This window comes from Mucilaginibacter sp. R-33, from assembly GCF_049949235.1.
Classification (GTDB): domain Bacteria; phylum Bacteroidota; class Bacteroidia; order Sphingobacteriales; family Sphingobacteriaceae; genus Mucilaginibacter.
The window spans coordinates 6,054,201-6,515,573 of the sequence record NZ_CP188089.1; the positions used below are offsets into that span (position 1 = coordinate 6,054,201).

Consider the following 461,373-nt stretch of genomic DNA (forward strand, 5'->3'; position numbering starts at 1 on the left):
TCCTGCGGATATGTTGCAGCGATTAACTGCAGATCGGCCTGAAATGGGGGCAACTTTTCCATATGCCCGGCAGCAATAGCTTTCAGATAGTATAACTGCGCTGCATACCGGTTGTCAGGATATTTGTTAAGCAAATCATTTGCTTTCTCAATCACTTTTGCGTATTGCTTTTGAGCATACTGATCGTACACTTCGTTATAAAAGCCGTTAAATACAGCATCTACATCTGCCAGCTTGCGTGCATAATCCGGATCAAGAATTACTTTAGCAAATACACTTTCCGAATACTCTTTAAGCAGCCTGTTCTTGTAATCGTTTGATTTTGTCGCATCGATATCGGCATAAAGTCTGTAAAGGTTATAATAGATAGAAGGTTTATCGCTGCTTTGAGGAAAGCGGCTAAGCAAAGTTTCGTAAGTGGCAATGGCTTCCTTTTTATCTTCCAATACATCACGATAAAAATTGGCCATTTCAAAATAAGCGTTGTAGATCTTGAAATTGGATTGCTGCAAAAGGGCAGGGGTGAGAGGCAGGTTTTTAACCAAGTCCTGCCTGAAAGTACCGGCCGATACATTTGTGCTATTGTACGCTAAGCTACCAACCGGAGCATCCGGATCATTAACCTGTGAGCCAATGCCGGTATTGGCTGTAGGAATACCAGTATTTGAACGCCTGCTGCGACGCCAGTTATCCTCCAGCTTACGGTTGCCCCATAAACGCTTAAAGTCGTTATAGCCCTGGCTTACGGCGCTGTTGTTGTAAAAGTAAAATGTACTACCGCTGTTTTTATTGGAGGAAGGTGAATTACTGTTTCTGTCTAAGGTATTTGGCATAGTGCCGTTATTGACATTGGCAGCGGCACCGGTGGCTTCCAAAGCGGCTTGTTGCTGCTGGCGTGTTTTGCGGGCTACCATTTCATCTATATGGGTATCACGGGCTTTCTCATCCAAAGCGGTAAGCATTTGCAGGGTATCTTCGCGCGAGATGGTTTCAAGCAGGCGGGTAAGGATCTGCAGGTTATCGGCCTTTTTGCGGATGAGCTGATAACCGGGATAATTTGTCGACAGGTTATTGAGCGTACTGTCATAATAAAGCCTGGCATTTACGTAATCGGCCTTGTTTTTAAAGTTGATATCGGCAATACGTAAATACGAAAGGCCTTTTTGGTTTTGATTTTTGGTGCTTACCCGTACTGATTTCTTATAACTTTTCAGGGCGTTGTCGATTTCGCCGGCTTTGAACTGTTGTTCACCAATCTGGTAATAGATCTGGTCGTAAAAATCGGTATTGTCTTCATTCTTAAGCAGGGCACGTAGCAGATCGATCTTACTGGCTTTAACACCGTTTTGATTGTCGCGGATGCGGATCCTGTTAAGGTTAGCATTAAATGCCATTTCAAAACTGGCGTTGCTTTTAACTATGCGGGTATAGCTTTCATAGGCATCGGCCGGCTTGAGGTTGAGTTCCTGTAATTGGCCCAGGATAAATATCCAGCGGAGTTTGAGATTGCTAACATAACTGTATTTAATGGCCAGTTTAGCCATCTCTTCGGCTTCGGCATAGTTTTGGGTTAAGATATCATATTGCAGCTTGGTGGCGTAAACATCGGCAGTAACATTTTTTTTAGGGTTGATATCCTGTATGGCCGAATCAATTACCAGTTTAGCTAAAGGTAACTGGTTAAGGTACATAAGCCCGCGGGCCTTCCATACCAAAGCCTCCTGCTTTAGATTGGTTTGTTTGCCAAATGAACGGGTTACATAATTACAATACTCAACAGCATCAAAATAATTAGCCTCCAGGTAGCGGGATTTGCCCAGTACCAGGTAAGCATCACCTAAATAATGGCTTTGCTCCTTAATACTGATGATCTTGTTTGCTTTTACGATAGCTTCTTCCAGGTCCTTATCAGGCGTACCTGTTTGTGCGGTAGTATCGGGATATACATTTAATAGTTCACTATAGGCATCGGGAAAGGATGCAGCGTAGCTTTCCTGCTTGAGCCTTAAAATTTCATTAGCATTAAATAATATGTTGTAGTGGGCAGTGAGGTTTTGCATGGTGCGGTTAAAGCCGCTTTGTTTTTCAAGCGAACAACCGGCCGCTATCAGGATAACTGCAAACAGAAAAAAAAAGTAGGTGTTTGATTTATAGGATGATGATAATCGCCTCAATGCTATATGGTAGTTAAAAAAGCATTGCTAAAATACTAAAGATTATGCAATAGGTTTAATAAATTTGCGCATGCCCGAAAATGAACAAAATAACGAAGATGAGGTAGGTAAACCTTTAAGCGCTTATGCCAAATACAGTAGTATCGGTTTTCAGATGGTGGTTGTTATCGGCATTTTTACCTTTGCCGGCTATAAAATTGATGAGGCCGGTAAGCACGATGTAAAATGGGCTACCGCTGTACTGGCCCTTATCGGGGTATTTATTGCTTTGTTCATCGTTATCAGATCTGTTAAAAATTGAAATTGCTTACCACCGTTTTATCATTCCTGCTATTTGCTGTTATCATAGCTGTGCCGCCATTTTTGTTAAGCAGATCAGCTCATGCTTCCTGGCTTGACCCTCACTTTTGGGTGATATTTGGTTTTGTAACCGGGCTCACATTTATTACCACTATTTCGATACTGATAGTAACCAAAATCAACAAGGAAATATATGCTCAAACCTTCCTTGGTGCTACCATGATCAAGCTTTTGACCTGTATGTTTTTTTGCCTGTTTTTTTTACTTAAAATCAAAGTAAACGAGGTGATATTTATTGCCAATTTTTTTTACGTATATTTCTTCAACCTCGTCTTTGAAATTTACGGCTTATTATGTACCTTGCGCAACCAAAAATTAAAGTAAAAAACTCTCTGCTAATGGATTTTAGGCCTGTTTTGAACTCAAAAAAAATCACCTTAGGTATCCTTTTAAGCGTTTTTTCGCTGTTTGTAACGGTAAAAGTACAGGCTGTACAAGAAAAAAACACTACTGAAGCTGCTGCTGAAAGCGGCGAAAAAGAAAAGTTTGACGCCAACGCTACCATCCTTGAACACATTGCCGATTCGCATTATTTCCACATTGGTGGAAAGATTGCTGTGCCACTTCCGGTGCTTCTTTATACCGATGGCGGACTGGAGTTTTTCATGGCTTCAAAATTTGGTCATGAAGGCGAAGAAGTATATCAGGGAAAGTATCATACTTATGCTTTGGTTAAAGACAAAGTAAAAGCTGTTGTTGCAGATGGTAAAACCGTTGACGAAAGCGCTAAAGTGTTCGACTTGTCGATCACCCGTAATGTTTGCTCGATGTGGTTATCGGTAGTTTTGCTGTTGCTCATCTTCTTTACCGTGGCCGGATCATACAAAAAACGTGTAGGTAAAGCGCCAAAAGGTTTGCAGTCATTATTGGAACCGCTTATTCTTTTCATTCGTGATGAGGTTGCGTTGCCTAATATCGGTTACAAGTATGCTAAGTTTATGCCGCTGCTGTTAACCGTGTTCTTCTTTATCCTGATCAATAACCTGATAGGTATGGTGCCTTTTTTTCCGGGAGGTTCAAACCTTACAGGTAATATCGCGGTAACTATGGTGCTTGCAGTTATCACTCTTATAGTGGTTAACTTTAACGGTAACAAGTACTATTGGAAACACATATTTGCTCCTGATGTTCCGTTCTGGCTGTACCCAATCATGTGGGTAGTGGAGCTTGCCGGTATCATTTCGAAGCCTTTTGCGTTAATGGTGCGTTTGTTTGCTAACATTATGGCAGGCCACGTTATTGTTATTGCGCTGATTTCATTGATCTTCATCTTCGGTACAGTAGCTGTAGCGCCGGTGTCGATCGCCTTCGCGTTGTTTATCGACGTGTTAGAATTGCTGGTTGCTTTCCTGCAGGCTTTCATCTTTACAATGCTTACTGCATTGTTTATTGGCAGCGCTGTTGAGGAGCATCATCATTAATAATTTGTAATTAATAATAACACTATATTCATTTAAATTTAAAAACAATGGTTGGAAGTATTGCTGCATTAGGTGCAGGTTTAGCAGTTATCGGTGCAGGTATTGGTATCGGTCAAATCGGTGGTAAAGCGATGGAAGGTATCTCTCGTCAGCCGGAAGCTGCTTCAAAAATTCAAACTGCCATGATCATCGCTGCCGCACTTGTTGAAGGTGTTGCTCTTTTCGGTGTGATTGTTGCACTTTTGGGTAACAAATAATTTTACCCTTAAAAAATAAAAACCGGGCCGTGTAACGGTTGGTTACACACCGGTTTTTACTTGAATGAATAGTATTAATTAGAACTATAGTATAACGTTATCATATAAAATAAATGGAGTTAGTATTACCTGATTGGGGTTTGGTTATCTGGACAACGATCACATTTGTATTTTTGCTTATTTTATTAAGGGCTTTTGCCTGGAAACCGATCATGGCAGCCATTGGCGAGCGTGAACGTTCAATTGAAGATGCTTTATTAAAAGCAGAAGCTGCCAAAGAGGAAATGAGCCGTTTAACCAATGAAAACGAATCGTTGATTAAACAAGCCCGTGCCGAGCGTGATCTGATCTTGTCTGAAGCGCGCAAAGCGAAAGAGCAGATAGTATCTGACGCTAAAGAGCTTGCACATAAAGAAGGTGCACGTATGATTGAGCTTGCCCGCGTTGAAATTAACAACCAAAAAGCAATTGCTTTGGCCGATGTGAAAAACCAGGTAGCTACCTTATCTTTAGAAATTGCTGAGAAGATCCTTCGCAAGCAATTTGAAGATCAGCAGCAACAAGACGAATTGGTTAGCCAGTTATTGAAAGAAGTGAAGTTATAAAATTTCGGATTTGGGACGTGGGATTTCGGATTTATTCCCCTACTCGCTGACCAATTAAAAACCGAAATTCAAATTGAAAATTCCGAAATCGAAAATTCGAAATCCGAAATAAAAAAACATGTCAGAAATCACGGTAGCAACCAGGTACGCCAAATCGATCATTGATCTTGCACAGGAACAAGGAATTGTTGCAGAGGTCAAAGCCGATATGGACCTTTTCTTAAAAACCCTGAAGGGCAGCCCCGAACTGGTAGCAGTATTGGCTAATCCTATTATATCTCATTCAAAAAAGATCAAGATTCTTGACGAGATATTTTTAAATAAAGTTAGCAAAACTACTATCGCTTTCTTTAAGCTGATGGTTAACAAAGGCCGCGGCGAAGTATTATATTTTACCGCCGGCGAGTACATTAACCTGTACAATGTTAAAAACCATATCACCAAAGCTAAGGTAACATCAGCTACTGCGCTTTCTGAAGCTAATAAGAAAACATTGGTTGCCGAATTGCAACAATCAGTTGGCGGTACAGTAGTGCTGGAAACTAAAGTTGACCCGGCTTTGATAGGCGGTTTTGTGTTAACTATAGGTGACAGGCAGGTTGATACCAGTATTGCCGCAAGCCTGAGGAAAATGAAAAAAGAATTTGCTGTAAAGGCATAATAAGTAAGTATTAAAAGTAAAACTCTAAATAAATTTTAAACAATGGTAGAGGTAAGACCAGACGAAGTATCAGCAATTTTGCGTCAGCAGTTGGCCGGCTTCAAGTCAGAATCTGAATTAGAAGAAGTGGGTACTGTACTCCAGGTGGGTGACGGTATCGCACGCGTTTATGGATTAACTAAAGTACAGTCGGGCGAGTTGGTTGAATTTGGCACTGGATTGCAAGGCATCGTACTTAACCTTGAAGAAGATAACGTAGGTGTGGTATTGTTAGGCAAATCTGATGATATCAAGGAAGGTGATACCGTTAAACGTACCAACAGGATCGCGTCAATTAACGTAGGCGAAGGCATGCTTGGCCGTGTTGTTGATACCTTGGGTGCCCCTATTGATGGTAAAGGCCCAATCACCGGCGAAACTTACGAAATGCCGCTTGAGCGTAAAGCGCCTGGTGTAATCTATCGTCAGCCCGTAACCGAGCCATTACAAACTGGTATCAAAGCTATCGACGCGATGATCCCTATCGGCCGTGGCCAGCGTGAGTTGGTTATCGGTGACCGTCAAACCGGTAAAACTGCGGTTTGTATCGATACCATCATCAATCAAAAAGAATTTTATGATGCAGGTAAACCTGTAATCTGTATATATGTAGCCTGCGGACAAAAAGCATCAACTGTTGCTAACATCGTTCGTACGCTTGAAGAGAACGGCGCTATGCCATACTCTATCGTAGTTGCCGCTAACGCCTCAGACTCTGCTACCATGCAGTTCTTTGCTCCGTTTGCTGGTGCTGCTATCGGCGAGTACTTCCGTGATACAGGCCGTCCGGCTTTGATCATCTATGATGACTTGTCAAAACAAGCCGTTGCTTACCGTGAGGTTTCATTGTTGTTACGTCGTCCACCGGGCCGTGAGGCTTACCCAGGTGACGTATTTTACCTGCACAGCCGTTTATTAGAGCGTGCCGCTAAAATCAACTCAAATGATTCTATCGCACAGCAAATGAATGACCTTCCTGAGTCTATCAAAGGCATCGTTAAAGGTGGTGGTTCATTAACAGCTCTTCCAATCATTGAAACACAAGCTGGTGACGTATCTGCATACATCCCAACTAACGTAATTTCGATTACTGACGGTCAGATCTTCCTTGAGTCAAACTTGTTTAACGCAGGTGTTCGTCCGGCTATCAACGTAGGTATCTCTGTATCACGTGTAGGTGGTAACGCGCAGATCAAATCAATGAAAAAAGTTGCCGGTACTTTGAAACTTGACCAGGCCCAGTTCCGTGAGCTTGAGGCATTCTCAAAATTCGGTTCCGACCTTGACGCTTCAACCAAAAACGTGTTAGATAAAGGTATCCGTAACGTAGAGATCCTGAAACAAGGTCAATACTCACCGGTAACTGTAGAGAAACAGGTTGCTATCATTTACCTGGGTACTAAAAACTTAATGCGTAACGTACCGGTAAATAAAGTAAGGGAGTTCGAAACCGAATTTACCGATCAGTTAGAAGTTCGTCACCCTGAAGTTTTAGCAGCCCTTAAAGCAGGTAAATTTGACGACCAGCTTACCGGCGTACTAGAAACAGTAGCTAAAGAACTGTCAGCAAGGTATTAATCTTTTGATGTGCAGATATGCTGATGTGCAAATGTGCAGATTAGCATATCTCTTCAAAATGATTTTAATTAAATAATTTGGTGCGGTGCGCAATTTGCACATCTGCACATTTAAAATTTGCACATCGTAAAGAATGGCTAATTTAAAAGAAGTAAGAAACAGGATCAAATCTGTATCATCAACCCAGCAGATCACCAAGGCTATGAAAATGGTTTCGGCTGCTAAGTTGAAACGTGCTACCAACGCTATTATTCAGCTGCGCCCTTACGCAAGTAAGTTGAAGGACCTGTTGGCTAACTTATCTGCAAGTTTGGAGGATAATACTTCTCCATATTTACAGGAGCGCGAGCCGGTACGTGTATTGGTAGTTGTGGTATCATCAAACCGTGGTTTGGCCGGTGCTTTCAATACTAACGTTATTAAAACTGCCAATAACCTTATAGCCGAAAAATATCCTAAGCAACTTGCCGCCGGTAACGTATCTATTGTTGCTATCGGTAAAAAAGCACAGGAGTTTTATCAAAGGCGTAAGTACAACGTAATTGGTAACAACAACGATCTGTACTCGGACCTTAACTTCGAGAACGCTTCAAAAATTACCGAAGCTATCATGCAGGGCTTTGTTAACGGCGATTACGACCGTGTGGAGTTGGTGTATAACCACTTCCGTAATGCTGCTGTACAGTATCTGATCACTGAACAGTTATTGCCTGTGCCAAAAGCCGAAAAGAAAGAGGAAGTAAAAGCAGCTAACGTTGATTACATCCTTGAGCCGTCACAACAGGAAATAGTTGAGCAATTGATCCCTAAAAATATCAAGATCCAACTTTACCGCGCTGTATTGGATTCAAACGCATCTGAACATGGTGCCCGTATGACTGCGATGGACAAAGCAACCGAAAATGCCGGCGAGCTTTTGAAATCATTGAAACTTTCATACAACCAGGCCCGTCAGGCAGCCATCACTACCGAGCTTACCGAGATCGTGAGTGGCGCGGCAGCCCTTTCAGGCGGTAACTAAGTTTAAGAGTACTTTTATACAGAAAAGGCTTTCCAGAAGGAGAGCCTTTTTGTTTTCTGGGGAATAAACACTAAAGTTGTAGTACTAATGAAGAGGTTAAATCTGAAGCCTGTTGTTTTATACTCGAGTATGTGTGTTTATGTAATTTCATTAACACAGCACTGTTATTGTACAACAGAGTCGTGCGGTGATTCGATTATGGCCTTGATTATGGGGCCTTTGGGTCTGATTTTTGGAGGAGCAGGTTTTAGCTGGTTAGCAAATCCTTTTTTAATCATCGCATGGTTTTCTTTTAAAGATAGATACCTGCGTACAATTGTTGTCAGTTCGATATCAGTTGCTTTTATGGTTTCTCTCCTGGTTTTTAAAGAGATAATTTCAGATGAAGCAGGCAATTATTCAGCGATAGTTAATTACAAATTGGGATATTGGCTCTGGGTGCTAAGTGGAGGAATAATGTTGGTTGGTAGTATGTTGGTCTTCTTCCGTTCAAAACTTAGTGTCAATATAACTTCCACCAAAACATAACTATGAAAATTATATTAACAAACTGGATTAACCTTTTGGGCATTTTTGGAAGCGTATTTCTGTTTGCGGTTGTCTTGACTTTAACTAAGGTCAATTTAGCTTATAATATTTTTACGGCGATAACTGTTGCACTGTTTTCAATTATTGCTTACGGGATGATGTTTTGGGCCTTTTTAATTATCGCATTAGTTGTGTTGGACTTGATGTTAATAATCCCTAACAGGAAAGATCTTAAAATAAAACTGATAATAGAATGGCTGATCATTAGTAGCCCATTTGTTTATTGGACGTTTAAATACAATGAATGGATATTTGCAGTTGGCATAGTGTCTTTCCTTATAACACAATTACTGCGGGGAAAACATATAAAAATGAGGCTTTAATAGCTTCAATTGCCGCAAGCTTCCCGGCTTGCGGCCCCATATGCAAGATATAAACCATTCTGTTTATCAGATATATCTCCTAAAATCTATCAGCGAAATCACCATAATCATAACAAAAATCAACGGTCAGGGTTACCTCTTGCCACTCTCCGGTATCAATGTATACCAAAGAAAATTAAACAGTTATGAAAACAAAGTTATTCCTGGCGTTTCTGGCGGGTGTATTGCTGCTGGGCGCTTGTAAGGGCTCAAATTATGAAGCCATCCGCGATGACAAAGCTTCTTCATCGAGCGCGGATACGGTGGCTAAGATGACCGACACATCAAAGGTGGATATCCCGACAACCAAACTGGTAAAAACTGCCGACATGCGTTTTAAAGTAAAAAGTGTTCAGCAAACGGGCGATGCCATAGCGGCGCTTACCGCCCGCGACGGTGGTATGGTAATGCACCATCAAATGCAGGCGAATGTGGAAAGTTCACAGGACATTCGTGTAAGTGATGATTCTATTAAGCGCGTGTCTGCCTTGAGTACGAGCGCCGACATGACGGTTAAGGTGCCATCCGAAAAGCTGGAGGGTTACATGACCGAGGTAGCTCATATGGGTATGTACGTAACCTTACGCAGAATGGATATTGAAGACCGTACACTCGATTATCTCTCCGAAAAATTAAAACTCAAAAATCGGCAGGACATGGTTAATCAGCAAAAGAAAGGCAAAGTTGTAATCAAAAATCCGGTAAATGTGATGTTGTTGAAGGATGACATGGTTGATCAGCAAATTGGCAATATGCGTACTGACGACGCGGTTAAATATAGCGTATTATCCCTCAGCTTTTACCAAAGCAATATCATTAATCAGGAAATGATAGCCAATGACGATCCTTCTGCCTATCAGTTGCCATTTTTTAACAGGCTGATGATAGCTTTGAGCAATGGCTGGCACTTGTTTGTTGAATTGCTGTTAGGCCTGGCAAACATTTGGGTATTTATAGTGCTGTCGGCAGTTTTATGGGGGCTGTACCGCTATTATAGGCGTAAACACCCTGCATGGTTTGCCAGCGGCATAAAATCATAAAAACTTTGTCGCTTTTTCGGTAAACATTTCTATTTTTGCGCAAACATTAAAAATCGGTACCATGGAATCAATGGAAAATGCTAACGCAGAAGGTCACTACAAATTATTAACTGTAGCTATAATTATCGGTATAGTAGGTGTTTACCTGCGTTTTGCCGGCGATGCCAATTCAGGCTTCATGTACACTTCCATCTCGAATGTTATCATGATCATTGGTATCCTGATTGCTTTGAAATGCGTTTTCACAATCATGAAGTAAATTCCCAATAAGGAAAATGATATAAAAAAAGCGCCTTCATTTGAAGACGCTTTTTTTGTGCCTTTTATTTGGGGTGATATCCCGATTCGTTCAGGAGTTTTTGGGCATCCTTATCGGCCATCAGCTCAGGTAGCGTCACATCAGGGTGCTTATCCATATATTTCCTTACTATCTGCCAGCCCGTCCACACAGCAAGTTTCGGTGCCGATTCATTCTTTTCGCCAAGTCCGGGGGTGAAGGGAGCTTCTGTAAGATACTTCTGAATTTTTTGGTAATCGGTTTCGTATAGCAGGTTCTGTTCTAAAAAGTATCCCCATATTTTGCTTTCAAACTCATTGCACCATTTTAATTGTTCGGTGGTGTAACGAATTTTGGTGCTATCGGCCATATCAGGCAATACCTTGTCCATAAAATACATGATCTTGCCGTTGTAGATCATTTTATTGAGGAGCGCTTTGTCATTGTCATCTTCCGGGAACATATCCTCACGCGCCATGCCTTCAACTACCCGCGGGGTAATATTATCAGGCGTAAACCACCTGGAAAGGTAATGCGGAAAAGCATTGGTCAGCGAAGGATAAAAACGTGAATCCGCACCCAAAAACAAATCTATCCCGATGCCGAAATAGCCATCGCCAATGGTAGTTTGTGCCTGGAAACCGGAAATATAAGCATATACCCGCGGGAGCGGTTTTTGAGGGTAATAATATTTAATGTATTTAAAGGCTTCGGTAAGGCTGGCATTTTGCTTGTCCATATCAGGGAACGCGGCGTCGGCATCATGTTTCAGGTCGTTATAGGCTTTGCCCGCAAACACCTGATGCAGGGCTTTAAAATAGATTGTATCCTTAGTACTGCCAACCTGTAAAATGCGTTCAATAAAATCGGGGTAAAAGCTGCCATACTGTTTTTGCAGGTATGCAGCTTGCTGCGCCATGGGCTTGTTGCGCATAGCATCAAAATCGTGGTCAAACCGTTCAATTTTAACATTAACGTTGATATTGCTTACATCAATTTTTTTGTTGCGGGTACAGCTGCTTAATATCAGGCCGATGGAAAAAATTAAGTAAATTTGCTTTGCTATATACCGGGTAGGGTTCATCTTTATCCTTTAAGGCAAAAGTAAATTTATTTGCATTAATGTTGCTACTATTGTTAAGTCAATAGTCGGTAGCCCTAAGTTGAAAGTCGCATTTTTTGACTTTGGACTAAAGACTTGCGGCTTAAGATTAAATATACATATACTATGAAAATTGCGTTAGCACAGCTCAACTATCACGTAGGTAATTTTGAATCGAACACCAATAAGATCATCGATCATATCATAAAAGCAAAAAATCACGGCGCCGACCTGGTTGTATTTGCCGAACTATGTGTTTGCGGCTATCCTTCACGCGATTTTTTGGAGTTTGATGAATTTATAGGCTTGTGCGATGAAGCTGCCAAAAAGATAGCCGAAGTATGTGTTGACATAGCCTGTATCATAGGCCTGCCAACTCCTAATCATAAAACAGAGGGTAAAGACCTGAGCAATTCGGCATATTTTATTGAGAATGGTCAGGTGAAAGCCGTAGTAAATAAAGCGCTATTGCCTAATTACGATGTATTTGACGAATACCGCTATTTTGAGCCTTCAACCGAGTTTAATTGCATTGAATTTAAAGGCAAGCATATCGCGCTTACCATTTGCGAGGATCTGTGGAATACCATCGAAAACCCGCTATACGTTACCCGACCGATGGATACCCTCATTCATCAAAACCCGCATGTGATGATCAACATCGCTGCATCGCCTTTTGCCTATAACCATGATGAAGAACGTATAGAGATATTGAGTGATAATGCCAGTCGCTACAAATTGCCGTTGTTGTACGTTAATCATGTTGGTGCCCAAACGGAACTGATATTTGACGGAGGTTCGTTGGTGTTTGATAATACAGGTAAGCTGATTGATGAGATGCCTTATTTTGAGGAAAGCATGGCTTATTATACGTTAAACGAAGATAACACGCTCAGCTTTGATCATCCAACAACGATTAAAACCGAGCGTCCGGGCGATATTGAGCAGATCTATCAGGCCGTTATACTTGGCATCCGTGATTATTTTTATAAATCGGGCTTTAAACAAGCAATTTTAGGTTTGTCTGGCGGTATTGATTCGGCAGTGGTATGTGCATTGGCTGCTGAAGCCCTCGGTCCGCAGAATGTGATGGCTGTGTTGCTGCCTTCACGCTTTTCAACGGACCATTCATTGAAAGATGCTCAGGATTTGGTTGATAACCTTGGTTGCAAGCACGAAATAGTGCCCATTAAAAACATTACAGAAGCGTTTGAAACAGCGTTAAATCCGCAGTTCGATGGCTTGCCTTTTAATATCGCGGAGGAAAATATCCAATCGCGCAGCAGGGCTGTTTTATTAATGGCGATGTGCAATAAGTTCGGGTATATTTTGCTGAACACCAGTAACAAGAGCGAGGCCGCTGTAGGCTATGGCACTTTATATGGCGATATGTGCGGCGGTATCTCTGTTATTGGCGATGTTTACAAAACCCAGGTGTTTGAGCTTGCCCGATACATTAATCGCGATAAGGAGATCATACCGATCAATTCCATCGTTAAACCGCCATCGGCCGAGTTAAGGCCAGATCAAAAAGATACCGATTCGCTGCCCGAATATGATGTGCTTGACAAGATTCTGGCCGAGTATATCGAAAATCGCTGCTCATCGGCCGAGATCATCAGGATGGGATATGACGAGGCAACCGTTCGCCGGGTTATCAAACTTACTAATTCGGCCGAGCATAAGCGTTATCAAACACCACCTATTTTAAGGGTATCACCAAAAGCATTTGGTATGGGCCGCAGGATGCCTATTGTGGGTAAATACCTGTCGTAACAGCTAAAATTTCACTCTTTAATTGTCAAGTTTACGAATATTGTAAAGCGTTGGTTGTTTTGTTTTAGTTGAGGTTGATTTTTCTTAAAATTGCCTATCTTTCAAACCAATGATCAAACTTTGCACAATTATTTCTTTTTGCTTTTTGCTGTTGTTTGCAGTAAGCGACGCTATGGCCCAACAGCCTTTGATCAGCGAAAAGAACAGGCTTCAGCTTAACGATATTTCACAGCAATCGCTCACAAACTATAAAGCATCTCACGACAAGGCAGTGTCATTAGCGTCCACGCATGGATGGACATTATCCCGCCGTACAAAAAACGGCAACCTGGTTACCTTACAGGGAGTTAATAAATTAGGCTTCCCTATATATCTTATTACGCATAACAATACAACCGCGGCAGCCACCACAGGTACTAATACCCTGCAGCCCGGCGGTTCGTTGGGCTTAAATTTATCCGGCTCATCAGACTTTTTAACCAATAAACTGGCCATATGGGATGGCGGCGCGGTTTACAAAGCCCACCAGGAATTTGCAGGCAAAACCATCACACTAAAAACAACCGAACCGGTAAATGACCATTCATCACACGTGGCAGGTACCATGATTGCCAAAGGTATTTATGCACCGGCTAAGGGCATGTCGTTTGGAGCAACTACGCTTCAGTCATACGATTTTAACAATGATGAAACCACCATGAGTGCCGCTGCTGCCAATCTTCTACTTTCCAATCACTCATACGGGGTAGTAACGGGATGGGATTATAATGATTCGGCCGGCCGCTGGGAATGGAATGGTTTACCAGGCGACACGGTAGATTATAACTTTGGCTTCTACGACTCAAAAACAGCCAACTGGGATAAGATAGCTTATACTGCCCCATATTACCTCATTGTTGAATCGGCAGGTAACGAGCGCACAAGTAACGGCCCCGCGGTAGGCGAAACCTACTATGGTTACAAAAGTAAAACCGATCAAACTTTTGTGAACAAAGGCGCCCGCCCTGCCGGGATCAGCAATAATGATAGTTATGATATTATCAGTACCAGCGGCAATGCCAAAAACATACTTACTGTAGGTGCAGTTTACCCGCTGTTGTATGGGCCAAAAAACCGGAGCGATGTAGCCATCGCACCTTTTAGCAGCTGGGGGCCAACGGATGATGGCCGTATCAAACCCGATATTGTAGGCGATGGTGTTAACGTACTTTCGGTGGGGGTTGATAACACTACCTCATATACCACTTTATCAGGCACCTCAATGGCTGCCCCTAATGTTACGGGCTCGCTTTATTTGCTGCAGGAATACTATGCTAAACAAAATGGAGGAACATTTATGCGGTCGGCCACATTGAAAGGGCTGGTTTGCCATACGGCCTTTGATGCCGGTAATGTGGGGCCTGATTATATTTATGGCTGGGGATTGCTTAACATGACCGAGGCCGCACAAGCTATAACTAATAATGGCAGTAAAAGCATAGTAAGTGAAAAAACACTTGCGCAAGGACAAACACAAACTTATAACGTAATAGCATCCGGTAACCGCCTACTGGCTGCAACCATATCTTGGACCGATCCGCAAGGTACGCCAACTACTGAGGGTGTGATCAACAGCCGAACTCCTAAATTGGTGAATGACCTTGATATCAGGGTGAGCGACGGCACAACAACTTTTACCCCCTGGGTGCTTGACCCTAATAAGCCCGGATTTGCTGCGACAAACGGTGATAACATCAGAGATAACATTGAACAGGTTTATATCCCTAATTCGGTTCCCGGCAGGGCTTATACTATTACAGTATCACATAAAGGAAGCTTATCATCCGGGTCGCAGGCATACTCGCTTATTGTTACCGGGGTTGGGGGAACTGCTTACTGTGCTTCGGCTCCGCTTTCAAATGCCGACTCAAAGGTTGATAATTTAAAACTCGCTAATATTGATAATACCGCGACTGCAGGTTGCACAGGCTATTCGGACTATACCAACCTTACCGTACAGCTTGAGCAGGCTAAAACGTACCCCTTGAGCATCACCCTTGGCACTTGCGGTAACAATTTTAATAAAGCTGCAAAAGTGTTTATAGACTGGAATGCTAACGGCGTGTTTGAAGATAATGAACTTGCAGCAACAACCGGTATCATTAATGGAACAGGTACTTATAATACCAACATTGCCGTGCCGGGAACAGTAACTGCCGGGGCTTATAGTTTGATGCGGGTTGTGCTTACAGAGATCGGCGATGCATCAACCATTAAAGCATGCGGTAGTTATGCCAAAGGCGAAACCCGGGACTACCGGGTGCAATTTCTGCAAACCAGTATCGATGCAGGCATTATTTCCATTGTTAGCCCTGGCAGCAGCGGTTCGTGCTCGGCGAGCACGCCTGTTACGGTGAGGCTTAAAAATTTTGGCAACGCAGCTATAAACAATATCCCGGTAACAGTTACCATTACCAATGCCAATAATGTTACAACTACTTACAGCGAGATCTATAAGGCATCATTGCCCGCATTGGCCGAGGATAACTTTACCTTTAGCCAGGAGTTTAATGCGGTTGCAGGGGCATCCTACACTATTACCGCTACCAGTAAACTTACCGGCGATCCGGTTAGCAGCAATAACTCGGTTACGGCCAATATCGTCATTAATTCGCCGGCAACTATTGGCGATCTGAGTGCTTATTATTGCTCCACTACCAATCAATACGAGTTATTTGGCACTGGTGATGGTACTGTACTATGGTATCAGAATGCAACTGATGAATTGCCGATAGCGGCAGGCAGCGAAGCGTTAATAACCCAGGCGCCGGTTAATAACACTTACTATGCAGGCGTTAATGATTTTAGCGGGACAATTGGTCCTGCTACTAAAAGTGTATTTACGGCTGGGGGGTATAACCAATTTACCCCTTATGTAACTGTAAGCACTAAGGTGCCGGTATTAATTAAAAGCGCGCGTCTTTACATTGGCAATTCGGGTAAAATAACATTTAATGTATCCAACGCTAACGGGCAAATTGTATCGTCGGTTACTATAAATGCTGTTGCAACCCGTACCACCCCTCTGGCAGGCGCACAGCCCGATGATCCTAACGATCAGGGACAGGTGTATGATTTAAACCTATCGTTGCCAGGCGCCGGCAATTACCAGATTTCGGTTGATTTTGCTGATCAGGCTACAATATATCGTAGCAACGGAGGGGTAACAGGTTATCCGTTTAAGATTGGTAATATATTTAGCATTACCGGTAACAGCGCCACTGCAACCAATGGCGATACAACTGCCTACAAAGGTTACTACTATTATTTTTACGATATGAAGGTGCAAAGCCTGGGCTGTGCATCGGCCGCGCGTAAAGCGGTAACGTTGAGCAAGCCGCTTATCACCCAAACCAATAACACCCTTAACTCAAACTTTACCGATGGTAACCAGTGGTTGTTAAATGGCAATGTAATAAGCGGGGCTACCGCCGCAACTTATAACCCTGTACAAAGTGGAAAATACCAGGTGCAGGTTACACTGGCCAATGGCTGCGTAGCGCAATCAGATAATTATGTTTACGCACGCGAAGGCAGGACCGGAAATAAAAATGAAATTGGGTTGAGCGTGTTCCCGGTACCGGTAAGTACCGACTTAAACGTAGTATTTGCGGCCAAAGAAGCCACCACCATGAAATTATCCCTCATTAACGCTTTAGGTGAAGCCGTTTACCAGGGCGGGCAGCAAAATATTGATCAGGGTAATTACAGCACTATTTTGAATGTAAGCAGGCAAACGCCGGGAGTATATGTGCTGAGGGTATTGCTTGGACAGAAGGTCTATTCGCAAAAAGTTATCATCACCCGTTAGGCAGGTGATGATAGCTCTTTTTATTTTTTAGAAGGTATATTTTATTCCCAGTCCGGGTGCGATATCAAAAAATGGCCCTCTTGCCAGTTCAAGTCGCGGATTAAGGTCAAGGCTGATCGCAATTGGCGCCGAAGGGATAACATATTCCAAACCGATAACAGCATCGGCACCTATCAGGATGTGTTTGCCGTTGTAGTATTCGTCGTCGCCGCCAAAACGTTTGTAATAACCATTGCCTACCGAACCAAGGTGACCACCAAAGCCATAATAAAAGCTCAGTTTATCAACATTAAAAGCTTGCTGGTTTAATTCATACAGGCCGGTTAATACCACGCCATGATCGCGGATGCCCAGGATGCCTTCAAGCGCGGTGCCTTTATCCATAAAATATTTAACAGAGGGGCCAACTTCGTATGCGCCAAATTTTAAACCTACTGCTGTTTTATAGTCTTGGGCCTGTGAGTTTTTGCTGATCAATAAAAAGGATACGGAGAGTAATAAAAGGTACGTTAGTTTTTTCATGCAGATGAATTTAATGATTGACAATAATGTAGCTGTAACAAAAAAGTGACCAGCTTGTTTAGTTCAATTTTAAGCTTTTTTATTTCATGCAAATAAACGCCGGAATTGCGTTTTTATGCTATCTGAGTTAAAAAAACATTGTGCTTTGATTGGTATTGGATTGGTTTTCAACAGAAAAGAATGGTTTTGGATTGTTAAATTAAGCATCCAAATAAGTTATTTTAGTGAAAATTAATTGCTGTAATGACTATAAACCGTCTTGAAATAAATAATCCGAAATGCCATGTCCTGTTTTTATCCGTAATATTTTTTGTTTTGTCGGGATGTGCACCGGGGCAGCTCGGGCTCAATAACAGCGGTCAGTACCGCAATGGAATGGTAGTTTGCGCATATCCCGATGCCGCACAAGTGGGGCTTGATATATTGAAAAAAGGAGGTAATGCAGTTGATGCCGCCGTAGCGGTGCAATTTGCTTTGGCAGTCACTTTGCCCGAAGCCGGGAATATCGGCGGCGGCGGTTTCATGGTTTACCGTGCCGGTAACGGTAAAACAAGCACCCTCGATTTTAGGGAAAAAGGCCCGGGTGCAGCTAATGTTAATATGTATCTTGATTCGGCCGGTAATGTAATCCCCAATATGAGTTTGTACACCCACAAAGCATCGGGCGTGCCGGGATCAGTTGATGGAATGATTGAGGCTCATCGTAAATACGGCAAACTGAAATGGGCCGATTTGATTGAACCCGCCATTAAACTTGCCCGCAACGGTTTTAAAATAACCAAACATTTGGCCAGCGACCTTAACCGTACCGCCGAACAATTTAAAAAACTAAATCCAGGTAAAAATTATTTGGTAAAGGAAGGGGAATGGAAGGAAGATGATTTATTGATACAGGAAGATCTGGCCAAAACATTTGAACAGATCCGGGATAAAGGCCGTGACGGTTTTTATGACGGGCCTGTTGCGGATTTGATTGTTGATGAAATGAAATTGGGTAATGGCCTAATCACGAAAGATGATCTCAAAAACTATCATGCTGTTTGGCGTGATGCACTTGTTGGTAAATACAAGGATTACAAGATTATTACCATGCCGCCGCCTTCAAGTGGGGGGATTGCTTTATTGCAATTGCTGAAGTCGGTTGAGCCTTATCCGCTGAAAAGATGGGGCTACAATCAGGATTCTACCATCAGGCTTATCGTGGAGGCCGAGCGCCGGGTATACGCAGACCGTTCCAAATACCTTGCCGACCCTGATTTTTATAAAGTGCCGGTTGATAGCCTGCTCCAGCCGGCTTATATTACATCGCGCATGAAAAGCTTTCACTGGGACGCTGCTACGCCAAGTGCCAGTATCCAACCAGGCTCATTTGTTAGTTATGAAAGCGACCGGACCACGCATTATTCCATTGTGGACAGGGAAGGCAACGCGGTATCTGTTACTACTACGTTGAATGATAGCTTTGGCTCAAAGATCTTTGTAAGCGGTGCGGGCTTTTTGCTGAATAATGAAATGGACGATTTTAGCTCCAAGCCTGGTGTGCCAAACATGTATGGGCTGGTTGGTGGCAAGGCTAACAGCATCCAGCCTGGCAAGCGGATGTTATCATCCATGACACCCACCATTATTGAAAAGGACGGTAAACTGTTTATGGTAGTAGGAACCCCCGGCGGTTCAACTATTATTACTTCTGTTTTCCAAACCATACTCAATGTAATTGAATTTAATCAGAACATGCAGCAGGCCGTTGCTTCAAAACGTTTCCACAGCCAGTGGCTGCCCGACGAAGTAACTATTGAAAAGGACGGTGTTGACAGTACTACAGTTGGTAAGCTACAAAGCAAAGGATATAAGATTGTAACCACCCAATCCATTGGCCGTGTTGATGCTATCCTCAAAACTAAATGGAGCTATTACGAAGGCGGGGCCGACCCGAGAGGGGATGATACTAAGATGGGTTTTTAGTAGCAATAGCAGTTTTTAGTGGCTGGTATAATAGGCAGTAGCAGCAATTTTTAGTTGAAGGATAAATATCCAAAAGCATAATCGAAGCCTATAGCAAGAAGTCTCAACTATTACCGTCACCGCAACTATTAGTGACGCTGCAACTATCGCTGCTACTGCAACTAAATTTGCGTAATCAATAAGCATTTCTTACGTTTGGTATGCATGCATAATAATGTAAAACACCAGGAAACTATTGACTATTTTATAAAGATAGTATGGCAAACCATGGCTAACCGTTACAACCAGTTGGTGACGGAGTTTGGCTTTACACAATCAATAGGTTACCTGCTCATTAATATCGACGAAAAGGAAGGTACTACCGTATCGCAGGCTGCTGCCTTGCTGGGGCTTAAATCAACCAGCTTGTCGCGCATGCTTAGTCAACTGGAAACCACCGGGCTGATATATCGTGAAAGCAACGAAGGCGATAAGCGTTCGGTTAAAATTTACCTTACTGCGTTAGGTAAAGAAAAACGACACCAGGCCCGTGTAATAGTGCGCCAGTTCAATAATTACCTTGATGCCAACATCAGCGAAGCCGATAAACAACACCTCATCGAAACGCTTAAAAAGCTGAACAAGCTTACGGTTAACTATAAACCCTGATTAGTCATTTTGCTTCGCGTCATTGCGCTGCGCTGTCATTTACTCCGTGTCATTACACTGTGTAGTCATTAAGTCATTTGCCTGATGTTATGGGGGAACAACAATGACTTAATGACATTAAATAAATGACTGTGCAGCAAAATGACATTAATACACTTTTACTTAAAATTGAACGTTTTACCTTCGAAATATCCTTTATGGGGTATTTTAAACGGTGCCTGCTTTTTATTAATTGTTAAAAAGTGTTAAGCTGCCGTTTTTCTCTTTTAAAAGAATAAATTTGCCTTTTGAATTGATGAACAGGATACTGATAGTTTTATTGCTTTTAGGCGTTATTGCAGGTGGTTGCGTAAAATCATCCGTCAGTCCCTTAGTTCAATACAACAAGCAAAAGGAAATTGACGATAAGATCATAAGCGACTACCTGGCTGCCAATACATCGTTAAATGCGAAGCGGGTGGATACAACAGGCGTTTATTATATAGTAAACGATGGAGAAGGGGGAACAGGTAATGTGCTTTATACCAGTTCGACACAGGTTACAGTTGGTTATACCGGCAAAATACTAACATCGGGCGTTGTATTTGCCCAAACGGATAAGTTTCATCCCACCTATGTATTGGGGAGTGTAATAAAAGGCTGGCAATTAGGCATCCCGCAGATCAAACCGGGAGGTAAGGTTCGGTTGTTGATCCCATCGCGTTATGCCTATGGGCCATATGCACAGGATTCGATACATTTGCCGGCTAATTCAGTGCTTGATTTTCAAATTCAGCTGTATAATGTAACCAATTAATAAAGCCAGATAAAAGGACAATATAGGCCGGCGAGCAAAAGCTTTAGGCGGTTAAAAAAGACAAATTATAATAAATGAAACAAACTATTTTTACGCTCTTAGTACTTATCTCTATAGGCCTTATATCATGCCGGAAAGACAGGAACGATCCGGACATTAAGCAATATGACGAAACCCAGATCAAGAATTATATAGCGGCAAACAGCATCACAGGCATGTTACGTGATACCACCGACGGTGATACAACCGGTATTTACTACAAGATCCTTTCACAAGGCCGCGGTACACCGATGGATTACTCAGATCAGATCTCATTTGTATTTACCGTCCGCACGCTCGATGGTAAGTTTGTATCTGTTGACTCGCTTAATACAAACCATTTTTACGGTTACCTGGGACATGTTAGCAACTCACTGCCCAAAGGTTTACAGACAGCTATCCACAACCTCATAAAATATAAAGGTACGGCGGCAAGGGTGATCATCCCATCGCATTTGGCTTATGGCGTTAACGGTTACGGATCGGGCAGCTCAAGTAATGCAAATACTCATATCGGCGGTAACCAAAGTTTGGATTATTATATTAATGTGGTTTCAAACCAGGAGCTGTATGATGACGCTGTTATTAAAAATTATATCAAAACTAAAGGGCTTACCGGGTTTACCAAAACGGCTGACGGAGTATATATAAAAGTAGCTACACCTGGTACCGGTTCTGATTTAATAGACCTCGATTCATACATAACTTGCACCTATTCGGGCAAATATTTAAATGATACAGTGTTTGACAGTACCTCCCTGCAAGGGACAACCTCTTCATCTTTTACAGTTAGCGGTTTGGTTAAAGGTGCCCAGGAGGGTTTAACCGGGCAAACAGCCGGGTCTGCAGTATCTATCATAATACCTTCGAGATTTGGTTACGGCAACACTGGCAGTGGTTCATCAATAGCTGCAAATGTGGTGTTGTATTTTGACTTTACAGTAGCCACGGTTACTAATTGATGTAATTATTTAGCCAGCGCCTTTTTAAACGCTGCTAAACAACGGTCACGGGCTTTGCTGTGATCAACAATGGGTTTTGGATATTTGCTGAAGTCGGCATATTCCGGAACCCATTTTTTTATATATTGGAGCTCCGGGTCGAATTTTTTGGTTTGGGCATCGGGGTTAAAGATCCTGAAGTACGGTGCCGCATCGGTACCTGAACCTGCAGCCCATTGCCAGCCGCCTACATTGCTGGCCATTTCATAATCCAACAATTTGCGGGCAAAATACCGCTCGCCCCATCGCCAGTCAATCAGCAGGTCTTTGCTTAAAAAGCTGGCCACTATCATGCGCACGCGATTGTGCATATAGCCGGTTGTATTCAGTTCGCGCATCCCTGCATCAATGATTGGGAAACCGGTTTCGCCTTTGCACCAGGCATCAAACTGTTTTTCATCGTTTAGCCAATGGATGCGGTCATATTCCGGCCTGAAAGCCTGGTCCATAGTATGAGGAAAATGATGTAATATCATCATATAGAATTCACGCCAAATGAGCTCATTAAGCCAGGTTTTATCATCATGACTATAGGCCGTAGCTGCCAACTCCCGGATGCTTACCGTACCAAAGCGCAAGTGCATGCCGATATGTGAGGTGCCTTTAACGGCCGGGAAATCGCGTTTATCTTTATAGTCTTTAATTACGCTTTCGTAATTTTTATCTGGCAGGGGTACGTCGCTTTTTTCAAAGCCCAGCTCTCTTAGGGCGGGAATGGGTAATGCTTCGGTTTTATATAGGTTTTTAAGATACTTTTTTGTTGAGTAGGCTTTTAAATGGAACGGCTTCAATGTGCTATACCACTTGCGCTGATAAGGGGTGTAAACAGTATAAGGTTTGCCGTCGTCCTTCAGCACTTCGTCTTTTTCAAATATAACCTGGTCTTTATAAGTTTTAAGGGGGATGCCATGCTCTTCAAGTTTTGCGCGTACCCTATCATCGCGTTTAGTGGCGTAGGGTTCATAGTCTTGATTGGTGTAAACCGCGGTAATGTTATGGTCTTTGATGAGCTTATCCCAGGCGTGTATTGCTTTACCATAAAGTATCAACATAGTGCTGCCATGCTTATGCAATACTGTACTTAAGCTTTCAATAGTTTGATAAATAAACGTAACGCGGGCATCGTCCTTATCTTCAAGCTTGTCAAGAATTTCTTTATCAAAAATAAATACGGGCAAAACAGGATTGCCGCTTTTAAGGGCATGGTAAAGGCCTGCATTATCATCAAGCCGTAAATCGCGGCGGAACCAGAATATGCTAACCGGTGTTTTATGATCCATAAATTTCACTCAATGCTGTATCTATATCAGTAAATTTAAAATTGAAACCGGCGTCTTCAATTTTTTGTGCCGATACTTTGGTGCTTCCTAATACTATACTGCTCATCTCGCCCAATAAAAGTTTGAGCACAAAGCCCGGCACATTTGGCGCCCACAGTGGTTTATGTAATTGTTTGGCAACGGCATGGGTTAATTGCTTATTGGTGACAGGATTTGGTGCAACCATATTGTAAACGCCGCTGAGGTCCTTATTTTCGATCCCTAAAAGGTACATATCCACAACATCCTGCCAATGGATCCAGGGCACCCATTGTTTACCGCTCCCGATGGGTGAGCCAACAAATAATTTGATTGGTTGCGCGAGTGTTGGTAAAGCCCCGCCATCCTTATCCAGCACAACACCGGTACGAAATTTCAAAACCCGCATGCCAAGCTTTTCGCCCTCATCAACAGCTGCTTCCCATAAAACGCAACATCGCGATATAAAATCGCCGGTAGGTGCATTGGTTTCATACATCAACTCATTACCCCGGTCGCTATAGTATCCAACTCCCGATGCCGAGATTACTGAAGTAACCTGATGTTTTTGATATCTCAGCACATCGTATATCATTCCAATTGATTTTACACGGCTGTCTATCAGGTCTTTTTTGCGGGTATCTGTCCATCGTTTTTCGGCAATGCCTGAGCCGGCCAGGTGCACGATGGTGTCAACCCCATCAATGCAATGCTCATCGATAGTCCCTTTATTAATATCCCATATAAAGGTTTTCACCTTATCATTATTACCTGCCTTGCGGCTTAAATGACTTACGGTATAACCTTTAGCCAATAAAGCTTTGGTAAGGTGTCCACCCAATAGGCCCGATCCGCCGGTTAGTAAGATACTTTTGCTCATAATTTTCAGTCCATGGTCGATGGACGATAGTCCATAGTGATTTTATTTAATAAGCTATTGCTATGGACTATGGTCTATTGTCCATGGTCCTCGGTTTTTCCTGGTAATTTACAATTTCCCTTGCCATCCCCTTAAATATGAACAGGTGAAAGGGCCACATGGCGTACCAGTAAAGCCGGCCCCACAAGCCGCTGGGCCTAAAGGTAGCTACCTGGCTTAAACTTTGCTTACCGTGGCGTTCAATTATTTTAAATTCAAGCCAGGCTTCGCCTGGTAGTTTCATTTCGGCGTATAACAGCAGGCGTTTATTTTCCCGATCAGTCAATAAAACCCGCCAAAAATCAATGACATCACCAGGGCTTATATCAATATTGCTGGTGCGCCCCCTGCGTAAGCCAACACCGCCGAAAACCTTATCCAGGAACCCGCGGATGTTCCAGATCCAGTCCCAATAATACCAGCCACGGTTACCCCCTATGGAGAGCACGTTGGCAAATACTTCAGCAGCCGGGCGTTCAAAAGGCATTTTTACTTTATACTCCTGCGTGCCGTTTTGGGGTACTTTGATCTGGTCCATAAATCCTGGATTAAGGTAACCCTGGTTAAAGGCATCCTTCCAGCTTGATACAATAGAGTTTTGCTCTATCTTCACAAAGGCAAGCTCCAGGCACTCTTCATAAGTCAGGCATTTTCGTGGCACTACATCATCAATGCTATGATCGTGCATTATCGTTTCGTTCTTCATGCTGTTCACCAGGTTTTGGGCAAGGGTATAGCTTGTTGAAGTAACAAAATAAAGCCAGTATGATGACAGTTTGGGCGACAGGAAAGGTATGGTGATCATGTACCTTTTCAGCTTACGTACTTTGGCATAGGTAAGCATCATTTGTTTAAAAGAAAGAATATCAGGCCCGCCAATATCGAAAGTGCGGTTAAACGATTTTTCGTTCAGCATTATCCCTTCCAGGTAACCCAGTACATCACGGATGCCAATCGGCTGGCATTTGGTGTTCACCCAGCGCGGAACGGTCATAACAGGAAGCTTTTCGGTAAGATCACGAATGATCTCGAATGAGGCGCTGCCCGAACCGATGATAATTGCAGCTCGCAAAACAGTTAATGCGGCTTTGCCTTCTTTCAGCACATCCTCTACGTGCCGCCGGGATTCAAGATGGCGCGAAAGATTTTCGTCGTTGGTAATCCCGCTTAAAAAAATAACCTGTTTACAATTGGTTTTATCGAGTGCCTGTACAAAATTATGCGCCGAGAGGGCCTCGAGCGCTGCAAAATCCTGTGTTTGCGCCATGGAATGCACCAGGTAATAAGCAGCATCGAGATCTTCGGGAAATGCTTCGATATTTGATTCTTTAAGCAGATCACCGGTAATGAGGGTAACCTGCCCGCTGAAATCGCTGTGCTCATGAAAACGACGTTTATCACGTACCAGGCAAACTACGTCGTGACCGTTCTCCAGTAAAACCGGGATAAGCCGTGTACCTATATAGCCATTAGCACCAGCGAGTAAAACCTTCATGCATAGTGAAACAACAAAAAAGGCAGGCGGTTTTAAACAACAGTGCCTGCCTTATAATATGTCACCAATTAGTTAGAGCCTATAGGTTTACGCTGTCGACAACCACTACTTTGCTGCATAGCGGTTTTGCATATTCTTCGGCAAAGATGATATGGGTAGGGTCAACCTGGTAAGCCTCCTGGGCTTCGGGCGAATCAAATAAGATCAATAGTGATAAATCATATGAACGGTCGATCACATCGCGGTTGGTATTGGCCGGTACGCCGATATGTATATCGCGGATGTGCGGAATAGGAAGGAGGATGTTAAGCCCTTCAATCAGTTTATCTTTATCGGCTTTGTTGTTAAGCCAAAAATGTACGTGGTGGACGAATGTGTTTTGTAGTATTGGCATGGAGAAATAACGTGTTAAGTTGTAAAATTATTTTTAATGCATGCAGCCGGCGTAAACTCTTCCTTTAAAAACAAAGGCTGTTTTAAGCTTATTAATAACTTGTAAAGCGCTGTCGGCGCTGTTTTTGCTTTCGTAAATCCCGGCTACCAGAGCAATAGTTTTCGGACTTGTGTTATATTGGTAGGTATCAAGATATTCAAGGCTTAATGTTTTGGACGGAAATCTTCGGGGGTAATACTCGCCGGCATAAATTTCGTCTTCGTCTTTATCCGATAGCGCAATGAGGTCTTTAGCTTTGTTGTATCCCCGTTCCATCGTATCAATAGGAATATCGGATGATTTATTCAAGTCAAACATTATATCTCTGAGCGTATAATAATTGATACCGGTATCGGTAACTAAAATATAATAATTTGCATAAGCAGCCTCGTTATCGGTATTAGATGTATCAATAACTGTTGCTTTAATCTTAGTTGCACTTTTATAGGATGCTGGAAAAACTTTAAGTTTTTTGATTTTAGAAGAATTGATATCTGGTTTTGTATGCTTTGACTTGCAGGCAACTAATAAACACGCTATTAAAAGCAGGTATTGCACTTTCATAAATGGTGATAGGTTAATCCAAATATAGCTAATTACAAACTGGTTCAACTGCAAACCCAAAACTGCCAACTGCTTAATATTCCAATACCACATGCGGCTTAAAGGTATCCGTTTTAACCTCGGCCTTTAATTCATGTAAAATATTATACAACCCAAAATTGGTGCGGTTTACATAGATAAAATGTTTAACACCGCGGGCCTGTTTAAACTCGGGCATTTTTGATATACGCTCGCCAAAACCATATAACTGATCAAAAAATGCTGTTTGGCTAAAATCAAATGTGTCGGTAATATATGGTTGGGCAAACAGGCTTATCATCTCTTTATACTGAGTATAATAAAATTCAATCTGCGCCGGGGTATCACCCTTGTGGATCATATCCAGCTGGCGGAATGCCTTGATGGTTTCTTCCTTGTTATCCAGTAAATTGGTTGATGTAAGGGAAAAGAAGGGATAATAAAAATCCTCGGGCATTTCCTTAATGCAGCCAAAGTCAATGACCCCAAGTTTACCTGCTGGCGTGATCATAAAATTACCGGGATGCGGGTCGGCATGTACGGCGCGGAGCTCATGTTGTTGAAAGTTGTAAAAATCCCACAAAGCCTGACCTATCTGGTTGCGCAGCTCCTGCGATGGATTGGTGGCTAAAAACTCTTTCAGGTGTTTACCTTCCAGCCAGTCCATAGTGATAATTCGTTTACTACTTAGCTCCGGATAATATTTAGGGAAAACAACATTATTGAGATTGGCACAGGCATTGGAAAACTCAACAGACCGCCAAACTTCCAGTTCGTAGTCGGTTTCTTCCAGTAGGCGTTCTTCAACCTCTTTCATATATATATCCAGTTCTTTTTCGCTCATGCCCAGCATCCTGAAAGCAAAAGGCTTAACCAGTTTCAGGTCAGACGAGATAGAATCGCCTACACCAGGGTACTGGATCTTAACTGCAAGCTTTTTGCCATTTAGCTCTGCCTGGTGAACCTGGCCTATCGAAGCTGCATTGGTTGAGCGGATATTGAATTTATCAAAGATTTGATCGGGGTTTTTACCGAAATATTTCCTGAATGTTTGCACAATAAGCGGTCCCGAAAGCGGCGGCGCATTGTATTGCGATTGAGTAAACTTATCAACATAAGCCTGCGGCAGCAGGTTTTTATCCATGCTGAGCATTTGTGCTACCTTGAGCGCGCTGCCTTTAAGCTCGCTTAATGATTGATAGATATCAGCAGCATTATCCTCGTTCAACTCCGATTTATCCAGATCAGGATTGAATAGCTTTTTGGAGTAATGCTTAATATAGTTGCCGCCAATTTTAATGCCTGTTTTTACAAATTTGGCCGACCGCTGTACTTTGGTAGTGGGTATGCTATTTTGTTCGGGAGTGGCTCCCGGAGTTTCATCTGCCATAATTTTAAAATCCCATCTTATCCTTTATCCCGCCGTTTTGCACCAAAAACTTACCATATTCAAAAAGGTTGTCGATAGGCGAGCGCTGGAAAAGATCAAACGTTACATTTATTCCTTTTTCAATAGCCTCATCGGTTTTTTCAAAGCCGGCCGAATTATCGTTAATCCAGAAGTTAAGTACGAAAACGAACTGGATCCATAAGGCGTCTTTATACTTTTTGGAGAAATATTTACGATCGCTTAGTTCGGTGCTTTCAATTCCTTCCTTCAAAATCTCATCTGCAAAGCCCTCAAAAATGTCCTTCAGCGGACTGAATATCCTGGGTGTTGTAAAACCTTTAGGTTGCTTTTTAATGCTGTAAACCGCGAAGCTGCGGCTGCTTTTCAACAACTCAAAAAAACCGTAAAAAAATGATAAAGCTTTTTCACGTGCTGTATAGCCTTCCCAAACTTCCTGTGCACGGATCTCGGCTAATGTTTTGGTTGCAAAGCCTGCCCAGATCCCCTGCTCAACCGCTTCAAATGAACCGTAGAACTGGTAAAATTCGGCTTCGCTCATTTCATTTTGCTTTGCGAAGATATAAACCGATTTAGGCTGCTCGCCTTCGGTTAACACATAATCGATATACGCGGTCTGGATGCTTTCGATAGTTGCCATGTTGATTGGAATTTAAGCTTCACCTAAAACCTCTCCAAAGGAGGGGACTTTTGAGCTGATATGTTAAAATTGTAAAATCTCATAAATTATATAACTCCCTATCCATTTGAAGAGGGCTGGGGTGAAGTTATAAAAACTGCTCCACCACCTGTTGCAGCTGCCTGGCCTGTACCACACCGCTTTGGCGCCATTTGCTTTGCCCTTTTTGAAAGATCATAAGGGTAGGCACACTTTGAATACGGTACGCGCTGGCTGCCGCAGGATTTTTGTCGATATCTATTTTGATGATCTTTACCTTATCACCTAACGCTGTTTTAACATCGTGCAGTATAGGTGGCATCATTTTACAAGGGCTGCACCACTCGGCCGAAAAATCGACCAGTACCGGTGTTTCTGATGCTATTATTTCCTGGAAATTTGCCATAAGTATTTTATTAGTTGTTCATGGTTCATGGATGATAGTTCATAGTACGGGCATTATAGTGATGCCTGTTTTCTGTAGATAAGCTAATTGCTATGAACTATGATCCATGAACTAAATGCTATTCAAATTTAACCATTAACCCGCGTAAAAGTTTAGTGTTTTAATATCAAAGCATCGGCTATGAAGTATATTTACTTTATGCAAACAAAACTAAGCACTTACCTATTCCTGGTACTCTTTGCGCTCCCTTTTTCGGGTTTGGCCCAGGGCACTGTTGTACCGCTTTGGCAAAACGGAGCGCCGGGCTTCGAAAACCGCCGCAACGAGCCAGAGCAGGCTAAAGACTATTGGGTTAAAAATATCCATAATCCATCACTTACTGTTTTCCTGCCGCCGAAGGATAAAGCTAATGGCGCCGCGGTGGTGATATGCCCCGGCGGCGGCCATCGTTTGCTGGTATACACTGCCGAAGGTGTTGATCCTGCAAAATATCTTAATACTTTGGGTGTTACGGTTTTTGTGCTGAAATATCGTTTAGGCAGGGATACACTATCGCCATACAAAATTGATGTACATGCCAAACAGGACGGCTACCGGGCGATGCGGCTGGTACGCAGCAAAGCAGCTGAATATGGTTTGGATACAAACCGCATCGGGATGATGGGTTTTTCGGCAGGCGGCGAAGTAGTTGATATGGTTGCTTATGGCGAGAGTAAAGGTGACCCCGGAGCCTCCGATCCGATCGATAGGTTAAATGCCCGTCCCTCGTTTTTGATCCAGATCTATCCGGGACCGCTTTATATTCCCGATAAACTGCCCTATGATGCCCCGCCGGCATTTTTGTTAGCCGCTAATGATGATGTTTGCTGCTCGCCATCGGTAGTAAAACTACTGCAGCGTTACCGGGAAGCAAAAATACCGGTTGAAATACATATTTATACCCAGGGCGATCATGGCTTTAATATGGGTTACCGGTCAAAGCTGCAAGGCATCAGCACCTGGCCTCAACGCATGGCCGACTGGTTGAGCGATAATAATTACCTGCACCCGGCAACAGCCAAAAGGATGAAACTTCATTAAGTACAGTAAAAAAATAGGATTATAAAAAGAGAGGCATATGCATAACTTAACAGCATAGCCTCTTCTTTTAACAATAGCCCTTATTGTACCCCTACGTTCAGGACTAATGTATCTTGTAACAGCTTTCGGTGAAAGCTGTGCGTTTTGTAATGAATCTCCCCGGTTCGTATTAATTCATTTTTATACAATTTTCTACTACTTCGGTACGCCGGCCAAATGAATAAGTGGCGTCATTAACAAATTTGTAACTCAGCGTAGCTGTTTTTACTGTTGAAACCAATACCACGCCTGAAGCATTATCAACCACAAGTACACCATTCGTATTACTGTTTTGTTCAGGTGCTGATGATGTACTGGTAAGCATCAGGTTGGTATACTTGTCAGGCTGTGTTGATTGGTTTACTGTATAAGTAGTGTTTATCTTCTCATTACCCGAAGATATATTGCTCACCCAGCTTGCATCCGTTTTTAATGCTTCCGAGTTATCTGCAACCAGGTTTAAGCGTGTGCCGGTTATAAACTGATCCTGTTTAAAACCTGCGAATAATAACAGCGTGTCGGTAGCGTATCGCTCATCCGGATCATTTACATCGGTTATGATCCCATTTTTATCAATGCTGAGCGTTACCGATTTGCCTATAAGACTTTGCAGTGCCATCTGGATGTATGAGCTGGTATCGGCAGGCCTGTCTGAGCTGTATTCCATTTTTTTACCAAAAGGCATCCATTGTATCGTCGATGTGACTTGTGGTAACAGTTAAAACAAACCCGCTACGGGTAATACCTGTAACCTTATAGCTTTTTGATATTGATGATGTTGTATTGATATTGAATGTTTGCTTCCCCCGCTGCAATATACTTGCCGCACTTATATAGGTTGTTTTATTGTACTCATCGCCCTGCTTAAACGTAAGTTCGCGGCGTTGAGCTTTGCTGAAGCAGGCTGCGAACAGCAATAAAGCCATTAATGCCGTTTTTATATTGAAGAGGTGTGTTTTCATTTTTTTAATCGATTTATATTATCCCCTGTTGGATTGAAAAGCTAAATATAGATCACTGTTTACTAATGGCTTGGCATATGGGTCGGTGGCGGCATATGGGTCGGTGGCGGCATATGGGTCGGTGGCGGCATATGCGTAGGTGGTGGCATATGGGTTGGTGGTGGCATATGGGTCGGTGGCGGCATATGAGTCGGTGGCGGCATATGAGTAGGCGGCGGCATATGGGTTGGCGGTGGCATATGTGGCCCCGGTCCCGGTGGCGGCGGAGTGGGCGGAATGTTAGGTGGTTTAATCGGTGGCACTGGTATTACCGGTTTATACGGCGGTGGAGGTAGTGGCGGCACTGTGGGTGGCGGAATTACCGGTGGTGGTGGCGTATAAGGAGGTAGCGGTGGTGGTACATTCCAATCTGATTGATTGTTTCTGCTTTGGGCAGAAGTCTGCTTAATGCTTATAACTAAAGTTGCGGACACGACTAATGCTGCTATGATTATCTTTTTCATAGATCTTATATGTTTTAATGAAATAATTAATTTTTTGCTGAGAAAGAATTATCGTCGGTTTAGGGAGAGGGGGTAACCGATGGAGAATACCATATTGGCTTTATTATTGGTATACCGGGTAAGGTTTGCAACCCCTACTGCTAAACTTAAAGGCACCGGGAGCGGTCGGATCCCCGCCGAGATACCGAGGTTCATGCCGGTCCATTCGGCATTTACGTTTACATGGTGTATAAGTTCGTAGGATACGCTGCCAAATACTGCCGTACCGTGTTTTCCTCTGCCGGCAGCAATATCTTTGGGGCTTTTTTCGTAAAACCGGCCACTGCCTATGCCTATTGTATAACTAAGCCTTGAGCAGCCCGGGGTTAATGATTTAATGGTTTGTATAGCATGGGTTACGGCAAGATAATAGGTTGAGCCGGAAGCGTCTGATTGCCTTGCATTGGCAAACATCTGCAATGCCCCGGCCGAGATACTTGTACCTGCAAATAGCTTACGGCTTATTATGAAGTTTCCTGAAAAATCCCTGAACCTGTGCACATCCGTCATGTTTAAACTGGCGGCAAAGTTTATTGCTTTTACAGGATTACCAACGCATGCCCCTGCAGAGGCGATCAGATCGGCTTTGTTGTCCCTGTACACTTCAGGGTAGGTAGCGCCAAGGCCTCCAAACAGGTAGGTGCCGTATCCCCCAAAGCCCGATGGAATTAATATGCCGCCGGGGGCATCGCTTGGGTACAGCTCATTTTGTGTTGATATTGTTTGCTGGTTGGTTTGAGGGACAGGGGCCAGAAAGTTGTCTATTTTTTGCGTGAGTTCTTTTTCAAACTGGTTTTGGCTATAAACAGCTTGTGTACTCAAACAAAATGCGCCGGTAATACAGCAAATAACTGCCCATATTTTGGTTTTGCAGATCATTTTAGTAAACGGATTAGGTGTGTTTTGATGATTGTGATGAACAGATCAACGCCAGCAGGCAATGATCTAATGTAGGTAATTTACCTGCAAAAAAACAACGGACAATCTTTTGTTTTTCAGATAAAATAACCTGTTGAACGGTGAGTTTGAGATGATTGTAATAATAAAATTTAACGTGCTGCTGTTAGCAGGCGTTATATCAGAGGTACATACTTGTGGCTTTTTCATTGTGATTTGGATTGTTTTTATATCACAAGTTTACGGAGCCCGGGGAGGGCACACAATACAAAGTAGTTTGTATTTTGAGCTGATGAGGGTTGGGAAAGTTTGATCGGAAGGTTTTTTACGAGAGATAAATCAATAACGCCTCCTTACATTTTTATGCAAAGAGGCGTTATTGATATTTTTAATGAATGGTCCGGGTTATTTTTTCTCATCCAATACAATCCACCTGTTTATGGTATTATTCAATCCTTCTATAGCAACTTTATAAAATTTAGAGGGTATATTTTTAACATCGACCAGCACATGCTCATTAGTAACCGGCACAGTAGCTAACAGCTTATAATCATCGGCTTTACCTTCTTTAAAAGTATTATCGGCTGCTACCCAAATCTTAACACTGCCTTTGGGATCAAGTGCTTTCCATGTGATATCCAATGAGCCCTGCAGATAGTTAGCGGCAGGCTCTGCCACTGATAGCGGACCGATAAGCGAGATCCCATCCATCTCACGTTGTTGTGCTTCGGGTACTTTTAAATTTAAAAAACTATTGATAGAGGGCGTTATATCAACAATACCCGGGGTATAGAATTTAGCATAGTTATTAAGCGGGCGGTAGCTGGTAACCATCCAGGTTGAGCGCTGGCGGGTGCTTTGACCACCGTGGTTTTTACCGGTTGCTTCGTCGCGGCCATGATCTGTTGTGATAAAAATCAGCCAGTCTTCTTTAAAATGCTGCCTCCTGTATTGTATTGCTGCCCAGATCTTGCCTACCTGTGCATCCATTTTTTCAATAGCATCATAATATAGCGGGCTATCGCCGTATTTATGCCCCATGTCATCGGTATATTCCAGGTATACCCATGAAAGGTCGGGAGCTTTATCTTTAATACAATCCGCTGCCGATGCTGCTACCTGCTCATCTATCAGGTGCATATAGTTCCCGGCTTTATCATGCGGAAATTTAACGGTATCCAGTTCATAACCATCATAAGCAAAATCAGGATGGATGTTACCTGCTGCGGATAACCGGTCCCCAATTAGCTTGGTGCGGTTATCTGTCCAACTGCTAAATACGGCTGTCTTTTTGTTGGGATAAGCATTTTTAAACATCCGGAATATATTCCAGTAATTATAGTTTGGTGCTTTGATGTCGTTGCCCCAAACGTTGTGTTTGTTAACCCAGGTAGCGGTAAGTAAGCTGTTGTAGCCATTTGCCGATATGGTTGGCGTTTGCGAATAACCACCTTTTTCGCCGCCAACATGCGCACGTAGGTAGGTGCCCTGCTTAGCTATCAGTTTCAGGTTAGGGGTATTCAATTTTTCAATAAGATCTGCAGGGATGCCATCTGCAATAATAAAGACTGCTTTGCGGATCTGGGCGGTGGTATTTAGCCCGGCCGATATCAGGAGGACAAAAGCTGCGGTTTTAAGTAGATTTCGCATCGATATAAGTAATGTTTTAAAAGACTAAATTACGGTGTTTTAAAAGTACAGGCGTTAAAAAATTGTTATGCTTTTTGGGCTGTTATATTTTTAACGTGTTGTAGCGTAAATGATTTACAAGGCGTAATGTAATTATAAACCTATCAGCCATGACGCGCAAACTAACCTTACTTTGTTTTGGGATTTTAGCTATAACCGCTTGTAAAAAGGGAGGTATCAGCCCAGTTAATAAAGATCCGGGTAAAGACCTGGTGCTTTCCGCAACCGAACAGCAACAGATTGGGCCTGGTAATGCTTTTACCTTAAAGCTTTTCAGCGCTAATGTAAATAGTCTTGACGCGGATAAAAACGTCATCATTTCGCCATTAAGCGTAAGCTTTGCCATAGGTATGACCAGTAATGGTGCCAGCGGGCAAACCCTTACAGATATCCGCAAAACCATGGAGTTTAGCAGTTTTACCGAAGAACAGGTTAACAATTACTATCATAACCTCATCACAAACCTCCCCGATCTCGATCCAAATACTACGCTTAAAATAGCCAATTCCATTTGGTACGCTAATAATTTTACGGTGCTGCCTGCATTCCTGAAAACCAATACCGATTTTTATAATGCCGAGGTGAAATCCCTCGATTTTAGCAATGAATCAGCATCTCTAACTGCTATTAATGGTTGGGTAAGCCAGCAAACTAACAGCAAGATTCCAAAGATCCTCGATAAAATTTCGGATGGGGCCCGGATGTACCTCATCAATGCCATTTATTTTAGAAGCATATGGAAAACCCGTTTTGATGCAAAAGCAACATTCAAGGCGCCGTTTCGTTTGTCAAATGGCGGCACTGTACAAGCTGATTTTATGACCAATAGCCATGCTGACCTTAAAAGCGCATATTATAATGGTACAAACGTGGTTGAACTGCCTTATAGCAACAGTAAATACAGCATGATATTGATGATGCCTGATGAAGATATAAAAGCCTTTGCGCAGAGCCTTGATTCCGATAAATGGAATTTACTGATGGGTAAACTCACCGCCGGTAAATCGGACATTACCATGCCCCGGTTTAAATTTAGTTATGATATTACACTGAATGATATTTTAAAATCATTAGGGATGAGCATTGCCTTTAGCGATATGGCTGATTTTAGTCGCATTAACGCGGGTGGTGGACTTAGTATATCCGAGGTGAAACACAAAGCTTATATTGATGTGAATGAAGACGGTACCGAAGCCGCGGCAGTAACATCTGTTGGCATAGTGACCACGGCAGCCCCACCAACTCATGTTTTTAATAAACCTTTCATTTTTGCAATACGTGAAATGAAAACCGGGCTGATACTATTTGCAGGGATAGTGAGAAACCCAACGCTGAGTGAATAAAATGCTCTCCGGGTTTACCCAAAATAGTTTTAATCGCTTCAACATACTTATGATACCAGCTTTAAGTATTCGGTGTTATTTTTAAGCATGGTAATGCCTTGTTTATAAGTCATGTAATTAATGCTTTTTTGTTGTTGTTTATCAGTTGTTTTTTGCGGATCTGAGCTGATGTTAATTCTGAAGCTTATCGATTTTGCCTTGAATAATGGCGTTATCAGCAGGTGTTTTTATCAGCGTTAGTGCTTTCTCAAAGTTTAGTTTTGCCTGTTCATTGTCAATGCCGGTGTATAGTTCGCCAAGCAGGGTATGGTAAAACTGGTTTCCGGTGAGTTTCAATTTTTCGGCCTCACTAATGGCTTCTTCGGGGCTGTTGGCTTTGGCAAGCGCAAAGGTGCGGTTGAGTGCCGCTATAGGGGAGTATGCTATTTTCAGCAGGCGATTATAAAGCTGCAATATGTTTTCCCATTTTTGCTTGGAATCGGTTTTTTGAGTATGCCAGTAGGCTATACTGGCTTCAATGTGATATTTTGATAATTGAGTACCGGTAGTGGCAAGGTTTAAATAAAAGGCACCTTTGGCTACCAAGTCATAGTTCCAGAGGTTGGTGTCCTGATCTTCATATAAAATTAGTCCGCCGTTTTGATCTGTGCGGGCCTCAAACCTCGAGGCATGAAAATACATGAGCGAAAGCAGTGCATTAACCGGAGGTTTGTTGGTGCCTTCGTTTTCAATAAGCATGTGGCAAAGGCGCATGGCCTCAAAGCAAAGATCTTTACGCAAAACTTGGTTATCACTAACCGAATAATAACCCTCGCTAAACAACAGATAAATAGTAGTGAGCACGTTTTCGAGCCGGTTATCAATTTCAGCCGGACCAGGCATTTCGATTCCTATTTTTTCATTGCGGATCTTTTCCTTAGCCCTGAACAGGCGTTTGTTAACGGTTTCTTTATTGGTCAGGAAAGCTTCAGCCACTTCATCAATTCCGAAACCGCAAAGGATGCGTAACGAAAGCCCGATCTGTGCCTCGGGCGGGATGGCGGGATGACAAATGGCAAACATCATTTGCAGTTGGCTGTCGCTGATGTTTTGAAGCGAAAGGTCGATTTCCGGTTCATAGGTCTCCGCGATTTGTATTTCCGGGGATACCTTGCTTTCAAAAATGGCATTACGCTGTAAATGATTTTTCGCCTTGTTTTTGGCTACGCTATAAAGCCAGGCGGTTGGGTTAGGCGGGATACCTTTATAACTCCAGGCCTGGGCTGCGGTAAGGAAGGTGTCGCTGGCGATATCCTCGGCAGTTTCCATCTGATCAAATCCAAAGCGGCGGCACAGCACCGATACTATTTTGCGGTATTCGGTGCGGAATAGATGGGGAATGATTTCGGGGCTTTGCATGGGGCAAATGAAAAAATGTCATTGCGAGCGATTGCGCGGCAATCTCGTAGCTGTGCTTCGCCGTTTTGCATATCTCGCAGGCATAACTCCGGGATTGCCACGTTGCGCCGGATACTCTTTGCCCGAGCTGCTCCTCGCAATGACATGATTTATAAAATTATTTTAATGCACCCCATCATTCTTGGCAACCTTCCGCACTTCAACGGTATTGCCATCGCCCTGCAAAACAGGACAACCTTTGGCAAACTCCACAGCTTCTTCAACCGATTCGGCTTTTACAGTGATGAAACCGCCTATCGTTTCTTTGATCTCGCCGAAGGGACCGTTGGTAACTACGCCGCCATGGCCTACAATTTTGGCATCGGCAAAGGGCAAGCCAGTGCCGCTCACAAATTTGTTTTGAGCAGCTATGCCGCCAATCCAGTCCATAGTTTGTTTCATCCAGATTTGGATCTGTTCGGGAGAAGCTATTTTATTGCCATCCTCGTGCCTGAAAATTAAAACGAATTCGTCCATCTTTTTAAATTTTAAAGGTTAATAAATATATGAATTACACCTCTATATCAAATGGAAATGGCTAAATAGGACAGGGCGGGTAATATTTATTTTGAATTTGAGATGTTCAATTTCGGAATTTTTCTGAACCCGGGTAATTTCAAAAATCAGAAAGTTTATATAATAATTAAATATAGGTTATACCCAACAAAAAAAGACCATCCGCTTACGCAAATGGTCTTTTTATTTTTTGATCCCACACCTTTCAGTGGGCCGGTCGTTTATCAAACTTTGATCTCAACCTCAACACCGCTTGGCAATTCAAGCTTCATCAAGGCATCTACAGTTTTTGAGTTAGAGCTGTAAATGTCTAATAAGCGTTTGTATGAGCAAAGTTGGAATTGCTCACGTGCTTTTTTGTTTACGTGTGGTGAACGTAATACGGTGAAGATTTTCTTTTCGGTTGGTAACGGAAGTGGTCCGCTAACTACAGCGCCTGTTGGCTTTACTGTTTTTACGATTTTCTCAGCAGATTTATCTACCAGGTTGTAATCGTAAGATTTTAATTTGATCCTGATTCTTTGGCTCATGTTGATTTAAATTTAACTTCCCTAAGAGCTATTTATTAGGAAAGCTGATTGTTTATTTATAGTATTTGAAAATTTGGTAATTTGAAAGATTTGAAAATTAAAAAGACATCTTCAAATTTTTCAAATCACCGAATCTTCAAATTGATTTTTAGTTATTACCGGCAGCTTTTTTACCTTTTGCTTTAGCTACTACTTCGTCCTGTACGTTACGTGGTGCTTCAGCATAGTGATCAAACTCCATGGTTGAAGTAGCACGGCCAGAAGTAATGGTACGTAACTGGGTTACATAACCAAACATTTCTGAAAGTGGTACAGTTGCTTTAATAACCTGTGCACCGGCACGTGAATCCATACCTAAAAGCTGGCCACGACGACGGTTCATGTCACCGATAACATCACCCATGTTTTCTTCAGGGGTAAGGATCTCGATTTTCATGATCGGCTCAAGCAATACTGGTTTACATTTTGGCAATGCCTCGCGGTAAGCCATCTTAGCAGCTAACTCGAAAGATAGCGCGTCTGAATCGACTGCGTGGAATGAACCATCAATTAAACGTACTTTTAAGCTTGTTAACGGATATCCGGCTAATACACCGTTTACCATGGAAGCTTCGAAGCCTTTTTGTACAGATGGGATAAACTCACGAGGGATTGAACCACCGCTGATTTCATTCACAAACTGTAAGCCTTCTTTACCTTCATCATTTGGAGAAAGGATAACCTGGATATCAGCAAATTTACCACGACCACCGGTTTGTTTCTTGTATGTTTCGCGGTGTTGGATAGTACCTGTGATAGACTCTTTGTAAGCTACTTGTGGAGCACCCTGGTTAACCTCAACTTTAAACTCACGTTTTAAGCGGTCCATGATGATATCCAAGTGAAGTTCGCCCATACCTGAAATTACAGTCTGGCCGGTTTCTTCATCAGAGTTTACACGGAAGGTTGGATCCTCTTCGGCTAATTTACCTAAAGCCATCCCTAATTTATCAACGTCGGCCTGAGTTTTAGGCTCAATCGCTAAACCGATAACCGGCTCAGGGAAGTTCATTGACTCAAGGATGATCGGGTGTTTCTCGTCGCAAAGGGTATCACCAGTTTTAATATCTTTAAAGCCTACTACCGCAGCAATATCACCTGCACCTACGTTAGGGATAGGGTTTTGCTTGTTAGCGTGCATTTGGAAGATACGTGAAATACGCTCTTTGTTGTCTGAACGCATGTTGTGAACATACGAACCCGCTTCAAGGTTACCTGAGTAAACACGGATAAAGCACAAACGGCCTACGAAAGGATCGGTTGCAATTTTAAATGCTAAAGCTGCAAATGGCTCTTTAACATCTGGTTTACGCAAGATTTCTTCGCCTGTATCAGGGTTAGTACCGATGATACCTTCAACATCCATAGGTGATGGCAATAATTCCATCACATAATCAAGCATGGTTTGTACGCCTTTGTTTTTGAATGATGAACCGCAAACCATAGGAACGATCTTAGCATCCAAAACTGCTTTACGTAAAGCGTCAAGCACTTCGCGCTCAGTAATAGTTTCAGGAGCCTCGAAGAATTTTTCCATCAGGCTTTCGTCATACTCAGCTACTGATTCAAGCAATTTCTCTCTCCACTCGGTAGCTTCTTCAACCATATCTTCAGGAATTGGCACTTCGGTAAAGGTCATACCTTTATCGTGCTCATTCCAAACGATACCTCTCCAGTTAATCAGGTCAACAACACCTTTAAAGTGTTCTTCGGCACCAATTGGTAATTGAAGTGGCACAGCGTTGCTGCCCAGCATGCTTTTAACTTGTTTAACAACGTTCAGGAAATCGGCACCAGAACGGTCCATCTTGTTAACGAAACCGATACGGGCAACGTTATAGTTGTTAGCAAGCCTCCAGTTGGTTTCAGATTGTGGCTCAACACCATCAACCGCGCTAAAAAGGAACACCAAACCGTCAAGTACACGTAATGAACGGTTTACCTCTACGGTAAAGTCCACGTGACCCGGGGTATCAATGATGTTCATGTGATAGTTATGGCCTCTGTATTTCCAGTTAACAGTAGTAGCAGCCGATGTGATGGTAATACCACGTTCCTGCTCCTGTGCCATCCAGTCCATTGTTGCGGCACCTTCGTGTACCTCACCAATTTTGTGGCTTACACCAGCATAGTAAAGGATACGCTCGGTAGTGGTAGTTTTACCAGCATCAATGTGAGCGGCAATACCTATATTTCTTGTATATCTTAGATCTCTTGACATTTTTGTTTTTTTATGATTACACCGATTATGTTATGATTTCACTGATTTATTGCGATTATGCCTAAAAGGCGCAATCATAGCAAATCAATATAATCTTAATATATAATCGGTGTAATCCTTTTATATCGGTGTAATCCTTAATTAGAACCTGAAGTGTGAGAACGCTTTGTTAGCCTCAGCCATTTTGTGCGTATCTTCTTTCTTCTTAACAGCAGCACCTTCGCCTTTTGCAGCAGAGATGATTTCGCCGGCTAATTTCTCCATCATGGTTTTTTCACCACGACGACGGGCATAGCTGATCAACCATTTCATACCTAAAGCTACTTTACGCTCAGGACGAACCTCGGTAGGTACCTGGAAGTTAGCACCACCTACACGGCGGCTTTTTACTTCAACAGCAGGCATTACATTGTTTAAAGCTTTTTTCCAGGTTTCTAAGCCGTTTTCGCTTGTCTTTTTCTCAACAATTTCAACAGCGTTGTAAAAAATAGCGTATGCGGTTGATTTTTTACCATCATACATCATGTTGTTTACAAACCTTGTTACCAAAGTATCATTGAACTTTGGATCAGGAAGGATAATTCTCTTTTTTGGTTTTGACTTTCTCATTGCTTTCTATCCTCCTTAATTATTTCTTTTTACCTTTTGTTGGCGCTGCTGCTACCTGACCTGGTTTAGGACGTTTGGTACCATATTTTGAACGACGTTGGTTACGGCCAGCTACACCTGATGTATCCAGTGCACCACGGATGATGTGGTAACGTACACCTGGTAAGTCTTTAACACGACCACCGCGGATCAAAACGATAGAGTGCTCCTGTAAGTTGTGACCTTCACCTGGGATGTAAGCGTTTACTTCTTTACCGTTGGTTAAGCGCACACGGGCAACTTTACGCATTGCTGAGTTTGGTTTTTTAGGGGTAGTGGTATACACGCGTGTGCATACGCCTCTTCGCTGTGGACAGCTGTCCAACGCTGGTGACTTACTCTTGTCAACCAGAGCTACTCTACCTTTTCTAACTAATTGCTGAATAGTAGGCATTTCTTGCTTTTTTGTCTAATAATTTTATCCCGCATTTCGGGACTGCAAAAGTACGAACATTATTTTTGATTTTCAAGTAGTTGTGTGAAAGTTTTTTTGAGGGGAAGAAGTCACTGCAAAGTTAACCCGAAACGTCATTGCGAGGAACGAAGCAATCCCAAACCTACAGGGCGGACCTGCTAATAGGGGATTGCTTCGTTCCTCGCAATGACGCCTTTTTATAATTACTTTTAATAACAATCTGCAAAATCATCGTAATCATCTTTAATCAACGGCACAAAAAAGGGCCGGTTACCGATGTGACCTGGTTTAGGAAACAGCGGGCCGGCCCGTAATGCTTTATATAATGATTTAATTAGGGAACTTATTCTTTTACCCTGTTCCAGGTGTCGCGATTAAAAGCCAATACCTTGGTAGGGGTGCCACTGGCATCTTTGCTGAACTTTAATGGAAAGCCAAAAGGTTGATTTAAAAACAGCACATCTGATAGTGGTTTAAAATTGATCTCCTTACCATCCCATGATTGTTTGAGTGTTAAACCATCGGGAATAGCGGTAATCGTTAAAAAAAGATCAGCCCGTTCGTCCGATTGATATTTGCCTGCTAAAACCTTTATTTGTTCGGGCTTTAGTTGTACTTCTCTGGGAGGGGTATAGCTTTTTATTTTCAAGAATATTTGTCTGCCACCTAACGAAACCTGGTTAATCTCTCCCGCCTCATTCTTTGAAAATACAACCGGGATCTTTTCATCGCCGTCATCGTCTAAAAGTTCAAACTCAAGATCCGATTTTCGGGTTAAGGTTAGTTTTTGATCTCCCCCCAATTGTTGGGCAATTAATTTATCGCCATCAACAATAAGCTTGTAAACCCTAAACTCGTTCTCTTTTAACTGGTAAATGCCCTCAAAGGCTTTGAGTTGGGTATCAGTAGTAATAGTTGTTGAATGTTTGGGGCTTTTGGCTATAGTTGTGACTGTGCTTGTCACAAGTAGTAAAGCGAATGTAGCTATAAATGCAAACCTGCATATATAGCCCGTAGTAGTTTTAATGCTGGTCATTTTTGATAGGTTTATAATGTTGAACCAAATCTACGAAAAATGATTTTGGAAAATCAAATTTTACAGAATTAAATTTTGTTGAATTTTATTTTTATTGTTTTAAATTCTGATTTTAATGTATTTTTAATTTAAGGCCACAATAAAATTCGGTGTCGAATAAATCAGATGGACATAAAGAGAGCGCCGGTAAAAACCGGCGCCCTCTTTCATCACTCACTAAAACTACTTATATAGAAAACTTAAATTAACAATCTTAATAACCGCGGCCGTGATAATGGCCGTGATCGTCACCGTCATGGTAACCATTATTATAACCGTTGTTATATCCGTTACGGTACCTGTGGTGGTGACCATAATCTTCACGTACCACACAACCTGAGGTTACTGATATTACTGCTGATATTAATAGTGCCAAAGCAACAAATTTCCTTTTCATGGCGTAAATTCTTTAATCCATCATCTTTATTGAAGATGTACACCTATATGACTGATGGAAATAGAAAAGGATTAATGAGGAATTACTTATTGTAATTTTTTTGAGCGCCTGAGAACGGGCTTTTCAATTATAGTATAAAATAAAGCAGCAAAACATACACATGATAAAATGGTTAGCCCAAAAAGGATTATTGGATTTGATAAGTGGGCTTTAGCAAATTTCAGAAAGAAAAATATGGCTATGGTATGTGTGAGGTACAAAGAGTATGAGATATTACCCAAAAACAGGAACGGCCTGTAAGGTCTTTTGTTAAATAAAAGGATAATTAACGTAGTAACAAAGGGCAATACGCCTGTTATGATAGAAACTTTCCATGCAACAATGGCGCAAAAAACAGTAAGGTAGATTGTTGCTGTTTGAGGCCTGATCTTATTAATTAAACACATAAACCCAATGTAGCCCGCAGCAAAATCGTACCAATAGGTAAATACAACATCACGTATATTAAGTTTAGCAAACACACATATTACACTTATGCTGCAAACTATTGAAATAGATACCGCAGGTTTACAACGCATTAACAACGAAAAAAACACGCCTAACAAAATGTAATATTGAAATTCAATTGCTAATGTCCAGAAGATGGGTGAATACCAGCTGTAATTTTTAAACAGCGGAGCAATATGAAATATATTTACCGCAAATTGCCTGATATCAAAGCTTTGCCAGGGCACAATGCCCAATATAAAAAGCAGGGCAATAGCCGCCCAATAAGGAGGCTCGATCCTGAACAGCCTTTTTAATATGAAGTTTGGAAATTTGGCAAGGGTATAATTGATCTTACTCAACGAATAAGGAAGAACAAAACCGGATATCACAAAAAATATTGAAACGCCGAGTTGACCGCTCATAAACAGCTGTTTGATAAGTGGACTATATGTTTCTGCATTCATTATATAATAATGAGTGATACATACACCTAACGCAGCTAATCCTCTTAATAAAACGATACTATCTATCTTACTTTGATGTTTAAACACCCCCGAATATCTGATAAATATTTGTTTAATGAAATGGGGTGGTAACTATATTAAAAAAAGAAAGATTGCTTTTGATGGCGACGTTAAAAATTAATATGTTATGCAATGGAGGTTTATTGATTATCAATTATATTGATACTTTCCCTGTATTCCTGCTGAATAATGAGCAGGCAATTGGCGCACAAACACCCATCATACAACTCGCTCACGTATTGCACCTCGTTAATGGTAAGCTGTACAGTACTGCACTGGCACTTGGTGAATGAATTGGCTTTACATTCAAAAGGCGTTTTGCAACGTTCGCAACGGATGATCTCGTGTTTGTGCATTCTTTTAAGTCCGAAAGCCGGTAAAGTCCGCAAGTCCGGAAGATCGGTGCGGAAACGGTTAGTCAAAAGTATTAATTAAATGCAAGTAGAATGTCAACGAAATCCCACTAAAAGTAAAGGCCCATAAACCGAAGTTCATGGGCTTTGAAAGTTATCTTACGGACTTGCGTACTTTCCTACTTCCGGACTAATAAAAACCTACGCTGAACAAGTCACACAGCCTTCTTCCATTGAGCAGGTTGGGCCTGCAGGAATTTCGTCGGCAACGGCGTCAACAACTGCGGGGATAACTGGATCCATGTTTTTGCCGCCCTGGTTTTCAACCGTAAATTTAATCGCTTGCGACGCTGCTTGTGTACGCAGGTAATACATACCTGTTTTCAATCCTTTTTTCCATGCGTAGAAGTGCATTGAAGTCAGTTTTGAAGCGTTTGGCGAGTTGATGAACAGGTTCAATGATTGCGACTGGCAAATGTACGCGCCCCTGTCGGCAGCCATATCAATAATGCTGCGCATCTTGATCTCCCAAACAGTTTTGTACAATGCTTTGATATCAGCAGGGATCTCAGCTATTTCCTGGATCGAGCCGTTTGCGCTAATGATCTTATCTTTCATGCTGGTGCTCCACAGGCCAAGGTTAACCAAATCGCGCAATAAATATTTGTTCACTACAATGAACTCGCCACTTAATACACGACGGGTGTATATGTTTGAAGTATATGGTTCAAAGCACTCGTTGTTACCCAATATTTGTGATGTAGAAGCAGTTGGCATCGGTGCAACCAATAATGAGTTACGTACACCATGGTTCATTACATCTAAACGCAGGTTTTCCCAATCCCAACGGCCGCTTTCCGGTTTTACACCCCACAGGTCAAACTGGAATTTACCTTGTGACAGCGGTGAGCCTTTGAAAGTTTCATAAGCGCCATCTTTTATCGCCATATCTTTTGAAGCTGTCATAGCTGCAAAGTAGATGGTTTCGAAGATCTCGATGTTTAGTTTTTTAGCTTCATCGCTTTCAAACGGCATACGCAGTTGAATGAAAGTATCAGCCAAGCCCTGTACACCTAAACCAATAGGACGGTGGCGCAGATTTGAGTATTCGGCTTCTTTAACAGGGTAGTAGTTACCGTCAATGATCCGGTTAAGGTTGATGGTGGCCTGGTAAGTTACTTCATACAGTTTATCATGATCAAACGCGCCGTTACTGATGTAACGTGGCAACGCCAATGATGCAAGATTACAAACAGCTACTTCGTTTGCATCGGTATACTCGATGATCTCGGTGCAAAGGTTTGAGCTTTTAATGGTACCCAGGTTTTGCTGGTTTGATTTACCGTTGGCAGCATCTTTATATAATAAGTATGGCGTACCGGTTTCAACCTGTGCATCTAACACTGCAAACCAAAGTTCCTGCGCTTTTACAGTACGGCGCTGACGGCCTTCTTTTTCATATTTGGTGTACAGTTCTTCAAATTCTTTACCCCAGCAATCGGCTAAGCCCGGTGCTTCGTGCGGACAGAATAAGCTCCAGTCTTCATTGGCCTCAACACGCTGCATAAACAGGTCAGATACCCAAAGGGCATAAAACAAGTCGCGGGCACGCATTTCTTCTTTACCGTGGTTTTTACGCAGGTCAAGGAACTCAAAGATATCAGCATGCCATGGCTCTAAGTACACAGCAAAAGCGCCTTTACGTTTACCTCCGCCCTGATCAACATAACGTGCGGTATCATTAAATACACGCAGCATTGGGATGATACCGTTGCTGGTACCGTTAGTGCCGCTGATGTATGAACCTGTAGCCCTTACATTGTGGATGCTTAAACCAATACCACCCGCGCTTTGCGAAATTTTAGCGGTTTGTTTCAGTGTGTCATAAATGCCTTCGATGCTATCATCTTTCATGGTTAACAGGAAACATGACGACATTTGTGGTTTTGGCGTACCAGCATTAAACAAGGTTGGCGTAGCATGTGTAAACCAGCGCTCGCTCATTAAATGGTATGTTTTAATGGCGCTTTCAATATCGTGTTTATGGATACCCACCGATACACGCATGAACAAATGCTGAGGACGCTCGGCAATTTTACCGTCGATCTTTAACAGGTATGATTTTTCAAGGGTTTTAAAACCAAAGTAGTCAAAACCAAAGTCGCGGTCATAAATGATCGTGCTGTCAAGTAACTCAGCATTTTCCTTGATCACTTCCCACACATCATCAGCGATAAGCGACGCGTCTTTACCGGTTTTCTTGTCAACATATTCATGCAGGAGGCGCATGGTTTCTGAAAACGATTTAATGGTGTTTTTATGCAGGTTTGATACCGCGATACGTGATGCCAGCAAAGCATAATCGGGGTGCTTGGTGGTCAGTGAAGCGGCGGTTTCTGCTGCCAGGTTATCCAGCTCGGAGGTGGTAACGCCGTCAAACAAACCTTCAATTACCTTTTTAGCCACATCAATTGGATCAACTAATTGAAACCCGTAGCACAGTTTTTCAATACGTGCGGTGATCTTATCAAATTTTACGGACTCTCTTCTACCGTCTCTTTTTACTACGAACATTTTTGCCCCTCCTTGCCCCGTTAAAAGCGAAGCTTTTTTAGTTAATATTATTGTGATTTGATTGTTTTCCTGAACCTTGATTCTAAACCTTGATTTTCCTGATTTGAGGATTTCCTGATGCAAAGATTCAACCTAATCTCTGAACCAATCTCTAAATCTAAAAATCATCATCCAGCGAAAAGCTTTTGCTTTCGGCCGATGCGTTTAGCACACCACTTTTTTGATAGTCGCCTACGCGTTTTTCAAAGAAGTTTGTTTTACCCTGTAACGAGATCATTTCCATGAAATCGAACGGATTGGTTGCGTTATAAAATTTATCGTAACCCAATTCGCCCAACCATCTGTCGGCCACAAACTCAATGTACTGGCTCATCAGTTTGGCGTTCATGCCTATCAGGTTCACCGGCAAGGCTTCGGTGATAAATTCTTTCTCTATTTCTACCGCGTCGGTAATGATCTTGGTAACCTGTTCCTGCGGTAGTTTGTTTTCAAGCATGCCATATAATAAGCACGCGAATTCGCAATGCGAGCCTTCATCGCGCGAGATCAGCTCGTTGCTGAAAGTTAAACCCGGCATCAGGCCACGTTTTTTAAGCCAGAATATAGAGCAAAAGCTGCCTGAAAAGAAGATCCCTTCAACAGCTGCGAATGCAACCAAACGCTCGGCAAAGTTGCCGTTGTTGATCCATTTCAATGCCCACTCGGCTTTTTTGCCAACGCATGGCACAGTTTCGATAGCATGGAAAAGACGATCTTTCTCGGCCGGATCTTTCACGTAGGTGTCTATCAGCAGGGCATAGGTTTCAGAGTGAATGTTTTCCATCATGATCTGGAAACCGTAAAAGCAGCGTGCTTCGGGCAATTGTACTTCGCTCATGAAGTTTACCGCCAGGTTCTCGTTCACGATACCATCGCTTGCGGCAAAAAAAGCGAGCACATGCGAGATAAAATGTTTCTCGCCCGAATTAAGACTTTCCCAATGTTTGATGTCGTCTGATAGGTCGATTTCTTCGGCGGTCCAGAAGCTGGCCTCCGCTTTTTTATACATCTCCCAAATTGCGGGATACTTGATGGGAAGGATAACAAACCGGTCCTTGTTTTCCCGTAGTAATAATTCGTTTTCCAAACTCATTGGTGTCTACTTTATTAGTTTCTTTCTTCAATCAGGTATTCAGACACGAAAGCAAGCCCTACTTTTCAATAAAGCTTTAAATTTTGATGCCTTCGGATCATTCCTTAGCAACTGTATTGTGTAACTTTCTGACAGCCAGTTATTTAATTAGAAGTTGACGAGTGCTTCTGGCCGCCGGCTGAATGCCTTTTTTATTACCTTGCTGAGCAAAGTTAATGTTTGAGTTGTGTAGTTGTGAATGATAGTTTTTCACAAACCCCCGAGTTATCCACACTTTATCGGCACTTGTTATATTGATGGAAAATTAACGGACTTGAAAACAGCCGATTAAAAATTTGATTGAAATTCGGAGGCCTTTATACTTGCGGATTACGATAATTTAACATTATAAATTACTTGACTTAACACCGACAATTATTGCCAATAATGAAATGCTTTTGCTTGCGGCAGGTATCAATATTTAAATGTGAAATTAAAAGGTCACTGCAGGCCGGTATGTGGAAAACAATTACGCCCGTTAATCATGAATCAACGGGCGTATTCCTGAAAGTTTTACGAATTATTTTGCGTCCTCAACCGGAACAAATTTCATCGACACTGAATTTACACAATGGCGGGTGTTTTTAGCGGTCATGTACTCACCCTCAAACACGTGGCCCAGGTGAGCGCCGCAATTTGCACACAGGATTTCTACCCTGCGGCCATCGGCGTCTACCTCGCGGCGTACAGCTCCTTCAATTTCGTCGTCAAAACTTGGCCAGCCGCAAAATGATTCAAACTTATCTTCCGATCGATACAGCGGCGCATCGCAGCGTTTGCAAACGTATAAACCTTGTGCCTTATTGTTCAGTAAAGAACCGGTGAACGGCCTTTCGGTACCTTTGTATAATATTACCCTTTCTTCTTCGGGCGTTAATTGATTGTACTCCATATTTTTTGTTGGGATTACACAGATTTTTCTTGATGATCTCACCGATCGGGAAACTCCATCTGGTGTTTTGATCTACCATAAAGATACGACAATTTAGGTCGATATAATGTTTTGCAGGCTGATGTTTACACTGGTTTGACGGGCGAGCTGCAGATGTGTTGATGTGCAGATTTCAGATATGCGGATTGCTGAAAACAAATAACTCCTGCGGGCTTAATATCCCGCGTCCAGTTTTTTTAATAATTCAAGGCCTTTATTCCATTCGCCATAACCTGCTGATACATTTATATAGCCGGCATCACCAATGTTCACAACTTCACTGCCCCAACTGTCTGCAAATAATGAAGCACGTTCCGGGCTCACGTAAAAATCATTGTTACTAAGTACAGTTGTTGATTTGAATGGTAGTTTACCTAAGGGCACCGGCGTAAAGCCAATTGTGCCGGTTGGATAACTATCTGCCTCAGTATCGCTTGGCGCAACCAATAATGCACCTTTTATCTTGATGTTATATTCTGTGGCCCACCGGGCTATAGCAGCACAAGCCAGGCTGTGACCAACTAAAATCACATTTGCCGGTTCAAGGCGCTTTACATAATCATTTATTGTTTTTACCCAATCGCTACAAACCGGGGTTTCCCAGTCCTGCTGTTCAATACGGGTAAAATTGAACTGTTTTTCCCAAATACTTTGCCAGTGTTGTGGTCCTGAATTACCCAATCCCGGGTGTATAAGAATATCAGAGTTGAAAGTCATAGTTTTAGTAAGATGTTTGAAATAATCTAATAATTGAAAGCTCAATATAGGGATTTTAACCCTCGGTCATGAGTTTGAACGACCTTCAGCCACCTGTTTGATCACTTCATTCCTCTTCACCAACAATCGTGTCATGTAGTTTGAGAGGAACAGAAAGTTCACCGCGTTTCCCAATATTCCGCCCGGCGATTCGAACGTGAAAATATCCCGCATCATGGTTTGGTTAAGGATAGGATAAAAATAATGCTCATGAGTAAAGCTTTTGAAAGCGCCCTCAACCTGGATATCGGTAAAGTAATTTGGATATTCCATTTCAGTGATCTTTGAGGTAAGGTTTTGCCATATGCCGAAATGCTTTGCCCGCCAGGTAACAGTTTCGCCAAGCTCAATCAAGCCGCTTGTACGCCCGGCAATAGCTCGTTCGCCAGTATGTTTTGTCGATTCCACATGTACATCGATGTTACGGGCAATGTCAAATACTTTTTCAACAGGCGCATTAATATGGGTAGCAAGCAGAATTTGTGATGGCATATAGTATAAAAGAGGCTGTCGTTTAACGACAGCCCAAATATAGTGTTACGCATTACAAATAATCAGCGTAATCATCAAAATCAAAAAACAATCAACGGTTAAAACTCCGCATTCTTAGGAAACCTTGGGAAAGGAATCACATCGCGGATGTTGCTCATGCCGGTAACAAACAGCACCAAACGCTCAAAACCCAAACCAAAGCCGGCATGCGGACAAGAGCCGAAACGGCGGGTATCCAAATACCACCAAAGTTCTTCGGTAGGTATGCCCATTTCGTTCATGCGCTGCTCAAGCTTGTCTAAACGTTCTTCACGCTGTGAACCACCTACAATTTCGCCGATGCCCGGGAACAGGATGTCCATGGCGCGCACAGTTTTGCCATCGTCGTTCTGGCGCATGTAAAACGCTTTGATCTCCTTTGGATAATCGGTCAGGATCACCGGCTTTTTAAAATGTTTTTCAACCAGGTAGCGCTCGTGCTCACTTTGCAGGTCGGTACCCCAGCCTTCAACAGGATAAACAAACTTTTTCTTTTTGTTTGGGGTAGATTCTTTCAGGATGTCAATCGCCTCGGTATAGGTTAAGCGCTCGAAATCATTATTTAAGCAAAACTGCAGTTTTTCAAGCAGCGTCATTTCTGAGCGCTCGTTTTGCGGTTTGGTTTTTTCCTCTTCAGTTAAGCGCTGGGTTAAAAACTCAATGTCATCGGCATTTTTATCCAAAGCGTACTTGATCACGTATTTCAGCATGTCCTCGGCGAGGTCCATGTTATCAACCAGATCGTTAAACGCTACTTCAGGCTCAATCATCCAAAACTCGGCCAGGTGGCGTGTGGTGTTTGAATTTTCGGCACGGAAAGTTGGGCCAAATGTATAAATATCGCTCAGGGCCATAGCTCCAAGCTCACCCTCCAACTGACCAGATACAGTTAAGTTAGTAGCACGACCAAAAAAATCCTGTTTGAAATCAATCTCGCCGGTATCTGTTTTTGGGATGTTATCCAAATCGAAGTTGGTAACGTGAAAAGTTTCGCCCGCGCCTTCAGCATCTGAAGCCGTAATTACAGGGGTATGCAGGTAAACAAAACCACGTTCCTGGAAAAACTGGTGCACCGCGAATGCCAGGCTGTTACGCACCCTGAAAATAGCGCCAAACGTACTGGTACGGAAACGCAGGTGGGCGTTTTCCCTCAAAAACTCAAGGCTATGCTTTTTAGGCTGGATAGGATATTTTTCAGGATCGCTATCGCCTAAAATCTCAATCTCAGTTGCAACAACCTCAACTGTTTGGCCTTTACCTAAAGATGCTATCAATTTACCCTGAACACTAAGTGCTGCACCAACGGTGATGCGTTTAAGTAATGCCGGGTCGGTATTTTCAAAATCAACAACTACCTGGATGTTATTATTGGTTGAGCCATCATTCAAAGCAATAAAACGATTTGAACGGAATGCACGCACCCATCCTTTAACTGTTACATCAATTTCGGTTTGCTGGCTTTGCAGCAATGCTTTGATCTTAGTTCGCTGACTCATATCATGTATAATTTTTAGAGTCGCAAAAATACAATTAATTATGAAAGCGCACTTTGAAACATGAGCTAAAAAACATGAGCATGTTACTACGGAAAGATATATCCGGAGAAAGGAGGAAAGGGAAACCAGCGACTAATACATAGCCGGGAACGCGAAGTATCCCGGCTATTTCTTTTCGACGCTTACTTGTTTGTAACCATGATTGTGTCACGGAGCAACGTGTTTGTCGTCGCGCCGCCTACCATAATAGTGTCTTTGCTTTTATTCAATGACTGGTTGGTAATGCTTTTTTTTGCACTAACACTGTCTTGTTTTGGGGCTACGCCATTTTTTTGGCAGCCAGCAAATAACAGAAGTGATACTGAGGCGGTTAATAATAGAGCTTTTTTCATAAAACAAATTTACAACTAATACGAATGATAATTGAGCTTAGTTACAATTAATATAAAAGTTAATAACTGAGTTTAGCTTTAAACTTGCCCTCGCTAAAAGTAACCTTGTCCGGATGACTTTCGGTTTGGCTATCAATTACTTTCAGAAAACGTAATTCGAACAATCCCTGCAGTATTTTATCGGCCTGGTTGTATGAAATTATAGTTACCGAACTAAGATGGGTAGGGTCAGGTTTGTATCCGGCTAACGGGGAGCCGTTTTTTGTAATGTGGTAATAGTTTTCGTTTGCTTTGAGGGTATAATACCCAACACCATCAAACACAATTTTAAAACCTACCTGCTCTTCTTCACCTCCAATGGTGCTTTTTGCTGATATGGTAATGGTATCACCCATTATATTCGAACCGGAAGGATTAGCCTCCCATTTGATGTTGTTTTTTTGCGCAAGCATAAAATCGGGTATGACCGGAAAATTACAGCAGTCCTTTTTTTTGCAGGCCGAAAAAAGCAGGGCCACGGCTATGGCTAATATCAAACAGGGATATTTCATTGCTTTACTGATGACAGGTTAATAAATTGTACAGGAAATATAAAGATATTTAAAAGTAAAGCATATTATACGTGGTTTCAGTAAGTTTGCCGCTCATTTTGTTTTATCGCCCATGAATCCCAAATTGAGCCTCGTTATTGGCATTCTATGCATTTCTTTTTCGCCGATATTTGTAAAGCTTGCCGGGGTATCACCAATTGGTTCTGCATTTTACCGGGTGTTTATAGCCTGGATTTGTCTTGCCCCATTTTGTGTATTTAGGCAAAAACTTAAAATAAATAAAAAGCAATTGCTTATTTCCATAGCTGCGGGCATGGTTTTCGCCCTTGATATTGCGGTATGGAATATTTCGCTGTTAAAGATCAGCGCCACTGTATCAACCCTTATTGCCAACCTGGCCCCGGTTTGGGTGGGCCTGATGAGCTTCCTGTTTTTAAGAAAAGGATCAGGTCGGCTATTTTGGATAGGTACGCTCATTGCCATCGCCGGTATGGTTGTTTTGGTAGGTTATGAACATATTTTACACATGGAGCTTAATGCCGGCATACTGCTGGCTATACTCGCCAGTTTTTTTTATGCTACCTATATCATGATCACCAAAAATATTATGGCCGGTATTGATGTGTTTAGTTTTATGTTTTACAGTATGCTGAGCGCCAGTATTTTTTTGCTGGTAGTCAATGGATCTATGCATAACGATATTGTTCATCTTTCATTAAAAGTTTGGCTTTGCTTTATAGGTATGGGGCTTATTTGCCAGTTAGCAGGCTGGCTAACCATCAATTACTCGTTACGTTATCTGGAACCAACCAGGGTTTCCATCGCTTTATTAAGCCAAACGGTTTTTGCCGGGCTGCTGGCTGCTTTTTTACTGCATGAACGTTTAGGTTTTAATGAGATTGTTGGCAGCATAATTGTATTGGCGGGGATAGCGGTAACATTTTTAAAACCCCGAAATCAAAAAGCGAATACCTTGGTTTAAACGGGTTTAAGCGCAGTACAAATGAAGTTATATCATATCATGATGTTAATATCTTCAGTTCGCTTCGGTCGCAACGATTGAAGTACGATTTGTATAATTTTATTACTTTTCTAATACTTTAGCAGTATTTAATGTAACCCTATTGCTTTATTAAGTAATTGATTATAAGTTTTTTGTGTTTGTATTATTGAATTTATGTTAACCCTGTTAACCCCTGTCATCGCAGTAATGAAATTGGTATATATCTCAGGATCTTAACTCAAAGCGTTAACGGTAAACTTGTCTCTTAAGGAGATTGAATTTTAAACAGCTCGTTATCAAACAAAACCGTATTTTAACGTTTTCGAATTACGGGCAACGATCTATCTTCCCTACATTTGCATTTTAACTCATGATTCAAAAATCCACTATCGACCGTATTATGGAAGCCACCGACATTGTGGAGGTGATAGGGGAATTTGTGCAGTTAAAAAAGCGCGGGGCCAACTATGTAGGCCTTTCGCCTTTCGCGAATGAGCGTACCCCTTCGTTCACGGTTTCCCCGGCAAAAGGTATTTTTAAAGATTTCTCGACAGGAAAAGGTGGTTCGGCTGTTACGTTTTTAATGGAGCTGGAAAAGTTCAGTTATCCCGAGGCCTTGAAATGGCTCGCTAAAAAGTACGGCATCGAGGTTGAAGAAACTGTTGAAGCTCCCGAAAACCGCGAGGAGGCTAATCGACGCGAGAGCCTTCTTATAGTTAGTGCTTTTGCAGCTAAGTTTTTCCATGAAACTTTGCTTGAGACAGAGGAGGGGCGTAGCATTGGTTTGAGTTATTTTAGGGAACGTGGGTTTTCAACTGAAATTATAAAAAAATTCGAGCTGGGTTACTCGCCAGATCAATGGGAAGCATTTACAGAGACCGCCATAAACATGGGTTATCAGCCACAATTTTTGGAAGAAAGTGGTTTGTCTGTGAGACGAGAGAACGGCTCTATGTATGACAGATATAGGGGGCGCGTAATGTTTCCCATACACAGTTCTACTGGAAGAATAATTGCTTTTGGCGGCCGTACCCTAAAAAAAGATAAGAATGTTCCTAAATATGTAAATTCTCCTGAATCGGAAATTTACCATAAATCAGACGTCCTTTATGGCTTTTACTTCGCAAAAAAATCTATTCGCGAACAAGATAATTGTTATTTAGTTGAAGGATATGCTGACGTACTTTCGGTTTTTCAAGCAGGAATTGAAAATGTTGTCGCGTCGTCGGGAACTTCTCTTACAACAGAACAAATTAAACTAATAGGCCGACAGACAAAGAATATAACAATTTTGTATGATGGTGATTCGGCTGGAATAAAGGCTGCTATTCGTGGTTTAAGCCTGTTGTATAAGGAAAGATTTAATGTTAAGATCGTATCTTTTCCAGATGGACACGATCCTGATTCTTATGTAAGAAATCAGGGGTCAGCTGGGTTTAAATATTATATTGAGAACAAAGCTAAAAGCTTAGTAGAATTTTATCTTACCACTGTAGACAAAGGGGATCTTATCGATCCTGTTAAAAAAATTAAAGTAGCAGATGATTTAGCGGAAATATTATCAAACAACTTAGAGCCAGAATTTAGAAAGGACTATATTAAGCAGGTAGCAGAAAACTTAAAAATAGGTGAAGCGGGATTTTTAAATGCTGTGAATAAACTGGTTCTTGCTAAACATAACAAAGCATTTGAGCAAAATCGACCTGTTTTACCTAATCCTGATTTTGAATCTGATAATTCCAATATTGAGGAGCATCGGGATGAAATAATATCAACCGATTTACTTTATTCTGATCAATCACAGGAAAAAGAAATTGTGCGTTTATTGCTGCATTATGGAAGCCGTATGATTGACTGGGACGGTATAGCCAATACCTATATAGGCCCTTTCATTATAGCCGAGTTGAGTGATGTTAATTTTGATCATCCGGTTTGTAAGCAGATTACCGAAATTTACCGTCGCGAAGTAGAAAACGGTGTACTGCCGGATGAGGCTTATTTTATTCACCATAAGGACAAAGCTATAGTTGATTTAACTATTAACATGTTAGCCAGTAAATATTCGCTTAGTGAAAACTGGTACGAAATGCATAAGATCACGGTGAACGATGAGCAGGTTAATATGAAGGCAACTATCCTCGGTGCTATATTTCACCTTAAAAAACACAAGGTTGGCAAGATGCTGGAAGACCTGCGCACCCAGCTTCAAAAAGCCGAAACTGAGGCCGATCAGGAAATACTGCTTAACCAGTACATGCGTATGAAAAAGGTAGAAAAATCAATATCTGACTTTTTGGGCTCCGTAATCATAAAATAATGGCCCAACACCTTGAACTTGGCCGCATCGGCGAAGCATTAGCCAAAACCCACCTCGAAAAAGCAGGCTACGAAATTCTTGATGAAAACTGGACTTACGGAAAAGCTGAGATAGATATTATTGCTTATAAAGACAAGGTTATTATATTTACCGAAGTAAAAACCCGCACGGGCAATGGCTTTGGAGAACCCGAAGATTTTGTAGATAACCGTAAGCAAAAACTGCTGGCCGAAGCCGCCGATGAATACATCTACCTCATGAACCACCAGGGTGAAGTGCGGTTTGATATCATCGCTATTTTGTTTGACCGCAGTGGAAATTATATACTAAACCATATAGAAGATGCGTTTTGGCCTTCGGCCACATAACACTTATGAATAATAAACTAAAGCTATTTTTTGCCGCCCTTGCCCTAATGGCCTTCGGCTGCAGCTGTAACCATAAACCTGATAGCTCGGCTACAGATTATACCATCACCCCCGACGCCGGTGCAAACTACAAAGCCGGCGATAAGATCGACATCAAAGTAGGCTATCCTACAGGCAGTAAAGTTGATTCGGTAGTGTACCTGCTCGATTCCGTAAAGTTCGCTTCCAGTAAGGATACTGCAGGCATCAGTCTTAAAACAGATACCATTGGCTTGGGCATCAGGATAATCACGGCTAAGGTTTATGAAGGCGGTAAAAGCAATGAGGTATCAACCAATGTCTTGTTATTAGCAGCAAAAGCCCCTGCCAGGTACACTTATAAGGTTGAAAAAGTTTTCCCGCATGATACCGCCGCGTATACCGAGGGCTTGCAGTACGTTGATGGGGTTATGTTTGAAAGCACTGGTGAAAAAGGGTATTCAACAATCAGAAAGGTTGATTTGAATACCGGTAGGGTTTTACAGGAAACCAAACTTGATACGCAATATTTTGGTGAAGGCCTCTCGGTTATTGGTGATAAAGTAGTGCAGCTTACCTGGAAAGAAAAAGTAGGCTTTGTATATGATAAAAATACATTGAAGCTACTTAACAATTTTACCAATAATGTTGGCCCGGAAGGCTGGGGAATGTGTTTTGACGGAACCAAACTTTATATGGACGATAGCACCAACCGGATCTGGTTCCTGGATAAAAATGATTATCACCAGATAGGCCACATTGATGTGTGTGACGATAAACAGCAGATAGATTCAATAAACGAACTGGAATACATCAACGGTAAGATCTATGCTAATGTTTATCAAACCGATAACATATTGGTGATTAATCCTAAAACCGGTGTGGTGGAGCAGGTAATTGATATGAAAGAGATTTACCCGGTAGCAAGCCGTCCGCAGGACAGGGACTGGAATAATAACGTGCTAAACGGAATTGCCTGGGATGCCAAAGGTCAGCGCCTGTTTGTTACCGGTAAAAAATGGCCGCATTTGTACCAGGTTAAGTTTGTGCCGGTTCCCTAAGCCTCGCCCCCTAACCCCCTGAAGGGGGAACCATAGCTTGAAAGACTATTTTTATAAACATGAAACGCCCGGATTACCCGGGCGTTTCATGTTTTAGTTATTGAGCAGTTGCCAGCCATATCGGTTCATAAATTCTTCAACTTCATCATTGAATGATTTCTTTTGATGATGATTTTCCTGATTGTTAATATAGCTAATGACAGTTGATACCTGTGATTCACTTACTGATACCGCAAAATAATCGTCCTGCCAGCCAAATTGTTGGTCTATCAGCTTGTTCTTATTTATCCAAAGGGATGATTCGCCTTTAATTAGCTGGCTTATTTTAGCGATACTTCGATCTTTTCCTAAAGAAATAAGGCAATGGATATGATCGGTATAGCCATTAATCGCTTGTAAGAATATCCCTTTCTCTTTGCAGTTCTCTATGATGTGTTTATGTATCTGGTATCTTATGTTTTGAGTAAGCAAGGGTTGTCTGTCTTTAGTTGCAAATACCAAATGGATCCAGATTTTTACAAATGACATAGTTTAGAAAGTTGTTCTTTCCTTAAAGGTATGGTTTATTTTGGCTAAAGCCCTTTAAATGTTGATGATCTTATCCGTTGGTTAAAACCAACGGCAATGATGAGAGAAATCTGTGTATTCGTTAGGTTTTCCTATTCGAAAGGTATGGTTTATTTTAGCTAAAGCCGTTGTATTGCCTTAATTTTATCTGTTGGTTAAAACCAATTGCAATGAAAGAGCATTTGCTTGGCCGACATTAATCATTATTTATTCCGGCTGATTTATGTCTATAAAAAGTTAACTAACGAGCTGTTAAAATTCATTGCCGTTGGTTTTAACCAACGGAACAGTAGGAATTGCAAACCGGCTTTAGCCGAAATCGCCGGAAAAATTTCTGCTATAAGTTTAAGCTTTTTAAAAACAACAAACGCCAGGAGAATCCGGGCATTTGTTGTTTAAACTATAAACCTCCCCCCTTTAGGAGGCTGGGGGCATTACCTCCAGGCTTTATATTGATTGATCAAGCCGTTGGTTGATGAATCATGGCTATTGATCTCTGCATTATCTTTCAATTCAGGAAGGATCTTGCCGGCAAGTTGTTTACCAAGCTCAACACCCCATTGGTCAAAGCTGTATATGTTCCAGATGATGCCCTGGGTAAAGATCTTGTGCTCATACATAGCAATCAGCGCGCCTAAAGTGTATGGGGTGATTTTTTTAATCAGGAATGAGTTTGTTGGACGGTTGCCTTCAAATACCTTAAACGGAGCAATTTGAGCAATTTCCTCGTCAGATTTTCCGGCTGCTTTAAGTTCTTCAATAACTACCTCTTCGGTTTTGCCATTCATTAACGCTTCGGTTTGAGCGAAGAAGTTTGACAGCAACATGTTATGGTGCTCACCCAGCGGGTTGTGCGATTGTGCCGGAGCAATAAAATCGGCAGGGATTAGTTTGGTACCCTGGTGGATCAATTGGTAAAACGCGTGCTGGCCGTTTGTGCCTGGCTCACCCCAAATGATCGGACCAGTAGAGTAGTCAACATCTTTACCATTACGGTCAACATGTTTGCCATTACTTTCCATATCGCCTTGTTGGAAATAGGCAGAGAAACGGTGCAGGTATTGGTCGTAAGGTAAGATAACATTGGTTTCGGCTTCAAAGAAGTTGTTATACCAGATGCCAATCAAACCCATGATAACCGGGATGTTTTGGTCAAATTCGGCAGTTTTGAAATGATTGTCAGTCGCGTGGGCACCGGCAAGCAAATCGGCAAAGTTTTCAAAACCAATGCTTAGGGCAATTGACAAACCGATAGCGCTCCATAAAGAGTAACGGCCACCAACCCAATCCCAAAACTCAAACATGTTTTTGGTATCGATACCAAATTTTTCAACAGCTGCTGCATTGGTTGAAAGAGCGGCGAAATGTTTAGCTACATCGGCCTCAGTAGCACCACTGGCCAGGAACCAGTCGCGTGCGCTATGCGCATTGCCCATGGTTTCCTGAGTAGTGAAAGTTTTTGAAGCTACCAGGAACAATGTAGTTTCAGGATCAACTGCTTTCAGGGTTTCGACTATATGTGTGCCGTCTACGTTACTTACAAAGTGGAGATTCAAATGATTTTTGTATGCTTTTAAAGCTTCAGTAACCATCACCGGGCCAAGGTCAGATCCGCCGATGCCAATATTAACTACATCGGTAATGGCTTTGCCGGTGTAACCTTTCCATTCGCCAGAGATAATAGCTTCGCTGAAAGATTTCATCTGGTCAAGCACTTTATTTACATCAGGCATAACATCTTTACCATCAACATAAATAGGAGTGTTGCTGCGGTTACGTAATGCGATGTGTAATACCGGACGGCCTTCCGTAACGTTAATTTTTTCGCCGGAATACATGGCGTCTATCGCCTCTTTTAATGAACATTCTTTGGCCAGTTGGATCAATAAAGCGATAGTTTCATCATCGATACGGTTCTTTGAATAATCAAGCAGGATATCCTCAAACTGGATCGAGAACTTATTAAAACGCTGGTCGTCAGCATCAAACATTTCCTTCAGGTTTTTTGATACAATATCAATGTAATGGTCTGTAAGATATTTGTAAGCCTGGGTTGTTGTAAAATCAGTAGTTGGCAGCATAATTGTGTTGTTTTTCAACAAAAGTAAAAAGTTAATTGTTAGATAGTCATTAAATAAATTATTAGCCTGTCTTAGTGTTGTTTAAACACGGCTGGCATAGTGTTGATTTTACACTTGAAAATTATGAGAATTACAAAATAATTACAAATATATTTTGAAGTTTAAAATTTTTATTTAATATATTTGTATCGATGGTAATCAAATCAGGTATTTATCATCAATTTGTAAATTTACTTTAAAAGCACGTATTACTATGTTCGAAAAACTGTTTTTGCTTGTAAAAGATAACGCCGGGACGGCTGTTATCAACAATCCGGTGATTCCTGCTAAATATCATGAGGCGGTGATCAATGAAGCTTCAAGTTCAATCATTGAAGTTTTAAAAGGCCAGCTTGAAAGCGGCAAGGTGAAGGAACTTATAAAGTACTTCCAGTTCTCGGGTAGTTACAACAATTCATTAGTATCGAGCATAACCAACCGCTTTGCAAATAAGCTTAACACTTTTTACAGTATCGATCCGGCACATGCGTTAACAGTTGCAAAAGCTTTGATCCCCACTGTAATGAATGAACTGATTAAGGAAACAAAAAGCGGTGAAGCCAAAGAGTTTGCTTTGGGCACTATGTTAACTAAACTAAACGGTAACCGTACCGATCTGAACCCGCTTGTGAACAACCTGATGGTTGCCTAACATACTATTACATCTGCCTAATGAACGGGCCTGCCGATTGTTAAACAATTTGCAGGCCTTTTTTTATAGCAATTTTTCAAATTATATATATTTGCCGCATGACTAAAGAACAAGTTCAGGATTTAAGGGATAGAGTAACTTCCCTGAGGAGGCATCTTTGACATTGATAAGAAGCTGGAACTATTAAAAGAGGAACAGGAAGTAACCATTGGTCCGCATTTTTGGGATCACCCCAAAGAGGCCGAAAAGGTACTGGCATCCATCAAAGTAAAAAAAGTATGGACGGATGCTTTTCAGAAGGTAGTATCGGTTGTTGATGACGCCGGCGTACTTTTTGAATTTTACCAGGGTGGCGACGCCACCGAGGCCGAAATGCAGGAACAATATAATGCAGCTATAAAAGCCGTTGAAGAGCTTGAGTTTAAAAATATGCTCTCGGCCGAAGAAGATCAACTAAACGCGGTGCTTCAGATCACGGCGGGTGCCGGTGGCACCGAAAGCTGCGACTGGGCCGGCATGCTCATGCGTATGTATATTATGTGGGGCGAAAAAAACGGCTATAAAGTAACCGAGCAAGATTACCAGGAAGGCGACGTTGCCGGTGTAAAAACCGTTACCCTGCAGTTGGAAGGCGAGTTTGCCTACGGCTATCTGAAAGGTGAAAATGGGGTACACCGCTTGGTGCGCGTATCGCCTTTTGATGCTAATGCCAAGCGCCATACTTCCTTTGCTTCGGTATATGTTTATCCCTTGGTTGACGATACTATTGAAATTGAGGTAAATCCGGCAGATATCGAGTTTGAAACTTTCCGCTCGGGCGGTGCCGGCGGGCAAAACGTGAATAAGGTGGAAACTGCCGTACGTTTGTACCACAAACCGTCGGGTATCATCATTAAAAACCAGGAGTCGCGCTCGCAATTACAGAACAAGGACAATGCCATCCGCTTGCTTAAATCACAGTTATACGAAATTGAAATGCGCAAACGTATGGAACTGACCAATGCTATTGAGGGCAATAAAAAGAAGATAGAGTGGGGCTCACAGATCCGTAACTATGTTTTACATCCCTATAAATTGGTGAAAGACCTGCGTACCGATCATGAAACTTCAAACGCGGCAGCAGTGCTTGATGGCGATCTGGATGATTTCCTGAAAGCCTACCTCATGGAGTTTGGCGGGCCAAAGACGTAAAAAAAATAGATAAAAAAGGCGTCATTGCGCGGTACGAAGCAATCCCCGATTAGCAGGCCCGCCCTGTATAGTTGACGTTGTTTTAGAAATTATAAAAGCGGAGTATCATTTCTGATGCTCCGTTTTTGTTTTCGGGAGATTAATTGTATTTTGGACACATCCAATTTTACATTTAATAAATATGAGATCCATCTTATCTGCCTTAGTTTTGACAGCTATAACATTTGCTTCCTTTGCACAGGAAAAACCGATGCTGCTTTATCCCAAAGGAGTGCCAAATTCTAAAAAGGCGCCTGCTACCTATACAGAAAAAACTAATAACGGAAGCTGGATCACCATGGTTACAGAACCAACGCTAACGCCGTATCTTCCGGAAAAAGGGAAAGCCAACGGTGCAGCGATAGTTGTTTGCCCCGGCGGTGCATATGCCGGACTTGCATCGGATCATGAAGGAAAGGCCGTAGCACAGGCTTTTGCCAATATTGGTGTTACTGCGTTTTTGCTAAAATACCGCTTGCCAAGCGATGATATTATGACAGATAAATCTATCGGTCCGTTACAGGATGCGCAAATGGCCATATACACCGTGCGTAAAAATGCTGCCGAATGGAATATTAACCCTTCAAAGATAGGAATTATCGGTTTTTCGGCAGGCGGGCACCTGGTTTCAACAGAAGGTACGCATTTTGATAAACCGGTTATTGAAGATAAAGAAAACATCAGCGTACGCCCTGATTTTATGATGCTGATCTATCCTGTAATTTCTTTTGGTGAATATGCCCATGTTGGCTCGAGGGAAAACCTGATAGGTAAAAACCCATCGGCAGCGCAGTTAGATCTGTATTCGAACGAGAAACAAGTGACTGCCAACACCCCGCCAACATTTTTAGTGCACGCCGAGGATGACAACGTAGTGCCTGTGCAAAACAGTCTGTTATTTTATGATGCGCTGTTAAAAAATAAAGTGAAGGCCGAAATGCACCTGTTCCAGGAAGGTGGCCACGGCTTTGGAATGTATAACTCTAAAAATAAAGGCAAATGGTTTGAATGGGCTGCCGCGTGGCTGGAGGAGAATGGTTTTTTGAGCGGAAAATAAATAATTAAGTATAAATGAAACGATACTTTTTCCTGTTTTTAGTTTTCAGTTTTTTAGCTTTTTATGTAAAAGCACAAGCAATCAACGAGCAATTGTACAAAGCTGTAAATGCAAATGATACAACATTGGCTGAAACTTTAATTAATAAAGGTGCTGATGTTAACTTCAAACGGAAAACCATGAATTTTGAAATGAGCTTGCTGATATTATCAATCCAACAAGACCAATTTAAAATGGTTAAGCTTTTAGTTGATCATAAAGTCGAAATCAACTGGAAAGACTGGTTTGGCAGCACCGCTTTAATGTATGCAGCACATAAAGGCAACATAGCTATTATTAGCTATCTGTTAAAAAATGGAGCTGATATTCATTTCAAAGACAAAGAGGGAAATACCGTGTTGTCTGCTGCGAAAGAAGGTAATCATCCCGACGCAATAAAATTCATAGAGGACAACCTGAAATAAGAATAATGATTTTTAACTGAATCGATAAAACAGTAAGCATATTTTATTGTTGAGGTAAACAGTCTTTTTTTGAAAGCCCGAAGTTCGACCTTAATGAAGATTGTATGTTGAAAAAAATACTGTTAGCGGTGTTGCTCGTTGCCGGTGCCTGCTTTAATGTTATCGCCCAAGCTATTAAATACAAAAGCGTATCCAACCAGGACCTCACCTATGTTTTAAATAACCTGCAAAAACGCTATGTATACACCGATCATAAAACGCTTAACATAGCGGTGTACCTGGTGGCTGACCAACAGGGTGATACGGATGCCCCGGCAGATTGTAAATCGCCCTGTTCTATCTACATAGCCGTATCTGAGGTTAAGCCTCAACCCCAACAATACGTTTATAAGCTGAACGGGGTGTGCGATCCAAAGTTTATTAATTGGATCAAATCGAAAAAGATGTATAAGATCGCATTCAGTTATGGAACTGCGGTGAAAAGGAAAACAGCAACAATTGGGATTACGTTGAAAAAGTTGGTGGTGGAGTAAATAAAATTCGCGTCATTGCGAGTAACCATCAGGGGAACCCTGAAAAAAAATGTAATGACATGTAAAATATATTTTAACGGTGTTCGGGTGGGCCGCGTTAGGGATTGCAGTGTAAAGCCCGGAGCGCGTAAAGGGTTTGCGGGCGGGAAAGGCGAGGACTTGCAACGGAAAGCCCGGGCCGCAGGCAACGCCCATGTTATAAAATCCATCAAAAAAAATATACCTAATAATCAATAACTTACAATCATGTCATTGTTGAGGTACGAAGCAATCCCCGACTTTACAGGGCGAATATGCATAGCTACTCTGCTTATTAGGGATTGCTTCGTACCTCAACAATGACGTGATGGAAAAGTAATAGCCCCTTCAAAATCCAAATCCAGGGACACGCGTTTTTAAACTTATTCCCGAAATCAACTAATATCCATTATCCCAACAATTTTATCTCCGTCAAAAGTGAAAATTGAATGCCCTTTCAGATTTAACTCATCACCTTTTTTAATCCATTTGGCAGGTCGGCGGCTAAAATTGCGTTATAGTCAATAGCTATTTCGGTTTTGTTGCCGGTGTGTTTAAAAGACCGGATAACTTGTTCGCGGCGTTCAAAAAGCTTAGTTGCCTGTTCTACCTGACTCCTGAACGCTTCTATACCATCAAGCTCCATATCCACATCACCGTTTGATATGTTTTGAAATTTAACGGATGGTGCGAGGTTTTTAAGCATGTTTTCAACATCAAAGTTGTTATAGGCCTTTACATAATTGCTGATGATAAGTTCACGTTGCTGCATACGCTAAAGATAATGATTATGCCAACGTATAAACGATCTGTAAGGGATTATTTAATCATTCCCAAATTCGGCACATAAGCACCCCCTACAGGTAGCAAAAATCCATTTACTGTTACTTGATGGCGTTCTATCTTATCAATTTTATTTACCGCGGCAATAAATGACCGGTGGATCCTGATAAATTTCTCGGCAGGGAGCAGGGCTTCAACTTCGGTTATGGTCATGCGGGTGAGCACCTTGCTATCTTTCAAGATAAAATTTACGTAATTACCGGTAGCCTCTAAATGATAAATGTCATCAAAATTAACACGTACCTGTTCGTACCCGGTTTTCAGAAAAATGTAATCCTTAACGTCGACAGTGTTCCTAAAACTGTAAAGTTCATAGGCTTTGTTGCAGGCTTTTATGAATCGGGTAAGGGCGAAAGGTTTCAATAAATAATCTACCGCGTCCAGCTCAAAGCTGGTAACAGCGTGTTCGGTGTAGGCGGTGGTAAATATTACCAGCGGTTTTTTATTGAGACATGTCAACAGATCGATGCCCGAAATATCGGGCATCTTAATATCCAGGAACAACAAATCCACAGGTTCGCGCCGCAGATAGTCCATTGCTTTAAAGGCATCGGTAAATTCAGCCTTGAGGTCAACAAAAGGCACCTTTGCAGCGTGTGAGCGGATCACATCAAGCGCTATAGGTTCGTCATCAATGGCTATTGCTGTAATCAAAGCTTATTGCAGTTGTATAGTTAAATGTATAAAAAAATCTTTGGCACTTTCGCGGATCACCAATTCGTGTTTGTCAGGATATAAAAGTGCCAGCCGTTGTTTAACATTCTCCAGCCCTATACCATTGTTATATTTTTCGGTATCGTTAACTACTTTGGGATGGATGCTGTTATGCACATCAAAGTAAAGTGTATTTTCCTTGGTTTGCAGGCTGATATTGATATGTGAAGGTTCGCGCAGGCTGATGCCGTGTTTAAATGCGTTCTCAATAAAAGGGATCAGCAACATTGGGGCTATCTGCAGGGCATTAACATGCTCTTCAATTTGCAGCACGATGCTGATGTCCGGCGAGGTTTGAGTGCGCAATTTTTGCAGGGCGATATAGTTATTAAGATAATCGATCTCGCGTACCAGCAGTATTTTTTCCTGCATGTTTTCTTGTAGCATAAAACGCATCATATCGCCCAGTCGTTGCACACCTTCGGCGGTACGTTCGGCATCTTCCTGTAAAGCTGTTCCGTAAAGTGTGTTTAATGCGTTAAACAGGAAATGCGGATTGATTTGTGAGCGAAGGAAATCCAGATCGGCAGTGGAGCGGCCGAGGGCCGTTTTGAGATGTACAATCTCCTGTTTTCCGGCAAGATTGCGCTTATAAATCATCCAGCTTATAGGAGCAACCAATAATATCTGGATGCCACAGTTAAAGGCACCTATGATAAACACAGGTTCTATATTTACCTTGTTAAAAATAACTGCTGTTAAAAATCCTATCGGCACACTGATCACCAGCATTATGCCTGTAACCTTAAACAGGTAGTTAAAGAAACCCCTATTTTTGGCAAATGTTGCTGGTATAAGGCTATAGAACGAAAAACTAACATTCCCAATGCCTGTCAGCGCTATAATCACAAACGTAACTATCAATTCATACTGGGCTTCGGAAAGCGCCAGCAAGAATGTTGTGATCATACAAATAACCAGGGCTATAACACAGCCACGGGTAATTACCTGGTATTTGGCGTTTATTTTATCAACGTTACTCAATAAAAACCGGGTAGCAAATTTGATCATGCTATAAAAAGTAAGCATCATTATTACCCACAAAGCGTATAATACATTTGTTTTAAAAACGATGTTATACACATAATCGGCCGATTTATGGTAAAATAGATATCCCTTAAGCCAGGTATCGGTAATGCCGAATAGGCCCCAAAGGGCAACAAGCAAGGCCAAACCCAAAATGATATGCCATGCTACCCGCCTTTTTTGTGCTAAGGCCGGTACTATAATAAAATTCCAGAGCAGGTAGGCGCCGTAATAACCAGTGTACCTAAACACCTGCGGGAAAAAGAAATATTTAGAGTAGGAGTAGTGTAGGTGGTAATTGTTGAACATGTACCGGTATGGGGTCCATATTTCATTATCGACACTGTTAGACACTTTGGCTAACAGAAGGAGCAGGCCAAAAACATAAATAGTGGTTGCGGCCCAAAATTCAATTTTGCCAAGGTTAAGGTTTTTTTTCAGGAGATCGTTCATCGTGTTTTGAATTATGCCCGCAAGGTATAATTCACAATACTACTGAATAAATAAATGGGATGAAACCGGTTCCTCGTGTGATAGGTTAGGATTTTAGAGCAGTTGTTTTTTAGTTGCAGTGGCAGTTTTTAGTAGCAGTTGTTTTTTAAGATGAGCTTGGTCTAAACTACTGTTGCTGCAACTGCCACTAAAATCACTCCCCGGGGGCATCGTCCATGATTTGGAGCAGCTCATTCAGCTCCCTTACCTTTTCGGCCGAGCCAAGATTTTCATAGGCACTGATGAGGTTGCGAAGCACACGCTTAATAATATCTGTATTAGAGCATGGCTCGTAAAACTGTTTGTCAAATTTGAGGTTAAGTTGTTTCAGGAACATATCTACATCGCGCCTGCCAAACAGGAAGCCTTTATTAAAGGCGTTGATATAAAACAGGATCCCGCTTTCAAACTCGCTTTGCATGCTCTCGTCAAGATAGGCGAGGATAAAATGCTGGGGAAGGTTTACACCGTAAACAGGGATATCCAGTTTTTGTGCGATGATAGAGTAGATGATCGCCAATGAGATCTGGTTGCCTTTTTTAGTTTCCAGCACCTGGCTCAGATAGCTGTTTTGCGGATCGAGGTGATTGGCGGTATTACCGCTGAAACCGTAGATGTTGTAAAACACATGGTTGATCAACTTAACCTGCTCTTTCGGGCTGGCCTCGTTCATCATCTGGATCCAGATATCGCGTTTAATGGCCTCTATTTGGTTAATTACCTTTTGTTCATCAAGGTCGGGGTATTGATAACGATTAATAATCAGGATGCCTTGCAGCAAATCGAACGCGCCGCTTTGATTCCAAAGTTTCAGATCGGTTTTAAGATTGTTGAACTGAATTTCATGTACCAGGTTGGCTATACGTTCCTGTTGAATTGGGTCAAAAGCCTGTTCAAAGGCCGACTCGAGATAAGTAATAGCCTCTGCTCCATATGAAAACAATTTGTTATACACGTGCTCAAAGATCTCGCTGTCCGGATCATCCAGCAGGCGGATCAATGAATTTACTTCGGTTGGATTTATCATACGCTGTAATGCTAAAATACTAAACCTTTTCTATTTTTACAGCGATGTACAATATAAGGTATAGGCTTGATTACCTGCGGCACCGTTTTATGGCCAACAACAGGCACGGCATACACTCTCCATTTGTTTACAAGCTGATTGATACGGTTATTTACGATTATCGCGACCAAAAAGTGTACCGCGAAATTAAAGAAACCTGCAGCAAACAACATTCTGACAGGAACGTGATAAATACACTGCCGTTAAAATTTTACCTTTTACTTTATCGATTTTGTGTTTATTTTAAGCCGGCCATTATTCTTTTTGCCGATAATAAAGATGGCAACATAAAATATGTATTGGCTAAAGCGTGCCCGAGGGGGCAAATCTCCAGTATAAAAGATCTCACTGAATCCCGACAGGCTGACATCATTTTGATAGATGCTGCCAGGCACAATCCAACGGGATATCTGGAAAACCTAATAACTAATATTCATGACGATACTGTGCTGATATTTTTAGGCACCCACCGTACACAAAATACAAAGCAAGCGTGGGAGCAGGTAAAGGCTGATGAACGGGTAAGGGTAACTGTCGATCTGTTTTATTTAGGTCTGGTGTTTTTTAAACCGGGGATGAGCAAGGAGGATTTTAGGGTGAGGTATTGATGGCTTATGTTGGTGGTTCATGGATCATGACCAAAGCATGGGTTTTTTATGTCATCAATTATTTACCACGATCTATGAACCATCAACCATGAACCCAAAAATCAAAACGACTGCCCCAATCCTATATAAAAGCCTGTTAATCTTTTTTCGTTAGGGATCTTCTGGCCAACACCATAATCAATACGTACGGCAAGTCCTTTTTCCACATCAAAAAAGTAGCGGAGGCCACCGCCATAGTTTGGTTTAAGTTCGGAAGTTGCAAAGCTGCTTTTAAAAACTTCGCCGGCACCTGCGAAACCCGCAAAGCCTATGCGGTCGCTAAGGCGGTAACGCAGTTCGGCCTGCCCGGCTAACATATTTCGGTCGCGGAAACGGCCATTGTAATAACCGCGCATCAGTTCGTCGCTTCCCAGGCCGGGTAGTAAATAAAATGGCGAAGTGCTGCCGGTAAGGCTTTGTTCCTGCACATCGAGGCCGAGTACCCATTTAGGTGCCAGCAAAAAAAACTGCGAGTATTCGATATTAAAGAATCCGCCTTTATAGTCATTATTGCCAAACATGCCGTGTATAGCCTGGAAATAGGCGTTTACGATGAGCCCTTTGGTGGTGTATGTATTATTGTTCCTGTTATCGAATGTGATGGTTGGGCCTATATAGGCACTTGGACCGCCGCCATGGTCTTCAACGCGAGGATCGGTATAAAATATACCTGTCTTATCATCATCTCTGAATTTGTAATCCCAGGCACCGCCTGTTATGCCGGCGTACAGGTTATTGGAGATCTTTTTTTCGGCGGTAAAATTAACCTTGAACCGTTTTTGACCAATCCTGTCGGAATTGGCCTTTAATGTATTGTTGCCGATGCCATAAAAGTTGAAAGGGAAATTGATGTAACTGACGCCGGCTGTAAGGTGATAGTTGTTTCCGGGTGTCCAGTAGCTGGTAGTAAGGCTTAAGCGGCTCTGGCCTTTAGTAGTAATGGAGGCATAGCCAAAAACATTGGATACCCTTGTATTGAGTTTTGAAGTATCGGTATAAAAAGAGAGGAGGCCCGCGCCGCCAACTTCAAGCCCTGTTTCCGGAGCCGAACTTAATACAGGTAATATAACAAAGCTACTTTTGCGTGTGGTGTCTTTATCAAAATACATACGCTTTATAACCCGGGATATTTGTGAAAAGGCATTGGTTGAAAAAGCACAGAAAAGTATTAATATGGCAAGTTTTTTCATAGATATTTAGGTGGCTAATATAACCCATTTTGTTAGATAAGGTTTTGTAGGGGCGTATTTTAAAATTATGATGACAATAATGGAGGGGGTAGGGGATAAGTAATGATGATTAAGATACTAAATGGTTATAAAAAGATAAAGGTTCATTTAAAATTCAATTTAACTAAAATGTCTACTTTTGCGGCTGAAATTTTATTGAAATATTATGAGCACTACAAGAGGACCTATTTCGCAGTTTATTGAAAGAAATTATCTGCACTTTAACGCCGCGGCATTAATGGATGCAGCTAAAGGCTATGAAACACACCTTGAAGAAGGCGGTAAAATGATGGTAACTTTAGCTGGTGCCATGAGTACAGCTGAGCTGGGTATTTCACTGGCCGAAATGATCCGCCAGGATAAAATTGCTATTATATCATGTACAGGTGCTAACCTTGAAGAGGATATCATGAACCTTGTGGCGCACTCACACTATAAAAGAGTGCCTAACTACCGCGACCTGAGCCCCCAGGAGGAGTGGGACCTGCTCGAAAATCACTATAACCGTGTTACCGATACCTGTATTCCTGAAGAAGAAGCTTTCCGCCGTTTGCAAAAACACATTCATAAAATTTGGAAAGATGCTGATGACAGTGGCGAGCGCTATTTTCCACATGAATATATGTACAAAATATTGTTGAGCGGCGAGCTGGAGCAATACTATGAAATTGATCCTAAAAACTCATGGATGCTGGCTGCTGCCGAAAAGAACCTGCCTATCGTAGTACCAGGCTGGGAAGACTCAACCATGGGCAACATCTTTGCTTCATACGTAATTAAAGGTGAGCTTAAAGCTTCAACCATGAAAAGCGGTATCGAATACATGGCATGGCTGGCCGACTGGTATACTAAAAATTCATCTGGCAAAGGCATCGGCTTTTTCCAGATAGGTGGTGGTATAGCCGGCGACTTCCCGATATGTGTTGTGCCGATGCTTTACCAGGATATGGAAATGCATGATGTACCATTCTGGAGCTATTTCTGCCAGATCTCAGATTCAACTACTTCGTATGGTTCGTACTCGGGCGCAGTTCCGAACGAAAAAATAACCTGGGGCAAGCTTGACATCCACACACCTAAGTTTATTGTAGAGAGCGATGCTACGATTGTTGCACCACTTATTTTTGCCTGGTTATTAAAACAATAGATAAAATTTTATAATTAAAGTTGGATAATAATTATTCCCTAAAAATGTCAAATGACATTAATATGCATTTAGCAGCGTTTAAACGCAGTTTTTTGTCTATTTAGAACGATTATAAATTATAGGTTGGTGTCATTTATGTGTCACCGATAGTGTATAAAATTATACTTTTGTGCCTGTAATTATCCGATGAAACATACATCTTACAACAGTTTCAATCATTAATATAAAAATTATTTAGCATAAATACACTGTATGAGAAGTTTCTCATTGATTCTTAAACAATTCTCAAAGTCGGTTTTACTGATTGCCGGGTTTGCTTTTTGGAGTTTATCAACTGCGTACGCGCAAACTGACGCTGCTAAAGGCGAGGCCATTTTCAAATCAAAATGTACTACCTGTCACAAAATCGACACCCGTTTAATTGGTCCGGCATTAGGCCCGCAGCTTACTCAAGAAACCGACGATAAATATCTTATCCAGTGGATTCAGAATAACCAGGCGCTGATTGCTGCTAAAAACCCTAAGGCACTCAAAATTTATAATGAGTATAACCAGTCGGGCATGACCGTATTCGCTGATCTTAGCGATGCTGATGTAGGCAATATCATAACCTATGTACGTACTACATGGAAAGATATGAAAGTTGCGCCGGCCGCCGGTGCTGCTGCTCCGGGTGCGAAAGTTGAAAGCGGCCCGAGCGATATGGTTGTTTACGGTTTGATCGGTATCATTATTATCGCTTTCATCGTTATCCTGGTACTAAACAGGGTAGTAGGTTCTTTAGAGCGCATTTTGCTTAAAAACAAAGATCTTATTATTGAGGACGAGGTTATTACTCCGGAAGGTGCCGTAGCGGTTGATGCTAAAAAGGAATTTATCACTAAGATCCTTAAAAACAAAAAACTGGTATTCTTTATATTGGTTGCCGGTACTGTTGCAATGTGCAGCTGGGGTTGGGTTACTTTATGGAACACCAACGTTCACCAGGGTTACCAGCCGGTGCAACCTATTAAATACTCACACGAATTACACGCCGGTATCATGAAAATTGATTGCCAGTACTGTCACTCAGGTGCATACAAGTCAAAAAATGCTTCTATCCCTTCATTAAACGTGTGTATGAACTGCCACAAGGTTGTTAAAACCGAATCAGAAGAAATTCACAAGATTTATGACGCTCTGGGTTACGATCCAAAAACACAGAAGTATGACAGCACCGCGGCCAAACCAATTCAATGGGTACGTATCCACAACCTGCCCGACCTGGCTTACTTTAACCACTCACAACACGTAAAAGTTGGTGGTATTAAATGTCAGCAGTGCCATGGTCCGGTGCAAACGATGAAAGAGGTTTACCAATACTCTCCGCTTACCATGAAATGGTGTATCCAATGCCACAAACGTACCGAAGTTAACGGTAAAGGCAATGCTTACTATGACAGCATCCTGGCTGCACACGATAAGATCAAGAAAGGTGAGAAAGTTACAGCCGCCGTGTTAGGTGGTATCGAGTGCGGTAAATGTCACTATTAATAAAAAGAATTTAGCATTACAGTTTATACAGCTTAAATGGACAGCAATAAAAAATACTGGAAAGGTTTAGAAGAACTAAACAGAACACCAGAATTTGTTGAGAAAAATAAGAACGAATTTGCAGAGCCAATTCCTATCGAGGAAGTGCTTAGCGGATCTGGTTTATCAGCTAAAACTCCACGCCGCGACTTTTTAAAAGCGCTTGGCTTTGGTGTTGGTGCGGTTACATTGGCAGCTTGTCAGAAAGTGCCGGTGCATAAATCAATTCCGTACCTGATTAAACCTGAAGAGGTTACCCCGGGTGTGGCTAACTATTACTCTTCAAGCTATGAAGGTCAGGCTATTTTGGTTAAAACCCGCGAAGGCCGTCCTATCAAGGTAGAAGGTAACCCTAACGACGTGTTTTCAAAAGGCGGTTTAAGTGCGCAGGCCCAGGCTTCGGTACTTGACCTGTATGATGTTAACCGTTTAAAAGACCCTAAGCTAAAAGGTACCGAAGCCGGTTGGGCCGAGGTTGATGCTTATGTAATGAAAGAGCTTGCGGCTGTTGCTGCAGCAGGTAAAGGTATCCGTTTGGTTACTTCAACTGTACACAGCCCTTCAACCTTAGCAGTTATTGCTGAGTTCATCGCTAAATACCCTACTACTAAACATATTAATTATGATGCGGTTTCCTACACCGGCATCATTCAGGCTAATCAAAACAGTTTTGGTAAAGCAGTATTGCCTCACTACAATTTTGATAAAGCCGATGTCATTGTAAGCTTTGGTGCTGATTTCTTAGGTACATGGATCTCTGGCGAAGAATTTACCCGCCAGTATGTTTCAAACCGTAACAGCAAATCGCTGGCAAACAAAAAAATGTCGCGCCACATTCAGTTTGAAACTGGTATGAGCATGACCGGTACTAACGCCGATGCCCGTATCACTACCAAGCCATCAGAAATTGGCGTTGCATTAATAAACCTTTACAACGCAATCTCTGGCACCACTTTACCTGGTTCAAAAGCAACCGGCAGCAAAAAAGTTGACACCGCTATCCAGTTAGCTGCTAAAGAATTAGTTGCTGCCAAAGGCAAAGCATTAGTTGTTTCGGGTTCAAACGATGTTGCTACGCAAGTATTGGTGAATGCTATCAACTCCTTATTAGGTAGCTACGGTACTACTATCGATTTGGATAACCCATCAAAACAATACGCCGGTAACGATGCTGCATTTGTTGAATTTGTAAGCGAAGTAAAACGTGGTGATATTGGTGCAGTATTATTTTTGAATGCTAACCCTGCTTATGATTACTACAAAAATGATGAGTTTAAAGCAGCGTTGAAAAATGTTCGTTTAACGGTATCATTTGCTGATCATGCTGATGAAACAGCTTTATTAGCTACAGTTAATGCTCCAAATCACCATTACCTGGAAACATGGGGTGATGCTAACGCTGTTGAAGGTTACTACACTGTGATTCAGCCAACGATAAACCCCGTTTACAATACCCGCCAGGCCGAGCACAGCTTACTGGTTTGGATGGATAACCCAATAAAAGATTACTACACTTACGTACGCAAAACCTGGGATTCAGGTTTGTTGGCAAAAGGTGGCTTATCCGGTCAAAAAGGATGGGAAACCCTGTTACAAACAGGTATGGTGATTGTTGCTCCTGTAGCAACTTCTGCTTATAGCTTTAGCCTTGATCTTGCCGGTGTAACTCAAAAAATATTAACCCAGAGCAAAGCTGTTGCCGCTGATGGTGACAAATTTGAATTGCAGCTTTACGTTAGCCAGGCTATAGGTGATGGTAAACGTGCTAACAACCCATGGTTACAGGAGCTTCCTGACCCGGTTTCAAAAGTTACCTGGGATAACTTTGCTGCCATGTCGATTTCTGATATGAAGAAATTGAAACTGGAAGAGGGGGATGTAATTAAGATCGAAGCTAACGGTTATTCAGTTGAGTTACCGGTATTAGCCCAGCCTGGTCAAACTCAAGGAACTTTATCTGTTGCTGTCGGCTATGGCCGTACAAATGCTGGCCCAGTTGGTAACAACGTTGGTAAAAATGCCTTCCCATTCTTTAGCTTAAGTAATGGTACTTTCCAAACTGTTGCTGTAGCTTCATTTAAATCAGCCGGTTACAAATCACCGCTTGCACAAACACAAACCCACCACTCATACGAGGGCAGGAGCGTGATTCGCGAGGCTACTTTTGTTGAATACAAAAAGAACCCTGCAGCAGGTAGCGGTAATGAGCATGGCCGTAAAGATTACAACGCCGAATCGCTTTGGGATAACCACGATCGCCCTGTTTATGACTGGGTAATGGCTATCGACCTTAACGCTTGTACCGGTTGCGGTGCCTGTGTGGTTGCATGTTCTGCAGAAAATAACATTCCGGTTGTAGGTAAAGACGAAGTTTCACGTCGTCGTGAAATGCACTGGATCCGTATCGACCGCTACTATAGCTACAATGACCATGGCAACAGCGAAGAAGCAGTTACCAAAGAAAAGGAAATTGATAAGCTTGAGAACTTTGACAATGTATCGGTTGTTCACCAGCCAATGCTTTGTCAGCATTGTGACCACGCACCTTGCGAAACTGTGTGCCCGGTATTAGCTACCGTTCACTCGTCTGAAGGTTTAAATCACATGGCTTACAATCGTTGCGTAGGTACACGTTACTGCGCTAATAACTGTCCGTTCAAAGTACGCCGCTTTAACTGGTTCAACTACTGGAACGACGCGCGTTTTGACAACTACCTGCAAGGCGAACATACACAATTAGTACTTAACCCGGATGTGGTAACACGTTTCCGTGGTGTTATGGAAAAATGTTCAATGTGTATCCAACGTATCCAGGCTGGTAAACTGAAAGCTAAAATTGAAAAACGCCCGCTTAAAGACGGCGAAATCAAAATGGCTTGTCAGCAAACATGTTCTGCCAACGCTATCGTGTTCGGTAACAGGAATGACCCTAACTCTGAAGTTTCAAAAGCACTTGCAAGTGAAAGAACTTACTACGTACTTGAAGAACTTAACGTACAGCCAGGTATTGGTTACCAGACAAAAGTTAGAAATATAATAGAAACTGAAGCTCAGGCATAAATTTTTATATACAGAGATTAAGATATATGGCATCTCATAGTGAATCAATAATAAGGGAACCGTTAATTACGGGTAAGGACATCACGTATAAGAAAATTACGGATGATGTATTACGCCCTGTAGAAAATATGCCGGGTAAAGCCTGGTGGATCGGTTTTAGTGTAGCCTCGCTTGGCGCCTCGCTTTGGGTTTTCGCAATCAGCTGGACTTTTTGGTTTGGTTTGGGCGAATGGGGCCTGAACAAAACAGTAGGATGGGCGTGGGACATTACCGGTTTCGTATGGTGGGTGGGTATCGGTCACGCTGGTACGCTTATCTCGGCGGTATTGTTACTGTTCCGTCAAAACTGGCGTAACTCAATCAACCGCTCGGCCGAGGCGATGACCATCTTCGCGGTAATTTGCGCGGCTACTTATATCGCTGCTCACATGGGTCGCCCATGGATGGCTGTTTATTCATTGCCATTGCCAAACCAATACGGTTCATTATGGGTAAACTGGAACTCACCGCTTATTTGGGACGTATTTGCGATCTCAACTTACTTCTCGGTTTCACTGGTGTTCTGGTATACAGGGCTGTTGCCTGATATCGCTACCATCCGTGACCGTGCACAAGGTATCCGCCGCCGTATCTATTCGGTACTATCATTCGGCTGGACAGGTTCAGTTAAAACCTGGCAGCGTTTTGAAACAGTATCATTGATCCTGGCAGGTGTTTCAACCCCACTGGTACTTTCGGTACACACCATCGTATCAATGGACTTTGCAACTTCACTGGAACCAGGATGGCACACCACCATCTTCCCTCCATACTTCGTTGCGGGTGCGATCTTCTCAGGTTTCGCCATGGTACAAACCCTATTGCTTATTGCACGTAAGGTTTTAGGCCTGGAAAACTACATTACCATGTTCCACATCGAATCGATGAACAAGATCATCATGTTAACCGGTTCGATAGTAGGTGTGGCTTACTTAACAGAGTTGTTCATCGCTTTCTACTCACAAAATGAGTATGAGCAATATGCTTTCGCAAACCGTATCGCCGGTCCGTACTGGTGGGCTTACTGGAGCATGATGACCTGTAACGTAATTACCCCGCAGTTGTTCTGGTTCAAGAAGATCCGTACCAACATTCCGTTGTCATGGGTACTGTCAATCGTGGTTAACATCGGTATGTGGTTTGAGCGTTTCGTAATTATCGTTACCTCGCTGCACCGCGACTTTATACCATCAAGCTGGGCTATGTTCTATCCAACCTGGGTTGACGTAAGTGTGTTCATCGGTTCAATAGGTGTATTCTTTACCATGTTCCTGTTGTTCATCAGGGTATTACCTTCAGTGGCTATGGCCGAGGTTAAATTACTGTTGAAGAGCTCAAGCGAGCAGGCTAAGAAGAAACTCATGGACGAAGGCCATGTTGTACCGGCCGAAGCGGAATTTTACATCGCTTCGCTGGAGAAATTTGATAGTGTTGAACAGTCTGAATACTTAAAAGCATAATACTAATGAGTAGCACTAAATATATATTAGGCGTTTTTGATGATCCCGATGATATGATGCATGGGATTGATAAGCTGCAAAAAAACAGCGTACCTATTTATGACGTTTATACGCCTATGCCTATCCACGGTATCGAGGCTAAATTGAACATTAAGGATTCGCGTTTAGGTTATGCAGCATTTATGTTCGGTTGTTTGGGCGGCACCATTATGTTCAGCATGGTTTATTATATGCTGGTTCATGACTGGCCTATCAACATCGGTGGTAAAAACTTTTTTGCTATCCCCGATTTTATCCCGGTTACATTTGAGTGGACTGTATTGTGGACCTCATTCGGTATGACATTTACCTTCTTCTTTGCAAGTCACCTGTTCCCGGGCCGCGCGCCGAGGGTAATGGACTTGCGTGCGACTGATGATAAATTTGTAATTGCAATTAATGCTAAAGGGAACATTCCTCACGACGATATAACTAATTTACTAAAAGAGGCGGGCGCTACAGAAGTTAAGCATAACGACAGAAAATATGTTAGCTATGAATAAAATTAAAATATTAGGAACAATTGTTACTATTATCGCTGCTTCGATAGTTTTTACGTCGTGCAAGGATAAGAGAAGTACCGGCTGGGAGTATGCACCTAATATGTACGAGCATTTGGCATACGATCCGGATCAGAAAAATAACAACTTTAAAGATGGTAAAACAGCTCAGCTGCCACCTGCCGGAACTATCCCGGTTGGCTTTACCAAATTTGATTATCCAAATACCAAAGAGGGTTATGAATTAGCCAGTGTTGAGGTTAAATCTGTCTTGGCTCAAACCCAGGCTAACTATGCTGAAGGTAAGATTTTGTTTGAGCATTTTTGCTCTCCTTGCCACGGTGTTGATGGTCAGGGTGATGGCTTGGTGGTACAGCACGGTTATCCGGCTCCTCCATCATATTCAAAAGGCCAGTCATCACGCGGTGGTAACATGAAAGACCTTACAGACGGTAAAATTTATCATACCATTACTTACGGTGTAAATGCTATGGGTTCATACGCTTCTCAGCTTGCTCCCGAAGAACGCTGGAAAGTGATCATGTATGTTCACCATTTACAAACCTTATAAGAAAAAGATATTAATGAAGACTCATAATAATTTTGACGGGCAATACGAATTTGTCGGCAAAGCCAAAACATGGAGCTTGATATGCATCGTGATTGGTTTGGTTGCCATACTTGGTGGCTTTGCGCTTGGCTATACTGAGCGTACATTTGCCAACCTGTTGCTGATGACCTATTACTTTGCTGCGGTTTGTATGTGCGGTATTTTCTTTTGTGCCGTACAATATGCAGCGCAAGCTGGTTGGTCTGCATCGATGATCAGGATCCCCCAGGCTTTTGGTAAAGTTTTGCCAATTGCTGCAATTACGCTAATTGTGGTGGTGATAGCCGGGTTTTCATTAACCCATACAATTACCAGCGAAGAAGGTAAGCAGGTGGTTGCCCCTTATTTATATAAAATTTGGGCAGCTGTTGGTGTTACTGACCCTCATAGTGAAAACTACAATGCTGTTATAGCAGGTAAAGCGGGATATATGAACAAGGTTGGTTTCATAATCCGGTTGATTTGTTTCCTTGGGTCATATTGCATATTTGGTCGGTTACTGGCCAAATATTCAGAAGCAGAAGACGAAGTTGGTGGTATGTTCTACTATAAGAAAAGCTTCAATATGTCATGCCTGTTCCTGGTGATCTTTGGGTTCACCACGCCGATATATGCTTTTGATACCATCATGTCATTAGAAGCTGAGTGGTTTTCGACCATGTTTGGCTGGTATAACTTTGCTGCTATGTGGGTAGCCGGATTATCGGTTATCACCCTTACACTGATCCGTTTAAAACGTATTGGTTATTTTGAATGGGTAACTGAAGACCATATGCATAGCCTAACCAAGTTCATTTTCGGGTTCTCGATTTTCTGGACTTACGTTTGGTTTGCTCAGTTCTTGTTGATCTACTACGCTAACATACCTGAAGAAACGGTTTACTTCTTTAAACGTTGGGAACCTGAATTTAAACCGTGGTTCTGGATTAACATTGTTGTTAATTTCCTTGCTCCATTATTGGTATTCATGTCTCGCGATTCTAAACGTGTTTACCGCACAGTTGAGATTATGTGTGTTATCCTGATTGTTGGTCACTGGTTAGATTACTTTATGATGATCATGCCCGGCACAGTTGGGCCAACTTCATCATGGTTAACAGAGATTGGCCCGATCGAGATAGGTGTATTCTTAGGTTTCGGAGGTTTATTTACCTTCACCGCGATGACTGCTTTAACCAAGTTCAAATCGTTGGTTCCTAAAAAACACCCTTTCTTGCAGGAAAGCCTTCATCATCACATATAATAATTATTACATTTGCACCAAAATACAGAATACCAAACAGCTTACTAAAATGGGATTCAGAAAATTAATAAATTCTAAAAAATTACTATCGTTCTTCGCTGCGTTTATGCTCTTGGGCACAAACCTGCTGATGGCGCAAACTGAGGCCGCCGGTGCGGCTCCGGGCCAGGAAGAGGCCCCTAAAGTTGACTGGACCGGGGTGGCATATTATGTGGCTATCTTTTTCCTGATCTGCTTAGGTGTTGCTATCGTTGGCAAAATCCTTAAGATCTACGATCTTACTTTAAAGATGCAAGGCAAAAAAGGCATTAAGTGGAATACCGTGATGGCTGTAATTTGTATTGTTTTCCTTTTAGTAGGTTTATACGGCGCTTACTGGTCATTTACCGAACAGGGCAGTATGACATTGCCGGAAGCCGCTTCGGCTCATGGCGTTAAAATAGATGAGATGTTTACCGTCACTACTGTTTTAACAATGATAGTATTTTTTGTTACCCAAATCCTGCTGTTTACATTCCTGTTCCAATACCGTCATTCTGATAAACGCCGTGCGCACTTCCTGCCACACAATAATACCATCGAAAAAGTTTGGACAATTGCCCCTGCTATCGTGCTGACTATCCTGGTTGTGTTTGGTTTCTTTACCTGGCAGAAAATCATGAACAGTGAAAATCTTAAAGACGATATCAATATAGATGTAACCGGTCACCAGTTTGCCTGGGAATTGCGTTACCCTGGTAAAGATGGTGTATTAGGTCCTAAAGATTTCCGTTTGGTTACAGGCGCTAACTTGTTGGGTGTTAACTTTAAAAAGAAAAGCAGTTTTGATGACTTAAAGGTTGATACTATGTATCTGCCGGTTAACAAATCAATCAGGCTGAATATCCTTGCACAGGACGTGATCCATAGTGTTTATATGCCTCACTTCAGGGTTCAGTTAAACGCAGTACCTGGTTTACCCACCTTTTTTAAATTTACCCCGACTATTACTACCGCAGAAATGCGTACCAAATTAGACGACCCTAAATTTGAATATACCCTTTACTGTAACAAAATATGCGGTGGAAGCCACTACAACATGCAAAAAGTTGTACGTGTTGTTTCTGAAGCCGAATATCAGTCATGGCTGTCAAGGCAAAAGCCTTACCTCAACGATGCTTTAAGAAAAGAGCTTCATTTTGCGGCAGCAAACAACGAGCAAAGCGGTGCTTCAACAAATAGGTTAGCGTTAAATAATTAATAAAGATAAGAAATAGAGATATGTCAACATTAGCAGTTCACGACCACGCAGGAGCCCACCACGACGAACACGGTCACGAACACCATCATGACCAATCATTCCTGTCTAAATATGTATTTAGCATGGACCATAAGATGATTGCCAAGCAATTCCTGATCACAGGTATTACGATGGCGGTTATCGCAATGATTTTGTCAATCCTATTTAGGATCCAGCTTGCTTACCCTGATAAAACTTTCCCGCTGTTAACCACTTTGTTAGGTCGCTTTGCACCTAACGGCCGTATCAGCCCCGATTTTTACCTTGCTTTGGTTACCATACACGGTACCATCATGGTATTCTTCGTACTAACTGCCGGCTTGAGCGGTACTTTTGCCAACTTATTAATTCCATTGCAGGTAGGTGCACGTGATATGGCTTCGCCGTTCATGAACATGCTTTCATACTGGTTCTTCTTTTTGGCCAGTGTTATCATGTTGTCATCGTTCTTTGTACAAAAAGGCCCCGCCAGCGGTGGTTGGACAATCTACCCTCCATTATCTGCCTTACCTAAGGCAATGCCGGGTTCTGGCGAAGGTATGACCCTTTGGCTGATCAGTATGGTACTGTTCGTAGCATCATCGTTAATGGGTGGGATCAACTACGTAAGTACTGTATTAAACATGCGTACAAAAGGTATGGACCTTTGGAAAATGCCTTTAACTATCTGGGCTTTATTCCTTACTGCTATATTAGGTATCCTTGCTTTCCCGGTTTTAGTTGCTGGTGTAGTGTTGTTGATATTTGACCGTAGCGTTGGTACAAGCTTCTATTTATCTGATATCGTTTTAAACGGCGTACAGCAACCATTTGAAGGTGGTAGCCCGATCCTGTTCCAGCACTTATTCTGGTTCCTTGGTCACCCGGAAGTATATATCGTTATTATGCCTGCGATGGGTATCTCATCTGAAGTAATGTCGGTAAACTCACGTAAACCAATCTTTGGTTACCATGCAATGGTTTACTCTCTGATCGGTATCACAGTATTATCGTTCATCGTTTGGGGCCACCACATGTTTGTTACCGGTATGAATCCGTTCCTTGGTGGTGTGTTTATGATTACTACTTTGATCATTGCGGTACCATCGGCGGTAAAAACATTTAACTGGTTAGCTACACTTTGGCGTGGTAACATCAGGTTTACACCTGCTATGTTGTTCGCTATCGGCATGGTGTCGTTCTTTATCTCTGGTGGTTTGACAGGTATCTTCCTGGGTAATGCTGCTTTGGATATCAACTTACATGATACTTACTTCGTAGTTGCTCACTTCCACCTTGTAATGGGTTCGGCAGCTATATTTGGTATGCTTGCTGGTGTTTACCACTGGTTCCCTAAAATGTTCGGTCGTATGATGGACGAGAAATTAGGTTACTTGCACTTCTGGTTAACATTTATCTGTGCTTACCTGGTATTTTTCCCTATGCACTTTATGGGCCTTGACGGCGTGCCACGTAGGTATTATGCGTTCACCGAATTTGCTTCAATGCAGAAATGGTTAACTATCAATACATTTGTTACCTGGGCTGCTATTATCGCCGCACTTACCCAGTTTGGTTTCCTTTATAACTTCTTTGTATCAATCTTCAAAGGACAAAAAGCAACTCAAAACCCATGGGAGTCAAACACACTTGAATGGACTACTCCTGTTGAACACTTACACGGCAACTGGCCGGGTGAAATTCCAACCGTTTACCGTTGGCCATATGATTACAGCAAACCAGGTGCGGAAGAGGATTATATCCCTCAAACTGTTCCTTACTCGCAAACTATGAGCTCAAACCTTCCGCACGATTTTGAAGATAATCCTGCAGGTTTGGAAGAACTTAATAAGTTTACAAGTACGCTGAAAGCAAACGAACAAGTAAAATAATTAATACTTATCTGATCTTTTAGGGTACCGGTTAAGTCTTAAGTCGGAAGTTTTGAGTCCCAAGTTGAGCAGCTTTGAACTTGAAACTTAGAACTTCCGACTTAACAAGGTACCCTAATTTTTTAGAACTATTTAGATGAGCACAGCCGGAAAAAATAGGTTTCAAAAGATCAATATTACAACCATTGTTCTGCTCTTTGTTTTGATTCTTGCCGGTGGTGTTGTGCGTAGCTCAGGTTCAGGCATGGGATGTCCCGACTGGCCAAAATGTTTTGGAAGGTACATTCCGCCTACTGATATCAGTGATCTGCCTAAAGATTATAAACAGAAATACGTAGCCAAACGGATTGAAAAGAACCAGCGTTTTGCAAAAACACTTGATGTGTTTGGTTACAGTGATCTGGCAAAACGAATCCGCGAAGATCGTTCTATCCTTGTGCCTGAGGAGTTTAATGCAGGCAAAACATGGACTGAGTATATCAACCGCCTTATTGGTGCTTTATCTGGCTTTTTTCTTTTGCTTTCTGTTGTTTTTTCATTCAGCTACTGGAAAACGGATAAGAGGATAGCAATCTTGAGTATTTTTAATCTGGTGCTTGTGGGGTTTCAGGCGTGGTTAGGCTCAATCGTGGTATCTACCAATTTGATTGCCTGGATTGTTACCGTACACATGCTTTTAGCGCTGGCTATCTTAGCTATTTGTATTTATACTTATCACGTAGCGCGGATTTCGGGTAGAAGTACTTCAGGGTCGTCACCTTTGGTTTACGTTATAACGCTTGCTGCACTGTTTGTAAGTGTTCTGCAAATTGCTTTCGGAACCGAGGTAAGGGAGAAGATAGATGCGGTTGCCAACCATTTTCAAGGAGGTTATCGTAAAGATTGGATCACCAATGCCGGCGAAATATTTCAGCATCACAGGGACATTGCTATTTTGGTGCTGGTGTTGAACGTTGCTTTATTTGCTTTGATCCGTAAAGGCTTTAGCAGGCACTCTATTCAGCAGCAGTTGATGAGTTTTACGTTTTTGATGATCACGATGCAGATAGTTACCGGGATCTTATTATCATATCTCGCTTTACCACCGGTTGCCCAGGCAGCACACATCGTATTGGCGAGTTTAATATTTGGGGCACAATTTTATTTGCTTTTGAATTTATTTCAAGGTGTTAAGGGTAGGGAGGTAAGCAGATGAAATGGGCTGATTTTTCAAAACTGATTAAAACGAGACTTACCTCATTGGTAGTGTTTTCGGCATCCATATCATTTTTAATAGGGAGCCGCGCCAATGGTTACGTTGTTTGGATTGATTGGGTTAAATTAATTATAGGTGGCTTTTTGGTAACTTCGGCAGCCAATGCGTTTAATGAGATCATCGAAAAAGATTTGGATAAGCTCATGAAACGCACCATGGAAAGGCCAATCCCTTCAGGTAAAATGACCACAGGACAGGCATTGGTATTGGGGTTAGGCATGGGCATGGCAGGTACATATTTGTTGGGTAGTTTAAACCTGTTAACGGGCATGTTATCGGTGTTCTCCATTTTATTATATGCATTTGCTTATACACCTTTAAAACGTAAATCACCAATTGCGGTGTTTGTGGGCGCTATTCCAGGTGCTTTGCCGCCACTTATTGGTTATGTAGCTTCACAGCCACATAGTCATAATCAGGAATATGGGCATATTGATAAGATAGCTTTAATCCTGTTTTCAATCCAGTTTATCTGGCAGTTTGTTCATTTCTGGGCTATTGCCTGGGTTTTGGATGATGATTATAAGCTTGCAGGTTTTAGGTTATTGCCATCGGGCAAAAGAGATTTAACAAGTGCGGTAATTACCTTTATATTTGCAGTTGTTTTAGTCCCTGTAAGTTTATTACCAACTTTTTATGGTTATGGCGGTTACTGGGTAGGCGGTGTATCACTGATATGCAGCCTGATATTTTTATACCAGTCATTTATGCTGTTACGTACCCGTCAAATATCAGAGGCACGTAAGTTAATGTTCGGCTCGTTTTTTTACCTGCCGGTAGTTCAGATAATGTTTTTAGTAGATTTTATAGTTAAGTGAGATGATGGCAAGGATAGAACAAGATAACGACAGGCTTAACCTTGGTGCCAAAAAGTTTAATATGTGGATCTTTATATTCACATCATTTATGCTTTTTGCGGCTTTTACCAGCGGCTTTATCGTTTATTCGGGAGGTAGCGGGCACGGTTTAAACGTGATCATGCCTCAGTCGTTTTTGTATAGCACTATTGTTATAGTATTAAGCAGCGGCACATTGTTTTTGGCGTCGAAAGCTGCTAAAGCATTGCAGTTTGACAAACAGAAGCTGTATTTATGGATCACATTGGGCCTGGGTTTAGCATTTTTTGCCTTGCAAATTTATGCCTGCTATGTGTTAACCTTCAAAATGCAGATCTATTTTGTTGATCCTAATGCTTCGCGCTCCTTTGTTTATGTTTTTGTTGGCGCGCATTTGGTACACATTTTTGCGGCGCTGTTATTGCTAATAAATACACTTATAGGTACATACCGTAATATCCCCCAGGTAAGGAATATGTTTAAGATGGAATTAACTTCCATTTTCTGGCATTTTCTCGATATTATATGGATTTATCTCTATGTTTTTTTACTTTTGAATCATAATTAATACACCCATAGATTAGTACAGATGAGTACAACAGTTTCACAAATTGACGAAGTAAAAACTTCGCCCTGGTCGGGAGGAAGATCCCCGTTCAACGTGGAGTACGGAAAAATAATGATGTGGTTTTTCCTCCTTTCGGATGCATTTACCTTTTCATCATTATTGATAGCTTACGGTTCATTGCGTTTCAGCGCAAGCGTATGGCCAGGTGCGGATAAAGTTTTTCAATCAGTACCCGGATTAGTTGATAGCGGTGCACCGCTTGTGTTTGTGGGTTTAATGACCTTCATCCTCATTGCAAGTTCTGTTACTATGGTATTGGCTGTAGAGGCCGGCCATCGCAATGCTAAAAAAGAGGTTGTAGGTTGGATGATAGCTACAGTGATAGGCGGTTTCATGTTCCTTGGTTGCCAGGCTTTGGAATGGGGACATTTACACCATGAAGGTTTCTGGTGGGGAAGTGTTCCGCCTGCCGAAGAACTTAAAAAGTTATTTACCGGCGGTACCGAAGCCGTGCAACATATGACTTCGCAGGAGTTTGCTAACTTGTTCTTTACCATCACAGGTTTCCACGGTTTCCACGTATTTACAGGTGTTATTATCAACATTATTATTACAGTAAACGTGTTAATGGGCACATACGAAAAACGCGGCAGTTATTTAATGGTTGAAAAGGTTGGTTTGTACTGGCACTTTGTAGACCTTGTTTGGGTATTCGTATTTACATTCTTTTACTTAGTTTAAAAATATTTATCATATGTCAGCAGAATCGCACGAAATTCATCACGATGGTGATCATGAAACCATGAGCAGAAAGCGGATATGGCAGGTTGCAGGTATCTTAACTGTTATTACCTGTATCGAATTCTTTATCGCGCTTGTATGTGTGCCTAAAGGAATTCTTCCAATACAGTATGCCAACCCTGTATATATCGTTTTAACCTTGCTTAAAGCATTTTATATAGTTGCATATTTCATGCACTTGAAGTTTGAGAAAATGGGTCTCATATTGTCAATAGCAATTCCGGTAATATTTATAATCGGTTTAATCCTCGTACTTACAAACGAAAGCCACCACTGGGTTGACCTGAGGTAATGAACAAGGCTTCTATATTAAAAAAGATCCTGATCCTGGTGCTCATCTTAGCAGTACCAGGATTTTTATATTATTTACTTACCGCTAAAGGTAAAAACAGGTATAAACCCCTTGCTGTTTTTGGGCCAAAGGTGGTTGCCAAAACAGGCCATAAATTTCATGGTAAGTACATTCCTGATACCATCTACCACACCATTCCTGATTTTAAATTGACCGATCAGGAAGGAAAGCCGGTTACACTGAACACACTGAAAGGAAAGATTTTTGTAGTTAATTTCTTTTACGCTAACTGCCCTACGGTTTGCCAAACCATCAACAAAAACATGAACTGGCTGGTGGGTACGTATTACAAAAACAAGATGGTTTACTTTTTAACCATCACAGTTGATCCGGAACATGATACTCAGGAAGTATTATACAAATACCTGCAAACGTTTAAGCCCGAATCAAACCGCTGGCTGATGTGCAGTGGCGATACTTCATCGGTTTACAACTTTGCCCGTAATGGGCTGTTTGTAAATGCTGCAAAAGCCGGTAGCGACTTTGTTTACAGCGATGATTTTGTACTGGTTGATCAGGAACACCGGATTCGTGGATATTACAAAGCAGCGGTAACACCAGAGGTAAACCGCCTTAACGATGAGATAAAAGTGTTGATAGCCGAAGAGCTTCGTAAAGTTGATAAGCCGTTATATTAATTTGCCATGAGTGATAAATTTATAATCCGCTTTGTTGCGGGTGTTACCATATTTGTAATTGCAGTAGTTGTTTTGTTAAACAGGCACCTGATACCGGGTCCGGCTGTAGCTCCCGCTTTTACACCCTACCTGCCGATGCTTAATGCTGTACTTAACGGCACTTGTACCTTATTGCTTCTTTTGTCGTTATATCAAATTAAACAAGGGAATATAACACTACATAAACGACTTAACATTGTTACGTTCTGTTTATCGTCGTTATTCCTTGTATCGTATATCCTGTTTCATTACCTGATGCGTAACGAGATCGTTTACGGAGATCTTAACGGCGATGGGCAATTGTCAGCAGCAGAAAGGGCATCTGCCGGTTTTTTGAGGACAATATACTTAACCATTTTGACGCCTCATATTATACTTGCAGCAGCTGTTTTACCATTAATATTATTGAGTTTTTACCGCGGGCTGCAAATGCAGGTTGAAAAGCACCGTAAGCTGGTGCGCTGGGCATTCCCGATATGGCTGTACGTTACCGCGAGCGGTGTGGTGGTTTACTTAATGATCCGCCCGTTTTATCATTTTTAATTTATAATTGGTTAAATTTGTACTTATGAAACAAGGTTTTAAAATTATCCTTTTTGTAATGGCCCTTGGCCTTATGCTGATTGCACGCGAACCAGTAAAAGCTCAGTGCGCACAGTGCGCTGCTACTGTTGAAACCAACGCTCAAAGCGGTAGTTCAAAAACAAGGGGTTTAAATAAGGGGATCCTGTTTTTATTGGGCGCTCCTTATTTTGCTGTAGCATTGGGGGGGTACATCTGGTATAAAAAATACCGTCGTAAAGATGTTAAGCTTGAGATGCGCGGCGAAAAACTTAATCTGAATTAATAAGCAAATGCGGGTATTATTTGCCGCTTTTGTAACCTTATAAGATACTTATCGTGTCGCAAACACCAAAGTCATGGGCTATGCTTAAATGTAAATGTCCGCGCTGCAGGCGCGGCGATATGTTTAAGGGTAGCCCTTACAGTTTCTCCAATAAAATAAATCTTAACTGCCCTCATTGCAACCTCTTTTTTGAGATAGAGCCTGGCTATTTTTATGCCGCCATGTACGTTAGCTATGCACTGAATGTTGGCGAGGCCCTCGGCATTGCGTGGCTTACTTATATGATTACTCATAACCAGGATTCGCCATGGTTATATCTTGGTGCCATAATTTTTGGCTGCTTTGCACTTGCTCCTGTAAATTTCAGATATTCGCGTGTGTTTTTGTTGTATTGGTTATCACCCAAGATACATTACCAAAGCTATTTAGATACCGATGATATACCAGGAAAGTATTGAGTTTTTGAAAGATCTCGCCGAAAATAATAACCGCGAATGGTTTGCCGCCAATAAAGAGCGCTACGATAAAGCCCGCGAAAATGTAATTGATTTTACAACGAAAGTACTTGATAGCGTACGCAAAATAGAAGCAGGCATGGACGAGAACCTTGATGCCAAAAAATGTGTGATGCGCATTTACCGCGACATTCGCTTCAGTAAAAATAAAGCGCCCTATAAAAATAACTTTGGGGTAAGCTTGCCAACCTCGGGTTTAAAAGGTGGAGGTGTTGAGTATTACCTGCATATCCAGCCCGGCAATTCATTTATCGGCGGCGGATATTGGATGCCGGAAGCACCGCATCTGAAAGCCATTCGCCAGGAAATAGATTACAATGCTGCCGATCTGAAAAAGATCATCGATGATAAGGCGTTTGTTAAGCTGTTCGGCGATTTCAGGAAGCAGGAGCAGCTTAAGTCGGTACCCAAAGGATATGAACCCGACAATGAAAATATCGACCTGCTGAAGCTTAAAAGCTTTGTGGCCTGGCATAAGCTGGAAGATAGAGAACTTACAACGGCGGGTGCTGAAAAGCAGGTTACTGATGTGTGCGCTATGATCCATCCGCTTAATGTATTTTTGAAGAACGCCCTTTCTTAATTCGATATAAACCCCTTAATAACTATGAAAATTAGATATGCATTTTTAGCCGCTGCTGTATGTTTCACAATGTACTCGTGCAAGGTAATGTCCCCAAAAGCATACAAAACCCTTGTTGCCGAACGTGACTCTTTAGCTAACCGCACAACAAACCTTGAAGGAGAGCTTGCACAGCTGCAGGCAGATACAGCCCGCCTGCACAACCAACTTGCCGATCTGCGCAAAAACAACAGTGTATTAAACAGCAACCTGGATGCAACATCATCAAAAGCTAACGAATTGGCCGCCCAAACCTCAAGACTGGCCGCTGATTTGAAAAAACGTGAGGCTCGTTTAAAGGAAGTAGAAGATATTTTAAAGAAACGTGATGAGGCTACCAACGCATTGAAAGATAAATTGCAAAAGGCATTATTAGGCTTTCAACAAAGCGGTTTAACGGTAGATATCAGAAATGGCAAGGTTTATGTATCGTTAGCTGATAAGTTATTGTTCCCTTCGGGCAGTATTATTATTGACGAGAAGGGTAAGGCGGCATTGAAACAACTTGCCGTAGTAGTTAACAAGGAAGCAGATATCAATATGGCGGTTGAAGGCCATACAGATGATAAGAAAGTAAAGAACCTTGGCCAGATCAAGGATAACTGGGATTTAAGCGTTCTACGTGCTACCTCGGTAACCCGTTACCTCACCGAAACTGAAGGTGTTGACCCGCACAGGCTTACCGCGACAGGTAAGAGCGAGTTCCAGCCGATAGATGCCTCCGGTACTGATGAAGCCCGCGCAAAGAACAGGCGAATAGAGATCGTGCTTACCCCTAAGCTCGATGAGTTATACAACCTGATCACTAAGTAATAAATGAAAGCTCCCGGATAACCGCCGGGAGCTTTTTTGTTTTAAGTGGATTCCCTCCGGGGGCAAATGAATAAAATAAAATTTGCAATTATATAAGCGCTTATATAAATTGCATAATGAATTTATATCAAAGTCTCGGTCATTTGGTTTTGGGTAGCCGTTTGAGGCGGCTGAGCGAAGCTTTTTTGTCTGAAATTAATCGTGCTTATCAAACTGCAGGTATCGATTTTGATGCCAGCTGGTTTCCCGTATTTTATCTGCTGTCAAAAAATGATGCGCTATCCATTAAGGAATTAAGCGAACAGATAGAGGTATCACATCCGGCTGCCAGTCAGCTGATCACTAACCTGAAAAAACGTGGACTTGTAAGCACCGATACCTGTACCGACGACGGCAGACGGCAACTGGTTACACTCACTGCGGATGGGCGTGAGTTGCTGAAGCAGGTTATACCTGTTTGGGATGCCATCAGCCTGTCGATGGCTGAACTCGTTGCCAAAGACGAAACAGCAAAACAATTACTGCCGGCAATAAGCGCACTTGAAAGCACTTTCAGGCAAACTAAACTGGCCGATAATATCGTTGAAAAACTGAATACCAATTTAAAACCAGCCGGCAATGACTAAAATATTTAATTACGGCACCGACCACCTTACTATAGGTATCTGCCTTGATATAGCAGCAGGTAAAACCAAAGGTATCATTAATAATGAAGCTGCGGACATGATCAAATCTTCTTGGCGCGAGGTTGAAAAGATTGTGCATAGCCACCATCCGGTTTACGGGATTAATACCGGATTCGGCCCGCTTTGTGATACCCGGATCTCGGAAGAAGATACCAGTTTGCTGCAAAGCAATATCCTCAAAAGTCACAGCGTAGGCGTAGGGAAACCTATCCCACAGGAAATTGCTAAATTGATGATGATTACCAAAGTGCAGGCTTTGGCACAAGGCTATTCGGGCATCGCACTTACAACGCTTGAGCGGATCATCTGGCATATCGACAACGATATCATTCCGGTAGTTCCGGAAAAAGGTTCGGTAGGAGCTTCCGGTGATCTGGCGCCTTTATCGCACCTGTTTTTACCATTAATTGGTTTGGGAGAGGTGTTTGAAAATGGTGAAAGGGTGCCTGCTGGAAAGCTTTTAAACAAGCACGGTTTACAGCCATTATCGCTTGGCCCTAAAGAAGGGCTTGCCCTCATCAATGGCACACAGTTTATCCTGGCCTTTGCTGTTAAAGCTGTACAGCGGCTGGATGATGCCCTGAACCGCGCAGACCTGATCGGAGCCATGTCGTTAGAGGGATTGATGGGCTCTATCCGCCCTTTTGATAAGCGATTGCACCAGATCAGGCCTTTTAAGGGCACAAGGATGGTAGCACATCGCTTGTTTACTTTGCTTGATGGGTCAGAAATCAATTCGTCGCACATAAACTGCGATAGGGTACAGGACCCATATTCGTTACGTTGTATGCCGCAGGTGCATGGTGCATCGCGCAATGCATGGCTGCACCTGAAAGAGCTTACTGAAATTGAGCTCAATTCGGTTACCGATAACCCGGTTATTTTCAACGCCGACGATACCATTAGCGGGGGGAATTTCCATGGGCAACCACTGGCTTTGCCGCTTGATTATGCAACCACAGCAGCGGCCGAAACTGGTAACATTGCCGACAGGCGCTGCTACCTGATGAGCGAAGGCCGTTACGGTTTGCCCAAACTGCTTACGCATGATGCCGGGCTTAATTCGGGCTTAATGATCCCGCAGTATACCACCGCCGCCCTCGTTACCGAAAATAAAACCCTGTGTTTCCCGGCCAGTGCCGATAGTGTGCCAACCTCGCTTGGACAGGAAGACCATGTGTCTATGGGCTCTATTAGCGGGCGCAAGTTACACCAGGTGATAGATAATATTGAATACATCCAGGCTATTGAGTTGCTTTACGCAGCCCAGGCTATGGATTTCCGCAGGCCGTTAAAATCAACCCCGGTTATTGAAGCTTGCCATCTGTTGGTAAGGCAACATGTTGATTTTATACAGGATGACCGCGTTTTTGCTATTGATATTAACAGTCTTCACAAACTGATTACGGATGGCTCCCTGCTGAAAACTGCAGGTGATGCTGCTATTGCTCACCAAATAGATTTAAGTCATGACGAGTTCGGAATTTATTAAAACCTACGCCAACCACCCGGTATACAAAGCGCCGCGTGGTATGCAGCTTCATGCCAAAAGCTGGCAAACCGAGGCCCCGCTCAGGATGCTGCTTAACAACCTTGACGGCCAGGTAGCTGAAAATCCTGGCGAGTTGGTAGTTTACGGTGGCATTGGCCAGGCCGCCCGCAATCCTGATGCGCTTCGTAAAATTATTGAGTTGCTGCTGGAGTTGGACGAATATCACTCGTTGCTTATCCAGTCGGGCAAGCCGGTTGGTATTATCCGTAGCCACCCGGAAGCGCCGAGGGTTTTGATTGCCAATAGTAACCTGGTTCCTGCCTGGGCCAACTGGGAGCATTTTAATGAGCTGCGCGAAAAAGGATTGATGATGTATGGTCAAATGACAGCCGGCAGCTGGATCTATATTGGTACGCAAGGCATTTTGCAGGGCACCTATGAAACTTTTGTAGAATGCGGCAATCAGCATTTCAATGGTGACCTGGCCGGAAAACTCATTGTAAGTGCCGGTTTAGGAGGAATGGGCGGCGCTCAGCCATTGGCTGCAACCATGGCCGGTGCCGTGTTTTTAGGCGCCGATGTGGATGCGTCACGGATCCAAAAGCGGGTTGATACGAAATATATCGACAGGATGACGGATTCGTATCATGAAGCTATCGCCTGGGTAAAAGAAGCCATCGCCAAAAAGGAGCCGCTTTCGGTGGGATTAGTAAGCGATGCCGGTGATTTGCTCGAAAAACTATTGAAAGATAATATCATCCCTGATATGCTTACCGACCAAACTTCGGCACATGATCCATTGAATGGTTATATTCCAAATGATCTCTCATTAAATGAAGCTGCTGCTTTGAGAAAAAGCGATGCGGTTGAATATAAACGACTTTCGCTAAAAAGTATGGCAAGGCATGTGAGCTTGATGCTGGAACTACAAAAAAGAGGTGCCATAACATTTGATTATGGCAACAACTTGCGCGAGTTTGCGCGGCAGGGTGGCGAAGCTGATGCTTTTAATTTTCCGGGTTTTACGCCGGCTTATATCCGTCCGCTGTTTTGCGAGGGTAAAGGACCGTTCAGATGGGTAGCACTATCCGGGGATCCGGAGGATATTTACGCTACCGATCAAGCCTTGATCGAGGCGTTCCCCGAAAATAAACCATTAATTACCTGGCTTAAAAAAGCTCGGGAGAAAATTGCTTTTCAGGGCCTGCCTGCCCGCATCTGCTGGCTTGGGATGGGCGAACGTGAAAAAGCCGGACTGATATTTAACGAACTGGTGGCATCCGGCAAAGTAAAAGGCCCAATAGTGATCGGTCGCGACCACCTGGACTGCGGTTCAGTAGCATCGCCCAACCGCGAAACTGAAGCCATGTTAGATGGCTCGGATGCCGTATCCGACTGGCCGCTGCTCAACCTGATGGCCAATGCATCAGGTGGTGCAACCTGGATCTCGTTTCATCATGGCGGCGGGGTAGGTATGGGGTATTCCCAGCACGCGGGCATGGTGGTACTCGCCGACGGCAGCCATCGCGCGGCAACCTGCCTGAAACGGGTACTGTATAATGACCCGGCTATGGGTATCTTTAGGCATACTGATGCGGGATATGATAAAGCTGCGGAATGGGCGGATAAGTTTGGGTTGAGAGTGTGGTAAAGCATAAAATATAAAAGCGTCATCACCGTCCCATCAGGGTCTCTCGCAGAGGACCCTGATGGGACGTAATACATAAAAAACGCGTCATTGCGAGGTACGAAGCAATCCCGAACTGTACAGAGGGATTTGTATGGCAGCTCTGCTGATCGGGGATTGCTTCGTCCCTCGCAATGACGGACGGAAGAATAAAATGAAAAAACTAACAGGTCCGTTTACACAAATACTGCCTTTAACAGGCTTATCGCTTAAAGGTGCCCTGAAAGATGAGCAATTGCACATTATTACCAATGGCGGTATGCTGATTGAAGACGGCGTTATATTGGCGGTTGATGATTTTGAGAAGCTCCGCAAAAGCTATCCATCGGCGCAAATAGAAGAAATTAGCGGCGATCATATCCTGTTACCTGGTTTTATAGATTGCCATACGCACATCTGTTTTGCAGGAAGCAGGGCAAAGGATTATGCCATGCGCAACGCAGGCAAAAGTTATTTGGAAATCGCAGCATCGGGAGGTGGTATCTGGGATTCTGTTAGGCAAACCCGTTCGGCCACTGAAATCGAATTAAGCAATTTACTGTCGAAACGGATAGCCCGGCATTTAGCAGAAGGGGTAACGACTATTGAGATAAAAAGCGGTTACGGTTTGTCTGTGGCAGAGGAACTAAAACAACTTAAAGCCATTCATCAGGCTGCTAACAAAACTCGCGCTCATATTATACCAACCTGCCTTGCCGCGCACATTAAACCCAAAGATTTTGATGGTGACGGAAATGAATACCTGAAATATTTGCTGAATGATCTGTTACCGAAGATAAAGCAACAGGATTTGGCAAACCGTGTTGACATTTTTATTGAGCAAAGCGCTTTTAATACCAGCGATGCGCTGTTTTATTTAAGCAGGGCCAAGCAAATGGGTTTTGAGGCTACCGTTCATGCCGATCAGTTTACAACAGGTGGCAGCGAAGTAGCTGTTAAAGCCAGAGCTGCTTCGGCCGATCATCTGGAAGCGAGTGGCGATTATGAGATAAAATTATTAGCCAATTCAGATACTGTTGCTGTAACTTTACCCGGTGCATCGCTTGGTTTGGGAATGGGATATGCCCCTGCCCGTAAGCTGCTTGATGCCGGAGCCTGCCTTGCCATCGCCAGCGATTGGAACCCTGGATCGGCCCCAATGGGCGATCTGCTGATGCAGGCATCGGTAATGGCGGCAGCTGAAAAGTTAAGCACGGCCGAAGTTTTCGCGGGTTTAACTTATCGCGCGGCACAGGCATTAAAACTAAATGATCGCGGTGTATTAACCAAAGGTAAGCTTGCCGATATGCAGGCCTATCCATGTAATGATTACCGTGAGATCTTATACCAACAGGGAAAACTAAAACCGAATCATGTATGGACAGCCAACCATTGATATAAAAATTATTTTTGCTGATTACTCACGAACACTAAAAACTAACCTCTGATCTCTAACCTCCAATCTCTCAAATGAAATTAATAGAATGCGTACCCAATTTTAGCGAAGGTGTTAACCTCGATATCATTAAACAAATAACAGACGCAGTTGAATCTGTTGAGGGAGTAAGCCTGCTTAATGTTGATCCGGGAAAGGCCACTAACCGAACTGTAGTGACCTTCGTAGGCGAACCGGAGAAAGTGATTGAAGCCGCTTATCGCGCCATAAAAAAAGCCGGCGAGCTGATTGATATGAGCAGGCAAAAAGGCGAGCACCCAAGGATGGGCGCAACGGATGTTTGTCCGCTGATCCCGATTAGTAATATCACCATGGAGGAAACTGCTGAATATGCAACGCAGCTTGCCAAACGCGTTGGCGAGGAGTTACAGATCCCGGTTTATTTGTATGAGGCTGCGCAGCCTAACAAAAGCCGGAGCAACCTATCGGTGATCCGTGCAGGTGAGTATGAGGGCTTTTTTAAGAAGATCAAACAACCGGAATGGGCACCCGATTTCGGTCCGGCGGAGAACGATGTTAAGCGCGGGGCAACTGTAATTGGTGCCCGTGATTTTTTGGTAGCCTATAATGTTAACCTGAATACTACATCCGTCCGCAGGGCAAATTCTATCGCTTTTGACGTGCGTGAAGCCGGCCGTACCCTGCGCGAGGGGGACCCAATCAATGGTAAAATAGTATATGACGAACATGGCAAAGCCAAAACCATTCCGGGTTCGTTGAAATCTGTAAAAGCTATCGGCTGGTACATTGAGGAATATGGCGTTGCCCAGATCTCGATGAATTTGACCAATATCAATGTTACCCCGGTTCATAAAGCTTTTGACGAAGTGTGCGATAAAGCTGCTGCACGCGGCATCAGGGTAACCGGCAGTGAGCTGGTGGGATTGATCCCATTGAAAGCGATGCTTGATGCAGGCAAATACTTTTTAGAGAAACAGCAGCGATCTACAGGAGTAAGCGAAAAAGAACTTATCAGGATAGCCATCAAATCAATGGGGCTTGATGAACTTTCACCCTTTAAACCCGAACAACGGATCATTGAATATTTGCTGAAAGATAAAGCCGACAGCAAACTTATTAACATGAGCCTTACCGATCTGGCCGATGAAACTGCCAGCGAAAGCCCGGCACCGGGTGGTGGCTCAATCTCGGCAGTTGTTGGTGCTTTAGGAGCGTCGCTGGCTACTATGGTGGCTAACCTGAGCTCGCATAAAAAAGGATGGGACAACCGCTGGCAGGAGTTTAGCGACTGGGCGCAAAAAGGCCAGCAATTTAAAAATGAGCTGTTAGCATTGGTTGACCAGGATACCACAGCCTTTAACCAGATCATGCAGGCGTTCTCTCTGCCAAAATCAAACGATGAGGAAAAGGCAGTTCGTGATAAAGCCATACAGGATGCTACCCGCTATGCTATTGAAATTCCTTTTAAAGTAATGGAGGCAGCTTTAGACAGCATGGAGGTGATTAAAGCAATGACACTAACAGGTAACCCCAATTCCATAACCGATGCAGGAGTGGCCGCCCTTTGCGCCCGTACTGCGGTATTAGGTGCATTCATGAATGTAAAGATCAATGCTTCGGGTTATAAAGATAAAAGCTATGTAGTTGACGTTATTTATCGTGGCAATGAAATTGAGCGGAAAGCGATTGCGCTGGAAGCGGAGATCATTGAGTTGGTGAATGAGAAAATAGGGTTGAAGTAGTCGGAGCTGCTTCCAAAACGTCATTGCGAGGAACGAAGCAATCGCGAGCTTTACAGGGCGAACCTGCTAATCGGGGATTGCTTCGTACCTCGCAATGACGGTAGTTTGAGATTTGCGATCACACCAAATACTCAAACAAAGTCTGGTCTTTATTCAGTTCGATAACATTAAAACGGTGCGCGTGCATTCGTTGCAACAAAGCCGGATAATCTTCTGCATTCTTTAGTTCGATACCTACCAGTGCCGGGCCGTTTTCTTTTTCATTCTTTTTGATGAATTCGAAACGGGTAATATCATCACCAGGGCCTAATACGCTATTCACAAACAGTTTCAAAGCTCCCGGACGTTGCGGGAAACGTACTATGAAGTAATGTTTCAGGCCTTCATACAGCAGCGATTTTTCTTTGATCTCCTGCATGCGGGCAATATCGTTATTACCACCACTGATGATGCAAACTACTTTTTTGCCTTTGATCTGCTCTTTGCAGGCATCAAGCGCGGCTACTGACAGGGCACCTGCGGGTTCAACCACAATGGCATCCTCGTTGTAAAGTTTGAGTATGGTAGTGCAGATTTTACCTTCTGGCACCAATAACATATCATTCAGGATCTCTTTACAGATGTTGTAAGTTAAGGCCCCAACACGTTTAACGGCGGCACCGTCAACAAATCGGTCTATCTCATCTAACGTAATGGGTTTGCCGTGATTGATGGCACCCAGCATTGATGGGGCACCTTCAGGCTCAACGCCTATCAGGTGGATATCAGGATTGTTGTTTTTAAGATAAGTGCCCGTTCCAGATGCAAAGCCACCGCCACCGATGGGCATAATAGCCACTTCAACATCGGGCAGGTCCTGTAGTATTTCAACGCCTACGGTTCCCTGGCCTTCAATAACGCGGTAGTCATCGAAAGGAGGGATGAAGGTCATTTGATTTTTTTCGGTGTAGGCAAGGGCTTCGGCCAGGCAATCGTCAAAAGTATCACCGGTGAGTACAATCTCTATATTACCGTTGCCAAACATGGCCGTTTGTTTAACCTTTTGTTTGGGGGTAATCTCCGGCATAAAAATTACGCCCTTAATATTCTTTTTATTGCACGAAAAGGCTACGCCCTGGGCATGGTTGCCTGCACTGGCGCAAACCACGCCGCGGCTCAACTCATCATCATTTAACTGACTGATCATGTTGTATGCGCCGCGCAACTTATAGGAGCGAACAACCTGCAGGTCTTCGCGTTTTAAATAAACCTCACACTCGTATTTTGCCGAAAGACCGGCGTTATATTGCAGCGGAGTACGTTTCACAACGTCCTTTATCCGCTGGTATGCCGCTTCAAAATCAAGCTGGCTTTTTGTATCAGTTTCCATTGTTAATTTTTTACCAGTCGGTGCGCCATAAGGCCTTGCAAATCCTGGTCATTTATGTCAAGCTTGCTATCGGCAAGCGTTAAAAAGTTATTGTAAACAAAAGCAAGTTCTTCCTTATCCAGCGTATATCCTAAACGCTCCAGATGGAATTTCAGAGCATGCCTGCCGCTGCGCGCGGTTAGCACTATTGTGGCGCTCGGAAAGCCTACATCTTCAGGGCGAATTATCTCGTAATTTTCACGCATTTTCAGGAAGCCGTCCTGGTGAATACCTGAGCTGTGTGCAAAGGCATTGGCACCTACAATAGCTTTATTAGGCTGTACCGGCATACGCATTTGCGTACGGATCATCTGGCTCAATTCATAGAATTTTTTAGAGTCGATTTGAGTATGCAGGCCCAGGGTATGGTGTGTTTTCAGGATCATCACCACTTCTTCAATAGAAGTATTACCTGCACGCTCGCCGATACCGTTGATGGTACCTTCAATTTGGCGGGCACCGTTCTGTAAACCGGCTATTGAGTTGGCAGTAGCCAGGCCAAGGTCGTTATGGCAATGTACTGAAATGATAGCTTTATCAATATTTTTAACGTTTTCTTTCAAAAACTTGATCTTAGCACCGTATTGGTCTGGTAAGCAGTAACCGTTGGTGTCCGGAATGTTCACCACAGTTGCACCGGCTGCGATAACAGCCTCAACCATTTGAGCCAGGTAAACTACATCGGCCCTGCCTGCATCTTCGGCGTAAAACTCGATATCCTCAACCGATTTTTTTGCGTATTTAACGGCTTCAACAGCGCGCTCCAAAATCTCTTCGCGGGTGCTGTTGAATTTATGCTTGATATGCATGTCAGACGAACCGATACCTGTATGGATCCGCGGACGTTTAGCATACTGCAGAGATGCTACAGCGGCGTCAATATCGCCTTTGTTGGCACGGGTAAGCGCGCAAACGGTAGGTTCTTTAACAGCTTTTGAAATTTCAACAACGCTTTGGAAGTCGCCCGGACTTGAAACCGGGAAACCTGCTTCAATAATATCCACGCCCAGTAGTTCCAGTTCCTTAGCTATCTCAATCTTTTCGGGGGTTGTTAACTGGCAACCCGGTACCTGCTCGCCATCGCGGAGCGTGGTATCAAAAACATAAACGCGGTTGGGATCGTGTAACATATCTTTTTTAGATTTGAGATGTTAGATATGAGATTTGAGGCTCATGCCTAATCATCTATATTGTTATTTTTTGTTTCTTTTATTTTTTGTTAGAGGTATAATTTGAGATATAAAGAATCTCATATCTCAAATCTCACGTCTCATATCTCTTTGAAGAAGCGAGTATTCAAGTTAGAGAAAAAAATCTCATATCTCAAATCTCACGTCTCCTATCTACTTTTTTATCGCAATAAATCTTAACCTTTTGTAATCGGCGTACCATTGGCCGTTGTCATTGTAAAAAGGTTCAAGCTTTTTAGTGATCTCGGCCAGAATTTGATCTTTCTCATCCTCGGGAATGCCTTCTAAAAACTGTGCGCCAAACATGGTAATCCATTTGGCTACACCCTGTTCACCGTCCTGCAGTTCGGTTCTGCGATCATAATGAATCATGTAGGTCACTCTGAAACCATGCTCTTCCAGTTTGGTAGCATACTCGCCAACTGATGGAAAATACCATATTTTACTATCTGCCTGTTCATTATAACCATGGTTATGCAGTACAAGTTTGGTAGCCTCAATCAAACGTTCAACATTATCCTTGCCGCCCATTTCGGCAACAAACCGGCCTCCTTTTTTAAGGCTGTTGGCTACGCTGTGAATAGCTCCGTTGGCATCAAGCACCCAATGCAGGGCCGCATTTGAAAACACAGCATCGTACTTTTCTACCGTGTGAAAATCAGCTGCATTTTCTACCGCGAAATCAACATCAGGATAAAGCTGTTTAGCCTGGGCTATCATTTCGGGCGAGTAATCTGTGCCTTTTACAATGGCTCCTTTATCTTGTATTTGTTTAGTTAAATGGCCTGTGCCACAACCCAGGTCAAGGATGCGCTCACCTTGTTTCACATCCAGAAACTCCAGCACATCCTCTCCGTATTTGAATACGAAGGCATGCTTTTGGTCGTATAAATCAGCGTTCCATTTCATTTTTTTCTTTGATTACACCGATGATTTTTTGATTACACCGATTTTATTTTTTTTTGATTACACCGATTAGTAGATGATTTCACCGATTTTTTTCTTGGATAAACTTCAACTTTAAAAGCGTTGGAATTGTGCGATTCCCCTCTTGAGAGGGGGGAGGGGTGTGTTTCTACTTTTTGCTTATCCCTTGTATAACACACCCCTGCTCTCGCTCGTTTCCTCCGCGCCCCCTCTCAATAGGGGAACTTAAAAAGGCTTATCTAATGCCTTCCTGCACTTTTATCTTGTTTTTAAAGTACGTAATCACGTAAGCCACTGCAGCTGCAAGGAAAAAGCCATTAACCCAAATCACCTTGCCAATGGCATCTGCCGAAGCTGCGGTAACAACTATTACTACCAGGCTGAGGGCTATAATCACCCATAACATCAGCCTGCTGTTTGAGCGGATGATGGCATAAACCCCGGCTATCTGACCTGTTATCGCAAATAATAAAACCAGGTTTTCAAGCTTTTCGTTATCATCCATGCTCATGGCCATCAGCACCTCAATGAAAGCGAATGTCCCTCCTCCGTTATTGGCTCCATAGCCGCAGAAGAGGAACAATATCATCATGAAGATGCTAAACTTAGTCATCATGATATCAATTGTTAATTGAGGTTATCGGATTTCACGTTAAACTCAATTTTTCGTTCTTTCACTTCTTTAAGATACCTCACCACATAAATGACGGCCATCACCAAGAAAGTTCCATTTGTCCAGATTACAAGGCTTAGTGCCCCGCGCGACATAATTGTTGCCGCTATGACTACTAAACTCAGCAAAATGGTTACCCAAAGCGTTAGCTTATTAAGAGATCGCCTTATAGCTATAAAGCCCGTTATGTGTAAAGCGATTATCGGTAACATCAACAAAATCTCCTTGTCTAAAGCTCCTACAAAAGGTGCTATTATTACAAATAGCTCTGCCATTATAAAAGGGCCACCACTATGCCCCGCTGCAAACATGCAGAACAGGAACAATATCATGATGACTATCTTTAACCTGGCCATGTACTAATCTATAAATATTCAAGCACTTTTTGGCCCATTGCCGTAGTACCTAAAATTTTGGCTTTGTCGGTATGGGCATCAGCAATATCGCCGGTGCGGTAACCGTCTTTCAGCGCTTTATCAATAGCGTCTGTTATCTTTTTAGCTTCCTCTTTCAGACCGAAGCTTATTTCAAGCATCAGCGCAACAGATAGGATAGAGGCCAGCGGATTTGCTTTATCCTGACCGGCAATATCGTGTGCCGAACCGTGGATGGGTTCAAAAAATCCGGTACCATCACCTACCGAAGCAGAAGCCAGCATACCCATTGAACCTGCAATTTGCGATGCTTCGTCGGTAAGGATATCACCGAATAAGTTGGCGGTTAATACCACATCAAACTTTTTAGGGTTTTTAACCAACTGCATGGCCGCGTTGTCGATAAACATGTGTTCGGTTTCAACATCGGGATATTGTTTGGCAATTTCCTGTACAACCTCGCGCCATAAGCGTGAAGCCTCAAGCACGTTTGCTTTATCAACAGAGCATAACCTTTTACCACGTACACGGGCTGCTTCGTAAGCTTTGATAGCGATACGCTCAACTTCATAACGTGAGTAGATCATCAGGTCGGAAGCTGTATTGCGGTCTTCACTACGTTTTTTCTCGCCGAAATAAACGTCGCCGGTTAGTTCGCGGAAGAAAAGGATATCGGTACCTTTCAGAATTTCAGGCTTAAGGCTTGATGCATCCAGAAGCTCATCAAACAGCATAATAGGGCGCAGGTTGGCGTATAAACCAAGTTCCTTACGGATCTTTAATAATCCCTGCTCCGGGCGTACTTTAGCCGACGGATCATTATCATATTTGATGTGACCGATAGCGCCAAACAGGATAGCGTCGCTTGCTTTAGCTTTAGCCAATGTTTCATCGGGTAGCGGATTGCCGGTTGCCTCGATGCCGGCGTGGCCCATCAGGGCTTCGTCGAACGTAAATTCGTGGCCAAAATCCTGACCGATTTTTTCTAAAACTGCTTTACCCCAGGTAGTAACCTCCGGGCCTATCCCGTCGCCGGGTATTACTAATATGTGTTTTTTAATTCCCATAACCCTAATCTCTGCCTGTGGCAGCGGTTTTTTGTTTTATAGATTTTTATTTCATTCGGGTTTTATACCGCGTACTTCTTTTAGTTTCATCACCATTTGCTCGGCCTCGTTTTCTACCCAGTGGGTATACTCGTCAATGGCCTGCAAGCGCGATTCATCGTCGATGTAGCCTTCCTCAACCATTTGCTTTGATTGAGCTACTTTTGCCCAAATGCCTGCTTTGCCTTCAAAGTTATATTCGCCTTTTTGGTAAACCTCATCGGCATTAAATACTTCGATATTGGTAAAACCGGCTTCCTGCAAATATTCGGGCAGATCTTCGGCGATATGATTGTTCATGCCCGCATCTCCCCGCCACCTTAAAAAGGTAGCATAAAAGCGTTGCATACTTGCCGGCGGCTGCGGCTGCCATTGCAAAGCCTCGTGGTTATAATCCAAAATGGATACTGTACCACCAGGTTTTAACAACGAATACATTTTCTTCAAAGCCTCAACCGGATTGCTCAGCCATTGTAAAACGCGGGCGGATACAATCAGGTCATACTTTTCTCCGGGTTCAAAGCTGAACAGATCGGTATAGATGAGCTCCATATTTTGAACCGAAGCGTAAGTTTCCTTACCGCTCTGGATAAAATACTCTGTATTATCAATGCCCGTAACATGACCGCTTTCACCAACCAATGCGGCAATATCCTTAGAAATAGCGCCGGTCCCACAACCCACATCCAGCACCTTCAAGCCAGGCCTGAGCAGGGGGGCAAGGGTAGCATAATCATTCGCTAAACTCCGTTCGTCGAATAATTTGGCGGTACCTTTACCTTCTCGCTGAATATGTTTTTGTTGGTTCATTTGCTTTGGTTTATTAAGCTCCGCTGTCATTAGGTCATTGAGTCATTTTTTTGACCTTCCACCTTTCGCCTTTAACCTTTTACTTCGCAGATTCGAACTCCTCAATTTTGCCTTTCTGGCTCAGGATATAATCAATATCATCGTAGCCGTTTATCAGGCAGGCCTTTTTGTAGGGGTTGATCTCGAAAGTCTCGGATTCGCCGGTAGATGAAATTTTGATGGTCTGACTCTCCAGATCGATCTCAATTTCTGCTTTATTATCACCGTAAACCTCGTCAAAGATCTTTTTCAGGAAATCATCGCTCACCTGTACCGGTAACAAACCGTTGTTAAGCGCGTTGCCTTTAAAAATATCGGCAAAAAAACTGCTGACTACAGCATCAAAACCATAATCAGAGATGGCCCAGGCAGCGTGCTCACGGCTGCTGCCGCAGCCAAAGTTTTTACCGGCTACCAGCACTTTACCGCTAAAGTTTGGATCATTAAGCACGAAATCAGCTTTAGGAGCGCCGTCGCCATCATAACGCCAATCGCGGAATAAGTTATTGCCAAAACCATCGCGGGTAGTAGCCTTCAAAAACCTTGCAGGGATGATTTGATCAGTATCGATGTTCTCGATAGGCAAAGGCACTACAGTGGTTTGAATGTGTTTAAATATTTTAGTTGCCATCTTTTTTAGATTTGAGATGTTAGATATGAGATGTGAGATCTTGTATCTCCCTACTCAATATCAGTATAATGTTCAACAGTTGGGAAAGGATCATAAAAATGATGTAATAAACCTTTCCATTCCTCGTATTCTTTTGATCCTCTGAAGCCTTCTGTATGGTCGGTAAGTTTTTCCCACTCAACCAATAAAACAAACTGGCTTGTATTTTCTATACACCTTTTTAACTGGTGCGAAATGTAGCCTTTCATTTTTGATATGATGCCCTGTGCTTTTGAAAATGCTTCGATGAAAGCATCTTCCTTTCCGGCGATCACATTAAGTACGGCTACTTCGAGTATCATTTATTTATAGACTTGAGCTGTTAGAAGTGAGATATGAGAGAGCGTGATTGAGGCTTTGTCTCATATCTCAAATCTCACGTCTTATATCTAATTAAACCAATTCCTCTTCCTTCAAAAACTCGCGTATATCCGTAACCACACCCGTTATAGCACTTGCTGCCGCGGTAAGCGGGCTTGCAAGGAATGTACGGCTGTTTGGTCCTTGTCTTCCTTCAAAGTTGCGGTTTGAGGTTGATACGCAGTATTTACCTGCCGGGATCTTGTCCTCGTTCATACCAAGGCATGCGCTGCAGCCCGGTTCGCGAAGCGGGAAGCCTGCGGCATCAAATATTTTGTCCAGTCCTTCGGCAATAGCCTGCTGCTGTACTTGTTTTGAGCCGGGAACTACCCATACAGTAACATTATCGGCTTTGTGTTTGCCTTTTACAAACTCGGCAACCTGACGGAGGTCTTCAATGCGAGAGTTGGTGCAGCTGCCGATGAATACATAATCAATTGGTTTGCCCAATAGCGTTTCATCATCGTGCAGACCCATGTAATCAAGGGCTTTTTTATATGATCCCTGCTCTTTGGCTTCAAATGAAGCAGTTTCAGGAACATGTTGTGTAACACCGATGCCCATACCCGGATTGGTTCCGTAGGTGATCATCGGTTCAATATCTTCGGCTTTAAAGGATAATACTTCGTCAAAAGATGCATCAGCATCCGAGTATAAAGTTTTCCAGTAAGCAACCGCTTTATCCCAGTCTTCGCCTTTAGGCGCAAATTCGCGGCCTTTTACGTAGTTGATGGTGGTTTCGTCGGGAGCGATCAGTCCGCAACGGGCACCCATCTCAATACTCATATTACAGATGGTCATGCGGCCCTCCATGCTCAGTGAGCGGATGGTATCGCCGGCATATTCAACAGCATAACCGGTACCACCGGCAGCTGAGATCTGCGCAATGATGTAAAGGATAATATCTTTGGCACCAACGCCTTTTTGTAATTTACCGTTCACTTCAATTTTCATGCGTTTTGGACGCGACTGAAGTAAGCACTGGGTAGCCAACACCTGCTCAACCTGCGATGTGCCTATACCAAAGGCAATAGCACCAAAAGCGCCGTGGGTTGAAGTATGGCTGTCGCCGCAAACATAAGTACCACCCGGACGGGTGATGCCCAGCTCGGGGCCTATAACGTGAACGATACCCTGGTACGGGTGGCCTAAGCCATATAGCTCAATACCAAACTCTTTACAGTTTTTGGTGAGCATATCTACCTGATAGCGTGAAAGTTCTTCTTTAATGGGTAAGTGCTGATCAATGGTTGGAACGTTGTGATCGGCAGTGGCCACAGTTTGTTTTGGCCTGAAAACGGGTAAGCCTCGCTGACGCAAACCATCAAATGCCTGCGGACTGGTTACCTCGTGAATGAAATGTGTATCGATATACAAAATATCCGGGAACCCCTCGCTGCTGCTGACGACGTGCGCATCCCAGATCTTATCAAATAATGTTTGTCCCATTTTATTAAAGTTTTAAGTGGCAGTAGCAGTTGCAGTTTTTGATTCGCTGCTTGCCCTTAGTTTTAAGTGGCAGTAGCAGCAGTGTTTTACTGCTCCTGCCACTAATATATTAAAAGTAAACAGTAGCCAATCACAGCAGCTTAACTGCCACTAAAAACTGCTACTACCACTAATATTAAGCTTCTACAACCTGGTTTTCAGGGCGTAAGCTGCGTACGGTTTTGCCTGCTTGCCATAATTCGCTTTCGCGTAATTCTTTCAGTTCGGCATCCAGTTTTTCGCGGTAATCTGGCTGGCTGTTTGAATCGATAGAACGTTGTGACTCTTTACCGGTAGCAACGCTTTCGTAAAGCTCTTCAAATACCGGTTTAGTAGCATCACGGAATTTTTTCCACCAGTCAAGGGCACCACGTTGAGCGGTAGTTGAACAGTTTGCATACATCCAGTCCATACCGTTTTCAGCAACAAGCGGCATTAATGATTGAGTTAACTCTTCAACGGTTTCGTTAAATGCTTCAGATGGAGAGTGACCATGGCTACGCAATACATCGTACTGAGCAGCAAAGATACCCTGAACGCAACCCATCAAAGTACCTCGCTCGCCGGTTAAATCGCTGTATACTTCTTTTTTGAAGTTAGTTTCGAATAAGTAACCGCTACCTACAGCGATACCTAATGCGATAACACGATCAAAAGCTTTACCTGTAGCATCCTGGAAGATGGCATAGCTTGAGTTTAAGCCACGGCCTTGCAGGAACATACGGCGTAATGAAGTACCTGAACCTTTAGGAGCAACCAGGAACACGTCAACATCAGCAGGAGGTACGATGCCAGTTTGCTCGTTGAAAGTGATACCAAAGCCATGAGAGAAATATAAAGCTTTGCCTGGGGTTAAGTGTTTTTTAACAGTTGGCCATAACGCAATCTGGGCTGCATCGCTCAATAAGTAGCAAATCACAGTTCCCCTTTGCAAGGCTTCTTCAATTTCAAAAAGTGTTTCGCCGGGTACAAAACCATCGCTGATAGCTTTATCCCAAGTTTTAGTGCCTTTACGCTGACCAACAATTACGTTGATACCATTGTCTTTTTGGTTCAGGGCCTGGCCCGGACCTTGTACACCGTAGCCAATTACCGCTACTACTTCATCTTTTAATACTTCCTGAGCTTTTGATAAAGGGAACTCTTCGCGGGTTACTACGTTTTCTTCAGTGCCGCCGAAATTTAGTTTTGCCATTGTTTTTTGATTTTTGTGATTTCACCGAACATTGGTGATCTCACCGATTTTATTTGTATTGAGTAATTTAAGTTTTTGTTCTCTTTATTAATCCCGTCATTGCGAGGTACAAAGCAATCCCCTGTATAGTTTGGGGTTGCTTTGTACCTCGCAATGACGTTTTTTTTTAGCTTTCGGCTTTCAGCCTTAAGCCTTAAGCTCTGTGCTCTACATCGTAAACACCTTCTCGCCCTGGTTCAGATATTCATTTTCAATCACATCTTCGCCTGGTTCAAGCCTTTCAAACTCACGCAGTTTGCTGTTAAAGCCCTCGCTGTCTTTAATGATAGCAACACGGGCGCTGCGCACAAACTCTATCAGGCCGTAGGGTTGTAATATATTGATCAGGTTATCGGTTTCCTCGCGATGACCGGTGGTTTCAAACACAGTGTAATCTTTACGGATCACTACCGCGCGTGCACCATTTTCGCGCAATAAACGTTCTACACTAACCTTCTCTGCAATTACATCGGTTGATACCTTATATAACGCTAATTCCTGCCAAATCACATCTTCATTGGTATGATAGTATGCTTTTAATACCTCAACCTGTTTTTCAATCTGGCGGGTTAGTTTACGCACTACTTCTTCATACTCGTTAATTACAATATTGAAGCGGTGAATGCTTTCAATCTCCGACGGAGAAGTGTTCAGGCTATCGATATTGATTTTACGGCGTGTAAATATAATAGCTATCCTGCTTAATAAACCAATTTGGTTTTCGGTATATATGGTGATGTTAAATTCCTGTTTTTTTTCTGCTTCGCTCATGATTCTGTTTTTTAGAGGGCTTACTTTAACCTGATCTCGCTTACACTGCATCCTTGTGGTACCATCGGGAATACATTATTCTCTTTGGTAACCATTACTTCTAAAAGGAATGATCCCGGAGTAGCAAGCATTTCTTTTAACGAAGTGATTAAATCGGCACGATCATCAACCAATTTGCCGGGGATACGGTATGCGGCAGCTAATGCTACAAAATCCGGGCTTTGAATATCAACAAATGAGTAACGGCGAGAATTGAACAGTTCCTGCCACTGCCTTACCATGCCCAGGAAACGGTTATTAAGGATCACGATTTTTACGTCAACACCGCTTTGCATAATGGTACCAAGCTCCTGGCAGGTCATCTGGAAGCCACCATCGCCAATAATAGCTACCACAGTGCGGTTTGGCGCACCAAATTTAGCACCTATAGCAGCCGGAAGTGCAAAGCCCATGGTACCTAAACCGCCGCTGGTTACGTTGCTGCGGGTGTTATTGAACTGCGCGTAACGGCAGGCTACCATCTGGTGCTGACCTACGTCGGTAACGATAACTGCCTCGCCTTTGGTAATCTCGTTAAGCTGTTTGATTACCTCGCCCATAGTCATTTCAGGCGTAGTTGGATTAAGTTCGTTATGGATAACGGCCTCAACTTCCTGGCGGGTGTAATCATTGAATTTAGCTAACCATTCTGTATGTTCTTTCTTTTCGATGGCCTTGGTCAGCAATGGAAGTGTTTCCTTGCAATCGCCCCAAACCGGTACGGTTGATTTTACGTTTTTGTCGATCTCGGCAGGGTCAATATCTAAGTGAACAACTTTTGCTTGTTTAGCATATTTATCCAGGCGACCGGTTACACGGTCGTCAAAACGCATACCTATCGCGATCAATACATCGCACTCATTGGTTAACACGTTAGGGCCGTAGTTGCCGTGCATACCTAACATACCAACATTTAACGGGTGATCGGAAGGGATAGCACCGGCACCAAGCACTGTCCATGCTGCAGGGATACCGCTTTTTTCAACAAAGGCTTTAAACTCCTGCTCGGCACCGCCCAAAATAACACCCTGACCAAACAGGATGAAAGGTTTCTGAGCGCTGTTGATTAGGGCAGCAGCCTGCTCAATATATTGCGGACGAACGATTGGTTTCGGCCTGTAGCTACGGATATGATCGCATGGTTTGTAACCTGCGAAATCAAACAACTGGATCTGCGCGTTTTTGGTAATGTCTATCAATACCGGACCTGGCCTGCCGCTACGGGCAATGTAAAATGCCTTGGCAATAACTTCCGGGATTTCGGTGGCATCAGTTACCTGGTAGTTCCATTTGGTAACCGGGGTGGTGATGTTGATTACGTCAGTTTCCTGGAAGGCATCGGTACCTAAAAGGTGCGCGAATACCTGTCCGGTGATACAAACCAATGGGGTACTATCGATCTGGGCATCGGCCAAGCCTGTTACCAGGTTGGTAGCGCCCGGGCCGCTGGTGGCAAATACCACACCCACTTTGCCCGATGTACGTGCATAGCCCTGGCCGGCGTGAATACCGCCCTGTTCGTGGCGTACCAGTATATGGTTCAGTTTATCATTATAATCAAACAAAGCATCATAAATGGGCATGATAGCGCCTCCTGGGTAACCAAAAATGGTATCGGTACCTTCGGCTATCAATGCTTCCAATAATGCTACCGATCCTGAAACGTTTACGGTTTCCGTGGCGGCTGGCGCGGTTAAGGTTTCTTGTGCAGTTTCCATACCTGTATTTTTTATATTTATAGCACTTTTCGGGGTGCTAAACTGATTTTACTCTATCTGTCTCTAATTTGCTAAAATGAACATACTTAGCTTGTGTTCACTTTATTCATGGCTTTTTTTAACAAGCCATTTTGTTCATTAATTATTCGTCGGTAACGCAGCCTTCGGCAGCGGTAGTTACGTTTTTAGCGTAACGGTATAACACACCCTTGGTAACCTTCAGCGCCGGTTTTTGCCATGCGGCACGGCGTGCGGCTATTTCTTCTTGCGGCAGCGAAACGTTTATAGTATTGGCAACAGCATCAATATTAATGATATCATCATCTTTTACCATCGCTATAAACCCGCCATCGTAAGCCTCGGGCGTGATGTGACCGACGACGAAACCATGCGTACCGCCGCTAAAGCGTCCATCTGTAATTAATGCAACTGAACTACCCAAACCGGCACCGAATATGGCTGAGGTTGGTTTTAGCATCTCCGGCATGCCTGGCGCGCCTTTAGGGCCTACATTGCGGATCACCACAACATCACCTTTTTTAACACGGCCGCTCTGGATCCCTGCAATCAGTTCAAACTCGCCATCGAACACACGGGCAGGGCCGGTGAAACGCTCACCTTCTTTACCGGTGATCTTAGCAACACTGCCGCCTTCGGCAAGGTTTCCGTACAAAATTTGCAGGTGACCGGTAACTTTAATGGGGTTTTCAACAGGTTTGATGATCTTTTGATTTTCAAACTCCAGCGCAGGTACATCCGCAAGGTTTTCGGCTATGGTTTTACCGGTAACTGTAAGGCAATCGCCATGCAGCCAGCCCTGCTCCAAACAGTATTTCATTACAGCCGGAACACCGCCAATGTTATGCAGGTCTTCCATCATGTATTTACCGCTTGGTTTCATATCGGCCAGCACCGGGATCCGGTTACTTACCGCCTGGAAATCATCCTGGGTTAACTTAACGTCAACGCTTTTTGCCATTGCAATCAGGTGTAATACCGCGTTGGTTGAGCCTCCTAATACCATGATCACGACGATAGCATTTTCAAATGCCTCGCGGGTCATGATGTCTGAAGGTTTAATATCTTTTTCTAACAATACCTTGATGGCTTTACCGGCTGCAAGGCATTCGGCTTTTTTATCTTCACTCAATGCGGGGTTTGACGACGAATATGGCAAACTCATACCCAATGCCTCAATAGCGGCAGCCATAGTATTAGCTGTATAGATACCACCGCAGGCACCGGCGCTTGGGCAGGCATTTTTAATAACACCCATGAAATCAACATCATCTATCTGGCCGGCAATCTTTTTGCCCAACGCCTCAAATGCTGATACTATGTTCAAATCTTCACCTTTCCAGTGGCCAGGTTTAATAGTACCACCGTAAACCATGATAGAAGGGCGGTTTAAACGGCCCATTGCCATGATAGAGCCCGGCATATTTTTATCGCAACCCGGCAGGGTGATCAGGCCATCATAATACTGAGCACCGGTTACAGCTTCAATTGAATCGGCAATGATATCACGGCTTACTAATGAATAACGCATACCTTCGGTACCGTTGCTCATGCCATCGCTTACGCCAATCGTGTGGAATATCAGGCCCACCATATCTTCGTCCCAGATACCCTGTTTAACCAGCTTTGCCAGATCGTTCAAGTGCATGTTACAAGTATTGCCATCGTAACCCATGCTGGCGACGCCGACCTGTGCTTTACGCATATCGTCGTCGGTTAAGCCAATTCCGTAAAGCATGGCCTGCGCGGCAGGCTGCGTTGGGTCCTGGGTAAATGTTTTGCTATACTTGTTCAATTCTATAGCGTTGGTGGTATCTGATGATGAACTCATTTTATTAGATATGTAGACAGTTTTAGTAATTAATTTTTGTTGATGATACTGGTTTACTTGGTATCGAAAATCAATATATGTAAGGTAGCCATCGCATCAGGCAATAGCAATAGTCATTGCTGATTTTTTGAAATAAGTATTTTATTTTGATTTATTATATTTGTTAGAATTAAATTCTGTAATACTTATTTACAAAGATATAAAATATTTTACAAAATAGACCAAAGTTTAAAACGGTATTCGGTATGTTTTTTATGCATGCATAGTAAGTTGCCGATTTTCTGCCTGAAATGGGTGGAAGGTCGATTACGATTGAAAATAGAGGCCCATTTATAAAGGTGTGTACACCATTAAGACTGGACGCTTAAACCTGTGTCTGCAATTAAAATCACCCCACAAAAAAAGCGCCCGGATAAACTACCCGGGCGCTTTATGTAAATTTATAAAGTAGCGCCTATTTATGCTGAATACCTTCAGCTAAAACAGTTACTTTATTGTTTAATGCTTCAACAACACCACCTTTTATAAAAAATACTTCTTCTTTAGCTGCGCCACCGCGTACGGTAAGTTTGCCATCCTGAAGGGTGGAAATAATAGGAGCGTGGTTGTTCAGTATTTCAAATAATCCCAAAGCACCAGGTAAGGTTACCGAGGTGGCCTCGCCTTCGTAAACTTTTTTATCGGGAGTAAGAATTTCTAATGTCATGCTTTTTGAGATTCAAGATTTAAGAACCAAGAGCCAGGGTTTTTCCTGTTCTTGATTCTTGAATCTTATTTTCTTGCTTCTTATTAAGCGTTAGCTTCAGCCAACAGCTTTTTGCCTTTTTCAATAGCGTCGTCGATGTTACCAACTAAGTTGAAAGCTGCTTCAGGGTATTCGTCAACTTCACCGTCCATGATCATGTTGAAACCTTTGATGGTATCTTTAATGTCAACCAGTACACCTTTTAAGCCGGTGAACTGCTCAGCAACGTGGAATGGTTGTGACAAGAAACGCTGAACACGACGGGCGCGTGATACAACTAACTTATCTTCTTCAGAAAGTTCGTCCATACCAAGGATGGCAATGATATCCTGAAGCTCTTTGTAGCGTTGTAAAGTCTCTTTAACGCGTTGAGCTGTATTGTAGTGCTCATCACCTAAAACAGCTGGGCTAAGGATACGTGAGGTTGAATCCAATGGATCCACCGCAGGATAAATACCAAGCTCGGCAATTTTACGTGAAAGTACGGTAGTAGCATCTAAGTGGGCGAAGGTTGTAGCCGGCGCCGGGTCAGTCAAGTCATCCGCAGGTACGTAAACGGCCTGTACTGAAGTGATTGAACCACGTTTAGTTGAAGTGATACGCTCCTGCATAGTACCCATCTCAGTTGCCAGCGTTGGCTGGTAACCTACTGCTGATGGCATACGACCTAAAAGCGCTGATACTTCTGAACCTGCCTGTGTAAAACGGAAGATGTTATCGATAAAGAAAAGGATATCACGGCCTTTACCATCTTCATCACCGTCACGGAAGTACTCGGCAATAGTTAAGCCTGAAAGGGCCACACGTGCACGTGCACCCGGCGGCTCGTTCATCTGACCGAACACGAAGGTTGCTTTTGAATCTTTCATGGCTTCGGTATCTACTTTAGACAGGTCCCAGCCGCCTTCTTCCATTGAATGCATGAAAGCGTCGCCGTATTTTATAATGCCTGATTCAAGCATCTCACGTAAAAGGTCATTACCTTCACGTGTACGCTCGCCAACACCTGCAAATACAGATAAACCTGCATAAGCTTTCGCGATGTTGTTGATCAGTTCCTGGATCAATACTGTTTTACCTACGCCAGCACCACCAAACAAACCAATTTTACCACCTTTTGCGTAAGGCTCTAAAAGGTCGATAACTTTGATCCCCGTAAAAAGTACTTCAGTTTCGGTAGATAGGTCTTCAAACCTTGGAGGAGTAGCGTGAATAGGACGACCATTTACTTTGTCAAGATTTGGGATACCGTCGATAGCGTCACCTACCACGTTAAATACACGACCTTTGATATTATCGCCTACCGGCATTTTGATAGCAGCTTCGGTATCTAAAACTTTCATACCGCGTAATAAGCCGTCGGTCGAGTCCATCGCGATAGCACGTACACGGTCTTCGCCTAAGTGCTGCTGAACCTCTAAAATGATTTTCTGGCCATTGTCTTTCGTGATCTCTAACGCGTCATAAATTTTAGGAAGATGAGCGTCATCAGCGAAACTTACGTCAACTACCGGACCAATGATCCTTGAAATTTTTCCAATGTTTGGCATATATAACCTGGTGTTTTTTAAAAAATGCTTTTACTGAACAGCAACATACATCATTTGTAACAGGAATGTATAAGATGCTATTTCAGAGGCGCAAAGTTAAGATTTCTATCGAAATATTTACATAGTGTTTTAAGATTTTTGGAGGATAATTTCAACATTGCTAATTGTTTGCTTTTATTGCACGAAAGTCAATACAATTTTGCCTGTATGAGTACTGCTTTCCATAAGCTTATGAGCTTCGACGGCCTCGCTGGCATCAAAAGTTTTGTACACTATGGGCCTGATTTTTCCTGACGATAACAGTGGCCAAATTTTTTGTTCAAGGTTTTGGGCGATGGCTGCTTTGAAAGCTGTGTCCCTACTGCGTAGTATCGATCCGGTAATGATCAGTCTTTTTGCCATTACTTTGCCCAAATCAAGCTGTACTTCGCGGCCATTCATTGCGTTGATCATGACCAGCCGCCCCTCAACAGCCAGCGAATCAATATTGCCAGGCATGTAATCACCGCCTATCATATCCAATATCACATTAACACCAGCGCCATTGGTGAGTGCTTTGATCTCTTCTTTAAAATCAGCGTTTTTATAGTTAATGGCTTTATTAGCTCCAAGCTGCTCACAAAAGCTGCATTTATCGTCGGAACCAGCCGTTGTGTAAACGGTACTGCCTAAAGCTTTGGCCATTTGAATAGCTGCAACGCCAATGCCGCTTGAGCCGCCGTGCACCAATAATGATTCACCTGGTTTTAGGTTACCACGATCAAACACATTGCTCCAAACGGTAAAAAAAGTTTCAGGGAGCGAAGCTGCTTCGGGGAAACTTAAACTGGCAGGAACAGGCAGGCACTGGCCCTCGGGCGCTTTACAATATTCGGCATAACCACCGCCGGCAACCAAAGCGCAAACCCTGTCGCCGGGTTTCCAGCGGGTAACGGCTTTGCCAACTTCAATAACAGTACCGGCCACTTCCAGGCCAGGGATATCCGCCGGCGCACCTGCCGGCGGCGGATAGTTTCCTTTGCGTTGAAAAACATCAGGTCGGTTAATACCCGCGGCTATTACTTTTATCAGCACTTCATCGTTGGCGATAACGGGTTTTGGCCTATCGGTTAGCTGCAAAACTTCGGGCCCGCCGGGTTGGGTGATCACTATTGCTTTCATAGATTGTGTAGTTGAAAGCTAAGTTAGCGCTAAAATGTTTGCCCGGAAAGTTTTCGTTCTTCAACGATACAAGCAGAAATATCACAAGTAGCCATTGCCCTCTTCCCGCTCCTCATACTTGCGCCAGTCGATATTTTTGACCTTTATCCTTTTACCTTTCGCCTTTAACCTAATAAAACTAATCACCATCCCTCAAACTCTCAACCGGGTTGGCCGCGGCGGCCCTGAATGATTGTGAACTGATAGTAGCTAAGGCAATAAATACAGCCCCCGAACCGGCCAACATCACCACCCACCATTGGATATTTTGGCGGTAGGCAAAGCCCTGAAGCCATTTATTCATGGCAAGCCAGGCTAAGGGGGCGGCTATTGCAAATGATATGATTACCAGCCTTACAAAATCTTTCGACAACATGGTTACAATGGCAGTGATACTTGCTCCAAGCACTTTCCTAATGCCTATCTCCCGGTTGCGCTGCTCGGCGGCATAAGCGGCAAGACCAAACAAGCCAAGGCAAGCAATGGCTATAGCGAGGCCGGTAAACAGAATGAAAAGCTGCCCCATTCGCTGTTCTGTACGGTATAGGGCATCAAAATCGGCATCCATAAACGAATAATCGAAGTGTTCATTTGGAGCGATGGTTTTCCATGTCTTTTCTATCCGGGTCATTAGAGACGGCAGATTATGCGTATTTACCCGGACGCTTAAACGCGCCAGCCAATCGTTGTCTAAAGTCATGACCAATGGGGTCACATTATCGCGCAGCGAACTGAAATTGAAATCTTTTACCACGCCTATTACATGATATTTTTTTAGGTTGGTTGCGGCACCTGTGGTTATTGTTTTGCCAATGGCATCATTGTCGTAGCCGAATACCTTCGCCGCTGTTTCATTAATAACCATGGCTGTAGAATCGGTTCTAAACTCCCCGGAAAATCCGCGACCGGTCTTCATCTGCATCCCCATCGTACTAATGTAATCTTCATCTATTTTCCAGAACTGGGTTGACTGGCCCTCTTTGCCGCCGGGCGACACGTAGTTCAAAACTTTGTTATTGGCGGTAGGCAAAAAGCTGGTAAGCGTGGCATTAACAACGCCGGGTAACTTTTTAATCTCCTGTTTCAGTAGTTCCGGGTGCTCAAGTGTGTTTACGTTATTGAGGATGAGCACCTGGTTGCGGTTAAAGCCCAGATCTTTATTTTGAATATAATTAAGCTGATTGTAAATTACCAGGGTGCCTATCACTAAAAATATCGAAATAGAAAACTGAAAAACCACCAACGTGCTACGGAAAGCGGCGCCTTTAAAACCGGTTGAAACTTTTCCTTTTAACACATTAATGGGCTGAAAAGCCGATAAAAAGAAAGCAGGGTAGGAGCCAGCTAAAATCCCTACCACCATAACGATACTTAACAAAGCCGGAAACAGCCAGATTAATGTTTGCCCATTGATGGCTAATTGTTTATTTGACAGATGATTGAACAATGGCAGCAAAGCCCATGCTGCCAGTACGGCTATAATGGCTGCCACGAAGGTTACGATCAGTGATTCAGCCAGGAACTGAAAAATAAGGTGACTACGGGATGAGCCCAATACTTTACGCACCCCAACCTCACGGGCCCGGTTGGCCGAACGCGCCGTAGACAGGTTCATGAAATTAATGCAAGCCAGCAGCAGGATGAAAACTGCCACCGCTGTAAAAATGTAAACATATTGGCCATTGCCGTTGGCGCCCAGTTCCATAACCCGGTTTGATTTGAGGTGAATATCAGTTACCGGCATCAGGCTTAGCTTGAAATAATTGCCACCTGCTGCGAATTTGCTATAATTCATTGTGCTTGAGCTTTTAAGGCCGTTTTGCATATCGGCGTTAAGTTTAGTTTCGAGCTGGCTGATACTTGCGTTAGTTTTAAGCAGCGCATAGGTGGCAAAGGGGGTTAACTGGTTCCATGCGGCGGCGTTATTGATTGGGTGGTCTCTTGCCAGTAAAAAGTTAGCCCTAAAATGTGATTGAGCGGGCATGTCCTTCATTACTCCTGTTATCTTAAGCGATGTGCCGCTCGTTACTAAAAACAAAGTTTGGCCAACCACATTGATGCGGTTAAAATATTTTTTTGCCATTGATTCGGCAATTACCACCGAGTTTGGTTCCTTTAAAGCCGTTTTTGTATCGCCCGAAAGCAGGGGCAATGTAAATACATCAAAAACATTGGGTTCACTGTAAAAAGTTGTGCCGTCTTCGCGCACAATTTCATCGCCTTTTTTAAAGCGGATGTTTAGGGCCGGGCTTATACGAACTGCCGTTTCAACTTCAGGAAACTCCGTTTTTAAAACGTTGGCAACCGGAATGGCAGCAGTGGCATATTCAGTAAGTGTGCCGCTATATTTCAGGACGGTGTTTACCCGGTAAACCCTTTCATGTTTGATATTGTACCGATCATAGCTTAGCTCATCAATTACATAAAATGTAATGAGCAGGCAAATGGCCAGCCCTAATGCCAGGCCTAAAATATTAATGAAAGTAAAGCCTTTGTTTTTTAATAGACTTCGCAAGGCGGTTTTAAAGTAATTCCGGATCATAGCATAAAAGGTTTATGCCATAAAGTTAAAACTAAGTTTTTAGTTATAAAGGGAAAATTAACTAATTTTTTAGTTTATTAATTATTGGATAGTATTCTTTAAACATCTCAATGTTAAAAAAGAAAGAGAATTATATTTACTCCTTTTATTTTTATTCATTTGCCTAAAACAAATACGTATGTCAATACAGATTGGCCAGCCGGCTCCTCAGTTCATTTTAATATCATCGGCCTTAAAAAGCGTTTCATTAGCCGATTTTAAAGGCCGTAAAGTGGTTATTCACTTTTTTCCTTTAGCTTTTACAGGCGTTTGTACCACGCAGCTTTGCACCATGCGCGACAGCTTTGGCTATTATGACGACTTAAACGCGACGATTTTAGGCATCTCTGTCGATTCGCCTTTTACTTTAGCTAGGTTTAAAGAAGAGAACAATTATCAGTTCGATCTGCTTTCTGATTTTAACAAAGAAGTATCTACGGCTTATGGTGCTATTTATGATCAGTTTGTTATGGGGCTTAAGGGTGTTTCAAAGCGTGCAGCCTTTGTAATTGACGAAGAGCAGAATATCATTTATGCGGAGGTACTTGAAGATGCCGGCCAACTGCCAAATTTTGAAGCTATTGCCGAAATTGTAAAATAATTTGAATAAAAGTTTGCAGCGAAAGTTTAAAAATCTATCTTTGCATTCCATTTCGGAAAGCACTCGTAGCTCAATTGGATAGAGCATCTGACTACGGATCAGAAGGTTAGGGGTTCGACTCCCTTCGAGTGCACAACAAAGCACTGCAGCCCGGGATTTTTCCTTCGCAGTTGCAAATTAACTGTAAGCCTTTCTGTTGTATTACCGAAAGGCTTTTAATTTATCAAGAGCATGCTAAATCTGGTTTTGTTTGGCCCTCCCGGAGCCGGGAAAGGTACTCAGTCGAAAAAACTTATTGAGAAATACGATTTGATCCACCTTTCAACCGGAGATTTGTTACGTGGCGAGATTACACAAGGTACAGCGTTGGGCTTAGAAGCTAAAAAACTGATGGATGAAGGAAAGCTTGTTCCGGATGCCGTGGTTATTGGCATGATCAGCAATAAGCTTGATGCTAACAAAGACGCCAAAGGTTTTATTTTTGATGGTTTCCCGCGTACAGTTGCTCAGGCAGAAGCTTTGGATCAGTTACTGGAATCAAAGCAATCGGCAATTTCGGGTATGATTGCCCTTGAAGTTGGCGATGATGAGCTGGAGCGCCGCTTGTTAGAGCGTGGTAAGGAATCTGGAAGACCAGATGATGCCAATCCCGAGGTGATCCGCAAGCGTATTAAAGAGTATAATGATAAAACCGCTCCTGTAGCTGGTTTTTATCAAAATCAAAATAAATTTAAAAGCATTAACGGCGTAGGTTCGGTGGATGAAATCTTCGATGCTATTGTTAATGTAATTGAAGAGTATAAAAAATAGTCGTTCGGAAGTCCTTAGTCCGAAAGTCGGTAAAGTCCGCAGGTTGGGAACATTAATATTCTTAACTTTCGGACTTTATTGACTTTCGGACTTTCCGTCTAAAATAAAAAGGTTATGTCGCAGGGTTCTAATTTTGTTGATTATGTAAAGATCTGTTGCCGCTCGGGCCATGGCGGTGCCGGTTCGGCTCATTTGCACCGTGATATATTAACTTCAAAAGGCGGTCCCGACGGTGGCGACGGTGGCAGGGGAGGCCATGTTATTGTAAAAGGTAACGCCCAACTGTGGACTATGCTGCACCTTAAATACCGTAAACACGTAATTGCCGGTGATGGCGATTCGGGCGGCAGTTCTTTACGTACAGGCAAAACCGGCCGCGACGAAATATTGGAAGTGCCCCTTGGTACTACCGTGAAAAATGCCGAAACCGGTGAAGTACTTTTTGAAATAACCAAAGATGGTGAAACAAAGATCCTTACTCCCGGTGGCCGCGGTGGTTTGGGTAACTGGCATTTTAAAACATCAACCCAACAAACCCCCCGCTTTGCCCAACCCGGCGAGGATGGCCGTGAGGACTGGAATATCCTCGAACTAAAAGTGCTGGCTGATGTTGGTTTGGTAGGTTTCCCTAACGCGGGTAAATCCACCCTGCTTTCGGTGGTATCGGCTGCCAAGCCCGAAATAGCCGATTACGCGTTTACCACACTGGTGCCTAATTTAGGTATCGTATCATATCGTGGCGGGCGTTCATTTGTAATGGCCGATATTCCGGGCATTATTGAAGGAGCTTCACAGGGCAAAGGTTTAGGATTTAGGTTTTTGAGACATATTGAACGCAATTCAGTATTGCTGTTTATGGTGCCTGCCGATACATCGCGCAGTATAAAAGAAGAATACAGCATCCTGCTGCATGAACTGGAAGAATATAATCCCGAACTGATGCACAAGCCTCGTGTATTGGCCATAACCAAAACCGATATGCTCGACGACGAACTGCAGGCTGAAATGAAAAAGGAGATCCCCGATGGGATCCCCTCTATATTTATATCATCTGTGGCCCAGAAAAATATCGATCAGCTAAAAGACCTGCTTTGGAAAGAGATCAACGCCAGCGTTATTTAGCCTCCCACAAAATGTAGTCATTACTAAGCATCGTCATTTTAAAGCCGGTATAGCCAGGAAAACATTTGCGCATGATAGTTGATTTTGGACCGATGTAATCGGCGGGCAAAACTATGTACAGTGGTCCGGCGTGCCCATTATATACGTAGTCATCATAATCGATAGCCACTTCAGCGCCAATGGTTTCAACGGTTATAGTGCGGTTGCGTTCAATTTCCAGGCTCAGATCAGGGCTGTTAAATACAAAAATGGCGTTGTTGTTTTGCTTATCCAGGTTGCGGATATAGTTTAGCGATGGCTGATCGATAAATAACTGTGATATCCCCGAATATCCCCTTGCGCCGATATTTTTATTTTGAAAGTAGCTTGGCACAAAGTATTTGTAGCTGGAGTAAGCTATTACAAAACATATAAAATAAAACAGGTATTTATAACCAGATTGCAATCTGCTTACCAGGTAAACGATGCCGGGTGCCGCGATAAGCCCAATGAGCCTCAAATGCCTTGCTTCATATGAAATATTGGCCTGTCTCAAAAACGACTGTCCGAAAAATAATACCGATACCACATAAAAAACCACCAGAAGCAGCGCATAATTTTTGTGAGGCACCTTTTTTACAGTAAACCAGATGAGTAAAATACTTAATACAGCACAGATCAGCACAATTATCACCCCCCAAAAGTAAGTAAACAAGGGAGGGTCATCATGAAACAAAAGGCCGTTTGTAAGGTCATCTATCGAAAAAGCGGTTAATATTGGCGAGGCCAAAGGAAAGCCAAAAGTTTCCCAAACCAGCTTCATACTTCCGGTTATCGATGAGGGGTTAGCACCTTTTGAAAGATAAAAATGATAGACCATAAATAAGGATAATACCGCCGGGACTCCTATCCATATGCCATTTTTTATCCACCCAATGATGTCTTTTGTTCCCATAGAAAACCTAAGCCATAAAAAACAGCAAGTGGCGGCATACATCCATAAAAATGACGATTTGCAAATGAAGCCTAATATTCCACCTATAAAGAGGAATACAGCCAGTTTCCAGTTAGTTTTTTCAATGGCTATGCATCCGTATAAAAACCAGCCGGTGTATCCAAAAAGTAGTACCTCGCCACCATTGTAAAATACATAAGGCGTAAAAAAAGATAACTGAATTACGATGAATAGTACGCTTAAAGCCGAGATCATTGGCGTAAACCCTGCTCTTTTAAAGAAATAGTAAAAGCCGAAAATGCCCGATAACGAAAATAGCAGGGTTACTATTGAAGAAGCGCGACCTGTGTTGACGCCAAAAATCAGTTTGAAAAAGTAAGGTAACAGGTATTGCCCCGGAGACCACCAGGCGAGAAATTCTGACGTGTTTTTGCTGATATCATTTTGATCTGGTTTAACCATGACATTAAATGCTGAACCCTGTTCCATTGAACGCATTACCTGGAAACCCTTGCTGGGGTCGGGGTAAATGGCGGCTGGGGCTATGATCAGCATAATGCCCATAATGAAAACAATCCCGCTAATAACCAATAAAATGATTTGGTGGGTTTGTAGTTTCTGTTTCAGCATATAATTATTTTAAGCAGATGATGTTTAAGTTTTAACTGATTTCCCGTTCTCTGATCTTTACCGCCGGGTTGCCTTGATAGATGCTGTACGCGTCCATGTTTTTTGTAGCGATAGAACCACTGGTCAATACAGCGTGCGACGCTACCGTTACGCCCGGATTTACCATTGCCCCGGCACAGATCCACACGCCGTCTTCCAAAATTATGCCTTTGGTTATCAAATCGAAGGATGTTTTTTTGTAATTGTGGCTGCCCGTTAACAGCACAGCCCCCTGCGACAGGCAAACATGCGCGCCGATTTGAATGAGCACTAGACTGTCTATCCATACATTTTCACCTATCCAGCTTTCATCGCCGATATTCAGGTTCCATGGATATTTGATGTTTACACAAGGCTTAACAGTTACATTTTTACCCACCTTGGCGCTAAATAGCTTCAGCAAAAATACTTTGAACGTACTTGAGGGTATAATGCTTGCTTTAAAGAATATGGCATTACAGTAGTACCACAAAATGCGTTTTAAAACGTTGCCGCCCGGATGATAAGGATAATTATTATAAGTTGAAAGGTCAGTTCTGAACATCAGCGCCGGTAAGCTTATCATTACGTTTAATCCAAATATACAGGCTAAACGCTATAATAATGTAAAGAAGTATGTTAAAAATGGTATGGTGATCAACTATCCGGTTTGCCTTTTTCGACCAGAAGATGGCCAGCAAAACAAAACGAATCACGTTTAAAAATTCGATGACTAAAATGCCTGAAATCAGGAATATCAATTTTGATCGCAACGGAGACGGATAGGCCAGCACAAAGGCGGAAAAAAAACTGATCAATCCTAAACCCAGGCAGCTGTAAACTATGGCCAGTGTTCCTTTGCCCGCAACCAGTAATTCGTAGTTGTTATCTATAGCTGCATAGCCCAACCACTTTAATATCATGACACTGCAATCTAATAAAACCTGTCTTAAAGCCGCAATATAATTCAGGTGTTCGGCCAAGAAAGCGTTATAATTCCCGCCGGGATTAGTAATGCCGAAAAAGAAAATGTTAAAGCTGTAAAATATGGCAAACAGCAATACAAACAACAGCACGAACCGTATCGCCGGGTTATTTAAAAAAGCAGGTTGTTTCATTGTTTTTTGCTCTCCTTTCGTAACTCATAAATTTTGGCATCAATCAAAAACCTGAACCAAAAACCTTGTAAAAAATGGAATACCAGTCCGGTCTTCCCATCTAAAAACCCCAATTTTATAAAGTATCTTATGGTAAAATAAATTACGGGCCTTACAAATAAAGGAAACGCCTCGTATCGTTTTTTCATATACCGGCGGCGTTCCATAGGGTTACCAAATAACCGTGGATGTACCAGCTTGCCGTTATCATCAACAACCGGGGCATTTTGCTGTTTAACAAGGTATTGCGCCTCCAGTGTTGCCCAATGATTATGGCGGGCAATGAAACTGGTAAGTGAATCGGTTATTACGTCAATAATATCAGTTTTAAGTACCTGTGTTTTACCGGTAACTTTAAAATGCTGATCATACAATTTTTCTTCGCAATGCCCGAAGCCGCGCCTGAACAGGTTGGCGTGGTATGTTGGATAGTGGCCGCCATGTTTGATCCATTTGCCCATAAATAGGGTACGCCTGCTGATGAGGAAACCGTTGGTTACCGAATCTACGGGATTGTTGAAAATATTATTCAATTGTGCTGCAAGCTCAGGTGTTACCCGGTGATCAGCATCCAGGTTAAGTACCCAGGTACTTGTTAAAGGCAGGTTATCCAAAGCCCAGTTGCGCTGGGCTGCATAATTTTCAAACGGATGGCTGAAGATGTTTTGCGTATACCCTTGGCAAATGGTTAGCGTGGTATCCGTTGAACCTGAATCAACAATATAGACATTGGCTTTTAGCGCTGCCGCGCTTTGCAGGCAGTCGCCAATGTTCTTTTCCTCGTTAAAAGTTAAGATAATAATATCCAGGCTCTCGCTCACTTGAGTTTGGCTTTAATGATCATGCTCATCCAAAAATAAGGGAACCTGCCGCAGCCCCTGAATGCCGTTACCTCAAATCCATGTTCGTTAAGAATTTGCGTAAGCGTTTTAACCGACCAGAATTTGATATGTCCGCCCTGCCAAAGCGGGCTGATATGGTTATCCCATTTATTTAAAATACTCAAAAACAGATTTTTTAAATAACCATGATAAGGCGTTGAGATGATGAGCTCACCTTTTGATTCGCTTAAAACATCCCGGCAAAGGCGTATAAACGCGTGGGGGTCGTACAAGTGCTCAATAACTTCAGTTGATATAATGGTATTAAACTGTATAGCTCTTAATGGCTCCGGTAACCCTTCAACCGAAAGATCATGAACGAAAAACCTGCCGGGATTTATTTTATCGGCAATGGCAATGCCTGGTTTGGATGCATCGATACCATAAGCGTTAAATCCCCTTGCCAATAAATAATTTACCAGGTGACCGTTGCCGCAGCCAAGATCGAGAATGCTGCTGTTAGTATCCTTATTTAATAACGACATAAGCGGTTTCTCGAGCTCCTTAAATACATGGCAGGGGCTTGCGTCAGGATAATCGTAATCTTTATAAGCGGTCATGCGGTGTTATTTGCGGATCCATATTTTTACATTTTTTCATTAAGGCAACTCTGTCAAAATCATATTGATCGGCTGCGTAATTCAAATCTCTTTTAAAATTTTAGAACTTAACAATGCCTTATGAATGAGCAGCATGCTGATATAGCTCCAGAAGATGGTATTGAACAGGAACTCAAAACTGATGCCGCGCCACATGATCTGAAACAGGCCTGAAAATATAAGTGCTGTGCCTAATATATATCCCCCAAAAAGTTTTTCGGCTTTAACAGCTATTAGCTGTGCGAGGGCGCCATAAGCGAAAAGGAAAATAAAGATCCCCCAATCACCTCCTGAAAGATACGCATCAACGATGTAGGCGGGTTTGGCTGATACGGTAGAGTTACGGTTAACCACCCCGGCATCATAAACGCGCTGCATGATCATGGCTTCGGTAATTGGTTTGGAAGGCCAGAAGACCCGTGGCACCAAAGCAATAGCCGATTGTTTAACAATATCCAATCCATAAAAATCCACATTTTTAGGTGTCGACTGCACAAAGCGGGTGAACATATCGATCTCGCTTAGGCGGTATACCAAAAAATCCCAGTTAGTTTCGTCAACATCGCTGTTATCACTATTTAATGCTGCGTCAAGGGCCAGTTGTGAAGCTTCGTCGCTATCGGCATCTCCATTCCATGCATTGGCCCGGAAAATATGGTTATATGTTGGTAAAACCGTAAATAATAAAACGATGATAGGTACAAAAGTAATGGTTACTAATTTTTTATAGGTAGGATATAAGAAAATCCCTAAAACCAGTATGCTGATAATAATAGGTTCTTTAAACCCTGATGTAAGCGCCTGGTAAAAGTTAAAGGCATATAATAACAGGCAGATAAGCGTATTAGCCCCTTTTTTTAGTGGTATGGCAAAGGCCAGTGCTAATGTACCTGCAATAAAGCTCAATGAGCTAAACTGGTAATAAAATTGGGAAAGACCAGGTATCTTAAGAAATAACAACGAAAGCGGGAAACTGATAATTGCCGATGTCATGAGCAGATTCGCCAGCCTTTCGGTTTCGATATGGTATTTTTTAGTTACCGGATAATTCATGAAAATAAGTATGCCCATCACAAATGAAGCATGCCCAAGGCAATAATAGCGCTGGCATTGGGCAATTAAGCCAAGGGCATCTTTATCATTTAACGTATGAATAAACACTTGCTTGAAATTTTCATAGCCGAGGGTATTCATAAAATAAAAGATGGACGTGCTGCACATATACCCCGCAAAAATTATCTGGATAATAAATAAGGGTCTCATCAACTGTTCGGCCATGGGGCGGTCGTTGGGGATCGGACGTACCCAACCGGTAAGTGTGATCAGGAATATAAAAAATGAGCCTCCCCATGCAATAAAATAGGATAACACATTATCACTTTTACATGCCAATGCCAGCAGCCATGGTATAAACAACACAATATACCGTTCTATCGATTTGCTGTTTTGCATTTATTAACTAATGTTGTGTTTTTTATAAATTGGCCTTAGTTTTTAGTCAGTTATCAATAAATGGAGAAAGAAACCTCACTCATGACTTCCGACATGATACTATTAACTTAACACCAATTGTTCTATTGCTTCAACCTGTTTGACAAAGCTCCACTCCTCAATTATCTGTTTGGAATGTTGCCCCATTGTAAATAAAGCGGTTTTATTATGTAGAAGCAATGTTTTTAATTTGCTTTTAAGATCGGTATTATCACCGGCATTAAAGATCAAACCGTTTTTTTTGTCTTTTACCAGATCGGTGCCCGCGCCCACTTTGCTTGATATCAATATGGCCTTGCTACAGACCATAGCTTCGTTTACGGCCAGCCCCCAGGTTTCACCGGGGCCTTTTGAAGGGAGGCAAAAAATGTCACATGCCTGATAAACCACTGGCATATAAAGCTGGTTTTGGAAATCAATAAAGTGGATGTTTTTATGCCGGCTTGCTTTATTTTTCAGTTCTATCTCCAAAATACCATTTCCTGCAAACAGCAGGTGGGTGCCTGGCTGGTTTACGTCAATAAAAACATTAAGCAGTAATAGCGGATCTTTTTTACTTTCAAATTTGCCTGCAAAAAGCAGTAGCTTTTCATCATTAGCTATTCCTAACTGTTTGCGCAACGCTTGGGCCTCATCTGTCCTGTTGATAGCGAAGCGACTGTTATCTACCGCATGAGGCGCAAAAAACAACTGCGTTTCTTTTAAACCACATTTTTTAAAATAAGCCTTATTGTTTGATCCGGTATACAGCGCATAATCAATACGGCGGTAGATCCGCTTTAAGAACATGCTTCGCAATACGGATTTGATACCACCTGTATCATCAAGTAAAGTTGAATCGCCCCGGAAAATAACAGGTACCCTGCCTTTAAAATATTTGAGGATTTTGCGATGGCTTTTGTAAAACCAGCCGTACACCATAATGACGTCGGGTTGCCAGCTATTTATTTGACTGATAAGATCAGGATTGTCGATCCCTTTTGAATGATGCGAGCCGGGATCGGCCGAAATGTTTTTTACCCACTCATAAGGATAACCCTCAAGAAGCGGAAGATTCCAAGTGATAGTTTTACCAAAGCCTGGATCAAATTTTTGCGCACCGCCCTCGCCCCAGGTATAAAATACCATGACGTTTATTTTTTGCCGTTCATACAGCAACTTAAATACCGGTGCGTAATACTGTATGGGATGAGTGATAACTATGGCTAAATTTTTCATTCAGATGGCCTCGCCCATTATATTAACACTTTTTGCATTTTTAAGGCGATAGTTTATCAATTCAATGTCTCTGCAGTAAATAGTATTATATGCTCCGAAAGTATCCAACCCGGTTAAAACGCGTTTGAAAGGATCATAGGCGACGGCCTTAAAACCTTTTGACAGTAATAACTTGTGAATATCATGATCGCTAAAACCGTACCGGCCGCCGCTACCGTTAAGCTCAATGATAATGGCCTTCAGCAGGGGCGAATCAAGGGTAGATCCCATGCCTTTAAGCACTTCGGTCTCAAACCCTTCCACGTCTATCTTGATAAGAGCGGGTTTGTATGTTTCCAATAATGAATCAATAGTGATTATAGGTACGATAATAGTGTTTTTGCCTTTCTCATATTTAGTAATAACATGGTTCCCGGTATCTTCATCGGCCGAAAACCTGATTTCGCCAGTTGTTGCACCGGCGCCGGCATTAATAAGCGTTACCTTGTTCTGCAAATAATTAAGTCCGATATTGCTATTTAAAATATCAAAAGTTGCTTTAACAGGTTCAAGTGTAACACTATTGGCTTTGGCTATACCGGAAGCCAGCAGCGTATATGAACCTACATTCGCGCCAATGTCAAAAAAGGTATCGTCCGGCGTTAAAAAATGAAGCAGAAAGGCCATGTCATTAAATTCATGTAAACCGGTGTATATATTACCGGTAATACCGCTCATGCCCTTTGTTGCATAAAACTTAACATCACCAACAAAAGGTTTTATAATGAACTTCGACCTTGAAAGCCTTGACTGTACCTGCCACCAGGCAAACCGCCATAAGGCTTTTGCCGGATGCTTTTTTCCCAACGGGTGTTTTAAAATAAAGCCGACAGTTCGTTTAATGGCGTGCATAAAGAATTTTATCAAATAACCGGCACTGCGCCAGTGTCATTTCATGTGCCGAATATTTTTTCACGGTTTCAGCATTATATTCAACAGCCTGGAAATTACCCTTAATTAATTGCTCAAAAAATATAAATAGGTTTTCGGAGGTAACGTCATCATAGTTATAAACGTGTTCTACACCGTACTGCTGCATGATGGGTATAGCAGAGCTTGCGGCATTAAATACGGCCAAAACGGGCTTTTCTGTGAGCAGGTAGGGGAATATTTTTGATGCTGTGTATTTAGGATCATCTGACCCAGGTATAAAAAGCGCATTAGCCTGCTGCAGTGTGAACAAAGTTTGATAGTAACTGATGCGGTCGGCAATTTCAACAATATGTTCTTCCACATTATATTGTTTTGCCAGAGGAAGTATAGTAGTGATCCCCTGCCCGGCAGGGGCATAACTGGTACCGATGAAGTAGAGTTTGATTTTATCAAACTGCTTTTTATTTGTATTCAAGCCGGTTCGTAATGCCTCGAACACCGGGCTAATGGCGTTGTGAAGGTCCTTCCCGCCGCGGCCGATATATACCACATTGATAAAGCCGTCGTCAAGCAACGCTGCAAAAAGCTTTTGGTTAGTTTTAGCTATTTGCAGGTCGGGTTCAAATGCTCCGAAGGTTATAGTAGCGGCCGGAAGCTTTTGAATTACGGGATAGCGAGATTGGAGTTCATCAATGTAACCGGCAGATACGCTGATCAACCCCGCTGCATTTTTTATGGCGATGGGCTCCAGGTATTTATTTAAACGGTAGGCAAACCAATATTTTGGTGGCTGCTCACTTTTAGGTTTTTTGATATAATAATCGGAATGCCAGGGATCCTGCATGTCAATGACGTAGGGGATTCCGAAGCGTTTTTCCCAGTAGGCCCCCAGTATACAAACCGGGAACTGCGTGGTTGAAAAATAAATGAGATCGAATTTATTGTGTTTAACCAGGCGGTTAACTGTTTTGCGGTAATACCATAACGAGCGGATGGCAATACTGCCCAATCCAATTTTTGAAGTGAGTGCCTTGCTGAGCGCTTTTACTTTGTGAACTTTAATGCCCGGAGGGAGAGTTTGCAACAGCAATTCGTCTTTTGCCAGGTCGACATACTGGTCATCAATGGTCACCACTTCGGCATCCCAGCCGCAGGCTGCAAAGTATGGGAGGCTCATCCTCACACGCTGCATATCCGCTGCATTTACCGGTGGGAAGTATGGTGAAATAATGAGCAGCTTTTTATTCAATTGTTATACTTTTTGAACAAGACTTAAAAAGGTACGGCTTTCGGTTTCCCAGTTTAATGCTGTTTGGCCAAGATGGTAATTTTGTAAGCGGGTCTGATATAAAGCATTCGGGTTTTGAAGATAAAAGCTGATGCAATCCGTTAGCGATTGCAGGTTATTTTTTTTGTATAATTTTCCGGTATCCGGGTACTGTTCCATAAACAGCGTTTGCGCCTGCGTATCGCTCACAATCATTGCCAGACCGCATTGTATATAGGTAAAGATCTTATTGGTAAGGCAGATGTCCCTGTTTAAAGGAATGCCTGTTTCAGTAGCTATGCCAATATCAAACTGGTTCGCGAAATCGAAAATCTCGCCTGCACCAATAGGCTCATGAAACCAAAGCTGATCTGCATTTAATTTAAATTCTTTGGCGAGGTTCAACAATGCAGATCTGTAAGTTTCATTGCTACTGCCTAACAAGTGTAACCGAACATGCCCATTGGTAGCAGCCATGACTTTAATTACATCTTCCAATCCTCGTTTGGGGCCTACCGTTTGCGAAAACCAAAACAGTTTTAATGGTTCGTGAGCCCTATAATTAGGGCTGATTTGCAGCGCTGTTTTAGGAAACACGTTGTTTATTACAACAGGTTTTAGATAGCGGTATTCGCGTTGATAAAATTCTGCAATGAGCGGGCTGGCGGCAGTAAAATAATCAACATGGGGAAAGTATTTTTCTTCAATGTATTTATTGAGCTTGTACCCTTCATTATGAGTTGATGCAAACTGTCCCGAATGCAAATCTTCCGCATCGTAGCCAACTTTTACGTTGTAATGTTTTGCTGCCTGTATGGCTGCGGGCAAGGCGCCGAGGTTATGGGCGATATAAAGATCTGTTTTTATTTTTTTAGCTATAGACAATGCTTCGGTATGTGTGCGGCTGATAGCGTTCTCAGGTATATCGAAATGCCGGGTATATTTAAACAGCAGCGTACTTAACTTTTGGCGAATGCGGGTTTTAAGGTAAGTTGCTTTTTGTATCACCGGATCACCACCGCAATAAATGTACATACCGGGATATTTGCCCGTTAAAGCTTCATCGGCTTTTTGGGCCCATTGCTGGTAAAAACAGCAGATCACTTTAACACTATAACCAAGCTTGTGCAAAGTTTCGGCTTCCTTCACGAGGCGAGGGTTAGTAGTTGGCTGGCCGGTAGTTATAAAAGTAACGTTCTTCAATCTTTGTCCCGTGCCAGTTGGTATAATTCTTCGTATTGTTTGGCCAGTACACCGGCACTAAATTTTTGTTCCGCTACCTTCCGGCAGATGGCCCTGCTGATTGAGTCAATGCTGTTAATCGCCGTTATCATGTCGGCTTCTGTGGCGCATACAAAGCCATTTGACCCGTCAATGACTATCTCAGGTATGGCGCCGCGATTAAAACCGATAACGGGTGTACCGCAGGCCAGGGCTTCGGCCATTACAATACCAAAGGGCTCATCCCAGGTTACCGGCATCAGGAAAGCTTTTGAGTTACGGAGCAAGTGATTTTTCTGACTGTTATTAACCGGGCCTATGTATTTGATCTGCTTGCCATCAATATGGGGTTTTACCTGTTCATTAAAATATTGCTGGTGTATTGGCTCGTTGGGTACATTACCTGCTATCACCAGTTTTTGATTTGTTTGTTTTGCAGTGTGTATGGCAATAGCTGTCCCTTTTTCCTGTTGAATTCGGCCTAAAAAAGTAAGAGGGGCGTCATCGGCAACATTAGCGTTGAAATGATAATCGTTAATATCAACACCGTTATAAATAGTAGTTACATCAGCAAACGCATTGATTTGATTGGCTATGTAATTGCTACATGCCGTAAACCGCAACGAGCTTTTATGAGCGATGCTTACTGCTTTTTTTACCTGCGATACGGTAGGGGGCAACTGGTAAGATACGATTTTTGGAATACGGCTTAGCATCAACAAAGCAATATTGCTCATACGACCGAAGGTATGTACAATATCAAAATGCTGAAAAGCAATTTTTGACGTAAGCCGGTTAATTTTTACCAGATCTTTTACGCCATAATGAGCCGATTCACGGTAACCGATGAGTTTACAGCCCGGCTGCGAATGTTCATTGGCATACAGGGTAATATCGTGGCCTTTTTTTTTAAGCTCCTGGATCAGCATAAAAACAATGCGTTCGATGCCGCCGTATTGCTCGGGAGGCACAGGGATCAGCGGATTTACTATAACGGCTATTTTCAATTTCAATTTGTTGGGTACACCGACCTAACTGTAAGCTTAGGTGCCAAAAATGGCCTTCTTTATTTTTTTTAGCGATGACGGAATGGCGTGGTCGTTCAAGACTCTTTGCTGCCCGTTGATCCTTAGTTTATCCCTTTTTTCTTTATTGCCGAGCAGCTCTGTACCTTTTTGTACCAGTTCATCAACCGTGCGGTAAACGTTAATTTCGTTCTCGGTATCATAAAGCTGCTCAATGCCTTCGCAATATTCGGTAAGGTAGCAGGCGCCAAGCATGGGCGCTTCTATATCCCGCAAGCGTGAGTAGGTTAGTGGGTTATTATGTGTACGTTTAAACGTTGGTACCCGATTAATACCTAAAGTAACCATACTATGTTGAGTGATGTTGATGTACTCATCAAAATCCGGGCTCAGGAATATATGATCGTCGTTAACCGGGATAAACGGAAGTTTATTTAATTGCTGAAGACCTTTAATTGCCAATGCGGAAACCCCCTGCTGTTTTACAAAGTTAACCTGGTTAATAAGTTTTTGATAAGCAGAACCAGGAACAAATACCGGAGCTGCACTCTGTGCTAACCATCCGGCTCCACGAACGCTTACCGGCAAACCTTTTTGAATGGCCTGGCCTAACAGGTTTTCCCGCAGGATGTCTTTTGAACCGATAAATGATACCCCTGGTATTTCATGAAGCAGGGTACGACATCTTAATTGGGGTTCAACCCACATCGGCATCGGTAAGTTGATATGTTTGACCCTTGCCTTCCTGTACAGAGGTAAAGCCTCATACTCAGGCACCCAGATCAGATCAAAGATCCTGAACTTTGCCGGTACTGTTTTAAATTCCCGCACGCTATCGCAATAAAAATTAACACATGGAATGCCCATTTTCCTGATTTGTTCTATTGCTTTTGCAAGTATTTGTTTGGGATACAGGTAGCTTAAAAAAATGTCTATATTTTGCCGGTTGACTTTGATATAATTGATTGTTGCCTGCCAGCTCCGTTCCTGCCAGTTTTGCAAAGCAACCGAACCTTCCTCATAAACCAGTCCTTCGGCCCAGTCAACCTCCGGTACTTCAATATAGCTCATCCCTGCCTCAGCAATACCGTTTTTAATGTAATGCTGCCAAAAACGGTAGGAGGGCACGGGGTGGGGCTTGCTTACTTGATCCTGTAAAAATGAAAGAAGTATGCGCATGGAAAAACTATCGGCCAAGTAAGGCTTTAAATTTTTGTGTTAATTTCCAGCCGATAATCCGGTTTAGCATTTTTGTGTAACCGCCTGCCGGATATTTAGCTGCTGAACCGCCTAACTCATCAATACGTTGTTGGGCTTTGTTTATAATATCGGGATAATGAGGATAATACGCATAAACAAAGTTTTGCAGGCAATCGGCAACGGCAGTTCTTACTCTTGGGCTATTTTCATGCTTAAGCATGTATGTTGTACCTTCATAAATAGAAGTAAAGGCCGACTCAATTCCTGGCCTGGAAGTTAACGCAGACAACGAATTGCTTATACCGCTCCGGTAATGCAACACGGCGTTTTGAGCAAAGCGAATCTCACTTGCTTGTAACAACACGCGTGTAATAAATTCAAAATCATTTACAAGGCTTAACCGTTCGTCCCATAAACCCGATTTTTCAAGCACGGCCCTTGGAATTAGCCACAGAGCGCATTGCATCATGGCTTGTTTGCCATCCATGGACGATACCAGCCAGTCAATGGGTTTACAATCCCCCCTAATGAGATCTTCATTTACTTTAAAGGTGCTAACGTCATTGTGATAAAAACGGCCCCAGGCAGCTGAAGCTACTACATCATCATTATCTCCAATCCGTTTAACCTGTTCTGCAATATAACCGGGCGAGATAACATCATCAGCATCCATAAACTTAATAAGCCTGCCTTTTGAAAGGCTGAAGGCTTTATTCGCAGCCGCGCATTGCCCGTTGTTTTCCTGGTGGTAAATGCCGATGCGGGGATTTGTAAGTTGCTTGAGTACAAAGGATGTATCATCTGTAGAACCATCGTTAACAATAATAAGCTCCCAATTAGTGTAGGTTTGTTCGGCTATAGACCGAACGGCTTCGGCAATATATTTGCCCGCGTTATATGCCGGCATGCAAACAGAAACTAAAGGATTGCTTTTTTCCACTCTGAAGTAAAATAGGGCAGTTTGGCTTTGAAAATATAATGGCGAACTACATCGGGCCTGTCAAGGTTGGGCTTGTCGTCGTAAAAGATGCAGTATAATTTTTCATCAAGTGCCACGGCGGTTTGATGATACAACACATAACTCATGAGTGTTTGTTCAACTTGTGCCGGGCCTGCATTAGGATAATGCAACAGCAACAGTTTGGCTTTTTCTTCAAGATCGGCATAGTCAACCTTGTTATTGTCATAAGCAACAATGCCGCCGTTTACTTTTTTAATACAGTTAATACCATATTTATCACGCAACACATCCTCGCTGTCTACAAAATAGGAGTCTGCCAGCTGCTCTTTCATGTAAACCGCCGTTTTGTGTTGATAGGCCTCCATGATTTGAACAGGTTTGCCGAAAAAAATCATATCGCTATCCATGTGGATTGTCCATGAGGGTGAAGTATGAATATCAATCAACCGGCGAAAAAACGGATGCCAGTTACGCAAATGCCGTAACGTTGGAAATGTGTGTTGTGGTAAAACAAGGTTGAGATGTTGTAACACCTGTTGCTCTGATATGGTTTCAATACCTGGCAATACATGGTTGATAAAACCGATATGCCCGTCGGTAAGTGTTCCGTCTGAATATAACCTGATCCCTATCTCGCCATCCGAAAAGCGAGCAAGTGTGTAAGCACAAAAAATGGTTTGGTGCCAGTAGTTTGCCCCTGTGAGGAAACTTACGTTCAGGATTTTGTGTTTTGACAGATTAAGCGGCGGTAACTTTAAGGCAGCTTTTTTCATTTGCTTCTCGCGCCGATGCATATTCAGCCAGCCCTTTAGCCCAAAATGACTGATATGATACCTTATCGAAAAGGTTGGTTTAAAAAAATACTTGTATGCTATTTTACCTAATGACACGGGCTATAAAAAATGTTTCCAGGCTTGTTTAAGATAACCTTCTTTTGAAAGGTCTACATAGTGATGAAGGATGCCTGTTTTGTTTTTTATCTGATCCGGGCCGGGGTTAACAATATAATCTCCGGCTTTTAAAACAGCAGCATCAGTGTCGGCTATCATCATGGCCGATAACGCCTGCTCTAAATAGTAAGAAGTTCCTTCCTGCTCCTCCAGTGCTTTAACCCAGTTTTCCAGCTTGTTCCAGTCAACAGCCTCGCTTTTTAAACCGATAGCCCCTACATTAAGCAAGGGTTTTACAGGTGCACCGGTCAGTTGATCCATCAATTGCTGCGAATATCCATAAGCTTCTGTACAATCAATCATGTGCAAAGGTTGTTGCGGGGCGTAAAGCCAGGTAATTATGTCCTTGGGTTCGTGCCAAAAAAGCATGTCCGAATCCAGTACCAGTTTCCAGTCATCGCCTGGAATGGTGTGCACATCGGTTAGTTTTTTAATGTGAGGATATACTGCCCTTTTTTTATGCAGGTACGGATAACGTGCTTGGGGCAACGTGTTTTGCAGGTTTTCGCTGATTTGCTCCACTGTAATTACCTGTGCGCCGGGCAGCTGTTTTGCTACCCTTTCCATCAGTGCAGCATTAAAACTGCCGTCATCAACCAATATGAATTTAAATTGCGCAGCAGATGACTTAATTAACGATTGGATGCAGTAAAGCGTTTGGTACAGGTAGTTTTTACCTGTTAAAAAGTAAATTGGCAACCCATTGGTATGTGAAACTACGGGGGGCAACTCAACCGAACGCTGTTCCATCTCCCTACGCCCGTTCATTATGTTTCGGTAATTGAAATAGCCACCAAAACGCCTGAATTTTTGTAATTGTGAACGCGGATTGCGGTATAAAAAATTAATGACTTGTTGTAACAAGGAAAGCTATAAATTAAACAACGAGTCGCGCCAGAATAAATGTCGGACGTTTGCAGTATAGTGCCGGCCCACGATGCCTTTTTTTTTCATAGGTTTAATCTGTTGGCTATCCTGGTGATCATTTTTTATAATCTCGGTTGTCCAGGGTATTCCAATTGATGAACTTGCTATATGAGCAAAAATAGTTTGTTCGGTAAAATAATGCACATAGTTACTTACGTGAAACAATAATTCCTCCAGCCGAAAGTCTTCGTAAATTCTGGGTCCATAAATAATTAATAAGCCCGAACTGAAGGTATAAGTATCATAGAGGTTATTATCATAGAAATTCAAAACGCGGTCATCATAAGTTGAGTGTCCCTCCTGGCTTCCGCCGCAAACAAACCCGTTATGTTGGGGAATATATTTTTTAAAATCCTCGTAAAAAAGTATGTCACTGTCTATCCATATTACAGGTTGGATCTCGGCCTGGTGAAGTATCACAGCCAATTTTTTGCCAAGCACATGGCTCTCGGCATAGTTTAAAAGATTGATCCTGTTTTTGTCCTGATGATATACCGCGCTTTGTTGCCAGTGGTTAACAATAAGCTCACCCGGCCAAAACTTGAATTTACTTTTGATTTCTTCCGGAGATAGTGATCCGTCGGATGCGATGATCAATTTAGGAATCTCTTCCCAATATTTTGCAATAGAATATACGGCTAGGCGCGTCATATCTATAATGCTTTTGCCGGTCATCATAAGTACAGTATAAGCCGATGATGCTTTGGGCTGCCCTACAGCAAGCGGCTTATATTTAAGTAAGCTCCTATAAAGTAATGGTAAGCGATAAGCCAGTGAGTTGCTTATTTTATTGATCACGGTTGTTCTTTATAAGCCCGTCATACATACCGCAGGCGCCCTGCCATTTTATATATGTCGCAGCGTTTTTCCAGGCTTTATAGGTAAACCAGGCTTTAGCTTTTCTAAATGCGGCCCCTGATTTTGTTATCTGTTGCCAGGGGTTTATGTCATGGCTTTGCAGCAGCTGCACCCATGACTTATTGGTATTATTAAGCAGGCGGGCAAGATATGCTGTTTGCATGCGCTGAACTGGGATAATATGCTGTAACATCAGTTCCGGAAAGTAACCAACCTGCCAGCCGCTTTTAAGGACCTCGATCACCATATCATTATCACCGCTAGAACTTAAGGAGTTACCTGTGCGGTCGCTGATGTTACTTTTACCTGATGTTATTTTTTTAATATATGATGTAAGCGCTTCCCGCTTTATTGCCATTCCTGCACCAATGGGAGAACAGGCCGGGTATTGATTATTCCATATCGCGGTGAGCGTTTTATCGCCCAGGTTGCGCAGGGCCAGGCTTCCGTAAAATTCGTTCAACCATTCGGGCGGAGTGGTTTCAAACAAGGGTACAGATTTTCCGCCTATAGCCCCCATTTTAGAGTTTTTTTCGAATATGTGCAAAGCCTTTTCAAGATAACCGGCCTCAAGGATATTATCATCATCAACCATTATAATGATATCACCTGTTGATTCATTAAAGCCCTTAAGTCGTGCATAGGTGAGGCCCTGTTTTGTTTCCCTTAAAACTTCAGCAGCGGGATGCCAGCTTAAGTTAAGTTGCTGCTCAAATTTGTTTGATGAATTATTATCGATGATAATTAATTCCCATTCGCCAGTAGGCAACGATTGGCTTTTTAAGGCTGAAAGTGTTTGCCCCAGTTTTACCGTATCCGGATTATGAGTAGGGATGATTACACTTAACTTAGTCATTATATAAGATATCGGCAGGCAAAGGTTCGTTAATTAAAGCAAGTTGTTCTATTACAGCCGCCTCAACTGTGCCGGGCAAAATCATTTGCATGCACTTTTTATCGTAATGACAGGTATTATGTAACCAGCATGGTGAGCATTCAACTGCAGAATATACGTTTTTAAAACTGATATACCCCGATTGGTCTGGCCTTTCGCGCCCACCATATATGATTACCGACCGGCAGTCGACTGAGCGCGCCAAATGCATCATAAATCCTACGTGCGATACCAAAAGAGCAGCATTACTTAATATGGCTGCTGTTTGCCGGATAGTAGTTTTCCCGCGCAGGTCGATAACGGTTTTCAGCGGCGCATCTGTTTGAGAGCCTAACTGGATGAATTTGTGGGTTTGACAAAGCAAATCAACAACCTGTTGATATTTTTTAACGTCCCATTCTTTGTTACCCATTGGGTACAATGCTGCTGAGCTGGATGTTGTTACTACGATATGGTTTTTTGCCCATTTCGCTGCTTCCCGTTCATTATCCGTTAAAACTAAAACAGGCTTAAGGCTTATTTGCCCTTTGAGCTGTAAATCATCAGCCATTTTTAAAACGATATGCTTTTGGGGTATTTCGTCGCCGTCGGTTTCGGGATGATAAACTGTGTATTTTGGAAAAACAGTTTTTACGTTGAAGGCTTTAAGAAGCAAACCGGATAGTAATGCCCCAAAAGGTAAAATAAGTTTGATATCCGGATTATGCTCAAAGAGTTGTTGTTGGTTACTTTTTACCCAGATATTTTTATGTCTGCGCCCGTAGAGCTCCCGGCTTAATACAGTGAGCAGTAGATTATCGCCCAGCGATTCGCCAAAAGCAATGATATAGGATGGTATACCGTATTTATAAAAGTAAAACAGCGTTGATTTTATAGTTTTAATTCGGTTTATTATCATCTCACTTTTTCAGGCTCCAGTATATCATCCTTAAAAAAGTTTTAACCCTGAATGAGATACTGAGTCCGTTTAAGCCGGTTATGTAGTATAAAATGTTGAGCCAGGCAAAAGTTATGCTTTGTTTTTCCTTCGCCAGCCACAGGCAGCAGTAAATTGATTGCTGCAGGCATGTAGCTTTATCATTGATTTTGCCGAGGGCCTTATAGGTTGACAGAAACTTATAATGATAACTGAAAAAACGATAATCATAAGTTGATGAGCTTAAACCAGTCTCGCCAAAACGCGCGATATCCAGATCGATGTATTTGGTTTTAAATGCGGGGTTACAAAATACTTTCAACGTTAAATGGTAGTCAGCAGCCACCTTAAACTTTATGTTGTATTTACCGGTGTAATTAAATATCCCGGGGTTATAAAAAATGCCCTGGTGATGGATGCCGCGTGATAATACCTTATTAATAGTATCATCCGCATATTTTGTTTTTGATGTAGCACCTGTTACATTACCATATACAAGATCGGCAGGTTCATTTTGGATAGCCTGATAAACCTGACCCAACACTGTGGAACTGCTGAAAGTGTCATCGCCACCCATAAAGTAAAACCATTGACCGCTCGCCATATAAATTCCTTTGTTCATGGCATCATAAATGCCCCTGTCGGGTTCAGAAATGAACTGGACATTAACCTCACCTGTTTTTTTAAAATTGTTGACAATATACTGTGTATTATCATTTGAGCCGCCATCAACCAAAACCAGCTCGTAGCTTTTGAAAAATTGGCTTGTGATGCTATCAAGAGCTTGCTGTAAAGTGCTTTCACAGTTATACAGCGGCATAATGATGGAAAAGAATGGCTTCAATTAAGGTTTGCTGTTAACACCTTGTTGGCTTCATTTACCCAGGTATCCAAGCCCTGGGGGTTCCAGTGCGAATCGCTGCGATAGAATAGATTGCGTTTGTCGGCTTTGAAAGCTTTATATAATGGTATTACAGGAAGATCAGTTTTTTGTTCAACTCTTTCCAACAAGTGATTGTAGGGCATTCGTTTATCATCATAAACAGATACCGCATTGGGGATCACTGAAAGAAAAACTTTTTTAAAGCCAATAGCCCGATAATAATCACGTGCAATATCCAGGTTGCGGACTATAGAATCTAAGGCATGCTCAGTCTTATATCTAAAGGCCGATTGTATATTATTGGTGTCGACGGTGGTATAAAAAAGTAGCCTTTTTTTATCAGAGCTTATGACTACCTCATTTGCTATACGATCAAAAAGCGTATAATTTAATGATGCTTTTGCCTCTTTAAACGGGGTTGTCAGTTTGTTATCAAAAAGCATGAGCTCGAGGTTACGGCTTAAGTCTTTATGAAAGATGATTCTGCCTAACCGAGCAAAGATAGATTCGGGGACAAACGGGATACCTCCGGGAAGCGGCGCATTACTGAAGTTTACACCGTTTTTAATATTGTCGGTTGTCCAGCGGTTTTCAAAGGTTTTATTAATATCATAGTTGTTAAGGTTACGCTCGGCAAACTCCATCACCATGTAGTTTTTTTTAGTACTATCCAGTTTAATCGGGCCGAAAGAGAACCGACGATCGAGGAAAACCACGTTATCAAATGCATCAAAAGCGCCGGAAAGTATTTTATCAGCCAAAAAGCTATCTCCTATTATGTATAATACCCTATTGGTGTTTTGCCTGCCGGGTTTGTGGCCGTATTGTTTAAACGGTTCGAGTTCAAGTTTGTACTGTGGCAGATAGCAAACACCATACAAGTCACCGTAGCGCCACCTATCTGAATGTACCAATGCGGCTTTGTACAAAGCGTTTTCCTGTATCATTTGTGGATTCAGGTGATCAAAATATTTTTCAAATTTTATTTTATTTATGAACGCCTGGTTCATGGAACTAAGCAGCAACACAACACTAATAAACAAAATGAACAAACCGGTAACTTTACGCATCAAAACTGGAAATAAATAAATTGGGCTTCGTTAAAGATTCCTAAAAAGTAGCAGACAAATACTAAACCACATATGAGTAATAGCTTGCTGGTGTTTGAATAATCTTTCGCCTTTCGCAAATAACGTTCGCCTAAAAGCAGGGTAATGATAATAAAAGTACAATACCAAAGCTCATGGACAGACATCAGATTACTTGCTGAATAGGTAAAACCATTGCCCCTGAATATTTTATTTAAGATATAAAAAGCATCGGTTACCGTACCGGCCCTGAAAAATACCCAGGCAAGGCAAATCAGGTTAAAGGTGAAAAGCCATTTCAGGAAGGTAAAGCCTTTGATGCCGATATTGTACTTGTTGAACAACTGGTAAACAACGAGCAGTAAACCATGAATCAGGCCCCAAACAAGATATTTCCAGTTGGCGCCATGCCACAGGCCGCTTATCATAAATACAATAAGCAGGTTAATGCAGGTTACCCGGAAATTAATCTTGCTGCCTCCCAACGGGATATACAAATAATCACGAAACCAGGTGGAAAGTGAGATATGCCAGCGTTTCCAAAAATCAGAAACATTGGAGGCAAGATAGGGAAAGTTAAAATTCTGCATTAGCTCGATACCCAAAACGAGAGCCGTGCCAATGGCGATATCCGAATACCCGCTAAAGTCGCAATAAATCTGGAATGCAAAAAAATAGGTAGCTACGAGCAGTTCAAGTGCCGAATGACCATGCGGATTGTTGAAAACAGGGTCGACGTAAAGGCCCAGTCTATCGGCAATCACCACTTTTTTAAACAGGCCCATCGCCATAAAAAATAAACCAGTTATCAAGTTACTGCTTCGGAAATTGTTCACCCTGTTTAACTGAGGCAAAATATGCTGGGGCCGTTCAATTGGGCCTGCTACCATTTGCGGGTAAAACATTACATACAAGGCATAAAGGCCAAAGTGACGCTCGGCGGGTTGATTGCCCCGGTAAACCTCAATGGTATAACTCATAGCTTGGAATGTATGGAACGATAAGCCAATGGGCAATATAAAATCAAGCAATGGTAATTGCGGGCCATGGAATGTGTCAGATAGCAAATTCAGGTTCGCGGCCAAAAAGTTGAAATATTTATAAAAAGCCAGTACACCAATATTCGTGACCAGGCTTAAAATGAGATAAAACCTGCGGGTTTTGCCTGTGGCTTTTTCTATCAGGATGCCGGCACAATAGTCAACAATAATGGTGAAAAGAATGATGAGGATGTATACCGGCTTAAAGTACATGTAAAAATAGCTGCTTGCGGCTAAAAGCCACAACCATCTTAATTTATGCGGCAGCAGATAATATGTAATGGTTACAATTACAAAAAATACAAGGAACAACAGGGAGTTAAAAAGCATTTAAAAAAAGCAGATATATAATTTAGTTTGCAATAATTTTGACGTCAGCACCTGATTTAGCTGCATTATTAAGAATTGATATCGCCTTATTACTGATGATTATAGGATCGACATTATTGATATTCAGGTTGGAGCCGCACTTGTACAAATCGTTCAGTAACGCATAATTATCTTTATTGTTAAACTCTTCAGAAGGATAAAACGTGTGTATATTGTTTGCTATGCTTAAGGGATAGGGAACAAAACGACCGAAATGGTTGCCATTGGAGATACAAATTGCGGTAGTTTGTGTACATGCAGCAATATGTATAGCACTGGTATCATTTGAAATTAGTAAATCTGCATTGTTAATCAGTTCAATTAATTCAACAAGGTTAGTTTTACCGGTTTTATCTTCAATTTTTTCTTTGTTTTTTGATTGTGATATTATTTCAGTAGCCAGGCATGAATCTGCAGATGAGCCCGCAATTGTAACAGTAATTTTAAATGTTGAATTTGCCATTATGGAATCAATTGCTGTTGCAAATAAATTTGTTCCCCATCGTCTATACTCCTGGCCCGCACCGGGAAATATTACCAATTGCAAAGCCCCTTTTTCGATTAGCTTACTTTTGGTTGGCAAATTTAAGGAGGTGTCAATTCTTTGACCTGTAAGGGTTTCAATAAATTTGCGATTTCTCAGGTATTCAAAATAATCAGTTCCGGGCACATCTATAATACTGTCATAAAATTTATAAGAGCGTTTTAATTCTTCGAATGATTCCATATTAGTATAATCGCCGCTGCTGCAAATCTTTTGTTTGGCTCCAAGTTGGGATATAAACTCGTCAGTGTGAAAAACCCTTGAATGAACCGGATTGATTAAGATATCAAATGCTTTTTTTTTAATGGCAAATGATAACCTTATTTTTTCATTTATATCATAAATTAATGAGGGCGTTATCCAGATAAATTCATCAATAACGTCTTTATCATATGCCTCGGCTATATCTTTAAATCCTATATTTCCAAGGAGGGTCAATTTATAGCCGTTAAATTGGGGTGCGTGTTTGATACATCTTATATAGTTTCTGAAAAGAATGTAATCGCCAAGAGCATCAAGTCTTACAATTAAAATCCGGTTACTTTTAAAAGGAAGGGACGTTTGGTTAAAGAAATGGAATAAGATCCTCCGGATCTTGTTTATACTTCTTTTTAGCAACATCATGAATAATATCCAAATACCTTATATAATTTGATCCTAATCCTGTTTAAAAAAATAATTTTCTTCCATTCATAAACAGTGCCGTGAGCATCTGCCGCCCATATTTTCTGATGATCGGCCTCCCATTGCGCCTTCATTTTTGGTGAATGAGTTTTGGCCTGGTCATGCACGTTGGCAACGGAAAGCGGCTCTTTGATCAATGCCCTGCTGTGTCCTTTTACCAGCCTGAGCCATAATTCAAAATCAAGGGAGCAATGGAGCTCCTCCCAAACGGGTTCATGAATGGAGGCACTCCAAAAAGTGGAGGGCTGCACAAGGCTCGGAATCTTGATAAAATAATCAATAAAAGGCAACACCCGCGTTGTGGTTGTTTTGCCGGATACCACATTGTAGTCGTTCCCGTAACCGTATATAAAATCTGCATTGGTGCTCATAAATTTATTTAACACCTTATGGAAAACGCCTTTAAGATAGTAATCATCACTATTAATCCAGGCGTGGTACCGGCCCGATGAAAGACTGAACCCCTGATTAATGGCATTGCTTTGGCCATTATCTTTTTCGCTTTGATAATAGCTAAGCCATGGGGCATACTTTTCAATAATCTGTTTGGATTGATCGGTGCTGCCGCCGTCGATGATGATATACTCCAGGTTGGGATAGTTTTGCAGAAGCACAGCTCTGATGGTTTGCTCCAGAAAACAGGCCTGGTTATATGACGGGGTTACGATGGTAAGCTTAGGCCAGCTTATTTTATTATCATAAACCGTTTGTGCAACCTGCTCGTCCCAGGGCCATCCGGTTTTGCCGGACGGAGGTAGGGGTAACTGGTGCAATAATCCGTTTTCGGTACCGGCTACTATGGGCAGGGGCAATTGAACGCCTTTATTGATAAAGTTTGAACGGTATGACTGAAGATCGGGAAGGTTCATGTTTTGGTCAGCCAATTATCTGTAGAAATGTTCGGCCAAATTTTTTAACGCTTTCATGATAAGTGTTGTTTTCAAAGAGCAGGGGAGAGGTTTGATGTTCACTGAACTGCTGAAGCAGTTGCGCTAACTGGTTAACATTATATGGATCAAAAAAGTGTGCCGAACTGCTAACCAACTGCTCCCTGTGGATCTCAATATCCGAAACCAGTAAAAATTTATTCATTAGCTTAGCATCCTCCACAACAGTGCTCCAGCCTTCAAACAATGATGGCTGTATAATGGCGATGGCATTATTCATCAATTGAAGCTGATCACGCCGGTCGATAAAACCCAGGAATTTAATGTTGTTACCGATGTTATTGTCTTCAACAAACGCTTTCATCTCTGTAAAATAATGTGGGTTTCGGTAGTCGGTGGTATTACCGGTAAAAGCTACAGTAATTTCAATGCCTTTCGCCTTTAGTTCTTTAACTGCTTTTAAAACTACCAGCTGATTTTTATGTTTCCAGAACTGGTTAGGGCAGATAAAATAACGTGCGGACAACTGATATTTTTCAAGCAGTAATTTGATGTTAATATCCTGATACGGAGGATGCGCTACTGCGAAAGGCAGAACGTTTACGTTAACCGTATGCTGAGGGAAAATGGATTTGAAATGTCCGAGCGCAGTATTGCTGCTCACAATTAAATGCCCGGCCGAGGCTTGAATTTCCTGCTGGTTTTGCAGGCGCGAGGCAATATCGTCTTTACTGAAAAATTCAGGGGCAAAATGTTCCTGGAAATCAGCTACCCAATATATTTTCTTTTTAGCAGCCGATTGTTGCTCACTTTTATAATAAGGAAAAACAGCATCAAGGGCTTTAATTTTCTGGCTAAACAGACGGATTTTAAACAGCCGGTTTGTTATCCTGTTTAGTAATTGGAAACCTTTGTTTGCTTCACCCGAACCAAGCTGAAAGCTGATATAAGGATAGTTGAATTTTTGCTGCGCAGCCCTGAAGCTTTCGTAACTATCAGTAAGTAAAACAATATGCGGCTTTTCCTCATCATTAAGGGCGTTTAACGCATTCACCAGGTTTTCGATGTAGTAAGTGCCGCCGATCCAGTTTTCGTTATAGGTGTAGCTTAGTCCTATTCTTTTCCTTTTAGCCATTTACAATAGGTATTAATACCATCGTCAAAATTTACTTTTTGTTGGTAGCCCAGGCTAATTAGGCGGCTGTTATCGGCTTGCCAGTATAGCGGATCGCCAACGCGGTTGGTGCCTGTAAATGACAAACCGCCGCTAAAGCCTATATATCTCAAGAAAGTTTCGGCTGCTGTTGTTATAGTGATGGTATTATTATTAGCAATGTTTGTAATGCTGAACCCGGGCTTGTCGGCATTGATAAACAGGTTCGTGGCATTTACAATATCGGTAACATGAATAAATTCGCGTGTTTCGTTACCGGTACCGAACAATGTGATATTTGTTTGAGTCTGCGATTTTTTGTAAAGATCCCAAAACAGCTGCTTTTTCAAACCGGCTCCATATGCCGAAAACACACGGAAGATATGAACATTTAAGCTAAAATGATCGTGATATAGCTGGCAGAGCTCTTCGGCTTGTCTTTTATGTACACCATAAGGTGAAAGCGGATTAAGCGTATGGGACTCTGTAATAGGTAGCATTTGCGGATTGCCGTAAACTGCCGCGCTCGACAACTGGATGAGCTTGCAATTGCCATTACCTTCTTTTATGGCATTGAGGATGCTCACGACGTGATGAACGTTTAGCAGATAATCGCGCTCAGGGTTATTGAATGATTCGGGCACTGACGCAGCCCCTGCACAGTTAATACACCAATTGAACTGTTGCTTATGAAATACCTTCTTAAAATCGGCGTTGATAGCATCAATTAAAAAGTAGTTGGGATCGTCATATTCTACCACCACATCAGCGCCATAAACTTCATAGCCTGGCTGATTTTTAAAATAGTTGTAACAGGCCGAACCGATAAATCCTTTGGAGCCTATGACAAGTATTTTCATTGCTGTGGTAATGCTTTTATGAATTGTGCCGGGTTGCCGGCAACCATGGTAAATGGTTCAACGTCCTTGGTAACTACCGAGCCTGCTGCAACAATAGCGCCTTTGCCAATGGTAACGCCTTTTAAAATACAGCAATTATAACTTATCCAAACATGATCATGAATGTAAACAGGCTTAATCTTTACATTGCCAATTTTGGCAGGGTGGCCATATTGAGTCAATTTTTTAAATGATGCTGCACGCTCCCCGTTATCAATTTCATGGCTATCGGTATCCATAATAGTTACATTATGTGATATAAGTACATTGTCACCGATGATAAGTTCATCGCCAGCACGGATAATAGTATTTTTGCCAATGTAACAATCACTGCCTATTTGTAACTTGCGAGCATAAGGATAAACAAATAGCTCAGCGCGGCAATGGGTATTGTTGCCGATGATAAGTTTACTTTTATCATTAGTAAGATTTGAAATTTCGGCTTCATGGTAAAACAGACCGCCATTATTAGTTATGGAAGCATTGATGTGTTTGAGCTTTTTATCCTGTTTAACCTGCTCAATATAATGCGGCATATTGGTTAAATTAATAAGCCGTACCAGTAAATTTTTTATTATCCCTTTCATTAGCGGTTCAATAATATCTTTTTTAACCTTAACCCAATTCTTTTTATAACAGATGGGCGCGGAACAGGAGCAAAGTAATTAAGCAGATTAGCATAATATGTCATATTGATGGAGACTTGCTGCACAACCGGTATTGGCGATAAATAAAGCTCCTGGTTTAAATTTTCGTTTCCAACATGGGTACCGCTGTTATCAAAGCCTATATTCTTTATCAGTGAACGGGTAGGGAAAAGGCCCAAGGCGTTATTAATAAAAGCTGTATAATACCACCTTATATCCCATGTGTTCATATTTTTTAACATGTGGGAATAGTCGACACCTGCAAAATTGAAACGATTGGTTAAAAAGGGGTTGCCGGCTATGATATTGATCTGTTCTGGGTTTATCTCCAGCTTGCTCCATCTATCGGCCCAGGTTGCCCATCCCCATGAGCTTGTAGCGAGGGGGCATAAAAAAGTATCGGGTTCAGTATAGGAATCAATATTGTGCATGAACCCGTTAATGGAGAACACCCGTTTATCATCAGCGTAAACTTCGAGTGCTTCATTACAGTACTTTAAAAAATATGGAGAAGTGATAAGGTCATCCTCCAGTATAATTGCCCTGCCATATTTGCTGATAATTTCAGTAATGCCATCAATAACATTATCCTCCAGGTTCATGTTTTTTTCGCGGGCAATCAGTTGCACTTTTTTGCACCATTGCTTTTCGCCGATCACCGCCCGGGTTTCGGTTACTTTCTGCAGTTCACCGGGAGTTGCCTTGGGTTTGGCGCCATCCGCAAATACAAACAGATCTGATTGTTTGGCATGTTCATTTTTGGCAAGGGCTTCCAATGTATTGCGCGTATGTAAAGGCCTGTTGTAAATAAATAATATAATAGGGGCCAACTTAGCGCTCATTTAGTCAGGATACAGGCTGATAAGTTTTATTTGGGTTTGAAGCTGCAGTTTGCACCAGCATTGCTTTAAGTTTTTTGTGATGTGCAAGCACCTTAAACATGTTTTGCCTTAGCGAGTTAAAGATACCAAGCCTTGATTGCAAAGCCAGCTGCTGGTTTAAATCAACCGGTTTTCCCGACAGTTTTTGATAAAATAATCTTAATCGTTGTTTGCTTAATGATAATCCTAACCTGAACATCCATTTTGTGAATACGATTTGCAAATTGCGTTGGTCATTGCTCAAAATTGTAAAATAACTGTTGAGTAAAAACTCTGAATAGCCAAGCCAATACGAAAGGTTGGTAATATAACTTATAGTTTGTCTTTTAAGGGGTGCAAAATGTTTAAACTTCAGATCATCATTTGCAATTACTTTGTATCCGCTTAAATATATTGCCAGGCAAATTTCAACATCTTCGCCGCAAATTAAACTGGTACCAGTGCGGCCCGAAGTAATTTGTTGCCAGCCATTGTCAAACAGGTTAACAATAACAGCCTTTTTATAAATTGATCCTGCACCGTAAACCCAATGCTGACTTTCAACCCATGTTTGAGGGCCATGTACAAAGTATCCGGTTAGATTATTCAGCTCGGTATTAAAAGGCTGCTCGGGTTCAAAAATAGCATAACCTCCAAGCGCACCTATTTTATTATCAGCCTGCATAATTGAATAGGCTGTTGCAATATAATCGGCAGAAAGCCAGTTGTCATCGTCACAAGTTAAAATGTAATCATATTCGGCATTGGCCATCCCGGTTTTGAAGGCAAAGTTTTTCCCTGGCTTTTCCTCGTTTAAAACCTTAAAACCTGTATTGCTGATATTATATTGCTGCCATTCGGTATTAGCAACCTTAAGCGTGTCATCTGTTGAGGCGTTGTTGATTACAATGATTTCCCAATTAAGATCATGTGGAACTGCCTGTAATGCGAGATGACGGAGTGTTTCGGGCAGGCGACCGGCACCGTTATAACAACATACTAAAACTGAAATTCCAGAATTTTCCTGTTTATTCACCGGGTTTCATTAATGATCGTAGCAATGAGGCTTCGTACGTATTCAATAAAAATGAAGCTTTCATAAGCTGGTTATTAACTACAATTTGTTTGTCAACAGCCGCAGCATCTTCATGAATAAGCGTGATAAAATTAATGGCCGAGTTAAGATCAGGGCAAACATTACAATAAGGATACAGCTCATTTTTCAGGCGATTATCGGCATTGCAGAATATGGTTTTAAACCCAAGATTAATACTATCAACTGATGAATACCCCATGAAACTACCTACTGTAAAATTGAAAAAATACCCATTTTTAATATCATCGGGCAAATTTGCCATAGGGATAGATTTCCTGGTGAAGTCAATTTTATTAGCAACACCAAGCAGTTCGGCCATGCGCGTGATATTCTGGTATATAGATACATTATCGATAACACCGATAAAAGTTATCATGAAATCTTCAATGTTGCTTTGTTTGAGTTTATGGGCAACATAAACCAGGTCAAGAAATGAATTTTTATCGCCGGCAATGCGGGCAACCAAATTAATCCTAATCATTGGTGAACAATTTTGAAAGAACCATTTTTGCTTTTATCGCTTCACCGTATTGCTGGTAAAGTTCAGTTTCCTGGTATTTATTGATATTAACAATGGTATCACTGCTGTTGCTGAAGATACCCTGGCTGTAGGTGTATTCCATGTTAAAGTATTGAATGCTGTTGTTTACATTCCAAAAAAAGCGATTGGGGTGAATGATAGTATCATAAACCTTCTCCACATTGTACAAACCAATGGTATGCACACTCTTAAAATATTTCTGCGCAAAATACTTAAGTTTGATAACCCACCAAACTGAACGTATCATTTTACGTGGCGCCCTCAAATGTTTGATATGCCTGATACGGGTGTGTACCACTTCAATATCTTTATTTTTTAATATTTCGTCGTAATACTCATAATCGTAATTATCAAGGATGAGCACTATTGGCTGCATATTGTTTTTTTTAGCAAATACAGCCAGTTCAACCAGTAATTTTTCGGCACCGCCTATGCTTAGCTTATTGCCAACTATTAAAACCTTATTCATAAAACCGGCGGATGATTTTGCATGTATACTCAATTTCCTCGTCGTCCATACCCGGATTCAGCGGAAGGCTCAGGCAGGTTTTTGCCAATCCCTCAGCTATCGGGAAGTCACCTTTTTGGTAACCGAGGTACTCATACGCTTTTTGTAAATGGGCAGGTACAGGATAATGGATCCCGGTGCCTATTCCATTGTTGTTTAAATGTTGCTCCAGCTCATTTCGTTTTGCAGTACGGATTACATATAAATGGTATACATGTGATGATCCTGAGGCGGTGGCTGGTAAGATAAGGCCGTCGATTCCGTTAAGTTGACGGGTATAGGCAGAAGCTATGGTCTGCCGTTCAGTTGCCCATCCATTCAGATATTTCAACTTTACCGAAAGAAAAGCAGCCTGCAGTTCATCAAGCCTTGAGTTTACACCGATAACCTCATTGTAATATTTTCTTTCGGAGCCATAATTACGCAGCAGGTTTGCTTTTTGTGCGAGGCCGGTATCGTTGGTGGTTAAAGCCCCTGCATCGCCATACGCGCCCAGGTTTTTTGTTGGATAAAAACTGGTAGCGTTAATGTGGCCGAAGCTGCCGGTAAGCTTGTTGTTGTATGTGCTGCCCTGCGCCTGTGCGTTATCTTCTATCACAAAAAGATTATGCTTATGGGCTATCTGCATAATAGCCTCCATTTGGCAGGCTTGCCCGTAAAGGTGTACGGGTATGATCACTTTTGTTTTTGGGGTGATGACTGCCTCAATCAAACGCGGGTCTAAATTATAAGTATCCTTATCGGGCTCAACCGGTACAATGGTAGCCCTTACCTGCGATATGGCGAGCCAGGTGGCTATAAAGGTATTTGAAGGTACGATGACTTCATCGCCTTCACCAACTTCAAGCACCCGTAGCGCAATGCACAGGGCATCAAGTCCGTTGCCTACCCCAATGCAGTGTTGTACGTTATTGAAGGCAGCGTAAGCATTTTCGAAATCGCTTACTTCTTTACCAAGTATGTACCATTTATTTTGAAAAACACGCTCAAACGCCGCGCGAATCTCTGCTTCAACTAAATTATTCTGACTGGTTAAAGATAAAAACGGAATATTCATCGGGTTCAACTTTGAGCCTTAGGCTTTTTGCTTTTATATAAATGTTATTACGGTTCCAGCCCATGAGTAGCCAACACCAAAGCCGGCCAAAAGCCATCTTGTTTGCGGAGTAACCTGTTTTTCTTTCATGGCTTCATCAAGTGCAATGGGTACCGATGATGATACCGTGTTACCAATAGCGGCCATATAGATATAAAAGTTTTCGGAAGCTATATCCATCTTTTTACGCAGGTGCTCCAGCATGTACCGGTTGGCCTGGTGCAGGATAAACTGCCCGATTTCGTCTTTGCGCACACGGTTTTTTTTTAGGGTATCTGTTATTAAAGCAGGAATCTCTTTAGATGTAAAAGCAAATATTTCGGGCCCATTCATATATAAATTTCCTGGTGATTGCTCATTCCCATAGTCATCATGTACGGTATCGACACTTTTTTCAGGGTAACGGATGGCTCCCTGCTTTACCATCAGATTTTCAGCACCCTTACCATCCGTACCTAATTCAAAGTCGCCTATGGCTGCAAAGCCTTCGGTGCTGATGAGGGTAGCGGCGGCGGCATCACCAAAAATGGTACGGTTTCCCTTGTCTTTAGGATGTACGAATTTTGAATAGGTTTCGGCCGTGAGCAGCAAGATATTGGTGGCTATGCCTGCCGCTATAAGGCCCTTGGCTAAAGCAAGGCCGTACACGTAGCCCGAACAGCCCAGGTTAAAATCAAGTGCGCCTGCTTTAACCGGGATACCCAGCTTATCCTGTATGATACAGGCTGTTGAAGGCAAAAAATAGTCTGGGCTTTGGGTGCAGTATAATATAAAATCTATTTCAGTTGGATTGATGTTATGCGAGGAAAAAAGTTTTTGTGCCGCGGCTATCGCCATATCTGACGCAAACTCATCCTCGGCGGCAATGTGACGGGTGCTGATACCTATTTTGTTGGCTATCTTCTCTACTCCCCATTCGGGAAACAGGGCCGAAAGATCAGCATTGGTAAGCTGATTTTGAGGTAAGTGGTATGAAATAGCTTTTATAAAGGCCTGCATTTACTGTATGGTGAATCCCCCGTCTATTATCAGGGTGCTTCCGGTTACCCACTTACTGGCATCAGATAACAGGTAAATAACCGCGTTGGCAACATCAATTGGTTCGCCAAATCCTAAGGGGTATTTTTTTTCATCGTCTTTCAGCTGCTCCTCTGTAAATATGGGGTCGTAGATGAGTTCGGTTTTTATCATGCCCGGAGAGATATTATTGACCCTGATCCTTTGGGCGGAAAGTTCAATAGCTAATACCTTTTGCATAGCATTTATGGCGCCTTTTGAGGCACTGTACATCGCGTTACCAACGGTTCCAACAAAGTTGCCGGCAATGGATGATATAAATACTACCGATCCATTTTTGTTTAGCTTTTTAGTTTTTAACAACTTATTGATCAAAATAGCGGGTGAGAAAAAATTTGTTTCGAAGATCGAATCCAAGTCTTTCCTGTTTATAAATTTAAAAGGCAAAGTTTTTACAATCCCGGCAGATAGCACGACGCCATCTAAATTCGGCATTAACTCAATCAGGCTGTCCTGTTCCTTCTCAATATCAAGATCGGCAGCATATTGTGTGCCGGGTACCTCCAGCAAGTTAAAAACGTTTGACAGTCTTTGCTCGTTTCTGCCGGTAATAAAAGTTTCGGCTCCCATTCCTGAAACGCTTATAGCAATTTGCCTGCCTATACCTGATGAGGCGCCGGTAACCAAAATTTTTTTACCTTTTAAAGAGAAAGGGTTATCCATAGGATATTAACGTCAGTGCTTGGGTTTACGAATTTGATTTTTTCAATACAATATCGTAGATGTCCTGAATAACTTTTGAGTTGCGGATGTCATCGCCTGTTAGTCTGACTGCGTAAACGTCATCTACCATGGCAATTACTGAAAGTGCTGTCATGGAGCTCCACTCATCGTTCTCTTTAAATAATGTTTCGGCAGCAAAAGCACTTGTATCTAAGTCATCAAACTGATCAGCAAATTCCCTTACAAATTTTTCAATATTCATAGCTTAAATATTAGGTTGTATTATGCTTGTTAAAAATTTGATCTTTTGTTTAGCGCTCTCTTCATCTATTGTAAAATAATAGTTGAGCTCATCTTCACCTGTTATTTTTGCAAACATTTTATGAAACCGCAACACTTTTTTATTGTCTTTCCTTACATCAAATACACATCTTTTATTTTTTAATTCACTGGCTGCAAATTCAGAAATAAACAGATCTGATTTTATGCTTACAAATTCGTCGCATCCGGGTTTTACAATCCAGCTGCCACTGGTGTAGGTATCAGCCGTTATGTTATACAATCTTATAACTCCGAGTGGCTGATGGTTATGGTCAGAAAATAAAAAGTAATATTCCTGCCGTTTTTTTTCCCGCTTTTTATATGTCCTGATCCATTTAATTTGCTTTTGCAAATTATTGTCGGTATGTGTCAGGTACCGGGCGTGTACCGGGTCAGTTCTTAAACTTAAAATAAATTCGGCATCGCTTTCCTCAACCAATCTAAACATTAGGTCAAATTTATAAAAAGGAGACTCCACTTATAATGATTTGTAATTTTTAAACTGTTTGTACTCTCTTAGATAATCGGCCTCTGTATACAACATGGAAGCTAATACAAGGCAAATAGCCCCCGACGAAAAATTTGAAATATCGCGCCAGATGCCAGGCTGGACATGCAACCCTATGTACGGGCGGTTTAACTGTACCGTTTTTTTGTTGATACCGTCGTCAATAGTGATATCAAAGCTGCCACTGGCTGCTACGATAAATTGTTCAAGCTCCTTATGTCCGTGCGCCGCGCGTGATTCGCCGCCCGGGATATCATATAAATAATATACCCGTTTAACAGCAAACGGAATATGGATATTGTTTTCAACAGGTGTAATATTACCTGCGCGGTTGTGGATTCGGTTAAGGTGGATGATGTTACAGTCAAAAACAGTTGACGATTTACCTTCCATGTTTGCTGTTTATAAATTGATCAAAGTCCCTGATATACTCGTTTACATCGTATTTGCCGTTGGTAAGGATCAGGGCCAACGAATTGGTCGAGAAATTTTCGATTTCGCGCCACATCATTTTTGGTACATACAGCCCGTAATATGAACGGTTAAGGCTATATCGCATTTCCTTTGCGCCATCATGAAGCACAACGTCGAAGCTGCCACTAATAGCGACAATAAATTCCTGCAGGTGTAAATAAGCGTGACCGCCCCGCCGTTCGCCGCCGGGTACATCATAAATCCAATAGGTACGCTCAATTTTAAAGGGGATATGGTTGTTTTCTTCAATGAAAGAAAGGTTCCCCCGATCGTCTAAAAGCTTGGGCAATTGTATGATGTGCGGGGTTTCCATATGCTGTTATGCCTGGTAACTAATATTAAAATCAAGTTTGGGATGAATTACACCCGGAGCTAAAGCGCTGTTACTTCCTTTACTTTCGTTTTCAACCTCAAACCCGATAAAATCATCAGCACCAAATAGTTGGTAACGTTGATTTTCGCCAAAAATTAACTTGAATGAATAATTGCCAGCATTCAACAGGTTAGGCGGGATAGTACACTTAACTGTATAAAACCCGGTTTTTGAATCATTATCGGTTGATATAAGTACGCCGTTATGAAATACTGGGATTTCGTCGCTATTTTTTAACTCAAACGTTGCATCGAGATTAATGCCCGTTTTTTGATTAAAAAAGATCATCTCAAAGCTAACGCCTGTCGAAATGGCGATGCTGTCGCCGGTAAGCGGTCGGATGACAAATTTAAGCACTCTTATATTTTCATTCCCTGGTGCCGAGCTCAAATCGCCCTGGTGTTCAAACGTTGACCGGGTATTGTTATTAGTTTGATAAAAGTTAACTGCTTCGAGCTGTTTGTTGTCATATATCAGCTGCCCGTTTGCAAGCACAATGCCCCGGTTACATAATGTTTTCACAGCGGCCATGTTGTGGCTTACAAACAAAACCGTGCGCCCTTCGTTCATGCTTACCTGTCCCATTTTACCGAGGCATTTTTTCTGAAACTCGGCATCGCCAACTGCTAGTACTTCATCTACTATCAAAATTTCGCTTTCAAGGTGCGCAGCCACCGCAAAGGCCAACCGTACATACATTCCCGACGAGTAACGCTTAACCGGCGTATCGATATACCTTTCAACCCCCGAGAAACTCACGATCTCATCAAACTTCTGTTTGATCTCGGCCTTGCGCATCCCCAGGATGGCCCCATTGAGATAAATATTTTCCCGTCCGCTCAGTTCCGGGTGGAAACCTGTGCCCACTTCAAGTAAACTGGCTATCCGGCCTCTTAGTTTTATTGAGCCGGTGGTAGGAGAGGTAACACGGCTTAAAATTTTAAGCAGGGTACTTTTACCCGCTCCGTTGCGGCCTACAATGCCAACAGCATCGCCCTGTTCAACTTCAAAATTAATATCGTTCAAGCTCCATACCACATCACTTTCGCCTTTGATGGTACGATCATTCACTTCGCCTATTTTTAAAAAAGGATCTTCCTTACCCCGCAGACGTGCCCAAAAGCGCTCCAGGTCGCGGGAGATAGTGCCCGTGCCAAAATCGCCTAATTGATAGGCTTTTGATAAGTTTTCAACTTTTATTGCCCTGCTCATTTATACGGTATCAACAAAAGTTTTTTCAACCTTATTAAATATTACTATACCTGCCAACAGTATTAAAACAGTGCTGATAATGCTGTAAGTTAACAGCTCCCAGTTAAAGCTGCCCTTGCCTAAACAGCCGTATCTGAACGTTTCAATTATGGCTGTAATGGGGTTAAACTTAATAAGCCAGCTGTATTTAGGATATTTAGCCTGTGCCACCGATAAAGGGTATATAACAGTTGTTGCATACATTAAAAGTGGTACGCCAAAGGCCACGATAAACGCTATATCCCTGTATTTTGTGGTAACAGCTGATATGATCATACCTAAGCCTAAACCAAGTGATGCTATCATGATAATGAGTAATGGCAGCAGCAAGGCTACTATATTGGGAACAATATGTTCGCCCTTTAAGATAAATATGATGTACAGGATTATGAAAAGTAGGAACTGAACCGCGAAACGGATCAAGTTTGAAAGCACAATACTTAAGGGCATAATAAGTCTTGGAAAATATACCTTGCCAAGTATACCGGCATTATCTTTAAAAACAGTTGACGTTTTGTTCAGGCAATCGGCAAAATAGTTCCAAATGATGGTGCCGGCCAGGTAAAAGAGGGGCTTGGGCAGGCCATCAACCGGGATACCGGCCAAATTGCCAAATATCAGGGTATAAAACAGGATAGTAATAACCGGCTGAACAAAAAACCATATCGGGCCCAAAATGGTTTGCTTATAAAAGGAAATAAAATCGCGCCTAACGAGTAGCACAAGCAGGTCACGATAATGCCACACCTCTTTAAGCTTAAGGTCGAGCAGGCTGCCTTTGGCATTTATTTCGATGTCCCACTTTTCCGGATGCAAATCAGTCATTTATTAGCTGCTCAAGTTTGGTCATATAATCGTGCTCGTTAAAATGACTTATACATTTTTTCTGTAAGCTTTTGCGGGTATCAGCAGCTAAGTGTTTTTGCAAATGTTTTGTTATTGCCCTGTTAAGTTCGGTAAGGTCGTCCGGATCAATGGCTTCTCCCAATTCGCCGTTCCGGATGGCATCAATACTACCATCGGCATTGCCGCAAATAACAGGTAAGCCGCATGCAAGGGCTTCAATAAATACAATACCAAAGCCCTCCTTTTTGCTTGGTAAAACAAACAGGTCGGCCAGCAGGAAATGGTCGGTAAGTTCGGCTTCATCAATAAACCCGGTTAAAATTACCTGTTCACTTACATCATGCTCCGCAATTAATTCTTTTATACGGATATATTCGTGATCATCATATTTGCCCGAAAGTATATATTTTATTTGCGGGAATTTTGACTTAAGGCTGCCCAGCACATTAATCACCTGGTCATATCCTTTGTATAGCTCGGTAGATGCCATGCGGGTTAACGAAAATATGATAAAATCATCGTTATTTAAACCATAACGCCGTAACAGTTTTTGGGGCTTCGCGAAGGTCTCGGGCAAATGCATAAAAGGGTCAACGGCATTATTCAGCACAATACATTTATCTGCATTGAGGTTATGCCGTTTTATCATTTGCTGTTTGGTATAATTGCTTACACAAATTACGCTGTCGCAATGTTTAAGCATCACGCGCTTTAAAAACGAAAGCGGACGCCAAACCTCAATACCGTGTGCTACAAGCCATAACCGGCATTTAGGATTAATCAGTTTAATTACCAGACCAATGATAGCCAGGTTAATATGACTTAATATAGCAACATGGGGCTTTGCGGAATGGCCGATGGTTTCTAAAACAAAACTTGCCCGGTGTACGCCAAATCCTTTGAAATTTGCAGAAGGCAGATATTGCGTCATCAGGTCATCCTGCTTATCATAGGCCGACCAAAGCTTAAAATTCCAATTGTTTTTTAGGGCCGCACGATGCAAGGAATGACCAAGTGTGCGCGTCATTTTCTGGATGCCACCGGTAGTGCTAAATGTTTGTAAAGTAAAAAGAATTACATTTTTAGCCATCATTTTGAACCTGGTACAAGGCAAAAGCTTTTGACCAATGGACGGCATCGTTTTTAAACTGTTTTATAACATTTTGTGCCGCTTTCCCTTTGTAATTATCAGTATCGCTAATTAGCTGGTGCCCCTTCATCCATTTTTGTAAGGGGAATGTGAAACCCATTTTAGGCCTGTTCCAAACTTCAGGCGGAATAAGGTTGTCGAAACTTTCAATAAGAAGTTTTTTCGGCTGGTGCTTATTAAATCTGATGCCTGGTGCGATATTTCGGGCTGCACGGTTAAAATCTTCATCCAAAAACGGGACCCTGACTTCAAGTCCATGGTTCATGCTCATTATGTCGGTATCCCTAAGCAATTGGTTTTGCATATAGAAATGCGTTTCAAACCATTCTGCGTGCTCCTTATTATATCCGTGTGGTGCTGGCGGCAAAGCTGTGCCGAACAACACATCATTAATATGATCAATGCTTGTATCCAGTAAAGCAGAAACATCAGCCAATGAAAACAATCCACGCAAAGCTAGGTAATCAGCTACGGGATGGTTAACAGCGAGGAATGCCAATCTCTTATAATGATCAGGCAAAAAATGACCGGATATTTTTAACATCCATGATGGCAGTTTACGCAGATAGCCAAGATATTTTATGCGGTTAAATGAGGGATAACCTCCAAAAAGCTCATCGGCGCCCACACCTGATAATACGGCCTTCAAACCATCGTCATGGGCATATTTGCTTATAAACCAGCTGTTAATGCCATCGGTGGTAGGCATATCCATAGCACTTATGATTTGCAAAAAAAACGCTTCAAAATCTGATTGTTTTACCAGGTGTGAAAAGTTTTGGCCGTTTATTTTATTGTTGATGATGTTTTGATAGCTCCGTTCATCATAACTTTTTTCATCAAAAAATATAGAAATGGTTTTAAGTTGCTCTTTTTTTTGCTGATTGGCCAGCATTGTGAGCAGGCTTGAATCAATCCCCCCGCTCAAAAATACACCTATGGGTGCATCGGCAATCAATTGCCTTTTCACGCCCATGCTAAGTGCATTGTAGATTATCCGATGGGCTTCGTTTTTATCAGTTATTATATCTTGCAAACCATCAACGTGATATTTGCTTAAAGTATAATCTGCACTCCGGTGATCCCAACATAAAAAATGTCCTTTGGGCAAGCTAAATACATTTTTTAATGTGGTATAGGGTTCAGGAATATGGCCAAATGCCAATAGCCTTATTGGCCAGTCTGGATCTTTTTCGATATTCAGTCCCGATTGTTTAAATGCCCGTACTTCAGATGCAAAAAAAAGCCCGTTGTTTACAGTCGAATAATATAGCGGTTTTATACCGGTGGTGTCACGTACAAGGTAGGTAAGGGCTTTGCCAACATCATACAAGGCAAAAGCAAACATGCCTCTGAACCTTTCAAAAGCTGCAGTGCCCCAATTAAGATAGGCCTGGAGGATAACTTCGGTATCAGTGCCTGATTTAAATTGTGCTCCCGATCTCAGCAATTCCTGTTTTAATTCAGGATAGTTGTAAATTTCGCCATTGAAGGTGATCCAGGCATTTTGGCCCACATCTGCCATAGGCTGATGCCCGTTGCTGCCAAGGTCAATAATTGATAACCTGCGGTGGCCGAAAACAAGGCAGGCTTTTTCATCTTCAAATACGCCCTCATCATCCGGCCCGCCATGCTGTAACGCACGGCACATTAATTTTATGCTGTTCCTGATCTCGTCTTGGGATATTTTTTCAGAAACGATACCTGCTATACGGCACATTGTTCATTAAATTTCATAGCTTCGCCCCGTAAGTTACATTTGTATCTTATAACTAATTAACTATTAGTCACTTGTGTTTCAAGGCACAAGCTGTTTATTTATTGAATTTTCGGCGCAAATAATGAAATATTATCTGTTGTCCAAAACAATTCCTTCTATTTTAAAACCGCTCAATGAGCGATGCAGCAACATTAACGATAATGGAATAACCAATACTTTCCAGGCGTAATATCAGTTGTTTTTGCGATCTGCGTGATACAACTTCGCCTGTCATGCCCTTTAGCGCACCTGCCCGGATGATAATCTTCTCGCCCGGTTGCAGGTCTTCTTCTGTTACCTCCAGTTCATATGGACTTGCCAAGAGTAATTTAAGTTCATGGATCTGCTTATCAGGCATAACAGCAGGCTTGCCCGAAAAATAAAGGAACCGCGCAATGCCTTTGGTCATTAACACTTCGGCCTGGTCTTGTTCAGCGATATTTACAAACAGGTATGATTTTAAAAATGGTTCCTCAACCCATTTTCTGCGGTCGCTCCATTGTTTAAGCTGACGGTGCAGGGGCAGGTAAACATTAATGCCTTTGCTCATTAATGCTTCATATGCCTTTTTTTCGGCTCGTGGGTTGGTGTAAACCGGGTACCATTTGTTTACTGCCATATTGATTTTAGTAACAATCTTTTTAGATAAACAAGCTTATTTAAACCATCGTTTTAAATTCCACCATTTTTTCTTTTCATCATCAAGATAATAGCCCGAGCCTTCGTAGCCGCTGTAATCTGAATAATAATAATATCGTGTGCCTGCATTTTCGCCGGTAAACTTGGTGGTGTAATATCTTGAATGAAGCAAATCTTCTTCGAACGCATTTAAAATTATCACGGTATTATCCAGGTGATATTCCTGCGCTATGCGCTGTGGCACAGTTGCGGCATAATATTTTGATTTGCCCGACCGGATCACAAAAACATTGATATCACTTATCCTGATAAGCGGGATAGCATCTGATACCAGTCCAATCGGAGCGGTATCAATCAGCACTATATCATACATTGTTTTAAGTGTTTCAATTAAAGCGTTCATCCTTTTGCTGTGTAATAGCTCTGATGGGTTAGGCGGTACGGGCCCCGACACTATAAAATCAAGGTTTTCCTGTTCAGAGTGATGAATGATATCATCAATTTCAGTTTGGTGGGCAAGGTAATTGGTCAAGCCAATATCATTTGCCACATGAAAAGTTTTATGTAGCCTTGAACGCCGTAAATCTGCTCCTATTAATATCACTTTTTTATCAATAAGTGAAAGCGTGCTTGACAAATTTACGGCAACAAATGATTTGCCTTCGCCGGCTACTTCGGAGGTTATACAAATAACTTTGCTTGCTTTTTCTGACGAAAGGAAACTAAGGTTAGTACGTACAGAACGGACCGATTCGGCAAAAATTGATTTGGGTTTGCTAACAGCAAGGATCTGTTCGCTGCTTTCGTCAAGGGCATACGGAAATTTTCGGATAACGCCCAGGATAGGTATGCTGGTTAGACTTTCAATGGTTTCCTTATCATAAATATAGGGGTTTAATATCCTGATGAGAATGATAAGCCCCAGGCCTATAGCCAGTCCTAATATAGTAGCAGTACGGTGGATATTATGTTCATTGGGCGAAACCGGATTAAAGTTTGGCTGAGCCAGCTCAATAATAGTTGCGCCTGGCAAAATCCCGGCACGGTTGATCTGCGCTTCAAGTTTTTTTTCGGACAGAAAAGAGTATACTTTATCATTAATATCAAAATCACGCTGTAGGCTTACCATATCACGCTGGGCGGCAGGCAGTGCCGCTATAGTTGAGTTAACCTGGCCAAGTTGATTATCAAGATATTGAATGTTTTTTTCAATGCCAGCCCGGATCTGTTTTATATTGTTTAAAGCGGTGGTTTTAATTTGGATAATGCTTTGGTTAATGTTTTGAATAGGCTGCGAATCGGCATTATAGGTAGTTAATAAACTTGCCCGTTCTGTAATCAGGTTGTCCAGGCGGTTTACCATAACTTCTAACGAGGGTAGATTAGCGCTGCCTACATTAAAGTTTAATGTTACATTGTTTTTTTCCTTGGCTATTTCGCTGCTAAGCTGGTCGAGTGCTATTAATTGTATTTTTAGTAACGATTTGTTTGATTCAAGCTCGGTTGCCTTGGTTACAGAAGTAGTTGATGCGGATGTAACGTCAAGGATCTTGGATTTTTTCCTGTATTTTTCTATCGAGTTTTCAGAGCCTTTTACTTCAGTCGACAGATAATCCAGCTGACTGTCAATAAAATCGATCATTTGTGAAGCTGACTGCGCCTTTTGGTTCCGGTCAAAAATCACATAATTGTTCATGATCGCATTAAGTACATCTGCTGCAAACTGCGGATTGGAATCTGTTTGCTGAATGGCAATTATGTTTGAGTTTTTTGCTGTTTCGCCAGCATATAAATTACCCTGTACCCGGCCGATAAAATCTTCGGGGATATTGAACTTAAATAAATAAATTGTTTTGGATGGAATTAACCCCGGGTATTTAATTCTGAAACTGGTATTGCCAATGGTTACAATATCGCCGTATTTGTAGTTGTTTTGAATCTCCTTACCGTTTATGCTATAGGTAAGATTGAAATTTTGAGCACTGATCGGCTTAAAAGTTATCAGGCTATGGAAAAAATTAAGGCTATCAAACTTTACCAGAGTAATACCGAGAGGCTTTTGCGGATAGGTTTCGGAGGTACGTACCCTGCCCGAGATATAAAAGCTGATACGATAGTCGAGGTCTTTTATTGCTGTTAGGATGAGGCTACGGCTGGTTAATACTGAAGTTATACTCTGAATTTTTGACGGGCCGCGTTCGGGCGTGGTCATTACACTGATAATGTCAGAAATCTCTGATTTTTTTTCTTCTACCTTAAGCGTCCCCCCGGTAGCATATGTTTTAGGTGTATACCATAAATAAGTGTACGAGATAGCTGATGTAATAACAACGGATGCCAATATCCAGTACCAGCGGCTGAGGAGTATTTTGCCGATCTTAAAATAGTCAATTTCCTGGTTGGGCAGCTTTCTTTGTACTTTTTCTAACTCTTCCATTTACCGATGAGAAAGCGTAAAAATAATTAAGGCAGTATTAAGCAACAGTAAAACCGGCTGCGTTATTACTGAAAGGTTTTGCAATTTATCATTGCGTACGGTGCGCTTGTTTTGTGCTATATAAATAACATCTCCACTTTGAAGTATAGCACGGGGATCATTTATTGATTGGATATCCCTCAGGTTAATTTCAGTAACCTGGGGATTTTTTTGATCGCCTCTTATTATTTTTACATTTGCTTCATTAGCCTTATCTGTCAGGCCTCCTGCTTCTCCAATCATTTCAACTAAAGTGGTCCTGTCTTTTGTTAACGTATAATTTCCCTGCCCTTTTATTTCGCCAAGCATGGTAACCTTTAGGTTAATTATCTTTAGTTCAATGATGGGGTCTTTCAACAGGTTTGTACGGTAAAGCCCCTCAATTTGTTTTGCTGCTTCTGGCCTGGTAAGGCCTGCAACTTTTACATGGCCAATAACAGGCAGCGCAACAGTGCCGTCGTCTTCAACCTGGAACGTTTGTCCGGCAGTGCCTCCTCCTCCCCCTCCTCCCGCATTAGTGGAAGGCGCTTCATCTACTATATATTTTATGCTTTGCAGGTTCCTGATCTGCAGTATGTCCTGTGTTTTAATGCGGTACGGGCTTATTGCGACATCGCTTGCTTTTGATATGGTATCAGTAACATTATTCTTTTGTTCAAAAAGATATTGATATTGTTTGCTTGAGCAGGAGGTTAACAAAAAAAGTATCCCGGTTATCAGGCAGATAAATGTATAGTTGCGCATGTTCAGCTATAAAGTTCCAAGTTATATTTAATATAATTAGGCTTCAAAGTCAAAATTACATAATTTCGGGGTATTAATACGTTGTATTTTTCCCAAAGTTGCAAGGTTGAAGATCTCGGTTATCACTGTTGTTTACAATGCCCAGGATACTATTAAAAGATGTATCGAATCTGTTATCGGCCAGAATTACAACAACATTGAGTATATTATAATTGATGGCGGCTCAACAGATAATTCCCTGCAAATAATTAACCAATATAAATCGCACATCAAAGTTTTGATATCTGAGCCTGACCAAGGCATTTATGATGCAATTAATAAGGGGATCCGTTTAGCAACAGGCGAAATAATAGGTATGCTTAATGCCGATGATTTTTTTGCAGACCAGGAAGTTTTATCAGCAGTGGCACAGGCTTTTTCAAACAGTGATACAGAAATCATTTACGGAAACCTTGATTATATAAATTCTGCAGGGAAAATTACCCGTAAATGGAAAAGTCACGCTTGTGGAAAAAATTCCTTTAACCGTGGTTTTATGCCCCCACATCCTACCTTTTACTGTAAACGATATTTGTTTGAAAAACACGGCTTTTACAGTCTTGAATACGGTTCTGCAGGCGATTATGAATTAATGGCGAGGTTTCTGCATAAAGGGCAGGTAAGGAGCTTTTATCTTAACAAAGTTATGGTTAAAATGCAGGTAGGGGGTATAAGCAACAGCAATTTAATGAACAGGTTTAAGGCGTGGTCATTTGATTTGAAAGCAATGCGTAAAAATAAAGTGTTTTTACCTGTTTTGGCAATTGTGTTGAAGCCCATAAGGAAGATTTTTCAATTTCTTTAATTTTTAGTTAACCTTTTGGGTTGCGCTTCGTATAAGTACTCATAAATGAATAAGCCGGTCACTAACATATTTGTAGCATATGCTTGAATTTCTACGCTCTTATCATTTTGTTTATAATGTGCTAATAGTTGTATTTTCAACCCTTATAACATTATTATGTATCCCTTCGATTTTACATGTTGCACGTGCCCGCCATTTATATGATGATGTTGGTCATTTCAGGAAACAGCATGATCATGGTATTCCCCGCTTAGGAGGTGTTGCTATTTTTGTGAGCTTTACTATTACAGTTTTGTTATTCAGTATTATCGACAAATCGTTGCCGATTAGTTACCTGCTTACCGCATGTATTATTTTGTTTGCAATGGGGCTGAAGGATGACCTTTCGGGGGTTAATTCAAGTACTAAGTTTATGATCCAGTTTGTGGTTGCAGCCATACTTGTTATCCCCGGAGATATCCGGATCAGCAGCATGTATGGGGTGTTTGATATTGCAGCGTTGCCATATATTCCCAGTGTAATATTGTCAATACTTGTTATTATGCTTATCATTAATTCGTTTAACCTTATTGATGGTATTGATGGGCTGGCTGCAACTACAGGGATTATTGCCAACAGCGCTTTTGCGGCGCTTTTTATTTATATGAACCAGTACGAGCTTGCAGCAATTTCGCTTGCTATGGTTGGGGCTGTGGTTGGTTTTTTGCGTTTTAACATAACTCCTGCTAAAATATTTATGGGCGATACGGGCGCCATGCTCATTGGCCTGGTATCGGCAGTAATGGCTATTAAATTTATTGAGTTAAGTAAAGTTTCGACGGTCAAACTGCCTTTCATATATACAGCACCGGCATTAATCGTAGCGATACTTATAGGCCCTGTTTTTGATACACTCAGGGTTTTCACTATCCGGATCTTAAATAAAAAATCCCCTTTTGATGCAGACCGCAACCATATCCACCACCGTATGTTAAAAATGGGTTTAACGCATTTGCAAACGACTTTTGTTTTAGGATGCCTGAACCTTGTTTCGATAGTAATGGTACTGGTGTTTAATAATTTAAATAACTCCTGGCTTATTGTCCTTATATTTTTATTGTCGATATCCTTTAACGGGATGATCACTTATTTTATCCGTTCAAAAAAAGACGAAGCTCTGGTAGTCCGGAATTTTAGCGACTAATAACCAATTGTAACCTGCAAGTAGTAATACCGTAAATAAACAAATTAACCATCCATCTTCATTAACTTTGATGCTTTATTTATCAGCATACCATGAAGATAGCTATAAACGGGTTTGGCCGCATTGGCCGCATATTTTTAAGGAATATTTTATTGCATCCCGAAATACGGGTGGTAGCTATAAATGATCTTACCGATACGCAAACCCTCGCGCATTTATTTAAGTATGACTCTGTTCATCGGGGGTTTAAAGGTACGGTGAGTTTTGACGATAACAGCCTTATTATTAACGGTAACCACATACAGGTATTTGCCGAGCGCGACCCTCTTAAACTGCCCTGGAAAACGCTGGATATTGATATTGTAATAGAATCTACAGGTAAATTCACTTCCAAAACTGGTGCTGAGGCTCATTTAACCGCCGGGGCACGACAGGTTATCATATCTGCACCATCAACCGATAAAAATGTACCAACTGTAGTGCTTGGCGTAAACGACCGGGAGGTTGACCTACAATCTTCTGTGCTGTCAAACGCGTCATGTACAACTAATAATGTTGCCGCAATGGTAAAAATATTAGATGAAAACTGGGGCATCATTGATGGTTACATTACCACCGTTCACTCCATGACCGGCGATCAAAGCCTGCATGACGCACCTCATAAAGATCTTAGGCGGGCAAGGGCCGCATCGGCCTCTATTATACCCACCACTACGGGTGCTGCTAAAGCAATAACAGCTATATTCCCTCATTTGGACGGCCGTTTGGGCGGAGCAGGGATTCGTGTACCGGTACTTAATGGTTCATTAACTGATTTTACCTGCAGCCTCAAAAAGCAACCAACCATAGTTCAAATTAATGAAGCATTTAAACAAGCTGCAAACGGGCCAATGAAAAATGTACTGGAATATACGGAAGATCCTGTTGTATCAACCGACATATTGGATAATCCGCACAGCTGCATTTTTGACGCCCAACTAACGTCAATAGTGGGTGGCCTTGTAAAAGTTGTTGGCTGGTATGATAATGAAATGGGATACAGCAGCCGGCTGGCCGATTTGGTAGTACGAATAGCAGAACTTAAAAAACAGCCTGCCTAAGCGGTAGCATAAGGTATTTTCTGTATAATTTGAGTAGCTCCCGGTATACGCAAAATAAGCGTTGCTGCTTTAATTTTAGTGGAATTAAAATTTCCTGTTCCATGAATTTTTTCAATTTTGCTGTATGATCAAGTTTATAAAAGTTGATGAGCTGCTGCATGTGCGTAATGAGGTACTGCGCGAAGGTAGGCTGACCCTTGATGAATGCCGTTTCCCATCAGATAATAATGAAGGCAATTTTCACCTTGGCTATTTTGTTAATGATGAGCTGGCTTGTATTGCTTCATTTCACCCGCAAAGTTATGGCGAATTTAACGGTACCGGATACCAGCTCAGGGGTATGGCCACTATCGAAAAATATAGAGGGCAGGGCTTCGGCAATCAGTTGGTTAACTTTGCTTTGGTATGCCTGAGAGGGCAAAAGGCCGATTATCTGTGGTGCAATGCCCGTAAAAAAGCAGTGCACTTTTATAACAGCCTTGGTTTTGAGGTCGTTTCGCCCGAATTTGAGGTGCCGGGCATTGGTCCTCATTATGTAATGTATGTTAAAATAAGATGAAATTTTGGCCGATTAAAGCAGCTTTTTTCGTTTTTCGTTCAGTATTTTGAATTAAAATGCTCAATTTGCGGCCGTTCATAACAAATGACCCTTTAATAGATATGAAAACAGTAGATCAAATTAGTTTTGCAGGTAAAAAAGCCCTCATCAGGGTTGATTTTAACGTGCCTCTTGATGAAAATTATAATATTACCGACGATAACCGCATGACGGCAGCTTTGCCAACCATAAAAAAAATATTGAAAGATGGCGGTAAAGTTATTCTGATGTCGCACTTAGGCAGACCGAAAGATGGTCCTACAGAAAAATATTCATTAAAACATATCGTATCTCATTTGTCTGATCTGCTTGGTCAGCAGGTACAGTTTGCTGATGATTGTATCGGCGAGCAGGCTGTTGAAAAAGCAAAAGCACTTGGCAATGGCGAAGTTTTATTATTAGAAAACCTTCGTTTTTATAAAGAAGAAGAAAAAGGTGATGTTGCCTTTGCAGAAAAGCTTTCAAAGTTAGGTGATGTATATGTGAACGATGCATTCGGTACCGCTCACCGTGCACACGCTTCAACCGCTATCATCGCTCAGTTTTTCCCTGACGCCAAATACTTTGGCTACCTGATGGCAGCCGAATTAAACAATGCCGAAAAGATCCTGAACAATGCGCCAAAGCCTTTCACAGCTATTATGGGCGGTTCAAAGGTTTCTGACAAAATTGAGCTTATTGAAAAATTGCTTGAGAAAGTCGATAATCTGATTATCGGCGGCGGTATGGCTTATACATTTGCTAAAGCTGATGGTGGTAACATTGGTACCTCTCTGGTTGAGATGGACAAGCTTGATCTGGCAATCAGCCTAAGGCAAAAAGCTAAAGAAAAAGGCGTAAACCTGTTGTTGCCTTTAGATAATATTATTGCCGATGCATTTTCAAATGATGCTAACACTGATGTTGCCAAAACCGGCGAAATAAAGGATAACTGGATGGGCCTTGATATCGGCCCTGAAACTGTTGCTTTATTCAGCAAAGTAGTTGAAGAATCAAAAACCATTTTATGGAACGGCCCGATGGGGGTTTTTGAAATGGAGAAATTTTTAGGCGGTACCAAAGCAATTGCCGAAGCTGTAGCTAAAGCGACAGAGAACGGCGCTTTCTCCTTGATTGGTGGTGGTGACTCTGCTGCGGCCGTAGCTAAATTTGGCATGACCGATGAGGTAAGCTACGTATCAACCGGCGGCGGTGCTTTGCTTGAATACATGGAAGGTAAAGAATTGCCAGGTGTAAAAGCAATCAACGACTAATAAGAATTAAAATAGACAAAAAAGCTCCGGTAACGGGGCTTTTTTTGTTTAAATCTGTTGCTGATCAATTTATTCCCTGATAATTATCTTAACTTCAAATTGAGTTTTGCATTGTTGTTTAAGCCAATTATGAAATATGATCAACATTAATTCAGGAGGAGAGGCTCAGCACAAGTTTGACGCCATCGTGATTGGATCGGGCATCAGCGGCGGATGGGCTGCCAAAGAGCTGTGCGAAAAAGGGCTGAAAACATTGGTGCTGGAACGTGGCCGGAATGTTACTCATTTAAAAGATTACCCAACTGCAACTAAAAATCCCTGGGATTTCCCCCATCGGGGACATTTACCTAATACCATAAAAAGCGAAAATCCGATTGCCGAAAAGTGTTACGCTTTTAGCGAGGCCACAACTCATTTTTTTGTTAAAGATAAAGAGCATCCATATGTTCAGGAAAAACCTTTTGATTGGATTCGCGGGTACCAGGTAGGCGGTAAGTCGTTGTTATGGGCCAGGCAAACCCAGCGCTGGAGTAGGTTTGATTTTGAAGGGCCGGCAAGGGATGGATTTGCAACAACGTGGCCTGTAAGTTACAACGATATTGCACCCTGGTATAGCCATGTAGAGCTGTTTGCAGGGATTGCCGGCAACAGGGATGGGCTGGAAACGCTGCCCGATGGCGAGTTTTTGCCGCCATGGGAAATGAATGTGGTTGAAAAGCAGATTCAAAAAAGAATCATGGATGCATACCATGACAGGCATGTTGTTATTGGCAGGTGCGCGCATTTAACCAAACCGCAACCAATTCATTTACAACAGGGCCGGGGGCAATGCCAGGCCAGGAGTTTATGTGAGCGGGGGTGCCCTTTTGGAGGGTACTTTAGCTCTAATTCATCAACCTTGCCATGGGCGGCCAAAACGGGGAATCTTACCCTCCGGCCCGATGCCGTAGTACATTCAATTATTTACGATGAAAAAAAGGGAAAGGCAACAGGTGTCAGGGTAATAGATGCACACACTAAATCGGTTACAGAATATTATGCCCGCGTTATTTTTGTAAACGCTGCTACGTTAAACTCTAATCTTATTTTACTCAATTCAAAATCAGGCAGGTTTCCAAACGGTTTAGGAAACGATAATGATTTGCTTGGCAGGTATATTGCATTTCATAATTATCGCGGGTCGTTAACGGCAACCATTGATGGTTACCTGGATACCTATTACTATGGCCGGAGGCCTGCTGCGGTTATGATGCCTAATTTTAGAAACGTTTATAAACAGGAAACGGATTTTTTAAGGGGCTACATGACCTTTTATACCGCCACGAGGAGCGGTTGGGGCCACGCTGTTGACGGCGACCAGATTGGGGCTAACTATAAGGAAAATATCTCCGAACCAGGCAACTGGAATGTATATATGATGATGCAGGGCGAAACCATCCCCAAGGCCGAAAACAAGGTGAGCCTGAGTAAAGACCGAACAGATGAATGGGGAATACCATTATTATCCGTTTCTGTAGATTATGATGATAACGATGTAAAATCCCTGAACGATTTTTTGCAGCAGGGTGCCGAGATGCTTAATAAGGCGGGATGTAAAAACATCGTCCCTAACGATAGCAAGCAGGCGCCTGGTTTAGATATCCACGAGGTGGGAGGAGTGAGGATGGGAACCGATCCTAAAAACTCATTGCTAAATAAATGGAACCAATTGCATGCATGCCCCAATGTATTTGTAACCGATGGTGCTTGTATGACATCTACCGGTACTCAAAACCCATCTTTAACTTTCATGGCCCTAACTGCAAGGGCGGCAAATTACGCGGCAGATGAATTGCGGAAAAACAACATATAATTTTGCTTCGATTGTTTTCGAAAATGATAATTTAAAGGAACTGTTTGCAACCGCAAAGTCAAACGATTAATGAATCGTATCGTAACTGTGTTGAAATCAACTAACGTACTTATCCATCCAATTAATAAAGCAGATCGTGATAAACTTAGGGAAATCTACCTGCTTTGTCGCATACAGGCATTTCATTGGATGGACAGTAATTTGTTTACATTAAATGATTTTGATGCTCATACGCACGATGAGGATATATGGGTAGCAACCTGTGATAATGAGACTGTTGGGTTTATGGCTGTATGGCCTCCTGATGCTTTTGTTCATCATTTATATGTGCACGTTGCATACAGACGAAAAGGCATCGGAAAAGCCCTGTTGGCTTTGGCTGCTCAAAATTATCCCTCTCCGCTTAGGTTAAAGTGTCTTGTTAAAATGAAGCGGCGTTTCAGTTTTATCAAGCATTGGGTTGGGAAATTATGGAAGAAGGCAGTGATGCTTTAGGTGATTATTTTTTAATAAAGAATGAATAAGAGCGGGCGGGACATCAAGAATATCCCGCCCCGTTTGTTTTATTGAATTTTAACCGAAGTCACCACGTCGTTTGCATTTGGTGATAGGGTGGTAAAATTAGATGTGTTCGATGTCCGTGTCCATGATGTGCCCGTAGAGTTATCGTTTGCATACATGGTCACTGTCCAGCCGGTTGGGATTTTTACCGATGAAGCCCAGTTATCTACAAAGCCATAAGCCTGCAGTTGTGCCAGGGTATAAGTGCCCTTAGGTATGGCGCTGGTAACTGTGCCTCCGTAATTGATGTCCTGGTAAAAAGTTACCCCCGTAGTACTGGTTTCCGTATATACTGTAGATTTGCCGTATAACGCGTTTGATACACTCGAAAGGTAAGTATGAACGTCGCTATTAGGCAAATTGTAATACAGATAAATACCATAATTATTATTTACGGTTTGGGTTGCCAGCGACGCAGCGGTTGATGAACTGGTGCTTTGAATATCAATGGCGGCCGGGCCAAGGTTGGCGGCGGTGAGTCCCGGAACGTTTGGAACAGAATAAGTGCCATAAATAGCGTTCCAGCTATAGTTAACTTTTGAGCCTGCCGTTACTCCATTGTAACTCAGCCGTGACGCTGCCGGGCCATAAAAATAAAATGAAATTATTTTGGTAGGCATCAGGTTACGCAGGGCAGTAACGAGGTAAACAAATGAGCTGTCATTTGGCTGGCCGGTACCATTGGTGCCATAATCGGCATATTCATCGTCAAAGTCAATACCATCCAGTCCGTAAGTGGTAACGGCGTTGCTTAATTGCTGAGCAAAATCATTTGCGGCAGCCTGAGAAGGAAAATTAGAGATCCCCGCGCCCTGGTGATTGCCCAAAATAGATAACAATACCTTAATACCTTTAGCCTGCAGGCTTTGAATGTAAGTAGCTTTATTGTTGAGTACGTTGGTTACCTGCGGGTTAAAGTACAACACTGCTTTTTGCGTGCCGGTGTCATAGTTGATGTTGGCCGCAAATATAATAGCAATATCAAAAAGCTGCTCCCCGGTTGAGAGGGTGTAGTTACCCACATTGCGGATATCATTATTATTTACCTCCACATAGCAAACACCCTTAGGCCCGGCCACGCCTATGGCGTTGGTGCTTAACTTTGACGGGGTGTTGCCGGTATCAGTAGGCAGTGCAGCTTTTTCTTTTTTACAGGCGGATGTGAGGAGTACAACTGCGCCGAATATGGCGGTTAGTGTTTTTGTAAGTGGTAGATTAAGGTTTGTTCTCATAATTTGTGTGTTTGTTAAATTGTTTATAAAAGATAAATTGTTTTAGCATAACTGGTTTGAGAAAAGCCGGCCCATGGCATAGCCAGGGGATAGTCACTATCTCTTAAAAAAACTGTTTAAATATTTTAGGTTGCCGGGCGCTTAGGTTCTCGCTCGGGTATTATTTGGTTCAAAGTAATAGACCATTAAACGAGTATAATTGCCTACAGGTTTTAATTATTATTTTATAAAAATATTATTATGGTTAATAAAGGTGCTTATTGTGCTTGATTTTAATTATAATAAAAACCTTTGTTCTGTAACAAAAAAGAGGCTTTTTGTAAATAGCCATATCGTTAGTTGCCCTTTTTATTTTATTCGGTTACATTTGATTGACTGACAAAAAATTTATGAAGAAAAATTTACTTTTCGTTCTCTGCCTTTTGCTTTCGGCATCAGGTCTTTACGCGCAACCCAAAGCGCCCGATGCTGAGTACATCAAAGCCAATTATCAAAAATATGAATACCAGATCCCGATGCGGGATGGTAAAAAGCTGTTCACCTCGGTATATGTGCCAAAGGATCAATCTAAAAAATATCCTTTCATGATGGACCGGACCCCGTACAGTGTGGCGCCGTACGGTACCGAACTGTATAAAGGCAGCCTTGGCCCATCGTCGTTATTTACGCATGATGGTTACATCTTTGTTTACCAGGATGTACGAGGACGTTGGATGAGTGAAGGCATTTACGAAGAAATGACTCCCGAAAAAGAAGATCATAAAACCAATAAGGATGTTGACGAGGGCACCGACACTTACGATACTATTGATTGGCTGCTGAAAAACATTCCCAACAACAATGGCAAGGTAGGAGTATGGGGTATTTCGTATCCCGGCTTTTACACCACCACTGCTTTGTTAAGCCGTCACCCGGCCCTGGTAGCCGCATCGCCGCAGGCTCCAATTGCCGACTTGTATCGCGATGACGCTTTTCATAACGGCGCGTTTATGCTGGTTGCCAACTTTGGTTTTTACCCTGGCTTTACCAACAGGCAGGACGATAAACCCACCCAGCGCCGCGGCAAAGGTTTTGATGCAGGCACCGAAGATGGATATGACTTTTTCCTGAAGATGGGATCGGTAAAAAATTCAAACACTAAATACTATAAGGATACTATCCGTTTATGGAACGAAATGCTTGATCACCCTAACTACGATCAGCATTGGAAAGACCGTAATGTGCTTTATCATTTGCATGATATAAAAACAGCGGTACTAGTAACCGGCGGCTGGTACGATGCCGAAGATTTATACGGAGCTATCAATACCTATAAAACGCTGGTTAAAGAAAATCCTAAAACCCCGGTTTACTTTACAATGGGCCCTTGGGTGCACGGGGGCTGGGCACGAGGTGACGGGGATCACCTGGGCGATGTGGGGTTCGGCAGCCCTACCGGCCCTTTCTACCGTGAAAAAATTGAGTTCGCCTTTTTTAGCCACTATTTAAAAGGTACTGCTGACTTTGACCTGAAGCCGGTATCAACGTTTGAAACCGGTGTTAATCAGTGGAAAACCTATAATACCTGGCCTCCAAAAGAAGCTACAGAAAAAAATCTATACCTGCTTCCCGGTGGCAAGTTGTCTTTCGCAATCCCTGTAGCAGTTGCAAATACTTTTGATGAGTTTATATCCGACCCTAACAAACCGGTGCCTTTCATCAATAGCATTGATATGGATATGAAGCGCGAATACATGACCGCCGATCAACGTTTTGCATCGCAACGCCCTGATGTGCTTACTTACGAAACTGATATTTTAGATAAGGATGTAACCATCGCAGGTAATATCTGGGCCAATCTTAAAGTATCAACTACAGGCACAGATGCTGATTGGGTGGTTAAATTGATTGATGTTTATCCCGACTCTACCAAAAATACCAAATGGGCAGGCAAGGAGGTGTACCTGAGTGGCTACCAGCAAATGGTACGCAGCGAGGCCATGCGCGGCAAGTTCCGCAACGGTTTTGATAAACCCGAACCCTTTGTGCCTGGAAAAGTAACGCCGGTAAATTTTGAATTACAGGATGTGCTGCACACCTTCAAAAAAGGGCACCGCATGATGGTTCAGGTACAAAGTACCTGGTTCCCGCTTATTGATAGGAACACACAGCAGTTTCAGGATATTATGAAGGCAAAAGATACCGATTTTAAAAAGGCTACGCATAAAGTTTACACCTCAAAAGCTAATCCGAGTTATTTAAAGGTTAGGGTTGTTGAATAGTATGAAGCGAGGTATCTATATCTGTTTATTATGTATAACGGTCTGCGCTGGCTGCAAAGGTGGAAAAAGCAAGATGGAGCCTGGTGCTATATTAAAAAAAGATGATCCAACTTTTTTAGCTTTGAAGGATACTGCTCAGAAACACATGTCTCAATTTATTGAAGCATTAGCTAAAAAGACTGAAGGATTCAGGTTTGTTATAAAATCAGATTTTAAAGACGGAGATACCCATGAGCATATGTGGTCGCAAATCCTCGAATATAAATCAAATAGGTTTAACGGTACATTTATTGATTCGGCCATAGATGTAAAAAATATCCATATGGGTGATAGCGTATCAGTAAATGTAAAAGATGTAGAGGATTGGGCTATTTATGATGACAAAGATGAGAGAGTTGCGGGAGCTTTCTCTAATAAGTACTTAGAAAGCAAACGCCGATAGATACCTGTAAGATATTTGCAGCTTTTGTTTCCAGAACACAACAGCCCTATGTAAAATACATGGGGCTGTCGCATTTTATACCATGATGTCGTAAAGGCTATTAATTAAACCTACAGCCATGTATAAATACATCATCCTTTTTATGATAGCTTCAGTCTTATTGGGCTGTAAAAAACATGATCAGCAAACCGGCTGTCCAAGCCAGGCCTGCACCCTGAGTTTCGCATCGCTAATTGTGAATTTTGTTGATAAGGATGGCCAAATAGCGTTTGGAAAAGATGTAAAGGTTGTAAATCTACGTACCAAACAAACCATAGTAGCTAAAGGAAACCCGGGGCCTCCTTCAACAACTGTAGGTCCGCATTTGTACACCATCGCTACAGATAATAATAAAAACGAGTTCTCGACCGAGGGCGATGACGTAGAACTTACTGTAACCAATATCCAAACAGGTGCCACCCAAACAGCGCTGTTTAAAATTTCGGGTGGATGTAATTGTCATATAGCTAAAGTATTGGGCCCTAATCAAATAATGCTTAATTAGAACTTTCCGCATCAAATAAAACCCACGCAGCTTCGGTTTGCGTGGGTTTTTATTTTCTTATTTAAACTAATTATAAATAAAACTTGCAGAAAGAAAGTCTTTTTATACTTTTGCGCTTAATTAGACTTAATCTAAATAGAATGGCAAGCAACCTTTACTCTTCTCTGCGTATACTCACTTTTTTAATTTTATTCTTGTTTTCAAATACCCTAATTCTGAAAGCTGATGACGAAGGCAATAACGGCAAAATTACCGGTATTGTTAAAACCAGCGATGATAAGCCGGCTTCATTTGTAAATGTTGCCATTAAAGGATTAAATAAAAATACCACCACAACCGATAACGGATCATTTGCTTTCCATAACGTAAAACCGGGTACATATACCCTGGTTACTTCATATGTTGGTACAAAAACTGAAGACCAAACCGTGACAGTTTTCGCAAATAAAACAACCGAAGTATCCTTTAAACTTAATGAAAGCTCGGCCCAGTTAGATGAGGTGGTAGTTTCTTCAACAAAAACTATCAACCGTAAAAAGTTAACCATCGGCAAAATGAACGTATCGCCAATGGACCTGCCGCAAAGCGTTACTGTAATAGGCCGCGATGTGCTTGATCAGCAGCAGTCATTGCGTTTAAGCGATGTTATCAAAAATGTGAACGGCGTGTACCTTTATAGCGGCCGCGGCAATACCCAGGAAACATTTGGCGCCCGTGGTTATAATTTTGGAAGCAATAACATTTTTAAAAACGGGTTCAGGGTTAACTCGGGCGTTGTGCCGGAAATCAGTTCACTGGAGCGTGTTGAAATATTGAAAGGCAGTGCCGCGTTATTATACGGAAACGTTGCACCCGGCGGTATCCTGAATATGGTAACTAAAAAACCTTTATTTACGCAGGGCGGCCAGGTATCAATGACCTACGGCAGCTATGATCTTTACCGTCCGTCGTTTGACGTTTACGGCCCTATATCTTCCAAATTAGCATATCGCGTAAATGGTACCTATGAAAATGCCAAAAGCTTCCGCGATAATGTAAAATCAGAAAAAGAATACATCAATCCTTCATTCCTGTACAAAATAAGTGATAAAACAACTTTAATTGTTGAAGGCGATTACCTTAACTATGATTTTACCCCCGATTTCGGAACCGGTCAAATCAATAACGTTATTGCCAAAGTTCCGCGTAACAGGTATTTGGGCGCGTCATGGTCAACCGGTAATACCAAACAAACTACAGCCACAGCAACTATTAACCATCAGTTCAATAGCCTTTGGAAGTTAAGCGGCGGTTTTTCATACCAACATTTTAACCGTTCATACCAAACTACCGAGCGTGTATTACCAGATGCCAATGGCGACTGGGGCCGTACCCTGAACAGAGCCAGGACGCTTGAAGATTATTACACAGGACAATTTAATATTACAGGCCAATTTAATACCGGCGTCATTAAGCATAATATTTTGGCCGGCGTTGATGCAGATTGGTATCGTAATAATGCCTATACCTACGTTGCTACCGTAAATAAAGTATCAAGCTATCTTGACCAAAACGGCGCCGTGCAAAACGCTATTTATGATAAGATCAATATTTTCGACCTGGATAAATACACGCTCCGTACCGATAAACCGCAGATGAACCCGTTTTATAGCATTTTAACGGCTACCAATCGATTTGGCGCTTATGCTAATGACCTTATTAGTTTGTCTGAAAAAGTTAAAGTACTTGCCGGGATCCGCTGGTCATATCAATATGTATCACCAACATCGGTTAGCAATTATAATACACTTGCTACCGCAACCCAGGCAGCAGGTAAAGAAGATAAAGCATTTTCGCCACGTGTGGGTGTAGTTTACAAGCCAATAGCCAATACCGCCCTGTTTGCAAGTTACTCCAACTCTTTTGTAACTAATACCGGTACTGATATAAATAACAACCCGCTTGATCCCTCGCTGATTGACCAGTATGAAGTTGGCGTTAAAAACGATTTCCTGAACGGTAATTTGTCGGTAAACATTACGGCCTACCGCATTAAAAATAATAACCTGGCTCAAACTGCGCCATTTCAGGCTGATGGGGTTACACCTAATATCAACACCAATATCAAAGTGCTAAGCGGTGAAACAAGAAGCGATGGTGTCGAGCTTGATATCGCGGGTCACCCGGTAAAAGGTTTGGATGTATTGGCGGGCTATAGCTATACCAACGCCAAATACACCAAAACAGGTACTGCAGTTGGAAGCAACATTGCAGGGCAGCCGCTATTAAATACACCAAAGCATACCGCTAACACCAGTGTATTTTACACTTTTTATACCGGCGATTTAAAAGGGTTTAAGGTAGGTGCATCGGTTTATTACCTGGGCAACCGTACCGCGGGTAATGCCAATACAGTTGGCCAAACCCAAACTATATCAAGATTGGTTAATGTACCGGGCTTTACCACGGTTGATGCTTCGGTAGGTTATACTTATAAAAAGATCTCTATCATTGGTAAGATCTCTAATATTGGCAACGTGCTTAATTACAATGTGCACGAAAACTATAGCATTAACCCTATACCGCCAAGGCAGTTCCTGACCACATTGAGTTATAAATTTTAATTGATTAAACTAACCGGGTATGTTTCATACCCGGTTTTTATGCTTATAACAACCGATGAAAGCATTTTTCCGCACCATACACCTTTATTTAAGCCTGGCAGCCGGGGTGATTATTTTCTGTTCGTGTTTAACAGGTACAATGCTGGTTTTTGAAAAGGAAATTCAGCAGGCGCTTTATCCTCAGCGCTACTTCGTAAAGCCGCAGGAAAAGAGGTTGCCGCTGGCTGATTTAACAGCAGGGGTATTAAAACAGATCCCTAAATCAAAGCTGACAACGGTTATAGTTTATGATGATCCTGCGCGTGCGGTAGAAGTGGGACTTATTGTGCCCGAAAAAAAGGGAAAGAAACCCGCGGATGCGCCTAAAACAGAAAAGCACGCCGGAGCGCATGCAAAAAAGGATGCTAAACCGAAAGATGTCGAGCGTTCAAACCTTACTGCTTTTGTAAACCCATATACCGGGCAAATAATTGACCAGTTTAACCGCAGGCAGACGTTCCTGTACTCGGTAGAAATGTTTCACCGTTTTTTGTTAGGCGGGAAGAATAGTATAGGCGACTGGGTGATCAGTATTTCAACCCTGTTTTTCCTGATAATACTGATTACAGGTGTGGTACTTTGGTGGCCTAAAACCAAAGCCATTATGAAGCAACGGCTTAAAATAAAATGGGATGGAAGCGGCAAGCGCCTTACACACGACCTGCATATTGTTACAGGTTTTTATACCTCAATATTTTTGATCATCATTTCTGCCTCGGGTTTGGTAATGACCTTTAAATGGGCAAACAACACTTTGTTTTTCCTTACAGGTTCAAAGGTTGTCGCCAAAGAAGATCTCAAAGCCCCGCTTTCGGTTTATCAGCCGGGCATTACCGCCATCTCGCCAGATGCTGCTGTTAGCGCATTAGGCAACAAAATAACAGATGTCGAAAATTACACTATCCGTTATCCGCGCGATACAGCAGCAGTTTACACTTTTAACGTGTTAAAAAAGGGTTCTGTTGAACTGGCTACCGATACTTATTATATAGATCAGTATAGCGGTAAGATTACCGGAGTTGTTTTATATGCTGATAAAAGTCTTGGTCAGCGCATCAGAGGGGTTATCAAGCCAATTCATACAGGCTCCATTTATGGTTGGCCTACCCAGGTTTTAGCTTTTTTGATCACGCTGGTTTCGCTTATTTTTCCGGTAACGGGCGTTATGATGTGGCTTAACCGTACCCGGAAGAAGGAAAAACCGGTTCGCGGCAGAATGAGAGTGGTACCTGCTGAGGCAACGGTATAATACAATGTCATAAGGGATTTATCATCGGCCTTATAAAGGGATTCTCTTCTTTACGACGTCATTATAAGTAGAAAGCGCTGACGTGGTGGTGAGGGCGCTACAAGTTCGTAATGTAAGTCGATGAATTTTTCGCACCTTGCAATCATGGATGAGGTATCAATACTTACTATTCATCTTACCGCTCACCCCCAAATCTTGCTCCAAGGCCGGTAAAGGCTCCCATACTTTAATATATCCCATCAATATCCCTGCTTTTCCCGCTTACTGCCCGGGATGTTCTGTAACAATTCTACATAAAAAGGGCCGGGAATAAGGGCTTCATATAACGCTAAAGCCAGGTCTTTATATTTATAGGTGTACATGAAGTTTATGGAGTTCAACAGCTTAATATACAAAATATTAGTACCTGCGACTGGTGGAATAATTGTGGTTTATCAAAGCCAATGCCTTGCAATAAAAGGTTTTTCCTCTGGCTTTTAGTATTTAAAAATTTATAGTTGAAATGAGTTGTAACTACTTGTTTGTTAGAGGTTTTTGGTAGGGCTGCGATTCTGAAAAATCTTCAAAAAATATAAAACAGACCCACCTAAAAATTGTTGAAAACTTTTAGTGGGGGAAAGTGGTAAGAAGTGGTAAAAGTATTTACTTTTACGTTACAAAATTGCCCAAGTCATACAATGTCGTTTTTAACCGGTGAATTTGAGTGTAAGCTTGATCCTAAATTTAGGATGATGATACCGGCTGGCCTTAAAAAAAAGCTTCCTGAACTGGAAGCTGAAGGCCTGGTGATCAATCGCGGGTTCGAAAAGTACCTTGTCATATACACTAAAAAGGAATGGGATAAACGGCTTGAAGAACTGAGCAAACTTAATGAATACGAAGAGGATAATATAGCCTTTATACGATATTTTACCCGTGGCGCCACTGAGCTTATGCCTGATGCCGCCGGGCGGGTATTATTGCCGAAATTCTTGTTGGAGTATGCGGGTATAAAAGGTGATGTGGTGCTGGCTTGCCAGTTAAATAAAATTGAGGTTTGGGATGCCGAAGCTCACCGTAAGCTGATGGATGACGAGCCAAAAAGCTTTAGTGCGCTGGCAAAAAAGGTAATGGGTGGTAAAAATAAGGAGCAGGAATGAGTGAGTACCATGTACCGGTAATGCTGAAGGAATGCATTGATGGGCTGAATATTGATCCGGACGGTACTTATGTTGATGTGACTTTTGGCGGTGGGGGGCATTCGCGCGAGATTTTGAAGCATTTAGGCCCTAAAGGAAGGCTAATTGCTTTTGATCAGGATGCTGATGCACAAAGGAATATAATTGATGATGAGCGTTTTATTTTTGTAGATCAAAATTTCAGGTATCTCAAAAACTTTTGCCGTTTACACGGGGCTATTCCGGTAAGCGGGATCCTGGCCGATTTGGGTGTGTCATCGCATCAGTTTGATGAGGCCGACAGGGGGTTTTCGATCCGGTTTGATGCCGAGTTGGATATGCGTATGAACCAGTTGGGCGAGCTAACTGCAAAGGATGTGGTAAATAACTATTCGGTTGCCGACCTGCACCGGATTTTTGGCATTTACGGAGAAATTCAAAATGCGAAATCGCTGGCCGAAACCATTGCAACGGCAAGGCTAAATACATCGATAGTGACTATCGCTGATTTGAAAAATGTGATCAGTAACCGCATCCCGAAAGGAAAAGAAAATAAATACCTGGCACAAGTGTTCCAGGCGTTAAGAATAGAGGTTAACCAGGAGCTGGAGGCATTGAAAGATTTTTTGATACAGTCGGCCGAGGTTTTAGGTGTTGGCGGCAGGCTGGTGGTCATGTCATACCACTCGCTGGAAGACAGGCTGGTAAAAAACTTCATCGCTAAAGGCAAGTTTAGCGGTGAGGTGGAGAAAGACCTTTATGGAAATGATAATAAACCGCTTGATGCTGTAAGCCGCGGGGCTATAACAGCATCGGCAGAGGAGATAACCAATAATAATAGGGCACGGAGCGCTAAATTAAGAATAGCTGTAAAAAAATGACCAATCGTTTACGTACAGAAATTCAGGAGGAAGAAGAAGTTGAGGAAGTAATTGAGGAAAGGCCTGCAAGGGAATTGCCTGATAACTTTTTTACGCAGCTTTTTACCAAAGGCTTTCTCACTACCGAGAGGGCTACCAGCGCTTTGCCTTTTGTTTTGTTTTTGGCTTTTTTGGGTATGGTGTACATTGGTAATATGCACTATGCCGAAAAATCAGTACGTGAAATTGACGCGCTTACCAAAGAGGTTAAAGAGCTGGGCTGGGATTATAAATCGACTAAGGCCGATATGGCATATAAAAGTACGCTTACCGAAGTGGCTAAGCGTGCGGATACATTGGGCCTGAGTCAATCGGTTGACCCGCCCGGAAAAATAACAGTGAAGGAGGTTGAAGATGGGAATTAGAACCAACATACTCGCCAGGGTTTATTTAGCCTTTGGGCTTGTTTTGCTTTTGGCTATTGCCGTTGTGGTTCAGCTTTGCCGCCTGCAGTTTGTACAAGGTGATAAATGGAAGGCTATGGCTTCTGATCTTTCGGCGCAATATCAAACTGTTGAGGCTGCAAGGGGTAATATATTTTCTGTTGATGGGAGTTTGCTGGCTACCTCGGTACCGGAATATGAGCTGCACATGGATATGCTGGCCGGCGGTATAGCTTCTGATACGGCATTCAATAATAATATCGATCTGCTGGCTGCAAAGCTATCGGGTATGTTTGGTGACAGATCGGCAAGGGAATATTCGCGCATTTTGCGTGAAGCCCGCAGGGATAGCTCACGTTATTTGCTGATCAGACGTAAAGTATCATACCAGGACCTGAAAAAGATTCGCCAGTTCCCGGTATTTAACATGGGTAAATACAAAGGTGGTTTAATCGTTATTCAAAAAAATAAACGGATCCTGCCGTTCCAATCGCTGGCTGCCCGTACTATCGGTTACAAAAACGAAAACGTGAAGAACGCGGTAGGTTTGGAAGGCGCTTATGCATCGTACATTAATGGGGAAAGCGGCAGGCGTTTGATGCAGCGGATCCCCGGCGGGATCTGGATGCCGGTTGACGATGATGATGAAATAGCGCCTAAAGATGGTGCTGATATTATTTCAACCATCAACGTAAACTTCCAGGATGTGGCTCAGGATGCATTAAAAAAACAACTGGTTAAGAGCGCGGCCGATCATGGCTGCGTTGTGCTTATGGAGGTATCTACCGGCGAGATCAGGGCTATTGCTAATTACACCCGCACTAAAGATGGTGATTACAGGGAACAGATGAACTACGCTATCAGCAACGCTATCGACCCGGGGTCGACCTTTAAGCTGGCATCGTACATGACCATGCTCGATCAGCATAAGATTGACACCAGCACCATAATTAATGCCGAAGGCGGCAGGTATAAATTTCCGAAAGGGCCAACCATTACCGATACCGAGCATGATAATTATGAAATGTCGGTTAAGCGTGCTTTTGAAGAATCATCAAATGTGGCTGCGGCAAAATTGGTTGATAAATTTTACCATAATAACCCATGGCAGTATATCAATAAATTGTACAGCTATCATTTGAATGAAAAGCTTCAGTTACAAATTCCCGGGGAAGGCAGGCCGGTGATCAAAAATCCATCAAACCGCAGCTGGAACAAAAATTACAGTTTGCCTGAGATGGCTTATGGTTATGAAATGAATATTACGCCACTGCAGATGCTGGCTTACTATAATTCGGTGGCTAACAATGGCAAAATGATTGCGCCGCTGCTGGTTCGTGAGATCAGAAGATTGGGTAACCCTATCGAGCAATTCCAGGCCCGGGTGATCAATGAGCAGGTGTGTTCGGAAGCTACACTGGGTAAGGTACGTGGTATGCTTGAAGGTGTAGTCCTTAATGGTACCGGCAAAAATGTTATTAAAAATAAACTTTACAGCGTGGCCGGTAAAACTGGTACGGCGCAGGTAGCAAACGGCACCAAGGGTTATAAGGATAAAAAATATCAGGCATCATTTTGCGGTTATTTCCCGGCCGACCGTCCTAAGTATTCGATGATTGTGGTGATCAATAACCCGACGCAAGGCGATTATTTGGCTGCCAAAGTAGCCGGTCCGGTGTTCAGAGAGGTGGCAGACAGGGTTTATGCCAATGACCTTGATATTAATCAAACCTCGCAGGCGCATTATGTAGGTAATACGGTAATGCCGCAGGTAAAACAGGGCAATATGAAAGCCCTGAAAAAGGTTTATTCAAAACTGGGTGTTAAACCTTTGTACGCATCGGCCAATAGCACGGTTGATACCAGCAACGGGATCCCGTTTGAGGAAGTAAAATATAAAAACGGCACCGTGCCATCGGTAACAGGCATGGGACTTAGCGATGCATTATATGTAATGGGTAACGCCGGCTATAAAGTAACTGTGCGCGGAAGCGGCATAGTTACCAATCAATCGGTTACCGGAGGAAGTGCAATACCAAAAGGATCACGAATTTTAATAGAACTGCAATGAGGTATTTAAGCGATGTAATTGATGGACTGGCCTTCACTGAGTTGCAGGGAAGCGCTGATGTGGAGATAACGGCAATTGCTTTTGATTCGAGGAAGGTGATTCCCGGGTCGATGTTTGTTGCTGTAAAGGGAACTCTTGTAGACGGGCACGATTATATTGACCAGGCCATTAAAAAGGGTGCGGTAGCGGTAATTTGTGAAGATCTTCCGGCTCATACAACCGGTGAAGTTGATTTCCTGATGGTTGCCGATTCGGCTGTGGCCTTAGGCATTGTAGCCGCCAATTTTTATGATAACCCATCGGCTAAGTTAAAGTTGGTAGGTGTAACAGGTACTAATGGCAAAACAACTATTGCTACGTTGCTTTACCAATTATTCCGCGATTTGGGTTATAAATGCGGTCTGCTGTCAACCGTCGAAAATCAGATCAACGGCAAAGTGATCCCATCAACTCATACCACACCCGATCCGGTGGAGTTGAACAGCCTGCTTGCCGAAATGGTGGACAGCGGTTGTGATTATTGTTTTATGGAAGTTAGCTCACATGCTATTTCACAAAAACGTATCGAAAGTTTGATGTTTGCGGGAGGAGTATTTACCAATTTAACGCATGATCATTTAGATTATCATAAAACTTTCCTGAGGTATTTGAATGCCAAGAAGGAATTTTTTGACGGCCTGTCTAAAGATGCTTTCGCACTTACCAACAGTGATGATAAGAATGGTAATGTAATGCTGCAAAATACAGCAGCACATAAAAAAAGCTATGGCCTTAAAACCATGGCCGATTATAAAGCCCGCATCCTCGAAAATCAATTCAGTGGATTATTGCTGCAAATTGATGGTGAGGAAGTATGGTTTAAAATGGTGGGCACATTCAATGCTTATAACCTGTTAGGGGTTTATGCTACCGCGATGTTGTTGGAACAGGATAAAGCCAAGGTGCTTACCAGCCTCAGCAAGCTAACCGGTGCCGAAGGTCGCTTTGAATATATAACTGCACCCAATAAAGTAGTAGGGATAGTTGACTATGCTCACACACCAGATGCTGTGCAAAACGTATTGAGTACTATCCACGATATCCGTAAAGGAAACGAAAAGGTGATCACAGTAATCGGCTGCGGTGGAGACAGGGACAAAACCAAGCGCCCTATCATGGCCAAAACAGCTTGCGAATGGAGCGATAAAGTGATCTTGACATCAGATAATCCGCGTACTGAAGATCCGGCGCAGATCATCAAAGAGATGGAAGAAGGTGTTGACCCGGCATTTAAGCGTCATACGGTAAGCATCATCGACAGGCATGAGGCTATTAAAACAGCTTGTATGCTGGCTAATCCTGGTGATATTATCCTGGTAGCAGGCAAAGGCCACGAAAAGTACCAGGAAATAAATGGAGTGAAAAACCACTTCGATGATATGGAAGAATTGGAAAACCGGTTCAAAGATTTGATATAGAAGATACTATATAGTAAAAGAGAAGAGCAATGTTGTATTACCTGTTTAACTATTTAAGCAAAAATTACAGTATCCCTGGGATAGGTGTATTTCAATATATCACTTTCCGGATGGCGATGGCTGTAATCACATCATTGCTGGTCACTACGGTTTACGGCCGGCGCCTGATAGATTATCTGCGCTTTAAACAAGTGGGCGAAACCGTAAGGAATTTGGGTTTGGAAGGCCAGATGCAAAAATCAGGTACCCCAACAATGGGTGGTATCATCATTTTGCTGGGTATTTTAATACCAACGCTACTTTTTGCTAAACTGGAAAATGTATACGTGATCCTGATGATCATTACCACCGTTTGGTTGGGCGCTATTGGTTTTTTAGATGATTATATTAAAGTATTTAAAAAGAATAAAGAAGGCTTAGCGGGTAGATTCAAGATTATTGGTCAGGTAGGTTTATCACTCATTGTTGGGTGGACAATGTATTTCAACAGTAATATCATCATCCGGCAGGAGGTTGTATTACCCGTTAAGGACGATGCCCCGGTTGAGTTTCACATGAAGCGCAGCACCCCGGTTTATACCCAGGATGTGCACTCCACCAAAACAACCATGCCATTCTACAAAAATAACGAGTTTGATTATGCCAAGGTTTTGAAGTTTTTAGGGAAAGGTTACGAACAATACGCACTGGTGGTATTCCTGTTTTTTGTAATCCTCATTATCACGTTCATATCCAACGGGGCTAATATTACGGATGGCATTGATGGCCTGGCGACGGGCACCTCGGCTATTATCGGTATTACATTGGCTATCCTGGCCTATGTATCGGGTAACACGGTTATTGCCGATTACCTGAACATTATGTATATCCCCAATTCGGGCGAGCTGGTGATTTTTGCCGGTGCCTTTGTGGGGGCGTGCGTAGGCTTTTTATGGTACAACTCATACCCGGCACAGGTGTTCATGGGTGATACCGGCAGTTTGGCCATTGGCGGCATCATAGCGGTGTTCGCTATCATGATCCGCAAGGAACTGATGCTGCCATTGCTGTGCGGTATTTTCCTGATAGAGAATTTTTCGGTGATTGTACAGGTATCATGGTTTAAATACACCAAAAAGAGATTTGGCGAAGGCAGGCGGGTGTTTTTGATGGCGCCGCTACACCATCACTACCAGAAAAAAGGGTTCCATGAAGCAAAGATAGTTACCCGCTTCTGGATCATTTGTATCATACTGGCCATAGTGACGGTGATAACATTAAAGCTGCGTTAAGGCGAGAAGCAAGAAGTCAAGAGTCAGGAGACAAGAAGCGAATAGAGTCAAGAATAAAGAGGCAAGGAAGAGAAAAAATCGGTGAAATCATCGAATAATCGATGAAATCCCAAAAGAAAATAAAAATGAACCACAACAATAACAAAGACGCTAATCAAAAGCACCCCCTTCAGGGGGCGGGGGGGGCTCGCCTTGTGGTGTTGGGTGCCGGCGAAAGTGGTGCCGGTGCAGCCTACTTGGCGCAACAGCAGGGCTTTGATGTTTTTGTGTCGGATTTTGGGGCTATTGCCGATAACTATAAAAAACAGCTCGAAGATTGGAAGATTCCTTTTGAAGAGAAGCAACATACGGAAGAACTGATTTTAAATGCTGTCGAAGTGATCAAAAGCCCCGGCATTCCCGAAAAGGCGCCGATAATCAAAAAGCTGCACGAAAAAAAGGTTCCGGTAATATCGGAGATTGAGTTTGCCGGGAGGTACACTGATGCAAAGATCATCGGTATAACCGGTTCAAACGGTAAAACCACAACTACCAGCTTAACCTACCACATTTTAAAAAATGCTGGGATGAATATTGGTTTGGCAGGTAACATAGGTAAAAGCTTTGCCTACCAGGTAGCTACCGAGAAGTTTGACTGGTATGTGCTGGAGTTGAGCAGCTTTATGCTGGACGATATGTTCAAATTTAAAGTTGACATAGCTGTATTATTAAATATTACGCCTGACCATTTAGACAGGTATGATTATAAACTGGAAAACTATGCGGCATCCAAATTCAGGATAGCGCAGAACCAAACGGCGGCCGATTATTTTATTTATTGCGCCGATGATCCTGAAACCATTAAAGGTATGAGGGAACGAACGTTCGGGGCGCAATTGCTGCCATTTTCCATACAGCAAAAAATTGAACCGGGCGCATACCTCGATGAAAACGACAATATTGTCATAAACACAAAACAAGAACATTTTACAATGTCAATTCAAGAACTGGCCCTGCAAGGCAAACACAACATTTACAACTCCATGGCATCGGGTATTGTAGCAAAAGTGTTGGAGCTACGCAACGAAACGATGAGAGAGAGCATGGGCAACTTTAAAAGCATTGAGCACCGGCTGGAGTTTGTTGCCAATATCTCCGGCATTCGCTTCATTAATGATTCAAAGGCTACCAATGTCAACTCAACCTGGTACGCTTTAGAAAGTATGACAAGCGATGTAGTGTTGATTTTAGGCGGAGTTGATAAAGGGAATGATTATAGTATACTTAATGACCTGGTTAGGCAAAAAGTAAAAGCTATTGTGTGCTTAGGCAAGGATAACAAACGGATCCATGATGCTTTTGAAGATGATGTTGACCTTATTGTAAATACAGCATCGGCCCAGGAGGCGGCCCAGGTGGCCTACCATCTGGCAACCAAAGGTGATACTGTATTACTATCTCCGGCCTGTGCCAGCTTCGATCTGTTCAAAAACTACGAAGACCGCGGCAGGCAGTTTAAGGACGCTGTGAAGGAATTGTAGACATTTGAAGATGTGTTAATTTGAAAATTTGAAGATTGATCCGGCAGAAATAAATCGGTGAAATCAAAATAAATCGGTGAAATCACAAAAAAATGCATAGGATATTAAACAATACAAAAGGAGATCGCTGGATATGGCTCATTGTCATATTGCTTTCTGTTATATCCTTGTTGGCGGTATATAGTTCGGTTGGTACGCTGGCATTTAAGCAGGGTAAGGGGGCGGAGATCATTTTGATGAAGCACGTATTTATGATGATTGGAGGTATTGCCATCATGTACTTTTCGCACAAGCTCGATTACCGCTATTATGCGGGAATCTCAAAATTGCTGATGATCATTACAGTGCCCTTGTTATTATATACTTTGTTTTTTGGCGCGCACATCAACGGTGCAAGCAGGTGGATCCCCATACCCGGAACAGGCTTAAGTTTTCAAACTTCGGATTTGGCCAAACTTGCGCTTATTACTTACCTGGCGCGTTCATTATCGCGCAAGCAGGAAAATATAAAGGATGTTAAGCAATCGTTTATACCAATCATGGGAGCGGTGTGCCTGGTATTTGCGCTTATTGGCCCGGCCAACTTATCAACGGGGTTAATGTTGTTTGGTGTAAGTATCCTATTGCTTATTATAGGCCGTATCAGTATCAAACAAATTGCGGTAGTGTGCCTGGCAGGCGCTGTATTGCTTGCAGGTATGTTAACCTTTGGCGGCAGGAAAGGAACGCATGCATCGAGGGTGAAAGTATTTCTTCATCCGGAGCTTGCAGATAAAGATCAGCTTTTCCAGGCCAATCACGCAAAAATAGCTATAGCATCGGGCGGAGTATTTGGTAAAGGCCCGGGCAACAGTACCGAAAAAAATTATTTGCCCGAGGCATTTTCAGATGAGATCTATGCCATTATTATTGAAGAGTACGGCTTGGTAGGTGGGGTAGCATTGGTGGGTATTTACCTGTTCTTGCTATACAGGTGTATTAAAATAGTAACTAAGGCACCAAAGGCATTTGGGGCTTTGCTGGCTTGCGGCTTAAGCTTCAGTTTGGCCATACAGGCATTTGCAAATATGGCGGTAGCTGTAGGGTTAGGCCCGGTGACGGGTGTGCCGCTGCCTTTTGTGAGTATGGGCGGTACATCAATATTGTTTACCAGTGTGGCTTTTGGTATTATACTTTCAGTAAGCAAGGATATAGAAGAGCCTAAAACGAAGAAAGAAAAGGAAACAGATAACAGCGGGCCTAATAAAATCATTGTAGGGGAGATCAGTGTGGCGTAGATGGGTAATTGGTGTGGAGGTCAGTTATAATCAAAGTTAGGAATAGGGTTAAGTTAAATATAAAAAGCATGTCGAAAAGGATAATTATAAGCGGTGGCGGAACAGGAGGGCATATCTTCCCGGCTATCTCTATTGCCAATGCTTTAAAAAATATTGATCCCAATACCGAGATCTTGTTTGTAGGCGCCAACGGACGTATGGAAATGGAAAAAGTTCCGGCGGCAGGTTATAAGATCATCGGATTAGATATCCAGGGTATCCAGCGCGGCTCTATCGTTAAAAACCTGATGTTCCCTGTTAAACTTGCCAATAGTGTGCGCAAGGCTATCAAGATCATTAAAGATTTTAAGCCTGACGCCGCCGTAGGTGTTGGCGGGTATGCTTCGGGGCCGTTGTTGTACGCGGCATCGTTAAAAAATATTCCGTACCTCATACAGGAGCAAAACTCGTATGCCGGTATTACCAATAAATGGTTGGGTAAACATGCCAAAAAGATCTGTGTTGCTTTCGACGGGATGGAGAAATTTTTCCCTGCTGCTAAAATCATCAAAACGGGCAACCCTATCCGCAAGGATGCAGTGAACATTGCCGGCAAACACATGCAGGCTTTGGAATTGTACCATCTTTCGGCCTTTAAAAAAACGATACTGATAACCGGCGGTAGTCTTGGGGCACGTACGCTGAACAACAGTATCATGAACGGTATTGATAAACTGCTGGCTGCCGATGTACAGGTGATATGGCAAACCGGCAAGTTTTATTATAAAAGCATCATCGAAAAGCTGGATGAAAATTATCACCCCGATTTGCAGATCAGGGAGTTTTTAACCCGGATGGATTTGGCTTATGCCGCTGCTGATATTATTATATCAAGGGCCGGGGCCGGCACCATTGCCGAGCTGTGTGCCATTAAAAAGCCGGTGATCCTGGTGCCTTCGCCCAATGTGGCCGAAGATCATCAAACTAAAAACGCTTTGGCCCTGATGCATGAAAACGCGGCTGTTTTTGTGGCCGACCGTGATGCCGAAGCAAAACTGGTTAACAGGGCGCTTGAATTATTGGAAGACCGCGACCTGCAAAAGAAATTGAGCAATAACATTGGTAAAATGGCCATGCCAAATGCCGATGAAGTTATAGCAAAGGAACTTATCCAAATAATAAGTAACAATTAGAATGATGGTCCTCCTCTTCCAAAGGGAGGAGGGCCTTTTTTAAACAAATTAAAAATGGAACTGCACGACATAAAAAGAGTTTATCTCATAGGCATAGGCGGCATCGGTATGAGCGGCCTGGCACGCTATTTCCATCATTTGGGTTGTATTGTTTGCGGATATGATAAAACGTCGACTGATTTAACTAACCAATTGCACAACGAGGGGATCCAGGTTGTTTTTGAAGATCATGCGGATTATATTCCCATGAGTTTCCAGAAACCTTGCAGCGATACGCTGATTATTTACACGCCTGCTGTACCAAAGGATTCGCATATATTAAACTATTTTAAAAATCAGGGCTTTGAGCTGTTTAAGCGTTCGCAGGTTTTAGGCTTGATCAGCAAAAGTTCATATACCATAGCTGTGGCAGGCACACATGGCAAAACCACCACATCAACTATGGTGGCGCATTTGCTTAAAGCATCGGGTAATGATTGCTCTGCATTTTTGGGTGGTATTTCATCAAACTACCAAACCAATGTGCTCTATGGTAAAAACAACGTAATGGTAGTTGAGGCTGATGAGTATGACCGCTCGTTCCTTACCCTGTATCCTGACGTGGCCATCATCACATCAATGGATGCCGATCACCTGGATATTTATGGCGATCATGAACATCTGACGGAGTCGTTTAAGCTTTTTGCTTCGCAGATAAAACCGGGCGGTACACTGGTGCACAAAAAAGGCTTGCCATTGGACAGGGGTTATACCTACGCATTTGAAGACGAAACTGCCGATGCGCATGCTTCAAACGTGAGGATAATTGATGGTGATTTTTATTTTGATTACAACAGTGCGGCGGTAAACATCACTGATATAAAAATGGGCATAGCGGGTACCCACAACGTGGAGAATGCTGTTGCTGCTATTGAAGCGGTATTGAAACTGGATATTGCCCCGGCCGATATTAAAGAGGCACTTGCATCCTTTAAAGGGGTTAAACGCAGGTTTGAATACATTGTTAAAACGCCGGAGCATATCTACATTGATGATTACGCGCATCACCCCGAAGAACTGAGGGCCTGTATATCATCAATTAAAAGGTTATATCCGAGTAAAAAGTTAACGGCCATTTTTCAGCCGCATTTATTTACACGTACCCGCGACTTTGCCGATGGTTTTGCCGAAGTGCTGGATATGGTAGACGAGCTGATATTGCTGGAAATTTATCCGGCCCGTGAATTGCCGATAGAAGGAGTTAACTCGCAGATGCTGCTTAACCGTATGCAATTGCAAAATAAAAAAATACTGAGTAAAGCGGCCGCGGTAGCGGCAGTAGCTGCCGAAAAGCCCGAACTATTATTAACGGTAGGCGCCGGTGATATTGATACGCTGGTGGAGCCATTAAAACAAGTATTAAGCAATGAATAAAAAACTCATTTGGAAGCGCCTGCTGATAGGTTGTGCCTGGGTAATAAGCCTGGGTGGCCTTGTGGTGCTCATGAGTTTTATTGAAGCAAAAAAAGCGGGTGTTAAGTGTACTGCGGTAAATGTGAGCATTCCTGGTGGGCAATATTTTATTGACAAGCAGGAAGTTGATCACATTATTGAAGTTACCAGTCACTCATTGGTAGGCAGGCCTATCGAGCACATTAATATCCAGGAGTTAGAGGATAAGCTGAAAGCTAACCCATTTATTGAGTTTGCCAAAGTTTACACAGAGATGGACGGTGTGCTGAGGGTTGAAGTAAGCCAGCGCCAGCCAATATTGCGTATCATGAACCATTACGATATGGATTTTTATGTGGATCAAAATGGTTTAAAGATTCCGCTGTCATCAAACTTTACCGCAAGGGTATTGGTAGCTAATGGTTTTATTGAAGAGCTGTTTACCAATCGGGTTGATTCCTTGCATACCCGCCTGGCTAAAGATCTGTTTAAAACTGCAGATTATATCCGCAAGGATTCGCTTTGGGATGCGCAAATAGCACAGATGTATGTGAACAGTGAGCGCGAAATAGAACTGATTCCGAGAGTGGGCAACCAAAGGATCCTGATCGGTAACGCAGATTCGCTTAATGTAAAGCTGAATAACCTGCAGGCTTTTTATAAGCAGGTGCTGCCAAAAGTAGGCTGGGATGCCTATAAAATGATCAATGTAAAATATACCAACCAGGTTATCGGTATAAAAAATGAAAATATAAAAGCTGATTCGGCAAAAGCAGCTAAAGTTGCCAAGCAGGATTCGCTTAAAACGAAAAGGGACTCATCTCAAATTAAATTGTAATATGGACAAAAGCTCAACTCAGGAAAAAAGTTCGCCAATTGTAGTAGGATTGGATATCGGAACTACCAAGATATGTGCCATTGTTGGGCGCAGGAGCAAGAACGGGAAGATTGAGGTTTTAGGGATTGGCAAAGCCGAATCTGCCGGTGTAACGCGCGGCGTGGTATCAAATATAGATAAAACAGTACAGGGCATTCACCAGGCGGTGGAGGTGGCGGGCTCACAATCAAATGTGGAAATCAGGGTAGTAAACGTGGGCATTGCAGGTCAGCATATCAAGAGCTTGCAGCACCGCGGTTTGATAACCCGTCGTGACTTGCAATCAGAAATCGGTCGTAAGGATATTGATAAGCTGATAGAAGATATGTATAACCTGGTAATGCCTCCAGGCGAGGAGATCATCCATGTGTTGCCGCAGGAGTTTACTGTGGATAATGAGCCGGGAATCAAAGATCCAATTGGTATGGCAGGCGTTAGGCTTGAAGCTAACTTCCATATCATATCTGGTCAGGTAACAGCTATCAAAAACATTGTAAAATGTGTTAATAAGGCCAGCCTGGAAAGCCAGGAGTTGATCCTTGAACCGCTGGCTTCTTCCGAGTCTGTTTTGAGCGAAGAAGAAAAAGAGGCCGGCGTGGTTTTGGTTGATATTGGTGGCGGTACTACCGACGTAGCTATTTTTCACGAAGGTATCATTAGGCATACAGCAGTTATTCCGTTCGGCGGTAACAGCGTAACTGAGGATATCCGCGAAGGCTGTTCGGTAATGCGCAACATTGCCGAGCAACTGAAGGTAAGGTTTGGATCTGCCCTGGCCGACGAGAACAAGGAAAACGAGATAGTATGTGTTCCGGGTTTACGCGGCCGTGAGCCGAAAGAAATTTCGGTAAAAAATCTGGCTTACGTGATCCAGGCTCGTATGGAAGAAATAGTAGAACATGTTTATTACGAGATAAAATCATCAGGCTACGAGAAAAAGTTGATAGCAGGGATCGTAATAACAGGCGGCGGAGCGCAGCTGAAACACTTACGCCAGTTGGTTGAATTTGTTACAGGTTTGGATTGCCGTGTAGGTTACCCTACTGAGCACCTGGCCAAAAACGAAGTGTTACCAAAAGGAACATACGAAGAGTTGCAAAGCCCAACTTTTGCTACTGGTATTGGTTTGCTGATTAAAGGTATCCAGAAAATGGAATACATGAATGAAGCGATCCCGACCGAGGTAAAAACAGCTAAGCCAAAATTTGATACAAAAAGTAAAGAAGGTGGTTTGTTAGACAGACTGCTGAAAAAGAGTATAACATTTATTAAGGATGACATTAAGGATGAGGACTTTCTGAAGTAATATTTATTCACAAGGGTTAAACTTATTCACATTGCTCACAATTGTGGATAAACCTTGTTGAAAAAGTGTTATTATTACGATGGTAAAATCTAATGTTGGGTTGAATTACATATAGCTGAAAACGAAGATTATGCATTTTGAAATGTTAAAAGAAAAATCGTCAATCATCAAGGTAATTGGTGTTGGCGGTGGTGGTGGTAACGCGGTAAACCATATGTACAGGCAAGGAATTACCGGTGTTGATTTTATAATATGCAACACTGATGCCCAGGCATTGGAGCTGAGCCCTATACCTAACAAGGTGCAATTGGGTGCCAGTTTAACCGAGGGCATGGGTGCAGGCTCAATACCCGAAGTAGGCAAAAATTCGGCTATTGAAAATATCGACGATATTAAACAGATGTTGGGCGTTAATACCAAAATGCTGTTCATTACAGCGGGTATGGGCGGTGGCACGGGTACAGGCGCAAGCCCTATCATTGCCAAGGCAGCGCGCGAAATGGATATATTGACGGTGGGTATTATAACCACACCTTTCTCTTTTGAAGGTAAACGCCGTAAAATGCAGGCCGATGCAGGTTTGGAAGAACTGCGCAAGTATGTCGATTCGTTCCTGGTGATCTCGAACGACAGGCTTCGTCAGATCTTCGGTAACCTGACAATGAGCTCGGCGTTTGCCCAGGCTGATAATATATTGACCACGGCTGCCAAAGGTATTGCCGAGATCATCACCTTGCCGGGTTATATAAACGTCGACTTTAAAGATGTGCGCACGGTAATGAAGGATAGCGGTGTATCTATCATGGGCAGCTTTAGCGCCGATGGTGAAAACCGTGCCCTTAAAGCTGTTGAAGGTGCTTTGGCATCGCCATTGCTGAAAGACAATGAGATTGAAGGTGCAAGGTATATATTGCTGAACATCAGCTCGGGCCTTAAAGAGGTTACTATGGATGAGATCAGTGTAATTACTGATTATATCCAGGAAGAAGCCGGCTTAGCTGCCGACCTGATTTGGGGTAACTGTATCGACGAAAACCTGGGCGAGCAATTATCAGTAACTATTATTGCTACAGGTTTCCAAACCAAGGACGAGCGCGAAAAGGAAAATAGCAACAAGAAGATAGTTTCCATGCTTGTTCCCGAAGAACCACAGCAGGCAAGACCGGTTAACGAGTTTATAAAACCAGTTAAGGTTGATGCTCCTGCCGAGCCTTATGCTAAAGCTCCTAAAGAAGATGCTAAACAAGCCGGGTTGTTTGATATGTTTGCCGGCAGTCGTCAGGAAGAACCTGCTGTTGTAAGGCATAGCCTAATGAATGAAGAGCCAGAGGTTGATAACGAGCCGGATACTGCCGGGTTTACTTTTAAAATGAGTGAACCGGTTAGCTACGAGCAGCCTGTAAGGGAACAGCCGCGTATGCCCGAGCCTGAACCGGAGCCAGCGCCTGCACCGCAACCGGTTGGCGCTGATGATAATAAAACCAACGAATCGATAGAAGAGCAGTTAAAAAAATCGCGCGAGCGCATTATGAGACTGAAAGACCTGAGTATGAAACTGCGTACCGGCAATATCCAGGAACTGGAAAATGTCCCTGCCTACAAACGTAAAGAGATAGCGTTGCAGGATACCCCTGCATCTGACGAAAGCCAGATCTCCCGTTTTTCCCTGATGCAGGATAGCGAAGGTAACGTGGAGATCAGGAATAACAACTCGTATTTGCACGGAAACGCGGATTAAGAAGAGATGCAAGACTTTTAGAGTCAAGAATCAAGAGAAATAAAAACCACAATAATTGAATGGGAGATCAACACAAGAATTAAATCTGAAAGTTGATTTCCCTTTTTGTTATTATAGTAAAAAAATGTCATTCGATAGAGCAGGGCGGGCAGAGGGCGTTGGGGCGAAAGAGAAATCTTGTACGTTATGCGATAGTGCGTTGTATGTAGTAATTGCAGAGCGTACAAGATTTCTCCTCACCCGATCACACAGGCCATCTCTCTGTTCGTCGAAATGACAGCAGTTTTATATTTAGGGAAGGAATATCTCTTCTCTTGATTCTTACCTCTTGATTCTTGCTTCTTTCCTAAAGGTTATAAGCTATTCTAAAAAGTTATAGCTATTGTTTAAAGGTGTTTTAACGGCTATATTTGCATTTAAATTTATAAAAACAATTCATTTTGGATTTATTTGATAAAATAACAAAAAGCTTAGGTGGGCCGATAGGTCAGCATCAAAAGTGGTCGCATGGTTATTTTTCTTTTCCTAAGCTGGAAGGTGAGATAGGCCCGCACATGGAGTTTAAGGGAAAAGAGCATTTAGTTTGGAGTCTTAACAATTACCTTGGCTTGGCTAATCATCCCGAAGTAAGACAGGCTGATGCGCAAGCCGCTGCCGATTACGGTATGGCTTACCCTATGGGTGCAAGGATGATGTCGGGAAACTCAATTCATCACGAAGAGCTGGAGAACAACCTGGCTGCTTTTGTTGGCAAGCAATCGGCCTTTTTGCTAAATTACGGTTACCAGGGAATGGTATCTATAATTGATGCACTGGTTGACAGGAATGACGTTATTGTTTACGATGCCGAATCGCACGCCTGTATCATTGATGGCGTACGTTTACATATGGGTAAACGCTTTGTTTACCAGCACAATGACATTGAAAGCTGCGAAAAGCAGCTTGAACGTGCAACTCGCTTAACCGAACAAACCGGCGGCGGGATTCTGTTAATTACCGAAGGTGTTTTTGGTATGTCGGGCGCGCAAGGCAAACTTAAAGCAGTTGCCGATCTTAAAAAGAAATTCAACTTTCGTTTATTGGTTGATGATGCGCATGGTTTTGGTACCATGGGTAAAACCGGTGCCGGTACGCATGAAGAGCAGGATTGTATGGATGAAGTGGATGTGTACTTTGCTACCTTTGCTAAATCAATGGCCGGTATTGGCGCTTTTGTAGCTGCCGATCAGGATATCATCCATTATTTGCGTTACAATATGCGTTCGCAAACTTTCGCCAAAGCATTGCCTATGCCAATGGTATTAGGTTTAAAAAAGCGCTTTGAAATGCTGAAAAGTCAGCCGGAGCTTCGTGAAAAATTGTGGCAGATTGCAAATGCTTTGCAGCAAGGTTTACGGGAACGTGGTTTTGACCTCGGAGTATCAAATACTATGGTTACCCCGGTATTTCTAAAAGGCGATCTTTTTGAAGCCACCGCCCTAACCCGCGATCTGCGCGAAAACTATGGCATCTTTTGTTCGATAGTAGTGTACCCGGTTATCCCTAAAGGATTAATTGTACTAAGGCTGATCCCAACAGCGGCTCATAGTTTGGAGGATGTACAACGTACCCTTGATGCTTACAGTGCTATCGGTGAAAAATTAAAGGCCGGTTATTACAAAGAGAATAAACTGGAAATTGCTTAAACGCATTTGCTAATACTTAGAAGCCTCGGAGAGATCCGGGGTTTTTTGTTTTTTTTTGCATCTGTTGTAGAGGCGCATCACATGCGTCTCCCGTTTGAAATGCCGCTATGGTGAATAAATTGCGAAGGGCTTTTGCCCTTCTGGCAGACGTATGTAATGCGTCTCTACGTTGAAGATTACCACCTCTTAAAAATCCTTGATAAAACGTTCCTAAATTATTTTAGCAAGCTTTTTTGTTTAACAAAAACCCTTTTCTATTTTTACGCCTACCATATCAAAACCATGAAATTAACCAGACGACATTTTATAAAAATTAACAGCGTTGCAGCTGCCGGTATCGGTTTGGGTGTAACCCCTGTATTTGCTTCAACTTTGGCTCCTGCCTTCGAGACCCAGCGCCCAAAGCTGGCCGACCGTAAATTTACCAGCAAGGCTGTGGAAGCTATTATTAAAAAGGTTAAGGCCGATATTAAAGACCCCGAAGTAGCCTGGCTGTTTGAAAACTGCTATCCAAACACTTTAGATACTACGGTAAATTATTCTGAAAAAGATGGCAAGCCCGATACCTTCGTGATCACCGGTGATATCAACGCGATGTGGATGCGCGATTCATCGGCGCAGGTTTGGCCGTATCTGCCGCTCATTAAAAATGATCCGGCACTTAAAAAATTAATTCAGGGCGTGCTAAGCCGTCAGGCTAAATGCGTGATCATTGACCCTTATGCCAATGCCTTTAACGAGGGCCCGACCGGTAGCGAGTGGGACAGTGACCGCACTACCATGAAACCCGAACTGCACGAACGTAAATGGGAAGTCGATTCACTTTGCTATCCTGTAAGGCTGGCATACAATTACTGGAAGATCAGCGGCGACAGCAGCTTTTTTGATGGCAACTGGCAAAAAGCAGGTAAGATCATCCTGGCTACGTTTAAAGAACAGCAACGTAAGGATGGTAAAGGCCCGTACTTTTTCCAGCGTAAAACCGAGACACAAAGCGATACCGCACCAAACAGAGGCTACGGTAATCCCGTTAAACCCGTTGGTTTGATCTGCTCTATCTTCCGTCCTTCGGATGATGCTACCATTTATCCATTTCTGATCCCCTCAAACTACTTCGCTGTAGCAAGCTTAAACCAAATGGCCGAAATGTACAGTACCATCGGTCATGATAATGCTACCGCTGATGCTTGTAAGGCTTTAGCAACAGAGGTTCAGGCGGCACTTAAACAATATGCTGTTGGCCATCACCCGCAATTTGGTCAGGTTATCCCGTTTGAGGTTGATGGTTATGGAAACCAACTTTTCATGGATGATTCGAACGTTCCAAGTCTGTTGGCTCTGCCTTATCTTGATTCGGTAAAAGTTGATGATCCGTTGTACCAAAGTACCCGTAAATTTGTACTGAGCGATAGTAATCCTTACTACTTTAAAGGCACCGTTGCCGAAGGCATTGGAGGCCCGCACGTGGGTATAGGTTATATTTGGCCAATGGCAATCATTATGCGCGGTATTACATCAACCGATAAAGCAGAGATTGTACAGTGCATCAAATGGCTGAAAAGCACACATGCAGGCACCGGTTTCATGCACGAATCCTTTAATAAAGACGATGCAAAGGACTTTACCCGCAAATGGTTTGCCTGGGCTAACACTTTATTTGGCGAATTGATACTAAAAGTGCACGAACACTACCCTGACATACTACAACAGACTTTTTAAACCAGCTGAATATGTTAATACTTAATAGTATTTAAAATACTGCGTTTAAGTTGTATGGTTTGCTGTAAATATTATTTATGCCGAATTATGGCTTGTATTTTAATTATTAATGAATCTTATTTTTAAATATAGGTTTGATTTAAACTTTTTAATAAAAAATAAGCAACGGTTAATAAATCAAAATGGGCAAAAATGTGGAAAAAAACCACTGTTAAGGCCGTATTTTTTGGCTTCAAAAGTTTTTAATTACCAAAAAACATTTTAGCTTAGCTTTAATTAAAACAATAAACCTCAAAATTTAAAAGGAGTAATTAAATGAAAAAATTTACTGAAGTAAAAGAGCTTGTAGCAGCTTTAGAGGCCGACGCCGACAAATTCTACAATAAAGGAAACAGCGCTGCCGGTACACGTGTACGTAAAGGTATGCAGGATCTTAAAAACCTGGCACAGGCAATCCGCCTTGAAGTTCAGGAGGCGAAGAATAAAGAGGCTTAGTAAGATTTTTATCATCTTATTCCAATAAAAAACCCGGTCCATGGACCGGGTTTTTTATTGTTGAAATTTATGAAGTTTATGCGTTTCTCGAAAGGCATTTACGCCTTCACCGCTACTGGGGCTAACTTTTTAAGCTCTTCCACAATAGCACCGGCAGTTTTTTCGCTTACTTGTACCAATGGCAGTCTCACAGTATCGCCGCAGATGCCTAATTGTTTTAGGGCAGTTTTAACGCCTGCAGGGCTGCCTTCGGCAAACATTAATCGGGTAAACTCAATCAGGTTAAAATGCGCTGCATGTGCTGCTTTGTAATCGCCGTTCAGCAAAAGCCTAACCATGTCAGATAGCTGGCGTGGCAAAGCATTACCAATAACCGATATTGCACCAACTCCGCCTAAGGCCATCATTGGCAAAGTAACCGGGTCATCGCCTGATATGAACAGGAAATCCTCGGGCTTGTCGCGCATCAATTGGTTAAACAGGTCGAAATTGCCCGATGCTTCTTTGATACCGATTATGTTTTTAAACTCCTTCGCCAGGCGTACAGTTGTTTCGGCGCTGATGGTACTGCCTGTACGGCTTGGTACGTTATACAGAATTATAGGCAGTTTAGTATTTTGTGCTATAGCCCTGTAGTGCTGATAAATACCTTCCTGGGTAGGTTTGTTATAATGCGGACTTGCTGAAAGTATAGCATCATAGCCTTTTATATCAAACGATTTTATTTGCTCAACAACTTCATGAGTATTATTACCGCCAATACCCGCCACCAGGCCAACGCGCTTATTTACCACTTCGGCTGTGAAAGCCCAAACCTGCTTTCGTTCAGCCTCGCTCAATGTGGCACTTTCGCCGGTTGTACCTAATGATACAAGGTATTCCACCCCGCCATCAATCAAATGTTCAATCAGGTTTCTCAACCCGTTGTAGTCAATTTGACCATCCGCATGAAAAGGGGTTACCATAGCTACCCCTGTTCCGTAAAATATATTCATGATTAAAATTAAAAGGATGCTAATATAGTGATTAGTGAGCGGAGATTAGAGGTTTATTTTTCGGAAAAGTGCCTTGGTTTGATTTAAAGTTAGATTTTGGATTGAGGAGGGTGCTTTTTCGAGCGTCACTTTTTGGTGCAAGTGTTGTGTGATAGCCCGTGGGTATGCTCACTTGTGCCTTATTTGCAACTTTGAAGATGAAATGGGCGTTGCCTGGGGCCCAGGCTTTCCGCTCATACTGCACTGGCATTAGCCACACGGCAGGTATCCGCTGCAATCCTTAACGCATTTGTCTAAGCCGGAATCTTATAGAATTAAGAAATTGTCAGAGGGCAATGCAAATTCTATAAATTCTTTAATTCTATAAAATTCGAGTTTAGATAAGAAGTAGGTAAAAATCAAGAAATCTTTAAATCCTCTTAATCAAGGTTCTGTTATATTATCCCAAACAAGGATCCACCCTTTTCGCCCAGCTTATCAACTGTTTTCTCTACTTCCGGCACCCGCTCCAACACGGGAGCGTGATGTGGTTTGATGCGGGCATCAATGATTAGCGGACCGTTACAGCCCCAGTGTTTGTGCTCTGTAAAGCTGCCAACACCATAAATATCATGCGACGGGTTGCTGCGGGTAAAGGTTACCCAAACAAAATTGTTAATGGTTTGGGCGGCGAAACCGGCATCATCGCAGAGTACCATTAAAGGCAAGCCGGTAAGGTCTTCATCCTGCAGGCTGTATTCTATAATGCTGATAATGTTATCTATGTCCTTGTGATTTACATGTTTGGGCACTTCAACCATGAGCACACCAGGCATGGCCATTTTGTAAGCACTGATCGGGCGGGGGAGACTAAACCAATCCGGGAGTTCCGTCCAAAGTTCGCGTTTGATATCGCCGGCCACGGTAACAGCTAATTTACTACCCGAGTTTAGGCCTTCGCCGCTATAGTCAAGTGTATCGATAGTAGTGTTGGTATGAAAATGCAGGTCGCGGGTAAGGTCTACCCTTTGCAGAATGTGCTTCAGGAATCCGCCGATATCGTTTATATTAAGTTTAGGCTCGTCCTCCTGTGCGGCAATGAACAGGTATTTTGCGAGGCTCAGCTGGCCTTTGCCCAGTATGTGATTGGCGATAGTAACTATCTCCTGTGGTTTGCGCTCTTTAAGGTAAGGGGTATAGCGCTCGCTGCCAATGGCAAAAAGCAGGGGATGCACACCTGCCGCGTCAACCGCATTTACAGCATGCAGACCGGGGATTTCTTTAGGAATAGCTGAACCGGTAATTTCATGGATCAAAGCCCCAAAGCTGGTATCCTCCTGCGGCGGGCGACCAACCACAGTGAACGACCAAACGGCATCTTTACGGTGATAAACATTATGCACCTTCATCAGCGGGAAGGGATGTACCAAACTGTAATAGCCCAAATGATCGCCAAAGGGGCCTTCAGGTTTATTTTCGTGCGGCATAACTGTGCCGGTGATCACAAAATCAGCATCAGCCGAAATACAGAAACCTTCTGCATCATAAAAATATCGGAAGCGACGGTTCCCTAATGCACCTGCAAAAGTCATTTCTGATAAACCTTCGGGCAGGGGCATTACGGCAGCTACGGGATGTGCCGGTGGCCCGCCTACAAAAATGCTGACTTTTAATGGTTGCCCTTTGGCATTGGCTTTGGTTTGATGCACGCCAATACCCCGGTGTATCTGGTAATGTAAACCGATCTCCTGGTTTTGTACATAGTCATTACCGGCAAGCTGGATGCGGTACATGCCCAGGTTGGCGTTCATGATGCCGGGTTTATCCATATCCTCGGTATACACCTGGGGCATGGTAACAAATGGGCCACCATCCATAGGCCAGTTTACAATTTGCGGGATATCGCTGATGTTACATTTGCCAAATTTAATGGGTGCGCCTGCGCCGCTTTTCATAGGCAATGCCGAGAGCGCCGTTAACCCAATGCCTGCATATTTAAAAGGATTTTTGATGGCCTTTATCGGATCGTTTTTAATATCGACGAGTACCTTGATCTTTTCAAGTGTGTCCCTGAAAATAAATTTCGACCTGTCGAGTGTACCAAACAGGTTGGATACTGCCAGAAAACGATTCCCTTTTACGTTTTCAAATAGTATGGCAGGCCCTTCGTTTTCAAATACACGCAGGTGTATGGCCGCCATTTGCAAGTAAGGATCCACCTGTTCCTTAATGCGTATTAAGTGGCCGTTTTTTTCGAGATCGGCAATGCAGGCTTGTAAACTTGAATAACCCATAGGTGCGAAATTAAGAAATTAGTTCATTGGGTCATTCATTTCATTGTCATTGGGTCATTGACATTTCGGGTAAGTTTCACGCTCAATTAACATAGGCAACAACTCAATGACCTAATGATAAAATCCTTACTTTAGCCGGTAAATATCAATTACCCTATGTCGGTAACAGTACTAACGCTTATCATACTTGTTGGGTCGTATTTGGCGGGTTTGCTGGGCTCGTTAACCGGGTTGGGCGGAGGGGTTGTTATTATTCCGCTGCTTACTATTTTACTTGGAGTGGACATTCAATACGCCATCGGGGCTTCGCTGATCTCGGTTATTGCCACGTCATCAGGTTCGGCAGCAGCTTACGTTAAAGAAGGGATTACCAATATCAGGCTGGGGATGTTCCTGGAGATTGCCACAACGGCCGGCGCCATGGTTGGCGCACTGATAGCAGTTTATATCCCGACTAATTTTATAGCGGTATTATTTGGAGTGATCCTGATCCTCTCGGCAGTAATGTCGTTACGAAAAAAATCGCAGCAAATCCATCAGCAAAAAAGTGCATTGGCCGAAAGGCTGAAACTAAACGGCAGTTTCCCCGGCCCGGCAGGCGAAATTACATATTCGGTAAGGAACGTAGGTGGCGGCTTTTTCATGATGCTTTTTGCGGGGGTAATATCAGGCTTGCTGGGCATAGGTTCGGGAGCGCTGAAAGTTTTGGCGATGGATGGTGTTATGCGCATCCCTTTTAAGGTATCAACTACTACCAGCAATTTTATGATAGGGGTTACCGCAGCAGCAAGCGCGGTAGTTTACCTGCAACGGGGGTACATTGATCCCGGGCTTTCGATGCCGGTAGCTATTGGGGTTTTATTAGGTGCCTTAAGCGGATCAAAAATATTGGTACATACTTCATCGTCGGGATGGCTACGTGTGGTTTTTGCCGTGGTGGTTACGTTTTTGGCATCGCAAATGATATATAAAGGAATTACAGGAACTATATAATTTGTCATTAGGTCATTGCGTCATTAAGTCATTTTTGTGTGAGGTTAAGTGACATGGCTGGTCGACCTGATAAGAAAAATGACTTAATAAAGCAATGGCGGGTAAGAATGACTTAATGACCAAATGACATAATGATATAAAATGAGCAAATTCAAAGATACCGATATGCAGGCCGTGATTGGCTGGATACTGCGCGCGGGAGTGCTGGTATCAATGAGCGTTATTTTTATTGGCGGGGTTATTTACCTGTACAGGCACGGGCAAACCCATGTTGATTACAGCAAGTTTGTTGGTGTGCCCGATTTTGTGAGTAATCCTGGTGGCATTATACACGGTATCTTTACTTTACGCGGCCGGGCAATTATACAGGCGGGGATAATTTTGCTGATAGCTACACCGGTTATCCGGGTGTTATTTTCGGCTATTGGTTTTATTATGGAAAAGGATTACCTGTACACGGCTATCACAGTACTTGTGCTGCTTATCATTTTAATTAGTATGATAAGCGGTCACGCGGGCTGATATTTTAAAAACTTTTTTGTATTTAATATAGTATATATAATAAATGCAACGACGTACAGTACAATCATCGGCTTTAAGCAGCGTTGGCTATGATCCGGACGCCCGCATCCTTGAACTTGAATTTCGGGAAAATGGCGGTGTGTGGCAATACTTCGGTTTTCCTTTATCTGCCTATAACAAGTTTATTAGATCCGATTCGCTTGGGCATTTTTTTGTTACACGTATAAAAGGCAAATACCCTGAATTAAAGGTTAGGTATGCGCATTATTAATTTCCGGTGCGACGGCGCTCATCATCATTACCCGTATTGCGTTTATTGGCTGATTTAACTGTGCTTTTGCCAAAGCGGTAACTAAAGTTAAGCCTTACAATGCGCGTATCGCGCTTATTTACCTCCGAAAGATCAATGTTTTGATATCTGGCACGGTTGCGCCCCCTGTCGGTATTAAATACATCGTTTAGTGCTAATTTAATAGTGGCCCGCTTATCTAATATTTGCTTGCTGATACCCGCATTTACCGAATAACTTGCTTTTAGTTCATTGATGCCGTAAATGGTAGGGGTTTCATACCTGCCCGATATTTCGCCAAGTAATGTACCGGTAATGGTAAAGTTTTGTGTGCTGCCAAAAATAATGTCCTGCTTGCCCCTGTCAAAATCGCCGTTTTGCGCATAAGCTTTGTAACGTACATAAATGGCATCAAGGTTAAAACTGGCCGACCACCACCTGGTAAATTGCACAGGCGCGTAAAATGAAGCCCCGTAAACAAAGATCTGCCCGAAGTTTTTACGGAGAGTTATGTTAACCTTAGTCGAATCGTTTTGCTGATATACCGGGAAATCATAAGCATTATTAGTAACTGTATAATACAGTTCGGTTGAAAAGGTTTGGTTATAAGTATGGGAGATTTGTATGGTGTTGGTGTATTCCGGCTTTAGCTGAGGGTTGCCTGCACGATAATCATACAGGTCGGTATAGTACAAAAACGGATTGATATCTTCGTAAAGCGGCCGGTGAATACCTCGGTTATAACCAATACCGATGATATTTTTTTTATCGGCCTCATAACTTATTTGTACCTGCGGAAAAAGGTTAAAATAATTATTGGTATTTATCGCCGGTACCCGCTCATTTAATCCCCATGATTTACCGGTTGCATGAGTGTTTTCGGCACGTATACCTGCCGTAATATCCCACTTACCTATTTTATTTAGATAATTGATATATCCCGCGCTCACTGCTTCGGTATAAAGGAACCTGTTGCTGAAATTGGGGTCGGCCTCATATATATTGTTTATTTTGGGGCCAAAAATGAGATTGTTATTGCTGCGGGTGTTGTTATATTTAATGCCAGCCTCCAATCGTGAGGTTTTGTTTAATGGGTTAACCAAATCAATTTTTGATGTCCAGATGTGGATATCTGACGGCGAAAGGTTTTCCAACTCAAGATCATCGCGGTAAGTATTGCCTGCCGGGGTAAAAAAGCTATTGGTAATAAATTCATTAGAGTGGCGGGTGTAGGTTGAATAGTTACCATCTACCGAGATACTGCGGCCGCTTTTATCCAACACCGCGTTATAATTGATATTGTAGTTTAAATAGTTGCTGCCCCGGTCAAGGTTTGAACGGGCCCTGATTATTGAATCGAGCTGCTGTTGGTTGCTGATGTACAGGTCGTTATGCTTTATAAAATCATCACTCCTGATAATTCCGCTTACTAAAAAGCCTATAGTTTGCTTTGGGTTGATAGTATAATCGGCCCCTATTTTAAAGTTGTGGTTAGTGGTTTTTTGAATATTGTTATAATCAACATCGTAATTACTCAGGGTCTCGTTATAAGCAATGTTACGGTTGGTTGTAATAGTACGTGTGCCTTTATTATTATCGTAAGTGTAATTTCCAAAAATATTGAGTTTACTGGTGCGGTTGTTGAAAACAATGCCTGCTGTACTTTTGTAATACTTTCCATAACCTGCCATAGCGGTAACCGTACCGTTAGTACCCAGATTTTTACCCTTTTTTAAAATGATGTTGATGATTCCTCCGCCCGAGGCGTCATATTTGGCCGACGGGCTACTGATCATTTCAACCTGGTCGATAGTGCTGCTTTGCATACTTCGGAGCAAACTGGTAAGATCATCCCCGGTAAGGTTGGTAGGTTTGCCGTCGATGGTTATTAATGCTGCTTGTCTGCCGTTAATACTTAAAGTTTCGTTGCTGTTAACCCTTACCCCGGGTGATTGCCTCAGGATATCAAAGGCCGAATTTCCTTCGGCCAGGATGCTGTTTTGTACACTTAATACAATTTTACCGGGTTTTACCTCAATATATGGCTTTCGGGCAACTATCTTAACTTCTTTTAGCTGGTTATCCGAAAGTTTTAAAACAATATCGTTGGCTGTTATTTTTTGGCCTGCGGTAACTTTATAAGGGCCGGCATAAACTTTTACGTAACCTATTTTGCTGATAAGCACGAGGTAGCTATCAGGCTGTAGTCCCTGAAATTCAAACTGGCCATTTTTATTTACCATGTTTGATTTTAATACAGATGAATCGGCAGCAGCAAGCAATACTGCGGTGGCTGCATCGGCCGGTTGGTTATTTTCGATTAAAACTTTACCCTGTATTGTTGAAGGTTTTGTTTGGGCAAACGAAATACAATACCCTCCCGCCAGGAATGCAAAAAATAAGCCTGCTATTAAAACCCTCATTAATCAGTAATGTAGAAATTTACTGTAGTTTAAAAAAATATAAAAATGTATCGCAATATAATACAATATATATAAAATTATATGTATTGTATTGATATTTTAATTATATAATATAAAAGAATGTTGCAACATTAGTATGGATTATGCCGGGCAAAAGGTTTTATATTAATGCCATTAAATATTGTTTGCAAAAAACCATGCAACGACATAAATAAACAAAACAACCTGATTTTTTCTTTATTTTCGGCCTCAATACATCATTGCACTGTATATTGACCATTATAACATGAAAAAACTTTGTCTGTTTATATTAGTTGCCTGTTTTGCAGGGAATTTATTTGCACAAACGCCTCCGGCCAATTATGCTACGGCCTTAAATAAATTTAAACAGCTATACAATAATAATCAGCCGGATAGCATATACAGCATGTTTGGGCCAGAAATGAAGAAGGCACTTTCACAAGCCGATTTCAAAAGTACAACTGGCCAGTTAAAAACACAATTGGGCACATTGTTACAGGCCGATCTTGAAAACTATGAAACCCCGATAGCGCATTATAAAGCTACATTTCAGAAAAGTGTTTTTTTATTAAATCTGTCGTTAAACGCCGATAATAAATTTACGGGCCTGTCATTGACACCGTACAAAGCGCCGGCTACAACTGCTGCGGCAAGTACCGCGGCGGGTACAACCATAGCTACCGATCCTTCTCTGGTCGAGTCGCCTGTAACGGTTAAAACTTTATTGGGTTCAATATCCGGAACATTAGCTATGCCAAAGGACGCTAACGGAAAGGTGCCGTTGGTATTGATCATTGCAGGCTCAGGTCCTACCGACAGGGATGGTAACAGTCCAAAACTGGGCCTCCATGCCAATGTTTATAAGATGATAGCTAACGAGTTGGGAAAAAAAGGCATAGCATCCTTGCGTTATGATAAACGTTTGGTAGGGCAAAGCACTACATCCATTAAGGAAAACGAGATCAGGTTTGAGGATTATGTAGAAGATGCCGCCGCCTTGCTTAACATGCTTTCGTCAGATGAGCGTTTTTCACGGATAATTATTCTGGGACACAGCGAAGGTTCGTTGGTTGGCATGATGGCTTCGCTTGATGAGCCGATAAAAGGCTTCATATCAGTGGCCGGTGCCGGTGATTCGGCAGATAAGATTCTCACTGAACAGATGAAAGCGCAACCTGCTTTTATATCTGAAGGCTTTAACCGGATGCTTGATAGTTTGAAACGTGGTAAAACAACCGATAATATCGACCCCGCTTTGTATTTTATAGCTCGGCCGAGTATTCAAAAATATTTGATGTCATGGTTCAGGTATAATCCGCAACGCGAGATCAGGAAGGTAAAAGCACCAATATTGATCATCCAGGGAACCACCGATTTACAGGTAACTGTTGGTGACGCCGAAAAGTTGAAAAAAGCAAAGTCAGATGCTATACTTGATATTATCCCCAACATGAATCATGTGTTGAAAGAAGCCCCGGCCGATAAGGAAAAGAACAAGGCAACTTATAATGAGCCTGATTTACCGCTTAAACCGGAGTTTGTAATGGCGATAACAAACTTTGTGCTGAAGACAACGAGGTAATCTTATTAAACATACGTCATTGCGAGGAACGAAGCAATCCCAAACTGTACAAAGAAACTTTACATAGCCGCTCTGCTAATTGGGGATTGCTTCGTTCCTCGCAATGACGGTTGTATATGGTTATCTTACATATCACCAAGCCCCCAATAACCTCCTGATCACGATGATCTCGGCAACGTGGTAAGCATTGTGATCGGCAGCCTGTAACGCTTCGCGGAGGATGGTTTGCCCATCGCCATGCGGAATTTTTTTATAGATATCTTCGCTTTTCACGAGTTCTATTAGCTCTTCCAAATCGCTGTCAATCTGTTCAAGGCTGTTATCCCAGGCTGCATCATCTTTTGGTGCAAGCTCTTTTGGCCAGTAATCATCGGGCCAGTTGGGCGATTCGTGGCTGCCGTCTTTGCTAAATTCAAGCATATCCCACTGGGCTATCCGGATATGTTCAACCAGTTGCCATATAGTATAAGGAAGTTTATCAACTTTAACCCCGCGAAGATTGGGCGGTAAACCACCGAGCGCTTTTTTCAGATCTGCATGTGCGTTGCCGCCTTGCAGCAAATGCACAATTTCATTTACTAAAACTTTATGTTCATTATTCATAGGTAATCCAAATTATAACGACTAATTCTCGCACCCCCTTTAGGGGGCCGGGGGCTTAAAGTAACAAATTCGTCGCCGGTTTGATTTATTTGGCTTAAAAGTTTTAAGTTTATGCTTCATTGTAAAACTCATCAGTTGTGGTCAGAAACATATTTTTAAAATTAACACTCGCCGTTGTTTTATTCATGGTTGCCTTTATCGGCTGTAAAAAAGATGGGGGCAGCGGCACCGGTCCGTTGTTAGGGAAGGATGATGAAGCTTTTATTAAATACGAGAACAAGTTTCTGGATAACTTCTGGAAGTTGAACCCCGATTGGGCAACTTCAGCAGGATATCACAAATACGATAGCTTGATGGTGTTGCCTAACGAGCAAAGCCGCGATAAGCTGGTAACCTTTGCCAAATACCAGGTTGATTCATTGAGTCGCTTTGAGGTAAATACGCTGTCTGAAGCTAATAAAATAGATTACAAGATTCTTCAAAATCAGCTTGAATACCTGCAATGGCAGGTGCGCCAGTTAAAACAATATGAGTGGGACCCATCGTCATATAACGTTATCGGGACCTTCGCTTACATCCTGAATGAGCATTATGAGCCTCTTCCTAAACGTCTGCGTCATTTTTATCAGCGCATGTCGTTTATTCCGCAGTATTACAAAGACGCCCAAAAACAAATTAAAAACCCGGTAGTTGAACTTACCAGCCTGGCTATTGAGCAAAACCTGGGTGGGCTTGATGTAATAGGAAAAGACTTCGCAGACTCGCTTAAGAAAACCAATATCCCCAAAGCTGAGCAAAAGTTAATGACAGACAGGGCTGCGCAGAGCGTTGTTGCCATTAAAGCCTATGCCGATTGGCTTAAAGCACTTAAAAATGATCACCCAAGAAGTTTCAGGCTGGGCAAGGATTTGTATGAGGATAAGTTTAAATACGAAATTGTAGCTACTAATACCGCCGAAAAAATTTACAACGCCGCGGTTGAACGTAAAAAATACATTCACCGCGAAATGGGCAAGATCAGTAAACAGCTTTGGCCGAAATATTTTGGCAAACAAGCAGCGCCTGCCGATAGCCTGCTCATGATAAGCCAGCTGATAGATACCCTATCATCAAAACATGTAAAGCCTGAAGATTTTCAATCGTCAATTGAACAGCTGATACCTAAGCTGAACGCCTTTGTTAAAGCTAAAGACCTGGTAACGCTTGATCCGTCAAAACCGTTGATCATTCGTAAAGAGCCTGGTTACATGGCGGGTGTGGCAGGCGCGTCCATGAGCGGCCCTGGCCCGTACGATAAAAATGGTAATTCATACTATAACGTGGGCAGCCTGGCCGGCTGGAGCAAGGAGAAAGCCGAAAGCTACCTGCGCGAGTACAACAATTATATTTTACAGATCCTGAGCATTCACGAAGCTGTGCCAGGGCATTATGTACAGGGTGTATACTCCAATAAAGCCCCAAGTATCATCAAAGCTGTGTTTGGTAACGGTGCCATGGCCGAAGGCTGGGCGGTATACACCGAGCAAATGATGCTGGAGAACGGCTTTGGCAATAATGAACCCGAAATGATGCTGATGTGGTATAAATGGAACCTGCGTTCGGTATGTAACACCATTTTGGATTATAGTGTTCATAGCGGCAGTATGACCAAAGATGAAGCAATTAAGCTACTAACCCGCGAAGCTTTCCAACAGCAGGCCGAAGCCGATGGCAAATGGAAGCGCGTTAGCGTAACCAGCGTTCAGCTAACTAGCTATTATACCGGCTATAAAGAAATCATAGATTTGAGAGATGCCTATAAACTAAAAATGGGTGATAAATATAAACTGAAAGAGTTTAACGAAAAGTTCCTGAGTTACGGCAGTGCGCCGGTTAAATTTATCAGGGAAGCCATGCTGGCTAAAACCAGCGGAAATTAATTGATAGTCCACAGGTATAAACTCATGGACTATGAACCATGGGTTTATCTCCCATGAACTATCAAATTCTTTTTTATTAACAGCTTAGGCGTAATGATTTTTTATCTGGTGCTCAAGCTGGGCCATGACGTTTTTCTTTAGTTTACCCTTATAGCAGGTACAGCCGTCCTTATCCAGGTTAAGTTCGGCAATTGTCTTACCCTGGTAAATCACGCGGAAATTTCCTGCTTCGTTGGGTAAAATTGCCAAAATACGTTCATCTTCTCCCGAAAAATTGATCAGCACATGAAACTGGTGCTGTGGTATAAATGCTATCTGCTGTAACATAAAAACCTCTCTTTCCGCTAAATTAGGTGTGTGAAAAATTAAAGAGCCGAGCGCAGTATAAAGTTAACGAATTTGTTTTTAATTAATTGTTAGGAATTTTAAGTTTTTTGTAAGAGATATTATAATATATTTAGCGCTTACATATTACCAATCATGAAGAAAATTTTGATGGCCGGTTTACTGGTTATAGGAGCGGTAACCGGTTATGCGCAGAAGGTAAAACCGGCTTTAAAACTAATTAAAGGCAATAGTTATTACTTATCTACTACGGCACACTCTGTTGTAAAGCAAACTATAAATGGGCAGGTTAATAATATCGATATGACGATTGACGGCAAAATGTCATTCAAAGTATTAAATGCTAATGATTCTCTTTATTATATGGAGGTTAACTATACCAAAGTGGGTATGAAAATGCAGCTGCCTACGGGTAATGTAACTTTTGATTCTGATAATAAGGATACCACAAATATTATGGCCAGAATCATGTCGGGCATAACCAATAAACCATTTACGGCAACGCTAACCAAAAGCGGCCGGATTAGGTCGATAGAGAACGCCGAGAATATGATCACATCTATGATAGATGGCTTTAAGGAGGTGCCGGCCGAAAAGAAAGAGCAATTGAAAACGCAGCTAACCCAATCTTTTGGATCAGGGGCGCTTAAAAGCAACCTGGAAATGGCCATGTCGGTGCTGCCCGAAACGGCGGTGGCAAAAAATGATAAATGGACAATTAAAAATAACCTGGAAGGTGCTATGAGCGCGAAGGTCATATCTGTTTATCAACTGGTTGATATCACTCCGCAGAGCTACCTGATACACGGAAATGCCACACTTGAAACAGATAATACTGCCAGTTATAAAACCGTTAGTAATATGCCCATGAAATACAATATGAAAGGTACTATGGTAGCTGATGTTGTTGTTGACAAGGCTACCGGCTGGATCTCCAGTTCAAAATTAAAGCAAAACATTGACGGTACTGTCGAAATAAAAGATAACCCGCAAGTTCCGGGCGGTTTAACATTCCCTATGAGTGTTACCAGCGAAACATCAAGTACCGACCATTAATTAAAACAGATAGTAATAAAAAAACCTGCCGGTTACGGCAGGTTTTTTTATTGTATAAACAGTGGTATTACAATATCCAAAAGCCTTCAAAATAAAGTTTATACCTTGTTGGCTGAAACTCGCCATATGCGAAAACAGCAATAGAGTTCCCCTTTTTAGTATAATATAGCCTGAGCCTTTCGCTGCCCTTGTATAAATTAAGAAAGTCGGCATTAAAGCCGCCTGTTTTTACAATGGTTTTAAAGTCGTCGGGTGTAATTACCTTATGCAGATCTTCAAAATTATTATTGGCAAAATCACCGAACTTTATATCACCGGCAGGCAGTTTAAATGTTTTATGTATTACCTCGGCTTCGTCTCCATCAAACAACAATGATTTTGTTACTTCATATTTTGTGATCATATTTTAATATATCGCGTTTTTATTGTTTTACCTCTTCAATGTAACCGCCTGCTTTCAGGTCGTTAACAGTGGCTGGTACTTCATACTGGATACCCAAGCCCGGTTTGCCAAACCATGGAATAATTTTACCCTCCCTAACTTTGGCTATAGGCTTCAGGATCTTGTAAATTTTGTACGGCTTGCTAAGAGTATTATCCGGCAAAGCACGCATTGGGAAGGGTACGCCTTTTGGCGATACAAAAGTGCCTTTATCCTGAAAAGTGCCGGTAGAATCGCTATAACCGCCATAGCGGTCAATCAACACACCCTTTTTTAGAGTAATGATGATAAGATTTACTGCGCCACGGTTTGGAGGCCAACCGCCGTTAAGGTTGTTGGCGGTAAAGAATTTTTCGAGGGCGTCCCATTTCTCGGTTTTCCATAGCAGCCAGGCCGAATCGGCAAGGGCTTTTTTACTGCTGGTGTCGGCAAAGTCGGTTACTGAACTTTTAAAGTCATCATAAGTAATGCCCCGTACCGGCAGTTTGTGATGGTTTGCAGCAGGGTTGTGGGCATGTTTTAGTGGTTTTGTTTGCGCGGTTGCCAAAAAAGGCATCAACCATACTGACAGGATCAGGATTTTTAGTGTTTTCATTCGATGTAGTTTTTTGTTTGATAAATCTACTATGTGCTCCGCGTTTATGAAAGAGATTTATCATATTTATTTTATTGGTATTATATGCAATATCATATGCTAATTATTGTTATTGCATGCCAAAAAAACGTTATTGCCAAAAGCCGGTATTTACCGTGGTGAAAAGGATGAAATAAAGGAAATTATTACCTTCGTACCTATGTCATCAGCTGAAACAAAAAAACAAATAGAGGTATTAACCGCCGAACTTAAACAGCACAATTACAACTACTATGTGCTGGCTATGCCAACCATTTCTGATTTTGATTTTGATAAAAAACTGGAGTTGCTTAATAAACTCGAAAAAGAATACCCGGAGTTTGCTGACCCTGATTCGCCAACACAAAAGGTAGGCGGTGATATAACCAAGGAATTTGTAACGGTTAGGCACCGCTGGCCGATGTTATCGTTGGGCAATACCTATAATGAACAGGAGCTATTTGATTTTGATCAGCGGGTCCGCAAAGCCATTGGTGATAACTTTGAGTACGTATGTGAGCTTAAGTTTGATGGTTTGAGCATGAGTCTCACTTATGAAGACGGCAAACTGGTGCGGGCCGTTACCCGCGGTGATGGTGTACAGGGTGATGAGGTTACCACCAATATTAAAACCATTCATACCATACCTAAGCGCCTGCATGGCGAAGGCTATCCCGGCTATTTTGACATCCGCGGTGAAGTGTTCATGCACCGCAAAGCTTTTGACAGGTTGAATAATGAACGTATCGAAAGTGGGGAGGTTCCTTATGCTAATCCCCGTAACTTTGCCTCAGGCACAGTAAAAATGCAGGATTCGGCCGAAGTAGCCAAACGCCCGCTTGATTGCTTCCTGTACTTTTTGTACACCGAAAAAACAGTATTTAAAACCCATTGGGAAAGCCTGCAGGCTGTTAAAACCTGGGGGTTTCATACCAATGAGCATAGTGAGCTTTGCGGGGATATTAATTGCGTTTTGGCATTTATTAATAAATGGGATAAGGAACGTTTTAACTTGAGCTATGATATTGACGGCATTGTTATTAAAGTAAATAATTACTCACAGCAGCAGGAGCTTGGCTTTACCGCCAAATCGCCGCGCTGGGCCATATCTTACAAGTTTAAAGCCGAAAGGGTGGAGACAGAGCTCCTTGAGGTCACTTATCAGGTGGGCCGTACCGGTGCAGTAACCCCGGTTGCCAACTTAAAGCCTGTACTGCTTGCTGGCACAACAGTAAAACGTGCGACGCTGCATAACGCCAATGAGATCATCCGGCTTGACCTGCATGAGGGTGATACCGTTTTTGTTGAAAAGGGCGGTGAAATCATCCCAAAGATCATTAGTGTAAACCCTGAAAAACGTAAGGCCAACGCTGTGCCTGTTGTTTACCGCGTTACCTGCCCGGCCTGCGATACTCCGCTTGAGCGCAAGGAGGGCGAGGCTGCGTTTTATTGCCCCAATGATGAAGGCTGCCCGCCGCAGATTATTGGAAAGATGCAGCATTTCATTGGCCGTAAAGCAATGAATATTGATGGGCTGGGTGATGAAACTATCGAAACCTTATACAGCAAGGGCTTTATAAGCCACATCAGCGATATCTATGAGCTGCATACCCATGCTGCCGAATTGAAACAGTTAGGCCGCTTTGGCGAAAAATCGATCAATAATATGCTTGATGGTATTGAGGCATCCAAGAAAATGCCTTTCGAAAAAGTACTGTTTGGTTTGGGCATCCGTTATGTGGGCGAAACGGTGGCCCGCAAGCTGGCTTTCCATTTTAAATCGATAGATAAATTAATGGGAGCGTCGGCTGAAGAACTTACAGCTGCCGAAGAAATAGGCGAACGGATAGCCCAAAGTATAACCGAATATTTTGCAGGTGAAATCCACCGGCAGGAAATACAAAAACTAAGGGAGCAGGGCCTGCAATTTATTGCCGAAGAAAAAGAAGTTGTACTGGCCAGTGAAAAGCTTGCCGGGATGAACTTTATTATATCGGGAACATTCGGCAACTTTTCGCGTGATGAGCTGAAAGATATCATTGAACAAAACGGTGGCAAGATATTGAGCAGTATCTCGGCTAAACTTAATTACCTGGTCGCGGGTGAAAATATGGGCCCTGCCAAGTTAGAGAAAGCTAATAAACTTAATATACCCATTATCAGCGATGAAGATTTACTTGCACTGATAAAATAAGCATTCCCATGTTGTTTATTTTGTTTATTAGTGAGGAATTTTATTTTTTGAGATCGGAAATTACGTTATTTGTATTACCGAAAGGACCCCATAATTAATTAAACGTACTAATGTTCGAATAATTTACTATGGAAAAATTTATACCTATACAAGAAAATATTTTTTGTGAACCCTGTAAGGAATGCGGCGAAAGGCCGGTTATAGAGCAGGTTAAAGGTAAATTTATTGTGAGGTGCCCTGAAAGCAAATCGCATTATCAAACAAAGCCAGGCCTGGTTGATATTAAGGATTGGAACATCAAAAATAAGCCACATCCGCCTCTTGGCAACAAAGATATATCAAAGAAAAAGGCATCCTAACCGGGTGCCTTTTCACATAATTTAACAATTTGGCGCTGTAACAATCAATTAATAAGTTTCATCTTAGCATAAACATCTGCTTAATGAAGCCAGCCTTAGTTGCGTTATTTTTAATATTCAATTTTTCTTCATATGCCCAGCAATTCAGCATTAGTGGTAAAATAACCAACCAGGAAGGTAAGCCCGTCCCCTTTGCATCCGTTTTTATAAAAAATACTACTATAGGGGTATCCGCCAACAGCGAAGGAACCTACCTGCTGCGTTTAAATGGCGGCCTGCAGGAAATTCAATACAAAGCAGTTGGCTATGCCCAGCAAAGCAAAATAGTTAACCTTGCAGCTAACCAGGTTATCAACATCAGCCTGCAAACAGAAACTTACCAGCTTAAGGATGTTACTGTGCATGCAGGGGCTGAAGATCCAGCTTATGCAATTATGCGTAAGGCCATTAAAAAACGCAAAACCTATCTTAACGAAGTTAAAGCCTATACCTGCGATATCTACATCAAAGGCTTACAAAAACTATTGGCCGCTCCAAAAACTTTCATGGGTTTTGATGTGCAAAAAGCTACCAGTGAAGCCGGCCTTGATTCAAACCGCCGCGGGATAGTTTACCTTTCTGAGTCGGAATCAAAATATAGCTTTATCAGGCCCGATAAGGTGCATGAGGAACAGGTGTCGTCAAAAGTGTCGGGCCGTAACAGGGCGTTCAGCTTTAACCGGGCATCGGATATGGCGGTTAATTTTTACCAGAATTATGAAACCTGGCGGGGTATGAGTAACCGCCCTCTGGTATCGCCGGTGGCTGATAACGCTATGTTTTATTATAACTATAGGTACATAGGTACTTCGGTTGAGAATGGCGAAACTATTAACAAGATCGAGGTGAGCCCTAAACGGGCACATGACCCATGTTTTGAGGGATATATTTATATTTTGGATGATAGCTGGCGCATTTACGGGTTGCAGCTTTACATAACCAAAAAGGCTAACATCAATTTTGTTGATACCCTTAAAATTAACCAGCAGTTTTTCCCTGTTAGCGAAAAGGTATGGATGACATCATCTGTTAAATTTGAATTTACAGGAGGTTTGTTTGGATTTAAATTAGGAGGTTACTTTATTTCGATCTACAAAAACTATAACCTCGACCCTGCATTAAACAAAGCCGATTTTAACGAAGTGCTCCGGATCACCAAGGGCATCAGCAAAGATTCTGCTTACTGGAACCAGGCTCGGCCTATTCCGCTTACCGGCGAAGAGGTTACCGACTACACCAACAAGGATAAGCTGGCCAAAAAACGCGAATCAAAAGAATATCTCGACTCGCTGGATAAAGCTAACAATAAATTTAAACCGGTAAACCTGCTTTTCACCGGCATCAATACCCGCAATCGATACAAAAAAGAATATTTTCATTACGATCCAATCATCGGCTCCCTGCTTTATAACACAGTAGAAGGTTTGGCTTTTGATTACGGCGCATCGTATAGCAAATTGATTGATACAGTCAATAACCGCTATTTTATGCTGAATGGCAAAATGCGGTATGGCTTGTCCAATCACCTGTTAAATGGCTCAGGAGGTGTTGCCTTACCGGTAATGCAGCGTTTTACATTGAGTTTAAGCGGGGGTTCGGATGTAGCCGACCTGAATAACCTGGCGCCTATGTCGACCTTTGTGAATACAGTTCACAGCCTGTTGGCACAACAGAATTTTAAGAAATTGTATCAGAAGCAGTTTGCTTTGGCTTCACTTTCGGGCAGGGTGACCGGCGGTTTGCGCGGTAGCGCATCGGTTGAGTGGGCTAACCGTACATCGTTGTTAAACACGGCTTCATTCAGTGTTTTTGATCCGCACGCCCATCAGTTTACGTCCAATAACCCGTTAGATCCTGATCATAACTCATTGTTGTTCCCCGAAAATCAGTCGCTCACCGTAAACCTGCAGGCCAGTTATGATTTCAGCAATAAATACGAAACCTATCCTTCGGGCAGGCGCTATCTGCCATCCAAATATCCAACCATCAGTTTAAACTACACTAAAGGTATCAGCAATGTATTAGGTTCGGATGTTAATTATGATAAAATCAGCGCGGAGATTTCAAAGGCAGATATTAGTATGGGTTTTTATGGCAGCAGCTCATTTTTTATAGGAGCTGGTAACTTCCTGAACGCTAAAAGCGCATTCTTCCCCGATTATTTCCACTTTGCAGGCAACGAGGTGCTTTCATACAAGCCGAGGTTAAACCGCTTCCTGTTATTGGATTACTATGATTTCAGTACGCCTGATAAATATCTTGAAGGGCATTTTGAACACAACTTTTCTGGTTTCATCATCAATAAGATCCCGCTGATCCGCAAGTTTAAACTGCAGGAGATCGTCGATGTAAATTACCTGTACACTCCCACGCTTAAAAACTATACCGAACTGGGTTTTGGATTGCAATATCTTAATATCCGTTTGATGTATGGCGTATCATACAATGGGGGTACTGAGGCAAAATCGGCAATAAGGCTTGGGATAAGCTTGTAATATGCTAATTATTAATTGCACTTAATATGGTGTAGATATTAGTAATACTGTATATTTGGCTCAAACTATTGTGCCTGAACATATCATTAACTTAAACCTTTTACTAAAAAGAGCTGCATTGCTGTTTAGTGTTATACTTTTAACTTTTGTTAAAGGGTACGCACAGCAGTTTTATGCTGCTACCGACCAGGGAATTTTACAACAGGTAACCATTACGCCTAACGGGGCGGTTTCAAAAAATGTTAATGGTTGTGGGGCGGGTTATTTTTCGATTGCGCTTTGGGGTAATAAGATCTATTATACCCTGGCTTTCGGTGGATTGAGTGTAGCTGATATAACCGGAGGTAATACCCCCCAGGTAACAAATTGCCAGTATTTGGCGTCGGTGCCCCCCGTAAATTCAATGACGGTTGATAAAAACGGGATCCTGTACATGGCCAGTGGGAACTCGCTGTATAAACTTGATCCTAAAAATCCCGTGCTTGTTAATCTGGGAATTATGCCGTACGGGGCTTCGGGCGACCTTGTATTTTATAACGATAAGCTATATATGGCAAGTTATAATGGCATTGTCGAAGTCTCTCTCGATGATCTCTCTCAAAGTAAATTAGTTATACCTATTACAGACCGGGTTGTATATGGTTTAACATCGGTAGCTTCCAGGGGGGCTGTAACGGTATATGCTATTGGTGTAAACAATAACAGGTCGGAGCTTATCGAACTCGACCTGAAAAATATGTTTATAAAAGGTATTGCCGGTTCACTGCCCTATATAGTTTATGATGCCGGCAGTACTGTTGAAACAGGTGAAATACCGGTAATTAAGCTTCAAAGCATTAATGTGACCCGGGAATGCAATGTGGTGAATAAAGGGCGGGCCGAAATTATTTGCGCCCCGCACGGAAATCAATATACCTATAAGCTTAATACGGGAGAAAGTAACACAACGGGTATTTTTGATAACCTGCTTCCCGGTGATTACCGGGTTACTATTACCTCAAATGGTGGTGAGGAGCCTAAAACATATCCATTTAATATTCCTGATTTTTCACTACAAGACCCCGTTGTTACTTTTAATAAAACGGATCCGGTTTGTGATATCGCGGGATCAATTAAATTGGAAACAAATGCCGATAAAGCGTTATACCAGGTAAAATATAACAATGCGGTTTACCCCATTGACCATGTTTTTGCAGATTTAATCCCGGGTGTTTATCACTTTTCAATTATAACACCAAACGGCTGTTTGCTTTACGAAAAAGATTGTACCCTCGTACAGGAAGTATGCCCGCCAATTGTTGTAAATGATATTGTCATCAAGCCCGAATGCGACTTTTACGGCGAAGCAAATGTTACCGTGCTCACAGCAGCTCATCCGGATCATTATACATATAGCTTAAACGGTATAAGCAACACTACCGGCGTTTTTAACAGGATGCTACCGGGTACCTATCAATTAGTAATCACTTCATCTGGCGGATCCCAGGCTGAAAAACAAGTTACCGTACCCGATTTTGCCTTGACCAAACCCTACGTATCATATACCGCTAAAAACGCGATTTGTACATTAGCGGGCCAGGTAAAGTTTAACACCTATGTAGAAGGGGTATCTATCGGCGCTATCAAGCATGGCGGCCAAAGTTATACACCCGATGAAACAATAAGAGGCCTCAGCGCCGGCACTAACCACTTTGTCCTGCTGGATAAGCAAGGTTGTATCATTACGGAATTGGATATTATGATAACGCAGGATTCATGTGAGCCGGTTACGTTTTTTAATACTTTTACACCCAACGGCGATGGCGTAAACGACTTATTCAGGCCTAATCAAAGCAGCAATCCTATAGCGTATAAGCTTACGGTTTTTAACCGCCTGGGTCAGCGGCTATTTGAGTCCGAAAGTATATATGATGGTTGGAATGGCAATTATAACGGGAAACCTGTGCCTACGGGTGTTTACTACTGGTTGTGCAACTATACCATGGGCGATGGACAGGTTGAGGTTCAAAAAGGGCATGTAACCTTGTTGAGGTAGCTTAAATGTGTTTGTTTACAATAGGCGAGCTAAATGACCGGCTTAGTCTGTTTTTCCATGATCAGTGTTGCTGCAAATGGATATTATAACCGGGGGTAAAAAAATCAGCGAAATCAACGTCATCAAATTCAAACCAACAGTTTAACTTTGCCACATGATCAAGAATATCTTCGCTTGCTTAATAATCATGCTTGTAGCTTTTGGCTGCACTAAAAAAAATGTGCCGCATTACACCATATCAAGGGTTACCAAATCAGATACCGCTACCAGCCTTACTGTTAAAATAGACGGAAGGCTAAAATGGGCCGAGCTGCTGAGCATTACCTCGCAAATTAAATCCGACAGCGCTAAGCTGAGCAACCTGCAGCTTAACTTTTTACTTCCCGGTCATAATGATAAAAGTACCGGTGCTAATACCTTTTATGCTGTAGCCCGCTACCCGCAAGGTGATAAAGTTATTATGCAGGATACTACTAAAGATGCTGATGGCAATACCGTTAGATTAAACATACTGGGACTGTCGCCCGAAAAAGCAAAATACCTGCTTGGGTTAAACCCTGCCGACCTTGACGGGAAAAATATCATAGGCAGGTTTATTGACGATAATAACCATACTGTTATTGTTCCGTTTACTGATATGGCAGGAGGTAAAAAAGAAACTTATATTATTGAGCTTGATACCACAGGCACTGTGGTATCCCGTACCATTCCCCTTATGGACAACCGCGATGGCATTGAAAAGCTGCATGTAAGCCAGGCCGGCGATTATATTACCATAAAAGACAGCGTACTTACCCAATACGCCGCTCATGACATGGGTTTGCCTTATAATAGTATGAAAGCTGGTATTTAATTGCTGTTTGTAAATATGCCAAAATCACCACAGGCTTAATTTCGTTTTAAAAAATTAGGGATAAGCGGTTAAATCATTCATTTGTTTAAGATTATACCGATATATTTATAGTGTTAAAAATATTGTAAATATATGAACCGAAATTTTATCAAAATTTTTGCATTAAGCGTGGCCGCAGTTTTTAGCGCCGGCATGGCTACTGCCCAGGTGAGGTTGCCGGAAGGCTACTTCCTTAAAACATTGCCAAACGGCCTGGATGTGCTGGTGATTGAAAACAGCAAAGTGCCTTTAACTACCATTGAAATAGCTGTAAAAAATGGTGCCTATACCGAAGGACCAGAGTTTAGCGGTCTGTCGCACCTTTTTGAGCACATGTTTTTTAAAGCTAATAAAGATTATCCAACCCAGGAGAAGTTTTTAAAACGTACGCAGGAGCTTGGCGCCATCTGGAATGGTACCACCAATACCGAGCGCGTAAATTACTATTTCACTTTTGACAGGGACAGCCTTAAAGCTGGCTTAAAATTCATGAACGCGGCCATCCGTTTCCCAATTTATCGTGAGGAGGATATGAAAAAGGAACGCCCGGTGGTTGACGGTGAATTTCAGCGGGCCGAAAGCGATCCTGGTTTCCAGCTTTGGTATGGTATGCAGCAAAAGCTTTGGGGCGATCTCATCACCCGCAAAAATCCTATTGGTGTCCACGAAGTGATCAATACGGCTACGCCCGAAAAAATGATGATCATTAAGGATAAATATTATTTTCCTAACAATAGCTTGCTAACAATTTGCGGCGATGTTAAGCATGATAATGCCTTTGCTCTGGCCGAAAGCATTTTTGGCGACTGGGCCAACAGTGGTTTCGACCCGCAAACCAAATTCCCTATTCCTGCATTTAAGCCTTTAACCAAACCGGAATATTTTGTAAAGGAAGCCACCATTGCCCAAACACCTTATATGGAGTTTACCTGGCAGGGGCCTTCATATCCAACGGATTCAGCCTCAACTGTTGCTGCCGACGTGTTTTCGACCATTGTGGGGTTAAACTCATCAAAACTGCAGCAGGCATTGGTTGATAAAGGTTTGGCCAGTGGCGTTTATGTAAACTATACTACCAGCCGTTATGTAGGCCCCATTGATATTTTTGTGGTGCCTAACCCTAACAAGCTTAAAGAATGCTATACCGAGTTAATGAACCAGGTAAGCATGTGGAACAAGGACGACTATTTTACCGACGAGCAGATGGCTACCGCTAAAGCTATCCTGCACCGTAATGACATTAAAGCTAAAGAAAAGCCTTCATCATTGCCAAGCCAGATCAGCTACCAGTGGTGCAGCACTTCGTTTAATTTTTATACCGACCTGGATGCCAACTATCAAAAAGTTACCCGTGCCGATATCAAAAAATACCTGGATACTTACGTAATTGGCAAGCCATATGCGGCTGGCCTGATCATAGCGCCCGAGTTAAATAAAACAGTAAACGCGGCTTCATTTTTTGCAGCTAAGTAATTTAAAACTACCTCATCATGATGAAAAAATATATAATTGCCCTGCTGGTAGCAACGGCTATAGGGAATACAGCTAAGGCGCAAAAACAGGCCTATGAAACCACGGTAGATGGCGTAAAGGTTATTGTACAGCCAAGCGGCAACGATATTGTGGAAGTGCAAACAATCATAAAAGGCGGTGTGCAAAACTATCCGGCTACCAAAGCGGGTATTGAGTCGCTGGCAATGAGCGCCCTTACCGAATGTGGTACTTTAAAGCATGATAAAAATAGCTTTAAAGACGAACTGGATAAAGTAAGCGCTACTGTTTACGGCAGCAGCAACAAAAACTATTCGGTAGTACGGATGAATTGTATTAAAGGCGACTTTGATATTGTTTGGCCGTTGTATGTTGAGGCTATAACCCAGCCCAAATTTGATGAAAAGGAATTTGCCCGCATTAAGCAGGATGCCATCAATAACATTAAACAGGAAGATTCACAGCCCGATAATGCCATTGATAAATATGCCGATAAAGTAGCTTTTGCCGGTACCAACTACGCTAAAGACCCGAGTGGAACCGTAGCTATTGTTACAGCCTTAACCCCTGCCGAAACAAAAGCTTATTATCAGTCCATACTGACCAAATCTCGCATGGTAATTGTGGTGGTTGCTGATCTTGACCAGGCTGCTATTGAAGCTAAAGTAAAGGGTATGCTGAGCGGTATTAAACAAGGCCCGGCTTTCGCGTTTAAAAAATCGACTTTCAGAGCCGACAAAAACAGCATCAATGTTGAAAAACGTGATTTGGCTACCAATTATGTGGAAGGTATCGCCAGTGGTCCTGCCGCCGGTACACCCGATTTTAACGCTTTTAATGTAGCCATGCGCATCTTCTCGAACATGCACTTTTTGGAGGTGCGTACCAATAACGGTTTGTCATATGCCCCACAGGCCTGGTTTAGCGCGGGTCAAACCTCAACTGCCAAGTTCTCTGTTTCAACAACCGAGCCTGATAAATACATAGCTGTGTTTGATAAGCTGGTTGATAAAATTAAACGCGAAGGTTTTAAACCCGAAGATGTAGCCGATATGAAGGTTACTTACCTTACCGGTTTCTACTATAAAAACGAAACCAACAGCGCCCAGGCATCATCAATAGCAGCAAATGAAGTATTGCATGATAACTGGAAACGTTCATTAACCCTGGTTGATGATGTAAAGAAACTTACTCCCGATGATGTAAGTAACGCATTCCGTAAGTATATCAACAATATTGTATGGGTATACCAGGGCGATCCTAAAAAGGTAAACCAATTGCTGTACATTAACGGTACACTGCATAATGGAGACAATCCGGTGATGCACTAATTTAGGTAAAAGGTTAAAGGCGAAAAGTTAAAGGTAGCTGCATCTGTGCTAATCTTTTATCTTTCGCCTTTTTTTGTTTTTGACCTTTCCCCTTCGCCTTTCACCTTTCACTTTCCTCCGGCAGCACCGCTTTTTTCCTTGTCCTGCTCCAGCCTGCGCCTTTGGGCCTGGTGGGTACAGTATCGCCGAGGAGTTTGCCCCAGGGTTTGAGGGTATCAATCCTGTCGAAGATGATTTTGAGGACCGCTACAAACGGAATGGAAAGGAACATGCCCGATAAGCCCCAAAGTAAATTGCCTAACAGCACAACCACAATGGAGATAAGCGCGTTGATCTGCACTTTTGATGATACAATGCGCGGTACCAGGATATTATTATCAATAAACTGGATAACAAGGTAGGCTATGATCACCCCTAACTGCGTTGTGTAACCGTCTTTGGTAACCGTCGCCATCAGCACAGGAAGGGAGATGGCTATAATGCCCCCGAGGTAAGGCAGCAGGTTAAGAATAGCACCTATTACGCCTATCAGGATGCCATACTTAACACCCAGTAATATCAGGGCCAGCGAATTCATGGCAGCAACTATCACCATCTCAATCAATAAACCCTGGATATAGCTTTGGATGGCCGATTTGGTTTCTTTCAAAACATCGGCAACCTGTTTGGAGTTTTCTTCAGAAAATACTTCGTAAATAAAATTGAGGAGCAGGGTTTTGTAAAACAATACCAGGAAAACATATACGGGTACCACAAATATCAACCCGAACGTGCTTAACACATTACCGAGTGTGCGGCCTACCAGTGCCTGGCTGTTATCCATAGCATCTTTAATGAGCTGGTCTTGCTTTTGAACAGAGTAGTTAAAAGTGGTAGCTACCCAGTCTTTAAAGGTGATGAACATTTCACCAAACTTCTTTTTAAGCGTGGGCAGCGAATCTCCAAACTGGATGATCTGGGTAGAAAGAAAATAGAACAACCCTGCCAGTAAAACAGCGCCAAGCAGCATAGCCAAGCATATAGACAAAATTTTGGGCACTTTATGTTCCTGCAGCCAGTTGCTAACAGGGTTAAGCAAAATGGCAATAAAAGCCGAAAAGGCAAGCGGGATCATTACATCTGCCAGTTGGGCAAACACATAAACCAATAATATCAATCCAAAAAGTATAACAGTACTTTTAAGGTAAAAGGGGTATTCTTTAACAGCAGGCATAGACGCAGGATTTTACACTGAAAGGAACAAGACAAACAATTGTTTGCTTCGCCGATAATTAGCCCGGGGGATGCTGATGGGGTTGGTGTAGTGCCCGTCCGTTTTGTGAACGAAATAGCCTGTCGGGAATTGCAAAAAAGCCTGCACGGTTAATGCAGGCTTTGGACATATTATAATGACTTGTTCATCTATTAACTCTACTAACTCAACACATTTCGCCAGCTAACCAAATCGCCAATGATCTTATCCAACTGATCGGCGGGAACGCGTTCCTGGGCCATGCTGTCGCGGTGGCGGATGGTTACGGTGTTATCTTCTAATGTCTGGTGATCTACAGTAACGCAAACAGGTGTACCAATGGCATCCTGACGGCGGTAGCGCCTGCCAATAGCATCTTTCTCCTCGTACTGGATGTTGAAATCAAGCTTCAGTTTATCCATGATCTCGCGGGCTTTCTCCGGCAGACCATCCTTTTTGGTAAGCGGGAAAATAGCGGCTTTAACCGGAGCAAGACAAGGGTGCAGGCGTAATACGGTGCGGCTGTCCTGTTTATCTTCGGTACTCAGATCTTCCTCCTCGTAAGCGTTGATCATAGTAAGCAGGAACATCCTGTCTAAACCTATCGATGTTTCAATTACGTAAGGTACATAGTTGCCAAAAGGCTTACCTGTTTCAGGATCAACCTCTGGGTCAAAGTATTGAAGTTTTTTGCCCGAAAATTTTTCGTGCTGACTTAAGTCAAAATTGGTACGGCTGTGGATCCCTTCAACCTCTTTAAATCCAAACGGAAACTCAAACTCAATATCATAAGCAGCATCGGCGTAGTGGGCAAGCTTGGTGTGCTCATGGTAACGGTATTTGACAGCATCGGTACCTAAAGCAAGGTGCCATTTTAAACGCGCTGCCTTCCACTGATCAAACCACTCTTTTTGTGTGCCGGGGCGAACAAAAAATTGCATCTCCATTTGTTCAAACTCGCGCATGCGGATAATGAACTGTCTGGCAATCACCTCGTTACGGAAAGCTTTGCCAATTTGCGCAATACCGAAAGGGATTTTCATCCTGCCCGATTTTTGTACGTTAAGGTAATTTACAAAGATCCCCTGCGCGGTTTCCGGGCGAAGGTAAATGGTATCAGCATCGTCAGCCACAGCTCCCATCTGGGTGCTGAACATCAGATTAAACTGGCGTACTTCTGTCCAGTTGCGGGTACCGCTTACCGGGCAGGCAATTTCATGCTCAATGATCAGATCGCGCAGGCGGGTCAGGTCTTCGGCTTTCAGGGCCTCGTCCATATCATGCTGTAGTTGTTCAGCTTTATCGGTTTTGCCTTCGCTGTCGTATTTAGCTATCTTGTCTTCCAGCAATTGGTCGGCGCGGTAGCGTTTTTTGGAATCTTTGTTGTCGATCATCGGGTCGCTGAAGCCATCAACGTGACCGCTTGCTTTCCAGATCTTAGGGTGCATAAATATGGCCGAATCAATGCCCACAATGTTATCGTTCATCTGCACCATGGCTTTCCACCAGTAGGTTTTGATGTTGTTTTTAAGTTCGGCGCCGTTTTGGCCGTAATCATAAACTGCGCTTAAGCCATCATAGATCTCGCTGGAAGGGAACACAAAGCCATATTCTTTGGCATGCGATATAACATTTTTAAAAAGTTCGTCGGTTGATTTGCTCATAATAGCTGCAAAGATAATTTTTGATTTCGGATTTGGGAATTTCGATTTCGGATTTACTTTGAGACAAGACGTTATCTAAAAACGTCGTTTTCTTAAAATTCGGTTCTTATAAAGCTTATTTCGTAGTACTTCTTTCCTGGACTTGTGTCGACAAAGCATTCATAACTATACAGCCAGTCCAGTAAACCGGATTGCATTTGTTATTTATCATCAGTGACGCCTTGAGATGTTTTAATTTTTGAAAAACCTTACCTCCATATATCCCTCATATTCAGTCAGCCATTTCTCATAATTTGTAAACCATCCACAATTATTTCAAATAGTTATAAACTATTGGGTGTTTTGCATTATTATTGTACTAAGCCTACGATACCGATCACAAATGGAACAAATCGTTAACATCCTTTCTGCAAAGTACGTTACCCACAATGTGAGGCAATTCAGGCTTGAAAAACCTGCCGGTTACAGCTTTATACCAGGGCAGGCTACCGAATTATCAATCAATAAGGAAGGTTGGCGTAATGAAACACGTCCTTTTACGTTCACTTGCCTTAACGGTGATGAATACCTTGAGTTTACTATAAAAACCTATACCGATCATGATGGCGTTACCAACCAGCTAAGCAAGGTTAACGAGGGCGATGAACTTATCATTCGTGATGTTTGGGGAGCTATTGAATATAAAGGCCCTGGCTATTTTATTGCAGGAGGTGCAGGAATTACGCCATTTTTAGCCATACTGAGGCAATTAAATAAAGACGGCGCAATAGGCGATAATAAGCTTATATTTTCAAACAAGACTGATAAAGATATTATTTTGAGTGATGAACTGAAAAGCATGCTTGGTGCAAACGCGCATTTCATCATTACCGGTCAAAAAGATAGTATGTATGATCAGCGGCGCATTGATGCTGATTTTCTGAAAGCCGAAATAAAGGATTTCTCAAAGCATTTTTATATATGTGGCCCTGATGCTATGGTTGCTGAGCTCAGCGGTGTATTAGGGCAACTCGGAGCCGATAGTGATTCGGTGGTATTTGAAAGGTAGTTTATGCGGAGACGCATCACGTGGGGTCTTCTATGCTTTGTCTTGCATGTTATCCCTGCATATTACAGACACATGTGGTGCGCCTCTGCAAAACACCTTTTTATTAAACAGTATTTATAAAGCTGTGCGGCTGTCCGTCCGTCACGGGGAATCACTCTCTGACGAACAAAAGTAGACAGGCTTTAATACCTACGTATTGTAATACGTTTTTTACAAATGATATGTTGCCCTGTGGCTGAAAAAGATTTGCAGAAAGACGTTCATATGAACTTTTGGGCCTTGGGGGTACATAACACTATCACAACTTTTATCCAGTAAACTACCATCCGGAATGGTTTGCAGCTAACCAGCTCCTCCATACGGACGGACGTGATCCTGATATATCTGTAATAGATAGATTTTGATTTACATTAAAGTGGATACTCATCGAAATATTTAACCGGAAAGTGATTTATAATATCGGTTAAAAAGCTTAATTTTCGCCAGCTTTTACTTTATCACTTATCCGATCAGAACAATAATGTACCGGTTGTTTTATGTTTTACGAATTACAGCGCTGCTGCTTGTTTTGGTAAGTTTTTATGTTCCAAATTTATTTGCCCAGGCACCGGTAATAAAATATACAACACCACATAAATATAAGATTAATGATCCTATACCATCTTTAGCGCCAACTAATACGGGCGGGGAGGTACCGGCAACTATTTACGGGCAGGTAAGTAGGATAGCAGGCGGTGGCGGCGGTAGTGGTGTTCCCGGATTTTTTTATACTGTAACTGGTGTTTCTGCTGATCCGGCAGGAAACGTATTTATTGCGGATTGGGATAATAATATAATATACAAATTAACTCCGGCAGGAAATTTATCAAAGTTTGTAGGGAATGGGAACGGAGGTTGGGATGACGGGCAGGGTGCGGCCGCAACCGTTTATGAACCTGATGCACTGCTTTCGGACGCTGCCGGCAATATATACTTCAGTGATCAGGCAAGCCACCTGATAAGGAAAATAACACCAGGAGGCTTAGTAACAACTATTGCGGGAGTACCACATATGCCGGGTTTTGTTAATGGTGCAGGCACGGTAGCCAGATTTGCCAGCCCGAGAGGTTTAACAATAGATAATGACGGAAATATCTACGTTGCTGATGAGGCTAACAACCGGATCAGGAAAATAACACCAACCGGCGAGGTTTCCACTTATGCTGGCAGTGGTACAAGGGGTTTTCAAAACGGTCAGGCGGGTTCGGCATCATTTAACACACCCACTGCTGTTGCATTGGATAATGCAGGTAATTTATATGTTTCGGATTCTGGAAACAGCGCTATCAGAAAAATAACCCCTGCAGGCGTAGTTTCCACATTTGCTACAGGTTTCAATTTTCCGCGTGAGCTTAGGGTAGACGGTACTGGTAATATTTATATTAATGAGCATAATGGCAATACTGTCAAAAGAATAAGTTCAAATGGGGCAGTCACAATTATAGCAGGAGGCGGCAAAAAAGACGCCAATGGTGTATCGGCGATACTTAGTGGGCCGCTTGGATTGGCAATGGATGGAAAAGGTAATTTATTTGTCGGTGAAGACGGTTTTGATGACGTCAGAAAGATAGTAATAACCGGTTATACTATTGATAAACCTTTACCGGCAGGTATGGTATTTGATCCTAAAACAGGTATCATTTCGGGCGCGCCAACTGTTTTATCGCCACCAACGGTTTATACTGTGACAGCCTATAATGCCACCGGTAGTAACAGCGCAACTTTTAGTATAGAGGTGGCAGATATTACGCTGTCGCCTTCAGTTATTACTTTTCCAATTCCTGACGTAGTTAATATGAGTATTGACAATATCCTGCATCCCGGCGCTACCAGTACCAATACCCACGCCGAAACGCCAATTACCTATACAAGCAGCAATGCCAATGTAGCTGTTGTAAGTGCCGATGGGCAAATTCATGCAATAGCTCCTGGGCAAACCGTTATTACAGCTTATCAAGCAGCAAATGACGAGTATTTGGCGGCTGTACCCGTACCAAGAACGTTCACCATTACTCAAGACCAGGTAATCACTTTTCCTGCCATTGCTGCCGAAACTACCTGTGATCCTGATTTTTCGGTTGGGGCAACAAGTTCAAATTCAACCATTCCGCTTACTTATGTAAGTAGCAATCCAGCCATTGCTACGGTTTCGGCAACGGGAGCTATTCATATCATAGCGGCCGGTTCAACCACCATCATTGCGTCGCAAAGCGGTAATGATTTGTATAACGCGGCTACCCCTAAATCGCAAATATTAGCTGTTACTGCCCCGGTTGTGCCATCGGTGAATATATCGCCTACTTTCTACCCCGGTTGTGATGGCATGGAGGTTACTTATACTGCTAATGCTATGAACGAGGGTATCCATCCAAGTTATCAATGGCAGGTAAATGGTCAAAATAGTGGTAATCATTCAGATACATATACCAGTAGCTCATTGCACGCAGGGGATATTATAACCTGCGTAGTTACCAATAACGATGGTTGTGAACCCGTTTCCTCTCCTGTATCTAATCAGGCTTCTTTAAGTGCGGATCCAAATGTTACACTTTCGGTAACCATCACGTCATCGTTTAGTGGAACCATAACTGCAGGCACTGCGGTTACTTTCAAAGCGCAACCGTCTAATGTGCAGGATAATCCTGTTTATCAATGGTATGTTAATGGGCAAACCGTTGGCAGCAACAGCGCCACATTTACCAGCAATACTTTAGCAGATGGTGATGTGGTTAGTTGTACTATGGCTTCGGGAGGGACATGCATAATTAACCCTGTCGTAAATTCAAATGTTATTACGGTTGCTGTAACAGTTCCTGAAAAAATTATAGTACCTAATACATTTACACCCAATGCCGATGGATATAATGATACCTGGTTTATCCCCGGGTTATTGTCGTACACTAATTGCACGGTGAATATTTATAACCGGTATGGCGCCATAATGTACCGCTCGGTAGGTTATCAACAGCCCTGGGATGGTACCAGTAATGGCAAAACGGTACCCGCCGGAGCCTACTACTATGTAATTGATACTAAGAGCAGCAGCGGAAAACTGAATGGGGAAGTAACGGTGTTGCGATAGTTAGCAACCATGAACAGGAAATGGTGTCTTTATCCATAGAGCGAGGTGGGCATACCGGGACGGACGGACACCCCAGAACTAACTCTCCGCTTTGCATGAATCTCAAATCTCCCGTCTCAAATCTCATATCTAAAGCATATTTTTACAGCCATGAGTATCAGTGTCGAGGCATTAACAAAGGTTTACGGCGTACAAAAAGCTGTTGATGGCATTAGCTTTACTGCCCAGCCCGGTGTACTGGGCTTTTTAGGCCCTAATGGCGCAGGTAAATCAACAACCATGAAAATCCTTACCGGCTTTATTCCGCAAACATCGGGTACGGCATCGGTATGTGGGTTTGATGTAGCCAAACAGCCGCTTGAGGTTAAGCGCCGCATCGGCTACCTGCCCGAAAGCAACCCGCTGTATACGGATATGTATGTGAAGGAGTCGTTGGGCTTTGTTGCCGGCATCCATAAAATTCATGAGCCTGCCAAACGTATTGCCGATATTATTGAACAAACAGGCCTCGGCCCCGAGCAGCATAAAAAGATAGGGCAGCTATCCAAAGGCTATCGTCAAAGGGTAGGGCTGGCACAGGCCATGCTGCATGACCCGGAAGTACTGATACTGGATGAGCCAACTTCCGGCCTCGACCCAAACCAGTTAATAGGTATCCGCCAGTTGATCCTCGACCTTGGCAAAACAAAAACCATTGTACTGTCAACCCATATTATGCAGGAGGTTGAAGCAGTTTGCAGCCAGGTCATCATTATTAATAAAGGCACCATTGTGGCCAACGATTCCCTTCAGCAGCTCAGGAAAAACAATGGTGATAAATCACTTGAGGAGGTGTTTATCAGCCTTACCAATAATTAAAAATCATCGCTCCGTATCCGCAAGGATGTAGTGGAGTAATTATTATCGATAACTATTACCCATTTAATATTTTTTTAACATTTTTTGTAACGAAGTGCTGGTTTGTAACATCTATATAGGCGAACCGGCAAAGCGGAGGTACCCCGTCATGCCAAACTTTATTACATTATTGTTATGAAAAAACTATTATTATCCTTAGCCTTTTTAGGCTTTACCGCTATCGCGGCCCATGCCCAATCAGCAAATTCAGACGGCGGAAAATTCAGTATTGGTGTTGAAGCCGGCTTGCCGGTTGGTGACGCCCACAAAGTTTCAAACTTCGCTATCGGCGGTTCATTGAAGTATGATCATCCAATCGCCGATCAGTTATTTTTAACAGGTTCGGCAGGTTATACACGTTTCCTGTATAAAAAAGAGATCAAAGATTTTTTTGGTAAATCGGGAGCGGGTTTTATCCCGGTTAAAGCAGGTGTTAAATATTACTTTGACGATGCCTTTTTTGCCGAAGGCCAGTTGGGTGCGGTATTCGGTACTGAAAGTGGCGCCGGCACCGCGTTTGCTTACTCACCTGGTGTAGGCTATAGCTTTGCAGGCGGATTAGAAGCCGGTGTACGTTACGAGGCTTGGTCAAAAAACGGTACTACGAGTCAGGTTGCATTGCGCGTAGCATTTAGATTTTAATTAAACAACATCAACCTTTAAAATAAAGGTCCGGGAAACGTTTCCGGGCCTTTTATATTTTCTTCATAATTATTAGTCGGGTAATATTGTATTTTCGGCCCGTTATGAAAAAACTGTTATTGCTGCTCCTCATCCTCCCTGCTTTTAAAACCTATGCCCAGGATGTACCGAAACCTTCTACCGCTTTTAGTGCCGGGGTTGAATTAGGTATTCCATCGCGTAGTTTATACAATGTAGGTGTTGGTGCATCGCTTAAGTTAGAGCAGCCGGTGGCAAGCCCGGTAAGCTTTACGTTCACCGCGGGATTCAGCAGTTTTTTTCGTAAGGATTCTCCGTTTAACAATGGGCATTCGGGTGGTGACATTTTTGTACCCTTAAAAGCCGGGGTAAGGTATAACGTTGGCTCCGGTATATTTCTGGAAGCAGAAGCAGGCAGTGCTATCGAGCTTAATTATGACAAGCGTAAGCTGTTTGCCTTTTCCCTTGGCCCGGCCATTATGATCCCCACAGGTACAGATGCCCGTAACTTCGAGTTGGGGTTAAGGTATGAAAGCTGGTCGGCCCATACCCTTCAGCAAACAGCCATCAGGTTTGCGTATAGGTTTGGCAGGTAAATATTTTATTTTAGCCGATATATTGCAGAAGGGCGTATTTTCGTTAAATAGCACCTGCAATCTTATATAACATGACTCATAAACCTATCCGCATCATCTTAATTTTATCATTCATTGTATTTTCATTTGCAGCCAAAGCGCAGCGTGGCGAACAAACATCGTTAAGCGCAGGGTCTGGAATAATAGCTCCGCTTAACATGAATTACCGCAATGATAACGGTACCGACTTTAATGTAGATGCCGGCTTTAGCGTTAACCTGAAGCTGGAAAAGCCGATCACCGAAACCCTGCATTTTACAGTCGGCACCGGCTTTGTTTTTACCGCATCAACCCCGCAGTATTTATTTTCAAGCAACTCGTCAAACGTTTTCTACGATAACCACTATCATGATCTGTATGCTTACCTGCCGCTAACCGCAGGCTTGAAATATTACTTTACAAAATACTTTTATGTAAATGCCGAAACAGGCAGCGCTTTCAGCATCAATAGTAGAGCACGTACCTCATTTATTTACGCAGGAGGGGCAGGAGCTGTTGTGCCTATTGGCCCTCATCACGGGCTCGATTTTGGTTTGCAATTTGAAAGGGGGTACAAGAATACCGATTATGATCATGCTATTAATCAGCTGGTATTAAATGTGGCTTATAAGTACAGGTTTTAAGATTTTGTAGTTGTCCGGCTTTTGGCCGCAGATAGTTGGTTCCTGGAAACAGATGGACAGACGGTTTAGTAGCAGATATTTAGTGGCGGTTGCAGTGGTGTTGCTCTATAAAAGCCTGAGATTACTTCCCCGCAAGTTCAAGCGGCCCTCGCTTGAACTACGCTTTAAAAGGAGCGTCCACGGTTTCCGGTTTAACGTGGGTGTGGACGCTTGCCTTATTTAAGGTTCAAGCGGAGGACGCTTAAACCCGCAGGAGAAATAAATCCGAAATCGAAATTCCCAAATCCGATATCCGAGCACACTTTGCTTTGGCGCATTATTGTTGTAATTTCGGCGCTTAATACAATATAATATAACGTGCTGAGCATCCTTAAAAAAGAAATAGTATCCTACCTCAGTTCGCTGGTGGCCTATGTTACCATCGGTGTATTTTTACTGGTGCTTGGCCTGTTTTTGTGGGTATTCCCTGATTCAAGTATACTGGAGTACGGGTATGCCGGGCTCGAAAGCTTGTTCAGCACTGCGCCTTACCTGTTCATGTTCCTGATCCCGGCTATTACTATGCGTTCTCTTGCCGAAGAACGTAAGGAAGGCACTTTTGAACTGCTGTTTACCCGCCCTTTAAAAGATTGGGAAATAGTGCTGGGCAAATACTTGGCCTGTTTATTAATAGTACTTTTTGCTTTACTACCTACGCTGGTTTATTACTATTCGGTAAGGGCATTAGGGATGCCGCAGGGCAATATTGACACTGGGGCAGTGATAGGCTCATACATCGGTTTGTTTTTATTAGGTGCTGTATTTGTGGGGATAGGTTTGTTTACCTCATCTATCACGAAAAACCAGATCATCGCCTTTACGATATCCGTTTTTCTGTGTTTCTTTTTTTACAGCGGCTTTGATTCAATCAGTCAGTTGCTCTCATTGCAGGATCTGGGCTTGCAGAATTTAGGTATCACCCAGCACTATGATTCGGTAAGCCGTGGTGTGCTGGATACCCGGGATCTGGTTTATTTCATCATCACCACCGGTATTTTTATATGGCTTACCTTGTTTGTGCTGGCAAAGCAACGACAAAAAGGTTTAGGTGGTACCGGGATGATCATTGTGTTAGGCGTTTTGTTTTTTCTGGGGATACTATCTTCATTTACTTTTACCCGTTTTGATTTTACTGCCGAAAAACGCTATACCATATCGCCCATCAGCAGGCAAATTATGGATAAGCTGCCAAAGCGGGTAAAGGTGGTAGTTTATTTACAGGGTGATAATCTGCCCGGAGGCTTTAAACGCCTGCAAAGCGCTACCCGGGATATGCTGAGCGACCTGCAGGCTTATAGCCATGGTAAGATCCAGTTTGAGTTTCGTGACCCATTGAAGGGTTTAAACAACGATCAGCAAAACGAGGTGATCCAAAACATGGCTGCCGAAGGTGTTGAACCAACCAACCTGAGCGTTAAAACAGATAACGGTGTAACGCAAAAGCTCATCTTTCCGTCGGCGCTGGTATCGGCAGATGGGAAGGATATTCCCGTAAAGTTATTGCTAAGCAGGATAGGCCTCTCGCCCGATGAAGTGCTGAACAACTCTATCCAAAACCTGGAATATGCCTTTTCATCGGCCATAAAAAAAGCGGTTAACGGGGGCAGGCCGCAAATCGGCTTTACCGAAGGCCATCATGAACTAACCGATCTGCAGCTGAACGATGCCATGAAAACCCTTGCCGATGGTTTCCAGGTAGGCCGGGTTGATTTGAATGCCATTTCCTTTGCCGATCTGCAAAAGATCAAATTGCTGGTGATAGCCAAGCCCGATCAGAAATTCAGCGAGGTAGAGAAATTCAAGCTTGATCAATACATTATGCACGGAGGCCGGGTATTGTGGACTATTGACCAGGTTAGCGCCGAACTGGATAGCCTTCGCGGGCATGGTGGCGAGCAGCTGGCATTCCCCAAACAGCTTAACCTCGATGATCAGCTTTTCCGTTATGGGATCCGTATCAATTATGATCTGATTGCTGATATGAACTGCTCGCAAATTCCCATCAGTACTGGCAATGTTGGCGGGCAGGCGCAGATCCAGATGCTGCCATGGCTGTATTACCCGGTATTTATCCCGCTAAGCAAACACCCGGTAGTGAAAAATTTGGATGGTATCAGCAGCGAGTTTGCAAGTACTATCGATATCCTCGATACCAAAAATGTAAACAAAACGGTGCTGCTAACCTCATCGCCTTATAACAAAAAGCTCACCGCCCCGCACATATTATCGTTGCAGGCTTTGGAGCAGGAGCCAAACACTAAGGAGTTTCAAAGCACACCTAAAATAACTGGTGTATTATTGGAAGGCAGTTTTGTAAGCGACTGGCAAAATCGCCCGCTTCCCGAAGGGCTTAAAGAGCAGGTTGCCATAAAGCAACAAAGCGAGCCTACCAAAATGATAGTGATTAGCGATGGTGATGTTTTAAAGAACCAGATAGGCACCGATGGCTCGCCCTATCCTTTAGGATATGATCATTATACCCATCAAACCTATGGCAATAAAAACCTGTTGCTTAATATAGCCGACTATATGACTGACGATTCGGGCCTTATTGTCTTGCGTACCAAGGAGATCAGAATCCGCCTGCTGGATAGGGCACGTATTCGCAGCGAAAAACTGTATTGGCAACTGGTTAATACCATTGCGCCGCTGGTTTTAGTGTTAATATGTGCTATTTTTCAACATTATTTACGCAGGCAAAAGTATGCCCGTTAAATTTTCTATTTTTGATAGATTAATTACAACCATATGAGATTTATTGTTTCTACCTCAACATTACTCAAACAACTGCAATCGGTAAGTGGTGCGTTAAGCAGCAGTACTGTGCTGCCGATACTGGAAAACTTTTTGTTCGAGATAAAGGATGGGAACTTGACCATTTCTGCTACCGACCTGCAAACCAGCATGACCACCTCTTTGCCAGTTGAGGCTAAAGAGAACGGCAGGATTGCTATCCCGTCGCGTATATTGTTAGAGACCCTGAAATCATTACCGGAGCAGCCTGTTGCTTTTTCGGTTGATGATAAAACCTTCGCCATTGAAATTAATGCCGGCGATGGTAAATACAAACTGAGTGGCGAAAACGGCGAGGATTTTCCAAAGATTCCTGTTGTTGAAAACGCTTCATCAGTAAACCTGCCTGCTTCAGTTTTAGCCGAAGCTATCAACAAAACCATTTTCGCGGTAAGTAATGACGAATTGCGCCCGGCTATGACAGGTGTTTACTGTCAGCTTACAACATCGGCACTTACATTTGTTGCTACCGATGCGCACAAGCTGGTTCGTTACCGCCGTAAAGATGCAAAGGCTGCAAGTACTACATCGTTCATACTGCCTAAAAAAGCTTTAACCCTGCTTAAATCATCATTACCAAGCGATGATGTAAATGTATCTGTTGAGTATAATTCCACCAGTGCTTTCTTCAAGTTTGGCAATATTAACCTGGTGTGTCGTTTAATTGACGAGCGTTACCCTGATTACGAGGCGGTTATTCCTCAAAATAATCCTAATAAATTAAATATCGACAGGCTTACTTTCCTGGGTTCGTTAAACCGTGTGGCTATTTATGCTAACAAAACCACGCACCAGGTAAGGCTTAAAATAAATGGCAGCGAGTTAAATATTTCGTCAGAAGATATTGACTTTGCTAACGAGGCCCACGAGCGTTTAAGCTGCCAATATGAGGGCGAAGACATGGAAATTGGCTTCAATGCAAGATTTTTAATAGAAATGTTGAAGAATTTAAGTTGCGAAGAAGTATCTTTGGAAATGTCAACTCCAAACCGTGCCGGTTTATTACTGCCACAAGGCGGAGATGAGAATGAAGATGTGCTGATGCTGGTTATGCCGGTGATGCTCAATAGCTATGCTTAAGTGTAAACTTAAATTATAAATCCAAAACTAAGTCCGGTAACATAAAACCGGACTTTTTTTGTTCAACACCCGATACCAAAAATTACAGTAAGCAGTTATAGCTTATAATTGTATATGAATATTAAGGTTAAAGCTTTATTGATCATTGTAGTCATAACGGGCTACCTTGCGTCTTGCAAAAAAAATAATGATAAGCCCGATGCGGTGGATTCGTCAACGTCATCGCTAAACGTTATTAATGCCAGTTTCAATAATGTTAATATTTATGTTAATGGTACAAGAATAAACAATACAAGCACTTTTTATCCGGGGGGCACTCTTGGTTATATTTCGGTAAAGGCGGGTACGCAAAATTATTCGGTTAAGTTAGATGGGCCAAATAATCCTAATCCGCTGTTTAGTCTGCCTTTAACTTTAAGTAAAGATTCGGTGTATTCATTTTACATAGCCGGCAATTCAACAGATCAGGTTTTTAAAACTACCGACATCGTAGCTGCAGATACAAATAAGGTACCATCTGCTAAAATCAGGTTTGTAAATGCTTCGCCGGATGCCGGGAATATAAGCGTGCATTTTGAAGGTACAACTGCTGCTTTAGATACCGAAAAGGTAAAGGATCTTGCTTTTAAAGGTACCTCGACGTTTTATTTGGTAACGCCCGGAGAGCACAATATGGCATTGCATTCGGTGGCGTTTCCGGGCACTATTGTAAGGGATACAGTGCAACTTGCAGGAGGAAAGGTGTATACCTACTACGGTTTTGGTAATAAAAGCACGGGCCTGGCAACCGGCCTGTTCATCAATCAATAATTACATTAATGGCTAATAAAAATAAAAGCAAGGTACTGGTTTCGTTTTTTATAGTTGTGCTATGCGGACTTTTCATCTGTGCTGTTTCTTCGTGCGGTAAGGGGGGCAATGCCTCGTCGGTAGGCCTCAATACCCAGTTCCAAATCGTTAATTTAAGTCCGGATATCCAGCCGGTATACCTTTATCAGCATTTTATCAGGTATAATACCACCACCTATACTTATCCAAACAGTTCGGGATATTTTTATCTTTCAACGCTTGAACCGCCGTTACAGTTACGTACAGCTACCGCGGCGCCGGTTATTTTGCTGCAGTTTGATACTACGCTTAAAGCCAACAGGAAATACACGATGTTTATAACCGGCTTCAGAAAGGATAGTTCGTTTGTCAGTTCATTTATACTATCTGATAGTACCGGTTTGCCAACCATAGGGAAAGGAAAAGTGAGGTTTGTGCATACTTCACCTAATACATCTGCCCTGGATCTGCGGGCTAATGACTCCCTTGTTGTGAGAGGTACCACCTTTAACAAGGTATCTAAATATGTTGAACTCACTGCCGGTAATTATAACTTTACCATTACCACTACCCGAACGCCCACGACAATTGAAACAACCCTGCAAAATGTAACTATACAGGACGGCCGCGCCTACACCATTTATACCAAAGGTATTGTTGGCAGCGCAGACTCATTGGCCTTTGGCGCGGGGGTACTTACTAACAATCTGCTTAGTAAGACACTTCAATAGTGCCATTTTGTTTAATATTTATATTTTTGGGCAAAAATTTAGCCTGTGGAAGTAATAAAAAGTATTATCGACTTTGTACTGCATATTGATAAGCACCTTGTACAAATAACCAGCACCTACCAGGGATGGACATACCTTATCCTTTTCCTGATCATATTTGCCGAAACTGGTTTAGTTATCTTTCCTATTCTGCCCGGCGATTCACTGCTTTTTGCTGCAGGTGCCCTTATTGCGGGCGGTAATTCTGGTTTAGATATCTGGGTATTAGGCCTCATTTTAATTGCGGCGGCTTTTATTGGTAATACAGTAAATTATTTTGTTGGCAATTACCTCGGCGTTAAGGTATTTAAAGAAGAAAACAAAATCCTGAAACTGGAATACTATCTTAAAACACAGGCCTTTTTTGATAAACATGGTGGTAAAGCGGTTATCTTCAGTAGGTTTATGCCTATTATCCGCACCATAGCACCTTTTGTAGCAGGAGTGGGTAAGATGCCTTTTTTAAAGTATAGCCTTTATAACATCATCGGCGGTGCATCATGGATCATCGTGTTCCTGTTTGCAGGTTACAAATTAGGGCAGGTACCGGTGATAGCTAAAAACTTTTCGCTGGTAGGGGTGATCATTATCCTCATTTCGATATTGCCGCCCATTTTTGCCGCTATAAAAGGCCGTGGTGCTAAAAATCCGGCTTAATCATAAAATAATTACCCTTGATGCTGTTAATTGATGGCATCAAGGGTCATAGTTCCCATCAGTTTTTCGCCTTTATAAGTTTCAGATTTAACAAAGCGGCCAAGTTTTGGGCTGTACCATTCTGTTACATGGAAGTTGAAAGGAATACCTATACCCATCATTTTCATTTTAGTAGTGGCGTCATAGCTTATTTTTAAACAATCGAAACTGCCGGCATTAGTGCTTATCGTTTCGGCTTGTTCAACTTTACGGTTTTTTATATCCATTTGCAGGTTGGCCATTTTTGTGCCGCCGCTTCCCATATCGATAGTTACCGAGCCATCATCTAAAGTTTGCCCGGCGTGCATGTCAGTAGGGTAGGTGAGGTATTTAGCTTCGCCGCTTACCTGCATGTTACCTTTCATATTTGCAGCCGGCACAAACGATTTCATATCTACCTTAATGGTATTGCCTGTGCAAATCATTTCAGAATCGCCGTTGCCTATAGGTTTGCCATTTTTGTCATTTATTTCCGCATGTACAGCAACGGTTGTAGCATCTTTTTTGGTGGTAGTATAAACGGCGGTCATCTGTTGTTTGCCCTTTGCATCCTGGTTTATGTAAGTGAGCTTTTTGCCGTTAACGTTGTTTACAAACTGACTGCAATTTTGGGCGAAACCAATTCTACAGATAAGCACAAGCAGTAGTACCGTTAGTCTTTTCATAGCGCAATAATTTAATGTGGGTGATTAACACTAAGTTGCAGAAAATGCAATGGAGAAACAATGTTGCTACTACCCGTTTTGGTTTCGGGTTTTACGTCATTAATAGTTAGTTGCCAGTACTTTGCCAGATCGGTACAGCATTTCTTCTTGCCGAAGCTGAACTTTTTGTTCGATGCTTAAAGGCTGTGCTACAAGCTTGTTCAGGTCAGGCTGCCCTGCATCAACCCAGGCCGAATACCAGAAACTGCCCACGGAAAGAATAGACGCCCGCATTTGCCTTGCCACCATTCCCTTCAGCATTTTGTGATAAGCCAGGCTATAGGCGGCGGAGTAATCGGTAATTTGCTTTTTGCCATGCTGTACCAACTCGTACTTTTTATTCTGGGGGTAGGTTTTGTTCAGGATGCGCTCAAAACGTAAAACTGTATCAACGCTTTTGTAAGTAGCCTTGCATATACGGAATGCTTCATTCAACGGGTTTTCAATATACCGGGCCTTGCCAACGTAGTAATTATAATGATCGGCAAATAACTCGGGCAGGCGGCTTTCCCAAAGGGCATGGATGCCGGTTTGCCCCGTAAGCTGGCCGTTGTAGTTTTGGATTAGGTGCAGCGGTACATGCGCATCGGCAATGTAATGCCCTAAATACGCAGATGCATTGAGGATAGCCGTGGTATCATGGGCTTTGAAAGCCCGTACCAGCCTGTAATACTGGTACTGAATGGTCCAGGGAACGGTGCCGTATTTAATGATGGTATCTTTTGAGTATTTGGCAACGGCATCCTTCCATTTTTTTGGCATGGCCTCAAAGGGCTTTTTGCCATAGCGATCGGCATCAAAGAAATGACGTGGCGCTTCGGATGAGTCAACGTAGCGGCGTTTGTCGGCACTCACGGCATGTTCGGTTATATAATCGATATTGGACTTGTAAAAACCAGACATGGCCTTAGGTAGGGTGAAAACTGCCAGCCGGTTAATACGATAATGTGCAAAGAATCCCCATGATGAGCATAACATGATTAAACAGGTACCAGTTATGCTTAAAATTATGCGGCGGTTCATGAGGCAAAGATGCAATTAAAGGGGGAGTTTTAAATTATACTTCTCCCTTAATTGGCTGCTTAGCTTGTTGATCTTACAGTTTCCCCGAATAAACCTTCGTATCGTAATTAATAACGATAACGCCATCCTGCTGAAATTTATCAAAAAGTGCATGCAAATCGTTGATCATTGGCTCGTACCCCTCATCTCCACGTGCAGGCATGTATGATGATGACAGCAGCCTGCCTTTTAATCCTTCAAAATCAAATATCTGTTTGTTGGCGAATATTTCCAGGTGAGCGGGTTTCGGCTCAAAGAAAGCAGCGATATGTTCGGTATCGATGTTGCGGTGATCAACCTTTACGTAATCGCGGGCATGTTTTACAATGAGTTTATCGTATTCCTGTTCAAAAGCCGATGTTGTTTTTCTTTCATTCCAGATGAGGGCAACAATGCCGTCCGGTTTCAGGATTCTTTTAAATTCAGCACAGGTTTTTACGGCATCAAACCAGTGAAAAGCCTGTCCGGCTATAATGGCATTAATGCTATTACTCTCGATGCCTGTATTTTCTGCAGTGCCGTTTTGAGGGATAAAACCGTTATATGAGCCGAGCAGTTCGATCGCTTTTTCACGCATCTCCAAATTTGGTTCAACAGCAATAACCCGGTAACCCTTTTTTAGGAACAGCTCGGTAGAGATTCCTGTACCAGCGCCAATATCAGCAATTAGCTTGTCTTGTGTTAAGCCATAAGTGTCATGTAAAAACTTAACAATTTCGTCGGGATAGCCGGGACGGTATTTTACATAATCTTCAACCCGGTTGCTGAACCTGGTGGTGCTGTTGGTAACCATAACACAATAGTTTTAATTAATAATAACGCTGCAAAAATCATTGTGTTGTATGAACACTTCGTGAATGCGGGGTTAACAGCTTGTTAATTTGACAGGTCTGCATGCCATAAGGGTTCCGGTAATCATTCACATTATCAATCTAATCCCCTTTAAATATAAATCAAAAAACCACTTGCATATTAAATTTAATCGCTCTATATTTGCAGTCCTTAAAATAAGTAGAAAAGAATAACAAGCTATACGAGATGGCAAATCATAAATCATCATTAAAAAGAATCAGGTCAAACGCTGCGAAGCGTCTGCGCAACAGGTACCAGGCTAAAACAACCAGGAACGCTATTAAGAAATTAAGAAACACTACTACCAAAGCTGATGCTTCTGCACTGTTGGGTAAAGTGATTTCAATGCTTGACCGTTTGGCTAAAAAGAACGTTATTCACAAAAACAAAGCTTCGAACAATAAATCAAAGCTTACTAAATTTGTTAACGGCTTAAGCTAATCTTAGCTATTAAAATATACCAAAGGGGATAGTGTACTAACGCTATCCCTTTTTTTGTTTGGCGCTTTTTCATACTTTAATGCCGTGGAAAACTACGAAAGCAAGATCAGTATTAAATCATGGGCTGAGGAAGACCGCCCGCGTGAGAAACTTAGCGGACAAGGGCGCCGCGCCCTTACCGACGCCGAACTGATCGCCATCCTTATCGGCTCGGGCAGCCGCACCGAAACCGCGGTTGAACTGAGTAAGCGCATCCTGCACCATTATGATAACGACCTGAACAAGCTTGGTAAGGCTTCCATAGCCGAACTATCCAAGTTTAAAGGGATAGGGGAAGCCAAAGCTATATCCATTATTGCAGCGCTGGAGATCGGCCGCCGTCGTAACGAATTTGAATCGGGTGCCATTGAGGTGATCACGTCAAGCAGGGATGGTTACAATATTATGCGCCGTCATTTGATGGACCTGAACCACGAGGAATTCTGGATCATACTATTAGGCCGTTCCAACAAAGTATTAGGGAAGGAGCTGATCAGTAAAGGAGGTTTGTCGGCTACGGTATGCGACCCGAAGATCATTTTTTACTCGGCCCTGCAATACCAGGCCAGCGGGCTCATACTGGTGCATAACCACCCATCGGGTAATCTGAAACCCAGTAACGAAGATATCCAGCTCACCAAAAAAATAAGCGCCGCCGGCAGGATGCTGGACATGGGCGTGTTTGATCATTTAATTATTACCGATGCCGGCTACTTAAGTTTGGCCGATGAAGGGTTGATGTAGTTTTGATTTGAAGATTTGAAAATGAGGCGATTTGAAAAGTGACCTAACATTTTCAAATCTTCAAATTGGATTAATTTTCAAATAAAATACCTTTTACCTTTCGCCTTTAACCTTTCAGCCTAAATCGTATCTTTGCCGATTATCATTTCGGAATAATGAAAATATCTTATAACTGGCTTAAAGAATTTATTGATACTGATAAAACGCCCCAGGAAATTTCCATCATCCTTACCGGTACCGGTTTGGAAGTTGAAAGCCTGGAAAAGGTACAGGCTGTTCCTGGCGGACTGGAAGGCCTGGTGATTGGCTATGTAAAGGAATGTACTGACCACGCCAATTCTGATCACCTGCACGTTACCAAAGTTGATGTTGGTGGTGCGGAAGACCTGCAGATTGTTTGCGGCGCTGCTAACGTAGCTGCCGGGCAAAAAGTGGTGGTTGCTGTAGTAGGCACTACTGTTTACCCAACCGGCGGCGAGCCTTTTGCTATCAAAAAATCAAAGATCAGGGGCGAAGAATCTTACGGGATGATTTGTGCTGAGGATGAGATAGGTTTAGGATCCAGCCATGCTGGTATTATGGTATTGCCGGATGATGCTCCTATAGGTACTCCTGCTAAAGAATACTTTAAGCTGAACGACGATTACATGTACGAGATAGGCTTAACCCCTAACCGTGCCGATGCGGCCTCGCATTTGGGTACTGCAAGGGATATTGCCGCTTTCCTGAAAATTGGCATCAATAAACCCGATGTAGGTGCATTTAAAGTTGATAATACCAGTCGTGTGATTGAGGTTATTGTAGAGAATGAGCAGGCATCGCCGCGTTACTCGGGCTTAACCATCAGCGGTGTTGAGGTTAAGGAATCGCCGCAATGGTTAAAGGAGCGTTTGGCTGTTATCGGCGTGCGTGCTATCAATAACATTGTGGATGTTACCAACTATGTCCTGCATGAGCTTGGTCAGCCCTTACATGCTTTTGATGCAGATGAAATAACCGGCGATAAAGTGCTGGTAAAAAATTATGCCGAAGGTACTGTATTTAAAACTTTGGATGATGTTGACAGGAAACTATCTGCCGATGATCTGATGATCGGTAATGCTGAAGAGCCTATGTGTATAGCAGGTGTATTCGGCGGTGCAAAATCAGGCGTTAAGGAATCAACTAAAAATATTTTCCTGGAGAGCGCTTACTTCAACCCGGTATCTGTTCGTAAAACTTCAAAAAGGCATGGTTTAAAAACTGATGCTTCATTCAGGTTTGAGCGTGGTACCGATCCAGACATGACCGTTTTTGCATTGAAACGCGCTGCATTGTTGATTCAGCAGGTGGCGGGTGGCGAGGTGTCGTCAGAGATTTCTGATCATTATCCTGCGCCTGTTGCTCCGTTTGCTGTAGAGATCACCTATAATACCATTGATAAACTCATTGGTAAGAAGATTGGCCATGACGAGATCAAAGGTATTATCACGGCACTTGATATTAAGATAGTGAATGAAACTGCGGATTCATTATCATTACAAGTGCCTCCATATCGTGTGGATGTTACCCGCGATGTGGATGTGGTTGAAGAGATCCTGAGGATCTATGGTTATAACAACATCGAGATCCCTACACAGATCAGGGCATCCCTAAATAACTCCATTCGTCCGGAGAAAGATACTGTTCAAAATCAGTTATCTGATTTGCTCAGCGCAAATGGTTTTAACGAGATCCTGGCTAACTCACTTACAAAATCTGCCTATTCGGATAACCTGGATACTGCCGTTAAGATTCTGAACCCACTGAGCAGTGATCTGGATGTAATGCGTCAAACCCTCCTGTATTCTGGTTTGGAAGCTGTCGCTTATAACCAGAACCGCCGTAGTGCCGATTTGAAATTTTATGAGTTTGGAAAGGTGTACAGTCTTAAAGATGATAAGTACATCGAAACACAACGTTTCAGTGTTTTTATCACCGGGGCTAACACTGCCGAACAGTGGAACCAAAAATCAAAACCAGTATCATTCTACAACATTAAGGCTGTGGTTGATGCTGTTTTGCAGCGCCTGAGCATCAACAACTTTACAGTTGAGGATGCAACGTGTAAAAAAATGTCATTTGGCATTCAATACATGTTAAATGGTAAGCAATTGGTGAAATTCGGGTCGGTAGCTGCAGCTTCTTTAAAAAAGGCGGATGTTGACAAAGAGGTGTTTTATGCTGATTTTGATTTCGACCTTGTGCTGTCAGCTATCCGTAAAAATAAAATCATTTACCAGGAGGTTTCAAAATTCCCGGCAGTAAGACGCGATCTTTCTATGTTAATAGACCAAAGCATATCATTTGGCCAGTTAAAGCAAATTGCCCAGCGTACCGAGCGTAAATTGCTAAAGGAAGTTGATGTGTTTGATGTTTACCAAGGTGATAAGCTGCCTGTAGGAAAAAAATCATATGCTTTGAGTTTTATCATCCAGGATCTGGAAAAAACGTTAACAGATAAGGCAATTGATTCTATTATGCAGAAATTAATTTATAATTTAGGAAAAGAAGCCGGAGCGGAGATAAGAAAATAATAGTGAATGGTTAATTGGGTGAGTGGTTGGATAAATTTGTTTTCTGATAAACCATTCACTCAATCAACTTAATCAACCATTAACCAAAAACATGGCCTCATTAGCGGAGCAGTTAAATAAAATTGTAGATAAAACCGAGCGCCTAATTGAACTGTGCGCTGCTTTGCAGGAGGAAAATGACCTTTTAAAACTGGAGAGCGAGGCGCTTACAGTGGCCCTTAATGCCAGTAAGGCCAAGACAAAAGAACTGGAAGAAAAATTAAAAGTTGTTAAAGTTGCCAAGTCTTTTTCTGAAACAAATGAAAAAAGTGTTGACATTAAGCAAAAAATTAACGACTTTGTGCAGGAAATAGATAAGTGTATTGTATTATTGAAAAAATAGTACAAAAAGTGAAAAGCTCAAATGGGAGAAATCTCAATAAAAATAAATATTGCTGACCGTGTTTACCCCTTAAAGGTTAACATGGAGGAAGAAGAAATAATACGCAGGGCGGCTAAGCTGATCAACGACCGGATAAAAGAGTATCAGGAAAATTATGCGGTTAGGGATAAGCAGGATTTACTTTCAATGTGTGTGCTGCATTACGCAACATCATCATTGAAGGCAGAAAAGAAAGTTACCATTGAGGATACAGAGGTGACTGAAAAAGTTTATCATTTAGATCATTTGTTGACCGAATTTTTTTCGAAGTAATAAACGTTCTTTACATAAATATACAAGAGCACATTAAGATTTAACCGCAGTTAAATTTTAGGTTTCACTATTAAAAACTTAACGCTTCAATATTAAGCGGATCAAGAGGCATGCGTTAGTTGCGATTAACGTTAACCGACCCATGGTCCCCAATATCCGAAATGAAGTTTTAAATACATGATACTTGAAAATTAGTTGCGGTTTTTTTATTTACATACATATATAACACCACCAAACCTAAAATGGACATATTACTATACGTTATCATCGGCCTGCTCGTAGGCGCCATCATCGGCGTTTTGATAGGTCGTTTCCTGCTCCGTAAGCTTTTTAAAGATCAGGAAGCTTCAGCTCAAAATAAAGTAAAAAAGATTTTAAAAGATGCTGAAAATAATGCTGAGATCCTGAAGAAAAACAAGTTGCTTGAAGCTAAAGAAAAGTTTTTGCAAATGAAAGCCGAGCATGAGCAGGAAGTTAATAATAAAAATAATGCGGTAAATCAGCGCGAAAATAGTGTTAAGCAAAAAGAGCAATCATTAAATCAGCGCCTGGAAAATGTTAACCGTAAGGAAAGCGAGCTTGACAATACCCGCAAAAATCTTGAGAAACAAACCGAGATAGTGCTTAAAAAGCAAGACGAGGTTGAGCATCTTAAAAATCAGCATATCCAGCAATTGGAAACCATTGCCGGCTTATCTGCCGATGACGCTAAAAACCAATTGGTTGATACCCTTCGCGAAGAAGCCCGTACAAAGGCTATGATCCAGATCAAGGATATTGTGGATGAAGCTAAGCTTACAGCTACTAAAGAAGCTAAGAAAATAGTTATCCAAACTATCCAGCGTACTGCTACCGAAAGCGCGATTGAGAATACAGTTTCTATTTTCAATATTGAAAACGACGAGATCAAAGGCCGTATCATTGGCCGTGAGGGGCGTAATATCCGTGCACTGGAAGCCGCAACAGGTATCGAAATCATTGTTGATGATACCCCCGAGGCTATTATCCTTTCGGGTTTTGACCCGGTAAGGCGCGAAATTGCCCGTTTGGCTATGCACCGTTTGGTTACTGATGGTCGTATCCATCCGGCACGTATTGAAGAGGTAGTTGCCAAAACCAAAAAGCAGATAGAAGAAGAAATTGTTGAAATTGGTGAACGTACCGTTATAGACTTGGGCATTCATGGTTTGCACCCGGAGCTGATCCGGATGGTTGGCCGTATGCGTTACAGGTCATCATATGGGCAAAACCTGTTGCAGCACTCACGTGAGGTTGCCAACTTCTGTGCTACCATGGCTGCCGAGCTTGGCTTGAACGTTAAAATGGCAAAACGTGCGGGCTTGCTGCATGATATTGGTAAAGTACCTGATGATAACCCTGAACTGCCGCACGCTATTTTGGGTATGCAACTGGCTGAAAAATATAAAGAACACCCTGAAGTTTGCAATGCTATAGGTGCCCACCATGATGAAATTGAGATGACCTCAATGTTATCGCCGATAATCCAGGCTTGTGACGCTATATCAGGCGCACGTCCTGGTGCACGCCGCGAGGTTGTTGAAAGCTACATCAAACGTTTGAAAGAACTGGAAGAACTGGCATTATCATATCCGGGTGTCGAAAAAACATTTGCTATCCAGGCCGGCCGTGAGTTACGTGTTGTGGTAGAGAGCGAAAAGATCAGCGACGCGCAATCAGAAGTTTTGGCTGCTGATATTTCAAACAGGATCCAGACAGAAATGACTTATCCTGGTCAAATCAAAGTTACCGTTATCCGGGAAACCCGTTCGGTAGCATTTGCTAAGTAATCATTATAAAATTAAACGAAACCCTTTCGGCACAAAACCGAAGGGGTTTTTTATTTTTACAGCGTGGCAGCAAAAGCAAATACCAAACAGAAGGCAGCAGTTAAAACTACTGCAAATATTGATGAACGCCCTTTTGATCGTTATTTCAGGGAATATGAAGAAGCTCACCAGGATAGGGTTAACAAAATCATACACTATGTCTGTATTCCAACTTTGGCATTTAGTCTCTTTGGATTGATCTGGGCTATTCCTTTTCCTCATTTAGGCTTTTTAGGGGCCTACAATGGCTATTTTAACTGGGCTTCCTTTGTTATAGCTATTGCCATCTACTTCTATTTAAAGCTATCGCCAATTATATCTTACTTCATCCTGTTTATTTTATTAGGATTTAGTTACAGTATAATGGAGCTTGTAGCGTGGCAGCAAGCGGGAGGGATGCCAATGTATCTCATTTGTGTGATAATTTTTGTTCTGTCGATCGCTGTTTTGAGGATTGGGGAACGAAGGGAAGGGAAAAATCCTAAGACTTATATGGATGTCAAATCATTAGTTATAGCGCCTGCTTACTTACTGAAACAATTGCTTAATAAATTGAGAATCAAAAGTTGATTTTAGTATTTACGTATTAAGTATTTGTTAAAATGCTCATTACCGTTGCCCTTTAAATACTATATAATAGAGGCATTTTTTAGCTGTGACGAACATAATTGTGTAATTTATTTCCGATAGTAGATAAATAAAAACTTAATATTTCGGCGCATTAGATTTGGTATTTTATTGATAATCAGTATTTTTCTATTGGATTTCGGGCGTCTGTGTCAGGTAAAGAAGAAATCATTAAGTAGTTGTTAATATAATAATCTGATGTTAATGTAGAATTAACATTGGTAGGGCAATTTTGTGCAATAAAAATTCACAAATGAAAAAGCTCTACTTTATTATTTTAACACTAATAATTATTGGGGTTGGGGGCGTTGCAAACGCTCAGATCACCACCTCGGTACTTACCGGTAAAGTTACAGATCAAAAAGGTACCACTCTTCCGGGTGTAACCATTACTGTACTTAATACCAGCACAGGTACCAGGTATGGCGCACAAACCAACGGCGAGGGCCGTTTCTCGGTTAATAACATTAACCCGGGTGGCCCTTACACGGTAACCGCTACTTTTATCGGTTATAAAAAAGACGAAAAAAGCGACCTTACCCTTCAGTTAGGTAATGCTACCTTAAACTTTGTATTGCAGGATGCAACTACAACCCTGCAGGAAGTTAAAGTAAAAGCATCTGCTGGTCCGGCTAAAACAGGTGCAAGTACCCGCATTGGTCAAAACCAGATCCGTACTGCTCCCTCAATTAACCGCAGCTTGCAGGATTTAACCAGGAATACCCCTCAAAGTAACAATAACTCATTCCAGGGTACCAACTACCGTTATAACAACGTAACACTTGACGGTGCTATCAATAACGACGCGATCGGTTTCAGCCCATCATTAGGTGGTCAGAACAATGCGTCAGGCCAGGTAGGCAGCAGTACCCGTACAAGTCCTATTTCTCTTGATGCTATCCAGGACATCCAGGTGTATGTTGCCCCTTATGATATTAAAATCGGTAACGTATTAGGGGGTAGTATCAATGCTGTAACCCGTAGTGGTACCAATAACTTCAGCGGAGCGGTTTACGGTTATGGCCGTGGCTCGTTCATGGTGGGGCCAAACAACGCAGCAGCTGCTTCTGGCGGTGATGGTTCAAAGCTTAATGATTTTCATGATTACCAGGCCGGTATCCGTTTAGGTTTCCCTATCATTAAAAATAAATTATTCTTCTTTACCAATGAGGAAATCGCCCGCCGGCAGGACCCTGTTATCAGAGGCCTTGACCACAACGGGGCGTCTAATATACTAAGTCAGGCTGATGGTGATAAATTGGTTACCGCTTTTAAATCATTTACAGGCGGTTTGGATCCGGGTACATATAACAATACCACGATTTTCTCTAACTCAAACAAATTCTTTAACCGTTTGGATTGGAATATCGATGACCACAACCAGTTAACTATCCGTAACAATACCATCAGCTCAAAAGCTACTAACTTAGAGCGCGATCAACAAAACTTCCGTTTCAGCGGTATCGATTACACTTCACACAATAACTCAACTTCAACTGTTGCTGAGTTAAAATCAAGGTTCAACAGTAGCCTAAGCAATAGCCTGGTATTAGGTTATTCAAATGTACATGACTACCGCGATCCTAATTCAGATCCGTCTTTACCACAGATCGAAATCACAGGCCGTACTCCTGGTACAACTATTTTCATGGGTACTGACCGTGAGGCCGCTATTTTTGACATGCACCAGAAAACAGCTGAGTTCACTGATAACCTAACCTGGACAAAAGGCAAACACACTTTTACTTTTGGTACACACAACGAGTTTTATAATATCACCTATAATTTCGTAAACTCATGGAACGGTAGGGTAGCTTATAGCAGTATTGAAGATTTTATCGCCAATAACCCCAGCCGAGTACGTACCAACTTTAATTACACCAATAATACCCGCGATTATATCCTGGCTAATCCTTCTGCTCAATTCAAAGTTAACCTAATGAGTTTGTATGGACAGGATGAAATTCAGTTAACAGATAACTTCAAGTTAACGGTAGCTTTACGAGCCGACTATGCAGGTGTGCCTAACAAACAACCGTTAAGCGATAAAACAACCAACGCACCGGTTGATCCTAACTACGGTAACACTTATACTTATACCAAACCAAAAGATATTAAACAGAATTATCTGGGTAATATAGAGTGGAACCCACGTGTATCATTTAACTATGACCTAAACGGCGATCAAAGCGTTGTTTTACGTGGCGGTAGTGGTTTCTTCACTGGTCGTGTTCCATTTGCATGGTTTGGTTACGCATTTTATAATAACGGCAGAACGTATGGAGCTTATGACGTAAAAGCTCCAAGTTCTGGTATTTCAGGCCAAACACCAGGTACCAACCCGGTACAAACTGCTGCTAATGGCGAATTGAATTATGTTAACAAGCAAATACCTGCTGTAAATACTTCCGCTTCAGGTGCAACGCAAGTTGATATGATCGACAATAACTTTAAAATGCCACAAGTTTGGAGAAGCAGTTTGGCTGTTGATTATACTACTGATGATCAGTGGAAATTTACTGGCGAAGGTATTTATACTAAAGTTATTCATGACTTGAAATTTCAACAGGTAAACACGCTTGATCAGGTAACTTATTACGTATACGATACACAAAAACAACAGCCCATATTTAATAATACAGCCACCGCCCTTAATAAAGGTAAGATCAATACGGCATATACCAATGCTTACCTATTATCAAATACAAGCGAAGGCTACCGTTACAGCTTAACCGCACAGATAGCTAAAAACACGCAATTTAGCCCAACCAGTGCTTTGAACGTGTCTGTTGCTTATACTTTTGGTCACTCAAAAGATGTTACCAATGGTATCCGTAACTCAATGGAATCAAACTGGCAATTAAACCAGGCTTTAAATCCAAACAACCCGGGTATAGCCAATTCAAACTTTGATATCCGCCACCGTATCGTATCAAACTTGAATTTCAAACATGATTGGGATGCGGCTCAAAAATATACAGCAAATTTTACGTTTTTCTTTAGCGCACAATCTGGTAATCCATATACTTATGGTTTCTATCCAAGTGCTATCGATGGAACTGGCCAGCAAGTTAGCTTAGCTTATATCCCTAAGCATGGCGAAACAGTGAATTTCTTCTCTGATATAGTAGGTGGTCAAACAGCAGCACAACAAGCAGCAGCATTTGATGCATTTATTGACAAAAACTCTTATTTGTCATCTCGCCGCGGTAACTTTACCGAGCGTAATGCCGCGTTTACACCTTGGAATAACCAATTGGATTTCCGCTTTACTCAAGACTTTAAATTTGGTGGCAAACACAAACAAATGATCACGTTTACTTATGACGTAATCAATTTGACCAACCTGTTAAATAAGAAATGGGGACAATATTATTTCTCAGCCAATACATATAATTCAACGTCAAGTGTTGGTTTAACACCTGCAAAAGGTGGAACTCCTTCATTTGAAAATGCTCCTACAACTTATCCTAAATATGTATTTAAGGATCCAGGAGTACCATACTCAGTTGATTTGTTCGCTTCACGCTGGCAAATGCAATTTGGAGTACGTTACAGCTGGTAATCGTAAAACAACATATAATAGTTAAGATTAAACTTGAAACGCCTCCGATATTATCGGGGGCGTTTTTATTTTGAGGCGAGTTAGTATTTAATAAGTTTTGTTTTGGCTGCTTAGGTAGGATATAAGATGCGTTTTTTGATTTCATTTGTCTTTAGAGAAATAATTAACAATAGTATAATCTATTCCTTATATAGGTTTATGATTTGGTGCTTATTTTTATATTATATAATAAACCAAAAATTCACAAATCTGTATGAAAAAACAATTAAACCCAATTTATTTTTTGATTTTAACAGCCATTGTCTTATTAAATAGTTGTAAAAAGAACATGATGGAAGATTTGAAGAATCCAAATAATAATTCTTCAAATAAAGCTTTAGGTGTGAGTGCTATCACTCCTTATAGTTTTAACTGGGAGACAGGTGATTACATGCCAACACCAAGCGGAACTTCAATTTTGAAACCCTGGGCAAGTGGTTCAAATCAGTCTTTTCCATTGCTTTACGCCACTGATATTAAAGCTGCAGATGGCTGGCAATTAGTTTATAACACCTTTAATACAACTCAACTTAATCCACCTTTGTATTTTGTTTTATATAATAGGTATCGTGGCGTTTTAAGGGCTTATTTTTATTTAAGCCCTACAACTCCAATTCCAAGCAGCAACGTTACTCACACTTTAGTGCAAAGAACAACAGGTGCTGTCGCTCATTTAATTAGTTATTCTGCTTTAAACGCTGCTGATTTAAGTGTTGTTAGCAATACAACATCCTTAGCCCAGCCCTTTAAAACCACAGCTACGGGTACCTGGTATGCGGCTGAATTTGAGATGGCTTATGATCCTGCGGTAGGCACAAAACCAGCCAATACAAATTTGATGAGTTGGGAGGTTAACTCGATTAACGTGAGTAACCTTACGCTTAATGGCACTTCGCAGGGAAGTATAACAGGCACAATAGCTCAACCTGCCCCGCCATCGCCCAATATGTTTAATAAAGTTATTAATGGCGCATTCCAACTCGGCAGCTTAGTTGAACTGGGCCCGGTTAGCGCTGGAGCGTCTGTACTTAAAACGGCTTTAACCGATGCGCTTAAATCTGGGTTATCCGGATCGGTAAAGAATGTTTCGAACGGTATATTTGGAGGAGCTACCACGGCAGATAGCACAAGACAATATGTTCACTTAACCACCAATACGTCTTATACATTTACAGGAACATCAACGGATATCTATCAATTGGCCAACATCAGTTTAGTTATACCTGGTAGCCAAAATCAGACTACGGCAACCGGTTATGTTCCATTATATCAAAGTCCTTTGGGTTTGATGACTTTGTCGGCAGCACCGACAGCAAAATTGATAGAATCTGACTATGATTGGGGAACCGTTATCGCAGGAGCAAAATTTGATATCAATTCTTATAGTATAGTTTGGAATCCCACTATTATCAATGGCACTTCAACCGGTGCTTCGATTGCTAATATTAAACAGGAAATCCTTAGTTACGAAAATATTTATGATACTAACAACACTACAACTTACAATGAACCCTGGCCTCTAGGAAAGACCGAGTATGACGGAATTAATCCTTATTTGAATTTGGGTTACCCAACTTCACAAAACGGATATGCTTTTGCTATACGTTCACAAGATACTTGCCCGGGATGTGACTACGGTGCTGATTTATTACCTTATGATAATTTTATTGTTGGGCAGAAAATGCCTAATCATGTACTCCGCATTTCATTTGACGTCGTTCCTAATAACGGAGCCCCTAAAATTAAAGTTGTCAAATCGTTTAATATCATAATGACAGGAACGGTATATCAATAATGTAAAGCTAATTAAACTATTTGATTTTGAAAAGGAAACGCCCTGTCGATAGCCGACAGGGCGTTTCCTTTTTCAGTGTTTTTTGAATATTATAAATTTTTCCCCAGCTTATCCAGTATATCCTGCGGTACTTTTTCAAGATCGAGTACCAGGAAACCGTCAAGGCAGTCGGCAAATTTAGGGTCGATGTTGAAGCTGATGATCTTAGCGTTAAGGGCAATGTATTGACGGAGCAGTACAGGTACTTTCATATTGCGGGTTTCTACTTCCGATATCAGGTTGTCGAGACCTTTAAAGCTGTCTTCACCGGCCATAAGCAGGTCGGTATCAATTTTGGCAAAATCAACCTTGAATTTTTTGCGTGGTTTAACATACTGCGCCATTTCATGGTCAAAGTGGTTGCGGTTAATATAATCGACAATAAGCGATTTGGAAAACTTAGAAAAGGAGTTACTGATACTTACCGGGCCTATCAGGTAGCGGTACCTGGGGTTATCTATCAGGAATTTAAGGATGCCTTTCCAAAGTAAAAACAGCGGAAGCGGTTTAGTCTGGTATTCTTTGCGGATCCATGAGCGGCCCAGTTCAAGGCTGCGGCGTAACACTGGTATAAACTGGGTTTTAAGTTTAAACAGCTCATTTACGTAAAAGCCCTTTTTGCCTACGCTGTAAAATATCTCGTCGCCCAAACCAATGCGGTAAGCGCCTACAATCCGTTTGGCTTCAAAATCCCAGATGAACAGGTGATGATAATAAATATCATATTCATCAAGGTCGATAGCTTTGTTTGTACCTTCACCAACCTCGCGGAAAGTGATCTCGCGTAGCCTGCCTATTTCCCGTATCACATTAGGGATGGTTGACGTCGGAACGATGAACACCTCGTAGTTCTTCTCAGTCCAAACTTTATAGGTTTCGCGCAGCGGTTCAATTTCTTTCTCAAGAATGGCGCTATCTATTTCAGGAGAAACCTCTTCGGCTTCGCGTTTAATTTTAAACAGGTTTCGCGGGTTGAAGATCTTTTTTTCCTCTTCCAAACCTGTGCCTAAAGCATAGGTACGGGCGCGTAAAAAGTTGAGCAGTTTGGCACTGTTGGTATAGTCGGGGATATCGGTCACATTAATGGGTTTCCCAATGCGCAGCTTAATAGTATGCCCATGTTTGTTAAATAACTCTGACGGTAATTTTGCCGTACGCAGGGTAGGGTGCAGCAAGCTAAGAAAGTTAAATAACAGGCCATTATTGCCGTGGAAATAAATAGGCACCACCGGGACTTTGGCTTTGGCAATGATCTTACCTACAACCGGGTGCCACATACGGTCGGTCACCTGTTTTTGTTCTACCTTAAAGGTTGATACCTCGCCGGCCGGGAAAATACCTATCGGGGTGCCTTGGTTTAACAGCTCAAGGGTGTTTTTTAGGCCGCTTATGCTTGATGAATGTTCAACATTTTCAAAAGGGTTTACCGCTATAAAATAGTCGGCAAGGTTGGGGATTTTTTTAAGCAGGAAGTTGGCCATCAGCTTTGAATCGGGGCGGGCCATGCACAGGATTTTTAATAACACCATACCCTCAATACCTCCGTAAGGGTGATTGGCAATAGCTATAAAGGCTCCGTCTTTAGGTATGTTGCGGAGCTCACGCTCATCAAACTCAACATCAATACCACAACCTTCTAATATGGCATCAACAAAGTCGGGGCCTTGCTTGGGCTGTGCCTGGGCAAACAGGTCATTAACCTGGTTTATTTTCATTAGCTCCATCAATAAAGCGGCCAGGCCCGGCATTTTCAACTTATCCAGTTTGGTGGCTTTGGCAAACTCTTCGGTGGTTATAACTTTCATTGTTTTTTATAGCAGTATGTTTTAACAAATAAATATCCTAAATTTTTATTTAATTTAACGCCTGGAACATATCATAAATGAGGCCGCAAATTAAAAACTACCTGTCTGTCACAAAAAAAGAGTGGAACGGAATGGTAGTGTTGATTATTTTAATTGCAATAGTTTTGCTGGCCCCCTATATGTTTCAGGCAAACCACAAAGATAATATAATAAATTTTAAGGCTTTTAATAAAGCGATAACCGATTCCGATAAAACGGGCGATCTCCCGGCAAAGGATGAAGTTTTTGCGGGTAATCGCAATGTCCGTTCTGCTACACTCTTTCAATTTAATCCCAATAACTTACCCCTTGCAGGTTGGGTAAAACTTGGTCTTACTGAGCACCAGGCACAGGTAATTAAGCATTATGAAGAAAAGGGCGGGAGGTTTTTAACTAAAGGCGATGTAAAAAAAATGTACAGCATCAGCCCGGCGGCGTACAAACGCCTTGAGCCGTATATTAACCTGCCCGATGGCCCTGCTTATCACACAAATAAAGCCAAACCAGGCGAAGTGATAGAGATCAACACGGCTGATTCAGCGAGGCTTACCATGATCAGGGGAATAGGCCCCGCATTTGCCCGGCGTATTGTCCATTACCGGGAGCGGATAGGCGGGTTTTACAATAAAGAACAGTTGAAGGAGGTTTATGGCATTGATAAGGAAAAGTACGGCCAGATTGAAACCGGTATTGCGGTTGATGGCAAACATATCATTAAGGTGAACATCAATACGGCTACCTTTAATGAACTTAAGCGCTTCCCCTATCTCAGCTACAAACAAATGGATGCTATTGTAGCTTATCGCGATGAGCACGGTAACTATAGTGCCCTGAACGACCTGAAAAATATTGCAATACTTAATGACGGAATTTTGCGTAAAATTGGACCTTATTTAGTTTTCAAATGATAGCCCAGCAAATTAAAGCAGCCATAAGGGATATTCCCGATTTTCCGAAACCGGGAATTGTTTTTAAAGATATCACGCCCATACTGAAAGACCCCGGATTATGCGAAAGCATCATCGATGCTTTTGTTGAACAATTGCAGGGAACTCGTATTGACGCGGTAGCCGGTATCGAAAGCAGGGGCTTCTTGTTTGGGCTCACACTGGCAACCAAATTAGGGGTGCCGTTTGTACCAGTGCGTAAAGCGGGTAAGCTGCCTTTCACTATAAAACAAAAAGCTTATAAGCTGGAGTACGGCACCGCCACCATCGAGCTGCATACCGATGCTTTTGAACCCGGTCAACATATATTACTTCATGACGATTTGCTGGCTACAGGTGGTACAGTAACTGCGGCCAGCGAGCTTATCAGGGAAATGGGCGGTATAGTTGCCGGTTTTTCCTTTGTAGTCGGGCTTGGTTTTTTGAATGGTAAAGAAAGAATTACGCCTATTTGTGATAAGCTGATAGTGCTGGCGGATTATTAAGCCCTTAACAAATGGAGTATTCATTTTGTTGATTTTTTTGTCGGAGGGCATGGACAACGATTGTCCTGCTTACAGTTTGGTTGGTAATTGCGGGCCTGTGCATGGGCTGCGTTAGGGATGGAAGTGTAAAGCCAGCAGCGTGCAAAGGACTTTGCAATGGGGAACGCGAGGACTTGTAACGGATAGGCCGGCCCGCCAGGCGGCGGGAACACCATATTCTTGTGATATTAAGGTTACTTTTCGCAGCGCCTGGTATTAAATAAAAAGCAGGAATAATGACGCGGTTAAATTTGATCGCAAAGACATCACTATTAGCTATTTTAACTGGTGGATTGTTTTTAAGCGCCTGTGCTCCCTGGCCACAAAAAGCAGTGTTAAATACTTCGGAAATGACCGAAGCGGATGACAATATTGTTGATTCTCTCATGGGGCCGTCGGTATTATCAATCTATTTAAATAAAACTTTACAGAGCATAAAGGGCGATACGGTGTCCTACGCGGATGTTTACGTTTGCAAGTCATTTAAACGCGACTCTGTTTTAGGTGATACTGTTATTATTCTTGATACGCAGTTAAGAACGCGAATTTCAGGAGAGCCCTATATATACTGGACTGGACTCCGGAAAGGGAAAAGATTGAAAGCATGTAAGATAGCTGTGCCCGAGAATCAATTAGGCAAGCTCAAAAAGTATCCATATAAATATGCTCAGGTAACGTTGATTACAGATGATTGAGGGGTAAAAGCGTCTTCTATTTTTCTTATTGATTCATAAGCCTATCCGAAAAAGGCCTAAACAACAAATGCTTTTGATGTGTAGTAAAATTTCCTCAAAAACTATTTGCTAATAAAGTAATTAACCCTATCTTTGCAGTCCCGAAAATACGGGGTATAATAAACGTTTAAACAATTTAATTTAAAGCAAGTGAATACGTTAAGTTACAAAACTGTCTCAGCCAACAAAAAAACCGTTAACAAACAATGGGTTGTTGTTGACGCCGAAGGCGAGATTTTGGGGCGCTTGTCTACGAAGATCGCAATGATCATCCGTGGTAAAACCAAGCCTGATTTCACCCCAAACGTAGACTGTGGTGATAATGTGATCGTTATCAACGCAGACAAGGTAAAACTGACCGGCAACAAACTAAGCGACAAAGTTTATGTTCGTTACACTGGATATCCAGGTGGTCAGCGTTTTATTTCTCCTAAGGAGTTATTGGCGAAACATCCAACCCGCATCATTGAAAAAGCGGTACGTGGTATGTTACCTAAAAATCGTTTGGGTAAAGCATTATTCGGCAATTTGCATGTATATGCAGGTGCTGAGCATCCTCATGCAGCGCAAAACCCAACAGCCATTTAATTTTTAATTTTTAAGGAGAAAAAAAATGCCAACAACTAACACTTCAGGCAGAAGAAAAACAGCCGTTGCCCGCATCTACCTTACAGAAGGAAATGGTGCGATCATCGTTAACGGTAAAGATTACAAAGAGTATTTCCCTACTTTGCCATTGCAATACATCGTTACTCAGAGCACTGAGGTTTCTGGTAGCACCGGAAAATTTGATGTTAAAGCTAATGTTGCAGGTGGTGGTGTAAAGGGACAGGCAGAAGCTGTTCGTTTAGCTATCGCTAAAGCTATTGTTGAACTTGATGCTGAAAAGAAACCGGCATTACGTGCTAAAGGCTTAATGACCCGCGATGACCGTATGGTTGAGCGTAAAAAACCAGGTCGCAGGAAAGCACGTAAGAGATTCCAATTCAGTAAACGTTAATCACAGGAGGACAACAAAATGGCAAGAACAACTTATCAGGATTTACTGGACGCTGGTGTACACTTTGGTCACCTTACCCGCAAATGGGATCCGAAAATGTCACAGTACATTTTCATGGAGCGTAACGGTATCCACATTATCGATTTAAATAAAACCTTAACTAAGGTTGAAGAAGCTGCTGCAGCTATAAAACAAATTGTAAAATCAGGCCGTAAGGTATTATTCGTAGCTACAAAGAAACAAGCGAAAGATATCGTTGCTGATTATGCAAAAAGCGTAAACATGCCATACATCACCGAGCGTTGGTTAGGTGGTATGTTAACTAACTTTGCAACCGTACGTAAGTCGATCAAAAAGATGTCAAACATCGATAAATTGACTAAAGACGGTACTTACAGCAACCTTTCTAAAAAAGAGCGGCTGATGATTCAGCGTGAGCGTATCAAATTAGAAACCCTTTTAGGTGGTATCTCTGATCTGAACCGTTTACCGGCTGCATTATTCCTGATCGACGTTAAGAAAGAGCACATCGCGGTTTCAGAAGCATTAAAGTTGAACATCCCTACATTTGCTATGGTTGATACCAACTCTGATCCTTCAAACATCGACTTCCCGATCCCTGCGAATGACGACGCTACTAAATCAATCTCTTTGATCACCAGCATCATCATCAAAGCTATCGAAGAAGGTTTAGATGAGCGCAAACGCGAGAAAGAAGACGAAGCTGAAAAAGAAGCAGTAGCTGCAAAAGCTAAAGCTGATGCTCCTGAAGTTAACGAAGGCGGTAAAAGAACCCGTAAAGTTGCTGAAGTAGCTGCTGAAGGCGAAGCTGAAGCTCCGGCTGCTGAAACAGAAGAATAATCTTCCTTGTTAACCCTTTGAGGGAACAACAAAAAATATATTAATTCTCTCACCTCAGCAAGGGGTGGGAGATTTTTAATATTAAAAATAGTTGCAGGTTACAGTAGCATAATACCATAGCGGTAACTTGTAACCCGATATAAAAAATCTTAAAACTCAAAAAAACATGTCTACAGTACAAATTTCTGCAGCCGACGTAAACAAACTGCGCCAGCAAACCGGTGCCGGTATGATGGATTGCAAAAAAGCATTAACCGAAACTAACGGTGATTTTGAAGCAGCGATCGATTTTTTAAGGAAAAAAGGTGCTAAAGTTGCAGCAAGCCGTCAGGACAGGGAATCAAACGAAGGTGTTGTTATTGCACGTACTTCTGAAGATTTTAAAACCGGTGTTATCATCGAGCTTAACTGCGAAACTGACTTCGTAGCTAAAAACGCTGAGTTCATCGCTTTTGCAAATGAAATTGCTAACAAAGCTGTTGAGGCTAAACCAGCTTCAATTGAAGAGCTTTACGCACTTGAAATTGACGTTGAAACTGTTCGCGTTAAAATTGGTGATGCTATCATCGAAAAAACCGGCAAAATCGGCGAAAAAATCGGCGTATCTAAATATGAAGTTGTTAACGGCGAAAAAGTTGTTGCTTACATCCACGGTAACTTCCGTTTAGGTGTATTGGTAGCTTTAAGCGCTGATGGTGCAGGTGCAGAAGATGCAGGTAAAGACGTAGCTATGCAAATTGCTGCTATGAACCCTATCGCTTTGGATAAAGATGGCGTTGATGCTTCAGTAATTGAGCGTGAGCTTGAAATTGCTAAAGAGCAGATCCGTGCAGAAGGTAAACCAGAAGCAATGGTTGAAAAAATTGCTGCCGGTAAACTGAATAAATTCTACAAAGACTCAACCCTGTTAAACCAGGAGTTTGTGAAAGATTCATCTAAGAGCATTTCACAATTCCTTGACTCGGTTGAAAAAGGCCTTACAGTAACCGCATTTAAGCGGGTAGCTTTAGGAGCTTAATCATATTATCCCCCGATAAAAATCGGGGGATTTTTTTTGCCCTGTTGATTCGCCCTCAAAATCATGTCATTGCGAGGAGGGACGACGAAGCAATCGCACACTATACAGGGTGGTCATGCACAGTTCGCGATCGCCACGCTACGCTCGCAATGACATAATGGTTGAATACGTAATTATTAAATCATGCCTCTCCTCGCCCTGCACAACCTTAAACTCATCTCTGCCGGTACTATCGCCGAAGGCAAAGCCGTTTTAATTTCAAGCGGTACTATCACCGATATTATTGACGAAAGCGCTATCCCAACGGATGCTGAAAAGAAAGACCTCAACGGGGCTTATCTTGCCCCTGGGTTTATCGACTTACAGATCTACGGCAGCGGCGGCAAGCTTTTTGCCGGTACACCCACTGTTGAAGCATTGGAACAGTTAGAGAATGACTTGCTGAATCAGGGAACCATCGGCGTGTTTGCCACCATCGGCACCAATACCAATGATATTGTGGAAACGGGCATTGAAGCTGCTAAGATCTATCGCCAAAAAAGCAGGGGTGCATTCTGGGGATTGCACCTGGAAGGGCCGTATTTAAATCCTGCCAAAAAAGGCGCACACCCCGAAAAATTTATTAAAAAGGCTACGTTGGCTGAAGTTAAAGGCTGGCTTGAAAAGGCTGACGGCGTTATCAAAATGATCACCATTGCCCCCGAACTGCAGGATCAGGAAGTGATTGATTATTTATATGAGCAGGGTGTCATCATATCATCAGGCCATAGCAACGCTACCTATGCCGAAGGCAAATCATTTTTAAAGAAACCCGTACAGGCAGTTACGCATTTGTTTAATGCCATGCCATCTATGCACCACCGCGAGCCCGGCTATATCCCTGCAATTTTTGAGGAGAGGCCATATACCAGTATTGTAGCCGACGGTATTCACGTTGATTTTGCTATGATCCGCCTGGCTAAACGCGAATTGGGCGACAAGCTTTTCCTGATCACCGATGCGGTTACCTCAACTAAAGAGGGTGCTTACCAGCACGAGCTCAGGGGCGACAGGTATACCATGCCAGATGGCACTTTATCAGGCTCATGCCTCACCATGCTTAAAGCGGTAGAAAATTGCGTTAAAATGGTTGGTATCGACATGGCCGAGGCTGTGAATATGGCATCATTATATCCCGCCGAGCTGGTATCGCAAACAAAAAAGGGTAAAATAGAGAAGGGCTTTGATGCTGATCTCGTTATTTTTAATGCTGATTTTGAAGTGCTTGGGACTATACTAAAGGGTGATTTTTTAACAAAGACAACATAAAATTTTAACACTGAAATTTATTCGCTATTTTTGGCGAACTACTCCCATATGAACAGAGCTTTATCAATTCTTGATATAAACAAAAGCAGGTTTCATCTATTTCTATTATTAGCAAATCACACCAAATGAAATACAAAAGAATATTACTGAAACTTTCGGGCGAATCACTGATGGGCACAAGGCAATATGGTATTGATAACAACCAGGTTTTGCAGTACGCTCATGACATTAAAAACGTTTATGATGCCGGTATCGAGATTGCGGTAGTTGTTGGAGGCGGTAATATTTTCAGGGGATTAAGTGCTGAAAAATCGGGTATGGAACGTGCGCAGGCCGATTATATGGGGATGCTTGCGACGGTGATTAACTGTATGGCGCTGCAAAATGCTTTAGAAAGCATTGGTGTGGAAACCCGTCTGCAATCGGCCATTAAAATGGAACAGATCTGTGAGCCTTACATCCGTCGCCGTGCGATGCACCACCTGGAGATGGGCAAGATCGTGATCTTCGGCGCAGGTACAGGTAACCCTTACTTTACTACTGATACTGCCGCTTCATTGCGCGCCATTGAAATTAAAGCTGATGTGGTATTGAAAGGTACCCGCGTTGACGGGATATATACTGCCGACCCGGAAAAAGACCCAAGTGCAACCCGTTACGACGAGATCACCTTCCAGGAAGTGTATGACAAAGGCCTGAATGTAATGGATATGACCGCCATAACCCTTTGCCAGGAAAATAAGCTGCCTATTATTGTATTTGATATGAACAAAGAAGGCAACTTTATGAAAATTGCCAAAGGCGAGGCTATAGGCACGCTGGTAAAGTAAGCTCTAAGAAGCTAAAAGCCGAATGCTCAAAGCTTAAAGCTGCCAGAAAATGAAGAGACCGCCCATAAAAGGCGGTCTCTTCGTGTTTAAGGGAGTTGTTAAAAACAAAAAACATGGACGTCGTCATTGCGAGGCACGAAGCAATCCCCAATTAGCAGATCCGCCCTGTACAGTTTGGGATTGCTTCGTGCCTCGCAATGACGATTTTATAAGTTATTTAAACTCTTGTTTATTTAGCGTCATTAATAGCTTTGATTGCGTCATCGGCTGCTTTTGCCGAGGCATCATCCTTCATTGAGGTACGTGAGGTTTTGATGCCTTCCAGCTGTGTAATTACAAAAGGAGCAGCCCCGTAAACCTTAAATTTAATGCCTGCATTTTTAAGCTCTTCAATTCCTTGCTGTGCATATTCGGGCTTGTTAACTTTAGCGGTCATATCAGCAAAATTTTTCAGAGCGTTAAATTTTTCCTGGATGCCTGACTCAACAAAGGCATGGTAAACAAATGGCCATTCGACATCATTACCGTTAGTGGTGTATAAAGTCATTATTGCGGCAGTCAGCGCGCCTTTGTTATCTTTTTCAAGGCCTTTGGCTAAGCTTAATGCTTTGGCCGGGTCAAGTTGTGCTATGGCGTTTAAAGCAGCACCCTGCACAGCATATGATTCGCTTGACATTGATTGGGTAAATAAGGTCATATTACCGCTTGCCTTTAATTTACCCAAAGCAGTAATTGCAGCTGCCTTTACAAGGGTATTATTATCGGTTTGCGCTAACGAGATCAATATCGGCTGGGCAGCATTGCGCACATCATCTTTAGTAAGATTTAACGCCCTGATGGTTTTTACACGCAAGCCGTAATATTTATCTTTTAAAGCAGCAATAAGGATCTTTTGTGCTTGCGGACGGGTTTGGTCGGCCGCCGCAGCATCTATTGCCTCAAAGCGGTCGAGATAATTAGGCGCGTTAAAATACTGGAATGAAAACTCATCGATAGTTTTATTGTCGGTCTTCTTGGTTAACAGGATCTTATCAGCATCAACGTTCACCAAATCTGGTTTGCCGGCTAACTGATAGCTGATAGAATCTACCTTGTCATTCATCCATTCTTTATGGCGCACTTTTTTGCCACCCTGGTAAATATCAATAGCCATTGGCAGTTTAAAGGTTTGGCCATCCTGGGTTTGTTTCAGGTAAACAGTTTCGGTTTTGGTTGCTTCATCCCATTTATAGCTGATATTCAATATCGGGTGACCGGCACCATAATACCATTGGTTAAAATACCAGTTAAGGTCCTGGCCGCTGGCCTCTTCAAATGCTAAACGTAACTGTTGTGCTTCGCCGTTTTTGAAGGCGTTAGTTTTAAGGTAGATATTAAGGCCTTTATAAAATGCGGCATCGCCCAAATAATTGCGGAGCATGTTCAGGATGCGACCGCCTTTTTGGTAGGTTACTGCGTCAAAAACGTCCTCTTTATCAGCATAGTAAAAACGCACCAGGTTTTTGGTGCTGGCCCCCTGCGAACGGAGATAGCTTTGCATATCTGCATAGTTATGGGCATCGGCTTCATCCTTGCCGTATTTGTGCTCGGCCCAAATGGTTTCGCTGAAGTTGGCAAACGATTCGTTTACGGTAAGGTTGCTCCAGCTTTCGGCGGTAACATAATCGCCAAACCATTGGTGAAACAATTCGTGCACGATAGTACTGCGGCCGTTATTGTAGTTAGCGTCTACCAGCTCACGGGGGGTAGCCTGTACATATTCGCCGTGAAGGGTAGCCGAAGTATTTTCCATGGCGCCGCTCACGTAATCACGAACTACGATTTGGGAGTATTTAACCCATGGAAAATCAACACCCAGGGTTTTTGAATAAAAGTCGATAGCTTCCGGGGTAAAGCCGAAGATCTCTTTGGCGTAAGGGGCGTATTTAGGCTCCAGGTAATAGCTTACCTCTTTATCTTTCCATTTGTCTTTATAGATCTTGAAATCGCCAACGGCCATCATAAATAAATATGGCGAGTGCGGAAGCTCCTGTTTCCAGGTATCGGTACGGGTGCCGTCGGCGTTTGTTTTTTGAGCCGTTAGTTTACCGTTTGACAACGTTACGTACTTTGCCGGTACGGTCATCGTGATCTCCTCGGTAGTTTTTTGGCTTGGCTTATCAATGGTAGGGAACCAGGCCGATGAGCTTTCGGTTTCACCCTGTGTCCAGATCTGGGTTGGCTTATCTTTTTCGGTACCGTCGGGGTTGATGAAGTATAACCCTTTTGCGTCATTGATAGCTGCACTGCCTTTAGCTTTCAGCTCATTGGGCTTGGCGGTATAATCAATGTAAATGGTATAACTTTCGTTATTGCGGTAAACCTTGTCCAGTTTAATGGCTACCGAAAGGCTGTCCTGGTATGTAAATTTCAACGGAACGTTTTTCCCATTTTTTACTACCGAGATGTTTTTAAGGTCCATGCCTTTGGCATCAAGCCTTAAGCTATCGGTTGGGTAAAAATGAGGCTTTAAAGTAACCCATTCTTTGCCATACAGGTAACGTTTTTTGTAATCAAAACGAACATCCAGTTTGGTGTGGATAAGGTCGTTAACTTTGGTTGGTACAGCCCGGTATATTTTCAGGGCCGGGTTTTCGGGTGGAGGGGTTTGCTGCCCGTAAGCAGTTGCCATAGCTGTGGTAAGCACACACGATAGCATGAGTTTTGTAATTAATTTGCGATCAGTCATATGTAGTACAAAAAGTTTGCTTTTTACAAGCTGTTAAGGATAGTTAATTTTCAAATATACACCCTGCCAGCCAAAATGTTTTATGCGTAAATCACCTATGACGCATGGGACGGGATTATGTTACGGGAGCGACTGATTTTTGAGAGACTGTAAGGACGGAAGGCAAAAGTAAGCCCGGCCCCGGCCGCCGCACAATACTTGCGCCAGCCGAGGCGGACAGATACGTCTACAGTTGCTTTAAACCGGAAGCACAGGGGGTTGACAGGGTTAACATAATTTTAAATTTTTCTGTATAAGTTATTGATAATTAGTTGTTTGGTAATAGAAGGGGGTTACACTAAAAATTTGTTCAAGATGTTCAGTTTGCGGTGGATGTTATCATACCCGATGGGGCTAATGACGCTGCTTAAAACCGGACACCAGATGTACGCTTTCGTACAGTTGTGGTAGAGGATTTTATATAAGCAATTGATTATTAGTTGTTTGTGTAAATGGCATGGCTTTTATCTACCAAAATAGTAGTGTACTGCCTATCAATAAACTGACAACCTGTGAGATATGAGCTTAGATGACCACATTTGGAACCTGGCTTCAAAAAAATTAGCTAACGAAGCTTCAGAAAGGGAGGTGGATGAGCTAAACGCTTTGCTGGCCGAAAACCCTGAATTGCATAGTCAGCTAAAGCTAATGTCGAAATGGTGGGAGGGTAGAGAAGAAGGGCCTGCAGGTAACGGTTTGGCGTTGTTCAGTAAGATCCAGGCGAAAATTAAAGATATAGAGGGCGCAGCTCAGGCGGAGGTTATAGGTGGAGAACAATCTGTAAGCAAACATGTAAAAACCCGGCAAGCCAATTGTCAAAGGGAAAAATTAAAACAACATTAACCGTTTTTAAACAGCATAGTAATGATCAAAAATTATCTGAAGGTAGCCTTAAGGCAGTTGCGTAAGCAAAAAATGTATGCTGCTATTAAAATCGGCGGCTTTGCGTTTAGTATTGCGGCATGCCTGCTAATTGCCCTGTACATTCGCGATGAGTTAAGCTTTGATAAAAGCTACCCTAATGCCGCTAATGTTTACCGTTTGCTTGGGCATTACCACGATGGCTCGGTAGATGAAAAAGGTGTTGATTGGCCTTCGGTGATGGCTAAGGTGATTAAACAAGACTATCCGGAGGTTGAAAAATCAGGGCGTTTAATGCCAAACTCGCTGTTTTGGGGCGCCGGCGCTAATGAGTTAAAGCGTGCCGACCAGGCCGATAATACCCACGAAGAAGGTTTTGCCTACGCCGACCAGGGCCTGATAGATATTTTGAACCTGCCCATGGTTTACGGCGACCCAAAGCATGCCTTAAGCGAGCCATTGAGCATGGTGATTGCAAAAAGTAAAGCTGATAAGTACTTTCCCGGCCAAAACCCGATAGGTAAGGTGATGTACCTCAATAATAACAAAACCAGGCCTTTTAAAATAGCCGCGGTAATGCAGGATATCCCCGGCAATTCTCACCTGCACGATTTTAAGTTTTTCATCACTCTTGCCGGTGTTGAATTCTGGAATGGCGAGCAGGCTACCTGGGATGCCAATAACTATCATATATACATGGCGCTGAAACCCGGCACCAATATAGCACAGTTTAGTAAAAAGGTTAACGATGGCATCCTGAAAAATTACTACATCCCTAATATGACACGTAACGGCGATAAACGGGCCAGCAGGGTAATGAGTATGTTTAATTTGATGGTACAGAACGTACAGGATATCAATCTGCGTTCGTATGATGTTCATGATGGCATGTCGCATGGGGATATCCGTTTTGTGTGGTTATTTGGCGCTGTGGCAGGTTTTATACTGGTTATTGCCTGCATCAATTTTGTTAATCTGTCTACGGCCAAATCGGCTAACAGAGCAAAGGAGGTAGGTTTACGCAAGGTTGTTGGCTCGCAGCGAAGCGGATTGATCCGGCAGTTTTTGGCCGAATCATTAGTGTATAGCTTTTTCTCGTTCGTATTAGGATTGATCCTGGCCTGGGCCTTGCTGCCCTATTTTAATACACTGGCATCCAAATCGCTTATTATGCCATGGGCGGCCTGGTGGCTGGTGCCGGTTGTAATGACATCGGCATTTTTAATTGGCATCGTAGCGGGTATTTACCCCGCGTTTTACCTATCGGGCTTTAAACCTGCCGAAGTACTCAAAGGCAATTTAAGCAATGGGAGCAAAAGTTCGGTATTGCGGAATGTGCTGGTAGTTTTCCAGTTTGCTACATCTATTATCCTCATCATCAGTACAGTGGTTATCTATAACCAAATGCAGTATTTGCTTAACAAAAAAGTAGGTTTTGAAAAAGACCAGGTGGTGATGATACAAGGTACCAACACGCTCGATAACCAGGTGAAACCATTTAAAAACGAATTACTGAAGCTATCTACCGTAAAAAGCGCTTCAATCAGCGATTTTCTTCCGGTATCGGGCACCAAGCGTAATGGTAATCAATTTTATATCGAAGGCAGGGAAAAGATCGATCCAACGGTAGGTGGCCAGTTTTGGGATGTGGATCATGATTATCTCAAAACACTGGGCATTAAACTGGTGGCTGGCCGCGACTTTATTCCCGATATGAAAGCCGACTCGCAGGCGGTGATCATTAACCAAATGATGGCCAATAAACTCGGACTTAAAAATCCGATAGGGAAAAAGATAGTTAACTATGGCCCGGGTAAAACAATTATCGGCGTGGTGCAGGATTTTAATTTTAACTCGATGCGCGACGGTATCGAGCCATTAGTGATGCATTTAAGCTCAAGCGAATCGATAGTATCGGTAAAAATAAAAGCCGGTGATGTAAAAAAAGCGCTCGACCAAATCACTGCAACCTGGAAACAGTTTGCACCAAACCAGCCCATTAGATACACTTTTATGGACGAGCGTTTTGCCAGCATGTATGCCGATGTACAGCGTATGGGGCGTATTTTCACAAGTTTTGCGGTACTGGCTATCATGATTGCTTGTCTCGGTCTGTTTGCCCTGGCTGCTTTCATGGCCGAGCAGCGCAGCAAGGAAATAGGGATCCGCAAGGTATTAGGCGCTACTATTGGCAATATCACTGCAATGTTATCCATGAATTTTGTAAAACTGGTATTTATTGCCATTGTGATAGCAACGCCTATAGCCTATTATGCAATGACCCAATGGCTGCAGGATTTTACCTATCGCGTACAGCTTAGCTGGTGGATGTTTGCGCTGGCGGGGGTGGCCGCAATTATGATAGCCCTTGCTACGGTAAGCTATCAAAGCATTAAAGCCGCGTTAATGAACCCGGTAAAGAGCTTGAAAGCGGAGTAGAGCGGTTAGAGGTTGGAGATTAGAGGTTAGGTTGATTTTGGAATATAAAATATGTCATTGCGAGGAGGGACGACGAAGCAATCGCACGTTATACAGAGCGGCGATGCTTCCGTGCGATTGCCACGCTACGCTCGCAATGACATGTTTGAAAGCACTATAATGAACCATTGAACAAATGAACTAATAAAATGATTAAAAGTTATTTAAAAACGGCATGGCGGTTTTTGTTGAAAAACAAAACCTTTAGTTTAATTAATATAGTGGGATTGGCTACAGGCACACTGTGCTGCCTTTATATTTTGCTTTATGTGCAGGATCAGTACAGTTATGATAAGCAACACAAAGATGTTAAAGACCTGTACCGTATTACCACAACGCTTGAGCTCACGGGTGATAAGCATGATGGCGCGGCAAGCTCGCCGCCAATAGCGCCGGCCATGAAAAATGATTTTGGCGAGGTTTTGCAGTTTACCCGGTTAGTTACTACCGAAGGTTTTGGGGCAAAGCAGCACCTTTTGCGCTACAAAGAAAAATCATTTTATCAGCAGGATGCGGCTTATGTCGATTCTACTTTTTTTGATGTGTTCAACTTTCATTTTGTTAACGGTAATGCTAATAAGGTACTCTCCGAACCTTATAGTATTGTATTGTTGAAACCGGTTGCTGATAAGCTTTTCGGGGGAGAAAATGCTATAGGCAAAATGATCTCTATCGACAATTCATTCGGTAAGCATGATTTTAAGGTTATGGGGGTTGTTGACGAAAGTGCCGGCCGGTCGCACCTTCATGCCAGTATGTTTATGGCCATGAACAGCGGCGGTTTGGGCGAGTATGTAAGGAGGAATACCGCCTGGGCCGGGAACAACTTTTTATATGCTTATGTAAAGCTGCGCCCGAATGCCAGTGCGGCCGCGCTCGAAAAAAAGCTTCCGGACTTTTTAAATAAATACGGCGCCGATCAGTTAAAAGCCATCGGTATGAAAAAGGTGCTGCATTTACAGCCTGTAACTACCATTCATACAACGCCGGGCCATGAGCATGAGCTAACCAAAACCCTTGATCCTGCATTCCTTTACATCATGATCCTGGTGGCTGTACTTATCCAGGTAGTGGCTTGTATTAACTTCATGAACCTTTCAACAGCGCGGGCATCCAAACGGGCTAAAGAGGTTGGCGTACGCAAGGTAATAGGAGCGGGCCAGGGCGATTTGATGAAGCAGTTTTTAGGCGAATCGTTTATGCTGACCCTCATGGGCGTAGCCATAGCGTTACCATTACTCGTATTGCTGCTACCATATTTAAATCAGGTAACCCATACAGATATTCATTTATCGTTTTTTAGCAATTACAGGCTTTGGCTAATGCTGATGGGCATAGTTGTGGTCACCGGTTTTGTGGCCGGAAGCTATCCTGCATTTTACCTGTCGGCATTTAAGGCTATCAAGGTGATTAAAGGGAATTTTACCAGTCATATTTCGGCAGCAGGGATCCGTAAATCATTGGTAGTGTTTCAGTTTGTGCTGTCGATTGTGCTTATAACAGGCATTATTGTGATCTACAGTCAGCTCAATTTCGTAAAGAATAAAGATCTTGGCTTCGACCAAAATCAAAAGCTCATTTTTAATTTTTATACCGGTACTACTCAAAGCAAAATGAAAAATTTTGCAAATGATTTAAGGCAACTGGCCGAGGTTAAAACCGTAAGCAACGCTGATAATTACCTAAGCCAGTTTGTACCGCATGATCATGGGGTTTACACTGCAGGAGGCAATATGACCACTGCAACTGATGCACAAAATATTAATACTGATGAGTTTTTTGCCAAAGCCAACGGTATTAAAATAATTGCCGGCCGGGACTTCCGGATAGGGGATACCACCCGGGTACTCATTAACGAAACCTTATGTAAGCGCCTGGGACTAAACCCGCAGACTGCTCCGGGTACACGATTGTATACCCAATATGATCCGGACCCGGTAACCTTTGTTGAAGTGGCCGGGGTAATGAAGGACTTTAATTACAACTCCCTGCATATGGAAGTAAAGCCGTTTATGCTGGTTTACCGTAATGATCCGAGGCAGTTTAATGTGATGGTGGTATCAACAGATAGCAAAAACTATAAATCGCTGCTGGGCAAAATGGAAGCGCTGTGGCGTAAAGACATAGCCGACGCACCATTTGAATATTCTTTCTTAGATACCGAGGTGCAAAAGCAGTATGAAACCGAAGTTACATTATCACAAATTATCAATGCTTTTACGCTGATGGCGATAGTGATCTCCTGCCTTGGCCTGTTTGGCCTGGCAGCTTTCAGTGCCGAACAGCGCAGTAAGGAAATAGGTGTACGTAAGGTGCTCGGCGCCAGTGTAACGGGTATTGTGCAGTTATTGTCGAAAGATTTTGTACAACTGGTGCTGATAGCCCTTGTAATATCCACGCCGATAGCATGGTGGGGCATGAGCAAATGGCTGCAGGCATTTGAATATCGGGTAACTATAAGCTGGTGGATGTTTGCCCTGGCCGGTGTGCTGGCTATGGTAATAGCATTGCTAACGGTAAGCACACAAGCCATAAAGGCTGCACGGATGAACCCGGTGAAGAGTTTGAAGGCGGAGTGATTTTGGTCATTAAGTCATTTTCGCAGTGCGTTAAAAAATTTTCGACCCAAAAATGACTTAATGAACCAATGAAAGAATAGAATCACCTAATGAAATAATATATAAACCTACACCATGATAAAAAACTATTTAAAAATCGCTATTCGTAACCTAACAAGGCATAGGGGGCATACCTTCATCAATATTGCTGGCTTGTCGGTTGGTATGGCTGTTGCCATACTGATTGGTTTGTGGCTGCATGATGAGCTTAGTTTTAATAAATATTATGAAAACTATGATCGTATAGCACAGGTAATGCAAAACCAGAGCAATAATGGCGAAGTGCAAACCAGGCCTAACGAACCTCTACCGCTGGGTCCGGAATTGCGCAAAAGTTATGGCAGCGATTTTAAATATATAACCATGGCAACAGGTGCCGGTATACACACTCTGGCGGCGGGCGAAAAATCACTCAGTCCGAGCGGTGTATATTTTGAGCCGCAGGCGCTTGATATGTTCAGCATAAAAATGCTTCGGGGAAGCAGGGCTATCGCATTTAAAGATCCGAATTCTATTGTACTTTCAGCATCATTGGCTAAAGCCTATTTTGGCGATGAAGACCCTTTGGACAAAGTGATGAAGCTTGGTGATAAATCGGTGGTTAAAGTTACCGGCGTTTATGAGGATCAGCCATATAATACAACCTTTGCAGATGCTTCTTTCTTTGTGCCATGGCAGTTGTTTGTGAATGAGAACCCGTGGATGGGCCGTTTTATGAACGAGTGGGGCAGGAGTTCTTTTTTGACTTACGTGCAGATAGCTGATAATGTTGATATGGCTAAAGCTTCGGCAAAGATAAAAAAGGCGAAACTTGATAAATGTAATGCGGATGAGGCAACGCATAAGCCCGAACTTTTTCTGCATCCGATGAGCAAATGGCATTTGTATACCGATTTTAAAAATGGAGTGAATGTAGGTGGTAGTATCCAGTATGTATGGCTGTTTGGGATCATCGGTATTTTTATACTGCTACTGGCCTGCATTAATTTTATGAACCTAAGCACTGCCCGGAGCGAAAAGCGGGCTAAGGAAGTAGGCGTGCGCAAAGCCGTAGGTTCGTTGAGGGGGCAACTGATTGTACAGTTTTTAACGGAATCGGTATTGATCGCTGCGGTTTCATTTTTGATCAGCATTTGCGTGGTGCAATTTTGCCTTCCTTATTTTAACCAGGTTGCAGGCAAGCGCATCCAGATTTTGTGGAGTGATAAAGGATTTTGGCTTTTAGGCCTTGGCTTTACGTTTATTACAGGCTTATTGGCAGGAAGTTACCCGGCGTTCTACCTGTCATCGTTTAAAGCGGTTAAAGTGTTAAAGGGTACATTTAAAACAGGTAAGTATGCTTCTAACCCGCGCCGCGCATTAATAGTAGTACAATTTACCGTTTCTGTTTTTTTAATCATTTGCACTATCGTTGTTTTCCGGCAAATCAAATTTGCAGAAAGCCGGCCTATAGGTTATGATAAAAATAATCTGCTAAGCCTGTCAACATTTACGCCTGATGTTCATAAAAACTTTGCAGTGATCAAAGATGAGTTGCTGAAAGCAGGTGCAATAACCCAAATAGCCGAATCGGGCAGTCCGACTACATCCATAGGTAGTTTTAGCGGCGGGCTCGACTGGAAGGGAAAAGACCCGGGCCAGGCTGTAGTTTTTCCTAACATAGATATCTCTTATGATTATGGTAAAACCATCGGGTGGCAGTTTAAATCTGGTCGTGATTTTTCAAAAGCTTTTGCTACTGATTCGGCAGGTTTTGTAATTAATGAAGCAGCGGTTAGGTACATGGGTCTAAAGAACCCTGTTGGCGAAACCATAAGCTGGAACGGCCAGCTTTTTCACGTGATAGGCGTAGTGAAAGATATGATCATGGGTTCGCCGTACCAGCAGGTGGAACCGAGCTTTTTTTATTTAAACAATGACGGAGGCAGAATAGTAACCATGAAAATAAATCCGGCCATTGGTACCGGCCAGGCATTGGAAAAAATCAGCGCGGTTATGAAAAAATATGCGCCTTCTCAGCCTGCTAATTTTCAATTTGTTGATGAAGACTACGCGCAAAAATTCGGCGGTGAAAAACGTGCCGGCCAATTGGCAAGTTCATTCGCAACGCTGGCGATTTTTATAAGCTGCCTTGGCTTGTTTGGGATGGCGTCATTTATTGCGGAGCAACGCACCGGCGAGATCGGGATCCGCAAAGTGCTCGGCGCATCAGTTACCGAATTATGGCGTATGCTTTCGGCCGAATTTGTATTACTGGTATTGGTCAGTTTGTTCGTAGCAATACCCGTAGCATATTATTTCACGCACCATTGGCTGCAACAGTATGAATATCGCGCACAAATAAGCTGGTGGATATTCGTGCTGCCTGCTGTCGGTGCTTTTGTAATAACATTAGTAACCGTGAGCCTGCATACGCTAAGAGCAGCAATGGCTAATCCGGTAAAAAGTTTAAGAAATGAATAATTGTCGCTATTTCATTTGCTTCGCGTCATCAGGGTATTTACCCGGCAAAATGAAACAATGACTTAATGAAATGTTATGTTAAAGAATTATATCAAAATCGCGTTCCGCAACATTGTTAAAAATAAGGTGCATGCCTTTATTAACATTGCGGGTTTATCGGTAGGGATGGCGGTGGCCATGCTTATCGGTCTTTGGATCTGGGACGAGTTATCGTTTGATAAGTACCATAGCACCTATAATCGCATGGGTCAGATTATGGTTACACAAACGGCAAATGGAGAAACGCCTACTTTTCGATCGACCGTTGTGCCGCTGAGTGCCGAATTGCGCACTAAGTATGCCAGCGATTTTAAACATACTTCGCTTTTTTGGGGAGGGGCGCATATTCTTTCGGTAGGTGATAAAAAGATATCACAAATTGGTGCCTGGGCCGAAGGTGATTTGCCGGCTATGCTTGCATTGAAAATGGTAAAAGGTAGCTATACCGAATTCAGGGATCCTTCATCCATAGTTATATCTCAATCAATTGCCAAAGCACTATTTGGTAATGCCGATCCGGTCAATAAAACCATCAAAGCTGATAATAAAACAAACTTAAAAGTTATCGGCGTATATGAAGACCTGCCACGCAATACTTCATTTTATGAAACGAAGTTCCTGATGCCTTTTTTTAATAAAAACAATTGGTGGGGCACGCAAACAGGAGCATGGGACAATCATGGCTGCTCATTGTATGTTCAGCTGGCCGATAATGTGGACTTTGATAAAGTATCGGCCAAGATCAGGAACATTACCAAGCCGCACTTTAAGATGAATGATGAAAGTATACAGGTGCACCCCATGAGCAAATGGCACCTGTACAGCGATTTTAAAAACAGCAAACCTGTAGGTGGGCTTATTGAAATGGTTTGGCTGTTTGGTATCATCGGCGTATTTGTATTGTTACTGGCTTGTATCAATTTTATGAACCTGAGTACCGCCCGAAGTGAGAAACGTGCTAAGGAAGTGGGGATCAGAAAATCGATAGGCTCCATGCGCTCACAACTCATCAACCAGTTTTTAAGCGAATCGGTGGTATTTGCCTGTTTGGCGCTGATAGTTACACTTGGTATAGTTTTGATAGCGCTGCCATCATTTAATCATATTGCCGATAAACAAATAGGTATGCCATTTGGCAATGTTTGGTTTTGGCTCCTGGCTTTGGGTTTTACCTTATTTACAGGCGTCATAGCCGGCAGTTATCCGGCATTTTACCTCTCATCATTTGAGCCGGTAAAGGTTTTAAAGGGGACTTTCAAGGTTGGCCGTTTTGCATCTCTGCCGCGTAAGGTTTTGGTTGTTGTGCAGTTTACGGTATCCATAGCGCTGATAATCGGTACTATAGTTGTGTTCAGGCAAATTCAGTATGCTAAAGACAGGCCGGTCGGTTATTCACGTGCGGGCTTGCTTTCTATCGAAATGAAGACCCCTGAAATTTACGGACATTATGAAACTATGCGTAACGACCTGATCCAAACCGGTGCGGTTGAGGATATGGCCGAATCAAACAGTACTACTACAGAGATTTGGGCAAATAATGGAGGTTTCGATTGGGAGGGCAAGCCTGCAGGCTTCGATCCAACTTTTGGTACCGTTGCTACAACTTATGATTTTGGGCATACCGTAGGCTGGAAAATTATCCAGGGCCGCGATTTTTCAAGAAACTTCCCAACAGATACTGGTGCCTTTATCCTGAACGAGTCGGCAGTGAAAATGAGCGGTATTAAAAATCCGGTAGGTAAAGTGATCAGGTGGAACAAACAGGATCATGTTGTTACGGGCGTGGTGAAGGATATGGTGATGGAATCGCCTTACAAAAAACCTATAGCTACTGTATTTATGATGTTGCCCGGCTGGGTTAATTTCATAACGCTGAGGGTTAAACCAACCATGCCCATGCAGGAAGCTTTAAAAAAGATAGAACCGGTGTTTAAAAAATATAACCCTGGCAGTCCGTTTGATTTTAAATTTAATGATGATGAGTACGCGAACAAGTTTTCGGACGAACAGCGGATCGGCAACCTCGCTACCATCTTTGCTGTATTGGCTATATTTATATCATGCCTTGGCTTATTTGGTCTGGCTTCATTTGTAGCCGAACAACGTATCAAAGAAATTGGCGTACGCAAGGTGCTCGGCGCATCGGTAGCCAACCTTTGGCGGTTGCTTTCTACAGAGTTTGTAGTGCTGGTTACTATATCGCTGTTTATCGCCATACCAACAACGTATTATTACATGAACAACTGGCTGCACAGGTACGAATACCGGTCGACCATAGCCTGGTGGATCTTTGCGGCATCAGGAGTTGGCGCTGTGGTAATCACTTTGCTAACTGTAAGCTATCATGCCATAAAAGCGGCTCTGGCCAACCCGGTGAAGAATTTGAGGAGTGAGTAAAACCTCACCCAACCCTCTCCAAAGGAGAGGGCTCATAAATTATTAATTAAATTAAAAATCCCTCCCCTTTGGGGAGGTTAGGAGGGGTAGATGTTTAAAAACTATTTAACCGTTGCGTGGCGAAACCTTGTTAAGAACAAGGCGCATACGCTTATCAATATCATAGGCCTGTCGGTAGGTATGGCGGTAGCTATGCTTATTGGCCTTTGGATCTGGGATGAGTTATCGTACAATAAAAACTTCGATAATTATGACCGGATTGTGCAGGTATGGCAAAATCAAACATTCAATGGAGTAACCGGTTCGCAAACTGCTATGCCAATACCATTGGGTTATAAATTGCGAAACGACTATAAGCACGATTTTAAATACGTGGTGCTTTCTTCCTGGAACTATGGGCATATTATGGCTTATGGTGAGAAAAAACTCACGAAGGAGGGAAGTTACATGCAGGCCGAAGCGCCTGATCTGCTTACTTTAAAAATGCTGAAAGGCACACGCGATGGTTTGAAAGATCCATCATCCGTTTTACTTTCGGCAACATTGGCTAAGGCTTTGTTTGGTGATACCGACCCGATGCTTAAAACTATCAAAATTGACAATGTATGGAATGTTAAAGTGACCGGGGTTTATGAAGACATGCCGCATAATTCCGAATTTCGTGAACTTGGTTTCATAGCGCCATGGGATTTATATATGACCACCGCCGCCTGGTTAAAACGGGCCGAAACACGTTGGGGCAATAACTCCTGGCAAATTTTTGCCCAACTGAAACCCGGTATCGACGCCAAAAAAGTTTCGGCGGAAATCAAAGATCTTAAACTGCATGCGATCAAAGCGCAGGGCGACGATGTTGGCGCCAGCTTTAAACCGGTCGTGTTTCTGCATCCAATGAGTAAATGGCACCTTTACTCAAGTTTTAAGGACGGCTTTAATATTGGCGGCGATATCAAATTTGTATGGATGTTTGGCATTATCGGCGTATTTGTGCTGATGCTGGCCTGCATTAATTTCATGAACCTGAGTACTGCCCGTAGTGAGAAACGTGCCAAGGAAGTAGGGATCCGCAAAACGGTAGGCTCGTTAAGGAGCCAGCTGATCAGTCAATTTTTTATCGAGTCGGTAATATTAGCCTTGTTCGCTTTTTTAATTTCGGTTTTATTGGCGCAGCTTACGCTGTCGTGGTTCAATAGGGTGGCCGATAAAACCATGCACATCCTTTGGGGCAACGCGGTTTTCTGGCTGCTGGGTTTAAGTTTCAGCATTATCACAGGGCTAATTGCCGGTAGTTACCCGGCATTTTATCTATCTTCGTTTCAGCCGGTTAAGGTTTTGAAGGGAACGTTTAAGGCCGGTCGTTATGCCGCAATACCACGTAAGGTATTGGTGGTGCTTCAATTTGCAGTATCGGTTACGCTGATCATCGGCACCATTATCGTGTTCAGGCAGGTGCAGTTCACCAAAAACAGGCCTATCGGTTATGAGCGTACGGGGTTGGTGCAGATAGATATGCGTACCGATGAAATTCATAAACATTTTGAAGCCGTAAGGAACGACCTGCTTAAATCAGGGGCTATTATTGAAATTGCCGAGTCGGGTAGCCCACTTACCGCAGTGTATTCAAACAATAGCGGCCTGAACTGGCGGGGAAAACCTGCCGGTTTACAGGATGACTTCGCCACGATAACCCTTAGCCCGGAGTTTGGCAAGGTTGCCCAGTGGAAGTTGATTGAAGGCCGCGATTTTGAACGCAGCAATGCGGGCGATTCGTCAAGCATGATCGTGAACGAAACTGCCGCACGTTTCATGAATTTTAAGCACGCTGTAGGTGAAACAATCGACTGGGGCAAAAAATTCAAGATCATAGGAGTGGTAAAGGATATGGTGATGTCGTCACCATATGAGCCGGTTAAGTCATCGATATTTGTGCTGGATAATGATCCGGGCGGGCTTGTCGATATCCGCTTAAACCCAAAAATGAGCGCCCATGATGCTATTGCCAAAATTGAGTCAGTTTTTAAACAATATGCGCCCGGCAGCCCGTTTGAATATAAGTTTACCGACGAAGAGTATGCCCGTAAATTCACCAACGAAGAGCGCATAGGCAAACTCGCCGGCTTCTTTACGCTGCTTGCCATTTTTATAAGCTGCATGGGCTTGTTTGGTATGGCATCATTCATGGCCGAACAACGCACTAAGGAGATTGGTGTACGCAAAGTGCTGGGTGCTTCAATATTTAGCCTATGGCAATTAATGTCGAAGGAATTTGTGCTCCTGGTATCGGTATCATTATTGATAGCCATACCAACAGCTTATTACTTTATGCAGGGCTGGCTGCAGGATTATAAATACCGGGCCGATTTATCATGGTGGATATTTGGCCTCACCGCAATAGGAGCTATCGCCATAACGCTGCTCACCGTAAGTTATCAAAGTATAAAAGCAGCTTCAATGAACCCGGTAAAAAGTTTGAAAACGGAATAGAGCAGTTAGTGATTAAAAATTAAAGATCAGTTTTACCCCGTTGTCGTGCCCTCACGACAACGGGGTGGGAGTTTTCTGAACCTAAATTTATAGAATTTAATGAATTAACCGGATGCCAGGCAAATTCCGAAAATTCTTTAATTCGTTTAATTCGAGTTCAGACATTCTGAGCCAAGCAATAACAAATACAAACACCGTAATGTCAATCTTGCATCCCCGCATAACGGTTTAAAGCATTATCCTTTCGGCATTCGGCACAAAATCTTACATTTGCCTGTCAATTTGGCTCTAACGGCTGCTATGGCGCAATTGTTGAACCGGGTTGTATCATAATAAAATAATATGTTAAATTTTATCAGTAAGCTTTTCGGAAGCAAATCAGAACGGGATGTAAAAAGTATACAGCCTATAGTTGAGAAAATTAAGGCTGAATATGCTAAGCTTGGCTCCCTGAGTAATGATGAGCTTAGGGCTAAGACCATATATTTTAAAGAAACCATTGCCGAAGGCCTTTCTGGTATCGACAGTGAAATACAAGCCATTAAAGATCGTACAGAAAACGAGCTTGATATGGATGTAGCCGAAAAAGTTGAGCTTTATACTCAGCTTGATAAGCTTGAAAAAGACCGTAATAAAGAACTTGAAGATATATTGATGAATATATTGCCCGAGGCATTTGCGGTAGTTAAAGAAACAGCAAGCCGCCTGGCTGCCAATAGTTCATTAGAAGTTACCGCTACCGAGTTTGACCGAACGCTTGCTGCCCGCAAACCAAACGTTACTATTAAAGGCGATAAAGCTTTTCATAGCAGCACATGGATAGCAGCCGGCAACGAGGTTACCTGGAACATGGTTCATTATGATGTACAGCTGATCGGCGGTACTGTACTGCATCAGGGTAAAATATCGGAAATGGCGACAGGTGAAGGTAAAACGCTGGTAGCCACGCTGCCTGCATATCTTAACGCTTTAGCCGGACAAGGCGTTCACATCGTAACGGTGAACGATTACCTGGCCCGACGAGATAGTGAGTGGATGGGCCCGTTGTATGAATTCCACGGTTTATCTGTTGATTGCATCGACAAACATGAGCCAAACTCTGAGCAGCGCCGTGCCGCTTATTTGGCCGATATTACATTTGGTACCAACAACGAATTTGGTTTCGATTACCTGCGTGACAATATGACACGCAGCCCGGAAGAGCTGGTACAACGCAAATTGCATTATGCCATGGTGGATGAGGTTGACTCTGTTTTAATTGACGACGCCCGTACACCTTTAATTATATCAGGCCCTATACCACGTGGTGATGAGCATGAGTTTTATGAGTTGAAACCACGCATCGAGCGTTTGGTTAATGCGCAAAAAAACTACGTTAATGGCGTATTGAACGAAGCTAAAAAAGCTATTAACGATGGTAATACCGATGTTGATGGTGGTGGTTTAGCTTTGTTACGTGCTTTCCGTGGTTTGCCAAAAAGCAAGGCATTAATTAAATTTTTGAGTGAAGGCGGCAACCGTACCATCCTGCAAAAAGTAGAAAATCACTACATGCAGGATCAGGGCAAGGAAATGCCTAAGGTTGACTCTGAGTTATTCTTCGTTATTGACGAAAAAAATAACCAGGTTGAGCTTTCTGAAAAAGGTATCGAGCTGATCACCGCATCCGGCGAAGATCCTCACTTTTTTGTGATGCCTGATGTAGGTACCGAAATTGCTGAAATTGAAAAATCATCCTTAAGCGCTGAAGAAAAGATCGCCCGTAAAGACGAATTGATGCGTGACTTCTCCATCAAATCTGAACGTATCCATTCGGTTAACCAGTTACTGAAAGCTTATACCCTTTTTGAAAAAGATACCGAATACATTCTTGACGAAGGCAAGGTAAAGATAGTTGACGAACAAACCGGTCGTGTATTGGACGGCCGCCGTTACTCTGATGGCTTACACCAGGCTATTGAAGCTAAAGAAAACGTTAAGGTTGAGGATGCTACGCAAACTTTTGCAACCATCACCCTGCAAAACTACTTCAGGATGTACCATAAGCTTTGCGGCATGACTGGTACCGCTGTTACTGAGGCTGGTGAGTTTTGGGAGATCTATAAACTGGATGTGGTTGAAATTCCAACTAACTCCGCCATCACCCGCGAAGACAAACAGGATTTAGTTTACCGCACTGTACGTGAAAAATACAACGCGGTAGCCGAAGAAATTGTTAGCCTTACCCAGGCTGGCCGCCCGGTACTGGTTGGCACAACATCGGTTGAAATTTCTGAATTATTAAGCCGTATGCTTAAGTTGCGCGGTATCAAACATAACGTACTGAATGCCAAAATGCACCAGAAAGAAGCCGATATTGTGGCTGAAGCTGGTAAAGCCGGCACTGTCACCATTGCTACCAATATGGCTGGTCGTGGTACGGATATTAAATTGGGCCCCGGCGTTAAAGAAGCCGGTGGTTTAGCCATTGTGGGTACCGAGCGTCACGAATCGCGCCGTGTCGACAGGCAGTTGCGCGGTCGTTCTGGTCGCCAGGGTGACCCAGGTTCTTCACAGTTCTTCGTATCGTTAGAGGATAACCTGATGCGTTTATTCGGATCAGAGCGGATTTCAAGCCTGATGGTACGTATGGGTATTGAAGAAGGAGAAGTGATCCAACACTCCATGATCTCCAAATCAATTGAGCGTGCACAGAAAAAAGTGGAAGAAAACAACTTCGGTATCCGTAAGCGCTTACTGGAATATGACGACGTGATGAACTCACAGCGTACAGTAATCTACACTAAACGTAAAAATGCATTGTTTGGCGAGCGTTTGGATGTTGACCTGAGCAACACCATTTTTGATGTGGTTGAGGACATTGTTACCGAATATAAAGAAAGTGCCAACTACGAAGGCTTTACCTTAGAAGTGATCCGCTTGTTCTCAGTTGATATTGAGCTTAGCGCTGATCAATTTGCATCAACAACAATTCCGGCATTAACCGATTTGACTTTCCAAACGGTAATGGATTTCTATAAACGTAAACAGGAAGCAGTTGCACAACAGGCCTATCCGGTTATTAAAGACGTTTATGAAACCCGCGGTCAGTATGTTGAAAACATTGTTGTTCCGTTCAGCGATGGTATTCACGGTATCCAGGTAGCCGTTCCGCTTAAAAAGGCGGTTGAAAATCACGGTCACGAGGTATTTAAATCTTTCGAGAAAAACGTTACCCTGTACCTGATCGACGATGCATGGAAAGAGCACCTGCGCGAAATGGACGAGTTAAAACAATCAGTACAAAACGCGGTTTACGAACAAAAGGACCCGCTGTTGGTTTACAAGTTTGAGGCGTTTGAACTATTCAGGGGGATGCTGGCTAACGTGAACAAGGAAATTGTAAGCTTCCTGTTCCGCGGCGGGATCCCGGTTCAGCAACAGGCCGAAGAGGTAAGGGAAGCAAGGCCTGAGCCAAAGCTTGACTTGCGCAAAATGAAAACCACCAAGGCCGAAGTAGTGAGCGAAAGTAACGGTGTGCCTATGGATGATTTTCCGCAAGAGCCGCAAAAGATCACCCCGGTAAGGGTTGAAAACAAAATTGGCCGTAATGACCCTTGCCCTTGCGGTAGCGGTAAAAAATACAAAAACTGCCACGGCGTAGGGCAGAATTAATATTAAACCCGTTTTAGCGGGCAATAAAAAATAACGTCATTGCGAGGTACGAAGCAATCCCAAACTGTACAGGGCAAGCTTTTATAGCTGCTCTGCCAATCGGGGATTGCTTCGTACCTCGCAATGACGGTTAAAAAAGGGTGTCATGGGTAGCCTGTCGAAGCATGGTTGGCAGGGCCCTTACACGCGACCCTTCGACAGGCTCAGGGTGACAGGCTTACCCCTAAGTCATTCCCATTACTAATGAAGCGTTAAAACAAATTTACCAATGAAAAAAGCAGTATTTGATCATCAAGCTAAACCAGCCGTTATCAGATACTGCTTTTTTGTTTTATTACTGCTTGCATCAACCCAAACCTTTGCCCAAACACGCGGCAAGGTTGAAGTGATCAAAGACCCGCTGGTTGACAGCCTGATAGCTAAAAGATTTACGTTGAACAGTACAGCGGGCACTGATGCCGCCGGTTATTCATCCTACGGTTACCGGGTACAGTTCTTCAGTGGATCAAACCGCAAGGATGCCTACAATGCGCAAAACCGGTTGCAGCAGCAATATCCCGAACTGCGTACTTACATCAGCTATCGCGAGCCCAACTTTAAAGTGAAAGCAGGCGATTTCCGTACCCGGCTCGAAGCAGAAAAACTGGTACAGGAGTTGCGCTCGTCGTTTTCAAGCATATTCATCATTTCCGAAAAAATAAATCTTCCTAAAACGGATCCTAATAATGATTAAAGAGCAAATACAGGAGTTATCCGCAAAAATATTCAATGAGGTAGTGGCTAACCGTCGTCACCTGCATGCCAACCCCGAGCTTTCATTTCATGAATTGCAAACCTCGGTTTTTGTAGCCAACAAGCTTGAAGAACTTGGTTTGGAATACCATAAAATGGCTGATACAGGTTTGGTAGCCCTAATTAAAGGCGAAAAACCATCTGACGCCGGCAATGTTGTTGCGTTGCGTGCCGATATGGATGCGCTTCCGATATTGGAAGCCAATGATGTTCCGTATAAATCGCAAAACCCGGGCGTGATGCATGCCTGTGGCCACGATGCGCATACCTCATCATTATTAGGTACAGCTAAAATATTAACCGAATTGAAAAGTCAGTTTGCAGGCACCGTTAAACTGATCTTTCAACCGGCCGAAGAGAAACTGCCCGGCGGTGCCAGCCTCATGATTAAAGAGGGCGTTTTGGAAAACCCAAAACCGGCTGCCGTATTGGGCCAGCATGTAATGCCTTTGATTGATGCCGGTAAAGTTGGTTTCCGTGCAGGTAAATATATGGCCTCAACTGATGAACTTTATGTTACTGTTAAAGGTAAAGGCGGTCACGGTGCTCAGCCACAGCAAAATATCGATCCGGTTATCATCACTGCACATATATTAACCGCGCTTCAACAGGTGGTGAGCCGTTTTGCCGATCCTAAAAGTCCGTCGGTATTATCATTTGGTAAGGTTATAGCCAATGGGGCTACCAACGTGATCCCTAACGAGGTTTATTTGGAAGGTACTTTCCGCACCATGGATGAGAAATGGCGCGAGGAAGCTCACAAACGCATGAAAAAAATGGCCGAAGGCATTGCCGAAAGCATGGGCGGAAGCTGCGATTTTAATATCATGCGTGGTTATCCATTCCTAATTAACGAAGAAAAATTAACCCATGCCACCCGTGGCCATGCCGAAGCTTACCTGGGGAAAGAAAACGTGCTCGACCTGGATATCTGGATGGCTGCCGAAGATTTTGCTTATTACTCGCAGGCTGCCAGCAGCTGTTTCTATCGCCTCGGTACCCGTAACGAAGCCCGGGGAATAACTTCATCTGTGCACACACCTACTTTTGATGTGGAAGAAGATGCATTTAAAATAAGTACCGGTTTGATGGCTTATTTGGCGGTGAAACAACTCGGCAACTGAAAACCATGTCATTGCGAGGTACGAAGCAATCGCGAACTCTGCAGATCCGCTCTGTATTGCATGCGATTGCCGCGCTACGCTCGCAATGACATGCTGTAAAAAGCAATCAATGAAAAAAATATTCCTGATCCTTATCCTTATAGGCGCAAGCCTTTTCACCAAAGCTCAGCAAATCAATCGCTTTAACCCTGATACTATCCGTACTATTGTTATCGATTCGTTGGTTGATATCCGCTCACATAAACTTAATGTGCAGGATTTTATTGATGCGGTATTGGCCGATACAGGCTTTTATAAGGCCTTCCAGAATATGAAAAGCTTTGGCTTTACTGCCGAAAACCGAATTTTTACTTACGACAGCAAGAACCGGGTAAACGGGCGGATCTACCGTAAAATACTCCACAGCAATGAAGCCGGTAAACATAAAATAGAATACGTTGCTAAAAAGGACAGCGGTGACGTTTACAAAAAAAACGGCAAGTACCAACTGTACACGGTTGAGATGTTCGATTTTATTTTCATGAACGCGTATAATTCCGATTTTACCAAGGGGGATGCCCTGCCGGGATCGGGAGGTAAAAATGAATCGTACAAAAGCAAACTCAAAACCTTAATCTTTACGCCGGGCCGCAAAGTAAGTGGGATCCCTTTCATCAGCAGCAAAACGGAAATTTTTAGTGAGGATATGCGCCAGTATTACTATTATGAATTTGCGCGTGGTAAATACCTCGACACCATTCCTGTTTACCGCTTTAAGGTGAGGTGCAAGCCGAGCACATCCGACAGCGATACCATGATCAAGGAAATGACCACCATTTTTGATGAGCGTACCTTTCAGATCCTTGGCCGCTATATCGATATGAAATTCAGTAACATGTTCTTTGATTTTAATGTGCAGATGAACATCGAGCTTAATAATTTCCAGGGCGAACCGCTACCTACAAAAATTACCTACCAGGGTAATTGGAATATTCCTTTTCATAAGGAAGAGCGTGCGAGTTTCTTGATTGTACATAAGGATTATAAGAAAGAATAGAGACTCTTAACCACCTGAAGGGAGAATAAAAAACAGTCCTTAACCAGCGCGCAACTGGAGTCAGGCGTAGCAGGTTTTTTTGTGCTTGCAGCCATAAACATGACACCTGCAACACAAAGAAATATGATTAGCTTGTTTTTCATATTAGCAGGCCTTTGTATACTAATAGTTAACTTTTGGGAGATAACGACTGTTCACGATTAATGGTTGTTTTGCAGTGAGTAATATATTCGTGGTTTAATTGCTTTTATACGCTGGGGTAACCAAAAAAATATATTTTTGATGGTTCGATGTTTATATTCTTCAACCGGTTAATGCCTTTTAATTTCATTAAATTATTTCTGTTGATCTTGTTTGCTTTTACTTTTCCAAAAGTTAAAGTGAAAACGGCTGTTTGTAATGGTAGTTATGGCGACCCGGTAGTAAAACTTGATTTCGGATCGGGAGTTAATACTATTGGAAGCCCTTTATCGTCGGACATTACGAGTATGACCTACGTTCCAGACTGCGCCAACGACGGTCAATATTCCATTGTAAGCAGCCAAACCGGCTGTCATGATACCTGGCATACGGTAAATCATGACCATACAGGCAACGCCGGCGGATACATGATGCTCGTAAACGCGTCATACGCGCCAAGCATTTTCTTTACCGAAACAAAAGATCTTAACCTTTGCGAAAATACAACCTATGAATTCTCGGCATATGTACTTAATTTGTTCAAGCTTTCATCAAGTAATGCAAATACCGTGCAACCCGATTTATTGTTTACCATAAAAAAAACCGACGGAACAGTTTTAGCGGAGTATGATACAAACACCATACAACCTACCGCAAATCCGGAATGGGTTAAATATAGTGTGCCATTTTCAACAGGTGCAGGTGTTACAAAAATTGTATTGGAAATCAGAAATAATGGTCCGGGGGGCTATGGAAATGACTTATTGCTTGATGATATTGAATTTAGGGCTTGCGGGCCCACCATTAAGATAGGATTTACAACGGTTGACGACACCCAGCCAAAAAATACCTGTAAGGGCCAGGTTCAAAATTATAACCTTATCGCCGATCTGGATAACGGGTATAGCAATCCTAAGGTTCAATGGCAAAACAGCACAGACGGCGGTGTTACGTGGACAAATATACCTGGAGCGACCAATCTCAGCTATTCATTTCAATTTGGTTCAGATAAACCGGTGGGCATTTATCAGTATAGGATGGCTGCTGCCGAGGGGGATAATATTAATTCGTCAACTTGTCGTGTTTATTCGGATGTGCGGACTGTAACGGTTAACGATTACCTGGACAAACCTGTTATAACCGCTGCGCCGGTGTGCGAGGGGGATGCGCTTATGCTTACGGCAACGCCGGGGGCAATTAGGTATGAATGGACCGGGCCAGGCGTTACCGATAATAATAAAGCTCAAAATCCTCTGGTAATTGACAATGCCACTGTTGCTGCTCATGGCGATTATCAGGTTACTGTGTTCTCGGCTGGTGATTGTCCTACTTTATCAGATAAAGTTACAGTAACTGTTAACTTAAAACCTGTTATACCTGTTCTCACCCCAGCTCCAATTTGTAAGGGCGACCTAATCATTCTCAATGAAACTACGCCCAATGCCAAAAGCTATAGCTGGTCGCCGGTTACAGGATTGTCTGATCCAACTGCGGCAAATCCTACTGCCATGCCAACCGAAACAACCACTTATACAGTAACAGTAACAAGCAATGGGGATTGTACTGCAACCCAAACAGTAACTGTAACAGTTATGCCCACTCCCGAAGTAAGTATAAGTCCGCAGAAAAAGATTTTTGAAGGGCAATCGGTAGTACTGGATGCCGGGGCAAAATATGCAGATACTTACTTATGGGGCCCCGCGGATGGACTCGACGATCCTACCAAACTGAATCCTGTTGCCAGCCCTACCGATGATGTTACTTATACCCTGAAAGCCTCATCAGGTATTGGTTGCGGATATGTTAATGCCTCAGTTTTTGTGCGGGTTTATAAAAAGATCGTTATTCCATCAACGTTTTCGCCCAATGGAGATGGTTTAAATGATAACTGGGATATTGAGGCTTTATCAACCTATCCGCAATGTTCACTGAATGTTTTTAACCGAAACGGGCAAAAAGTATATGCCTCTACAGGTTATAATAAACCGTGGAGCGGCGCTTATAAAGGATATGCTTTACCACCCGGGACTTACTACTATGTGATTGATCTTAAAAGTGGGGCGCCGCTATTATCGGGCTGGGTGCTTATAATGCGCTGATTATATAAAGCTAAAAGCAGAGTGCGCAAAGCCTAAAGCAAATAAATTGATTTGTGCCTGAAATCAATCCAACGGGTAACCTCAAACCAAAACCAAAATCAAAACTTAATGATCTTTTCTATCTGCTCGTTTACAAACTTTATGGTATCGGGCTTAAACAGGTGCCCTTCTTCATCAAATTCTTTGTGAATGGCGGCTATGTGCAGTTTAAGCGCCATAATGTTCAGGTGCAGGTAGTGACAAACGCCGGTAAAATGATCAACACCGCGGATATTGCCGTACTTGCCCGATGACAGGCCTACCAACGCCGCTTTTTTATCATAAAAGCTTTCGGGGAAACTACAGGCATCAATGAAAACTTTAAGTACACCCGGGAAGCTGCCGTTATATTCGGGGATAAGGAATATGAATTTATCCGTATTGGTAACTATTTGCTGGATAGGCTCAAATGCTGGGCTGCGTTTGTTGTAAAGGTCGGTTTCAATAACGTTTGGAGGCAGTTGAGCAAGTGATAAGATGCCTGCTTCAACACCCTTTTCCTGCAGTTTTTGTTGGTAAACGTTAGCAAGTTTGAGCGTTGAGCTTCCTGGCCTGTTGGTTGACGATATTATGGTTATCATTTATTATTAGTAAATTGCTGACTGATCAAATTAGTAATATCGTTGTTGAATAATTTGTAATATTTTGTTAATGAATGCTTTAGTAATAAATATGATTAAGTAATAATATTTATTAGTTGCCGCATTGATAGTTGACTAATTGATCAATATTGTTTGTAAATAGGCAAAAGCTGTGGAATTCTACATTATTTAATTCCGTATCTTTATCACCGGATAAAAACTTTACGAAAGTAGAAATTTCTGTTTCTATTTAACGTTGTTATAAATCACAGAACTATAAATTTTTTTAAACTATAGAATGAGTAAAATTATTGCTTTAGCCAACCAGAAAGGCGGCGTAGGGAAAACTACATCATCTATAAATCTGGCTGCAAGTTTAGCTGTATTAGATTATAAAACCTTGTTGGTTGACGCCGACCCGCAGGCTAATTCAACTTCGGGTATTGGTTTCGATCCTCGCAATATAAAAAACAGTATCTATGAATGTATCATCAATGAGGTTGATCCTCATGAGGCCATTCAGAAAACTGAAACTCCTAATCTTGATTTATTACCCGCACATATTGACCTGGTAGGTGCTGAAATTGAAATGATCAATTTAACCGGCCGCGAGTTTAAAATGAAACAGGTATTTGAAAAAGTGAGGGATGAATATGATTTTATTATTATCGATTGTTCGCCGTCATTAGGTTTGATCACCATTAACGCTTTAACCGCTGCCGATTCAGTAATTGTACCGGTACAGTGCGAGTATTTCGCATTGGAAGGTTTGGGCAAATTGTTAAATACCATTAAAATAGTTCAATCGCGCCTTAACCCGCAACTGGAGATTGAAGGGATCCTGTTAACCATGTACGATGTGCGTTTACGCCTGAGCAACCAGGTGGTTGACGAAGTTAGGACCCATTTTGAAGATATGGTTTTTGATACCATTATACAGCGTAATACCCGTTTAAGCGAGGCCCCGAGCTTTGGCGTATCGGTAATTATGCATGATGCTACCTGTAAGGGTGCAATAAATTATTTAAACCTTGCCCGCGAAATTCTGGAAAAAAACGGGTTGGTTAAGGGTGAACAGGCAACAGCTACAGCAACAGTATAGTAAATGAGTGGTGAAAAGAGAAATGCCCTGGGCAAGGGACTGAGTGCGCTATTAAACGACACGCCTAACGTACAACCATACCAAAACAGAAACAGGGAAACAACAAGCCCGGCCGAGGTAAATGACCTTGGCTCGGTTAATGAAATAAAACTGGCCGAAATTGAGGTTAACCCGTTTCAGCCACGTACCGATTTTGATGAGCAGGCACTGGCCGAGCTTTCAGAGTCGATCAAACTGCAGGGTTTAATTCAGCCGATAACGCTCAGGAAAATAGGGGCACATAAATATCAGCTGATATCAGGCGAGCGTCGTTTTCGGGCGTCAAAGCTGGCTGGCCTAACCCAGATCCCGGCTTATGTGCGTACTGCCAATGATCAGCAAATGCTGGAAATGGCACTTATCGAGAACATTCAGCGCGAAAACCTGAATGCTATTGAGGTTGCCCTGAGTTTTCAGCGCATGATTGAGGAATGTAACCTGAAGCAGGAAGAACTGGGCGACAGGGTGAGCAAAAACCGCTCAACAGTAACCAACTACCTTCGCCTGTTAAGGTTGCCGCCGGTTATCCAGGCTTCTATTCGTGATGGCGAGCTTTCAATGGGGCATGCCAAAGCTATTTTAACGCTAACCGATCCTGCCAAACAATTATTTATACATCAGCATATTATAAAGGAAGGTTTATCCGTTCGTAAGGTTGAAGAACTGGTAAGAGAGATGCAAAAGTCGCCGGTAAAAAAGGAAGGCAAACAGCCCGAGCCGGTATCATATCAGTTGCAGAAGATCCAGGATGACCTGGCTTCAAAATTTAGTACAAGGGTAAAACTAAAAGTTGGCAGCCGCGGAAGCGGTGTTATCGAGATCCCTTTCCTTTCGGAAGATGACCTTGGCCGCATCCTTGAAATGCTTGATTGGTAATTGTTAATTTAAAAAATGTATAAATTCCTGTTTTTTTTAGTTGTATCCGCTTTTTTTATTTCTGCTGCACAGGCTCAGGTAGTTGATAGTACGGGGAGTAAAAAAAGTGATACGCTGAAAGTAAAGCATCCTGTTAAAACCCTGTCGGGCTCATTTGCCCCAAAAATTGATCCCGCCAAAGAAAAGATCTATCATCCCGATAGTACCCATATTCCACATAAAGCGGTAATACATTCTTTGATGATACCGGGCTGGGGACAGGTGTACAACCACAGATGGTGGAAAGTGCCGTTAATTTACGGAGGTTTAGGTTTGCTAACCTCGGCCATTATATATAACCAGCATTATTACAAGGAATATTTAACATTATCAAGATACCGCCAGGGTACTCCTCCTAATCCCGGCGACCCTTATTATACAGAATATAACCTTTATAAAGATGTGCCCGATGCCAACCTGAGCGATGCCCGTGAAAATTCAAGGCGTAACCGTGATTTGAGCATACTGGGCTTTTTAGCTGTATGGGGTATCCAGGCTATTGATGCTTATATCGATGCCAAGTTCATCCACTCATACACGGTGGATAATAATTTGTCGTTCAAAGTAGCTCCGGGTATAATTAATCAGCCGGTTTATGCGCAGGGCGCTAATAATGCTTATATTCCGGGTATAAAAGTTACCTTTACGTTTTAATAAGGAAAACCACTATACCTGAAATGAAGATAGCGTTACTTGGCTACGGAAAAATGGGCAAAATCATCGAAAAGATAGCCCTTAGCCGCAAGCATGAAATTGTACTTACCATTGATCATGAAACCCTTCATGACCTTACAACCGAAAACCTGCAAAAAGCAGATGTGGTAATTGAATTTACTACCCCGGCATCCGTATTATCAAATATCGAGCATTGCTTTAATGCCAATGTGCCTGTTGTTATTGGTACTACAGGCTGGTACGAGAAATTACCGGAAGTAAAACAGCAATGTATTGAGGGGAATAAATCATTATTGTGGGCTTCAAACTTTAGCGTTGGCGTTAACGTGTTTTTTTACGTGAATAAGCTGTTGGCTAAAGTCATGAACAAGTACCCTTATTACGAAGTACAGGTTGAAGAGATCCACCATACCCAAAAAATGGATTCGCCAAGCGGTACGGCAATAACCATCGCCGAAGGCATCATTAACAACACCGATACCAAAAATGAGTGGATTAATGTGTTAACTACCGACGACAGCGATGACGATGCGAATGTTGCTCCTAACCAATTGCTTATAGAATCATTAAGGATTGACAGTGTACCGGGCACACACACTGTTATTTATGATTCGGAAGTGGATAGCATCGAATTTAAGCATACCGCCCATAACCGCAATGGGTTTGCTTTGGGAGCTGTACTGGCTGCCGAGTGGCTGCACGATAAAAAGGGTTTTTACTCTGTTGAAGCCATGTTTGATTTTAACAGCTAATAGCTTTTTAATATAAATGGCAATAGCGGGCTATATAGGGTTTTATATCATTACAGGCCCGCTATTGATTTTAATACTGGCCGGATACTGGAAACTTTTTGAAAAAGCCGGTCGCCGGGGGTGGGAAGCACTGATCCCGGTTTACCATCTTTACATTATGCTTAAGTTGAGCCAACGGCCGTTGTGGCTCCTTTTGTTGCTTTTAATACCGGGCGTAAACTTTATTATAAGCATCGGCATCCTCATTGATTTTATTAAATCGTTTGGCAAGGTGGGCATAGGGCAAATCACCATGTCGGTGTTGTTGCCTTTTATTTTTATCCCCAAATGGGGCTTTGATAAAAACACCCGTTATGTTGGCCCGTCGGCAAGTGACGATTTCAGGGAAAAATACCGTGATCTTGATAAATCCCCACTAAGGGAATGGACGGAAGCTATCCTTTTCGCTATAATAGCGGCAACAGTTATTCGCGGGCTTTTCCTCGAGGCTTTCACCATCCCTTCATCATCTATGGAGAGCTCACTAATGGTAGGCGATTTTTTATTTGTGAGCAAGATCAATTACGGTGCACGCCTGCCTATAACCCCCATAGCATTTCCATTTGCACACCACACTATGCCGCTCACCGGCACTAAAGCCTATTGGGATGGTATTAAGCTGCCCTACTATCGGCTGCCGGGTTTCAGCGAAGTGAAAAAGGGTGATGCAGTAGTATTTAACTATCCAATGGATGCCGATTCGCCGTTTTACCGTCCTGTAGATAAGCAGGAAAATTATATTAAACGGTGCCAGGGCACGCCCGGCGACACCATAAAGCTGGAGTACGGCCAGGTATACGTAAATAACCGTTTGATAACCGCCCCGCCTAACGGAGAAATGGAATACCGGGTACGTACCAATGGTTCGGGAGGAGGGTTTGGCCCCCATATGCGATATAACCTTCATCTGTCGGATATTCAACAGTTTACCGGGGTTGATTTTACAGCGAATATGACTGCACAATCAGCCGAGAAGCTAAAAACATATCCCTATATCAAGGCGGTGAAGCCTGATATTAAGTTAAGAGGGGTGTACGATCATGAGGTTTTTCCGCATGATCCGCGCTTCAGGTGGAACGAGGATAACCTGGGGCCAATTATTATTCCGCGAAGAGGCTGGACGGTAAAGCTGGATAGCATGACCATGCCTTTTTATCGCCGGGCCATTGAGGTGTATGAAAATAATAAGGTGCAGGTTAATGGTAATGAGATATGGATTAACGGGGCAAAGGCCGATAGTTATACCTTTAAAATGGATTATTATTGGATGATGGGCGATAACCGCCACAACTCCGAAGATTCGCGTTTTTGGGGCTTTGTGCCCGAAGACCATATTGTAGGTAAAGCCGTATTGGTATGGATGAGCTGGGATGCCAATTCGCCTTCATTTTGTAAAATAAGATGGGACAGGGTATTTAGGAGGATTAATTAGAGAGATATGCAGATGTGCAGATTTTAGATGTGCAGATGAATTGGAAGATATGCAGATGCCGGATGTGCAGAGATTAAATAATTATCAATTTGTGCCCTAATAATAGGAATCTATAATTAATATGAGAAAGCGTAACATATAACGTGTAACATATATCTTATACATAAATATAAACATTAAAAATCTGCACATTTGCACATCTGTAATTTGCACATTCGATACACCATATGAACTGGAAATTCTGGAAGAAGAAAGACTCAACTAAAGTAAAAAAGAAAAAAAGCGCGCTTCGTGAATGGGGCGATGCTATCATATTTGCAGTAATAGCAGCTACCCTCATCCGTACGCTGTTTATCGAGGCCTACGTTATCCCCAGCGGCTCGATGGAAAACTCACTTTTAATTGGCGACTACCTGTTTGTAAGCAAGGTTAACTATGGCGCAAGGATGCCTATAACGCCTGTTTCGTTTCCTTTTATGCACCATACTACTCCCTGGGGGACTCAAGCTTACTGGGGCGGAGTAAAATTGCCTTATTATCGCCTGCCGGGTTTAAGTGATATAAAAAAGCAGGACATCGTGGTTTTTAACGCGCCGATAGAGGCCGATTCCCCTTATTTCAGGCCGGTGGATAAACGCGAAAACATTATCAAACGCTGCCAGGGTACCCCCGGAGACACCTTAAGTGTTGTTAATGCACAGGTGTATATTAATGGTAAGGCAGCGCCAAACCCCGAAAGAGGAAAGGAAGGTTATTTTGTTGAAACCAATGGGCAGGAATTTAACCCGGCTATTTTGAACGAACTTAAGATAGATATCAGGGGCAATACCGGCAACCGTTATGAAATGATGATGGGGAAAGAATCGGCAGCTACTTTGAAAACTTATTCAAATGTAAAATCAATTGTGCCTGCGGTAACGCTTAAGGGTACCAGTGACCCGCTGAACCCGGTTTACCCTGCCAAGTACCCGCGTTATAAGATCACACCTAATTTTCCTGACTTTAAATGGAATGTTGACAACTACGGCCCAATCATTATCCCAAAAAAAGGGTGGACAGTTAAACTGGATAGCCTGACTTTCCCGGTTTACGGCCGTGCTATTGAGATTTATGAAAATAATAAAGTAAATGTTGTGGGTAAGGATATCATGATTAACGGAAAAAAAGCCGATACTTATACCTTTAAGCTTAACTACTATTTTATGATGGGGGATAATCGTCATAATTCGGAAGACTCGCGCTTTTGGGGTTTTGTTCCGGAAGATCACGTAGTAGGTAAAGCTTTATTTACCTGGATGAGTATTGACAGTACAGCCAGCTTCTTTAATAAAATAAGGTGGAACCGGTTGTTCAGGGGCATACATTAATTGAAAATATAAAAACACCAAAGTGAACGGAATAGGATTAATAATAGTATTTGTTCTTTTTATAGTACTGCCATTTGCAGGTTTATGGAAACTGTTTGAAAAGGCAGGGCGGCCAGGCTGGGAAGGCATTGTGCCACTCTACAACTTTTTCATCATGATTAAGTTAACCGGTAGGCCGGCGTGGTGGTTTATTATGCTGCTAATACCAGGCTTAAACTTTTTGATAGCGCTGGGCTTGATTGTTGATTTTTTAAAATCGTACGGAAAGTTCACTTTTGTTGAACATGTGCAGGGTGTGATCCTTCCGTTTATATATTTCCATAAATGGGGCGGTGATAAGGATACCAAATATTTAGGCCAGTCGGCGAGCCCCGAGTTCAGAACTAAGTATAAGATTGCCCTAAAGAAAACCCAGGCACGTGAATGGGCCGATGCTATTATTTTTGCGGTAATTGCTGCTACACTCATCCGTACGCTATTTATCGAGGCTTATGTGATCCCAAGTGCTTCGATGGAAAGTTCGTTGCTTATTGGTGATTACCTGTTTGTAAGCAAGGTTAACTACGGTGCACGTTTACCTATGACGCCTGTTGCATTTCCTTTTGCACATCATACCATGCCATTAATTAATACTAAAGCCTATTGGGATGGTCTTGAATTGCCATACTATCGCTTGCCGGGTTTAAGCGATGTTAAAAAAGGCGACGTGGTAGTATTCAATTATCCTATGGATGCCGATTCGCCATATTTCAGGCCGGTTGATAAACGTGAAAACTATATTAAACGCTGCCAGGGAACCCCGGGCGATACGCTGAGCGTAGTTAAGGCCCAAGTATTTATAAATGGGAAAGCTGCTGTTACACCACCAAAAGGCGAGATTACTTATGATGTTAAAACAGATGGGAATGAGCTTAACCCGCAGATAGCAACAGATTTGCATTTGTCGGATATTTCATCGGTAAATAATACTGAGTTTATTACCAATACTACCGAGGAATCGGCAAAGGCACTGAGGGGATATTCAAACATCAGGTCAGTTACTCCGCGGTTAACTCCGCCGGGAGCGTCCGATCCGATGAACCCGGTTTATCCTGCCATTTTCTCCAACTACAAAATAGGAGCTAACACTCCCGACTATAAGTGGAATGTAGACAATTTCGGCCCTGTCATTGTACCTAAAAAGGGCTGGACAGTAAAGCTGGATAGTTTAACCTTCCCGATCTACGGTCGTGCGATAGCCGTATATGAAGGCAACAAGGTTGAAGTGAGCGGTAAAGACATCCTGATCAATGGCAAAAAAGCTAATAGCTATACCTTTAAACTCAACTACTATTTTATGATGGGCGATAACCGTCATAACTCAGAAGATTCACGTTTCTGGGGCTTTGTTCCTGAAGATCATATTGTGGGTAAAGCACTGTTCATTTGGATGAGTGTTGACGACAATGCATCGTTCATCCACAAGATCCGCTGGAGCAGGCTGTTTAATCTGATCCATTAGCCCCCTAACCCCCTGAAGGGGGAATTAAAGTGAAAAGCCTGTTTTGAGGAGCAAAACAGGCTTTTCACTTTAATAAAATCACTGCCGCGGGCTTTCAACTTGTGGTTTACCATAGTTTCAGTTTTCAGCTGAATTTCCGTAAGCTGGAAGCTTACATTATGCTGACCACGGGTTACGCTGCGCTAAACCCGCGGCAGCGGGCTAATATTGAACCTCTCCGCCAGTTTATTCAAATCTTCTACAACCGCATCAACCAAAGGAATGCCGTTTGCCATCCTGTCGGCTTCTGCTTCAAGTTCCGGCTCACCAGGGATAATGACCTTTTGTGATGGATCAACTGTGCTTGAAGATTTAAACCGCTCCACCCAGTTATCTAAATGATCTTTAAACTCATCAACAGGACGGAAGCCATCCACGCGCATAGCACCTAAAAAATGCCCTATACCCGCGCCAACGGGATCATTCGGCGGATCAAGAAAGGCCACGAACGGCGGTACCCAAGGACCGTAATTGGCACCTGATAGTACCGCGGATAATATATCAACCGTAGCGCTCAGCCCGAAACCTTTATGACTGCCATGGTCCCGGTCGCTGCCGAGAGGCAGGAGGGAACCGCCGGTCTTTAGCGCATGCGGATCGGTAGTATAGTTGCCTTCTTTATCCTGGATCCAGCCTTCGGGAACCTGCTTGCCTAAGCGCTGAGCTATTTCCAGTTTTCCATTGGCTGCTGCTGAAGTTGCCATATCAACAATTACCGGGGGATATTTTCCTGCCGGAAAAGCATAACACATTGGGTTGGTACCTAAAAGCCGTTCATTAGAAAAGGTAGGAGCAACCAGTGGACTGGCATTGGTCATGGCAAAGCCGATCATATTTTTCTCCACAGCCATTAACGCATGATAACCAGCAATACCAAAATGGTTGGAGTTACGTACCGATACCCAACCCGATCCGTATAGCTCAGCTTTTTTAATGGCTACCTCCATGGCAAACGGAGCTACTACTAAACCAAGGCCTGCATCGCCATCTACCGTGGCTGTTGTTGGCGTTTCATGCACTATCCGGATGTTGGGCGTAGGATTAATGCGTTTCTTCTCCCACAGGCGTACATAACCGCTCAGGCGGGCTACGCCATGCGAGTCGATACCACGGAGATCTGATTTAAGCAACACGTCGGCTGCTAAAACCGCATGTTCATGGCTGCAGCCAATAGCTTTGAATATATTTTCGGTAAATGCGCGTAGAGTGGATGGCGATATCAGCATACGGCAAAGATAACCGTTGATTTTTAAAATGATTACGTTGATTTCGCTGATAAGGTACCTTGATATACTTGATTTGAGGTTTGCCTGATATCGGTTTCCTAATGGTAATATCTGATGTTAAATTTGCGTTAGGGATAGAAGCGGATACCGGCCAAGTGGTTAAGGCCCTGTGTAGTATGAGCGGATAGCCCGGGCCGAAGGTAATGCCATAAATTAGTAAAAAAACCTTTTGAGTTAGGCACAAGTGAGCCATATCCCACAGGCAGCCACACAACACTTGCGCCAAAAGAGAGAGATAAGACGGACTTCTGCTAATCTCCAATCACCAACCTCTAATCTCTACCCTCAAGCCATCGCAAACTCGGGCTTTACTTCGCTCAGGTGTTTGTTGTACCAGTTGGTACTGTTATAGCGGGCGTTTATTTCGTAGATTTCGGGTTTTAGTTTCAGCAGGTTAAGGATATCCTGGCATGAAAAACGGTTGCAAACCGGGTACAGCTCTTTAAATACGCGCTCGATAAAATAAAAATCTTCGGGGTGGTCGAGTGCAAAACGGTGCGACATGGAATAATCCAGGCCGGTTTCCCAGGTTACGTTGCCGATGTTAAAAATAAGCGGATTTTCATAGATGTAGGGCGAGGTATGCTCCAGATCATGAGGGCGGCCGGCATTTTCCCAGGCTTGTTTGAGGCAGGCCATGGTCATTACCTCTACATCGTTGCCATCGGGATAGGTGGCCGGGTACAGGTTGCTTACATAATCAAACTTTTGCCTGTTGCTGAAAAAATATTCAAGCACGTTATCAATGATCCGCGGATCGATCAGCGGGCAGTCGGAAGGGATTTTTACCACTACATCGGCATTGAAAAATTTGGCCGCCTGGTAGTGCCTGTCTAACAAATTGCCAAGGCTGCCGCGATAGCAGGGAACGTTAAGGTTTTCGGCCTCTCTTGCTATAACATCGTCTTCAATACCTTCCGAGGTGGCAATGACAATGCTGGCCTGGTGCTGGATCATATCCAACCGTTCAACCATGCGCGCTAACAAACTTTTACCCAATATAGGCAGCATTACTTTGCCATATAAACGACTTGATGCCATGCGGGCCGGCACAATGATCACTACACGCTCATCCATCTTTTCCGGAAATTTGAGGTTTATCAAAAAAACATTAACAGGTTAAATGTATAATGACAAGGTTTAAATATGGCGAAGTTTATATTATGAAATTGTTAACCTGTAGGTTGATCGGCAAAAAATAAAACCCGGCACAATGGCCGGGCCTTACAACACAGGTATAGGTTATTTAATAATAGTAAACGTTGGTTTGAATGTCTGCACTTAGTTTTTTATCGTCGGTTGCTGCTTTAATACCTTGCAGCCACACGGTATATACAGAACCAGCCCGAAGATTAACATTAGTAAGGCTGGCTAATACCGTAGTGGTGCCTTTTTGGCGAATGTTAAGCGTGTAGGTAACATTTCCTTTAATAGTCGCAAAATCAGATACTTGTTTGTAAGCTTTGTTTGATGCCAGAACCGAATCCTTTGAAGTAACCAGGTCAACCGTACCGGCATCGGCGCTGAGGTTTGCCAAACGGATACTGGCCATCCCGGCGGCCGGCTGAACGATAGAATCGGCAACAAAAATTACATCGCGTTTACCTGCTGCGTTGGCAAGGTATACCGAGTAAAGTTTTTTAGCTACGAGGGTGATGGTATCGTCTGCAACTTTTTGCTTTGTGCCCGAAACATAAAAGGTTGCTGTTCTTTTACCTGGGTAGGCATTAATATAATCTATACCATGACCGTAACGAATTGGAAAATTGTTCGCCCTGTTGGGCTCAAGATAAAAATCAACGGGATCAGAATCGGGCGAGGCATTGATGACCGAAACAAGTGCCACCGGCGGCTGAACGTAGTTGTTGTGATCTTTTAAACACGAGCTGAGTGTTGCCAGCAAACACACCATCCCGATAATGCCTGCCCGCCTTGTTAATTTTTGCTGAACTGTTTTCATAAAATAAAATATTGGTAGTAAACTGATATTTTAACTTTACGTAACCAGCAGGCATTACGCTACTTTGGATTAAAAATTTTAACCCCGGTGTGATTAGCATAAATACGTTTGTGTTTTAGTATAATGTTTTACATAAAAGCTAAAAGCACAATGCATAAGGCTTAAAGCGTATCAATAATTATGTAACTACTGAATATTTGTTATAAAGTGGATTATTAAGTATAATTTTATCTATAGCGCTTACTTTTCCAGTTGTTTATCAATCAGGTGCTGTAGTTCATCCTTGAATTTGTCATCAAGCTTGATGTTTTCGGCAACAGGTTGATGGAACATGTTTTTGATCATGCGATTAATGGCGGTACTTTGTTGCTGAAATATCCTGCAAACGCGGCACCCTGCCAGGTGGATCTTTAATTCCAGTTTTTCGCGCAGGGTGATCTCTCCTATATGCTGCTTCTCGATCAGGTAAGTAGCCTTTTTGCAATTGTAGGCTATTTTGGTTAATTCGTCCATATTCTATAGTTTAAATCCAATTTTTTTGAAGGCACTCTCTCAGGCTTAATTTGGCGCGGTGAATAATTACCCAAAAGTGGGAAGGTGATATTCTAAGGTGGTTGCAGATGGTATCGGCGGGCTCATCATCGAGGTGTTTCATCGTAAAAACCGAGAGCCAGAGCGATGGCATTTTTTTTAAACATCGTTGCAGTATCAGCTCAAATTCTTTGCTTTCAAGGTGGTTGGTTTGCTCAATACCAAATTCTGCGGGGCGGTGATCCGGTTTCCAGTTATGGGCATCAGGTTCAAAAAAGTCGTCTGTTTCATATTCGGCGAATGTTACCGCAGGTTCTTTAATAAAAGCGGATGCTTTTTTGCGGTAAATATCAACAATCTTGTTTTTCAGTATGGCAGCAAGCCATGTGCGTTCGGTGCTTTTACCCTCAAATTTTTTTAAACGTTCGAGCGCAGCTAAAAAGATTTCCTGTACAAGATTGCGGGCTAACTCGCCGTCGTTAACGCGGGCAAGGGCATAGCTGTAAAGATAGTCGGCATGTCGTGCTACCCAAACACGGGGGGCGGTGCTGTTATCATGGTTAAGATTGGTGCTGTTTTGGGTTTGCATAACTCAATTTGGTGGTAATGGTTTGTGTAAAAGTTTATAGCCCATGTTAAATTGATGTTTTGATTTGTGCATTAGTCGGGTAGGGGAGGGAATCCTTACGAGGTTTTTTATTTTTTCCGGACCGAAAATTTGGCGGCTATTGGAGTTATTGTTGAAAGGTAACAATGGACTATGCGCGTTCTCCCGGGTTGCAAATAAGGATAGCCGATCTACAATAAAAAGAGTTATATGACGTGTTTTTACGTAGGGTATTTAATACGCAGTTTAGGGCAGCGCTATCTATAATAAATTCAGACAATTAAATGACTGAATAACTTTCACCTGCCTGTAAGGTTCTTCGTATATCTACGACAAAGAGGGTATGAAAAAGATAAATTTGTTTATTATACCATTGATATTATTGGCCCTTAACGCGTGCAGTCAAAGCACTCCGCATGGCGATAGAACTGTTGACACCAAAACCTATCCCCAGGCCAAACCCGCCAGTTACTGGAAACAGGTATTAACGCCGGAAGCCTATGAAATATTGGTGAATAAAGGAACGGAGCAGCCTTACCACAATCCTTACTGGAATAACCATGAAAAAGGGATATACGTAAGCGCTGCTACCGGGAAACCATTATTTAGTTCGGATGCCAAGTTTGAATCTGGTACAGGCTGGCCCAGTTTTTTTAAACCAATTGATCCAAAAGCGATCAAAATTGTAAAGGATACATCATATGGGATGGTGCGCGAAGAGGTAGTTGAAGCCAGCACCGGTTTGCACCTCGGCCATGTTTTTGATGATGGGCCTGCACCTACGGGCAAGCGCTATTGCATGGACTCATATGCTTTTAAGTTTATTCCGGCTAAATAATTAAACTATTTAAATTAAAAATATCATGTTAACAAAAAAGTTAAATATATGCCTGCTTGGCCTGCTGATATTGTTTGGCTGTGCCGATGCGCAGACCGGCGGAAACGGTTTTGCAAGCCTGCCTGCCCCAAAGGCGGGCGAAAAGGTTGCCACTTTTGCCGGTGGTTGTTTCTGGAGTCTTTCGGAAGGTTTGTATGAATTGAAGGGTGTTAATAAAGTAGTAGCCGGGTATGCCGGCGGCACAACTAAAAATCCATCGTACGAGGATGTTTGCGGTAAAAATACCGGTCATGCCGAATCTGTACAGGTTTACTATAACCCGGCCGAAATAAGTTACGCTGCTTTAGCCGAAGCTTTCTTTTATGCACACGACCCAACCACTGTAGACAGGCAGGGTCCTGATGTAGGCGACGATTACCGCTCGGTAGCATTTTACCGGACACCTGAAGAAAAGAAAACTTTGGAAAGCGTAATAGCTAAAGTTAACGCTACACATCATTACAGCAGCCCTATTGTTACACAGGTTGTTCCGTTTAAAGTATTATATCCGGCCGAAAATTATCACCAGGGGTATTACAGGCAGCATATGAATAGCCCATATATCAGCCATGTTTCAGTACCTAAAGTAATAAAGCTGCGTAAGGCCATGAATAGCTTGTTGAAACCCGAGTTTCAGCATAAAGATCTGAATTAAGTGTAAATGTTGTATTTGACTGTTCTGTTGTCTCTACACCACGTTATTGCGAGTAATCATTAGGGAAGTCTTTTCATCCGCCGGTTGTTTAAGAATAAAGCATTGGTCTCCAGCAAAAAAAGGCGAAAAGTAACAAAACCTTTCGCCTTTTCCCTTTAACCTTTCCGCTATCTATTGATTACAGATCGTTTTTAATTTTTGATTATAATCAGGATTTAGCGGTTCATTGGTTTGAGCCAGGCGCTGCGAACCTACATTGGCCGGACAGGCAATGCCATTAGGCCCGTCGTAAACCAAACCGGGTTTTGTGCTGAGGAGTTCTTTCGGCACGTAGATCTGTACAGTGGTTTTTGAATAGCTATGCGGATAAAACCGGATGTAATATCCATCAGGGTGTAACGACCATATGCCTGACGGTACCGCCGGATCAGGCGCCGGAGCCAAACCGGCTAACATGGCATACTTTTCCATCTCTTCGTAAGATGAATTACCAGAGGCAGCTAATCGGCGGATATTGTTTTCAGCCTCAAAAACACTTTGAACCGCAGGCGGCAATTGGCTTTTGGCTTTATCCATTACACTGGCGGGCAATACACCCAGCGCACCGCCTTCCAACATTAACAGTTCATTAGCTGATAGCAGCCTGGTCGCGGTAAGCTTAATATCGGACCCCATATCAACAAACCTGGTGCGTGCAATAATCGACCATAATAATATCTGGATGCTATGCTGGTCAACCTCGGGATGAGTTTCAGCATGTTTTAATATCAGTATCACCACATCGCGCTTTGGCCCAAGCACCGGGGCAAGCATATACCCATCGCCTGTACTGGGGCCACGGGTACCAGCATGCAGGCAATAGCTTTTGCTGGTCATTTCATAAAAACCGGCGCAAAGCTTAAAGCCGCCCCCGGGTGCTTTTGGCAAAAGGTATAAAGGCTCGGCTACCTGCCCTTCCATAAACGATGGTGGTTTGGAGCCTGCCTTGTTAACGTCATTAAAACTGGTGGTAATGGCCTGCGGTTGTTTCAGCAATTTATTAAGGCTGCCGCCCGATACCATATCGGCTCCTTTATCCAATATGGCTTTCCCAAAACCGCCAAACTGGGCTTGTACAGCAGTGCTGCAAAATAGGCAGATACCCAGACAAATGATAAGATGTTTTTTGAAGTTTTTCAAAGATAATAGGTATATTAGGGTAGGGAGCAGGAGTTTTTTATGTTTCATATAGATATAGTGTTTAAGTTTCAATTGCAAGAAACAAAAAATACTATAAACTGTTTGTTGAATTTATTCACAATTGTTATACAATAGTTAATATATCTATTGAGGGAAGTAATAAACCCGCTAACTGGCTATTTATTTCAACTCAAGCTCCATTTGGATATTAGCACGTTCGTATGGTGAAGGCCTGCCTGCTACCTTAACAAAGCCCAATTTATGATACAGGCTGATGGCCGGCTTTAAAATGGTGTTACTCTCCAGGTAAAGTTTATGGCTGCCAAGCGCTTTGGCCTTTTCAATAATAGCCTGTCCGAGCAAAAAGCCTATATTTTTTCCCTGCGCCTTGGGTGAAACAGCCATTTTAGCAAGTTCGTAGTCATAATCAGGATCGTCCATTTTCAATAGTGCACAAACTCCAACAGGTTCGTTATTATAAAGTGCAACCAGGATATGGCCGCCGTTGTTAATGATGTAACTATCGGCGTTATCAAGGGCCTTATAATCGGCCTCTTCCATCACGAAGTATTTGGAGATCCATTCTTCATTCAACGCCTTAAAGGCCGTGGCATATTGGGGTTCATAAGGCACGATGTGTACTTTATTGCTCTCCCTTATTTTTTGATGTGCCTGTACCCGGCGTAGCAATGATTTTTGTTCCAGCAGGTATTCCCATTCTTCAATAGCCTTCCATAGGTCATGATTTGCCTGGGCTAAAAGTTCTTCAACGGCATTGGTCACATCTGCATACTGGTCCTGGATTTTTTTTCCAACCTCAAGCCCTTTAGCCGACAGGCTTACCATGTTGCGCCTGCCATCAGCCTTATCCTTTTTCTCAATAACAAAACCGTTCTTCACCATTTCGGCAATGATTTTACTTACAGAAGGGTGCGAGTGGCCGATCTCTCTGGCGATAGCAGTGATGGTAAATTCGGCACCATCCTGCAATACATAAAAAACCGGGAACCATTTCGGCTGAAAGTCGATATCATATAACTTGTAAATGCGTGCCGCGTCTTCGCTGATAGTTTCGGTAAGCATCCTCAACCTGCTACCTATGGCCATCTTACCCACTTTATTAAAAAACACCATGTTAATAAGTAACTAATTATGTAACTGATTACGCAAATATATAATGTTGTTTTAAAAAGTGCAATAGTGGGTTACAAAATCAATGTCATCGGCAATTCATAAAACCGGAGCTACTGGCGATTAAAAGAAGTTTTATCTGAACCGTTTCTGAAAGATTGTTTAAATTTTTTTCGATTGTAGAGCCGCATAATTACGTCTCCCGCTTGCAATTTACGGCGATTGGAGCACTTTTAAATCGACTTGTCCTCCGGGAGACACAATTATGCGCCTCTACATTTTTTTATTTTTAACAGCTTTCAAGATCCAAAAAGAAATGGAAGGCTTAAAATGCAAAAAGCCAGACTGAGCAGTCTGGCTTTTTTACTTTTTAGTAAGTTTAAATATTATGCTAATGCTTTTCCCATTGACGGATCGCTGAAGCTTGATTTACCTGTTTCAACCCGACCTGCAAAGCGTTTACCGAATTTATCAAAGCCGTCAACTTTTGTACTGAAATCATACCAGTTATGGCTTTTGCTTAAGGTTAATGCAATGGTTGCGCCTGAGCCTGCCTTTACAGCAACTTTATGATCGGGAGTTTTGTAGCCATGATCTGTTACCGTAATAGTTTGGGCCTTACTTGTATGATTTGTTATTTTCAGGGAGATGTTACCTGTTAACTTACCGGCAACCTGCTCGTATTCGCAAACAACATCAACCAGCGGATCGGCAGTATTACCCCGGTACTCGCGGAAAAAGCCGTTAGGGCCATAGGTGCGTAAATGATATTCGCCGTTTTCAAATTCATGCAGCGGCCATACATCTGCCAGGGTATCGCCGGCTTTAACGGTATAGGCCCAGGTACGCAGGTCTTCCATTTTCTGCGGATCATTCATCGTAGCATATTTGCCGGGAGCATATACGTTAAATGGTGAGCCCAACGCTTTTGCATCAAAGGCTTTGTTACTCGCAGTAAATTTGATCTCAAACGATTTTTTATCAGCGCTTAATTTACCATCGGCATAAAGCTGGTAGGGCAGTGCCGATGAAGGTTTAATGCCTTTTTCCTGTTGGGGCATATATGGGGATGAATGCGGATCTTTATTGATCTGTGCAATTTCATCGGCGGTAAGCAGCTTATAATCTGAAGGCAGTTTCTTGAACTGGGCTTTATGAATGCTTTCTAAAAATGCTTCTTTTGCAACAAACTCCGGGTTTTCAATCTTTTCGCCATTATATGGACGGAAAACGCTTGAAAGATCACCGCAAACTGTACGGCGCCATTGGCTGATATTAGGTTCGGTTACTTTTTTACCGGTTTTGTGGCTTAAAAAGTTCTCTAAAAATTGCAGGGTTGAAGTATGGTCAAACACTTCCGAATTTACCCAGCCGCCGCGGCTCCATGGTGAAGCAATTACCAACGGCACACGGAAGCCTAAACCGATAGGGCTTTCACGATCAAATACTTCCGGGAAGTTATTGCGCGCTTTTTCCTGTTCTAAAGTAACGAATTCAACGCTTGGGTCGATACCTGCTGATACCTTGCCGGTCCCCGGTTTATGCGGATTAGGCGCGGTGAAAGGAGGGACGTGGTCAAAGTAACCATCATTTTCATCATAAGCTAAAATGAAAACAGTCTTTTTCCAAACTTCGGGATTTTGGGTAAGGATGTCCAGCACTTCAGATACATACCATGCACCGTACCAGGCCGAGCTTGGGTGGTCAGAAAAATGCTCGGGCGCCGATAGCCAGCTTACGGTTGGTAATTGACCGCTTTTAACATCCGCACGGAACTGGTGCAAAACATCGCCTTTAGGTACTAAAACTTCGCGTTCGGTGCCTTCGTCATTATATTTCAGCGGACTTAAAGTACGATAGTGCGGATCATTGGTATTGGTTACGAAACCTTTTTGGTGAAGGTTTTTTTCGCGCTGCGACAGGCTTGCAAATTTCCCCGGATCAAGGTTTGCCATATCCTTTTTGATGTTGTCCAGGTCGCGTTGTTTTTGTTTAAGCTGCTTTTGTAAATGATCTATATGTGCATCGCCGGCAGGCAAAGCAGCAATTTGTTTTTCAAGCGCTGCTATTTCATCAGGCAAAACAGTTGATTTTTTTTGCAAATGGGCGATGTGTTTATCGTAAAGTTTGATGTTGTACTGGCCAAAAAACTCCAGTGGATTATCCTGGAAATTTGATAACCATGGATCTTCTTCACCCTCTAAACCAGTATCAATGGCAATTTCGTTCTGGTAATGTTTCCATGATATATTATGATCCTCCAAACGCTCGGGGAAGGTAGCCCAGTTGAGGGTGCCATAATCCATATCGTCATTCCAAACGTGTGCAAGTGAATTTTCATGCTGCTCGGCACGGATAGTACCGCTCCAGAAATATAGCCTGTTTGGATTTGTACCTGTCAGGGATGAGCAAAAGTTCTGATCGCAAACGGTAAAGGCATCGGCCAGGGCATAGTAAAACGGGATATCCTCGCGATTGTGGAAACCCATAGTTAAAGGCATGTTGGAATATTCCTTAATACCATTACGCTTAACGTTAAGCCATTGGTCAAATTTGCCGTCGTTACGGGCATTAACCTGGTTGCTCCATGAATGCGGCAACGAGCTCATCCAGGTTGCTTTGGTATTCTTGATATCAAGGTGGAAAGGGGCATACGTTTCGCCTTTTTTGTTCGATTGCAGCCAAACCTTGTTTTTATTGGGCAAATCAATAGCGCGTGGGTCATTATAACCACGTACCCCCTTCAGCATCCCGTAGGTATGATCAAACGAGCGGTTTTCCTGCATCAGGATCACAATGTGCTCGGCATCCAGGTAAGTGCTTCCTGGTGCCGGGTTAATGGCCATTGCTTTTTGAATAGATTGGGGTAAAATACTGGCGAGGCCGGCTGCACTGGTTAATAAGGCTGCTTTTTTAAGAAAATCTCTTCTTGAATCAGACATGTGTATTTTTATTTAGTTCATGGCCTATAGATGATAGATCATGGTGTTTTTTAGTTTTTTGGCCTCCGGTATTAGTTCGACGGATCAGAGAATATTTTTGAGCTTTCAATATATAGCAAAGTTTTCAAAATCTATGATCCATGAACCATCAACTATAAACTAATTATCCTTCCGCCTGGCAATCTCCTGCTCGCATAGGCCAAATGACAGGGTCATGCCGTTACCGCCGAGGCCATTGATAAGGGTTACCCCAGGCTCAATGTCGATTATAAGTTCGTACGCGCCGTTGGTCATTTTAGGGTAGATGCCGTGCCATGACTGCAGCATTTTCCAGTCTTTAAAATTGGCAAATGTATGTAAGTACTCAATTATCAAATTATTAATAAATTCTTTATCGAAGGGATCATGAACCAAACCATATTCGTGCGAATCGCCGATAGTAAGCTCGCCGCTGCCATTTTGGGATACCATTACGTGGATGCCCCATTTAAGGTGTATGGCATACTGTTCTTCATAGCGTTTACGCAAAGCAGGCAATGAAGCTGCGGCCTGGAAACCCGGGTAATGGATCATAGACAAGCCACCACATAGCGATGGGCCGATGCGCCATTCATCGGGTTGGGTAACCAGGCGCATCATTTGGAGTTTGCATTTGGTGATCTGTGTTTGCGCGAATAGTTCAGGATATAAAGTTTCAAAATCGGCGCCGCTGCAAACATAGATCTCGTCGGCTTCCCAACTTTGGACGCCCGAACTAACTTTGGGATGTTGGATACGGCTGATAGCTGTATTCCAGTGAAACTCCACGCCAAATTTTTCGGCAAGATATGCTGCTACCTGCCCGATTGCTACCCGCGATTCAACAATCATTTCCTCGCCGCTCCACAAAGCGCCTTTTAAGCCATCAGTATTAATGGCAGGTGATTTTGAAACAGCTTCACCAGGAGTTAGCACAGCGCAATCGCGGTATTGCTTGTTTACATCTACATATTCTTCAATCACCTGCAGCTCATCATCATGGTAAGCAAGGTGTAATGATCCAACCTCATTATGCCAGATCTTGGCCTCGGTGCAAACCGTTTTCCAGATGCTTTTTGATAGCATGGCGCGTTCAAACATTGGACCGGTAGCCTGGCCTATAGGCCACACCATACCAAAATTGCGGATAGACGCGCCTACCGCGCGTTCGTTACGCTCAAACACGGTTACCTTATAACCACGAATGGCCAAAGCGCGGGCAGTAGCTAAACCTACTATGCCTGCGCCTATGATTATAGCACTTTTGTTATTGTTCATTGGTTCATTAGTTCATTGGTTTGAATTGTTCAAACCTCAATTGATTTGATTGGCTGGATTGAAAGTTAGAGTTTGTTGCTCATCAGTTTCATCTGCAATTATCTTTTTTTTATCACGGGCAGCGCTTTGCAAAAAGTAAATGAGCGATAAAATACCGCAAATTCCGCCAACAATGGCTACCGTCATTGCGCCTTCCCGAAAAAAGGCACCCCAGCTTATTGAGGGACGCCCCAGTTCTTTCACTAATAAGACGCTCACACTGCCAAGGTAGCCCATCGAATCGGCAATGTACATGATAAAGCCCACATTGCTTTTATAGTGGAACGATGCTATCATCCGCTCAAAAAATATAGCATTGTAAGGAACGTAGCCCATGTATAAGCCAAGGCCTACCAGGGTCATCCATAAGGTTGGACTTACCATTTGAATGGTAAACATAATGGTTGATATACCCACCAGCACACAGCCGGCAATGATCATTAAATGGATAATGCTAAAAGCACGTAGGTTTTTGCGCACCAGGATAAGTAAACTCATACCTACTAATACCACCAGCGAAATTTTAATATCGGTAGTAGTAAAAATGCTGTTATCCTTAATGCCCAGGCTGGCCCAGATCTCTACTTCAAAATTGTCGCGCACGTCGCGCATAATGGTGAGTAATACATAAACAATGAGCGTGAGGATAATACCCGGCAAGAAACGGATGACGAATTGTTTACGCTCTGCTGCATTCATCGGTGTACGTTCCGAACGCAGACGTTTATCTTCGGCGGTAGGGGCAGGGATAAGCTCCATACAGCCTACAAAAAATAACAGCGGCAACACAAATACCGCCCCTGTTAAAAAAGGCATATAGTATTCGTTTACATGGAAACAGGTTATTAAAGTTCGCCCGGTTGTTTTTACAAAACCCGAGGCAAAAATGAGGCTGATGGACAATACCGAGGCCATGAACTCTGTTGAGCGGCGGCCTTCCAAATAACCAAAAACCAGTCCCCAGATAAGGCCCAGCGGAAAACCGTTGATAAAAAGAAACACGATATTCCATGGGGCCGGTACAAAAGCAAAGGCCAGCAGCGCCGCCCAGGCAATCCCGATCAGGATTAAAATATAACGGGCGCGGGTTTTGTTGTTAACTTCGGCTATAAACTTTATGCCGTAAAATTTGCTGCTCATATAGCCTATAACCTGAGCTATAACCAGCCAAACTTTATAATCAACATGAAAATACTCATGACCTGTGAAAGTTGCCGCTGCAAATGCCTTACGGAAAGCATACATGGAAGTATACGTTCCGAAGGCCGAAACCGCTGCTAAAACTGAGATCAGCGCATAAGGCCATCGGGCTACTTTTGCACGTAAACTTTCAATCAGCATCATATACTTATTGGTTTATGATATCAATTACCAATGCAATATCATCAATAATATGGGTAGGATTATAAGTTTCGAGCTCGGCGCGGGTAAAAATGCCGGTAGTTACGCCTATGGAATATTTGCAGCCCGCGTTTTGACCTTCGCGTACGTCAACCTCGGTGTCGCCTACTTTAGCCACTTCAAGTGCATCTGTTATGCCGGCCTCAAGCATCATTTTTCGGATCATAAAAGGATGCGGGCGACCAAGTTCAACTTCGTCTGATCCAACAACGTAATCTATCAGCCCTTTTTCCTGCCATTGCAGGCGGTTTACAATGGTATCTGCAATATCGCGCGAGAAGCCGGTATTGATACCAACTTTAACGCCCTGCTCATGCAGTTTTGCAAACGTTTCCTCTACGTTTGGCAACGGCTCAATACCCGGCTCAAACTGGTAAAAGTTAATCATTTGCTGCACAAATTCTTTGTGGATAGTGGTTACCAGCTCGTCCGTAATAACTGATTTATCAGTCTCGTGTTCAGTAAGCATTTTGCGGATAGCGAGGGTTTTTTCATACCCCATCAGCGGATCTATTTTTTCCAGTCCAACTTCATAACCGGACTTTTGCATGGCAGCCCTGAAAGCTTTGCTAACTTCATGATCGTCTTTAACCGTGGTGCCGGCTATGTCAAATACCACTAATTTTATACTCATAACAACATTTATAATGTTTAGCAATACTAAACTTATTTTATTAAAATTAAACTAAGTTAGTGTTAAGGTTTGGTTAAGGTGGTAAAAGGTCGATTTTGTTCCCATAGTTTGTGTGCGAGTTTTACAAAGAGTTATCGTAAAAATTTGAGCCATACAGACAAGTAAATTGAGCCGTGCAAGAAATTTACCCATGAACAAGATACCTGATCTTTGTTTTAAATTAAATATCAACTATGGAGAACATAACGAAAATAAACTTGGGCAAAAACGGTCCGCTGGTTTCAAAACTGGGCCTGGGTTGTATGCGCATGTCATCAGTTTGGGGCAGCAAGGCCAATGATGAAAATGAAAGTATCGCTACCATACAGGCAGCTTTAGATAGTGGCATTAACTTTTTAAACACCGGCGATTTTTATGGCGCCGGTCATAATGAGTTATTGGTAGGCAAGGCCATTAAAGGCCGCAGGGATGACGCGTTTATCAGCGTAAAATTTGGCGCTATCTTTTATAATGGGCAATGGCTTGGCTTAGACCTTCGCCCTATAGCTATTAAAAACTTCATCAATTATTCGTTAGTGCGATTAGGTATCGATACTATCGACCTGTATCAGCCATGCCGCCTGGATAACAGCGTACCGGTGGAGGATGTGATAGGTACCGTTGCAGATCTGATTAAGGAAGGTAAAGTACGCCACCTTGGTGTTTCTGAAATTACAGCCGATCAGTTACGCAAAGCCAACAGCATACACCCGGTAACCGCGCTGGAAATAGGCTACTCATTAGCTGACAGGCAAATTGAAAACGATCTGCTGCCTACTGCTAAAGAACTGGGCATTGGCGTAGTAGCATTTGCCAATACCGCCGAAGGTTTACTTACGGGCGATATGAAAGCGCCGCTTCCGGCAGATAGCTATCATAATCACTTTTCACGTTTCCAGGGAGAAAACCTGGTGAAGAACCTTGAAAAAGTTGAAGTACTAAAACAAATGGCCGGCGACAAAGGCTACACGCCTACCCAACTTGCCATTGCATGGGTAAACGCTCAGGGCGATAACATTATGCCGCTGGTAAGCATGAGCCGCAGATCGCGCCTGCCCGAAAATATACAGGCTATGCAAATTGAATTTAGTGCTGACGAGATGAGCACACTTAACACAGCTTTTGCCCAGGGAGCGATATTAGGTGGTACATACCTGCAACGATAAATGGACGGGGCTGCATAAGCCCCTCCTATTTTATATATTTACATAGTGACCAATCCAACCGAAATAATTCCAGGCGTAATCTTTTATTCTTTTTTCTCGAGGATGAGAAAGGAAAAGGTAGGTTTTTTTGAGCATAGCACCCTGGTATTACAGGTTTCAGGGCAATTCAGCATCGAAACCGCAAATCAAAAAATTTCGATGAAGGGCGGCGAAATGATGCTGATCCGTAAAAATCAATTGGGCGAACTCGTCAAAATGCCCGTTGATGGCGGTGACTATCAAACTATCATCATTTGCCTGAAAGAAGATATGCTGCGGCAGCTTGCCCTGGAAGAACAGATAGAGCCGGGACGGAAATACACCGGTCAGCCCAATATCAAAATCCCCGAAAGTGAATTTCTGCGGGGCTTTTTTCAATCTGTGATTCCTTATGTGCACCATCCCAACGAAAAAATAACCAAACAACTGGGCATGCTGAAAGTAAGGGAAGCCGTACACTTATTACTACATACTATGCCCGAGCTTAAAGATTTCCTGTTCGATTTTTCGGAGCCTCATAAAATCGACCTGGAAAAATTTATGCTCAGCAATTTTCATTTTAACGTACCTGTCGAGAAATTCGCGCAACTTACCGGCCGGAGCCTTGCGGGATTTAAACGCGATTTCCAAAAAACTTTTGATACTTCGCCCCGGCACTGGCTGCAAACCAGGCGACTTGCGGAGGCGCGCCACCTCATCGAAAACAAAAACCGTAAACCATCTGAAATTTACCTCGATTTAGGATTTGAAAGCCTGGCCCATTTTTCCCATTCGTTTAAAAAAGAATTTGGCAAAGCACCTACCGAGTGGATGCACTAACCGGAGTTTTTTCTGTTGATAAAAATGTATTATTCTATATCCAATTCACCACTCACTTAATCAACGCAATCAACCATTCACTAAACTACTTCTTCTCTTCAAAAAAGTATACCACCAGCATGCTGGCCGTGGTATCGCCCATGTTTTTTGGAGTGTGGGGGATGCGCCCGTCAAAGAGCATGCTATCGCCCTGGTTAAGGGTTATGGTGTCGTCATCAAACTGGTAGGCTATCTGACCCGATAGGATATATTTATATTCAAACGCTTCTGTTTCCACAAGCGGACGGGAGGCATCGGGTTCAAGCTCCAATATGACAATATCAACAGTACTTTGGCTTATTGATTGGGTGAAAATGCGCTGATAATGAAAACCATCGGCATGTTCTTTTTCAAAATGATCGTATTCGTGTTTGCGCTTTACTAAAACCGGGAGATGATCGCTTTTTGAACGCATATCTTTAAAAAACTCGTTCAAATCTATTTCCAGTGCTTTAATAATATCTATCAATACAATGAGCGATGGAATGGTACGGCTGTTTTCAATTTGGGATATCAGGCCTTTGCTTACGTTGGCCCTTATGGCAAGTTCCTGTACGGTTATATTCTTTTCACGGCGACGTTCTTTTATCCGGTTACTGATCTGTATCAGTATGTCTTCTTCCATCTATAGCAGGTTATTTGGTGCGCAAAGTAATTAATCAGGCTATTTATCCAAAATGATTTTTTTGTTACGCTTTGAACAGTATAGTGTAAATGTTAACGGATATTTATATAATATTGTTGTATTAGTTAAGTTTCAATAAACAATACGTGCATTTTGAAATTGTCTGTCTTAACAATATAAGCGGCCCTGTTGTATTAAATTTAATGTTAAATATCGGTTCTGATTGATATATTTCATGAATATTTAATAATTACCTAACCTGCATGCTGTTTATTTGCACCTAAAAATTTTAATTGCATGGCACCATCTCAATATAATCCGAAAGCTGTAGTTGATGAAGTGTTTTCTTTATACGAAAAATTTGGCGATGCCGATTATATAGGAGAGCCTGTTTCCCAACTGGAGCATATGTCGCAGGCAGCTTCACTCGCTGAGGCTGAAGGCTATGACGATGAAGTTGTACTTGCCGCTTTTTTTCATGATATAGGGCATCTTTGTGCCGATGCCGAAGAAGCAGGAAGTATGGATGGCATGGGCAATGTTGACCATGAGCGCCTGGGTGCCGATTACCTGTTAGAGCGTGGGTTTTCTGAAAGGGTTGCTAACCTGGTGCAGGGCCATGTAATTGCCAAAAGATATCTTACCTATAAATACCCCGAATATTATAACCGTTTGTCGGATGCCAGTAAAGCTACCCTTGAGTTTCAAGGAGGCGTGATGACTGCTGATGAAGCAGCCGAATTTGAACTAAACCAGGATGCCGAGCTTATCATCAGACTGCGCTACTGGGACGACATGGCCAAGGAAATGTATGTACCCGTAAATAACCTTGATCATTTAAAAGCTATTGCCCTTGCGCATCTGCAGGTGGTAAACGAATAATATCATATTAACTTTTTGTGATTAATATATAATCTGCCTGTTACAAAAATCACCTGCTTAACACAGGGTGAACATCAAGTTAAGTATAGCTTAATACTAAGTTGGTTTACTAATAATAAACAAAGTTTAGTATTGCTGCATGAAAAATTTGACTGTTTCACCCTTAAACTTTAGCAGATGAACAAGATTTACCAGAGATTAAAAACCGTAATAACGGTTTTGTTATTTTGCGTAGCTCCATCTATTTTATTCGGACAAACCAAAATAAGCGGTACTGTTACCGATGACAAACACTTGCCCCTGCCGGGCGTAAGTGTAAGAATTAAAGAACAAAATAAAGGTACTGTTACCGATATTGATGGCCGTTTTATAATAAATGCCAGCGCAGGTCAAACCCTTGTTTTTTCTTTTATTGGTTATACCTCGCAATCCGTTGTTGTTGGTGATAAACCAATTATAAATGTAAGCCTTACCGGCGATAATAAATCCCTTAATGAGGTTGTTGTAACAGCTCTTGGTATCAAAAAAGAAACCAGGCGAGTTGGCTATGCAATTCAAACAGTGCAAGGCGACGCGTTGACCACTGCTCGCGATCCTAACCCTGTTACAGGTTTAATTGGTAAAGTTGCAGGTGTATCCGTCGGCCCATCGGCCGAGTTATTGGGTAATCCTAACGTATTGATCAGGGGTAACCAGGTGTCATTATATGTTGTTGATGGTTTCCCTATTAATACAGATACTTATAACATCAGTCCTGATGATATTGAAACATATACAGTATTGAAAGGCCCGGCCGCCGCAGCTCTGTATGGCAGCCGCGCACAGTTTGGTGCCATTTTGATCACCACCAAAAATGGTGCTAAAAACAAGAAAGGCTTAACCATTGATATAAACAGCAGCACAGTATTAAACACAGGTTTCCTTGCATTTCCTCGTATACAAAGTTCATTTGGTCCGGGCGAAAATACTTTTTACCAGTTTGTTGATGGTAAAGGCGGTGCACCGGGTGGTGTAGACGGCGACTACGACGTTTGGGGTCCTTACTTTAACGGACAGCTTATTCCCCAGTATGACAGCCCTGTTGTTAATGGCGTTCGCCAGGGAACACCGTGGGTTGCCCGAGGTAAAGACAACCTGAAGCGCTTTTTGCAAGTTGGTAGCCAAACTAACAATAACGTTTCTATTGGCGCTGTTGGCGATAATTATGTAACCCGTTTTTCGGTGTCGCAGCAACATCAAACAAGTTATATTCCTTCACAATATTTGAATATAGCTAACGCTAACCTTTACGCTTCGTTTACCCCAATCCCTAAATTAACTTTTGAAGGTAATATAGATTTCAACAGGCAGTCAACTGATAATTTCCCTGATGTTCAGTATGGTCCTAACAGTATCATCTATAATATAGCGGTTTGGACGGGCGCCGACTGGAATATCGAGGCACCTGATATCAAAGGAATCTGGCAGCCCGGTAAAGTTGGTGTTCAATCAGTATTTGCCGAATATCAACGTTACCATAACCCATACCTGTTAACAAATGAGTGGACCCGTGGTCATTACAAAAATGACGTTTATGGTTATTTAGGAGCCACTTATAAATTCAATGATAACTTGAATTTGAGGTTACGTTCACAAATTGATACCTATGACCTGTTACGTACAGAAAAACTTCCTTTTAGTGCTCACCCTTACGGTCGTGAAGGTAACCAGGGAGACTACCGCGAAGACCGCAGGAACTTATTTGATAACAACACGGAGTTGATCCTGAACTATAACTACACTATCAAGAAATTCTTAAATCTGTCGGGTTTAGTTGGTTCTAACTTACGTGAGATGTCATATAACTCAAGCTGGACATCAACAGATTATTTGAACGTACCTGAGGTTTATGCGTTCAGCAACTCAAAAAACCCTATTCAGGCAACCAGCTTCAACGCATCAGAGAGAGTATTTAGTATTTATGCTTCATTGGATATGTCATTTGGTAAATATGCTACCTTATCTGGTACTTACCGTCGTGACAGGTCAAGCGCTTTCCAAAACGCTACAACTTACACTTATCCAAGTGCTTCTTTGGCTACAGTAATTTCTGATTATATTAAGTTGCCGGAGTTCATTTCATTTTTGAAAGCGCGTGGTTCATATGCTAACGTAAAAGCAGATGCTTCAAGCTCAACTATAGGTCCTGCTCCATTCAGCTCAATCACTGCGTTTGGTGGTAGCACAGGTGCTTCGTTATTTAACAATCCGCTGGGATATGGTTCAACTTATACTTCGCCGTATAACGGACCGGATTATTCTTTAAATACATCCTATTCAACCAGCAAACCATACAATAATACAACTGCTGGTTACGCAACCAACTATTTATACATCAATAACATCAAAACATCAACCCGTGTTAACTACGAAGAAGGTTTTGATATTAAATTCCTGCAAAACCGTTTAGGTTTAAGCGCTACAGCTTTCCAGTACATTGACGGTCCGCGAATTTTAGCTAACCCAATTTCTACCGCTTCAGGTTACAGCATCCTTTATCTAAACGCCCTGAAAACTAAAAGGTCAGGTTATGAAGGAACTATCGAAGGTACTCCTATCAAAAACCTGGGTGGATTTACCTGGAATGTGTTAGTAAACGTTGCCACAAATAAAGAGGTATACAAAGAATTACCTGCCGGTCAGAATACTTACAATACCTTCTTTAAAGTTGGCGACCGTACCGATAAGTTATACGGATCGGCATTTGTAAGGACTCCTGATGGCCAGGTCATCAACGATGCTGCCGGTAAGCCTTTAGTTAAACCGGTTGCTCAATACCTGGGTAACGAGAATGCTAAATACACCTGGGCTGTATCTAACAAATTACGGTACAAAAACTTTACCATGGGTTTCCAGTTTGACGGTTCGGTTGGTGGTGTAATTATTGATTACATGCACAACAAAACCATGCGTGGCGGTGCAAACATCGAAACAGCTACCGGCGCCCTTGGCGATGCGCGTTACCAGGATTGGAAAAACTTTGGCGTAACTGGCTACAACGGTACTTACGTTGGCCAGGGAGTGGTAGTATCTAACGGTACCGCTATCAACTACGATTCAAAAACAGGTGCAGTGTTAAATTACAACGCTCTGCAATATGCTCCTAACAAGCAAACTGCCTTTGTACAGGATTATGTTAGTAAATATTACGGTGTTGACGAATCAAACCTGATGAGCAAAACCTTTAGCAAATTGCGTGAAGTTAGCTTTGGCTTTGATTTTCCTAAAGCCTGGTTGCAGAAAAGCTTTATACAGAAAATATCTGCATCACTTTATGGCCGTAACTTATTGTACTTCTACGGTGACAAACGCTTTAAAGACGTGGATCTTGACCAATACAACGGTGCCCAGGCGCAAACCGTATTGCAATCACCAACAATTCGTAGCTACGGATTTAACCTGAATTTATCATTCTAATTAACAGACGGATATGAAAAAGATATTTTTAATTTGCTTATTGCCGGTATTTATGATACTAACGGTAACGGGTTGCAAAAAAAGCTTCCAGGAGTTAACCGTTAACCCTAACGTACCTAATGCTGTGCCTGCGTCGTTGCTTTTCAATGGCATTTTAAACAGCATGGTCGATATGCCTGATGGCTCCGACGAAACTTATTCGCAATACTATATTAATAACTACGATTACTACGGAAATAACCGTTATGATTTTGGCAGCGGCGACAATTATTACAACGCCTTGAAAAATGTTGTGGCTATGGAAGACCAGGCTGTTAAAGGCGGAGCCAAAGCAGTTAACCCATATAGCGCCTTAGGCAAATTTTTCAGAGCTTATTTTTTCAGCAAAATGAGTATGGAAGAAGGTGATATTCCAATGACTCAGGCTTTACAGGGTTTAACTAATCTAACTCCTGCTTATGACACTCAAAAAACAGTAATGACCCAGTCATTAAGCTGGCTGGAGAGCGCCAATGCTGATCTTACCACATTAATTGCCTCAGGCGACAATACGCTTGCCGGTGATATCTACCTGAGTAATAGCTTAACTGCGTGGCAAAAAGTGGTAAACGCATTCAGGATCAGGTTGCTTGTACAGTTAAGCAAAAAAACTGCTGATATTGATGTTGTAAATCAATTCGCTACCATTTTGGGTAATCCAACAAAATACCCATTAATGACCAGCGCAACCGACAACCTGCAATACACCTTTGTTTCGCCAACTAACTATTATCCGCAAACGCCTGATAACTTTGGTCAGAGTGGTTCACGTAAAAACACCTCGGCTACTTACATCGGTTTGTTAACAAGCTTAAAAGATCCGCGCGTGTTTGTAACGGCTGAGCCTGCGCGGTACAATGTTGATAACCTGAAAGAAAGTCCCACTGCATTTTCATCATTTATAGGTGCTGATCCGGGCCTGGATTTAGGTGTAATGTATAACAATGCAGGCTTGCAGAAATATTCTTTCCTTAACAGGAAACGTTATTACTCAACTTATACGGGCGAACCTTCTATACAAATAGGCTACCCTGAACTGATGTTTAACATAGCCGAAGGTATTAACAGAGGTTGGGCTACAGGCAATGCGGAAGACTATTATATCAAAGGAATACAGGCTTCGTTTGCTTTCTACAGTATCCCAGCTGGTACAGGTACTTTCACCGCTTATTTTTACCGCCCTGGTTCAACCAACGTAGCTACTTTATCTAACTACGATACTTACACCATCAACGTTAATTGGGCTACCTACTATGCGCAAAGCAGTGTTAAATATACTACAGGTGCAACTGGTTTAACTAAAATATTGCAGCAAAAATACCTGGCGTTATTCCGTCACTCGGGTTTGGAATCATATTTTACATACCGTCGTACCGGTATACCAACCTTTACAACAGGGCCAGGTACTGGTAACGGTGGTCGTATAGCAACCCGTTTCCAATATCCGCAATCAGAGCGTACTTCAAATGCCGATAATTATAACAAAGCGTTAGCCAGTCAGTATGGCGGTAACGATGATATTAACGGTGTTATGTATATACTTAAATAACCTCAGCTTATACGTTTTAATTAATCTGCATAAAGGCCCCGCTAATCAGGGGCCTTTATCATTAAATACAAAAGCCATGAAAAAAGTTATCTTATTTGTATTATTCGTATTGTCGTTTTCGGCCTTAAGCGCCCAGCATAAAACCCAAAACGTAGTTATCGTCACTATCGATGGTTTACGCTGGCAGGAAGTTTTCCGTGGTGCCGATTCGGCCATTATCAACTCAAATGATACGCATGATAAGAATGATGTGCGTAAAAATTTCTGGACGGAGGCCGCAGCCGATCGTCGAAAACTGCTGATGCCTTTTTTTTGGAACACGGTAGTTGAAAAAGGACAACTGTATGGAAACCGTGATCTGGGCAGCAAAGACGAAGTAGCCAACCCGTATCATTTTTCATACCCGGGATACAATGAAATATTTACCGGTTTCCCCGACAAGCGGATGAACACCAATGATGGTATCTATAACCCAAACATGAATGTGCTTGAGTTTTTGAACGAACAAAAAGGTTTTGAAAACAAGGTGGCTGCATTTGCATCATGGGAACGCTTTTCGCAGATCCTGAGCCCTCAGCGTGCCGGTATTTTAGTTAACGCGGGTTTTATGCCTTTAGAAATTGCGGGGATGAATGACCGCCTGAAACACCTGAATGAACTGCAATTGGAAGCACCCCGTTATATCAGCGATTCAACGCGGATCGATTTCCTGACATTTGAGTTTGCCAAAAACTATATGATGCAATATAAGCCGCGTGCATTGTATGTTTCATTTGATGAACCGGATGATATGGCCCATGCAGGCAATTATAAGTTTTACCTTGACCGTATTAAACAGGAAGATGGCTTTATAAAACAACTTTGGGATTATATCCAATCAGAGCCTGCTTATAAAAATAAAACTACCCTGATCATCACCTGCGACCACGGCAGGGGTGATGAGCCAATGAAAAAATGGCATGACCATGGGTCGGACGTGTTACATTCAGAGCAAACCTGGTTTGCGGTAATCGGCCCGGGTACCCCGGCAACAGGAGAAATGAAACAAGGTGAAACAACTTATCATAAGCAACTGGCTCAAACCATAGCCAATTTATTAGGCTTTGATTTTAAAGCTGCGGCAGGTCATGAGGCGGGGGATGCGATAAGTAGTGTTACAGGTAAAAAATAAATAACGATGCGTTTTCAACTATTAACAATTTTGGGTTTACTATGGCTGCTACCCGGTGATGGGTGGCAGGCCAACCCGGCTCCTGTTTCAAGGCATAAGTTTATAGTCGCTGCCCACCGTGGCGATCACGTCATTTATCCGGAGAACACGCTTGAAGCGTATAAGGAGGCAATAAAAAATGAGGCTGATTATGTAGAGATAGACCTGCGTACTACCAAAGATGGTGAACTGGTAAGTATGCATGACGGCAGTATCAACCGCATGACTGATGGTAAAGGCCAACTGAAGGATTTTACACTTGCGGAGCTATTGCAGTTAAAGGTGAAGAGCAAGGATACCGCGAGCAAAGAGGTGTACCGGATCCCAACCTTTAAGCAGATCCTGCAAATATGCAAAAACCGGATAGGTATCTATCTTGATTTTAAAGCTGCCGATCCTGAACAGGCTTATCAGATGATCAAAGAATATGGCATGGAAAAACAGGTATTGGTTTATATTAACAGCGCCGCTCAATTTACAGGCTGGCGAAAAGCTGCCCCAAAAATGCCGCTGATGCTGAGCCTGCCCGATAGTGTTAAAAATACTGCCGGAATGAAAAGCTTTATCGATCAGTATCACCCTGATATCCTTGACGGATCATACAATCAATACACCGCCGATATGGTTGCCTTGGCCGGTGAATATCACATTCCGGTTTGGCCTGATATTCAAAGTGCAGGTGAAGGCCCGGCAGATTGGAACGAGGCCCTTGCGGTTGGTTTGAAAGGTTTACAAACGGATCATCCGGCAGCATTGGTGAAGTTTTTAAAAGAAAAGGGGTTGAGGTAAATTGTCTGAATCAGAATTTTCAGAATTTAAGAATGTCCGGAATGTGATGTGTTTAATTCTGAAAATTCAAGCATTCTGAAATTCTGATTCAGATAGCTTCTTAACTGTCAATCACCATCACAGGGCAACGTTTGCACATGAAATAATATCCTATGACCTTGCGCCGCGACCTTTCGGTATGCCCATCTAACCAGTAAAGGTTGCAGGCAATATTAAAGCCCTCAAATATATATCAACTAAAACGGCACCCTAATTACGTAAGAATACTTAGGGATTAGCGTAACTGAATAATTATAACTACTTTTATATCAATGAGGTAAGATATAACGGGTTTCTTTTTATAAACCAATGTAAAACCGCTTTGCCATGAAAAGAAATAATTTCATTACTGCTATGTTAGCTTTTGCTGCAATGCCTTTAACATCCTTTTCTACAGGTGTAAAGAGATTTATGCGGGTAAACAAAGGATTTAAAATAAGTGCGGGAGAAGGCCGTATACATGGGCATATTAAATTAAAAGGGGTCAATTCAAATATAATGGATGTGAAAGTATCTGGCAGTGATACCGACGGCGACCTGGCTATTTTTGAACAAACAAGTTTGTCGCAAGGCCGCGGTACTCCATTGCATGTGCATCCCTTGCAAGACGAAATATTTTATGTTTTAGATGGCGCCTACTACTTCCAGGTTGGTGAAGATAAGTTCCATTTGAGTGCAGGCGATAGTGTTTTTTTACCCCGAAATGTACCACATGCATGGACACAAGTATCTGAAAAAGGGAAAATGACGGTTACGTTTCAACCTGCTGGTAAGCTTGAAGATTTTTTTGTAACAATGCAAGCATTAGATCATGAACCAATAAAACAGGAACTCGCCAAAATTTTTAACGATCATGATATGCAAATAGTAGGTCCGCCGTTAAAACTGGAGTAAACTTCTCACGGTATGTACAAGACACGTCAAATTAGGTGTTTTCTTAACTTTCATTTAACACCCCAAGCCTACCTTTGCCGTAAAATAATAGCCTATGACCTCGCGCCGCGAATTTTTTGGCACTGCCTTAACAGGCGTAGCCGCTTTAAGTCTTTTACCTGCTGTCAATAGTTTTGCCGCTGAAAATAACGGGTATAGCCGTGCCACCAAAGCCAAACTAAAATTAAGATTTGCTTTAGCTTCTGACATTCATTATGGACAGCCGAAAACGGATTTTATGTTGCACACCGGCAACATGGTTAAATGGCTTAACGAAGATCATAGCAAAAATCACCTTGATTTTGTGATTGTTAACGGCGACCTGGTACACAACCGCCCCGACTTGCTCCCTGAGATCAAAGCTAAATACCTTGATAAATTAAATGTCCCCTACCATACTATTCCCGGCAATCATGATTTTGCGGATGCCGCGGTTTGGAAGAATGCTTTTGGTTATGAAGATAAATACACGGTAGAGTTTGGCGATATAGGTTTTGTATTGGCCCACACTGCCGATACCAAAGGTGTTTATACCTGCCCTAATAATGCTTTCCTCAAGGTGTCGTTAGATAAATTTGCCGACAAAAGAATTGTTTTTGTGATACTGCATATCCCGCCTACCAAATGGGTTAAGAATGATGTATTTGTTGATTGCCCGGAAACCATCCAATTGCTTCATTCATACCCTAACATAAAAGCGGTGTTTCATGGCCACGATCACTTACTGGATGGTGTGCGTTACACGGATAAACTCCCACATTTTTTCGATTCGCACATAGGCGGCGACTGGGGTACTGAATACAAAGGCTACCGCATAGTTGAAGTTGATGAGCAGAATGCTATCTATACCTACCAGATAAACGCGAGCCAGAACCCGGTGCTAAACTCGGCTAAACTGTAAACTTTTTTTAGGACGATACATAACGTAGAAGGCACAAGTTAGCCGTGCTCAGGCTATCGCACAAAACTTGTGCCAGCAAAGTTTATTATAGATTTTACTTTTCCACCGGGTATTTTAACCCTATTTGCGCCCTGGCCCGATCTATCATATCAATCATTTGTCTTGATAGTTCATGCGGCAGTATCGAGCTTTCGGTTTTGCCCTGCTTTATGAGTTCATAAAAATGGATAATCTCATAATTTAGCCCTCCGGCAATAAATGGTTCATTCAATTCTACTATGCGGCCATCAAGGTAGCTGATAGTTGCCTTTGCCGGGTTCCACCAGTTTTTGTGGATGGTAATATGCCCCAGCGCACCTACTATCAATGCGTCGCCTTTGCCATGCATATCAAAACCACAATATAATTGCGCGTATCCATTTTGATGAAGCGTTTGAAAAATGGCAAACATGTCGATCCCGGTTTCGCCAAACCTGCCCATGGTTTGGATGTCCTGTATGGGGCCAAGCCAGTCGAGGGCTAGAAAAGCCTCATAAATGGCAATCCCCATGAGGCTGCCGCCCACAAGGTCGAGGTTGTAATTCGGATGGTCGGGCGGGCAATCGGCCACGGCCGATCCGGCGCGTACATAGCCAACAGGGCCTATAGGATCATTAGCAATATGTTCTTTTAATTTGCCGTATAAAGGGTAGAAGGGTGGTTTCATTCCTTCCATAAAAAGCAAGCCGGTTTGTTTAGCAACAGCAAGCACCTCGTCCAGTTCGGCAAGATTAACAGTAACCGGTTTTTCACAAAGCACATGCTTGCCCGCTTTAAGTGCGGCAATGCTGTAAGCGGCATGGCTATCAGGCAAGGTAGCTATATAAACAGCGTCAATATCGCTCGCAAGCAATTCATTAATACTTCGGCAAGCAATACCGCCATATTGCGCAACAAAAGCGTCAACAGTTTCAGGCCTGCGCGAATAGGATGCTGTAAGTTCAACACCATCAACAACTGAGAAGCCCTGCATAAACCTGTGGGCAATACGTCCGCATCCAATAACACCCCATTTTATCATAGTTCTTAGTCAGAAGTCTTAAGTCCGGAGTTCTAAGTCAAAAATTGATTTTTCAAGTATATAGCTTTAAATGCAAAAGTCCCGGGTAAATAAATTTTATTACTTACCCAGGACTTCTGACTTGGAACTTAAGGCTCTCGACTTAAGACTTCCGACTTATTGATACTGGATATAAATCGGGTATGGTTTGTATCTTGATAAAACCTCCTCTGGTGTTAACATGTGGTGAGGTGGTTTTTTGATATCGTTTTTATAAAACAATTTAAAGCCTGTAAACTGAACCGGCTCCTGGTTAATAAAATAGCGGTACGTACCGGTTTTAAGGTCTGGTTCGCCCCAACCGTCCATATCCATTACCAATTGGATCTCGGGGTGCAGCTTGATATTTTTATAGTTGGTCACCATCTTTTTAGTAAAGCGGTGAACTATCAGGATTTTTGGCGGTAAGCCGTTTTTCTTAACAATTTTGGTTAGGTAGTCTGATACGTAGTTGATATCATCAGCATCATAAGTGCCGATCTTTTTACCCGGATGGGTTCCGTCTTTCATCGAAAACTCAGGGTCCATACCAAAATGTACCTGCGGTAATTCCAGGTATTTTTCAAGCAGCGGTAATTCTGCACGGATGTTGCTCAAGGCTACCTGTACATCTAAAAATACAATAGCATGGGCTTTTTTAGCCAGCACCAATACGCTGTCAATTTGCTTAAATGGCATACGGTAACGGAATTTGCCGTCTTTACCGCCATCGCCCTGGGCAACTACAGCAATATAGTGCAGTGCAGGCTGTACCGGAGTTTTAGGATCTGCCTTTTCCCAGTGTTTTACTTCGCCTTTAAGCTTGGCCAACATTTCATTTGGCGGCAATTCGCCCAAAATACCCATTCTTTTCGAATACAGGTTTCCGTAAAAAGCAACTACACGTTTAAATGGTAAAATGGCGCCGCCTATCGGGTACGGGGTATTTTTAACAGGCCATCTGCCGGTTGTATCGCCATGCGCGTTGAATTTCATCAACGAGTCGTACAGCTTTTTGTCGATAGGAGGGTAGGTAGATTTTTTAACGCTTAAGGTATCTGCTGTTTCAGCCTGGGCCGAATCACCTTTAACTGCAACAGCGGTTTTTTTACCGTCGGTTTTGGCATTACTGCCATTTTGTGAGCAGCTATTTAAAAGCAAAGCTGCCGATGCCACAAACGTAGCGGATAGTACAAGCGTTTTTAGTTTCATTTTTTTAACGTTCAATATAATGCAGGTGTATGTAAGGTGTGTTTATTTTAATTCCCAGCCACTTATAAAGCAGCAATTGTGTTGGTTCGGTCGCCGCCAAAGATAGATATTGGAAATTAATTACTTTTAATTTTATGAAACTTTCCAAAAACCCCTAAAGGCAGTTTTGGCCCTGCCGTAGCCTGCAGATAAAGCTCGCCAATTTCGAGGTTTTGCACCTGTGGGAATGAGCTTTTAATAAGGTTTTCAACTATTACAGATGAGAAGCCAAGGGAGTAAGTATTCAGGATGAGGAAGTGCTCTTCAGGGTCGAGCAGTTGAGTTACATCACGCATCATTTCGGTGATGTTATCTTCCAGTTTCCACTTTTCGCCGTTGGGGCCATTGCCATATGCCGGCGGATCAAGTATGATACCGTTATATTTTTTACCGCGTTTCAATTCGCGTTTTACAAATTTCAAAGCATCCTCAACAACCCATCTAATATCTTTCAAACCCGAGATCTCCTGGTTTTCATTAGCCCAGGTTACTACTTGCTTTATAGAATCGACGTGGGTAGTATCGGCACCTGCTGCCCTTGCAATTAAGGAAGCGCCGCCTGTGTAGGCAAACAGGTTAAGTACTTTTGGCTCGGGGGTTTTAAAGCGTTTTACATTTTGGCTGATATAATCCCAGTTTACGGCCTGCTCCGGGAAGATGCCCACATGTTTAAATGAGGTTAATCCCAGCCTGAACTTAATGGCTGCTTCCTTGTTTTTATATTCGATATGCCAGCGATCGGGAGTTTTAGGATCTTTTTTCAACCATTCGCCTGTAGTTGCCGAACGGCCTTTAAACTTGATATGGTGCAAACGCTGCCACTCAGAAGCGGGCAGGGTTTTGTTCCAAACCGCCTGTGGTTCGGGGCGGATAAGTATAGTGTTCCCAAAGCGTTCCAGCTTTTCAAAATCGCCGCAATCAATCAGCTCGTAATCTTTCCAGTGCGTTGGGGTAAGTAATTGGATCATTTTATTTTAAGTCAAAAGTCTTGAGTATTAAGTCGAAAGTTTGAATCTCAACTTAAAAGGTGCGGCAAATATAATGATATCTTATTGTTTGACTTTAAACTTTAGGCTACAGACTTATTACAACTTTTCCTTCGCCGCCTGCATAAATTTGCTGGCAAATACAAAGTCGTTAAGTTCCTTATTATCGGTATGGGCAATTTCCTTGTTGCTGCCTTCCCACCATTTTTGACCCTGGTGTAAAAAAACAATATGATCGCCAATACCCATTACCGAGTTCATATCGTGGGTTACCACAACAGTAGTTATGCTGTACTCCAGAGTAAGCTCGGCTATCAGTTCATCAATTAATATCGAAGTTTTAGGATCGAGACCGGAGTTTGGTTCATCCACAAAAAGATATTTAGGCTGCATGGAAATGGCGCGGGCAATGCCAACGCGCTTTTTCATACCGCCTGATAGTTCAGCCGGATAAAGTTTGTTTTTGCCAGCGAGGTTAACCCGCTCTAAACAAAAGTTGGCCCGTTCAAGCTTTTCGGCCTTTGATCTGTTGGTGAACAAATTTAACGGGAACATGATGTTCTCTTCCACTGTCATGGAATCAAACAGGGCCGAATTTTGAAAAAGCATACCAATACTTGTGCGGATAGGTACACGTTGTTCAAAATCCATTTGGGTGAAATTTTCATTATCAAAAAAAACCTCGCCTTTGGATGGTTCATGCAGGCCAACAATACATTTTAATAATGTTGTTTTGCCTGATCCGGAACCGCCTATGATCAGGTTGTTTTTGCCTTCGTGGAAAACTGAACTGATTCCTTTAAGAACGTGATTTTCGCCAAAGGTTTTATTAATGTCTTTAATTTCGATCATAGCATTAAACGGGTGATAACAAGGTCGGCAAATAAGATCATCACACAACTAAAAACTACACCCTTTGTAGCCGACTGGCCAACCTCAAGTGCACCGCCTGATGTGTAAAAACCCTGGTAAGCACAAATAGAAGCAATGATAAAGCCAAAAACAATTGCTTTAACAAGTGCTACTCTTACCGTTAAGCCATCAAACCCATCACGTACCCCTACAATATAATCGGCAGGCGTAATGTCTCCGGAAGCAACGCAGGCAATATACCCCCCTGTAATGCCTAAAGTTATTGAAGCAATAACCAGTAATGGCACCATACTCATGCCCGCAATGATCTTGGGCGATATCAGGTATCCCGGCGCGTTTACGCCCATAATTTCGAGGGCATCAATTTGCTCGGTAACCCGCATAGTACCAATTTGAGACGCGATACTTGAACCAACACGCCCGGCCAATACAAGCGCTGATATGGTTGGACTAAATTCAAGAATAGTGGAGTCACGCGCTATTTTACCCGCTATACTAAGAGGCACCAGCGGACTTGATAGCTGGAAGGCTACCTGAATAGTAGTTGCTGCTCCAATAAATATAGATATGATTGAGATGATACCCAATGATCCGATGCCTACTGATACCATTTCGCGCATTACTTCGGCCCAGTATACACTGAACTTTTCGGGCTTTCTGAAACTTAAACGCAGTAAGAGTATGTATCTTCCTAAACTTTCAAACATTTGTTCTTATAAAAATCGGTTAAAAATACGCTTTTTACCTTTAAGCCTAAATGGTCAGGTGTTAAAACAAGTCATTTAAATTCAATTTTAACTGTATCAATTATTATGCTTACGTAAATTGCGGGCATAAAGCTTCACTAACTATAAAAATTAATTTAAACAATATGAAAAACGTACTCATCACCGGTTCAACCAAAGGCATGGGCCGCTCAATTGCAATTGCTTTTGCTAATGAAGGATTAAACGTGGCAATTTGTTCGCGGAATGAGCAAGAATTATTAAATTTTAAAGATGAACTTGAACAGGTTGATGCAGGGGTAAAGGTTTTTGCTATGAAAGCTGATGGCAGCAAGAAAACCGAACTATTGAAGTTTGCCGCTGCCGCTGAAGCCGAACTTGGCTTCATTGATGTTGTGGTTAATAATTTGGGGACGTTTATTCCTTCAAGCATATTGGATGATACTGAAGATACCCTTCCAATCCAGATGAATACTAACCTGATGCCGGGCTATGAGTTGTACCGTTATTTCGGTAAAACCATGGCAAAGGCACGTAAAGGGCACTTTTTTAATATATGCTCGGTAGCCGCTATAAATCCTGTGCCCCAAGCCGGTAGTTATAGTGTAACAAAGTATGCGTTGTTAGGTCTAACAAAAGTAATGAGGCTCGAGATGCAGGAGCATGGTGTAAAAGTTACCGCCGTAATTCCCGGATCAACGTTAACGGATTCATGGAAAGACGCGGTGGTTGACCCCAATACCATGGTGCTGCCCGAAGACATAGCATCGGCAATCATCAATATTTACAAGATGAGCACCGGCGCCAATGTCGACGAAATCATCATCAAACCCGCTCCGGGCCAGTTATGATAAATCAACTTTAAACATAAAGCGAACATAAATTATGGAAAAGAAACTTCATCGCGATGAACACCGAAAGGTAATAGGCGGTGTTTGCGCGGGCCTTGCCGAGCATTTCGGCACGGACGTAGCAGTTATCAGGGCGATATTTTTGGTGACCCTTATTTTAAAAGGCTTCAGCTTACCCATATATATAGTATTGTGGATAGTGCTGCCAAAAAAAGGTTACAGCTTTAATCCCGGTGTTGATTACAGGGTACCGCCACAGGATAACCCTTTTGCAAGCGGGCAGCAATCGGGGCCATTTTACGATCCTAAATTTGGCAGCCAGCCATTTAATCCCCCGTTTGTACATCCGCCCAAAAAACAAGCTTCAACCGTTGGGCTGATATTTGGCGTGGCCATGATCCTCTTAGGTTCGGTATTCCTGCTTAATGAGCTCGACCTGATGCCTGATTGGGATTTTGAAAACCTTTGGCCCGTAATGCTGGTAGGCGCAGGTATTGCGCTTATAGTTTCGGGAGTAAAGAAACAGCCCTGGGAAAAACAAAGCTGGCATGCTAATGAGGTAGCTGATGCCCCGGAAGCCGAACCTGCTAAGGAAGAAACAGAAACTAAAGATACACCTCCAACTATATAAAATCATGAGAAGCGATAAACTTGTTCCGGGCGCGATCCTGGTATTGTTGGGAGTGGTATTCCTGCTGGATAACTTCCACGTAATAAATTTCGACTGGATGAACATCCTGTATCTGTGGCCTATATTTTTAATTATGGGAGGTATCAGTTTAGTGTTTGCCGGAAACCGATCGCCGCTGGCTACCATCTTAAAGCTTGCGGTAGTAATAGGTTGCTTTGCATTGCTGGTATTTGGCAACTTTGGTAAACGCTACCATTTTTGGCCAAATGCCTGGACTTTTCATAGCGACGATTATAATAATGACGATAATGACAACGATGATAGCGATACAACGAATACCGATCAGGGAGTTGTTAAAATAGGCGGTGATAAAACCTTTAAAGAGGAGTATAATGCCGGTATTAAACATGCCCGCCTTAATATCAGTGGTGGCGGTACCATATATAACTTAAGTGATAGTACTGCCGATTTATTCAGCGCCCAAACGCAGGAACTTTACGGTAAGTACACTTTTAACCATAGTAAAAATGATTCGGTGTATGTGCTTAACCTTAATTTAAAGAATAATAAGGGTTTCCATTTTGATTCAAACGACAAGAAAAACAACAGGGCCGATATTAAATTAAACACAAATCCGGTGTGGGATATTGACATTACTACGGGTGCAACAGATTTAAATTTTGATCTTTCAAAATTCAAAATAAAAACCCTATCTTTAAAAGGTGGAGCAGCGTCATTTGATGTGAAGCTCGGGGCTCCTGTTGGCACCACAAATGTGGAAGTTTCAACCGGTGCATCTGAGGTTACCATAAGCGTTCCAAAAGGCGCTGCCTGCCGTATCACATCCAATACCGGCCTCTCATCAAACGAATTTGAGGGTTTCAGTAAAAAGGATGGTAACGACTACGAAACCGATGGCTTTGATGCCGCAAAAAGCAGGATCCTGATACACATGAGTGGAGGGATCTCTGATTTTAAAGTAAACCGATATTAACCTAAATCCTGAGTAAAAAGATACCGGGACATAATACAACAATAATGAATTGCCAGCCGCTCCGTCAATTTGATGGAGCGTTTTTTTTGTACCATATTGCAATGCTGATTCAGGGTTTTGTCATTTAAGATAACAAAAGGGCGAAAAAGTGTTAAATTGAAAACCTTTGGAACAAAAAATAAGTTTAATTTACAGCACAAATAATCTGCTATGAAATACCCATACCTTATATTATCTGCGTTGCTATTTTGGGCTTGTACCGTAAATGCTCAAACCACTGTAAAAGGCACTGTTGTTGAGTCGGGCAAAAACAATAAAATGAGCGATGTTTTTGTGCGCGACAACCAAAACAGGCAAATGACACTTACCGATAGTAAAGGTAATTTCAGCATCCGCACTGAAACGGGGCACACCCTGATTTTTAGTTCTCCGGGATACGTGTCGGATACGTTATATGTAACCGATTTTACCAACAAGAAAATAGAGATGGTTACCCAAACCATAGCCTTAAGGCAGGTTAATATCAGCGCCAAACGCGAAACATTTGACGCCCACAAAGAATATCCGGAAGTGTATACCCGCGCTAAAGTTTATCCGCTATCACCTACATCATGGTTTAGCAAGGAGGCAAAAGATGCCCGCCGCCTTAAAAAGTACTTTAAACACGAGGAAGAAGAACGCCATGTTGACGAAGTGTTTACCATGACTTACGTACAAAGCATTATCCCGCTGCGCGGACAGGATCTGGAGAATTTCATGACCATTTACAGGCCTTCATACGAGTTTGTCAAAAACAACAACGGCCCTTCCATGGCGGTTTATATCAATGATTCGTACAAAAAGTATCTGGCACTGCCGGCTGATAAACGTACGCTACCTGATTTGAAAGAGTAGTTTTTTTAGTAGCAGCGACAGTTGCAGTAGCAGTTTGGGTTAGATATGAGTTGGCGCAGTTAGCATTAATCAATCTGCCCAAACGCTGATATCGTTAGTAATGATCTTTTGGTAAAGCAGTTCGATCTGGCTTTTCAGGATCCGGTCTTCCGATAGTGGCGGCAGGTTGTCAATATCAAAATATTGAACATCCAACACATCAAATCCTTTGTTGATTTCTGTAGTAACAGCTTTACAGTAGAAAACCATTTTATATACATAAAAAGGCTGCGGAGGATGCGGGTGCATCTTTTTATCAAATACGGCCAGCAGCCTGTCGGCAGTAACCTGCAAGCCGGTTTCTTCCCAAAATTCTTTAATAATGGTTTCCTTGGGTGTATAGCCAATATCACCCCATCCACCGGGCAACGACCATTTTCCATCACCGCTTTCTTTAGCCAGCAGGATCTTATTATCCGGCGAAAGCAGCATCCCCCGTAAATCAACCTTGGCGGTAGGATAATCGGCAGCCTGAGGGAACAATAGGTTGATGGTTTCGGCGCCGTAACCGCTTACCTCATCAAACATTTGAGTGCTCAGGTGTTGCAGTTCCTTGTAACGTTCGATATCGTATTCGTTTTTGGCGTATAGCAGACCTGTATCGGCAACGGAACGTAATTGAGTTATGAGAGAAAGCAGGTTGGTATTGGGCATGATGTTTATAAAATTATGTCATTGCGAGGAGCGGGGCTGCCTGTGTGTATGGCGCGACGTGGCAATCTCGTAGCAAGGCATAGGCATATCAGCCCTGTATAGTATGCTATTGCCACGCTTCGCTCGCAATGACTTGAGGTATGTGAATTCTGAAATTAAAAAGCTTATCCTCTGCCTAACAGCTCGTCAAGCTTATTGCGTTCGGTTTGAAGTTCGCGGGCAAGTTTCTTTTCTTTTTCGTTGGCTTTGGCCTTGAAGGCTTTGTATTCCTCATCAAGCTCTTCGTAAAGTTTGATGCGGTATTTAGCCTCGCGGCTATGTGCACCTGAGCGGGCTATCACTATAACGGCAACTACACCAAAAACAATAACCAAGCCCCACATTACCAGGTTGTACGTTGCTTTGGTGAAGGGAATTCCCAGCAGGCTGATCTCGTCGCGTTTGGCGTTTGATTCGTTGAGGGCTTGTTCCTTATTGCTTGCGTCAGATTTAAGGCTTTCAACATTTTTACCCTGTTCGGTAAGTTTGGCCCGGGCCTCTTTAAGCTGACGGCGCTCGGTGTTCAGGGTATCCTTCATGTTTTTCCACAGGGCGGCAACTAATGGTTGCTGATAATGGTATAGTTTGCTAAGCAGGTATTTGTACTGGCCATTAAGGCTTTTATCTTTTTGCAGGGCCGAATCGGCAGCAGCACTGATTTTGGGCAGGGTATAAGCAGATTTAGCCGGTTGCTGCGACGTTGCAGCCGGGTTTTTAAGCGCTGCCGGGCTCGATCTTACAATGGGTGGAATAGCATTGGGCTTTAAGGTAGCGGTTTTTTTCCTGGTGCTGTCCTGTGCAAAAGTTGCTGCAACACTCCCCGTTATCATCGCTATTAAAACCGTTATCGTAAGTAGTAAATGCTTGTTCATCAAATGTAAAATTAGGTATATGCTATTAACAAAACAGGATGTTTACGGTTTTTATTATATACACCCCGCGTTTTTGAGGCTAAAATAAGCTTTCGTACGTAATTAACCTACTCATAGTTATATTAGCGGCATGAATATAGGTATTATTGGGTTAGGCGATATGGGCCGCCTGTACGCGAAGGCTTTCGCAAAGGCCGGTTACACCGTTTCGGGCTGCGACCTGCCGGCCAACCGTGAAAAGCTTGAAGAAGAGCTTACGCCTCACGGCATCACCGTTATGGATCACGGCAGCGATGTTGCGCGCATCAACGACCTCATCATCTATTCGGTTGAGGCCGATAGCATGGAGCGTGTGGTTGCTGAGTATGGCCCTTCAACCAAATACGGTGCCATTGTAGCCGGACAAACTTCGGTTAAGTCCCCTGAGATTGCCACCTTTGAAAAGCACCTGCCTGCCGATGCCCAGATAGTTACATTTCATGGGATGCACGGCCCGGGGTTTGAACCCGCCGGGCAAACCCTCATCCTGATCCCGTACCGCTCAACGCCCGATGCCTACCAGCGCATGTATGACCTGTTTACGGCGATTGGCAGCAACATAGTTGAAATTGCCGATTACCACGAGCACGACCGTATTGTGGCCGATACCCAGGCCGTAACCCACGTTGGTTTTGAGAGCATGGGTACCGCATGGAAATCTGCCGGGTTTTTCCCCTGGGAAAACGCTTCATATATCGGGGGGATAGATAACGTGAAAATTCTGACCACCCTCCGCATCTTCAGCTATAAGGCCCACGTTTATGCCGGGCTGGCTATCCTCAACCCGTATGCCCGCCAGCAGGTGAAACGTTATGCCGAATCCGAGTCGGAGTTGTTTAAGCTGATGATCAAGGAAGAGGCTGATGCATTTAAGCAACGCCTTTATCGCGCACGCGACTTTGTTTTTCACGAAAGCCGCAAGCCTATTATGCTTAATGATACCGTGATGAAGGAGTTTTCGCTGTCACAGCATGCCGATCATCAAAAGCCAAACTCGCACCTTAGTATTTTAAGTATGGTTGATGCCTGGTACCACCTTGGCGTTAACCCCTACGATAACCTCATTTGCCAAACCCCGCCTTTCCGCCTGCGTTTGGGCATTGCCGAATACCTTTTCAAGAATGAAGAGCTGCTGGAAGAATCACTGGAAACAGCCCTATACGATAAAACCATCCGCGGCGACGACCTGGAGTTTCACTCGGCGGTGAGGGAATGGTCGGCTATTATTGGATATGGGGATATGGAGGGGTATAAGAAACACTTTAATGATACGCAGGCATTCTTTAGCCACCGGCTTGAAGAGGGCAAAGCCCAGAGCGCGGAGCTGATCCGCAGGTTGATGATGGAGTAATTTTTTGATTTGGGAATTCAGATGTTCGATTTCGGATTTAAGCTTGATTAGCAGGTGTTCAATTTTTTAAGGTGTGAACACTTGTTGTTTTTTGTAATTTGATTGTTGTTGATAATCAGTTGTTTATAAAATCTGTAAAATCATCTATTCGCTGTTTTGAACAGGTTGGTATTGATAATCAATGGGTTGTAATTTTGGCTTGTAAAATGTTGAACACCCTGTTTTTCAAAAATTGAACACTGACTTGGTTGTAAGCTTTTAGAAAAGCTAAGGTCATTTCGAATATTCTGATATAATAACAAATTGTTGTTCAGAGACAACGAAAACATCTCTTCTATCTTGGTTTTTGTCATGAAATGCATAGAATATCTCGATGCTTTCCTGATTCAAAAGTTTTTTAAGATAAAGCATTTCAAATCTTCGTTTTGATTGATAGATCTCATTATAATTAACCGAGAAGTAATTCAAAGTAAAGAAGTTATCTGATTTCCATTTTGAGGTACGGTGATATTTAACGAAATAAACTCTTTTAAAGGAAGGATCTTCTAAAATATTGTCGAAAACACAATGGTCAGAAATTAAATGGTTTTCGAGGTATATAGAGCAAATCCATGGGCCGCCCATGTTAATGATCTGCTCTATATTCTCTATATTAAATTCTAAGCCACAAAGTTTTTTCTTCATTGTATCAAGGAATATATCGCCAATGGCTAACTATAGGATTCGAGAAACTCATCTATGGTATCTTCACTATCCATGTTCAGAATAGCATTTGCCAACTTTACTTGCCCCTTAGCTAATGCAATAGCTGTTAATGCCGTTGCTGCTAAATCCAAATCCCAATATTGATTCATAGCAAGCTTCGCAAGATCTGCTAAATCTTCAATCGCTTTATTGTAGTTTGGCTTTAAAGCACTTGGTAAAGGAGGATTGTCCTTATGCCTTTGTATTTCGATCACCGAAACCAGCCCAAGTATATTATAATCTACAATTTGTTTCTGTTTAGCTATTCTGACCAAATGAGGAACTGAATAATATGAGGCTAAACCAACGTCTCCCTGATGGTGTAGCTCGTTCCATAGTTCTTGATAGATTTGGTTAATAGTTTGTTTATTATCTGCAAGTTCAAGTTTCTTCAGGGCTATTGAAGCATCATATAATGTTCCTCTGTAACCCCCTTCTAAGGTCGACCATCTTGGGTCGTCAAGTTCCAATACTGGTTCATCTACTGATTTCTTAGGGAAGAAGTCGCCTAATTTTATTGTCATAAGGTTATTTGTTTCTCAAAGATATATAAACGGGTATAGCTTTTTTCCATCGATATTAATTGTTATTACACACAATTACCGTCATATACATGAATCAGCGAAGGTAAGTTAGGCTGAAAGCTTAGCTTGTTTTAGGCCGGTTATACTGTCGCTAAACTTCAACCAGTGGGCGATCTTAGTCTTGTTTACTTTTCTTTGCGCCATTCTTTGATTTTGTAACCCGTAACCAGAGAGTCTTTATTTAAATATATCGTTAATGTCTTCGTATAAACGGGGTCGATGTCATGGCCATAATCGGTATTGATGTTGTAGTAAGGGCTATCAATATTGTCATTATCCCAACGTTGCGGCTCACCTAATAGTTTAGTAAGTTGTTTATAGCTCATGCCTTTTAAGTGATAATTAGTTAAGAGGTCGTTGAGCATGGCATTCCTATAAGGATAGATTTCAATATCTCCGTCATCCCATTGTGTTCTGTTAAACTTTATTTGTCGGAAGTTAGAATTGCAACCGAAAATAGTTATGGCGAAAAAAGCAATTATGTAAAAGGTAACAGAAATCCTATTTAGCATGGCATGAGAAACTTGAATAAACTAATATACGAGTTCAATATGTTAGCGGAAAACCTCATTTAATGATGCTTCTCTTTGCTATGAAGGCTATTTGATATCCGTTTAGTGGGCTTATTGTATTGCAACCTTGACCAGCGAAAAAAGTTTAGAAGCAAAGTAATATCATACCTTGCTTCTAAGGTTGGCTTTAGCCTATTCGTGCCGGTCACGCATTACTGCGCCGCTGACACTGTTTTGCTTGCTGCAGCTGTATTTATCCAGTTTAACAACCGCTCCTGGATATATTGTGTCCATGCCGGTGCGCAGGCGTGATAACATTCAAATTCTGGTACCAGTCCAACGTGCGTAAATACAATTTTTGTAGCATCGCCCTCGGCAGAAATATCAAAGCAAAGTTTGGTGCCGGTCCACTCGGTTTGGTTTTGTGTAAAAGTTAGCTTGCTATCGGTAATCAGCCAGGCTATTTTCTTGTTGGGGACCAATTCAACAAGTTTTTGTTTGGTGTAGTGCGCTCCGTCGCCGGCAAAGAATGAAAACTCGTCGCCAAGTTTTTCCGACTCGCCTTCAAATATTTCCGAATGCAAGCCTGACCACCATCCCCGGACATTTTTTAACGCATCAAAAACTTCTTCAGGGCTTTGGTTTACCAATAAGGTTGTTGTGAAATCTGTAGTTGTCATTTTTTTGATCTTTAAGTTGAATAATTCATTATTTAACAGGCCTTGTTAAAATGGGTAACTTTAAAGTTACGTAAATGTATAGGTAACTTCTGAGTTACGCAATTTTTTCTGAAAATTTTTTATTGCCTCATTTTGAGGGTATAGGTGTGTGTCACGGCGGCGCTACCGCAAGTGTTTGATAAATCAGAACAATTTTTTGCCTGTGATTTTTCGTTCAGTATATTTAAAACTTATTGATCACAACCTGAACTTTACATGCGCCAGTTCAAAGCTAAGTTTAAGTACATTTTTTTACCCTTTGTTTTTATAGGCCTTTGCACCATAATTATTTATACCTTTTTGCATTGGCTGCTGCTTATCAGGTTTAATGTTTTTACGCTGAAAGATAAAGACGCCGATTTTCTTATTCCCGGTATTGTAGGTCTCGTTTTGCCACAGCTTTTACTTTTTCCTAAGTTGAGGCAATTAAAGGCATATAAAGCAACCAGTCGTGATCCAATAACTATTTTGTTAATGGTAGGCGGTTTTACATTTGCTGTACCTATCTGTATCGCGCAAAATTATTTGGAATCAGCTACCGGTAAGCTAACCCGTCTGGATAGCATAAGCGAGGTACACTATGTGCCGCAGACTAAGTACTATACCGTTAAACAGAAGTATCCTAACAAGCATATGGCCCACTTTAAGGTTATCCTTCTGTTAGCGGTAAAAATAACGTAGATTTTAATATGGATGCTTATGCAGCGGTGCCGGTTTTTGACCGTGTTTTTCCCGATACCAGCAAGATAGCTGCCATGCGAAACAGGGTAAACCCTAAAACACTGGTGATCATTAATGATACGCTGAGCAATATATTGTTTTTAAAGAAATTACCTGCCGACTCGATAATGATGATGCGTTATGTCAATCCTACTATGGTGATGCCTAAATACGGGGAGGCCGGTAAGTACGGCGCGTTAGCGGTTGTAACCCGGAGTTATAAATTTAAGATAAAGCCTATAATCCCCAAAATAGAGCCTGCCGCGTGGTTTGTTTTTAAATACCACAAAACTATCAGCAATAGTTTATCTGCGAGTGAAAAGAAGTTCTATTTCAGTCAATTTGCAAAAGATTGCGACACAGATTTCAAATACAAACCGTTAAACAAATTTATACACCTGGCCCGCTTACCTAATGATAATGAGGTAGCCAACTACGAGGCGGCCATAAACTCGCGCGATGATGTTGCTGAAGGAGAGCAAACAATGCTTTCGCCTGTTTACGAATCGTTTGAAAAACGGAATGGTAATAAGCTTGCATGGATTGGCGGATCATTTACCATCGGAGCAACGCTGTTTTTACTCCTGCTCGGGTTATTCAGAATTAAAGGTTTGGATAATTTTGAGAAGAGGATGTTTGAAAAATGGGAGAAAGACGTGATAAACAGGCCTTGAGTTTATAGAGCTGAATTTCGACAGAAGTAATGGTTTGATTACCATCACTATAATTGAGTGAAATGAATTGAACAACAAGCCACTTCAAAACACTTGACAATCCCCTGATAATCCTCCATTCCAATTTTAACCCAGGTTAAAATTTCATGCGATTGACAACGGTACTTTTGTTCTGTCGGAAGACACAACAACAAAAAACAAAATCATGAAACGTACAGCAAATGCACATTGGAACGGTACCTTACAGGATGGTAAGGGCGAGATCACTACTCAAAGCACCGTATTAAATAAAACACAATATTCTTTCAAAACCCGTTTTGCCGAGGGCGTAGGTACCAATCCTGAAGAACTGATTGCAGCGGCCCACGCCGGTTGTTTTACGATGGCGATTGGCGCAGCATTGACACAGGCCGGTTACACCCCTGGTGATCTGACTACCGATGCCATTCTTGACCTGGATATGCAGGCATTAAGTATAACAGCTATAGCTTTAAACCTGAAAGCTACTGTTATTGAAGGTCTTAGTGAGCAACAGTTTAAAGAAATTGCTGAAGGTGCAAAAGCAAATTGTATCATCTCCAAAGCTTTGAATGTGCCTATTTCACTGAATGTAATTTACGCTTAAGTAAATTTGCTTTGGTAAGCTATTCAGAGGACCGGTGAAGCCGGTCCTTTGTTTTTATGATGGATGCTGTCATTTTTAATAACCTTCACGGGTTAAGATTTAAGAATAATATAAATTTCACCGCTACCGCAAGGCAATGTCATTAAGTTATGGAACATTCCCAGAGGGGGAACCGGTTTTAGCAATATATTATACCGAACACAACCGTGCCAGAGGTACGGAACACCGGAGTTGTGTACCTCTGGCACACTAAAAACACTGTTTATTTGATTTCTACAAACCTTTTGCACCTCTGGTGCAACCTGTCAATCCCTGTCTTTACATTGAACCTAAACGCGGGCTACAAACGAGGACGCTTGCAGCAGCGATGGGACCAAACTTCCTACCACGTTAGGGATTGCAGCGGAAAACCCACAGCTTGGGCAGGCATTAGTGATCGGGGCAAAGCGAGGATTTGCAGCGGAAAGCCCGGGCCGCAGGCAACGCCATTAGCTGCTTCAGGAGAGGGTTGAATATCTCATTAAAACCCTGAGTTCCTAAATAAACGATTCCACCCTTTCTGCACCACTCCTGCAAGCGTTCTCGCTCGTGGGCATTATACTAAGTTGTTCGAGTGTCTTTTACATTGCAGACCTAAACGCGGGGCACAGGCGAGGACACTTACGGCAGCGATAGAAGTGATATTGGCACTGAGATATGCCAATCAATTCGACATCTCCGAGGATTTTTTCTGTTGGAGAAAAACGGCTGTGAAATCAGATGGTAAATTATTTAGCATTATAAATATGTTGAGGTTGTTGGCGGCAAATACCAAAACATTATTGTTAGATGCTCCCGAAAGGGGGTAAGGGTTTTTTTTTACAAATACTTTGTTGGTATTAGTTGTTATCGCCTGTACTTTTTTATCTGTAATGGAAAAGAAATTGAAAGAATAGGTTTTAATTGTAATAAGATTATCAGCAAAGCTAATTTCCTCGGCCGTATTATTTATCGTCTTGCTTAAGGACATGACTTGATTGAGATAAATCACCGCAAACATAACAAAGAATAGTACTTCATAAAGGATGTATGTGCTATCTAAAATCCCGCCTGCTTTTTTTAATAGTATAAATGAATATACTATGAATACAGTAGCTGCAAAAAGGAAGTTTTTTACTAATGTTTTCTTTGAATTATCAATGAATTCATCGAAGGCCTGATTCATTTTAAAGGTCAGCATATATTTATTAGTTGAACCAAAAGTAACGAACATTATTATTCTCAACAACGTCCTCATCCATTCCTGCCTATAATACCTTATATTAGTATAGGTTTTCATACCTGCCAATTATAGTCCTCATTTAAAAAGTCGAACATGAAAAAGGTATCGCTGTTATTTGTGTTCCCTGTGGTGTTGTTCGCTACCTATTTGTTTGCGTTCCAGGGAAAAAAAATTAAAGTATCGGGTAAAACAAAACCGATAATCCCGGTAATGTGCGGATCGGGTATAGTACAGGATGCAGATACGGCACGGAACGGTAAATTTATACAGCGCTTACCCGGCTGGGGGCATCATAATTATGCCATTGCTGCCCGTAATGACAGCGCCCGGTTTTACTTTAACCAGGGCTTAACCATGTATTACAGCTATCACATGAAGGAGGCATTCGCGTCGTTCAAAGAAGCATCGCGTTTTGACCCCTCGGCCGCTATGACTTACTGGGGGCAGGCTTTAAGCCTGGGCCCTTACTATAACGCCGGCGGGCAGTATGCTGCGCCTGCCGGTTTGCCTGCTGTTTTGAAACAAATGAACGCTGTTGCCGGCAGTGCTCCCGAAAAGGAAAAAGCGTTGATAGCGGCGATGAACCTTCGTTACCCGCAGGGCGGCACCAACGCAAGCGACAATGAAGCTTATGCACAGGATCTGAAGAAACTGATGCAGGCCTACCCAACCGATGCCGACCTTAAGATGCTGTATATTGACGCGGTAATGCTCATTCACCCCTGGGATTTTTGGGCGCCCGACGGTACCGATAAACCCTGGACCGCCGAACTGGTTACCTTGTGCAAAGGCGTTTTAAATACCAATCCGGAGCACCCGGCGGCGCTGCATTATTATATCCATTTAACCGAGGCTTCGCGTAACCCCGGCGCCGCGCTGGCCAATGCAGGGGCATTAAAAAGGTTGTTCCCCGGTATCGGGCATATGGTGCATATGGCCAGTCATGTTTATCAGCGCAATGGTTTGTATTTTCAGGGTGTTGACGTTAATGAAAAAGCAGCCAAATGTATTGTTAATTATGCCGCCCTGGCGCCCAATTTAAAGCTCACAAAAATAAACTCTCACTTTTACGCTGTCGAAACACTTTGTGCCTTTAACGGGGCTATGTACGAGCGGGGGATGGAAGCGGCCCAACGCTGCCGCAATGCGGTAAAACCTTCGGCAGGTGATACTTATTCGCAATACCTGTACATGATGCCGGTATTTACCATGATGCGCCTTGGCAAATGGCACGAACTGCTCAAAGACAGCGTTGGCCCCAATCGCGACTGGGCCTATGCGCGGGTGTTATACCATTTTGCCCGCGGAATGGCATTTCTGTATACGGGCGGGCAGGATTCGGCCGTGGCCCAGCTTGCTTTATTGCGTGGCAGGCTTGATGACGCCTCTTTAAAACAGCGGCATATTCCTTTTAATATCGCACTGGATGGCGCCACTGTTGCCGAAAACATATTGGATGGTGCTATTTTGCTCGGCCGCAATAAGTTTGATGATGGTATGGCGGCATTAAAAAAAGCAGTGCAGACAGAGGATAACATGATTTACTCGGAGCCTGCTGAGTGGCCTATTCCGGCACGGCAGTTCCTGGGTGCCTACCTGCTCAAAACCGATTATAACCCGCAGGCCGAAAAAGTTTTCCGCGAAGACCTGGAACGTAACCCGGGTAACGGCTGGTCGATGCTGGGCATGTACCAAAGTTTAAAGGCGCAAAACCGTGCCGAAAAGTTGCCTTATTACAAGGCGGGCTTCACGCGCTCGTTTTCGCATGCCGATGAGGTGCCTGCGAGTTCGGTGGTTATGAATTAGGGCAATGTTCCGGGCGACAGGTGCGGTGCCGGTTTTTGTTGATTAGCTTTCGGGGAAAAATCTAAATACTTTTGTAGTTTAGGCTCAAATCTAAAAAGCCTTAACCTGGAATGTAAGTGAACAGATACCTAACCCAAAGATTTGTTTTATACGCCCTTTTTATAATTGCAATAGTATTAGCGGGGATTCAATTTTTAAGCGACCGGGGCGTATGGCTTGATGAAGCTGTATTAACCCTTAATTTAATACACCGTAATGCTGTTGGTCTGTTCCGTCCCCTTGATTACAATGGAGTTGCGCCTGTGTTATTCCTGCTTATTCAAAAAGCATTTATATCTCTCGTGCCCAAATCAGATTATGCGCTTAAGGTATTTCCGCTTATCTGCTATTTGACCTTCTTGCCCCTGTTTGGCCGGATCCTAAACAGGCTTTTCAAAAGCATTTACAGCATTATTTTAGGATTGAGCCTGGTTGTTTTTAATCAAACTATAATTTATTACTCAAGCGAGGCCAAGCAGTATATTGTCGATCTTCTGGTAATTACCATATTCTATTATCTGTTGATTGAAGAGAAAGCATTAAAGGGGTTTTACTATAAGCTTTTGGTACTGGGCTTAATCTGCATATATCTCTCCAACATCACACCAATTATCCTGCTTACGGTTGATGTATACCTGTTTTATAAATCGAGATCGGAAAATAGGCCCCTGGGCAGGCATTTTATAATCACCAATTTGTGTTGGGGTGTTTTCTTTGCTTTGTATTATTTTGTGTTTATCTACAGCCATCCAACACAGCATAAAATGGTTGGTTACTGGTCAAACGCGGGTGCTTTTATGCCCTTTGATTCGTCGTTTTGGGGGTGGATGGCAGGTCGCTTTCACGGCATTTTTTATTTTCTTTTTTACTTCGGGCAGCTTATCGGGAGCTGTATTATGATATTATTCGGCCTGGGTGTCATACTGTTGGTTAGGTACAGAAGATACGATCTCATGATATTAACATTACTGCCGGTTTGCGTCCATCTTGTTTTATCCGGACTTAAATTATATCCATTTGAAACCCGCTTATATTTGTACTTAACCCTTGGCCTAGTCATTACGTGCGTATTTAGCTATGAGTTCTTAGTCACCAGGCTATCTCATCTGAGATTTGGAAAAGCCGTCGGTTTTATCTTTTTACTGCTTCCGGCATTAATGGCCAGGGTTGTATTTATACACCAGCCACCTTACACGCAGCATGATGATATTAAAAGGGGGATTGAAGCCATCAATAAAAAATTTGAAAAAGGCGATGCCCTTTATACCGGCAACTTAACAGGCTTACCGGTAAAATACTATAAAGATTTAGGTGTTATAGATGGGCGGCTTGATGTAATCTATAAGGATAGCCTTTTAAATACGCATTGTCCGTATGCCGTTAAGCGTTTGTGGGTACTTACATATTCCGTTGAAGATCAACCCCAGGAACTTTCTGAACTGTTGAAAAGCAGGCAATTAATAAAAAAAGGCAGTTTTGAAACCCGCGGCGGTGTGCGCTTTAGTTTGTTTGCGCAAGGTAATGCACTTGTTCAAAAAAAATAGTTGCGATAAAATAGAACTGAATATTTAGAAAAGCCTTAATAGAGACAGCAGGAAGATTTCATTTTTCGGAAACAACAGGAGTTTCATTGATTACATCATTCATCCAAAGCATACCTTTTTCAGGTAGATTGCCGCTCAGATAATCAATTATAGCGTTGCTATCAATCAAATATCCCATTCTTTACGGCTTTGTTTAATGTGTTCCCGGAGTTTTTCAGCATCAGCGATTGGTAGTTTGCCAGCAAATTTATCTGATAACTTTATTTTAGGAGAGGAAGTCTTTTTGAGAACTTTGATCAAATGCAACTTTTCAAGCTCCCTGAGCAGGTTATATGCGTTTTGATTAGTTACTTCTATAAGTAAAGTATCCATTATCTGAAGTTAAAATTCAAATTTATGAAATTCCAATCATTAAATTTAAGCCCTGATCATTAGGATGGCAATTATTGTAGTTGGCATAGCGGATATGGGCTATAGTAACCTTCCCCTTAATCCCCCCAATCTTTAAAAATTTCTCCGGCCCATCTTCAGTTTTACGCCGTCAACCGGGTGATGCGGTAGCATACCTTCCAAAATGGCTGTGAAAAGTCAAAAAATCAAACCGGCTAATGCTTAGCCAAATACCTTTCAAACATATGTTAAAACGCGGATGCAAAAATTATAAAAAAATAACTTACTAACTATTTGATAATTAATACAAAGTTTCTATCTTTGCCGTCCCTTTCGGGGGAGAAATATGCCTTGAACGAAGCCCTACTGCTTCGATGGGCACAAAAACAATTAAAAAAATGTCAGGAATTATTGGTAAAAAAGTAGGAATGACCAGCATTTTCGACGAAACAGGGAAAAACATTCCCTGCACAGTAATCGAAGCTGGCCCTTGCGTGGTAACACAAGTTAAGTCTGTGGATACAGACGGATACGCTGCTGTTCAGTTAGCGTATGGCGACAAAAAGGAAAAAAACACTTCTGCCCCTCTAAAAGGACACTTCCAGAAAGCCGGTAGCGCTCCAAAGCGTAAACTGGTTGAATTCAAAACTTTCGAAGATCAAAAAGCATTAGGCGACACCGTTACTGTCGACATTTTTGCTGCGGGAGATTTTGTTGACGTGGTAGGTACCTCAAAAGGTAAGGGTTTTCAGGGTGTGGTAAAACGTCATGGTTTTGGCGGCGTGGGTATGCAAACTCACGGTCAGCATAACCGTTTACGTGCGCCAGGTTCTTTGGGTGCGTCATCATGGCCATCACGTGTATTTAAAGGTATGCGCATGGCGGGTCAAACCGGAAACGCCCGTGTTAAAATACAAAACCTTGAAGTAGTTAAGGTTTTCGCGGAGCAGAATCTGTTAGTAGTTAAAGGTTCCATCCCCGGAGCTAAGGGTTCATTCGTAATAGTGGATAAATAAGATGGAAGTTAACGTATTAAACGTATCAGGTAAAGAAACAGGTGCCAAGGTGCAGCTTCCTGAGTCGGTTTTCGGTATTGAGCCAAATGATCACGCTATCTATCTTGATGTTAAGCAATTTCTTGCTAACCAGCGTCAGGGTACACACAAATCAAAACAGCGTAATGAAATTGCAGGTTCAACCCGCAAATTATACAAACAAAAAGGTACAGGCGGTGCCCGTGCCGGTGGTATTAAATCACCATTATTTAACGGTGGTGGCCGTGTATTCGGTCCGCAACCACGCGATTATAGCTTCAAATTAAACAAAAAGCTTAAATCACTGGCCCGTAAATCAGCTTTATCATACAAAGCAAAAGATAACAATATTTTAGTGTTAGAGGATTTTAGCTTTGATAGCATCAAAACTAAAAACTACATTAAATTGGAGGCCGATCTGAATGTTACTAATGAAAAAACATTATTAGTAGTAGCATCTGCCGAAAATAACAATGTGTATTTATCAAGCAGGAACCTGAAGAAAAGCAAAGTAATTTCAGTTGAGCAGCTTAACACTTATGATGTGTTAAATGCAGGCAAGCTGTTGTTAACTACAGGTGCTGTTAAAACTTTGGAGGAAGCATTAGCTAAGTAATTATGGAAATTTTAAAACAACCCCTACTTACTGAAAAAGTTACTCAGTTAACTGACAAGCTTAACCGTTATGCTTTCAAAGTTGATCACAGGGCTAACAAAATTCAGATCAAGAGTGCCATTGAGGCAATGTACGGTGTAAACGTTACGGCGGTAAACACCATGAAATACGTCGGCAAACTTAAAACTCGCAATACTAAGGCAGGCGCCGTTCAGGGCCGTTCAGCTACTTACAAAAAAGCGATCATTACGTTGAAGGACGGAGAAGTAATTGATTTTTACAGCAATATATAATTATAGAAATGGCAGTAAAGAGATTTAAACCGGTTACCCCGGGTACCCGCTTCAGAGTTGATGTATCTAATTCAGATATCACAACAAACGTTCCTGAAAAATCGTTGGTTGTAGCATCAAACAAAAGATCGGGCGGTCGTAACAACAGCGGTAAAATGACTATGCGCTACTTAGGTGGTGGTCATAAACAAGCATACAGGTTAATTGATTTTAAACGTAATAAGTTTGATATCCCGGCAAAAGTTGCAACTATCGAGTACGATCCTAACCGTTCGGCACGTATAGCCCTGCTACACTTTGCTGATGGCGAGAAAAGGTACATGATTGCTCCGGAAGGCTTAACAGTTGGTACAATTGTAACAGCAGGCGAAACAGCAGCTCCCGAAGTAGGTAATACCTTACCATTAAAGAATATCCCTCTTGGTTCGATCATTCACAACATTGAGTTAAACCCTGGACAGGGTGGTGTAATTGCCCGCAGTGCCGGTACTTACGCTCAATTATCAGCACGTGATGGCAAATATGCTATCATCAAATTGCCTTCAGGCGAAACCCGCATGATCCTGTCAACTTGTTTGGCAACTATCGGTACCGTTTCAAATGGCGAAAGAGCAAACGCTGTGTTAGGTAAAGCCGGCCGCAAACGCTGGTTAGGCCGCAGGCCAAGGGTACGTGGTGTAGCTATGAACCCGGTAGATCACCCTATGGGTGGTGGTGAAGGCCGTGCCTCAGGTGGTCACCCACGTTCACGTAAAGGTTTATTGGCTAAAGGCTACAAAACCCGTGACAAGAAGAAAACATCGGATCGTTACATCATTGAAAGAAGGAAGAAATAATGGCTCGTTCAATAAAAAAAGGACCTTACATCGATCATAACTTAGATAAGAAAGTTATGGTACTGAATGATGCAAATAAAAAATCAGTTGTAAAAACATGGTCACGTCGTTCCATGATCTCTCCTGATTTCGTTGGTCATACATTCGCAGTACACAACGGTAACAAGTTTATCCCTGTGTACGTAACAGAAAACATGGTTGGACACAAGCTGGGAGAGTTTGCCCCAACCCGTACATTCCGCGGACACGCAGAAAAGAAAAAATAACAGGCAATGGAAGCAACAACAAAAATTAAAAAGTCTGTACTGATCAGGCAACAAAAAGAAGCTGCGAAAGCTCTTGTAGGCGGCGCTTCTGTTGCTAAGTTACAGGACTGCCCAACTTCACCACGCAAAATGCGTTTGGTGGTTGACTTGATCCGCGGTGAAAACGTTGAGAAAGCGTTATACATATTGAAATTTACTAACAAAGAAGCTGCTATTCGTGTAGAGAAACTTTTGTTATCAGCTATCAAAAACTGGGAAGCAAAAAACGAAGGCAAACGTGTTGAAGACAGCAACCTTTTTGTTAAGGAAGTATCTGTAGGCGGTGGCCGTCAGTTAAAAAGGTTACGCCCTGCTCCGCAAGGAAGGGGATACCGTATCCGCAAACGCTCAAACCACGTAACACTTGTTGTGGATAGTAAAAACGATAACAATTAATTTGAAATGGGACAGAAAGCACATCCAATAGGTAACAGGTTAGGAATCATCAGAGGTTGGGATTCTAACTGGTTCGGTGGCAACAACTACTCCGATAAATTAGTTGAAGACGAAAAAATCCGCAAATACCTTTCAGCTCGTATTGCTAAAGGTGGTGTATCTAAAGTAGTTATCGAGCGTACTTTAAAACGCATTACCGTAACTATCCACACTGCCCGTCCGGGTATTGTGATCGGTAAAGGCGGTCAGGAAGTTGACAAGATCAAAGAAGAGTTGAAAAAACTTACCAAGAAAGAAGTTCAGATCAACATTTTCGAGATCAAACGCCCTGAGCTTGATGCACAATTAGTAGCAGAAGGCATTGCAAAACAATTAGAAGCACGTATCTCTTTCCGTCGTGCCATGAAAACCACAATCGCTGCAACCATGCGTATGGGTGCCGAAGGTATCAAGGTAATGACTTCAGGCCGTTTAGGCGGCGCTGAGATGGCACGTAGCGAGCAATATAAAGAAGGCAGGATTCCTTTGCACACTTTCCGTGCTGACATCGACTACGCATTAGCAGAAGCATTAACTACCTATGGTAAAATAGGTGTTAAAGTTTGGATCTGCAAAGGCGAGGTTTATGGCAAACGCGATCTTTCTCCAAACATTGGCGGTACCAGCAGCGCAAGCGGCAAAGGTGGCAGGCCAGAGGGCGGTGCACCAGGCTTTGGTGGCCGTGGTAACGAAAGAGGCGGCGAGCGCGGCGGTGAGCGTCGTGGCGACAGGAAACCAGGTGGCGATCGTCGTGGCGGTGGTAACCGTCCAGGCGGACAAGGTGGAAACCGTCCGGGTGGACAAGGTGGAAACCGTCCGGGTGGCCCAGGTAAGAGATAATAATTAAAGTACAAGACAAATATCGAATAACGATATAAAAGCTTAAGAAAATGCTACAGCCAAAAAGAACGAAGTTCAGAAAGATGCAAAAAGGCAGGATGAAAGGTTTAGCCACCCGTGGTGCTGAACTTTCATTCGGATCTTTTGGTGTTAAATCACTCGAAGCGGCATGGATCACCAGCCGTCAGATCGAGGCTGCACGTATCGCTGTAACACGTTTTATGAAACGTGAAGGACAGGTTTGGATCAGGATATTCCCTGACAAACCTGTAACCAAGAAACCTGCAGAGGTACGTATGGGTAAAGGTAAAGGTGCTCCTGAATACTGGGTTGCGGTAGTACGCCCCGGAAGGATCATTTTTGAAGCCGAAGGTGTGCCTTTGGAAGTTGCTAAAGAGGCTTTACGCCTGGCAGCACAGAAATTACCGGTGCAAACTAAATTTATTGTACGTAGGGATTACGTAGAAGCATAAATTGAGGAGTTAGTTGAAGAGTTGTAAAGTTTTAATGTTGTGAAGTTAGATGCCGAATTTCACCATTCAAATAAAAACAATACAACGTTTAAACTTACCAACAGACAACAAATAACAAAGAAAAATGAAGAACTCAGAAATTTTGGGCCTATCAACTGAAGAGATTGTTGCTAAGATCAGCGAGGAAAGGGCTACCCTTACCAAATTGAAATTTGCTCATGCAGTTTCGGCTATTGAGAACCCGTCCCGTATAACCAAAGTACGCAAAGGAATTGCTCAGTTAAATACTGAATTAACAAAACGTAAAGCGGCGGCCGCTTCTGAAAAGAATTAATTTTTTAAACATTCAGACAATGGAATTGGAAAGAAATTTAAGAAAAACACGTACCGGCCTCGTAGTTAGCAACAAAATGGAGAAATCTATCGTTGTGGCCGTTGAACGTAAGGTGAAACACCCTATTTACGGTAAGTTCGTAAAAAAGACTACCAAATTTATGGCTCATGATGAAACCAATACTTGTGGCGTAGGCGATACAGTATTGATCATGGAAACCCGCCCGCTGAGCAAAACCAAAAACTGGCGATTAGTTGAAATTTTAGAAAGGGCTAAATAAGATGGTACAACAGGAATCAAGATTAACAGTAGCCGACAATAGCGGCGCTAAAGAAGTTTTAGTGATCCGTGTATTGGGTGGTACCGGTAAAAGGTATGCATCAATCGGCGATAAAATTGTGGTTACCGTAAAAAGCGCTTTACCATCAGGTAACGTGAAAAAAGGTACCGTATCAAAAGCCGTAGTTGTACGCACTAAAAAAGAGATCCGCAGAAAAGACGGTTCATATATCCGTTTCGACGATAACGCAGCTGTGTTGTTAAACAACCAGGACGAGCCAAGAGGTACACGTATCTTTGGCCCTGTTGCAAGGGAACTGCGCGAGAAACAATTTATGAAAATTGTATCATTAGCACCGGAGGTATTGTAACATGGAAAAGAAAGTAAAATTAAAGATCCGAAAAGGCGACCTGGTTAAAGTTATCGCCGGCGATTCAAAAGGATCACAAGGCAAAATCGTTGAGGTTTTGGTAGATAAGAACAGGGCTATTGTTGAAGGTGCCAATATGGTATCAAAACATACTAAACCTAATGCTGCTAACCCTAACGGCGGAATTGTTAAACAAGAAGCTGCTATACATATTTCAAACCTAATGCTGGTTGATCCTAAAACAGGTAATACAACCCGTGTTGGCCGTCAAAAAAATGACGCCGGCAAATTAGTAAGGGTAGCAAAAAAATCAGGGGAGGAAATTAAGTAATGACTTACGTACCAAGATTAAAATCAAAATACAAGGAAGAGATCCGCACCGCACTGAAAGATAAATTTCAGTACAAAAGCGTAATGCAGGTTCCTAAATTGGAGAAAATTGCCATTAACCAGGGTGTAGGTGGTGCAACTACCGACAAGAAATTGATCGAAAACACCATCACCGAGTTAACTACCATCACTGGTCAGCAAGCAGTATCTTCAAAATCTAAAAAAGATATCTCAAACTTTAAATTGCGTAAAAATATGCCGGTTGGCGTACGTGTTACACTGCGTGACAACACAATGTACGAGTTTTTGGATCGTTTAATCGCTGTAGCCCTGCCACGTATCCGTGACTTCAAAGGTATCAACGATAAAGGTTTTGATGGCCGCGGCAACTATACATTAGGTATTACTGAGCAAATTATCTTCCCTGAGATAAATATTGACAAAATCAATAAAATCCAAGGTATGGATATTACCTTTGTAACCTCCGCAACAAACGATGTTGAAGCATTGGAGTTGTTGAAACAATTTGGTTTACCATTTAAAAATCAAAATAGCAATGGCTAAAGAAGGTGTAAAAGCACGTGAAGTAAAGCGCGCAAAATTAGTAGCTAAATACGCTGAAAAAAGAGCTGCTTTAAAAGAAGCTGGCGATTACGCTGCTTTAGATAAATTACCAAAAGCATCATCACCGGTAAAACTGCACAACCGTTGCAAATTAACCGGCCGCCCTCGTGGTTATATGCGTCAGTTTGGCATCTCACGTGTTACATTCCGTGAAATGGCTCTTGAAGGCAAGATCCCGGGAGTAAAAAAAGCAAGCTGGTAAGCAAGAGCTGAAAGCAAAAGGCGAAAAGCGTAAGGCATAAAAGCTTTAGGCTTTTTGCTTTATGCATTGAGCTTAAAATGAATGAATTAACCGATGGAAGGTCGCCCGGGATGTTACCGGAAGGAAACCACCGTCATAACACAATAAAATGAATACAGATCCAATCGCAGATTATCTTACAAGAGTAAGGAATGCTATTAAAGCCAACCACCGGGTTGTTGAAATTCCTGCATCAAATCTGAAGAAGGAAATCACTAAGGTGCTTTTCGACAAAGGTTACATTGCAAATTATAAGTTTGAGGATAATGGTCCTCAGGGCACTATCAAAGTTGCTTTGAAATACCACCCGATAACTAAAATTTCTGCTATCCGCAGCATTTCGCGCATCAGCAAACCAGGTTTGAGGAAATACGCAGGTATGGAAAACATGCCACGTGTACTAAATGGTTTAGGTATCGCCATCCTGTCAACTTCTAAAGGCGTTATGTCTGATAAAGAAGCACGTCAGCAAAATGTTGGTGGTGAGGTTTTATGCTACGTTTATTAACAGAAGAAATTTAAAGCAATGTCAAGAGTAGGAAAAGCACCGATAGCACTGCCACAAGGAGTAACCGTTACGGTATCAGCAGAGAATGTTGTTACTGTTAAAGGTCCTAAAGGCCAGTTGCAGCAAGCGGTTGATAGCGATATCACCATTGCACAGGAAGACGGTCAATTATTGGTTCAACGTCCGTCTGAACAAAAGCGTCACAAAGCATTACACGGTTTATACCGCGCGCTTTTAAATAACATGGTAATTGGTGTAACCGAAGGTTACAAAGTAACCCAGGAATTAGTGGGTGTAGGTTACCGTGCCACCAATACCGGTAATACATTAGATTTAGTGTTGGGTTTCTCTCACCACTATGTATTTGAATTACCGCAAGAAATTAAAGTTACAACCACTGCTGATAAGGGTAAAAACCCAACCATCATCCTTGAATCAATTGACAAACAGTTAATTGGCCAGGTAGCAGCTAAAATCCGTTCATTACGCGCACCAGAGCCTTACAAAGGTAAAGGTATCAAGTTCCAGGGCGAGATTTTGAGAAGAAAAGCAGGTAAATCAGCATCTAAAAAATAATCGTCATGGGAGCTAAACTATCAAGAAGAGACAGGATTAAAAAAGGCATCAGGAAACGCCTTTCAGGGTCAACAGAACGTCCCCGCCTGTCAGTATTTAGAAGTAATAAAGGTATTTATGCGCAGATCATTGACGATGTAACCGGTAAAACTTTAGTTTCAGCATCATCTTTATCAAAAGATTTTGCCGCTGAAGGTACAAAATCAGATCAATCAGTAGCTGTAGGCAAACTGGTAGCTTCAAAAGCTATCGCTGCAGGTATTAAAGATGTGGTTTTCGACAGGAACGGTTACCTGTACCATGGCCGTGTTAAGTCATTGGCCGAAGGTGCACGTGAAGGTGGTTTAAACTTTTAATCGAAAAGAGAAATGTCAACAATCAACATAAAAAGAGTAAAAACAAGCGAGATCGAATTAAAAGACCGCTTGGTAAGCATACAGCGTGTTGCCAAAGTAACCAAAGGCGGCCGTACTTTCAGCTTCTCTGCTATCGTGGTAGTAGGTGATGAAAACGGTGTTGTAGGTTACGGTTTAGGTAAAGCTAAAGAGGTAACTGAAGCTATTGCTAAAGGCATTGATGATGCTAAAAAGAACCTGGTAAAAGTTCCAATCATTAACGGAACTGTACCTCATGAGCAAATTGGTAAATTTAGCGGTGGTTTTGTTTTCATTAAACCAGCTGCTAACGGTACCGGTGTAATTGCTGGTGGTGCTATGCGTGCCGTATTAGAATCGGCAGGTGTACACAACGTATTGGCAAAATCAAAAGGTTCATCAAACCCGCACAACGTGGTAAAAGCAACCGTATCGGCATTAGCCCAGTTACGTGATGCAAATACAGTAGCACAACAGCGCGGAATTAGTTTAGGTAAAGTATTTAACGGATAATCAGTCATGGCTAAGATCAAAATAACACAGATTAAGAGCGTGATCGACAGAACGGAACGCCAGAAAAAAACAATCGAGGCTTTAGGCTTGCGTAAAATTAACCACAGTGTGGAAGTTGAGGCTACACCTGCTATAGTTGGGATGGTTAGGAAAGTGAACCACCTGGTAGCGGTTGAAAATATTTAATATCATGAATTTAAGTAATTTAAAACCTGCAGAAGGTTCAACCAAAAATAGAAAAAGAATTGGCCGTGGTACAGGTTCTGGCCGTGGCGGTACGTCAACCCGTGGCCACAAAGGCGCCGGTTCACGTTCAGGTACCAGCACCAAGGTAGGCTTTGAAGGCGGTCAGATGCCTTTACAGCGCCGTGTGCCTAAAGTGGGCTTTAAAAACCCTAACCGTGTTGAGTACACAGGTGTAAACCTTGACGTACTTCAGGAATTAGTAACAAAATTTTCGCTTACTGCTGTTGATTTTGATACTTTGAAAGAGCACGGTTTGGTATCACGTAACGACCTGGTTAAGATCCTGGGCCGTGGTGAGCTTACTGCCAAATTAGAAGTTAAAGCACATGCATTTACTGCTACAGCTCAAAAAGCTATTGAAGCTGCAGGTGGTACCATAGTTAAGTTATAATTTCGATGAAGAAATTTTTCACCACATTATCCAATATCTGGAAAATCGAAGATCTGAGAGTGCGTATTACTAACACACTCTTATTTCTTTTAATATATCGTGTAGGCTCATTCGTGGTTTTACCAGGCGTTAACGCCGCGGTAGCATCAACTCAAAAGGCAGAAGGATTAGTAGGATTGCTGAATATGTTTGCAGGAGGATCGTTTTCACGTTCCTCTATTTTCGCGTTAGGTGTTATGCCTTACATTTCGGCTTCAATTGTGGTGCAACTGCTGGGTATTGCCGTTCCGTATTTTACCAAATTGCAAAAAGAAGGTGAAAGCGGTCGCAACAAGCTTAATCAATGGACCCGCTACCTAACAATAGGTATTACCTTTTTACAGGCTATAGGTTACCTTAAATCGCAGGTTGCTGCCGATGCAAGGACTATCGCCGATCCTTTTACCTTTATCTTCATTAACACGTTTGTGTTAACGGCAGGTACATTATTTGTAATGTGGTTAGGCGAAAAGATCACCGATAAAGGTATCGGTAACGGTATCTCACTTATTATCATGGTGGGTATCATTGCTCAGTTACCAATGGCGTTTACTACCGAGTTCGTTTCGCGTAATGGCGGTGCCGGTGGGTTAATTGCTTTCATTGTGGAGATCGTAGGTCTTATTGGTGTAGTAATGTTTACTATACTGATAGTACAGGGAACACGTAAAATTTCGGTACAATACGCTAAACGTATTGTGGGTAACAAACAATATGGCGGTGTACGCCAGTATATACCTTTAAAGGTTAATGCTGCAGGTGTAATGCCAATCATATTTGCTCAGGCATTGATGTTTATCCCACAAACTGTATCGCAGTTTTTCCCTAACGTATCATCAAACGGTATATTGATAGCTTTAGCTAACTATAACTCATGGGAGCATAACCTGTTGTTTGGGATCCTGATCATCCTGTTCACATACTTCTACACCGCCATTACGGTTAATCCTAACCAAATGGCCGATGATATGAAGAAGAACGGTGGCTTTATCCCGGGCATCAAACCAGGCCGCACTACTGCTGAGTTTATTGATGGCGTAATTTCAAAGATCACTTTACCAGGATCAGTATTCCTGGCTATTATAGCAATCATCCCGGCATTGGCCAGTTTGGTTGGTGTATCTCCAATATTCGCAAGGTTCTTCGGCGGTACTTCGCTGATCATCCTGGTAGGTGTTGTTTTGGATACATTACAGCAGATAGAAAGTCACCTGTTGATGCGCCATTATGATGGTTTAATGAAAACCGGACGGATTAAGGGACGTACAGCCATGCCTGCCGCTGCCGGTACCAGTCCGACAGCGATTTAATTAGCAATGTCAAAAATCAATTATAAGTCTGTCGAAGAGATAGAACTCATAAGAGAAAGTTCTTTACTTGTTTCAAAAACACTCGGAGAAATAGCTAAGGTTATTGCTCCGGGTGTTAAAACAATTGAACTGGATAAGCTTGCCGAAACCTTTATACGGGATAACGGCGGTGTTCCTGCCTTTTTAAACTATCACGGATTTCCTTATTCACTGTGTATCTCCCTGAATGACCAGGTTGTACACGGCTTCCCCGGATCGCATGTTTTAACTGAGGGCGACCTGGTATCAGTTGATTGCGGCGTTGTTTTAAATAAATACTACGGCGACTCGGCTTATACCTTTGCCATTGGTGAGGTTAACGACCAGGTTAAAAAGCTGATGCGTGTTACGCAGGAATGCTTAAAGCTGGGTGTTGAAAAAGCGGTTGTAGGGATGCGTATAGGTGATATAGGATACGCGGTACAGGAGCATGCCGAAAAGAACGGCTTTGGTGTAGTAAAGGAACTTGTTGGCCATGGTGTGGGATTAAAACTGCACGAAAAACCCGAAGTACCTAACTATGGCAAACGCGGTGCCGGTATCAAATTGGAAGAAGGCATGGTGATAGCCATTGAGCCCATGATCAATGCCGGCCGTGCCGGTGTTAAGTTTTGGGATGATGGCTGGACAGTTTCAACATCTGACAAGAAACCTTCGGCACATTACGAGCATACAGTAGCGGTACGAAAAGGTACTCCAGACATTTTATCGACGTTTGATTACGTAGAAAATGTTTTAAAAGAAAAAAATAATAATTAAATAATTTTTTATTAATTTTGCATCCCGGTTTTAGGGCGGATAATTAAGTAATAATCAACAAAATATGGCTAAACAATCTTCGATTGAGCAAGACGGTACAATTAGAGAGGCATTGTCAAATGCAATGTTCAGAGTTGAACTTGAAAATGGTCATGAGATTATAGCGCACATATCGGGCAAAATGCGTATGCACTACATCAAAATTCTTCCTGGCGACAGGGTGAAACTGGAAATGAGTCCATATGATTTAACAAAGGGTAGAATAACCTATAGATATAAATAAAAAGATGAAAGTTAGAGCATCCATCAAAAAGCGCAGCGCTGATTGCAAGATCATCCGCCGTAACGGGAAACTTTACGTTATTAACAAAAAGAACCCGAAGTTTAAACAACGCCAGGGCTAAGAAAAAATTACTGAATTGGAGAATGATTGAATTACTGATGATAGCGATTCGATAGTTCAATAATTCGATAACTCAATAAATTACAAGAAATATGGCAAGGATATCAGGTATTGATTTACCAAAGAATAAAAGAGGAGAAATCGGACTTACTTACATTTTCGGTATTGGCCGCTCAACAGCTCAAAGAATTTTGACTGAGGCTGGTATTGATTTTAATATCAAAGTACAAGACTGGACCGATGAGCAGTTATCTTCTATACGCGGAATTATTAACGACCAAATTAAGGTTGAAGGTGCATTACGTTCAGAAGTGCAGCTTAACATTAAACGTTTGATGGATATTGGTTGTTACCGTGGTACACGTCACCGTAAAGGTTTACCATTACGTGGCCAGCGTACTAAAAACAACTCACGTACCCGTAAAGGTAAACGTAAAACAGTTGCTAACAAGAAAAAAGCTACTAAGTAGTAAGTGATTGGTGAGCAGAAAGCGGTGAGTAGTTGTCGCTTTTAAGATCATCAGGAATACCTCATTTTGACAGTATAATTAATGGGTCCGGATTATTCGTTAATTCAGTAATTCATTAATTCAAAAATTTAAAAAATGGCTAAAGCTAAAAAAGTAACCAAAAAACGCATTGTGATTGTTGAGCCTGTTGGCGAAGCGCATATCAATGCTACTTTCAACAACATCATCATCACCCTTACCAACAAAACAGGCCAGGCAGTTTCATGGTCATCAGCTGGTAAAATGGGTTTCAAAGGTTCAAAAAAGAATACCCCTTACGCTGCCTCACAAGCTGCTGCCGATTGCGGTAAAGTTGCTTATGATTTAGGTTTACGTAAAGTTGAAGTATTTGTAAAAGGCCCTGGTGCCGGTCGTGAGTCGGCTATCCGTACATTGCAAACTGCAGGTATCGAAGTAACTACGATTAAAGATATTACACCGCTTCCACACAACGGTTGCCGTCCTTCAAAAAGAAGAAGAGTTTAATTAACATATTTTTTAAAGCTAAGATTCGGCAGCTGCAGGCTGCATGATACTTTAAGAACACACAAAAATGGCCAGATATACAGGACCAAAATCCAAAATTGCCCGTCGTTTCCGTGAGCCGATCTTCGGTCCGGATAAAGCGTTAGATCGTAAAAACTATCCACCGGGCCAGCATGGCGCTTCAAAACGCCGTGGAAAGCAATCAGAGTATTCAACTCAGTTGCAAGAGAAACAAAAAGTTAAATATACCTATGGTGTATTGGAACGTCAGTTCGAAAACTTATTTCACCGCGCTTCTGCTAAAGAAGGTATCACAGGCGAAAACCTGTTGAAATTCTTAGAAGCACGTTTAGACAACGCTGTTTTCCGTTTGGGCATTGCTCCTACACGTTCAGCAGCACGTCAATTGGTTAACCACAAGCACATCACTGTTAACGGTGCTGTTGTAAACATCGCTTCCTATGCATTGAAAGCAGGCGACGTGGTTGCAGTACGTGAAAAATCTAAATCATTAGAAGCTATCACTACTTCAGTAGCCGGAAGAAGAATCAACAAATACAGCTGGTTAGAGTGGGATGCGAACAACCTTACAGGTAAATTCCTTAACTATCCTAACCGCGATGAGATCCCTGAAAATATCAAGGAAAACCTGATCGTCGAGTTGTACTCTAAATAAGATATGAGATATCAGATGTGAGATTTGAGAGTTTTTTCAAATCTCATTTCTGGTTTTCGTATATATGCAAATCACAAACAAAAGATTTGAATAAGCGTTTGAACAGCAGAGGAAATCTCACATCTCAAATCCCATATCTCAAATCAATTATCAAGTAAACAATAAATAAAGGATATAAATGGCAATTTTAGCATTTCAAAAACCAGACAAGGTTATCATGCAAAAAGCAAATGATTTTGATGGTACGTTTGAATTTCGTCCCTTAGAACCAGGCTTTGGTGTAACCATTGGTAATGCTCTGCGTCGTATCTTACTTTCATCACTTGAGGGTTATGCAATTACTTCTGTACGTTTTTCGGGAGTAACTCATGAATTTTCAACCATCAAAGGTGTTGTTGAAGACGTAACCGAGATCATCCTGAACCTTAAACAAGTTCGTTTTAAGAAAACAGGTGAATCTGGCGACAGCGAGAAAATATTTGTTATTGTAAATGGCCAGGATGCATTTAGAGCAGGAGATATAACCAAATTCTCTAACAACTTTACTGTATTAAATCCTGATTTGGTACTTTGCAACATGGACCCCGCTGTAACGCTTGAAGTTGAGCTTACTGTAGGCAAAGGCCGTGGTTACGTACCAAGCGAGGAAAATAAAAATCCTGACGCTAATGTTGGTGTTATAGCTATAGATTCGATCTATACGCCAATCAAAAACGTAAAATATACCATCGAAAACTATCGTGTTGAGCAAAAAACCGACTACGAAAAATTAGTATTGGATATTGCTACCGATGGTTCAATCCATCCTGAAGATGCTTTGAAAGAAGCAGCTAAGATCCTGATCCAGCACTTCATGCTGTTCAGTGATGAAAACATGATGCTTGAAGCACAGGCTAAAGAAGAAACCAAAGAAGTTGATGAAGAGATCCTGCACATGCGCAAGATCCTTAAAACCGAACTGGTTGATCTTGACCTTTCTGTACGTGCCCTTAACTGCCTTAAAGCTGCTGATATCCGCAGCCTGGCTGATCTGGTATCGTACGATGTTGCTGACATGTTAAAATTCAGGAACTTTGGTAAAAAATCATTAACTGAGATCCAGGACCTGGTTAAATCAAAAGGTTTATCTTTTGGCATGAACCTGTCTAAATTTAAGTTAGACGAAGAATAATAGAGGAGCAAGACTGTGAGAAGCAAGAGGCAAGATAGATTTTAGATCTTGCATCTTGATTTCTTGACTCTTGATTCTTGTTGCAAACATTAAGCGAAAGCATAATTCCGAGGGCTTGAGCCTATCGCCCAACGGTATGCACGTGAAATATATAAAACAATGAGACACGGAAACAAAAACAATCACTTAGGCCGTACTACCAGCCACCGCAAAGCGATGCTGGCTAACATGGCATCTTCGCTTATTTTACACAAGCGTATCACTACAACATTAGCAAAAGCAAAAGTTTTACGCGGTTATGTTGAGCCACTTTTAACAAAATCAAAAAACGATACTACGCACTCACGTCGTACAGTATTCAGCTACCTGCAGGATAAAGACGCAACATCAATCGTTTTCCGCGAAATCGCTGAAAAAATTGCTAACCGCCCTGGTGGTTATACCCGTATCATCAAGTTAGAAAACCGTTTAGGCGATAACGCCGAAATGGCAATCATCGAGCTTGTTGATTACAATACTGTTTACGGTGCTGACGCTGCTGCTCCTGCTAAGAAATCAACCCGTCGTCGTGGTGGTTCTGGTGCAAAAGCTAAAACTGCTGCTCCTGTAGCTGCAGAAGAAGCTGTAGTAGTTGAAGACGTTAAAGAAGAGCCGGCTGCTGAAGCACCTGCACCTTCTGAAAACGAAGAAAACGCTGAAAAAGGCGAATAATTAATTATTCGGTTTAACGGATACTAAAAACGGCCCACTCATTTGAGTGGGCCGTTTTTTATGTAATTGACTGCCGGTTTTAGGTAAAATCATGGCGATTCCTGATCTGTTTACTCGCGGTTTAGGCTATAAGTCAATAAGCATTCAACATCATTCATCAAAGTGAAACCACACTTTTCCAATATCCTTCGCGACGGCAGGTTACCTGCATAGGTATGCACTATGATAGCGTTCACAAATTCATGCGTAAACGCCCATTGCGAGAGCAACTGTAAAGCTTCTGTAGCATAACCTTTGTTATGTTGGTTAGCGTCGATCATATAACCAATCTCCGCTTCGCCGGCATCATTAGGATAACCGGCAAAGCCCATGCCGCCGATGACGGTATGGGTGCTTTTAAGAACGATCTCCCAGCCAGTATACCATAGGTATTTATCCGGGAAGGCGAGCGTATTAGGCAGCCAGAAATTATCGAAGGCATCATCAATTTCTTTGAGATATAAAGGGTCGATCAGCATAGCTGAAGGAGTTAAGCCTAATGATAGCTCCAGCAGCTTACGGTTTTGTTTAAGCAATAATAATTGCGCGTGTGTTAACGGTATCATTTGTAACCGTTGTGATTGTATAGAAAACATTTTGTGTTTGGAATTAAATAACAATAAGAAACCAGTTCGCTTTTTTAAAGTGAAGGTACAGCCGGTGTGCTATGGCTGTTTGTTAAGCAATTCCAGGCAATGTAATAAGCCTGTTGGGGGTGTTAAGTAACAGAGGCGATTTGTTTGATTAGGATAAATATAAAGGATTTTAGTTGAAAATCCATGGCATTTTATAAAACCGAGAGTGCGTTAGGGATAGGAGCGGCTACCGGCCTGTGGCTAATGCCCTGTGTAGTATGAGCGCATAGCCCGGCCGCAGGCAACGCCCGTATCAGTTGGCAGTTTTGAGTATACACTTTGCAGTTGATGATCACACATTATAGCAACGTAATTAAATGATTAGGCGTAATGCCCTTTTAAGGAATAAATAATAATACTATTGTCTATCACTTCGTAGATGATGCGGTGCTGGTTATCAATTCGCCTTGACCATTTACCCTAATATTCATGTTTTAATGGCTCCGGTTTGCCAATACCAATAAATGGTGATTCTTTTATAGTAATGAGTAGACGTTCAATTTTCTTTACTATAGAACTCTGGCCACTTTTTAAGAAAAATCTAATATCTTCTTTAGCAGTGTCGGTTATTACAAGTTCCATATATCGGCAGGTGTTATTTGTGTAGTTCTACCGGCCTTTAAATCATCTTCACTTTGCTTCATTTTCTTTACAAAATCCTTATTATAGGCTTTTTCTCCTTTTTCGGTTTTGTAATCAACTTTAAGAGCTTTCATAATTGCTTTTAATGCAGCTAACTGCTCTTTATCCTTCGGCAGTACAATCAATGTCTCCATATACAAATTTACACTTTATTAAATACAAATTTTGAAAGTGATTGTTGAATAAAAAGTTAATTGATAAAATAAAACTTTGCTATGTAAACGCTTCCGTCACTCATCAATATAAAACTTAATATCACCAAACCGGCTGCGGCCTTCCCGTACAAACTGTCCCTCGATATTATACAACACATCGCCAAAAAGGGTACGGCCTTTCCTGATCAGGTTATCGTCAAGGTTACAAACCACATCGCCAAACATTCCCTGACCCTTTTTTACTATTTTGCCATCTATGGTATATAAAATATCGCCAAACCTGCCCTGGCCTTTTCGCACATAGCTGCCATCGATGGTGTATAATATTGTTCCAAATTTATTATTGCCCTCCCTGATGTACTTCATGATTGATACCTGTGATTCGAAGTTTCAAGTTAGTCGATATCCTGCCAATTAACAAACCAAATAATAACCTTTTGCCTTTAACCTTTCGCCTTTTACCTCAAACAGTCCTGCCAACCTGTCATCACAAAGTAAGTTATCCTGTCGCCTTGTTCACGAACTGACAATTACAGGCAATTTTTACTGCCATTGGCATATTGGCACAGGCATTGATAAACAGCAGTGGTAAGTAAACAATAATCAAAAAGAAAAAACAATCATATATGTCTAAAATAATTGGAATCGACTTAGGAACAACAAACTCCTGCGTTGCTGTAATGGAAGGTAACGAGCCTGTTGTTATAGCTAACAGCGAGGGTAAACGTACTACGCCGTCTGTAGTAGCTTTTATTGATAATGGTGAACGTAAAGTTGGTGATCCTGCAAAACGTCAGGCTATTACTAACCCTACAAAAACCATTTCTTCAATCAAACGCTTTATGGGTAACCAGTTTAGTGAAGTTACAAGTGAAGCAGCACGTGTACCTTATAAAGTAGTTAAAGGCGACAACAACACCCCACGTGTTGAAATTGGCGACCGTAAATATACCCCGCAAGAAATTTCTGCAATGATCCTTCAGAAAATGAAGAAAACTGCCGAAGATTTCTTAGGTACTGAAGTAACCGAAGCGGTTATTACCGTTCCTGCCTACTTTAACGATGCTCAGCGCCAGGCAACTAAAGAAGCCGGTGAAATTGCCGGTTTAAAAGTACGCCGTATCATTAACGAACCTACTGCTGCTGCATTAGCTTACGGTTTTGATAAAGCTCATAAAGATATGAAGATTGTTGTGTTTGACTGCGGTGGCGGTACTCATGACGTATCTGTATTGGAATTGGGTGATGGTGTATTTGAAGTAAAAGCTACCGATGGTGATACTCACTTAGGTGGTGACGACTTTGACCAGGTAATTATTGACTGGTTAGCCGACGAGTTTAAAAGCGACGAAGGCATTGACCTGCGTAAAGACCCAATGGCTTTACAACGTTTAAAAGAATCGGCTGAGAAAGCTAAAATCGAGTTATCAAGCTCTGCTCAAACTGAAGTTAACCTGCCATACATTACTGCAGTTGACGGTATGCCTAAGCACTTAGTTAAAACATTAACCCGTGCTAAATTTGAGCAATTAGCTGATAGCCTGATCAAACGTACTATTGAGCCTTGTAAATCGGCTTTGAAAAATGCCGGTTTAAGCACTTCTGATATCGACGAAGTGATTTTGGTAGGTGGTTCAACCCGTATCCCTGCTATCCAGGAAGCTGTACAAAAATTCTTTGGTAAAGCTCCATCAAAAGGTGTTAACCCTGATGAAGTTGTTGCCATCGGTGCCGCTATCCAGGGTGGTGTATTAACCGGTGAGGTTAAGGATGTGTTATTGCTTGACGTCACCCCGCTTTCATTAGGTATCGAAACCATGGGTGGTGTAATGACTAAATTAATTGAGTCGAACACTACTATCCCTACTAAAAAATCTGAAACGTTCTCAACCGCCAGCGACAGCCAGCCCTCAGTTGAGATCCACATATTACAAGGTGAGCGCCCAATGGCTGCGGGTAACCGTACTATAGGCCGTTTCCACCTGGATGGTATTCCGCCAGCACCTCGCGGTGTACCACAAATTGAGGTTACTTTCGATATTGATGCTAACGGTATCCTGCACGTATCTGCAAAAGATAAAGCTACAGGTAAAGAGCAAAAGATCCGTATCGAAGCTTCTTCAGGCTTAACTGATGCCGAGATCAAAAAGATGAAGGACGAAGCTGAAGCTAATGCTGATGCTGACAAAAAGGCAAAAGAGGAAGTTGAAAAACTGAACGCTGCCGATGCCCTGATCTTCTCGACTGAAAAACAACTGAAAGAGTACGGCGATAAGATCCCTGCTGATAAAAAAGCACCTATCGAAGCTGGTTTAGCTAAATTGAAAGAAGCTTACTCAGCTAAAAACTTTGACGCTATCGAAGCTGCACAAACCGAGCTTAACACTGCCTGGACTGCTGCATCTGAAGATATGTACAAAGCTTCTGCCGAAGGTGCTCAAGGTCAGCCAGCTGGCGATGCCGGAGCTCCGCAAGACAACTCTGACACCGTTACAGATGTTGATTTTGAAGAAGTGAAATAATTAATTTTGTTTCGATAATATTTAAGCCCGGTTTGGTTAATTCCAGACCGGGCTTTTTTTGTGGGGAGATATTGCCTGGTTGCAGAGTAGGAGGGACCTGCGCAGCCATAATTGATCATAATATAAAGCAACGTAAGCCCCAGCTGCGCTACGTATTTATGGCCCCCGTAAATACCTAAGAACACTACACTAAAATCTGTAAACTTTTTTAGGACGAGACATAAAGAGCGGTTTTAACTCCGGAGACTCATCCTGTTGAAATTTTAGATTGATTAATTTTGTGCGTTAACCTAAATATGCAAAAGCCCATGAAAGGTTAAACTCCATAGCAAATTATTTAAAAAGACGCCATTAACCGTCAACTAATCCATTAATAACTACTAAACTAATAGGGAAATGCTTAATTTCGCAACCTCATACGCGTAAAACATAAAATGGACTACCAATTTAAAGAGATAGAGCAAAAATGGCAGCAGTTTTGGGCACAAAACCAAACCTTCAAAGCCGAAGACAAAAGCAGCAAACCCAAGTATTATGTGCTGGATATGTTCCCTTACCCATCAGGGGCTGGTCTGCACGTTGGGCACCCGCTGGGCTATATCGCTTCAGATATTTTTGCACGTTACAAACGCTTAAAAGGCTTTAACGTGTTGCACCCTATGGGCTATGATAGCTTTGGCTTACCCGCCGAGCAATACGCCATACAAACCGGTCAGCACCCTGCTATAACTACCGAAGATAATATTGCAACCTATCGCCGCCAGTTGGACCAGATCGGTTTTTCGTTCGACTGGAGCCGCGAGGTGCGTACCAGCTCTCCCGATTATTATAAATGGACCCAATGGATCTTCATGCAGTTGTTTAACAGCTGGTATAATAAAGATGCCGACAAGGCTCAGTCAATTGATCAACTGGTAGCACGTTTTGAAACCAAAGGTTCTGCCGGTATCAATGCCGTTTGCGATGATGAAATTTTAAGTTTTACTGCCGATGAGTGGAAAGCGTTCAGCAATGAAGTGCAGCAATCCGAATTGTTAAAATACCGCCTTACTTACCTGCGCGAAAGTACCGTAAACTGGTGCCCTGCCCTTGGTACCGTATTGGCAAACGACGAAGTAAAAGACGGCTTTAGCGAGCGTGGCGGCTACCCCGTTGAACAAAAGAAAATGACCCAATGGAGCATGCGCATTACCGCATACGCCGAAAGGTTATTACAAGGCCTTGATACTATCGACTGGCCAGAGCCTTTGAAAGAAATGCAAAGGAACTGGATTGGTAAAAGTACTGGTGCTTCAGTTAAATTCTCGATAGATAAATCAGGTCATAACGCCGTTTTGGGCACCGATTTTATCGAAGTGTTTACCACAAGGGTTGATACTATTTTTGGCGTTACCTTTTTAGTAATTGCTCCTGAGCATGAACTGGTAGCTTCATTAACTACTCCTGAGCAAAAGGCAGAAATCGAAGCTTATATTTCTCAAACCAAAAAGAAATCGGAGCTTGACAGGATGGCTGATGCCAAGACTGTATCAGGCGCGTTTACCGGCAGCTATGTGCTTAACCCGTTAAATGGGCAGCAAATTCCAATCTGGATTGCCGATTATGTTTTAGCAGGATATGGAACCGGGGCGGTTATGGCCGTACCATCAGGCGATCAGCGTGATTACCTGTTTGCAAAGCATTTTAATTTGCCGATAGTATCGATCCTCGATATTCAAAATATCGAAACCGAGGCTGACCCAACTAAAGATGGCACCTATATCAACTCCGATTTTATAAATGGCTTAGCTTACAAAGAAGCAACCGCCGCGGTGGTTGCCAAACTGGAAGAGATCAATGCTGGTAAAGCCAAGGTTAACTTCAGGATGCGTGACGCTATTTTCGGCCGTCAACGTTACTGGGGCGAGCCGGTGCCGGTTTACTTTAAAGAGGGTTTACCTCATTTAATTAATGAAAGCCATTTGCCATTACTATTGCCCGAAATTGATAAATATCTCCCAACCGAAACCGGCGAACCGCCATTAGGTCGTGCAGAGGATTGGAAATATGAAGGAGGTTTGTCTTACGAACTAAGCACCATGCCGGGTTGGGCTGGCTCAAGCTGGTATTGGTACCGTTATATGGATGCCCAAAACGATAAAGAGTTCGCATCGCGCGAAGCTATTGAATACTGGAAAGACGTTGATTTGTATATCGGTGGCAGTGAGCATGCAACCGGTCACCTGTTGTACAGCCGTTTCTGGAATAAGTTTTTGAAAGACCTTGACCTGGTTGTTGAGGAAGAGCCTTTCAAAAAATTAATCAACCAGGGCATGATCCAGGGCCGTAGTAATTTTGTTTACAGGCTGATTGACGAGGAAGGCAAAGGTACCAACACCTATGTATCGCACGGATTGATCAAAGAACATAAAACTACGCCAATACACGTTGATGTTAACATTGTTGAAAACGAAGTATTAAACATTGCCAAGTTTAAACAATGGCGACCTGAATTTGCAGATGCTGAATTTATCCTGGAAAACGGCAAATACATCTGTGGCGTCGAAGTTGAAAAAATGTCGAAACGGTATTACAACGTTGTAAATCCGGATGATATAGCAACCCGCTTTGGTGCCGATACCTTACGGATGTATGAGATGTTCTTAGGTCCGCTGGAGCAGAGCAAACCGTGGAATACCAATGGTATTGAGGGTGTTTTCAAATTCCTGCGTAAATTCTGGAGGTTATTCCATAATGATGCCTGGGAGTTTGGCGTAAACAATGCCGCTCCGTCAAAAGCCGAGTTGAAATCATTGCATAAGATCATTAAAAAGGTTGAAGAAGATATCGAGCGTTTTTCGTTCAATACTTCGGTATCCAGCTTCATGATCGCTGTTAATGAATTAACCGACCTGAAATGCAACAACCGTGCGATATTGCAGGATATGGTGATCATCCTTTCGCCTTATGCGCCGCACATTTGCGAGGAGCTTTGGTCGTTATTGGGTAATGCTGATGGTACTTTATCATACGCACCATTCCCTAAATTTAACGCGGAGTATTTGGTTGAAGACGAGTTTGCTTACCCAATCTCTATCAACGGTAAAATGAAAATGAACCTAAGCATCTCGTTAAGCCTTGATGTTAAAGAAATAGAAGCCTTTGTTTTGGCTAATGCCGATGTGCAAAAATACCTGGATGGTAAAACTCCTAAAAAACTGATTGTAGTAAAAGGCAGGATTGTAAATATGGTGGTTTAATCCCCCCTTAAACGGGTACTTTTTGGATTTTCAACCCTGGTTTTGCAACGCAAGGCCAGGGCTTTTTTTATTACCTGAAATAAAGATGTCAAATCCCGAAATACTTCGAAAGGCGGGAACGGGCGACGACAGGGTAAGAAATCTTATCTGCCTTGTATAGCCCTTGGCAGGGTATATAGGATTTTTCTATCGCCCTAACGTACAAATCATCCCGATGACATCCTGAAAATTCTAATCACATTCTAATTTCTTTCTTAAACCGTTTTAATGCCCGGTACCGACTATTGTATCAACAAACAGTAGTAAACACAAAAAAGGTATCATCATGAAAACATTAAACATTATCATCCCGTCTGATTTCACCTTATCATCATTAAACATTATACCTGTTTTGGCAGAGCGCTATCCGGATCAAAAGCTCAATATATCGCTCGTTCATTTCCTCCAATTGTCCGACTCTATATCCGATCTGCTATTATTATCCCGCAGAAGCAGGGAATATCAGCTCATCAGCGATGAATTTTACGCCGGTTGTACTATGCTGAAGAATGACTATGCAGACCGGATAGAAAACATCACCCCCGATTTTTTTTATGGCAACACGGTGGCTGTATTTAAAAACTATCTCGAAGAAAAAGAGACAGGCCTGATTGCCATGCCCGAAAACCACAGCTATGCAAGGTTAACACCTAACAGTTTTGACCCTACCATATTGATGCAACGGAGCGGGTATAAAATAATTACCCTTAAAGCTGAGGTTAAACAGCCTTTAATCATCGTTAATGCCGAAGCAGAGCATGAGCTGCTGGAGGTTTAATATTTATTAAAATCATTTAAAACAACTATCTATGTTACTAAAAGAAAATATCCCGGTAAAATATGTGGTAGGCAAAATAAAGAATGAATTGTTACTGGTTGCCGTGTATGCTGTAGCTATAGCCTTATTCCATCGTTTTTTGCCTGAATACCGCATTTCAATCCCAATTGCTGTGCCGGCCATATTGGCTACCATCATATCCTTGCTGCTGGCATTTCGTTCAAACCAGGCCTACGACCGCTGGTGGGAAGCCCGGAGCATTTGGGGAGCTATAGTGAACGATTCAAGATCGCTGGTGCGCGAGTTGATCACTTTTTTAGATGGCGATAATGCCACATGTGAAGAAATAGAAGGTTTCAAAAAACGGTTTGTTTACAGGCAGATAGCATGGTGCCATGGCTTAAGCCAATCATTACGCAAGCAAGATCCATATGCTAAAAACGGCCACCTGCTGGTTGACGAAGAAGTAAAATTCACTCATCGTTTTACAAACATGCCCAACAGCTTGCTAAAACTGCACGGACTTGACCTAAAACTGGCTTATAAAAATGGATGGCTTAATGATTACCAGCAAGTGCAGATAGATGGCACGCTTAACCGCCTGTGCGATGCTATGGGCAAATGCGAGCGGATCAAGAACACGGTATTCCCGGTTACATACAGCTTATACATCCATTTTTGCCTGTACCTGTTTATCATATTGCTGCCATTTGGCCTCATCGAATTCTTCGGCATGTTTGAAGTACCGCTGATCATAGCTATAGCGGCAGCATTTTTACTGGTAGAGAAAATGGCCATCCACCTGCAGGACCCATTTGAGAATAAACCGACAGATACCCCAACAACTGCCATATCGCAAACTATTGAACGCGATTTAAAGCAGATGCTTAACGATAAACATGAGAGTGAAAAAGCAGCAGTATCAACTGCCGCTAAAGCAAACGTATATTATATACTGTAAGCTTTATACCCCTGTGCGGGAAGGCACAGGGGTTCACTTATTTTATTACCTAAAGCCTAAACCTTCTTCTTTCATCTTCTCCTTCACTATCGGCACCGAGCTTTTGCCGACACCATGCAAATGCAAAAACTCTTTCTCGGTAAGTTTTGATAATTCAAGCAATGATGTAATCCCGGCATTAGCCAATGCGCGCCGTGCAGGATTGCCCAGCTTGCCAAATGGGGTATTTAATTCTTCTGTCTTCATAATGAACAGTTTTATTGATGATCAAATTTAATATCAAATTCCGTTTTGTATGCGGGGTATTTGCGACTATTGAGGGGGGGCTTGAGCTTATTTCTTGCGCTCGTTTGCAACTTTATAAAACAGAGAAAAACATGTCATTGCGAGCGCAGCGCGGCAATCGCACGGAAGCATAGCGGCCCTGTATAGCATGCGATTGCTTCGTCGTTCCTCCTCGCAATGACATGGAGTTGATGTAAAACAACAAGAGCCGCCTTTTCGGGCAGCTCCTGCTATCAACAAATGGATTGAATATTATTCATTAACCACACCCATTGAGCAGAATTTATCAATACGCTCGGCCACAAGCTCATCAATATTGCGCTCTTTAAGAGTTTTCAGGTCTTTTAATAATTGTTTTTTCAGGATACCGGCCATAGCAACCGGGTCTTGATGTGCACCGCCAAGTGGTTCTTTGATCACCCCGTCAATCAACTTGTTCTTAAACATCTCTGTCGATGTTAGTTTAAGAACTTCAGCAGCACGCTCTTTATTTTCCCAGGTTTTCCAAAGAATGGTTGAGCAGTTTTCGGGAGAGATCACCGAATACCATGAGTTATCCAGCATCAGCACCCTATCGCCAATACCAATACCCAATGCGCCGCCCGATGCGCCTTCGCCAATAATAACACAGATCACCGGCACTTTCAGCACTGCCATTTCGAGCAGGTTACGGGCAATGGCTTCACCTTGCCCGCGCTCTTCGGCCTCTAAACCCGGATAAGCTCCCGGAGTATCAATTAAAGTAACAACGGGCTTGTTAAATTTTTCGGCCATTTTCATCAGCCTTAAGGCTTTACGATAGCCCTCAGGATTAGCCATGCCGAAGTTACGGTACTGGCGCTCTTTAGTGTTACGGCCCTTTTGATGACCGATAAACATTACTGTTTGGCCATTCAGCGTACCAAAACCACCAATTATAGCTTTATCATCACCTACGGTACGGTCGCCATGCAGCTCAATGAAATCATCGCACATCAGCTCGATGTACTGCAAGGTGTAAGGCCTTTCCGGGTGACGCGAAATTTGTACTTTTTGCCAGCCTGTAAGGTTGTTGTATATATCTTTTTTGGCTTCTTCCAGCTTTCCTTCCAGCTCGGCAACAGTTGCCGACATGTCGAGTTTGTTTTTTTCCTCAACCTGCTTTACCTTCTCTATTTGCTGCTGTAACTCAGCCAGTGGTTTTTCAAAATCAAACGTAATCTTCATACACTTTATTTGGAGGCGCTAAATTAAGCAAATCAAACGGGATATTTTCAATTATGAGCAGCGAGTGTTTCCAACTTCGTGATTTGCTGCGGGGCCAATGCATTGCCGGTGCTTAAACAGGCCTGCAAAATGGCATTCCTGAGCTCTCCGTAATACAAACCCGAGCGGTTGGCGTAAAAGATAATGCTGCCATTATCCGTCCCTTTTCTCATCAGTTTATCAAGCGTGGTTTCGTTGGTAACAATAAAATTGCCCATCTCTACCCGTTTGCGGTGCAGTTCGGCAGCAATGGCCGTAATTTTGGTAAGCTGAACCGGGCTCAGGCTTAGTTCTTTTTTAAACTTCAGCGCTGCATCGGGCATGGGATAATGGTTAAGCCGGGCAACCTGTTCAATATCGTCAAACAAATACTCACCGGTAATCAGTTGGGTAAACTTTTTGTCGCTCAGGGTTTTTATGGACGATTTTTTCAGGGTACTGTCGGCTTGCTGGGCTTTGGCAGTGATGCTGAGCATTAGGGTTATGAGGAGGGGGAGGATGGTTTTTAGCATGCGTTGATTTAATTCTTACTTTTTTAAACATGGATCTATCTTTTTTAAGATAGCCAGGGCTTTTTCATATGGAATTTGAATACCTTCTATTTTAAAAGAGGCAATCATCGATCTCAAGATATCCTCCCTTGAAAATTTATCGCGTTTAATTTTTTGTCTTTGTATCGACTTCATTATTAAATATAACTCAAATTTCAACCAAAATCAAAGATTATATCTTTCTGATGACGTGATTGTAAATCATTGGTTATTAGGCATATTTTCGATTTGTTTTATAAATATGGGCGTTGCCTGCGGCCCGGGCTTTCCGTTACAAGTCCTCGCTTTTCCTGCCCGCAATCCCTATACACGCTGTGGGCTTTACACTGCAATCCCTAACGCACCCCACACACAACACCCCTAAAATATATTATACACACTATCACTATTTTTTCCGGGGCTTCCGTGGTGGATCCCAAAGACACTAAGGTTAATTGTGTTTTCAATTGCGCCTTAGCGACTTTGCGTGAAACAATTTAACCAATAAATACAGATTTTTACTATTCCACCTTCACAACCTTTGTCCTTGCCGAAATTCCGTTTTCATTAAACGCTTCTATCTGAAAATAGTATGGCAGGCTTTTATCCATCCCATTAAAATAGTATTCGTTACGGCCGTAAACCATCATGTTGTTGTACAATTTATCGGGCGCTAGGCCGAAGTAAATGGTGTAGCCGGTGGCATTATCGTTTGGCTTCCACTTAAGCCAGGCGTTGCGGCGTTCGCTGTCGCCACGCAGTATAATCAGGTTTTGCACGGTATCGGGTTTTGCACCTGCACCTTTACCAAACACCCTTAAGCCAGATATTGCAAATTTGCCTGTAGGCATGTGCAGGTTAACCATTTTTATGTAACGCGCTTTGACAGGATTTTTAAGCTCGATATAATCGTGCGGCACATCTTTACGGTTTTTGCTTTTGTCGATAAGGGGCTGCCATGTTTTGCCGTTAACCGACGAATAAACGATATACTGATGATACACACCTAATGATTTGCCCATAAACGTGGCATCCTGATCGGCATAGTTAATTTGGATGGCATTTACAGTGCTGATCCCGCCGAGATCAGTTTTAAGCCATTCGCCTTTATTGGCTGTTTTGGCGCTCAAATAAGTTTTAATGTCTTCATCAACAGCATTATTGGCGGCATAAGCGCCCAGGGTTGATGAAACCTCTACAGGTTTATTATAATTAAGGATCATCCAGCCGGTAAAATTACTTTTCAGATGGTCTTCGGGGCCGCTGGATAAATAATGCGGATAATCGCCATAAGCGGTATTGCTGTACAGTACGCCATCCTTATCAAACCCGGCAGGCCAGAAGCCAATGCGGCGCTCAAAGTTGTTTTTCACCGAGATGCCCATCGTGCTGATATGCCAGTAATTTCCATATTTATCGGCCCAGGTAGCGCCATGCCCTGCACCTTTGGCAAAGCCTCCCGGCTTGTATGAAAAAGGGTTATGCTTTTGATAGGTGAAAGGCCCCAGCGGGTGATCGCCTACAAAAACACCATCGCCATAGCCACTTTGCTCGGTACCTGGTGCGCCGAATTGCAGGTAATACTTCCCTTTATACTTGTTCATCCATGAGCCTTCAATAAAGGGCAGCAGGAACACATTATCGTTATGCTCACCAAAACGTTCCCAGCCATGCTCTTCGGGGTTAAGCTTAACCATTTCTTTTTTTGGGCCGATGGGTTCGAAGGTGCGCCTGTCAATCTCCTGCCCGTAAAGCGGCAGTGTATTGCTGGAACCATGGTAAATATAAACCCGGCCGTCATCGTCAGCAAACATACCCGGGTCCCAGGCGCCAACTTTAAAATAGTCTTTGGCGGCTTTCCAATCGTCATGCGTTGGGTTGGTGCTCATCCATAGGGTAAAATCTTTATTATAGGTTGATCCGATCACCAGCAGGGTATCGCCCAAAACCAATGTAGCGGGTGCACAAAGTTCATCGTCTTTAACTTCATTGTACGGACGGACGAACTTGCGGTAAACAAAATTCCAGTTCAGCATGTCATCGCTCCACCAGTAACCGAATTGGTTGGTGGAGAACAGGTAATATTTACCTTTAAACAGGGTCATGGTTGGATCGGCGGTGGCACGGTGTTTACCCCAGCTTGCAAAAGTTTCGAAGGGGGTGTAACCATAATCGAGGTTAAGTGGGTTACAATAGGTAAGGCGTTTTTGTTGCGCTTGGGCGCTCATTGCGCAGCAACATATCAGGATGAGCAGATAACTGGTAACTGTTTTCATAAGGAAATACTAACAGGTTATAATGGTATTACAACAGGGGGCTAATATCAGTTTTTAAACAGCAATAAAAATTTTGTGTACTACTACATCTGTTTCACAACGTAAAATATTTTAACATTGTGTGTTAAAAACACAATTAATTCGTACTTTCATCAGCACAAGCCAGTTATCCTAAATATCGCTTTTATGAACAAGAAATCCCTGCTGTTCTTCGTCATGCAATTACTTTTTATTGCATCTGCTTTCGCGCAATATCCCAAAATGGATAAGCTGCTTTACGGCGTAGCTTATTATGATGAGTACATGCCTTATGAAAGACTGGATAAGGACGTGCAAATGATGAAAGCCTGCGGCATTAACGTGGTACGCATTGCCGAATCGACCTGGAGCACGGAAGAGCCACAGGATGGCGTTTTCGATTTTACCCATATCGACAGGGTTTTAAACGCTATGCAAAAAGCAGGGATCCATGTTATTATAGGTACGCCCACCTATGCTGTGCCTACCTGGATGGTAAAAAAACATCCCGAGATCTTAGCTATCACCCCATCGGGCCAAAACCAATACGGGCCGCGGCAAAATATGGATATCACCAATAAAGATTACCGTTTTTATGCCGAGCGTGTTATCCGCAAAATAATGGAGCACGTGAAGGATAACAAGGCCGTAATCGGTTACCAGGTAGATAACGAAACCAAATCGTACGGTACGGCGGGGCCAAACGTGCAGGCGTTGTTTGTTAACTACATGAAGGCAAAATATAAAACGCTTGATAACATCAACCACATTTTCGGGCTCGATTACTGGAGCAACCGCATCAATAACTGGGACGATTTTCCGTCGATGGTTAATACCATTAATGGCAGCCTTTCATCCGAGTTTGCCAAATTTCAGCGGCAGCTGGTTACTGATTATTTAGCATGGCAGGCCGCCATTGTGCGCGAATACAAACGTCCCGATCAGTTCATCACCCAAAACTTCGACCTGGAATGGCACGGCTATTCGTTCGGCATTCAGCCCGATGTTGATCATTTTGCAGCGGCCAAAGCTTTGGATATTGCAGGCATTGATATTTACCACCCCAGCCAGGATAAGCTTACCGGTGTGGAGATCTCTTTTGGAGGCGATGTGGCCCGATCAATGAAAGGCGGCAAAAACTACCTTACTATCGAAACCGAAGCTCAGGGCTTTCCGCAATGGGTACCTTATCCCGGCCAGCTGAGGTTGCAGGCTTTTAGTCATTTGGCGTCGGGGGCAAATATGGTGAGCTACTGGCCATGGCACTCTATCCATAACTCGGCCGAAACCTACTGGAAAGGTTTGTTAAGTCATGATTTTGAACCTAACCCTGTTTATGACGAGGCTAAAACCATCGGCAAAGATTTCGACAGGCTAAGCGCCAAACTCATCAATCTGAAAAAGAAAAACGACGTAGCTATCCTGTTCAGCAACGAAGCCCTTACCGGCTTTAAAGCTTTTGGCTTTGGCTGGGGCGTACGTACCGGCTATAATGATGTATTGCGCCAGTTTTACGATGGCTTGTACCATATGAACGTAGGCTGTGATTTTGTTGACCCGACAAGTAAGAATATTGAAGATTATAAACTGCTGATAGTTCCCCTGCTATACGCGGCACCGGATAGTTTGTTAAAGCGCTTAAACATCTATGTTAAAAACGGCGGGCACATCATTTATACCTTCAAAAGCGGTTTCGCCGACGAAAATGTGAAAGTACGTACCACCCATCAGCCGGGAATTATTGAAGAAGCCTGCGGAATTTACTACAGCCAGTTTACCGAACCCAGCAATGTATCATTAAAAGCTGATGATTGGAACCTGAAACCCGAAGATAAAAAGCTGAATACCTGGATGGAGCTCATTACTCCTACTACCGCTAAAGTATTAGCTTACTATGATCACCCGGTTTGGGGCAAGTACGCCGCCATTACCCAAAACAACTACGGAAAAGGCGTGGCGACCTATATTGGCACGCTTACCACCGGTGCCGTTACCGATAAGCTTCTCGCGGATGAGGTAAGATCCATCGGGTTATGGGGAGCAGATCAGCAGATAGCATGGCCTATCGTCACAAAGCAGGGCGTAAATCAGGCAGGTAAAACAGTTCATTATTATTTTAATTACTCGGCTAATGAAGCCAGCCTAACTTACCCTTACAGTAATGGTAAGGAGTTGCTATCTGGCGATAACGTCAGCAAAAATGCCGGTTTAAAACTGGAGCCCTGGGGTATAAAGATCATTGAAACAAACTAATTACGAATTCGCTTTCCGGGTTCGGCGAAGGATGATCAGCGCAACCAAACCGATAAAGCTAAATACACCTAATATCCAATAGCCCGTCGCTTGTGATGGGTTTACGGCTTTTTGATCGGTACTTTGTTTTACACCGGCGTCGCCACTGGGTACACTTGCTTTATCGCTGTCCTGTAAAGTGCCGGTTCCGGTACCTGATACCGTAGCTGAACCTGGGGCTCCCTGGCTCGATCCGTTTCCGGCACCGGCTCCATTAGCTTTTGTAGTTAATGCGGAAGTATCTGTTGATGATTGTGCCAATACGGGGACAGCAGTGCCTAATATTAATCCCAATAACAGCATGGCCAGTTTTATTCTTAATACTTTCATAGCATATAGTTTTGATGCGAGGTAGTTAAAACAATAGCTGTGCCAGTGATAAGAATAATTTAACAAGATAGAGGGTGAACAAATAAAATATCATTTCGCGTGTTAAAACCCGGTGACATTGAAGAGAGAATGGCATCTTCTTCACTTTATTATAAGTGACCATCAGGGGGAGCGCCGGAAAAACCAGAGTTCGAAAATGACAAAAAGTATTATTTAATTTTATAAATAGGTAGCATCACCCTGATCTCGGTGCCTTCCCCCTCTTTAGAAACAATGCCGATATTCCCTTTATGCAGCCTTACAATGTTCAGCGCCAGCGGAAGCCCTACGCCGTGCCCCTCGTATTTCCCGGTGTTTGATGCACGGAAAAATGGTTCGAAAATATGCTGCACATCGCTTTCGGGGATACCAATGCCCTGGTCCTTTACGCTAAAAATAATACTGTTGTTTTCGGCATATACTTTAAGCACTACCGGTTTGTTCTCCGAGTATTTACAGGCATTAAGCCCTATGTTACTTATAGCCAGTTTAAGCAGGTTAATATTGCCCTCTGTCACTAAGCTATCCACATCATCGGGCAGTGATGAAAAATCAATACTAAGATTATTTGTTGGGTTAATATGATCAACAGCCTCTTTAACCATAAACGCCATTTCATCGGCACGGATCTGTTCCCAGTTTTGCTTTTTGCCATCGAAGCCACTTTGTGCCAGCCCCAGCAGGCTGGTAATTATATCCTGCAGACTTTGGGTGCCGGTTAATATCTCCTGCAGGTTTTTATGCAGATCTGCCCCTGGTTGATCCAGATTTTTGAGGGAAAGTTCGGCTTCGCCTTTAATGATGGCCAGGGGGGTGCGTAACTCGTGAGACGCGTTGCTGATAAAGTTATTCTGGGTTTCAAAGGCTGTTTCCAGCCTGTCGAGCATGTTGTTGAAAGTTTGGGTAAGCTCGGCTATTTCGTCTTTCCCGTTATAATCCTCCAAACGCAAATGCAGGTTGCTGGCGGTAATGGTATTTACCTTTTTAATGATGCTGCGTACCGGCTTAAAGGTATGATATGAAAACCGGCGACCAATAATATACACGATCAATATCGAAATCAGGAAACTGACTATCAGCACCTGCTCAAGATCATTCAGCTCACTAAGGCCAGATGGATTGGTTGCCGAAACCACAATAATAGCATCCCCCTCCGGAAAGTGGAAGATATTGCCGGCGTAAAATACATTATCGGCTTTAAACCTCGATTTACCGTTGGCGATGATGTTATTAATTAGTTGGCGCGGAACGCCTTTAACTGTTTTGCCTTTTGTGTAAATATCAGGTTTAATGATGTATTGCTTTTCGGCTATGAGGCGTTCCAGATAGCGCTGGCGTATTTCCCGGTACATGCCGAGGCTGTCGCGATCATTAAGGTGATGGATCTGGGAGGAGATGTTTACACGGGTCTCAAGCCGTTTATAAAAATCATCGAAGGTAAACTGGTGCACAAAATAAAAAATAGCACTGCTGAATATCAATATTACCGACACTGTTAGCACCAGGAACAACAGCGCTACTTTTTTCTGGATGCTCATGCCGCGTTGTTTTTTAAAATATAGCCCATGCCAATAACTGTATGGATGAGCTTGGGCTCAAAATCTTTATCCACCTTTTTGCGCAGGTAGTTAATGTATACATCAACCACGTTGGTACCCATATTGAAATCAATGTTCCAAACGTGCTCCAATATCTCAATGCGGCTGAGCATGTGGTTTTTATTTTTAGCCAGAAACTCCAGCAGGCGATATTCCGTAGCTGTCAGGTCAATGGTTTTATCACCGCGTTTAACTGATTTTTCGTCGCCGTTAATTACCAGGTCGGCAATTTGGATCACGTTTGGCGGCTGTACAAGGTTGTTGTTGCGGCGGGCCAGGGTGCGGATGCGGGCATTGAGTTCGGCAAGGCTAAAGGGTTTAACCATGTAATCATCTGCACCACTATCGAGGCCCACTACTACGTTTTCGGTGGTGCCCAGGGCTGTAAGCATTAATATGGCTGAATGTTGATTGGCCTGTCTTAATCTGCGACAAACTTCAATGCCATTAATGCCGGGCAGCATGATATCCAGTATGATGAGTTGAAAATCCGTTTTCATAGCCATATCCAACCCGGTTGTACCATCAAGGGCAACGCTTACTTCGTGGCCTTCGGCAGTTAGGTCGCGCTGAATAATGGATACCAGTTTGGGTTCATCTTCTATGAGCAGGATCTTCATTGTGGCAAATATATATTACGCTTAGTATAAACAATAAATAACCATGATGTTTTGGTTAAACTCCACAGGAATATCGGTAAATTAAAGAAATAATAATTGTAAGCCCTGTCACCGGTCGAAGTTTAGCGTCAGCGTAACTTCGACCTAAAATCGCGGAAGCATCCTGCTTCCGCGACTCAGGTTAACATGCTCGCTTTAATTCTTTTAGGCAAGGACATTCAAGCTGAAAGCTTGAGCTGTTTTAGGTCGAAGTTACGCTGACGCTAAACTTCGACCAGCTCTCGTGTAGATAAAAAAATGCCCTCCTCACCGGTGGGCATTTTCAAAAATTGAAAAGGAGACTTACTTTTTTCCCGTCACCCCAAATTTCTTTTCAAAGCCGCTCAGCTGCGTGCTGAATTTATTGAATAGTTGCGGCTGCTTGTATTGCTTGCTAAACTCAACCAAGCCACCTAATATCTGCATGGAATATTGCAGGTCACGGTTTTCGAGGTTGGTTTCGCCTTTTTGGAATAGTGCGTAGCTGTAATCAAGCTGATTGCTTACATAGTCATCAACCAGGTTAGCCAGTTTGTTGCCAAGCTGAATATCGTTTAAACGGTAAGCGTTTTCAATCATATAATATTTACGTACCGCTATCTCTAATGAGTTAATAGTGGTTGGCATTACCTCATCATATTTTTTAAGTACTTTACGGGCCGAATCAGGTTTGCCGGCTTTGGCCAGGTCATCGGCCAGGGTTGAATAAAGCCTGGTGATAAGCGGGTAAAACATCGTCATTGATTCGTGATCAAGATAGCTGGCGTTTTTCATGTTGCCCCATTTGTATTTGGTCATCATGTTTTCATACATCTTACCGATGTTGCTGGCTTCAAGCGGCCCAACGGCTGTATCCGGTTTTAATGGCAGTAAACGGTAAGCGAAGCCTTCGTTATACATATATTTATCCAGGCCGATCATATTACTGTTAGGTACAGTAACCGAAAAATAAATAGGCCGTTTCCAGTTGTTATGGCTCAGGATATCCATCATTGCCAGTACATCCTTGGTAACGTAACGACCGTTAAATGTCCAGTCCATTTCCGGGGCTATTTTATCTTTATTGGCTGCTGGTACAGAGCCTGTTTTAATAACCTCATCAGCGTTAACCGTTAGTTTGAATTTATTGGTTGGCAGGTAATTGGCAACATCGCCATTGTTATACTCAACCATAGCTTCTTTTTTATCAGAGGTAATGAAATCGAAAACATCTTTCAGCTCGGTAGCCCCCGCAATTTTTTGATCGCTAAAGTAGATCACATCACGTACGCCCGGTTTAAATTTATCATTCGGCATACTGATCGGCAATGGTTCCGATTCGTTCATCTTGTTTTTCATACCGCGGATGTACCAGTCGGTGCCCAGCAAGCTCAGGTTTACGATACGCACATCGGGTCGTACATTTTCAACCTCCTGTATGTACCAAAGCGGGTAGGTATCATTATCGCCATAAGTAAACAAAATGGCATTTGGTGCGCATGAATTAAGATAGTTATAAGCCATATCATGGGGGGTAAGCTTGGTTGAGCGGTCATGATCGTCCCATTCCTGGTTGGCCATTAATAAAGGAGCGGCCAGTAAACAAACCACTGTAGAGATAATGGCGCTAACCTTTGCATTCAGCTTTTTGCTTAACAAATCGGCAATGCCTATCACGCCCAAACCTATCCATATGGCAAAGGCATAAAAGGAGCCTGCATAAGCATAATCACGCTCACGGGGTTGCAGTGGATCCTGGTTAAGGTAAAGCACAATAGCTAAACCGGTACAAACAAACAGGATAGCAACAACCCCGGCTTCGCGTTGGTTGCGCGCAAAATGAAATACCGCACCAAACAAGCCAATGATAAGCGGTAAAAAGAACAGGCGGTTATAACTTTTGCTTTCGGTAACCGAATACGGAAGGGGTTTGTTAAAGTTCCATCCGCTGATCCATTCGCCGTCGGCACCTGAATTTAAACTCTGACCGTCAAGATCATTAGACCTGCCGGCAAAGTTCCACAGGAAATAGCGGGTATACATTTGATTGATCTGCCATTTGGCAAAAAAGCTGATGTTTGAGCCAAAGGTAGGGTGTTCGCTTTCGCCAAGGCCTGTCCACTCACGGTAAAATTCCGGGTGGCCGGGCTTATCGCTGAACATCCTTGGGAATATGGTATTACGGTCATAAACGGTATTGAGTTTTTTACCGGCAACTTCGTATTTGGTTGCCCCGCGGCGGTAAATGTTAGCGCCTTCGGTTTGTGCTGTAGCTTCCGAATCAAAAAACTGTCCGTACAATAACGGGGTATCGCCGTATTGGTCGCGGTTAAGATAGCTGTTTAAGGCAAAAGCATTTTCCGGGTCGCTGTTATTCAGGTTAGGGCTAGCCTTTGCACGTACCACGATCATCACAAATGAACTGTAGCCAAACAGGATAAACAGCAGGCAAATTAAAAAGCTGTTAAGCGCGAAACGCTTTTCGCGGATTTTTACTACATACTCCAGCAGCGCTAAAATACCCGCGCTTACTATTAAACCAATAATACCGCCGCTGATGCCTAATATCAATACAAAGCATACGGCCGCTAAAATAATGGCAGGTTTAACAGGATTTATAGTATAGTAAATGCCTGCAACAATGGTAATAATGAGCAGTACAAAAAACACCACCGCACCACTGCCAAAGCCCATTCCCAGAGTATTTACAAAAAGCAGATCGGAAAAAGCCGCGCCTTTTACGGTGTATTGTATAACGCCCCAAAGTACAAATGCCAGTGCCACAACACTTACCAAAAAAGTAAGCAGTGTGCCTTTTGTAGTAACATTTTTTACCCTGCGGAAATAGATCACCAAACCGATAGCCGGGATCACCAGTAAGTTTAATAAGTGAATACCGATGGAAAGGCCCATTACATAGGCGATAAAAACTATCCACCTGTCGGCATGAGGTTCATCGGCATGGGCATCCCATTTTAATATCGCCCAAAATACTACCGCGGTGCAAAGGGACGATTGCGCATAAACCTCTGATTCAACGGCCGAAAACCAAAAAGTATCCGACCATGCATAGGCTAAAGCACCAACAAGGCCCGAACCAATGATGAGGATCAGGTTGGTTGAATTAAGTTGCTCTTCTGTTTTAACCAATAGTTTTTTGGCGAGGGCGGTAATGGTCCAAAACAGGAACATGATGGTAGCGCCGCTGGCCAGGGCCGATGCCATATTGGCCCAATAAGCAACTTTGGTATTATCGCCCATAGATAACAGGGTAAATACCTTGCCAATGATGGTAAACAGGGGCGCGCCAGGCTGGTGCGCTACCTGCAGGCGATAAATACAGGCTATAAATTCGCCGCAATCCCAAAAGCTTGATGATGGCTCAAGGGTTAAAATGTAGGTTACTGTGGCAATAATAAAGGCTACCCAGCCAAATATATTGTTGAGTTTTTTATAATTCATGATTGAACACTATGTAAAAAAACAGGATTAATGCAGCCGAAAATAATAAAACTATTGGGATGTTGCCATCAAAAACGGCCTTTTGAGGCGTATTTGTATTTTATTTTGCTGTGTTTGAGTTAATAATGAACTTTTTTAAAATTCTATTTTGAGAATCAAATATTCGCGCTATATTTGCATTCCTTTTCGGGGAGTAAAACAAACCAAAGGAGATTGCCTGATAGTATAATGGTAGTACGACGGTTTTTGGTACCGTTTGTCTAGGTTCGAATCCTGGTCGGGCAACAATAAAATTCGGATTTCGGATTTTCAATTTCGGATTTATTCTGATTGGAAAACTTGAAATCCGAATTGTGTTTTATAACGGTTGTATTTGTAAAAGATCAACGGTGAAGGACAGGTAAAATCCGAAATCGAACATCCCAAATTCAAAATCAAAATGCCCTTACAATTTAACCCGGTTAAATTATTTTCAGGATCAGGTTCGCAGGAACTTGCGCATCTTATAGCTGATGCTTATGGTCGTGAGTTAGGCGAAGTTGTGATATCGCGTTTTAGCGATGGCGAATACCAGCCGCATTTTAATGAATCTGTAAGGGGATGCGATGTTTTCCTGATCCAGTCTACCCACCAGCCTACCGATAATTTAATGGAATTACTAATGATGATTGATGCCGCCCGCCGCGCTTCAGCACATTATGTAAACGCCGTTATACCTTATTTTGGTTTGGCGCGCCAGGACAGGAAAGATAAACCACGTGTTGCCATTGGTGCAAAACTGGTAGCTAACCTGTTAGTTGCAGCCGGCATTAACCGTATCATGACCATGGATTTACACGCAGCGCAGATTCAGGGATTTTTTGATGTTCCGGTTGATCACCTGGATGCCTCTATCATTTTCGTACCTTATATTAAAAGCCTTGGTTTAGGTCACCTTACTATTGCATCGCCTGATATGGGCGGTTCATACAGGGCCCGCAGCTTTGCCAAGTTCTTTAATGCCGAAGTGGTAATTTGCGACAAACGCCGTAAACGTGCTAACGAAATTGAAGCCATGACGCTGATAGGTGATGTTACTGATCAGGACATTGTACTCATTGACGACATTTGTGATACCGCAGGTACGTTAGCAAAAGCAGCCGGACTGATCATGGAACGTGGCGCACGCAGCGTTCGCGCGGTTTGTACACACCCGGTATTATCAGGTAAAGCTTATGAAACTATCGAAAACTCGGCATTAACCGAACTGATAGTTACAGATACGATCCCGCTTAAACACAGCAGCCCTAAAATAAGGGTGCTTTCAACCGCCGAACTGTTTGCTAAAGCGATAAGCAACGTAAACGAACACGGTTCGATTAGTACCTTGTTTAAGGTGGATTAAGAGTTCATAGATCATGGTTGATGGTTCATAGTAAATTGCCAACCGTGAGATAAAAACGAATAAAGATTTTATGGGAAAATAGGCCATGAACAATGATCTATCAACCATGAACTAAATAATAAACAAATAAATAAAAATGAAATCAATTGCTATTAGCGGTTCTCCAAGAGAGAACGTAGGGAAAAGAGACGCGAAAGAGCTGCGTTACAATGGCCTGGTGCCAGCAGTGCTTTACGGTGGTGCTACCCAGACCCACTTTTCTGTGTCCGCAGCTGATTTGAGGGCCGTTGTTTATACTCCGGTTGTTCATTTCATCGATCTTGAAATTGCCGGTGTTAAATCACAAGCTATCATCCAGGACATCCAGTTCCACCCACTAACTGAAAAAATCACTCACGTTGACTTTTTGTTGTTAGATGAGAAAAAACCTATCACTATCGAGATCCCGGTAAAATTAACCGGTACTTCTCCAGGTGTTAAAGTAGGTGGTAAACTGGTTCAAAAATTAAGGAAACTGCGTATCAAAGCGCTTCCTAAAGATCATCTTGATGCTATTGAAGTAAGCATCGAATCTCTTGAAGTAGGTAAATCAGTAAAAGTATCTGATATTAAATTAGATAACTTAACTATCACTAATGCTAAAGAAGATACCATTGTTTCTGTAACTACCTCACGTGCATTGCGTCAGGCTGAACAAGAAGCAGCTTCAGGTAAAAAATAAGCCCCCTACCCCCCCTGAAGGGGGAACAAGAGGCGAAATTAAAAACAGCGGTAGAGTAATTTCTATCGCTGTTTTTGTTTGAGCAATAAACAATATCTTCGCATAAAAATTTAATTAATTACTCGGAGCATTTCTGAAAGATAACCATCACGTCATTGCGAGGTACGAAGCAATCCCCGATTAGGAGGTCCGCCCTGTGCAGTTTGCGATTGCTTCGGACCTCGCAATGACGATTGTATTGTTGGTTTGGATAGCTTCATAATTCCCCCTTTAGGGGGCCAGGGGGCATGAAATATTTAATTGTAGGTTTAGGAAATATTGGTCCGGAGTATGCAGATACACGGCATAATATAGGTTTTATGGTTTTGGATGAACTGGCCAGGCAAGAGGGAGCGAGGTTCCAAAACTCGCGGCTGGCTTATTATACCGAGGTATCCTTCAAGAGCCGTACGCTTTGCCTCATTAAACCTACTACCTATATGAACCTGAGCGGGAAAGCCCTGAGCTACTGGATGAAAGACCTGAAAATTCCGGTGGGGAATGTTTTAGTTATTGTGGATGACCTTGCCCTGCCGCTGGGTACCTTACGCTTAAAACCCAAAGGCAGTGCCGCCGGGCATAACGGCCTTAAAAATATTGAAGAAGTACTTGGCAACAATAACTACGCACGCCTGCGTTTTGGCATTGGTGATAATTACCCCAAAGGCCGCCAGGTTGATTTTGTGCTGAGCCCGTTTGATAAAGACGAACAGCCCGAGCTGCCTGCATTGATCGATCGTTCGATAGAGATGGTGAAGAGTTTTGCAACTATTGGAACCGAACTTACCATGACCCGTTATAATAAGTAACAACGTCGTTACAAACTAATATTTTAGTTAAAATTTCGTTCAAATCGTAATTCGTGTTGTAACGCACGGGTGTGTACTTACGTCTTGTAAACCTAAATAACCTTATGAAACAAATCCTGCTAACGGTACTTTGCTGTTGCTTTTCTACCTTCTTATTTGCTCAAACAAAAGCTCCCGTCGCTCCGGCAGTTCCTAATATTACTGTAAAAGGTATTATCATTGATTCGGCTAATAACAAACCTATGGGATATGTTACTGTTGCGCTCCAGGATGCCGCCACCAAAGCCCCGGTAAAAAGCACGCTGGCTAAAGACGATGGCAGTTTTGAACTAAAAGCACCCGAAGGTAAAACTTACCAGTTAGTTGCTGTTTTTATTGGTTACGCCACCAAAACTATCCCGGTAAAACTTACAAATAATACATTTAATGCAGGCCGGATCCTGCTTTCGGCATCGAGCAAACAATTGAAAGAAGTTACCGTTACCGCCGTAAGGCCGGTAATGAAACAGGAGGTCGACCGCCTGAGCTATGATGTAACTGCCGACCCGGAAAGTAAATCGATCACCGCTTTGGATATGATCCGGAAAGTACCTTTGTTATCTGTTGATGGCAACGACGCTATCAAGCTACGGGGTAACGACAATTACAAGATCCTGATCAATGGAAAAGAGTCGGCCATGATGGCTAAGAACCCATCGGACGTGCTGAAATCCATGCCGGCCGCTAATATCGAAAAGATAGAAGTAATCACTACGCCGCCCGCAAAATATGATGCCGAAGGCCTTGCCGGGATCATCAACATCATCACCAAAAAAAATGCCGACCAGGGATATAATGTAAGTATCAACACCGGCTATAACAATGTTTTTGGCGAACGTGCTAATGTGAACTTAACCGTAAAGCAGGGTAAATTTGGTTTTAGCGGCTATGCCGGTTATAACTACAGGCCCTTGCGTACGTCATCGTTCGAGAACATGACTACTTTTTTTAAGTCACAGTCAACCGATCCGCAGTCAACACTTAGTCAAACAGGTACAAGAGGCAACACTGGTAAAAACCTGTATGGCAGCGGTGAATTAAGTTATGAGGTAGATACCCTGAACCTGATTACCGGTATGTTTGATTTTTATCATGGCAAAAGCAATCAGCATAATTATCAGGTTACCACCCAACGCGATAGCGCCGATGCTGTTACGCAATTTTACCGTTTGTTTAACAATGGCACAGGCGAATTTAAAGGATCTGACGTGGGGTTAAACTACCAGTTGGGTTTCAGGAAAAACAAGGAGCAGTTGCTTACCGTATCTTATAAATACAATTATAATAACAATCTTCAAACCAGCGAGGCCACAAAAGGAGACGGTGCTACCGGCAAAGGTATCCCCAATGATTACAGGCAATATAATAACTCAGGTTCAAAGCAGCATGCTTTTCAGTTAGATTATATCCAGCCTGCCAAAATTCTTACTGTTGAGGCCGGTGGTAAAGCAACTCTGCGTAATAACTATAGCCAGTTTAATACCGACGTAAAAAGCGACGTTGATAATGAGTATCACGCCGATACAGCGCAGGTGAATAATTTTACCTATAAACAAAATATTTATGGTGTATACAACTCCTATTCCGTTAAGTTAACCAAATGGGCTTTTAAAGGCGGTATGCGGTTGGAACATACCACGGTTAACGCCGATTTCGCGGTAGGGAAACCAACCGTTAACCAAAACTATGATAATTTTGTGCCCTCGGTATCGGTACAACGGAGCCTGAAAAGCAGCAGTCTCACGCTTGGTTTTACCCAACGCATCCAACGCCCCGGTATTTACCAGCTTAACCCATATACTGATCAATCCAACCCGCAATACCGTAACGTTGGTAATCCTAACCTAAGGGCCGCGGTAACCAATAATTTTGAGCTGGGTTATAGCAATTTTGCCAAAGGCTCCATCAACCTGAGCACCAATTACTCATTTGCCAATAACACGGTACAAAATTTAGCCTCGGTTGATACCGCAGGAGTTACTACTACCACTTACGCTAATGTGGGCTCGAACAAAAACTGGGGCTTTGATCTGAATGTGAATTATCCCATCACCAAAAAACTGAACGTGAATATAAATGCCGAATTACTGTTTGTTTGGCTGAAGGGCTATTACAACGGCTCGCTTTTCAGCAACAGTGGTAACCAGGGACACATTTTTACTTATACCAGCTACAAATTTGATGGCGGCTATCGCGCCGGCTTAAACATTGGGTATGACAGCCGTTATGTATTGTTGCAGGGAAAGGACAATTATTTCTTTTTCAGTTCCATCAGCGGAACCAAAACGATGTTTAACGAAAAGGTATCATTATCATTAAACGTTAACAATCCTTTCAAAAAATTCAGCAAGCTCGACTTTTATACCAAAGGTGATGGCTTTGAAACTTACACAGCCAATAACAACTTTTATCGCACTATTAACGTGAGCCTGAGCTACAAGTTTGGCAGGCTTAACAGCAGCATAAAGAAAAATCAACGTGGTATTAACAATGATGATACCAGCAGCGGAAGCCGCAATTAACAACTTCAGTAACTAATCCGTTACCCGGCAGTGGCAAACGTTAAAAAGTGTTAAACGCATACTTTTTACTGTCACACCCGGGTATCTTAAACGTCTTATGACCAAAATCGCAATTATGAAACAATTTCTACTAACAGTGATCTGCTGTTTTGTCACGGGCATGGTTATGGCCCAGGCTGCCGCACCGGTTCCTGTTCAAAATATAACTGTTAAAGGTACCGTGATCGATTCGGTAACCAACAAACCATTGGGGTATGGTACGGTGGCACTGCAGGATGCCGCTACCAAAACCCCGGTAAAAAGTACGCTTGCCAAAGATGACGGGAGCTTTGAACTGAAAGCCCCCGAAGGTAAAACCTATCAGTTAGTAGTAGCTTCTGTTGGATATGCAACAAAAGTACTCCCGGTGAAAATAACCGATAAAACGTTTGATGCGGGGCGGATCCTGGTAGCAGCATCAAGCAAACAGCTGAACGAGGTAACCATTACCGCTGTAAAGCCGGTTATGAAACAAGAGGTTGACCGCCTAAGCTACGATGTAACTGCCGACCCCGAAAGCAAAGCGGTTTCTGCATTGGACATGATGCGTAAAGTACCGCTTTTAGCCGTGGATGGCGACGATAACATCAAGTTAAAAGGCAGCGGCAAATACAAGATCCTGATCAACGGGAAAGAATCGGCACTGATGGCTAAAAACCCGTCAGACGTATTAAAGGCAATGCCGGCCACCAACATCGAAAAGATTGAGGTGATCACTACGCCGCCTGCAAAATACGATGCCGAGGGTTTGGCAGGTATAATTAACATCATCACTAAAAAGAACGCCGATCAGGGGTATAACGGCAGCGTCAACATGCGCTATAATAGTGTATGGGGCCCTGGCTATAACCTGAACATGACTGCCAAGCAGGGTAAGTTCGGAGTTTCGGGTTATGCAGGTTTTGGTAACCAGAAGCGTAATACCAATACATCAACCACCAAACAAACTTTTTTTGATCCTGAATCAAGCATCCTGCAAACAGGCAATAATTCATTTGGCGGCAAATATCGCTATGCTAATGCAGAGCTGAGCTATGAGATTGATACGCTAAACCTGCTTACCGGTTCATTCGAGTTTTTTCATGGCGAATTTGATCAGGACGGCTCACAACGATCGGCCCAGACGAATGCGGCCGGTGATCTGACCCAGGGTTATAGGCTGTCGAGCAACGGTTACAATCATGATCAGGGTCTCGACGCGTCTATCAACTACCAGTTAGGCTTTAAAGGGCATAAAGATGAATTGCTAACATTATCCTACAAATACAGCTACGGACCGAGCAAAAATTTCACCGATAACCAGTTTTCGGAAAGGGTTAATTATTACAATGCCCTCCAACCCGATTTCAGGCAATATAATAATGCAGGTAACCGTGAGCATACTTTCCAGTTAGATTATGCTTATCCATTGAAGAAAATCAGTATTGAGGCCGGCGGTAAAGTGATTCTGCGGAACAATTTCAGCGATTACAGGCGCGAGGATAAAGATTCAACCAGTTCGGTATATAATGTAAATGCAGGGCAAACCGGCGAGTTCGACTATCACCAGGATGTGTACAGTGCTTATAACTCGTATCAGTTAAAGATGAATAAATGGACCGGCAAGGCGGGCTTGCGTTTAGAGCATACGCAGGTAAATGCCGTGTTTACAGGCACGCCGCTTGATAAAAGCTATAATAACTTTATTCCATCGGTTTCTGTTCAGCGCTCTATGAAAAGCAGCAGCATCAGTTTGGGCTTTACCCAGCGCATTCAAAGGCCAGGCATTTACCAATTAAACCCATTTATCGATAAATCGAACCCCAAATTTATCAGCACAGGTAATCCCGATCTGAAGCCGGAGCTGAACAATACTTTTGAGTTGAACTATAGTAATTTCTCAAAAGGATCAATCAATGTTGGTTTGAGCTATGCATTCTCCAATAATGCTATCCAAAATGTGACCAGCCTGATTCAAAACAACATGGGCGATCATATCGACACGGTTACTTTTACCACCTATCAAAACCTGGGCAGTAACCGTTCGTTAGGGTTAAACCTTAATACCAATTATTCTATCACTAAGAAGTTTACGGTTAACATCAACGGGCAAATTTCGCATGTATGGTTAAAAGGTACTTATAATGGTCAGTTTTACAAAAACGATGGTTACACCGGCAACGCTTTTGCCAATATTGGTTACAAGTTTGATGGTGGCTACCGTTTAGGGCTTGATGCCGGTTTCTTTAGCGGTGATGTTACCTTACAAGGTAAATCGAGCAATTTTATTTTTAACTCCTACGTACTATCTAAAGAGTTCCTGAACAAAAAGCTAACCATATCAGCGGTAGCCAACAACCCATACAGTAGATACCGTACATTCAGATCGACCACACATACAGTTGATTTTGACCAGGAATCATTATACCATAACCGCTACAGGAATTTTGCCGTGAGATTAAACTTTAAGTTTGGTAAATTGAATGGCGATATCAAAAAGAACCAGCGTGGCATTAATAACGATGATACCAAAGGCGGAGGAAAAAGCAATGGCGGCGGCAATGGTTAATTGCTGATAGATATTTGTTAGGAGAGGCGCGTAATGGCGCCTCTTTTTGTTTCGTATCGCCTCATTGTAAAAGAACAGGTGAGTTGCCATAGCATCTGCCTATGATACCTCTAAATCCGTAAATTTACCCCATGAAAGTTTACGGAATTACCAATTGCAATACAGTAAAAAAAGCCCTCGACTGGCTTAAAGAAAATAAAGTAGCTTACGATTTCCAGGATTTCAAAAAGCTGGGTGTAAGTACCGAAAAGCTGCAGGAATGGGACAGCAAAGCGGGCTATGAGAAATTTTTGAATAAACAGGGCCTCACCTGGAAACAGCTTGACCCGGCAGTTAAAGAAAGCATCAAAACCAATATCGATGCGCTGCAACTGTTACAGCAAAAAACCAGCATGATCAAACGCCCGGTTATTGAAGATAACGGCTTCATTTTCTTCGGCTTTGATGAAAAGGTTTATGCCGATCATTTTTTGGGGAAGTAAGGGAATTCGACGACTTACGAGGCTTAGGGCTTCGTAAGTTTTAGTTAGCTTTCGAATTCATCGGGGTTTCGTTTGGTATGAAAAATTGAGATAATAAAAGCAGTATCAAGGTCTTTATCATACCAATAAACTATTACGTATGGGAATTTCTGTAGCGGGGCGAAGTGAAGATCTATATCATATCTTTTTGAATACAGTTCGGGATGGAGTTTTATAATACCTAAAACCCCTTTGAGCTCTTTCCTAAGATATTTTGATAGGCCTTTTGTTGTTCCTCATACCAGTTACAGGCATCAATAAGTTCAAGCTCGGCCCTCTTTAAAAGCTTAATTGTAGCCACGGTTCAGGTCTTCCTCTATATCATCCCAATTTCGGGCCGTGGTTTTTCCTTCCAGAAAATCTTTTTTTGATTTTAGTAAGCCTTCGATATCTTTTTTTGAAAAAGAGAACTCATTTTCTATATCGATAGTATATGTTAAACCAAAACGATTTAATATCTCCTGTAATACAGGTAAATCGCTTTCATTAGTTATGTTCACAGTTAGCGTGGTCATATTCAAATTTACAAAAGAAATTTGGTTTATGAATATAAGCCTTTAAAGTTCCACCGTTGTTGGTATGACAACTCCCAACAATGGTGGAAATAAATATGTTATCGCGAGGAACGAAGCAATCGCACGGAGATAGGCCACCCTGTATAGCATGCGATTGCCGCACTACGCTCGCAATGACATGATATTTTCGAAATGCTTATTTCAATATTTATCCCAATCCACCTGATATATAGCCTCTAAGCACGAAATCAATTCCTTAATAAATCGGTAACAATCGTTTTACCAACCTTTTGCATCTGCCTAATTTGTAGTATACTTGTTCCTTTACGCAATTTATTTGACTGAACATGAAACTAAAACTGATGGCAGGTTGCAGCCTTGCCTTTATGTTGGCCGCAGGGGTGAGTTATGCCCAGCAGCCAGCGCCTACCACCACACTCCCCGCCGGTTCTGTTTACGATTATCACGAAACTTTCGGTCCCGGGTTTTACACTAAGAATGGTACTGAGTTCCGCGCGGCAAGCGGTGAGCCGGGATATAAATACTGGCAAAACCGTGCCGACTACCAATTGGCGGCAAAGCTGAACGATCAAACCAATGAAATTACCGGTTCGGAAGTTTTAACGTATACCAATAACAGTCCGCAAACATTGGGCTTTATGTGGATGCAGCTTGATCAGAACCTATTTAAGCTCGATTCAAGAGGTACGGCTATCGTTCCGCCTACGGGCAGCCGTAACTGGGGCCGCGGCGAGGCGTTTGATGCCGGTTATAAAATCAAATCGGTAAAAGTTGCCGGTTTGAAAGGCGAATATGTCGACGTTAAATTCCTGATCACCGATACCAGGATGCAGGTTTTCCTTCCAAAAGAAATTGCCGCGAACGGCGGTCAGGCTAAACTCAAAATTGAATACTCTTTTGTGTCGCCAAATTATGGGTCAGACCGCATGGGCTACCTGCAAACCAAAAATGGTAAAGTTTACACTATTGCCCAATGGTACCCACGCGTATGTGTGTACGATGATGTAATGGGCTGGAACACCCTCCCTTACAGCGGTCCGGGTGAGTTTTACCTGGAATATGGCGATTTCGACCTGAGCATCACCGCTCCTGCAAACCATATCGTGGTAGCATCGGGCGAATTATTAAACCCGCAGGATGTATATACCCCTGAGCAATTGAAACGCTGGGCTGCTGCCGAAAAAAGCGAAAGCACAGTGATCATCCGTTCGGCTGATGAGGTCATCGATCCAAAATCGCGCCCTGCCGGTAAAACCCAGTTAACCTGGCACTTTAAAATCAAGAATGCCCGTGATGCTTCATGGGCTTCATCTGCAGCATTTATTATCGATGCTGCCAAGATGGACCTGCCAAGCGGTAAAAAATCAACTGCGATATCAGCTTACCCAGTTGAAAGCGATGGCAACGATGCATGGGGCCGTTCAACAGAGTATGTTAAAAAATCTATCGAGTATAACTCATCAAAATGGTTTGAGTACCCTTATCCTGCTGCTACCGCTGTTGCCGGTATCGTAGGTGGCATGGAATATCCGGGTATTGTTTTCTGCGGAGCTAAAGCAAAAAAAGCAAGCCTTTGGGGAGTTAACGATCACGAGTTTGGCCATACCTGGTTCCCGATGATCGTTGGTTCAAACGAACGTATGTACGGCTGGATGGACGAAGGTTTTAACACCTTCATTAACACCCTTTCTACCGCTAACTTTAACAATGGCGAGTACAAAAACACCCGCGTTCAGGATATGCACGCTACCGGCGCTTTCTTTACAAGGCCCGATCTTGAGCCGATCATGAGCCAGCCGGCCAACCTGAAAGAGAGAAACACCGGTACCCTGCTTTACTCAAAACCAAGTGCGGGTTTAGTATTGCTGCGCGAGCAGATCTTAGGCCCTGAACGTTTTGATTTCGCCTTTAAAACCTACATTAACCGCTGGGCATTTAAACACCCAACTCCCGACGACTTTTTCCGTACGATGGAAAACGCAGCCGGCGAAAACCTGCAATGGTTTTGGAGAGGCTGGTTCCTGAACGATTGGCGTTTAGATGTAGCTGTAAGCGATGTAAAATACGTTGACAACGATCCAGCTAAAGGCGCGCTGATCACTTTAGATAACCTGGGCAAAATGGCCATGCCGGTTATCCTGGAGATCAAAACCAAAAGCGGTAAAGTTGACCGCGTAAAACTACCGGTTGAAATTTGGGAGCGTTATGCATCATGGACATTTAAATATCCATCAACCGAAGAAATTGAATCGGTTACTTACGATCCTGATAAAGTATTACCGGATTACAATCCCGAAAATAACGTTTGGAAAAAATAACCTTATAAATCTCTCCTGAAGGGGAGATCAGTGAACGGCGACAAGATATCTTGTCGCCGTTTTTTCATTAAGCGTCCCTTGCCTGGTCTCCAATAGCGATAAGTGCCCCTGCTTACAAAGCTAAACACCATACCCAGGAACGACCAGTTTTAAACTTGTTTTTTAGTCATATAGCCTCTGCAGTTTTTTGTAAATTGCATATTAATAAACGGAAGCCTATGGGACAGATTGTAATTGTTGCTTATAAACCTAAACCGGGCAAACAGGAAGCATTAAAACAGTTAATGAAAACGCATATACCGCGCCTGAAACAGGAAGGACTGGTAACCGACCGTGAATCCATCATTATGGAAGCTGCCGACGGCACCATTATTGAAGTTTTTGAATGGCTGAGTGCCGAAGCCATTGCAAATGCCCATCATAATAAAGCCGTACAGCAAATGTGGGGCGAATATGCTGAAGTTTGTGATTATGTTCCGCTTAATACACTGAAGGAGACTGGGGATCTGTTTGCCGGTTTTTTGCCAGTTAATTAATCGAGTCAGTAAATATTTGTATTAAATTATAATATTATATTGCGTATCATTTAACGTTGGTTTATTAGATACCTCAATGACGGAAGAACAGATTAAGGAAGCTATTTCCGAAGCATTTGTTAGATTGATTTTGGCTCACGATGGATTTAAAATATATAAAGCGGAAGTTGATCATGGCGTAGACTTAACTGTTGGACCTGTAGAAAAAATACAATTATCTAATGGGAAGTTTATGTTTCAAGACTCGGATAGACGCCTTGATATACAATTAAAATCAACTACAGAAAAGTATGCAATTGAAAGTGGTAAGTTTATTGAATATAAATTACGTTATAAGAACTATCAAACTCTAAAAGACAGAGTAGATTCTCTTTACGTAAAAATGATACTTGTTTTGTTTGTTCTTCCGGAGGATGAAAGCACTTGGATTGACGTAGTGGAAAATAGCATACTTTTAAGAAAGAGTTGTTACTGGTACATTCCAGAAAATAGTGCAATCCCATCTACTCTTCGAATTAAAAGCAAAGATTCTAAAGTCAAAATTGAAATTCCTCGCACTAACCATTTGTTGAAAAATTTTAAATCTATTTTTAATTCAATAAATAACATATGAGGATTAACCAAAATATTAGGCTTTTAAAAGTTCATTTGAAGCAACATGGGTGGGAATTGATTTCTGAGGATTTGTTATTTGAGTATTATCAAAATTATTTAGGTGTCGACTTAAAATTTCCTAAAGTTGGATCCGATGTTGAATATCCTAAAATGTTTGAGATAAGTATGGCACGGATAAAGAAAATAAACCCAGAAATAGCAAAATTGCCAGTATTTGCTACTTTAATTTCTCAATTTAAAAATCTTAAAAGTAAATATAGTAAGTTAAAACATGAATGGATATTGTTGGAACCTAATAGTATTTATAGTTTAAATGAAATACCGGACATATATATTCCCAAAAACTATATATTTGATGTATAGGAAGTAAGGATTATCATTAGCTCAAGCAGCCGATGGCTGCGGAATAGCGATTCGTTATTCTGGGGCGAACATATTTTCAAGCGTTTTGTAGATGAGTAAATGCTATCGCGGAGCTCCGTTAAGTATATGGTTAATAGGCCGGCGATGCTATTTTATTCTACATTACGATCTGTTCATTAACCCGTTTTTGTTTTCTCTCTCTTTGTTCAGTTGCTGTTTAAGCTGCTATGCTGAGTGGGATATTGAGTGATATTATATACGTGCATCACTTTGTAATGAAAGAATCTTTTTACTCCTGGAATGAGTATTCATTCAAATTTTCAAAAAAAGCTCAAGATGCTAACATTCCGAGAAATGTTATCCTTGAGCTTTTATCTTATTCAAAAAAACTATATGATAAAGGTGTTCCTGTTATTTATGATCTAAAGCACTTATCATTTTTAACTGGATACCGGGAATCATATTTGTTAAGGGCAATTTCAAAACCGAAAAATTTTTATCGAGTATTTAAAATCCCTAAAAAGAATGGGCATAGTAGGGAAATTACAGAACCTTTACCTGGATTAAAAGCTATTCAGTACTGGATACTTGGAAATATTATTGGAGTAGTACCACCTAACAAGTTCAATAACGCATATTCAAAAGGGCGGTCGATAGTTAGCAATGCAAAGTATCATACTAAGCAAAAGCAGGTACTTAATATCGACATAGAGAAGTATTTTGATAATATAAAATATGAGGCGGTTAGAGACCTGTTTTTGAATTTTGGATATAATAGCAATGTATCTAATATATTAGCATCGTTATGTACTTTAAATGGAAGTTTGCCTCAAGGCAGTCCCTCAAGCCCTTATTTATCTTCTATTTTAACTCATAACCTCGACATAGAATTGTTCTCCTTTTGTAGGGAATGGGGATTAAGATATGCCGATGACATAACGATATCAGGTAATTTTCATTCGGGAACGATTATAGGAGGAGTAAGGAAGATTTTGGAGAGACATAAATTTAAGATGAATGAATCAAAAACTCGTGTTAAGAGACAACACCAGCGCCAAATGGTCACAGGTATAGTTGTAAATCGAAAGCTGTCTGTAAAAAAAACTGAGATAAAAGATATTCGACAAACTATGTTTTATATTAATAAATATGGATTGGATTCTCATGTCGAAAAAATTCAATTGTCTAAAGGGAATTATTTAGAATATTTAATAGGGAGAGTGAATTTTTGCTTGTTTGTAAAGAAGAAAAATACAGAATTAACTTTATACAAAGAACAATTGATTAAATTAATGAAATCAACTGATTTGACCAATTAACTAAATCACCCCATCTGCAACCGTTCACTCTTCAGCTTTTTCTGTACATCCTGCTTATAGTTGCGACCGATAGGCAGCTCATGCCCGGCAACATCCATGCTATAGGCATAGAAAGAATCTATTTTGTTTAATGCCACTATAAATGACCGGTGGATGCGTACGAACCTGTTCTCAGGAAGCATTTCTTCGAGCAAGCTGATCTTTTGCCTGGTAATGTGGACGTGGTTATTTACGGCCACTACTTTAACATAATCGCGCAGGCTTTCTATCCATAAAATATCATTGATATTAACCTTAATTGTTTTGCGGTCTACTTTAAGATAGATGAACGTATGCGTATCACTTACAGGTTCTTCATGGGTAATCAGGAGTTTGCCCTTATGTTCGTTTAGCTGATAAATCTTGTCGACCGCCCGCAGGAAACGCTCAAAGGAGATAGGCTTTAAAAGGTAATCAACCGCATTCAACTCAAAACCATCAAGGGCGTATTCGCTGTAGGCGGTGGTGAAAATTACTTTAGGTGGGTTCTTGAGGCTTTTCAGCAGGTCGGTACCTTTTATTCCCGGCATCTGAATATCCAGGAACATCAGATCGATAGGTTTTTGTTGCAGCAGGCGAAACGCTTCAATGCCGTCATTACAGGTGGCGGTAACCTCCATCTCGCTGAAGCGCGCAAGATAGTTTTTCAATACCTCAATGGCATGCGGCTCATCGTCGACTATAAGTGTGCGGATTTTCATGCGGTTACCATTTGTTGTGCAGCAGATTGTTTTATGATTTTCAGGTCGAGGTCAAGCGCTACAAAAAAGGTATCTTCTTCGTTCACGATCTTCAGGCGTGAGGTATGAGGGTACAGCAGGTTGAGCCTTTTGGTCACATTCTTTAGCCCGATATGCCCCGGCGTATGGGCTTCTTCAACAGAGCGTTCGGGCTTGCCGTTGGCTACTTTTAACTTGAAGTGGTTTAGTGTAACACTAATATCAATATTGATCCAGGTGGCGCCCACCTGCTCGCTGGTGCCATGTTTAAAGGCGTTTTCGATAAAAGGTAAAATGAGCAGCGGGGCTATAGTTTTATCTTTCAAATTACCGGTAATGGTAAAGTTAATGTCGATGCGTTCTTCATAGCGTAGTTTTTCGAGCTTTACATATTGCTGCATCATAAATACTTCCTTCTCCAAAAGTACTTCGTTATCTGAGCATTCATAGAGCATATAGCGCAGCAGGTCCGACAGGCCAATTATGGCCTGCGGCGATTTGGGCGAATTATTAAGACTTAACGAATAAAGGTTATTAAGTGTATTAAATAAAAAATGCGGATGTACCTGGGCTTTCAACGCGTTGAGTTCGGCTTCTAATGCCGCCTGCTTGCGCTCATACCACATTTTAAAAAGTTTAATAGCAAGTACAAACCCGGTAAACAGGTTAGTCCCTTTAAATGAATTTACCAGGCTTTGCCCATCTGTTAATTGCTCAAAAAACGGACGTTGGGTTGAGGCGATATAACCGGCATCTGTTACGTGCATCACCCTGATCAGGTAGGGCGCAACAAAAAGGATTCCGATGGTACGGCTGATAAACATACATGCAAAAACAAGCGGTATCAGCATCATGAAAAACATCACATATCGTTTTTCAAAAACGTATTTGGGCACCAGCCAGTAAGCAATGGCATAGTAATACGCTATTTGTATGGGCATGTACAAAAGGTTATTGCGTAAGGATACCCAAAAATTGGTCTGGAACGAATAAAGCGTCGTGATGAAAAACGATACAATTACCCAAAATATCAGGTGCTGCCAAAAGCGCGGCAGCTTTATATTATTGAGCAGGAGATCGAAGCCGGTATTCATATAGCTAATTTACTGTAAAACAGTTTAATTGGGCGGCTTTTAGGATAAAAGTGCGACAAACTGCAATCATTTGATGACGAACTACCTGGAGTAAGGCTGCTTCGGTACGTTTTTCAGGTTGGATGTTTATTTGTCGTATTAAAATGCAGTTAATCGTAACTGGCGGGTTGTGTGCCTACGCTATTTTCATGCCATTTTACGAGCCCTTAATTTTAGTTTATATTAAAAATAACACCATGAAAAAGTTAATTATCACAGTTTGTATCCTGGCATTTGCAGCAGTTGCGGTGCAGGCTCAAAATAAAATAACAAACGTACACGGTTTTTGGGTAGTTGAACACAAGATTAATTTGCCCCGCGTGCAAACCATTAAGTTTTATAACGATAACAATAAGCTGATATACGAGGAAACAGTTTACAGCAAACTCAACATTAAAAAGAAAAAGACCCGCCTGGCGCTTGATCAGGTCCTTGACAGGTTGAACGAGCGCACCGCCTATGTTGAAAGTAAAAACCTGGTAATGCTGAGCCTTGATTTAAGGCATTAAGATCTTTTTTAAATATACGTTTAAAAACCGGTGGTCAACGCGAGGTATGGCGCCGGTTTATTTTTAAGAAAATTCTTTTCCTTCCCGTCAGCAGGTAAGCTTCGGGCGAAAGCGGGCAGAACAATGGTGGCCTGTGCTGCTGTTGGGGCATAGCAAGTTTTTGCAGAAGCGGGGACAACGAGCGAGCGAAGCAGGGCAAAATAATTGCAGCCCGTGGTTATGCCCGGTTTGCAGGGCAAAGGCCTTGAGCGCAAAGAAGCCTATCTGCTGACTTGATTTTTGGTTCTTTTTATCAAGAAAAAGAACAAAGCCAACCCGCGGCGAATGAGCGGGCCGATATCAGTTAACTACAACTAAATATCTTGCTTGCCTTGTAAGCCTAATCGTGGGATTAATACTCCAAATACTTCTCAACCCGTACTGCTACCAAATCTCCCTCGGCATACTTTCCGGTTTCCTCGCTCAAGACCCGTAGGGTAATATCTTCATGCCTAATGATCAGATCCTCATAAAAACCTTTAAATAACACCTGCTTAACAACCCAGCTTTTGGTTGCCGCTATCAATTTAATTTTGATTTGCTCAGGATAAACAACCGCATATTCTTTGGTTATGTCAATGCCGCAAAAACGGGCTTCATGAGCGGTTAGTACGTTGCAATTGGTGAGCAGTTGGGCCGTATAAAGAAATTTGGGATGTTTGTATAGAGCCTTGGGATTGCCATGCTCAACAATTTCTCCTTTGTTTATAACAATGAGCTCATCTGCCATCGATAGCACTTCGGCAGGGTCATGGGATACCATGATCACCGTTAATCCGATTTCTTTAACTATCTGCCTGATATCATGCTGTAAGCCTTCCCTAAATGAAGTATCGACCTGGTTAAAGGGCTCATCGAGCAGCAATACCTGGGGATGGGTAACAATAGCGCGGGCAATGGCTACGCGTTGCTTTTCGCCGCCGCTTAGGTCGGCCACACGCTTATCGGCCATGGCAAACATATTGAGCTGTTTAAGCACCCTTTCGGTTTTCTCCTGTTTGGCTTTGAGATCTGTTGCCGGCAGCATAGCCGCCACGTTATCCCAAACTTTGGCAAACAGGTTAAGATCATCGGTATGCTGGGTTACCATTTTCATGGCATCATGACCGGGGATCAGCTTTTCTTCGGGTCCCCAAATGCGTTCGCCCTTAAAGTAAACAGTGCCTTCATCGGGCGAGAGCAAACCATATAACAATCTCAGTAAAGTACTTTTACCACTGCCGCTTTCGCCGATAATGGCGGTGATTTTGCCCGGTTCAATAACGAGCCCGGTTTTTTTTACACCGGCCTGCTGCTTTCCCGGGTATATTTTACTTATGGCAACCGCCTGCAAAAAAGGAATCTCTGACATCAGTGGCAAAGATAAACGTTTGAGTCATGATTCTGAACCATGATTTACCTGATTTAAGGATTACAGGATGGCAAGTCATCCATCTATCATGGCCATCCTGTAATCCTTAAAATCATGGTTCTGTTTAGAAGCCAAAAGTCAATCCGAATGAGAAGTTCCTTAACCCTTTTTGATCCGGGCTGTTTTCAAACATATCGTTGAAGTAATATTTGGCATATAAGCCCATGATACCGTATCCCATGCGTACAAATACGCCTTTGCGCAGTTTGGCAAAATGATAATCGTCATTAAATTTTTGCTTGCCATTTTCCTCGCTGATCTGTTTTACGCGACCATTAAGCAAGATCCCAATCTCCGGACCGGCAACCAATCTGAAGTAGTTGCCCCTGTCGTCCTCATGGCTGCGGTAGTAAAATGATAGGGGGATTCGCAAATAGCTTGATGAGAAACGGTTTTTGCTGTAGTGGATGCTATCCTGCACGTACGTAAGTACCGGCGCGTTACGCTGGATAGTAATATCGTTGCGCAGCCGGATATGTGTCCAGTCAAAACCGCCGGATACATAAATTTTGAAGGCACTGTTAAAGCGATAGCCAAATTGCAGCACATCAAAACCGAAGTTGCTTGTTTTCCACTGGCGGTAGCTTAAAAACTTGTTTTTGTCAGATAGGGTAAAGCTGCCGTTGTCGATCAGCGTAGCAAAACCCAGGTCGATCCTTGAAAAGGTTACCCCAAAGGAAAAGCCGGGCGCTTTGTGTGCGTGGTAGGCGGTATCAGGCTCATCATTGTTAATATTCACCTGGGTTACATCTTCGCCAAAACCCAGTTTTACCTTAACATGCTTTTTATGGGTGGTGGTATCTGACGTGTTTTGGGTGGAATCGGCAGGTGTGCTTTGAGCGAAAACAAAGCTCGCGGCAAGGCATATTGTGATGGTGAAAATAAGGCGTTTCATATGTTGTGGTATATCTATCTTTCGCTAAAATATTATTTCTCTTTCTCTTTTTTTACTTTAATAAAGCCCAGGTTCAGGCCTGTAATGGTGGCGTCGTCTTCATCGGTATTACTGAATTCAATTACTTTGTCTTTACGTTTATCAACAGCGGCTATCACCACGTTAAAAACATCGCCAAGGCTACGGATACGATGTTTTTTTACAGGTTTGGCTGCAATTACATGAGCGTCATGCGACGATACCCGGGCTATTAATGCCGCCTGTGTGTTGTCACTTGCAATGATGGTTAATTTCGGGCTGATTCCCGTTGCTGTATCCGGAACCACGGCGTTAACAACAGGATAATCTGCGGTGGGGGCATTTGCTAATAATGGTTCATCTGTATGGGCTGTTACAGGTGAGGGGATAGGATTTACAGGCTGTGATACAGATGGTGTCAAATTGCTTTTGGTTTTATTAACACGCGCTATAGTATTAACAGGTGCTATAACCGGATTTGCAGGTACTTTGTTTTGGGCCGTGGTTGGACGTACCACGGGCTTAACTGTAACTGCCACAGGTTGTGTTACCGGTTGATGGGCTTTAACTATTTCTGTTGGATGGTCATGATGTTTAGCCGCTTGTTTAGGGATGAACAGGACACCTGCGGTGATCAGTAATATAACACCTGCTGCTGCGCTTAGCAAAGGCAATAATATTCCTTTACGCCTGCCGGCGTTTAATTCGGCGTTGATGCCCTGCCATACATGGGCCGATGGTTGTATTTCCAGGTCATCAAGCTTTTGTTGAAACAGCCTGTCCAGTTCCTTATCCTGCATATCCATAACTTTTGCCCTCCATTTTAGCAATTTGTTCTTTCAGTATTGTACGAGCCCTTGATAGCTGCGATTTAGAGGCACCCTCGGTAATGCCTACAATATCCGCTATCTCCTTGTGTGAATAACCTTCAAGCGCATAAAGGTTAAATACTATCCGGTAACCCGGCGCCAGTTGCTGTATCATGCCCATTAGCACTTTTGCATCCAGGTTGGCCGCAGCTAAAGGATTAACAGATGGCTCATGCCCTGCTTCGTCAATATCAATTACCTGCATCATTTTGTGATGTTTGCGATAGTATTCAATTGAACTGTGAACCATAATGCGCCTAACCCAGCCCTCAAATGACCCCTCGCCCCGGTAATCGTCCATTTTCTGGAAAACCCTTATAAAGCCATTCTGCAACATGTCTTCGGCTTCCATGCGGTCGGTAGCGTAGCGCATACATACCCCCAGCATTTTTGAGGCAAACTGCTTATAAAGCAGTTCCTGCGCCTTCCGCTCGCCGGCCCGGCAACGGTCTATCAGTTGGTGAATGGTATATTTAGGTTCCAAAAACATCATTTATAAGTAAGATGGCGGAGTGATGTAAATGGTTGCATGGGGATGTAAATATTTTGATGAATAGTTGATTTTAATCAGCATTTTTATATTCCAATCTTATCACATGGAATATTCAGACTTTTTAAAGAGACAATCAGCAGCCTTTATCGAAATTTATCAAAAGAAATTTGCTAAAACTATCATAGCCGCTGTTTTATGGACGGTATTTTGTTTTTTTATAATTGAGATATTGTCCACCTACAGCAATTATGATCCAGTTTCTAAAACACATCCGGTAAGCATATTAAGCTTTTTCTTTCTTCGTTTTAGTACTAATGAGATTTACAGCGTGGTTGATAACGGGAAGTCTGTATTCCTATTTTTTGTGTCGGTATTTTCACTAAGTCTGGTTAACAAAGTGACGGTTAAAAGTGTACTTTATTTACTCTTAATATTAGTGGTTTGTTTTCTGTTGGATTTTTCGTTTTGCCGATTAAAAGGACAGGCTCATCATACGGTTAGTAATCCGCATTTTGATATGTGGGCAAGTGAAATAATTTTCCTTGCCAGGCTTTATATCCCACTTGTATTGTTTGCTGTAGTAATTCAGGTTATAGTTTCCGTAGAACATATCAAAGTAAAGCAGATTGTTTTTTTGCTGATTGCCGTATTCTTTTTTAATGAAGTCGCTTATGAAGTGATGGCGTTGCTTCGTCCGGCGGTTTTCGAATTGATTATGTCACCGGTCAAGTCGAAAGCTACATTTTATTTTGTGGAAAGTGCTTTAGGTAGTTTACTGGTAGCTTCGTTCTTTTTGGGTTTTCATTGTGCCATGACTGTCCCGTTTAGTTTAGCATCGGAACAAGAAAAGGAATAGAATTACTTCTTCTCCCGATATCTTTTATAGATCTTAACCGCTATCATCAATATCACACCCAAAGAAACTATTCCAACTACACCAAACACCCAGCTTAAGGTATCTTTCTTAACGGCAAGAAAAACAATAGCGAAAAGAAAAATGGTTGCGAGTTCATTCCAAAGACGTAACTGACCGGATGTCCATTTGAAAACGCCTTTGCGCATTTGCTTTATTTTAGATTCGCAGATGTGATGATAGCCCACTAAGCCAAATACAAACGCCAATTTGATATGCAACCAGGGCATTTTTAACCACGCCGGACTTAAATACAACATGGTACAACCTGCCAGTATGGTAAGCAGCATGGATGGCTTGGCTATAACATTCCAGAGCCGGCTTTCCATAATTTCAAATTGTTTGGAAAGTATGGTGCGTTCGGGCTCGGGTTTATCCTGCGCTTCGGTGTGGTAGATAAACAAACGCACAATGTAAAACAGTCCCGCCATCCAGCAGACTACAAAAATGATGTGTATGGCGAGAACGTATTGGTACATACCGTGAATTTATGTCATTGCGAGGAACGAAGCAATCGCAAACTTTACAGAGGGCCTTGCAAAGTTCGCGATTGCCACGCTATCGCTCGCAATGACATTTTGGCTTTATTTTAATTTCTGTATTCTTTTATCACTTCTACCGCATACTTCACATTATCAAACGGGATATCCGGCATGATGCCGTGGCCCAGGTTAAAGATGAAGCCGTTTTCGCCTTTCATACGGTCGAACAAACGGTAGATGCGTTCTTTAATTACTTTTTTATCAGCATAAAGGATGTGCGGATCAAGGTTACCCTGTACCGCTATGCCTACCGGTAAGCGTTTTTTGATATCTAACAGGTCAACATTCCAGTCGATAGAGATCACATCCGGTTTAGCCTCGGCCATTAGCGGTGCAAAAACGGAGCTGCCTTTACAGAAGGAGATTACCGGGATATCTTTACGGTTCAGTTTGCTGATGATCTCGGCAATATAACGGTGGCTAAATTCTTTATAGTCATCCCACGCCAAAGCCTGCGCCCAGCTGTCAAAGATCTGTACAGCGTTTACGCCGGCGGCGATTTGCATGTTCAAGTAATCGGCCGTAACGGTGGCAATTTTTGATAACAGCTGATGGGCCATTTCCGGCTCATTGTGCAGCATCAGTTTGGTACGTTTAAAATCTTTTGATGATCCGCCTTCAACCAAATAGCTCATTACGGTAAACGGCGCACCTGCAAAACCAATTAACGGGATGCGGCCGGCAAGGCGTTGCTGAATTACTTTAATGGCATCGGCGACATATTGCAGCTTATCCAATACATCAGTTTGCAGGTTGTCTATATCGGCCTGTGTACGTACCGGATTGGCAAACAGCGGACCAACACCCGCGTTGAAACTCAGGTCGCCTCCCATGGCTTCACCCGTTACCAGGATATCTGAAAATAAAATGGCGCCGTCAATCCCTAACAGGTCAACCGGTAGCATGGTAACATCGGCAGCGATCTCCGGTGTTTTACACATTTCGAGGAACGAGTATTTGTTTTTAATATCCCAATACTCTTTCATAAAGCGGCCTGCCTGCCTCATCATCCAAACCGGCGGGCGTTCTGTCTGCTCCGAAAATGCCGCTTTTATTAATAACGAATCTCTCATATTTTATGTTAGAAGCAAGAAAGTGGATAGAAGCAAGAGGTCAAGAATCAAGAGACAAGAAAGAAATTTAATCCTGTCTTGATTCTTGCTGCCTCGTCTCTTTATTCTTTCTGTCCCGACTCTTGCTTTTCTTTTCTTATTTTCTTAAATCTCGACTCTTGCCGTCTTGCCTCTTTTTCTTGTTTCTTGACTCTTACAGTCTTGATTCTGTCTTAAGCTCCTGCTGAAGGCGGCTTATCACGTCCTTCATTTTAGCAGTTATTTTATCCTTATGCTTTTCGGTTAATTGAAGATAGGCTTGGGCTTTTTCAATATTACCGCGCCTGATGCTGATATTGGCTACGCTAACCAATGCTGCTACGTGGTCATTAACCGAACGCAATGGATATTGCGCTGCAATTTCATAGTGTTTTTCAGCCTCTTCAAAATCCTGCCTTTGCAAACAAAGGCCACCGTATATAAATTCATAATAACCCCGGCGGTTTTTGCTGAGCCACTCGGGTTTCGCGATCTCGTTTAACGAGGCCGCTGTTTTGTCATAATCCTTTACATGAAAGTGTTTGGATGCAACAATTAACGTACCCTGCCTAAAATAATCCCAAATGAGCAGGATGATCATCATTGCTGCCACTACCGCAAGTTCGTAAATACGAAAATACACCAACACCCCTAACGACAGCAGAAATACAAAGGCAATGAATATACGTACCCTGTTACTGAACATTAATGCTGGTTATCGGTAAATTTATAGCCTACACCACGGATAGAGTGAAAATAAACCGGGTTTTTAGGATCTGGTTCAAAATACTTACGGAAGGTTAAGATGAAGTTATCGATAGTACGTGTTGACGGATAAACGTCATAGTTCCATACGGTTTCCAGGATCTGCTCGCGTGATACGGCGTCGTTACGGCGCTCAATCAACAGTTTAAGCAGCATCGTTTCCTTTTTGGTAAGGGCGGTAATGGAGCCATCTTCATTAACCAGCTCAAATGAGTTAAAGTGAATGGTTTTATCACCTATTTTATAGCTATTAAACTCTTTCAGGTCTTCGCCTTTTAAGCTGCGTTTTACCAGGTTATTCACCCTTAAAATGAGCTCTTCAAGGTTAAACGGTTTGGTAAGATAATCATCAGCACCTTTTTTTAAGCCCGAGATCTTGTCCTCGTTGGTGTTTTTAGCAGTAAGGAACATGATAGGTACTTCGGTATTTTCAAGCCTGATGGTTTCGGCGACAACAAAGCCGTCAATTTCGGGCATCATTACGTCCAGTATCACCAGGTTAAAACGTTCTTCCTTAAATAGCTGTAAAGCTTTTTTGCCGTTTTTAGCCGGAGTTACCTTATAGCCTTCCAGCTCAAGGTTAAGCTTAATTGCTTCTAACAAATGCTCTTCGTCTTCGGCCAATAAAATCCTTTTTTTGTTTGGCATATTATTCATTGTCTTAATTTAGGTTAGTCCAAATGTAACTTCAAAAATGCTACCAGCAGGGCGGTTATCTTTAACCCTGATGCTGGCCTGGTGCTTATCTAACACCTCCTTAACAATGTAAAGGCCCAGTCCGGTACCTTTGGTGTTACGGGTTTCTTCGCTGCCCACGCGGTAAAAGCGGTCGAAAATTCGGGTCTTTTCCTCGTCGGCTATGCCGATACCATGATCAGATACCTGCAAATAAACTTTATCATCTTTCGAAAACAGCTTTACCCCAACAGATGAGCAGGGGCTTGAATATTTTACAGCGTTTTCTATCAAATTGGTCACTACCGATGTAAGGGCAAATTTATCGCCCACGATCTCCACCTTAGGCTCAATCTCGGCCTCGATGATCTGCTGGTTGCAATCGCATTTAGAGATCTGCAGGCGGTTAACAATACTGTCAACCAAAACCGAAAGGTTAAAGCTGGCCTTAGGAAAGCTGTATGAACGGTTTTCGATCTTAGATGCCAGAAGCATATTCTCAACCATGTCATCCAAACGCTCAACATCGTTCAATGATTTTTCAATAAAATCAAGCAGCTGTTCTTTAGTTAGATGGCGCTTTTGGATAGTTTGCAGCAGGATCTTGATAGACGCCAGCGGCGATTTCAACTCATGCGTTACCGAAAGCAGGAAGTTCTTTTTTTGCTCCTGCAGCCTGCGCTCCTTATTAAACGAACGGTGCAGGTTAATGGCGCCAATTAAAAATACGGCTACAAACATAGCCCCTTCGCCTAGGATCATACCGGTGCGGCGCGGTTGCAACGTAACCAGCATGTAGCCCCACCATACCAGTTCGGCAACGGCATAAGTTATGAGTGCGTAAAAAATAACAAATGACTTTTTCATAACAACCTCCTCTAAATCTCCTCCAAAGGAGGAGACTTCAAGATTTTATTTTTTTAAGCCCTCTCCTTTGGGTAGGGTTTGGGTAGGGTTATTTCCCGTTAAATACTAAATCCAAACTATCAAATATAGCACGTTTTGTTCTCTCCAGGTCGGTTTTGGTATGGGCTGATGAAATAAAGCCAACCTCGTAACCCGACGGACCTAAATAAATACCCCTGTTCAGCAGCTCACGGTGGAACTTTTTGAATTTTTCCATGCTTGATGCATCAATATCTTCGGCTTTACGAATATACTCTTTATCTGTAAAAGCAAACCAAAATATGGAGCCTATGCCAAACACCTTAAACTTATAATTGCGGGCGGTAGCAAAACGCTGGATAGCTTCTACGAACTCTTCTGTTTTATTGTTCAGGTCGCGGTAAAAGCCTGTGCGTAACAGTTCGCTCAACTGGGCAATACCGGCGCCCATGGCAACCGGGTTGCCTGATAAGGTACCTGCCTGGTAAACCGAACCTTCTGGAGAAATATTACTCATGATTGCTGCTGATGAGCCATAAGCACCAACAGGCATACCACCACCGATAATTTTACCATAAGTGATAATATCAGGTTTAATTTGGTAGTAACCGGCAGCGCCTTCAAAGCCTACACGGAAACCCGAGATCACCTCATCAAATATCAGCATGGTGCCGTTTTGTGTACAGATGTCGCGCAGGTATTGCAGATATTCTTTTTCTTGCAAAAGCAGGCCGTTATTGGCGGGCACCGGCTCAATGATTACTGCCGCAATCTGGTTTTTAAATTCTTCAAAAGCTTTGGCTAATGCTTCTTTATCATTAAGCGCTACAACGATAGTTTCGTCGGCAACTGATTTTGGTACACCGGCTGATGAAGTTTCACCAAAGGTAACCAGGCCCGAACCTGCTTTTACCAACAGGGCATCGGCGTGGCCATGGTAGCAGCCTTCAAATTTTAAGATCTTATCGCGTTTGGTATACCCCCTGGCCAACCTGATAGCCGACATTACAGCCTCGGTGCCAGAACTCACAAAACGGATCTTTTCAATAAACTTGTTGTTTTTCAGGATCAGCTCGGCCAGTTCATTCTCTAATGCGGTAGGCGCGCCGAAGCTCATACCATTTTGCATTACCTCGATAACTTTTTCCCTTACTTTAGCATTGTTATGGCCCAGGATCAGTGGTCCCCAAGAGCAGCAGTAATCGATAAACTCGTTACCATCAGCATCCCAGATATGACTGCCATCACCTTTTTGAATAAACAGCGGCGTGCCATAAACAGATTTAAAAGCCCTTACCGGCGAGTTAACCCCACCCGGAAAATAGGTTTGCGCCTTAGCATACAATTCGGCCGATTTTTCACGACTGATATCGGGCTTGCCCGTAGTATTTACCGGTTCATCCTCTGCAGAAAACATCTTTTTTATTGAATCGAACATTGTTATTTATAAGCTTAAAGCTATCTTTTTAAAGCCGTCATTGCGAGGTACGAAGCAATCGCGAACTACACAGGGTTAACCTGCTAAGCGGGGATTGCTTCGTACCTCGCAATGACGGTTGTTTTATATTTTTATTTCCTAACCTCTTATTTCCAACCTCTAATCACTACCCTATAACCACTTATTCTCCAAAACCTCTTTGGCATGGTAGGTTAAAATAGCAGTTGCACCGGCACGGCGGATGCTGGTAAGCACCTCGGTAATGGCACGCTGCTCGTTTAACCAGCCGCGTTGTATGGCAGCTTTGATCATGGCATATTCGCCGCTTACGTTGTAGGCTGCAACAGGCAATTCGGTATTGTCTTTTATCAGTTTAATAACGTCAAGGTAGGGTAGGGCCGGTTTCACCATCAGGAAATCTGCACCTTCCAGTTCATCCAGTTCAGCCTCTATCAAAGCTTCGCGCTGATTGGCCGGGTTCATCTGGTAGGTTTTTTTATCGCCGAATTTTGGTGCCGAGTTCAATGCATCCCTGAACGGGCCATAAAAAGCGCTGGCATATTTAGCCGAGTACGACATGATAGATACATTGGTAAAACCATTGTCATCCAATACATTGCGGATATAACCCACGCGACCGTCCATCATATCTGAAGGGGCAATAATATCAGCACCGGATTGCGCGTGCGCTAAAGCCATTTTACCCAAAACGTCAAGCGTTTCATCGTTCAGGATCACGCCATTTTCCACAATGCCGTCATGGCCGTCGCTGCTGTAGGGATCCATGGCAACGTCGGTGATAACGCAAGCTTCCGGGAAGTTCTTTTTTACCTCGCGGATAGCGCGCAGATACAAACTCTCGTCGCGGTAGCTTTCGGTAGCAAATTTATCCTTCAGTTCTTCGGCGATATTTGGGAACAGGTCGAAAGAGTTAAGCCCAAGTTTAAGGCAGCTTTCAATTTCGCGCAGCAGGTTATCGATAGAATAACGGAAAATTCCCGGCATTGATGCCACTTCACTTTTCTGGTTTACGCCATCAATAATAAACAGCGGAAAAATCAGGTTAGCAGCGCTAACATGCGTTTCCTGAACCATCTGGCGTATCACTTCACTTTTTCGGTTCCTTCTTGGTCGTTGTAACATAACTTTTAGTTCATGGTTCATAGTTGATGGTTCATGGTGGCTTCAGCAACTATACCCAATTATTGTTTATAGCTCACATTGACGATTTACAGATAGCTATGATCTATGAACCATCAACCATGAACTAACCTATAATCCAAACACTGCCTCTGCCAGTCCAACTTCGTCGGGCGAGTAGGGGAGTGTGTATTTTACACCCATTTCGTCAAATTTTTTGCCGGTTGATTTGCCTATGGCCACAACTTTTTGGTATGGGTCGAGCAGGTTATCGGCAAAGTAGGCTTCTACGTTTGACGGGCTGGTAAACACCATTACATCCGCGCCGCTTGCCTCCACATCTTCTTCCAGTACAGTTTCGTAAACCGGTAAATCGATGATCTTGGTATCGGCAGACAGGCCTTGCTGTATGCTCCTCATCGGGTTTTCGGCACCGGGGAACAGTACAATTTTACCGTTAGCCAGTTTTGCAAATTCTTCAGCAACTTCGGCAGTATCGGTACCCTCGCCAACATAATCGGTAAAGTGACCTTTGCGGCGCAGCATTTCTTCGCTGCCGCTGCCCATTACCCCAAATTTTACTTTTTTAGGGAATTGTGGGTTCAGCTGGAAAAAATATTCAACAGCGTTTTTGCTGGAGAAAAACACCCAGTCGATATTTTTTAATATGTATGAGTCAAAGCGGGTAATCACCGGCACCGTACGGATCAATGAGCGATCTTCTATCTGGATGCCATGTTTTTCAAGCGCTTTGCGGAAGTAGCTTTGTTCGCTAAGCTCGCGCGAAATAAATACACTTGACGGATGCTTACGGTTTTTGGCAAATTTGGCTACTACTTTTTCTGCCAGGCCTTCGGTAGTTGGAGCTTCTAAAAACAATCTGTCCGGAAAATCATCCCCTTCGTTAGCCTTTGAAGTAAATACCTGGAAAAGGCCATCTTCCCTGCGGCAATAACAACCCAAAGGCAGGTGACAGCCACCGCCAAATAATTTTAATACGGTACGCTCAACAGCCAGTTCTTCGGCTACATCGGTATGATGTAAGGCCTGCAGGGCTTCAAAAAGTTCATGATCTGTTTCGCGGATCTGGATAGCCAATGCGCCCTGTGCAGGGGCCGGGATCATTTCAACCGGAGTTATTTCTTCCACATGAAACTCGCTCAGGTCGAGGCCTAAACGGGTAACGCCGGCTTTGGCCAGCATAATGGCATCATATTTTTCATCGCGCAGCTTACCGATACGGGTAGGCACGTTACCGCGAAGTTCTTGAATTTCAAGATCGGGACGGTGGGCCAGGAGCTGGGCTTTGCGCCGGTTTGACGAGGTGCCAACGATAGCACCATATTTAACAGATAGCTTTTGGTGCACATCAACGCAGTCTTTCAAGATCAACAACAGTTCAGCCGGGTCTTCCCGTTCTGAAACTGCTGCGATGATGAGTCCCGGAGGATTTTCGGTAGGCAGGTCCTTATGCGAATGGACCGCAATATCAATGGTGCCGGCTATTAATTCTTCTTCTAATTCTTTGGTAAAAAAGCCTTTACCTTCCAACTTATCAAAGCTGAGGTTAAGGATGCGGTCGCCCTGGGTTTTAATGATCTTTAACTCGGCGGTAATATTAATGGCAGCAAGGCTGTCTTTAACGAAATTGGCCTGCCATAAAGCCAATTCACTGCCACGGGTTCCTATAATCAGTTTTCTGTCCAAAAGAATGAATGTTTGCAGCTGCAAATTTAATTTTTTATGCCGATGATAAGGTACATCAATATAATGAATTATTGTTAATTGCAACAAAATGACGGTAATGTGTACGATTAGCGCCACGTAAAACCGGCAGGCTGGCAACCGGGCTGCAAGCCGGGAGGCTTGCGACGGCGACGATTTTATAATAGCAGCATTTGTGTAACAAACAGGCTGTCCCAATTTTTTGATTCCCCAAAAAAAATGAAAAAAGCCCCGTGTTTCTTTTTCTTAAAAAATGGATATGTTCCATTTTTTAAGAGTGAAACAGTGAAACGGGTTTTATAAGTTATCGATTGATAGTCAGCGCTTTAATGTTTTGTATGGAACATTGTTAAATTATTGATAATCAACGTTTAAAACTTTATGGAATGTTTATTGAGTGTTTCACGGTTGTTGAAGATAAAGCTGATTTTTTAATCTTTTTTCCCATTTTTTTTCATTTTTTTAAGGTGAAACCGGTTGGTTGAATTTGATACTGACAAAGTATTGCCACCAGTAGTTAAAGAATGTAATATTAGCTTTGTGCCCTTCTCTCTATATCTGACGAAGCGTAGCTTCGTCAGATAGCTATTGCAGGCGCATATAACAGATTTTAACTTCGGCCGGCTAATGAAAAGTGGAACATAACGCCGCGGAATCACAAACCTGACCTTGTATCCTCAAACAATAATGGTGACCCATATCCGCACAACCAAACGTCCGTTTTTATTACAATAATTGCCTCTTGTAAAATTGTAATCGCTATATTTCAGTAAGTTATAAAGTTGGAATAACCTTTGACGCAATTGGGCAACTTGACTGCATTCATTTTCCATATTACCCCTTATGATTTTGCATTTTTAGCAACGATATTTATCGGGCTGACTTTTAGCCTGCTCTTATGGTTTACCCCCAATATTAATCGCGCTGCAAACCGTTTTCTGGCCCTGGCGATGCTAACCATAGTTTTATGGATGGTCCGGGTATTGGGACAAAGCATTGGATTGGGCACTTACTTTCCGCATTGGAGCCGGCTGCCGCTTCAATTTTCACTTGCGCCTGGTCCGCTCATTTATTTTTACGTACTTATGATAACCCGGCCAGAGTATAAATTACGCCGCGCGGATCTGCTGCACTTTATCCCCTTGTTGCTGCAACAGGGCATTTTTGTATTGGAGATTGGGCAAAGCGTCAGCACCGGCACGGCAACTTATGATACACCGATCTTTCGGCAAGCGAATCCGGTACTCAATATGGTGGCCTTCATTTCGGTGGTTGCCTACCTGTATATTTCTTTCAGGCTGATAGAAAGTTATTACCGGGAGTTAAAATTCAATAGCGTAAACGACCGCTACTGCAACCAAATGCGCTGGCTGCATCGGTTAATTAAGGCTTTGGGCCTTTTATGGTTATTATGGCTGCCGTTTGCCGCTGCGGATTATTTTTATTTCCACTACCGGTTGGGTATTAACGCGTATTACCCCTTGTACTTGCTGTTAGCAGGAATGATGATCTGGATAGCGGCGACAGTCCATTCAAAACCAGGAAGCACTATTATTGCGCAGGCTCCCGCGGTTTCGAGAACACCGGTTCCGGCAGTGCTGCGGCAAAAGGGGGCCTGGCTCAGGCGGGTTATGGAAGACAAGCGGTATTACGAGGACGCGGAGTTGAGTTTGACCTCGCTCGCTGACAAGCTTGGGCTCACAGTGCATGAATTATCCCGGATCATTAATATTGCTCTCAAAAAAGACTTTAACGATTTTATTAACGAATATCGCGTTGCGGAAGTAGTCCGGAAAATGCAGGATCCTGCTTTTGCTCATATAACCCTGCTTGGCATAGCACTGGATTCCGGTTTTAACTCAAAATCATCCTTCAACCGCATTTTTAAACAAATAACCGGCAAAAGCCCGGCGGAATATAAAAATGAACCTCAAAAAGAGTTCCCAGGTTATAACTTAAGACGACGTACTCAGTTTGCAAGGGTAATTTCGGACCATGAAGCCGCGATCATGTGGTCTTCCCGAAAATTAAACCGCAGCTATATGTTCAAAAATTATTTTAAGATCGCGTGGCGTAATATCACCCGTCACAAAAGTTACTCGGCCATTAATGTAGCCGGGCTGGCGGTGGGCATTGCGGCCTGCCTGCTGATATTTGTAGTTGTTCAATATGAGTTGAGCTTTGACACCTATCAACCCGGTTATAAAAGCACGTATCGCATTGTTACAAAAAAAGAGCGGGAAGGTAATATCAGGTATAGTGCCGGGATCTCAACGCCTGCGATAGATGCTTTTCGTCTTTATTTCCCACAGGCTACCATTGCAGGTATCAACGCCATTTATGGCAGCCAGATCGTAGCCCCGGCGGCTAACGGTAACCCCGCCGGCGATAAAAAATTTATAGAGAACACCGGCATCATGTTCGCCCAACCTCAGCTTTTCGATATTTTTTCAGCAACCTGGCTTGCCGGCAGCGCGTTGGCTTTAAAAGATCCTAACATGGTGGTGATTGATAAAAGCAGCGCCATAAAATATTTTGGTAACTGGCAAACGGCAGTAGGAAAAACGCTCAGGATGGATAACCTGCTGACGCTAAAAGTGGCGGGTGTGATACAGGATGTTCCCCCAAATACCGACCTGCCGCTCAAAGTGTTGATTTCGTACATCACCTGGAAGAACAACCCCAAAAGCTACCATTACGCATATACCTGGGATGAAACCAGCAGCGACTGCCAGGTGTATATAAAATTTCCTGCAAATGTATTGCAAAGCAGCATCGAAAGTCAAATGCTCAGTTTTTCCGAAAAACAATTTAATAGTGATAGTAAACGCGCTGCCAGGAAAAGATATGCTGTAGCGCAACCCTTATCGGCAATCCATTTTGACACCAGTTTTGGCGGCACGCTGGGCGATCATGTAACCGGCAAGTCCACGCTGCGTACCTTGTCGTTTATCGCGGTGCTGATCATCGTTATGGCATCCATCAATTTCATTAACCTTTCAACCGCGCAATCTGTTGGCCGCTCCAAAGAGGTAGGCATCCGCAAAGTGCTGGGCAGCAGCCGCGGGCAATTGGTAGGCCTGGTAATGTGCGAAACGGCCATTATCGTACTAATTTCGGCCGGCCTTGCAATTTGCATAGCCGAAATTGCTTTACCGTTACTCAAACATATCGCCAGCGTTCCGGATACCATTGGTTTGTTCAATCCTGGCATATTGCTTTGCCTGGCCTGTGTAATAGTTGCAGTGATACTGCTTTCAGGAGTATATCCGGCAATTATCGTATCGGGATTTAAACCTGTTGATGCGCTGAAAAATAAGATTAATTCGGCAGCTGTTGGTGGTTTATCGCTCCGCCGTGTGCTGGTAGTTACCCAGTTTACCATTTCACAGTTGCTGATCATTGGAACGGCTATCGCCGTTAAACAAATGGATTTTGTAAACAATGCCGACCTCGGGTTTAATAAAGAAGCCGTATTGGCCATACCATGTCCTGCCGATAGCATCGGTTTATCACGAATGAACAGCTTTAAACAGCAGGTACTTACCTTGCAGGGTGTAAAGGCAGCCAGTTTTTCGGCTGACGCGCCATCGTCATCGCATAATAATTCAAGCAATTTCTACTTCAATCATTCAGATAAAGATCCTGGCTTTGATATTTTCATGAAAGTGGCCGACGCGGATTACTTTAAAACTTTTGGCCTCAGGTTTATAGCAGGCAAAAGCTATGAACCCAGCGATACCGCACGCGAACTGGTGGTTAATGAAACTTTTATACACAAATTGGGTATTAAACGTGCAAATGATGCTTTAGGCAAAACCCTTACCTTTGATAGTTACGGAAATCTGCCCATAGCAGGCGTTGTTGCCGACTTTAAAACAAACTCCATGCGCGAGGAAGTTAAGCCGCTGGTGATGTATCCCTCAAAACAATCGGAACAGCAAATAGCAATCAAAATTGAAGGCCGAAAGTTTGCCAAAACGGTAGCACTGGTGCAAAGTACCTGGGAAAAGAAATATCCGGAATATGCTTACACCGGCTTTTTTGTTGACGATAGCATTGCCAAATTTTACGAACAGGAAAACCAGCTCGAACTGATCTATAAAGTATTCGCGCTCATCGCTATTTTTATCTCCTGCCTTGGTTTGTACGGCCTGGTATCATTTATGGCGGTACAGCGCACCAGGGAGGTAGGCATCCGAAAGATTTTAGGTGCATCGGTAAGCAGTATTGTGTACTTGTTTTCGAAGGAGTTTTTAGCGCTCATTGTTGTGGCATTTGTAATTGGCGCCCCCCTTGCATGGTACCTGATGAACGGATGGCTGCAAACTTTCGCCTATCGTATTTCGCCGGGCTTATGGATTTTTGTCGCAGCTATTACAACATCCTTATTGATAGGCTGGTTTACTGTAGGTTACAAAGCTTTAAAAGCGGCGCTGGCAAATCCTGTAAAGAGCTTGAGAACAGAATAATTAAGTGGCCATTAGTAAGGTTTAGGTCAAATTAACGTCCCATCAGGGTCTCTCGCAGAGGACCCTGATGTATACGCCATGCTGATTCGATGTTTCAGCGAGCCTCAGGTACTTTGGGAGAGACCCTGATGGGAACAGGTGTTTGTTTCTCAGAATCGTCTTACCGCAGCATGGCCAGCATTTCACCATTAGGCAGCTCGTGTGAAGTATAATGCAAGCTGAGTTCATGATTACTGTTTTTCTTTTCCAGCTGTAACAGTTCTTTCACCGGCACCGTCATAGCAAAATCCGAAGCATCAGCAAAGGCCCATTTTTTCAATGTGTTTCCTTTTTCATCCTGTAGGGTAAGGCTGCGGCCGGTGCCGGGGCCTTTCATCCGGCAGTGGGTATACTTAATGCGCAGTTCGTCGCTTTCATTTGCTTTATCCAGTTTCAGCACCCTTAAACTTATTGGTTGGTTCACATACTGCTTTAGGATAAGTTTGTTGTTTAGATAGATCTCGTACCCGTCCAGCCCGAATTTGTTGGTGAAACCAAATGCAGTGAAGCTTAGGATGATCAGCGTAAATAATCCTATAAACGCATGATAAAATTTGATGTGTTTCATGATCATAAGTTTTAAATGGAATCCTCTGTTGTTTGTTAGTGCAATATTAAACCGATTGAAAATCAGGCAGAAAATTAGTAGACCAACAACCTGAATAATAGATATCAGCTTTTTTATCCTTATATTCCTCTACTATTTGTGCAGTTTGTCGATATAATTTTGCAGGCCAAATGCTTTTAGTTTCCTTTATGCTCAATGATATTGAAACACTGAAATGGATGCGTTGGATAAACAAATCTCGCTGCCGTTTTTAAAACGCAGTACTACTTTAAGGCTTGCCCTGATGCATAGCTCTTACTGGGTACTGATCACCGGCTTTTTCATTTACGAGAAACGATACCTCATATATAAAGCCAGCATGCCTTACTTTGTAGCCTGCGTGGCCGGTCGCATTGTGCTGCTTATCATTATAGCCTATCTTAACCTGCAATATTTTTTGCCGCGGTACCTGTTGCGGAAGCGTTACGCCGCTTATTCTACAGCAATTATCCTGTCGGTACTCGGTTATTTAGCTGCTCAAAGCCTGTTTGATTTTTACCTGTATGGTTATGTAGTAGGCCCCATGCGCAACAGTAACCTGCTGGAATCATTATCTTACAACTTTTTTAGCACCTTATGGTACCTTGGGTTGATGCTGGCACTCAAACTAAGTATGGACTGGTACGGGCAGCAACTGATCATTCAAAAAATCACCGTAGAAAAACTGAACGCCGAAGTTAATTTTCTGCGTGCGCAGGTAAACCCGCATTTTCTGTTTAATGTCCTGAATAACCTCTACGCACTAACGCTAAAAAAATCAGAACTCGCACCGGATGTGGTACTGAAGCTATCAGAGATGATGGAATATATGCTGTATGATAGTACCGGCGACAAGGTACCGTTGGAGAAAGAGATCAGCTATCTCAGCAATTATATAGAGCTGGAACGACTAAGGTTTAGCGGCGAGGCTGCCATTGACCTGAATATTAACGCGGACTTGAGCGGACATGAAATTGCCCCGCTGCTGTTGCTGCCCCTGGTTGAAAATGCTTTTAAACACGGACTGGGCAGGCAAACTAAAAGCGGCTGGCTAAAGGTGAATATCAGCCTGGGGCAGTCAACGCTGGAGGTTATTATTGAAAATGCCAAACCAGTATCGGTAGTTAATAATAGTAAGGGAGGAATAGGGCTCGACAATTTGCGGAAACGCCTCGACCTGCTTTATCCGGCTAGGCATACGCTGCAATTGGAAGATAGAAAAGACACCTTTTGGGTTAAACTGGTGATTGAATTATAAGGACGGATTTGATATGGAAGCCTTGCTGAAATTTGTGGTAGTTGATGATGAGCCGCTCGCGCTTGAAATATTGGATGATTACCTGAAAAGGATTGATCATGTGCATTCGGTGTTTCTGTTCAGCAATGCGGTTGATGCTTTACATCATTTAAAAGATCACCACGCTGATGTATTGCTGCTGGATATAGAGATGCCGGAAATGACAGGGATCCAATTTCTGAAATTACTGCCAGAACCGCCACTGACTGTTTTTACCACAGCCTACCGCAACTATGCCTTTGAAGGCTATGAACTGGGCGTAATTGATTTTTTGCTGAAACCGATATCATTTAAGCGTTTCGGGCAGGCCATTGACAAGATCAGGGAGTTCCTGGCCCTGAAAGCACAATATGATCATGCAGATGACCTGCCGGCAGGTGAAAGTACCGGTTCTATTTTTGTTAAAAGCGGTGTACAGCGCATTAAGCTTTGCTTTAACGAGGTTACGCATATTCAGGGATTAAAAGATTATGCCATCATTTATACCCATACAGAAAAGATCCTTTTAAAAGGTTCCATTAAAGCTATGCTGGATATTTTTCCGGAGAAGCGTTTTATTCGGGTGCATAAATCGTTCATCGTATCCGTTAATAAGATTACCCGGCTGGAAAGTAACCGCATTATTTTGAATGGGCATGAAATCCCGATAGGGAGGAGTTTTAAGGAAGATTTGGAGCGGGTGTTAAGGGGATGATAAGACAAAACTTCAACCAGAGATAAAAAGTATCAGAAAATACCCGTGCCGTTGTTGGTGTTGTCACCAACAACCTTTCCTAACCATAGGTTCTTGTAAATTACCGAAATTTTTCGTTACTTATGGGATAGGCAGTCGCCGGGTGAGGAGTTGTTGGTGACAACACTAACAACGGCGAGATAAAAATATTTTGGTAATTCTTTAATTCCATAAATTCGGGTTCAGACAAACGCAAGCATTCTGTTAATCCTCAAATTCCGTAAATTCTGATTCAGAAAGTTTTAGTTTTCATTGATCAATATATCTTTCGCCATAACCATGGGCACGCTGATATATTTTTTCTCCATGTAGTTGATCACCTTTTCCAGGATCTCGCGCGATTGCTCATCCAGGCCCTGCACTTCATCCGCAAAAACGGAGTTAATGGCGGTATTGCGGATCTCTTTGATCTTTTCAGGCACCTGGCGCATAGCTACTTCAATACGGCGCTGTTTAAGCTGCTGCACAAATTCGGCAATGTTTTGCTCAATAATAGCTTCGGCGTGTACCAGTTCGTGGTAACGTTCCTGCAGGTTCTTTTTGGCAACTTCGTTAAGCGAGTGCACTTCAATAAAGTTAACCGGGAATTGCTCCAGTACTTCGGGAGCGGTATCGTTAGGGATAGCAAGGTCCACAATAGTTTTGCGGCCGGTTTCGCCGTTTAACAGCGATTGGTAAACTTCGGTAGTGATGATTGGCTCAACTGCCGATGTGCAGGTGATAATGGCATCAAAACCTTTTTTATAGGTTTTCAAAGCTTCGAGGTCAAACGCTTCGCCGCCCAGATCGGCAGCTAATTTTTCAGCATTGGCCACGGTACGGTTAAATACCGCGAAGTTTGAAAATTTATGTTTTTGAAGATATTTGGAAATGTTGCGGTTAGTTTCGCCAGCGCCGATGATCAATATACGGGCATTTGAACAAAGATTAAGGTCTTTAAGCTTGCGGTAAGCCAGCGATACTACCGAGATTGGATTTTTGGAGATGTTGGTATGCGTATAAACTTCCTTGGCTGTTTTTACCACGCAGTTCATGATCATGCGCATGGCATCGCCGGTTAGGCCGGCCTCTTTGCAATGTTCATATGCTTTGCGTAACTGGGCCAGGATCTCCTTTTCGCCCACGATCAAACTCTCCAGCGAACATGAAGTACGCAAAAGGTGCACCATAGCTTCCTGGTCTTCATAAATAGACGCGCTATCCATAAAAGTACTCAGCGAATCATGGCAAAGCTCTGTGTTAAAGGCCTCTATGAATTTTTTGGCAAAATCTTTGTCAACAGATTGTGGGGTTGTCATTACAAATTCCACACGGTTACAGGTAGCCAGGTAGAAGATCTCCGGGATGTTGAACTGCTTTTTAACTTGTGCAAGTTTATCTGTCAGATTTTCCTGGCAAACCACCAATCTACCCAATTCCTTCAGTTCAATCTGTTTGTGCGTAAAAGCTATTACCTTTAGATACTTCAAAGCAGTTTTAAAATTTGACCGAACAAAAGTATCACTATTCGGCACATGCAATGTCAACACTTTGTCAAACAGGCTTATTTGGAATGGTTATAAATTGCAAAAACGGCTTGTTTTGCAGTATTTAAACTGTTTTGCAATACGTATCACAAAATATTTGTAAATTAAAACATGGATAAGTATAAAAAAATAAGCCTGGTAATACTCATAGCGTTTTACGTGCTTGCAGGCCTTAATCACTTCCGTGACCCGGACTTCTATTATGCCGTAATGCCCAATAACCTGCTTTACCCTGAGACTGTTAACCTCCTTGCAGGGATTGCCGAAATTTCATTAGGGTTGTTACTTATACCATCCATAACGCGATACTGGGCTGCCTGGGGGATTGTTTTAATGTTGATTGCCTTTTTGCAGATCCATGTGAGCATGGCATTTAAAGCACCAATGAAGTTAAATTCCATAACAGTTACACCTTTTTTGGCATGGTTGCGCTTAGCACTGCAGTTTGTACTGATATATTGGGCCTGGTGGCATACCTCTGCTCGAAAGAAAATAGCCTAAACCAAAATGGGCTTTGGCTGTTGGGAAGATGAGGCAGGGGCGATGAGCTGACTCACCCGGCCGACGCTTCGCTGGGCCACCCTCTCTATGCTCTGCATAAAGAGGGTAAAAAATAAATACCCTCTTTGCGAAGCAGAGAGGGGTGACAAGCGCAGCGATGTCGAGGTGCGTAAATGCCGCTCTGCCCAAAAACGATACAACAAATTATATATGGATCTGCAAAGTATTGAAATGCGTAACCTGGAAGTACAGGACTACCAGGAGCTTAAAAAATCAATGAAATCGGCCTATATGGATATGGATGAGGACTATTGGGACGCCAATTCTATCCGTAAGCTAATCAAAATATTCCCCGAAGGGCAGATCTGTATCACCGTTAACGATACGGTTGTCGGCTGTGCGCTGGCCATAATTGTTGATTACCAAAAATTTGGCGATAACCACACTTACAAGCAAATAACCGGCGACAGCACGTTTAAAACCCATAATGATAAGGGTGATGTGCTTTATGGTATTGATGTGTTTATCCACCCAAAATATCGCGGATTACGCCTGGCACGGCGTTTATACGATGCCCGTAAGGCACTTTGCGAAAAGCTGAACCTGAAAAGTATCATAGCCGGCGGCAGGATTCCCAACTATCAAAAGTTTCAGAACGAGCTTACGCCCCGCCAGTATATTGATAAGGTAAAGTATAAAGAAATTTATGATCCTACGCTTTCCTTCCAGTTATCAAATGATTTTCACGTACGTAAGGTGTTGAGAAATTATCTGCCCGAGGATAGTCGCTCAAAAGGTTTTGCCACGCTTATTGAGTGGAACAATGTATATTACGAAGAGGTAAGCGATGCCATTAATCATAAAACGGTAGTGCGCATTGGCCTGGTGCAATGGCAGATGCGATCGTACAGTAACATTAGCGAGTTGATGAAACACGCCGAATATTTTGTTGATGCCGTGAGTGATTACCAGGCCGATTTTATCCTGTTCCCCGAGCTCTTTAATACACCGCTTATGGCCGATTACAATCACATGGATTCGGCCAAGGCCATGCGTGAACTGGCCAAATATACCCAACCCATTATCGAGGAGTTTTCAAAACTGGCGGTTTCCTACAACGTAAACATCATAGCAGGCAGTATGCCTTATATTTTTGAGGAGTCGTTGTATAATGTTTCCTACCTGTTCAGGCGGAATGGGAGTATGGAAGAGGTATACAAAATTCACCCAACCCCGGCCGAGATCAGCTCATGGGGGATGCGTGGTGGCGATGAAGTGAAAGTTTTTGATACCGATTGCGGCAAGGTTGGCATCCTGATTTGTTATGATGTAGAGTTTCCGGAACTTTCGCGCATTTTGGCCGGTCAGGATATGCAGATCCTGTTTGTGCCCTTTCTTACCGATACGCAAAATGGCTATAACCGGGTTAAGTTTTGCGCCCAGGCCCGTGCCGTGGAAAACGAATGCTATGTGGCCATTGCTGGCTGCGTGGGTAATTTGCCCAACGTAAATAACATGGGTATCAGCTATGCACAGTCGGCAGTGTTTACACCATCGGATTTTGGCTTTCCAACCAATGGTATCCAGTCGGAAGCTACACCAAATACCGAGATGATCGTAATTGCTGATGTTGACCTCTCATTGCTGGATGAGCTGCATGAGTATGGCAGCGTGCAAAATATCAAAGACAGGCGCACGGATTTGTATAACATTACTTTTAATGGGAAGAGGGTGTAAGGGAATAGTTTTAAAAAGTATAATAAGAAGCGTCATTGCGAGGTACGAAGCAATCCCCTATTGGCAGGTTCGCTCTGTATAGTTCGGGATTGCTTCGTACCTCGCAATGACGATATTTATGATGTTGCCGCTTGTTTTAAATTTTGTGGTTGCTGTTAAAAGAATCCCTGAATATTTTCCAGCCGGCTTTCGTGAGCTTCCACAACTTTAAATACTTTCCATCATCAATTACTTTACCATTTGGGTCAAAAACCTGCCAGGTACCATCCTCGGTGACGAATGCCTTTCCATCACCATAAATATTGGCCGTTTGGAACTTTACCCCTTTCACTTTTCCTGCAACAAAAGTGTCATCAAAATCTTTCCGGAGAGCCTTCTTCCCTTTTATAGGGGGCATATTGGGCGCTAACAATATGGCGTCATCGGTATAAAGGGTTACAATTGAAGCGTCACTTTTTGCAAATAGCTCGTAATAAAGTGTATTCGTTTTTTGAATAGAATTTTTGATCTGCTGTAAGCCGGGATTATTTGCCTGGGCAATGCCGCTTTTATACGTTAAAAAAAGACACAGGCATATAATTGCTGCAGTTAAGGTTTTTTGTTTCATAATCCTTTAAATATTGAATGAATAATTAAAGCGAAACTATATCCTTAGAATGGCTCAAAATTGTAAAAATCGGAACAGCTTAATTATTGAGCACCGCGGAAAAATCGGTTGAACTTTCGGGCGAAAACCGGGAAGGGAGCGACCCGGTAAAGAATTTAAAATCCTTTATAAAATGTGACTGATCAAAGTACCCGCACTCATAAGCGATGGAGGTGAGCGATAGTTTGTTTTCGGCAACCCGGTAAAGGCTTTTCTGAAACCGTGCTATCTTAGTGTACAAATTCGGGCTGAGCCCGGAGTAGTTTAAAAATATTTTCTGAAGGTACCGGGAGGAAAGACCGTATTTAGCTGCCACTGTATTGATATTCTCCAGAAAATTCTCTTTGCTTAAGTCAAGCATGATGTTGTTAACCAGCTTTAGCCTGCTGAATTTCGGCCCTGATGCTAACAGTCTTTTCGTCAGAAATTCTTCCACTAAATCTATTCTCCGGTCCGGCGTTTTGGCCTCCATTAATCTCAAATGTAAAAAAGCAGCTTCCTTTCCTCCCAACTCTTTGAAATCAATAACATGGTCATTAAATTCTTCTATCGGCTCATTGAAAAAGCAGGCAGCCGTATGGGTAAAAAAACGGATCCCAAACATACAGTGCTTACCGTATGATGTAAAGGTAAATGGCTGTATGGTTTGCCCCCACAACTGAATGTCGGGGCTGGTTACCAGTTCGCCATTTTTTATTTGTTGAGGGCCATCCGCTCCCAGGTTGAATAAGATCTCGATAGCGCCGGTAGCAAACACCTTGTCATCAGTCATAACAGGAATATCTGTTTCGCACACAAAATAGCATTGTATGAAATCTTTTAGTATGCCATGAGGACGGTATTCGGTATAGCGCATGTCGACTGCAATCTGATATATTCAAATTTAATATAACTGTTTGGATGATTTTGCTTTTCAGGGTTAAATAAAATCTGCGAAAAGCCTGAAAGGAAAATAAGGCTTCGGCTCAGTTGCACTGATTTATTTCAATAACATTTTCGGCCTTTAATACTAAATTAGCCGCCATGATCAGGAAAGATAATTTCACCCTTCCCGGCGCTAAAGGGCGGCCAATGCTTATCGATGTTACTTATGATGATGTTTTTAAAAATACACCACTGGTAATTTTTGCACATGGCTTTAAAGGCTTTAAAGATTGGGGTACGCATGATCTTTTGGCCCAATACTTTGCCGAAAAGGGTTTTCGTTTCCTGAAATTTAACTTTTCGCATAATGGCACAACGCCCACCAATCCCTTGGATTTTGCCGATCTGACGGCCTTTGCTGATAATACGGTCTCTATTGAACTGGAAGATCTCGACACGATCATTGACTTTGCCTGCAGCGGGGCGAGTATGCCTATGGCCAATGGTGTATACCTCATAGGGCACAGCATGGGCGGCGGTGTAAGTATTATCAAAACTGCCGAAGACAGCCGGATTAAAAAGCTGGTAACTATGGCTTCGATATCCGGTTTCCGGAACCTGTGGCCTAAGCAAATAGAACAGCAGTGGCGTTTGCAGAGCGTTTTTTACTTTGAAAATAAACGTACCGGGCAGCAAATGCCTGTTAAATCAACCCTGTTAGATGATCTTGACAATCACCCGCTGAGGCTGGATATCATCAGGCAGGCAGGTTTAATAAAACAGCCATGGCTCATCGTTCATGGTGATGCCGATTCTACGGTACCTGTAAGCCATTCCCTGCAGTTGCATGAAGCTAATCTTACTGCGGAATACATAGTGCAAAAAGGCGCAGATCATACTTTTGGCGGCGAACATCCTTTTACCGGAGATGCTTGGCCGGCCCAGCTGATTGAGTTTTGTGATACGGCAATATCATTCTTAAGTAAATAAAGGTTGAGCTGTTTCAACCAATCGTAACTTTTTTACGTTAGTTATATCATACCTGATATTAGTACTATAATTGCTGTTATGAGTTTACCCGCATCGCGAAAAAAAGGACGAAAATATCTCAATACGATACCTACCGACGAGGCCGGCTTTGGTAAAATGATCCCCATTTTAAGGGAGTACATGAACAACAAGGCCGAAAATACGCCTAAGAAAACTTTAGGCCCTTTTAAAACAGATCTATCGGTTTACAGTACTCCGCCCGCATCGGGCTTGCGCATTACCTGGATCGGCCATTCCAGTATCCTGATTGAGATTGATGGCAAGCGCATCCTTACCGACCCGGTTTGGAGCGAGCGGGTTTCGTTTTCGCAATCATTCGGGCCGAAGCGGTTTTTTCAGCCGCCGATAGCTTTGGAAGATCTACCCCCGCTGGATGCGGTGATCCAGTCGCACGATCATTACGACCATTTGGATAAGGCTACCATTAAGTTTTTTGCGGATAAAAACATCCCTTTTTTCTGTTCGATAGGGGTAGCGCAGTATTTAACCAACTGGGGCATGCCTGCCAACTTTATTACTGAAATGGATTGGGGCGACAGCGCCATGATCGGCAATGAAATTGTACTTACGGCAACACCCTCACGCCATTTTTCGGGCAGGGGCATTGTTGGGCGAAACGAAACACTTTGGTCATCATTCGTGATCAAAGGCCCGCAGCATAATATTTACTTTGGTGCCGATTCGGGTTACTCGCCCGAATTTAAGGCGATAGGAGAGGCTTTTGGTCCGTTTGATCTGACTATGCTGGAGATAGGTGCTTACGGAAAATTCTGGCCGGATATTCATATGGGGCCTGATAATGCTTCAAACGCGCATCTCGATCTGAAAGGCAAATTGATGATGCCCATCCATTACGGTACGTTTAACCTGGCTCCGCATGCCTGGTACGAGCCTATTGAATGGCTAACCGCTATGGCAAACCAAAAACACATCGATTTATTTGTACCCAAACCCGGTGAGCCAACCGAAGTAAAAGGTGCCTATAATTCTGATTGGTGGAAGGAATATTTATCTTAGAAGAATAAAAAACAATAAAAAACATGTCATTGCGAGCGTAGCGTGGCAATCGCACGGAGGCAGGTCCGCCCTGTATAGTATGCGATTGCTTCGTCGTGCCTCCTCGCAATGACATAGTTATGTAATCGACCATTCCATGTCCCAATCCTACATATTAGTTATCAACGGTAAACCCGAAGGCCCGTTTACCATTCCCGAGCTCAAAACGCGCGGCATCAAACCCGGTGATTTTGTTAAAACCGATGATATGGTGGATTACAAGGAAGCCAATGAAATAGCTGAATTAAGAGAACTGTTTGGCTTTGCCCGTCCTAAATTACTCATGCAGTACTACGGCAGTTTTGATCAGCGCTGGCTGGCTTCGGCATTAGACTGGTTTATCCTATTTGGCGTTTTTGTATTGCTTGCAGCTATGGCAGTGTTCCTATTCATTACGGATAAGCAGGCGCGGATTTATACTTCTATTGGTATAGTAGCTTTTACGCCCATAGGCAAATTTATTTATCATGTGATAATGGAAAGCTCAGCTAAGCAAGCCACTTACGGCAAGCAAATGCTCAAAATAAAAGTAGTTGATATGGATGGCAACAGGATCAGTGTTGGCAAAGCCATAGGCCGTAACCTGGCTAAAATATTTTCGGTATTGACCTTTTTTATCGGCTATCTGATGGCATTTTTTAATAAACAGCAACAGTGTTTACATGATATGATAGCGGGGACACTGGTGATTAAGGATAGGTTGGTGTAGACACGCTTTGAACATTAACGTTTAATGTTTAAATTTGAATATGGAATCATTAATTGTACATCCACAAAACAAAGAACAATTAAATGCTCTGAAAACTTTCATGAAAGCATTTAAGATTTCCTTTGAAGAAGAAAAATCTGATTACGATCCTGAGTTTGTTGCAATGGTTCTTAAGGGAGATGAAGATTTAAAAGCCGGAAAAGGAGTTAAAGTCGATATCGACAATTTATGGAAATAGTTTTTACTCCTGAAGCCATAACTCATTTGAGCGAATGGCAAAAGAGCGGTAATATTGCCGTTCAGAAAAAAATTCAGGAATTATTGCTATCCATTCGAGAGACACCATTTCAAGGGGTAGGAAAACCAGAAGCGTTGAAACATCAACTATCGGGGAAATGGTCGAGACGCATAGATAAAGAACATAGGATTATTTATGCCGTGAGTGATGACCTGATAAAGATATATGCTTTAAAAGGCCATTATTAATACGTTTTTTTTATCTGCCCAAACGAAACATATTTAGCCTCGCCTTTACCCTCTTCCTCTAACATTGAATCTATTATCGCTTTATACTCGTCAGTTAACTCCAGATTAATATGGCGCTGATACAGCAAGTTTTCATATTCACTTATCGGAATGATTACAGCAGTTTTTTGCCTTTTTGATTGGTTATGAATTGAATTGCCATATTTAAATTTAGTAAATATTCTTTGATTCGATAACAAGTGAATTTGCAGTTAACTCAGACATTACAGCCTTTAAACATTACAACTTCCTCCCATCAAACAACTTTCGTATTTTTGTAATCTAATTTCCGTCATTGATGAATACTGATGCTGTTAAAGTGCTGCCCGGCCGTTATTGTAACTCGTTAACCGAATATTCGCGTTTTATTACCCGCGAGGTTAATATTGGTGATGTGCCCATGGGCGGGAATAATCCAATCCGGATCCAAAGCATGACCACTACCGATACCATGGATACCATTGGTACGGTTGAGCAATCAATCCGCATGGTTGATGCGGGTTGCGAGTATGTGCGGATCACGGCCCCCAGTATTAAAGAGGCGCAGAACTTGGCCGAGATAAAAAAACAGCTTCGTGCGCGTGGTTATACCGTGCCACTGGTTGCTGATATTCACTTTACCCCAAATGCAGCCGAGGTTGCTGCACGTATTGTTGAAAAAGTGCGTGTAAATCCCGGCAACTACGCCGATAAAAAGAAATTCGATCAGATTGATTACACCGACCTGGAATACCAGGGCGAACTTGAACGCATCTTTCAGAAATTTACGCCACTTGTAAAAGTTTGTAAAGAGTATGGCACCGCTATGCGCATCGGCACCAATCATGGCTCGCTGAGCGACAGGATCATGAGCCGCTACGGTGATACCCCGCAGGGCATGGTTGAATCGGCCATGGAATTTATGCGGATGTGCGAGCAGCTTAATTTTTATAATCTGGTGATCTCCATGAAATCGAGCAATCCACAGGTAATGGTGCAGGCCTACCGTTTGTTGGTTGAAACCATGGTTGCCGAGGGTATGAACTATCCGTTGCACTTAGGTGTAACCGAGGCTGGCGATGGTGAAGACGGTCGCATAAAATCTGCCGTGGGCATTGGTACCCTGTTGGAAGATGGCCTTGGTGATACCGTACGCGTGTCCCTTACCGAAGAACCCGAAGCGGAAGCACCAGTCGCTATTGAATTGGTTCGCCGTTACACTGAGCGGAAAGCAAAAAGCGAAAAGCAGAAAGCCAAAGAGCAGGAGCTTTCAGCTTTCAGCCTTCAGCCTTCGGCTTGGCATAGCCCCTACGAATACAAAAAACGAGAAACCTACGAGGCTAACGTATTTATCGGTGGGCATTTAGTGCCGAGGGTTGTTGTTGATTTATCTAAAAAGAACCTGAAAGATCCGGCTGTGCTGAATGAAGCGGGATACTTGTATTCGCCGCTGCTGGATAAATACAACATGGCCGAGCAATCGGTTGATTTTGTTTACCTGGCTAATGAATTACCTTCATTTACCTTACCGGGCAACTTAAAACAACTATATAATTATAATACCTGGCTTAAACTGGCCGATAAAACCAACTGCCACCCGGTATTTACTTTACAGGAATATATTGGCGATGTCGATCGTTCATCAAAACTGAACCTTGTACATTTAAAACCTGCTGATATTGATTCGGAAGATTTTGGATCAATTCAACTGGATAAGTCGCTGGTGTTGGTACTTGAAACAGATGCTTTACACGGCATGGCCGAGCAACGTTCGTTCTTCTTCAAGATGGAAGAACTGGGTCTGGATGTACCGGTGATAGTGAAGAGAAGCTATATTTTTGAGTCCGAAAGTCCGGAAGTCGGAAAGTCCGAAAGTGAAGCCGATCTCAAATCTCAGATCTCAGATCTCACATCTAAACTACAACTCTACGCCTCAACCGATCTCGGCGCTTTATTGGTTGATGGTTTTGGCGATGGCATCTGGATTGATGCACCTGAATTGCCTACCGGGGTTATTACCTCCACTTCATTCGGCATTTTGCAGGCTACCCGTTCGCGCATTTCCAAAACTGAATATATTTCCTGCCCAAGCTGCGGTCGTACTTTGTTTGATCTGATGGTTACTACCCAAATGATCAGGAGCCGTACCAGTCACCTTAAAGGGTTAAAGATTGGCATCATGGGCTGTATCGTAAATGGTCCGGGCGAAATGGCAGATGCCGATTACGGTTATGTAGGCTCAGGTACCGATAAAATTACGCTTTACCGCGGCAAGGAAGCAGTAAAGAAAAATATTAGCTCGGCCAATGCGCTCGATGAGCTTATCAATATTATTAAAGGCGACGGCAATTGGATTGATGCGGTGCAGGAGTAATTATCTGAACCGGGATTAAACTAATCCGGCGATTCACCATGCATCCGGTGAATCCATAAATCCTAAAAATCCTGGTTCAGAAAAATGACTTAATGACTAATGACCCAATGATTAAAGCAGGTCAAAGCCAATATCTTTCCTAAAGTACATGCCATCATAATAGATCCTGCTTGCATCGGCGGTAGCCTGCTGCAGGGCGCTGAACATATCGTCCTGTACAGTGGTAATAGCCAATACACGGCCGCCGGTAGTTATTACATCATTGCCATCCATTGAAGTACCTGCATGGAACACGATCGAGTCGCGCACGTTTTCGGTACCTGTGATCACCTTGTTTTTCAGGTATTCGCCGGGATAGCCGCCTGCAACCATTACTACGGTGGCAGCTGTTTTAGGGCTAATGATGATCTCTTTTTCGTTCAGGTTCCCTTCGGCAACCCCTAACAGCAAATCAACAAAGTCCGAATCTATACGGCGCATCACGCTCTCGGTTTCTGGGTCGCCCATACGGCAGTTGTATTCAATAACCCAGGGTTCACCATTGCTGTTCATCAGGCCAATAAAAATAAAACCTTTATAAGGGATGCCATCTTTCTTCAAACCTTCAATGGTAGGGATGATCACGCGCTCCTCTACCTTTTTCATGTAAGCAGCGTCGGCAAACGGAACGGGAGAGATAGAGCCCATGCCTCCGGTATTTAATCCGGTATCACCTTCGCCAATACGTTTATAATCTTTAGCCTCGGGTAAAATTTTATAGCTGTTGCCATCGGTCATCACAAAAACCGATAGTTCAATGCCTGTTAAAAATTGTTCAACAACCACGCGTGAGCTTGCTTCGCCAAATTTGGCATCGGCCAGCATGGCAGTAAGTTCGGTTTGCGCTTCCTCTAAAGTAAGGCAGATCAGTACGCCTTTTCCGGCTGCAAGGCCGTCGGCTTTCAATACCACCGGTAGTCCGGCGGTAGCTAAATAGGTTAGACCATCCTGCAGGGTATCTTTGGTGAAAGTTCTGTAAGCAGCAGTAGGGATGTTATGTCTCTCCATAAACTGCTTGGAGAAATCTTTACTGCCTTCCAATTGTGCGCCTTCCTGCTGCGGACCAACAACCGGGATGTTTTTCAATTGCTCATCGGCCAGGAAAAAATCATGAACGCCTTTTACCAGGGGCTCTTCGGGGCCAACCAATACCAGGTTGATATCCTCTTTTAAAACAAGTGCTTTAATGCCTTCAAAGTCGGTAACTTTAATATTTACGTTTGTACCGTATTGGGTGGTGCCGGCATTGCCGGGAGCAATAAAAAGTTTGTCGCAATGAGCGCTTTGGGCTACTTTCCAGGCGAAGGCACTTTCCCTTCCGCCCGAACCAAGAATCAGGATGTTCATGCGGCAAAGATAGTTTTTTTAACAAGCCTTTAATACTATATATGAGGCTACTTGTGTTATAAGTAGTAAATTTACTCCATGGCCCGTAGACTCGAAAAGTTTGAAAAGCTCCCGGTATACCAAAAATCGCAGGAATTATTTGACCTGGCAGATGTAATTGCCGAATCATTAAAGGAAGACAGCATGAAAGAACATCTGGCCATACAGATGTGCAGTAATGCCGCTCTGATCCAGGCAAAAATTGCCGGCGCCGAAGGTGGTAGCCTGTATTCGCTGCGGATGCAAAATGCTGTGCTCATTAAACTTGCGGTGCAGGATATGTTTAATGCCGTATCTTTTGCATCAATGGTAAAAATTAATGAAGAGGACTATGTACAGTTGATGAGGGAAAAGGTAGAGGAGTTTCGCCTGGTTTTTGTTGAGTGGATCAGGGGATTTGATAAAAGCTATGATATCCCCGACAATTGGGCCATCCGCTTTGACACCAGTACGCCCGAACAGGAAAAGATGGAAGAGCTGATGTTTGATGAAGACCGCTTTTTTGGAGAATTTAACGAGGATGACGAAGACATGGGCAGCTTCAATGATTTTGACGATGATGAAGAGGATGAGGACAAAAGCGACGACGATAAATAAAGCAGAATGACATCAATTTGATTTCGGATATTGAATTTTCGATTTCGGATTTTGAAAACAAAAAAAGCTGAAGGATTTTCCCTCAGCTCTTTTATGTTTTTTAGCTTTCTGCTTTAAGCCTTCGGCCTTCAGCTCAATTAGCAGTATTGTTCAAACGCGTCAATCAGGTTATCGGCAATCATTTGTGCCGGGCGGCCTTCTATCTGGTAGCGCTCAATCATATGCACCAGCTTGCCATCTTTAAACAGCGCCATAGCAGGTGATGATGGCGGATAAGGCAGCATATAGTTACGCGCGGTATCAACAGCTTCTTTTTCCATGCCCGCAAAAACGGTTACCAGTTTATCAGGATGTTTGCCGTTCGCGGCGGCAATTTTAGCAGCCGGGCGTGCGTTTGCCGCAGCACAGCCACATACCGAGTTAACCATTACAAATACTGTACCTTCGCTTTCAATAGCGTTTTTTACAGCATCGGCATCTTTTAATTCTTCAAAACCAACCCTGGTCAGATCTTCCCGCATCGGGGCTACTAAATATTCCGGATACATCATTTTTTTTTGCTTTACAATAAAATCAGTGTTACAAAAATAAGAAATGATACTTGGTTTACGTTTATAAAAACTCAATAATAACAATTGGTTGACGATTAACGTAGAAGGCTATTTCATTGATAACCTGTTTACATACATTTAATATTGTTTTATTAACAGTAATTTTTAACTTGCATACCCCTAATTTATTTTGAATTTGATGAAACTTAAAACACCTGATATTAGCACTGTTGTTATCATCAACAAAAATCAACAGCATACAAAATCATTACAAATAAAAACCAAGCACCTTAACAGGCTTAAACACTACGCGTGGAGCATAGCTGCTGTTGTTGCCGTACTTGGTGGCTTGGTGTTTTACCTGCATCACAAAAGCGCTGTGCAGGAGGCCGAAAACCAACAGTTACAGGCGCAGATAGCTAAACTTAAAGGCACCATGCCGGTTGTTAAAGCAGAGGTAAATACGCAGGGTACTGCCCAGTCGTACATTCAATCTATCGAGGTTAAACTTAAAACTATAAATGAGTATTTAAAAAGGCGCGGCCTTAAAGGTTTTACTGTAAAGGGTACCGGGGGCGATGGCAACAGGGAAGGGGTAAAGCTACCCGATACCGAAGCTTACAGCCTGTATGACGATTATCTTAAACATTTAACAAGCACCATTGCATTTACCCCTATGGGCTATCCGAGGATCAGCTCGTTTACTTCATTTTTTGGTTACAGGAGCGATCCTTTTGATTCGGAGCATGCCGAGTTTCACCCTGGTATTGATTTTAAAGGTAACCGGGGCGATGCAGTAAAATGTACGGCCAGCGGGAAAGTTGTTTTTGCTGGATGGGCCGGTGGATATGGTAAATGTGTCAGGATTCAGCATATTAACAACCTGGAGACCTTGTACGGTCATCTTTCGAAAATTGAAGTGAAGGTAGGGCAGCAGGTTACCGTTGGTGATAACATAGGCAAGGTAGGTTCAACCGGGCACTCAACGGGTGCACACCTGCATTATGAAGTACGTAAAAATGGGAAGCCGGTTAACCCGGTAAATTTTTTAACCCTGAATAAATAAGTTCTAAGTACGAAGTCTTAAGTCCAAAGTATTGAGTCGGGAGTGGATAGTTGGTCAGTGTATTTTTTGCCTTCAGACTTTTGACTATAGACTTATGACTTATAACTCACAAAAACATGGCTATTTTTTCTAAAAAAGATAAGGTTGCACTTGATTTACAGGCAATCTCGACCCTCATTAGCGAAGGCAGTGTATTAGAAGGTAACCTGAAAGCCCCGGCTTTTGTACGGATCGACGGACTGGTTAACGGCGATGTAATGGTTGATGAGGGCCTGATCCTGGGCGAAAAGGGAGAGGTTAAGGGAAATATAAGTACCAAAGAGATCTTTGTTTATGGCACGGTAAGGGGCGATATTAATACCTCCTCGCTTGAAATAAAAACTACAGGCCGCATAACCGGCGACATCAAAACACAGAACCTGGCCGTTGAAAATGGCGGGGTTTATAATGGTAACCTGACCATGCAGCAGGGAGAGGTGCAAAAGCAGTTACAGGCATAAGCCCCTTGTTTTTGTTTTGATATAGAAATGCTTATCTTTATATTATGACTACGATGACATTAAATGTACCTGATGCGCTTGAAAAAGAGCATGATGAAACCGTGCGTTTTCTTGCCGCCAAGTTATATGAAGCCGGTAAATTATCATTAGGGCAGGCTGCTGAAATGTGTGGAATGGAGAAGGTTGATTTTCCGGCAGTATTAGCTGAATTTAACGTTAACTATATACAATACAACTACGAAGATATATTGGCGGATGTAGCCCGGATCAATGGTTGAATACGCCGTTATCACCGATACCAGTTGTTTGATTTTATTAGATAATATCCAGGCGCTGCATATTCTCCAATCCGTTTATAATCATATCATAACCACGCCTGAAGTTGCGGCTGAATTTAAAAAGCCCCTACCCGAATGGATACAGGTAATGACTGTAAGAAATTCGCAATTAATTGCTGTTTACTGTCTGCAGGTTGATATAGGGGAAGCAAGCGCTATAGCTTTAGCACAAGAAATACCAGATACTTTACTTATTGTAGATGATTTTAAAGGCAGGCGACTTGCAAGTCAGCTTAATATCAAATTCACAGGGACCCTGGGTGTTTTGATAGCCGCTAAACAACAAAATAAAATTCCGTCACTGAGGCCCTATTTTGAATTGATTAAGTCAACCAATTTTCGAATTGACCCGTTATTGTTAGAACGGATATTGAAGGACTTGGAAAATTAATATCAGTTAGCTTTTTAAGCCGCAGGCTCATTTATCGAACATCCTCGAAGCGCGTGAACCAAACATTTCATTTTCACAAGGATATCAGTTAACTTTGCACTCTCAAAATAAAATCGATATGTCATCAGTAGAAACTGCATTCGTTAAATACAAAGTAAAAGATCTGTCGCTGGCAGAGTGGGGCCGGAAGGAAATTGAACTGGCTGAGGCTGAGATGCCCGGCTTAATGGCTTTGCGTAAAGAGTACGGGCCAAGCCAGCCGCTTAAAGGCGCAAGGATTGCCGGTTGTTTGCACATGACCATCCAAACCGCTGTTTTAATTGAAACCCTGATTGCCCTTGGTGCCGAAGTTACCTGGTCATCATGTAATATATTCTCAACCCAGGATCATGCCGCTGCTGCTATTGCTGCCGCCGGTATATCGGTTTACGCCTGGAAAGGCATGAATGCCGAAGAATTTGACTGGTGCATTGAACAAACTTTATTTTTTGGCGAAGACCGCCAGCCGCTTAACATGATCCTTGATGATGGAGGTGATTTAACCAACATGGTATTGGATAAATACCCTGAGCTGGTTGCTGCTATCAAAGGCTTATCAGAAGAAACTACCACCGGCGTACACCGTTTATATGAGCGCATGAAAGCAGGAACCCTGCCAATGCCTGCTATTAACGTTAACGATTCGGTTACCAAATCAAAATTTGATAACAAATACGGTTGCCGCGAATCATTGGTTGACGCTATCCGTCGCGCTACCGACGTGATGATGGCCGGTAAAGTGGCCGTTGTTTGCGGTTATGGCGATGTTGGTAAAGGTTCGGCCGATTCATTACGCAACTCCGGCGTACGTGTTATTGTTACCGAGATCGACCCGATCTGTGCTTTACAGGCTGCAATGGAAGGTTTTGAAGTTAAAAAACTAAGCACTGCTATCACTGAAGCTGATATCGTGGTTACTGCTACAGGCAACAAGAACATTGTTCGCGAGCAGCACTTCCGTGCGTTGAAAGATAAAGCAATCGTTTGTAACATCGGTCACTTTGATAACGAGATTGACATGGCCTGGTTAAACGGTGCTTATGGCAATACCAAAGTTGAAATTAAACCACAGGTTGATAAATATACCATTGAAGGTAAAGACGTTATTGTGTTAGCCGAAGGCCGTTTGGTTAACTTAGGTTGCGCTACCGGTCACCCAAGCTTTGTAATGAGTAACTCGTTCACTAACCAAACTTTAGCGCAATTAGAGCTTTGGACAAATGGCGCGGCTTACGAAAACAAAGTTTACACCCTGCCAAAACACCTGGACGAAAAAGTAGCCCGCCTGCACCTTGCAAAAATCGGTGTTGAGCTGGAAGTACTTGACCAGGATCAGGCTGAGTACATCGGCGTAACGGTTGAAGGTCCGTTTAAACCGGAATATTACCGTTATTAATCTTTTTAAGGTTAAACAATAAAGGAGAAAGCCGAAGGGCTCTTTGCTTGGAAAATATGGAGAGGCTGTATCACATGGTGATGCGGCCTTTTTTGATTTATATGATTTGACTGACGTTTTTCATGGGTCAAGTTCGATGAACTATCCCGGGCATCAGCCTTTGGAGGGTGCAGTTGAAATGTGTTTCACACTTGAAGACGCGTCACAAACAGGGAGGACTTGCGGCAGTAATTGATAGGTTATTTGATATTTAAGCTGATATGGATTGAAAAATCAGTAATATTCCTGTTATAATAGCTGTAATGACTAAACCCCAACTTTTAATGTAGCTGATTTTTAAAATTTTCCCACCCATGTCTTCATAATACGGGTCCTTACCTTTAACAAAAATTCTGTAAAATAAATATGCAATTGCTAAAGAGAAAGTACCGTAGAAGAATAGTTCCCAATTCATTTTTTTAATACCGTTTGTTAAGGTTGTAGTTTGAGGTTTAAGCGAATTTAGAAATTATTACTCATAAGAATTTATTTTTCGCCAACACTTAGAGCCATTAAAAATTGGTAATATTTATGTAGTTATGACTGTTAATTGTTTGTCATTTGCTAATATTGACAATCGATTACAATGTGTGATCTGTACACATTTATACCTGTTTTATGCATAAATTTTTTACTTTATTGCTCGTTGTTATTGCACTATCGGCCCGGAGCCAAACCAGGGGCGATTTTTCGGGCACCGTTACCGATAACAAGAGCCAGCCTATCGCGGGCGCTTCGGTATATCTACTCAATACCAACTACCAAACCAGTGCCGACAGGAGCGGGAAATTTATTTTAAAAAGTATAGCTGCCGGGAAATATACCCTGCATATCAGCGCTATTGGCTATGCGGCTAAAAACATCCCGGTAACTATGATCGGTACCAGTCGCCCAATAACAATTCAGTTGAATGATGCCAGCAACCAGTTGGATGAGGTTACGGTATCTGCCCAAAAAACTGAAGAGCAGGCACAACGTGTGCCATTCAGCATTTCAACGCTCTCGGCCAAACAAATACAGGATTACAGGCTTTGGGATTTAAAGGATCTTACTGCCATTGTACCTAACTTAAACTCAGGCGCTCCCGGCGATGGCCGTACCGTTACAGGCATCCGCGGTATTGTTACCACATCATATGACCCCGCCGTTGCAACCTATGTTGATGGTGTAAACCAATACGGACTGGATACTTATATCCCACAGTTATTGGATGTGGATAGGATAGAAGTGCTTCGCGGCCCGCAGGGAACGCTTTATGGCCGTAATGCTACCGGCGGTGTTATCAATGTGATCACCAAACAGCCATCAAACACCCTGAGCGGTTTTGCCGGTGTTGATGTGGGTAATTATAATCAACAGCGCTATACATTGGGCATCAAGGCTCCATTAGTAAAAGATAAATTGTATTTAGGCGTAGCTGGGATCTATTCGGGATTTAATGGTTTTTACACCAATACGTTTAACAATACGCATTTCGATAAGCAGCATTACTTTTTGGGTAACTATTACCTGAAGTTTTTGGCTACCTCCAAACTGGCCTTTACGCTGAATGTAAAAAACTACAACAACCGCAACAACGGCGCATTCACCTTAGCAGGTTCGCCTGATGATGCTTTAAGTCATCCTTTCGAGGTTAACCAGAACGCTACGACTAAAATGGTTGATAATACTTTCCAGTCATCATTAACGGCCAACTACAGTGGCAATGATTTTAATTTCACTTCGCAAACATCCTACCAGGTAAACAACCGTTATTATACTACACCTATCGATGGCGATTTTTCCCCTATCGACGCAGTATCTATCATAAATAATTATGGCGGCAAATGGAACAAGGTAAAAACCACCATACAGGAGTTCAGGTTTACATCGCCGGCATCATCAACCTCAAAATTGAAATGGGCAGCCGGTACTTATGGCTTTTATCACTATGCGCCAAACAGGCAGGGTACTTACTTTGGTGACGATGCCGGCGCGGTTGGCTCGCCGATGACGGATTTTACCAGTATCAACACCAATACCGACCGGAACTATGGCATAGCTGTTTACGGACAGGCTATTTATGCTGTGAATGAGCGGTTTGATATCACAGCTGGTTTGCGTTATGACTATGAACATAAAAAAGAAAACGTAATGGGCGAGTTTTTGCCAAAGGGCGGCGAATCGGTGGTTACCCGTTCAGATACTTCGTCAACGGCACATTACAAAGCCTTTACGCCTAAAGTGAGCTTGGCTTACCACGTATCAGCACATAATAATTTGTTTGCTACGTACAGCCGCGGTTTCCGCGCGGGCGGCATTACCGAGCTGGGTTCTGATCCGTCATCTCCGCCGCTTTATTCTTTCAAACCTGAGTATAGCAACAACTTTGAAATAGGCTCAAAAAACGACTTTTTAGATAACCGTCTCCGTGTAAACGTAACCGCGTTTTACACCCGCATTACCGATGCCCAGGTGCCTACGCTGAATCTGCCTGATGCTATCACCGTTACCAAAAACGCAGGCAAGCTAAGCAGTAAAGGTATCGAGGCCGAGATTAATGCTACCCCAATTAAAGGCCTGGAGTTTGATTACAATTTCGGTTATACCCACGCCCGTTATACTACTTTAGTAGTTGGCAGCAATGGTGAAGAAGTGAATTTAAAAGGCAACAAGCAAATTTATACGCCTAACATCACCAGCATGCTGGCCCTGCAATATGGCTATGATCTGGGCGGGCCGCTGAAAACAAAGCTGATTGCCCGCGGCGAGTGGCGCTATCTTGGTGATCAGTATTTTGACCTCGCTAACCAGATAGAACAAAAGGGCTACAACAAATTCAATGCAAGGTTAGGTGTAAGTACCAAAAGGTTCGGTCTGTTCTTTTGGGAAAGCAATATCGCCAATAAAAAATACATTGATTATGCCTATGATTTCGGCGCAACGCACTTAGGTAACCCACGCACGTACGGAGTGTCGTTGAATACTACTTTTTAATGGCACGTTCAAACGTCCACGTTTGAATGATTACTATTTTGAGCGTCCACGCTCCCGGTTAGGGTAAGCGTGGATGCTTACTTTTTAAATGAGATCAAGCGTGGACGCTTGACCCTGCGGTAATTCTTATTCAAATGCAATGATTTTTTTGCCCTATATTATCCCGGATATTTTTTGTTAATTCAATCAAAATCTGACTGTTAATAAACCCTGAATTATCATGAAAAAGAATATCCTGCCGCTGCTCATCGCTATAATTACCATTGCTATCAGTTTTCCCGCGCACTCGCAGGTTATTACCAAATACGGAGATAATGTAAGTACTCTTGACGGTATCATGAAAGCCTATTATGGCGTAGTTACTGTTAAGAAAGGCGAAAAGGTAAGCTATGAGCGCGACAGCCTGCTGCATATTGCCAACGCCCATGTAGGCGCCGGCTATACAGATAAACAAGGCAAACAGCAGTTCAGCTATATGACGCTGAAGGAATACCACAAACTGGCCGACCCATCATTGTCAAAAAATGGTTTTGACGAGCGGGAGATAGCCCGGCGGGTTGAAAAATTTGGCAGCATTTACCACGTATGGAGCACCTATGAATCGCGCAACACAGTCGATGGGCCGGTAACCGAACGTGGCATCAACAGCATTGAACTATTTAACGAAGGCACCCGTTTCTGGATCCTCGCCTGGTTTTATGATGGCGAGCGCAAGGATAACCCGATACCAGCGGAGTATTTGAAGTAAGTTTTTTGGTTCATGGTTGATAGATCATGGTTCATAGTTTGAGTATAGGCATTTTTACCATGATCCATGAACCATCAACCATGAACAACTATCAACTATGAACAGAAACAAAAAACTGCTAACTTCACCGCCCTGAAATCATATACTGTAATTATGAAATTATTAGAAGGAAAAACCGCGTTGGTTACCGGCGCGTCAAAAGGAATAGGCCGCAAGATTGCCGAAAAATTTGCCGAGCATGGCGCTAATGTAGCTTTCACTTATTTGTCGTCTGTTGAAAAAGGTCAGGCCCTTGAGCAGGAGTTGCAAAGCTTCGGCACTAAAGTAAAAGGTTACCGTTCTGATGCTTCCAAATTTGACGAGGCTGATAAACTGATTACCGATATTGTTGCTGATTTCGGCACGCTTGATATTGTTGTCAACAATGCCGGTATCACTAAAGACGGTTTGCTGATGCGCATGACCGAAGAAAACTGGGACGAAGTGCTCGACGTAAACCTGAAATCGATATTCAACGTCACCAAAGCCGCTTCAAAAATCATGATGAAAAACCGTAAAGGTGTGTTCATTAACATGAGCTCGGTTGTTGGTGTACAGGGCAATGCCGGTCAGGCCAACTATGCTGCCTCAAAAGCAGGGATCATTGGTTTCTCTAAATCAGTAGCAAAAGAATTAGGATCACGTAATATCCGTACCAATGTAGTTGCTCCCGGCTTTATCCGTACCGAAATGACCGAAGTGTTGGATCCTAAAGTTGTTGAAGGCTGGGCGGCAGGTATTCCGCTTAAACGCGCGGGTGAAACTGAGGACGTAGCTAATGCCTGTGTATTCCTTGCGTCGGATATGGCCGCTTACATCACCGGACAGGTTATCCCTGTTGATGGTGGTATGTTGTAAGAATGCACCCCTCTAAATCTCCCCAAAAGGGGAGACTTGAAAAAGCTTTTAAGCCCTCTCCTTTGGAGAGGGTTGGGTGAGGTTTAAAACTTATTCCCTGCCTTTCACAATAATTTCGCATTTTGCAGGTAATGTTTATTGGGCCGGATGCCCCGCGCCCTTGACACGATACTATAGCTACAAATGTTTTCACTTACATGGGGTTCTGTTTCGGGATGGTGGTTGCCTGCCGGCTTATTGCTTGGTTTGGCATATGCCTGGCTCATGTACCGCAAGCCGGTTGACCTAAGTAAAAATTTACGCTATATCCTGGCAGTTATCCGGGCGATAACCGTTTTTTTTATAACGGTGCTGCTCATCTCTCCCCTGGTAAAATCGGTTAAATATGAACCGCAAAAACCTTTAGTGCTTATAGCGCAGGATAATTCATCGTCCATCAATACTTTTAAAGCTACAGGCTTTAACTCATCTGCTTTTGTTGATGGGCTGGCTAAACTAAAACAAGAGTTGGGCGATAAATATGATGTGCAGGAGTTTAACTTTGATAAAGGCCTGCATTCCGGTCTTTCAAAAAAAATTAATGGTAAGCAAACTGATATAGCCGGGGCGCTTCACCAGCTTAACGACAGGTTCACTAATCAAAACATCGGCGCGCTGATATTGGCAACTGACGGTTTATACAACCAGGGTAATGATCCGCAGTATGAAGCCAGGAATATCAAAACCAGCATCTACACCATAGCCCTTGGCGATACCACAGCTAAGCGCGACCTGCTCATCGGCAACGTGAATTATAACAAAACAGCCTTTTTAGGGAACGATTTTGTGATAGAAGTGCTTGCCACGGCCTACCAAAGCAAGGGCGAAAGTATGAACCTGTCCGTTAATGAAGATGGTAAACAGGTGTATGCCCAAAGCATTGCGGTAACCGCGAACGATTTTAAAAAGATCGTCCCCATAAAGCTGAACGCTGCTAAAAAAGGCATCAGAAAATATACTATCAGCATTGCTCCTGTTAAGAACGAGCTGTCCATCCAAAACAATACCGAAACTATTTATGTGGAGGTGCTTGATGCCCGGCAAAAGGTGCTGCTGTTATACAACGGTCCGCATCCCGATTTAACGGTGATTAAACAGGCTATCGAAACCAATAAGAACTTTGAGGTAAAGGCAAGTTCGCTTGCTGATGCTTCAAGCATTAAACCGGCAGATTATAGCCTGGTGGTCCTGTACCAGCTTTCGGCAGGCGAATACTCGCCGGTAAAAAGTTTTATTGCTACGAGCAAAACACCGGTTTGGTATATCATTGGTTCACAAAGTAACCTGCAGGCCGTTAACAGCGAGCAAAACACGGTACGCATAAGCGCAGGCCGTGCTGAAACGCAGGAAGTGATGCCCCTGCCAACCAATGATTTTACGGCTTTCACCCTCTCAGATTCAGCGCGAAAAAAGATTGCCGCCTTTCCGCCATTAGTAGCGCCGTTCGGCAGTTACGGAACCGCTACCGGTGCTTCAGTTTTATTGAAACAAAAGATTGGGACTGTAGCTACTACCTATCCTTTACTGGCCTTTGGCGATGAGGCCGGCCGGCGTATCGCCGTATTAACCGGTGAAGGTCTGTGGCGCTGGCAACTGGCCGAATATCAAAACTATGGAAGCCGCAACGCTACCGATGAGCTGCTGAGCCAAACGGTACAGTATTTAACTGCCAATGCAAACCGTCAGCGTTTTCGTGTTTATCCGGCCCGTAATGTATTTGATGAAGGGGAAAACGTGATCCTTAATGCCGAATTATATAATGAAGCCCTTGAGTTGATCAATACCTCTGATGTAAAGATAGAGCTGAAAAGCACGGCCGGAAAAAACTATAGCTTCCTGTTTACACGTACCGGGCAAAGCTATCAACTTGATGCAGGCACCCTCCCCATAGGCGAATACACCTACAACGCATCAACCCAAAACGGCAAACAGGAGTTTAAAGCTACCGGGCAATTCACCATAAAACCACTTAACCTCGAAACCCGTCAAAGCGCTGCTAATCATACCTTGCTTAATACCCTGGCCAAACAAAGCGGCGGGCAAATGATCAAACCATCGCAGCTAAGCCAGCTTGCCGACCTGATCCGCAAAAATGAGAATATCAAAACGGTGGTTTATGAAGATAAGCATTACAGCGATTTGATAGATCTGAAATGGCTGTTTGTATTGATCCTGCTGCTGTTATCAACTGAGTGGTTTTTGAGGAAGCGAGAAGGAGAAGTGTAGGGTAGTAGAGTCAAGACCGCAAGAAGAAAGAGGCAGGGGAAGAAAGAAAAAAAAGCGGGGACCCGTGCGATTCCCTCCCTTGGGAGGGTGTAGGGAGGGGTTTCATCGATATACTTACCCGTTTGGAATAGCGTATAACCCCTCCCTGCCAATACGCAATCCAATCGCACCCCTCCCAGGGGAGGGAATAAAAATTTCCGAAAAAAAAACAAAAAATGGTTAAATCATTCCCTATAACCCTAAGCTTAAAGCCATAGCGCGAAAGCTTCGTAAAGAGATGACTTTTGGCGAGGTTCTCCTATGGAATGAGTTAAAAGAAAATAAGCTACTGGGTTTCGACTTTGATCGTCAGCGTTGTATGGATAATTATATAGTCGACTTTAATTGCAAGGAACTAATGCTGGCAATTGAAGTAGATGGGCGGTATCATAATTATGAGGATGTTTTGATTAAGGATGATGTCAGGCAAGCGAAATTAGAAAGCTTCGGTGTTAAATTTTTAAGGTTCGCCGGGGCGGATGTAAAAGATGATCTGCCTAATGCGTTACGGGCTATTGAAGGGATGATAATTGAGATTGTGAAAGACGACTCTTCGATTGAACTGCCGAAAGATTTTGATAGAACATTGTTGGAATAGCGTAGAAACCCCTCCCTGCACCCTCCCAGGGGAGGGGAATCGCACGGGCCCCAGCTTTACTACTCTTTACTTCTCCTTACTCTCCGGCACCACCACGTAAACATCCTCATTGGCTTTTTTCATGAGGTACTTTTCGCGGGCAAATTTTTCCATTTGCTGGGGGTTGGTGGTCAATTCTTTAAGCTCTTTGGTCACCTGGTCGGTTTGGGCTTTGTAGAAATCGCGCTCGAGCCTTAATTTTTTAACCTGCTGGTGGTATTGGTATTGCGAAAAAAGATCGTTCCTGTCAAAAAATATCATCCACACCACAAAAGCAATGGTAACCAGGAAAAACTTGTTCTTAAAAAGATCTATAAGGCGTTTCATTGATATCGGCTGAATGATTTTCATTTAAATCTATTTAATTTTTTCGACGGATACAAATATGCTTATTAACTTATTAACAGGGAAATTTTTATAGTGAGTGGTTGTTTTCGTAGAGAGTGGTTGATTAGGTTGATTAAGTGAGTGGTTGGTTTTCGGAAATTATAACTACTCACTTGATCAACCATTCACTTAATCAACTTAATATTTATCCTCTTTTAGCTCCACTCATACCGCTGGCCCCACCGCGACCTGCCTCTGAACGGCTGCCGCCTGATCTTTTATTGCCGCCGGAGCGGCTGTTGCCTGCCGAACGGCTATTGCCGCCACCGCTGCCACCAGACCTGCGGTTACTGCCGCGACCACCGCCACCACGCTGGCCACCGCCCGAACCTCCTTTTTTTGGCGCTTCGTTTATTTTAGCTGCCATAGCCGCCGGACTAAGCGGGTACGGATGACCTTCCTCAATCGGAATCTGTTTGGCTATTAGCTTGTGGATATCTTTCAAAAATTCCAGCTCTTCAGCATCGCAAAATGAAAATGCTATGCCATTGGCACCAGCCCGGCCCGTACGGCCAATACGGTGTACATAAGTTTCGGGTACGTTTGGCAACTCATAGTTGATAACATGGGTAAGGTCATCAATATCAATACCACGGGCCGCGATATCTGTAGCTATTAATACTCGGGTTGTGCGGTTTTTAAAGTTAGTTAAAGCCCGCTGCCTTGCATTTTGTGATTTATTACCGTGGATGGCTTCGGCAGTGATACCTACACGGTTCAGGTCTTTAACCACTTTATCTGCACCGTGTTTGGTACGGGTAAATACCAAAACGGTTTTAATGTCCTTATCTTTCAGGATGTGGATCAGCAACGATTTCTTATCTCCCTTATCCACATAATAAACTGCTTGCTGAATGGTATCCGCAGTTGATGAAACCGGGGTAACTTCAACTTTTTCGGGGTTATTCAGGATACTATCTGCCAGGCTTTGGATCTCTTTTGGCATGGTGGCCGAAAAGAACAGTGTTTGCCTTTTTGCCGGTACTTTAGCTATGATCTTTTTAACATCGTTAACAAAGCCCATATCTAACATACGGTCGGCTTCATCCAGTATCAGGAATTTAACATGCTCCAGGTGAACATAACGCTGATTCATTAAATCCAGCAAACGGCCCGGTGTTGCCACTAAAATATCAACACCGCGGCGCAAAGCATCAACCTGCGGGTTTTGTGATACACCACCAAATATAACCAGGTTTTTAAGGCCGGTATGTTTGCCATAATTGGTAAAACTTTCGCCAATTTGAAGGGCAAGCTCGCGGGTTGGGGTTAAAACCAATGCTTTAATGGTTTTTTGCTCTTTGTGGGCTATCCTGTCCTGGTGTAATAATTGCAGGGTGGGGATAGCAAAGGCCGCTGTTTTGCCTGTACCGGTTTGGGCACAGCCCAATAAGTCGCGGTGTTGTAATATGATAGGAATGGCTTGTGCCTGTATTGGAGTAGGTGTGGTATATCCCTCTGTTTTTAAAGCCTTGAGGATTGGCTCAATTAAATTTAAATTTTCGAATGACATTCTTGATTGTTTGTAATATATAATGTGCTAACGCGAAAGCATAAGCGGATCTGAAGAGTTTGCTGGGCTCAAAACCGTAAGCGAACGGGTAATTAGCTGCAAAGATACGCTTTTTATTGTTAAGAAATTTTTAAGAGCAAGAACTACACTGGATTAGGCTGCCAGCGTTTCGGTATCAGGAGTTCCTTGTTCCTTTTTGGCCTTACGGTCCTTTTGCCATGATTCCAGCAGGATTAAGCCCATACCTATCATAATGGATACATCGGCCACATTAAATACGCCTGTTTGGAAGATTCCGAAGTTCATGTGCATAAAATCTGTTACGCTGCCATAAAGCATCCTGTCGTACAGGTTACCTGCGCCACCGGCAATAACCAAAACGATACCTGTGGTGGTTAATTTACCTATTGATGGTTTTAACATGACATAAAAAACGCCAAAGGCAAGGGCCAGTAATGGCAGTAACGATAGCAGGATGAATTTCCATGGATTTTGCAGCGAATCGCCAAGACTTAAAAAAGCTCCCGTGTTTTCGGCATGCAGAATGGTGAAAAAGTTTTTGATAACAAAAATGTTATCGCTGATGTGAATATGCTCCCTAACGTAAATCTTAGTAACCCTGTCAAGCCCAATGCTTAAAACTAATATCAGCACTATACCCAATATCCTCAAAATCCCTTTTTTGTTCATTAGTTTATTTTAACAAGTTATTATAACGTGGTTGCCTTGGTTTAATTATATGGCTTTAGTTGCGGGGGCAAAGGTATAAAAATATGTGATTAAGGCGGGCATTTAATACTCAAATCGGGAAGATGAAATGACAAAAAGCCTGTCAGTCTGAGTAATTTAAATCAAGGATCTCTGAAGGTAAAATGACATCCCCGCAACGTCATTGAGGCACGAAGCAATCGCACAGAGGCAAGTAATAGGCTATTGTTGTAATGAACTTATATCGTCGCGCTCTTGGCCGCGCGGGGCCAGTTACTTTTTTCTTGATAAAAAAGTAACCAAAAAATCAAGTCAGCAGGGAGGCTTCTTTTCGCCCGCCCCACCCAAATATCCATCGCCCCGGCCTTTTCCCTGCAAAACGGTCAGAACCAGGGCTGCAATTATTTTGCCCCGCTTCGCCCACACATGCCCACCACTTCTGCAAAAACTTGCTATGCCCTTCCTTCGCTCAAGGCCACCATTGTTCTGCCCGTTTTCGCCCGAAGCTTACCTGCTGACAAAAACGTATTTTTTAAACGTGTCATGGGTAACAAGCCTATGCGCAGAATAATTTGTGTTTTTTACAATAAAAAAAGCCATCTGTAAAACAGATGGCCTTCCATATTATTATCAAAAAATTACTTTTTAAAGTATTTGAAATCTTTACCGATGAATTTAGCGTTAGCGCCTAATTCTTCTTCGATACGTAACAACTGGTTGTATTTAGCGATCCTGTCTGAACGTGAAGCCGAACCGGTTTTGATCTGACCGCAGTTTAATGCTACAGCAAGATCAGCAATGGTTGAATCTTCAGTTTCGCCCGAACGGTGGCTCATTACTGAGGTGAAGCCGTTGGTTTGAGCTAAAGTAACCGCGTTGATGGTTTCGGTTAATGAACCGATTTGGTTTACTTTTACCAGGATTGAGTTAGCAATACCTTCGCTAACACCTCTTTGTAAACGTTTAGTGTTGGTTACAAATAAATCGTCACCTACTAACTGTACTTTTTTACCGATTTTGTCGGTTAAGATTTTCCAGCCTTCCCAATCGTCTTCGGCCATACCATCTTCGATAGAGATAACCGGGTATTTGGCTACTAATTCGGCAAGGTAATCAGCTTGTTCAGCGCTGGTACGGATAGCACCTTTTTCGCCTTCAAATTTAGTATAGTCGTATTTACCGTCTTTGTAAAACTCAGATGCAGCACAGTCAAATGCGATGAAGATATCTTCGCCGGCTTTGTAACCTGCTTTTTCAATCGCTTTCAAAATGGTTTCAACACCATCTTCAGTACCTTCAAAAGTTGGAGCAAAACCACCTTCGTCACCAACCGCAGTTGATAAGCCACGGTCGTGAAGGATTTTTTTCAGGTTGTGGAATACTTCTGTACCCCAACGTAAAGCCTCAGAGAATGAAGGAGCGCCAACCGGCATGATCATAAATTCCTGGAAAGCGATAGGAGCATCAGAGTGTGACCCACCGTTAACAATGTTCATCATCGGGATTGGCAGCGTGTTAGCATTTACACCACCAATGTAGCGGTATAAAGGCTGGCGGCTTTCCTGTGCAGCAGCTTTAGCCACTGCTAATGAAACACCTAATATAGCGTTAGCACCAATTTTACCTTTGTTTTCGGTGCCGTCAATCTCGATCATTAAAGCGTCGATAGCATTTTGTTCAAACACATCGATACCTTTTAATTCAGGAGCTAAAACTTCGTTTACATTTTCAACGGCTTTTAAAACGCCTTTGCCCATGTATTTTGATTTGTCGTTATCGCGAAGCTCAACAGCTTCGTGAACGCCGGTTGATGCACCTGAAGGTACAGCAGCGCGACCAAATGCGCCGTTTTCGGTTAAAACTTCTACCTCAATAGTAGGGTTACCGCGCGAATCTAAGATCTGGCGGGCATGCACATCAATTATTATGCTCATAGTGAATTGTCAGAGTGTGGTTTGAATGAATACTATTAATAACGGCGGCTAAGTTAATGCGTAAATAAGGAAAACGCAATTGAAATTTTGTATTTGTAACGATTATAGGCAATTAATGATGCGATTTAACATAAATTTAATATGGAATGAGCTGTTTTTTTATAAAAAGGAAGGTTTCTGAACCCGAATTTGTTGAATTTGCCCAATTAAAGAATGGATATTGATTCAATAAATTCAGATAATTCGTTTAATTCGGGTTCAGACACAAGCATCCTGGCAATCCTTCAGTCCCCAAAATCACGCTTAATAACTATCGTTAATGCAAGCTTTACAATTAATTAATGACGCTGATCTGACTGCTCCGGGGAAATCATGACCGTATCAGCTAAATCAACGTAATCATCCCCATCAACGGTGATTAATCGCTCGTAGTAGGTACGTGCTCACGCTGCACGGCATTTTTGCGCTGGATGCGATACATAAGGATGAGCATGATATTGTCCTTATCGCTTTTAGCAGCAGCCGAATAATTATATTGGTTGATCCATCCAGCCTGTAAGATCCACGATTTATCAAACTGGTAACCTAATGCGGCTGATATCCGATTACGTTCAAAGTTGGGTACCTTATTGTTAAGAAATACTTCGTCGAAAACAGAAATGAACCAGGTTTTGGCTTCAATTTTGGTTTTGTTCAATGGCACAAACACATTTAGCCTGTAACGGAAACGGTTACGGTAATCGCCGTTAACCCAGCGTTGCTCTACCCGGTAGCGGTGTTCGAGCTTTAAGCGGTACAGGAACTGGTTGCTGGTGATCTGTTCCCAGAAACGGGTTTCGGTAGTGGTAGGCCCTTTACCAATATCCATATAATCAAAAGTAGTGTAGCGGCCGGTACCTAAAAGCGCGGTAAAGTTCCTATCTATATCATAACTTACACCAGCCTTTACCTCGTAATACTGAAACTGGCTGAATACATTATTGGTACGGGTTTGAAACTCGGTATAACCACCCCATTTGTGGGAACTATCGCCCGGTAAAACTACCGTAACTATGCCCCAGGTGCCAACTTTTGAATCTTGCGCCTTAACAGTAAATGAACATATAGTTAACAAAAAAAATACTAAGGCGATGAAATTAATGGGTTTGATTGTCATTGCAGAGATTGTTTCTGCAAATATATTTCCTAAATGTTATCTTAATGTTAATATTAACACTGTTAATGTTAACATAATGTTAAGAGTTAGGTGAGGCTTATAGTGAAGACATACGTTTTAAAAATTTGTAGGGCTGCATTGTAATTCATAGAGATAAAGTGAGGCGGCGAGGGGGGCGGCAATATAAATTTCAAATTCCTGGCTCTTATTTCTAAAAATCCTGCATCTTTCCCGTTATTCCCACTTAAACGTTTTTACCGCTACCGCATAAATTCCAATAAACCAGGCAAAAAGAATCAGTAACTGGTGTGTAACGTCACCTAAGCCCGCGCCCTCAAAAGCCACTTTACGCATAGCATCGTTTAAATGGGTTAGCGGTAACACCTTGCTGATATATTGCAGCCAGTTTGGAAAGGCGGTGATTGAAAAAAAAGTACCCGAAAGCAGGAACTGCGGCAGCGTGATAATATTGGAAAGCGGTGGCACCGAGCTTTCGTTTTTGGCGATGCCAGATACAGTAAAGCCAAATCCCATGAAAATGATCAACCCTATTGCCGAAAGTACCAGCATATTTAGTACAGTTGTTACACCGTGGATCAGGGTAAAACCAAACATGTAATGCCCAACCAGTATAATAAATAACGAACCTAACAGGGAAAAGGCCAGCCTTGCAATAGCCTCGCCCAAAACAATGCTGTACCGCTTAACCGGGGTTGCAAAAAAACGTTTGATAACCAATGTTAACCGTAAGCTCAGAAATACGAAAGCTGTACCAAAAACACCACTGCTTAGCAGTGAAAAGCCCAGTTGCCCCGGTAAAATAAAATCGATGTATTTATACGGGCGGCCGCTTATGGTTTCTTCTTTTAAGTCGATCAGGTTGGGTACTTTAACTGTGGTGTACGACTGAATGCGCTTCAATTCCTCTGACTGGATACGATAAAAAATGTTGTTCAGGGCCGATTTTAATACACTGCCTTTATCGCCCGATGCCTGGCTGTACCGTACATGAACAGTCATCGAAGTGGGTGGAGCAAAGGGTTTAAGATCAAGTATTGCATCAAGGTTACCTTTTGCCAGGTTTTTGCTCATTTCATCAGCCGTTTGATCATGGATAAGGTGCATGATCTTGTTTTTTTTCAGTGCGGTGTAAACCGGGTTATTAGCGGATGTATCGCTGCCTTTGGCAACACCTACATCAATTGACATTCCGCCCCCGCCAATATTGGCAAAAACAATGATAAATATTAACGGGAAAGCCAATGTAAACACCACCGCCGAAGGGCTGCGTAATATCGACCGGAAACTGGCTTTGGCAATGGCCAGGGTTGCTTTTGTATTGCTGTATTTATTGTTCATTAGTTCAATGGTTCATTAGTTCATTGGTGCTTAGCAGTCTGGTATGGCATTGGGAATGCAGGCGTGTTATAATTACTGCAACTGCAAACTCAAAACTGCCAACTGCACTATCCTTCCCGCCATTCCTTGCCAGTTAAATTAATGAATACATCCTCCAGGTTGGCCAGTTTTACCTGCTTTTTGCGTTCGAAGCCTGTGGCTACCAGTTCATCAATGAAATGATCGGGGGTGTCAATACCAATGATGTACCCGCCGTCAACAAAGGCAACACGGTCGCATAGTACTTCGGCTTCATCCATATAATGGGTAGTGATCACCACGGTAGTTCCCTGGTCGCGGATCTCGCGGATCAAATCCCAGAGGTTACGGCGTGCCTGCGGGTCGAGGCCGGTTGTGGGCTCATCCAGAAATATGATCCTTGGGTTATTGATTAATGTAGTGGCTATAGAAAAACGCTGTTTTTGCCCCCCGGAAAGGTCTTTATATTTAGCCTTTGCCTTATCGGTAAGAGCAACTTTTTCCAGCATCTCCATAGGTGTTTTGTCGATACCGTACAGGCCCGAAAACAGTACGATCAACTCCGACAGGTTGAGGTTGGGGTAATAACCGGCAGCTTGTAACTGTACGCCTATACGTTTTTTGATGCTATCAGCGTCGGTTTCAATGTCGAAACCATCAACAATAATACTGCCGGATGTTTTATCGCGGAGGGTTTCAATAATTTCGAGGGTAGTAGTTTTACCGGCACCGTTGGGGCCAAGCAGGCCGAAGATCTCGCCTTCATAAACTTCAAAACTAATGCCTTTAACGGCTGCAAAATCGCCATAGTTTTTTACCAGGTTGTTTACAGTGATGATAGGTTGTTTTGTCATAGGGTAAAAATGCACCACATTCATGAAATAACCATGAGTTTTTCGGCGAACTACGGAATTTTCACGGTGAATACGGATTGGGAGATCAAAAAAGGGTGTCATGCTGAGTGATTTAAATCCATTGGATTCTGAAGGAGCAATGACATCTCCTCCACCTCATTGCTGAGTTACGAAGCAATCCCCAGCAGGCAGATAAAAGACTTTATTCTATAAACTTACATCGTCGCGCTCTTGGCCGCGCGGGGCCAGTTACTTTTGTCGCCACAAAAGTAACCAAAAAGGCTTGCAGCAGAGAGGCTTCTTTGCGCACAACCTGGCCCCATAGCCATCGGCACGGCCTTCACCCTGCAAAACGAACAGAGCCACGGGCTGCAATTATTTTGCCCCGATTCGTACGCAATGCCCCCGCTTCTGCAAAAACTTGCTATGCCCCTGCAGCCGCACCGCCCAGCATCGTTCTGTTCGTTTTCACCCGAAGCTGATCTGCTGCAAAAACCACATTTTTTATCTTGTCATGGGTAGCCCGGCGAAGCATGGTGGGCAGGCCTCTGCGCGCGAGTCTTCGACGGGCTCAGACTGACAGGCCCTCTTTTGTCATTTTACCTTCAGAGGCCTCCGGATTTAAACATTCAGGATGACAAGCCCTCCACACCTAATATCATTCGAATTCAGAGGCCAGGGATTTAAGCGACTCAACGCACAAAAAAAGCCCGGATGATAGCAAACGGGCTTACAATATCCTCCGCAAAAGTTACCCCTTTAGGGGTTAAGGGATCTTTAATTCACTTTCAGATTTCAGCACTTTGCTGCCGTTTTTCTGTTCAATTTCATAAGCGGGCTCCTGTTTGCTGGCCTTGCGCTTAACTTTTGCGCCTTTTATAGTTTTGCTTACCGGCTTATCATGCTTTTTAACAATATGCCCTTCGGCTTGGGATTTTCCCCATTTCCAGGTTACTTCATCTCCTTTTTTCATATGCTCACCCTTTTAAAGGATAACATGTATAGTTAATTATTGGTTTGACAAAGATGAAATAACGCTCCCTCGGGGTGCCGGGACATTATTTTATTAAATGACCTATGGAGTGAGCGATAGCTACGGCGTGTTCTGCAGCTTTCATTACCAAATGGATCAATTGAATTGCAAGTAGAGTTTTCATGGCATTTATTTGTTGTTGTTTAGTGATCCAAAATTGCACACAAAAGGCACCCTGCTGTTAGGCTTATTAGGCGAAGCAAGTACGGTTATCGGTGAACGGCAGTAAAACATCGGAGAAATACCGTAAAAAAGTGATATCGTCGGTAAAACCTGGGGGAGTGGTTCATGGCTAAGGTTTCCTGCTAATATTATTTAACTATGTTACGCATACTGAAACACAAAGCCGCTTTGCAATTTTACAAAGCGGCTTTGTTTTTCATTGGCAGATGAATATATCAACTGATCAGGTTAGCCAGTGCCTGGGTAACGGTTACGGTATGTTCCTGCAGGGAGATCATAACAGCTATAAGCGGATTGTAGAATGTTTTCATGATAATGTTATTTGCCGCAAAGATGTGCCGTTAGCTTGTTGCTAAACAGCTATTTTAGGTGAAACGGCATAAAATGTCGGTGAACGAGTTTCCGGTATGGGAGAAGCACTTTTAAACATGCTTCTACGACCAAAAACCCTGGATCCTGATCTGGCTTGACGGGTACCCCTGCAGTTTTAATAATTTACGTAATTCGCCTACCATGGTGTGGTTGCCGGCAATGTAAAATACCGAGTGTTCAAGGTTATACTGTTGTTCCATTACCCACTGGATAAGGCTGTGGTGGCCGTACACATCATTACGTTCAATAGGTTTTAACGGCGATTTGAAATACTCTCCAAATAACCCCCTGTGATTTTCATCGGCCATAACTATAGCACCCGAAAAACGCGTTGCGGGTAAAACCATTTGCTGTAAGGCCAGCATATGCCCCATGCTGCTTTCATCGCCAAGGCCTATTATGGCCGGGGTGCCGGCCGGCGCGTGCCGGGTAGAACGGATTTTTAAATAGCGTACGGTATCGTTTTTTTGAAGTTGTTTAGCCCATTTACTGCCGGGGCCGCTATGAGCTGCATCAATATACAGGGTGCAGGTGCTGGTTTCGGTATCCCAGCCGGCCGGGGTATAATCGCGGTAGGTGAGGTTATCAACTTTTACTTTTATGTAGGGTATTTCGTGCCAGTTTTGCATATCGGCCTGTGGTAAGTGCAGGTCGATCTCAATCATGGTAGATGGCTCCCAGTGCCTTACCTCAAGTACCCTGCCGCTTTGTAAAAGTTGGTTTTCAAACAAGTTGCCAGCCTTTCTTTTTAATTTACGAAGAGTGGATGTTTCCATGGTGTATTGTTTTAATAATACAAAGAAACATTGAATTTTAGCTCAATAAAATAGTAATTTCATGGTAAATATTGGATTATTTACGGTGTTTATCCCTAAACTCAAGAGGGGTGATGCACGCCGCTTTTTTAAACATCCGGGAAAAATAGGTATGATCATCATAGCCCAGTGCATGCGCAATCTCCTTTACGTTGAGGCCGCTGTAATACAGTAATCGTTTTGCTTCCAGCATTACCTCCTGAGTTATCCAGTAACTTACCGGGAACCCGGTGGTTTTCTTTAAAACCTCGTTAAGATATGATTCGGAAACATTAAGCATACCCGCGTATGCCGAAGGGCCTTTAACTGTGCGCACATGCCTCAACAACAGCTTTTTAAACTGATGTGAAATTTGCGCCGGCCTTGAAAGTTGCTTTTCTGGCGTATAAACGTTACTGAAAGTGGCCGCCGCCATACCGGTAAATGATTGTATGAGCGATTGCAAAACCGGCAAAAAGAAAGCGCTGTTATCATCCTCGTTGTTTTTTTCACGCAACAGGCAAAGGAGCTGCTGGTATTGCTTTAATTCAATATCGTTGAGTTGATAAGGCTGTTGCAAAAAAAGCTGGTTTTCAAAAATATTGCGGAAGTCGGCCGGAATATGCTGTGAATCGATGGCTACATACCAGCCGCCGGCAATCTCATTACGTATCCGATGGTGTACCTGCCCCGGTAAAATATAATACAATGTGTTTTCACAAAAATGAATCTCGTTAAAATCTATCATGAGGGATGCTGTACCGTTTTCAACCAAAAAGAACAGGTAATGATCGTCACGATGGGCTCCCATTGGCCCTTTTCTCAAATCTTCTTCACCACTTTCAAAGTGCCTGATCTCAAATCCCGAATTTGTTCGTTCATGTAGCTGGTGCACAGGTATATCTTTCATTTTGCAGGGTAATTTTTTTATGGTAACGCAATCTTTAACCGGGAGGTACATTTTTTCCAGGCTAAGGAATTTATTTTATATGGAATCTGTTAATTTATTCACCCAAATTAGCTTTTGGTTTTGTGCATTCTGCTTTCAGCTATATAATTACATTAATTGGCAGATTATTTACCGCCATCAACCAGTGCATAAATCTCCTGCATGTAAATGGCTTCATCCATCGCAACATGAAAGTCTTCCCATTCATCAACAGTAAAGGTAAGCTGGATATCATTGACCGGCGTACGCATTACCACGCGTTCCTGTCCGTCGGGAAATGGGAAAGAATGATCACCGAAATCAAGATCGATAGCGAAATTTTTAAACTGGATAAATTGATCGGGTGTAAAGCTAAGGATCAGGTTATGGTGCCATATAAATAGGCATTGGCATTCGGAGCAACGGCTTACTACCGATGTTCCCTTTTGGCTGAGTATTTTAGCATCGCACATAAATTCCGGTAATTTAAAAATGAATTGGTGCCTGCTCTGCTGATTAAATGTTTGATATAAACAATTAAACTACAGAACAGGACTTTATATTTTAAGCACTAATAATCAAATAATTGTTAATGAGCTTGCGGGTTCTGTTGCGCATAGTATATTAACAGCAACAAAGAAATATGTTATTTAGAATAAATCCAAATAAAAATAAAGAATATCCAAAAAATGTTCGGACTTTGAGGGGAGGAGCTTAATTAAGTATTTGTATATCAACGAGTTTTATTCTAAATATTCTCTTTTGGAGAGGACTTAGGTTTTTAACAAAACGGCCCTTCAAATTAATAGAGGGCCGTTTATTTATACTGATAAGGATTGCTTACTTGATATGCTTTTTTACGATCTCTGAAAGTGATGTCAGATCAAATGGCTTGGCAAGGTACCCATCGGCATTGCCGGCTTTGGCTATTTCTTTGATATTGCTCACGGCCGAAATAATGATCACGGGGATGTGGCTGGTAGCCGGATTGTCTTTTATGCTTTTACTTAGCTGCTGCCCGTTTGCGTCACTGCTCCAATCGGTGAGCCAGTTATCAAGCAAAATAAGGTGGGGGTTAATAGTAGTCAGGGTACGCAGGATACGGGCATTGTCGGATTGTATTACTTCGTAACCTTCTTCCTCCAATACATATACTACCGTATCGCGAATATCTTTGTCGTCCTCTATAACTAAAACCTTTTTGGCCATAAGCTTGATTACTTTATACTTTATTAAAGCGGCTTCTTTTTGAAGCGGCTGTGTTTAAGTACATAACAATCAAATACCCGGTATTTGTTTTAGTTATAGTATTAAATAAAAAATATATTATTTAATTAAATGTTAACCCGCAACGGTATTATAGCAGGCCCGGCAGCGGGGCTCATAGCTTTCCTTTTCGCCTAATAATATTTTTGAATTATCATGTACCAGGCGGTATGAATATTGAGCCGGGTTGCCGCACCTTACGCAAACGGCCTGCAGCTTGGTTACCGATTCGGCAATGGCCATAATGTTGGGCATAGAGCCAAATGGACGGCCCTTAAAATCCATATCCAAGCCGGCTACAATTACACGTACGCCGCGGTTGGCCAATACGGTACATACCTCGGGGAGTTCATCGTCAAAAAATTGTGCCTCATCAACACCTATTACATGGGCATCACTGGCCAGCAGTAAGATAGCCGAAGCGCTATCAACCGGGGTAGAAGTTATTTTGCTGGCATTGTGCGAAATGATGGCATCCTCGCCATAACGGGTATCGGCTTTGGGGCTAAAAATCTCAACCTTAAGCTTGGCAATGCGGGCACGGTTAAGCCTCCTGATCAGCTCTTCGGTTTTGCCCGAGAACATTGATCCGCAGATAACCTCAATACTGCCGCCTACTTCGCTTTTACGCCTGAAAACCTCTTCGTGATATACCATTTATGACTTTTATAGTCGGCAAATATCAGAATTTAATCCTATTTTTGGTAAGCATTTTCCTAACATTGAGGCCATGAAGCAAATGGATGTATTTAAAAAGATAGGTGGGATTTTAAAGGAGCTTAATGATCAATACGACTACCTCGCAGCTGATCCCAGCGAACTTAACGAGCTTGAATTAGAACTTTTTGTAGCCAATGCCCATTTTTTAAAAGACCATGCCGAAATACTGCGCCGCATCAACGAGCGCTCGGCTGCTCCTGCACTGCTTGCAGAAAAAAACCAGCCGGCAGCTGAAGAACACACACCGGTGACACTGGTGTTACCTCCCGCTCCGGTGCCGGCAACACCTCCGCCTGCAAAGGAGGAAGCTTTGCATGAGCAGCGCTTTTTTGAACCGGTAGTACAACAGCATGTCCCTGTGCCGGTTGATAAGATAGAACTTACCAGCGATGCCGAACCGCCGGCCCCGGTGCCGTTTAACCCGGTAAAAATAGAGGTGATCAATCCCGCTCCCGAAATAAAAGAAACACCCGAACCGCAAATAAATATTGCTGCCGAAAAAGAGGCAGACACTTATTCTTTTCAACAGGAAATTCCTGAAGGAAGCGGTTTTGAGCTAAATTTAAACGAGGCTGATACGTGGGATGATGAGGCTGACAGGTTTGAGCAGGAAGAACTGATTGGTGAACTTCCCGAAAAGCCGGTGGAGATAGTACCCATAGCCGAACAGCCCGTACCGGTAATTGAGCCCGTAAAACCCGCAGCAGAACCTGTTGTTGCTACAGCTCCTTCAGCAGATACAAGCGACAACCAGCAGGTACTCACCTTTAATCAAAGGATCATGGCCCAAAAGGCCGAGAAAGCGAACAACGGGGCAAGCACCACTGCTGAGCTACCGGTTACCGATCTTAAATCGGCCATAAACCTGAATGATAAGCTGCTTTATATAAAAGATCTGTTTAATGGTTACAGTCTGGCCTATAGTGAAGCTATCGAGATAGTAAATCGCTTTAACACTTTTGAAGAAGCCGAACGTTTCCTGAAAACAAACTACGTAGTTAAAAACAACTGGGAAAGTAAAGTATCAACAGCCGATAAGTTTTACGCTTTGTTACGACGGAGGTATCCTGCTTCGTAGCGGTTTAGTTCATAGTCGATGGTTCATGGTGAAGACAATTTTAGAGGTGCCCCAACTTTCTGACTTACGGACTTCTGACTAAAATTATCAAACATTTGATTTCCTGTTTGAATCGAGTTTGATAAGCGTGAACAGGAGCATGGTGAAACTTAGTAATGACGAGCCTCCATAGCTGATGAAGGGTAAAGGGATCCCGATAACGGGTACTACCCCGATGGTCATACCGATATTGATCACTACGTGAAAAAACAACACTGAAGCTACACCGTAACCGTAAATACGCGTAAAAGGCGATCGCTGCCGTTCGGCAATGAGAATTACCCGCAATATCAGGAACATGAAAAGGCTTATTACCGTTAATGAACCTGCAAAGCCCCATTCTTCGCCGACGGTACAGAAAATAAAGTCGGTACTTTGCTCGGGTACAAACGAGTATTGGGTTTGTGTACCATGTAAATAGCCTTTACCCCACATTTTTCCGGAGCCTATAGCTATTTTCGACTGGTTTACATTATAGCCTTTTCCCTTTAAATCCGTAGTGATACCCAGTAGTATGTTAATACGCTCTGTTTGATGTTTCTTTAAAACGTGGGTATAAATAAACTTTACACTGAATATAAACGCTATAGAGATTGCAAGGCCGATGATCACGGTTTTGATGAGCTGCCTGTTACGCTTAAATAAAAAGATAATGAAAGCGGTTATTACAGCCAGGATCAGGATAATATATAGCGGATTGTATAATAGCGACGTAACGAAAAGGGTGATGAACAACCCCGCTATCACCAGGAAATAAGGCGAAAGCCCTTCGCGGTATAAAACAAATATCAAAGAGCAAAATACCAGTGTCGAACCGGTATCGGGCTGCAGCATGATCAGCAACATCGGGAATCCGATAATCACGGCGGCCGTTAAAAATGATTTGGGTTCGGTAACCCGGATGTTGGTGCCGCTTAAATATCGCGCAAGCAATAAACAGGTTGCAAACTTGGCAAACTCCGAAGGCTGCAGCCGGAAGCCGCCGCCCATGTTGATCCAGGCCTGGTTACCCCCTACGTTTCGGCCTATCACCAGCACCAGTATCAATAATAGCACAATCACCACGTAAAATGCCGGGGCTAAGGCTGCAATAAACCGGCTTTCGAGCAGGAGGATCACAATACCGACCACAATGGATACGCAGATGTAAATAAACTGCTTGCCGTAATTGGTAGAGGCATCGACTAAGCTTTGATGATTTGGGTCAAAAACTGCAGCATGAATATTGAACCAGCCAATGGTACATAATATCAGGTACAGAAAAACCGTAAGCCAGTCTACATTGAAGAAGAAACTCCGCTGCTGATTGCTCATGACTTGCCCCGCCTCCCGCCCGTTAATGATTTAATCCAGTTCGCAGGCCTATTGTTATAAGCTGATTCGCGCCTTTCTTTTTTTATCGAATCGGCTTTGAATTTTTTAATTGAATCGGCTTTGAACTTTTTGATGGAATCAACCTTTGCCGCCCTGATACTGTCACGCCTGCGTTCTTTTTGCAGGTCTTGAGCATAAAGGCTAAGATCGGGCAGGCGATTAGCATTTGCATAATAATCAACTGTAATTCCCGATTCGCGCGGGGTAATCTTACCTTTTAGATATTTTTCAACTATGAAGCTTGCAATAGGAGCGGCCCAATGCGCACCCTCGCCCGAGTTTTCAACTACAACAGCAATCGCTATCTTAGGATTATCGCGTGGGGCGAAGGCCACGAATACCGAGTTGTCCTCACCATGCGGGTTTTGCGCGGTACCGGTTTTACCGCACATAATAATATCAGGTATCTTTGACCTGCGGGCTGTACCGTTTTCAACTACCGCCTGCATCCCGTTAATAACAGGTTCAAAATATCCCGAATCTATCCCAACGTAGTTTTTTTCAACGTATTCTTTTTTAATTACGTTTTTGGTACCTATAGCTTTAATTAAATGC

At 42.6% G+C, this 461,373-nt stretch carries 428 protein-coding genes, 2 tRNA genes and 1 pseudogene (2 of these 431 running past the window's edge); 239 read left to right on the forward strand and 192 right to left on the reverse strand.

Annotation, left to right across the window (positions count from 1 at the left end; translation table 11 throughout):
* A protein-coding gene (locus ACP26M_RS25135) for a tetratricopeptide repeat protein (RefSeq protein WP_426584285.1) crosses the window boundary here: on the reverse strand, positions 1–2,174 show its 5' portion. The gene continues 793 nt to the left of window position 1, outside the view; the window shows 2,174 of its 2,967 coding nt (coding positions 1–2,174); its start codon is at positions 2,172–2,174; the stop codon falls past the left edge of the window.
* Positions 2,175–2,244: 70 nt separating this feature from the next.
* On the opposite strand from ACP26M_RS25135, the gene ACP26M_RS25140 reads away from it, so the two are divergent.
* The 12 genes from ACP26M_RS25140 to ACP26M_RS25195 all read left to right on the forward strand — a co-directional run bounded on the left by ACP26M_RS25140 (position 2,245) and on the right by ACP26M_RS25195 (position 10,365).
* Entirely contained in the window at positions 2,245–2,475 is a 231-nt protein-coding gene (locus ACP26M_RS25140) for an AtpZ/AtpI family protein (protein WP_426584287.1), read from the forward strand.
* Positions 2,472–2,858, forward strand: a complete 387-nt coding sequence (locus ACP26M_RS25145; protein ID WP_426584289.1) for a hypothetical protein — start codon at positions 2,472–2,474, stop codon at positions 2,856–2,858. The genes ACP26M_RS25140 and ACP26M_RS25145 overlap by 4 nt, the downstream gene beginning before the upstream one ends.
* Before the next feature lie 32 nt (positions 2,859–2,890).
* Positions 2,891–3,955 (forward strand): F0F1 ATP synthase subunit A, encoded by a 1,065-nt coding sequence (gene atpB, locus ACP26M_RS25150; RefSeq protein ID WP_426584291.1) that lies wholly within the window; start codon positions 2,891–2,893, stop codon positions 3,953–3,955.
* A 47-nt stretch (positions 3,956–4,002) separates the two neighbouring features.
* A complete protein-coding gene (atpE, locus tag ACP26M_RS25155) occupies positions 4,003–4,212 on the forward strand; it encodes an ATP synthase F0 subunit C (protein WP_110585792.1) in 210 nt (69 codons plus the stop codon).
* Positions 4,213–4,325: 113 nt separating this feature from the next.
* Complete coding sequence (gene atpF, locus ACP26M_RS25160) at positions 4,326–4,817, forward strand: F0F1 ATP synthase subunit B (protein WP_426584293.1); 492 nt, start codon at positions 4,326–4,328, stop codon at positions 4,815–4,817.
* A gap of 118 nt (positions 4,818–4,935) precedes the next feature.
* A complete protein-coding gene (gene atpH, locus ACP26M_RS25165; protein WP_090530328.1) occupies positions 4,936–5,478 on the forward strand; it encodes an ATP synthase F1 subunit delta in 543 nt (180 codons plus the stop codon).
* Positions 5,479–5,520: 42 nt separating this feature from the next.
* The gene (gene atpA, locus ACP26M_RS25170) at positions 5,521–7,095 is read left to right on the forward strand and encodes a F0F1 ATP synthase subunit alpha (protein ID WP_090530323.1); all 1,575 of its coding nucleotides are present in this window, start codon (positions 5,521–5,523) and stop codon (positions 7,093–7,095) included.
* 133 nt (positions 7,096–7,228) lie between these two features.
* The gene (atpG, locus tag ACP26M_RS25175; RefSeq protein WP_090530320.1) at positions 7,229–8,116 is read left to right on the forward strand and encodes an ATP synthase F1 subunit gamma; all 888 of its coding nucleotides are present in this window, start codon (positions 7,229–7,231) and stop codon (positions 8,114–8,116) included.
* A gap of 87 nt (positions 8,117–8,203) precedes the next feature.
* Positions 8,204–8,644: a hypothetical protein gene (locus ACP26M_RS25180; protein WP_426584296.1), complete on the forward strand. Its 441-nt coding sequence runs from the start codon at positions 8,204–8,206 to the stop codon at positions 8,642–8,644.
* A gap of 2 nt (positions 8,645–8,646) precedes the next feature.
* Positions 8,647–9,027, forward strand: a complete 381-nt coding sequence (locus ACP26M_RS25185) for a hypothetical protein (RefSeq protein WP_426584298.1) — start codon at positions 8,647–8,649, stop codon at positions 9,025–9,027.
* A gap of 185 nt (positions 9,028–9,212) precedes the next feature.
* Positions 9,213–10,106 carry a DUF4349 domain-containing protein gene (locus tag ACP26M_RS25190; protein ID WP_426584300.1) on the forward strand — a complete coding sequence of 298 codons (894 nt, stop codon included), beginning with the start codon at positions 9,213–9,215 and terminating at the stop codon, positions 10,104–10,106.
* Positions 10,107–10,167: 61 nt separating this feature from the next.
* Positions 10,168–10,365 carry a hypothetical protein gene (locus ACP26M_RS25195; protein WP_426584302.1) on the forward strand — a complete coding sequence of 66 codons (198 nt, stop codon included), beginning with the start codon at positions 10,168–10,170 and terminating at the stop codon, positions 10,363–10,365.
* A 64-nt stretch (positions 10,366–10,429) separates the two neighbouring features.
* On the opposite strand, the gene gldB is transcribed toward ACP26M_RS25195, so the two are convergent.
* Positions 10,430–11,467, reverse strand: a complete 1,038-nt coding sequence (gene gldB, locus ACP26M_RS25200) for a gliding motility lipoprotein GldB (RefSeq protein WP_426584304.1) — start codon at positions 11,465–11,467, stop codon at positions 10,430–10,432.
* 144 nt (positions 11,468–11,611) lie between these two features.
* Here gldB and ACP26M_RS25205 point away from each other — a divergent pair, with 144 nt between their 5' ends.
* Positions 11,612–13,261, forward strand: coding sequence for an NAD+ synthase (locus tag ACP26M_RS25205; RefSeq protein WP_426584306.1), 1,650 nt, complete (start codon positions 11,612–11,614; stop codon positions 13,259–13,261).
* A gap of 109 nt (positions 13,262–13,370) precedes the next feature.
* Positions 13,371–17,111, forward strand: a complete 3,741-nt coding sequence (locus ACP26M_RS25210; protein ID WP_426584308.1) for a S8 family serine peptidase — start codon at positions 13,371–13,373, stop codon at positions 17,109–17,111.
* 27 nt (positions 17,112–17,138) lie between these two features.
* Here ACP26M_RS25210 and ACP26M_RS25215 read toward each other — a convergent pair whose 3' ends face one another.
* Positions 17,139–17,633, reverse strand: a complete 495-nt coding sequence (locus ACP26M_RS25215; RefSeq protein ID WP_426584310.1) for a hypothetical protein — start codon at positions 17,631–17,633, stop codon at positions 17,139–17,141.
* Positions 17,634–17,876: 243 nt separating this feature from the next.
* On the opposite strand from ACP26M_RS25215, the gene ggt reads away from it, so the two are divergent.
* The 4 genes from ggt (at position 17,877) to ACP26M_RS25235 (ending at position 22,043) form a co-directional block, all read left to right on the forward strand.
* Complete coding sequence (gene ggt / locus ACP26M_RS25220; protein WP_426584312.1) at positions 17,877–19,598, forward strand: gamma-glutamyltransferase; 1,722 nt, start codon at positions 17,877–17,879, stop codon at positions 19,596–19,598.
* Between the two features lie 204 nt (positions 19,599–19,802).
* Positions 19,803–20,246 carry a MarR family winged helix-turn-helix transcriptional regulator gene (locus ACP26M_RS25225; RefSeq protein ID WP_090530294.1) on the forward strand — a complete coding sequence of 148 codons (444 nt, stop codon included), beginning with the start codon at positions 19,803–19,805 and terminating at the stop codon, positions 20,244–20,246.
* Positions 20,247–20,541: 295 nt separating this feature from the next.
* Positions 20,542–21,042 (forward strand): FKBP-type peptidyl-prolyl cis-trans isomerase, encoded by a 501-nt coding sequence (locus ACP26M_RS25230; RefSeq protein ID WP_176625283.1) that lies wholly within the window; start codon positions 20,542–20,544, stop codon positions 21,040–21,042.
* Positions 21,043–21,116: 74 nt separating this feature from the next.
* Complete coding sequence (locus ACP26M_RS25235; protein WP_373615170.1) at positions 21,117–22,043, forward strand: FKBP-type peptidyl-prolyl cis-trans isomerase; 927 nt, start codon at positions 21,117–21,119, stop codon at positions 22,041–22,043.
* 5 nt (positions 22,044–22,048) lie between these two features.
* On the opposite strand, the gene ACP26M_RS25240 is transcribed toward ACP26M_RS25235, so the two are convergent.
* The 8 genes from ACP26M_RS25240 to trxA form a co-directional block, all read right to left on the reverse strand.
* The gene (locus ACP26M_RS25240; RefSeq protein WP_426584316.1) at positions 22,049–23,362 is read right to left on the reverse strand and encodes a cryptochrome/photolyase family protein; all 1,314 of its coding nucleotides are present in this window, start codon (positions 23,360–23,362) and stop codon (positions 22,049–22,051) included.
* Complete coding sequence (locus tag ACP26M_RS25245) at positions 23,352–24,260, reverse strand: TIGR01777 family oxidoreductase (protein ID WP_426584318.1); 909 nt, start codon at positions 24,258–24,260, stop codon at positions 23,352–23,354. Before ACP26M_RS25245 ends, ACP26M_RS25240 begins: the two co-directional genes overlap by 11 nt.
* A gap of 67 nt (positions 24,261–24,327) precedes the next feature.
* Positions 24,328–25,794, reverse strand: a complete 1,467-nt coding sequence (locus ACP26M_RS25250) for an SDR family oxidoreductase (protein WP_426584320.1) — start codon at positions 25,792–25,794, stop codon at positions 24,328–24,330.
* A gap of 79 nt (positions 25,795–25,873) precedes the next feature.
* A complete protein-coding gene (locus tag ACP26M_RS25255; RefSeq protein WP_426584322.1) occupies positions 25,874–26,188 on the reverse strand; it encodes a Dabb family protein in 315 nt (104 codons plus the stop codon).
* Between the two features lie 33 nt (positions 26,189–26,221).
* Positions 26,222–26,791: a hypothetical protein gene (locus tag ACP26M_RS25260; RefSeq protein ID WP_426584324.1), complete on the reverse strand. Its 570-nt coding sequence runs from the start codon at positions 26,789–26,791 to the stop codon at positions 26,222–26,224.
* Between the two features lie 73 nt (positions 26,792–26,864).
* On the reverse strand, positions 26,865–28,199 hold the full coding sequence (locus ACP26M_RS25265; protein WP_426584326.1) for an ABC1 kinase family protein: 1,335 nt from the start codon (positions 28,197–28,199) through the stop codon (positions 26,865–26,867).
* Positions 28,200–28,203: 4 nt separating this feature from the next.
* Positions 28,204–28,857 carry a TetR family transcriptional regulator C-terminal domain-containing protein gene (locus ACP26M_RS25270; protein ID WP_426584328.1) on the reverse strand — a complete coding sequence of 218 codons (654 nt, stop codon included), beginning with the start codon at positions 28,855–28,857 and terminating at the stop codon, positions 28,204–28,206.
* A 127-nt stretch (positions 28,858–28,984) separates the two neighbouring features.
* Positions 28,985–29,281 carry a thioredoxin gene (gene trxA, locus ACP26M_RS25275; RefSeq protein WP_426584330.1) on the reverse strand — a complete coding sequence of 99 codons (297 nt, stop codon included), beginning with the start codon at positions 29,279–29,281 and terminating at the stop codon, positions 28,985–28,987.
* A gap of 180 nt (positions 29,282–29,461) precedes the next feature.
* Here trxA and ACP26M_RS25280 point away from each other — a divergent pair, with 180 nt between their 5' ends.
* Positions 29,462–30,361, forward strand: coding sequence for an alpha/beta hydrolase (locus ACP26M_RS25280; RefSeq protein ID WP_426584332.1), 900 nt, complete (start codon positions 29,462–29,464; stop codon positions 30,359–30,361).
* A gap of 169 nt (positions 30,362–30,530) precedes the next feature.
* Here ACP26M_RS25280 and ACP26M_RS25285 read toward each other — a convergent pair whose 3' ends face one another.
* The 4 genes from ACP26M_RS25285 to ACP26M_RS25300 form a co-directional block, all read right to left on the reverse strand.
* Positions 30,531–31,067, reverse strand: a complete 537-nt coding sequence (locus ACP26M_RS25285) for a hypothetical protein (RefSeq protein ID WP_426584334.1) — start codon at positions 31,065–31,067, stop codon at positions 30,531–30,533.
* 4 nt (positions 31,068–31,071) lie between these two features.
* On the reverse strand, positions 31,072–31,362 hold the full coding sequence (locus ACP26M_RS25290) for a hypothetical protein (RefSeq protein ID WP_426584336.1): 291 nt from the start codon (positions 31,360–31,362) through the stop codon (positions 31,072–31,074).
* Between the two features lie 551 nt (positions 31,363–31,913).
* On the reverse strand, positions 31,914–32,783 hold the full coding sequence (locus ACP26M_RS25295; protein ID WP_426584338.1) for a hypothetical protein: 870 nt from the start codon (positions 32,781–32,783) through the stop codon (positions 31,914–31,916).
* 423 nt (positions 32,784–33,206) lie between these two features.
* Positions 33,207–34,451 (reverse strand): alkaline phosphatase family protein, encoded by a 1,245-nt coding sequence (locus ACP26M_RS25300; RefSeq protein WP_426584340.1) that lies wholly within the window; start codon positions 34,449–34,451, stop codon positions 33,207–33,209.
* A gap of 149 nt (positions 34,452–34,600) precedes the next feature.
* Between ACP26M_RS25300 and ACP26M_RS25305 the strand changes: the two genes are divergently transcribed.
* The gene (locus tag ACP26M_RS25305) at positions 34,601–35,833 is read left to right on the forward strand and encodes a serpin family protein (protein ID WP_426584342.1); all 1,233 of its coding nucleotides are present in this window, start codon (positions 34,601–34,603) and stop codon (positions 35,831–35,833) included.
* Positions 35,834–36,004: 171 nt separating this feature from the next.
* On the opposite strand, the gene ACP26M_RS25310 is transcribed toward ACP26M_RS25305, so the two are convergent.
* The 18 genes from ACP26M_RS25310 to ACP26M_RS25395 all read right to left on the reverse strand — a co-directional run bounded on the left by ACP26M_RS25310 (position 36,005) and on the right by ACP26M_RS25395 (position 52,879).
* Entirely contained in the window at positions 36,005–37,231 is a 1,227-nt protein-coding gene (locus ACP26M_RS25310) for an RNA polymerase sigma factor (protein ID WP_426584344.1), read from the reverse strand.
* 162 nt (positions 37,232–37,393) lie between these two features.
* The gene (locus tag ACP26M_RS25315; RefSeq protein WP_426584346.1) at positions 37,394–37,747 is read right to left on the reverse strand and encodes a YciI family protein; all 354 of its coding nucleotides are present in this window, start codon (positions 37,745–37,747) and stop codon (positions 37,394–37,396) included.
* A 263-nt stretch (positions 37,748–38,010) separates the two neighbouring features.
* Positions 38,011–38,316, reverse strand: coding sequence for a 30S ribosomal protein S10 (gene rpsJ / locus ACP26M_RS25320; protein ID WP_022830652.1), 306 nt, complete (start codon positions 38,314–38,316; stop codon positions 38,011–38,013).
* 148 nt (positions 38,317–38,464) lie between these two features.
* Positions 38,465–40,576 (reverse strand): elongation factor G, encoded by a 2,112-nt coding sequence (gene fusA / locus ACP26M_RS25325; RefSeq protein ID WP_426584350.1) that lies wholly within the window; start codon positions 40,574–40,576, stop codon positions 38,465–38,467.
* Between the two features lie 141 nt (positions 40,577–40,717).
* The gene (gene rpsG / locus ACP26M_RS25330; protein WP_110585619.1) at positions 40,718–41,185 is read right to left on the reverse strand and encodes a 30S ribosomal protein S7; all 468 of its coding nucleotides are present in this window, start codon (positions 41,183–41,185) and stop codon (positions 40,718–40,720) included.
* A 19-nt stretch (positions 41,186–41,204) separates the two neighbouring features.
* Complete coding sequence (gene rpsL, locus ACP26M_RS25335; protein ID WP_073405808.1) at positions 41,205–41,618, reverse strand: 30S ribosomal protein S12; 414 nt, start codon at positions 41,616–41,618, stop codon at positions 41,205–41,207.
* Positions 41,619–41,982: 364 nt separating this feature from the next.
* Complete coding sequence (locus ACP26M_RS25340) at positions 41,983–42,675, reverse strand: hypothetical protein (protein WP_426584353.1); 693 nt, start codon at positions 42,673–42,675, stop codon at positions 41,983–41,985.
* A gap of 253 nt (positions 42,676–42,928) precedes the next feature.
* Positions 42,929–43,111: a hypothetical protein gene (locus tag ACP26M_RS25345; RefSeq protein WP_426584355.1), complete on the reverse strand. Its 183-nt coding sequence runs from the start codon at positions 43,109–43,111 to the stop codon at positions 42,929–42,931.
* Positions 43,112–43,197: 86 nt separating this feature from the next.
* Positions 43,198–44,151, reverse strand: coding sequence for an acyltransferase family protein (locus tag ACP26M_RS25350; protein WP_426584357.1), 954 nt, complete (start codon positions 44,149–44,151; stop codon positions 43,198–43,200).
* A gap of 113 nt (positions 44,152–44,264) precedes the next feature.
* On the reverse strand, positions 44,265–44,546 hold the full coding sequence (locus ACP26M_RS25355) for a cysteine-rich CWC family protein (protein ID WP_426584359.1): 282 nt from the start codon (positions 44,544–44,546) through the stop codon (positions 44,265–44,267).
* 132 nt (positions 44,547–44,678) lie between these two features.
* Positions 44,679–47,051 (reverse strand): ribonucleoside-diphosphate reductase subunit alpha, encoded by a 2,373-nt coding sequence (locus ACP26M_RS25360; RefSeq protein ID WP_426584361.1) that lies wholly within the window; start codon positions 47,049–47,051, stop codon positions 44,679–44,681.
* Between the two features lie 157 nt (positions 47,052–47,208).
* A complete protein-coding gene (locus tag ACP26M_RS25365) occupies positions 47,209–48,183 on the reverse strand; it encodes a ribonucleoside-diphosphate reductase small subunit (protein WP_426584363.1) in 975 nt (324 codons plus the stop codon).
* A gap of 559 nt (positions 48,184–48,742) precedes the next feature.
* Positions 48,743–49,114: a methionine-R-sulfoxide reductase gene (locus ACP26M_RS25370; protein ID WP_090531310.1), complete on the reverse strand. Its 372-nt coding sequence runs from the start codon at positions 49,112–49,114 to the stop codon at positions 48,743–48,745.
* 213 nt (positions 49,115–49,327) lie between these two features.
* A complete protein-coding gene (locus tag ACP26M_RS25375) occupies positions 49,328–49,870 on the reverse strand; it encodes an RBBP9/YdeN family alpha/beta hydrolase (protein ID WP_426584365.1) in 543 nt (180 codons plus the stop codon).
* Positions 49,871–49,936: 66 nt separating this feature from the next.
* The gene (locus ACP26M_RS25380) at positions 49,937–50,401 is read right to left on the reverse strand and encodes an SRPBCC family protein (protein WP_426584367.1); all 465 of its coding nucleotides are present in this window, start codon (positions 50,399–50,401) and stop codon (positions 49,937–49,939) included.
* Positions 50,402–50,499: 98 nt separating this feature from the next.
* The gene (asnS, locus tag ACP26M_RS25385; protein ID WP_426584369.1) at positions 50,500–51,936 is read right to left on the reverse strand and encodes an asparagine--tRNA ligase; all 1,437 of its coding nucleotides are present in this window, start codon (positions 51,934–51,936) and stop codon (positions 50,500–50,502) included.
* Positions 51,937–52,118: 182 nt separating this feature from the next.
* On the reverse strand, positions 52,119–52,328 hold the full coding sequence (locus tag ACP26M_RS25390; protein WP_090530211.1) for a hypothetical protein: 210 nt from the start codon (positions 52,326–52,328) through the stop codon (positions 52,119–52,121).
* A gap of 59 nt (positions 52,329–52,387) precedes the next feature.
* A complete protein-coding gene (locus ACP26M_RS25395; protein WP_426584371.1) occupies positions 52,388–52,879 on the reverse strand; it encodes a hypothetical protein in 492 nt (163 codons plus the stop codon).
* Positions 52,880–52,991: 112 nt separating this feature from the next.
* Between ACP26M_RS25395 and ACP26M_RS25400 the strand changes: the two genes are divergently transcribed.
* The 4 genes from ACP26M_RS25400 to ACP26M_RS25415 all read left to right on the forward strand — a co-directional run bounded on the left by ACP26M_RS25400 (position 52,992) and on the right by ACP26M_RS25415 (position 57,646).
* Positions 52,992–53,861, forward strand: a complete 870-nt coding sequence (locus ACP26M_RS25400) for a DMT family transporter (protein ID WP_426584373.1) — start codon at positions 52,992–52,994, stop codon at positions 53,859–53,861.
* Between the two features lie 391 nt (positions 53,862–54,252).
* Positions 54,253–56,199: a DNA primase gene (dnaG, locus tag ACP26M_RS25405; protein WP_426584375.1), complete on the forward strand. Its 1,947-nt coding sequence runs from the start codon at positions 54,253–54,255 to the stop codon at positions 56,197–56,199.
* On the forward strand, positions 56,199–56,567 hold the full coding sequence (locus ACP26M_RS25410; protein WP_426584377.1) for a YraN family protein: 369 nt from the start codon (positions 56,199–56,201) through the stop codon (positions 56,565–56,567). The genes dnaG and ACP26M_RS25410 overlap by 1 nt, the downstream gene beginning before the upstream one ends.
* Before the next feature lie 5 nt (positions 56,568–56,572).
* Entirely contained in the window at positions 56,573–57,646 is a 1,074-nt protein-coding gene (locus ACP26M_RS25415; RefSeq protein WP_426584379.1) for a glutaminyl-peptide cyclotransferase, read from the forward strand.
* A 93-nt stretch (positions 57,647–57,739) separates the two neighbouring features.
* On the opposite strand, the gene tnpA is transcribed toward ACP26M_RS25415, so the two are convergent.
* Both tnpA and pgi read right to left on the reverse strand, forming a co-directional pair.
* Complete coding sequence (gene tnpA / locus ACP26M_RS25420) at positions 57,740–58,174, reverse strand: IS200/IS605 family transposase (protein WP_426584381.1); 435 nt, start codon at positions 58,172–58,174, stop codon at positions 57,740–57,742.
* A gap of 473 nt (positions 58,175–58,647) precedes the next feature.
* Positions 58,648–60,294 (reverse strand): glucose-6-phosphate isomerase, encoded by a 1,647-nt coding sequence (gene pgi / locus ACP26M_RS25425; protein WP_426584383.1) that lies wholly within the window; start codon positions 60,292–60,294, stop codon positions 58,648–58,650.
* A gap of 253 nt (positions 60,295–60,547) precedes the next feature.
* Here pgi and ACP26M_RS25430 point away from each other — a divergent pair, with 253 nt between their 5' ends.
* The 5 genes from ACP26M_RS25430 to ACP26M_RS25450 all read left to right on the forward strand — a co-directional run bounded on the left by ACP26M_RS25430 (position 60,548) and on the right by ACP26M_RS25450 (position 64,269).
* Positions 60,548–60,985: a hypothetical protein gene (locus tag ACP26M_RS25430; protein WP_091171982.1), complete on the forward strand. Its 438-nt coding sequence runs from the start codon at positions 60,548–60,550 to the stop codon at positions 60,983–60,985.
* Between the two features lie 98 nt (positions 60,986–61,083).
* Positions 61,084–62,176, forward strand: a protein-coding gene (prfB, locus tag ACP26M_RS25435; protein ID WP_426584385.1) for a peptide chain release factor 2 whose coding sequence is annotated in 2 segments (ribosomal slippage) — positions 61,084–61,143 and positions 61,145–62,176 — 1,092 coding nt in all. Because the reading frame shifts where the segments join, the coding sequence is not laid out codon by codon here.
* Between the two features lie 181 nt (positions 62,177–62,357).
* Positions 62,358–63,272, forward strand: coding sequence for an alpha/beta hydrolase (locus ACP26M_RS25440; protein ID WP_426584387.1), 915 nt, complete (start codon positions 62,358–62,360; stop codon positions 63,270–63,272).
* A gap of 14 nt (positions 63,273–63,286) precedes the next feature.
* Positions 63,287–63,736 carry an ankyrin repeat domain-containing protein gene (locus ACP26M_RS25445; protein ID WP_426584389.1) on the forward strand — a complete coding sequence of 150 codons (450 nt, stop codon included), beginning with the start codon at positions 63,287–63,289 and terminating at the stop codon, positions 63,734–63,736.
* A 104-nt stretch (positions 63,737–63,840) separates the two neighbouring features.
* On the forward strand, positions 63,841–64,269 hold the full coding sequence (locus ACP26M_RS25450) for a hypothetical protein (protein ID WP_426584391.1): 429 nt from the start codon (positions 63,841–63,843) through the stop codon (positions 64,267–64,269).
* A 481-nt stretch (positions 64,270–64,750) separates the two neighbouring features.
* On the opposite strand, the gene ACP26M_RS25455 is transcribed toward ACP26M_RS25450, so the two are convergent.
* The 4 genes from ACP26M_RS25455 to ACP26M_RS25470 form a co-directional block, all read right to left on the reverse strand.
* Positions 64,751–65,059, reverse strand: a complete 309-nt coding sequence (locus ACP26M_RS25455) for a nuclear transport factor 2 family protein (RefSeq protein WP_426584393.1) — start codon at positions 65,057–65,059, stop codon at positions 64,751–64,753.
* Between the two features lie 47 nt (positions 65,060–65,106).
* Positions 65,107–65,784, reverse strand: a complete 678-nt coding sequence (locus ACP26M_RS25460; RefSeq protein WP_426584395.1) for a LytR/AlgR family response regulator transcription factor — start codon at positions 65,782–65,784, stop codon at positions 65,107–65,109.
* A gap of 3 nt (positions 65,785–65,787) precedes the next feature.
* Positions 65,788–67,323, reverse strand: a complete 1,536-nt coding sequence (locus ACP26M_RS25465) for a histidine kinase (protein WP_426584397.1) — start codon at positions 67,321–67,323, stop codon at positions 65,788–65,790.
* Between the two features lie 193 nt (positions 67,324–67,516).
* Positions 67,517–68,389, reverse strand: coding sequence for a transglutaminase family protein (locus tag ACP26M_RS25470; RefSeq protein WP_426584399.1), 873 nt, complete (start codon positions 68,387–68,389; stop codon positions 67,517–67,519).
* A gap of 44 nt (positions 68,390–68,433) precedes the next feature.
* Between ACP26M_RS25470 and ACP26M_RS25475 the strand changes: the two genes are divergently transcribed.
* The gene (locus tag ACP26M_RS25475; protein ID WP_426584401.1) at positions 68,434–69,036 is read left to right on the forward strand and encodes a hypothetical protein; all 603 of its coding nucleotides are present in this window, start codon (positions 68,434–68,436) and stop codon (positions 69,034–69,036) included.
* A gap of 101 nt (positions 69,037–69,137) precedes the next feature.
* On the opposite strand, the gene ACP26M_RS25480 is transcribed toward ACP26M_RS25475, so the two are convergent.
* On the reverse strand, positions 69,138–70,265 hold the full coding sequence (locus ACP26M_RS25480; RefSeq protein ID WP_426584403.1) for a polymerase: 1,128 nt from the start codon (positions 70,263–70,265) through the stop codon (positions 69,138–69,140).
* A 205-nt stretch (positions 70,266–70,470) separates the two neighbouring features.
* On the opposite strand from ACP26M_RS25480, the gene ACP26M_RS25485 reads away from it, so the two are divergent.
* The 25 genes from ACP26M_RS25485 (at position 70,471) to ftcD (ending at position 97,413) form a co-directional block, all read left to right on the forward strand.
* The gene (locus tag ACP26M_RS25485; protein WP_090530168.1) at positions 70,471–71,451 is read left to right on the forward strand and encodes a deoxyhypusine synthase family protein; all 981 of its coding nucleotides are present in this window, start codon (positions 70,471–70,473) and stop codon (positions 71,449–71,451) included.
* Positions 71,452–71,703: 252 nt separating this feature from the next.
* Positions 71,704–72,984 (forward strand): cytochrome c3 family protein, encoded by a 1,281-nt coding sequence (locus ACP26M_RS25490; RefSeq protein ID WP_426584406.1) that lies wholly within the window; start codon positions 71,704–71,706, stop codon positions 72,982–72,984.
* A gap of 36 nt (positions 72,985–73,020) precedes the next feature.
* Positions 73,021–76,083, forward strand: a complete 3,063-nt coding sequence (locus tag ACP26M_RS25495; RefSeq protein WP_426584408.1) for a TAT-variant-translocated molybdopterin oxidoreductase — start codon at positions 73,021–73,023, stop codon at positions 76,081–76,083.
* A 26-nt stretch (positions 76,084–76,109) separates the two neighbouring features.
* The gene (gene nrfD, locus ACP26M_RS25500; protein WP_426584410.1) at positions 76,110–77,582 is read left to right on the forward strand and encodes an NrfD/PsrC family molybdoenzyme membrane anchor subunit; all 1,473 of its coding nucleotides are present in this window, start codon (positions 76,110–76,112) and stop codon (positions 77,580–77,582) included.
* 5 nt (positions 77,583–77,587) lie between these two features.
* Positions 77,588–78,124, forward strand: coding sequence for a DUF3341 domain-containing protein (locus tag ACP26M_RS25505; protein WP_321555517.1), 537 nt, complete (start codon positions 77,588–77,590; stop codon positions 78,122–78,124).
* Positions 78,108–78,692, forward strand: a complete 585-nt coding sequence (locus tag ACP26M_RS25510; protein ID WP_426584412.1) for a c-type cytochrome — start codon at positions 78,108–78,110, stop codon at positions 78,690–78,692. The genes ACP26M_RS25505 and ACP26M_RS25510 overlap by 17 nt, the downstream gene beginning before the upstream one ends.
* 13 nt (positions 78,693–78,705) lie before the next feature.
* On the forward strand, positions 78,706–79,974 hold the full coding sequence (locus ACP26M_RS25515; protein WP_426584414.1) for a quinol:cytochrome C oxidoreductase: 1,269 nt from the start codon (positions 78,706–78,708) through the stop codon (positions 79,972–79,974).
* Positions 79,975–80,023: 49 nt separating this feature from the next.
* Positions 80,024–81,214: a cytochrome c oxidase subunit II gene (locus tag ACP26M_RS25520; protein WP_426584416.1), complete on the forward strand. Its 1,191-nt coding sequence runs from the start codon at positions 80,024–80,026 to the stop codon at positions 81,212–81,214.
* 20 nt (positions 81,215–81,234) lie between these two features.
* Complete coding sequence (locus tag ACP26M_RS25525; protein ID WP_321555514.1) at positions 81,235–83,124, forward strand: cytochrome c oxidase subunit I; 1,890 nt, start codon at positions 81,235–81,237, stop codon at positions 83,122–83,124.
* A 136-nt stretch (positions 83,125–83,260) separates the two neighbouring features.
* Complete coding sequence (locus ACP26M_RS25530; protein WP_426584419.1) at positions 83,261–84,319, forward strand: COX15/CtaA family protein; 1,059 nt, start codon at positions 83,261–83,263, stop codon at positions 84,317–84,319.
* Entirely contained in the window at positions 84,316–85,197 is an 882-nt protein-coding gene (gene cyoE, locus ACP26M_RS25535; protein ID WP_426584421.1) for a heme o synthase, read from the forward strand. Before ACP26M_RS25530 ends, cyoE begins: the two co-directional genes overlap by 4 nt.
* Before the next feature lies 1 nt (position 85,198).
* On the forward strand, positions 85,199–85,783 hold the full coding sequence (locus ACP26M_RS25540; protein WP_426584423.1) for a cytochrome c oxidase subunit 3: 585 nt from the start codon (positions 85,199–85,201) through the stop codon (positions 85,781–85,783).
* Between the two features lie 21 nt (positions 85,784–85,804).
* On the forward strand, positions 85,805–86,524 hold the full coding sequence (locus ACP26M_RS25545; RefSeq protein WP_274986395.1) for a cytochrome c oxidase subunit 3: 720 nt from the start codon (positions 85,805–85,807) through the stop codon (positions 86,522–86,524).
* Between the two features lie 13 nt (positions 86,525–86,537).
* Entirely contained in the window at positions 86,538–86,876 is a 339-nt protein-coding gene (locus ACP26M_RS25550) for a cytochrome C oxidase subunit IV family protein (protein ID WP_090530131.1), read from the forward strand.
* A complete protein-coding gene (locus ACP26M_RS25555) occupies positions 86,876–87,574 on the forward strand; it encodes an SCO family protein (protein WP_426584426.1) in 699 nt (232 codons plus the stop codon). Before ACP26M_RS25550 ends, ACP26M_RS25555 begins: the two co-directional genes overlap by 1 nt.
* 6 nt (positions 87,575–87,580) lie before the next feature.
* A complete protein-coding gene (locus ACP26M_RS25560; RefSeq protein WP_413321064.1) occupies positions 87,581–88,156 on the forward strand; it encodes a DUF420 domain-containing protein in 576 nt (191 codons plus the stop codon).
* Positions 88,157–88,181: 25 nt separating this feature from the next.
* Positions 88,182–88,460, forward strand: a complete 279-nt coding sequence (locus ACP26M_RS25565; RefSeq protein WP_426584428.1) for a hypothetical protein — start codon at positions 88,182–88,184, stop codon at positions 88,458–88,460.
* A 53-nt stretch (positions 88,461–88,513) separates the two neighbouring features.
* Positions 88,514–88,918 (forward strand): DUF983 domain-containing protein, encoded by a 405-nt coding sequence (locus tag ACP26M_RS25570; RefSeq protein ID WP_426584430.1) that lies wholly within the window; start codon positions 88,514–88,516, stop codon positions 88,916–88,918.
* Complete coding sequence (locus tag ACP26M_RS25575) at positions 88,896–89,558, forward strand: DUF2461 domain-containing protein (RefSeq protein WP_426584432.1); 663 nt, start codon at positions 88,896–88,898, stop codon at positions 89,556–89,558. The genes ACP26M_RS25570 and ACP26M_RS25575 overlap by 23 nt, the downstream gene beginning before the upstream one ends.
* 24 nt (positions 89,559–89,582) lie before the next feature.
* Positions 89,583–90,410: an OmpA family protein gene (locus ACP26M_RS25580; RefSeq protein ID WP_229701752.1), complete on the forward strand. Its 828-nt coding sequence runs from the start codon at positions 89,583–89,585 to the stop codon at positions 90,408–90,410.
* Positions 90,411–90,526: 116 nt separating this feature from the next.
* Positions 90,527–91,036, forward strand: coding sequence for a MarR family winged helix-turn-helix transcriptional regulator (locus ACP26M_RS25585; protein WP_426584435.1), 510 nt, complete (start codon positions 90,527–90,529; stop codon positions 91,034–91,036).
* Positions 91,029–92,588 (forward strand): histidine ammonia-lyase, encoded by a 1,560-nt coding sequence (gene hutH, locus ACP26M_RS25590; protein ID WP_426584437.1) that lies wholly within the window; start codon positions 91,029–91,031, stop codon positions 92,586–92,588. The genes ACP26M_RS25585 and hutH overlap by 8 nt, the downstream gene beginning before the upstream one ends.
* On the forward strand, positions 92,566–94,239 hold the full coding sequence (gene hutU / locus ACP26M_RS25595; protein WP_426584439.1) for a urocanate hydratase: 1,674 nt from the start codon (positions 92,566–92,568) through the stop codon (positions 94,237–94,239). The genes hutH and hutU overlap by 23 nt, the downstream gene beginning before the upstream one ends.
* A gap of 190 nt (positions 94,240–94,429) precedes the next feature.
* Complete coding sequence (gene hutI, locus ACP26M_RS25600; protein ID WP_426584441.1) at positions 94,430–95,650, forward strand: imidazolonepropionase; 1,221 nt, start codon at positions 94,430–94,432, stop codon at positions 95,648–95,650.
* A 74-nt stretch (positions 95,651–95,724) separates the two neighbouring features.
* Positions 95,725–97,413 (forward strand): glutamate formimidoyltransferase, encoded by a 1,689-nt coding sequence (gene ftcD / locus ACP26M_RS25605; RefSeq protein ID WP_426584443.1) that lies wholly within the window; start codon positions 95,725–95,727, stop codon positions 97,411–97,413.
* Between the two features lie 118 nt (positions 97,414–97,531).
* On the opposite strand, the gene ilvA is transcribed toward ftcD, so the two are convergent.
* The 18 genes from ilvA to ACP26M_RS25695 form a co-directional block, all read right to left on the reverse strand.
* On the reverse strand, positions 97,532–98,782 hold the full coding sequence (gene ilvA / locus ACP26M_RS25610) for a threonine ammonia-lyase IlvA (RefSeq protein ID WP_426584445.1): 1,251 nt from the start codon (positions 98,780–98,782) through the stop codon (positions 97,532–97,534).
* Between the two features lie 2 nt (positions 98,783–98,784).
* On the reverse strand, positions 98,785–99,951 hold the full coding sequence (locus ACP26M_RS25615) for a 2-isopropylmalate synthase (RefSeq protein WP_110585567.1): 1,167 nt from the start codon (positions 99,949–99,951) through the stop codon (positions 98,785–98,787).
* Between the two features lie 213 nt (positions 99,952–100,164).
* Positions 100,165–100,920: a class I SAM-dependent methyltransferase gene (locus ACP26M_RS25620; RefSeq protein WP_426584448.1), complete on the reverse strand. Its 756-nt coding sequence runs from the start codon at positions 100,918–100,920 to the stop codon at positions 100,165–100,167.
* 253 nt (positions 100,921–101,173) lie between these two features.
* Positions 101,174–101,554, reverse strand: a complete 381-nt coding sequence (locus tag ACP26M_RS25625; RefSeq protein WP_426584450.1) for a hypothetical protein — start codon at positions 101,552–101,554, stop codon at positions 101,174–101,176.
* A gap of 11 nt (positions 101,555–101,565) precedes the next feature.
* Entirely contained in the window at positions 101,566–101,967 is a 402-nt protein-coding gene (locus tag ACP26M_RS25630) for a hypothetical protein (protein ID WP_426584452.1), read from the reverse strand.
* 8 nt (positions 101,968–101,975) lie between these two features.
* Positions 101,976–103,046 carry a 3-isopropylmalate dehydrogenase gene (gene leuB / locus ACP26M_RS25635; protein ID WP_426589773.1) on the reverse strand — a complete coding sequence of 357 codons (1,071 nt, stop codon included), beginning with the start codon at positions 103,044–103,046 and terminating at the stop codon, positions 101,976–101,978.
* Between the two features lie 57 nt (positions 103,047–103,103).
* Positions 103,104–103,901 (reverse strand): methyltransferase domain-containing protein, encoded by a 798-nt coding sequence (locus ACP26M_RS25640; protein ID WP_426584454.1) that lies wholly within the window; start codon positions 103,899–103,901, stop codon positions 103,104–103,106.
* 79 nt (positions 103,902–103,980) lie between these two features.
* Positions 103,981–104,571: a 3-isopropylmalate dehydratase small subunit gene (gene leuD, locus ACP26M_RS25645; protein WP_426584456.1), complete on the reverse strand. Its 591-nt coding sequence runs from the start codon at positions 104,569–104,571 to the stop codon at positions 103,981–103,983.
* A gap of 50 nt (positions 104,572–104,621) precedes the next feature.
* Positions 104,622–104,912, reverse strand: coding sequence for an antibiotic biosynthesis monooxygenase family protein (locus tag ACP26M_RS25650; RefSeq protein WP_426584458.1), 291 nt, complete (start codon positions 104,910–104,912; stop codon positions 104,622–104,624).
* 91 nt (positions 104,913–105,003) lie between these two features.
* Positions 105,004–106,419, reverse strand: a complete 1,416-nt coding sequence (gene leuC, locus ACP26M_RS25655; protein WP_426584460.1) for a 3-isopropylmalate dehydratase large subunit — start codon at positions 106,417–106,419, stop codon at positions 105,004–105,006.
* A gap of 175 nt (positions 106,420–106,594) precedes the next feature.
* Positions 106,595–107,653, reverse strand: a complete 1,059-nt coding sequence (gene ilvC, locus ACP26M_RS25660) for a ketol-acid reductoisomerase (protein ID WP_090531289.1) — start codon at positions 107,651–107,653, stop codon at positions 106,595–106,597.
* A 207-nt stretch (positions 107,654–107,860) separates the two neighbouring features.
* Positions 107,861–108,463 (reverse strand): acetolactate synthase small subunit, encoded by a 603-nt coding sequence (gene ilvN / locus ACP26M_RS25665; protein WP_426584463.1) that lies wholly within the window; start codon positions 108,461–108,463, stop codon positions 107,861–107,863.
* A 20-nt stretch (positions 108,464–108,483) separates the two neighbouring features.
* Entirely contained in the window at positions 108,484–110,220 is a 1,737-nt protein-coding gene (gene ilvB / locus ACP26M_RS25670) for a biosynthetic-type acetolactate synthase large subunit (protein ID WP_426584465.1), read from the reverse strand.
* 142 nt (positions 110,221–110,362) lie between these two features.
* The gene (ilvD, locus tag ACP26M_RS25675) at positions 110,363–112,069 is read right to left on the reverse strand and encodes a dihydroxy-acid dehydratase (RefSeq protein ID WP_426584467.1); all 1,707 of its coding nucleotides are present in this window, start codon (positions 112,067–112,069) and stop codon (positions 110,363–110,365) included.
* Between the two features lie 454 nt (positions 112,070–112,523).
* Complete coding sequence (gene atpC, locus ACP26M_RS25680) at positions 112,524–112,775, reverse strand: ATP synthase F1 subunit epsilon (RefSeq protein ID WP_091174059.1); 252 nt, start codon at positions 112,773–112,775, stop codon at positions 112,524–112,526.
* 83 nt (positions 112,776–112,858) lie between these two features.
* Positions 112,859–114,364, reverse strand: a complete 1,506-nt coding sequence (gene atpD, locus ACP26M_RS25685; RefSeq protein ID WP_426584470.1) for a F0F1 ATP synthase subunit beta — start codon at positions 114,362–114,364, stop codon at positions 112,859–112,861.
* A 174-nt stretch (positions 114,365–114,538) separates the two neighbouring features.
* Positions 114,539–115,525, reverse strand: coding sequence for an NAD(P)H-quinone oxidoreductase (locus tag ACP26M_RS25690; RefSeq protein WP_426584472.1), 987 nt, complete (start codon positions 115,523–115,525; stop codon positions 114,539–114,541).
* Positions 115,526–115,703: 178 nt separating this feature from the next.
* Positions 115,704–118,106, reverse strand: a complete 2,403-nt coding sequence (locus tag ACP26M_RS25695) for an ABC transporter permease (protein WP_426584474.1) — start codon at positions 118,104–118,106, stop codon at positions 115,704–115,706.
* A 178-nt stretch (positions 118,107–118,284) separates the two neighbouring features.
* On the opposite strand from ACP26M_RS25695, the gene ACP26M_RS25700 reads away from it, so the two are divergent.
* From ACP26M_RS25700 to obgE, 4 genes are all read left to right on the forward strand, one after another.
* A complete protein-coding gene (locus tag ACP26M_RS25700; RefSeq protein WP_426584476.1) occupies positions 118,285–118,746 on the forward strand; it encodes a redoxin domain-containing protein in 462 nt (153 codons plus the stop codon).
* Between the two features lie 59 nt (positions 118,747–118,805).
* Positions 118,806–118,879, forward strand: a tRNA-Arg gene (locus tag ACP26M_RS25705).
* A gap of 98 nt (positions 118,880–118,977) precedes the next feature.
* The gene (locus ACP26M_RS25710; protein ID WP_188834448.1) at positions 118,978–119,556 is read left to right on the forward strand and encodes an adenylate kinase; all 579 of its coding nucleotides are present in this window, start codon (positions 118,978–118,980) and stop codon (positions 119,554–119,556) included.
* A 114-nt stretch (positions 119,557–119,670) separates the two neighbouring features.
* Positions 119,671–120,678, forward strand: a complete 1,008-nt coding sequence (gene obgE / locus ACP26M_RS25715; protein ID WP_090530054.1) for a GTPase ObgE — start codon at positions 119,671–119,673, stop codon at positions 120,676–120,678.
* On the opposite strand, the gene ACP26M_RS25720 is transcribed toward obgE, so the two are convergent.
* The 44 genes from ACP26M_RS25720 to ACP26M_RS25935 form a co-directional block, all read right to left on the reverse strand.
* Complete coding sequence (locus tag ACP26M_RS25720) at positions 120,671–122,242, reverse strand: hypothetical protein (RefSeq protein ID WP_426584479.1); 1,572 nt, start codon at positions 122,240–122,242, stop codon at positions 120,671–120,673. The genes obgE and ACP26M_RS25720 overlap by 8 nt on opposite strands.
* A 31-nt stretch (positions 122,243–122,273) precedes the next feature.
* A complete protein-coding gene (locus ACP26M_RS25725; RefSeq protein WP_426584481.1) occupies positions 122,274–122,846 on the reverse strand; it encodes a WcaF family extracellular polysaccharide biosynthesis acetyltransferase in 573 nt (190 codons plus the stop codon).
* On the reverse strand, positions 122,812–123,378 hold the full coding sequence (gene xrtY / locus ACP26M_RS25730; RefSeq protein ID WP_426584483.1) for an exosortase Y: 567 nt from the start codon (positions 123,376–123,378) through the stop codon (positions 122,812–122,814). The genes ACP26M_RS25725 and xrtY overlap by 35 nt, the downstream gene beginning before the upstream one ends.
* On the reverse strand, positions 123,375–124,238 hold the full coding sequence (locus tag ACP26M_RS25735) for a glycosyltransferase family 2 protein (protein ID WP_426584485.1): 864 nt from the start codon (positions 124,236–124,238) through the stop codon (positions 123,375–123,377). The genes xrtY and ACP26M_RS25735 overlap by 4 nt, the downstream gene beginning before the upstream one ends.
* Positions 124,235–124,858, reverse strand: coding sequence for a class I SAM-dependent methyltransferase (locus ACP26M_RS25740; protein WP_426584487.1), 624 nt, complete (start codon positions 124,856–124,858; stop codon positions 124,235–124,237). Before ACP26M_RS25740 ends, ACP26M_RS25735 begins: the two co-directional genes overlap by 4 nt.
* An 81-nt stretch (positions 124,859–124,939) precedes the next feature.
* Complete coding sequence (locus ACP26M_RS25745) at positions 124,940–126,349, reverse strand: exosortase Y-associated Wzy-like protein (RefSeq protein ID WP_426584489.1); 1,410 nt, start codon at positions 126,347–126,349, stop codon at positions 124,940–124,942.
* Positions 126,350–126,451: 102 nt separating this feature from the next.
* Positions 126,452–127,606 carry a glycosyltransferase family 4 protein gene (locus tag ACP26M_RS25750; RefSeq protein ID WP_426584491.1) on the reverse strand — a complete coding sequence of 385 codons (1,155 nt, stop codon included), beginning with the start codon at positions 127,604–127,606 and terminating at the stop codon, positions 126,452–126,454.
* Positions 127,607–128,497: an FkbM family methyltransferase gene (locus ACP26M_RS25755; RefSeq protein ID WP_426584493.1), complete on the reverse strand. Its 891-nt coding sequence runs from the start codon at positions 128,495–128,497 to the stop codon at positions 127,607–127,609.
* Positions 128,484–129,767: a glycosyltransferase gene (locus tag ACP26M_RS25760; RefSeq protein WP_426584495.1), complete on the reverse strand. Its 1,284-nt coding sequence runs from the start codon at positions 129,765–129,767 to the stop codon at positions 128,484–128,486. Before ACP26M_RS25760 ends, ACP26M_RS25755 begins: the two co-directional genes overlap by 14 nt.
* A gap of 3 nt (positions 129,768–129,770) precedes the next feature.
* A complete protein-coding gene (locus tag ACP26M_RS25765; RefSeq protein WP_426584497.1) occupies positions 129,771–130,988 on the reverse strand; it encodes a hypothetical protein in 1,218 nt (405 codons plus the stop codon).
* Entirely contained in the window at positions 130,985–132,013 is a 1,029-nt protein-coding gene (locus tag ACP26M_RS25770; protein ID WP_426584499.1) for a glycosyltransferase family 4 protein, read from the reverse strand. Before ACP26M_RS25770 ends, ACP26M_RS25765 begins: the two co-directional genes overlap by 4 nt.
* Positions 132,014–132,049: 36 nt before the next feature.
* Positions 132,050–133,210, reverse strand: a complete 1,161-nt coding sequence (locus tag ACP26M_RS25775) for a glycosyltransferase family protein (RefSeq protein ID WP_426584501.1) — start codon at positions 133,208–133,210, stop codon at positions 132,050–132,052.
* A 7-nt stretch (positions 133,211–133,217) separates the two neighbouring features.
* Positions 133,218–134,138 carry a glycosyltransferase family 2 protein gene (locus ACP26M_RS25780; protein ID WP_426584503.1) on the reverse strand — a complete coding sequence of 307 codons (921 nt, stop codon included), beginning with the start codon at positions 134,136–134,138 and terminating at the stop codon, positions 133,218–133,220.
* 11 nt (positions 134,139–134,149) lie between these two features.
* A complete protein-coding gene (locus ACP26M_RS25785) occupies positions 134,150–134,965 on the reverse strand; it encodes a hypothetical protein (protein WP_426584505.1) in 816 nt (271 codons plus the stop codon).
* Between the two features lie 120 nt (positions 134,966–135,085).
* Complete coding sequence (locus ACP26M_RS25790) at positions 135,086–135,910, reverse strand: hypothetical protein (protein WP_426584507.1); 825 nt, start codon at positions 135,908–135,910, stop codon at positions 135,086–135,088.
* Between the two features lie 102 nt (positions 135,911–136,012).
* On the reverse strand, positions 136,013–136,867 hold the full coding sequence (locus ACP26M_RS25795) for a hypothetical protein (RefSeq protein ID WP_426584509.1): 855 nt from the start codon (positions 136,865–136,867) through the stop codon (positions 136,013–136,015).
* Positions 136,857–137,783 (reverse strand): glycosyltransferase, encoded by a 927-nt coding sequence (locus ACP26M_RS25800; protein WP_426584511.1) that lies wholly within the window; start codon positions 137,781–137,783, stop codon positions 136,857–136,859. The genes ACP26M_RS25795 and ACP26M_RS25800 overlap by 11 nt, the downstream gene beginning before the upstream one ends.
* A complete protein-coding gene (locus ACP26M_RS25805; protein WP_426584513.1) occupies positions 137,776–138,720 on the reverse strand; it encodes a glycosyltransferase family 9 protein in 945 nt (314 codons plus the stop codon). The genes ACP26M_RS25800 and ACP26M_RS25805 overlap by 8 nt, the downstream gene beginning before the upstream one ends.
* A gap of 1 nt (position 138,721) precedes the next feature.
* Positions 138,722–139,558 carry a glycosyltransferase gene (locus tag ACP26M_RS25810; RefSeq protein WP_426584515.1) on the reverse strand — a complete coding sequence of 279 codons (837 nt, stop codon included), beginning with the start codon at positions 139,556–139,558 and terminating at the stop codon, positions 138,722–138,724.
* Between the two features lie 20 nt (positions 139,559–139,578).
* Positions 139,579–140,691, reverse strand: coding sequence for a hypothetical protein (locus tag ACP26M_RS25815; protein ID WP_426584517.1), 1,113 nt, complete (start codon positions 140,689–140,691; stop codon positions 139,579–139,581).
* The gene (locus ACP26M_RS25820; protein WP_426584519.1) at positions 140,691–142,079 is read right to left on the reverse strand and encodes an MBOAT family O-acyltransferase; all 1,389 of its coding nucleotides are present in this window, start codon (positions 142,077–142,079) and stop codon (positions 140,691–140,693) included. Before ACP26M_RS25820 ends, ACP26M_RS25815 begins: the two co-directional genes overlap by 1 nt.
* Before the next feature lie 22 nt (positions 142,080–142,101).
* Positions 142,102–143,100 (reverse strand): glycosyltransferase family 9 protein, encoded by a 999-nt coding sequence (locus ACP26M_RS25825; RefSeq protein WP_426584521.1) that lies wholly within the window; start codon positions 143,098–143,100, stop codon positions 142,102–142,104.
* Between the two features lie 182 nt (positions 143,101–143,282).
* Entirely contained in the window at positions 143,283–144,230 is a 948-nt protein-coding gene (locus tag ACP26M_RS25830) for a glycosyltransferase family 2 protein (protein WP_426584523.1), read from the reverse strand.
* A complete protein-coding gene (locus tag ACP26M_RS25835; protein ID WP_426584525.1) occupies positions 144,223–145,368 on the reverse strand; it encodes a glycosyltransferase in 1,146 nt (381 codons plus the stop codon). The genes ACP26M_RS25830 and ACP26M_RS25835 overlap by 8 nt, the downstream gene beginning before the upstream one ends.
* The gene (locus ACP26M_RS25840; RefSeq protein WP_426584527.1) at positions 145,347–146,246 is read right to left on the reverse strand and encodes an NAD-dependent epimerase/dehydratase family protein; all 900 of its coding nucleotides are present in this window, start codon (positions 146,244–146,246) and stop codon (positions 145,347–145,349) included. Before ACP26M_RS25840 ends, ACP26M_RS25835 begins: the two co-directional genes overlap by 22 nt.
* A complete protein-coding gene (locus ACP26M_RS25845) occupies positions 146,243–146,872 on the reverse strand; it encodes an acyltransferase (protein ID WP_426584529.1) in 630 nt (209 codons plus the stop codon). Before ACP26M_RS25845 ends, ACP26M_RS25840 begins: the two co-directional genes overlap by 4 nt.
* The gene (locus ACP26M_RS25850; RefSeq protein ID WP_426584531.1) at positions 146,872–147,774 is read right to left on the reverse strand and encodes a sugar transferase; all 903 of its coding nucleotides are present in this window, start codon (positions 147,772–147,774) and stop codon (positions 146,872–146,874) included. Before ACP26M_RS25850 ends, ACP26M_RS25845 begins: the two co-directional genes overlap by 1 nt.
* A gap of 4 nt (positions 147,775–147,778) precedes the next feature.
* Positions 147,779–148,828 carry a glycosyltransferase family 2 protein gene (locus ACP26M_RS25855; RefSeq protein WP_426584533.1) on the reverse strand — a complete coding sequence of 350 codons (1,050 nt, stop codon included), beginning with the start codon at positions 148,826–148,828 and terminating at the stop codon, positions 147,779–147,781.
* Entirely contained in the window at positions 148,821–149,369 is a 549-nt protein-coding gene (locus ACP26M_RS25860) for a hypothetical protein (protein ID WP_426584535.1), read from the reverse strand. The genes ACP26M_RS25855 and ACP26M_RS25860 overlap by 8 nt, the downstream gene beginning before the upstream one ends.
* Positions 149,362–149,898, reverse strand: coding sequence for a hypothetical protein (locus tag ACP26M_RS25865; protein WP_426584537.1), 537 nt, complete (start codon positions 149,896–149,898; stop codon positions 149,362–149,364). Before ACP26M_RS25865 ends, ACP26M_RS25860 begins: the two co-directional genes overlap by 8 nt.
* Entirely contained in the window at positions 149,891–150,994 is a 1,104-nt protein-coding gene (locus tag ACP26M_RS25870; protein ID WP_426584539.1) for a DegT/DnrJ/EryC1/StrS family aminotransferase, read from the reverse strand. Before ACP26M_RS25870 ends, ACP26M_RS25865 begins: the two co-directional genes overlap by 8 nt.
* 33 nt (positions 150,995–151,027) lie before the next feature.
* A complete protein-coding gene (locus tag ACP26M_RS25875) occupies positions 151,028–152,032 on the reverse strand; it encodes a ketoacyl-ACP synthase III (protein WP_426584541.1) in 1,005 nt (334 codons plus the stop codon).
* On the reverse strand, positions 152,033–152,773 hold the full coding sequence (locus ACP26M_RS25880) for an SDR family NAD(P)-dependent oxidoreductase (RefSeq protein ID WP_426584543.1): 741 nt from the start codon (positions 152,771–152,773) through the stop codon (positions 152,033–152,035).
* A gap of 25 nt (positions 152,774–152,798) precedes the next feature.
* The gene (locus tag ACP26M_RS25885; RefSeq protein ID WP_426584545.1) at positions 152,799–153,035 is read right to left on the reverse strand and encodes a hypothetical protein; all 237 of its coding nucleotides are present in this window, start codon (positions 153,033–153,035) and stop codon (positions 152,799–152,801) included.
* A gap of 3 nt (positions 153,036–153,038) precedes the next feature.
* On the reverse strand, positions 153,039–153,542 hold the full coding sequence (locus tag ACP26M_RS25890) for a GNAT family N-acetyltransferase (protein ID WP_426584547.1): 504 nt from the start codon (positions 153,540–153,542) through the stop codon (positions 153,039–153,041).
* A gap of 30 nt (positions 153,543–153,572) precedes the next feature.
* The gene (locus ACP26M_RS25895; RefSeq protein ID WP_426584549.1) at positions 153,573–153,995 is read right to left on the reverse strand and encodes a sugar 3,4-ketoisomerase; all 423 of its coding nucleotides are present in this window, start codon (positions 153,993–153,995) and stop codon (positions 153,573–153,575) included.
* On the reverse strand, positions 153,985–154,389 hold the full coding sequence (locus ACP26M_RS25900; RefSeq protein WP_426584551.1) for a sugar 3,4-ketoisomerase: 405 nt from the start codon (positions 154,387–154,389) through the stop codon (positions 153,985–153,987). Before ACP26M_RS25900 ends, ACP26M_RS25895 begins: the two co-directional genes overlap by 11 nt.
* Positions 154,390–154,395: 6 nt before the next feature.
* Positions 154,396–155,661 carry a polysaccharide ABC transporter ATP-binding protein gene (locus ACP26M_RS25905; RefSeq protein ID WP_426584553.1) on the reverse strand — a complete coding sequence of 422 codons (1,266 nt, stop codon included), beginning with the start codon at positions 155,659–155,661 and terminating at the stop codon, positions 154,396–154,398.
* Positions 155,662–156,525, reverse strand: coding sequence for an ABC transporter permease (locus ACP26M_RS25910; protein WP_426584555.1), 864 nt, complete (start codon positions 156,523–156,525; stop codon positions 155,662–155,664).
* Positions 156,518–157,639, reverse strand: coding sequence for a glycosyltransferase family 4 protein (locus ACP26M_RS25915; RefSeq protein WP_426584557.1), 1,122 nt, complete (start codon positions 157,637–157,639; stop codon positions 156,518–156,520). The genes ACP26M_RS25910 and ACP26M_RS25915 overlap by 8 nt, the downstream gene beginning before the upstream one ends.
* Complete coding sequence (gene asnB, locus ACP26M_RS25920) at positions 157,629–159,416, reverse strand: asparagine synthase (glutamine-hydrolyzing) (RefSeq protein ID WP_426584559.1); 1,788 nt, start codon at positions 159,414–159,416, stop codon at positions 157,629–157,631. The genes ACP26M_RS25915 and asnB overlap by 11 nt, the downstream gene beginning before the upstream one ends.
* A 160-nt stretch (positions 159,417–159,576) precedes the next feature.
* Positions 159,577–160,074 (reverse strand): UpxY family transcription antiterminator, encoded by a 498-nt coding sequence (locus ACP26M_RS25925; protein ID WP_426584561.1) that lies wholly within the window; start codon positions 160,072–160,074, stop codon positions 159,577–159,579.
* Between the two features lie 36 nt (positions 160,075–160,110).
* Positions 160,111–162,531, reverse strand: coding sequence for a GumC family protein (locus tag ACP26M_RS25930; RefSeq protein ID WP_426584563.1), 2,421 nt, complete (start codon positions 162,529–162,531; stop codon positions 160,111–160,113).
* Positions 162,532–163,314 (reverse strand): polysaccharide biosynthesis/export family protein, encoded by a 783-nt coding sequence (locus tag ACP26M_RS25935; RefSeq protein WP_426584564.1) that lies wholly within the window; start codon positions 163,312–163,314, stop codon positions 162,532–162,534.
* Positions 163,315–163,420: 106 nt separating this feature from the next.
* Between ACP26M_RS25935 and ACP26M_RS25940 the strand changes: the two genes are divergently transcribed.
* The 7 genes from ACP26M_RS25940 to ACP26M_RS25970 all read left to right on the forward strand — a co-directional run bounded on the left by ACP26M_RS25940 (position 163,421) and on the right by ACP26M_RS25970 (position 170,639).
* Entirely contained in the window at positions 163,421–164,158 is a 738-nt protein-coding gene (locus ACP26M_RS25940; RefSeq protein ID WP_426584566.1) for a glycosyltransferase family 2 protein, read from the forward strand.
* Between the two features lie 79 nt (positions 164,159–164,237).
* A complete protein-coding gene (locus tag ACP26M_RS25945) occupies positions 164,238–165,341 on the forward strand; it encodes an MraY family glycosyltransferase (RefSeq protein WP_426584568.1) in 1,104 nt (367 codons plus the stop codon).
* Between the two features lie 92 nt (positions 165,342–165,433).
* On the forward strand, positions 165,434–166,441 hold the full coding sequence (gene gap / locus ACP26M_RS25950) for a type I glyceraldehyde-3-phosphate dehydrogenase (protein WP_426584571.1): 1,008 nt from the start codon (positions 165,434–165,436) through the stop codon (positions 166,439–166,441).
* 124 nt (positions 166,442–166,565) lie between these two features.
* Entirely contained in the window at positions 166,566–167,000 is a 435-nt protein-coding gene (locus tag ACP26M_RS25955; RefSeq protein ID WP_426584573.1) for a GNAT family N-acetyltransferase, read from the forward strand.
* 101 nt (positions 167,001–167,101) lie between these two features.
* The gene (locus ACP26M_RS25960; RefSeq protein WP_090531276.1) at positions 167,102–168,292 is read left to right on the forward strand and encodes a phosphoglycerate kinase; all 1,191 of its coding nucleotides are present in this window, start codon (positions 167,102–167,104) and stop codon (positions 168,290–168,292) included.
* A gap of 136 nt (positions 168,293–168,428) precedes the next feature.
* The gene (locus ACP26M_RS25965) at positions 168,429–170,144 is read left to right on the forward strand and encodes a GMC oxidoreductase (protein ID WP_426584575.1); all 1,716 of its coding nucleotides are present in this window, start codon (positions 168,429–168,431) and stop codon (positions 170,142–170,144) included.
* A 69-nt stretch (positions 170,145–170,213) separates the two neighbouring features.
* Complete coding sequence (locus ACP26M_RS25970) at positions 170,214–170,639, forward strand: GNAT family N-acetyltransferase (RefSeq protein WP_426584577.1); 426 nt, start codon at positions 170,214–170,216, stop codon at positions 170,637–170,639.
* A 68-nt stretch (positions 170,640–170,707) separates the two neighbouring features.
* Here ACP26M_RS25970 and ACP26M_RS25975 read toward each other — a convergent pair whose 3' ends face one another.
* Positions 170,708–171,937, reverse strand: a complete 1,230-nt coding sequence (locus tag ACP26M_RS25975; RefSeq protein WP_426584579.1) for an endo-beta-N-acetylglucosaminidase H — start codon at positions 171,935–171,937, stop codon at positions 170,708–170,710.
* Positions 171,938–172,326: 389 nt separating this feature from the next.
* On the opposite strand from ACP26M_RS25975, the gene ACP26M_RS25980 reads away from it, so the two are divergent.
* The 5 genes from ACP26M_RS25980 (at position 172,327) to ACP26M_RS26000 (ending at position 179,075) form a co-directional block, all read left to right on the forward strand.
* Complete coding sequence (locus ACP26M_RS25980) at positions 172,327–174,198, forward strand: CocE/NonD family hydrolase (protein ID WP_426584581.1); 1,872 nt, start codon at positions 172,327–172,329, stop codon at positions 174,196–174,198.
* A 1-nt stretch (position 174,199) separates the two neighbouring features.
* On the forward strand, positions 174,200–174,640 hold the full coding sequence (locus tag ACP26M_RS25985) for a DUF2314 domain-containing protein (RefSeq protein ID WP_426584583.1): 441 nt from the start codon (positions 174,200–174,202) through the stop codon (positions 174,638–174,640).
* Positions 174,641–174,758: 118 nt separating this feature from the next.
* Entirely contained in the window at positions 174,759–175,184 is a 426-nt protein-coding gene (locus ACP26M_RS25990) for a hypothetical protein (protein ID WP_426584585.1), read from the forward strand.
* 140 nt (positions 175,185–175,324) lie between these two features.
* On the forward strand, positions 175,325–177,787 hold the full coding sequence (locus ACP26M_RS25995; RefSeq protein WP_426584586.1) for a TonB-dependent siderophore receptor: 2,463 nt from the start codon (positions 175,325–175,327) through the stop codon (positions 177,785–177,787).
* Between the two features lie 55 nt (positions 177,788–177,842).
* Positions 177,843–179,075, forward strand: a complete 1,233-nt coding sequence (locus tag ACP26M_RS26000) for a PepSY-associated TM helix domain-containing protein (protein WP_426584587.1) — start codon at positions 177,843–177,845, stop codon at positions 179,073–179,075.
* 239 nt (positions 179,076–179,314) lie between these two features.
* Here the strand turns inward: ACP26M_RS26000 and ACP26M_RS26005 are convergent, their stop codons facing one another.
* Positions 179,315–179,437 (reverse strand): hypothetical protein, encoded by a 123-nt coding sequence (locus ACP26M_RS26005; protein ID WP_255485283.1) that lies wholly within the window; start codon positions 179,435–179,437, stop codon positions 179,315–179,317.
* Between the two features lie 315 nt (positions 179,438–179,752).
* Here ACP26M_RS26005 and ACP26M_RS26010 point away from each other — a divergent pair, with 315 nt between their 5' ends.
* The 16 genes from ACP26M_RS26010 to ACP26M_RS26085 all read left to right on the forward strand — a co-directional run bounded on the left by ACP26M_RS26010 (position 179,753) and on the right by ACP26M_RS26085 (position 199,554).
* Entirely contained in the window at positions 179,753–180,214 is a 462-nt protein-coding gene (locus ACP26M_RS26010) for a division/cell wall cluster transcriptional repressor MraZ (RefSeq protein ID WP_426584588.1), read from the forward strand.
* On the forward strand, positions 180,211–181,113 hold the full coding sequence (gene rsmH / locus ACP26M_RS26015; RefSeq protein ID WP_426584590.1) for a 16S rRNA (cytosine(1402)-N(4))-methyltransferase RsmH: 903 nt from the start codon (positions 180,211–180,213) through the stop codon (positions 181,111–181,113). The genes ACP26M_RS26010 and rsmH overlap by 4 nt, the downstream gene beginning before the upstream one ends.
* On the forward strand, positions 181,110–181,517 hold the full coding sequence (locus tag ACP26M_RS26020; protein ID WP_274986496.1) for an FtsL-like putative cell division protein: 408 nt from the start codon (positions 181,110–181,112) through the stop codon (positions 181,515–181,517). The genes rsmH and ACP26M_RS26020 overlap by 4 nt, the downstream gene beginning before the upstream one ends.
* A complete protein-coding gene (locus ACP26M_RS26025) occupies positions 181,507–183,606 on the forward strand; it encodes a penicillin-binding protein (RefSeq protein ID WP_426584592.1) in 2,100 nt (699 codons plus the stop codon). The genes ACP26M_RS26020 and ACP26M_RS26025 overlap by 11 nt, the downstream gene beginning before the upstream one ends.
* On the forward strand, positions 183,603–185,063 hold the full coding sequence (locus ACP26M_RS26030; RefSeq protein ID WP_426584594.1) for a UDP-N-acetylmuramoyl-L-alanyl-D-glutamate--2,6-diaminopimelate ligase: 1,461 nt from the start codon (positions 183,603–183,605) through the stop codon (positions 185,061–185,063). Before ACP26M_RS26025 ends, ACP26M_RS26030 begins: the two co-directional genes overlap by 4 nt.
* Positions 185,064–185,092: 29 nt before the next feature.
* On the forward strand, positions 185,093–186,334 hold the full coding sequence (mraY, locus tag ACP26M_RS26035) for a phospho-N-acetylmuramoyl-pentapeptide-transferase (RefSeq protein ID WP_426584596.1): 1,242 nt from the start codon (positions 185,093–185,095) through the stop codon (positions 186,332–186,334).
* A gap of 125 nt (positions 186,335–186,459) precedes the next feature.
* On the forward strand, positions 186,460–187,854 hold the full coding sequence (murD, locus tag ACP26M_RS26040; RefSeq protein WP_426584598.1) for a UDP-N-acetylmuramoyl-L-alanine--D-glutamate ligase: 1,395 nt from the start codon (positions 186,460–186,462) through the stop codon (positions 187,852–187,854).
* A 92-nt stretch (positions 187,855–187,946) separates the two neighbouring features.
* Entirely contained in the window at positions 187,947–189,131 is a 1,185-nt protein-coding gene (locus ACP26M_RS26045; RefSeq protein WP_426584600.1) for an FtsW/RodA/SpoVE family cell cycle protein, read from the forward strand.
* Between the two features lie 68 nt (positions 189,132–189,199).
* Positions 189,200–190,303 carry an undecaprenyldiphospho-muramoylpentapeptide beta-N-acetylglucosaminyltransferase gene (gene murG, locus ACP26M_RS26050; RefSeq protein ID WP_426584602.1) on the forward strand — a complete coding sequence of 368 codons (1,104 nt, stop codon included), beginning with the start codon at positions 189,200–189,202 and terminating at the stop codon, positions 190,301–190,303.
* Between the two features lie 54 nt (positions 190,304–190,357).
* Positions 190,358–191,716: a UDP-N-acetylmuramate--L-alanine ligase gene (murC, locus tag ACP26M_RS26055; protein WP_426584604.1), complete on the forward strand. Its 1,359-nt coding sequence runs from the start codon at positions 190,358–190,360 to the stop codon at positions 191,714–191,716.
* On the forward strand, positions 191,709–192,572 hold the full coding sequence (locus ACP26M_RS26060) for a cell division protein FtsQ/DivIB (RefSeq protein ID WP_426584606.1): 864 nt from the start codon (positions 191,709–191,711) through the stop codon (positions 192,570–192,572). The genes murC and ACP26M_RS26060 overlap by 8 nt, the downstream gene beginning before the upstream one ends.
* A 1-nt stretch (position 192,573) precedes the next feature.
* A complete protein-coding gene (ftsA, locus tag ACP26M_RS26065) occupies positions 192,574–193,917 on the forward strand; it encodes a cell division protein FtsA (RefSeq protein WP_426584608.1) in 1,344 nt (447 codons plus the stop codon).
* Between the two features lie 130 nt (positions 193,918–194,047).
* Positions 194,048–195,655, forward strand: a complete 1,608-nt coding sequence (gene ftsZ / locus ACP26M_RS26070; RefSeq protein WP_426584611.1) for a cell division protein FtsZ — start codon at positions 194,048–194,050, stop codon at positions 195,653–195,655.
* A gap of 440 nt (positions 195,656–196,095) precedes the next feature.
* Complete coding sequence (locus ACP26M_RS26075; protein ID WP_373615081.1) at positions 196,096–197,340, forward strand: aminotransferase class I/II-fold pyridoxal phosphate-dependent enzyme; 1,245 nt, start codon at positions 196,096–196,098, stop codon at positions 197,338–197,340.
* 282 nt (positions 197,341–197,622) lie between these two features.
* Positions 197,623–199,059, forward strand: coding sequence for a glycoside hydrolase family 125 protein (locus ACP26M_RS26080; RefSeq protein ID WP_426584613.1), 1,437 nt, complete (start codon positions 197,623–197,625; stop codon positions 199,057–199,059).
* A gap of 315 nt (positions 199,060–199,374) precedes the next feature.
* Entirely contained in the window at positions 199,375–199,554 is a 180-nt protein-coding gene (locus ACP26M_RS26085; protein ID WP_090529881.1) for a histone H1, read from the forward strand.
* Positions 199,555–199,652: 98 nt separating this feature from the next.
* Here ACP26M_RS26085 and dapA read toward each other — a convergent pair whose 3' ends face one another.
* The gene (gene dapA / locus ACP26M_RS26090; RefSeq protein ID WP_426584616.1) at positions 199,653–200,549 is read right to left on the reverse strand and encodes a 4-hydroxy-tetrahydrodipicolinate synthase; all 897 of its coding nucleotides are present in this window, start codon (positions 200,547–200,549) and stop codon (positions 199,653–199,655) included.
* 434 nt (positions 200,550–200,983) lie between these two features.
* Positions 200,984–202,822 carry a UbiD family decarboxylase gene (locus ACP26M_RS26095; RefSeq protein ID WP_426584618.1) on the reverse strand — a complete coding sequence of 613 codons (1,839 nt, stop codon included), beginning with the start codon at positions 202,820–202,822 and terminating at the stop codon, positions 200,984–200,986.
* 156 nt (positions 202,823–202,978) lie between these two features.
* Here ACP26M_RS26095 and ACP26M_RS26100 point away from each other — a divergent pair, with 156 nt between their 5' ends.
* The 3 genes from ACP26M_RS26100 to ACP26M_RS26110 all read left to right on the forward strand — a co-directional run bounded on the left by ACP26M_RS26100 (position 202,979) and on the right by ACP26M_RS26110 (position 204,608).
* Entirely contained in the window at positions 202,979–203,815 is an 837-nt protein-coding gene (locus tag ACP26M_RS26100) for a sulfite exporter TauE/SafE family protein (protein ID WP_090529871.1), read from the forward strand.
* Positions 203,816–203,956: 141 nt separating this feature from the next.
* Positions 203,957–204,337: a DUF1634 domain-containing protein gene (locus ACP26M_RS26105; protein WP_090529868.1), complete on the forward strand. Its 381-nt coding sequence runs from the start codon at positions 203,957–203,959 to the stop codon at positions 204,335–204,337.
* A gap of 43 nt (positions 204,338–204,380) precedes the next feature.
* The gene (locus ACP26M_RS26110) at positions 204,381–204,608 is read left to right on the forward strand and encodes a KTSC domain-containing protein (protein WP_426584621.1); all 228 of its coding nucleotides are present in this window, start codon (positions 204,381–204,383) and stop codon (positions 204,606–204,608) included.
* Here ACP26M_RS26110 and ACP26M_RS26115 read toward each other — a convergent pair.
* Positions 204,605–207,049: an outer membrane beta-barrel protein gene (locus ACP26M_RS26115; RefSeq protein WP_426584623.1), complete on the reverse strand. Its 2,445-nt coding sequence runs from the start codon at positions 207,047–207,049 to the stop codon at positions 204,605–204,607. The two genes, ACP26M_RS26110 and ACP26M_RS26115, sit on opposite strands and share 4 nt — an antisense overlap.
* A gap of 286 nt (positions 207,050–207,335) precedes the next feature.
* On the opposite strand from ACP26M_RS26115, the gene ACP26M_RS26120 reads away from it, so the two are divergent.
* On the forward strand, positions 207,336–208,652 hold the full coding sequence (locus ACP26M_RS26120) for an alpha/beta fold hydrolase (protein ID WP_426584625.1): 1,317 nt from the start codon (positions 207,336–207,338) through the stop codon (positions 208,650–208,652).
* Between the two features lie 132 nt (positions 208,653–208,784).
* On the opposite strand, the gene ACP26M_RS26125 is transcribed toward ACP26M_RS26120, so the two are convergent.
* Positions 208,785–209,255, reverse strand: a complete 471-nt coding sequence (locus ACP26M_RS26125) for a DinB family protein (RefSeq protein ID WP_426584627.1) — start codon at positions 209,253–209,255, stop codon at positions 208,785–208,787.
* Between the two features lie 137 nt (positions 209,256–209,392).
* Between ACP26M_RS26125 and ACP26M_RS26130 the strand changes: the two genes are divergently transcribed.
* Positions 209,393–211,174 carry a DUF885 domain-containing protein gene (locus ACP26M_RS26130; RefSeq protein WP_426584629.1) on the forward strand — a complete coding sequence of 594 codons (1,782 nt, stop codon included), beginning with the start codon at positions 209,393–209,395 and terminating at the stop codon, positions 211,172–211,174.
* Between the two features lie 84 nt (positions 211,175–211,258).
* Here the strand turns inward: ACP26M_RS26130 and ACP26M_RS26135 are convergent, their stop codons facing one another.
* On the reverse strand, positions 211,259–211,501 hold the full coding sequence (locus ACP26M_RS26135) for a hypothetical protein (protein WP_090529851.1): 243 nt from the start codon (positions 211,499–211,501) through the stop codon (positions 211,259–211,261).
* Positions 211,502–211,654: 153 nt separating this feature from the next.
* Here ACP26M_RS26135 and ACP26M_RS26140 point away from each other — a divergent pair, with 153 nt between their 5' ends.
* On the forward strand, positions 211,655–212,575 hold the full coding sequence (locus ACP26M_RS26140) for a DUF6263 family protein (protein WP_426584631.1): 921 nt from the start codon (positions 211,655–211,657) through the stop codon (positions 212,573–212,575).
* Positions 212,576–212,642: 67 nt separating this feature from the next.
* Here the strand turns inward: ACP26M_RS26140 and ACP26M_RS26145 are convergent, their stop codons facing one another.
* On the reverse strand, positions 212,643–212,978 hold the full coding sequence (locus ACP26M_RS26145; RefSeq protein ID WP_090529844.1) for a hypothetical protein: 336 nt from the start codon (positions 212,976–212,978) through the stop codon (positions 212,643–212,645).
* Between the two features lie 19 nt (positions 212,979–212,997).
* On the reverse strand, positions 212,998–213,612 hold the full coding sequence (locus ACP26M_RS26150) for a TNT domain-containing protein (protein ID WP_426584634.1): 615 nt from the start codon (positions 213,610–213,612) through the stop codon (positions 212,998–213,000).
* Positions 213,613–213,811: 199 nt separating this feature from the next.
* Between ACP26M_RS26150 and ligA the strand changes: the two genes are divergently transcribed.
* The 7 genes from ligA to ACP26M_RS26185 all read left to right on the forward strand — a co-directional run bounded on the left by ligA (position 213,812) and on the right by ACP26M_RS26185 (position 224,466).
* Positions 213,812–215,824 (forward strand): NAD-dependent DNA ligase LigA, encoded by a 2,013-nt coding sequence (gene ligA, locus ACP26M_RS26155; protein ID WP_426589775.1) that lies wholly within the window; start codon positions 213,812–213,814, stop codon positions 215,822–215,824.
* A gap of 128 nt (positions 215,825–215,952) precedes the next feature.
* Entirely contained in the window at positions 215,953–216,183 is a 231-nt protein-coding gene (locus ACP26M_RS26160; RefSeq protein ID WP_373615073.1) for a hypothetical protein, read from the forward strand.
* A gap of 83 nt (positions 216,184–216,266) precedes the next feature.
* Positions 216,267–218,717: a DUF5686 and carboxypeptidase regulatory-like domain-containing protein gene (locus ACP26M_RS26165; RefSeq protein ID WP_426584636.1), complete on the forward strand. Its 2,451-nt coding sequence runs from the start codon at positions 216,267–216,269 to the stop codon at positions 218,715–218,717.
* A gap of 55 nt (positions 218,718–218,772) precedes the next feature.
* Entirely contained in the window at positions 218,773–220,752 is a 1,980-nt protein-coding gene (locus tag ACP26M_RS26170) for a gliding motility-associated C-terminal domain-containing protein (protein ID WP_426584638.1), read from the forward strand.
* A gap of 154 nt (positions 220,753–220,906) precedes the next feature.
* A complete protein-coding gene (locus ACP26M_RS26175) occupies positions 220,907–221,605 on the forward strand; it encodes a hypothetical protein (RefSeq protein ID WP_426584640.1) in 699 nt (232 codons plus the stop codon).
* 132 nt (positions 221,606–221,737) lie between these two features.
* Positions 221,738–223,117: a M16 family metallopeptidase gene (locus tag ACP26M_RS26180; protein ID WP_426584642.1), complete on the forward strand. Its 1,380-nt coding sequence runs from the start codon at positions 221,738–221,740 to the stop codon at positions 223,115–223,117.
* Positions 223,118–223,134: 17 nt separating this feature from the next.
* Complete coding sequence (locus ACP26M_RS26185; RefSeq protein ID WP_426584644.1) at positions 223,135–224,466, forward strand: M16 family metallopeptidase; 1,332 nt, start codon at positions 223,135–223,137, stop codon at positions 224,464–224,466.
* A 100-nt stretch (positions 224,467–224,566) separates the two neighbouring features.
* On the opposite strand, the gene ACP26M_RS26190 is transcribed toward ACP26M_RS26185, so the two are convergent.
* Positions 224,567–225,679, reverse strand: a complete 1,113-nt coding sequence (locus ACP26M_RS26190) for an AI-2E family transporter (protein ID WP_426584646.1) — start codon at positions 225,677–225,679, stop codon at positions 224,567–224,569.
* A 200-nt stretch (positions 225,680–225,879) separates the two neighbouring features.
* A complete protein-coding gene (locus tag ACP26M_RS26195; protein ID WP_426584648.1) occupies positions 225,880–227,361 on the reverse strand; it encodes a glycine--tRNA ligase in 1,482 nt (493 codons plus the stop codon).
* Positions 227,362–227,743: 382 nt separating this feature from the next.
* Here ACP26M_RS26195 and ACP26M_RS26200 point away from each other — a divergent pair, with 382 nt between their 5' ends.
* The 11 genes from ACP26M_RS26200 (at position 227,744) to ACP26M_RS26250 (ending at position 240,512) form a co-directional block, all read left to right on the forward strand.
* The gene (locus ACP26M_RS26200; protein WP_426584650.1) at positions 227,744–228,409 is read left to right on the forward strand and encodes an FAD-binding oxidoreductase; all 666 of its coding nucleotides are present in this window, start codon (positions 227,744–227,746) and stop codon (positions 228,407–228,409) included.
* A 520-nt stretch (positions 228,410–228,929) separates the two neighbouring features.
* On the forward strand, positions 228,930–231,530 hold the full coding sequence (locus tag ACP26M_RS26205; RefSeq protein WP_426584652.1) for a gliding motility-associated C-terminal domain-containing protein: 2,601 nt from the start codon (positions 228,930–228,932) through the stop codon (positions 231,528–231,530).
* Positions 231,531–231,680: 150 nt separating this feature from the next.
* Positions 231,681–232,388, forward strand: coding sequence for an ATP-binding cassette domain-containing protein (locus ACP26M_RS26210; RefSeq protein WP_426584654.1), 708 nt, complete (start codon positions 231,681–231,683; stop codon positions 232,386–232,388).
* A gap of 174 nt (positions 232,389–232,562) precedes the next feature.
* Positions 232,563–233,069 carry an outer membrane beta-barrel protein gene (locus ACP26M_RS26215; protein ID WP_176625040.1) on the forward strand — a complete coding sequence of 169 codons (507 nt, stop codon included), beginning with the start codon at positions 232,563–232,565 and terminating at the stop codon, positions 233,067–233,069.
* Positions 233,070–233,173: 104 nt separating this feature from the next.
* A complete protein-coding gene (locus tag ACP26M_RS26220) occupies positions 233,174–233,683 on the forward strand; it encodes a hypothetical protein (RefSeq protein WP_426584657.1) in 510 nt (169 codons plus the stop codon).
* Positions 233,684–233,754: 71 nt separating this feature from the next.
* Positions 233,755–234,345 (forward strand): hypothetical protein, encoded by a 591-nt coding sequence (locus ACP26M_RS26225; RefSeq protein ID WP_426584659.1) that lies wholly within the window; start codon positions 233,755–233,757, stop codon positions 234,343–234,345.
* Positions 234,346–234,702: 357 nt separating this feature from the next.
* Complete coding sequence (gene gldG, locus ACP26M_RS26230; RefSeq protein WP_426584661.1) at positions 234,703–237,099, forward strand: gliding motility-associated ABC transporter substrate-binding protein GldG; 2,397 nt, start codon at positions 234,703–234,705, stop codon at positions 237,097–237,099.
* A 33-nt stretch (positions 237,100–237,132) separates the two neighbouring features.
* Positions 237,133–238,257 (forward strand): DNA polymerase III subunit beta, encoded by a 1,125-nt coding sequence (dnaN, locus tag ACP26M_RS26235; RefSeq protein WP_090529793.1) that lies wholly within the window; start codon positions 237,133–237,135, stop codon positions 238,255–238,257.
* A gap of 114 nt (positions 238,258–238,371) precedes the next feature.
* Complete coding sequence (locus ACP26M_RS26240) at positions 238,372–239,067, forward strand: DUF4397 domain-containing protein (RefSeq protein ID WP_426584663.1); 696 nt, start codon at positions 238,372–238,374, stop codon at positions 239,065–239,067.
* A gap of 8 nt (positions 239,068–239,075) precedes the next feature.
* Positions 239,076–239,816 carry a DUF4397 domain-containing protein gene (locus tag ACP26M_RS26245; RefSeq protein WP_426584665.1) on the forward strand — a complete coding sequence of 247 codons (741 nt, stop codon included), beginning with the start codon at positions 239,076–239,078 and terminating at the stop codon, positions 239,814–239,816.
* A gap of 45 nt (positions 239,817–239,861) precedes the next feature.
* Positions 239,862–240,512 (forward strand): VTT domain-containing protein, encoded by a 651-nt coding sequence (locus ACP26M_RS26250; RefSeq protein ID WP_426584667.1) that lies wholly within the window; start codon positions 239,862–239,864, stop codon positions 240,510–240,512.
* 26 nt (positions 240,513–240,538) lie between these two features.
* Here ACP26M_RS26250 and ACP26M_RS26255 read toward each other — a convergent pair whose 3' ends face one another.
* The 3 genes from ACP26M_RS26255 to ACP26M_RS26265 all read right to left on the reverse strand — a co-directional run bounded on the left by ACP26M_RS26255 (position 240,539) and on the right by ACP26M_RS26265 (position 243,110).
* Positions 240,539–241,216 carry a hypothetical protein gene (locus ACP26M_RS26255; RefSeq protein WP_426584669.1) on the reverse strand — a complete coding sequence of 226 codons (678 nt, stop codon included), beginning with the start codon at positions 241,214–241,216 and terminating at the stop codon, positions 240,539–240,541.
* 99 nt (positions 241,217–241,315) lie between these two features.
* Positions 241,316–242,278, reverse strand: a complete 963-nt coding sequence (locus ACP26M_RS26260) for a zinc dependent phospholipase C family protein (RefSeq protein WP_426584671.1) — start codon at positions 242,276–242,278, stop codon at positions 241,316–241,318.
* 73 nt (positions 242,279–242,351) lie between these two features.
* Positions 242,352–243,110 (reverse strand): class I SAM-dependent methyltransferase, encoded by a 759-nt coding sequence (locus tag ACP26M_RS26265; protein ID WP_426584673.1) that lies wholly within the window; start codon positions 243,108–243,110, stop codon positions 242,352–242,354.
* A 245-nt stretch (positions 243,111–243,355) separates the two neighbouring features.
* Here ACP26M_RS26265 and rpsT point away from each other — a divergent pair, with 245 nt between their 5' ends.
* From rpsT to ACP26M_RS26310, 9 genes are all read left to right on the forward strand, one after another.
* Positions 243,356–243,610: a 30S ribosomal protein S20 gene (gene rpsT / locus ACP26M_RS26270; RefSeq protein ID WP_076374856.1), complete on the forward strand. Its 255-nt coding sequence runs from the start codon at positions 243,356–243,358 to the stop codon at positions 243,608–243,610.
* A gap of 84 nt (positions 243,611–243,694) precedes the next feature.
* On the forward strand, positions 243,695–244,393 hold the full coding sequence (gene radC, locus ACP26M_RS26275; protein ID WP_426584676.1) for a RadC family protein: 699 nt from the start codon (positions 243,695–243,697) through the stop codon (positions 244,391–244,393).
* A 155-nt stretch (positions 244,394–244,548) separates the two neighbouring features.
* Positions 244,549–246,948 carry a phenylalanine--tRNA ligase subunit beta gene (gene pheT, locus ACP26M_RS26280; protein ID WP_426584678.1) on the forward strand — a complete coding sequence of 800 codons (2,400 nt, stop codon included), beginning with the start codon at positions 244,549–244,551 and terminating at the stop codon, positions 246,946–246,948.
* Positions 246,949–247,039: 91 nt separating this feature from the next.
* Entirely contained in the window at positions 247,040–247,330 is a 291-nt protein-coding gene (locus ACP26M_RS26285; RefSeq protein WP_090529765.1) for a hypothetical protein, read from the forward strand.
* Between the two features lie 21 nt (positions 247,331–247,351).
* Positions 247,352–247,642 carry a cell division protein ZapA gene (locus tag ACP26M_RS26290; protein ID WP_176625017.1) on the forward strand — a complete coding sequence of 97 codons (291 nt, stop codon included), beginning with the start codon at positions 247,352–247,354 and terminating at the stop codon, positions 247,640–247,642.
* Positions 247,643–247,884: 242 nt separating this feature from the next.
* Positions 247,885–249,450 carry a ribonuclease Y gene (gene rny / locus ACP26M_RS26295; RefSeq protein ID WP_426584680.1) on the forward strand — a complete coding sequence of 522 codons (1,566 nt, stop codon included), beginning with the start codon at positions 247,885–247,887 and terminating at the stop codon, positions 249,448–249,450.
* A gap of 63 nt (positions 249,451–249,513) precedes the next feature.
* Complete coding sequence (locus ACP26M_RS26300; protein ID WP_426584682.1) at positions 249,514–250,059, forward strand: DUF962 domain-containing protein; 546 nt, start codon at positions 249,514–249,516, stop codon at positions 250,057–250,059.
* Positions 250,060–250,369: 310 nt separating this feature from the next.
* Positions 250,370–253,681 carry a carboxypeptidase regulatory-like domain-containing protein gene (locus tag ACP26M_RS26305; protein WP_426584684.1) on the forward strand — a complete coding sequence of 1,104 codons (3,312 nt, stop codon included), beginning with the start codon at positions 250,370–250,372 and terminating at the stop codon, positions 253,679–253,681.
* Positions 253,682–253,934: 253 nt separating this feature from the next.
* A complete protein-coding gene (locus ACP26M_RS26310; RefSeq protein WP_426584686.1) occupies positions 253,935–255,515 on the forward strand; it encodes a hypothetical protein in 1,581 nt (526 codons plus the stop codon).
* An 89-nt stretch (positions 255,516–255,604) separates the two neighbouring features.
* Here ACP26M_RS26310 and ACP26M_RS26315 read toward each other — a convergent pair whose 3' ends face one another.
* Positions 255,605–257,359, reverse strand: coding sequence for a lysophospholipid acyltransferase family protein (locus ACP26M_RS26315; protein WP_188834383.1), 1,755 nt, complete (start codon positions 257,357–257,359; stop codon positions 255,605–255,607).
* A 77-nt stretch (positions 257,360–257,436) separates the two neighbouring features.
* Here ACP26M_RS26315 and ACP26M_RS26320 point away from each other — a divergent pair, with 77 nt between their 5' ends.
* The 9 genes from ACP26M_RS26320 (at position 257,437) to pyrH (ending at position 264,620) form a co-directional block, all read left to right on the forward strand.
* A complete protein-coding gene (locus ACP26M_RS26320; RefSeq protein WP_188834382.1) occupies positions 257,437–258,306 on the forward strand; it encodes a helix-hairpin-helix domain-containing protein in 870 nt (289 codons plus the stop codon).
* Positions 258,303–258,830: an adenine phosphoribosyltransferase gene (locus tag ACP26M_RS26325; protein WP_188834381.1), complete on the forward strand. Its 528-nt coding sequence runs from the start codon at positions 258,303–258,305 to the stop codon at positions 258,828–258,830. Before ACP26M_RS26320 ends, ACP26M_RS26325 begins: the two co-directional genes overlap by 4 nt.
* A gap of 275 nt (positions 258,831–259,105) precedes the next feature.
* On the forward strand, positions 259,106–259,564 hold the full coding sequence (locus ACP26M_RS26330; RefSeq protein WP_426584689.1) for a hypothetical protein: 459 nt from the start codon (positions 259,106–259,108) through the stop codon (positions 259,562–259,564).
* Positions 259,565–259,753: 189 nt separating this feature from the next.
* Positions 259,754–260,191, forward strand: coding sequence for a 50S ribosomal protein L13 (gene rplM, locus ACP26M_RS26335; RefSeq protein WP_090529488.1), 438 nt, complete (start codon positions 259,754–259,756; stop codon positions 260,189–260,191).
* 25 nt (positions 260,192–260,216) lie between these two features.
* Positions 260,217–260,603: a 30S ribosomal protein S9 gene (gene rpsI, locus ACP26M_RS26340; protein ID WP_110587286.1), complete on the forward strand. Its 387-nt coding sequence runs from the start codon at positions 260,217–260,219 to the stop codon at positions 260,601–260,603.
* 18 nt (positions 260,604–260,621) lie between these two features.
* Positions 260,622–261,464 (forward strand): 30S ribosomal protein S2, encoded by an 843-nt coding sequence (gene rpsB / locus ACP26M_RS26345; RefSeq protein WP_090529482.1) that lies wholly within the window; start codon positions 260,622–260,624, stop codon positions 261,462–261,464.
* Positions 261,465–261,630: 166 nt separating this feature from the next.
* Positions 261,631–262,482, forward strand: a complete 852-nt coding sequence (gene tsf / locus ACP26M_RS26350) for a translation elongation factor Ts (protein WP_426584693.1) — start codon at positions 261,631–261,633, stop codon at positions 262,480–262,482.
* A 183-nt stretch (positions 262,483–262,665) separates the two neighbouring features.
* Complete coding sequence (nagA, locus tag ACP26M_RS26355) at positions 262,666–263,790, forward strand: N-acetylglucosamine-6-phosphate deacetylase (RefSeq protein ID WP_426584695.1); 1,125 nt, start codon at positions 262,666–262,668, stop codon at positions 263,788–263,790.
* 125 nt (positions 263,791–263,915) lie between these two features.
* A complete protein-coding gene (pyrH, locus tag ACP26M_RS26360; RefSeq protein WP_426584697.1) occupies positions 263,916–264,620 on the forward strand; it encodes a UMP kinase in 705 nt (234 codons plus the stop codon).
* Positions 264,621–264,849: 229 nt separating this feature from the next.
* On the opposite strand, the gene ACP26M_RS26365 is transcribed toward pyrH, so the two are convergent.
* Positions 264,850–267,318 (reverse strand): M1 family aminopeptidase, encoded by a 2,469-nt coding sequence (locus ACP26M_RS26365; protein ID WP_426584699.1) that lies wholly within the window; start codon positions 267,316–267,318, stop codon positions 264,850–264,852.
* A gap of 588 nt (positions 267,319–267,906) precedes the next feature.
* Here ACP26M_RS26365 and ACP26M_RS26370 point away from each other — a divergent pair.
* The 11 genes from ACP26M_RS26370 (at position 267,907) to ACP26M_RS26420 (ending at position 289,612) form a co-directional block, all read left to right on the forward strand.
* Entirely contained in the window at positions 267,907–268,230 is a 324-nt protein-coding gene (locus ACP26M_RS26370; RefSeq protein WP_426584701.1) for a hypothetical protein, read from the forward strand.
* 21 nt (positions 268,231–268,251) lie between these two features.
* Positions 268,252–270,687, forward strand: a complete 2,436-nt coding sequence (locus ACP26M_RS26375; protein WP_426584703.1) for an ABC transporter permease — start codon at positions 268,252–268,254, stop codon at positions 270,685–270,687.
* Positions 270,688–270,875: 188 nt separating this feature from the next.
* Entirely contained in the window at positions 270,876–273,305 is a 2,430-nt protein-coding gene (locus tag ACP26M_RS26380; RefSeq protein WP_426584705.1) for an ABC transporter permease, read from the forward strand.
* A gap of 114 nt (positions 273,306–273,419) precedes the next feature.
* Positions 273,420–275,807 (forward strand): ABC transporter permease, encoded by a 2,388-nt coding sequence (locus ACP26M_RS26385; protein WP_426584707.1) that lies wholly within the window; start codon positions 273,420–273,422, stop codon positions 275,805–275,807.
* Positions 275,808–275,882: 75 nt separating this feature from the next.
* Positions 275,883–278,243: an ABC transporter permease gene (locus ACP26M_RS26390; protein WP_426584709.1), complete on the forward strand. Its 2,361-nt coding sequence runs from the start codon at positions 275,883–275,885 to the stop codon at positions 278,241–278,243.
* Positions 278,244–278,333: 90 nt separating this feature from the next.
* Positions 278,334–280,727, forward strand: coding sequence for an ABC transporter permease (locus tag ACP26M_RS26395; RefSeq protein ID WP_426584711.1), 2,394 nt, complete (start codon positions 278,334–278,336; stop codon positions 280,725–280,727).
* Positions 280,728–281,069: 342 nt separating this feature from the next.
* Complete coding sequence (secA, locus tag ACP26M_RS26400; protein ID WP_426584713.1) at positions 281,070–284,381, forward strand: preprotein translocase subunit SecA; 3,312 nt, start codon at positions 281,070–281,072, stop codon at positions 284,379–284,381.
* A 268-nt stretch (positions 284,382–284,649) separates the two neighbouring features.
* Positions 284,650–285,114: an SPOR domain-containing protein gene (locus ACP26M_RS26405; protein ID WP_426584715.1), complete on the forward strand. Its 465-nt coding sequence runs from the start codon at positions 284,650–284,652 to the stop codon at positions 285,112–285,114.
* Positions 285,107–286,297, forward strand: a complete 1,191-nt coding sequence (locus tag ACP26M_RS26410) for a M20 metallopeptidase family protein (RefSeq protein ID WP_090529452.1) — start codon at positions 285,107–285,109, stop codon at positions 286,295–286,297. The genes ACP26M_RS26405 and ACP26M_RS26410 overlap by 8 nt, the downstream gene beginning before the upstream one ends.
* A 109-nt stretch (positions 286,298–286,406) precedes the next feature.
* Positions 286,407–287,333: a hypothetical protein gene (locus ACP26M_RS26415; RefSeq protein WP_426584717.1), complete on the forward strand. Its 927-nt coding sequence runs from the start codon at positions 286,407–286,409 to the stop codon at positions 287,331–287,333.
* A gap of 314 nt (positions 287,334–287,647) precedes the next feature.
* On the forward strand, positions 287,648–289,612 hold the full coding sequence (locus ACP26M_RS26420; protein ID WP_426584719.1) for a gliding motility-associated C-terminal domain-containing protein: 1,965 nt from the start codon (positions 287,648–287,650) through the stop codon (positions 289,610–289,612).
* A 98-nt stretch (positions 289,613–289,710) separates the two neighbouring features.
* On the opposite strand, the gene ACP26M_RS26425 is transcribed toward ACP26M_RS26420, so the two are convergent.
* Complete coding sequence (locus ACP26M_RS26425) at positions 289,711–290,232, reverse strand: NADPH-dependent FMN reductase (protein WP_426584721.1); 522 nt, start codon at positions 290,230–290,232, stop codon at positions 289,711–289,713.
* A gap of 298 nt (positions 290,233–290,530) precedes the next feature.
* Here ACP26M_RS26425 and ACP26M_RS26430 point away from each other — a divergent pair, with 298 nt between their 5' ends.
* From ACP26M_RS26430 to lepB (ACP26M_RS26460), 7 genes are all read left to right on the forward strand, one after another.
* Positions 290,531–291,334, forward strand: coding sequence for a ParA family protein (locus tag ACP26M_RS26430; protein WP_090529444.1), 804 nt, complete (start codon positions 290,531–290,533; stop codon positions 291,332–291,334).
* A 3-nt stretch (positions 291,335–291,337) separates the two neighbouring features.
* The gene (locus ACP26M_RS26435; protein ID WP_426584723.1) at positions 291,338–292,249 is read left to right on the forward strand and encodes a ParB/RepB/Spo0J family partition protein; all 912 of its coding nucleotides are present in this window, start codon (positions 291,338–291,340) and stop codon (positions 292,247–292,249) included.
* 15 nt (positions 292,250–292,264) lie between these two features.
* The gene (locus ACP26M_RS26440) at positions 292,265–292,942 is read left to right on the forward strand and encodes a DUF5683 domain-containing protein (protein WP_426584725.1); all 678 of its coding nucleotides are present in this window, start codon (positions 292,265–292,267) and stop codon (positions 292,940–292,942) included.
* A gap of 23 nt (positions 292,943–292,965) precedes the next feature.
* Positions 292,966–293,715, forward strand: a complete 750-nt coding sequence (gene dapB / locus ACP26M_RS26445; RefSeq protein WP_091165245.1) for a 4-hydroxy-tetrahydrodipicolinate reductase — start codon at positions 292,966–292,968, stop codon at positions 293,713–293,715.
* A 16-nt stretch (positions 293,716–293,731) separates the two neighbouring features.
* Positions 293,732–295,186, forward strand: coding sequence for a signal peptidase I (gene lepB, locus ACP26M_RS26450; protein WP_426584728.1), 1,455 nt, complete (start codon positions 293,732–293,734; stop codon positions 295,184–295,186).
* Positions 295,187–295,413: 227 nt separating this feature from the next.
* The gene (gene lepB / locus ACP26M_RS26455) at positions 295,414–296,553 is read left to right on the forward strand and encodes a signal peptidase I (RefSeq protein WP_090529429.1); all 1,140 of its coding nucleotides are present in this window, start codon (positions 295,414–295,416) and stop codon (positions 296,551–296,553) included.
* Between the two features lie 22 nt (positions 296,554–296,575).
* Positions 296,576–298,054: a signal peptidase I gene (gene lepB / locus ACP26M_RS26460; protein WP_426584730.1), complete on the forward strand. Its 1,479-nt coding sequence runs from the start codon at positions 296,576–296,578 to the stop codon at positions 298,052–298,054.
* 182 nt (positions 298,055–298,236) lie between these two features.
* Here lepB (ACP26M_RS26460) and ACP26M_RS26465 read toward each other — a convergent pair whose 3' ends face one another.
* The 5 genes from ACP26M_RS26465 to ACP26M_RS26485 all read right to left on the reverse strand — a co-directional run bounded on the left by ACP26M_RS26465 (position 298,237) and on the right by ACP26M_RS26485 (position 302,459).
* Positions 298,237–299,319: an Ldh family oxidoreductase gene (locus ACP26M_RS26465; protein WP_188833438.1), complete on the reverse strand. Its 1,083-nt coding sequence runs from the start codon at positions 299,317–299,319 to the stop codon at positions 298,237–298,239.
* A 345-nt stretch (positions 299,320–299,664) separates the two neighbouring features.
* A complete protein-coding gene (locus ACP26M_RS26470) occupies positions 299,665–300,483 on the reverse strand; it encodes a cytidylyltransferase domain-containing protein (RefSeq protein WP_426584733.1) in 819 nt (272 codons plus the stop codon).
* A gap of 142 nt (positions 300,484–300,625) precedes the next feature.
* Positions 300,626–301,339, reverse strand: coding sequence for a DUF4397 domain-containing protein (locus ACP26M_RS26475; protein WP_426584735.1), 714 nt, complete (start codon positions 301,337–301,339; stop codon positions 300,626–300,628).
* A 240-nt stretch (positions 301,340–301,579) separates the two neighbouring features.
* Positions 301,580–301,852 (reverse strand): hypothetical protein, encoded by a 273-nt coding sequence (locus ACP26M_RS26480; protein ID WP_426584737.1) that lies wholly within the window; start codon positions 301,850–301,852, stop codon positions 301,580–301,582.
* A gap of 10 nt (positions 301,853–301,862) precedes the next feature.
* Positions 301,863–302,459, reverse strand: a complete 597-nt coding sequence (locus tag ACP26M_RS26485) for a sigma-70 family RNA polymerase sigma factor (protein WP_426584739.1) — start codon at positions 302,457–302,459, stop codon at positions 301,863–301,865.
* Between the two features lie 361 nt (positions 302,460–302,820).
* On the opposite strand from ACP26M_RS26485, the gene msrB reads away from it, so the two are divergent.
* Complete coding sequence (gene msrB / locus ACP26M_RS26490; RefSeq protein ID WP_373612591.1) at positions 302,821–303,315, forward strand: peptide-methionine (R)-S-oxide reductase MsrB; 495 nt, start codon at positions 302,821–302,823, stop codon at positions 303,313–303,315.
* A 25-nt stretch (positions 303,316–303,340) separates the two neighbouring features.
* Complete coding sequence (gene msrA, locus ACP26M_RS26495) at positions 303,341–304,009, forward strand: peptide-methionine (S)-S-oxide reductase MsrA (RefSeq protein WP_373612592.1); 669 nt, start codon at positions 303,341–303,343, stop codon at positions 304,007–304,009.
* A gap of 171 nt (positions 304,010–304,180) precedes the next feature.
* On the opposite strand, the gene ACP26M_RS26500 is transcribed toward msrA, so the two are convergent.
* The 6 genes from ACP26M_RS26500 to ACP26M_RS26525 all read right to left on the reverse strand — a co-directional run bounded on the left by ACP26M_RS26500 (position 304,181) and on the right by ACP26M_RS26525 (position 312,631).
* Positions 304,181–305,188, reverse strand: coding sequence for a hypothetical protein (locus ACP26M_RS26500; protein WP_143020723.1), 1,008 nt, complete (start codon positions 305,186–305,188; stop codon positions 304,181–304,183).
* Positions 305,189–305,368: 180 nt separating this feature from the next.
* Complete coding sequence (locus ACP26M_RS26505) at positions 305,369–306,322, reverse strand: bifunctional helix-turn-helix transcriptional regulator/GNAT family N-acetyltransferase (RefSeq protein WP_426584742.1); 954 nt, start codon at positions 306,320–306,322, stop codon at positions 305,369–305,371.
* Between the two features lie 383 nt (positions 306,323–306,705).
* The gene (locus ACP26M_RS26510) at positions 306,706–309,261 is read right to left on the reverse strand and encodes a phosphocholine-specific phospholipase C (RefSeq protein ID WP_426584744.1); all 2,556 of its coding nucleotides are present in this window, start codon (positions 309,259–309,261) and stop codon (positions 306,706–306,708) included.
* Between the two features lie 159 nt (positions 309,262–309,420).
* Positions 309,421–310,557 carry a TIGR03364 family FAD-dependent oxidoreductase gene (locus ACP26M_RS26515; RefSeq protein ID WP_426584746.1) on the reverse strand — a complete coding sequence of 379 codons (1,137 nt, stop codon included), beginning with the start codon at positions 310,555–310,557 and terminating at the stop codon, positions 309,421–309,423.
* Positions 310,558–310,593: 36 nt separating this feature from the next.
* Positions 310,594–311,940, reverse strand: coding sequence for a DUF5690 family protein (locus ACP26M_RS26520; protein ID WP_426584748.1), 1,347 nt, complete (start codon positions 311,938–311,940; stop codon positions 310,594–310,596).
* A 4-nt stretch (positions 311,941–311,944) separates the two neighbouring features.
* A complete protein-coding gene (locus ACP26M_RS26525) occupies positions 311,945–312,631 on the reverse strand; it encodes an HAD hydrolase-like protein (RefSeq protein WP_426584750.1) in 687 nt (228 codons plus the stop codon).
* A 233-nt stretch (positions 312,632–312,864) separates the two neighbouring features.
* Between ACP26M_RS26525 and ACP26M_RS26530 the strand changes: the two genes are divergently transcribed.
* Entirely contained in the window at positions 312,865–313,836 is a 972-nt protein-coding gene (locus ACP26M_RS26530; protein ID WP_426584752.1) for an aldo/keto reductase, read from the forward strand.
* Between the two features lie 102 nt (positions 313,837–313,938).
* Positions 313,939–314,694, forward strand: a complete 756-nt coding sequence (locus ACP26M_RS26535; RefSeq protein ID WP_426584754.1) for a helix-turn-helix domain-containing protein — start codon at positions 313,939–313,941, stop codon at positions 314,692–314,694.
* A gap of 85 nt (positions 314,695–314,779) precedes the next feature.
* Here the strand turns inward: ACP26M_RS26535 and ACP26M_RS26540 are convergent, their stop codons facing one another.
* On the reverse strand, positions 314,780–315,358 hold the full coding sequence (locus tag ACP26M_RS26540) for a helix-turn-helix domain-containing protein (protein ID WP_188833426.1): 579 nt from the start codon (positions 315,356–315,358) through the stop codon (positions 314,780–314,782).
* 297 nt (positions 315,359–315,655) lie between these two features.
* Here ACP26M_RS26540 and ACP26M_RS26545 point away from each other — a divergent pair, with 297 nt between their 5' ends.
* The 7 genes from ACP26M_RS26545 (at position 315,656) to ACP26M_RS26575 (ending at position 325,156) form a co-directional block, all read left to right on the forward strand.
* The gene (locus tag ACP26M_RS26545) at positions 315,656–316,240 is read left to right on the forward strand and encodes a phosphonate degradation HD-domain oxygenase (protein ID WP_188833425.1); all 585 of its coding nucleotides are present in this window, start codon (positions 315,656–315,658) and stop codon (positions 316,238–316,240) included.
* 177 nt (positions 316,241–316,417) lie between these two features.
* Positions 316,418–319,696, forward strand: a complete 3,279-nt coding sequence (locus ACP26M_RS26550) for a SusC/RagA family TonB-linked outer membrane protein (RefSeq protein ID WP_426584757.1) — start codon at positions 316,418–316,420, stop codon at positions 319,694–319,696.
* 13 nt (positions 319,697–319,709) lie between these two features.
* Complete coding sequence (locus tag ACP26M_RS26555; RefSeq protein WP_426584759.1) at positions 319,710–321,284, forward strand: SusD/RagB family nutrient-binding outer membrane lipoprotein; 1,575 nt, start codon at positions 319,710–319,712, stop codon at positions 321,282–321,284.
* A gap of 76 nt (positions 321,285–321,360) precedes the next feature.
* Positions 321,361–322,455 (forward strand): alkaline phosphatase family protein, encoded by a 1,095-nt coding sequence (locus ACP26M_RS26560; protein WP_426584761.1) that lies wholly within the window; start codon positions 321,361–321,363, stop codon positions 322,453–322,455.
* 6 nt (positions 322,456–322,461) lie between these two features.
* Positions 322,462–323,283 carry a glycerophosphodiester phosphodiesterase gene (locus ACP26M_RS26565; RefSeq protein WP_426584763.1) on the forward strand — a complete coding sequence of 274 codons (822 nt, stop codon included), beginning with the start codon at positions 322,462–322,464 and terminating at the stop codon, positions 323,281–323,283.
* Between the two features lie 366 nt (positions 323,284–323,649).
* The gene (locus ACP26M_RS26570; RefSeq protein WP_426584765.1) at positions 323,650–324,216 is read left to right on the forward strand and encodes a cupin domain-containing protein; all 567 of its coding nucleotides are present in this window, start codon (positions 323,650–323,652) and stop codon (positions 324,214–324,216) included.
* Between the two features lie 94 nt (positions 324,217–324,310).
* Positions 324,311–325,156 carry a metallophosphoesterase family protein gene (locus ACP26M_RS26575; RefSeq protein WP_426584767.1) on the forward strand — a complete coding sequence of 282 codons (846 nt, stop codon included), beginning with the start codon at positions 324,311–324,313 and terminating at the stop codon, positions 325,154–325,156.
* Between the two features lie 94 nt (positions 325,157–325,250).
* Here the strand turns inward: ACP26M_RS26575 and ACP26M_RS26580 are convergent, their stop codons facing one another.
* From ACP26M_RS26580 to ACP26M_RS26600, 5 genes are all read right to left on the reverse strand, one after another.
* Positions 325,251–326,216, reverse strand: coding sequence for a Gfo/Idh/MocA family protein (locus tag ACP26M_RS26580; protein WP_426584769.1), 966 nt, complete (start codon positions 326,214–326,216; stop codon positions 325,251–325,253).
* Positions 326,217–326,372: 156 nt separating this feature from the next.
* Positions 326,373–327,446 carry a hypothetical protein gene (locus ACP26M_RS26585; protein WP_426584771.1) on the reverse strand — a complete coding sequence of 358 codons (1,074 nt, stop codon included), beginning with the start codon at positions 327,444–327,446 and terminating at the stop codon, positions 326,373–326,375.
* Between the two features lie 116 nt (positions 327,447–327,562).
* Positions 327,563–328,453 carry a class I SAM-dependent methyltransferase gene (locus ACP26M_RS26590; protein ID WP_413669742.1) on the reverse strand — a complete coding sequence of 297 codons (891 nt, stop codon included), beginning with the start codon at positions 328,451–328,453 and terminating at the stop codon, positions 327,563–327,565.
* Positions 328,454–328,570: 117 nt separating this feature from the next.
* Complete coding sequence (locus tag ACP26M_RS26595) at positions 328,571–329,323, reverse strand: ABC transporter ATP-binding protein (RefSeq protein ID WP_426584774.1); 753 nt, start codon at positions 329,321–329,323, stop codon at positions 328,571–328,573.
* Positions 329,320–330,051, reverse strand: coding sequence for an MlaE family ABC transporter permease (locus tag ACP26M_RS26600; RefSeq protein ID WP_426584776.1), 732 nt, complete (start codon positions 330,049–330,051; stop codon positions 329,320–329,322). Before ACP26M_RS26600 ends, ACP26M_RS26595 begins: the two co-directional genes overlap by 4 nt.
* A 164-nt stretch (positions 330,052–330,215) precedes the next feature.
* Between ACP26M_RS26600 and ACP26M_RS26605 the strand changes: the two genes are divergently transcribed.
* From ACP26M_RS26605 to ACP26M_RS26620, 4 genes are all read left to right on the forward strand, one after another.
* A complete protein-coding gene (locus ACP26M_RS26605; protein ID WP_426584778.1) occupies positions 330,216–330,920 on the forward strand; it encodes an SDR family oxidoreductase in 705 nt (234 codons plus the stop codon).
* 34 nt (positions 330,921–330,954) lie between these two features.
* Positions 330,955–331,551, forward strand: a complete 597-nt coding sequence (locus ACP26M_RS26610; protein ID WP_426584780.1) for a PspC domain-containing protein — start codon at positions 330,955–330,957, stop codon at positions 331,549–331,551.
* Between the two features lie 4 nt (positions 331,552–331,555).
* Positions 331,556–332,545, forward strand: a complete 990-nt coding sequence (locus ACP26M_RS26615; protein ID WP_426584782.1) for a LiaI-LiaF-like domain-containing protein — start codon at positions 331,556–331,558, stop codon at positions 332,543–332,545.
* Between the two features lie 210 nt (positions 332,546–332,755).
* Positions 332,756–333,439: a carboxypeptidase-like regulatory domain-containing protein gene (locus ACP26M_RS26620; protein WP_426584784.1), complete on the forward strand. Its 684-nt coding sequence runs from the start codon at positions 332,756–332,758 to the stop codon at positions 333,437–333,439.
* A 69-nt stretch (positions 333,440–333,508) separates the two neighbouring features.
* Here the strand turns inward: ACP26M_RS26620 and ACP26M_RS26625 are convergent, their stop codons facing one another.
* Both ACP26M_RS26625 and ACP26M_RS26630 read right to left on the reverse strand, forming a co-directional pair.
* Positions 333,509–334,132: an NUDIX hydrolase gene (locus ACP26M_RS26625; RefSeq protein ID WP_426584786.1), complete on the reverse strand. Its 624-nt coding sequence runs from the start codon at positions 334,130–334,132 to the stop codon at positions 333,509–333,511.
* Between the two features lie 164 nt (positions 334,133–334,296).
* Complete coding sequence (locus ACP26M_RS26630) at positions 334,297–335,043, reverse strand: hypothetical protein (RefSeq protein ID WP_426584788.1); 747 nt, start codon at positions 335,041–335,043, stop codon at positions 334,297–334,299.
* A 130-nt stretch (positions 335,044–335,173) separates the two neighbouring features.
* Here ACP26M_RS26630 and ACP26M_RS26635 point away from each other — a divergent pair, with 130 nt between their 5' ends.
* Entirely contained in the window at positions 335,174–336,433 is a 1,260-nt protein-coding gene (locus tag ACP26M_RS26635) for a prephenate dehydrogenase/arogenate dehydrogenase family protein (RefSeq protein ID WP_426584790.1), read from the forward strand.
* Between the two features lie 710 nt (positions 336,434–337,143).
* Here the strand turns inward: ACP26M_RS26635 and ACP26M_RS26640 are convergent.
* From ACP26M_RS26640 to ACP26M_RS26650, 3 genes are all read right to left on the reverse strand, one after another.
* On the reverse strand, positions 337,144–337,701 hold the full coding sequence (locus tag ACP26M_RS26640) for a hypothetical protein (protein WP_426584792.1): 558 nt from the start codon (positions 337,699–337,701) through the stop codon (positions 337,144–337,146).
* Between the two features lie 185 nt (positions 337,702–337,886).
* On the reverse strand, positions 337,887–338,087 hold the full coding sequence (locus tag ACP26M_RS26645) for a hypothetical protein (protein WP_426584794.1): 201 nt from the start codon (positions 338,085–338,087) through the stop codon (positions 337,887–337,889).
* Positions 338,088–338,485: 398 nt separating this feature from the next.
* Complete coding sequence (locus ACP26M_RS26650; RefSeq protein WP_426584796.1) at positions 338,486–338,953, reverse strand: SRPBCC family protein; 468 nt, start codon at positions 338,951–338,953, stop codon at positions 338,486–338,488.
* Between the two features lie 255 nt (positions 338,954–339,208).
* Here ACP26M_RS26650 and ACP26M_RS26655 point away from each other — a divergent pair, with 255 nt between their 5' ends.
* From ACP26M_RS26655 to ACP26M_RS26665, 3 genes are all read left to right on the forward strand, one after another.
* Positions 339,209–339,673, forward strand: coding sequence for a hypothetical protein (locus tag ACP26M_RS26655; RefSeq protein ID WP_426584798.1), 465 nt, complete (start codon positions 339,209–339,211; stop codon positions 339,671–339,673).
* A gap of 8 nt (positions 339,674–339,681) precedes the next feature.
* Positions 339,682–340,386 carry a hypothetical protein gene (locus tag ACP26M_RS26660; RefSeq protein ID WP_426584800.1) on the forward strand — a complete coding sequence of 235 codons (705 nt, stop codon included), beginning with the start codon at positions 339,682–339,684 and terminating at the stop codon, positions 340,384–340,386.
* Positions 340,387–340,591: 205 nt separating this feature from the next.
* Positions 340,592–341,011, forward strand: coding sequence for an OsmC family protein (locus ACP26M_RS26665; protein WP_426584802.1), 420 nt, complete (start codon positions 340,592–340,594; stop codon positions 341,009–341,011).
* 703 nt (positions 341,012–341,714) lie between these two features.
* Here ACP26M_RS26665 and ACP26M_RS26670 read toward each other — a convergent pair.
* A complete protein-coding gene (locus ACP26M_RS26670; RefSeq protein WP_426584804.1) occupies positions 341,715–342,329 on the reverse strand; it encodes a hypothetical protein in 615 nt (204 codons plus the stop codon).
* A gap of 36 nt (positions 342,330–342,365) precedes the next feature.
* Between ACP26M_RS26670 and ACP26M_RS26675 the strand changes: the two genes are divergently transcribed.
* The gene (locus tag ACP26M_RS26675) at positions 342,366–344,078 is read left to right on the forward strand and encodes a hypothetical protein (protein ID WP_426584806.1); all 1,713 of its coding nucleotides are present in this window, start codon (positions 342,366–342,368) and stop codon (positions 344,076–344,078) included.
* A 116-nt stretch (positions 344,079–344,194) separates the two neighbouring features.
* Positions 344,195–345,661 (forward strand): hypothetical protein, encoded by a 1,467-nt coding sequence (locus tag ACP26M_RS26680; RefSeq protein WP_426584808.1) that lies wholly within the window; start codon positions 344,195–344,197, stop codon positions 345,659–345,661.
* Between the two features lie 165 nt (positions 345,662–345,826).
* Here ACP26M_RS26680 and ACP26M_RS26685 read toward each other — a convergent pair whose 3' ends face one another.
* Positions 345,827–346,033, reverse strand: coding sequence for a hypothetical protein (locus ACP26M_RS26685; RefSeq protein ID WP_426584810.1), 207 nt, complete (start codon positions 346,031–346,033; stop codon positions 345,827–345,829).
* A gap of 416 nt (positions 346,034–346,449) precedes the next feature.
* Here ACP26M_RS26685 and rplC point away from each other — a divergent pair, with 416 nt between their 5' ends.
* The 29 genes from rplC to rplQ all read left to right on the forward strand — a co-directional run bounded on the left by rplC (position 346,450) and on the right by rplQ (position 361,773).
* Complete coding sequence (rplC, locus tag ACP26M_RS26690) at positions 346,450–347,067, forward strand: 50S ribosomal protein L3 (RefSeq protein WP_090529696.1); 618 nt, start codon at positions 346,450–346,452, stop codon at positions 347,065–347,067.
* Between the two features lies 1 nt (position 347,068).
* Entirely contained in the window at positions 347,069–347,701 is a 633-nt protein-coding gene (gene rplD, locus ACP26M_RS26695; RefSeq protein ID WP_090529285.1) for a 50S ribosomal protein L4, read from the forward strand.
* A gap of 2 nt (positions 347,702–347,703) precedes the next feature.
* Positions 347,704–347,994: a 50S ribosomal protein L23 gene (rplW, locus tag ACP26M_RS26700; protein WP_090529282.1), complete on the forward strand. Its 291-nt coding sequence runs from the start codon at positions 347,704–347,706 to the stop codon at positions 347,992–347,994.
* An 8-nt stretch (positions 347,995–348,002) separates the two neighbouring features.
* Positions 348,003–348,830, forward strand: coding sequence for a 50S ribosomal protein L2 (rplB, locus tag ACP26M_RS26705; RefSeq protein WP_090529279.1), 828 nt, complete (start codon positions 348,003–348,005; stop codon positions 348,828–348,830).
* Entirely contained in the window at positions 348,830–349,096 is a 267-nt protein-coding gene (rpsS, locus tag ACP26M_RS26710) for a 30S ribosomal protein S19 (protein ID WP_022832979.1), read from the forward strand. The genes rplB and rpsS overlap by 1 nt, the downstream gene beginning before the upstream one ends.
* A 6-nt stretch (positions 349,097–349,102) precedes the next feature.
* Entirely contained in the window at positions 349,103–349,531 is a 429-nt protein-coding gene (rplV, locus tag ACP26M_RS26715; protein WP_090529276.1) for a 50S ribosomal protein L22, read from the forward strand.
* Between the two features lie 6 nt (positions 349,532–349,537).
* Entirely contained in the window at positions 349,538–350,410 is an 873-nt protein-coding gene (gene rpsC / locus ACP26M_RS26720; protein WP_090529273.1) for a 30S ribosomal protein S3, read from the forward strand.
* 50 nt (positions 350,411–350,460) lie between these two features.
* Positions 350,461–350,883 carry a 50S ribosomal protein L16 gene (gene rplP, locus ACP26M_RS26725; protein ID WP_090529269.1) on the forward strand — a complete coding sequence of 141 codons (423 nt, stop codon included), beginning with the start codon at positions 350,461–350,463 and terminating at the stop codon, positions 350,881–350,883.
* A 124-nt stretch (positions 350,884–351,007) separates the two neighbouring features.
* Positions 351,008–351,217, forward strand: coding sequence for a 50S ribosomal protein L29 (gene rpmC / locus ACP26M_RS26730; protein WP_090529266.1), 210 nt, complete (start codon positions 351,008–351,010; stop codon positions 351,215–351,217).
* 25 nt (positions 351,218–351,242) lie between these two features.
* On the forward strand, positions 351,243–351,497 hold the full coding sequence (gene rpsQ, locus ACP26M_RS26735; protein ID WP_091166929.1) for a 30S ribosomal protein S17: 255 nt from the start codon (positions 351,243–351,245) through the stop codon (positions 351,495–351,497).
* A 1-nt stretch (position 351,498) separates the two neighbouring features.
* Positions 351,499–351,867, forward strand: a complete 369-nt coding sequence (gene rplN, locus ACP26M_RS26740) for a 50S ribosomal protein L14 (RefSeq protein WP_090529260.1) — start codon at positions 351,499–351,501, stop codon at positions 351,865–351,867.
* Position 351,868: 1 nt separating this feature from the next.
* Positions 351,869–352,198, forward strand: a complete 330-nt coding sequence (gene rplX, locus ACP26M_RS26745) for a 50S ribosomal protein L24 (protein ID WP_090529257.1) — start codon at positions 351,869–351,871, stop codon at positions 352,196–352,198.
* Positions 352,198–352,761 (forward strand): 50S ribosomal protein L5, encoded by a 564-nt coding sequence (gene rplE, locus ACP26M_RS26750; protein WP_091215970.1) that lies wholly within the window; start codon positions 352,198–352,200, stop codon positions 352,759–352,761. Before rplX ends, rplE begins: the two co-directional genes overlap by 1 nt.
* Entirely contained in the window at positions 352,754–353,023 is a 270-nt protein-coding gene (rpsN, locus tag ACP26M_RS26755; RefSeq protein ID WP_090529250.1) for a 30S ribosomal protein S14, read from the forward strand. The genes rplE and rpsN overlap by 8 nt, the downstream gene beginning before the upstream one ends.
* Before the next feature lie 148 nt (positions 353,024–353,171).
* On the forward strand, positions 353,172–353,570 hold the full coding sequence (gene rpsH, locus ACP26M_RS26760; protein WP_090529247.1) for a 30S ribosomal protein S8: 399 nt from the start codon (positions 353,172–353,174) through the stop codon (positions 353,568–353,570).
* Positions 353,571–353,588: 18 nt separating this feature from the next.
* A complete protein-coding gene (rplF, locus tag ACP26M_RS26765) occupies positions 353,589–354,146 on the forward strand; it encodes a 50S ribosomal protein L6 (RefSeq protein WP_426584817.1) in 558 nt (185 codons plus the stop codon).
* Between the two features lie 5 nt (positions 354,147–354,151).
* Positions 354,152–354,502 (forward strand): 50S ribosomal protein L18, encoded by a 351-nt coding sequence (gene rplR / locus ACP26M_RS26770; protein ID WP_090529241.1) that lies wholly within the window; start codon positions 354,152–354,154, stop codon positions 354,500–354,502.
* 12 nt (positions 354,503–354,514) lie between these two features.
* The gene (gene rpsE / locus ACP26M_RS26775) at positions 354,515–355,033 is read left to right on the forward strand and encodes a 30S ribosomal protein S5 (protein WP_090529238.1); all 519 of its coding nucleotides are present in this window, start codon (positions 354,515–354,517) and stop codon (positions 355,031–355,033) included.
* A gap of 6 nt (positions 355,034–355,039) precedes the next feature.
* On the forward strand, positions 355,040–355,219 hold the full coding sequence (rpmD, locus tag ACP26M_RS26780) for a 50S ribosomal protein L30 (RefSeq protein WP_022833274.1): 180 nt from the start codon (positions 355,040–355,042) through the stop codon (positions 355,217–355,219).
* A 4-nt stretch (positions 355,220–355,223) separates the two neighbouring features.
* On the forward strand, positions 355,224–355,670 hold the full coding sequence (rplO, locus tag ACP26M_RS26785; protein ID WP_090529235.1) for a 50S ribosomal protein L15: 447 nt from the start codon (positions 355,224–355,226) through the stop codon (positions 355,668–355,670).
* A gap of 5 nt (positions 355,671–355,675) precedes the next feature.
* Positions 355,676–357,019, forward strand: coding sequence for a preprotein translocase subunit SecY (gene secY, locus ACP26M_RS26790; RefSeq protein ID WP_426584821.1), 1,344 nt, complete (start codon positions 355,676–355,678; stop codon positions 357,017–357,019).
* A 6-nt stretch (positions 357,020–357,025) separates the two neighbouring features.
* Positions 357,026–357,817, forward strand: coding sequence for a type I methionyl aminopeptidase (gene map, locus ACP26M_RS26795; RefSeq protein ID WP_112653531.1), 792 nt, complete (start codon positions 357,026–357,028; stop codon positions 357,815–357,817).
* A 64-nt stretch (positions 357,818–357,881) separates the two neighbouring features.
* Positions 357,882–358,100 carry a translation initiation factor IF-1 gene (gene infA / locus ACP26M_RS26800; RefSeq protein ID WP_022833270.1) on the forward strand — a complete coding sequence of 73 codons (219 nt, stop codon included), beginning with the start codon at positions 357,882–357,884 and terminating at the stop codon, positions 358,098–358,100.
* A gap of 4 nt (positions 358,101–358,104) precedes the next feature.
* On the forward strand, positions 358,105–358,221 hold the full coding sequence (gene ykgO, locus ACP26M_RS26805; RefSeq protein ID WP_022833269.1) for a type B 50S ribosomal protein L36: 117 nt from the start codon (positions 358,105–358,107) through the stop codon (positions 358,219–358,221).
* A gap of 91 nt (positions 358,222–358,312) precedes the next feature.
* Positions 358,313–358,690, forward strand: a complete 378-nt coding sequence (rpsM, locus tag ACP26M_RS26810; RefSeq protein ID WP_090529226.1) for a 30S ribosomal protein S13 — start codon at positions 358,313–358,315, stop codon at positions 358,688–358,690.
* A gap of 135 nt (positions 358,691–358,825) precedes the next feature.
* Positions 358,826–359,215 (forward strand): 30S ribosomal protein S11, encoded by a 390-nt coding sequence (rpsK, locus tag ACP26M_RS26815; protein WP_090529224.1) that lies wholly within the window; start codon positions 358,826–358,828, stop codon positions 359,213–359,215.
* A gap of 67 nt (positions 359,216–359,282) precedes the next feature.
* The gene (gene rpsD, locus ACP26M_RS26820; RefSeq protein WP_091215997.1) at positions 359,283–359,891 is read left to right on the forward strand and encodes a 30S ribosomal protein S4; all 609 of its coding nucleotides are present in this window, start codon (positions 359,283–359,285) and stop codon (positions 359,889–359,891) included.
* A 178-nt stretch (positions 359,892–360,069) separates the two neighbouring features.
* Complete coding sequence (locus tag ACP26M_RS26825; RefSeq protein WP_321557256.1) at positions 360,070–361,062, forward strand: DNA-directed RNA polymerase subunit alpha; 993 nt, start codon at positions 360,070–360,072, stop codon at positions 361,060–361,062.
* Positions 361,063–361,221: 159 nt separating this feature from the next.
* A complete protein-coding gene (rplQ, locus tag ACP26M_RS26830; protein ID WP_176627929.1) occupies positions 361,222–361,773 on the forward strand; it encodes a 50S ribosomal protein L17 in 552 nt (183 codons plus the stop codon).
* Between the two features lie 110 nt (positions 361,774–361,883).
* On the opposite strand, the gene ACP26M_RS26835 is transcribed toward rplQ, so the two are convergent.
* The 4 genes and pseudogenes from ACP26M_RS26835 to ACP26M_RS26850 form a co-directional block, all read right to left on the reverse strand.
* The gene (locus ACP26M_RS26835; protein WP_426584828.1) at positions 361,884–362,378 is read right to left on the reverse strand and encodes a GNAT family N-acetyltransferase; all 495 of its coding nucleotides are present in this window, start codon (positions 362,376–362,378) and stop codon (positions 361,884–361,886) included.
* A 390-nt stretch (positions 362,379–362,768) separates the two neighbouring features.
* Positions 362,769–363,029: pseudogene (locus ACP26M_RS26840) on the reverse strand (Txe/YoeB family addiction module toxin).
* Positions 363,017–363,223 (reverse strand): DUF2683 family protein, encoded by a 207-nt coding sequence (locus ACP26M_RS26845; protein WP_426584830.1) that lies wholly within the window; start codon positions 363,221–363,223, stop codon positions 363,017–363,019. The pseudogene ACP26M_RS26840 and the gene ACP26M_RS26845 overlap by 13 nt, the downstream one beginning before the upstream one ends.
* Before the next feature lie 96 nt (positions 363,224–363,319).
* The gene (locus ACP26M_RS26850) at positions 363,320–363,610 is read right to left on the reverse strand and encodes a hypothetical protein (protein ID WP_426584832.1); all 291 of its coding nucleotides are present in this window, start codon (positions 363,608–363,610) and stop codon (positions 363,320–363,322) included.
* A gap of 260 nt (positions 363,611–363,870) precedes the next feature.
* Between ACP26M_RS26850 and dnaK the strand changes: the two genes are divergently transcribed.
* From dnaK to ACP26M_RS26870, 4 genes are all read left to right on the forward strand, one after another.
* The gene (gene dnaK / locus ACP26M_RS26855; protein WP_426584834.1) at positions 363,871–365,766 is read left to right on the forward strand and encodes a molecular chaperone DnaK; all 1,896 of its coding nucleotides are present in this window, start codon (positions 363,871–363,873) and stop codon (positions 365,764–365,766) included.
* Positions 365,767–366,200: 434 nt separating this feature from the next.
* Complete coding sequence (leuS, locus tag ACP26M_RS26860; RefSeq protein WP_426584836.1) at positions 366,201–369,005, forward strand: leucine--tRNA ligase; 2,805 nt, start codon at positions 366,201–366,203, stop codon at positions 369,003–369,005.
* Positions 369,006–369,330: 325 nt separating this feature from the next.
* Positions 369,331–369,822, forward strand: a complete 492-nt coding sequence (locus ACP26M_RS26865) for a hypothetical protein (protein ID WP_090529199.1) — start codon at positions 369,331–369,333, stop codon at positions 369,820–369,822.
* A gap of 31 nt (positions 369,823–369,853) precedes the next feature.
* Entirely contained in the window at positions 369,854–370,783 is a 930-nt protein-coding gene (locus ACP26M_RS26870) for a bestrophin family protein (protein ID WP_090529196.1), read from the forward strand.
* A gap of 45 nt (positions 370,784–370,828) precedes the next feature.
* On the opposite strand, the gene ACP26M_RS26875 is transcribed toward ACP26M_RS26870, so the two are convergent.
* The 4 genes from ACP26M_RS26875 to ACP26M_RS26890 all read right to left on the reverse strand — a co-directional run bounded on the left by ACP26M_RS26875 (position 370,829) and on the right by ACP26M_RS26890 (position 375,119).
* Positions 370,829–371,029, reverse strand: a complete 201-nt coding sequence (locus ACP26M_RS26875; protein ID WP_426584839.1) for a DNA-directed RNA polymerase subunit alpha C-terminal domain-containing protein — start codon at positions 371,027–371,029, stop codon at positions 370,829–370,831.
* 291 nt (positions 371,030–371,320) lie between these two features.
* A complete protein-coding gene (locus ACP26M_RS26880; protein WP_188833407.1) occupies positions 371,321–372,274 on the reverse strand; it encodes an acetyl-CoA carboxylase carboxyltransferase subunit alpha in 954 nt (317 codons plus the stop codon).
* A gap of 47 nt (positions 372,275–372,321) precedes the next feature.
* Entirely contained in the window at positions 372,322–372,825 is a 504-nt protein-coding gene (locus tag ACP26M_RS26885; protein WP_426584841.1) for a hypothetical protein, read from the reverse strand.
* Positions 372,826–373,364: 539 nt separating this feature from the next.
* Positions 373,365–375,119 carry a family 43 glycosylhydrolase gene (locus tag ACP26M_RS26890; RefSeq protein WP_426584843.1) on the reverse strand — a complete coding sequence of 585 codons (1,755 nt, stop codon included), beginning with the start codon at positions 375,117–375,119 and terminating at the stop codon, positions 373,365–373,367.
* A gap of 186 nt (positions 375,120–375,305) precedes the next feature.
* Here ACP26M_RS26890 and ACP26M_RS26895 point away from each other — a divergent pair, with 186 nt between their 5' ends.
* Positions 375,306–377,390 carry a beta-galactosidase gene (locus tag ACP26M_RS26895; protein WP_426584845.1) on the forward strand — a complete coding sequence of 695 codons (2,085 nt, stop codon included), beginning with the start codon at positions 375,306–375,308 and terminating at the stop codon, positions 377,388–377,390.
* On the opposite strand, the gene ACP26M_RS26900 is transcribed toward ACP26M_RS26895, so the two are convergent.
* From ACP26M_RS26900 to ACP26M_RS26915, 4 genes are all read right to left on the reverse strand, one after another.
* The gene (locus ACP26M_RS26900; RefSeq protein ID WP_426584847.1) at positions 377,391–377,759 is read right to left on the reverse strand and encodes a hypothetical protein; all 369 of its coding nucleotides are present in this window, start codon (positions 377,757–377,759) and stop codon (positions 377,391–377,393) included.
* 209 nt (positions 377,760–377,968) lie between these two features.
* A complete protein-coding gene (locus ACP26M_RS26905) occupies positions 377,969–379,336 on the reverse strand; it encodes an ATP-binding protein (protein ID WP_426584849.1) in 1,368 nt (455 codons plus the stop codon).
* Positions 379,333–380,016 carry a response regulator transcription factor gene (locus ACP26M_RS26910; protein WP_426584851.1) on the reverse strand — a complete coding sequence of 228 codons (684 nt, stop codon included), beginning with the start codon at positions 380,014–380,016 and terminating at the stop codon, positions 379,333–379,335. Before ACP26M_RS26910 ends, ACP26M_RS26905 begins: the two co-directional genes overlap by 4 nt.
* Positions 380,017–380,358: 342 nt before the next feature.
* Complete coding sequence (locus ACP26M_RS26915) at positions 380,359–383,496, reverse strand: glycosyltransferase family 117 protein (protein WP_426584853.1); 3,138 nt, start codon at positions 383,494–383,496, stop codon at positions 380,359–380,361.
* 214 nt (positions 383,497–383,710) lie between these two features.
* Here ACP26M_RS26915 and ACP26M_RS26920 point away from each other — a divergent pair.
* From ACP26M_RS26920 to ACP26M_RS26950, 7 genes are all read left to right on the forward strand, one after another.
* Positions 383,711–383,781 (forward strand) — tRNA-Gln (locus ACP26M_RS26920).
* A 154-nt stretch (positions 383,782–383,935) separates the two neighbouring features.
* The gene (locus tag ACP26M_RS26925; protein WP_090529157.1) at positions 383,936–384,880 is read left to right on the forward strand and encodes a ribose-phosphate pyrophosphokinase; all 945 of its coding nucleotides are present in this window, start codon (positions 383,936–383,938) and stop codon (positions 384,878–384,880) included.
* A 136-nt stretch (positions 384,881–385,016) separates the two neighbouring features.
* Entirely contained in the window at positions 385,017–385,601 is a 585-nt protein-coding gene (locus tag ACP26M_RS26930; protein WP_426584856.1) for a 50S ribosomal protein L25/general stress protein Ctc, read from the forward strand.
* A 287-nt stretch (positions 385,602–385,888) separates the two neighbouring features.
* Complete coding sequence (pth, locus tag ACP26M_RS26935; RefSeq protein WP_090529151.1) at positions 385,889–386,449, forward strand: aminoacyl-tRNA hydrolase; 561 nt, start codon at positions 385,889–385,891, stop codon at positions 386,447–386,449.
* A 104-nt stretch (positions 386,450–386,553) separates the two neighbouring features.
* Entirely contained in the window at positions 386,554–389,010 is a 2,457-nt protein-coding gene (locus ACP26M_RS26940; protein ID WP_426584858.1) for a TonB-dependent receptor domain-containing protein, read from the forward strand.
* Positions 389,011–389,125: 115 nt separating this feature from the next.
* The gene (locus ACP26M_RS26945) at positions 389,126–391,597 is read left to right on the forward strand and encodes a TonB-dependent receptor domain-containing protein (RefSeq protein ID WP_426584860.1); all 2,472 of its coding nucleotides are present in this window, start codon (positions 389,126–389,128) and stop codon (positions 391,595–391,597) included.
* Between the two features lie 131 nt (positions 391,598–391,728).
* Positions 391,729–392,079, forward strand: a complete 351-nt coding sequence (locus tag ACP26M_RS26950; RefSeq protein WP_176627944.1) for a Spx/MgsR family RNA polymerase-binding regulatory protein — start codon at positions 391,729–391,731, stop codon at positions 392,077–392,079.
* A gap of 326 nt (positions 392,080–392,405) precedes the next feature.
* Here ACP26M_RS26950 and ACP26M_RS26955 read toward each other — a convergent pair whose 3' ends face one another.
* Positions 392,406–392,633 (reverse strand): hypothetical protein, encoded by a 228-nt coding sequence (locus tag ACP26M_RS26955; protein ID WP_176627945.1) that lies wholly within the window; start codon positions 392,631–392,633, stop codon positions 392,406–392,408.
* Between the two features lie 347 nt (positions 392,634–392,980).
* On the opposite strand from ACP26M_RS26955, the gene ACP26M_RS26960 reads away from it, so the two are divergent.
* From ACP26M_RS26960 to ACP26M_RS26980, 5 genes are all read left to right on the forward strand, one after another.
* Positions 392,981–394,972, forward strand: coding sequence for a M1 family metallopeptidase (locus tag ACP26M_RS26960; RefSeq protein WP_426584863.1), 1,992 nt, complete (start codon positions 392,981–392,983; stop codon positions 394,970–394,972).
* Positions 394,973–395,190: 218 nt separating this feature from the next.
* Positions 395,191–395,508, forward strand: coding sequence for a hypothetical protein (locus tag ACP26M_RS26965; protein WP_426584865.1), 318 nt, complete (start codon positions 395,191–395,193; stop codon positions 395,506–395,508).
* Between the two features lie 76 nt (positions 395,509–395,584).
* A complete protein-coding gene (locus ACP26M_RS26970) occupies positions 395,585–396,121 on the forward strand; it encodes a DUF4365 domain-containing protein (RefSeq protein ID WP_426584867.1) in 537 nt (178 codons plus the stop codon).
* Positions 396,118–396,486, forward strand: a complete 369-nt coding sequence (locus ACP26M_RS26975) for a hypothetical protein (protein WP_426584869.1) — start codon at positions 396,118–396,120, stop codon at positions 396,484–396,486. Before ACP26M_RS26970 ends, ACP26M_RS26975 begins: the two co-directional genes overlap by 4 nt.
* A gap of 275 nt (positions 396,487–396,761) precedes the next feature.
* Positions 396,762–397,805, forward strand: coding sequence for a reverse transcriptase family protein (locus ACP26M_RS26980; RefSeq protein ID WP_426584871.1), 1,044 nt, complete (start codon positions 396,762–396,764; stop codon positions 397,803–397,805).
* 5 nt (positions 397,806–397,810) lie between these two features.
* Here ACP26M_RS26980 and ACP26M_RS26985 read toward each other — a convergent pair whose 3' ends face one another.
* Entirely contained in the window at positions 397,811–398,545 is a 735-nt protein-coding gene (locus ACP26M_RS26985) for a LytR/AlgR family response regulator transcription factor (RefSeq protein WP_090529123.1), read from the reverse strand.
* On the reverse strand, positions 398,542–399,657 hold the full coding sequence (locus tag ACP26M_RS26990; protein ID WP_426584874.1) for a sensor histidine kinase: 1,116 nt from the start codon (positions 399,655–399,657) through the stop codon (positions 398,542–398,544). Before ACP26M_RS26990 ends, ACP26M_RS26985 begins: the two co-directional genes overlap by 4 nt.
* A gap of 236 nt (positions 399,658–399,893) precedes the next feature.
* Here ACP26M_RS26990 and ACP26M_RS26995 point away from each other — a divergent pair, with 236 nt between their 5' ends.
* Positions 399,894–400,205 (forward strand): hypothetical protein, encoded by a 312-nt coding sequence (locus ACP26M_RS26995; RefSeq protein WP_426584876.1) that lies wholly within the window; start codon positions 399,894–399,896, stop codon positions 400,203–400,205.
* Positions 400,206–400,596: 391 nt separating this feature from the next.
* On the opposite strand, the gene ACP26M_RS27000 is transcribed toward ACP26M_RS26995, so the two are convergent.
* From ACP26M_RS27000 to ACP26M_RS27015, 4 genes are all read right to left on the reverse strand, one after another.
* Entirely contained in the window at positions 400,597–401,595 is a 999-nt protein-coding gene (locus tag ACP26M_RS27000) for an ABC transporter ATP-binding protein (RefSeq protein ID WP_426584878.1), read from the reverse strand.
* 124 nt (positions 401,596–401,719) lie between these two features.
* Entirely contained in the window at positions 401,720–402,550 is an 831-nt protein-coding gene (locus ACP26M_RS27005; RefSeq protein WP_426584880.1) for an outer membrane beta-barrel protein, read from the reverse strand.
* A gap of 32 nt (positions 402,551–402,582) precedes the next feature.
* Complete coding sequence (locus tag ACP26M_RS27010; RefSeq protein WP_426584882.1) at positions 402,583–403,374, reverse strand: hypothetical protein; 792 nt, start codon at positions 403,372–403,374, stop codon at positions 402,583–402,585.
* Positions 403,358–403,927 carry an RNA polymerase sigma factor gene (locus ACP26M_RS27015; RefSeq protein ID WP_426589778.1) on the reverse strand — a complete coding sequence of 190 codons (570 nt, stop codon included), beginning with the start codon at positions 403,925–403,927 and terminating at the stop codon, positions 403,358–403,360. Before ACP26M_RS27015 ends, ACP26M_RS27010 begins: the two co-directional genes overlap by 17 nt.
* A gap of 106 nt (positions 403,928–404,033) precedes the next feature.
* Here ACP26M_RS27015 and ACP26M_RS27020 point away from each other — a divergent pair, with 106 nt between their 5' ends.
* The gene (locus tag ACP26M_RS27020; protein WP_426584884.1) at positions 404,034–404,786 is read left to right on the forward strand and encodes a hypothetical protein; all 753 of its coding nucleotides are present in this window, start codon (positions 404,034–404,036) and stop codon (positions 404,784–404,786) included.
* A gap of 2 nt (positions 404,787–404,788) precedes the next feature.
* Here the strand turns inward: ACP26M_RS27020 and ACP26M_RS27025 are convergent, their stop codons facing one another.
* The 8 genes from ACP26M_RS27025 to hemC all read right to left on the reverse strand — a co-directional run bounded on the left by ACP26M_RS27025 (position 404,789) and on the right by hemC (position 413,086).
* Positions 404,789–405,322: a CopD family protein gene (locus ACP26M_RS27025; protein WP_426584886.1), complete on the reverse strand. Its 534-nt coding sequence runs from the start codon at positions 405,320–405,322 to the stop codon at positions 404,789–404,791.
* A gap of 110 nt (positions 405,323–405,432) precedes the next feature.
* Entirely contained in the window at positions 405,433–406,458 is a 1,026-nt protein-coding gene (gene hemE, locus ACP26M_RS27030; RefSeq protein ID WP_426584888.1) for a uroporphyrinogen decarboxylase, read from the reverse strand.
* 193 nt (positions 406,459–406,651) lie between these two features.
* The gene (locus ACP26M_RS27035; RefSeq protein WP_426584890.1) at positions 406,652–407,182 is read right to left on the reverse strand and encodes a hypothetical protein; all 531 of its coding nucleotides are present in this window, start codon (positions 407,180–407,182) and stop codon (positions 406,652–406,654) included.
* Positions 407,182–407,889: a response regulator transcription factor gene (locus tag ACP26M_RS27040; protein ID WP_090529686.1), complete on the reverse strand. Its 708-nt coding sequence runs from the start codon at positions 407,887–407,889 to the stop codon at positions 407,182–407,184. The genes ACP26M_RS27035 and ACP26M_RS27040 overlap by 1 nt, the downstream gene beginning before the upstream one ends.
* Positions 407,890–407,907: 18 nt before the next feature.
* Entirely contained in the window at positions 407,908–408,783 is an 876-nt protein-coding gene (locus ACP26M_RS27045) for a sensor histidine kinase (RefSeq protein ID WP_090529091.1), read from the reverse strand.
* 88 nt (positions 408,784–408,871) lie between these two features.
* The gene (hemL, locus tag ACP26M_RS27050; RefSeq protein WP_426584892.1) at positions 408,872–410,239 is read right to left on the reverse strand and encodes a glutamate-1-semialdehyde 2,1-aminomutase; all 1,368 of its coding nucleotides are present in this window, start codon (positions 410,237–410,239) and stop codon (positions 408,872–408,874) included.
* A 171-nt stretch (positions 410,240–410,410) separates the two neighbouring features.
* A complete protein-coding gene (gene hemB, locus ACP26M_RS27055) occupies positions 410,411–411,382 on the reverse strand; it encodes a porphobilinogen synthase (protein ID WP_121233467.1) in 972 nt (323 codons plus the stop codon).
* Positions 411,383–411,511: 129 nt separating this feature from the next.
* Positions 411,512–413,086 (reverse strand): hydroxymethylbilane synthase, encoded by a 1,575-nt coding sequence (gene hemC / locus ACP26M_RS27060; protein WP_426584895.1) that lies wholly within the window; start codon positions 413,084–413,086, stop codon positions 411,512–411,514.
* An 830-nt stretch (positions 413,087–413,916) separates the two neighbouring features.
* Between hemC and ACP26M_RS27065 the strand changes: the two genes are divergently transcribed.
* Entirely contained in the window at positions 413,917–417,576 is a 3,660-nt protein-coding gene (locus tag ACP26M_RS27065) for an ABC transporter permease (protein WP_426584897.1), read from the forward strand.
* A gap of 160 nt (positions 417,577–417,736) precedes the next feature.
* Here the strand turns inward: ACP26M_RS27065 and ACP26M_RS27070 are convergent, their stop codons facing one another.
* Positions 417,737–418,183: a hypothetical protein gene (locus ACP26M_RS27070; RefSeq protein ID WP_426584899.1), complete on the reverse strand. Its 447-nt coding sequence runs from the start codon at positions 418,181–418,183 to the stop codon at positions 417,737–417,739.
* A 214-nt stretch (positions 418,184–418,397) separates the two neighbouring features.
* Between ACP26M_RS27070 and ACP26M_RS27075 the strand changes: the two genes are divergently transcribed.
* On the forward strand, positions 418,398–419,459 hold the full coding sequence (locus tag ACP26M_RS27075; protein ID WP_426584901.1) for a sensor histidine kinase: 1,062 nt from the start codon (positions 418,398–418,400) through the stop codon (positions 419,457–419,459).
* 13 nt (positions 419,460–419,472) lie between these two features.
* A complete protein-coding gene (locus ACP26M_RS27080) occupies positions 419,473–420,192 on the forward strand; it encodes a LytR/AlgR family response regulator transcription factor (protein WP_426584903.1) in 720 nt (239 codons plus the stop codon).
* Positions 420,193–420,473: 281 nt separating this feature from the next.
* On the opposite strand, the gene hemA is transcribed toward ACP26M_RS27080, so the two are convergent.
* Positions 420,474–421,700 carry a glutamyl-tRNA reductase gene (hemA, locus tag ACP26M_RS27085; RefSeq protein WP_426584905.1) on the reverse strand — a complete coding sequence of 409 codons (1,227 nt, stop codon included), beginning with the start codon at positions 421,698–421,700 and terminating at the stop codon, positions 420,474–420,476.
* 168 nt (positions 421,701–421,868) lie between these two features.
* Here hemA and ACP26M_RS27090 point away from each other — a divergent pair, with 168 nt between their 5' ends.
* Positions 421,869–422,258, forward strand: coding sequence for a DoxX family protein (locus tag ACP26M_RS27090; RefSeq protein ID WP_426584907.1), 390 nt, complete (start codon positions 421,869–421,871; stop codon positions 422,256–422,258).
* A gap of 210 nt (positions 422,259–422,468) precedes the next feature.
* Positions 422,469–423,995, forward strand: a complete 1,527-nt coding sequence (locus tag ACP26M_RS27095) for a GNAT family N-acetyltransferase (RefSeq protein WP_426584909.1) — start codon at positions 422,469–422,471, stop codon at positions 423,993–423,995.
* Between the two features lie 136 nt (positions 423,996–424,131).
* Here ACP26M_RS27095 and ACP26M_RS27100 read toward each other — a convergent pair whose 3' ends face one another.
* Together ACP26M_RS27100 and ACP26M_RS27105 are read right to left on the reverse strand one after the other, a co-directional pair.
* On the reverse strand, positions 424,132–424,602 hold the full coding sequence (locus ACP26M_RS27100; protein WP_426584911.1) for a YybH family protein: 471 nt from the start codon (positions 424,600–424,602) through the stop codon (positions 424,132–424,134).
* 79 nt (positions 424,603–424,681) lie between these two features.
* Positions 424,682–425,497: a DUF6597 domain-containing transcriptional factor gene (locus ACP26M_RS27105; protein WP_426584913.1), complete on the reverse strand. Its 816-nt coding sequence runs from the start codon at positions 425,495–425,497 to the stop codon at positions 424,682–424,684.
* A 167-nt stretch (positions 425,498–425,664) separates the two neighbouring features.
* Here ACP26M_RS27105 and ACP26M_RS27110 point away from each other — a divergent pair, with 167 nt between their 5' ends.
* From ACP26M_RS27110 to ispG, 6 genes are all read left to right on the forward strand, one after another.
* Positions 425,665–426,495, forward strand: a complete 831-nt coding sequence (locus ACP26M_RS27110) for an alpha/beta hydrolase family protein (RefSeq protein WP_426584915.1) — start codon at positions 425,665–425,667, stop codon at positions 426,493–426,495.
* A 78-nt stretch (positions 426,496–426,573) separates the two neighbouring features.
* The gene (locus ACP26M_RS27115) at positions 426,574–427,572 is read left to right on the forward strand and encodes an MBL fold metallo-hydrolase (RefSeq protein WP_426584917.1); all 999 of its coding nucleotides are present in this window, start codon (positions 426,574–426,576) and stop codon (positions 427,570–427,572) included.
* Positions 427,573–427,708: 136 nt separating this feature from the next.
* Positions 427,709–428,320: an RDD family protein gene (locus ACP26M_RS27120; protein ID WP_426584919.1), complete on the forward strand. Its 612-nt coding sequence runs from the start codon at positions 427,709–427,711 to the stop codon at positions 428,318–428,320.
* Positions 428,321–428,360: 40 nt separating this feature from the next.
* The gene (locus ACP26M_RS27125) at positions 428,361–428,558 is read left to right on the forward strand and encodes a DUF2683 family protein (protein ID WP_129569119.1); all 198 of its coding nucleotides are present in this window, start codon (positions 428,361–428,363) and stop codon (positions 428,556–428,558) included.
* Positions 428,549–428,806: a Txe/YoeB family addiction module toxin gene (locus tag ACP26M_RS27130; RefSeq protein WP_426584921.1), complete on the forward strand. Its 258-nt coding sequence runs from the start codon at positions 428,549–428,551 to the stop codon at positions 428,804–428,806. Before ACP26M_RS27125 ends, ACP26M_RS27130 begins: the two co-directional genes overlap by 10 nt.
* Before the next feature lie 337 nt (positions 428,807–429,143).
* On the forward strand, positions 429,144–431,198 hold the full coding sequence (gene ispG / locus ACP26M_RS27135; RefSeq protein ID WP_426584923.1) for a (E)-4-hydroxy-3-methylbut-2-enyl-diphosphate synthase: 2,055 nt from the start codon (positions 429,144–429,146) through the stop codon (positions 431,196–431,198).
* A 111-nt stretch (positions 431,199–431,309) separates the two neighbouring features.
* On the opposite strand, the gene purD is transcribed toward ispG, so the two are convergent.
* Positions 431,310–432,584, reverse strand: a complete 1,275-nt coding sequence (gene purD / locus ACP26M_RS27140) for a phosphoribosylamine--glycine ligase (protein WP_426584925.1) — start codon at positions 432,582–432,584, stop codon at positions 431,310–431,312.
* Positions 432,585–432,662: 78 nt separating this feature from the next.
* Between purD and ACP26M_RS27145 the strand changes: the two genes are divergently transcribed.
* Positions 432,663–433,220 (forward strand): hypothetical protein, encoded by a 558-nt coding sequence (locus ACP26M_RS27145; RefSeq protein ID WP_426584927.1) that lies wholly within the window; start codon positions 432,663–432,665, stop codon positions 433,218–433,220.
* Between the two features lie 137 nt (positions 433,221–433,357).
* Here ACP26M_RS27145 and ACP26M_RS27150 read toward each other — a convergent pair whose 3' ends face one another.
* The gene (locus ACP26M_RS27150; RefSeq protein ID WP_090529680.1) at positions 433,358–433,768 is read right to left on the reverse strand and encodes a BrxA/BrxB family bacilliredoxin; all 411 of its coding nucleotides are present in this window, start codon (positions 433,766–433,768) and stop codon (positions 433,358–433,360) included.
* 202 nt (positions 433,769–433,970) lie between these two features.
* Here ACP26M_RS27150 and ACP26M_RS27155 point away from each other — a divergent pair, with 202 nt between their 5' ends.
* The 5 genes from ACP26M_RS27155 (at position 433,971) to ahcY (ending at position 437,501) form a co-directional block, all read left to right on the forward strand.
* A complete protein-coding gene (locus tag ACP26M_RS27155) occupies positions 433,971–434,837 on the forward strand; it encodes a M23 family metallopeptidase (protein WP_176627971.1) in 867 nt (288 codons plus the stop codon).
* A 116-nt stretch (positions 434,838–434,953) separates the two neighbouring features.
* Positions 434,954–435,337 (forward strand): bactofilin family protein, encoded by a 384-nt coding sequence (locus ACP26M_RS27160; RefSeq protein WP_426584929.1) that lies wholly within the window; start codon positions 434,954–434,956, stop codon positions 435,335–435,337.
* Positions 435,338–435,381: 44 nt separating this feature from the next.
* The gene (locus ACP26M_RS27165) at positions 435,382–435,615 is read left to right on the forward strand and encodes a UPF0175 family protein (RefSeq protein WP_090529023.1); all 234 of its coding nucleotides are present in this window, start codon (positions 435,382–435,384) and stop codon (positions 435,613–435,615) included.
* The gene (locus tag ACP26M_RS27170) at positions 435,608–436,066 is read left to right on the forward strand and encodes a DUF3368 domain-containing protein (protein WP_176627972.1); all 459 of its coding nucleotides are present in this window, start codon (positions 435,608–435,610) and stop codon (positions 436,064–436,066) included. The genes ACP26M_RS27165 and ACP26M_RS27170 overlap by 8 nt, the downstream gene beginning before the upstream one ends.
* Before the next feature lie 118 nt (positions 436,067–436,184).
* Entirely contained in the window at positions 436,185–437,501 is a 1,317-nt protein-coding gene (gene ahcY, locus ACP26M_RS27175) for an adenosylhomocysteinase (RefSeq protein ID WP_274986632.1), read from the forward strand.
* 250 nt (positions 437,502–437,751) lie between these two features.
* On the opposite strand, the gene ACP26M_RS27180 is transcribed toward ahcY, so the two are convergent.
* The gene (locus ACP26M_RS27180; RefSeq protein WP_426584932.1) at positions 437,752–437,955 is read right to left on the reverse strand and encodes a hypothetical protein; all 204 of its coding nucleotides are present in this window, start codon (positions 437,953–437,955) and stop codon (positions 437,752–437,754) included.
* A 203-nt stretch (positions 437,956–438,158) separates the two neighbouring features.
* On the opposite strand from ACP26M_RS27180, the gene ACP26M_RS27185 reads away from it, so the two are divergent.
* The 5 genes from ACP26M_RS27185 (at position 438,159) to ACP26M_RS27205 (ending at position 445,063) form a co-directional block, all read left to right on the forward strand.
* Positions 438,159–440,516: a TonB-dependent receptor gene (locus tag ACP26M_RS27185; RefSeq protein ID WP_426584934.1), complete on the forward strand. Its 2,358-nt coding sequence runs from the start codon at positions 438,159–438,161 to the stop codon at positions 440,514–440,516.
* Positions 440,517–440,736: 220 nt separating this feature from the next.
* Positions 440,737–441,264, forward strand: a complete 528-nt coding sequence (locus ACP26M_RS27190) for a hypothetical protein (protein ID WP_426584936.1) — start codon at positions 440,737–440,739, stop codon at positions 441,262–441,264.
* A gap of 153 nt (positions 441,265–441,417) precedes the next feature.
* Positions 441,418–442,161, forward strand: coding sequence for a 3-oxoacyl-[acyl-carrier-protein] reductase (gene fabG, locus ACP26M_RS27195; protein ID WP_090529006.1), 744 nt, complete (start codon positions 441,418–441,420; stop codon positions 442,159–442,161).
* Positions 442,162–442,344: 183 nt separating this feature from the next.
* A complete protein-coding gene (locus ACP26M_RS27200) occupies positions 442,345–444,426 on the forward strand; it encodes a hypothetical protein (protein ID WP_426584938.1) in 2,082 nt (693 codons plus the stop codon).
* 253 nt (positions 444,427–444,679) lie between these two features.
* The gene (locus tag ACP26M_RS27205) at positions 444,680–445,063 is read left to right on the forward strand and encodes an endonuclease domain-containing protein (protein WP_426589780.1); all 384 of its coding nucleotides are present in this window, start codon (positions 444,680–444,682) and stop codon (positions 445,061–445,063) included.
* Between the two features lie 66 nt (positions 445,064–445,129).
* On the opposite strand, the gene ACP26M_RS27210 is transcribed toward ACP26M_RS27205, so the two are convergent.
* The 13 genes from ACP26M_RS27210 to ACP26M_RS27270 all read right to left on the reverse strand — a co-directional run bounded on the left by ACP26M_RS27210 (position 445,130) and on the right by ACP26M_RS27270 (position 458,264).
* Positions 445,130–445,453: an FtsB family cell division protein gene (locus ACP26M_RS27210; RefSeq protein WP_426584940.1), complete on the reverse strand. Its 324-nt coding sequence runs from the start codon at positions 445,451–445,453 to the stop codon at positions 445,130–445,132.
* Between the two features lie 181 nt (positions 445,454–445,634).
* Positions 445,635–447,002, reverse strand: coding sequence for a DEAD/DEAH box helicase (locus ACP26M_RS27215; RefSeq protein WP_426584942.1), 1,368 nt, complete (start codon positions 447,000–447,002; stop codon positions 445,635–445,637).
* A gap of 153 nt (positions 447,003–447,155) precedes the next feature.
* A complete protein-coding gene (gene lspA / locus ACP26M_RS27220; RefSeq protein WP_426584944.1) occupies positions 447,156–447,692 on the reverse strand; it encodes a signal peptidase II in 537 nt (178 codons plus the stop codon).
* A gap of 656 nt (positions 447,693–448,348) precedes the next feature.
* Positions 448,349–449,644, reverse strand: coding sequence for a phosphopyruvate hydratase (gene eno / locus ACP26M_RS27225; RefSeq protein WP_090528991.1), 1,296 nt, complete (start codon positions 449,642–449,644; stop codon positions 448,349–448,351).
* 418 nt (positions 449,645–450,062) lie between these two features.
* A complete protein-coding gene (locus ACP26M_RS27230) occupies positions 450,063–450,800 on the reverse strand; it encodes a DUF2490 domain-containing protein (RefSeq protein ID WP_426584947.1) in 738 nt (245 codons plus the stop codon).
* A 234-nt stretch (positions 450,801–451,034) separates the two neighbouring features.
* Complete coding sequence (locus ACP26M_RS27235; RefSeq protein WP_426584949.1) at positions 451,035–452,159, reverse strand: ABC transporter permease; 1,125 nt, start codon at positions 452,157–452,159, stop codon at positions 451,035–451,037.
* Positions 452,160–452,266: 107 nt separating this feature from the next.
* A complete protein-coding gene (locus ACP26M_RS27240) occupies positions 452,267–453,031 on the reverse strand; it encodes an ABC transporter ATP-binding protein (RefSeq protein WP_091165640.1) in 765 nt (254 codons plus the stop codon).
* Between the two features lie 766 nt (positions 453,032–453,797).
* Complete coding sequence (locus ACP26M_RS27245; protein WP_354485978.1) at positions 453,798–454,004, reverse strand: DUF2945 domain-containing protein; 207 nt, start codon at positions 454,002–454,004, stop codon at positions 453,798–453,800.
* A gap of 677 nt (positions 454,005–454,681) precedes the next feature.
* Positions 454,682–455,395 (reverse strand): hypothetical protein, encoded by a 714-nt coding sequence (locus ACP26M_RS27250; RefSeq protein WP_426584952.1) that lies wholly within the window; start codon positions 455,393–455,395, stop codon positions 454,682–454,684.
* A gap of 76 nt (positions 455,396–455,471) precedes the next feature.
* On the reverse strand, positions 455,472–456,323 hold the full coding sequence (locus tag ACP26M_RS27255; protein ID WP_426584954.1) for a helix-turn-helix domain-containing protein: 852 nt from the start codon (positions 456,321–456,323) through the stop codon (positions 455,472–455,474).
* Between the two features lie 164 nt (positions 456,324–456,487).
* Positions 456,488–456,814 (reverse strand): DUF6686 family protein, encoded by a 327-nt coding sequence (locus ACP26M_RS27260; protein WP_090528970.1) that lies wholly within the window; start codon positions 456,812–456,814, stop codon positions 456,488–456,490.
* A gap of 367 nt (positions 456,815–457,181) precedes the next feature.
* Positions 457,182–457,550 (reverse strand): response regulator, encoded by a 369-nt coding sequence (locus ACP26M_RS27265; protein WP_354485984.1) that lies wholly within the window; start codon positions 457,548–457,550, stop codon positions 457,182–457,184.
* A gap of 132 nt (positions 457,551–457,682) precedes the next feature.
* Positions 457,683–458,264: a thymidine kinase gene (locus tag ACP26M_RS27270; RefSeq protein ID WP_090528965.1), complete on the reverse strand. Its 582-nt coding sequence runs from the start codon at positions 458,262–458,264 to the stop codon at positions 457,683–457,685.
* 73 nt (positions 458,265–458,337) lie between these two features.
* On the opposite strand from ACP26M_RS27270, the gene ACP26M_RS27275 reads away from it, so the two are divergent.
* Entirely contained in the window at positions 458,338–459,405 is a 1,068-nt protein-coding gene (locus ACP26M_RS27275) for a hypothetical protein (protein ID WP_426584957.1), read from the forward strand.
* Between the two features lie 87 nt (positions 459,406–459,492).
* Here the strand turns inward: ACP26M_RS27275 and rodA are convergent, their stop codons facing one another.
* Complete coding sequence (gene rodA / locus ACP26M_RS27280) at positions 459,493–460,758, reverse strand: rod shape-determining protein RodA (RefSeq protein WP_426584959.1); 1,266 nt, start codon at positions 460,756–460,758, stop codon at positions 459,493–459,495.
* Positions 460,755–461,373 carry the final stretch of a penicillin-binding protein 2 gene (gene mrdA, locus ACP26M_RS27285; protein WP_426584961.1) on the reverse strand. Its footprint extends 1,418 nt past the window's final position, so 619 of the gene's 2,037 nt are visible here — the last part of the coding sequence; its start codon lies beyond the right edge, outside the window; the stop codon is at positions 460,755–460,757. The genes rodA and mrdA overlap by 4 nt, the downstream gene beginning before the upstream one ends.

Excerpts from the sequence above, each read along its gene's own strand:
- ACP26M_RS25140 (WP_426584287.1), top strand. The coding sequence starts at position 2,245 with ATGCCCGAAAATGAACAAAATAACGAAGATGAGGTAGGTAAACCTTTA.
- atpE (WP_110585792.1), top strand. The coding sequence starts at position 4,003 with ATGGTTGGAAGTATTGCTGCATTAGGTGCAGGTTTAGCAGTTATCGGT.
- atpF (WP_426584293.1), top strand. The coding sequence starts at position 4,326 with ATGGAGTTAGTATTACCTGATTGGGGTTTGGTTATCTGGACAACGATC.
- atpH (WP_090530328.1), top strand. The coding sequence starts at position 4,936 with ATGTCAGAAATCACGGTAGCAACCAGGTACGCCAAATCGATCATTGAT.
- atpA (WP_090530323.1), top strand. The coding sequence starts at position 5,521 with ATGGTAGAGGTAAGACCAGACGAAGTATCAGCAATTTTGCGTCAGCAG.
- atpG (WP_090530320.1), top strand. The coding sequence starts at position 7,229 with ATGGCTAATTTAAAAGAAGTAAGAAACAGGATCAAATCTGTATCATCA.
- ACP26M_RS25180 (WP_426584296.1), top strand. The coding sequence starts at position 8,204 with ATGAAGAGGTTAAATCTGAAGCCTGTTGTTTTATACTCGAGTATGTGT.
- ACP26M_RS25185 (WP_426584298.1), top strand. The coding sequence starts at position 8,647 with ATGAAAATTATATTAACAAACTGGATTAACCTTTTGGGCATTTTTGGA.
- ACP26M_RS25190 (WP_426584300.1), top strand. The coding sequence starts at position 9,213 with ATGAAAACAAAGTTATTCCTGGCGTTTCTGGCGGGTGTATTGCTGCTG.
- ACP26M_RS25195 (WP_426584302.1), top strand. The coding sequence starts at position 10,168 with ATGGAATCAATGGAAAATGCTAACGCAGAAGGTCACTACAAATTATTA.
- gldB (WP_426584304.1), bottom strand. The coding sequence starts at position 11,467 with ATGAACCCTACCCGGTATATAGCAAAGCAAATTTACTTAATTTTTTCC.
- ACP26M_RS25205 (WP_426584306.1), top strand. The coding sequence starts at position 11,612 with ATGAAAATTGCGTTAGCACAGCTCAACTATCACGTAGGTAATTTTGAA.
- ACP26M_RS25210 (WP_426584308.1), top strand. The coding sequence starts at position 13,371 with ATGATCAAACTTTGCACAATTATTTCTTTTTGCTTTTTGCTGTTGTTT.
- ACP26M_RS25215 (WP_426584310.1), bottom strand. The coding sequence starts at position 17,633 with ATGAAAAAACTAACGTACCTTTTATTACTCTCCGTATCCTTTTTATTG.
- ggt (WP_426584312.1), top strand. The coding sequence starts at position 17,877 with ATGACTATAAACCGTCTTGAAATAAATAATCCGAAATGCCATGTCCTG.
- ACP26M_RS25225 (WP_090530294.1), top strand. The coding sequence starts at position 19,803 with ATGCATAATAATGTAAAACACCAGGAAACTATTGACTATTTTATAAAG.
- ACP26M_RS25230 (WP_176625283.1), top strand. The coding sequence starts at position 20,542 with ATGAACAGGATACTGATAGTTTTATTGCTTTTAGGCGTTATTGCAGGT.
- ACP26M_RS25235 (WP_373615170.1), top strand. The coding sequence starts at position 21,117 with ATGAAACAAACTATTTTTACGCTCTTAGTACTTATCTCTATAGGCCTT.
- ACP26M_RS25240 (WP_426584316.1), bottom strand. The coding sequence starts at position 23,362 with ATGGATCATAAAACACCGGTTAGCATATTCTGGTTCCGCCGCGATTTA.
- ACP26M_RS25245 (WP_426584318.1), bottom strand. The coding sequence starts at position 24,260 with ATGAGCAAAAGTATCTTACTAACCGGCGGATCGGGCCTATTGGGTGGA.
- ACP26M_RS25250 (WP_426584320.1), bottom strand. The coding sequence starts at position 25,794 with ATGAAGGTTTTACTCGCTGGTGCTAATGGCTATATAGGTACACGGCTT.
- ACP26M_RS25255 (WP_426584322.1), bottom strand. The coding sequence starts at position 26,188 with ATGCCAATACTACAAAACACATTCGTCCACCACGTACATTTTTGGCTT.
- ACP26M_RS25260 (WP_426584324.1), bottom strand. The coding sequence starts at position 26,791 with ATGAAAGTGCAATACCTGCTTTTAATAGCGTGTTTATTAGTTGCCTGC.
- ACP26M_RS25265 (WP_426584326.1), bottom strand. The coding sequence starts at position 28,199 with ATGGCAGATGAAACTCCGGGAGCCACTCCCGAACAAAATAGCATACCC.
- ACP26M_RS25270 (WP_426584328.1), bottom strand. The coding sequence starts at position 28,857 with ATGGCAACTATCGAAAGCATCCAGACCGCGTATATCGATTATGTGTTA.
- trxA (WP_426584330.1), bottom strand. The coding sequence starts at position 29,281 with ATGGCAAATTTCCAGGAAATAATAGCATCAGAAACACCGGTACTGGTC.
- ACP26M_RS25280 (WP_426584332.1), top strand. The coding sequence starts at position 29,462 with ATGAAGTATATTTACTTTATGCAAACAAAACTAAGCACTTACCTATTC.
- ACP26M_RS25285 (WP_426584334.1), bottom strand. The coding sequence starts at position 31,067 with ATGGAATACAGCTCAGACAGGCCTGCCGATACCAGCTCATACATCCAG.
- ACP26M_RS25290 (WP_426584336.1), bottom strand. The coding sequence starts at position 31,362 with ATGAAAACACACCTCTTCAATATAAAAACGGCATTAATGGCTTTATTG.
- ACP26M_RS25295 (WP_426584338.1), bottom strand. The coding sequence starts at position 32,783 with ATGATCTGCAAAACCAAAATATGGGCAGTTATTTGCTGTATTACCGGC.
- ACP26M_RS25300 (WP_426584340.1), bottom strand. The coding sequence starts at position 34,451 with ATGCGAAATCTACTTAAAACCGCAGCTTTTGTCCTCCTGATATCGGCC.
- ACP26M_RS25305 (WP_426584342.1), top strand. The coding sequence starts at position 34,601 with ATGACGCGCAAACTAACCTTACTTTGTTTTGGGATTTTAGCTATAACC.
- ACP26M_RS25310 (WP_426584344.1), bottom strand. The coding sequence starts at position 37,231 with ATGCAAAGCCCCGAAATCATTCCCCATCTATTCCGCACCGAATACCGC.
- ACP26M_RS25315 (WP_426584346.1), bottom strand. The coding sequence starts at position 37,747 with ATGGACGAATTCGTTTTAATTTTCAGGCACGAGGATGGCAATAAAATA.
- rpsJ (WP_022830652.1), bottom strand. The coding sequence starts at position 38,316 with ATGAGCCAAAGAATCAGGATCAAATTAAAATCTTACGATTACAACCTG.
- fusA (WP_426584350.1), bottom strand. The coding sequence starts at position 40,576 with ATGTCAAGAGATCTAAGATATACAAGAAATATAGGTATTGCCGCTCAC.
- rpsG (WP_110585619.1), bottom strand. The coding sequence starts at position 41,185 with ATGAGAAAGTCAAAACCAAAAAAGAGAATTATCCTTCCTGATCCAAAG.
- rpsL (WP_073405808.1), bottom strand. The coding sequence starts at position 41,618 with ATGCCTACTATTCAGCAATTAGTTAGAAAAGGTAGAGTAGCTCTGGTT.
- ACP26M_RS25340 (WP_426584353.1), bottom strand. The coding sequence starts at position 42,675 with ATGACCAGCATTAAAACTACTACGGGCTATATATGCAGGTTTGCATTT.
- ACP26M_RS25345 (WP_426584355.1), bottom strand. The coding sequence starts at position 43,111 with ATGAAAAGGAAATTTGTTGCTTTGGCACTATTAATATCAGCAGTAATA.
- ACP26M_RS25360 (WP_426584361.1), bottom strand. The coding sequence starts at position 47,051 with ATGTTCGTAGTAAAAAGAGACGGTAGAAGAGAGTCCGTAAAATTTGAT.
- ACP26M_RS25365 (WP_426584363.1), bottom strand. The coding sequence starts at position 48,183 with ATGAGTTTGGAAAACGAATTATTACTACGGGAAAACAAGGACCGGTTT.
- ACP26M_RS25370 (WP_090531310.1), bottom strand. The coding sequence starts at position 49,114 with ATGGAGTACAATCAATTAACGCCCGAAGAAGAAAGGGTAATATTATAC.
- ACP26M_RS25375 (WP_426584365.1), bottom strand. The coding sequence starts at position 49,870 with ATGACTTTCAACTCTGATATTCTTATACACCCGGGATTGGGTAATTCA.
- ACP26M_RS25380 (WP_426584367.1), bottom strand. The coding sequence starts at position 50,401 with ATGCCATCACAAATTCTGCTTGCTACCCATATTAATGCGCCTGTTGAA.
- asnS (WP_426584369.1), bottom strand. The coding sequence starts at position 51,936 with ATGAGTCAGCGAACTAAGATCAAAGCATTGCTGCAAAGCCAGCAAACC.
- ACP26M_RS25390 (WP_090530211.1), bottom strand. The coding sequence starts at position 52,328 with ATGAAAAAAGCTCTATTATTAACCGCCTCAGTATCACTTCTGTTATTT.
- ACP26M_RS25395 (WP_426584371.1), bottom strand. The coding sequence starts at position 52,879 with ATGAAATATCCCTGTTTGATATTAGCCATAGCCGTGGCCCTGCTTTTT.
- ACP26M_RS25400 (WP_426584373.1), top strand. The coding sequence starts at position 52,992 with ATGAATCCCAAATTGAGCCTCGTTATTGGCATTCTATGCATTTCTTTT.
- dnaG (WP_426584375.1), top strand. The coding sequence starts at position 54,253 with ATGATTCAAAAATCCACTATCGACCGTATTATGGAAGCCACCGACATT.
- ACP26M_RS25410 (WP_426584377.1), top strand. The coding sequence starts at position 56,199 with ATGGCCCAACACCTTGAACTTGGCCGCATCGGCGAAGCATTAGCCAAA.
- ACP26M_RS25415 (WP_426584379.1), top strand. The coding sequence starts at position 56,573 with ATGAATAATAAACTAAAGCTATTTTTTGCCGCCCTTGCCCTAATGGCC.
- tnpA (WP_426584381.1), bottom strand. The coding sequence starts at position 58,174 with ATGTCATTTGTAAAAATCTGGATCCATTTGGTATTTGCAACTAAAGAC.
- pgi (WP_426584383.1), bottom strand. The coding sequence starts at position 60,294 with ATGCTGCCAACTACTGATTTTACAACAACCCAGGCTTACAAATATCTT.
- ACP26M_RS25430 (WP_091171982.1), top strand. The coding sequence starts at position 60,548 with ATGTTCGAAAAACTGTTTTTGCTTGTAAAAGATAACGCCGGGACGGCT.
- ACP26M_RS25440 (WP_426584387.1), top strand. The coding sequence starts at position 62,358 with ATGAGATCCATCTTATCTGCCTTAGTTTTGACAGCTATAACATTTGCT.
- ACP26M_RS25445 (WP_426584389.1), top strand. The coding sequence starts at position 63,287 with ATGAAACGATACTTTTTCCTGTTTTTAGTTTTCAGTTTTTTAGCTTTT.
- ACP26M_RS25450 (WP_426584391.1), top strand. The coding sequence starts at position 63,841 with ATGTTGAAAAAAATACTGTTAGCGGTGTTGCTCGTTGCCGGTGCCTGC.
- ACP26M_RS25455 (WP_426584393.1), bottom strand. The coding sequence starts at position 65,059 with ATGCAGCAACGTGAACTTATCATCAGCAATTATGTAAAGGCCTATAAC.
- ACP26M_RS25465 (WP_426584397.1), bottom strand. The coding sequence starts at position 67,323 with ATGAACGATCTCCTGAAAAAAAACCTTAACCTTGGCAAAATTGAATTT.
- ACP26M_RS25470 (WP_426584399.1), bottom strand. The coding sequence starts at position 68,389 with ATGATAAATCCAACCGAAGTAAATTCATTGATCCGCCTGCTGGATGAT.
- ACP26M_RS25475 (WP_426584401.1), top strand. The coding sequence starts at position 68,434 with ATGTACAATATAAGGTATAGGCTTGATTACCTGCGGCACCGTTTTATG.
- ACP26M_RS25480 (WP_426584403.1), bottom strand. The coding sequence starts at position 70,265 with ATGAAAAAACTTGCCATATTAATACTTTTCTGTGCTTTTTCAACCAAT.
- ACP26M_RS25485 (WP_090530168.1), top strand. The coding sequence starts at position 70,471 with ATGAGCACTACAAGAGGACCTATTTCGCAGTTTATTGAAAGAAATTAT.
- ACP26M_RS25490 (WP_426584406.1), top strand. The coding sequence starts at position 71,704 with ATGAGAAGTTTCTCATTGATTCTTAAACAATTCTCAAAGTCGGTTTTA.
- ACP26M_RS25495 (WP_426584408.1), top strand. The coding sequence starts at position 73,021 with ATGGACAGCAATAAAAAATACTGGAAAGGTTTAGAAGAACTAAACAGA.
- nrfD (WP_426584410.1), top strand. The coding sequence starts at position 76,110 with ATGGCATCTCATAGTGAATCAATAATAAGGGAACCGTTAATTACGGGT.
- ACP26M_RS25505 (WP_321555517.1), top strand. The coding sequence starts at position 77,588 with ATGAGTAGCACTAAATATATATTAGGCGTTTTTGATGATCCCGATGAT.
- ACP26M_RS25510 (WP_426584412.1), top strand. The coding sequence starts at position 78,108 with ATGTTAGCTATGAATAAAATTAAAATATTAGGAACAATTGTTACTATT.
- ACP26M_RS25515 (WP_426584414.1), top strand. The coding sequence starts at position 78,706 with ATGAAGACTCATAATAATTTTGACGGGCAATACGAATTTGTCGGCAAA.
- ACP26M_RS25520 (WP_426584416.1), top strand. The coding sequence starts at position 80,024 with ATGGGATTCAGAAAATTAATAAATTCTAAAAAATTACTATCGTTCTTC.
- ACP26M_RS25525 (WP_321555514.1), top strand. The coding sequence starts at position 81,235 with ATGTCAACATTAGCAGTTCACGACCACGCAGGAGCCCACCACGACGAA.
- ACP26M_RS25530 (WP_426584419.1), top strand. The coding sequence starts at position 83,261 with ATGAGCACAGCCGGAAAAAATAGGTTTCAAAAGATCAATATTACAACC.
- cyoE (WP_426584421.1), top strand. The coding sequence starts at position 84,316 with ATGAAATGGGCTGATTTTTCAAAACTGATTAAAACGAGACTTACCTCA.
- ACP26M_RS25540 (WP_426584423.1), top strand. The coding sequence starts at position 85,199 with ATGATGGCAAGGATAGAACAAGATAACGACAGGCTTAACCTTGGTGCC.
- ACP26M_RS25545 (WP_274986395.1), top strand. The coding sequence starts at position 85,805 with ATGAGTACAACAGTTTCACAAATTGACGAAGTAAAAACTTCGCCCTGG.
- ACP26M_RS25550 (WP_090530131.1), top strand. The coding sequence starts at position 86,538 with ATGTCAGCAGAATCGCACGAAATTCATCACGATGGTGATCATGAAACC.
- ACP26M_RS25555 (WP_426584426.1), top strand. The coding sequence starts at position 86,876 with ATGAACAAGGCTTCTATATTAAAAAAGATCCTGATCCTGGTGCTCATC.
- ACP26M_RS25560 (WP_413321064.1), top strand. The coding sequence starts at position 87,581 with ATGAGTGATAAATTTATAATCCGCTTTGTTGCGGGTGTTACCATATTT.
- ACP26M_RS25565 (WP_426584428.1), top strand. The coding sequence starts at position 88,182 with ATGAAACAAGGTTTTAAAATTATCCTTTTTGTAATGGCCCTTGGCCTT.
- ACP26M_RS25575 (WP_426584432.1), top strand. The coding sequence starts at position 88,896 with ATGATATACCAGGAAAGTATTGAGTTTTTGAAAGATCTCGCCGAAAAT.
- ACP26M_RS25580 (WP_229701752.1), top strand. The coding sequence starts at position 89,583 with ATGAAAATTAGATATGCATTTTTAGCCGCTGCTGTATGTTTCACAATG.
- ACP26M_RS25585 (WP_426584435.1), top strand. The coding sequence starts at position 90,527 with ATGAATTTATATCAAAGTCTCGGTCATTTGGTTTTGGGTAGCCGTTTG.
- hutH (WP_426584437.1), top strand. The coding sequence starts at position 91,029 with ATGACTAAAATATTTAATTACGGCACCGACCACCTTACTATAGGTATC.
- hutU (WP_426584439.1), top strand. The coding sequence starts at position 92,566 with ATGACGAGTTCGGAATTTATTAAAACCTACGCCAACCACCCGGTATAC.
- hutI (WP_426584441.1), top strand. The coding sequence starts at position 94,430 with ATGAAAAAACTAACAGGTCCGTTTACACAAATACTGCCTTTAACAGGC.
- ftcD (WP_426584443.1), top strand. The coding sequence starts at position 95,725 with ATGAAATTAATAGAATGCGTACCCAATTTTAGCGAAGGTGTTAACCTC.
- ilvA (WP_426584445.1), bottom strand. The coding sequence starts at position 98,782 with ATGGAAACTGATACAAAAAGCCAGCTTGATTTTGAAGCGGCATACCAG.
- ACP26M_RS25615 (WP_110585567.1), bottom strand. The coding sequence starts at position 99,951 with ATGTTACACGATCCCAACCGCGTTTATGTTTTTGATACCACGCTCCGC.
- ACP26M_RS25620 (WP_426584448.1), bottom strand. The coding sequence starts at position 100,920 with ATGAAATGGAACGCTGATTTATACGACCAAAAGCATGCCTTCGTATTC.
- ACP26M_RS25625 (WP_426584450.1), bottom strand. The coding sequence starts at position 101,554 with ATGATGACTAAGTTTAGCATCTTCATGATGATATTGTTCCTCTTCTGC.
- ACP26M_RS25630 (WP_426584452.1), bottom strand. The coding sequence starts at position 101,967 with ATGGCCAGGTTAAAGATAGTCATCATGATATTGTTCCTGTTCTGCATG.
- ACP26M_RS25640 (WP_426584454.1), bottom strand. The coding sequence starts at position 103,901 with ATGAACCAACAAAAACATATTCAGCGAGAAGGTAAAGGTACCGCCAAA.
- leuD (WP_426584456.1), bottom strand. The coding sequence starts at position 104,571 with ATGGCAACTAAAATATTTAAACACATTCAAACCACTGTAGTGCCTTTG.
- ACP26M_RS25650 (WP_426584458.1), bottom strand. The coding sequence starts at position 104,912 with ATGATACTCGAAGTAGCCGTACTTAATGTGATCGCCGGAAAGGAAGAT.
- leuC (WP_426584460.1), bottom strand. The coding sequence starts at position 106,419 with ATGGGACAAACATTATTTGATAAGATCTGGGATGCGCACGTCGTCAGC.
- ilvC (WP_090531289.1), bottom strand. The coding sequence starts at position 107,653 with ATGGCAAAACTAAATTTCGGCGGCACTGAAGAAAACGTAGTAACCCGC.
- ilvN (WP_426584463.1), bottom strand. The coding sequence starts at position 108,463 with ATGAGCGAAGCAGAAAAAAAACAGGAATTTAACATCACCATATATACC.
- ilvB (WP_426584465.1), bottom strand. The coding sequence starts at position 110,220 with ATGGAAACTGCACAAGAAACCTTAACCGCGCCAGCCGCCACGGAAACC.
- ilvD (WP_426584467.1), bottom strand. The coding sequence starts at position 112,069 with ATGAGTTCATCATCAGATACCACCAACGCTATAGAATTGAACAAGTAT.
- atpC (WP_091174059.1), bottom strand. The coding sequence starts at position 112,775 with ATGACATTAGAAATTCTTACTCCCGATAAAAAAGTTTACGAAGGCGAG.
- atpD (WP_426584470.1), bottom strand. The coding sequence starts at position 114,364 with ATGCCAAACATTGGAAAAATTTCAAGGATCATTGGTCCGGTAGTTGAC.
- ACP26M_RS25690 (WP_426584472.1), bottom strand. The coding sequence starts at position 115,525 with ATGAAAGCAATAGTGATCACCCAACCCGGCGGGCCCGAAGTTTTGCAG.
- ACP26M_RS25695 (WP_426584474.1), bottom strand. The coding sequence starts at position 118,106 with ATGATCCGGAATTACTTTAAAACCGCCTTGCGAAGTCTATTAAAAAAC.
- ACP26M_RS25700 (WP_426584476.1), top strand. The coding sequence starts at position 118,285 with ATGTCAATACAGATTGGCCAGCCGGCTCCTCAGTTCATTTTAATATCA.
- ACP26M_RS25710 (WP_188834448.1), top strand. The coding sequence starts at position 118,978 with ATGCTAAATCTGGTTTTGTTTGGCCCTCCCGGAGCCGGGAAAGGTACT.
- obgE (WP_090530054.1), top strand. The coding sequence starts at position 119,671 with ATGTCGCAGGGTTCTAATTTTGTTGATTATGTAAAGATCTGTTGCCGC.
- ACP26M_RS25720 (WP_426584479.1), bottom strand. The coding sequence starts at position 122,242 with ATGCTGAAACAGAAACTACAAACCCACCAAATCATTTTATTGGTTATT.
- ACP26M_RS25725 (WP_426584481.1), bottom strand. The coding sequence starts at position 122,846 with ATGATAAGCTTACCGGCGCTGATGTTCAGAACTGACCTTTCAACTTAT.
- xrtY (WP_426584483.1), bottom strand. The coding sequence starts at position 123,378 with ATGAAACAACCTGCTTTTTTAAATAACCCGGCGATACGGTTCGTGCTG.
- ACP26M_RS25740 (WP_426584487.1), bottom strand. The coding sequence starts at position 124,858 with ATGACCGCTTATAAAGATTACGATTATCCTGACGCAAGCCCCTGCCAT.
- ACP26M_RS25745 (WP_426584489.1), bottom strand. The coding sequence starts at position 126,349 with ATGCAAAACAGCAAATCGATAGAACGGTATATTGTGTTGTTTATACCA.
- ACP26M_RS25750 (WP_426584491.1), bottom strand. The coding sequence starts at position 127,606 with ATGAAAAATTTAGCCATAGTTATCACTCATCCCATACAGTATTACGCA.
- ACP26M_RS25755 (WP_426584493.1), bottom strand. The coding sequence starts at position 128,497 with ATGCACGCCATTAAACGAACTGTCGGCTTTATTTTAAAACACCCGTTG.
- ACP26M_RS25775 (WP_426584501.1), bottom strand. The coding sequence starts at position 133,210 with ATGCGCATACTTCTTTCATTTTTACAGGATCAAGTAAGCAAGCCCCAC.
- ACP26M_RS25780 (WP_426584503.1), bottom strand. The coding sequence starts at position 134,138 with ATGCCGGCATATAACGCGGGCAAATATATTGCCGAAGCCGTTCGGTCT.
- ACP26M_RS25785 (WP_426584505.1), bottom strand. The coding sequence starts at position 134,965 with ATGAAAAAAGCTGCCTTAAAGTTACCGCCGCTTAATCTGTCAAAACAC.
- ACP26M_RS25790 (WP_426584507.1), bottom strand. The coding sequence starts at position 135,910 with ATGAACGGGCGTAGGGAGATGGAACAGCGTTCGGTTGAGTTGCCCCCC.
- ACP26M_RS25800 (WP_426584511.1), bottom strand. The coding sequence starts at position 137,783 with ATGACTAAGTTAAGTGTAATCATCCCTACTCATAATCCGGATACGGTA.
- ACP26M_RS25805 (WP_426584513.1), bottom strand. The coding sequence starts at position 138,720 with ATGATAATAAACCGAATTAAAACTATAAAATCAACGCTGTTTTACTTT.
- ACP26M_RS25810 (WP_426584515.1), bottom strand. The coding sequence starts at position 139,558 with ATGCCGCTGTATAACTGTGAAAGCACTTTACAGCAAGCTCTTGATAGC.
- ACP26M_RS25815 (WP_426584517.1), bottom strand. The coding sequence starts at position 140,691 with ATGCGTAAAGTTACCGGTTTGTTCATTTTGTTTATTAGTGTTGTGTTG.
- ACP26M_RS25820 (WP_426584519.1), bottom strand. The coding sequence starts at position 142,079 with ATGCTTTTTAACTCCCTGTTGTTCCTTGTATTTTTTGTAATTGTAACC.
- ACP26M_RS25835 (WP_426584525.1), bottom strand. The coding sequence starts at position 145,368 with ATGGCTAAAAGGAAAAGAATAGGACTAAGCTACACCTATAACGAAAAC.
- ACP26M_RS25840 (WP_426584527.1), bottom strand. The coding sequence starts at position 146,246 with ATGAAAATACTTGTCATAGGCTCCAAAGGATTTATCGGTTCGGCCTGT.
- ACP26M_RS25845 (WP_426584529.1), bottom strand. The coding sequence starts at position 146,872 with ATGAAAGGGATAATAAAAAATTTACTGGTACGGCTTATTAATTTAACC.
- ACP26M_RS25850 (WP_426584531.1), bottom strand. The coding sequence starts at position 147,774 with ATGAGCGCTAAGTTGGCCCCTATTATATTATTTATTTACAACAGGCCT.
- ACP26M_RS25860 (WP_426584535.1), bottom strand. The coding sequence starts at position 149,369 with ATGATTAGGATTAATTTGGTTGCCCGCATTGCCGGCGATAAAAATTCA.
- ACP26M_RS25865 (WP_426584537.1), bottom strand. The coding sequence starts at position 149,898 with ATGAATAAGGTTTTAATAGTTGGCAATAAGCTAAGCATAGGCGGTGCC.
- ACP26M_RS25870 (WP_426584539.1), bottom strand. The coding sequence starts at position 150,994 with ATGAATATTCCGTTTTTATCTTTAACCAGTCAGAATAATTTAGTTGAA.
- ACP26M_RS25875 (WP_426584541.1), bottom strand. The coding sequence starts at position 152,032 with ATGCAGGCCTTTATAAAAGCTATTTCATACCACTTACCTCAAAATCAG.
- ACP26M_RS25880 (WP_426584543.1), bottom strand. The coding sequence starts at position 152,773 with ATGGATAACCCTTTCTCTTTAAAAGGTAAAAAAATTTTGGTTACCGGC.
- ACP26M_RS25885 (WP_426584545.1), bottom strand. The coding sequence starts at position 153,035 with ATGAATATTGAAAAATTTGTAAGGGAATTTGCTGATCAGTTTGATGAC.
- ACP26M_RS25890 (WP_426584547.1), bottom strand. The coding sequence starts at position 153,542 with ATGTTTAGATTGGTTGAGGAAAGCGATGCCGAATTTATTTTAAGTTTA.
- ACP26M_RS25895 (WP_426584549.1), bottom strand. The coding sequence starts at position 153,995 with ATGGAAGGTAAATCGTCAACTGTTTTTGACTGTAACATCATCCACCTT.
- ACP26M_RS25900 (WP_426584551.1), bottom strand. The coding sequence starts at position 154,389 with ATGGAAACCCCGCACATCATACAATTGCCCAAGCTTTTAGACGATCGG.
- ACP26M_RS25905 (WP_426584553.1), bottom strand. The coding sequence starts at position 155,661 with ATGAGCAGGGCAATAAAAGTTGAAAACTTATCAAAAGCCTATCAATTA.
- ACP26M_RS25910 (WP_426584555.1), bottom strand. The coding sequence starts at position 156,525 with ATGACTGATTTGCATCCGGAAAAGTGGGACATCGAAATAAATGCCAAA.
- ACP26M_RS25915 (WP_426584557.1), bottom strand. The coding sequence starts at position 157,639 with ATGATGGCTAAAAATGTAATTCTTTTTACTTTACAAACATTTAGCACT.
- asnB (WP_426584559.1), bottom strand. The coding sequence starts at position 159,416 with ATGTGCCGTATAGCAGGTATCGTTTCTGAAAAAATATCCCAAGACGAG.
- ACP26M_RS25925 (WP_426584561.1), bottom strand. The coding sequence starts at position 160,074 with ATGGCAGTAAACAAATGGTACCCGGTTTACACCAACCCACGAGCCGAA.
- ACP26M_RS25930 (WP_426584563.1), bottom strand. The coding sequence starts at position 162,531 with ATGGAAGAGTTAGAAAAAGTACAAAGAAAGCTGCCCAACCAGGAAATT.
- ACP26M_RS25935 (WP_426584564.1), bottom strand. The coding sequence starts at position 163,314 with ATGCGCAACTATACATTTATCTGCCTGATAACCGGGATACTTTTTTTG.
- ACP26M_RS25945 (WP_426584568.1), top strand. The coding sequence starts at position 164,238 with ATGCTTGAATTTCTACGCTCTTATCATTTTGTTTATAATGTGCTAATA.
- gap (WP_426584571.1), top strand. The coding sequence starts at position 165,434 with ATGAAGATAGCTATAAACGGGTTTGGCCGCATTGGCCGCATATTTTTA.
- ACP26M_RS25955 (WP_426584573.1), top strand. The coding sequence starts at position 166,566 with ATGATCAAGTTTATAAAAGTTGATGAGCTGCTGCATGTGCGTAATGAG.
- ACP26M_RS25960 (WP_090531276.1), top strand. The coding sequence starts at position 167,102 with ATGAAAACAGTAGATCAAATTAGTTTTGCAGGTAAAAAAGCCCTCATC.
- ACP26M_RS25965 (WP_426584575.1), top strand. The coding sequence starts at position 168,429 with ATGATCAACATTAATTCAGGAGGAGAGGCTCAGCACAAGTTTGACGCC.
- ACP26M_RS25970 (WP_426584577.1), top strand. The coding sequence starts at position 170,214 with ATGAATCGTATCGTAACTGTGTTGAAATCAACTAACGTACTTATCCAT.
- ACP26M_RS25975 (WP_426584579.1), bottom strand. The coding sequence starts at position 171,937 with ATGAGAACAAACCTTAATCTACCACTTACAAAAACACTAACCGCCATA.
- ACP26M_RS25980 (WP_426584581.1), top strand. The coding sequence starts at position 172,327 with ATGAAGAAAAATTTACTTTTCGTTCTCTGCCTTTTGCTTTCGGCATCA.
- ACP26M_RS25985 (WP_426584583.1), top strand. The coding sequence starts at position 174,200 with ATGAAGCGAGGTATCTATATCTGTTTATTATGTATAACGGTCTGCGCT.
- ACP26M_RS25990 (WP_426584585.1), top strand. The coding sequence starts at position 174,759 with ATGTATAAATACATCATCCTTTTTATGATAGCTTCAGTCTTATTGGGC.
- ACP26M_RS25995 (WP_426584586.1), top strand. The coding sequence starts at position 175,325 with ATGGCAAGCAACCTTTACTCTTCTCTGCGTATACTCACTTTTTTAATT.
- ACP26M_RS26000 (WP_426584587.1), top strand. The coding sequence starts at position 177,843 with ATGAAAGCATTTTTCCGCACCATACACCTTTATTTAAGCCTGGCAGCC.
- ACP26M_RS26005 (WP_255485283.1), bottom strand. The coding sequence starts at position 179,437 with ATGTACACCTATAAATATAAAGACCTGGCTTTAGCGTTATATGAAGCC.
- ACP26M_RS26010 (WP_426584588.1), top strand. The coding sequence starts at position 179,753 with ATGTCGTTTTTAACCGGTGAATTTGAGTGTAAGCTTGATCCTAAATTT.
- rsmH (WP_426584590.1), top strand. The coding sequence starts at position 180,211 with ATGAGTGAGTACCATGTACCGGTAATGCTGAAGGAATGCATTGATGGG.
- ACP26M_RS26020 (WP_274986496.1), top strand. The coding sequence starts at position 181,110 with ATGACCAATCGTTTACGTACAGAAATTCAGGAGGAAGAAGAAGTTGAG.
- ACP26M_RS26025 (WP_426584592.1), top strand. The coding sequence starts at position 181,507 with ATGGGAATTAGAACCAACATACTCGCCAGGGTTTATTTAGCCTTTGGG.
- ACP26M_RS26030 (WP_426584594.1), top strand. The coding sequence starts at position 183,603 with ATGAGGTATTTAAGCGATGTAATTGATGGACTGGCCTTCACTGAGTTG.
- mraY (WP_426584596.1), top strand. The coding sequence starts at position 185,093 with ATGTTGTATTACCTGTTTAACTATTTAAGCAAAAATTACAGTATCCCT.
- murD (WP_426584598.1), top strand. The coding sequence starts at position 186,460 with ATGAACCACAACAATAACAAAGACGCTAATCAAAAGCACCCCCTTCAG.
- ACP26M_RS26045 (WP_426584600.1), top strand. The coding sequence starts at position 187,947 with ATGCATAGGATATTAAACAATACAAAAGGAGATCGCTGGATATGGCTC.
- murG (WP_426584602.1), top strand. The coding sequence starts at position 189,200 with ATGTCGAAAAGGATAATTATAAGCGGTGGCGGAACAGGAGGGCATATC.
- murC (WP_426584604.1), top strand. The coding sequence starts at position 190,358 with ATGGAACTGCACGACATAAAAAGAGTTTATCTCATAGGCATAGGCGGC.
- ACP26M_RS26060 (WP_426584606.1), top strand. The coding sequence starts at position 191,709 with ATGAATAAAAAACTCATTTGGAAGCGCCTGCTGATAGGTTGTGCCTGG.
- ftsA (WP_426584608.1), top strand. The coding sequence starts at position 192,574 with ATGGACAAAAGCTCAACTCAGGAAAAAAGTTCGCCAATTGTAGTAGGA.
- ftsZ (WP_426584611.1), top strand. The coding sequence starts at position 194,048 with ATGCATTTTGAAATGTTAAAAGAAAAATCGTCAATCATCAAGGTAATT.
- ACP26M_RS26080 (WP_426584613.1), top strand. The coding sequence starts at position 197,623 with ATGAAATTAACCAGACGACATTTTATAAAAATTAACAGCGTTGCAGCT.
- ACP26M_RS26085 (WP_090529881.1), top strand. The coding sequence starts at position 199,375 with ATGAAAAAATTTACTGAAGTAAAAGAGCTTGTAGCAGCTTTAGAGGCC.
- dapA (WP_426584616.1), bottom strand. The coding sequence starts at position 200,549 with ATGAATATATTTTACGGAACAGGGGTAGCTATGGTAACCCCTTTTCAT.
- ACP26M_RS26095 (WP_426584618.1), bottom strand. The coding sequence starts at position 202,822 with ATGGGTTATTCAAGTTTACAAGCCTGCATTGCCGATCTCGAAAAAAAC.
- ACP26M_RS26100 (WP_090529871.1), top strand. The coding sequence starts at position 202,979 with ATGTCGGTAACAGTACTAACGCTTATCATACTTGTTGGGTCGTATTTG.
- ACP26M_RS26105 (WP_090529868.1), top strand. The coding sequence starts at position 203,957 with ATGAGCAAATTCAAAGATACCGATATGCAGGCCGTGATTGGCTGGATA.
- ACP26M_RS26110 (WP_426584621.1), top strand. The coding sequence starts at position 204,381 with ATGCAACGACGTACAGTACAATCATCGGCTTTAAGCAGCGTTGGCTAT.
- ACP26M_RS26115 (WP_426584623.1), bottom strand. The coding sequence starts at position 207,049 with ATGAGGGTTTTAATAGCAGGCTTATTTTTTGCATTCCTGGCGGGAGGG.
- ACP26M_RS26120 (WP_426584625.1), top strand. The coding sequence starts at position 207,336 with ATGAAAAAACTTTGTCTGTTTATATTAGTTGCCTGTTTTGCAGGGAAT.
- ACP26M_RS26125 (WP_426584627.1), bottom strand. The coding sequence starts at position 209,255 with ATGAATAATGAACATAAAGTTTTAGTAAATGAAATTGTGCATTTGCTG.
- ACP26M_RS26135 (WP_090529851.1), bottom strand. The coding sequence starts at position 211,501 with ATGTTACAGCAGATAGCATTTATACCACAGCACCAGTTTCATGTGCTG.
- ACP26M_RS26140 (WP_426584631.1), top strand. The coding sequence starts at position 211,655 with ATGAAGAAAATTTTGATGGCCGGTTTACTGGTTATAGGAGCGGTAACC.
- ACP26M_RS26145 (WP_090529844.1), bottom strand. The coding sequence starts at position 212,978 with ATGATCACAAAATATGAAGTAACAAAATCATTGTTGTTTGATGGAGAC.
- ACP26M_RS26150 (WP_426584634.1), bottom strand. The coding sequence starts at position 213,612 with ATGAAAACACTAAAAATCCTGATCCTGTCAGTATGGTTGATGCCTTTT.
- ligA (WP_426589775.1), top strand. The coding sequence starts at position 213,812 with ATGTCATCAGCTGAAACAAAAAAACAAATAGAGGTATTAACCGCCGAA.
- ACP26M_RS26160 (WP_373615073.1), top strand. The coding sequence starts at position 215,953 with ATGGAAAAATTTATACCTATACAAGAAAATATTTTTTGTGAACCCTGT.
- ACP26M_RS26165 (WP_426584636.1), top strand. The coding sequence starts at position 216,267 with ATGAAGCCAGCCTTAGTTGCGTTATTTTTAATATTCAATTTTTCTTCA.
- ACP26M_RS26175 (WP_426584640.1), top strand. The coding sequence starts at position 220,907 with ATGATCAAGAATATCTTCGCTTGCTTAATAATCATGCTTGTAGCTTTT.
- ACP26M_RS26180 (WP_426584642.1), top strand. The coding sequence starts at position 221,738 with ATGAACCGAAATTTTATCAAAATTTTTGCATTAAGCGTGGCCGCAGTT.
- ACP26M_RS26185 (WP_426584644.1), top strand. The coding sequence starts at position 223,135 with ATGATGAAAAAATATATAATTGCCCTGCTGGTAGCAACGGCTATAGGG.
- ACP26M_RS26190 (WP_426584646.1), bottom strand. The coding sequence starts at position 225,679 with ATGCCTGCTGTTAAAGAATACCCCTTTTACCTTAAAAGTACTGTTATA.
- ACP26M_RS26195 (WP_426584648.1), bottom strand. The coding sequence starts at position 227,361 with ATGAGCAAATCAACCGACGAACTTTTTAAAAATGTTATATCGCATGCC.
- ACP26M_RS26200 (WP_426584650.1), top strand. The coding sequence starts at position 227,744 with ATGGAACAAATCGTTAACATCCTTTCTGCAAAGTACGTTACCCACAAT.
- ACP26M_RS26205 (WP_426584652.1), top strand. The coding sequence starts at position 228,930 with ATGTACCGGTTGTTTTATGTTTTACGAATTACAGCGCTGCTGCTTGTT.
- ACP26M_RS26210 (WP_426584654.1), top strand. The coding sequence starts at position 231,681 with ATGAGTATCAGTGTCGAGGCATTAACAAAGGTTTACGGCGTACAAAAA.
- ACP26M_RS26215 (WP_176625040.1), top strand. The coding sequence starts at position 232,563 with ATGAAAAAACTATTATTATCCTTAGCCTTTTTAGGCTTTACCGCTATC.
- ACP26M_RS26220 (WP_426584657.1), top strand. The coding sequence starts at position 233,174 with ATGAAAAAACTGTTATTGCTGCTCCTCATCCTCCCTGCTTTTAAAACC.
- ACP26M_RS26225 (WP_426584659.1), top strand. The coding sequence starts at position 233,755 with ATGACTCATAAACCTATCCGCATCATCTTAATTTTATCATTCATTGTA.
- dnaN (WP_090529793.1), top strand. The coding sequence starts at position 237,133 with ATGAGATTTATTGTTTCTACCTCAACATTACTCAAACAACTGCAATCG.
- ACP26M_RS26240 (WP_426584663.1), top strand. The coding sequence starts at position 238,372 with ATGAATATTAAGGTTAAAGCTTTATTGATCATTGTAGTCATAACGGGC.
- ACP26M_RS26245 (WP_426584665.1), top strand. The coding sequence starts at position 239,076 with ATGGCTAATAAAAATAAAAGCAAGGTACTGGTTTCGTTTTTTATAGTT.
- ACP26M_RS26255 (WP_426584669.1), bottom strand. The coding sequence starts at position 241,216 with ATGAAAAGACTAACGGTACTACTGCTTGTGCTTATCTGTAGAATTGGT.
- ACP26M_RS26260 (WP_426584671.1), bottom strand. The coding sequence starts at position 242,278 with ATGAACCGCCGCATAATTTTAAGCATAACTGGTACCTGTTTAATCATG.
- ACP26M_RS26265 (WP_426584673.1), bottom strand. The coding sequence starts at position 243,110 with ATGGTTACCAACAGCACCACCAGGTTCAGCAACCGGGTTGAAGATTAT.
- rpsT (WP_076374856.1), top strand. The coding sequence starts at position 243,356 with ATGGCAAATCATAAATCATCATTAAAAAGAATCAGGTCAAACGCTGCG.
- pheT (WP_426584678.1), top strand. The coding sequence starts at position 244,549 with ATGAAAATATCTTATAACTGGCTTAAAGAATTTATTGATACTGATAAA.
- ACP26M_RS26285 (WP_090529765.1), top strand. The coding sequence starts at position 247,040 with ATGGCCTCATTAGCGGAGCAGTTAAATAAAATTGTAGATAAAACCGAG.
- ACP26M_RS26290 (WP_176625017.1), top strand. The coding sequence starts at position 247,352 with ATGGGAGAAATCTCAATAAAAATAAATATTGCTGACCGTGTTTACCCC.
- rny (WP_426584680.1), top strand. The coding sequence starts at position 247,885 with ATGGACATATTACTATACGTTATCATCGGCCTGCTCGTAGGCGCCATC.
- ACP26M_RS26305 (WP_426584684.1), top strand. The coding sequence starts at position 250,370 with ATGAAAAAGCTCTACTTTATTATTTTAACACTAATAATTATTGGGGTT.
- ACP26M_RS26310 (WP_426584686.1), top strand. The coding sequence starts at position 253,935 with ATGAAAAAACAATTAAACCCAATTTATTTTTTGATTTTAACAGCCATT.
- ACP26M_RS26315 (WP_188834383.1), bottom strand. The coding sequence starts at position 257,359 with ATGAAAGTTATAACCACCGAAGAGTTTGCCAAAGCCACCAAACTGGAT.
- ACP26M_RS26320 (WP_188834382.1), top strand. The coding sequence starts at position 257,437 with ATGAGGCCGCAAATTAAAAACTACCTGTCTGTCACAAAAAAAGAGTGG.
- ACP26M_RS26325 (WP_188834381.1), top strand. The coding sequence starts at position 258,303 with ATGATAGCCCAGCAAATTAAAGCAGCCATAAGGGATATTCCCGATTTT.
- ACP26M_RS26330 (WP_426584689.1), top strand. The coding sequence starts at position 259,106 with ATGACGCGGTTAAATTTGATCGCAAAGACATCACTATTAGCTATTTTA.
- rpsI (WP_110587286.1), top strand. The coding sequence starts at position 260,217 with ATGCCAACAACTAACACTTCAGGCAGAAGAAAAACAGCCGTTGCCCGC.
- rpsB (WP_090529482.1), top strand. The coding sequence starts at position 260,622 with ATGGCAAGAACAACTTATCAGGATTTACTGGACGCTGGTGTACACTTT.
- tsf (WP_426584693.1), top strand. The coding sequence starts at position 261,631 with ATGTCTACAGTACAAATTTCTGCAGCCGACGTAAACAAACTGCGCCAG.
- nagA (WP_426584695.1), top strand. The coding sequence starts at position 262,666 with ATGCCTCTCCTCGCCCTGCACAACCTTAAACTCATCTCTGCCGGTACT.
- pyrH (WP_426584697.1), top strand. The coding sequence starts at position 263,916 with ATGAAATACAAAAGAATATTACTGAAACTTTCGGGCGAATCACTGATG.
- ACP26M_RS26365 (WP_426584699.1), bottom strand. The coding sequence starts at position 267,318 with ATGCTATCGTGTGTGCTTACCACAGCTATGGCAACTGCTTACGGGCAG.
- ACP26M_RS26370 (WP_426584701.1), top strand. The coding sequence starts at position 267,907 with ATGAGCTTAGATGACCACATTTGGAACCTGGCTTCAAAAAAATTAGCT.
- ACP26M_RS26375 (WP_426584703.1), top strand. The coding sequence starts at position 268,252 with ATGATCAAAAATTATCTGAAGGTAGCCTTAAGGCAGTTGCGTAAGCAA.
- ACP26M_RS26380 (WP_426584705.1), top strand. The coding sequence starts at position 270,876 with ATGATTAAAAGTTATTTAAAAACGGCATGGCGGTTTTTGTTGAAAAAC.
- ACP26M_RS26385 (WP_426584707.1), top strand. The coding sequence starts at position 273,420 with ATGATAAAAAACTATTTAAAAATCGCTATTCGTAACCTAACAAGGCAT.
- ACP26M_RS26390 (WP_426584709.1), top strand. The coding sequence starts at position 275,883 with ATGTTAAAGAATTATATCAAAATCGCGTTCCGCAACATTGTTAAAAAT.
- ACP26M_RS26395 (WP_426584711.1), top strand. The coding sequence starts at position 278,334 with ATGTTTAAAAACTATTTAACCGTTGCGTGGCGAAACCTTGTTAAGAAC.
- secA (WP_426584713.1), top strand. The coding sequence starts at position 281,070 with ATGTTAAATTTTATCAGTAAGCTTTTCGGAAGCAAATCAGAACGGGAT.
- ACP26M_RS26405 (WP_426584715.1), top strand. The coding sequence starts at position 284,650 with ATGAAAAAAGCAGTATTTGATCATCAAGCTAAACCAGCCGTTATCAGA.
- ACP26M_RS26410 (WP_090529452.1), top strand. The coding sequence starts at position 285,107 with ATGATTAAAGAGCAAATACAGGAGTTATCCGCAAAAATATTCAATGAG.
- ACP26M_RS26415 (WP_426584717.1), top strand. The coding sequence starts at position 286,407 with ATGAAAAAAATATTCCTGATCCTTATCCTTATAGGCGCAAGCCTTTTC.
- ACP26M_RS26420 (WP_426584719.1), top strand. The coding sequence starts at position 287,648 with ATGCCTTTTAATTTCATTAAATTATTTCTGTTGATCTTGTTTGCTTTT.
- ACP26M_RS26425 (WP_426584721.1), bottom strand. The coding sequence starts at position 290,232 with ATGATAACCATAATATCGTCAACCAACAGGCCAGGAAGCTCAACGCTC.
- ACP26M_RS26430 (WP_090529444.1), top strand. The coding sequence starts at position 290,531 with ATGAGTAAAATTATTGCTTTAGCCAACCAGAAAGGCGGCGTAGGGAAA.
- ACP26M_RS26435 (WP_426584723.1), top strand. The coding sequence starts at position 291,338 with ATGAGTGGTGAAAAGAGAAATGCCCTGGGCAAGGGACTGAGTGCGCTA.
- ACP26M_RS26440 (WP_426584725.1), top strand. The coding sequence starts at position 292,265 with ATGTATAAATTCCTGTTTTTTTTAGTTGTATCCGCTTTTTTTATTTCT.
- dapB (WP_091165245.1), top strand. The coding sequence starts at position 292,966 with ATGAAGATAGCGTTACTTGGCTACGGAAAAATGGGCAAAATCATCGAA.
- lepB (WP_426584728.1), top strand. The coding sequence starts at position 293,732 with ATGGCAATAGCGGGCTATATAGGGTTTTATATCATTACAGGCCCGCTA.
- lepB (WP_090529429.1), top strand. The coding sequence starts at position 295,414 with ATGAACTGGAAATTCTGGAAGAAGAAAGACTCAACTAAAGTAAAAAAG.
- ACP26M_RS26465 (WP_188833438.1), bottom strand. The coding sequence starts at position 299,319 with ATGCTGATATCGCCATCCACTCTACGCGCATTTACCGAAAATATATTC.
- ACP26M_RS26475 (WP_426584735.1), bottom strand. The coding sequence starts at position 301,339 with ATGAAAACAGTTCAGCAAAAATTAACAAGGCGGGCAGGCATTATCGGG.
- ACP26M_RS26480 (WP_426584737.1), bottom strand. The coding sequence starts at position 301,852 with ATGGACGAATTAACCAAAATAGCCTACAATTGCAAAAAGGCTACTTAC.
- ACP26M_RS26485 (WP_426584739.1), bottom strand. The coding sequence starts at position 302,459 with ATGCAAACCCAAAACAGCACCAATCTTAACCATGATAACAGCACCGCC.
- msrB (WP_373612591.1), top strand. The coding sequence starts at position 302,821 with ATGAAAAAGATAAATTTGTTTATTATACCATTGATATTATTGGCCCTT.
- msrA (WP_373612592.1), top strand. The coding sequence starts at position 303,341 with ATGTTAACAAAAAAGTTAAATATATGCCTGCTTGGCCTGCTGATATTG.
- ACP26M_RS26505 (WP_426584742.1), bottom strand. The coding sequence starts at position 306,322 with ATGGTGTTTTTTAATAAAGTGGGTAAGATGGCCATAGGTAGCAGGTTG.
- ACP26M_RS26510 (WP_426584744.1), bottom strand. The coding sequence starts at position 309,261 with ATGTCTGATTCAAGAAGAGATTTTCTTAAAAAAGCAGCCTTATTAACC.
- ACP26M_RS26515 (WP_426584746.1), bottom strand. The coding sequence starts at position 310,557 with ATGAACAATAACAAAAGTGCTATAATCATAGGCGCAGGCATAGTAGGT.
- ACP26M_RS26520 (WP_426584748.1), bottom strand. The coding sequence starts at position 311,940 with ATGATGCTGATTGAAAGTTTACGTGCAAAAGTAGCCCGATGGCCTTAT.
- ACP26M_RS26525 (WP_426584750.1), bottom strand. The coding sequence starts at position 312,631 with ATGAGTATAAAATTAGTGGTATTTGACATAGCCGGCACCACGGTTAAA.
- ACP26M_RS26530 (WP_426584752.1), top strand. The coding sequence starts at position 312,865 with ATGGAGAACATAACGAAAATAAACTTGGGCAAAAACGGTCCGCTGGTT.
- ACP26M_RS26535 (WP_426584754.1), top strand. The coding sequence starts at position 313,939 with ATGAGAAAGGAAAAGGTAGGTTTTTTTGAGCATAGCACCCTGGTATTA.
- ACP26M_RS26540 (WP_188833426.1), bottom strand. The coding sequence starts at position 315,358 with ATGGAAGAAGACATACTGATACAGATCAGTAACCGGATAAAAGAACGT.
- ACP26M_RS26545 (WP_188833425.1), top strand. The coding sequence starts at position 315,656 with ATGGCACCATCTCAATATAATCCGAAAGCTGTAGTTGATGAAGTGTTT.
- ACP26M_RS26550 (WP_426584757.1), top strand. The coding sequence starts at position 316,418 with ATGAACAAGATTTACCAGAGATTAAAAACCGTAATAACGGTTTTGTTA.
- ACP26M_RS26555 (WP_426584759.1), top strand. The coding sequence starts at position 319,710 with ATGAAAAAGATATTTTTAATTTGCTTATTGCCGGTATTTATGATACTA.
- ACP26M_RS26560 (WP_426584761.1), top strand. The coding sequence starts at position 321,361 with ATGAAAAAAGTTATCTTATTTGTATTATTCGTATTGTCGTTTTCGGCC.
- ACP26M_RS26565 (WP_426584763.1), top strand. The coding sequence starts at position 322,462 with ATGCGTTTTCAACTATTAACAATTTTGGGTTTACTATGGCTGCTACCC.
- ACP26M_RS26570 (WP_426584765.1), top strand. The coding sequence starts at position 323,650 with ATGAAAAGAAATAATTTCATTACTGCTATGTTAGCTTTTGCTGCAATG.
- ACP26M_RS26575 (WP_426584767.1), top strand. The coding sequence starts at position 324,311 with ATGACCTCGCGCCGCGAATTTTTTGGCACTGCCTTAACAGGCGTAGCC.
- ACP26M_RS26580 (WP_426584769.1), bottom strand. The coding sequence starts at position 326,216 with ATGATAAAATGGGGTGTTATTGGATGCGGACGTATTGCCCACAGGTTT.
- ACP26M_RS26585 (WP_426584771.1), bottom strand. The coding sequence starts at position 327,446 with ATGAAACTAAAAACGCTTGTACTATCCGCTACGTTTGTGGCATCGGCA.
- ACP26M_RS26590 (WP_413669742.1), bottom strand. The coding sequence starts at position 328,453 with ATGATCCAATTACTTACCCCAACGCACTGGAAAGATTACGAGCTGATT.
- ACP26M_RS26595 (WP_426584774.1), bottom strand. The coding sequence starts at position 329,323 with ATGATCGAAATTAAAGACATTAATAAAACCTTTGGCGAAAATCACGTT.
- ACP26M_RS26600 (WP_426584776.1), bottom strand. The coding sequence starts at position 330,051 with ATGTTTGAAAGTTTAGGAAGATACATACTCTTACTGCGTTTAAGTTTC.
- ACP26M_RS26605 (WP_426584778.1), top strand. The coding sequence starts at position 330,216 with ATGAAAAACGTACTCATCACCGGTTCAACCAAAGGCATGGGCCGCTCA.
- ACP26M_RS26610 (WP_426584780.1), top strand. The coding sequence starts at position 330,955 with ATGGAAAAGAAACTTCATCGCGATGAACACCGAAAGGTAATAGGCGGT.
- ACP26M_RS26615 (WP_426584782.1), top strand. The coding sequence starts at position 331,556 with ATGAGAAGCGATAAACTTGTTCCGGGCGCGATCCTGGTATTGTTGGGA.
- ACP26M_RS26620 (WP_426584784.1), top strand. The coding sequence starts at position 332,756 with ATGAAATACCCATACCTTATATTATCTGCGTTGCTATTTTGGGCTTGT.
- ACP26M_RS26625 (WP_426584786.1), bottom strand. The coding sequence starts at position 334,132 with ATGCCCAATACCAACCTGCTTTCTCTCATAACTCAATTACGTTCCGTT.
- ACP26M_RS26630 (WP_426584788.1), bottom strand. The coding sequence starts at position 335,043 with ATGAACAAGCATTTACTACTTACGATAACGGTTTTAATAGCGATGATA.
- ACP26M_RS26635 (WP_426584790.1), top strand. The coding sequence starts at position 335,174 with ATGAATATAGGTATTATTGGGTTAGGCGATATGGGCCGCCTGTACGCG.
- ACP26M_RS26640 (WP_426584792.1), bottom strand. The coding sequence starts at position 337,701 with ATGACAATAAAATTAGGCGACTTCTTCCCTAAGAAATCAGTAGATGAA.
- ACP26M_RS26645 (WP_426584794.1), bottom strand. The coding sequence starts at position 338,087 with ATGAGCTATAAACAACTTACTAAACTATTAGGTGAGCCGCAACGTTGG.
- ACP26M_RS26650 (WP_426584796.1), bottom strand. The coding sequence starts at position 338,953 with ATGACAACTACAGATTTCACAACAACCTTATTGGTAAACCAAAGCCCT.
- ACP26M_RS26655 (WP_426584798.1), top strand. The coding sequence starts at position 339,209 with ATGCGCCAGTTCAAAGCTAAGTTTAAGTACATTTTTTTACCCTTTGTT.
- ACP26M_RS26660 (WP_426584800.1), top strand. The coding sequence starts at position 339,682 with ATGGATGCTTATGCAGCGGTGCCGGTTTTTGACCGTGTTTTTCCCGAT.
- ACP26M_RS26665 (WP_426584802.1), top strand. The coding sequence starts at position 340,592 with ATGAAACGTACAGCAAATGCACATTGGAACGGTACCTTACAGGATGGT.
- ACP26M_RS26670 (WP_426584804.1), bottom strand. The coding sequence starts at position 342,329 with ATGAAAACCTATACTAATATAAGGTATTATAGGCAGGAATGGATGAGG.
- ACP26M_RS26675 (WP_426584806.1), top strand. The coding sequence starts at position 342,366 with ATGAAAAAGGTATCGCTGTTATTTGTGTTCCCTGTGGTGTTGTTCGCT.
- ACP26M_RS26685 (WP_426584810.1), bottom strand. The coding sequence starts at position 346,033 with ATGGATACTTTACTTATAGAAGTAACTAATCAAAACGCATATAACCTG.
- rplC (WP_090529696.1), top strand. The coding sequence starts at position 346,450 with ATGTCAGGAATTATTGGTAAAAAAGTAGGAATGACCAGCATTTTCGAC.
- rplD (WP_090529285.1), top strand. The coding sequence starts at position 347,069 with ATGGAAGTTAACGTATTAAACGTATCAGGTAAAGAAACAGGTGCCAAG.
- rplW (WP_090529282.1), top strand. The coding sequence starts at position 347,704 with ATGGAAATTTTAAAACAACCCCTACTTACTGAAAAAGTTACTCAGTTA.
- rplB (WP_090529279.1), top strand. The coding sequence starts at position 348,003 with ATGGCAGTAAAGAGATTTAAACCGGTTACCCCGGGTACCCGCTTCAGA.
- rpsS (WP_022832979.1), top strand. The coding sequence starts at position 348,830 with ATGGCTCGTTCAATAAAAAAAGGACCTTACATCGATCATAACTTAGAT.
- rplV (WP_090529276.1), top strand. The coding sequence starts at position 349,103 with ATGGAAGCAACAACAAAAATTAAAAAGTCTGTACTGATCAGGCAACAA.
- rpsC (WP_090529273.1), top strand. The coding sequence starts at position 349,538 with ATGGGACAGAAAGCACATCCAATAGGTAACAGGTTAGGAATCATCAGA.
- rplP (WP_090529269.1), top strand. The coding sequence starts at position 350,461 with ATGCTACAGCCAAAAAGAACGAAGTTCAGAAAGATGCAAAAAGGCAGG.
- rpmC (WP_090529266.1), top strand. The coding sequence starts at position 351,008 with ATGAAGAACTCAGAAATTTTGGGCCTATCAACTGAAGAGATTGTTGCT.
- rplN (WP_090529260.1), top strand. The coding sequence starts at position 351,499 with ATGGTACAACAGGAATCAAGATTAACAGTAGCCGACAATAGCGGCGCT.
- rplX (WP_090529257.1), top strand. The coding sequence starts at position 351,869 with ATGGAAAAGAAAGTAAAATTAAAGATCCGAAAAGGCGACCTGGTTAAA.
- rplE (WP_091215970.1), top strand. The coding sequence starts at position 352,198 with ATGACTTACGTACCAAGATTAAAATCAAAATACAAGGAAGAGATCCGC.
- rpsN (WP_090529250.1), top strand. The coding sequence starts at position 352,754 with ATGGCTAAAGAAGGTGTAAAAGCACGTGAAGTAAAGCGCGCAAAATTA.
- rpsH (WP_090529247.1), top strand. The coding sequence starts at position 353,172 with ATGAATACAGATCCAATCGCAGATTATCTTACAAGAGTAAGGAATGCT.
- rplF (WP_426584817.1), top strand. The coding sequence starts at position 353,589 with ATGTCAAGAGTAGGAAAAGCACCGATAGCACTGCCACAAGGAGTAACC.
- rplR (WP_090529241.1), top strand. The coding sequence starts at position 354,152 with ATGGGAGCTAAACTATCAAGAAGAGACAGGATTAAAAAAGGCATCAGG.
- rpsE (WP_090529238.1), top strand. The coding sequence starts at position 354,515 with ATGTCAACAATCAACATAAAAAGAGTAAAAACAAGCGAGATCGAATTA.
- rpmD (WP_022833274.1), top strand. The coding sequence starts at position 355,040 with ATGGCTAAGATCAAAATAACACAGATTAAGAGCGTGATCGACAGAACG.
- rplO (WP_090529235.1), top strand. The coding sequence starts at position 355,224 with ATGAATTTAAGTAATTTAAAACCTGCAGAAGGTTCAACCAAAAATAGA.
- secY (WP_426584821.1), top strand. The coding sequence starts at position 355,676 with ATGAAGAAATTTTTCACCACATTATCCAATATCTGGAAAATCGAAGAT.
- map (WP_112653531.1), top strand. The coding sequence starts at position 357,026 with ATGTCAAAAATCAATTATAAGTCTGTCGAAGAGATAGAACTCATAAGA.
- infA (WP_022833270.1), top strand. The coding sequence starts at position 357,882 with ATGGCTAAACAATCTTCGATTGAGCAAGACGGTACAATTAGAGAGGCA.
- ykgO (WP_022833269.1), top strand. The coding sequence starts at position 358,105 with ATGAAAGTTAGAGCATCCATCAAAAAGCGCAGCGCTGATTGCAAGATC.
- rpsM (WP_090529226.1), top strand. The coding sequence starts at position 358,313 with ATGGCAAGGATATCAGGTATTGATTTACCAAAGAATAAAAGAGGAGAA.
- rpsK (WP_090529224.1), top strand. The coding sequence starts at position 358,826 with ATGGCTAAAGCTAAAAAAGTAACCAAAAAACGCATTGTGATTGTTGAG.
- rpsD (WP_091215997.1), top strand. The coding sequence starts at position 359,283 with ATGGCCAGATATACAGGACCAAAATCCAAAATTGCCCGTCGTTTCCGT.
- ACP26M_RS26825 (WP_321557256.1), top strand. The coding sequence starts at position 360,070 with ATGGCAATTTTAGCATTTCAAAAACCAGACAAGGTTATCATGCAAAAA.
- rplQ (WP_176627929.1), top strand. The coding sequence starts at position 361,222 with ATGAGACACGGAAACAAAAACAATCACTTAGGCCGTACTACCAGCCAC.
- ACP26M_RS26835 (WP_426584828.1), bottom strand. The coding sequence starts at position 362,378 with ATGATACCGTTAACACACGCGCAATTATTATTGCTTAAACAAAACCGT.
- ACP26M_RS26845 (WP_426584830.1), bottom strand. The coding sequence starts at position 363,223 with ATGGAGACATTGATTGTACTGCCGAAGGATAAAGAGCAGTTAGCTGCA.
- ACP26M_RS26850 (WP_426584832.1), bottom strand. The coding sequence starts at position 363,610 with ATGAAGTACATCAGGGAGGGCAATAATAAATTTGGAACAATATTATAC.
- dnaK (WP_426584834.1), top strand. The coding sequence starts at position 363,871 with ATGTCTAAAATAATTGGAATCGACTTAGGAACAACAAACTCCTGCGTT.
- leuS (WP_426584836.1), top strand. The coding sequence starts at position 366,201 with ATGGACTACCAATTTAAAGAGATAGAGCAAAAATGGCAGCAGTTTTGG.
- ACP26M_RS26865 (WP_090529199.1), top strand. The coding sequence starts at position 369,331 with ATGAAAACATTAAACATTATCATCCCGTCTGATTTCACCTTATCATCA.
- ACP26M_RS26870 (WP_090529196.1), top strand. The coding sequence starts at position 369,854 with ATGTTACTAAAAGAAAATATCCCGGTAAAATATGTGGTAGGCAAAATA.
- ACP26M_RS26875 (WP_426584839.1), bottom strand. The coding sequence starts at position 371,029 with ATGAAGACAGAAGAATTAAATACCCCATTTGGCAAGCTGGGCAATCCT.
- ACP26M_RS26880 (WP_188833407.1), bottom strand. The coding sequence starts at position 372,274 with ATGAAGATTACGTTTGATTTTGAAAAACCACTGGCTGAGTTACAGCAG.
- ACP26M_RS26885 (WP_426584841.1), bottom strand. The coding sequence starts at position 372,825 with ATGCTAAAAACCATCCTCCCCCTCCTCATAACCCTAATGCTCAGCATC.
- ACP26M_RS26890 (WP_426584843.1), bottom strand. The coding sequence starts at position 375,119 with ATGAAAACAGTTACCAGTTATCTGCTCATCCTGATATGTTGCTGCGCA.
- ACP26M_RS26895 (WP_426584845.1), top strand. The coding sequence starts at position 375,306 with ATGAACAAGAAATCCCTGCTGTTCTTCGTCATGCAATTACTTTTTATT.
- ACP26M_RS26900 (WP_426584847.1), bottom strand. The coding sequence starts at position 377,759 with ATGAAAGTATTAAGAATAAAACTGGCCATGCTGTTATTGGGATTAATA.
- ACP26M_RS26905 (WP_426584849.1), bottom strand. The coding sequence starts at position 379,336 with ATGAGCATCCAGAAAAAAGTAGCGCTGTTGTTCCTGGTGCTAACAGTG.
- ACP26M_RS26910 (WP_426584851.1), bottom strand. The coding sequence starts at position 380,016 with ATGAAGATCCTGCTCATAGAAGATGAACCCAAACTGGTATCCATTATT.
- ACP26M_RS26915 (WP_426584853.1), bottom strand. The coding sequence starts at position 383,496 with ATGAATTATAAAAAACTCAACAATATATTTGGCTGGGTAGCCTTTATT.
- ACP26M_RS26925 (WP_090529157.1), top strand. The coding sequence starts at position 383,936 with ATGCCCTTACAATTTAACCCGGTTAAATTATTTTCAGGATCAGGTTCG.
- ACP26M_RS26930 (WP_426584856.1), top strand. The coding sequence starts at position 385,017 with ATGAAATCAATTGCTATTAGCGGTTCTCCAAGAGAGAACGTAGGGAAA.
- pth (WP_090529151.1), top strand. The coding sequence starts at position 385,889 with ATGAAATATTTAATTGTAGGTTTAGGAAATATTGGTCCGGAGTATGCA.
- ACP26M_RS26940 (WP_426584858.1), top strand. The coding sequence starts at position 386,554 with ATGAAACAAATCCTGCTAACGGTACTTTGCTGTTGCTTTTCTACCTTC.
- ACP26M_RS26945 (WP_426584860.1), top strand. The coding sequence starts at position 389,126 with ATGAAACAATTTCTACTAACAGTGATCTGCTGTTTTGTCACGGGCATG.
- ACP26M_RS26950 (WP_176627944.1), top strand. The coding sequence starts at position 391,729 with ATGAAAGTTTACGGAATTACCAATTGCAATACAGTAAAAAAAGCCCTC.
- ACP26M_RS26955 (WP_176627945.1), bottom strand. The coding sequence starts at position 392,633 with ATGACCACGCTAACTGTGAACATAACTAATGAAAGCGATTTACCTGTA.
- ACP26M_RS26960 (WP_426584863.1), top strand. The coding sequence starts at position 392,981 with ATGAAACTAAAACTGATGGCAGGTTGCAGCCTTGCCTTTATGTTGGCC.
- ACP26M_RS26965 (WP_426584865.1), top strand. The coding sequence starts at position 395,191 with ATGGGACAGATTGTAATTGTTGCTTATAAACCTAAACCGGGCAAACAG.
- ACP26M_RS26970 (WP_426584867.1), top strand. The coding sequence starts at position 395,585 with ATGACGGAAGAACAGATTAAGGAAGCTATTTCCGAAGCATTTGTTAGA.
- ACP26M_RS26975 (WP_426584869.1), top strand. The coding sequence starts at position 396,118 with ATGAGGATTAACCAAAATATTAGGCTTTTAAAAGTTCATTTGAAGCAA.
- ACP26M_RS26980 (WP_426584871.1), top strand. The coding sequence starts at position 396,762 with ATGAAAGAATCTTTTTACTCCTGGAATGAGTATTCATTCAAATTTTCA.
- ACP26M_RS26985 (WP_090529123.1), bottom strand. The coding sequence starts at position 398,545 with ATGAAAATCCGCACACTTATAGTCGACGATGAGCCGCATGCCATTGAG.
- ACP26M_RS26990 (WP_426584874.1), bottom strand. The coding sequence starts at position 399,657 with ATGAATACCGGCTTCGATCTCCTGCTCAATAATATAAAGCTGCCGCGC.
- ACP26M_RS26995 (WP_426584876.1), top strand. The coding sequence starts at position 399,894 with ATGAAAAAGTTAATTATCACAGTTTGTATCCTGGCATTTGCAGCAGTT.
- ACP26M_RS27000 (WP_426584878.1), bottom strand. The coding sequence starts at position 401,595 with ATGTCAGAGATTCCTTTTTTGCAGGCGGTTGCCATAAGTAAAATATAC.
- ACP26M_RS27005 (WP_426584880.1), bottom strand. The coding sequence starts at position 402,550 with ATGAAACGCCTTATTTTCACCATCACAATATGCCTTGCCGCGAGCTTT.
- ACP26M_RS27010 (WP_426584882.1), bottom strand. The coding sequence starts at position 403,374 with ATGGATATGCAGGATAAGGAACTGGACAGGCTGTTTCAACAAAAGCTT.
- ACP26M_RS27015 (WP_426589778.1), bottom strand. The coding sequence starts at position 403,927 with ATGTTTTTGGAACCTAAATATACCATTCACCAACTGATAGACCGTTGC.
- ACP26M_RS27020 (WP_426584884.1), top strand. The coding sequence starts at position 404,034 with ATGGAATATTCAGACTTTTTAAAGAGACAATCAGCAGCCTTTATCGAA.
- ACP26M_RS27025 (WP_426584886.1), bottom strand. The coding sequence starts at position 405,322 with ATGTACCAATACGTTCTCGCCATACACATCATTTTTGTAGTCTGCTGG.
- hemE (WP_426584888.1), bottom strand. The coding sequence starts at position 406,458 with ATGAGAGATTCGTTATTAATAAAAGCGGCATTTTCGGAGCAGACAGAA.
- ACP26M_RS27035 (WP_426584890.1), bottom strand. The coding sequence starts at position 407,182 with ATGTTCAGTAACAGGGTACGTATATTCATTGCCTTTGTATTTCTGCTG.
- ACP26M_RS27040 (WP_090529686.1), bottom strand. The coding sequence starts at position 407,889 with ATGCCAAACAAAAAAAGGATTTTATTGGCCGAAGACGAAGAGCATTTG.
- ACP26M_RS27045 (WP_090529091.1), bottom strand. The coding sequence starts at position 408,783 with ATGAAAAAGTCATTTGTTATTTTTTACGCACTCATAACTTATGCCGTT.
- hemL (WP_426584892.1), bottom strand. The coding sequence starts at position 410,239 with ATGTTCGATTCAATAAAAAAGATGTTTTCTGCAGAGGATGAACCGGTA.
- hemB (WP_121233467.1), bottom strand. The coding sequence starts at position 411,382 with ATGTTACAACGACCAAGAAGGAACCGAAAAAGTGAAGTGATACGCCAG.
- ACP26M_RS27070 (WP_426584899.1), bottom strand. The coding sequence starts at position 418,183 with ATGAAACACATCAAATTTTATCATGCGTTTATAGGATTATTTACGCTG.
- ACP26M_RS27075 (WP_426584901.1), top strand. The coding sequence starts at position 418,398 with ATGGATGCGTTGGATAAACAAATCTCGCTGCCGTTTTTAAAACGCAGT.
- ACP26M_RS27080 (WP_426584903.1), top strand. The coding sequence starts at position 419,473 with ATGGAAGCCTTGCTGAAATTTGTGGTAGTTGATGATGAGCCGCTCGCG.
- ACP26M_RS27090 (WP_426584907.1), top strand. The coding sequence starts at position 421,869 with ATGGATAAGTATAAAAAAATAAGCCTGGTAATACTCATAGCGTTTTAC.
- ACP26M_RS27095 (WP_426584909.1), top strand. The coding sequence starts at position 422,469 with ATGGATCTGCAAAGTATTGAAATGCGTAACCTGGAAGTACAGGACTAC.
- ACP26M_RS27100 (WP_426584911.1), bottom strand. The coding sequence starts at position 424,602 with ATGAAACAAAAAACCTTAACTGCAGCAATTATATGCCTGTGTCTTTTT.
- ACP26M_RS27105 (WP_426584913.1), bottom strand. The coding sequence starts at position 425,497 with ATGCGCTATACCGAATACCGTCCTCATGGCATACTAAAAGATTTCATA.
- ACP26M_RS27110 (WP_426584915.1), top strand. The coding sequence starts at position 425,665 with ATGATCAGGAAAGATAATTTCACCCTTCCCGGCGCTAAAGGGCGGCCA.
- ACP26M_RS27115 (WP_426584917.1), top strand. The coding sequence starts at position 426,574 with ATGAGTTTACCCGCATCGCGAAAAAAAGGACGAAAATATCTCAATACG.
- ACP26M_RS27120 (WP_426584919.1), top strand. The coding sequence starts at position 427,709 with ATGTCCCAATCCTACATATTAGTTATCAACGGTAAACCCGAAGGCCCG.
- ACP26M_RS27125 (WP_129569119.1), top strand. The coding sequence starts at position 428,361 with ATGGAATCATTAATTGTACATCCACAAAACAAAGAACAATTAAATGCT.
- ACP26M_RS27130 (WP_426584921.1), top strand. The coding sequence starts at position 428,549 with ATGGAAATAGTTTTTACTCCTGAAGCCATAACTCATTTGAGCGAATGG.
- ispG (WP_426584923.1), top strand. The coding sequence starts at position 429,144 with ATGAATACTGATGCTGTTAAAGTGCTGCCCGGCCGTTATTGTAACTCG.
- purD (WP_426584925.1), bottom strand. The coding sequence starts at position 432,584 with ATGAACATCCTGATTCTTGGTTCGGGCGGAAGGGAAAGTGCCTTCGCC.
- ACP26M_RS27145 (WP_426584927.1), top strand. The coding sequence starts at position 432,663 with ATGGCCCGTAGACTCGAAAAGTTTGAAAAGCTCCCGGTATACCAAAAA.
- ACP26M_RS27150 (WP_090529680.1), bottom strand. The coding sequence starts at position 433,768 with ATGTATCCGGAATATTTAGTAGCCCCGATGCGGGAAGATCTGACCAGG.
- ACP26M_RS27155 (WP_176627971.1), top strand. The coding sequence starts at position 433,971 with ATGAAACTTAAAACACCTGATATTAGCACTGTTGTTATCATCAACAAA.
- ACP26M_RS27160 (WP_426584929.1), top strand. The coding sequence starts at position 434,954 with ATGGCTATTTTTTCTAAAAAAGATAAGGTTGCACTTGATTTACAGGCA.
- ACP26M_RS27165 (WP_090529023.1), top strand. The coding sequence starts at position 435,382 with ATGACTACGATGACATTAAATGTACCTGATGCGCTTGAAAAAGAGCAT.
- ACP26M_RS27170 (WP_176627972.1), top strand. The coding sequence starts at position 435,608 with ATGGTTGAATACGCCGTTATCACCGATACCAGTTGTTTGATTTTATTA.
- ahcY (WP_274986632.1), top strand. The coding sequence starts at position 436,185 with ATGTCATCAGTAGAAACTGCATTCGTTAAATACAAAGTAAAAGATCTG.
- ACP26M_RS27180 (WP_426584932.1), bottom strand. The coding sequence starts at position 437,955 with ATGAATTGGGAACTATTCTTCTACGGTACTTTCTCTTTAGCAATTGCA.
- ACP26M_RS27185 (WP_426584934.1), top strand. The coding sequence starts at position 438,159 with ATGCATAAATTTTTTACTTTATTGCTCGTTGTTATTGCACTATCGGCC.
- ACP26M_RS27190 (WP_426584936.1), top strand. The coding sequence starts at position 440,737 with ATGAAAAAGAATATCCTGCCGCTGCTCATCGCTATAATTACCATTGCT.
- fabG (WP_090529006.1), top strand. The coding sequence starts at position 441,418 with ATGAAATTATTAGAAGGAAAAACCGCGTTGGTTACCGGCGCGTCAAAA.
- ACP26M_RS27200 (WP_426584938.1), top strand. The coding sequence starts at position 442,345 with ATGTTTTCACTTACATGGGGTTCTGTTTCGGGATGGTGGTTGCCTGCC.
- ACP26M_RS27210 (WP_426584940.1), bottom strand. The coding sequence starts at position 445,453 with ATGAAAATCATTCAGCCGATATCAATGAAACGCCTTATAGATCTTTTT.
- ACP26M_RS27215 (WP_426584942.1), bottom strand. The coding sequence starts at position 447,002 with ATGTCATTCGAAAATTTAAATTTAATTGAGCCAATCCTCAAGGCTTTA.
- lspA (WP_426584944.1), bottom strand. The coding sequence starts at position 447,692 with ATGAACAAAAAAGGGATTTTGAGGATATTGGGTATAGTGCTGATATTA.
- eno (WP_090528991.1), bottom strand. The coding sequence starts at position 449,644 with ATGAGCATAATAATTGATGTGCATGCCCGCCAGATCTTAGATTCGCGC.
- ACP26M_RS27230 (WP_426584947.1), bottom strand. The coding sequence starts at position 450,800 with ATGACAATCAAACCCATTAATTTCATCGCCTTAGTATTTTTTTTGTTA.
- ACP26M_RS27235 (WP_426584949.1), bottom strand. The coding sequence starts at position 452,159 with ATGAACAATAAATACAGCAATACAAAAGCAACCCTGGCCATTGCCAAA.
- ACP26M_RS27240 (WP_091165640.1), bottom strand. The coding sequence starts at position 453,031 with ATGACAAAACAACCTATCATCACTGTAAACAACCTGGTAAAAAACTAT.
- ACP26M_RS27245 (WP_354485978.1), bottom strand. The coding sequence starts at position 454,004 with ATGAAAAAAGGAGATGAAGTAACCTGGAAATGGGGAAAATCCCAAGCC.
- ACP26M_RS27250 (WP_426584952.1), bottom strand. The coding sequence starts at position 455,395 with ATGGAAACATCCACTCTTCGTAAATTAAAAAGAAAGGCTGGCAACTTG.
- ACP26M_RS27255 (WP_426584954.1), bottom strand. The coding sequence starts at position 456,323 with ATGAAAGATATACCTGTGCACCAGCTACATGAACGAACAAATTCGGGA.
- ACP26M_RS27260 (WP_090528970.1), bottom strand. The coding sequence starts at position 456,814 with ATGTGCGATGCTAAAATACTCAGCCAAAAGGGAACATCGGTAGTAAGC.
- ACP26M_RS27265 (WP_354485984.1), bottom strand. The coding sequence starts at position 457,550 with ATGGCCAAAAAGGTTTTAGTTATAGAGGACGACAAAGATATTCGCGAT.
- ACP26M_RS27270 (WP_090528965.1), bottom strand. The coding sequence starts at position 458,264 with ATGGTATATCACGAAGAGGTTTTCAGGCGTAAAAGCGAAGTAGGCGGC.
- ACP26M_RS27275 (WP_426584957.1), top strand. The coding sequence starts at position 458,338 with ATGAAGCAAATGGATGTATTTAAAAAGATAGGTGGGATTTTAAAGGAG.
- rodA (WP_426584959.1), bottom strand. The coding sequence starts at position 460,758 with ATGAGCAATCAGCAGCGGAGTTTCTTCTTCAATGTAGACTGGCTTACG.